Genomic DNA, 461,373 nt, shown 5'->3' on the forward strand with positions numbered 1-461,373 from the left:
GTCCAGAACCTCGTGTGGGCCACGGGCTACAACGTGGTGGCGATTCCCCTGGCGGCCGGGGCCGCGTACCGGGCCGGCGTGGTGCTGTCGCCGGCGATCGGCGCGCTGTTCATGAGCCTGTCCACGGTGGCCGTGGCGGCCAACGCCGTGCTGCTCCGCCGCGCACGGTTGGAGTGAGCGAGAGCGAGGACCCGTGCATCGAGTCCCCGTCGTGCTCGCCCTGCTCACCCCGCTGGCCGGCGTGCGTGGGTCAGGGCCTCGTCCACCACCTGCAGGAGCCGTGGCACGTTGATCGGCTTCGTCAGGTACTCGACGGCGCCGAGGTCGCGCACCTGCTGGATGCGCGTCTGCGTGGCATCGGCACTCAGGACCACCACGGGGACGTGCCGCAGGTGGGGGTGCGCGTGGAACCGCCGCAGCAGCTCCTCCCCCGGGATGTCGGGCAGGTGGAGATCGAGCAGCACGAGGTCGGGACGGTGCTCCAGCGCCAGCGCCCACCCCAGGCTGCCCTGCATGGCGGGCACCAGGCGAATGTGCGGCCGGCGGGCGAGCACCCGCTCGACCAGCCGCAGGTTCGAGACGTTGTCTTCCAGGTAGAGCACGGTGTACGTTGCCCCGGCAGCCGCGGGGTCAGCGGGCAGGCCGTCTGCCAGCGCCACGCGCTGGAGGGCCGTGGTCGGGCTCGCGGCCGCAGGGAGCTCTACCCAAAAGACGCTGCCGCCTCCGGGTCGCGGCTCGTAGCCGATGGCTCCGCCCATGGCCTCGGTGAGCCGGCGCGACAGCGCCAGGCCCAGCCCCGTGCCCTCGATGCCGGTGGCATCCGCGCCCAGACGCTCGAAGGGTACGAACAGGCGCGAGGTCTGCTCGGGCGCGATACCGACGCCGGTGTCCGCCACCGCGATCCGCACGCGGCCCCCGGGGGACTGGGCAACCGAGATCGTCACCGTGCCCCCCTCGACGTTGTACTTGATGGCGTTGGCCCCCAGGTTGAGCAGCACCTGCTTCAACCGCTGGGCGTCCGCCATGACGTGCAGCGCCTCGTCGGCACACGGCGCGCAGGAAAGCGTGACCGCGCGGCCGGTGGCCAGCGGGCGCAACAGGTCCAGCGTCTCCCTGAGGAGGTCGGCCACGGGTACGGGTTCGACGGAGATCGTCATGCGGCCCGCCTCGATGCGGGCCAGGTCGAGCACCTCGTCGATCAGGGTCAGCAGGTGGCGTGACGCGCTGAGGATGTGATGCGTCGCTTCGCGGTCCCGGTCTGTGGATCCGTCCATCTCCAGCAGCTGGGCGAAGCCCACGATGGCGTTCAACGGCGTGCGCAACTCGTGGCTCATGCGTGAAAGGAACTCGCTCTTGGCCCGGTTGGCCGCCTCGGCGGCCTGCCGGGCGTCCTCCAGTTCGGCGGTGCGGGCGGCCACCAGGCGTTCGAGGTCGGCGGCGTGCTGCTCCAGGGCGCCGTGCAACCGGGCAAGCTCGGCGGTCTTCGCCTGCAGCCCGGCGGCCATCTCGTCGAACGCCGCGGCCATCTCCCGTAACTCCCGTGCGCCGCGCACCGCCCCGATCCTGGCGTCCAGGTGCCCGGCGCCCAGCCGCCGGACCACCTCGGCGATGGCCTGCGCCGGCCGGAGCACCTGACGGTCGGCCACGAGCATCGCCGCGACCAGCACCAGCCCCGCCACCACCAGGACGCCGGCGACATTGACCGCCGTCGCACGATCGCTGTCGGCGTAGATCCGCGCCAGCGGAATCCCGACGGCCACGACGATGCGCCCGCGTGAGGCGGTGTGCTCGACGGGGGCGTACCCGTAGAGCCGGCGCACCCCATCGGCGCCCACACCTTCGACGGTACCCTCGTGGACTGCCGTGCTGATCCGCGCCAGCGTCGAGCCATCGGCCGCGCGCCGGCCGATCAGCGCCTCGATGCGGGGCTGGCGCGCCAGGACCGTGCCGTTGCGGTCGATGACCACGAGGACGCCGCCCTCGGGCAGCCCGATCCGCGCGGCCGCCCGCTCGAGTGCCGTCAGGTGCAGGGCCGCGAACACCACGCCCCGCACGGCGCCGGTCGGCGCGATGAGGGGATAGCCGAAGTTGATCGAGGGCTGACCCGTGATGCGGCCGATCTGGTACTCACCGATCGCGAAGGTGCGGTGGCGCACCGCGCCCCGGAAATAGGCCCGGTCGGCAATGGTGACGGGAGCGGGAAGGGGCAGCGCGCTGCACACCACGGTGCCGTCGGGTGCGGCCACCCCGAGGTTGGCATACACCGGCCAGCGCACCAGCAGGTCGGCGAGCAGGGCGGCGCACCGGGTAGAGTCTCCGGGCCCGTCCTGGAGGACGCGCGCCAGGACGGGCAGCAGCTGCGCCGCGCCGACGACCAGCAGCGCGTGGTGCTCCCGTGCGGTGCGGGCCAGCCGCAGCGTTTCTGCGACAGCGGCGTCCCGTGCGCTCCTGCGCTGGGCGCCGCCGACGTACAGGTGCAACCCCACCAGCGGCACCACGGCCAGCAGGATCAGCCGCTGGACGTGGACCCGCAGGGGGGCGCCTGCGGTTGGTGGTCTGCCTGGGGCCGTAAACATCCCCTGGTGCCCTTTCCGCATCCGCGATGGGCCGGTTCAGCAGCGCTGTATCCTTACTCCCGAGGGTCTTATGCCCAGTTCCTGTGCTCCGCAGCCCGTCGGACCGTTCGTCCGCACGGAGGCCGACCCGAAATGAAGAGGAAGCCACCCGCGTCCCCGCGAAGCCGCAGGCCGTGGCGTGTAGCCGATCCGTGCACCGGGTGCGGGCGCTGGCGACTCTCGCTGTAGGTCTCGCCCTCGTGCTTGCGTGCGACCTCACGCGTACCCCGGCCGCTAGGAGCGAGGCTGCTACCGCAGGGATCTTCGTCAACGATCCGGGCAACGCCCGCATCGTCCGCCTGGCCGATCTGACCGGCGCGGGGTGGACGGCGATGGCCACCGGGGGGGACGTGCCACGCGGCGACGCGCGCGGAGCACAGCGTCACTTCGCCTTCCAGTCGGGGATCGCCCTGGACGCCCGGGGGCGCATCTACTTCACCGACGCCACGCGGTCCCGCGTGGTGCGCGTGGACGACCTGAGCGGGGCGGGCTGGGTGGCCTTGGGCACGCGCGGCAGCGGGGTCGGCCAGTTCGACCTGCCGGCCGGCGTGGCGGTGGACGCCACAGGGCGCATCTACGTGGCCGACGCCAGCAACGCGCGCGTCGTGCGCATCGCCGACATGACCGGGGCGGGCTGGGTGGCCTTCGGCACGCGCGGCGCCGGCGTGGGGCAGTTCGCCTTCCCCCAGGGGGTGGCGGTGGACAGCGCCGGGCGCATCTACGTGGCCGACGCGCTCAACGACCGGATCGTCCGCATCGACGACATGCGCGGTGCCGGGTGGACGACCCTGGGCCGGCACGGGCGGGGCGTGCGGGAGTTCGACTTCCCGACCTCCGTGGCGGTCGGGCGCGACGGACGCATCTACGTCACCGACTCGTCCAACGATCGGCTCGTGCGGGTCGACGGCATGACGGGCGCCGGCTGGGTGGCGTTCGCGGGCCTGGGCCCGCGGGCCACCGAGTTCGCCTTCCCCACGGGCCTCGCGGTGGACGCTGCAGGGCGCGTCTACGTCACCGACGAGATGCACCGGGTCGTGCGCATCGACGACATGACCGGCGCGGGCTGGACGGCGTTTGGCACCATGGGCGCTGGGGTGGGGCAGTTCTTCTTCCCGTCCGGGGTCGCCGTGGCGCCGGCGCCGTGGTAAGGGTAAGATAACACCATGATGCCAACGCCGACCCGGACCGCCAGCGCGGTAGCCACCGTGGCCGCCATTACCATCGGCCAGAGCCCACGGCCCGACATCGTGGACGAGATCACGCCGCTGCTGCCACCGCACGTGCGCGTGGTGGAGATGGGCGCGCTCGATGGGCTCGAACCAGCCGAGATCGCCGCCCTGCGCCCGGGGCCCGACGACCACACGCTCGTCTCCCGGCTGCGATCCGGCGAGGAAGTCCTGGTCGGCAAGGAGCGGATCCTGCCCCGGGTGCAGGCCTGCATCGACGCCCTGCAGGATGCCGCGTCGCTGATCGTGATCCTGTGCACGGGGCCGTTTCCGCCCCTGCGCTCCCGGCGGCCCATCGTGTACCCGGAGCGCCTGCTGCTGCACCTCGTCCGCGCGGTCAGCCCGGGTGCCCACGTCGGGGTGCTCACGCCGGCTGCGGCGCAGATTCCCCACCAGGTGGAACGGTGGGGGGCGGTGGCGGGTGCGGTGACCGTGCGCGCCTACTCGCCGTACGCGGGACGTGAGGGCGTCGAGGAAGCGTGCGCAGCGTTCGCGGCGGCGGGCGTGGACCTGGTGGTGCTGGACTGCCTGGGGTACACCCTGGCCCTTAAGGACACGGTCCGGCGGCTCGTGGGCAGGCCGACGGTGCTGGCCCGCACCCTGCTGGCGCGTGCGGTGGCCGAACTGCTTGAGTGAGTAGGAGAGGCGGCGCCCCATCGCCCCCGGGCATTGAGAGAGCGCCTCGCTGGAGATCGTGGCCGAACTGGGCGGGCAGGCGGCCCACTGGCCGGGGGTGTCGTGAGGCGTCGGCCGGCTCGTGTCCTGGTCCACGGCCGCACGCCAACCCGCGGTTGACGCGACGGGTTGGGGTCGCTACCATGGCTCCACGGTAGCGATGACGGGGACGAGTACGCCGGGTGTACGGCCGACGTCGCGTCCAGCGACCGAGAGAGGCGGGGCCACCGGCTGAGAGCCCCGCCGGCCGGATCGGCGGAAGACCACCCCCAGCTGCGGCCACGCGCGGGCGGTGTGCCCGTGGCGGAAGGCCGCCGGGTGCGCCCGAGATCGCGCAGTCGAGCGTCTGACACCGGGTCTGCGACCGCGGGCCGGTGCGGACGGAACGAGGGTGGAACCGCGGACGGCCCGCCCCTCAGGGGGGCGGGCTGTTGCGTTTTCCACCCGGTGCGCAATGCCCGGGCCTGCCGAACGGCGCCGGGCATGCGCGCGAACAGGCCGTGAGGCGATGCGGAGGATGTGAGCCGCGCGGGCTGCGCGGGCGCGCGCAGGACGCGGGCCAGACACGTGACGTCGTGACGGGAAAGGCAGGGGAGGTTCCATGCCACGTATCACGGTGGAGTTGCCCGACGGGTCGCGCCACGAGGTGGAGGCCGGCACCACGGCCGCCGCGCTGGCCGAGCGGTTGGGGCGGCGCGACGCCGTGGCCGTGCTCGTCAACGGCAGACCCCGGGACCTGACCGCCCCGCTGGAAGACGGCGCCCGAGTGCAGTTCCTCACCTTCGAGACCCCAGCGGGCCGGGAGGTCTTCTGGCACTCCACGGCCCACCTGCTGGCGCAGGCCGTCAAGCAGCTGTTCCCGCACGCCAAGCTGGCCATCGGCCCGCCCATCGACGACGGGTTCTACTACGACTTCGACATCGGCCGGCCGTTCAGTCCCGAGGACCTGGAGCGCATTGAGGCGCGCATGCGCGAGCTGGCGGCTGCCGACCAGCCCATCGAGCGCATCGAGATGCCGCGGGACGAGGCGGCGCGGCGGTTCGAGCAGGACGGCGAGGTCTACAAGCTGGAGCTGCTGGCCGAGATCCCCGACGCGCGGGTCTCCTTCTACCGGCAGGACGGCTTCCAGGACATGTGCCGCGGCCCGCACCTGCCGCGCACGGGACTGATCGGCGCCGTGAAGCTGCTGTCCACGTCGGGGGCCTACTGGCGTGGCGACGAGCGGCGCCCGATGCTGCAGCGGATCTACGGGGTCTCGTACCCGACGCCCGCGCAACTCGAGGAGCACCTGCGGCGCCTGGAGGAGGCCCGGCGGCGCGACCACCGCCGGATCGGGCGCGAGCAGCAGCTGTTCCACATCGTGCCCGAGGTCGGGCCAGGGTTGCCGCTGTGGTTGCCCAAGGGCGCGACGGTCCGCCGGATCGTCGAGCGCTACATCGTGGACCTGGAGCTCGCCGCCGGCTACCAGCACGTCTACACCCAGGAGCTGGCCTCCTCGACGCTGTACAAGCTGTCGGGGCACTGGGACCACTACCGCGACAACATGTACCCGCCGATCCAGGTGGACGCCGAGGAGCTGGTGCTCCGGCCCATGAACTGCCCGCATCACATCATGATCTACAAGGTCACCCAGCGCTCCTACCGCGACCTGCCGGTGCGCATCGCGGAGCTGGGCAAGGTGTACCGGTACGAGCGGTCGGGCGTGCTCACCGGTCTGGCGCGGGTACGGGGCATGACCATGAACGACGCCCACATCTTCCTGCGCCCCGACCAGATCCGGGACGAGATCGCCGGCGTCGTGCGCCTCATCCAGCAGGTCTACGCCGACTTCCGCGTCAGCGGCGCCTGGTACCAGCTGTCGCTGCGCGATCCGGCCGACCGCGAGAAGTTCATCGCCAACGATGCGCTGTGGGAGCAGGCGGAGCGGATGCTCCGCGAGGCCCTGGACGCGCTGGGGATCCCCTACCGGGAGGCCGTGGGCGAGGCGGCGTTCTACGGCCCCAAGATCGACGTGCAGGTGCCCACGGCCGCGGGCAAGGACGAGACGCTCTCGACGGTGCAGCTCGACTTCCTGCTGCCCGAGCGCTTCGGCCTGGAGTACATCGGCGAGGACGGTCGGGCCCACCGCCCGGTGCTGATCCACCGCGCCATCACCAGCACCATGGAACGGTGGATGGCGATGCTGATCGAGCAGTACGAGGGGAAGTTCCCGCTGTGGCTGGCCCCGGAACAGGTGCGGGTGCTGCCGATCGCCGACCGCCACCACGCCTACGCGCGCACCGTGGCCGACCGGCTCACGGCCCAGGGCCTGCGGGTCACGGTCGATGCGTCCAACGCGCGGATCAGCTACAAGGTCCGTCAGGCTCAGCTCGAGCACGTGCCGTACATGGCCGTCGTGGGCGATCGCGAGCAGGCGACCGATGCGGTGGCGGTCCGGAGCCGGTCGGCGGGCGACCTCGGCCCGATGCCGCTCGAGCAGTTCCTCACGCGGCTGCGCGAGGAGGTGGCGGCCAAGGCCTGACCGCCGGGTCCGCACCATCCCGGGCCCGGTACGCGCGCGGGGCGCCGGCCGATCTACCGGGCAGACGCCATGCGCCCGCGCGCGTTCCTGCCCCCACTGGTCTGGGTGGCCGCGGCGATCGCGGCCGGCATCGCCGCACACGCCCGGTGGCCCACGCCGCCGGCGGTGGGCGCCGTCGCGCTCGCGGTGCTGCTCGTCGCATGGGCGGCGGTGGTGCGCTGGGGTCGACCCACGCACGCGACGGCGCTGGCGCTGGGTGCGTGCGGAGCCCTCGGGGTGGTCCACGCTGCTGCGGCCGACGCGCGGCAGCCGCGGTGGCCGGTGGTGGCCGACGGGCGGGCCGTCGAGATCCGCGGGACCCTTCGCGCCGGTCCCGAGCCGGGCCCGCATGGCTGGTGGGCCACGGTGCGCGTGGAGGCGGTCCGCGTGGGCCATCCGGTGACGCGGGGTCGCCGCAGCGAGCGCGCGGCGCACCACCCGTCGGGCCCGGCGCAGGTGGCTTTTGGCCTGGTGCGGATCACGGGGCGCGGGTTGCCGCCAGCCGCGCGATCCGGCGACGAGGTGGCGGTGCGCGGCCGGTTCCGCCTCGGCCGGCCCGCCGGCAACCCCGGGGAGCGCGCCGAGCGCGACGCGCTGCGCCGGCGCGGGCTGGCGGGCGTCGTGGTGCTCGACCGTGACCGCGGGCTCGTGGTGACGCGTCGGACCGGGTGGACGCCGCGGGCCGCCATCGGCGCAGCCCGACGGCAGATCGTCGAGGTCGTTCGGCGCACGCAGCCCGACCCGCACGCGGCGCTGTTGCTCAGCCTCCTGCTGGGCATCGACGCGTTCCTGGCACCCGACCTCTACCAGCGGTTCACACAGGCCGGGCTGGTCCACCTCATGGTGGTGTCCGGCGCACAGGTCGCGATCGTGGCCGGTGTGCTCGCGGCGACCGCGAGCGCGCTACGGCTGCCCCGGTGGGCGCGGGCGGGGCTCGTCGGTGCAGGGATCGGCGTGTTCGCGGCGCTGGTGGGCTGGGCGCCATCGGTGGGCCGGGCCGTGCTCATGACCGCGCTGGCCCTGGTGGCCTCGGCCACCGGACGCCAGCGCGATCCCGCCGTGGCGCTCGCAGCGGCTGCTCTCGGCCTGATGGCGGCCAATCCCGCCGTGCTGTTCGACGTGGGCTTCCAGCTGTCGTTTGCGGCGACGTGGGGACTGCTCTACCTGGCGCCGACGCTGGCGGCCGCGATCGGGGCATCGCCCTCGCGGGCGGCTCCCAGTCCGGGGCCGCCCGCCGGCAGGCGCGTGCCCCGAAGGGCATCGCGTGCGGGCCACGTCGTGCGGCGGGTCCTTGCCATGGGAGCGACTGGCCTGGCCGCCACTTTGGGCGCGCAGCTCGCGGTGGCGCCGCTGCTGGCCCTGCACTTCCAGAGCCTGCCCGTGGCGGGGCTGCTCGCCAACGCCCTGGCTCTGCCCATCGTGGCCGTGCTGGTCCCGGTGGGCTTTGCGCTGCTTGGGGCCGCGCTGGTGCTGCCCGCGCTCGGCGGGGCGCTGCTCGGCGTCCTGCGCCCGGCCACGGCCGCGCTGGTGTGGATCGCCGAGCGCACCAGCGCGCTGCCCTGGGCCGTGGTGACCACGCCGCCGGTCCCGCCGCCTGCGGCCGCCGCGGCCTACTGTGCGCTGGGCGCGATGGTCGCGGTCGCCCGTGGGACGTGGCACCCCCCACGGGCCGCTCGCACGGCGGGCGTGGCGGCGGCCCTCGCCGCGACGGCGCTCTGGCTTGCGGTCGCCACGCGGCCACCCGCGGTGCTCGTGGTGACTGTGCTCGACGTCGGGCAGGGCGACGCCATCCTGATCCAGAGTCCCTCGGGCCGCGTCGCGCTCGTGGATGCCGGCGGTGAGCTGCACGCCGCGGCCACCGGCCGGGACGTGGGGCGACAGCGCGTCGTGCCCGCGCTGCGCCGCGCGGGCGTGCGACGCGTCGACGTGGCAGCCCTGTCGCATCCCCATGAGGACCACGCGGGAGGACTGCCCGCGATCGTGGAGAACTTCCCGGTCGGAGTCGTGCTGGATCCTGGTGTCCCGCATCCGTCGCCCGCCTACCTCCGCCTGTTGGGCGCCATCCACGGCGGGCGGATTCCCCACCGGATCGCGCGGGCGGGCATGGAGGTCGACCTCGGGGCCGGCGTCCGCCTCGCGGTGCTCTACCCGCCGGAGGTCCCACCGCCGGTCGACGACGATCCGGTGCACGCGCGCGGCCTGGTGGCACGCCTGCGCTACGGGGCGTTCGCCGCGTTGCTCACCGGCGACGTCGAAGACGGCGTGGAGGACTACCTGCGCAGCCGGGGCGCGGTGCTGGAGAGCGTCGTTCTCAAGGTGGGACACCACGGGAGCCGGACGTCCACCAGCCCGGCGTTCGTCGCTGCGGTCCGCCCGAAGATCGCGGTCATCTCCGTGGGCGCCGACAACGCCCACGGCCATCCCCATCCCGCGGTGCTCGACGTGCTGCAGCGCGCGGGCGTGCGGGTCTACCGCACCGACCGGCATGGCGCCGTGCGTCTCGAGAGCGACGGGCTGGTCGTCCGCGTCCGCCCGTTCCGCGACGAGCCGCGCGCGGGAGCAGACGTGGGGCAGGGCCCCTGAGCGGGAGCGCGCGGGTGCGCAGTCGTGCCTGAGCGGCCGGTCCTCATCATCGGCGAGGAGGAGTTCCTCGCGGAAGAGGCGCTGGCGCGGGTGGTGGACCGGTTCCTGCCCGCAGCGGAACGCGCGCTGAACCTCGACGTCCTGGATGCGTCCACGCCGGTCAGCGAGCTGCTGGTGCGCCTGCAGACCGCGCCGTTCTTCGGGCCGCGCCGGGTGGTGGTGGTCCGGCGGCTGGAGGCGATGCGCGACACCGAGCAGGAGCAGCTCGCCGCTTACCTCGACGGGGATGACGAGCCGCCGACCGTGGCGGTCTTCATGGCGCGCGAGCTCGACCGCCGGCGCCGGCTGTTCCAGGCGCTGAAGCGCCGCGCCGAGATCATCGAGTGTCGGCCGCTCCCTCCCCGCGAGCTGCCCCGGTGGGTCGCAGATCGGTTTCGCGCCGTCGGCAAGCGCGTCGCGCCCGGTGCGGCCGAGCAGCTGGTCGCGCTGGCGGGCGGCGGTCTCCGCGACCTCGCCCACGAGGTGGACAAGGTCGCGTCCTACGTGGGCGACCGTCCGGTCGTCACCCCTGCGGACGTGGCGGCGATCGCCAGCCGGTTGGGCGAGGCGTCGATCTTCACCCTGGTCGACGCCGTCGGCAGCGGGCGGATGGCCGCGGCGCTGCGGGCGCTGCACGACAACCTGGCCACCCACGAGCCGCTGCAGGTCCTCTTCATGATCGCCCGGCAGTTCCGGCTGATCCTCCGCGCGCACCGCCTGGCCGGGCGCACGAGCCCCCAGGCCACTGCCGACCGGCTCGGGGTGCCGCCGTTCGTCGCGCGCAAGGTCACAGAGCAGGCGCGGCGGTTTCGCGCGGGGCAGTTCCCGGGCATCTTCGCCATGCTGGAGGACGCCGACCGCGCCATCAAGAGCGGCAGCCCGGCCCGGCTGGTGCTGGAGACCCTGATCGTGCGCCTGTGTGACGGCGAACGGCGGGGCGCGGGGGGACGGCGGGGCGCGTGAGCCCGGCCCGGCTACGCCGGACGCGACGCGGCACGGCGCATCAGGCGCGCCTTCACCCGGGCCGCCGCGTTGGGGTGGATGATGCGGCGCAGTGCGGCCTTGTCCAGCGCCTTCTGCGCCAGGGGAATGCGGGACGGATCGGCCAGCGCGCGCTTCACCAGCGTCTTGATCCGCGAGCGGACCGACGCGTTGGCGGCGCGCCGGCGCGCCGACTTGCGCAGATGCTTGAGACCCGACTTGGTACGCTTGGCCACCGATGCTCCTCCTGCGCGGGCCCCGCGCCCGGGGCACCAACCGCGCGGCATTCTAGCACGCGCGCAGGGCAGGAACAAGCCGCTCGCCGCGCGTGGCCATGACCGCCGGACGGCCGCGCCTCGTGCGCGCCGCGTCGCTGCTGGCCGTGGCGACGGTGGGCAGCCGGGTGCTGGGGCTGGTGCGCGAGGTGGTGGTGGCCGCGCTGTTCGGCGCCACCGACGCCAAGGCGGCCTACGTGATCGGCTACTACGTCCCGTTCTTCGTGCAGCGCCTGTTCCTGGGCGGCACGCTGTCGGTCGTGCTCATCCCCACGCTGGCAGAGGTCGAGGCGCGCGCGAGCGCGGCAGAGCGCGCGCGGGTGGTCGGCGCACTGGCCACGCTGGTGGTGGCCATCGGGGTGGCGATGGTGGCCCTGGGCCAGGTCGGAGCGCCCTGGCTGGTGCGGATCGCCGCGCCGGGGTTTGCGACCGACCCGGCCCAGCTGGCGCTCACCGTGCACCTGACGCGCATCAACTTCCTGGCGATGTTCTTCCTGGCCCTGGCGGTGTTCGCCACCGCCTACCTGCAGGCGCAGCAGCGGTTTGCGGCGCCGGCGCTGGCACCCCTGGCGTTCAACGTCACGATCATCGCCCTCACCCTCTGGTGGGGCCCACGCCTGGGGATCACCGGGCTGGCCGTGGCGTGGGTCGCCGGCACGGCCGTGCAGTTCGCCGCGCAGGTGCCCGCCCTGCTGGCCGCTGGCTTTCGGCCGCGCCTGGACGTCGACTGGCGGCATCCGGCGCTGCGCACGCTGGTGCGCCTCGCGGTCCCCGCGATGGTGGGACTCGCGATCGTGGAGATCAACGCCTACGTGGGGCGGTTCCTGGCGTCGCTGCTGCCCGCCGCGCCTGGCGTCAACGCGGTGGCGGCCCTCGACTACGCCTACGAGGTGGTGCAGGCACCCATCGGGATCCTGGCCATCTCGGTGGCGACGGTGCTGTTTCCCGGGATGAGCCAGGCCGCGGCTGCGGGCGATCGGGCGGCGCTGCGGCAGGCGACCGCCCTGGGCGTGCGCGCCCTGCTCTTCCTGGTGCTGCCGGTGTCGGCGCTGCTGGTGGCCCTGGCGGCACCGGTGGTGCGGGTGGTGTTCGAGCGCGGCCAGTTCGGTGCCGGCGCCACCGCCACCGTGGCCGCGTGTCTGGCCGCCTACGCCGTCGGCCTCGTCCCCATGGCGCTGTACTACGTGGCCACGCGGGCGTTCTACGCGCTGCAGCGCGTGCGCACGCCGGTGGCGGTGGGTGCGGTCATGGTGGGCGCCAACGCCCTGCTGGCCGCGGTGCTGATGCGCCCGCTGGGGGTCGCGGGCATCGCGCTGGCCAGCGGCCTGGTGGCGTTCGCCAACACGGGGGTGCTGCTGGTGCTCCTGGCGCGGGCGCTGGGCGGCCTTCAGGGTGGTCGTGCGGCGTCCACCGCGGTGCGGGCCGGCGCCGCGGCCGTCGTGGCTGCGGCGGCCGCCCGCGGTGTGCTCGCCGCAAGCGGTGGCGCCGTGCTCGTCCCGGGGGAGGCCGGGCGGGCTGCGGCGCTGGCCGTGGCCCTGGGGGCGGCCGCGGTGACGTATCTGGCCGGCTGCCTGCTGCTGCGGGTGGACGAGGTGACGTTGCTCCGGGACCTGGTGCGCCGGCGGCCCGCGCATGCGGCCGCCGCAGGCGTTCCTTGACACTGCAAAAACCGCGGTGCTACGCTGAACGGTGATTAGCACTCTCCTTGCGAGAGTGCTAACCCCCGGGAGGGATTACCGGGATGACGCAGCTCGACGAGCGCAAGCGCGCGGTGCTGTGCGCCGTGGTCGAGGAGTACATCCGCTCGGCGGAGCCGGTGGGCTCCGAGCACCCGGCCGTGCGCGAGCGCCTGGGCGTCAGCCCGGCGACGATCCGCAACACCATGGCCGCCCTGGAGGACCTGGCGCTCCTGACGCACCCGCACACGTCCGCCGGGCGGGTGCCCACCGACGCCGGCTACCGGCTCTACGTGGACCTCATGCTGCAGGCCGAACCCCTCCCCGCCGCCGAGCGCCAGACCATCCGGCGACGCCTCGAGCGCTCGGCCGCTGAGCCCGACGAGGTCCCCGAGGAGGCCGCGCGGGTGCTGGCCCTGGTGACCCAGTACGCCTCCGTCGTGGCCTCCCCGGCCCTGGAGCATCAGACGTTCCGCTCGCTGCACCTGATGCCGCTCGGCGCCCGACGCGCGCTGGCGGTCATCGCCACCAACGCCGGCGGCTTCCAGGGTCGCGTGATCGACCTGCCCGAGGGGGTCGGGCCCGACGACCTCGAGCAGCTCTCCCGGACCATCACCCAGCGCCTGCAGGGCGTGCGCGTGGCCGACCTGACCCGCGACCGGCTGGAGCGTGCCGTCGACGAGGCCTCGCGGTACCAGCGCCTGCTGCAAGAGGTCCAGGGCTGGCTGCGCCGCGAGGTGGCGCGGGGCGGCGCGCGGGTCGTCGTGGAGGGCGCGCGTCACCTGCTGCGCGAGCCCGAGTTCCACCGGCCGGAGGCTGCCACGCGGGTGCTGGCGGCGCTCGAGGAGGAGGAGCTGCTGGCCGAGGCGCTGGCTGGCGCGCCGGCGGAGGGCGTCTGGATCGTCATCGGCTCCGAGAACCGCCGGGAGGAACTGCGCCAGTGCAGCCTCGTGGTGGCGGCCTATCGGGCCGGCGGCCAGCCAGCCGGCTACGTGGGGCTCGTGGGGCCCACGCGCATGCGCTACCGCCGCGCGGTGGCTGCCGTCCAGTACGTCGCCGAGCGTCTCAGCGAAGCCCTCGCGGTCCTGGAGTAGCCGCCCGTGGCCGCCCGCGATCTCTACGCCGTGCTGGGGGTGGACCGGAACGCCTCGCAGGAGGAGATCAAGCAGGCCTTCCGGCGTCTGGCCCGCGAGTACCACCCCGACGTCAACAAGACGCCCGGCGCCGAGGAGCGCTTCAAGGAGATCAACGAGGCCTACCAGATCCTCAGCGACCCCGCCAAACGGCAGCAGTACGACCGGTTCGGCCGGGTCGCCGGTGACGTCGACCGCGATCCCTTTGCGGGCGTCTCGCCGTTCGACGACCTGTTCGAGATGTTCTTCGGCGGCCGTCCGAGCGCGGCCCGCGCGGCGGAGGGACCGGAGCGCGGCGCGGACCTGCGGGTGGACCTGGAGCTGTCCCTGGAGGAGGTCGCCACCGGCGTCGAGCGGCGCGTCGAGGTGGTGCGGCTCGAGACCTGCCCGTCGTGCTTTGGGACCGGCGCGGAGCGCGGCTCGCGTCCCGAGCGCTGCGCGACCTGTCAGGGGACCGGCGAGGTCCGCCGGGTGTCGCGCACGGCCTTCGGGCACCTGACGCGCATCGGGCCCTGCCCGCAGTGCGGCGGCACGGGCACCTACATCGCCAACCCATGCCGGCAGTGCCGCGGCGCGGGGCGGGTGGAACTGCCCCGCGAAGTCACGGTAGCCGTGCCGGCGGGCGTCGAGGACGGGATGCAGCTGCGGCTGCCCGGCGAAGGCGAAGCGGGAGCGCGGGGCGGCGAGCGCGGCGACCTGTACGTCGTGGTGCACGTGGCGCCACACCGCGTGTTCACCCGCCGGGGCCGGGATCTGGCCTGCGAGGTGGAGATCTCCATGGTGCAGGCCGCGCTGGGCGATGTGGTGCCGATCAAGACGCTCACGGGCGAGGCCGAGCTGGAGGTGCCGCCCGGCACCCAGCCCGGGACGCGGCTTGTGCTTCGGGGGCACGGACTGCCGGACCTGCGCGGGGGCCGTGGCGATCTCCACGTGACCGTGCGCGTGGTGATTCCCACGCGGCTGACCGCCGAGCAGCGCGAGCTCCTCGAGCGCTTCGCGGCCCTCGGTGCCGGGCGCGGCAGCGGGCGGCGCAAACCCATCTTGAAGAAGGTCAAGGACCTGCTGCAGCCGTCGCCGTGAGCGTCCGGTGGCCAAAGGCAGCGGCCGCCGGACGGTCCAGCGCCGGGTGCAGGGTCCTGCGATGCAGCAGGACGTCGCCGTGACGTGGCTCGAGGTCGCGGTCGCCGTGCGGCCGGCGCAGGTGGAGGCCGCGGGTGCCGTCCTGCTTCAGCACGTGCCCGCCGGGTTCGCTGAGGTGCGCCGCCGCCAGCGGACGCTGCTGGCCTACCTGCCCGCCTCAGCCGCCGGGCGCGCGACGCTACGGGCGTTGCAGGATGCCTTGCGCGCTCTGGGGGTGCGGGTGCGGACCCGTCGGGTGTCCGCGGCGCAATGGTCGGTGGCGCAGGAGGCGCATCGGCGGCCCGTGCGCGTCGGGGTCATCGAGATCCAGCCATCGCACTGGACGGCGCCGCCCCCACCCGGCTGCCACGCCGTGCGCCTCGATGCCGGGATGGCGTTTGGCAGCGGCACCCATCCGTCCACCCAGCTGTGCCTGCGGGCGCTGTCGGAGATGCCGCGCGGGGCGCGCGTGGTCGACGTGGGCACGGGCTCGGGGATCCTGGCGATTGCGGCCGCCCGGCTGGGCGCTGCGCGCGTGCTCGCCCTGGACATCGACCCGGTGGCCGTGGCCGTGGCACGGGCCAATGTGCGGCGCAACGGGCTGGCGCGGCGCGTCCGCGTCCGCCAGGGTGACGGTGGCCGCATGCGCGCCCGGGCCGACCTCGTGCTGGCCAACCTCACGGCCGACGACGTCGCCCGCCTGCTGCCGCGCGTGGCCCGCTGCCTGCGCCCGGGCGGACGGGTGGTGCTGAGCGGGTTCGGATACGGACGCGCGGCCGCCGTGGCCGCCGTGGCCACGCGCTGCGGGCTGCGCGTCGAGCGGATCGCGCGGTTGCGCGGGTGGGCGGCGGTGCACGCGCGCGCGCCCGGGCCTGCTACCGCGCGCTCCATCCCGGGCCGGCGGGCGGACCGGTGACCGGCAGCCCGCCTGGCCAGACGCCCCGGCGGTTCTACGTCGCCCCGGGGAGCCTCCCGGCTCCCCTGATCACCTTCGGGCCGCGCGAGGCCCACCACATCGCCCGCGTGCTGCGCCTGCGCCCGGGCACCCGCATCGTGGTGTTCGACGGCGCCTGCGAGGTGGACGCGGAGCTCGTGAGCACCACTGGCGGGGTCGTCACGGCCCGACCGCTGGGGCCGGTGCGGCCGATCGTCCGCCCGGTGGCACTCACGCTGCTCCAGGGGCTGCCGCGTGGTCCCAAGATGGACGTGATCGTGCGGATGGCCACCGAGCTCGGGGTGGCGGCCATTCGTCCGGTGCTGACAACGCGCGCCGCGCCGGAGCCGGGCGCTGCCCGGGTGGAGCGCTGGCGGCGCATCGCGCGCGAGGCCGCCCGGCAGTGCGGGCGGGGCGACGTGCCCGCCGTCGAGGCACCTGCCCCGCTGGCCCAGGCCCTGGCCGCGCTGGGGCCGGTCGACCTGCTGGTGGTGCCGTGGGAACGCGCCCGCCGACCGCTGGGCGCGGTGGTGGCGGGCCGCGCGTTCGCGGCGGCAGCGGTCCTCGTCGGGCCGGAAGGCGGTCTGGCCGCGGACGAGGTGGCGGCGGCAGAAGCGGCCGGGGGCGAGGCGGTCTCGCTGGGACCGCTGGTGCTGCGCACCGAGACCGCGGGCCTCGCCACGGTCGCCATGCTGCTGTACGAGCGATACCTCCGCTTGCATTTCGATACATGACTCTGTATACTTATTCAGTCATGACGCTGCGGGTGAGCATCATCGGCGCCTCGGGCTACGGCGGCGGCGAGCTGGTGCGGCTGCTGTGGGGCCATCCCCACGTCCAGCTGGTGCACCTGACCGCCGAGAGCCGCGCGGCCGAGGCCTACGGCGAGGTCTTCCCCAACCTGCGGGACGTGGTGCTGCACACCACCGAGGAGGCGGATCTGCCCCGCATCGCTGCCGACTCCGACGTGGTGTTCTTCGCCCTGCCCAACGGGCTGCCGATGCAGATGGCCCCCCAGCTGGGCGACCGGGTGAAGATCATCGACCTGGGCGCCGACTTCCGGTTCCGCGATCCGGCCACGTACCAGCAGTGGTACAGAGCGCCCCACGCCTGTCCGGCGTTGCTGGCCGACGCGGTCTACGGACAGCCCGAACTGCACCGGGACCGGCTGCGCACGGCGCGCGTGGTGGGCAACCCGGGCTGCTATCCCACGGCCGCGTTGCTGGCCATGGCGCCGTTCCTGCAGGCCGGGGTGGTCGACACCACCGGCATCGTGGTCGACGCCAAGTCGGGGGTCTCGGGCGCCGGCCGCGCGGTTTCCCTGGGCGTGCACTTCGCCGAGGTGAACGAGAACGTGAAGCCGTACAACGTGGCGGCCCACCGCCACCAGCCCGAGATCGCCCAGGAGATCGCGTCTCTCACCGGGCGGCCCGCGACAGTGACGTTCGTGCCCCACCTGATCCCCATGACGCGGGGCATCCTGGCGACGGTCTACCTGCGGCTGCGCCAGCGGTTGACCACCCAGGAGGCCGAGGGCCTCCTCCGGGAGGCCTACGCTCGCGAGCCCTTCGTGCGGGTGCTGGTCGGTGCGCTGCCGCAGACCAAGGCCACCTACGGGTCCAACTACTGCGACGTGGCGGTGCGGATCGACCAGGAGGGAGGCTGGGTGATCGCCATGGCGGCCATCGACAACCTCGTGAAGGGCGCGGCCGGCCAGGCCATCCAGAACATGAACATCATGTGCGGCCTGCCCGAAGACGCGGGCCTGCGCGTGCTGCCCCTCTACCCGTGACGCTGCCATGACGGAGACGCCCGCACCCGAGCGTGGACCGTCGATCGTGCTGCAGGACGGCACCGTCACCACGCCGCGGGGCTTCCGGGCCGCGGGGATCCACTGCGGGATCAAGCCCGACCGGCCGGACCTCGCGCTGGTCGCTGCCGACGCGCCCGCGGCCGCCGCGGGCGTGTTCACCACGAACCGGATGCGGTCGGCGCCCGTGCAGCTGAGCGAGGCGCGGCTGCGCGCGGGGCGCGCCCAGGCGGTGGTGATCAACAGCGGCAACGCCAACGCGTGCACGGGCGCCCGCGGCGTCGCCGACGCGCAGGCCATGGCCGCGGCCGCCGCGGCGGCGCTGGGCATCCCCGACGAGCTGGTGCTGGTGGCGAGCACCGGCGTGATCGGCCGCCCGCTGCCCATCGACACCATCACGGCGGCGATGCCGCGTCTGGTCGCCGCGCTGGGCTCCGACGGCCTGGCGGCGGCCCGGGCGATCATGACGACCGACGCCTTCCCGAAGACCGCCGCCGCCACGGTGGCGTTGGGCGATGGGACCGCCACCGTCGGGGGCATTGCCAAGGGCGCGGGGATGATCCATCCGCACATGGCCACGATGATCGCGGTGTTGACCACCGACGCGGCCGTGGCCCCCGCGTTGCTGCGCCGCGCCCTGCAGGACGCGGCCGACCGGACCTTCAACTGCATCAGCGTCGACGGCGACACCAGTACCTCGGACAGCGTCTTCCTCCTGGCCAGCGGTGCGGCCGGGGTGCGGCCGATCGACGCCGTCGACGAGCGGTACGCGGCCTTCGTGGCCGGTCTGACCGCCGTGGCCGGGCGCCTGGCGCGGCTCATCGTGCAGGACGGCGAGGGGACGACGCGGGTCGTCGAGATCCGGGTGCGGGGCGCCCGGTCGGACGCCGACGCCCGGCGTGTGGGCCAGACGGTGATGACGTCGCTGCTGGTGAAGACCGCGTTCCACGGGGCGGAGCTGAACTGGGGACGGCTCGCCGCCGCGGTGGGCCGCAGCGGGGCCGAGGTCGATCCCGACCGGCTGGCGATCGCCATCGGCGACGTGTGGGTGGCCGAAGGCGGTGTGGGCGTCCCCGAGCGCTACGACGCTGCGGCCCCGCTGCTGCGCGCGTCCGAGGTGACCGTGACCCTCGACCTGGGCCTGGGCGGGGGCACGTTCGTGGGCTGGACCAGCGACCTGGGCGAGACCTACGTGAAGATCAACAGCGGGTACCTGACGTGACCCTCGTGGACCTGGCCACCGAGGCCCGGCTGATCGCCGCCGGGGTACGCTACGCCGCCGCCTGGCGCGGCAAGACCGTCGTGGTCAAGTACGGCGGCAGCGTGCTCGAGGCCGGCACCGCCGGCACCGTCATCGAGGACTTGGTGCTGCTCAAGGCCGCCGGCGTGCATCCGGTGCTGGTGCACGGGGGCGGCGCCGAGATCACCCGGATGCTGGAGCGGGTCGGCAAGCCCACGCGGTTCGTCGACGGCCTGCGGGTCACCGACGAAGAGACCATGGAGATCGTCGAGATGGTGCTGGCGGGCCGCGCCAACAAGGCCCTGGTGACGATGGTCGGCCAGGCCGGCGGCAGCGCCGTGGGGCTCTCGGGCAAGGACGCGGGCCTGCTCCAGGCACGACGCCAGGAGCGTCCGGCGGGCCTGGGCCTCGTGGGGGAGGTCGTGGAGGTCCGCGGCCAGCTCCTGCGCATCCTCAACGAGGCCGGCTACATCCCCGTGATCGCCTCGATCGGCGTGGGGCCGGGCGGCGAGAGCCTCAACCTCAACGCCGACCACGCCGCCGCGGCGCTGGCGGTGGCCCTGGGGGCCAGCAAGCTCATCCTCCTGACCGACGTGCCCGGCGTGATGCGCACACGGGACGGCACATCCGCGCTGATCTCGAGCCTGACGGCCGCCGAGGCCAGGGCCCTGGTGGCCGACGGCACCGTCTCGCGCGGCATGATCCCCAAGGTCGAGGCGTGCCTGCTGGCCCTGGAGCGGGGCGTGCCCAGCGCGCACATCATCGGCACCGAGGCGCCGCACGCGCTGCTGCTGGAGCTGTTCACCGAGGAAGGCGTCGGCACCATGATCACCGGAGGCGGACGATGACGACCGACGAGGTGCTGGAGCTGTCGCGCCGCTACCTGCTGCCCACCTACCGCCGGGCGCCCGTGGCGTTCGCGTCAGGGCAGGGCGTGTGGCTGGAGGACCTGGAGGGCCGGCGCTACCTGGACTTCGTCGGCGGGATCGCCGTGTCGGCGCTCGGGCACAACCACCCGGCGCTGGTGGCCGCGCTGTGCGCCCAGGCCGCGCGGGTGATCCACGTGTCCAACCTGTTCCACATCGCCGAGCAGGCCCGGCTGGCCCAGTGGCTGGTCGAGCACTCGTGCGCCGACCGCGCCTGGTTCTGCAACAGCGGCGCCGAGGCCAACGAGGCGGCCATCAAGCTGGCGCGGAAGTGGGGCCGGCAGGACGGGCGGGGACGCTACGAGATCATCGTGGCCCAGCAGTCGTTCCACGGTCGGACCATGGGGACGCTGGCGGCCACGATGCAGCCCAAGTACCAGGAGCCGTTCGCGCCGTTGCTGCCGGGGTTCGTCGCGGTGCCGTTCAACGACCCCGACGCGTTGCCCGCCGCCACGACCGAGCGGACCGTGGCCGTGATGCTGGAGCCGGTGCAGGGCGAGAGCGGCGTGGTCCCGGCCGACCCCGGCTACCTGCAGGCGGTGCGCGAGTGGTGCACCGCCAACGACCTCCTGCTCATCCTCGATGAGGTGCAGACCGGGATGGGCCGCACGGGGACGCTGTTCGCCTACGAGCAGTACGGCATCGAGCCCGACGTGCTCACCCTGGCCAAGGGGTTGGGCGGCGGCGTGCCGATCGGCGCGCTGCTGGTCAAGGAGCGGTACGCCGCCCTGGGGCCGGGCGACCATGGCAGCACGTTTGGCGGGAACCCGCTGGCCTGCGCGGCGGCCCTGGCGGTGGCCCGGACGATCGTGGCCGAGGGGTTGCCGGTGCGCGCGGGGGCCATGGGCCGCTACTTCGCCGCGGGGTTGCAGCGGCTGGTCGACCGCGGGCTGGCCCGCGCGGTGCGCGGCCGGGGACTGCTGCTGGCCCTCGACCTCGCCGTGGAGGCCGGGCCGGTCGTCGACGCGTGTCGCGCGGCGGGCCTGCTGGTGAACGCGGTGCAGGCGAAGACGCTGCGGTTCGCGCCGCCGTTGATCGTGGGCGAGGAGGAGATCGACCAGGCGCTGGCGATCCTGGAGCGGGTCCTCGCGGAGGTCGCCACGGCCCCGGGGCCGGTCGCGACGAGCTAGGCGGCGCGCGGAGCCCGGGCCGCGCGGCGGCCGGCTGCTGCATGCACGGGGCGATGCCCCGCGGGTTGTGCACAGACGCAGGCTGCCGGGGCGTCGGGCGCGTGGAGGCTCGGCGGTGCTGCGGCGCGCGGGGTGCACCGGCACCGGATGCCGGCAACGGCGAAGCGGGGAAGGAGCGGGCAGATGGCACAGGTACGGAAGGTGGCGCTGGCGTACTCGGGCGGGCTCGACACCTCGGTGGCGATCCCGTGGCTGCGCGAGACCTACGGCTGTGACGTCGTCGCGGTCATCGTCGACGTGGGCCAGGGGGAGGACCTGGACGCGATCCGCGCCAAGGCGCTCGCGTCGGGGGCGACCGCGGCCCACGTGGTCGACGTGCGCCGCGTGTTCGTGACCGACTACATCGTGCCCATGGTGCAGGCGGGTGCAGTCTACGAGGGCCGCTACCTGCTGGGCACCGCGCTGGCCCGGCCGCTGATCGCCAAGACGCAGGTGGAGGTGGCGCTGGCCGAAGGGTGCGACGCCCTGGCCCACGGCGCGACGGGCAAGGGCAACGACCAGGTGCGCTTCGAGCTCGCCTACCAGGCCCTGGCGCCCGAGCTCAAGGTCATCGCGCCCTGGCGGGAGTGGCCGATCCGCTCGCGCGAGCAGGCGATCGCCTACGCCGAGCGGTGGGGCATCCCGGTGCCGGCCAGCCGCGCCAGGCCCTACAGCGTGGACCGCAACCTGTGGCACTGCAGCAGCGAGGCCGGCGTGCTGGAAGACACCTGGGCCGAGCCGCCGGCGGACGTCTATCAGTACACGGCCGACCCGCGCACGGCGCCCGACGAGCCCGAGGACGTCGAGATCGACTTCGAGGAAGGCCGGCCGGTGGGGCTGAACGGGAGCCGCGTCGACCCGCTGGCGCTGATGGAGCACCTGAACGCCCTGGGCAGTCGGCACGGGGTGGGGCGCGTCGACATGGTCGAGAACCGCCTGGTGGGCATGAAGTCGCGCGGGGTGTACGAGACCCCCGGCGGGACGGTGCTGGTGACGGCCCACCGCGACCTGGAGGCGATCACGCTCGAGCGCGAGTGCGCCCACGTGAAGATGCAACTCGCCCACCGCTACGCGGAGCTGATCTACTACGGCCAGTGGTTCTCGCCGCTGCGCCAGGCCCTGGACGCCTTCGTGGCCGCCACCCAGCGCACCGTGACCGGCACCGTGCGCGTCCGGCTCTACCGGGGCTCGGCGGCGCCGGTGGGCCGCCGTTCGCCGGTCTCGCTGTACAGCCCGGCGCTGGCCACGTTCGAGGCCGACGACGTGTACGACCACCGCGACGCGGGCGGGTTCATCCGCCTGTTCGGCCTGCCCACCCGCGTCTTTGCCCAGGTGCATCCGCAGCTGATGCGGGCGCTGCATGCACGGGCGCGCTGACCTGCCGGCGCTCCTCGTCAGGTGCACCGGGCGCCGGCGCACTGCCCGGGGGCATGACCACGCCCACCACTGACCCTGCCGGCGGCTACCGCATGTGGGGCGGACGGTTCCGCGCCGCCCCCGACCCGCGGGCGCTCGAGCTGCTGGGGTCGCTGTCAGTCGACCGGTGGTTGCTGCGCTGGGATCTGCTGGGCAGCCTGGCGCACGTGCTCAGCCTCGCCGAGGCCGGTGTCGTTCCCCCTGCGGCGCGCCAGGCGCTGGCTCGCGGCCTGCAGGAGATGCTGAGCGAGGCGGATGCCGGCCGCCTGATTCCCGCCGGGACCTACGAGGACGTCCACTCGTTCATCGAGGGGACGCTGGCGGCGCGTCTGGGCGAGGTGGCGGGGTGGCTGCACACCGGCCGCAGCCGCAACGACCAGGTGGTGACGGCGTTCCGCCTGGCCCTCAAGCACGAGGTGCGCCAGTTGCTCGGGGCGCTGTGCGGGTTGCTGGAGGCCCTGCTGCGCCGCGCCCGCGAGGTCAAGGACGTCATCGTGCCCGGCTACACCCACCTGCAGCGGGCGCAGCCCGTGCTGCTCGCGCACGCCTGGCTCGCCTACTTCTGGATGCTCCACCGTGACGCCGGACGGCTGCGCGATGCGTACCGCCGGCTGGACGTCCTGCCGCTGGGGTCCGGAGCGATCGCCGGGTCGGGCTTCCCGGTGGATCGCGCGCGCCAGGCGGCGTGGCTGGGGTTTGCCGAGGTGTCCGAGAACAGCATCGATGCGACCGGTGACCGCGACTTCGCCTTCGAGGTGCTGGCGGCCGCCGCGATGCTGGGGCTCCACCTGTCGCGGTGGGCCGAAGACCTGGTGCTGTGGACCTCGCAGGAGTTCGGGTTCGTCCGGTTGCCGCAGGCCCTGATGACCGGCAGCAGCCTGATGCCGCAGAAGCAGAACCCCGACCTGCTGGAGATCGCGCGTGCCCAGGCTGGTGTCGCGTTGGGGGCGCTGGTGACGTTGGGCACGGTGCTCAAGGGCCTGCCTGCCGGGTACAGCCGCGACCTGCAGGAGGACAAGGCTGCCACGGCCACCGGGATGCGGGCGGCGCGCACCGCGGTGGAGGCGCTGGCGCTGGTGGTCGACGGCCTGGAGGTGCAGCGCGACCGGACGGCGGCGGCGCTGCGCGGTGGCTTCCTCACCGCCACCGAGGTGGCGGACTACCTGGTGCGGCGGGGCGTGCCGTTCCGCGACGCTCATCACTTGGCGGGTCGGGTGGTGCTGGCTGCGGAGGAGCGGGGCTGCGAGCTGTGGGAACTGCCACTGGCCGCCTACCGGGAGATCAGCCCGCAGTTCGAGGCTGACGTGCTGGAAGCCGTTACGGTCGAAGGAGCGGTTGCGGCCAAGGCGGTCAGGGGCGGTACGGCGCCAGAGCAGGTCGCGGCGGCGCTGGACGCCGCGCAGGCGGCGCTGGTGGTCGAACGGGCCTGGGTGGAGCAGGCCGCCGCCCTCCAGCGGGAGGCCGAGGCGCGGTTGCTCGCGGCCGCAGCGACGTGAGCCACAGCCGGGCCGCCCGCACCCCGCAGGTCGCCGGGCTGCAGACGCCGCAGGACGTGGAGGCGGGCACCGAGGTGCGCACGGTGCACCAGCGGCTGCAGCGGATTCTCGAGATCGTGGCCCGGACGCCCATCGCCACCCAGCAGGAGCTGGTCCGGGCGCTGCGGGCGCGGGGCATCCGTGTCACCCAGGCCACCGTCTCCCGGGACATCAAGCGCCTGGGCCTGGTGAAGGTGCCCACCGGCGAGGGCACCTACCGGTACGCAGCCCCCGCACAGGTGCAGCCAACGGGCGACGAGGTGCGCCGCAGGCTCCAGCGGGCCTTCGCCGACTACGTCACGGCGGTGGAGGAGGGCAGCGGGCTGGTGCTGGTCAAGACCGCCGACGGCAGTGCCGGTCCGGTGGCCGAGGCGATCGACGACGCCGCTTGGCCCGACGTGGCGGGTACGGTCGCCGGCGACAACACGATCATCGTCGTGCCCCGCCGTGCCCGCGACCGGCCAGCCATCGTGCGGAGGCTGCGCAGCCTGCTCTGACCGCCACCTCCCCGGGGGCCTGGCGACGCTCGCGCCCGGAGGATGCGTTCTCCCCCTGCCGAAGGGAGGGTATGACTGGAGGAGGGGGAGGAAACCGGGTGAGTGACCCCGCGCCCCACCAGGCGACCATTCGGCTACCGTCCGGACCTGCGGCCGTGGCTGTCCTCGGCCAGCAGGACCTGGTGCTGGCCATGGTCGAGGAAGAGGTCGGGGCCACCGTCCGCGTCCGCGGGGACACGCTGGTCATCCGCGGGACCGCGGAGCAGGTCGACCGGGCCACGCGGGTGTTCGAAGAGTTGCTCGAGCTGGCCGGTACGGGCCAGACCCTGGCGCCCGCCGATCTCCGGCGGCTGCTGCGCGCCGCCGCGCCTCCCGGCGCGGTGCGCGCGGCCGGGGAGGTGCTCCTCCAGACTCCCAGCGGCAAGGTGATCGCGCCCCGGACACCCGGCCAGGCCGCTTACGTCCAGGCGATCCGCGCCCACGATCTGACCTTCGCCATCGGCCCTGCCGGGACCGGCAAGACGTACCTGGCAGTGGCGATGGCGGTGGTGGCGCTCCGGACCCGTGCCGTCCAGCGCATCGTGCTCACACGGCCGGCCGTGGAAGCGGGCGAGCGCCTGGGGTTCCTGCCCGGCGACATCGCAGCCAAGGTAGACCCTTACCTGCGCCCGCTGTATGATGCCCTCTACGAGATGCTGGGCCCCGAACGGTTCACGCGCCTGTCCGAGCGGGGGGTCATCGAGGTCGTGCCGCTGGCGTTCATGCGCGGGCGGACCCTGAACGACGCCTTCATCATCCTCGACGAGGCGCAGAACACCACCCACGAGCAGATGAAGATGTTCCTGACGCGCATGGGGTTCGGATCACGTGCCGTCGTCACCGGCGACATCACGCAGATCGACCTGCCGCGCGACCGGGTGTCGGGACTGGTCGAGGCCCGCGAGATCTTCCGCGGCGTGGCCGGCATCGCCTTCGTGGAGCTGCGCGAGGGCGACGTCGTGCGCCACGACCTGGTGCAGACCATCGTGCGTGCCTACGAGCGCTACGAGGCGGCCCGGGGCGGGAGCCCCGCGTGATGGCCCGCAGCGGTCCCCGTGGCCCGACGGTCCCGGGGCGGCTGGTATGGGCCCGCCGTGGTGCCATCGCCGTCTGTACGCTGCTGGCGCTGGTGGCGATCATCGGTGTGGACTACCTGCCGCCCAGGGTGGACCTGCAGCCAGGACGCCCGAGCCCCCGCGACATCCGGGCACCGCGCACCGTCGAGTTCGAAGATCCCGTCCGGACCGAGGCGCTGCGGGCGGAGGCGATGCGCGCGGTGGCGCCGGTCCTGCGGCACGCGCCGGCCGAGGTGGCTGCGGCACGCCAGGCCGTGGTGACGGCGTTTGCGGCCGTACGCGAGGTCCGCACCCGCAGCCGCCTGGCGTCGGTGGTCGCTGGCATGGCCGCGGTGCGGGCGGCCGTGGCGCTGCCGCTGTCGGACGTCGCTGCCCGCGCGGCAGCGACTGCGCCGCTCGGTCAGCTCGAGCGCGCGGCGAAGGCGGCGGAGGCGGCCGTGGACCAGGCCATGGCCGCGGGCGTCCGGACCGAGGACCTGGCGATGGCCCGCGAGCGAGCGCGCCAGGCCGTGCGGGATGCGGGGTTGCCTCCCGACCTGTACGCCCTGGCAGCGGAGGTGGCCGCGGCCGCGGTGCGGCCGACGATGGAAGTGGACCAGGGCCGCACGGCCGCAGCGCGCCTGGCCGCCGCCAGCGCGGTGCCACCCGTGCGGGTCCGGCTGGAGCGTGGCCAGATCATCGTGCGCGACGGCGACGTGGTCACACCCGCACATCTGCGCATGCTGGCCGCCGCGGGGCTGTACCCGCCGCGGGTGAGCTGGGCGGGTGTGGGCGGCGTCGCCGTGATCGTGGCCCTGGCGCTCGCGGCCACCGGCGCCTACCTCTGGCAGTATCAGCCGGAGGTGTGGGCCAGCGAGCGGTTACTCGTCGTCTGGAGCCTGGTGGTGCTGCTCACCGTGTTCCTCAGCCAGGCGCTGGGCGCGCCGCGGTTCAGCAACTTCCTCGCCCCGGCGGCGATGGGCGCCATGTTGCTGGGGATCCTCCTGCAACGCCGCCTGGCGCTGTTCTCGTCCGCGGTGGTGGCGGTGTTGGTGGGGCTGGCGGCCGAGCGCGAGCTGGCCGCCGCGGTCGTGGCCTTCGTGGGGGGACTGGCCGGCGTCTTCGCGACGCGCCAGATCCACCGGCGATCCGACTTTGGCCTGGCCGGGCTGGTCGTGGGGGTCACCAACGCGGTCGCGATCCTGGGGATGGGGCTGGCCGAGGGACGGGAGCTGTACCCGGCAGTGGTGGTGGCCGGCGCGTGGGGCGTCGCCGGCGGGCTGCTGGCCGGCGTGGCCGCGATCGGGGTGTTGCCGTTCATCGAGCAACTGTTCGGGCTCGTGACGCCCATCAAACTGCTGGAGCTTGGGAACCCCGCGCACCCGCTGCTGCGGCGGTTGCAGCTGGAAGCGCCCGGGACCTACCATCACAGCATCATGGTGAGCAACCTGGCCGAGGCCGCCGCCGAGGCGGTCGGGGCCGACGCGCTGCTGGCCCGCATCGGGACCTACTACCACGACATCGGCAAGCTGCGACGCCCCGCCTTCTTCGTGGAGAACCAGCTGGGCATCGACAACCCCCACGAGAAGATGACCCCCAGCCTCTCCGCCCTCACGGTGGCGGCGCACGTGCGCGACGGTCTGGAGCTGGCGCGCGAGTACGGGCTGCCGCCGGTCATCCAGGAGTTCATCGCGCAACACCACGGCACGACCCGACTGACCTACTTCTACCATCAGGCCCTCGAGCGCGGCGACGCCGTCGACGAGACCGCGTTTCGCTACGAAGGGCCCAGACCGCAGCGGCGGGAGGTCGCCATCGTCATGCTGGCGGACGCCGTGGAAGCCGCCGTCCGCGCGCTCACCCGCCCCACGCCCGACCGGCTCGAGGAGGCGGTGCGCAAGATCGTCCGCGAGAAGCTGGAAGACAGCCAGCTGGACGAGTGCGGGCTCACGTTCCGGGACCTCGACCGCATCGTGAACGCGTTCGTGCGCATCCTCTCGGGCATCCTGCACCCGCGGCTGGAGTATCCGGACCTGGAGCGGGAACTGGCGCGGCGTCGGCCCCCGCGGGTGGCCCGCTTGCGGTGGCGGTAGCGTCGGCGCCGTGCGCGTGCACCTGGTCACCCATCGCGTACGCGGCCGGCTACCGCGACGGGCCGTCCTCGCCGCGGCCCGGGCGGCACTCCGGGCCACAAGGGCCCCGGCAGATGCCGAGGTGGAGATCGCCCTGGTGGACGACGCCACGATTGCCCGGCTGCACCGCCGCTACCTGGGCCGTCGGGGCGCCACCGACGTGCTGACGTTTCCCGACGACGGGGCCCCGGTGCTGGGCGAGATCGTGATCTCCGTGGACCGCGCGCGGGCGCAGGCGGCCGCCGTGCGCCATGCGCTGCGGCGGGAGCTGGCGTTGCTGGTGATCCACGGCGTGCTGCACCTGCGTGGGTACGACGACCGCACCTCGGTGGCCGCCGCGCGCATGCATCGCCGGGCCGCGGCGATCCTGGCCATGCTCGACCGGCGTGCCCGCCGTGCGCGGAGGAGCCGATGAAGCACTCATTGGGGGAGAGCCTCCAGTTCGCCGGACGCGGCCTCCAGGATGCGTGGCGGTCGCAGCGGACCATGCGGATCCACGTCGTCGCCGCCGTGGCGGTCGGCGCCGCGGGCCTGTGGCTGGGCGTCTCCCCGGCGGAGACCGGCGTGCTGCTGCTCACCGTGGCGGCCGTGCTGGCCGCGGAACTGTTCAACACCGCCGTGGAGGTCCTGGTGGATCTCGTCGTGGGCACGCAGCACCACGAGCTGGCGCGGCGCGCCAAGGACCTCAGCGCCGCCGCGGTGCTGGTCGCGGCGGCAGCGGCGGTCGGGGTAGGCCTCGTGGTGCTGGCTGGCCCCGCGCTGGCTGCGCTGCGTGGCGGTGCGCGCGCGGGCCCAACGGTCGTGCGGCTGCTGGCGGCGGCGCTCCTGGTCGTCGTCGCCATCGCGGCCGTGGCGGCGGTGCGCGCCCCGCGCCCCGCGTCGGTGTCGGCTCCCGCGCGCGGATCCGCCCGGCCACCTATGCTATAATTTTCTCCCGACTGCAGGGGGTCTCGCTGGCCCAGAAGGCAGGCACGACCGCGGTTGGACGCGTCAAGTACCTCACCGGGCAGCTACGGCGTCGAGCTGGTGCTCCTCGGCCTGTTGCTGGCGCTGTCGGCGTTCTTCTCGGGCGCCGAGAGCGCGCTGCGAGCCGCTGGCTGGCTGCGGCCGCAACGGCCCGAGGACGGGCGCGGGCGGGCGCGGGCGACGGCGAGGTCGCTCGACGATCCCGCGCGGGTGTTGTCGGTGCTGGCGGTGGGTACCGCCATGGCGCACACCGCCCTCGCCGTCGTCGCGACGGCCGCCCTGGTCCGGCTGCTGGGGCCGGGGCGCGGCCCCCTGTATGCGTTCGTGGCGACCACGCTGGTGGTGTTGGTCGCCGCGAAGATCGCGCCCGCGAGCATCGCCGCCCGCCACGCCGACCGCATCGCCGCATGGGTCGCGCCGCCGGTGCGGGCGCTGGCCTGGCTGCTGGGGCCGGTGGTGCGTGCGGTGGCGCTCCCGGCGAGCCTGCTGGTGCGGCCGTTTGGTGCCCACGTGCAGCGCGATGCGCCCCTGGGGGCGCAGGAGGACCTCCAGCTCCTGGTGCGCATGGGAGACGAGCAGGGCGTGCTGGAGCAGGAGGAACGGGAGATGATCCATTCCATCTTCCAGTTCGGCGACACCGTGGTGCGCGAGGTCATGACGCCGCGCATCGACATGGTGGGCGTCGAGGCCGATGCGCCCGTGGAGACGCTGCTGGACGTGGTGCGCGAGCACGGCTACTCCCGCATCCCGGTCTACCACGAGACGGTGGACCAGATCGTCGGCGTGGTGCACGTCAAGGATCTGCTGACGGCCTCGCGGGAAGGCCGACTGCGGGGCGTGGCGCGTGACTTCGCGCGGCCGGCGTTCTTCGTGCCGGACAGCAAGCGGCTCGACGACCTCTTCCGCGAGATGCGCCGCAAGCGGGTGCACATGGCCATCGTGGTCGACGAGTACGGCGGCACCGCCGGGTTGGTGACGATCGAGGACCTGCTGGAGGAGATCGTGGGGCCCATCCAGGACGAGTACGACGCCGAGGAGCCGCCGATCCGGGTGCTCGACGAGCGGGTGGCGCTGGTGGACGGGCGCGTGCACCTGGAGGAGGTCAACGCCGCCCTGGGGCTCCATCTGCCGGCCGGCGAGGTGGACTCGCTGGGCGGGTTCGTCTACACCCTCCTGGGGCACGTGCCCGCGCAGGGCGAGCGGGTCACCTACGATGGCGTGGAGCTGGCGGTCGAGCGCGTCGACGGCAACCGCATCGCGCTGGTGAAGGTGACGAAGGCCGAACCAGCCCCCACGTCCCAGGACTGAATGCGCGCGCGGCTCCGGACCTACCTGATCGCCGGCCTGCTGGTGGTGCTCCCCGCCGCCGTCACCGTGGCGGTGCTGCGGTGGCTGTTCCGGGTGCTGGACAGCGTGCTGGCGCCCGTCTTCGCCCTGGCGGGCCTGCGCGTGCCCGGCCTGGGGCTGCTGAGCGGCGTGGCGCTCATCCTGCTCGCGGGCGCCATGGCCAGCAACGTGTTGGGGCGCCGTCTGGTCGAGGCCTTCGACCGGTTCATGCTGCGGATTCCGCTGGCCCGGTCGGTCTACGCTGCCACCAAGCAGCTGGCCGACTCCATCCTGCATCCCAACCGGATGGCCCTCAAGGAGGCCGTGCTGGTCGAGTGGCCGCGCAAAGGGCTCTACACCGTCGGCTTCGTCACCGGGGAGGGGCGCGGCGAGCTCCGGACGGTGGCTGGCGAGCGCATCGTGAACGTCTTCATCATGACCACGCCCAACCCCACCAGCGGGTTCGTGTGCCTGGTGCCGGAGAGCCAGGTGGTCCGCCTGCAGATGTCCATCGAGGACGCCCTGAAGCTGGTGGTCTCGGGCGGGATCGTGACGCCGGCCGAGGTCGGCCGTCCGGTGCCCACAGGGCGGTTCGAGTGATGGCCCCCGCGCCCCGCCGCGGCGGCCGCGGCGCCGCCATGGGGCCCCGGGCCGCGGTGCGCCGTGCGGCAGCAACCCCACAGAGCCGGGGCGTCTCGCTGCACCCCAGGCAGGTCGCAGCCCTGGTGCGTGCCGCCCGCCGCGTCCGCCTGCGGGCCCACGCTCCCTACTCGCGGTTTCCGGTGGGGGCCGCGGTGCTGACCGCGTCTGGTGCCATCGTGACGGGGTGCAACGTCGAGTCGGCGTCCTACGGCCTGTCGATCTGCGCCGAGCGCGCGGCCGTGGCACACGCCGTGGCCAGCGGCCACCGGCGGCTGCGGGCGGTCGCGGTCGCGGCCCGGCCGGCGGCGATGCCGTGTGGCGCCTGCCGGCAGGTGCTCCACGAGTTCGGCGTCGAGACCGTCGTCGTGGTGGCGCCGCGCGGGGCACCCCGCCTCTACCGGCTGCCCGACCTGCTGGCGCACCCGTTCGGGCCTGCCGGCATGCGGTGAGGCGCCCGCGGGCGCGCAATAGCGCGCCGACGCGTGCGCCAGCACTTCTCATCGATCCGCCACTGCCGCCAGCGTTCCTTGACGCTCGCACGCGGGCGTTCGTATAGTAGTCGCGGCGCCGCGCATGCGCGGCCGCCTGGACGCGGTCCAGGATGGGAGCAGGATCGTGCATGTCACGTCGCTGCCGTTCAGCCGGCTTCTGGGACGGCGGGTCGTGGACGCCCGCGGCTATCCGCTGGGGCGGCTCGCGGACCTGGCGGCCGAGGTGCACCCCACACGGCCGCGCATCACGGGACTGCTGCTGGACGTCGACCGGCCGCGGGTGGCTCTCATCCCCTGGAGCGCGGTCGCCGCGCTGGAGCCCCAGATCAGGCTGAGCGTCGACCGCGCGGCGTTGCAGCCGCGTCCCCTGCAGCCCGACGAGGTCCCCCTGCGGGAAGCCCTGCTGGACAAGCAGGTCGTCGACACCCACGGGCTGCGCGTCGTGAAGGTGAACGATCTGTTCCTCGCCCGCAGCAACGGCGATCTGCTCCTCAGCGGCGTGGACGTCGGGCTCACGGGATTGCTGCGGCGGCTGGGGCTGGAACGCCCGGTCCGCTGGGTGTGCGCGCGGCTCCGGCGGCCGCTGTCTGACCACGCGCTCCCCTGGACCTACGTCGCGGCGCTCGGGGGTCCGGTGACGCCCCTCAAGCTGTCGATCTCGCGGGAACGCCTCCAGGCCATCCACCCGGCCGACCTGGCCGACCTGCTCAGCGAGATGGATCGCGAGGAGCGGGTGGAGGTGATGGCGGCGCTGCGCGACGACGTGGCCGCTGAGGTGCTGGAGGCGGCCGACCCCGAGGTGCAGACGCACATCCTCCGGTCGCTGCCCGCCGACCGCGCGTCGGACATCCTCGAGGAGATGGAGCCCGACGAGGCCGCCGACGTGCTGGGCGAGCTACCGCGCGAGACCGCCACGGAGCTGCTCGACCGCATGGAGCCCGCGGCGGGCGCCGAGGTCAGCCGGCTGCTGGCGTACCCGCCCGACTCCGCCGGCGGGCGCATGACCCTCAACTTCATCGCGGTACCCGCCCAGTGGACGGCGGAGCAGACGATCACCCGGCTGCGCGAGCTCGCGCCCGACGCCGAGACGATCTACTACCTGTACGTGGTCGACGACGCCGGCCGGCTGCTGGGCGTGCTCTCCCTGCGGCGCCTGTTGATCGCCGATCCCCAGACCCCCGTGACCCAGCTGATGACGCCCGACGTTGTGGCGGTCCGTGCCAACCAGAGCGACGAGACGGCTGCGGGGCTCCTCGCGAAGTACGACCTGCTGGCGATTCCGGTGCTCGACGCCGAGGACCGGCTGCTCGGCATCATCACCGTCGACGACGTCGTGGACCTGCTGGCTGACCGGCTGGGCGGCCGGCTGCCCCGCCGGTTGGAGCGCATCCGGCGGCGGCGGGAGTAGCCGCCGTGCGGGGCCTTGGGCGCCGCTGGACGGCGCTGATGGCGTTCCTTGCGGTGGCGGGGCCGGGGATCATCACCGCGGCGGTGGACAACGACGCCAACGGCATCGCCACGTACTCGACCGCGGGCGCGCAGTTCGGCTACGCGTTGCTGTGGACCCTGCCCCTGGCGGCGGTGGCGCTGGTCGTCGTGCAGGAGATGACCGCGCGGATGGGATCGGTGACCGGCCTGGGGCTGGCGGACCTGATCCGCGAGCAGTTCGGCGTGCGGGTCACCACGGCGATCATGGCCGTCCTGGTGGTGGCCAACTGGGCCAATACCATCGGGAACTTCGCGGGCGTGGCCGGGAGCCTGGAGATCTTCCGCTTGCCGCGGCTGGTGGGCATCCCCGTCGTGGCCGCGGTGGTGGCGCTGCTGGTGCTGCGCGGCGGCTACCGGCTCATCGAGCGCGTCTTCCTGGGTGCGTCGGCGCTGTACGTCCTCTACGCCATTTCGGCCGTCCTGGCCCGGCCCGACTGGTCCGCGGTGTCGCGGGCCGCCGTCGTGCCCACGGTGCGGCTCGACCGGGAGTACCTCTACCTGCTGATCGCCCTGATCGGCACCACCATCGCGCCGTGGATGCAGTTCTACCAGCAGGCGGCCGTGGTGGACAAAGGGCTCACGGCGGGCGACCTGCGGCTGGAACGGGCGGATACGGCGCTGGGCGCGCTGGTCACGGCGCTGGTAGCCGGGTCGATCATCGTCGCCACGGCGGCCACGCTGCACCCGGCCGGCATCGTCGTCGCGCGCGCCGAGGACGCAGCGCGGGCGCTGGCGCCGCTGGCCGGGATCTACGCGTCGGCGTTGTTCGCGGTGGGGCTGCTGAACGCCGCCGTCTTCTCGGTGGCGATCATCCCCCTCTCGACGGCGTACAGCGTCTGTGAGGCGTTCGGCTGGGAAGCGGGGCTCGATCGGTCTCCCCGCCAGGCGCCCGTCTTCTACGGGCTGTTCCTGGCCGTGCTGATCACCAGCGCGCTCGCGGTCCTCTGGCCGGGCCTGCCGTTGATTCCCGTCATGGTCTTCTCCCAGGCCTTGAACGGTGTGCTGCTCCCCGCGGTGCTGGTGGCCATGCTGCGCCTGGTCAACGACCGGCGCCTGCTGGGCGAGCACGTGAACGGCTCCGTGGCCAACGCCATCGCCGGCACGGTGACGGCCGCGCTGGTGGTGCTGACGCTGGCGCTGCTCGTGTGGAGCCTGTAGGCCACGAGGGCCGCAGACAGGGTCCTGATCGTGGGTCTGTACACGCTGGAAGGCGTGGTGCTGCGTCGGCGGAATCTGGGCGAGGCCGACCGCCTGGTCGTGCTCTTCTCCCGCGAGCGGGGGAAGGTGACGGTGGTAGCGCGTGGCGCCCGGCGCCCCCGCAGTCGGCTGGGCGGCCGCCTGGAGCCGCCCGCGCGCGTCCGCGCCCTGGTGGCGGAGGGGCGCACCCTCGACGTGCTGGCGCAGGTCGACGTGCTCGACGCCTACCCGGCGCTGCGGCAGGACCTGGACCGCGTGGCGACCACCGCGCTGGTGCTGGAGCTGGTGGACCGCGCTCTGGCCGACCGCCAGCCGCATCCAGACGTCTACCGGCTGCTGCTGGAAGCCCTGGAGCTCCTGGTCCAAGGGGGCGGCGACCTGGCCTGCGCGTGGTTCCTGGCGCGCCTGCTGGTGCTCACGGGACACCGCCCGGCGGTCGGACGCTGTGCGGTGTGCGGCGCCCGCACGCGCGGGCCGGTGGCGTGGAGCGCAGCGCTGGGTGGCAGCCTGGACGCCGCGTGCAGGCAGCACGACCCGCAGGCGTTCCCCCTGGATGGGCGCACTGTAGGACTGCTGGCGTTCCTCCTGGACGCGCGGCCATCCGCGGTGCGCAGGCTGCGGCCGCCCACACGCGACCTGGTCGCCGCCACCCGTGCGCTCCATCAGATGGCCGAGGCGGTCTGGGAGGTGCGCCTGCGGGCGCCGGCCGTCGTCGGGCGCCTACGGGAGACCGCACCCCCCTACGGGATCCGCGCCGACGGCTCCGGGCCTTGATCGCAGGGCATCGTGGTATATTCCCTTCGGGGAGGTGCGGGGATGGAGATCGACCTCGATCGGGCGCGCCGTGCGCTCGTGGACCTGGGCGCGGCCCTCGCCGAAGCCCGCGGCGTGGTGCGGGTCGGCCCCGATGGCGTCGTGCGGATCCGCACTGAGTCCGAGGTGATCGAGCTGCCGGTCTCGTGGGCGGTGGCGGGGCTCGTGGCGTTCGCGGCCGCTGCCCTGCTCTCGGCGGTGCCGGTCCCCTCGGTGCGACGGCGCAGTCGGGAGGAGGAGCCGCTCGGGATCGGCTGATGCCTCGGCTGCGGCACTGGCGCGGACGTCAAACGGCCGCGACGCGCCAGGGAGCCGGTCGTGTCTTGCTATAGGAGCTCTGTGGACGTTTCCACAGGGACCGGTGTCGGTGTCCGGGTCCAGGTGGTCAAGGACCTGCTGGGGCCTGGGAGATAGAGCGCGTGGCGCTCGACGAGTATGCTTTCGACGCGCGCCGGTGCGTTGACCCTGCGCGCGGGGCGCTGGTACAATGGCCGGGCCATCGGCCGTCTGGCGATGCGGGAGAGGAGTAGGCGCGTGGCCGGCTGGAGAGAGCCCGTGGGTGGTGCGAACGGGCGCGGCGCGCGCTGAACGGCGCTCCCAAGCCGCTGCCCGGCGTCCGGCGCGCAGGTGCGCTGGGGCGTCGACGCAGCCGGGAACCGCCCGTTAGCGCGGACGAGAGGGCCCGCCGGTCGGAGCGACCGGCGGGAATCAGGGTGGAACCGCGGAGCCGCCGTCCCTGAGGACGGGGCTCCTTTTTGTGTGACCCGCTGTCGACCGTGGGAGCCGATGCCAAGGCGCGTGCGGACGTTTCAGGAGCTGATCTTGGCCCTGCACCGGTTCTGGGGCGCGCGCGGGTGCGTGCTCGAGGAGCCCTACGACGTCGAGGTCGGGGCCGGCACGATGCACCCGGCGACGTTCTTTGGCGCGCTGGGACCGCAGCCCTGGCGCGTCGCCTACGTGCAACCCAGCCGGCGCCCCGTGGACGGCCGGTACGGCGACAACCCCAACCGGCTGTACCGGCACTACCAGTACCAGGTCGTGCTCAAGCCGCCGCCGAACGACGTCCAGGCGCTCTACCTCCGCAGCCTCGAGCGGCTGGGCCTGGTGCTGGCGCACCACGACGTGCGCTTCCTGGAGGACGACTGGGAAGCGCCGACGCTGGGTGCGTGGGGCGTGGGGTGGCAGGTGTTCCTCGACGGTCTGGAGATCACCCAGTTCACGTACTTCCAGCAGATGGGCGGCTTCGACGTGGAGCCGGTGGCGGTGGAGCTCACCTACGGGCTGGAGCGCCTGGCCATGTACCTGCAGCGGCGGGCCTGGGTGTACGACGTCGTGTGGGCGCCGGGGGTGACGTACGGGGCGGTGCGCCGGGCGGAAGAGCGCGAGTACTCCGCGCACGGGTTCGAGCATGCCGACATCCAGACCCTGTGGCGGCTGTTTGACGCGCACGAGGCCGAGGCGCGGCGGCTCCTGGAGATCCCTCTGGTGCGGCCCGCCTACGACGAGGTGCTGAAGTGCTCGCACCTGTTCAACCTCCTGGAGGCGCGGGGCGCCATCAGCGTCGCGCAGCGGGTGGAGCTCATGGGACGCACCCGGGCCCTGGCGCGCGCGTGTGCGGCCGCCTACCTCAACCGGCTAGCCGACGCGCAGGCCGCCGCGGCGGGAGGCACCGGTGGTGCCTGAGCTGCTGGTCGAGGTCGGCGCCGAAGAGCTGCCCCCGCACGCGCTACCGGCCGTGCTCGAGCAGCTGGCGCGCGAAGCGCAGGCGGCGCTCCAGGAGGCGCGGCTCGAGGTGCGCGAGGTGCAGACTACCGGCACGGTGCGGCGTCTGGTGCTGACCGCGGTGCTGGCCGCAGCGCGGCAGCGGGACGTCGTCACGGTGGTGCGTGGCCCGGCCGCACGCGTGGCGTTCGACGCCCAGGGACGGCCCACCCAGGCGGCGGTGGGGTTCGCACGGGCCCAGGGGGTGCCCGTGGAGGCGCTGCAGGTGCGCGACCTGGACGGCGGGCGGTACGTGGTGGCGGAGCGTCACGCGCCCGGGCGCCCGGCCGCGGTGGTGCTGGCCGAGGTGCTCCCCGGCGTGCTCGGCCGGCTGGTCTTCCCCAAGATGATGCGGTGGAACGGCGACGGCGTCCGCTTCGGCCGGCCGATCCGGTGGATCGTGGCGCTGCTGGACCGGCAGGTGGTGCCGCTGAGCTTCGCCGGAGTCCGCGCAGGACGGCGCACCGTCGGCCATCGGGTGCTCGCGCCGCGCGCCATCACGCTGCCGCAGGCTGCGGCCTACCCGGCGGCCATGCGCCAGGGGCGGGTGATCCTCGATCCCGCCGCGCGGCGCGCCCGCATCGCGCGAGGCGCCACGCGCCTGGCTGCGGCTGTGGGCGGGCGCCCGCTGCTGGATGCCGCGTTGCTGGACGAGCTGGTGTGGTCGATCGAGCACCCCACGCCGCTGCTCGGGCGCTTCGAGGAGCGGTTCGCCAGGGACCTGCCGCGCCCGGTGGTGCTGGTGACGCTGCAGCACCACCAGAAGTGCTTTGGCGTGGAGGGCGCCGACGGCGCACTGCTGCCGGCGTTCATCGCCGTGCGCGACGGCGGCATGGCGCACCTGGCAGCGGTCCGCACCGGGCACGAGTGGGTCGTGCACGCGCGGCTGGCAGACGCGCGGTTCTTCCTCGAGGAGGACCGGCGCGGCACCTTCGACGCATGGGACGCGGCGCTGGCGCGCGTGGCCCACGGCGCGGGGCTGGGCTCGATGGCCGACCACGTGGAGCGCCTGGCCCGGGTTGCGCAGTGGCTGGCCGGCGCCGTCGGCGCGTCCGCGGACGACCGGGCGACGGTCGCGCGGGCCGCGCGCCTGTGCAAGGCGGACCTGGTGACGGCCATGGTGGGCGAGTTCCCCGAGCTCCAGGGCGTGGTGGGGCGTCTCTACGCCGAGGAGCGCGGAGAGCCTGCCGCGGTCGCGCAGGCCATCGAGGAGCACTACTGGCCCAAGGGGCCCGGCGAGCCTCTGCCCGCTACGCTCCCGGGCGCGCTGCTGGCCATCGCCGATCGGGCGGTGCTGCTGGCGGGGGCGTTCCTCCGAGGGTTGGAGCCGACGGGCTCGCAGGATCCCTACGGGCTGCGCCGTGCCGCCAGCGGGATCGCCGTGATCGCGGCCGAGCGGGGCCTGCCGCTTGGGTTGCGATCGTTGTTCGACGAGGCGATGGCGGCGTACGCCGCGCCGGTAGACGATCGGGCGCGGGCCGTGGAGGCCTGCGTGGCCTTCACGCTCCAGCGGCTGCGGACGTGGCTGGAAGAGCAGGGCATCGCGTATGATACCCTCGATGCCGTGCTGGCGGTGGGGGACGACCGGCCGGCGGATCTCGCCGCGCGAGCCCGGGCCCTCCAAGCCGCCCGTCGGCAACCCGCGATGCCGCGCCTGGCCACGGCATTTGCGCGGGCCTCACGCATCCTGTCGCAGGGGACGGCGGCCGACCGGGTCGCGCCGGACCTCTTCGTGGAGCCGGAGGAAGCAGAGCTGTATCGTGCCTGGCAGGAGGTGGCCGCGATCGTGGAGGCGGAGGCAGCGGCAGGGCGCTACCCGGCCGCCCTGGAAGCGCTGGTGCGGCTGGCCGACCCGGTCGACGCGTTCTTCGACCGGGTGCTCGTCATGGCGCCCGACGAGCGCCTGCGGGGCAACCGCCTGGCGCTGCTACGGGCCGTGACGCAGAGCTTCCTGCGCGTGGCAGACTTCGGACGGCTGGCAGGCTGACGGTGGAGGGGAGGAAGGCCGTGTCGCGTGTGCGCTCGGTCCGCGCGCAGACCGAGCGGTGGGAGGAGGTGGCGCTGCAGCCCCGGGCGGCACGTGCCGCCGCGTCCCGCGGACGCGTGGAGCCCGAGCCGGAGGACGACCTGCGGACCGCGTTCCAGCGCGACCGGGACCGGATCCTGCACAGCAAGGCGTTCCGCCGCCTGGCGCACAAGACCCAGGTGTTCATCGCGCCCGAGGGCGACCACTACCGGACGCGCCTGACGCACACGCTGGAGGTGGCGCAGATCGCCCGCACGATCGCCCGCGCGCTGCGGCTCAACGAGGACCTCACCGAGGCGATCGCGCTGGCGCACGACCTCGGGCACCCGCCGTTTGGCCATGCGGGCGAAGCGGCCCTGGACGCGGCCATGGCGCCGTGGGGCGGCTTCCGGCACGATGCGCAGAGCCTGCGCGTGGTCGAGCGCCTCGAGCGCCGACGTCGCGCCGACGGCAGCCTGGCGTGGGGGTTGAACCTCACCTGGGAGGTCCGCGACGGCATCGCGGGCCACTCCAAGGGGTTGCGCGACCTGCAGGCCGCGGATCACGGTGATCCCCTGCCGGCGACGCTGGAGGGCCAGGTGGTGCGGCTGGCCGACCGCATCGCCTACGTGCACCACGACACCGACGACGCGGTGCGCGCCGGCCTCATCGACGAGAGGGCGGTGCCGGAAGCGGTCACCGCCGTGCTGGGCCCGACGCGCGGGCGCTGGCTGGAGGTGATCGTGCAGGACGTGGTGGCCACCAGCGCGGACGCCGCGGTGGTGGACCTGTCGCTACCGGTCCGGCAAGCCCTGAACGCCCTCAAGGACTTCCTGACGACGTGGGTCTACCGGGTGGCCGCGGCCCTGCAGGAAGCCAGCCGGGCCCAGCGGCTGCTCGAATGGTTGTTCCAGCACTACATGGCACACCCGGACGCCCTGCCGTCCGACGTCCGGGCGGCAGCGGCCGACGAGCCGCTGGCGCGCGTGGTGTGCGACTTCCTGGCGGGCATGACCGACCGGTACGCGATCCGGACGTTCACCGGGCTGTTCGTGGTGCAAGGGGTGGACGGCATCTAAGGGAAGCGATCGACGGGACGCGCGCGAGCGCCCCGGGCTCGCACGACGGCTCGAGGGTGCCGGCGATGCGCGGGGCTCCCGGAAAGCCCTGCCGCACGTCCGGGCACGCCAAACGGTATGGGCCTGCATCGCGCCGACGGTGCGACGGGCGATGGGGCCTCGCCGAGGCAGCACGGTGCAGCACAGTGGAGGTGAGAGACGGCGTATGGACGCGCTGCTGTGGGGACCGATCGTGGGAGTGATCGGCCTGGCCTACGCGCTGCAACTCGCCGCGCGCGTAACGCGCCAGGACCCGGGCACACCGCAGATGCAGGAGCTCTCCGGGGCGATCCGGGAAGGGGCCATGGCCTTCCTGGCCCGCGAGTACCGGGCGATCGGGCTGTTCGTGGCCGTGATGTTCGTCGTCCTGGCCACAGAGGTGACGCCCGGGATCGACGTCAAGACCGCCATCGCCTTCGTGATCGGCGCCGCCTGCTCCGTGGGCGCCGGGTTCTTCGGCATGCGCATCGCGACCTCGGCCAACGCCCGCACCGCGCAGGCCGCCCGGCAGGGGCTGGCGACCGCCATGACCGTGGCGTTCCCCGGCGGGGCCGTCATGGGGATGACGGTGGTCGGCCTGGGGCTGGTGGGCGTGGGCGTGCTCTATCTGCTCTACCGGGACCCCAACCAGGTGATCGGGTTCTCGCTGGGCGCCTCGTCGGTGGCGCTGTTCGCGCGCGTGGGCGGCGGGATCTACACCAAGGGCGCCGACGTGGGCGCCGACCTGGTGGGCAAGGTCGAGGCGGGCATTCCCGAGGACGACCCGCGCAACCCGGCGGTGATCGCCGACGCCGTGGGCGACAACGTGGGCGACGTGGCGGGGATGGGGGCGGACCTCTTCGAGTCCTACGTGGGCTCGGTGATCGCCGCGATCGCCATCGGGCTGGCCCAGGTGCAGGCGCCCGGCGCGCTGGCGGCGCTGTGGCTGGCGGCAGCCGGCGTGCTGGCGTCCATCGTGGGGACGTTCTTCGTGCGGGGCACTGACCCGCAGCGTGCCCTGCGCATGGGGACGCTGGCCAGCGCCGCCGCCATGGCCCTGGGCTCGTACCTCGTGACGCGGGCGGTGCTGCCGCCCGATCGTGCCTGGGGCGCGTTCGGCGCCGTCCTGCTGGGTCTGGCCGCGGGGATCGTCATCGGGTTGGTGGCCGAGTACTACACCTCGGGCCGGGAGGTCACGCGCCTGGCCGAGGCGGCCGTGACCGGGCCCGCCCCGGTGATCATCGCCGGCACGGCCCAGGGCATGCTGAGCACCGTGGTGCCGCTGGTGGTGATCGGGCTGGCGACCATCTTCGCGTTTCGTCTGGCCGACTTCTACGGCATCGCGCTGGCGGCCGTGGGCATGCTGTCCATCACCGGGATGACGGTCTCGGTGGACGCGTACGGGCCGATCGCCGACAACTCGGCCGGCATCGCCGAGATGGCCCACCTGGGCGCCGACGTCCGCCGGGTGGCCGACCAGCTCGACGCCGCAGGGAACACCACGGCCGCCATCGCCAAGGGGTTCGCCATCGGGTCGGCGGCGCTGACGGCCCTGGCTCTGTTCTTCTTCTACCGGCAGGCCGTGGGGCTGGAGACCCTCAACATCATGGACGCCGAGGTCATCGCCGGGCTGTTCATCGGTGGCATCGTGCCCTTCTACTTCGCGGCGCTGGCGATGCGGGCCGTGGGGCGCACGGCGCAGACGATGGTCGGCGAGGTCCGCCGCCAGTTCCGGGAGATCGCGGGCCTCATGGAGGGCCGCGCACGGCCCGAGTACGCCCGGTGCGTCGACATCGCCACCCGCGGGGCCCTGCGGGAGATGATCGTGCCGGGGCTGTCGGCCGTGGTGATCCCCATCGCCGTCGGCCTGCTGCTCGGCAAGGAGGCGCTGGGCGGGCTGCTGGCCGGCGCCATCGTGACGGGCGTGCCGCTGGCGCTCTACCTGGCCAACGCCGGCGGCGCCTGGGACAACGCCAAGAAGCACATCGAGGAGGGCCACCTGGGTGGCAAGGGCTCGGACGCCCACAAGGCGGCGGTCATCGGCGACACCGTGGGCGACCCGTTCAAGGACACCGCGGGCCCGGCGCTCAACATCCTGCTGAAACTGATGACCGTCGTGGCGCTGGTGTTCGCCCCGCTGTTCCGCTGAGCGGGGTGCGGGGCGCCATCGATCCATGACCGCGGGAGGAAGCGCTGCGGAGCCCACAGAAGGTGGCGGACGGGCATCCCGGCGCGGTCCGGCGGCATCCGCAGAGGAGGCAGCATCGTGGCAGGACGGCAGGGAAACACCGAGATTCCGGTGCGCGTCCAGGGCAAGCACCTGGAGGTTACCGACGCGTTGCGGCAGTACGTGGAGCAGAAGGTCGGCAGGCTGGCGCGGTACCTCGACCACATCCAGGAGGCCCAGGTCGTGCTCAGCACCACCCGGGACCGGGTAGCCGGGCGGACCATGGGCGTGGAGATCACGGTGTGGTGCGATGGCCTGGTGCTGCGGGCCGAGGAGTTCTCCGAGGACATGTACGCCTCGATCGACCTGGCCGCCGAGAAACTGGAGCGGCAGATCGAGAAGTACCGGAGCCGGATGATCGAGAAGCGGCGGTTGGACGCCGCGCGCCGCCGGCGGCGTGCGGAGCAGGCCGTGGAGGTCGCCCTGCGGGCCCCCGACGTGGCCGAGGAGGCGACGCCCGGGATCGTGCGCGTCAAGCGGTTCCCGGTGAAGCCCATGACCGAGGACGAGGCCGTGCTCCAGATGGAGCTGCTGGGCCACGCGTTCTTCGTCTTCCGTGACGCCGCGACGGAACGGCTGCGGGTGCTCTACCGCCGCCGCGACGGCAACTACGGCCTGATCGACCCCGAAGGCTAGGAGTCCGCAGGGGCGCGGCGCGGACGGGGAGGGTACGGTGGCGCGCGACGGCGGGCAGTCCACGGCGGCCCAGGCGGAGGAGATCATCCGGCGGTTGCGCGGGGTGGTGGCGGCGCGCGTCGTGCCCACGCCCGACGGCGCCATCGACGTCGTGCACGTGCTGGGGCAGGCCGACCGCAGCCCGCGCCTGATCGCCACCGACGTGGTGTCGGCGCTGGCGGCGGAACTGGGCGTGCACCTCGACCCCCGCCAGGTGCGGGTGGCGGCGATGCGGCCCGAAGAGCAGACCACGGCCACGCCTCAGGCGCGGCTGAAGTTCGTGGGCCTGTCGCTGTCGGTGGTCCGCGACAGCGCCGAGGTCAAGGTGCACCTCGAGGACCGGGGGATGCTCTACGAGGGCGTGGCCGCGGGGCCCAACGTGCCGCGGCACCGCCTGGCGCTGGTGGCCCAGGCGGCGCTGCGCGCCGTCGAGGTGTTCCTGCGCGCGCCCGGGCTGCTGGCCTTCGACGGCGTGACCACCACGCGGGTGGGCGACCACGAGGTGGCCGTGGTGGCCGTGGTGCTCACCGGCAGCGAGCAGGAGGTCCTGGCCGGATCGTCGGTGGTGCGCGACGACGTGCGCGAGGCCGTCGTGCGGGCGGTCCTGGCCGCCGTCAACCGGCCCATCTCCTGGCTCACCGCACAGCGCTAGCCCGCACGGCGCCGCCGCAGGTCGCGCTGCCGCCCTGCAGGTCGTCGCGCCACGCACCGGTGGTGTGCGGGCGGCACGCAGAGGATGGCGGCCGGCCCGCCGCACGGGCCCGGCGCCCGGGGACGTCCCCGGGCGCCGGGCCCGTTACCGTATAATGGAGAAGTTGGGCGTTGCGCCCACGAGGTGACCCATGCGCGGACTGTTGACCCGGCTGTTGGGCGATGCGGGCGAGCGCGAGCTGGCCCGGCTGCGGCCGGTGGTGGACGAGATCAACGCTCTGGAGCCCACCTACCAGGCGCTCTCCGACGACGCGCTGCGTCAGCGCGTCGCCGACTGGCGCGGCCAGGTCCAGGAGGCCATCGCCAACCTCGACGGCGACGAGCGCAAGCGCGTCCTCCAGACCACGCTGGACGGGCTGCTCCCCCACGTCTTCGCCGCGGTGCGGGAAGCCAGCCGCCGCACCATCGGGCTGCGGCACTTCGACGTGCAGCTGCTGGGGGGAATGGTGCTGCACCGCGGGAAGATCGCCGAGATGAAGACCGGCGAGGGCAAGACCCTGGTGGCGACCACCGCGGTGGCGCTCAACGCCCTGGCCGGCCGGGGCGTGCACGTGGTCACGGTGAACGACTACCTGAGCCGGCGCGACGCGGGGTGGATGGGGCCCGTCTACCACCTGCTGGGGTTCTCGGTGGCCGCCATCGGCCACGAGTTCTCGGGGCTCTACGATCCCGGCTACACCGACCCCCGGCCCCACCACGACGACCGGCTCAACCACTTCCGGCCCATCAGCCGCCGCGAGGCCTACGCCGCCGACATCACCTACGGCACCAACAACGAGTTCGGCTTCGACTACCTGCGCGACAACATGGCGCTGCGGGTCGAGGACCTGGTGCAGCGCGAGCTCTACTACGCCATCGTCGACGAGGTGGACTTCATCCTCATCGACGAGGCGCGCACGCCCCTCATCATCTCGGGGATGGTCGAGGGCGGCGTCGAGCGCTACCAGCGCTTCGCGCGCATCGTGCCCCGGCTGCGTCCGGGCGTCGACTACACCGTCGACGAGAAGATCAAGAACGCCATCCTCACCGACGAAGGGGTCGCCCACGCCGAGCGGCTGCTGGGGATCGACAACCTGTCGGACCCGGAGCACGCCGAGCTCATGCACCACCTGCACCAGGCCCTGCGGGCCCACGCCTGCTACAAGCGCGACGTCGACTACGTGGTGAAGGACGGCCAGGTGATCATCGTCGACGAGTTCACGGGCCGCCTGATGTTCGGACGCCGCTACGCCGACGGGCTCCACCAGGCCATCGAGGCCAAGGAAGGGGTCAGGGTGGAGCGGGAGAGCCAGACCCTGGCCACCATCACGTTCCAGAACTACTTTCGCATGTACGAGAAGCTGGCGGGCATGACGGGCACCGCCAAGACCGAGGAGGAGGAGCTGGTCAAGATCTACAACCTCCCGGTGGTCGTGGTGCCCACCCACCGGCCGATGATCCGCCAGGACTTCCCCGACCTGGTGTACCGGACCGAGGCCGGCAAGTGGCGGGCCGTGGTGGAAGAGATCGTACACTGGCACCGGCAGGGCCGACCGGTGCTGGTGGGCACCCGCAGCATCGAGAAGAACGAGCTGCTGTCGGAGATGCTGCGCCGCAAGGGCGTCCCCCACCAGCTGCTGAACGCCAAGCACCACGAGCGCGAGGCCGAGATCATCGCGCAGGCCGGCCGGCTGGGCGCGGTCACCATCGCCACCAACATGGCCGGGCGCGGCGTGGACATCATCCTGGGCGGAAATCCACCCGACCCCGCCGAGGCGGCCCGCGTGCGCGAGCTGGGGGGCCTGCACGTCATCGGCACCGAGCGCCACGAGGCCCGCCGCATCGACAACCAGCTCCGCGGCCGGGCCGGCCGGCAGGGCGACCCGGGCTCCAGCCGCTTCTACGTGGCGGCCGACGACGAGCTGATGCGGGTCTTCGCCGGCGAACGCGTCGCCAGCATCATGGCGCGGTTTCGCATCGACGAGGACACCCCCATCGAGCACCCGCTCCTGACCCGACAGATCGAGGCCGCCCAGAAGAAGGTGGAGCAGTACCACTTCGACGTGCGCAAGCACGTGCTCGAGTACGACGACGTGATGAACGTCCAGCGCAAGGTCATCTACGCCGAGCGGCGCAAGGTGCTGTTCGGGGCCAACCTCCGCGACAACGTGCTGGACATCATCGAGCGCCTGGTCCGCACCCAGGTGGAGGCCGTCTGCACCAGGGAGACGCCGGCCGAGGAGTGGGACCTGGAAGGGTTGCTGGCCGAGCTGGCTGCCCTGATCCCGGCCCTGGGGGCCGTGGACCCAACCGGGCTGCGCGGGCTGCCGGCCGACGCCATCGCGGAGCGCCTCACCACCGCGGCCCTGGAGGCCTACGAGCGGAAGGAGGCCGAGCTCGGCGCCCAGACCCTGCGCGAGGTCGAGCGCCTCGTGCTGCTGCAGACCATCGACCGCAAGTGGATCGACCACCTGTACAACATGGACGCCCTCCGGGAGGGCATCGGCCTGCGGGCCTACGCGCAGGTGAGCCCGCTCATCGAGTACCAACGGGAAGGCTACGAGATGTTCCAGCAGACGCTGCGGGCGATCCAGGAAGACGCGGTGCGGGTGCTCTACCGCGTGCAGGTGGTGCCCGAGCCGCGCCCGGTGGCCCGGCCGGTGCTCCCCGCCCGTGAGCCCGCGGCGGTCGGCGCGCGCACCTCCGGTGGTGAGCGCAAGCTGGGTCGCAACGACCCGTGCTGGTGCGGCAGCGGCAAGAAGTACAAGAAGTGTCACGGCCGCGAGGCCTGAGGCTGCTTGCGGCGCTGGCCAGCGGTCTGGGGCTGGCGCTGGCCTTTCCGGCACCCGACCTGGGTGTGCTCGCATGGGTCGCGCTCGTGCCCCTGCTGCTCGCCGTCGACGGACAGCCCCCGGCCGCAGCCTTTCGGCTGGGCTGGGGGGCGGGCGTGGTGTGGTTTGGCATGCTGCTGGCGTGGGCGCGGGCATTCGGGCTGCCTGCCTGGATCGTCCTCACCGCGCTGATGGCCGTCTTCCCCGCGGTCTTCGCAGCGCTGTGCGCGTGGCTGGCCGATCGCCGCCCCGGCCGGCTCCTGTGGACGGCGCCGCTGCTCTGGGTGGCCACGGAGCTGCTGCGGACGGCGGGGCCGCTGGCCTTCCCCTGGGGGCTGTTGGGCCTGACTCAGCACCGCGCTCCCTCCATGCTGGCGGCGGCCTCGGTGGTGGGCGTCATCGGCGTCTCAGGACTGCTCGTGGCGGTCAACGCGGCCGTGGCCGTGGCGGTGCGCGGACGGCCGCTCCCGGCAGTGGCGGCGATCGCGGTGGCCGCGGCCGTGGCGGGCGCCGGCGCGGCCCTGGCAGCGCACCGCCCGGCGGCGCCTGTCGGAGTGCCGTACCGGCAGGTCGCTGCCGTGCAGCCCAACGTCGATCCGCGTCGGCCCGCCGTAGTGGCACCTGTCCGCGCGCCAGGGTCTGTGCTCTGTGCGGTGTGCAGCCCGCCCGGGGACGGGCCTGCGAGCGCAGCCGAGGTGCAGGCCAGGCTCGCGCTCGAGGGCGCGGGCCGGGCGCGCGCGGCCGGCCCGCAGCTGGTCGTCCTCCCCGAGACCGCCGTTCCCGCCGACGTGGGCGCCGATCCGCCGCTGCGTCGGGCCCTGGCCGACGCCGCAGAGGGCGCCGTGGTGGTGGTCGGCGCGACCGCACCCGGTCCGCGCAACGTGGCGGTGGTGCTGGGCGCCGGCGGCGACGTGCTGGGCGTCTACGCCAAGCGCCGGCTGGTGCCGTTTGGGGAGGCTGGGGTGGTGCCGGGCGATGGCGGCGCGCCCATCGCCACGCCTGCCGGCCGTCTGGGCGTGCTGATCTGCTACGAGTCCGCGTTTCCGGCGATGAGCCGGCACCTGGCCCGCCAGGGCGCCGAGATCCTCGTGATCCTCACCAACGACGGCTGGTTTGGCGACGCTGCCGGACCTGCGCAGCACGCGGCCCATGCGGTCTTCCGCGCCGCTGAGACGGGCAGAGCGGTCGTGCGCGCCGCCAACACCGGGGTGTCCATGGTGATCACGCCCGACGGCCAACAGGTCATCCGGCAGCCGCTGAACACGGCCGGCGTGATCGCCGCAGCGGTCCCCTGGGGTGGGCCGCCGGCGCCGTATGCCCGCTGGGGGTGGCTGTGGGAACCGGCGGCGCTCGCCGCGGGGGCTGGCCTGGTGCTCCGGCATGCCTGGCCCTGGCTGCGCGCGCGCCGTGCGGAGGTGGGGGCGCTTGGGGTGGCGCTGGCAGGTCCAGGGGCCGTGTGGCTCGCCGGCCGGTGGATTGGAGACACCGGCCCCGGTGCCTGGATCGGGGCCCTGCTGCTGGTGGTCGCCGCGTGGCGCGCCGGTCCACGGGCGGCCGTCGATGCCCGGGGCGTGTGGCTCGGCATGGCGGGTTCCCTGGTGGTCACCGGCGTGCTCGCGGTCGTGATGGTCGCCGCCTATGCCCGGTACGGGTTCAGTGTGCCCTTGATTGCCCCTGCACCGGCTGCGGCGCTCCTGATGGTGCTGCAGGCCTGTGCCCTGGAGGCTTGGCTGCGCGGTGCGGTGCTGGCCCGCGCCGCGGCGCTTGGGGGGCCGGCTGCGAGCGTGGCGATTGCGGCACTGGCGGGGGCGTTCCTCCGCATAGGCGCCGCGCAGGAGGTCTTCCTCTGGTACCTGCTGACGGGGCTGGTGTTTGGGCTGATCCGGCTCCACACCGGGGACGCGTTCGGGCTCGGGCCGGCCCGGGCAGCGGGCGACGCCGTGGTCATGGCGCTGGCACGGTTGCGGTAGGACCGGCGGGCCGCACGGCGCAGGCCTCGGGCCGCCGGGGCCGTGTACGAACAGTACGTACACCCCACGGATTCCCCGGTGGGTGGTGCACGTGCCGGCACGTCGCGGCCCGGGCTCCCACCGCTGGAGGCACCTGCGGCGGTCTGCTATAATGCCTGCGGCTATGATCCAGTTGGACGAACTCTACACACAGCTACGCGAGGGCCGTCGTCGCCTCCAGGATCTCCGGGGGCATCTTTGACCTGCCCGCCAAGCAGGCCCGTATCGCCGCGCTCGAACAGGAGATGCAGCAGCCCGCGCTGTGGGCCGACGCTGCCCGCGCCCGCGCGCTCGGTCAGGAGCTGAGCCGGCTGCGGGCGACGGTGGAGGCCGTCGCCGGCCTCGAGCGGCGGCTGGACGACCTCGAGACGATGCTCGAACTGGCCGCCGAAGACGGGACGGGCGGCGCAGCCGGCTTCACGGCGGCCGAGCTCGCGACCGAGGCCCGCGCCGTGGCGGCCGAGCTGGCGCGGCTGGAGACCGCCGTCCTGCTCTCAGGGCCCCACGACGAGGCCAACGCCATCCTGTCGATCCACGCGGGTGCCGGCGGCACCGAGTCCCAGGACTGGGCCCAGATGCTCCTGCGCATGTACCTGCGCTGGGCCGAGCAGCACGGGTACACCACCGAGATCGTCGACCTCTCGCCGGGCGAGGAGGCCGGGCTGAAGAGTGTGACCGTGATCGTCGGCGGCCCGTACGCGTACGGGTACCTCAAGGCCGAGCGGGGCGTCCACCGGCTGGTGCGGCTCTCGCCCTTCGACGCGGCCCACCGCCGGCACACATCCTTCGCCCTGGTCGACGTGATTCCGGAGGTCCAGGTGGCCGAAAGCCAGCTGCGCGACGAGGACCTGAAGATCGAGACCTACCGGGCCGGCGGCGCCGGCGGGCAGAACGTCAACAAGGTCGAGACGGCGGTGCGGATCACCCACCTGCCGACCGGCATCGTGGTGCAGTGTCAGAACGAGCGGTCCCAGCATGCGAACAAACTGACCGCCCTGCGCATCCTGGCAGCACGCCTGGCCGAGCGCGCGGAGGAGGAGCGGCGGCAGCAGCTGGCGCAGCTGCGGGGCGAACACCGCGAGGCGGCGTGGGGCAACCAGATCCGCTCGTACGTGCTGCACCCCTACCAGCTCGTGAAGGACCACCGCACCGGCGTCGAGACCGGTGACACTGCTGCGGTGCTGGACGGCGACCTCGACCGGTTCATCGAGGCCGCGCTGCGCAGCGGCGTGGTCCCCGGATGATGGCGCGGCCCGGCCCTGCGCCACGCGGCGCGGCCCGGGTCGGGCGGCCGGCGGTGCTGCTCGCAGTACTCGGCGTCGTCGCCGGCGTCGTCCTGTGGGTGCCGCCGGCGCTGGTGGCCCGGCAGGTCGAGGCGGCCGTGCGTCCGCATCTCGCCTCCGGCGGCACGGTGGCGGTGACGGTGCGCGCCACCCCGTGGGGACTGGCGGCGGGGCGCCTGGGCCGGGTGACGGTCACGGCTGCAGACGTCAGGCTGGGCGAGCTGGTCGCACAGCGGATGGCGGCACGTCTGGACGACGTGCGCGTGGCGCGCACCGACGGGGGATGGCGCGTCGCGCGGGTGACCTCCGGTGAGACCACCCTCGAGATCGGCCCGCAGGCGGTGCAGCGGCTGCTCGAAACGCGGGGCGTGGAACGCGCGCGGGTCGAGATCGCGCCTGACGCCGTGGTCGCCGCCGGCGAGATCCGCCTGGGGGTGGCCCGGTTGCCGCTGCGCGTGAGAGCCCTACCCTACTCGGCCACCGGACAGGACCTGCGCTTCCGCATCGTGGCGTTCGAGGTCGGCGGCACCCAGGTGCCGCCCGCGCTGGCTGAGACGATCGCCGCAGCCGTGCAGCCCCCGATCGCGCTGGACGGGCTGCCCTGGCCGGTCCGCGTCAGCCGGGTGGACCTTGCGGCGGGTGTGATCCGCCTCGTGGCGCGCGTCGGCGACACCCCGTGAGCCGCCCGCTGCTGGTAGGCTGCCTCATCGTCGGCCTGCTGGCCGCTGCGGTGGTCGCGGTCTTCCGTCACGGGGTGGAAACCAGGTACCGTACCGTCGAGATCGTGCTGGACGGACCGGACTGGAGGACGCTGGCCCGGCGGGAAGGCCAGCCGGTGCGGGCAGTGCTCGGCGAGGCGCGACGGCGCGGTGCCACCTCGGTGGCCGTGCCCGACGTCACGCTGCGGCAGCTGGCCGACGAAGGGGTGGCCACGTACGCCGCGGGTGGGGCGCTGCTGGCGCAGGCGCGAGCGGCCGCCCTGGCCGGCGGCTTCGAGCGGCTGCGCGCTGCCGGCGCGATCCGCGCCGATGCCGTCTACGTCGCAGCGGCTCCCGACGTGTTCCCATGGCTGGTGGCGACGCTCCGGGTCTTGCTGGGCGCCGACCGCGTACGCGTGGTCGAGGGCGTCATCGAGGCGCTGGGCGTGCAGGGCGACCTCGAGGAGCTGGGGCTGGGCGTGCACGAGCGCCTGGTGGAGGACTACCGGGCTGCGGGGCTGCACCTGGTGCTGCGGCCACGCAACTACCGGGGGCTCACCGCGGCGAGCCTGCAGGCGCTGGTCGACGGGTATGCGCGCGTGGCGCCCGAGCCCACGTTCGTCTTCGCCCTGACCGAGGTGCAGGGCTACGAAGGTCTCGTCGACGCAGCCGCCGCGGCATACCGCCGGGTGGGCGCCCGGTTCGGCCGCATCGAGGTGTTCGCGGCGCGCCGCAAGCAGCGCGGGGAAGACCGGCTGACGGCCTTGATGCGCCCGGAGGTCATCCGCGTCTTCAGCGTGACGCCGGAGGAGCTCCAGCAGTTGCGGCCGCGGGAGGTGGCCGACCGCTTCGTGCGCGCGGCCCAGGAGCGCAACCTGCGCCTGCTCTACGTCCGCCCCCTGCTCGCCACCCCGGCGGGCGTCCCGGCGCTGGAGACCAACTTCCAGCTGGTGGAGTCGATCGCCGCGGACCTGCACCGGCTGGGCTTTCGTACCGGTCGCGCCCGCCCGCTGCCGGACCAGATTCTCCCGGTCCCGCCACCGGTGGCCGGGCTGCTCGCCGCGCTGGTGGCTCTGGGGGGCGCCGCGCTGGGTCTGCTGGTGCTCCACGACGTCGCGCGCGCGGTGGGCGTGCGGCTGCCCGGTGGGATCGACGCCGCTGTCCTGGCGGCAGTCGTCGCCGGCACGCTGATCGCAGCAGGCCGCGCCTGGGGAGACCTGTGGCGCCAGGTGTTGGCGCTGGGGATCGCCCTCGCGGGGGCAGCGGGTGCGACGGTCTGGGCGCTGCCTCGTCCCGCGTCCGGGAGCGGCAGCCCGGTCGTGGCAGGGTACCTCACGCTGGGGCGCGCCGTGGGGCTGGCGGCTGCCGCCGGCCTGCTGGTCGCAGCGGTGCTCGCGCAGTGGACGTTCATGCTGGCGATCCGCACGTTCCTGGGCGTCAAGGCCGCGCACGTCATCCCCGTGCTCGTGGTCGGGCTCTGGCTGGCCTTCGCCCGGCGTCCTGCGGCCGGATGGCGCGCAGCCCTCGCCGACGTCGCGGCCTGGCTGGCCCGGCCGCTGCGCGTGGGCACGGCCCTGGCGCTGCTGGCCGCAGGAGTCGCGGCCGCGCTGCTCCTGGTGCGCACCGGCAACGTTGGCCTGCCCCTGGCGAGCGCCGAGCAGCAGCTGCGTCAGGCGCTGGAGGCCCGTCTGGTCGCCAGGCCGCGCACGAAGGAGTTCCTGCTGGGGTATCCCGCGCTGGTGCTCGCGGGTGCAGCCGCTGTCGCGCACCGTCCGCAGGTGGCCACGGCCTTCGCCCTGCTCGGCACCGTGGGCACGGCTGGCGCGATCAACTCGTTCTCGCACCTGCACACGCCCCTGCTCCACACGCTCTGGCGGACGGCGCACGCGTTCTGGCTGGGCGGGGTCGTGGCAGCGCCGGCCGTGGTGGTGCTCCTCTGGACAGGACGCCGCACGCGCCCATCCTGATCTGCGGGTACTACGGCTTTGGCAACCTCGGCGACGAGGCCGTGCTGGCCGGGATCCTGGCGGCCGTGCGCCGGCTCGCGCCGGGGCTGCGGGTCGTCGTGCTCTCGGGCGATCCCGCGGCCACGCTGTCGGCGCACCGCGTGGAGACGACGCACCGGTCGCCGGCAGCCGTCTGGCGTGCGCTGGCGGGCGCCCGCCTGCTGATCATGGGTGGCGGGTCGCTGGTGCAGGACGTGACCAGCGCGCGCAGCGCCCTCTACTACCTCGGTGTGATGCTGGCCGCCCGGATGCGGGGCGTGCCGGTGGCGGCGATCGGTCAGGGCGTCGGGCCGCTCCGGCGCCGGTGGCTACGCGCGCTGGCGCGTGCGGCGTTCACCCGCGCGGCGCTGGTGGACGTGCGCGACCACGACTCGGCCGCCACGCTGGCCGCGCTGGGCGTCCGCCGGCCGGTGCGCGTGAGCGCGGACCTGGCGTTCCTGCTGGACCCGGCACCCGCGGCACAGGTGCAGGCGATGCTGGCCCGCTACCGGCTCGATCGAGCGGGCGTCCGGGTGGGCGTGGCGCCTCGCCTCTGGCCCGGCCTGCCGCCCGCAGCCGCCATGGGCGCGGTCCTGCGGCGGTTCGCCGGGGAGGTGGACGGAGCCGTGGCAGTCTTCCTCTTCGACCGCGTCCGCGACCGGACGCTTGGCTACGAGCTGGCCGCTGCAGCCGGCGGGCGCGTGGTCGAGGCCGCGACGCCCGCCGACCTCCTGGGGCTGGTGGGCGCGATGGACCTCGTGGTCGGCGTGCGGCTCCACGCGCTGGTCTTCGCGGCCGCGGCGGGCGTGCCCGCGGTGGGGGTGGCCTACGATCCGAAGGTCGCCGCGTTCGCGGCCGCCCAGGGACTGCCCGCCGTGCCCGTGGACACGTCGCCCGAGGCGCTGGCGCATGCCCTGCGCGCCGCGTGGGCCGCCCGGGCGTCGCTGCGCGCGCGGTTACAAGACGCCAGCGGGCAGTTGCGCGCGGCCGCCGCCGAGGCCGTGGCGGCGGCGCTGGCCGCCGGCGGCGTGGCGCTGCCCCACCGGCAGGAGTTCCCGCACAGCGGCCGGAAGTAGTAAGGGATCATCCCAACCGCCGCAGCATGTAGGGAGAGGATTCGCCATGCCGGAGGTGCTCAAGGTCTCCGCAGATTCCAAGCCCAAAGCGGTTGCAGGCGCGGTCGCGGCGGTCCTGCGCGAGAAGGGCTCCGTGGAGATCCAGGCCGTCGGCGCCGGCGCCGTGAACCAAGCGGTGAAGGCCATCGCCATCACCCGCGGGTTCGTGGCCCCCAACGGCATCGATCTGGTGGCGATCCCCGCGTTCACCAAGGTCGAGATCGACGGCGAGGAGCGCACGGCGATCAAGTTCCTGGTGGAAGCCCGGTAGGAGCGTGGCTGCGCCATGGGTGGCCCCCTAGTGCCCGAGGACGGTCGGGCGCCCGTCGTCGGGGCGGGCTGACGCCCCGGGCATGGACGGCGCCGGATACGGTGAGCTAAAGCTCTTCGCCGGCAGTTCGGTCCCCGCTCTGGCGAGGGAGATCGCCGACGCCCTGCACATCCAGCCCGGGCGCGTCACCCTGATGCGGTTCGCCGACGGCGAGATCTACTGCCGGTACGAGGAGAACGCCCGGGGCGAGGACACCTTCGTGGTGCAGTCCACCTGCCACCCCGTCAACGAGCACCTGATGGAGCTGCTGATCATGGTCGACGCGCTGCGGCGCGCGTCCGCGGGGCGCATCACCGCCGTGATCCCCTACTACGGCTACGGGCGCAAAGACAAGAAGGAAGCGCCCCGCGAGCCCATCACCGGACGCCTGGTGGCCGACCTGCTGACCACGGCAGGGATCCACCGGGTGCTCACCATCGACCTGCACGCCGGGCAGATCGAGGGCTTCTTCACCATCCCGGTGGACCACCTGCGGGCGCTGCCGCTGTTCGCCGACTACCTGGCCCGCAAACACCTGACCAACGCCGTGGTGGTCGCGCCCGACGATGGGGCCGTGAAGCGCAGCAAGCAGCTGGCCGATCGCCTGAACCTGGACCTGGCCGTGATCTTCCAGCGGCGGGTGGCGGCAGACACCAAGGAGCCCGTCCAGATCGTCGGCGACGTGGAAGGCCGCGTGCCCATCATCATCGAGGACATCATCGACACCGCGGGCACCGTGTCGCGGGCCGTGGACGTGCTGATGGCGCGCGGCGCCGTGCCCGAGGTCTACGTCTGCGCGACCCATCCGGTGTTCGCCGGCCCGGCCCTCGACCGCCTGAGCCGGCCGGAGATCCGCGAGGTGGTGGTCACCAACACCGTCCCGCTGCCGCCCGAGCGGCGCCTGCCCAAGATCACCGTGCTGTCGGCGGCGCCCCTGCTGGCCGAGGCCATCCGGCGCATCCACCTCAACCAGTCCGTGAGCCTGCTGTTCACCTAGGGACGGCAAAGCGGCGCCGCCGGTGTTTACAGCCCGCGCCGCGCCCGATACGCTAGGGGCGCCATGGGCAGTGTCCGAACGCGCTATGCGCCGTCGCCCACCGGGTACCTCCACATCGGCGGCGCCTGGACGGCGTTCTTCAACTGGCTGTTCACGCGGCACCACGGGGGCGTCTTCGTGTTGCGGATCGAGGACACCGACCGCTCCCGGTCCACCGAGATCTACGAGGCGGCCATCATCGAGGACTTCCGGTGGCTGGGCATCACCTGGGACGAAGGTCCCGACGTGGGCGGCCCGTTCGGCCCGTACCGGCAGACCGAGCGGGCGGCCCTGTACGCCCGCTATGCGCAGGAGCTCCTCGAGCGCGGCGCCGCCTACCCGTGCTACTGCACACGCGAGGAGCTGGAGGCCGAGCGACAGCGCGCCGCGGCTGCGGGCGTGCCGTACCGCTACTCCGGCCGCTGCCGTCACCTGACGGCACAGGAGCGGGCCGCCTTCGAGGCCCAGGGCCGCCGGCCCGCGCTGCGGCTGCGGGTCACCGACGCGCCCGAGCCGATCGTCGCCCACGACCTGATCCGAGGCGAGGTGGTCTTCGATCCCCGCCACCTCGACGACTACATCATCGTGCGCTCCGACGGCACGGCGCTGTACAACTTCGCCAACGTCGTCGACGACCACCTGATGCAGATCACCCACGTCATCCGGGGCAGCGAGCACCTCTCCAACACCCCCAAGCAGCTGGTGATGTACCGCGCGTTGGGCTGGCCCCCGCCCGCGGTGGCCCACCTGCCGACGATCCTGGGGCGCGACCGGCGGAAGCTCAGCAAGCGCCACGGCGATACCGCCCTGCGCGAGTACCGGGCGCAGGGCTACCTGCCGGAGGCGATCCTGAACTTCTTCGCGCTGATGGCCTGGCACCCCGAGGCCGAGCGCGAGGTCTACAGCGTCGACGAGCTGATCCGGCTGTTCCGCATCGAGGAGATCGGCGCGGCCTCGCCGGTGTTCGACCTGGAGAAGCTCACGTGGCTGAACGGCGTCTACCTGCGGCGCCTGCTGGTGGAGGCGCCCGAGCGCGTGGTCGAGCTGTGCGCCCAGATCCTGCAGCGCGAGGGGATGCTGGACGACCCGACCGCGCCCGCACAGCGGGACTACCTGCGCAGGGTGATCGCGGTCGTCGGCGAGCGCCTGAAGGTGGGCCAGGACATCGTCGCCTACGGGGACTTCTTCTTCCGCGAGGTGGCCTACGAGCCTGCGGCGGCGGCCCGCTACCTGACCGCGGCCGCCGCGCCCCTGCTCCAGGCCTACGCCGACGCGCTGGAGCGGCTGCCCGTCTTCACGCGGGACGCCATCGAGGCCGCGCTGCGCGAGGTGTGCGCCCGCGCGGGCGTGGACGCGCGGGCGCTCATCCATCCCGCGCGCGTGGCCCTCACCGGCAAGACCGCCGGCCCGGGACTGTTCGAACTCACCGAACTGCTCGGCCGCGAGCGGGCCGTGGCACGGCTGCGGAGGGCTGCGGCGGTGGCCCTCCAGCACGACGCCCGCCCCGTCCCGCGTGGCGCGGCCGAGGGTCCGTCGCCCGCGCCTTGACCCTGCGCGCGACAGGTTCCTATAATCGAGGTGCCAGCACCGGTGCGCCGCGGGACGCCGCGGCGTCTGCACGCTGGGGGATCGTCTAACGGTAGGACGACGGGCTCTGGACCCGTTAGTGGGGGTTCGAATCCTCCTCCCCCAGCCAACGAGTCATCGCCCCCATCGAACTTCGTGGCTATTCATCGCCCTGCCAGCACCGCTCGTACGTCCGCTGCGAGATCGACGGCAGAGATCCCCCACGGGTACGATACGCGGATCGTCCCGCGTCGGTCGATGAGGTAGAGCGCCGTCGCGTGGCCCACGCGTACGTCCTCGGAGGTGCCGGCGGCCGCGTAGGGCGTCGGATACACGTTGAACGCGCGGTAGACGCGGGCCAGGGCTCCAGGCGCCCCGGTGAGGCCGATGAACGCCGGGTGGAAGAGGGACACGTACCGGCGAAGCCGTGCGGGCGTGTCATGGCCGGGGTCGACGGTCACGAAGAGGACACGCAGGTGCGCTGCGTCCGCCCCGAGCAGCGCTCGCACCTGCTTCAGCGTCACCAGCGTCAACGGACAGACGTCGGGGCAGCGCGTGTAGCCAAAGGCCAGGAGCGTCACGGCGCCTGTCACGCGCTGCAACGGGAAGGGACGGCCGTCGTGGTCGAGCAGGGTGACCTCCCGCGGGAACGGCACCTGAACCGGCAGGCCGTGGAAGCCGGGTGGAGCCGCACGGGTGCAGGCTCCACCCAGAACTGCCAGCCCCACGACCGCCCAGGCCTGGAGGGTGCGCGTCGCGACCGACCGCGGGCGGCGTCGCGTGCAGTCCGGTCTGCCACGGCCTCCGGTCCCCACGGCGTCTTCGCGTCGTGCCGGGGCGTCAGTGCGCCGGCCTGGGCTTGACGACGACGACACCGTTCCCGCCCCACGCGTCCGGGCCGAGGTGCACGTCGCCCGCCTTGCGCGGTGGCGTGGTGGTGAGGTCGACCACCGTGAGGATCGGCGCGTACTTGTTGGTGACGTAGGCCAGGAAGCCACCGCCCTGCTTGAACCCGTAGGCCACGCCGTGGGCCCCTTTGTACGCCGGTACCTGGCTGACGACCCGAATCCTCGACGGATCGGTGTAGTCGACGGCGATGACGCTGACGTTGGCGGTCCCGGTGTTGGCTACGACCACGTAGCGGCCGTCCGGGCTGAACGGCGACTGGATGGGCACAGCCCCCACGCGCACGACCTTGACCACCTTCGGATTCGCCGGGTCGCGCAGGTCCTGGAAGACGACGCGTCCCTGGAGCAGCTTGTCGTGGGTGAGGAGGACCGTCGTGGTCGCCGCGTAGCGCTTGTTGGGCGAGATGGCGGCGTACAGCGGCAGGTTGGCGCCGAACGCCTTCCCATCGAGGTCCGTGACTTTCGTCAGATCCACCGTGGCGAGCAGTTTCTCCGCGTCGAGGTCGATGATCGACATCTTGCCCGCCAGCGCGTTGGCCGCGACCAGGATCTTGCCGTCGGGCGAGATCCAGCCGCCGTGCGGTCCGAACGGCACCTCGATGTAGCGCACCGGTACCTGCGCCGCCGGAACCGCGGGGTCCACGGCTTTGACCAGGTCGAGCACGGCGATCCGGTTCGAGGCGTTGATGGTCACCACGGCCTTGCCCCGCGGCGTGGTGTGGGTGTGCGCCGGCGACTCGCCCACCGGGATGCGGTTCTTGACGATACGCCGGGTGGCGACGTCGATGATGGTCAGGTAGTTCTCGTGCCAGTTGGTCTGGACGAGGTACCGCTCGTCCCAGGAGACCATGGGGTTGTGCGGGTTGTTGAAGTCGCCATCGATGGTCGCCTTCACCCGCATCGTGACGGCGTCCACGACCGTGATGGTCCCGGGCGCCTCGCGGTTGGGTCGGGTCTGGAACTGGGTGTCGACCCAGACCTCACCGCGGCCGCGCACGCGGGGCGGCACCACGCTGGTGGGGCTGGCCGGTGGCCACGCCTTGATGAACTGCGGCAAGGGGTCGGTCCCGACCGCGATCTGTCCGTCCATGTAGGGGTGGATCGCGCACACGTAGACGTAGACGCCGGGCTTGGTGAACTGCTGACGCGCGGTGCCCTTGCGCCCCGCAATGGTGATGGTCTTCGCCGGCTCGTCGAACCCGGTGAGGAACGTGATCGTGTGCAGCGTCCGGGCGTCGGAGAACGACCACACGACCTCGTCACCGACGCCGACCCGCAGCGTCTGCGGGAAGAACCACGGCGCGAACTCGCTGACCACGACGGCGTTCTTCGGCAGGGCGGGCGTCGGCGCGCTGCCCGGTGTCTGCGCCGAGCGCGCCGCCGCTGCCGGCCAGACGATCGTGGCGGCCGCGAGTGCCAGCACCATCACCGTTCGCCGTACGGTTGCCATGACGACACCCCCCTGGTGGAGTGACTGGCCGTGCGAGGCGGATCGTGCACCCGGTGTTGGTCCGTACGTCGTCCTGCCGCGGCAACGCACGCCTTTCCACGTGCGCGGCGTCTTGCAGGAGCGACTAGATCATTAGGTCTCCTAATCAGGGAACGGGCTGTTCGACGCAGTGACGCGTCTCTCCTCCTCCGCGTCGCCACCCATCGTCAGGGTGACCGGCCGACGGGACGGCCCCGCCCTGGGATGGACAGGCGCCGCCGCCAGCCGTGGGTAGAGCCAGCGCGCAGGATAGCGTGCGAGGGGCAAGACGCGTCGGACGCAGGGCTCGGCAGGAGGACGCATTCCACCGAGGGCGGGAGGCCCCGCAGGAAGCTGCGCACCAGCCGTTCGGCGCCACCGCCGGCGACCTTGAGGAGCACCACGACGACCCGCAGGGGCCGCGCGTACGGTGCATGCCGGTACGCCGACGCGGATAGTCCCGCGCCGCGCTCGGGTGCGATCGTCACATTGGTCTCGTCACTCGCCGAGCCGCCAGGTGACCTCGACGTCCGGGGTCGCAACTGCGACCGTCCCGTACAGCGGTCAGCGGCGTTTGAACGTCTCGACCAGGTCCGCGGCCTGTGGGCCGTCGACGCCGGCCAGCTGGAGGGTCAGGCGGACGCTGTTGAACAGGGTGACGTCGGGGCGGACCGGCGCGGACCGGTCGATGGTCCCGGTGATCTGCGCCGCCACCCGGGGGATGGGGTACCCTTTCTCGCGCGCAAGGACCTCGACCAGTTCCACGGCGCAGGTGGCCACGCCGGCCAGGAAGAGTTCTCCGGGCGTGAGCTCCTCGCCCGGGCAGCCGTTCTGCACCGGCCCGTCGACGATCACGTGGTGGGTGCGGGCCGAGCACACCACCCGGCCGAAGACGCCCGACGAGCGTGCCTGCGCCTCATAGACTCGCAGGTCCGTCGCTGCCATGGGGTGCATCACCTCCGTGCTGGAGTTTGCCGACGATCTTGGCCCACGAGTCCCGCAGGGTGACGATGCGGTTGAACACCAGCCGGTCGGGCCGGGAGTCTATAGGATCCTGCCAGAAGTACCCGAGCCGCTCGAACTGGTAGCGCGTGTCCGGGGGATCGCCAAGCACGCTGGGCTCGACGAATCCATGCACCACGGTGAGGGAGGCCGGGTTGAGGTGGTCGGTGAACTCCCCGCCCGCGGCCTCGGGGTCGGGCACGCGGAACAACCGATCGTAGAGCCGGATCTCGGCCGGCACGGCGTGTCGGGCCGACACCCAGTGGATCGTGCCCTTGACCGGCCCGTCGGCAGGCGGGCGGCCCAGGGTGTCGGGGTCGTACCGGCAGCGGAGCTCCACGACCCGACCGGCCGCGTCCTTGACGACCTCGTCGCAGCGGATCACGTAGGCGTGCCGCAGCCGCACGCGCCCGCCGGGCGTCAGCCGGTGGAAGCCGCGGGGCGGGTGCTCGGCGAAGTCGTCCTGCTCGATGTAGAGCTCGCGACACAGGGGCACCGGCCGCGAGCCCGGCTTCCCGATGTCGCGGGGCCAGTAGGGGGCATCGAGCTCCTCGACCTGCGCCGGCGGGTAGTTGGTCAGGACCACGCGTAGCGGCCGGAGCACGGCCAGCACCCGCGGGGCCCGGGTGTTGAGCTCGTCACGGATGGCGGCCTCAAGCAGGCCCACGTCGACGCGGTTGTCCGCCCGGGCCACCCCGATCCTGGCGACGAACGCGCGGATCGCCTCGGGGGGCACGCCGCGGCGCCGCAGTCCCGACAGCGTGGGCATCCGCGGGTCGTCCCAGCCGCTGACGTACCCGCCCTCCACGAGCCGGATGAGCCGGCGCTTGGACAGCACCGTGTAGTCGAGGTTCAGCCGCGCGAACTCGTACTGATGGGGGCGGGGTGCGGCGGGCAGGCCGCACGTCCCGCGCAGGTGCTCGACGAGCCAGTCGTAGATGGCCCGGTTGTTCTCGAACTCGAGGGTGCAGAGGCTGTGCGTGATACCCTCGATGACGTCCGAGAGCGGGTGCGCGAAGTCGTACAGCGGGTAGATGCACCACGCGTCGCCGGTGCGGTAGTGCCGCGCGTGCACGATCCGGTAGAGGACCGGGTCGCGCAACTTCATGTTGGGGCTGGCGAGATCGATCTTCGCCCGCAGCACGTGGGCGCCGTTGGGGAACTCGCCGGCGCGCATGCGCCGGAAGAGGTCCAGGTTCTCCTCGACGCTGCGGTCGCGGTAGGGGCTGGGGCGGCCGGGCTCGGTCAGGGTGCCGCGGTAGGCGCTGATCTCGTCCTCGGTGAGGCTGTCCACGTAGGCCTTCCCGTCTTTGATGAGCTGCACCGCGCACTCGTAGAGCTGTTCGAAGTAGTCCGAGGCATAGCACTCGCGGGTCCACCGGAACCCCAGCCAGGCCACGTCCCGCTTGATCGCCTCCACGTACTCCAGGGACTCGGTCTCCGGGTTGGTGTCGTCGAAGCGGAGGTGGCAGTCGCCCCCGTAGTCCAGGGCGAGCCCGAAGTTCAAGCAGATGGCCTTGGCGTGCCCGATGTGCAGGTAGCCGTTGGGCTCCGGCGGAAAGCGGGTGCGCACCCGGCTGTAGCGGCCGTGGCGGAGATCCTCGTCGATGATCTCCGTGATGAAGTTGGGCGGAACGTGCCGGGGACCGGCGGAGATCGTCATCGCGCTCTCCGTCGTGGCCTCTGCCAGCTGGCAGGTTGTCGGCAATTCCTTCGCCATGCACCGGCCGGGCTCCCTCGCCGGGGGTACGGTCGCGACGCGGTCGACGGCAACCATCTGGTTGCGGCGCCCGGCGCAGCGCAGGGCGGGCAGGCACTGCGCCTCGGCCGGCGCACGGGCCGGGCTAGACGACGACCGGTGGGAACGGCGGCGGGTCGAGCGCCAGGGACGCGGCGGCCGGTCCGGACGGGCCTCCCTCGCCGGCTGCTGGCTGTTCGCGGGTCCAGAGCGCCAGCAGGGCCGCCGCAGTGGCGGCCTGCTGGGCGTGCCCTGTGCGCTTGAGTGCCGTCTGGGCGTCGCGCAGCGCCTCGACGGCTTCGGTCCGGCGACCCTGCGCGTACAGCACGCGCGCCAGCGTGACCTGCGCCTGCGCTTCTGCGGCGCGGGCCCCGGCGGCCTGCGCGTCGCGCAGCGCGCGCCGCGCGGCGCGGGCGGCGTCACCCCGCCGGTCGATGGCCAGCAACACCTGTGCCAGGCGGCTCCACGCTTCGCTGCGGTGCACAGGATCGGCCTGGTACTGCTCCTGGAGACGCAGAGCCCGTTGCAGCACGGCCAGCGCATCGCCATAGCGCCCCTGCAAACAGCGGGCCACGCCGAGCGCGGTCAGGGCCCCGCACAGATCCTCTGGGCTTCCGTCCTGTTGCAGGCTCTGGACCGCCTGTTCGAGCCAGGCCGCGGCCTGCTCGGGATGTCGGCGGACGCAGGCTGCGACCCCCAGACCCCACAGGGCATAGCCACGGAGCCGCGGAGCGCGCAGGCGGGTGGCCAGGTCCAGCGCGCGCCGATAGGCGCGCTGGCCGCGCTCGGGGTGGCCGCTGCGCACGTGGACGCTGCCCAAGGCGATGAGGGCGCGCACGTGCTCCTCGGTGCGCGCGGTCTTGCTCCGGCGCATGGCGTCCACGGCCTGCTCCAGCAGGGGCCGGGCGGCGTCGACGTCCTCCTGGCAGAGCGCCGCCATCCCCTGGAGCGCCAGTGCTTGGCTTGCGGGCCCCTCCAGGCGGTGGCGGGCGGCCAGCGCGGCGGCCTCTGTGAGGAGCCGCCGGGCGTCCTCGACCTGCCCCCTGGCCAGCAGCACCCGCGCCCGGTGTAGCAGGACCTGGGCGTGCAGGGCCGGTGGGAGGGGCACCAGTACCCCTTCGGTCGCGGCGAGCAGCCGGAGCGCGTCGTCGCCCGCGGTCCGCGGATCCAGCGCAGACGCCAGGTGCAGCAGGCTCAGCGCGATCTCCTGGCGGAGGTCGGCGGGATCGAAGAGCAGCGAGCCCACTGAGGTGTGCATCCGGCGGGCCAGGGCGATGACGGTCTCCACCGACGGGTACGAGCGACCGCTCTCGAGCAGGCTGATGAAGCTCTTGCTCAGGTCGGGCGCACCCAGCGCCTGCTGCGTCAGGCCTGCCCGGTTGCGGGCCAGCATCAGCCGCCGTCCGAACTGTACGAGCCACTCCGGACGGTGCGCACGTCCCGTGGTCTGCGAGGACCGTAGCATACGGGCTCAGTGTAGCGTGATGTCGGACGTCTGGCAACCAGGTTTCATCTGTGTTGAATTCCGCGCTGGCGTCCGCTCCTCGGAAACACATGGTCGTTCGCCGCCAGGGAAGCTAGGCGACGATGGCGTCGTGGTTAGCGGACTTCCTCGTCCCGGGAGCGTGCCGTCGCGCAGGAGGGGAAAGCCGGTGATGGTCGGGTCTGACGTCCATGAGCGCCGGTATGCCGCCGCTGGAGCAGGGGAGGGGCGGCGGCGGGCGAAAGGGAGCATGCGCCCTCGCCGTCGGGCCCGGGCGGCGCTTGGGGCACGGCCGGCGGTGGCGTCCGCGGCGGATCGTGGCTGCGGAATTCCTCGTGACCGCACGGCCAACGGTCCGGTGGGCCCGGGACACGGACGGAGCTGAGACGATGCGACGGCAGCCTGCAGGGGTGAATCCGCGCCTGCGCGACCCGCTGGTCGATCAGCTCGTCCACGCCATGCTCAGCCTGCGTTCCGCAGAGGAGTGCTACCGGTTCCTTGAGGACCTGTGCACGATCGGCGAGGTACGCGCGCTGGCGGCCCGCCTGGAGGTGGCGCGGTTGCTGGCGGCCGGGCGCACGTACGAGGAGATCGCGCGACGCACCGGTGCCAGCAGCGCCACCATCAGCAGGGTCCGGCGCTTCCTCGAGTACGGCGCCGACGGCTACCGCACGGTGTTGGGGCGGCTGGCCCGGGCGCCGCGTCAGGGCCGGCCGCGGCGATCGCCGCGACCACGGCGGCCGCAGCGACCGCAGGGGCCGCGGCGACCGCAGGCCAGGGGTTGACCGCCGATCCCAAGCGTGGTACCTTTTAAAGGTGTTTACTTCGCTGCTACTTTAACGTGATGAAGAAATAAAGGCTCTCCAGGGATCGACCGTGCGTATTCGGGGAACGCAGGCGGCACGGTGGCGGCACGTGCCGGTCGGCATGCGCGACGTGCCCGCCGACGAGATGGTCCGGCGCCGATGGCTGGAAGCGCGCTGGCGCGCGCTCTTTGCGCGGTGGGGCTACGTGGAGGTCGAGACCCCGCTGCTGGAGTTCCTGGAGACGTTCCTGCAGGGCGCGGGGCCGGGGGTCGGCGACCGGCTGCTGAAGCTCGTGGACACCGGCGGCGAGGTGCTGGCCCTGCGGCCAGAGATGACGGTGCCCCTGGCGCGGTACGCGGCCACGCGCCTGCTGCCGGCCGGCGACCGCCCGTGGCGCCTGGCGTACGTCGCTGCCGTCTTTCGCGGGCAGGAGCGCGGCTCGGGGCGCGAGCGCCAGTTCACGCAGGCGGGCGTGGAGGTCATCGGCGACGGCTCGCTGGCCGCCGACGCTGAGGTGATCGCTCTGGCGGCCGAGGCGCTGCGCATCGCCGGGGTCGAGCAGGCCACGGTGAGCGTCGGGCACGCGGGGTTCCTTCGAGGCGTGCTGGCCACGCTGCCCGCGGCGGCGGCCGACGCTGCCCGCGACCTGTTGTACCGGCGCGCCTTCGCCGAGCTCGACCGGGTCGTGCCGGCGGGTCCGGCGCGGGAGGCGCTGCGCGCCGTGCCCGGGCTGCGCGGCGCCGGGGCGCTGGAGCGCGCGGCCGCGCTGGCGACGACCGCCGAGAGCCGCGAGGCGCTCGCGGTGCTGGGCGCGGTCCTGGAGGCGCTGGCGCCCTACGCTCTGGACGTGCGGCTCGAGGTCGACCTGGGCCTGATTCGCGACTTCGACTACTACACGGGCGTCGTCTTCGAGGCCCACGGGCCGCGGGCAGGCCGGCCCCTGCTGGGCGGCGGCCGCTACGACGCGTTGCTGGCGCGCTTCGGCCAGCCGGCGCCTGCCACGGGGTTCGCGTTGGGCGTGGAGCGCGTGTTGGACGCCACGCACGTCGCGTTGCCGCAGCCGCCGCGCGTGGTCGTCCGCTACGGCGATGGCGCCGCGTACGCCCGGGCGGTGCGCGCGGCCGCGCGGCTGCGCGAGGCCGGGGCGATCGCGGTGCTCGCGGCCGGGGACGGGCCGGCCTCCTTGGATGCCCCGGCGTTCCAGGTGTGGGTCACCGAGGATGGGATCCGGGTAGACAGCGACCGGCATCCCGTCCCCGCGACGCTGGAGGCGCTGTGCGCGCAGGTGCGCGCGATGCAGACGGACCCGTGAGCGAACGGCTGACGATCGCCCTGCCCACCGGCCGGCTGTGGTCCGGTGCCGTGGCGCTGCTGGCACAGGTCGGCGTGGCTCTCGATGCGTCCGGCCGCGATCGGCGGTTGCTCGTGGAGGTCGCCGACGACGTGCGGGTGCTGGCGGCCAAGCCGACCGACCTGTTGGCCTACGTCGAGCACGGGGCTGCCGACGTCGGCATCAGCGGCCGCGACATGCTGCTGGAGCAGAGCCGCGACGTCTACGAGCTGCTCGACCTGGGGTTTGGCGCGTGCCGGGCGGTCGTGGCGCTGCCCGAGGAGCGCGCCGACGCCCTGTGGCAGCCCGGCCGCGTGCTGCGCATCGCCACGAAGTACCCACGCCTGGCGGCGCGGTTCTTCGACGAGCTCGGGCGGCCGGTGGAGGTGGTGGTCCTGCACGGTTCGGTGGAGCTGGCGCCCCTGGTGGGGCTGGCCGACGGTATCCTGGACCTGGTGATGACCGGGCGGACCCTGCGCGAGAACCGGCTGCGGGAGGTCGCGGAGGTGGCGCGGTCGACGGCGCGTCTGGTGGTCAACCGCGCCAGCCTGCTGCGCCCGCGCGTGGCCGAGTTCGTGGCGCGGGTGGAACGGCAGGTGCGCACGATGGAGGGCCCCGTCCGTGCGTGAGACCGCGATCGTGCCACGGCTCCTGCGCACCCTGACCCCGCAGGAGCGGGAAGCGCGCGTGGCGCGCGCCCGGGAACAGGTGTACACCGCCGCACGCCGGCAGTACGCCGCGCAGGTGCTGGACGACGTCGCCCGGGACGGCGATGCCGCCGTGGCAGCCTACACGGCGCGCTGGGACGGCGTGGCGCTCGCCCCCGGGCAGTTCGCGGTACGCGAAGACGAGGTGGCGGCAGCGCACCGCGCGTTGCCCGATGCCGTACACGAGGCGCTGCGGGCCGCCATCGCCCGGAGCCGCCGCTACAACCTCTGGCTGCGCCCTCCGGAGCTGGCCCTGACGGAGCTGGAGCCCGGGGTCGTCGTGGGCGTGCGGTACACCGCGTGCCGGTCGGCAGGGATCTACGTGCCGTCGGGCAAGGGCTCGTTCCCGTCGATGGTCGTGGCCATGGTGACGCCCGCCGTCGTGGCCGGCGTGGAGGACCTGGCCATCGTCGTGCCGCCGCGTCCCGACGGGAGCGCCGACCCTGCCGTGCTGGTGGCCGCTGACCTGCTGGGGGTCCGGCGGATCTTCCGGTGCAACGGCGCGGCCGGCGTGGCGGCCCTGGCCGTGGGCACGGCCAGCATCCCGCGCGCCGACGTAGTCGTCGGGCCCGGCAATCCGGTGATCGCGGCGATCCAGCTGGCCGCAGCCGCCTATGGGGCGCGCCCCCTGGTCCTGCTGGGCCCCAGCGAAGCCGTGGTGCTGGCCGACGAGACCGCCGACCCCGAACGCCTGGTGGCCGACCTGCTGAACGAAGCCGAGCACGGTGCGGACTCGGCCGTGCTGCTGGTGACCACCGAGGCGGCCGTCGCTGCCGCGGTGGCCGCCAGGCTCCCCGATGCGCTGGCCGGGCTTCCGCAGCCGCGCCGCGACTTCGCGCGCGCGGCGCTGGTCGAGCAGGGCGGCCTGTGGATCGCCGACGACCTGGACGAGGCCATCGCGTGGGTCAACGCCTACGCGCCCGAGCACCTCATGCTTGCCGTGCGCGACCCCTTCGCCCTGCTCCCGCGCATCCGCCACGCCGGCGAGATCCTCCTCGGGGCGCACACGCCGTTCGCTGCGGCCAACTACGCCATCGGCGTGCCGGCGGCGCTGCCCACGGGCGGGGCCGCGGTGGCGGCCTCGGGGGTGACGGTGTGGTCGTTCCTCAAGGCGACCTCCCTGGCCACCCTCGACGAGCGGGGTTTGCGGACGGTTGGACCTGCGGCGGTCCGGCTCGGGGCCTACGAAGGCTTCCCCGCGCACGTCCGGGCGCTGACCGTCCGGGAGGTGTCGGCATGACCATGCTCGACCAACCCGCGCGCACCGACGGGGTGGCGCTGGTGCGTCGCGAGGTCCGGGCCCTGCGCGCCTACCGGCTGGTCCAGCCGGCCGGCGCCGTGCGCCTGCACCAGAACGAGGCACCCGACGACTGGCCCGAGGCCGTCAAGCGCGAGGTGGCGCAGCAGGTGGTTGCGACGCCCTGGCACCGGTATCCCGCGGCCCGGGCCGAGGCCGTCTGCGAGGCGCTCGCGCGCTTGCAGGGGACGCCCCCGGCGATGGTGGTGCCCACGGCGGGCTCCAACGAGGCGCTGTGGGCGCTGTTTTCCGCCTACGCCGCCGGCGGGACGGTGGTGCTGGCGACGCCTACCTACTCGATGGCGAGGACCCTGGCCACGGTGGCGGGCGCGCGGGTGGCCGCGGTCCCGTTGGGCGCGGGCTTCGCGCTGGACGTCGACGCGGTGCTCCGGGCCGCCCACGCGCACCGGGCGGAGCTGATCTACCTGGTCTCGCCCAACAACCCCACCGGGAACCTGCTGGCCCCCGACGCGGTCCGCGCGGTGATCGCCGGCGCGCCCGGTGCGGTGGCCATCGACGAGGCGTACTGGGAGTTCGCGAGCGTCTCGCACCTGGACGCGGTGGCGCAGTGGCCACACGTGCTGGTGGTGCGGACGTTCAGCAAGGCCATGGGCGGTGCGGGCCTGCGGGTGGGCTGGATCACCGCTTCCCCCGAGGTGGCCGCAGAACTGCACAAGGTCCTGCCGCCGTATGGCCTCAACGTCTTCGCGCAGATCGCCGTTCCCGTGCTCGTGGCCCACCGCGACGTGGCTCGGGCCCGCGTGGAGGCCGTGGTTGCCGAGCGGGCCCGCGTCGCGGCCGCCCTGGCGGCGTTGGGGCTCGTGGTGTACCCGAGCGAGACCAACTTCCTCCTGTTCGAGCCGGGCCGCCCGCCAACTGCTGTCTGGCAGGCACTGGCCGAGCGCGGGGTGCTGGTGCGGGACGTCTCGGGCATCCCCGGGCTCGAGCGGTGCCTGCGCGTCTCGATCGGGCGGCCCGCCGACAACGACCGCTTCCTCGACGCCCTGCGGGAGACGTTGGGCGCGCACCTGCCATGAGCCGTCGCGCCGAGCTCGAGCGGGTCACCGCGGAGACCCGCGTGCGGGTCAGTCTGGACCTGGACGGCGACGGCCGGGCCGACGTGCGCACCGGGGTGGCCTTCTACGACCACCTCCTGGCGGCGCTCGCGCGGTTTGCGGGGTTCACCTTGGCCGTGCGCGCCGACGGGGACCTCGCAGTCGATGCGCACCACACCGTGGAGGACGTGGCGATCGTGCTGGGGCAGGCCTTCCGGGCCGCGCTGGGCGACGGCGCGGGCATCGCGCGCTTCGCCTCGTTGCACCTGCCGATGGACGACGCCCTGGTGCGGGTGGCGCTGGACGTCTCGGGGCGGCCGTACCTCCACGCCGAACTGGCGTTTCCCCAGGACCGCGTGGGCGACTTCCCGGTCGAGCTGGTCGAGGAAGCGCTACGGGCGTTCGCCACCCACGCGGCGGTGACGCTCCACGTCGACCAGGTGCGGGGGCGCAACAGCCACCACATCGCGGAGGCGGTCTTCAAAGGGCTGGGCGTGGCCCTGGGCCGGGCAGTGGCGGTGGTGGGCCGCGACGTCCCCTCCACCAAAGGGGTGCTGTGAGGAGGCTGGCGGTGGAGATCGCGGTCGTCGACTACGGTGCGGGCAACCTGCGCAGCGTGACACGGGCGCTGGCAGCTGCGGGCGGGACCCCGCGGCTGGTCACCGGCCCTGATGAGCTCGTCGGCGCGGACCTGGTGGTGGTACCGGGTGTCGGCGCGTTTGCGCCCGCGGTGCGGCGGCTGCAGGCAGCGGGCATGGTCGAGGGACTGCGTGCCGTCGTGCGGGCCGGGATCCCGGTGCTGGGGCTGTGCCTGGGGATGCAGCTGCTCTTCGACGAGAGCGACGAGGGCGGTGCGCTCACCGAAGGGTTGGGCATCCTGCGGGGCGTCGTGCGACGCCTTCCGGCGGGCGTCAAGGTACCCCACATGGGGTGGAACACCCTGGAGGTCGCGCGCCCCGACCCCCTGGTGGCCAGCCTCCCCGAGCCCGCGTACGTCTATTTCGTCCACTCGTACGCGGTCCAGCCGGCCGATCCTGCGGTGGTCGTGGCCTGGTCCACCCACGGCGTGCGCTTCCCTGCCATCGTGCGCGCCGGCACCGTGATTGGATTCCAGTTCCACCCGGAGAAGAGCAGCCGTCTGGGCGCGCGGCTGCTGGCCAACGTCATCGCGGGCCTGGCGGCCCGGGCCGCGCGGTGATCGTCTACGCCGCTGTCGATCTGCGCCGCGGGCGGGCCGTGCGCCTGCGTCAGGGCGACGTCGCCCGCGAGGACGTCTTCGCCGACGATCCGGTGGCCGTGGCCCGGCGCTGGGCGGCCGAGGGCGCGCCCTGGCTCCACGTGGTCGACCTCGACGGCGCGCTGGCCGGGGCGCCACGCCATCTCGACGTCGTCGGCCGGATCTGTCGTGCCGTCGCCATCCCGGTGCAAGTCGGAGGTGGCCTGCGCCGCCTGGACGACGTCGAGGCCGTGCTGGCCGCCGGCGCAGCCCGCGCGGTGCTGGGGACGGCGGCGCTGGCCGGTCCCCTGTTGCGTGAGGGCGTGCGGCGCTTCGGCGACCGGATCGCGGTGGCCCTCGACGCGCGGCGCGGCGCTGTGGCCGTAGAGGGCTGGCAGGCGGTCACCGACATCCCGGTGGTGGAGGCCGCGCGGCGCGTCGTGGCCGCGGGCGCGCCGCGCCTGATCTACACCGACGTGACCCGGGACGGGATGCTGACAGGCCCGGATCTGGACGGGCTCGTCGCGCTCGTGCGCGCGGTCGCGGTGCCGGTGGTCCTCGCGGGCGGCGTGACGACGCCCGATGACGTTCGGGCCGCGGCTGCCGCCGGCGCCGAGGGTGTCGTCGTCGGCCGCGCCCTGTACGAGGGGCGGCTCCGTCTCGCCGACGTGGTGCGCCTGCCCCGGGTGCCCTGATGCTCGCCAAGCGCGTCATCCCCTGCCTGGACGTGGCCGCAGGCCGTGTGGTCAAGGGCCGGGCGTTCGTCGATCTGCGCGACGCGGGCGACCCGGTGGCGCTCGCGGCGCGGTACGACCGCCAGGGCGCCGACGAGCTGGTCTACCTGGACATCACCGCGTCGGTGGAGGCTCGGCCGACCCTGCTCGAGGTCGTGCGTCGCACCGCCGAGCAGGTGTTCATCCCGCTCACCGTGGGGGGCGGCGTGCGGTCCGCAGACGACATCCGTGCGCTGCTGCTGGCCGGCGCCGACAAGGTCGCAGTCAACACCGCGGCGGTGGCGCGGCCCGCCTTGATCGCCGACGCGGCCGATCGGTTCGGAAGCCAGTGCGTGGTGGTCGCGATCGACGCGAAGCGCCGCGAGGAGGACGGCAGGGTGTGGTACGAGGTGATGACCCACGGGGGACGGCGTCCGACCGGGCTGGATGCGGTCGCCTGGGCGCGCGAGGCCGCGCGCCTGGGTGCCGGCGAGATCCTGCTCACCAGCGTCGACCGCGACGGCACCGAAGAGGGCTACGAGCTCGAGCTCACCCGGCGAGTGGCCGAGGCCGTGACGATCCCGGTCGTGGCCTCTGGCGGGGCGGGGCGGCCCGAGCACCTCTGCGAGGTGCTGACGGCGGGCAGGGCCGACGCGGCGCTGGCGGCCTCGATCTTCCACTACGGACGGTTTCCGATCCCTGTCTGCAAGGCTGCTCTGGCCGCGGCCGGCGTGCCGGTGCGGCTGGTGTGGGACGAGGAGGACGCACGTGAGGCGTGAACCTGACGACGCACCCCTGCCGGGCGGTGCAGACGGCGGTTCGGCGCAGGCGGCACTGCTGCGGTGGGAGGGCGGGCTGCTGCCCTGCGTTGTGCAGGACGCCCGGACCGGCACGGTGCTGATGCTGGCGTGGATGAACCCGGAGGCGTTCGCCCGGACGCTCGCCACGGGCGAGGCGTGGTTCTGGAGCCGCACGCGCCAGGCGTTGTGGCGCAAGGGCGAGACCTCAGGCCACACCCAGCGGGTGGTGCGGACCGCGGTGGACTGCGACGGCGACGCGGTGCTGCTCCAGGTGGTGCCCCAGGGGCCGGCCTGCCACACCGGGCACGCGTCGTGCTTCTACCGTGATACAGGCGGATGCGAGCAGCGCGCCGCCGGCCCGGTGTTGCCACGCCTGGAGGCGGTGATCGCCGACCGTCGCCGCGCGATGCCGTCCGGATCCTACACCGCGCGCCTCCTGGCGGGCGGCGTGGATGCCATCGGCGCCAAGGTGCGCGAAGAGGCCGAGGAGGTGGTGCGGGCCGCGCGCGCGGAGTCCGACGACCGGGTGGCAGAGGAGGCGGCCGACCTAGTGTACCACCTCCTCGTCCTCCTGGCGGGCCGCGGCGTGCCGCTGGCGCGCGTGCTCGACGTCCTGGCCGCACGTGGGGCGTAAGTTAGGGCTCCTTTGGCCAGGGGCCGACCACGCCAGGGGCGGCCCACTCCATGCTGGTCAGCTCCGCGACGGTCATCCGCTTGCCGGTCGGCACGCGCACCACACCCTTGCGGTCACGGATCGGCCCGGTGAACGGATCGAAGGCCGGAGGATTCTTGGCCATCTGCGCGTGGCGGCGCATGACCAGGTCGTACACCGACAGCCGCCCCAGGTCGGGGGTCTGCACGGTCACCGCCTTCAGGCGGCCGACCCACTGGGGGTTGATCGGCTCGCCCATCTCGCATCCCAGCTCCACCGCGCCTTGGGCCAGGAGCCACCAGTAGTCGACCTTCTCGAGGTTCTCCGTGGTGTACGTGCCCTGGTACACCTTTCGTAGGAAGTCCACGTAGATCTTGTCCCAGTGGACGAGCTGGCCCGAGAGACAGTGCTGGGGCGCGAACCGCTTCATGGGCGAGTAGTGGCCGAAGCTGGGGAGGTTGCGCCGGGCCGCCACCTGCACCACGGTGGGCGAGTCCTCGGTGAAGGCGAAGACGTCGGCCCCCTCGGCGATCAGCGCCTCGGCCGCCTCCTTGGCCGCAGCCGGGTTGAACCAGTCGTTGATCCAGCGCACGTGGACGGTGGCCCGCGGGTTGACCGCCCGCACCCCCAGCGCGAAGGCGTCGATGTGCCGCTTCACCTCCGAGATGGGATGGGCCCCCACGTAGGCGATCTTGCCGCTGCGGGTGACGGCCCCGGCCATCAGGCCGTTCAGGTAGTAGACCTGGTAGAAGTCGGCCATGTAGGTGGCCATGTTGGGCGCCCGCTTGAACCCCGAGGCGTGCGCGAAGATGTGGTTGGGGTAGCGCCTGGCGGCCGCCAGCGTGCCGTCCATGAAGCCGAAGCTGGTGGTGAAGATGACCCGCGCGCCCTGCTGGATCAGCTTGTCGATGAACAGCGTCTCCTGCCCCTCCTTGACGCTCTCGATGAACACCGTCTCGAGCCAGGGGAGCTGCTGTTCCGCCTTCCTCCGCCCCACATCATGGGCGTGGGTCCACCCGTAGTCGCCGATGGGCCCCACGTAGATGAAGCCGGCCTTCAGCTTCCGCTGCTGCGCCCCGCCCGCAGCGGTCAGGCTGCCGAGCAGCAGCGCAACGACCACCGCCACCGTCCACCGCATGGTGCGCCTCCTTTCGCTGGTCCTCCCGACTCGCTGGTCCTCCCGCCGCATTCGCCCTCTGGACCACGATACGCCCTGCGGGCGCGCTTACCTGCCGGCCCGCGGCGGGCCGACAGGCATCGGGACCGTCCGACGGCCGCGCCGGAGAGACCTACCGCCTGACATCTACCGCCCGCCCGTGCCGGTGCGGACGTTGCGGGGCGTACGCCGTCAGGCGGCGTCGCGGTGCTCACGTGCCCCGCCCGTGTCGGCACACACCCTGCGGGACGCAGGCACGGGCGCAAGGGCCATCATCGTTCCCCGGGCGCCCACGGCACCCCCAGGGCCTCCGGTGCCCCCTGGCCCCGCTGCCGGCGCGCCATGACGGCCAGCGCCGCGATGGTGAAGGCGAAGGGGAGCATGCGCAGGAACTCCGGTGGGATCTGCGCCTGCAGCCGGAACGACAGGAAGAACAGGGCACCGTACAGGAAGGTGCCCGCGACGGCACGCAGGGGGTCCCAGCCGGCGAAGATCGCCAGCGCGATGGCGATCCACCCCAGCCCGGCAGTCATCCCCTCGGTCCACGACGGCCGGTAAGCGACCGACAGGAACCCGCCGGCCACCCCGGCCAGGACGCCGCCGAACACCACGGCGGCATAGCGCACCAGGATCACGTTCACGCCGGCGGCTGCGGCCGCGGCGGGCGCCTCGCCCACCGAGCGGAGCACCAGGCCCAGGCGCGTGTGGTACAGCGCGCCCCACAGCACGACCGCAAGCCCCAGACCCAGGTACGTCAGCGCCGAAACCTCCGGCAACGTGGTGAGGAGGGGGATGCCTTCCCAGCCGCGGCCCAGCACGCCAGCCGCGCCCAGGCCGAACATCGCCAACGCCAGGCCCGAGACGTACTGGTTGCCGCGCAGCGTGATGGCCACCACCGCATGCAGGAACGCCGCAGCACCGCCGGCCGCGGCAGCCGCCAGCAGCCCCAGCACGGGGTGGCCCGTGGTGTGCGCCACCGCGAAGGCGAAGAAGGCGCCAAGGATCATCATGCCTTCCACGCCCAGGTTGACCACGCCGCTCCGCTCGGCGTAGATCTCGCCCAGCGACGCCCACAGCAGGGGTGTGCCCACGGCCAGAGCGCGGACGACGGTCGTGAGGACGTAGTCGATCACCGTCGGTGCGCTCCCCCCACGCCCGTGGCGGCCGTGCTCTCGTTGCCGGCGGCCACCAGCGCCGGTGCGCCCGCACGCGGGACCCCCGTCCAGCGGACGCGGTACGCGAGCAGCCGCTCGCTGCCGATGAGGAAGAAGAGGATCAGCCCGTTGAACATCAAGGTCACCTGGAACGGGAGCTGCAGGGCGACCTTCATGACGTCGCCGCTGGTGAAGATCCACCCCAGGAAGAGGGCGGTGAGCACCGCGGCCAGCGGGTGCCCGCGCGCCAGCCACGCCACGATGATGGCGGCGTAGCCGTACCCCGCCGACACCTGGGAGGGCGAGAGCAACTTGTGGTGGATGCCCGCCACCTCGCCCGCCCCGGCCAGGCCGGCCAGCCCGGCCGAGAGCACCACTGCCGCCAGGGTCGTCCGCGCGGCGTCGATGCCGGCGTAGCGCGCTGCGTGCGGGTTCTGGCCCAGCACGCGGATCTCGAAGCCCAGGCGCGTCCGGGCCAGCAGGAATGCGAGCCCGCCTGCCGCCAGCAGTCCCACCGCCAGCGTCGGCCAGTGGACGTGCGTGCCCGGGATCACCGGCAGCCACGCGGGCTGCGGAAACGTGTCGGTGTACGCGAACCCGAAGACCGCCGTGCCCTTCCACGGGCCGTGGATCAACCATTCCACGAGGAAGAGGGCGATGTAGTTCATCATGAGGGTCGTGATGACCTCGTTCACCTCGAGGCCCAACCGCAACCACGCGGGCACCAGGCTCCACGCCGCGCCGGCCGCGAACCCGGCGGCGAACAGCACGGGAATCGACCACGGCCCTGCGGGGACGAACAACGCAACGCCCGTCGCGCCCACGGCGCCCGCCAGCAGCTGGCCCTCGGCACCGATGTTCCAGAACTGGGCGCGAAACGCGACGACCAGACCCGCGCCGCACAGCAGCAAGGGGATTGACTGGCGGAGGATCTCTGGCGCGGCGCGCGGATCGGCCAGGGTGCCGGCGAACATCGCGCGGTAGACTGCCACGGGCGAGAGCCCAAACGCCCAGAACAGCGCGGCCGAGGCCGCCAGCGCCGCGGCGACGGCGCCGGCCGAGACCGCCAGCACCCAGGCGCCCGAGGGCGCCGCCACCGGTTCGATCGCCACCGGACCGAGGCGCTTCACGCGCGGTGCCCCATCATCAGGAGCCCGAGGCGCTCGGGGTCGGCTTCCTGTGCCGGCAGTTCGCCCGCGACCTGTCCGCCGAAGAACACCGCGATTCGGTCCGCCAGGGCCAGGATCTCGTCCAGGTCCTCCGAAACCAGCAGCACGGCGGCGCCCTGGGCCCGACACTGCTGCAGCCGGGCGTGGACCTGCTCGGTGGCCGCCACGTCCAGCCCCGCGGTGGGGTGCGCGGCGACCACGAGCACCGGCTGGCCGGAGAGCTCCCGGCCCAGGATGAGGCGCTGCACGTTGCCGCCCGAGAGCAGGCGAGCGGGCACCTCGGGGCCTGGGGTGGCGATCTCGTACTCCGCGATGACCGCTCGGGCGAAGGCCGCCACCGCCCGCGAGTCCAGCAGCGCGCCCCGCGCGAACGGCCGGTGGCGGTAGCGCCGCAGCACCAGGTTCTCGGCCACCGACATGGTCGGGACGATCCCGTCGCGCAGGCGGTCCTCGGGGATGTGCGCCACGCCCAGGTCGTGCAGCAGGCGCGCCGGCTTGTTGGTGACGTCGTGGCCGCACAGCAGCACGCGCCCGCCCGTGGCGCGGCGCAGACCGGTCAGCACCTCGACCAGCTCGCGCTGGCCGTTCCCGGCCACACCGGCGATGCCCAGGATCTCGCCCCCCCGGACCACCAGGGAGACGCCGCGGAGGGCGTCGACACCTCGGGGGCCCGGGGCCCGCAGGCCGTCCACCTGCAGCACCACATCACCCGGCGTCGTCTGCTGGCGGGCAGGCTGGAACATCACGTCGCGGCCCACCATCATCCGGGCCAGGGCCCGCCGGTCGACGCCCGCTGCCGGCAGGGTGGCCACGACGCGGCCTCGCCGCAGCACCGTGATCCGGTCGGCGATGGCGGTCACCTCGTCCAGCTTGTGGGAGATGAAGATGACGGCGTGGCCATCGCGCCGCATGCGGCGCAGGACCTCGAACAGGCCACGCACCTCTTGCGGGGTGAGCACGCTGGTGGGCTCGTCGAGGATCAGGATCCTGGCGCCGCGCAAGAGCACCTTCAGGATCTCCACCCGCTGCTGCTCGCTGGGCGAGAGGTCGGCTATCCGCGCGCGCGGATCCACGCCCAGCCCGTACCGGGTGGCCAGGTCGAGGAGGCGGGGCTCGAGGCGCTGCGTGGGCCGCACGAACGGTTCCCCCGGCAGGCCCAACGCCACGTTCTCGGCCACGGTGTGCCGGCGGATCAGCAGGAAGTGCTGGGGGACCATGCCGATGCCCAGCCGCAGCGCGTCCCGCGGCGACCGGATCCGCACGCGCTGCCCGTCGAGCCAGATCTCGCCGGCATCGGGCTGCTGCAACCCGTAGAGCACGCTCACCAGCGTGGTCTTGCCGGCGCCGTTCTCGCCCAGCAGCGCGTGGACCTCGCCCGGCGCGACCTGGAGCGTGACCCCGTCGTTGGCCACCACGCCGGGGAAGCGTTTGGTGATCTGGCGCAGTTCCAGCATGCCGGCGGATTCTGCGCGCCAGGCAGCGGCCCCTGCGCCGCGCTCCTCAGGCCCCGGCGGGATCGGCCCGCAACACGCCCACGTAGGGCAGGTTGCGGTAGAGCTGGCGGTAGTCGAGCCCGTAGCCCACCACGAAGACGTCGGGGATCTCGAAGCCGCGGTAGCGGATGGGCAGCGTCTCCACCAGCCGCCGCACGCGCTTGTCCAGCAGCGTGCAGATAGCCAGGTCGGCCGGGTCCCGCGCCTGCAGGGCGCGCACCAGGTAGGACGCCGTCAGCCCGGTGTCGATGATGTCCTCCACCAGCAGCACCGACCGCCCGGTGATCTCCTCGTCCAGGTCCTTGAGCAACCGGACGACGCCCGTGGGGCCCTTGCCCCCGCGGTAGGAGCTGATGGCCAGGAAATCGATGGTCACCGGGATCTCCAGCGCGCGGGTGAGGTCCGTGAGGAAGTAGACGCCGCCCTTGAGCACCGTCACGACCAGGAGGTCGCGTCCGGCGTAGTCGCGGCTGATGGCGGCCGCCAGCTCGCCCACTCGGGTCCGGATCTCGGCCTCCGTGAAGAGGACGTCGATGGGTGCCGTGACCATCACGGTCGCCGGAGGGCGGTGCGGGCGGGTGGCGGGGTCACCGGCTGCGCACCGGGTGCAGGCCGTACTTGGCCAGCAGGTTGCGGTAGTCGCGACCGTAGAAGATCTTGACGCGCACCTCGGGGTACAGTTCCCGCATGCGCCGCAGCTTACGGTTCTTTCGGGTGACCAGGCTCTGCTTGAGGGTCGTGAGCTCGACGTAGAGGTCGAGATCGGGCAGGTAGAAGTCGGGGCTGAAGCTCTCGATCACCCGGCCCTGCGCGTCCCACTGGAGCGGGAAGGAGCGAGGCTCGTACTCCCAGCGGATGCCGTAGAAGTCCAGGATCCGCGCGAACTCCGCCTCGCTTTCGTGGGCGAAACGGACGCCCGGCCGTACTGCCATTGCCCTGAGTATAGGGAGTCCGCCCGTCGGCCGCAAGCCGGCCGTGGGTCGGGTTCCCTCCTCGTCGGGTCCTGTCGGGTCCTTGTGCCAGGTTCGCGGCCTCAGGGTGCGGGGCAGGCGCAGGGGTGTGGTACAATACTTATTAAAGCAGGCCCGCCAGGACCGCCCGGGCGCGGGTGGGCGGTACTCGTGTGTCTACATCAGGGGGAGTCTGTACATGCCGGAGGCCGCCAGGGCCGAGGAGCTACAACGCTATCTCCGGCAATTGGAGAGCCACGACGTCACCGTCCGGAGCGACGCGGCCCATGCGCTGGGCAAGCTCGGCGACGAGGCCGCGGTGACGGCCCTTGCGCGGGCGCTCCAGGACCCCGACGAGTACGTGCGCAAGAGCGCGGTGATGGCGCTGCGGCGCATCGGCGGTGCCGCTGCGGCCGAGGCGTTGCGCACCGCGCTGGGCGACCGCAGCGAGCAGGTCGTCCTGCAGGCTGTCAACGGCCTGCGGGACATGCGGGACCGGGGGGCGGTGGAGCCGCTGATCCGCGTGCTGGGGCGCCGCGAGCGGTCGCTGCAGCTGGCCGCGACCGAAGCCCTGGTGCGGATCGGCCCCGACGCCGTGCCCGCACTGCTAGCGGCCTTCGAGGACAAGAACCTCCGGCGCAAGCTTGGCGCCACCGTGATGAAGATCCTGGTGGACATCGGCCCGCGGGCCGTCGACGCGCTGCTGCAGGCGCTGCACCACGAGAGCCAAGTCATCCAGGTCACGGCCTTGACCGTGCTGGGGCGCGTGGGCGACAGCCGCATCGTGAAGCCCCTCGTCGAGCTGTTCCTGCGGGACCCGCGGATGCAGGAAGCGGTGGTGGCGACGCTGGCGCGGCTGGAAGAGCGCGGCGTCGTCGAGCCGGGTGAGGGGGGCCACGGGGACCGGGAGGTGTACCCCCCGCGCGCCGTCGTCGAGGCCTTCGCCGCGCACCCGCGGGGCGAGGTCGTCGAGCAGCTGCGCCTGGCCCTCGAGAACCCCATGCCGAAGGTGCGGCGGTTCGCGCTGCGCGTCCTGTTCGCCCTGTTCGGCGAAGGCGCCGCGGACCAGTTCGTCACCTCGCTGGACGACGACGACGTGGAGGTCAAGCGGCTGGCCATCAAGATCCTGGGCAAGCTGCGGGACAAGCGGGTGATCGAGCCCCTGGTCGCCCTGCTCCAGAAGGAAGGCGGCGAGCACGTGGAGGACGCGGTGTGGAACACCCTCAAGGTGCTCACCGACCTCCGCGAGTTCGAGCAGCTCCGCGCGCGCGTCGCCAAGGAGCGGGCCGGCGCCCGGCCCAGCGTGCGCAAGGTGCGGTCCGAGCGCGACCTGTCTCCGGACTGGTGGCGCGAGCAAGACTAGGCCTCCCCGCCCAGGGCCGCGTGGCCTGCACCGGCTCGACCCGTTCTGGGACACGCGGGGTCCCGGGCGGCGGTCGGCGCCACGCGCGCTGGGTGTGCGCGCCGCCAGTAGACGGCCGATGATCCCGGTGATCGTCCTCAGTACCGCTGCCAGCCTCGACGAGGCCACGCGGATCGCCGACGCCCTGGTGGAGGAGCGCCTGGCGGCCTGCGTGACCGTCGTGCCAGGGGCACGGTCGGTCTACCGCTGGCAGGGGCGCGTGGAGCACGCCGACGAGGTGCTCCTGGTGGTCAAGACCGTGGCGGCGCGTCTCGAGGCGCTGACCGCGCGGGTGCGTGCGCTGCACTCCTACGAGGTGCCCGAGGTGGTGGCGGTGCCGGTCACGGGCGGATGGCCGCCCTACCTGGCGTGGCTGGCCGGCGAGGTCAGCGCAGCCGACGGCGGCCCTGTGCCCGCGGGCGGAGCCGCGCCGTGAAGGTCCTCCTCACCAACGACGACGGCATCCACTCGCCCGGTCTCCACGCCCTCGCCGCCGCCCTGGCCCCACACCACGAGGTGGCCGTGGTGGCTCCCGAGCACGAACGCAGCGCCACCGGGCACGCGATCACGCTGCACAAGCCGCTGCGGGCCACCCCGGCGACGGTGCCGGTGGCGGGCGGGATCCGCGCCTGGGCCACGAACGGCACGCCTGCGGACTGCGTCGTGCTGGGCGTGGTCGAGCTGCTGGGCGCGCGGCCCGACCTCGTGGTCTCGGGCATCAACGTCGGTGCCAACCTGGGCCTGGACCTGACGTACTCGGGGACCGTCTCCGGGGCCATGGAAGGCGCCATCCTGGGGATCCCCAGCATCGCAGTGTCGGTGGCGTCGTTCGTGGACGTCCGGTTCGACGTGGCGGCGGCGTTCGTCGAGCAGCTGGCCCGCGCGGTGGCGACGCACCGGCTGCCCGCCGACGCCGTCATCAACGTCAACGTGCCGAACCTGCCGCGCGAGCGCATCCGCGGCGTGGCGCTCACGCGGCAGAGCACGCGGCGCTACCTCGCCCGCCTCGAGCGGCGCACCGATCCCCGCGGCCGCCACTACTACTGGCTGACCGGAGAGCGCGAGCCCGTCGGCGATCGCGAGGGCACCGACGGGTGGGCCGTGGCCCGCGGGTACATCTCCGTGACCCCGATCCATCTCAACATGACCGACGAGCGGTTGCTGCACGACCTGGCGACCTGGGGGCTGACCTTTCCGTAGCCACCGCGGGGCGCAGGGGCGTCCCGTGTGCCCGGGTGCGGCGGGAGGCGGGCAGGAATTCTCCCGAGCACGGAGAACACCGCTGCGACGCCGGACGGCGTCGACGTGGCAGGCGTCGGACTCTTCCGTCGGAGCGCGCATGGTCCAGTTTGACGGCGTCGGCAAGCGGTATTTCCCCGGGGTCATCGCTCTCCAGGACGTCACGGTCCACATCGCGGCCGGCGAGTTCGTCTTCCTGGTCGGTCCCACGGGCAGCGGGAAGTCCACGTTCCTCAAGCTGATCCAGCGCGTGGAACGTCCCACCACGGGCCGTGTCGTCGTGGACGGCGTGGACGTCGGGGCGCTGGCCGCTGCGGAGGTGCCCTACTTCCGGCGCCGGCTGGGCGTGGTCTTCCAGGAGTTCAAGTTGCTGCCGGGCCGCACGGTGGCCGGCAACGTCGCGTTCGCCCTGGAGGTGACGGGCGCCGACCCCCTCGAGATCACCCCCCGCGTGCACTGGGCGTTGGAGGTGGTCGGCCTGGCCGACCGCGCGCACGCGCTCCCCGCCAGCCTCTCGGGTGGCGAGCAGCAGCGAGCGGCCATCGCGCGGGCCATCGTCAACCGGCCGCGAGTGCTGCTGGCCGACGAACCCACGGGCAACCTCGACCCCGAGGCGGCGTGGGAGATCATGCACCTGCTCAGCGAGATCAACCGGCGGGGAACGACGGTGATCGTGACCACCCACAACCCCACCCTGGTGGACATCCTTCGGCGGCGGGTGGTGGAACTGCGGGGAGGGCGCGTGGTCCGCGATGAGCACCGAGGTCTCTACGCCCCCGCGCGCTGAGCCCCGACCGGGCGGGCTGTCCGGCCGACCGCCCGCATCCGGTCGACGGCCGACGAGCCGCCGGCAGCGCGGGGCGGCGGTGCGGGAGGCGCTGGCGGCCATGCGCCGGGGCGGCCTGATGACGCTCGCCGCCACGACCACGATGCTCGTAGCGCTGGCGGTCGCCGGCGGCGGGGCGCTGGTGTCGGCGAACCTGGTGCACCTGGCGACCCTCCTTGAGGACCAGGTGGAAGTGGTGGTTCTGCTGCGCGACGGGCTCACTGCGGCGCAGCAGCATCGCACGCTGGCCGCGGTCGAGGCCCTCCCGGGCGTACGCCGCGCCGTGCTGGTCGGGCGTGCCGAGGCCCTGCGTCGCCTTCAGGCCACCTACGGCATGCCCGCCTCCCTGGCCGCGTCGTTGCCGTCGAACCCGCTGCCCGACTCCATCGAGGTGCGGGTGCGCGATGCGGCGCGGATTCGCGAGGTGGCCGAGGCGACTCGCCGGCTTCCCGGTGTCGACGACGTCGTCTTCGGCACGCCGGTGGTCGACCGCGTGGTGGCCGTGACCCGGGCCGTGCGGGTCAGCGCCGCGGCCGTTGCGGGCGTCCTGGCGGCCGCGGCCCTGCTGATCATCACGAACACGATCCGCCTGACGGTGTCGGCGCGACGGCAGGAGATCGAGATCATGACCCTCGTGGGCGCCACGCCCGGGTTCATCCGCGGGCCGTTCCTGTGGGAAGGTGCCCTGCAGGGCGCGCTCGCCGCGGCAGCGGCCAGCTGCCTGCTGGGCGCCGGGTACGCCTGGCTGGCCGCCCGGGTCGACGCCTCGCTACCGTTCCTTCCGCTGTTGCCCCCGCCCGCGGTCCTGCCCGGCGTGCTCGCGCTGGTCTGGGCCGTGGGGATCGCCGTGGGCATTGTCGGTAGCGCCCTGGGGCTGCGCCGGTACCTGGTCCTGTGAGGACGACATCCGGCGGGCAGGGGGCCATTGCGCGGCGGGTTTCGCGCGGGGTTGCGCCGCTACCTGGTCTTGTGAGGACGACGGTCGTGAGGACGCTGGCTGCCGGGGCGATCGCGTTCCTGCTTGGGCTCTTCGACCCCGTGGCGGCTGCCCTGGCCGCGCCGTCCGGCACTCCGGATGCGGCTGTTGTCCAGGCCTCGCCCGAAGGTCGCCAGCAGGAACTGCGACGCCTCCAACGCCAGCTCCAGCTCGAGCGGCGCCGGCTCCTGGTCGTGCGGCGGCGCGAGCGCCGGCTTGTTGACGAGGTGCAGCACCTCGACCAGGCCCTGGAAGCCACGGAGGCCCGGCTCGATCAGCTGGAGGTCGACCGGCGGCGCGCGCAGCAGCGCGCGGCGGCGGCCGCGGCTGCGGTGGCCAGCGCCGAGCGGGAGCTGGCCCGGCGCCGGGCCGTGCTGGGGACCCGGCTGCGGGACCTCCACCGGTACGGACGGGCAGGCTATCTCGACGTCATCCTGGGCGCCGCCACCTTCTCGGAGTTCGTGACCCGCGCCCGCATCGTCGGCGCCATCGTGCGGAGCGATACCCGGCTGATCGCCGCCTACCGCCAGGACCGCGATCGCGCCGAGGCGTTGCGCGCGGAGTTCCAGGCCGAGCAGCGTCGCCTGGCAGCCCTGGTGGAGGAAACCCGCCAGCGCCGCCAGCTGCTCGCCGAGCAAAAGGAGGCCAAGCGGCGGCTGCTGGAGGGCATCGCGCAGGAGCGCGCCGCTGTCGAGCGCGTCGTCGAGGACCTGCGCCGGGAGTCCGCAGAGCTGGAAGCGCTGATCCGGCGGCTGCAGGCCAGCGGGCCATCGCGGATGGCCATCGGCGCGTTCGTCTGGCCGCTGCGCGGCATGGTCACGTCGCGGTTCGGGTTCCGACGGCACCCGATCTTTCGGGCGCGCCTCTTCCACCAGGGCGTCGACATCGCCGCGCCCCACGGCACCCCGGTGCGGGCCGCCGGGGACGGCGCCGTGCTCTTCGCCGGCTGGTACGGCGGTTACGGCAAGCTGGTGGTGCTCGACCACGGCGACGGTCTCAGCACCCTCTACGGGCACCTCTCCGCGATCCTGGTCGCGCCGGGGGCGCAGGTCGTCCGCGGCCAGGTCATCGGCCGGGTGGGCAGCACGGGCTACAGCACCGGACCCCATCTGCACTTCGAGATCCGGCGCAACGGGCAACCCATCGACCCACAGCGGTGAGACGCCGGCGCCGGCATCGTGCCTCGCGCCGCGTCGGCGCGCTTGTTCGCCGCCGTCGACCACGATAAGCTACAACCGGCGGTCTGGGGACCGACCGCCTGGAGGCGAGAGGCGTGCACAGCCGCATCCTACAGCGACTCCCGTGGCCTGCCGTGGCCGCGGTGATCGTCGCGGTCTTCCTGGCCGGCTACGGCGCGGGCCAGGCGTCGGTGGCCCGGGGCGCCGACGACCAGGGCTTCGCGCTCCTGCGGCAGCTGCTCACCCACATCCGGCAGGACTACCTGGGGCCCGTGCCCGACGCACGCGTGCTCTTCGACGGCGCGGCGCGGGGGATGCTAGAAGCGCTGGGCGACCCCTACACGCGGTACATGGACGCCAGGGCGTTCCGGGAGTTCGCGCAGGACGCCCAGGGCTACTTCTTCGGCATCGGCATCTTCATCGACATCCGCGACGGCCAGCTGATCGTCGTGCAGCCCATCGAGGGCACCCCGGCGCATCGGGCGGGCCTGCGACCGGGCGACCGCATTCGCGCCATCAACAACGTCTCCACCGAGGGCATGGCGCTGCAGGAGGCCGTCAGCCGGATCCGGGGCCCTGCGGGCACCCGGGTGGTGCTGCGCATCCAGCGGGCCGATCGGTCCTTCGACGTGGAAATCACCCGCGCGCGCATCCAGATCGTGTCCGTGCAGGGCGCCGGGGTCCTGGACGCTGACCTGCAGAAGCAGCTGGCGGCCGAGCGACTGGGATACGTGCGCATCCTCACGTTCAACGATCGAACGGCGGAGGAGGTGGCGGCCGAGATGACCCGGCTGCAGCAGGTCGGGGTCCGTGGGGTGCTCCTCGACCTGCGCAGCAACGGCGGCGGGCTGCTGGAGGCGTCGCTCCGGGTGGCCGAGCGCTTCGTGCCCGAGGGGCGGCCGCTCGTGCACATCGTGGACCGCACCGGCCGCAAGACGACCGAGCGTGCCGGGCGCGGCCCGAAGATCCAGCTGCCGGTGGTCGTGCTCGTCAACGAGTTCAGCGCCAGTGCCTCCGAGATCCTGGCGGGCGCGCTCAAGGACTCCGCCGGCGCCACGCTGGTCGGGATCAGAACGTTCGGCAAAGGGGTCATCCAGTCGGTCTACGCGCTCCCCGGCGGTGGCGGCGCCGCCATCACGACGTCCAAGTACCTGACGCCCGCAGACCACGACATCCACGGGAAGGGTGTGCCGCCCGACGTCGTCGCCGGAGACCGGCTGGAGGGCAAGAGCGATGCCGAGGTGGCGCGCATCCAGCAGGAGCAGCTACGGCGGGCTGTCGAGGTGCTCCGGCAGCGCGCAGGGAGACGATAGGGACGTGGCGAGGCGCGTCCCCACCTCCTGAGCCCACCACGGGAGACCCGGCGCCCATGTCGCGCCATCGGCGTGCAGCGGCCCGGCGGCGGTCTCTGGGGATCGTCCCACTGGTCGTCGTGGCCATGGGAGCCGGGGTGCTACTCGCCCGGCTGTCGCCCGATGCCCCACCTCCCGTCCGTGCCCCAGAGCCTGCGGTGCGCCCGGCCGCGCCCCCGCGCGCGCGACCGCCGGCGGCCCGCCCCTCGCCGACCCCGACCCCACGCCCGCAGCGTGCGACCCCGGTGTCGCCCGCCCACACCCCGCGGGGCCGGCTGGCGGTCGTATTCGACGACGCAGGCGGGGACCTCGCCCACGTCGAAGCGATCATTGCCATCGGCCGGCCCGTGACCGTCGCCGTGCTGCCGTTCCTCGCGCACTCGGACGAGGTCGCGCAGCGGGCGCGTGCGGCCGGGCTGGAGGTGTTAGTGCATCTGCCGCTGGAGCCGGAGGACCCCGGCAAGGACCCGGGCCCGGGAAGCATCACCGTTGCCATGAGCGATGCGCAGATCCGGCAGGCGGTGCGCGCCGCCCTGGCGGCCGTGCCCGGGGCCGTGGGGATGAACAACCACATGGGCTCGCGGGCCACGGCGGATCGGCGGGTCATGCGGGCGGTCCTGCAGGCGGCGCGGGACGCGGGCGCCTTCTTCCTCGACAGCTACACCACGCCGCACTCGGTGGTTCGCGAGGTGGCCGCCGAGCTGGGCGTGCGGACAGCCACCCGGGCGATCTTCCTGGACAACGTCGACGACGACGCCGCGATTGCGGCCCAGGTCCGGCGCGCGATCGCGCGCGCCCGGCAAGAGGGCGCCGTCATCGCCATCGGGCACGCGCAGCGCCGCACGCCAGCGGTCGTCGCCGCCATGCGCCACGAGTTCGACGAGGCCGGGGTGGCGCTGGTGCCGCTCTCGGCGCTGATGGGCGGGATGCCGGCCCCGGCCTCGGAAGGACGCAAGAGCCCGTAACCCAAGGGAACCGCAGGAGGCGAAAAGGAGGACGAGCGGGATGGCGACGCAGGCGATGCTGATCACGCCCCAGGGCGACCCCTGGCAGGCGGCCCTGCGGCAGTTCGACCGGGCCGCGGACTACCTGCCGCTCAAACGGGGCATCCGCGAGTTCCTGGCCTACCCCAAGCGGGAGCTCACCGTGCACTTCCCGGTGAAGATGGACGACGGCTCCGTGCAGATCTTCACCGGATACCGCGTCCACCACAGCACCGTGCTGGGGCCGACCAAGGGCGGCATCCGGTACCACCAGGACGTGACCCTCAACGAGATCCGTGCCCTGGCCATGCTGATGACGTGGAAGTGCGCGGTCGTCGGGCTGCCCTACGGCGGCGCCAAGGGCGGCGTGGTGGTCAACCCCAAGGCGCTGTCGACCACTGAGCTCGAGCGACTCACCCGCCGGTACGCCACGGAGATCTCGATTCTGATGAGCCCGGAGGGCGACATCCCCGCGCCCGACCTGGGCACCACGCCCCAGGTCATGGCGTGGATCATGGACACCTACAGCATGCACCGGGGCTACTCGACGCCGTCGGTGGTCACCGGGAAGCCCACGTCCATCGGCGGGTCGCTGGGCCGCGTGGAGGCCACCGGCCGGGGCGTGGCCATCGTGACCCGTGAGGCCGCCCGCTGGCTGGGCATGGAGCTGGCCGGTGCCACCGTGGTGATCCAGGGCTTCGGGAACGTGGGCTCGGTGGCGGCACAGCTCCTGACGCGCCTGGGCTGCCGCGTGGTGGCCGTCAGCGATACGCGCGGGGGCGTCTACAACCCCGCGGGGTTGGACCCCGACCGGCTGATCGCACACAAGGCACGCACCGGCAGCGTCGTGGGCTATCCCGGTGCGGACGTGGTGACCAACCAGGAGCTGCTGGAGCTGCCCTGCGACGTGCTCGTGCCCAGCGCGCTCGAAGGCCAGATCACCGAGGAGAACGCGCCCCGAATCCGGGCGCGGGTCGTCGTCGAGGGCGCCAACGGGCCCACGACGCCCGAGGCGGACGTGATCCTGCGCGAGCGGCGCATCACGGTCCTGCCGGACATCGTGGCCAACGCCGGGGGCGTCATCGTCTCGTACTTCGAGTGGGTCCAGGGGCTCCAGCAGTTCTTCTGGACCGAGGAGGAGGTCAACGCCAACCTCGAGCGCATCATCGTGCGCAGCTTCGGGCAGGTGGTGAAGGTCGCGGAGGAGCGCAACGTGGACCTGCGCACGGCCGCGCTGATCCGGGCCATCGACCGCGTGGCGGACGCGCTGTTCACCCGGGGGATCTACCCGTAGGCGCACCGGCGCGCGGCCGGCCGCCACGGGGCCGTCGTGGGCGTGCAGGACGCAGGGGCTCCGGCGCGGGGTCGGCCGGTGCGGGGGTTGGGTCGTCGTCTCCGACGGTCGGCGGGCGCCGACCCTGGAGGCGGCAGGAAGTCGCCCGGGGCCGGACGAACCCGAGTAGGCGACCTGCATGGACAGCGTGGAGAGCCCGCCGCCGGCGGGCCGCGGAGGAGGTGAGGGGTCGAGCGGGGGAGAGCGTGAGGTGAGCAAGGCGGCCGGACGCTGTGCACGCAACCACACGAAGGACACGACGAAGGAGAGATGGGTATGACGCGACTTCGTGGAGTGCTTGTCGCGCTGGTGCTCCTGGTCACCGCTGCGCTGCTGGTGCCGGCACAGGCGCCGGTGCGGGCGCAGGCGACGAAGGGCAAGATCAAGATCGCCACCCAGAGCCCGCTCTCGGGAGGCCAGGCGGTCCTGGGGGAGGGCATCAAGAACGGCGCCCAGCTGGCCATCGAGCAACTCGGCGGGCCCATCAAGCGGCTCGGCTTCGACCTCGAGCTCGTGCCGTTCGACGACCAGGCCAAGCCCGACGTGGGCGTGGCCAACGCCAAGAACCTGGTCACCGACCCCGACATCCTGCTGGTCATCGGGCACCTGAACTCGGGCGTCGCCATTCCGTCGTCCGAGGTCTACAAGGACAGCATGCTGGCCATGATCTCGCCGGCCAACACCAACCCCAAGATCACCGACCGCAAGTACAAGAACGTCTTCCGGGTGGTGGGCCGCGACGACGTGCAGGGCGTCGTCGGCGCCGAGTTCGCGGCCAAGGAGATGAAGGTCAAGACCGTCTACATCATCCACGACAAGACGGCCTACGGCCAGGGCGTCGCCGAGTTCTTCCGCGACCACGCGCCCAAGGTAGGCATGCGCGTGGTGGGGTTCGAGGGCACCGAGGAGCAAGCCAACTTCGACCCCATCATCACCCCGATCCTGGCCCGGCGGCCCGACCTGGTGTACTTCGGCGGCATCTACAACCAGGCCGGCGTCTTCTTCAAGCAGGCGCGGGCCAAGGGCCTGAAGGCGCGGTTCCTGGGCCCTGACGGCATGGACTCCTCCGACCTGGCCAAGGTCGCAGGGCAGGCGATCGTGGGGATGCACTACACGACCGTGGCCGGACCGGTCTCGGTCTACCCCAGGGCCGCCAAGTTCGCCCAGGACTACAAGGCCAAGTTCGGGAAGGACCCCGAGCCCTTCGCGGCCCAGGCCTACGACGCCACCGCCATCGGCCTGAAGGCCATCGAGAACGCCATCAAGGCCGCGGGCGGCAAGAAGCCCACCCGCGAGCAGGTCACCAACGAGATCCACAAGATCAAGGGCTTCCGCGGCCTGACCGATACCTTCACCTTCGACGCCAAGGGCGACCCGGTGCCGGCCACCTACTTCGTGATCAATATCGTGAGCGGCGACCCGGCCAAGTGGGGGCAGAACAAGCTGGTGAAGACGCTGCGGATCAACCCGCCGGGGGCCGGCATGTAGGCCACCCCTCGGCGCGGCGGTTTCCAGGAGGGGCCCGCCCGGGCGGCGCGGCCCCTCCTGCTGTGCGGGCGCGGATGCCGGAGGGTTCCCCTGGTGGGCGGTGAATAGGTGAACAGTCGGTGCCGGTGGGGGGTGCGGACCGGGTGGAGTGGGACATCCTCCTGCGGATCCTGCCGACCGTCGTGGTCGACGGCTTCGTGCTGGGCTTCGTCTACGCCATGATCGCCCTGGGCTACACCATGGTCTACGGCGTCCTCCAGATGATCAACTTCGCTCACAGCGAGATCTTCGTCATGGGGGCGTTCGTGGGGGCCGAGACCCTGTTGATCCTGCAGGCCAGCGGGCTCCTGACGGTGCTGCACCCGCTGGCGTTGCTGGCCGTGGTCCTCGTGCTGGCCATGGCGGGCAGCGGCCTGCTGGCGGTCGCGGTCGAGCGCGTGGCCTACCGGCCCCTGCGGGGGGCCCCGCGTCTGATCCCCCTGATCTCGGCCATCGGCGTCTCGTTCTTCCTCCAGGACGCGATCCGGCTGTTCGAGAGCCTGTGGCGGAACGCGTTCTTCCTGACCTACCCGACCATCGACCTCTTCGACCGGCGGATCCCGCTGGTCGGCGAGGTGGAGATCTCGGTGAAGTCCCTCCTGATCATCGTGGCGTCGCTGCTGATGCTGGTGGTGCTGACGCTGTTCGTCAACCGGACCAAGCTCGGGATGGCGATCCGGGCGGTGGCCGAGGACCAGCCGACGGCCGGGCTCATGGGCGTCAACGTCGGGCGGATCATCTCCCTGACGTTCCTGATCGGCGGGGCGATGGGCGGCGCGGCCGGGGCGCTGTTCGGCGTGCAGTTCGGGACGATCAACCCCTACTCGGGGTTCATCCCCGGCCTGAAGGCCTTCACCGCGGCGGTGCTGGGCGGCATCGGTAACGTGCCCGGCGCCATGGTGGGGGGCCTGGTGCTGGGCATGCTGGAGGCGTTCGCGGCCTCGTACATGTCGCTGCTGACCGGTGGGGCGTTCGGGGCCGAGTACAAGGACATCTTCGCCTTCAGCGTGCTGATCGTCATCCTCATGTTCCGGCCCCAGGGGCTGCTGGGGGAGGTCGTCCGTGAGAAACTCTAACGTGCGTGCCCTGGCCCTGGCGCTCTACATCGCGGGCACGACCGCCCTGGTGGCCTCGGTGCCCCGGTCGCTGCCCGCGTTCCTGCTCTTCCTGGCGTCGGTCTTCCTCCTGTACCACCTGGCGCTGCCGGCCTGGTTCCGGGCTGCCGGGCTGGCCGTCGTGCTGGGCGTGCTCATGCCCTACGTGGGCATCCGCAACGCGTTCTACCTCGAGGTGGCCACGCAGGTCGGCATCTTCGTGGCCCTGGCGCTGGGCCTCAACATTGTCGTCGGGCTCGCGGGGCTGCTGGACCTGGGGTACGTGGCGTTCTACGCCGTGGGGGCCTACAGCTGGGCGATCATCGGGTCGCCCCAGGCCCTGAAGATCTGGCCCGAGGCGACGCACCTGCTGCCGCTGGGCGGCTGGTGGTTCTTCGTGTTCCTGGCGGTGGCGGTGGTGCTGGCGGCGATCACCGGCGTGCTGCTGGGCCTGCCGGTGCTGCGGGTGCGCGGCGACTACCTGGCCATCGTGACCCTGGGGTTCGGCGAGGTCGTGCGCGTGCTGGCCAACAACCTGGACAAGCCCATCAACATCACCAACGGACCGATCGGGATCACGCCGATCGGCCGGCCGCCGCTGTTCTTCGCGCCGGTGGTGGAGGGGCTGGGCCTGCCCGCGACGCCGGTGGTGCTGTACCCCCTGTACTTCTACTTCATGGTGCTGGTGGTGGTGGCCCTGGTCATCGTGGTGACCCAGCGCCTGAAGGACTCGCACATCGGACGGGCCTGGGAGGCGATCCGCGAGGACGAAGCCGCGGCGGTGGCCATGGGTGTGCCCCTGGTGCGCACCAAGCTGCTGGCGTTCGCGGCGGGGGCGTCGTTCGCGGGCGCCATGGGGGTGATCTTCGCCGGCAAGCAGCTGTTCATCAACCCTGAGAGCTTCACGTTCATGGAGTCGATCGGGGTGCTGGCCATGGTGATCCTGGGCGGCATGGGCAGCATTCCGGGCGCCATCCTGGGCGCCAGCGTGGTGACGATCCTCAACCTGCAGGTGCTCAAGCAACTCTCGTTGACCCTCAACGCCTGGCGGCAGGCCGGCGTGGAGATCCTGGGGTTCAACCTGGCGCACCTCCCGACCCAGCTGGAGCCCGCCAAATACGAGCGTATGGCCTTCGGGGTCATCCTGGTCCTCATGATGATCTTCCGGCGGGAGGGGATCCTCCCCTCGGCCCGGCGCCGCCTGGAGCTGGAGGAGGCCCGTCAGCTGGCCAGAGAGGAAGCGCTGGTGGGCGGGGGGCAGTGAGATGGCGCTGCTGGAGGCCGTGGGGGTGACCAAGCGCTTCGGCGGGCTGGTCGCCGTCTCTGCCGTGGACTTCGTGCTGGAAGAGGGGACGATCGCCAGCATCATCGGACCCAACGGGGCAGGCAAGACCACCTTCTTCAACGTGCTGACCGGCGTGTACGCGCCCGAGGAGGGGCAGGTGCGGTTCCGTGACCGGCCCATCGTGGGGCTGCGGCCCGATCAGATCACCGCCCTGGGCATGTGCCGGACGTTTCAGAACATCCGTCTGTTCGGCAACATGACCGTGGTGGAGAACATCCTGGTGGGGATGCACAGCCGGCTGGCGCTGGGCGCCTGGGACGCGCTGCTGCGCACCCCGCGCTTCTATGCCACCGAGCGCGCAGCGCTGCGACGTGCCGGCGAGCTGCTGCAGCTAGTGGGACTCTCGGGGCGCGCCAACGAGCTGGCCAAGAACCTGCCCTACGGCGACCAGCGCCGGCTGGAGATCGCCCGCGCGCTGGCGAGCCAGCCCCAGCTGTTGCTGCTGGACGAGCCGACCGCCGGCATGTCGCCCACGGAGGCCCAGGCGCTGATGGACTTCCTGCGCCGCCTGCGGGCCGAGCTGGGGCTGACGATCCTGCTGATCGAGCACAACATGCGCGTGGTGATGAACATCTCCGACCGGGTCACGGTGCTCGACTACGGCGAGAAGATCGCCGAGGGCCCGCCCGCCCAGGTGCAGAACGACCCCCGGGTCATCGAGGCGTACCTGGGCGTCGGCAAGGGGGTGGCTGCACTGCGCTGAGGGCGGGTTCTGCGGAACCTCAGGCGGCGCGGCGTAGGCGACGCGACGGGCGAACGGCGGGGCGGGCAAGCGGGACGGACGATGGCGCTGCTCGAGATCGAGAACCTCCACGTCTACTACGGCCACATCCACGCGCTGCGTGGCATCACGGTGGCCGTGGACGAGCGCGAGATCGTGGCTCTCTTGGGCAGCAACGGGGCGGGGAAGACCACCACGCTGCGCACGATCTCCGGCCTGCACCGGGCGCGGGAGGGCGCTGTGCGCCTGGAGGGGATGCGGATCGACGGCCGCCCGCCCCACGAGATCGTCGCGCTGGGGATCGGGCACGCCCCGGAGGGCCGGCGCATCTTCGGCCGGCTGACCGTGCGCGAGAACTTGATGATGGGCGCCTACCGCCGGCAGGACTCCTCAGGCATCCGCGACGACCTGGAGCGCGTGTTGGCGCTGTTCCCACGCCTGCGCGAGCGGCTGGGCCAGGTGGCAGGGACGCTGTCGGGCGGCGAGCAGCAGATGCTGGCCATCGGGCGGGCGCTGATGACGCGGCCGCGGGTGCTGCTGCTGGACGAACCGTCGATGGGGCTGGCCCCGGTGCTGGTGGAGCAGATCTTCCAGACGATCCTCGACATCAACGCCCAGGGCACCACGGTCTTGCTGGTGGAGCAGAACGCGTACATGGCGCTGGCGGTGGCCCACCGGGCCTACGTGCTGCAGACGGGCGAGATCACCCTGCAGGGCCCCGCCGCCGAGCTGCGCGAGAACCCCGAGGTCAAACGGGCCTACCTCGGGGGGTAGACGCCGGTCCGCAACTCGCTGCGTCGTGCCGGCCGTGACGGCCGTGGCCCGCGGTGCCGGCGTTCCCGCGCCGGCACGTTGCCGCCTGCATCCTCAGTCGCCGTTGCGCGGCAGGGTCACCGTGAAGGTCGTGCCCACCCCCGGGGCGCTGCGGACGGCGATGCGGCCACCATGTGCCTCCACGATGTGCTTGGTGATGGCCAGCCCCAGGCCGCTGCCGCCAGGGTGCGCTGGCCGGGCCCGGTCGGCCTTGTAGAAGCGCTCGAAGATCCGCGGCAGGTCCGCTTCGGGGATGCCCGGCCCCGAGTCCGAGACCGAGATCTCCACCTCGCCGTCGGTGCACCGCCAGCCCACGGTGATGCGGCCGCCGTCTGGGGTGAACTTGATGGCGTTGTCCAGCAGGTTGGTGAGCACCTGACTCAGGCGGTCGCGGTCGGCCAGGGCGACGACCTCGGTCGGCGGCGCCTGCACGTCGATCGCCCGCTGCCCTGCCAGCGGCCGCAGGCGCGCCAGCGTCTCGTCCACCAGGGCGCCCACGTCGACCTGGCCCAGCTGCAGGCTGATCCGCTTGTCCTCCAGGCGCGAGAGGTCCAGCAGGTCGTCGACCAGCTTCACCAGGCGGTCGGCCTCCTTGTCGATGATCTCCAGGAAGCGCCGGCACGTGGCCTCGTCGCGCATGGCGCCGCCGAGCAGTGTCTCGGCGAAGCCCTTGATGGACGTGAGCGGGGTGCGCAGCTCGTGGGAGACGTTGGCGGTCAGTTCGCGCCGCAGACGCTCCAGGCGCCGCAGCGCGGTGACGTCGCGCAACACCGCCACCGCCCCGCCAGGCCCGCCCTCGCCCGGCAGGGGCGCGCAGTGCACCTCCACCAGGCGATCGCCGACCTCTGCTGGCGGCAGCTCCCCGGTGACCGGCTGTCCGCGGCTCGCCGCCTCGGCCAGCATCGCCCGCAGGCGCGGACCGGGCTGCACGGCCGTCTGGTCGCCTGCACGCCCGGGCGCCAGCAGGTCGGCGGCGGCCCGGTTGGCCAGCAGCAGCGTGCCGCGACGATCCACGGCCACCACGCCGTCGGACATGCTGGTCAGGATCGTCTTCAGGCGGGTGCGCTCGGCCTCCAGGGTGGCCACCATGTCGCGCAGCCGGCCGGCCATGCGGTTGAAGCTCTCCGCCAGCCGCGCGATCTCGTCGGCACCGCGGGGCGCGACGGTCTGGTTGAGGTCGCCGGCGCTCATCCGCGTGGCCACGCGGGTCAGGTCCTCGATGGGCTCGACGAGCCCTCGGGCCAGGCGGGTGCCCAGCAACCAGGCCAGGACCAGGCCGATGGCCAGCCCCACGCCCAGCTGGGGGAGCATGCGGCCCAACTGCACCCACACCCAGCCCGTGGGCACCGACACGTGCACGACCGCGAACACCCGGCCGTCGACCACCACCGGCGACGCCGCGAACACGCGCTGGCCGCCGCCGGCCGGGTCCCGGCGCACGGACCGGGTCGTGCAGTCGCCGCTGCGGTCGGCGGCAGCCAGGCACGCCGCCAGCGCGGCCAGTTCGCTTGCCTGGCCGGTCGTCTCCGGGGCGCGCAGCACGCCGGCGGAGAGCACCCGGATGGTCGCGTCGCGCCGCCACCGGAACTCCTGCGCCAGGCGTTCCAGGGCGGCAGGATCGGTGCGGCCGTCCCGTGCGTACTCCTCGAGCATGCGGCCGATCAGCCGGGCCTGGCGCTCGATGACCCACGCATAGGTGGTCGTGTACTGGCGCTGCAGGCGCCAGGTGACGAACGTCGCCACCAGCACCAGGCACAACGCGGCCAGCACCAGGTACGACAGGGCCAGACGACTGCGAATCGACCGCGACCTCACGGGCGTCCCCGGCGGCGCACCGGCTCGGGCGGGCGGAGCTCGGGCGGGCGCAGCTTGTAGCCGACGCCGCGCACGGTCACGATGTAGGTGGGCGCGACGGGGTCGTCCTCGATCTTCTCCCGCAGCCGGCTCACGTGCATGTCGACGGTGCGCGTGCTCCCGTAGAAGTCGTGCCCCCACAGGTGCTCCAGCAGGAAGTCACGGGTGAACACCCGGTTGGGGTAGCGCATGAACAGCCGCAGCAGGTCGAACTCCCGCGCCGTGAGCTCCACCGGCCGCCCGTGCAGCGTCACCTCGTGGGTGACCGGGTCGAGCCGCAGGCCGCCCACCTGCAGGGGGGCCTGGGAGGGCGGCGCGACCTCGCGAGCACGCCGCCGCAGCACCGCCTTCACGCGGGCGACCAGCTCCCGCGGACTGAAGGGCTTGGTGACGTAGTCGTCGGCGCCGCGCTCCAGCCCTTCCACCCGCTCCACCTCGCCGCCGCGAGCCGTCAGCATGATGATGGGCACCGATCCCTCGCGGCGCAGCTGACGACACACCTCCATGCCGTCCAGGCCGGGCAACATCAGGTCGAGGATCACCAGATCGGGCCGCTCCGCGCGGGCCCGGGCCAGCGCCGCGTGGCCATCGCCGGCCGTGGTGACCTCGAACCCCTCCTGGAGCAGGTTGTACCGCACCAGCTCCACGATGTGCGGTTCGTCGTCGACGACCAGGACCCGCGCGCTCACTTACATCACCCGCCGCAGTTCACCGCCGATGTAGCCGGTGGCCGCGATAAGCACGGCGCCGACGACCATGAGAGTTACAAAGAGCGCTCGGGACAGCCCGGGCCGGCGCCACCGGGCCAGGAAGCTCGCCAGGTAGACGGCCGTGGCCGCCACCGCCACGAGCTGGTGGAGGCGGTGCTGGGCCACGAACGTCTGCCCGATCCCCTGGGCCACCAGGGGCAGGTAGTCGACGTAGCCGCTGACGACCGAGGCCGCGGCGCCCACCAAACCGAGGCCGACCAGCCACTGGGAGGCGCGCAGGTGTCCCCGGTCGCCCGAGCGCAGGTAGAGCACGTCGAACACCGCGCTGGTCAGCCACAGCGCCACCGGGAAGTGCACGACCAGCGGATGGACCAGGAACGGCATCGCACCCCCCTGCGGTGTGTGCTGCGCAGTCGGTGCTGCGCAGGTTGGTGCTCCGCAGCCCGTGCTGCGCACCCCGTCGTTGCGCCCGGTGCGCAGGCCCCCTCGTTGCGGGACGACGGTGCGACCACCGGGGCCATTCCGGTCCCAGGGGCGCGGTGCAGGACGCCCCGCGGTGGGGCCGGCCCGCGCACACGGCGCACCGAAATTCCTTTGGCCCCGCCGGGTCGTGCTCCCTGCTGGCCCGGCGCCCCCTGCCCCCACCGGGCCATCCGCCCCGCCCCTGCTTTCCTTCGCAGCCCAACGCGACCTGGACGCCCGCGCGTTCAGGGCCGTTGTACCGTCACCGGGTAACGCCCGTGTCACCGCGGTGCCCCCGGTGCCACCGCGGAGGGCGGGTGCGGCTGCGCGTCGAAACGCGCTGGAGGTGAAGGTCGCGAGGTGAAGGGTGCGATGGGCGGCGATACGCTGGAGACGCGCGCGAACCCCCTGGCGTTCCTGGAGGACGACCTGCGCGACCTGCGGGCGCGTGGGGTCTGGCGCTGGCCGCGGCGACTGGAGGGTCCCCAGGAGCCGGTCACCCGCTACGACGGCCGCGAGGTCATCAACCTCTGCTCCAACAACTACCTGGGGCTGGCGACGCATCCGGCGTTGAAGGCGGCTGCGCGCGAGGCCCTGGAGCGCTACGGCGTGGGTGCGGGCGCGGTGCGCACCATCGCCGGGAACCTGCAGCTGCACGAGGAGCTGGAGGCGGAGCTCGCCGCCTTCAAGCAGACCGAGGCCGCCTTGCTCTTCCAGTCCGGCTTCACCGCCAACGCCGGTACGGTGGCGGCGATCCTCGGCAAGGACGACGTGGTGGTCAGCGACGAGCTGAACCACGCCAGCATCATCGACGGCTGCCGGCTCTCGGGGGCCGAAAAGAAGATCTACCCGCACGGCGACGTGGCGGCGGCGCGGCGTCTGCTGGAAGCCTCGCGCGGCGCGCGGCGCGTGCTGCTCATCACCGATGGCGTCTTCAGCATGGACGGGGACATCGCGCCCCTGCCCGACCTGGTGGAGGCGGCCGAAGCCTGTGGAGCCATCATGATGGTGGACGACGCGCACGCCAGCGGGGTGCTCGGGCGCGCCGGCCGCGGGACGGTCGACCACTTCGGGCTGCACGGCCGCGTGCACATCCAGGTGGGCACGCTGTCCAAGGCGTTCGCCGGCCTGGGGGGCTACGTCGCCGGCAGCCGGGCGCTGATCGACATCCTGATGCACCGGGCCCGTCCGCTGCTGTTCTCGACCTCGCACCCGCCGGCGGTGGCGGCCGCGGCCCTGGCCGCGGTGCGGCTGGTGCAGCAGCATCCCGAGCTGATCCAGCGCCTCTGGGAGAACACGCGGTTCTTCCAGGAGGGACTGGTGCGGCTGGGCTTCGACATCGGCCGGAGTCAGACGCCCATCACCCCGGTGATGATCGGCGACGAGCAGCGGGCGTTCGCGTTCTCCGACCGGCTCTTCGCGGAAGGGGTGTTCGCGCTGGGCATCGCCTTCCCCACGGTGCCGCGCGGCAGGGCGCGGGTGCGCGCCATCGTCACGGCCGCGCACACCCGCGAGCACCTCGAGGCGGCACTGGAGGCGTTCGCGCGCGCCGGCCGGGCGCTGGGAGTGATCTGAGGTGGCTGTGCCCACCCGGGCGTTCGGGGCGCTGCTGACGCCGGCGCAGGCGCGGGCGCGCTACCTGGCGGCGCTGGACGTGCCGGCACCCACGACGGAGACACTGCCGGTGCACGCCGCGCTGGGCCGGGTGCTGGCCGTCGACGTGGTGGCCGACGTCGACCTGCCGCCGTTCGACCGGTCCGCCGTCGACGGGTGGGCGGTGCGCGCGGCCGACGTGGCCAGCGCCACACCCGGGCGCCCCGTGCGCCTCCGGCACGTGGGGGAGGTGGTCATGGGCGCGGTGGAGGCGCCACGCGTGGAGGCGGGCGCGGCCGTCCGCGTGCCCACCGGTGGAGTGCTGCCCGCAGGCGCCGACGCGGTCGTCATGCAGGAGGACGTCGCGTTCCGGCCGCCGGAGGTCTGGGTAAGACGAGCGGTCCAGTCTGGCGCCAACGTGGTGGCGCGGGGGGTGGACGTGCGCGCGGGCGAGGTGGTGCTGGCCCGCGGTCGGCGCCTGCGGCCCGCCGACCTCGGCATCCTGGCCGGCCTGGGGTACGCGACGGTGCCGGTGGCGACGCGGCCGCACGTGGCGATCGTGGCCACCGGCGACGAGGTCGTGCCGCCCGAGGCGCCGCTGCGCCCCGGGCTGGTGCGCGACATGAACAGCGCGGCGCTGGCCGGCGCGGTGGAGGCGGCCGGTGGTCAGGCGCACCTGGTGGGCATCGTGCGCGACGACCGGGCGCTGCTGGAGGCCACGCTGCGGGAGGCCGTGGGGAGGCACGCGATGGTCCTGGTGTCGGGCGGGTCGTCGGTCGGCGAACGCGACACCGTGGCCGATGCCATCGGCGCGTTGGGACCGCCCGGGATCGTCGTGCACGGGGTGGCGATCCGCCCGGGCAAGCCGACGATCCTGGCGGCGGTGGGTCGGGTGCCCGTGCTGGGGCTGCCAGGCAATCCGGTCTCGGCGCTCGTGACGTTCGACCTCTTCGCCCGGCCGGTGCTGGAGCGGCTGCTGGGTGCAGATCCCGCGGCGCGGCCATGGGACCGCGTGCGGGCGCGCCTGGCGGACGCGCTGCCGACGGCCGGCGCGCGGGAGGATCACCGACGCGTGCGTCTGGAGGCGCGGCCAGATGGCATCTGGGCGCATCCGCTGCCCGCGGGGTCGCAGGTCCTCACGTCGCTGGCGCGGGCAGACGGCATCGTGGTGGTGCCGCCCGACGGGGCGGGATACGCCGTAGGGGACGAGGTGGAGGTGCGGCTGGTATGACGCCACGCCGGCGGTCCGGCAGCCGAGACGGCCGGCACGGCGCCGACGGCCGGACGCCGGCGCAGGCGCGCCTCACCCACGTCGATGCCGCAGGCCGCAGCCGCATGGTCGACGTCTCCGCCAAGCCCGCCACGCTGCGCCATGCGACGGCGCGCGGCGAGGTGCGCATGCGGCCTGCCACGTTGGCCCTCCTGCGGGCCAACCGCCTGGCCAAGGGCGACGTGTTGAGCGTCGCCCAGATCGCCGGCGTGCTGGCCGCCAAGCGCACGGCGGAGTTGATCCCGCTGTGCCACCCGCTGCCGCTCACCGACGTCCATGTCCACCTGACCCCGCAGGCGGCGCCGGCCCGCGTGGCGATCGAGGCCACGGTTCGCACGGTCGCGCCCACCGGTGTCGAGATGGAGGCGTTGACGGCTGTGGCCGTGGCCGCGCTCACGGTGTACGACATGTGCAAGGCCGCCGACCGTGGCATGACGATCGGGCGCATCCGCCTGGTCCACAAGGCCGGCGGGCGCAGCGGCGAGTACCGGCGTCCTGGTGAGCCGCCGGTGCGCACGACGCCATGATCAGCCTGGAAGGCCGGCGGGTGGCGGTACTCACCGCCAGCGACACCGTCGCCCGCGGGGCGGGAGCCGATACCAGCGGCGACGTGGTGGCAGCGCGCCTCACCGCGGCCGGCGCCGAGATCGTCGCGCGGGACGTCGTGGCCGACGATCGCCGGGCGATCGCCGACCGTCTGCGCCGCTACGCCGACGACCTCGGGGTCGCGCTCGTCCTCACCACCGGCGGCAGCGGCTTGGCGCCCACCGACGTCACCCCCGAGGCCACGCTCGACGTGATCGAGCGGCTGGTGCCCGGTCTGCCCGAGGCGGCGCGTCAGCGCACCGCCGCGGCCGCACCCCTGGCCGTCCTCTCGCGCGGCGTCGCGGGCATCAGGAAGCGCACGCTGATCGTGAACCTGCCGGGCAGCCCTCGGGCCGTGCGCGAGTGGCTGGACGTGCTGCTGCCGGTGCTCCCCCACGCGTTGGCGGTGCTGCAGGGCGAGCCGATGCCCTGGGGGCAAGAACACCGTCCCGAAGGACGGTGAGCCACCCCGGTCCCCCCGCGCGCGAGCGGCGTGCGCCGCAGCGACATGCGTTGCAGGATCACGTGACCGCGCCAGCAACCACGGACGGTGCCCCGCCGGGCGAGTGGACGCGGCGCTGGGGGGCGTTGCTGCTGGCCACCGCGGCGCTGGGCACAGCTGGCCTGGGCCTGCCGTCGCTGGCAGGCGACGACGAGTTCTACGGCGCCATCGCCCGCCACGCCGTGGCGACCGGCGAGTGGATTACGCTCGCCCACCCCGAGCACCCGGGCTGGCTGGTCGACAAGCCCCCGCTCACCTTCTGGCTGATGGCCATCTCGCTGCGGGTGGGGGGTGACCATCCGGGGGTGCTCCGCGCCTGGCACGTGGCGCTGGCGCTGGCGACCGTGGTGGCCACCTGGCGGCTCGGGGCGCGGGCTCTCGGCCGTGAAGGCGGACTGCTGGCGGCCCTGCTGCTGGCCACCAGCGGACAGTTCTTCTATGTTGCGCTCGATCCGGCACAGGACGTGCCGCTGACCTTCTTCCTCACGGCAGCGATGGCGGCCTACGTCGACTATCGGGCAACGGGCCACACCCGCGCGACGGTGCTGGCTGGCCTGGCCGTGGCGCTGGCGGTGCTCACCAAGGGCATCGTCGCCCTCGCCGTCGTCGGCCTGGTCGTGGCCGCGGACCTGGCACTGCCCCCACGCCGCGGCGTCTGGCGCTGGCGGGACGCAGCCATCGGTGCGGCGGTCTTCCTCGTGGTGGCCGCCCCGTGGTTCGTCGCGGGCGCCCTGCGCCAGGGGCGGCCGTTCGTGGACACGTTCTTCCTGTGGGGCACCCTGGGCGTGGGCCGGTTCTTCCAGGGCGTCACCCCGAAGCTGCCCTACTGGCAGGCGCTGGTCGTCTTCGTGCCCACCCTGATGGTGGGCGTCCTGCCGTGGACGGGGTTGCTGCCGGGTGCAGCGACCGAAGGGTGGCGCGCCGTGCGGGACGGCGTCCCGGTGCTGCGCGTCTGCGGCCTGTGGGCCGGGGTGTACTTCCTGTTGCTGTCGGTCTCGCCTGGCGACAAGATGATGCACCACCTGTTGCCGCTCTACCCGGCGGCGATGGTCCTGGCCGCGCGCGTCGTCCTGACCGCCGACGGGCACCCGGCGCGCCTGCGCCTGCCGGCAGGCGTGGCGCTGGCGGCGGTGGTCCCGGCTGCGGCCGGCGTGGCCATCATGCTGGCGCGCTATCCAGAGGTCAGCCGGACGGTGCTGCCCGCGGCCGCGCCGTTCGTGGTGGCACTGCTGGTGGCGTTGCTGGCGTTCGCAGGCGCCGCCCGGCGCGGCCGCGCGCGTGTGGCGGTGGCGGCCGCTGCGGCGCTGATGGTGGTGGCACACGCGTCCGCCGAGGCCTTCGTGCTGCGCCGCTGGGACGCGCTACACCGCACCGGGCAGACGGTCCGCCGGGCCGGAAGTGTGCTATCCGCTGCGCCGACGCGCGACGTTCCCGGTGCCGATCGCCGCGTCGGGCGCAAGGTTGACGCTCCTGGAGCGGCGCCAATATAATGGCTTCCGGGTTTGACGAACTGCACACTGGCGAGGATCGGGAGCAGTAGGTCGGGAGCCTGCCTGCGAGCGAGCCGGTGGAGGGTGCGAACCGGTGGCGGGGCCGGCCGAACTCGCCCGGGAGCTGCGGGTGCGCGGGCGTCGGGTGACGCCTCAGGGCCCGCCGCCTCGCCCACGAGACGGGCGGCAGAGCGGACGGACGCACGGGGCAGTAGCTCAGCGGGAGAGCGCCCGCTTGGCGTGCGGGAGGTCGAGGGTTCAATTCCCTCCTGCTCCACCACGAAGGCCGCGTCCGTCAACCGGGGTGGTACCGCGGAGGCCGCCTTCGCCCTTGGGGGAAGGCGGCGCACTGTTTTTTCCAGGGGGCGAGCGCCATGCAACCATCGAGCCGGATCTGGTTTGACGGCAGGCTGGTGCCATGGGACCAGGCCACGGTGCACGTCGCGGCCCATGTGATCCAGTACGGGTCCAGTGTCTTCGAGGGCATCCGCTGTTACGAGACGGCGACCGGCCCCGCCGTCTTCTGCCTGTACCCCCACCTGCGGCGTCTGGCGGACTCGTGCAAGATCTTCCGGATGGCGCTGCCCTACAGCACCGACGACCTGGCCCGGGCCGTGCTGGAGACCGTGGGGGCCAACGGCCACCGGTCGTGCTACATCCGGCCCGTGGTGTTCCGGGGTGTGGAGTCGTGGAGCGTCGAGCCGCGCCGGTCGCCGCTGCACGTCGCCATCATCACCATCGAGTGGGGCCGCTACCTGGGGCCCGAGGCGATCGAGCAGGGCGTCGACGTCATGGTGAGCTCCTGGCGGCGGATGGCGCCCGACACGCATCCCGGCATGGGCAAGATCGGCGGGAACTACGTCAACTCGGCGTTCGTCGTGATGGAGGCCGTGGACAACGGCTACGCGGAGGGCATCGCCCTGGACGTGCACGGGTACGTCAGCGAGGGGAGCGGCGAGAACGTCTTCGTGGTGCGCGACGGCGTGATCTACACGCCGCCGCTCGCCGCCTCCATCCTGGGGGGCGTGACGCGTACGGTGGTGATGACCCTGTGCCGCGACCTCGGGATCGACGTCCGCGAGACCGCGATCCCCCGCGAGCTGCTCTACGTGGCCGACGAGGTCTTCTTCACGGGCACCGCCGCCGAGATCACCCCGGTGCGCTCGGTGGACAAGGTGCCCATCGGTACCGGCACGCGGGGGCCCATCACCCGTCGGCTGCAGGAGGAGTTCTTCGGCATCGTGGAGGGGAGGACGCCCGATCGGCACGGCTGGCTGACGCCGGTGCCCGTGTTGAGCCGACCGTGACGGGACAGGGGGGCCCGACCATGCGCTACGATCACCGGACCGTGGAGGCCAAGTGGCAGGCGCGGTGGGAAGCCGACCGGCTCTACCACGCGCCCGACTTCGACCCGCGGCCCAAGTTCTACTTCCTGACCATGTACCCGTACCCGTCGGGCGACGGGCTGCACATCGGCCACTGGTACGCCATGGCGCCCACCGACGCGGCCGCGCGCTACAAGCGCATGCGCGGGTACAACGTCATGCTCCCCATGGGGTTCGACGCCTTCGGGCTGCCGGCGGAGAACGCGGCCATCAGCCGGGGCGTGCACCCGTACCGGTGGACGATGGAGAACATCGCCCGCATGCGCCGGCAGCTGCGCTCCATGGGCGCCATGTGGGACTGGGATCGCGAGGTCATCACCTGCCAGCCCGAGTACTACCGGTGGAACCAGTGGTTCTTCCTGAAGATGTACGAGCGCGGGCTGGCCTACCGGGCGCTGGCGCCCGTGGACTGGTGCCCACAGGACAACACCACGCTGGCCCGCGAGCAGGTGGTGGGGGAGGAGCGCGTCTGCGAACGGTGCGGCACCCCGGTGGTCAAGAAGAACCTCGAGCAGTGGTTCCTCAAGATCACCGCCTACGCCGAGGAGCTGCTGGACTTCTCGAAGATCCAGTGGCCCGAGCGGGTCGTCACGCTGCAGCGGAACTGGATCGGGCGCAGCGAGGGGGTCGAGTTCGCCATTCCGGTCCGCGACCACCCCGGGGTGACGTTCAGGGTGTTCACGACCCGTCCCGACACGGTCTTTGGCATGACGTTCTGCGTGCTGGCACCCGAGCACCCGCTGGTCGACCGGCTGGTCACGCCGGAGCGGCGGGCGGAGGTGGAGGCCTACAAGTTCAAGGCCGCCCGCGAGTCGGACATCGAGCGCCTGTCCACCGAAAAGGAGCGCGACGGGGTCTTCATCGGCGCCTACGCCATCAACCCCATGAACGGTGCGGCGGTGCCCATCTACATCGCCGACTACGTGCTGCTGACCTACGGCACGGGCGCCATCATGGGCGTGCCCGCCCACGACGAGCGCGACTTCGACTTCGCCCGGAAGTATGGTCTGCCGATCCCGGTGGTGGTGGCGCCGCCGGGCTGGGACGGGCAACCGCTCGCCGCGGCCTACCTGGGCGAGGGCACCATGGTCAACTCCGGCGAGTTCGACGGGCTGCCGTCGCCGGTGGCGTGGCAGCGCATCGCCGACGCCATGGTGGCTCGCGGCATCGGCGAGCGGAAGGTCCACTACCGGCTGCACGACTGGCTGATCAGCCGGCAGCGCTACTTCGGGACGCCCATTCCCATCATTTACTGTGGGCGCTGCGGCACCGTGCCGGTGCCCTACGAGGACCTGCCGGTGGTGCTGCCCGAGGACGCCGAGTTTCGCCCCACCGGCGAGTCGCCCCTGAAGTACCACGAGGGGTTTCGGCGCACGACCTGCCCGCGGTGCGGGAGCGAGGCCGAGCGCGAGACCGATACCATGGACACGTTTGTCGACTCGTCGTGGTACCAGTATCGCTACGTGAGCCCCCACTACGACCAGGGGCCGTTCGACCCCGAGGTGGGGCGTTACTGGCTGCCCGTGGACCAGTACACCGGCGGGGTCGAGCACGCGGTCATGCACCTGCTGTACACGCGGTTCTGGACCAAGGTCATGCGCGACCTGGGCCTGGTGTCGTTCGACGAGCCCATGCTGCGCCTGTTCAACCAGGGGATCATCCTGGGCCCCGACGGCCAGCGCATGAGCAAGTCGCGCGGCAACGTCGTCAACCCCGACGAGCTGGTGGCCGCGCACGGCGCTGACGTGGTCCGGGCGTACCTGATGTTCATCGGCCCATGGGACGAGGGCGGCCCCTGGGATCCTCAGGGCATCGGGGGCATCGTCCGCTTCCTGGGACGCGTCTGGACCCTGGTGACCCAGACGGCCGGCCGGGCCACCCAGGGGGATGGCGACGGGCGCGCCGCCCGCGAGCTCGAGCACTGGGTCCACCGCACGGTCGCGCGGGTCACGGCGGACCTGGAGGAGTTCCGGTTCAACACCGCGCTGGCGGCGCTCATGGAGCTCACCAACACGCTCCAGCGTCTGCGCGAGGCGCTGGCGGGTACCCCGACGTGGCGTGACGCCGTGCGGGCCCTGGTGCTGATGCTGGCGCCGTTCTGCCCCCACATGGCCGAGGAACTCTGGGTGGAGCACCTCCACGAGCCCTACAGCGTGCACACCCAGGCCTGGCCGACCTACGATCCGGCGAAGGCCGCCGCCGAGGAGCTGACGCTGGTCCTGCAGGTGGACGGCCGGGTGCGCGACCGCATCCAGGTGCCGGCCGGGATCAGCGACGAGGAAGCGCGGGCGCGGGCCCTGGCGAGCCCGCGGGTCCGTCGATTCATCGACGGGCGGGAGGTCGCCACCGTCATCGTGGTGCCCGGGCGGCTGGTGAACATCGTCACGCGGTAGCCCGGCCCCGGGAAGTCGCCGCAACGGGGGTCGCGCGCGCGGCGCGATGCGCGCGACGTGGCGTGCCCCGGATTGGTCCACCCGCGTCGGCCAGGGAGATGTGCGCCGTGACCCGTACGCCACGGACTGCCCCGCCGATCGTTCCAGGTGGGGGCGAGGGTCATCTCCCGCACCGAGCAGATCGCCCTGATGGCGCTCGTGTGCGCCGCGGCCCTGCTGATCGCCGTGGCGGGCCGGACTGCGCGTGCGCCCGCACCGGTCGTCATCACGACACCCCGGGCGCCCCAGCCGATCCGCGTCCACGTCACCGGCGAGGTCGTCTGGCCGGGCGTCTACGTGCTGCCGGCCGGCGCGCGGGTGCAGGATGCGCTGGCGGCCGCGCGCGGCCCGACGCTGGCCGCGGATCTCACCCAGGTCAACCTGGCCGCGGTGCTCCGCGACGAGGACCGGGTGGTGGTGCCGCGCCGTCCGCCGGCGCACGCGCTGGTGCCGGAGTCGCCGGTCCGTGCGCCGGGTGACCTCCACGGGCGCGGGCACCGGCCGACCGGTGGCGGGGCCGCAGGGCGCGCCGGGCCGCCGGCAGGGGTCGCGCGCAAGCCGGTGAACGTGAACACGGCCGCCGCCGACGAGTTGGAGCGGCTGCCCGGGGTCGGGCCCGTGCTGGCCCGGCGCATCGTGCAGGACCGCGCCGCCCGCGGACCGTTCCGGCGCGTCGAAGACCTGGAACGGGTGCGGGGCATCGGGCCCGGGCTGGTTCGGCGCCTGCGGCCGCTGGTGCGGCTTGAGTGACGGAACCGGAGCCGCCCCGTCTCCGTACGAAGGGCGTGGGGGCGCGGGCGCAGGTGGGACGTGACCGACACACCGCAGCATGCCCGATCGGCGGACACCCCCGACGACGTGGCGCACCTGGAGGCGCTGGTGGCGCGGTACGGGGCGCACGTGTATGCGATCGCCTACCGGCTGGCTGGCAATGAGGCCGACGCGCGGGACCTCGCCCAGGAAGCCTTCCTGCGGGCCTGGCGGGCACTGCGCACGATCCAGCCGGGCGCTGCGCTGGAAGGCTGGTTCTACCGGATCGTCAGGAACCTGTACATCGACCTGGTGCGGCGCCGGCCGCGGCAGCGCGTCGAGTCGCTCGACGTCCCCCTCGACACCGCCGAGGGGCCCATGGCCCGCGAGCGGCCTGACCCGACAGCAGACGTCGAGCACGCGGTGGCCGCCCGGACGGTCGACCGGCGCGTGCAGGCGGCGCTGCTCGCGCTGCCGCCCGACCTGCGTGCAGTGGTGGTGCTCGCCGATGTCGAGGGCTATGGCTACGAGGAGATCGCCGCCATGCTCGACGTGCCGCTGGGCACGGTCAAGTCGCGGTTGCACCGCGCCCGGCGCGCCCTGCGCGACCGGCTGGCGCCCTACCGTGCGGAGTTGATGCAGCCATGATCGCCCATCACGCCATCCGTCGGCAGCTCGGCGCCTACCTCGACGAGGAACTGCGTCCCGAGGAGGCAGCGGAGGTACGAGCGCACCTGGCGGCGTGTGCCGCGTGCGCCGCCGACCTGGAGGAGCTGCGGGCCACCCGCGCGCTGCTCCGCCAGCTTCCGCCGCCGCCGGTGCCTGAAGGGTTCCTCGACGAGCTGCGCGCGCGGCTGCGTGCCGAGGGCACCGGACGGCGGACGTGGTGGCCACCGGTCCTGGTGGCGCGTCCGGCGGTGCTGGTGGCGGCGGTGGTGGCCGTGCTGATCCTGGTGGGCCTGCCCGTGGCCCGTGGTCGGCTCGAGCGGCTGCGGGCCGCCGAGGTAGGGCCCGATCTGTTCGTCCGCCAGTACGTGTCCACCGCCGTGACCGACCCCCTGGTCGACCGCGCGTTTCTGGGGCTGCTGGTCACCGACGCCAACCTCCGGCTCATCGGCGAGGACCCGCGGGCGGTCGGAGGATCACGGTGAGGGCGCGCGGCCTCGCATGGCTTCCGTGCAGGCGGTGCGGCCGGACCGGCGGCCGTGCAATGCTTCTGTGGTGCGCTGTGGCCGTCTGCCTGGCAGCGACGCTGGTGGCCGGGCGCGCGAGCGGGCAGTCGGATCCCCAGGGCCTGCTGGGCGGCGTCTCGCTCGACCAGTTCTTGCGACACGCCGCCCTGGCCCCGCAGTTCGTCGACTACGAGGGCACCAAGGTGGTCTCGGTGCTGCGGGGCGCCACGATGGAGACGGTGACGGTCAGCGAGGCCCACAAGCGCCCCAACCGCACCCGCCTGGAGTTCCTCTCACCCGAAGCCGTGGCCGGCCGCCTGGTCGTCGACGACGGGTTGCAGACGTGGCAGTACGAGCCGCGCCTGCACGTGGTGATCCAGGGGCCCTCGCTCGCCCCACCGGTGGAGACGCCGCCGCCGCGGCTGCTCGACCGGTACGAGGCCTCGGTGCTCGCCCTCGAGGAGGTCGTCGGCCGGCTGGCCGTCCACGTGCGGCTGCGGCCCAGGGGCGCAGGCGGCGAACGGCGCCTGTGGATCGACCGCTACACCGGGGTCGTGCTGCGCAGCGAGGACCGCGACCCGCGCGACGGCGTGGTCGCCACCAGCTACTTCACGCGGATCAGCTACGGCCTGAACTTCCCTTCCGCGATGTTCCTGCCGCGCATCCCGGCGGGCGCGCGAGTGCTCTCGCCGGTGGAGACCATCGGGCCGCTGATGTCGCCGGATGCACTGCAACGGCAGCTCGGCTACGCGGTGCAGGCACGGGCAGTCCTGCCGGGCGGCTTTCGGTTGCAGGGCGGCGAGATCGCGGTCGCCGGCGTGCTGCGCGTCGCGCACCTGCACTACCACGACGGTATCCGCGCCCTGGGGCTGTTCGTCGTGCCCGCACGGCGCATGGGGCCACCGGGCGCCGAGACCCCGGTCCCCACGCTGGGTGCCACGGCCGGGGTGATCACCCGGGGCGTCCTACATATGGTGCAGTGGGAAGCAGGCGGGATGCGCTACGCGCTGGTCGGGCCGCTCCCCGTGGCCGACCTGGTGGCGCTGGCGCGGGCCGTGGCGCCGCCGCGGTAGGGTGCACGCGCACCGACAGGGGCACGGGGCAGCAGCAGCGAATCGCCGCGTGTGACCCTCCGCGAGTTCCAGGAACAGATCGACCGCACCTACGGCATCCGCGACCGCGCGCGCGGCCTCGATGGCACCTTTCGCTGGCTGGTCGAGGAAGTGGGCGAACTGGCCAGGGCGCTGCGCGAGGGCGATCCCGATCGGCTCCAGGAGGAGGTCGGGGACGTGCTGGCCTGGACCGTCAGCGTGGCGTCGCTGTGCGGCGTCGACGTGGCCCTGGCTGCGGCGCGCTACGCAGCGGGTTGCCCCAAGTGCGCCCGGACCCCCTGCGCCTGTGGCGCGTGACGGCCAGCTCCGGCACGGTCGGGCGTGCCGGGCGCGCACCGAACGGGAGGGCCTGCGCCTGCGGCGGATGACCGCCAGCCCCGGCAGCCGGCTGTGCAGGGGCCTCATCGGGCGAAGGCCAGGATCATCTCCCGCACGAGCCACGCCGCCAGCATGGCCGTGCGGCCCCCAGGGTCATAGGGCGGGCTGACCTCGACGAGGTCGCAGCCGACGACGCGTCCCTGCCGCAGCACACTTACCAGCGTCACGAGGTCGTCGACGGCCAGCCCCAGCGGTTCCGGATTGCCGGTGCCGGGCGCATGCGCCGGGTCGAGCCCGTCGATGTCCACCGACAGGTAGAGCGGGCGGTCGGCCAGCGCGGCCCACGCCGGGTGCGGCAGGCGGCCGGTGGGCGCGACGGCCAGCAACCCGTCGGCACGGGCCCATTCCTCCCGCGTGCCCGACCGCGCACCGACCACGACGATGCGACGGCCGTCCATGCGGTCGAGGATGCGCGCGAGCGTCGTGGCGTGCGACCAGCGGGCGCCCGCGTAGTCGTCCCGCAGGTCCAGGTGCGCGTCGACCACCACCAGCCCCAGATCGGCGTGGCGGTCGAGCAGCGCGGTGACCGCGCCCACGGTGACGGTATGCTCGCCGCCCAGCAGCACTGGCAGGCCCTCGGCTGCCGCCACCGCGTCCCGCACGCGCTGGACCGCCTGCGCGGCGTCGACGCCGGCCAGGTCGAGGTCGCCAGCGTCGGCCAGCCGGATCTCCTGGAGGTCGCGCTGCTGCGTGGGGCTGTACGACTCCAGCCCGTCCGACGCCCAGCGGATGGCCGCGGGTGCCCACCGGGCACCGGCCCGGTGGGTCGCCGTCGCATCGAACGGAGCACCCAGGATGGTCGCCTGCGGCGCGGGCACGGCCCGCGCGGCAAGAAAGGGCATCGTCAGGCGCCGGCCGCACCGCCGGCCTCCCCGTCCGCAGACGGCGGAGCCAGGAAGGGCGGGAACGTGAACAGGTGGCGGTGCGCTGCCGGCGTGTAGTACCGCGTGGTGATGCCCGCCAGGCGCTGCGCGATCTCGGCCGCGTCCACGGCCAGCGGGTCGCGCGCCTGAGAGCCGATGGTGAACGTCCACAGCACGCCGGGGTAGGTCGGCACCGTGCCCAGGTAGGGACGCACCCAGCGGAAGTGCGACGCCATCCCCCGGGCGACTGTGGCCATCACGTCGCGCTGGTACAGCGGGGAGCCGCTCTGGACCGCCAGCACGCCTTCGGGCCCCAGCCGGGCGGCGAGCTGTCCGTAGAACGCCTCGCTGAAGAGCCCCACCGCGGGCCCCACAGGGTCGGTCGAATCGACCAGCGCCACGTCGAACTGCTCCGACGTCTGCCGCACGAACGCCAGACCGTCGTCGATCACCAGGCGCGCGCGGGGATCGTCGAACGCGTCGCCCGGGATCTCGGGGAGGTACTGCCGGGTGACCTCCACCACGGCACGGTCGATCTCGACCATGGTCACCTGCTCCACGGGGTGCCGCAGGGCTTCCCGCAGCAGCCCGCCGTCGCCCCCGCCGATGATCAGCACGCGGCGCGGCCGGGGATGGGTGCACAGCGGCACGTGGGCGAGCAGCTCGTGGTAGATGAAGTCGTCGCGCTCGGTGGTCTGCACGGCGTCGTCGAGGATGAGCATGCGGCCGAAGGCCGCGTTGCGGATCACGCGGATGCGCTGGTAGGCCGAGCGGCCGTCGTAGAGCAGGTCGTCCACCCGGTACGCGTGGGCGAAGCCCTCACCCCCGGAATCGAAGATCCACGCCCTGGCGTCGCGGGCCATGGCGCTCACTCCGGCCAGAACAGCGCGGCGGCCACCACGCACCCGGTGCGTTGGACCGTGTGCTCCTTCACGGCCACCTCGACGCGCGCGAGGCGCAGGCCGCGCATCGCCACCGCTTCCTCGACCATGCGCCGGACGATGCTTTCGGCGTTCTCACCGGTGCCGGTGTGGGAGTGCTCCATGATGACGCCGTAGCCGTCGTCGGCGATGCCCACACCGACCGCCGCCGCGATACGCTCGCCCGGTGTGTGGCGCACGATCCGGGCGTAGACGGCCGGCATCAGCACCCCGGGCTGGTAGGGGCGCAGCGGGACGATCTGCGCGCCCAGGGGAAAGATGCTCGTGACGCGCACGAAGTTCAGGTTGGCGATACCGGCGTCCAGCAACGCCCGGTCGAAGGCGTTGAGGTCCGTCGAGCCCTCGCCGGCGCCGGCGACCAGCGAGACGGCCTTCGGCAGGTGCCACATCGCATACCCTCCAGGGTCGGTGGACGCGCCGGCGCAGGGCGCCGGCAACAAGGCGCTATAGTTTCGATTCGCACCGGCGCGTTCCTGCCCCGCGTCGGTGCGGCCCGCGCCTGTCGTGGCCCGCTCGGCCGCAGCGTGGCCCGGGACCAGAGGCCGTGCTGCCTGCGCGCCATCGGCGCACGTTGTGGGAGTGGCCGTGGCGGGCGCGCTGGTCGTGCTGCCTGCGCGCGGTCGGCGCGCGCAGACCGCGGTGGCGGGAGGAACAAGGAAGACCGCGTCTTGGGCGGCGAACTTCCCGGGGTGCTCGCGCGCATGCGGTGGGCCCGCCCTCTTGCCGTAGCGTACATGGCCGGGTTGCTGGTGACCTCGCTGCTCCCGGGGCCGTCCATTCGTGCGGTGTCGGATCTGACGCAGCACGCCCTGGCCTACGCCGGCTTGACCGGCGTGCTCTGGTGGGCGGCGCCGGCGTCGAGCTGGCGCTGGGCCGTGGCGCCTGCGGCGTGGGGATACGGCGTCGCGCTCGAGCTGGTACAGCGTACGGTGCCGTACCGCACCGCGGACGTGCGGGACGTGGTGGCCAACGGGGTTGGGGTGCTCGCGGCCACGCTGCTCGCGCTCGCCCTTTCGTCCCGGCGGCTCGGGACGTCCCGGCGGTGATCCGGCAAGCGCCCCGGGCAAGAGCGACGGTCTCCTCCCCGGCGAGGCCGGTTGCGGCTGAGGGTGGCGCGCGCCGTCCGGTGGCGGCGGCGAACGCTCGCTCCCCGGCGCGATGGCCGCCGGCGATTCCGGCCCCACGCCCCGCACGGGCTGGTGTCCTCGGCGTGGCCGTGCTCGCGGTTCTGCTGGTCGGCGCGCCCGGCGTCGTGGCGACCCGTGCGGCGCCTTCCCCTGCTGCCGCACCCGAACTCGGCCTGGTCGCGGGGCGGTCGGCGACCGGGTTCGCCGAGGCGCGGGCCGCGGGCCTGCGGGCTGTCAGCCTGTTGGCCGACTGGAGCCTGATCGAAGCGCGCCGTGGCCAGCCGGTCTGGGACGAGCTGGACCGGGCGGTCGCGGCAGCGGCCCAGGAGGGACTGGCGCCGGTGGTGGTGCTGGCGCACACACCCCGATGGGCCAGCCTGGCCACCGGGGTCGACCTGACCCGTCCCGAGGTCTTCGCACGGCAGCCGCCGCGCGACGTGCGCGACTGGGACCGCTTCGTAGGGTGGGCGGTGGCCCGCTACCGTGGCCGTGTGCGCGACTGGCAGATCTGGACCCACCTGGGGCTGCCCGCGTTCCGCGGCACCGGCAGCGAGTACCTCGCGCTGCTCCAGACCGCATCGGCGCGGATTCGCGCTCTCGACCCGCAGGCGCGGGTGATCGCGACCTCCCCGGCCGGCGTCGACCTGGGGTTCGCCGTCCGGCTGGCCGAGACCGCGCCGGCGGCATTCGATGCGATCGTCGTGCCCGCCACGGGCATGTCGCCCGAGGCCCTGCTGCGGCCGCTTGGGGTGCTGGGCGCCCGCCTGCGCGAGCGCGGCAGACACCTCTGGCTCCAGTGGGCTCCCGATGCGACCGCGGACGCGCCGCGGGCCGCCGGCGAGTGGCTGAAGATGCTGCTGGTGGCCGATGCGACCGGCGTGCAGCGGCTGGTGGCGGCAGAGCCCGAGCGCAGCATCGGGGCGGTGCGGCAGGCCGTGACGCGGCTCGGCGCCAGGCGCGTCACCGGGTACCTCCTGCGTGACCCCGAGGTCTTCGTGGCGGCAGCGGAGTCGCCCGAGGACGGCATCCTGGCGGCCTGGGCGCGCGGTGAACGCACCCTCGAGCTGCCGGCCGCGCCCGGCATCCAGGGGGTGCCCCTCGATGGCCGCGCCGGGGCCCTCGAGGTCCGTGACGGCCGTGTGCTCGCCCACCTCCGCGAGATCCCCCTGGTGCTCACGGGCGTCCCCGCCGGCCTGCTCGAAGAAGCCCGGGCGACCGCGGCGCGCAGGCCCTGGCTGCCACTGCCCGCCCGCGACTACAGCGGCAGCCGAGAGGTCCAGGCACGCCTTGGGAACCCCGGAGAGGAACACGGCCTCTACAACGCGGCCTACCGGCACCGCCCCAACGGCGCCGTCGAGGTGATCGACCTGGACGGCACCACCGCCGTGCGCACGGCCGTGGGCCGCGGCGTGGTCTACGTCTACTTCGACGTGGACGACACGTTCCTGTACTTCGCTGAGGGCCGGGTGCCGCTGGAGGTGCACGTGGAGGTCTGGGGGGCGCGCGCCTCACAGCAGCTGGGCTTCAACCTGCTCTACGACGCGGCCGGCGGCTACCGCTTCACGCCATGGGTCTGGGTCGAGCCCGGCGAGGGCTGGCGCACCTACACGATCCGGCTGCCCGACGCCAGCTTCGCCAACACCTGGGGCTACGACTTCGCCATTAACGCTGCGGGCAACCGCGTCGAGGACCTCACCGTGCGCACGGTCCGGGTCCGGAAGGTGGCACCCTGAGCGCGCCCCGTGCCGGCCGGAACGCCGGAGCCGCCCGCGTGGAGCGTTCGGGCCGCGATCGGCACCGAGCGCCCTGGGAAGAACCAGGAGACCGCGGAACCCGCCGGCAGGGAGCGGTCAGGGAGCCGCCGAAGCCCACGGGCAACGTGCAGGGCCTCGACTCCGGAGGGAGGGATGGTCCGGTGAGCAGGCAGCTCCGTAGCCTCGCAGTGGCCCTCGGCGTCCTCGTGGCCGCCGCCGTCGTTCCCGCAGTGGCACAGCAGCCACCGCCCCTGCCGGCCAGCATCAAGGTGGGCGCGCTCTTCGACCTCACGGGGCCCACGTCGGACGTGGGCGTGGACTACTCCAAGGGCGTGCTCGACCACGTCCGGTACATCAACGAGGTCATGGGCGGCATCCGGGGCAAGGTGAAGATCGACCTGGTCTGGGCCGACTACGCCTACCGCATCCCCGAGAGCCTGAACCTGTACCGGAAGTACCGCGACGTCGACCGGGTCCAGGCCATCATCGGTTGGGGCACCAACGACACCGAAGCCCTCAAGGAGCAGATCGCGGCCGACCAGATCCCGTTCATCTCCGCGTCGTACTCCTCGCACCTGAACGACCCGTCCAAGACGCCCTACAACTTCTACCCGGTGTCGTCGTACTCCGATCAGCTCCGGGCCGTGCTGAAGTTCGCTGCCGAGCTGGCCAAGAAAGAGGGCAAGGCGCGGCCCAAGTTCGTCTTCGCCTACCCCGACCACCCCTACGGCCGGGCGCCCATCCCGGCGGGCAAGGACTACGCCAGGGAACTGGGGTTCGAGGTCGGCCCCGACCAGTTCGTGCCGCTGACGGCCCTGGAGGCCCGCTCCCAGGTGGCGGCCATCAGGGCGTTCGGGGCGGACTTCGCCTGGTTCGGCGGCACGACCAACTCGGCGTCGGTCACCATCCGCGACGCGAAGCAGGCGGGCCTGACCACCCGCTGGTTCGTGAACGTGTGGGGGTTCGACGAGAACATGATCAAGCTCATCGGTGCGGCGGCGGAGGGGGCGTACGGCAGCACGCCGCACGCGTACTTCGGTGAGCCGGTGCCGGGCATGAAGACGATCTTCGACGCCTACCGGCGGTTCCAGGGCAAGGAGGTGCCCCAGTTCCAGTGGGGGACGACCCAGACGCCCTACATCGCCTCGTACATCCGCGGCTGGCTCAACGTCTACCTGCTGCGCCGCGGCCTGGAACAGATCGTCGACGGCTGGTCGTCCTACGGCCGGCTGGGAGGCTTCGCCGGCGTGAACGTGCGCTCCGCGCTGGAGCTGTTGAAGAACTGGGACCCCGAGGGGCTCGCGCCGCCCATCACGCTGGCGCGGGACGACCACCGGCCGTCCACCACAACCCGCATCATGCAGGTCCGCAACGGCCGCATCGTCGTGGTGGAGCAGGTCACGGTGGAACGGCGCAAGGACTGGCTGGGGTACTGAGGGCCCGATCCTGCGCGGTGCTCGCGACTGCACCCCGCAGGGCGTCTGGCGGGGCGGGGGGCGCTGCCGTCCCGGGGTGGGCACGGTGCTCCGCCCCGGGACGGCCACGCGTGGGGATCGTGCTGTCGCCAACCCACACCGAGGTCGTCTCCTGCCGGCAGGGTGTGAACGACCCTGACGGCCCCGGGCGACCATGCTGGTGCTGAACAACGTCGAGGTCGTCTTCTGGGGCACGATCCTGGTGCTGAAGGGGATCTCGCTGCGCGTCGAGCCCGGCAGCATCACCGCGGTCATCGGCGCCAACGGCGCGGGCAAGACCACCACCCTCAAGGCGATCTCCGGGCTGGTGCGCCTGGAGCGGGGCGAGGTCACCCGGGGCACCATCGAGGTCGACGGACAGCGTATCGAGAACTGGCTGCCCGAGGACGTGGCGCGGCTGGGCATCGTCATGGTGCGCGAGGGCCGGCGGCTGTTCGAGGAACTGACAGCCGAGGAGAACCTGCTGGTCGGGGCCGCCGTGCGGCGCGACGGCCGGCGCGAGCTCCTCGACCTGGTCTACACCTACTTCCCGCGCCTGCGGGAGCGCCGGCGGGTGCGGGCCGGCTACCTCTCCGGCGGCGAGCAGCAGATGCTGGCCATCGGGTGCGCGCTCATGGCCCGGCCGCGCCTGCTGCTGCTGGACGAGCCCAGCCTGGGGCTGGCCCCGATCGTGGCCCACGAGATCTTCGAGCTCGTCCAGCGGCTGAACCGGGACGAGCGCATCACGATCCTGCTGGTCGAGCAGAACGCCCGCATGGCGCTGCAGCTGGCCTCCTACGGTTACGTGATGGAGAACGGCAAGATCGTCCTGGACGGACCGGCCGACCGGCTGCGGGAGGACGCCGACGTCAAGGAGTTCTACCTGGGCATGAGCAAGGCGGGCCGCCGTCTGTTCACGGAGGTGAAGAGCTACAAGCGCCGCAAGCGCTGGCTGGCCTGACCCGCGGCCGGCGCGGCGCCGGTGCACGGTTCGCAGAGCCGGGCGCGCATCGCTGAGGCGGGCTGTGGGCAGCGGCCCTGCGGACGCCAGGTGTGCCTCAGTGCGGGAAGGGCCAGAGGTCCAGGTAGCGCTTGAGCTTGCGAAACAGCGTCGCCAGGCCCCCGGGTTCCCAGATCAGCAGCGCGATCAGCAGCGTCCCGAAGACGATCTCGCGCAGCGGGGTGGCGGCCTTGCCCAGGCCGGGCAGGGCGGCCACCAGCAGGGGGGTGGCGAAGCGCAGGCCCTGGTTGAGCAGCGTGACGAACGCCGCGCCCAGGTGCGGCCCCCACACGCTGGTCAGGCCACCGAGCACGATGATGGCGATGTAGTCGATGGACAGCCCGATGCCGAAGTGCTCGGCGCCGATGACGCGGTTGTAGTGGGCGAACAGGCTGCCGCTGATGCCCGCGAAGCACGCCGCCAGCGCGAACGCCAGCGTCTTGTAGTAGAGCAGGGGCACGCCCAGCACCTGGGCGGCGTAGTCCCGGTCGCGCACGGCCATCAGGGCCAGGCCGATGCGTCCGCGCACCAGGTTGGCAGCGAACACCCCGCTGGCCAGCCACAGGGGCAGCAACAGGTACAGGTAGAAGTCGGCCTCCTGCTGGAAGACGCGGCCCCCGATGCGGGCCGGGGGCACGACGTTCCCGGCCATGCCGCCCGCGGTGTGGATGATCACGTACTCGGTGATGAACTGGAACGCCATGGTGGCGATGGCGAGGTAGAGGCCCTTGATGCGCAGCGACGGCAACCCCACCACGGCGCCCACCACGAACGCCACCAGGCCCGCCAGCGGCAGCGCCGCCACGAAGGGCCACTGCAGGCGCGTGGTCACGTACCACGACGTGTACGCGCCCACCGCCATGAAGGCGGCGTGCCCCAACGAGATCTGTCCGGCGAAGCCCGTGAGCAGAGCCAGACCGACGGCGCCGATGGCGAAGATGCCGATGGTGTTCAGCAGGAACAGGTACCGGCCGGCCCACACCGGCGCCGCGGCCAGGACCACCAGCAGCGCCAGGAACCCCACCCGGTACAGCCGGGTGTCCAGCAGCGCCATGTCCGCCGCGTAGTGGGTCTTGAAGTCGCCGGCGGGCCGCACGCTCACAGCCGCTCGATGTGCTCCGTGCCGAAGAGGCCGTAGGGTCTGACCAGGAGCACCAGCAGGATGACCAGGAAGGGCGTGATGTCCTTGAAGCCCTGGAGCGGAATGCCGAAGAGGACCACGTTGGCGTCGATGTAGCCCCCGACGACCGTCTCCAGCACGCCGATGATGAACCCGCCCAGGATCGCCCCGGGGATGCTGTCGAGCCCGCCCAGGATCACGGCGGCCAGGGCCTTCAGGCCCACGTGGGCCAGGGCGAAGTTCACGCCCAGCCACAGGCCGATGAGGATGCCGCCCACCGACCCGGCGATGGCCGCGAACGCCCAGGCGTAGGCGAACACGCGCTTCAGGCTGACCCCCAGCGTCGACGCGGTGAGCTGTTCGTTGGCCGCGGCCCGCATGGCGATGCCCCACAGGGAGTACCGGAAGAACAGCGAGAACACCACCAGCAGCGCCACGGCCACCCCCGCGCTCCAGACGCCGACGCGGGGAATGGGGATGCTGCCCAGCCGCACCACGTCGGCGGGAATGACCGGCGGGAACTGTCGGGTGTCGCCACCCCACAGGCCCACCATGACGCCCCGGATGATGTAGCCCAGCGCCAGGGTCACGATGATGACCGAGAGCAGGGGCTGGCCGAACAGCGGCCGCATCACCCCGCGCTCGACCACGAACCCCAGGGCGGCGGCGGCGGCCAGCGTCGCCGCCACGCCCAGCCCGAAGGCCGCCAGCACCGGCAGGTCCAGGGCCCGGGTCAGGGCGATGGCCAGGTAGCCGCCGAACAGGACCAGTTCGCCGTGGGCCAGGTTCAGGATCTTCGTGGACTTGTACAGGAGGGCGAACCCCAGCGCGATCAGGGCGTAGATGGACCCCACCGCCAGGCCGACCACGAGGCCGTCGAGGACGAACGCCAGGGTCACGGCGCGGGGGCGGGCGCGACGGTGACGATGCGCATCACCGGGTGCAGCTCGGCGGTCCGCCCGTCCTCGTAGCGGATCGTCACCACCGCCTGGTAGCGCTCGGCGCCGGCGTAGATGGCCGCGATCAGGTCGGCGTAGCGCTGGTTGATGTGGGCGCGCCGCAGCTTGCGCGTCCGCGTCAGCTCGTCGTCGTCGGGGTGGAACTCCTTGTACAGCGAGACGAACCGGGCGATGCGCCAGGCGGGCTGCAGCCGGCTGTTGGTCTCCTGCACCAGGCGCTGCAGCAGCGCCAGCACCTCCGGGCGCTGCGACAGGTCGGCGTAGGAGGTGTAGGCGATCCCCCGGTCCTCGGCCCACTTGCCCACGTTGCGCAGGTCGATGTTGAGGATGGCCGCCAGCGCGGGCTGGCCGTCGCCGATCACGCACGCCTCCTGGATGAAGGGCGTGAACTTCAGCATGTCCTCGATGACCCGGGGGGCCACGCGGGTGCCGTCGGCCAGCTGGATCACGTCGCCCATGCGGTCGAAGAGGATGACGTCGCCGCTGGGGTCCAGGGTCCCGTAGTCGCCGGTGTAGAGCCAGCCGTCGCGCAGCGCCCGGGCGGTGGCCTCGGGGTTCCGGTAGTACCCGAGGAAGACCGAGGGGCTGCGCTCGAGGATCTCGCCGTCGTCGGAGATGCGGACCTCGGTGTGCGCGATCGGGGCACCCATGGTCCAGAAGCGCACCTGGCCGTCGCGGTGCACGCACGAGATCCCGGCGATCTCCGTCTGGCCGTAGATCTGCTTGAGGTTCAGGCCCAGTGCCCGGAAGAACTTGTGGTAGTCCGGCCCCAGGGAGGCGCCGCCGTTCCAGGCCACCCGCATGCGCACCATGCCCATCTTGTCGAGGATGGGCCGGTAGACCGTCCAGTACCACAGCAGCCGCAGCGCCCGCAGCCACCAGGGCACCGGTCGGCCCTCGGCCTCCAGCTCGACGGCCCGGATGCCGTGGCGCATGGCGGTCTCGTAGATCCAGCGGCGCACCGGGCCGGCGTCCAGGATGCGCACCGTGGCGGCCGAGTGCAGCCCTTCGTAGATGCGGGCGGGCGCGAAGGTGAAGTGGGGGCCGATCTCGCGGAAGTCGCGCTGGGCCGTCTCGGGTTCCTCGGGGAAGTTGACCGTGAAGCCCACCCACTGGTGCAGGCTGTAGGCGATCATCTGCTCGCCGATCCACGCAAACGGCAGGTACGAGACGAACTCGTCGCCCGGGCCGATGTGGGGTTCGACCGCGTGGAAGTTCTCGGCCTGGGCCAGCAGGTTGCGGTGCGACAGCATTGCGAGCTTGGGCATGGCCGTCGTGCCCGACGTCTGGCAGAGGATAGCGACGTCGTCGGGCTGCGTCTGGGCCACCAGGGCGGCGAACCGCTCGGGACTCCGCGCATGCACCTCGCGGCCCAGCGCCATCAGGTCGGCGAAAGCCAGCAGCTTCGGGTGCCGGTAGCGCCACATGCCCCGCCAGTCCTCGACGACGATGCGCTCCACGGTGGGCAGGCGCTCCTCCACCGCCAGGATCTTGTCGGTCTGCTCCTGGTCCTCGCAGAAGACGAACCGGGCGCCGGCGAACGCGATGAGCTCGGCCAGCTGCTCGGCCAGGCTGTCCTGGTACATGCCGCAGGAGATGGCTCCCAGCGTCTGGGCGCCCATGGCCATGTAGAACAGCTCGGGTCGGTTGTCGCCGATCAGCACCAGCACGTCGCCCCGCCGCAGTCCCAGGGCCTCCAGGCCCAGGGCGCACGCCCGCGCGCAGTCCAGGTACTGCGCCCACGTGATCTCGCGCCAGATGCCGAACTCCTTCTCGCGGAAGGCCACGCGGTCGCCGAACCGGGCGGCGTTGTAGACCAGGCGCCGCGGGAACGTGTCGGGCGCCCGGGCCACGTCCACAGCCGCCGCGGGGCGGGGGCGCTCGAGCACTGCCTCGGCGGTCATGCGACCCGGTGCTCCTCCCCGAGGTAGGCCCGGATGACCTCGGGATCGCGCTGGATCTCCTGTGGGGGCCCTTCGGCGATCTTCCGACCGTAGTCCATGGCGAGCACCCGGTCGCACAGGTCCATCACGACGCCCATGTCGTGCTCGATGAGGATCATGGGCAGGCCCCGGACCTCCCGCAGCTCCAGGAGGTAGCGCGCCATGTCGGCCTTCTCGTCGGCGCTCATGCCCGCCATGGGCTCGTCCAGCAGCAGCAGGCGAGGCTCCATGGCCAGGGCCCGGCCCAGTTCCACCTTCTTCTGCACGCCGTAGGGCAGCTCGGCCACGCGGTGCCCCCGGTGCTCTTCCAGCTCCAGGAAGTCGATGATCTCCTCGACACGCGCCCGATGCGCCAGGAGCTCTCGCTCGGCGGGTCCCCAGTAGACCCCCGAAGCCAGCACGCCCGCGCGCATGTGGAGCAGACGTCCCGAGAGGATGTTGGCCAGCACAGTCATGCCCGGGTAGAGCGCGATGTTCTGGAACGTGCGGCCCAACCCCAGGGCCGCCCGCTGGTGGGGTGGCAGCCGGGTGATGTCACGGCCAAACAAGGTGATGCGGCCTTCCTGGGGGTGGTAGAACCCGCTGATGGAGTTGAGGACGCTGGTCTTGCCCGCGCCGTTGGGCCCGATGATCCCCAGCAGCTCACCGGCCCGGACCGAGAACGACAGCCCGTGGACCGCGACGACGCCCGCGAACCGGAGCGTCAGCCGCTCGACGGTCAGCACCGTGTCCGCGAGGGGGACCGGCGGGTCCACGGTCCTACAAATTAGGGCTGCCGGAAGGCCATTCCTGCCGGGCAGGAGACGGTCGACGCGCGGGGGAAGACCAGCGCATACCGCACCGGGAGGGCACCATGGACGACCTGTGGGACCCCGCAGAGGCCTGGCCGGCGGCGACCCGACGGCGGTGGCAGGACCAGCGGCTGCGCGACGTCGTGGGCGCTGCCCTGCCCCATGCCCCGGCCCTCGGCGAGGCGCTCGCCGCAGCTGGCGTCGAGGTCGCCGACCTCTCGCTGGACGCCCTGCCTGCCCTCCCTGTGCTGCGCAAGGACGACCTGCCCGCGCTCCAGCGGCAGCGTCCGCCGTTTGGTGGCTGGGTGGGCGTACCTCTGGCGACCCTGGGACGCATCTACCGGTCGCCGGGGCCGATCCTGGACCCTGAGGGCGCCGAGCGCGACTACTGGCGCTTTGCGCCGGCGCTCTTTGCGGCGGGGTTTCGGGCTGGCGACGTGGTGCTGAACACCCTGGCCTACCACATGACGCCCGCCGGGCTGATGCTCGACGGGGCGTTGCGCGTGCTGGGCTGTCCGGTGATCCCCGCGGGTCCCGGCAACACCGAGGCACAGGTGGCCCTGCTGGCCGACGTGGGCGCCACCGGCTACGTCGGCACCCCCAGTTTCCTGGCGACGCTGCTGGATGCGGCCGCGGCGGCCGGGCGCGGCGTCCGCCTGCGGCGCGCGTTCGTGATCGCCGAGATGCTCCCCGAGAGCCTGCGCCGACGGCTGCACACAGCCCACGGCGTGGAGGTCAGCCAGGGCTACGGTACCGCCGACGTGGGGTCCATCGCCTACGAGTGCTCACGCCACGACGGCATGCACGTCTGGCACGAGCTGATCGTGGAGCTCCTGGATCCGCAGACACGCGCGCCGGTGCCGCCCGGCGTGCCCGGGGAAGTGGTGGTGACGGCGCTGAACCCCGTCTACCCGCTGCTGCGGCTCGCCACCGGCGACCTGGCCGTGATGGCCGAGGGATCGTGCCCCTGCGGCCGCACCGCCCCGCGCATCGCGCGGATCCTGGGCCGCGTGGGCGACGCGGTGAAGGTCCGCGGCATGTTCGTGCACCCCGCAGAGGTAGCCCGGGTGATGGCCCGCTTTCCGGAAGTCGTGCGCTACCAGGTGGTGGTCTCACGGGTGGGCCACCAGGACGTGATGCGCGTGCGCGTCGAGCCGCGCCCCGATGCCGGCGTCCACGGGCTCGAGGACCGGCTGCGGCAGGCGATCGCGGAGGCGGTGCGGCTGCGGTGTGAGATCGACCTGCTCCCGCCCGGGACGCTGCCGGCGGAGGCCCGGCCGATCGTGGACGAGCGCCGCTGGGAGTGATCGACACACGGCGCCATCGCGTCTGGTTCGCGTTGACACCCCCAGGTGCCCGTGTTAGATTGGCACCGATCTTGCAGGCAGGTCGGTGCGCGCGATGTCGACTGCGTCGGATGCGGCCATGACGACGCCCGCCCGCCACGGCTTCGAGGTCGACAGCCGGGGTCACCTCGTCATCGGCGGGGTCGACGCCGCCGACCTCGCTGCGCAGTTCGGCACGCCGCTGCACGTGATCGACGAAGGCCGCGTGCGGGCCAACTGCCGCACCTACGTCCAGACCCTGCGGGCGTCCTACCCGGGCCCGGGCCGCGTGCTGTACGCCAGCAAGGCGCTGTGCACCATCGCGTCCTGCCAGGTGGTCTCCGACGAGGGGTTGGGCCTGGACGTGGTCAGCATGGGCGAGATCCACACCGCCCGGCTGGCCGGCGTGCCGGCCGAGGCGCTGGTCTTCCACGGAAGCAACAAGACCGCCGAGGAGCTCGCGTACGCGCTGGACGTGGGCGTGGGGCGCATCGTGGTGGACAACGACCACGAGCTGCGCACCCTCGACCGGCTGGCCCGTGAGCGCGGGCAGGTGGCCGAGATCCTGCTGCGCGTGACGCCGGGCATCGAGCCACACACGCACAGGGCGATCCAGACCGGCGGGGTCGACTCGAAGTTCGGGTTCGGGTTGCTCGGGGGGGAAGCCGCACGGGCCGTGCGTTGGGCGCTTGGCGCCCGTGGCCTGCGGCTGCGCGGCCTGCACTCGCACATCGGCTCCCAGATCCTCGAGCTCGAGCCCTTCCTGGAGGCCGCGCGCGCCGTCGTCGCGTTCGCCGCCCAGATGCAAGAGGCCGGCTTGCAGCTGGACGAGCTCAACCTCGGCGGGGGGCTTGGGATCCGCTACGTGGCCGAGCAAACCCCACCCGACCGCGCCGTCTTCGTGCGCACGCTGGCCGCCACCGTGCAGGACCTGCTGCACCAGCACCGCCTGCCCCTGCCCACGCTGATGCTGGAGCCCGGTCGCTCCATCGTGGGCGATGCGGGGGTGACGCTGTACACGGCCGGGGCCATCAAGACGATCCCGGGTGTCCGCACCTACGTGTCCGTCGACGGCGGCATGTACGAGAACCCCCGGCCGGCGCTCTACGGGGCCAGGTACGAAGCGGTCGTGGCCACCCGCGCCGATGCCCCGTCGACCCGGACAGTGGCGCTGGCAGGGCGCTGCTGCGAGTCGGGCGACGTGCTGATCTGGGACGCCGCCTTGCCCGAAGTGCGCGAGGGCGACCTGATCGCCGTCTTCGCCACCGGCGCGTACACCTACGCCATGGCCGGCAACTACAACCGGTACCCGCGGCCCGCGGTGGTCTTCGTCCGTGACGGCCAGGCCCAACTCGCCGTGGCCCGCGAGACGCTGGACGACCTGGTGCGGCTCGACCGACCGCTGCGCGCCCGCGTGTCGGACCCGGCCGGCCCGCGCTGATGCTGGGCCTGGAGCTCCCCGCGCTCGTCTTCCGCCTGGTCGCGCTGCTGGTCGCCGCCACCGTCCACGAGTTCGCCCACGCCTGGATGGCGGACCGGCTCGGCGACCCCACGCCCCGCCTGCGTGGCCGCCTGTCGCTGAACCCGCTGGTCCACCTGGACCTGGTCGGGTCGCTGTTGTTGCTGCTCGTCGGGTTCGGCTGGGCCAAGCCCGTCGAGGTCAACCCGCGGAACTTCACGCGCTGGCGGCAGGGCATGATGCTCGTGGCGGCCGCCGGGCCGCTGGCGAACGTCACGCTGTTGTTCCTGCTGGGCCTGGTGGTCCAGGGCGGGGTGGTGGCCGATGGCCTGCTGGGGCGCCTGGTCTTCACGATCATGGTGATCAACGCCGTGCTGGCGGTGTTCAACCTGCTGCCGATCCCGCCGCTGGACGGCTCGCGGATCCTGGCCGGCTTGCTGCCGCCCCGCCAGGCCCTCGCCTACGACCGGCTGCAGCCCTACGGTCCGCTGGTGCTGCTGGTGGTGCTCGTGCTCCCGGGCAACCTCGTCGGGCGGGTGCTGTGGCCGCCCACGCAGTGGCTCGTGCGCGCGGCGCTAGGCGGAGGGTTCTTCTGATGCGTGACGTCCCGACGCCTCCCGGCATGGCGGCGCAGGGCGGGGCCCAGCCCTCAGATGCGGATCGGGATGGCGGTCTGTTCGGGCGCAGCGCGGCTGCGGCCTACACCGTCAAGGTCCCGGGGTTCGAAGGGCCGCTGGACCTGTTGCTGACCCTTGCGCACCGCGGTGACGTCGACCTGTCGGCGATCCCGCTGGCCGACCTCGCCCGGGACCTCCTGGAGCGCACGAAGCGCCGGCTCGACCTGCCGGAGGCCACCGAGGCCCTGTGGATGCTGGCGGCCCTGGTCGAGATGAAGGCCAAGCTGCTGCTGCCCAAGCCGCCGCCTGCAGAGCCGCTGCCGGAGCCGGAGCCGGAGACGACGGACCTCGCCGCGCAGCTGGAAGGGCAGCTGGCGGAGTACCGGGCGTTCCGCGAGGCGGCCGAGGCGCTGCGGGCGCTGGAAGAGGTGCAGCAGCGCATCTTCCTGCGTCCACCGCAGGATCCGGACCCTGCGGACCTGCCGCTGATCGGGTTGAGCCTGGACGACCTCTTCCAGGCGTTTGCGGCGGTCCTGGAACGCGCCCGCCGCAACCGGGCAGCCGAGATCTCGGCCGAGCCCATCCGGGTCGTCGACCGGATGGCGGCGATCCTGCAGGCGGTGCGCCGGGCGCCCGAGGGCATCACCTTCGACGAGTTGTTCCCCGAGCAGGTGACGACGGTCATGATCGTGGTGACCTTCCTGGCCCTGCTGGAACTGATCAAGGACCGCAAGGTGCAGGCCGAGCAGGACGGGCCGCTGGCCCCGATCCGCCTGCGGGCGGTGGCGGCATGATCGACGCCGGCACGCCGGTGAGCATCGCCCTCGAGGACGCCCCAGGCGAGACGCCCCTCGTCCGGCTGGCCGCCGCAGTGGAGAGCGTCCTCTTCGTCGCCGGCGGGCCGGTGCCGACGCGCCGGCTGGCCGAGGTGACCGGGGCGCATCCCGAGGAGGTCGAACGCGCCATTGCCGTCCTACAGACGCGCCTGGCGGACAGCGGGCTGCTGGTCCAGGCGGTGGCCGGAGGGTACCAGCTGGGCACGCGTCCGGAGCATGCGGAGGTCGTCCGGCGCTTCCTCCAGACCGAGCACCGCGAGCGGCTGTCCAAGGGGGCGCTGGAGGTCCTGGCCATCATCGCCTACCGCCAGCCGTGCACGCGTGGGGACATCGAGCAGATCCGTGGCGCGCGCAGCGACTGGCACATCGAGCGTCTGCTGGAACGGCAGTTGATCCGTGAGGTCGGGCGGCGCGAGGCACCCGGCCGCCCGGTGTTGTTTGGCACCACGGACCTGTTCCTGCGGTACTTTGGCCTGCGGGACCTGCGTGATCTGCCCCCACTGGGCGAGCGCGGCGTCCACGCGCTGCTCGACACCCTGGGCTGATGCGGCTGCGGTGGTTGGTGGCCCTGGGCGCCTGCGTCGCCATGCTCGGCGGCGCCGCAGCAGTGACGGACCCGGCCCGGGCAGGGGTGGCCCGCGGCAGCGCTGCAGCGGTGGCAGGCGCGCCACCGGCGGTGGACGCCGCAGCCGCGGTGCTCATGGACGTGCGCACGGGCCGGGTGCTCTACGCGCTCGAGCCACACCGCCGTCTGGCCCCGGCGTCCACCACGAAGATCCTCACGGCGATCCTGGTACTGGAGCGGCTGTCGCTGTCGGCGCCGGTGACGATCAGCGCGCGCGCGGCGACACAACGTGATGGTGCTGCCATCGGTCTGGCCCCCGGCGAGCAGTGGACCGTGGACGAGCTGCTGCACGTCATGCTGCTGAAGTCGGCGAACGACGCCGCGGTGGCCCTGGCCGAGGCCGCTGCGGGCAGCGTGGAGCAGTTCGTGAGCCTCATGAACACCAGGGCACGCCACCTGGGCGCCCGCAACAGCCAGTTCGTCACCCCCCATGGCCTCGACCGCCCCGACCACTACAGCACGGCCTACGACCTGGCCGTGATTGCTCGCTACGGGCTGCACCACCCGGTGTTCGCCGCGCTGGTCCGTACCCGGGCGTGGGTCCTGCAGCGGCCCGGCCGCGAGCCCCAGGAGGTGGTCACGACCAATCGCTTCCTCGCGCGCTACGAGGGTGCGGACGGCGTCAAGACCGGCTGGACCGCGCGCTCCGGTCCGTGTTTGGTGGCCTCGGCCACGCGCGGTGGATGGCAGCTGCTGGCCGTGGTGCTCAACAGCCCCGAGGTGGTCTCGGCAGCCGAGCGCCTGTTGGACTACGGCTTCGTGCGGTTCGAGCCGGTGCGGGTGGCCGCGGCCGGCCAGCGCCTCGCTACGGTCGTCGTGGGGCGCCGGGGCGCACGGGTCGAGGCCGTGCTGGCCGCCGACCTCTACGCGGTGGTCCCACGGGGGACGCCGGTGGCGTCGCGCGTCGTCCTGCGCCAGCCGCTGAGCGCGCCTGTGTCCGCCGGCGCAGTGGTTGGCCAGGTGGAAGCAGTGGCCGGCGGCACGGTGGTGGCGCGGGCGCCGCTGGTGGCCGCGCGGGGCGTACCCCGGTAGCGTGCCCCGGTAGGGTGGAGGCGGGGTGCCAGCGTGTGACGTCGGGCAACGTGGCGACGTGCTCGGCGGTGTGTGCGACGGGCTGAGCGCCGGTGGAGGCCGAACGGCGCACGTGGGAGGCCCGCTACCGCAGCGGAGAACGGCCGCACGACGGCCCGCCGTCTGCGGTGCTCGTCCGCTGGGCGGCGCAGCTGCGGCCAGGACGCGCACTGGACGTCGCCACGGGGTTGGGCCGCAACGCGCTCTTCCTTGCCCGGCGCGGGTGGCGCGTGGACGCGATCGACATCTCGCCGACGGCCATCCGCGAGGCCGCCCGCCGGGCCCGCGCGCAGAAGGTGCGGGTCCGGTGGCTCGTCGCGGATCTCGACCGCTACAGGTTGCCGCGGGCACGGTACGATCTGGTCGTCAACACGTTCTTCCTCAAGCGCCGGCTGTTCCCCCACCTCATGGCGGCGGTGCGTCCCGGCGGGCTGCTGGTAGTGGAAACCCACCTAGCGAGCCCGCGGCCGTCGGCCGACCTCTGGGCCACGCGGCGTGCCCATCGCTTGCGGCCCGGCGAGTTGCGCCGGCGTCTTCGGGCGTGGGAGGTCCTCGAGCTCGCGGAGGGCTACTTCACAGACGGCGGGCAGGGCCGCTGGCTGGGGCGCATCGTGGCGCGCCGGCCGGCGGCGCGCGTGCGGCGGAGGCGCCCGTGACGCGGCGTCTGCCGGTGGTGGCCATCGACGGCCGCAGCGCCTCGGGCAAGTCGACGGTGGCCCGCGCCGTGGCGGCCCGCCTGGGCTTCCGCCACGTGGACACCGGGGCCATGTACCGTGCGGTGGCCCTGGCCGCCCTGCGCCGCGGCGTCCCGCTGGACGACCCCGGCGCCCTTGCGGCGCTGGCGGCGTCGCTGGTGATCGACCTGCGCGCAGACCCCGCCGGATCTCGCGTCCTCATCGACGGGGAAGACGTGACCGAGGCGATCCGAACGCCCGAGGTGAGCGAGGCCGCCTCTGTGGTCAGCGCGGTGGCGGACGTGCGCGCGGCGCTCGTGCCGCGGCAGCGGCAGCTGGGCGCCGGTGGGGGCGTGGTGGTGGAGGGGCGCGATATCGGCACCGTCGTCTTCCCCGATGCGGAGGTCAAGGTCTTCCTCGACGCCTCGCTGGAGGAACGCGCCCGCCGCCGCCACGCAGAACTCGCCGCCAGGGGCCTGCGCGTCGATCTCGACGCCGTGCGCCGCCAGCAGGCCGAGCGCGACCGACGCGACGAGACCCGCACGGTCTCCCCGCTGCGGCCGGCCGCGGACGCCGTGGTCATCGACACCACCGGCCGTCCATCCCACGAGGTCGTCGAGCAGGTCCTCCGGCTCGTGCGGGAGCGTACCGGTGTGGTATAGCTTCTGGAAGCGGTTCTTCCTGCTCTGGTTGCGGGTGCAGTGCCGCTTCCGCGTGGACGGCGCGCACCACGAGCCCGCCTCCGGTCCTGTCCTGGTCGTGGCGAACCACACCAGCGCCGCCGACCCGGTGCTGGTCGCGATCGCCCTGCGCCGTCGTGTGATCACCATGGGGAAAGAAGAGCTGTTCCGGGTGCCCGTGCTCGGCTGGTGGTTGCGCTCGCTGGGCGGGTTCCCGGTGCGGCGGGGCGAGCCCGACCGTCGCGCCCTGCAGGTCGCCGCCCTGGAACTGGCGCGCGGTGGCGTGGTGGTGATCTTCCCCGAGGGGACGCGCAGCGTCGACGGGCGCCTCCAGCCCGCCGAGCCCGGCGCCGCACTGCTGGCGCTCCGCACCGGTGCGCCGGTGCTGCCGGTGGCCGTGGTGGGCGCGCACCGAATGCTGCCCAAGGGCGCACGGCTCCCGCGTCCATACCCGATCGTCGTGCGCCTCGGGCCGCCCCTGTACCCGCCCCGCCTGGACGGCCGCATCGCCCGCGACGTGCTGGACGCCTGGGGCCAGCGGTTCATCGACGCACTGGCCGCGCTGCTGCCGGCCGACCAGCAACCCGCCCGCGGCGCTACGGCGCCAGCACCGTCAGGGCCCGCGGCACCACGCTGAACGTCGCCGGCAGGCGACCGACGAGTTCCCCGTCGGCCTGAATGGCCAGGGGGCCGCCCCGGACGCGGATCACACGCGCGCGTACCTGGCGCACCTTGGCGTGGTGGACGTGCCGGCCGGAAAACACCTTCGGCAGTACGGCCAGGGTCTCGAGCCGGCCCAGCGGGCCAGCCACGACCGCGTCGAGCACGCCGTCGTCGGGCCGCGCGCCGGGCACGAGCCACATGCCGCCGGCGTTCCAGGCCGTGTTGCCCACCGCCAGCAGGAAGATGCGCTCACGCGTGGACGCCCCGTCCACCTCCAGGTCGACCTCGGCGGGCGTGTAGGTGGCCAGCGTCGTCAGAATGCCCGCGACGTACATCACCGTGCCGCCGACGAGTTTGGGCCAGCGGTTCACGCGGGCCGCGACCTCGCCGTCGAATCCCACGCCGGCGATCGTCACGAAGTACCGGTCGTTCACCCGGCCCACGTCGACCTGGCGCAGGCCGCAGCCCGGCAGCGCCCTGGCCGCCGCCAGCGCGTCGCGCGGCAGCCCGATGGCGCGGGCGAAGTCGCAGCCCGTTCCCACGGGGACGATGCCCAGCGGGCCGCCCCGGCCCGTCGCCAGCAAGCCGTTGACCACCTCGTGGGCCGTGCCGTCGCCGCCGACGGCCACCACCAGGTCCGCACGCGCCGTCCGCGCCACCTCCAGGGCGTGTCCGCGCCGCTCCGTCATGGTGGCCGCAATCGACCAGCCGGCCTGTTCCAGCACCGAACGCACCTGGGGCCAGATGCGGGCGCCGCGGCCCCATCCGGCTTGCGGGTTGACGATGGCGCAGACGCGCACGCACGGACCTCCAGCCGTTGGGTTCCTCCGACACCTACGGGGTGCGCGCCGCGACTCCTCCTGCGTGTTATGGAGCGTACGCGCGGGGGTCCTCGTGTGGGCCTGGCCTGGGTGCTGCCGTGACGACCTGCTGCGCACACCGCACGACGCTTTTCGCCCCGGCTTCGGCGGTACTGGTAGCTGCTGAGGCCCGCCGGCAGGAGTCGTGCGGTGTTGTCGCGGACTCTACAGCGGGCCCATGGGCACGCCTGTGGTGGTCGAGGTGCTGGCGCCCGGGCTGGGTGCGCCGGTCGTCCGGGGGCTGCCGCGCTGGGAGAACGGCAGCGGATCTCCGCTGCCGTCCCGATCGCGAGCGTACGAGCTGTACCGGATGCTCGATACGCTGCGGCAGCGCTTCGACGCCCAGGTGGTGGTCCACGTGCTCGAGCCGTTCTCGGTGGCGTGGATGCTGCGGGTTCTCCGGTTTCGGCCTCGCGGCTACCCGGCGTTCATCGTGGGCGGACGCGCCGTGGTCGTCGGGTTGGACGAGGCGGCCCTGCTGCGCGCGGTCGGCAGTTGCCTTCGCGCACGGTGGGCATCGCGTCGGTGAGCCCGCCCGGCGGACGGCCCGGTGAGGCCGAGCCCGCGGCCGTGGGGTGGCGGCGGATCGCGGCGGGCCTGCGGCGGTTTCCGGTGGTGCCAGCACTGCGCGGAATCGAGGATGCCCGTGAGGCCCTGCACCGTCCCGGGGCGGCGGTGCTGGTGTTCAAGGGGACCATCTTCACGCTGCGGGAGGTGCTGCAGCTGGCCGCGGGGCGACGGCCGGTACTGGTGCACCTCGACCTGCTGGAGGGGATCGGCAAGGACGAAGCCGGCGTGCAGCTGCTGGCCGAGCTGGGACTCCAGGGCATCGCCAGCACCCGCGCGCAGCTGGTGCGTCACGCGGTCCGTCACGGGCTGGTGGCGATCCAGCGGGTCTTCGCCGTGGATTCCGACGCGCTGGCGACCGGCCTGGCCTCGGCGCGCGACGCGGGCCCCCATGCCGTCGAAGTGCTCCCGGGCTTGATGGTGCCCTACGTCAGCGACCTGCTGGGCCGGGGGTTGGAGGTGCCGGTGCTGGGTGCCGGGCTGGTGCGCACGCCGGACCACGTCCGGACCATTCTGGCCGCAGGCGCGGTGGGCGTCTCCAGCAGCACCCGGGCCCTGTGGGGGCTGGAAGCCCCCGACCTCCGGTAGGTCCGCCCCGGTGCCTTGCATGCCCCATGAGGTCCGCGTGTCGCGCTGCGTGTTGCGCTGCAGGCCTGGCGCCCCGGGCCTTGCGCCCGCCGTGCCGCGGTGGAATAATTACGATGAGAACTGCATAGGTGCGGGCGAGTCTGGAGAAAACCCGCCGTGGGCCAGAGGGCTGGCCGGGCGGGTTTTTGTGCTGAGCGTGACCGCTTGCGCCGGCGAAGGTGCACGGCATGCAAAGGGAGGTGGAAGTCGTGAAAGGACCTCGAACATGGCTGCCGATGCTCAGCCTGCTGGTCTGTGTGGTCGTGGCAACCGGTGTCGTCGCGCTGGGCGCCCCGGCACCACGGCTCGTGCGCCTCACGTTCTACTACCCCGTGGGAGTGGCGGGGCCGCTGGCGCGCGTCATCGACGAGATGGTCGGGGAGTTCAACAAGCAGACGCCAGGCATCGAGGTCGTACCCGTCTACTCCGGCGACTACGACCCGACCATGCAAAAGGTGCAGACGGCGGTCATGGGGGGCAACCCGCCCGACATCGCGATCGTCGAGATCTCCGAGATGCCGACCCTGCTGGCCATGGATGCGCTGATCGAGCTGGATGGCTACGTGCGTGCCGAGGGGCGCTCGTGGCTGGCGGACTTCTTCCCGGCCTTCCTGCAGAACAGCTACTCCGATGGCAAGTTCTATGCCGTGCCGTTCCAGCGAAGCACGCCCGTTTTCTACTGGAACAAGGAGGCGTTCAAGGAGGTGGGGCTTGATCCCGATCGCCCGCCCACGACCTGGGATGAACTCGAGGACTACGCGAAGAAGCTCGTCAAACGCGACGCTGCCGGCAACATCCAGCGCTGGGGGGTGACGATCTCCGGAGGGTGGAACGACTGGCTGTTCGAGGCGTTCGTCCGCCAGAACGGCAGCGAGCTGCTGAACTACGAACGGCGCAGGCTGCGCTTCGACTCCCCTGAGGCGATCGAGGCGCTACGCTTCTGGGTCACTTTGACCAACGACCTCAAGGTGGCCCCGCCCCACAGCACCTGGGCGTCCACGCCTCCGGACTTCGTCGCCGGGCGGACGGCCATGCTGTACCATTCGACGGGCATTCTAACGTTCCTGAAGAACTCCGCGAAGTTCCCGTTCGGCGTGGCGTTCATGCCCCGGAAGAAGCAGTACGGCGCAGAGGTGGGCGGCGGCAACTTCTACGTGTTCAAGAAGATTCCCAAAGCCAACCAGGACGCCGCCTGGCAGTTCATCCGGTGGATGGTGACGCCCGAACGCGCCGCCCAGTGGTCCATGGCCTCGGGGTACATCGCGGTGCGGCGGTCCGCGTACGAAGTGCCCGCCATGCGCGAGTTCACCGACAAGAACCCCGAGTACCTCGTAGCGCGTGAGCAGCTGCAGTACGCAGCGGGCAAGATGATGGCACCCAACTTCCAGCGGCTGCGGGAGATCCTCAAGCGGGCCCTCGACGACGCCACGGGCGGGCGCGTCCCGCCGGATGCTGCGCTGCGCCAGGCGCAGCGCGAGGCCGAGCGCGTCCTGGGCGCGTGGTTGAGACCGCAGTAACGTCGGGCGCCTCGGTGCCGCCTGGCGGTCGGCGTGCCGGGGTCTGGCGGGGGGAGCGGGCGCTTCTCTACCTGCTCCCCTCGCTGGTCTTCCTGGCGGTGTTCACCTACATCCCCATGCTGCGGGCGCTGGCGACCAGCGTGCTGGCGTGGAACGTGGCACACCCGCAGCCTGTCTTCGTCGGACTCCGCAACTACCAGCAACTGCTAACAGAACCGGTGTTCCGCTTGGTGGTGCGGAACACGTTCCTGTTCGCCGCCGTGGGGATCCCCGTGACCATCGGGCTGGGGCTGTTCCTGGCAGTGCTTTTGAACGAACGCTTGGGGGTCTTGCGGGCGGTGTACCGGGCGGCGGTGTTCTACCCCACGATGCTGCCCATGGCCGCGGCGGCCATGCTCTGGGTGTGGTTGCTGAATCCGGGCATCGGCCTGGTGAACTACTACCTGGGCAAACTCGGCGTGCCGCGCATCGAGTGGCTGTACGACATGAACTGGGCGCTCCCGGCCATCATGGTGACGTGGATCTGGAAGAACGTGGGCTACCTCACCATCCTGTACCTGGCCGGGCTCCAGGCGATTCCGTCCGATCTGCTCGAAGCTGCCAGCGTGGAAGGTGCCGGCTTCTGGCAGCGGTTTCGGCACGTGACCTGGCCGCTGCTGGGGCCCACGACGGTGTTCGTCGTGGTGGTGTCGGTCATCAACTCCTTCCAGATCTTCGATGCGGTGCACATCATGACGCAAGGCGGGCCGGCAGATCGCACCAACGTGCTGGTGTACTACGTCTACCAGCAGGCCTTTCGGTTCTGGGATATCGGGGTGGCCAGTGCGCTCACCGTGTTGTTCGTGGGGTTCCTGCTGTTGCTGATCCTCGTTGCGGTCCGCCGCATGGAGCAGGCGGTGTTCTATGAGGTCTAGTTTGGTGCCTGTGGCAGCATGGGCACGTCACGCCGCGGCGTCCCGCCGGATGGCATGGGTGCGGCGACAGGCGGCGGCCGCCGCGCTTCATGGCGTCCTGGCCAGCGCCGCGCTGGTGATGCTGGCGCCGTACCTGTGGGCCCTGTCGGCCTCCGTGAAGAGCCGTGCCGAGGTGTTTACCCCGGTGCCCCAGTGGTGGCCGTCAACGTGGCAGTGGACCAACTACCTCGACGTGTTCCGCTATGCGCCGTTTGGCACGTACTTCCTCAACACGGTGGTCGTCGTCCTCGGGATCCTCGGCGTGCAGCTGGTGACCATCACGCTGGCGGCGTTTGCCTTCGCCCGCATGGAGTTCCGCTTTCGCGACGTGCTCTTCTACCTGTTCATCGTGCAGATGATGCTGCCCGTGCATGCCGTCATCGTGCCGAACTACCTGACCATGAAGAGCCTGGGGTTGCTCGACACCCGGCTGGCGATGATGCTGCCGTTCTGGGCCAGCGGGTACGGCACCTTCTTGTTGCGGCAGGCGTTCCGGCAGGTACCCCAGGAGCTCGAGGACGCGGCATTGATCGACGGATGCAGTGGGCTTCGCTTCCTCTGGAGCATCCTGCTGCCCCAGGTGCGGCCCACGCTGGTGGCGTTCTCGCTCATCAGCATCGTGACCCACTGGAACGACTTCCTGTGGCCGCTGATCGTCACCAACACCCCAAGCGTCCGGACGCTGACGATTGGCCTGGCGATGTTCGTGCAGCAAGAGAGTGGCGCCGACTGGACCCTGCTCATGGCGGCCACGGTGCTGGTGACGTTGCCCCTGCTGGTGGCGTTCGTGGTGTTCCAGCGGAAGTTCGTCGAGAGCTTCATGTACGCGGGGTTGCGGTGATCGTGTACCGAGGAAAATTCACGGACGACGGGGAAGTCAGACCCCGGGACCCTGTGGTACGCGCAGACTGCCGAGGAGAGGGGCTGAGACGACGATGAGGCGGATCATGCGGACAGGTGCGCTGGCAGTGGCACTCGCGGCCGTGGTCCTGCCGGCCGCGTGGCTCGGCGCCCAGCCGGCCATCGAGGACCGGCTGGTGATCATCACGCCGGTGGCGCGGACCGTGGCCGACCCCACCGTGGCCGCGTTTCGCGAGTTCGCGCGGCGGCAGTTCAACGTCGACGTGCGGGTGACGGTGGTCTCCGCCGGCACCCCGGTGGCCTACGGCCGCATCCGCGAGTGGGGCGGCCGGCCCGAGGCCGACATCTTCTGGGGCGGGGAGCCGGCCCTGTTCGACGACCTGGCCGAGCGGAAACTGCTGGCCCCCCTGGAGCTGCCCGAGGCCGTCTGGCGCGAGATCCCGGCGGCCATCGGCACCCCCAAGCAGGTGCTCCTGAAGGACCCGCGGGGGTTCTGGGTGGGATGCTGCCTGACGCCCTACGGGCTGGTCTACCACCCGCGGCTGCTGAAGCGGCTGGGGATGGACGCGATCCGCGACTGGGACGACCTGCTCGACTGCCGGCTGAAGGGCCAGGTGGCCCAGGCCACGCCCGACCGCTCCAGCTCCAACCACGCCTCCTACGAGGTCATCCTGCAGATGCACGGCTGGCAGAAGGGGTGGGAGTGGGCCCAGCGTCTGGGCGCCAACACCGGCATCTTCGTCGCCCGCAGCCGCGACGTGCCCACCGTGGTGGCCAAGGGCGAGTTCGCCGTGGGCTTCGCGGTGCCGGCCTACATGGCGTTCGAGGACGTGCTGGACGGCCACGACCTGAAGTACGTGCACCCCACGGCGGCCTTCGTCACCCCCGAGCCGCTGGCCATCCTGGCCGGATCGCGCAACCCGCGGGCGGCCCGGGCCTTCATCCAGTACGCGCTCAGCGACGAGGGGCAGCGGGTGATGATGGCCCGCGGCCAGTACGGCATCACCCCCAAGCACCGGATGGAAGGGCCGCCGGGCTCGCCGCTGGCGCGCATGGCCGAGTTTGCAGGCATCAAGTCGTTCTTCGACCGGCCCGTGCGCAACGTCTACGACGACAACGTGGCCCAGCAGCGCTACAGCCTGGTCAACGATACGTTCCGCAAGCTCATCGTGGAGCGGCACAACGAGCTGAAGCGCCTCTACTGCCCGTGACGGGACGGCGATGCAGGTCCGCCTGACCGACGTCGTCAAGCGGTTCGGCCCGGTCGAGGCCATGGCCGGGGTGTCGGTGACCATCACCGACGGCGAGTTCTTCACCCTGCTGGGGCCCTCGGGTTGCGGCAAGACCACGACGCTGCGAGTCATCGCGGGCTTCTACGACCCCGACGCGGGGACCGTGCACTTCGACGACACCCTCATGAACGGCGTCCCGCCCGCCGAGCGCGGGATCGGCATCGTCTTCCAGAACTACGCGCTGTGGCCGCACATGACCGTCTACGAGAACGTGGCCTACGGCCTGCGTCTACGGCGCGTACCCCCCGACGAGATCCGCCGCCGGGTCGAGGCGACGCTCGAGCAGGTGGGGCTGCAGGGCCTGGGCGACCGCACGCCGGGCCAGCTCTCCGGGGGCCAGCAGCAGCGCGTGGCCGTGGCGCGGGCGCTGGTGTTGAACCCCCGGGTGCTGCTGCTCGACGAGCCGCTCTCCAACCTCGACGCCAAGGTGCGCGCCCGGCTGCGCAGCGAGATCCGCCGCCTGCAGCAGGAGCTGCGCATCACGACGATCTACGTCACCCACGACCAGGAAGAGGCCATGGTCCTCTCCGACCGCATCGCGGTCATGGACCGGGGCAGGATCCTCCAGATCGGGACGCCGGTGGACCTCTACGAGCGTCCGGCCAGCCTGTTCGTCGCCGACTTCATCGGGACCAACAACCTGGTCGCCGGCACCGTGACGGCGTCCCACGACGGCCAGGTCGTGGTGGAGACCCCGGCAGGCCCGCTCCGGGGGGTCGCGCGCGATGCGCTCCCCCCGGGCAGCCGCGCGGTGGTGGCGGTGCGCCCGGAGCACCTGGTCCTGGCGCGGGAAGCGCCGGGACCGCTGGACGTGACGCTGCGGGGTCGGGTGGTGCTCTCGCAGTACCTGGGCAACGTCGTGCGGTACGAGCTGGAGACGGGCGGGGGGATCGTGATGCTGGTCGACGTGCACGACCCGCGCCGCCACCGCCTCCTGGCCCCCGGGGCGGAGGTCACCGTGGGGTTTGCCGCTACCTCGGCGCTGGTCTTCCCGGAGGACCGACGGGCGTGAGCTCCCCGGCGGTCGACGTCGTCCCGCTGCCGGCCGCAGCCCGCCGCTGGCGCCTGCCGGCGGTGGTCTGGGTGGCGCCGATCTACGGCTTCCTGTTCCTCTTCATCGTCTTCCCCCTGTGGCGCCTGTTCGCCGACGCCGTCTCCACCGACGAGGGCCAGTGGACGGTGCGCTACCTGGTGGACTTCGCCCGCGACGCGTTCTACCAACGGGCGCTGCTCAACTCGGTGGTGGTCGCCGGCGGCACGGTGCTGGGCTGCGCCGTCATCGGCTTCCTGGCGGCGTTCCTGCTGGTGCGCTACGATTTCCCGGGCCGCGCGTTGTTCTCGTACCTGACGATGCTGCCCATCATCATGCCGCCCCTCGTGGGCATCATGGGGCTGGTCTTCATCCTCGGGCGGGCCGGCACCGTGAACGTGCTGTTGATGGACTACCTGGGGCTGCGGACCCCCGTGAACTTCATCTACGGCTGGCACGGGGTCCTGCTGGCCATGATCCTGCACTACTTCCCGCTGATCACGCTCAACGTGGTCGACGGCCTGAGCAAGGTCGACGCCTCGCTGGAGGAAGCCGCCGAGGCCGTCGGCGCCCGCGGTCTGCGCAAGGTCCTGGACATCACCATCCCGCTGGTCACCCCGGGGTTCATTTCGGGCGCCACGCTGGTCTTCATCCTGGCCTTCGCCGACTTCGCGACGCCGCTGGTGGTGGGCGTGCAGAACCTGATCGCCTCGCAGGCGTACCTCAACATCGTCCAGTTCGTCGACCGGCGGCTGTTCAAGATGGGCATCGTGATCGGCGCGCTGATGGCGGCCATGGCCATCGTCTTCCTGGTGGTGGCCCGCCGCATCGTGGCCATGCGGGAGTACGCCGTGGTCTCCTACCGGGCCGTCGAGCGTCGGCCGCTGGGCGGCCTGTGGCGGGTGGTGGTGCCGGCCTTCTTCACGGCCGTGCTGACCCTGGCCTTCCTGCCCTACCTGGGCGTGGCCCTGGCCGCGTTTGGCCGCGCGTGGTCGCTGACGCCGTTCCCCACGCGGTTCACGCTGGCCCACCTGGACGCCGTACTGCACCTGACGCCGATCTACGTCATCAACACCCTGCGCTGGAGCGTCCTGGCCGTGGCGATCATCCTGGCGGTGGGCGTGCCGCTGGGGTGGGTGCTGGCGCGGAGCACGGTGCCCGGGCGCGGGCTCATGGACGCCATCGTGACCCTGGTCCTCGCCCTCCCCGGCACGGCCATCGGCATCGCCTACATCCGCGCGTTTCACTTTCCCCTCCCGCTGGTGGGGCTGGTGCTGAGCCGCCTGTGGATCATCATGCCGCTGGTGCTGGCCGTGCGCCGCATGCCGTACACCGTGCGCGCCACGTTCGCGGCCCTGTTGAACCTCCACCGGTCCATGGAGGAAGCGGCCGCCAGCGTGGGCGCCTCCGGCCTGCGCACCTTCTTCGACGTCACCCTGCCCCTGATCTGGCGCGGTGTGCTGGCCGGCGCGCTCTTCTCGCTCATGTTCGCCCTGCAGGAGGCGGCGGCCACGATCCTGCTGTTCCTGCCGGGCTGGGAGACGATGACCGTCGGCATCTTCACGTTCTACACGTCGGGCACGATCGGACAGGCTGCCGCCCTGGGCTTCGTGCTGATCCTGCTGTGCGCGGCGACGCTGTACGCCGTCTACCGCCTGACGGGCGCGCGCATGGGCGGGCTGTTCGGCTCCGGCGGCGGATGAGATGCCCGAAGGGCTGGCGCGGCCGGCGCGCCTGTACGCCGGGTACGCGTTCGACCTCGACGGCACGCTCTACCTGGGCGAGACGGTCCTGCCCGGCGCCGTCGAGACCGTGGCCGCGGTGCGGCGGGCCGGTGCCCGCGTCGTGTTCCTCTCGAACAACCCGCTGCGCACCCGCGAGGAGTACGCGGCCAAGCTGACCCGGCTCGGCATCCCCGCGGCGCCCGAGGACGTGATCAACTCGTCCTACGTCCTGGTGCGCTACCTGTCGGCCACAGCGCCCGGGGCGTCCCTGCTCGTCATCGGCGAGCCATCGGTGCAGGCCGAGCTGCGCGTGGCGGGCTTCGCCCTCACCGAGGATCCCCGCCGGGCGGACTACGTCGTGGCCTGCTTCGACCGGACCTTCGACTACCGCAAGCTGAAGCTCGGGTTCGACGCGCTGCGCGCGGGCGCGCGCTTCATCGCCACCAACCGGGACGCCTACTGTCCCACCCCGGACGGCGGCCTGCCCGACTGCGGGGCGATCATCGCGGCGCTGGAGGCGTGCTCTGGCCGCCAGGTGGAGACCGTGGTCGGCAAGCCCTCGCCGATCACCGGGCGGGCGCTGCTCGAGCGCCTGGGCACAGCGCCCGCCGACGCCCTCATGGTGGGCGACCGCCTGGAGACCGACATCGCCCTGGGCGTCGCCGTGGGGATGGCCACCGCGCTGGTGCTGACCGGGGTGACCACGCGCGAGGCGGCGCTGGCCGCCTCGCCCCGGCCCGATTACATCCTCGAGAGCGTCGCCCAGGTGTTACCGGAGGCCCACGGGTGAGCCGGCCGCAGGTGATCGCGCACCGGGGCGCGTCGGCTCAGGCGCCCGAGAACACGCTGGCGGCCTTCCGGCGGGCGCTGGCGCTCGGAGTCGACGCGGTGGAACTCGACGTGCACCTGTCGGCCGACGGCGAGCCGGTCGTGCTGCACGACTCGATCGTCGACCGCACGACCGACGGCACCGGCCTGGTGCGGGACCTGGCGCTGGCGGCCCTGCGGCGTCTGGACGCGGGGCGCTGGTTCGGCGAGGCGTTCGCCGGCGAGCGCATCCCCACGCTGGCCGAGGCGCTCGACCTCCTGCGCGGGGTGCGCGTGATCGTCGAGATCAAGAACGGGCCGATCTACTACCCGACGATCGCGGAGCGGGTGGTGGCGGTGACGCGCGCAGTCGGCCACCCGGCGGTGACGATCTCGTCGTTCGACCACCCGGTGCTGCTGGAGGTCCGGCGCGCCGACCCCGCCGCGGATACGGCCGTGCTGTTCATGGGACGGCCGGTCGATCCCGTCGCGCTGGCGACCGCCGCGGGCGCCCGTCGGCTCCACGCGCACTGGATGTGGGTCACGGCGGACATGGTGGCCATGGCCCACCAGGCGGCCCTGGCCGTGGAGGTCTGGCCTGTCGACGACCCCGTCCACATGGCCCATGTCGCAGCGCTGGGCGTCGACGGCATCATCACCAGCTATCCCGACCGGCTCCAGGCGGTCCTCACCGGGCGGCGCGCCGACGTGCGCTGAGCGCCGGTCAGCCGGAGGCTGCAGGGAGGGGGGCTGTGGCGGTCAGCGCGGCCGTCTCGCGGTGGCGCAACGCCCGATACACCTCGAGCTGCCGGGCGAGTTCCGCCTCGTCCCAGGCCAGCTCGCGAGCCAGCAGCCGCGCCACCCCGGGAGCGGCCGCATCCGCCGCCTGCGCGTCCAGGACCGCCAGGCGCGTCCGCAGGTAGAGGCAGTCGGCCAGCCCCACCGCCTGCTCGGCACGGCACGCATAGACCACCTCTGCGGCCACATGCGGGAGACCGGGCGCAAGCGGCGCGGCCAGCGAGGGATCGGCGCGCACGAGGGCCGCGAGCTCGCGGGCCAGGCCCCCGTAGGTCTCCAGCACGTGTGCGCACACTGGCGCGGGCAGCCCCACCGCCTCGAGCGCGTCGCGCGCCTCGTCCAGGCCGTCAGCCCCGGCCAGGGGCAGCGTCGCCGTCTGGCAGGGCCGCGCGCCGCCCAGGCGGGCGGCCACCACGTTGACCGCATCCTCTGCCATCTTGCGGTAGGTCGTGAGCTTGCCGCCGGTGACCGTGACGAGCCCCCCGGGCGAGGTGACCACCACGTGGTCCCGCGAGAGCGCCGCAGTCGACCCGGCAGCAGCGCCGATCAGCGGCCGCACGCCGGCGTAAGTGGCGGTGATGTCGTCGTGCCTCAGCGGACGCACCAGGTAGCGGTTGGCGTGCTCGAGCAGGTAGGCCACCTCGGCCGCGGTCGCCACCGGCGCGGCCAGATCGCCGTCGTAGGGCTCGTCGGTGGTGCCCAGCACGAACCGGCCGGCCCACGGCACGATGAAACCCAGCCGGCCGTCGTCGGTTTCGGGAATGACGATGGCGTCGGTGGCGTCCACGGCCTCCGGACGCACCACGAGGTGGACGCCCTTGCTGTGGCGGATCCGGAAGGTCGGGGGCGCGTCCAGCGCGGCCACGCGCTCGGCCCAGATTCCCGTGGCGTTGACCACGGCGCGGGCCGGCACCTCGACCGTGCGGCCCGAGAGTCGGTCGAGCACCGCAGCCCCTCGGACCGTGCCGTGCTGCCGCACCAGCGCGGTGACCTCGGCGTAGTTCACCGTGATCGCGCCGTGGGCGCGGGCGGTGGCGAGCACCGCGTGCGTGAGCCGCACGTCGTCGGTGCGCGCGTCGTAGTAGCGCAGGGCCATCCGCAGGCCGGCCGTCCGCAGGCCGGGGGCCAGCCGGCGCAGCTCGTCGAGCGACAGGCGCCGGTGGCGCAGCTGCGGCGCGCGGGCGAAGAGATCGTAGACGGTCAGCCCCAGGCGCACGCCCAGGGGGGCGAACGGGCGCGCGAGCGCCGGCAGCCGCACGCCCAGCGGTCGGCGCGCCCCGGCGTACAGCGGCACGACGAACGCCAGCGGACGCACCAGGTGCGGGGCGAGGCGCAGCAGCCGCCCGCGCTCGACGAGCGCATCGCGCACCAGGCTGACGTGTCCCTGGGGGAGGTAGCGAATCCCGCCGTGCACCAGCCGCGTGGATCGGCTGCTGGTGCCGGCGGCGAAGTCCGCGCGCTCCACCAGGCCGACGCGGTAGCCGCGCGTGGCCGCGTCCAGGGCCACGCCCGCCCCCGTGATCCCGCCGCCGATCACGAGCACGTCGACCCCGGCCGCCAGCGCGCGAAATGCGTCGTCGCGCGATTGCCGCATCGCTGCACGTCACCCCTCTCGCTGACCTGGCACTCGCCACGCCCGTCCGTGCTCGTGGCGGTTGCCACTTCCACGGTACCACGGGAACGCGACGGCGCCATCGGGCGCGCAACGGACCCACGAGCGGTGGCCCGCCCCGGCCGCGCCGCCACCTCGCAGCGACGCAACGGCCGGTAGTGGTTGCTGCGTCCGGGACGGTCTGTTATCCTGCGAACGACGGCCGGGAGCAGGAGGCAGCGCGTGGAGATCGTGCTCGCCAGGCACCAGGGCTTCTGCGGCGGCGTGCGCCGGGCGGTCGAGATGTCCGAGGCCGCTGCGCGCGACACTGGTGGTCGGGCCCAGACGTGGGGCCCGCTGATCCACAATCCCCAAGTGGTGGGGAAGCTCGAGGCGCAGGGGCTGGCGGTCGTCGAGCGCCTGGACGACCTCGGCGGCGAGGCGTTCGTCGTGTCCGCCTACGGCGTGGAACACGCGGTACTGGACGCGGCGCGCGCGCGGGGCATGCGGATCGTGGACGCGACCTGTCCGGTGGTCATCCGGGCGCACTCGCTGGCCCACCGGCTGGTGGAGGAAGGCTACCAGCTCATCGTCGTCGGGGATCACGGGCATCCCGAGATGGTGACGCTGAAGGAGGCTCTGGGCGACAAGGTGACCGTCGTCCACACCCTGGAGGAAGCCCGGCAGGTCAAGCTACGCGGCAAGATCGGCGTCATGTCGCAGACGACCCAGTCCATGGAGAACTTTCGCGCCATCGTCGGCGACCTGGCGCTGCGCACCAAGGAGCTGAAGGTCCTCAACACGCTCTGCCCCGCCATCACCGTGCGCCAGGAGGAGGCCGAACGCCTGGTGGAAGAGGTGGACGCGCTGGTGGTGGTGGGCGGACACCACAGCAGCAACACCACGCGTCTGGCCGAGATCGGGCGCGCGCGGGGTGTGCCCACCTACCACATCGAGGTCGCCGACGAACTCGTCCCGGCGTGGTTCCACGGTCGGCGCAAGGTGGGCGTCATGTCGGGGGCCTCCACCCCCGAGTGGATCATCGCTCAGGTGATCCGCCGCCTCGAGGAGATCGGGGCGGCGCACGAGGAGGCCGCTGCCTCGCCGGTGCCGTGAGCGCCCGCGCCGGGCTGCCGGTCGTCGCCATCGTCGGCCGGCCCAACGTCGGGAAGTCCGCGCTGTTCAACCGCCTGATCGGCCGTCGCGTCGCCATCGTCGAGGACGTCCCGGGCGTCACCCGCGACCGCCTCTACGCGGAGACCGCGTGGCGCGGGCGGCGATTCGTCCTGGTCGATACCGGCGGGTTGATCTCCGACGCCACCGAGGGGCTCGCGGCCCGCATCCGCGCCCAGGCCACGCGGGCCGCTGCGGAGGCCGACGTGGTGCTTCTCGTGGTCGACGCCCACGACGGCCTGGTGCCCGAGGACCATGCTGTGGCCGAGGTGGTCCGCCGCGCGGGCGCGCCGGTGCTGGTCGTCGCCAACAAGGTGGACGGTCCCGCGCGCGACCCTGCGGTCGGCGAGTTCTTCGCCCTGGGGTTTGGGGACCCGCTGCCGGTCTCGGCGCTCCACGGGCGGGGGGTGGGCGACCTGCTGGATGCCGTGGTGGCGCTGCTCCCGCCGGCGCCCGCCGAGGCGCCCGCGGCCGCGGCGCCGCCGGCGGTGGCCATCGTCGGGCGGCCCAACGTCGGGAAGTCGTCGCTGGTCAACGCCATCCTGGGTGAGGAACGCGTGGTGGTGGACGCCGCCCCGGGCACCACCCGCGACGCCGTCGACACCGTGCTCGCCCGCGATGGGCAGCGCCTGGTGCTGATCGACACCGCGGGGTTAAGGCGACCCTCGCGCGTGCACGAGGCGGTCGAGGCGTACGGCGTCGCCCGGACGCGCCGGGCGATCGCGCGGGCCCAGGTGGCCGTGCTCGTGCTGGATGCCGCCGAGCCCGTGGCAGACCAGGACCAGCACATCGCGCGCCAGATCGCCGAGGCCGGGCGTGGGCTCGTCATCGCCCTCAACAAGTGGGACCTGGTGGCGGCGACACCCCGGCGGGACCCCCAGCGCGAACGGGCGGTGCGCCACGCGCTCCGGTTCGTGCCCTACGCGCCGCTGGTGGTGACCTCGGCCGTGCGCGGCTGGGGTATCGGGACGTTGCTGACCACCGTCGAGCAGGTGGCTGCCGCCTACCGCGCGCGCATTCCCACCGGCGTGCTGAACCGCATCGTGGGCGAGGCCGTCCGGCGCATGCAGCCGCCGGCCGACGCCGCAGGCCGCCGGCTGCGCATCTACTACGCCACGCAGCCCGAGTCCGCGCCGCCGCGCATCGTCCTGTTCGTCAACGAGCCCCAGCGGATGTCCGAGGCCTACCTGCGCTACCTCGAGCGCGCGATCCGCCAGGCGTATCCGCTGCCGGGCGTACCCCTGCACTTCGTCCTGCGGCGGCGCGGGGAGGCCCCGTAGCCGACGCGCCGGGCGGTGCATCGCCCCTCCCGGCAGGCGGCGAGGAGCCCGGCGCCCGACGACGAAGGGAACCACCGAGGCGAGATCCCCGGCCATGCCCGAACTGCCCGAGGTCGAAACCGCACGCCGCACGCTCGCCGCGCAGGTGGTGGGGCGACGCATCGTGGGGGTCGACGTGCGCCGCCCGGTGGCGCTCCGCACCCACCGGCCCGCCGAGGCTGCCCGCCTGCTGGTCGGACGCACGATTCGCGACGTGCAGCGCCGCGGCAAGGCGCTGCTGGTGACCCTCGACGAGGGCTGGACGCTCGTGTTCCACTACACCCTGTGGGGCGTGGTGGTCGTGCGCCCCACGCCCGCCAACGATGCCATGACCGCGATGGTCGTGGCGCTCGACGACGGGCGGGTGATCGAGTTCCGCGAGCTGCAGCTCAGCAGCCTGCACCTCGTGCCCACCGACGACCTCGCCCGCGTGTCGTTCCTGGCCGACCTGGGCGTCGACCCGCTCGATCCGGGGTTGACGTACCGCCGTTTCCGGGAGCTCACGGCGGGGCGGGGCACCGTGCGCAACCTCCTAACCGACCAGCGGCGCCTGGCCGGCATCGGGAACCTGTGGGTGCAGGAGATCCTGTTCGCCGCCGGCCTGCGCCCCACACGTACCGCCGCGTCCCTCGACGAGGCTGCCTGGCGGCGGCTCTTTCGGGCGGTGCGGACTGTGCTCGCCCGGGCCGTCCGCGCCGGCGGGGAGCCCGACTTCGTCGACGCCACGGGCCGAAAGGGCCGCGCGCGCCTGCACGTCTACGGGCGCGGTGGGCAGCCCTGCCGCGTGTGCGGGGCGCGCATCGTCGCCGCCCGCGCCGCCGGGCGTCCTGCGTTCTACTGTCCGCAGTGCCAGCGATGAGCGCGGACGTGTCCGCCGCCTGTGGCCAGACATGAGCCCCAAGATGCCCACCCCCGTCGAGATCGGCAGCGTGGTCGAGCGGACGTTCCGCGTCGTCTGGTCCGATGGCCACCGCGCCGAGTACACGTGGCGCACCCTGCGAATGCGCTGCCCCTGCGCGGCGTGCGCAGGCGAGTGGCGCCATCGGCCACCGCCGTTGACCGAGGCCGACGTCCCCGCCGACATCCGCGCCATGAGCGTCTCGAAGGTCGGCAACTACGCGCTGCGCTTCGTCTGGTCCGACGGCCACGACACCGGGCTGTACACGTATGCGAAGCTGCGGTACGAGCTGTGCGAGTGTGGCGACTGTCGGGCGGGGCGATCGCATGGGCTCTCGCCTACGCGGTGACTGCAGGTGAGGGATGCGAACGCGCGACTGTCCGGCCGTGCGGCCGGGGACGTGGTAGGCTCTCAGGACCTGTAGGCCACGACCGCCGCGCCCGTAGGCCCCGAGCGGGCGTCTGTGGTATACTCCGCGCAGAGACCTCGGGCCGTAGCGCAGCATGGTAGCGCGCCTGAATGGGGTTCAGGAGGTCGGCGGTTCAAGTCCGCCCGGCCCGACCAGAGGAAAGCCAGCTCCAGGGTGATGTTCATTTTGAATGATTATTCGGATGGAGGCCACCCTTCGCGATCATAGTGGTCGACGTACCACCGGACGTCTGATTTCGGTTGGTGATTAGCTGGCAGGGTGCGAAGGATTCGGGTGGCCATGTCTTCTGAGAGGCACCCCTGCTTGAAGCAGCGAAGGATTGCGACGGTGCGCGGATCTTTCCAGAATCCGGCCGGCTTCACTCTTTCGCCGGGCCTCGACTGCTCATAAGGCCAGTCCATTGTCTACACCTCCTTCGTCTCCTGCCCTGCGGGCTACCGTCGGGGCACACCCCCCGGTCCTCACGGTGGGCTCCCAGGAACGCCATGACCTCCTGCAGTCGCCAAAGGGCCTTAGAGCGGGCCGTGGCGGCTAGTCGCAACGTTTGGGTCGCTGGTTTCGCACCATCCGGAGAGAAACGTGGGCACCTCCGCGTCCACCACCATCCGTCACGTGATTGAAGAATGAAGAAGAACACCAACGCTTCCTCCGAACCTCGTTGCGCGTCCTCGACTCCGTCTCCGCGGGGGGTGCGACGACCATCACCTGCAGCAGATGGACGTCCTCGTGTGAGCCCGTACGTGACGCTGGCCCGCGACCTCCAGCGGGGGCGCACGGCTGAGGGATCTCGTGCGGGAGGGCCTGCTGGCCTCGGATCTCCGCCGTGCCTGGCTGGACGCGAGCGCCAGGATCTGCGATGGTCCCGTGATCCGCGCGTTGCGGGCTCGCCTCCCGTCCGGCGTCGCAGGTCTGACACTCAGTTCACCACCTCCGTCGCCACCGGCAGCCGCCACTCAGCCTCCACCGGCACGGGCGGGACCTCTGCGAGGGCCTGGTTCAGGGCCCGCAGCACGGACACCCCGTCTGCTTCCAGGGCCTGCCTGACGCGCTCCATGTCGGGATACGCCTGCACCGCCTCCCACCACACGGCCCGCCCCGCCAGGTAGCCGCGCGCGCCGGCGGCCAGCGCAGCCCGGAAGGCGGCCACGAACCGATCGCCGGGCATGCCGCCGCTCAGCAGCACCCAGGGCGCGGGCAGCAGCCGGGTGATCTCGCGCATGGCCTCGGTGAGGTCGGCCAGGCTGTAGAGCGTGCCACCCCACTCCCGCACGTGTGTTGGATCGCCCGGTAGCGCCAGCTTGTACAGGTCGACGCCGTACGTCGGCGCGGCGAAGGTGCGGGCGAGCTCCACCGACAGCTCCGGTAACGCCCGGGCGTACTCGTCGGCGGCCTGTCCGGGCAACGGGTAGGGAAGGAGCTCGAGCACGAACGGCCGATCGGCGACTCTGCACGCCTCGCCCACCTCGCGCACCAGCGCCTGCTGCGCGCGGGCCACGTCGGGCGGGGCCGCCGGGTGGGAGAAGACCAGCAGCTTGAGGGCCTCGGCGCCTGCGCGGACTGCCGTAGCGACGCTCCAGTTAGGGATCAGGCGGCTTCGGCGAAAGCCTGCGGGCGTGGTCTCCACCCGATGGTCCTCCAGCGTCAGCAGCAGGCCGACGCTGCGCGGCAACACGGGGAGCACGCGGTGGTAGCCGTAGGTCGGATCGACCAGGAGCCCGGTGACGTGGCCGGCCAGCACCTCGGCCAGCAAGCGCTTGAGGGCTCCCAGGGCGGCCCCGGGGGCGCCGGCAGCGGCGTCCGCGCCGCGCGTCACCAGGGGGAGCAGTTGCGCCCGCTGGTCGATGGCCAGGATGGCGTAGCGGCCCGCGCCGTCCGAGATGCGAGCGAGACCGCGGGCCTTGCCTGGTGTCGTGGGTGTCATGTCGATCCTCCGGTGCGGTTCCTCGGAGTTCCTACGCGTCAGGCCGGTTCTACCATAGCGCGCGCACGACAGCCTGTCACATGCGGGCCACAACGCGTTTGACTTGAAAGATCCACCACCCATTGGTGGGGGCGGGCAGGCGCCCTCGAGTCACGGCGGGAAACGACGCGTACGCCAGGATGCTCCGGAGAGCGATGAGGACGAAGGGAGGTAGCGCCTCGAGTCACAGGGCGGGAAACAACAAGTGTGCCGGGGGGTGTCGCTTGGCCCCGGGGGGCTTGGTCCCGGGTCGTATGGCCTCGGGTCGTATGACCCCGGGAGGACGTTGTGGTTGCGCGGCGACCCCGGGTCCGCTATGATAGGCCAAAGATTAGACATCATCTCATATCGTGAGACACAGGCTTCCATACCAATCCCGCCGGCGCGCTGCCGGGTGGCGCGCCAACGGCACCTCCAGCCTGGCCAAAGGGCTGGGGCTGCTCGACGCGTTCTCGCTGGAACGCCCCGGATTGACCCTGGCGGAGCTCACCGCCGCCTCGGGGCTGCCCCGCGCCACGGTCCACCGGCTGCTCAGCGCCCTCCGCGCCCTGGGCTACGTGCACTACGATCCGCCCACGCGGCAGTTCCGCCTGGGCTACAAGTTGCTCGAGCGAGGCTACCTGGTGGCGGAGCAGATCGAGCTGCGTCCCGTGGCGCGGCCGCACCTGGAACGGCTGCGCGACGAAACCGGGGAGACCGTCTCGCTCCAGGTGGTGGACGGCGACGAGGGCGTCTACGTCGAGAAGCTCGAGCCCCTTGCGGGATTTCGGCTGTGGACGCGGGTGGGGATGCGCCGGCCCCTCCACGCCGGCTGCTCGATGAAGGTGCTGCTGGCCCACCTGCCGCCTGAGCGGATCGACGCCATCCTGCAGCGCGGGCTGCCGCGCCTGACGCGGTTGACGATCACCAACCCCGACGCGCTGCGCCGCGACCTGGCCGCCATCCGGGCGCAGGGCTACAGCGTGACGTTCGGGGAGTCGCACGACGGGGTGCACGGCGTGGCGGCGCCGATCCGCGACCACACGGGCCGCGTGGTGGCCAGCGTCAGCGTGCTGGCGCCGGCGGCTCGCATTCCCAAGAGCCGCATCCCCGAGCTCATCGAGAAGGTGACCGACACCGCCCGGCGGATCTCTCGTGATCTCGGCTACGTAGGCCCTCCAGTCGTGGCTGGCGACGCCGGGAGGAAGGGGCGGGGCACCACACCGTGAGCGCGCTCGAAGCCTTCGGGGCCATCGACGTCCACGCGCACCTCGCGCCGCGGGACGCACTGGCGCGCCTGGGGTGGCTGCGGGTCGCCGATGGAGAGACAGCGGTGCGGGTGGGCGACCGCTGGCACGCCGTGCCCCGCGCGCTCGTGGACCCCGACGCCCTGCTCGAGGACGGTGCCGCGCGCGGGATCGGGGTGCGCGTGGTGAGCCTGCCGCCCTTCCTCCTGCGGCACGACCTTCCCCCGGACGACGGCGTGGCGTACAGCCGGGCGATGAACGACGGGCTGGCCCTCCTGGCCCGCGGGGCCGGCGGCCGTCTCCGGGTTCTCGCCACCGTGCCGCTGCAGGATCCCGCGGCCGCCGCCGCTGAGGCGCGGCGCGCGTGCGACGCGCTGGGCTGCGACGGCGTGGCGATTGCCGCCAGCGTCGCGGGCCGCGTGGAGCTCGACGATCCGGCCCTCGCGCCGTTCTGGGAGGCCTGCGAGCGGCTGAACGCGCTGGTCTTCCTCCACCCGCACGACGTCGCCGGCGCCGCCCGCATGCAGCGCTACCACCTGCGCAACCTGGTCGGGAATCCGACCGAGACCGCGCTTGGCGCGGCCCACCTGATCTTCGGTGGCGTGCTGGCGCGGTATCCGGGGCTGCGCGTGCTGCTGGCGCACGGGGGCGGCGCCCTGCCGTGGCTGCTGGGGCGGCTCGACCGCGGCTTCGCGGTGCGTCCCGAGTGTTCGGGCGCCGCGGTGCCGCCCAGCCAGCAGGCCCGACGGTTCTTCTACGACACGCTGGTCTTCAGCCCGCCGGCGTTGCGGGCGCTAGTGGAGTGGGTGGGGCCGGCCCAGGTGGTGCTGGGGACCGACGCCCCGTTCGACATGTCGGATCCGTATCCCGTGACGACGGTCGCGCAGGCGTTGGGCGACGCCGATGCTCGTCACGCCGTGCTGGCGGGCAACGCCGCCCGGCTGCTGACGTCGGCCCAGGGGGGCGGCCCGCCGCCCCCGGCGCCGTCCGCCTGAGACGACAGGTCGTCGCGACCACAGGGAGGCCACGATGGCAGTCGCCGAACGACCGGCCGCGGACATCTACCCGAAGTTCTCGGCCGCCGAGTACCAGCGCCGTCACGCCCTGCTGCGCGAGTTGCTGATCGCCAGGGGGTTGGACGGCGCCATCGTGTACGGCGGGTACAAGGACCTCTACCAGGCCAACGCCCGCTGGCTGACAGGCATGCGCGAGTCGATGCAGTTCTACGCGTTCTTCCCCAGAGACGGCGCGCCGGCGGCCTGGAACTCGCTCTACCCCCACCTGCACGCGGCACGGCGCATGTCGGCCATCGCCGACACCCAGTGGGGCGGGGCCAGCATCGCCCACACCGTGGCCCGACACATCCGGGCGCTGGGGCTTGCGGCCGGCCGGCTGGGCCTGGTGGGCGTGCACTCGCGGCGGGGGATCACCCTGCCCATGGACCACTACCTGATCTGGCGCGAGGAGCTGCCCCAGGCCGAGTTCGTGAACATCACCCGGGACGTCGAGAACCTCCAGCAGGTCAAGAGCGAGGAGGAGCTGGCCTTCTACCGCCGCGGCGCCGCGTACACCGACTACGCTATGGCCGAACTGATCAAGGCCATCCGGCCGGGCGTCACCGAGGTCGCGCTCTACGGGCGTATCCTGTCGGCGGCGTACGAGTGCGGCGGCGACGCCCTGGACGTGGTGCTCATCGGCAGCACGGCCCAGGACGCGCCCGACATGCCCTACCCACGGCACGTCCCCAGCCAGCGTGCGATCCAGCCGGGGGACGTCGTCCTCAACGAGATCAGCGTGGGCTACGGGGGCTGCTCCGGGCAGTTGATCGTTCCCATCAGCGTGGGCGCCCCAACGCCCGAGTACCGGGACCTCTACCGGGTGGCCCGCGAGGCGTTCGAACGGGTCCGGGCGGTGTTGCGGCCCGGCGCGACCCAGGACGACATCCTGGAGGCCGCGCGGCCGATCACCGACGCCGGCCTGGCGGCCGAGGCGCCGATCGTCCACGGCTGGCCGAATCCCCCGATGTTCCCCATCCTGCCGGTGGGGAAGCCCGCGGAGACCTACAGCCCGGAGCCCTTCGTGCTGCAGGCCAACCAGCTCATCATGATCGAACCCAACCCGACCACGCCCGACCTGCGGCGCGGTGTCTTCCTGGGCGCGCTGTGCGTGGTCACGCCCGAGGGGGGCCGCTGCCTGCAGGAGCACCCGCTCGACTTCGCGGTGGTCTGACGCGGGGCACGGGCAGACGGCGCAGGCACGATCTACGTGCGCACGGGATCGACCGAGCAGAATACACGACGACCACGGGAGGTGGGAGCATGAACGCATTGCGGTGGCTGCACCGGAGCTGGCCGGTGCTGCTGGCGGTCGCGCTCGTGGGGAGCGCGCCGGCCGTGCCCGGGTGGGGGCAGGCGAAGGACACGCTGGTCATCGCCCTGCCCTTCGAGGTGCCGACGCCCGACATCCACAAGGCCACCGGACTGCCGATCCTCGGCATGCTGGCCCAGATCGGCGACTCGCTGGTGGTGCTGGACGAGAAGGGGAACGTGAAGCCCTGGCTGGCCGAGTCGTGGACCACCGAAGACGGCGGACGGTCGCTGGTCTTCAAGATCCGCGACAACGTCAAGATGCACGACGGGCGCACGGTCACCGCTGACGACGTCGTCTACAGCCTGGAGCGCTTCCGGCGCCTGTCCATCGGGCGGTCGGCGCTGGCCATGGTCGAGAGCATCACCGCGCAGCCGGGCAACCGGGTGAAGATCACGACCCGGACGCCGTTCGCGCCCCTGCTGAAGACCTTCATCTACCAGACGATCACCGTCTACAGCAAGGCCGCCATCGAACGGGTGGGCGACGAGGAGTTCTCTAAACACCCCATCGGCCCGGGGCCGTACCGGTTCGTGCGCCTGGTGCGGGGTGACCGCATGGAGCTCGAAGCCTTCGACCAGTACTGGGCCGGCAAGCCCAGGATCCGGCGCATCGTCGTGCGCTACGTGCCCGACATGAGCGCCCGGGTGGCGGCCCTGGAGGCCGGCGACGTGGACGTGATCCACGACTTCACGCCCCAGGACGCCGAGCGCATCCGCAGCAACCCCAACCTGGTCTTCATCAACCCCCCGTCGGCCGGCTTCATCCGCTTCAACATGAACACCCAGCGGCCGCCCTTCAACGACGTGCGGGTCCGCCAGGCGATGACCTACGCCATCGACCGCGACGCCATCGTCAAGCAGATCTTCCGTGGCCTGGCCCGGGTCTCCCGCTCGCTGGTGCCCGCCAACGCCGTCGGGTACGTCGAGACCTACGACGTCTACCGGTACAACCCCGAGCGCGCGCGGCAGCTGCTGCGGGAGGCCGGCGTGCCCGACCTCACCTTCACCTTCAGCTACGGTGCCGGCCGCTACCTGATGGACAAGGAAGTGGCCGAAGCGGTGCAGGCGCAGATGGCCCGGGCCGGCGTGACCATGCGCATTAACCAGATGGAGTGGGGGCAGTTCTCGGCCATGATCCGCCTGCCGCTGGAGCGCAACCCCAGCCAGATGACCATGACCTGGTGGCGCACCGTGAACGGCGACGCCGATAACGCCATCGGCATCTACTCGCGGGCCGAGCTGCCGCCGCGGGGCAACAACGTGCCCTTCTACTCGTCCGACGAGTTCGAACGCCTCTACGCAGCCCAGCAGGTCGAGACCGACCCCGAGCGGCGCCGCGCGCTGATCCGCCAGCTCCAGCAGGTCCTGATGCAGGACCTGCCGTCGATTCCCATGTACCAGCAGCCCATCTTCTGGGCCACCCGCAAGCACGTCGCGGGGTTCCCCAAGAAGGTCACGTCGTTGAGCACGGTGTGGCCGTTGTACGACGTGGAGCTCAAGTAACCCGCAGCACGCGGGCCGGCGCGTCATGAGGGCCTACCTTGCCCGCCGGATGCTGGTGGCGATCCCCAGCCTGCTCGCGGTCACGGTGTTGGTATTCGTCGCCATGCGGGTCGTGCCGGGCGACCCGGCCGTGCTGCTGGCCGGGGACTTCGCCACCCCCGAGACCGTGGCCGCGCTGCGCGCCCGCTGGGGCCTCGATCGCCCGCTGGTGGTGCAGTATGCGGTCTTCATGGCGCGCCTGGTCCGCGGCGACCTGGGCGCGTCGATCGTCAGCGACCTGCCCGTGCTGGACGAGATCCTGCAGCGGTTCCGGGTGACGCTGGTGCTGGCCCTGGCCGCGATCGGCGTCGCGGTGCTGATCGGGCTGTCGGCGGGCATCCTGGGCGCCATCCGGCCGTACTCGGCGTGGGACTACGGCAGCATGGTGCTGGCGCTGGCAGGCGTCTCCACGCCGATCTTCTGGTCGGGCATGCTGCTCATCCTCCTGTTCGCGGTGCGGCTGAGCTGGCTGCCCGCCGGCGGCGTGGCGTCGTGGCAGAGCTTCATCTTGCCGGCGCTGAGCCTCGGCTTCTTCGCCGCGGGCATCATCGCCCGCCAGACCCGGTCGGCCATGCTGGACGTGCTCCGCCAGGACTACATCCGCACCGCCCGGGCCAAGGGCGTGCCCGAACGGGGGGTCATCCAGGTGCACGCGCTGCGCAACGCCCTGGTGCCGGTGGTCACGATCGTCGGGCTGGAGTTCGGCCGGCTGCTGGGCGGTGCCGTGCTCACCGAGACGGTGTTCAGCCTGCCCGGGCTGGGCAGCTTCCTCGTCGTCTCGATCTTCAAGCGCGACTACCCCGTGATCCAGGGTGTGGTGCTGTGGCTGGCGCTGGCGTTCGTCCTCATCAACATGCTCGTGGACATCGTCTATGCGGCCCTTGACCCGCGTATCCGCTACGCCTGACCTGCCCGCGCGCGCGGTGGCCGGCGATGCGGCGGGCGTGTGGACTGGCCGCGCCGGGTCGGCGGCGCTGGCCTGGCGGCGGTTCCGCCGGCACCGCGGGGCGCAGATGGGCCTGGGGGTCGTGCTGGCGTTCGGGCTCGTGGCGCTGCTGGCCCCGGTGGTGGCGCCCTACGGGCCCACCGACGCCGACCTGGAGCGCCGGCTGCAGCCGCCCTCGCGGCAGCACTGGCTGGGCATGGATCAACAGGGGCGCGATCTGTTCTCGCGCATCGTCTACGGCGGACGTGTCTCGCTGGTGATCGGCGTGATCGCCGTGGGCGTGGCCGCGGGCGTCGGCATCCCCATCGGGGCGCTGTCGGGCTACCGGGGCGGGTGGCTCGGGCAGGTGCTGATGGGGCTCGTCGACGTGCTGCTGTCCTTCCCGGCGATCCTGGTGGCGATCATCATCGTGGCGCTCGCCGGCCCGGGGCTGCGCAACGCGATGCTGGCCATCGGCATCGCGCAGATGCCCGCCTACGCCCGGCTGATGCGCGCCGAGGTGATCCGGCTGCGTGCCGAGATGTTCGTGGAGGCCGCCCGGGCCATCGGGGTGCCGGAGGGACGTATCCTGGTGCGGCACATCCTGCCCAACGCGGCCGGCCCGCTGATCGTCCAGTCCACGCTGAACCTGGCCGGGGCGATCCTGTCGGCGGCGTACCTGGGCTTCCTCGGGCTGGGGGCGCAGCCGCCCACCCCGGAGTGGGGCGCGATGCTGGCCGATGGCCGCACCTACCTCCGCACCGCGCCCCACGTCGCCGTCTACCCGGGCGTGGCGGTAATGCTCGTGGTGCTGGGGTTCAACCTGTTCGGCGACGGCTTGCGAGACGCGCTCGACCCGCGGGCGACGCGCCGGTAGATGCGCCGCCCGCGCACACGCCGAACCGGCACCCCACGGGCGACCGCGCAGTATGCGGCGGCCGCGGCAGCCGTGCCCGGACGGCTCGCGGGCGCCATCTGACCACCCGAGGTGGCCACGCACGCATTCATGGGGGAGGAAGGGAGACGACGATGGCGCTACCACCGGAAGTCGAACTCCAGATCGAACTGGCCCGGAGCGCGTTGCTGCTCATCGACCTGCAGCGGCGACACGTGGATCCCGCGGTGAGCTACCACCCCATCGCCCCGGAGACCACGGCGCGGATCGTGGCGGCGGCCCGGCAGGCCCTGGAGGTCGCGCGCGCCCACGGCGTGCCCGTGGTGCACGTGGCCACCTACTCGCGGCGGCCCTCCCCGTGGGGGTTCGTCGACCACCACAACCCCTTCTGGGCCTACCAGACCGGCAAGATCGTCCCGGGCATGGGCCGCCCCCGGCAGACCGGGAAGAACGTGGAAGGGTCCGTCTACGCCGAGATCCTGCCCGAGCTCGCCCCGCAGCGCGACGAGCCCGTGGTCGTCAAGCGCCGGTACTCGGCGTTCTACGGCACCGATCTCGAGCTGGTGCTGCGGGGGCTGCGGACCGAGACCCTGTTCGTGCTGGGCGTGAACACCAACAACTGCGTGCTCGCCACCGTCTTCGACGCCTTCAGCCGCGACCTGCGCGTCGTGGTGCTGGCCGACGCCTGCGGGTCGATGAACGGCGAGGACTACCACCGGGCGGCGCTGCGGCAGGTGGAAGCCGCCCTGGGGTTCACCATGACCGTGGGGGAGTTCGCCGACCTGGTCGCGCGCCGGCGTGGTGCGGAGGTGCGGGCATGACCGACGCGCCCGCAGGCTCGCCGGTGGCGCACGCGCGCCGCGCCCAGGAGGCCGACGCCATCGCGGCGATCTCCGGAGCGCAGCTGCTGGAGTACACCCGGCAGATCGCGCGCTGGGTGCGGCTGTCGGGGTCGCCCGACGAGCGCCAGGCGTTCGCGTACGTGGAAGGCGTGCTGCGCGGGTTGGGCCTGCGCACGCAGCTGCTGGAGCACGACGCGTTCATCAGCCTGCCCGGGGCCGCGCGATTGCGCGTCACGGCGCCGGTACGCGAGACGCTCCCGTGCATCACCCATGCGTTCGCGGCGCCCACCGGGCCGGACGGCATCCGGGGCGAGCTGGTCTACGTGGGCCAGGGAAGTGCCGACGACTACGCGCGGACCGACGTCCGGGGGAAGATCGCGCTGGTCGAGGGGCTGGGCATTGGCGGGAAGGTCCGCCGCGCGGAGGAGCACGGCGCCATCGCCCAGGTGTTCATCCATGGCGAGCACACCCACGAGACCAGCGTCTCACCGCTGTGGGGACCGCCCACGCCTGAGACCGCGCACCTGCTGCCCCGCACCCCGAGCTTCTCGGTCACCCGCGCGGTGGGTGCCCGGCTCAAGGCGCTGCTGGCGCAGGGGCCCGTGCGCGTGCGGGCCTGGGCGGAGGTGGACACCGGCTGGCGGACGATCCCGCTGCTGGTGGGCGATCTGCCTGGGGAGGTCGAGCCGGATCGCTTCGTGCTCCTCTCCAGCCACCTCGATTCGTGGCACTACGGCGCCATGGACAACGGCGCGGCCAACGCCACGGTGCTGGAGGCGATCCGGGTGCTCGTCCGGGGCCCGCGGCGTCGAGGGCTGCGGGTTGCGTTCTGGTCGGGGCACTCCCATGGCCGGTTCGCCGGCTCGGCGTGGTACGCGGATCACTTCTGGTTCGACCTCTACCGGCACTGCGTCGCGCACGTGAACGTCGACTCGACGGGTGGCCGTGGCGCCACGGTGCTGGAAGAGGCGCCGGTGATGGCCGAGACGCGGGCGCTCGCCGCAGAGTTCGTCCGGGCGATCGGCGGGCAGGACCTGCGCGGCAGGCGCATCGGGCGCTTCGCCGACCAGTCGTTCGTGGGCGTGGGGCTGCCGTCGGTCTTCGGGACCTTCTCCGAGCAGGACGCCGCCGACCCCGAGACCCGCCGGGGCCTGTCGTTGTTCGAACACGCCGGGGGCCGTGCCGCCGGCCTGGGGTGGTGGTGGCACACGCCCGAGGACACGCTGGACAAGATCGACGAGGCGTTCCTGGTGCGGGACACCCGGATCTACACTGGCGTGCTCTTCCGCCTGCTGAACGAGCCCGCCCTACCTCTCGACTACAGCGCGACGGCACGGGAGCTGCGCGACCTGCTCGCCCGCTACCAGGCGGCGGGGCGCGGCCGTCTGGACCTGTCGGCGGAGCTCGCGGCGGCCGCGGCGCTGGAGGACCAGGCCGACGCGCTGCGGCAGGCACTGACCGCCGCGGCGGCTGCCGGAGACGAGGCCCGGCTGCGGGCACTCAACGACGTCGTGATGCGGCTCGGACGCCTGCTCGTGCCGGTGAACTACACCGTGCGCGGGCCGTTCGAGCACGACCTGGGCGTGGCGCTGCCGCCGCTGCCGGGCCTGGCCGCGGCTGACGCCCTGGGGACGGCCGCTCCCGAGAGCGACGAGGCCAAGATGCTCTACGTGGCACTGCGCCGTCAGGCCAACCGCGTGCGGTTCGCGTTGGAAGAAGCCCTCGCCGCTATTCGGGCGGTTCTCTAGCCGCACGTCGACGCCGCCGGGACGCCCGGACCTGCGCGGACGGGCGCCCGATCGCGCAAGCCCCCCACGAGTATGCCTTCCCGGCGCGTGGGGCCACCTTGACCGCGACCGCCTGCGCGCGCTATGGTGAAGTTGACGTTGATACCCCCTCCCCCATGGGAGGGGCCAAAGGAGCGGCCCGTGGAACACGCAGCCCCCGCCCCGCATCGCCACGGCCACGGCTCGGCCGAGGCCCGCGCGAAGATCGTGACGCGCCTGCGCAGCGTCGCCGGCCACGTGCGCGGCGTGGAACGCATGCTGGAGGAAGGGGCCTACTGCGTGGACGTCATGCGGCAGATCCTGGCGATCCAGCGGGCGCTGGACCGCATCAACGCCCTGGTGCTGGAGGACCACCTGCAGACGTGCGCGTCCACGGCGATCCGCTCCGACGATCCGCGCGAGCGGGAACGCACGATCGCCGAGCTGCTGGAGGTCTTCGAGATGTCCAGCAAGCTGTAGGCCGGACGGACTGCGGGCGCGTGGTGGCGCGTCGCAGCGTGCGGACCATCGGATCCGTGAGGATCGCAGGCCCAAGGGAGCAGAGGCCTATGAGCGTCGTGACCGAGCGCACGAAGCCCGCACAGGAGCGCACACGACCCCGGCGTGTCGATCTCCCGGTGGCCGGCATGTCGTGCGCGTCGTGCGTGGCCCGCGTGGAGCAGCATCTCCAGCGGGTCCCCGGCGTGGTCACCGCCCAGGTGAACTTCGCCGCGGAGCGGGCGGCGGTGACCTTCGATCCGGCGGCGGTCCGCGTGGAGGATCTGGTCGCCGCGGTCCACGACGCCGGCTACGAGGTGCCCCGCGCCCGCACCGTGATCCCCATCGCCGGCATGTCGTGCGCCTCGTGCGTGGCCAAGGTGGAAGCCGCGCTGCGCGCCGTGGACGGTGTGGTGACCGCGGCGGTCAACCTGGCCCGCGAGCAGGCCACCGTGGAGTACGTGCCGGGTGTGGCGAGCCCCGACGCCCTGGCGCGCGCGATCCGCGCCGCGGGGTACGAGCCGCTGGCCACCGAGGAGGCCACGGTCGACCGCGAGGCCCAGCGGCGGGCCCGCGAGCTGCGTGACCTGCGCCTGCGGCTGGCCGTCGCCGCCCTGCTGAGCGCGCCGATCCTCTGGGGCAGCCTGCCCCACATGGGCATCGCCGTCTGGACGCCACCGCTCCTGCACGACTGGACCGTGCAGTTCCTGCTGGCCACGCCCGTGCAGCTCTGGGCCGGCTGGCGGTTCTACCGCGGCCTGTGGGCCGCCCTGCGTCACCGCAGCGCCGACATGAACACGCTGATCGCCGTGGGCACGTCGGCTGCCTACCTGTACAGCGCGGCGGCCACGTTCGCGCCCCAGTGGTTCGCGGCCAGCGGTGTGCCGCCGACGGTCTACTACGAGACGGCGTCCATCATCATCGTCTTCATCCTGCTGGGCCGCTACCTGGAGGCGCGGGCCAAGGGCCAGACCAGCGAGGCGATCCGGCGCCTGCTGAGCCTGCAGGCGAAGACGGCGCGCGTGCTGCGCGATACCCAGGAGGTGGACGTCCCGGTCGAGGAGGTCCAGGTCGGCGACGTCGTCGTGGTGCGCCCCGGCGAGCGCATCCCGGTGGATGGCATCGTGATCGCGGGGCGCTCCACCGTGGACGAGTCCATGATCACCGGCGAGTCGATGCCGGTCGAGAAGGGCGAGGGTGACGAGGTCATCGGCGCGACGCTCAACAAGACCGGTGCCTTTCGGTTCCGCGCCACACGGGTCGGCCGCGACACGACGCTGGCGCAGATCATCCGGCTGGTCGAGGAGGCGCAGGGCAGCAAGGCGCCGATCCAGCAGCTGGCCGACCGCGTGGCGGCCTACTTCGTGCCGACGGTGATCGCCATCGCGCTCGTGACGGCTGCGGTCTGGCTGCTGATCGGTCCACAGCCCCGCGTGACCTACGCGCTGCTGACCTTCGTGGCGGTCCTGATCATCGCGTGCCCCTGTGCCCTGGGCCTGGCCACGCCCACTGCCATCATGGTGGGCACCGGCCGGGGGGCCGAGGCCGGCATCCTGATCCGCGGCGGCGAGGCCCTGGAGACGGCCCACCGGCTCACCGCGGTGGTCTTCGACAAGACCGGCACACTGACCCGCGGCGCACCACAGGTCACCGACGTGGTGCCCGCCGACGGCGTGGACGCCGCACGCCTGCTGCACCTGGCCGCGTCCGCCGAACGCCACTCCGAGCACCCCATCGGCGAGGCGGTCGTGGCCTACGCGCGCGCCCGCGGGATCGCCCCGAGCGACCCGTCGGCCTTCGAGGCGGTCCCCGGCCATGGCATCGAGGCCGTCGTGGACGGGCATCGGGTGCTGGTGGGCAACGCCGCGTTGCTGGAACGGGCGGGGCTGATCGCCAACGGCCTGCGGGCCGACGTCGAGCGCCTGGCCGCGGCCGGGAAGACGCCGATGGTCGCGGCCATCGACGGCGCACCGGCCGGTGTCATCGCGGTGGCCGACACCCTGAAGCCTCACAGCCGCGAGGTCGTGGCCGCGCTGCAGCGCATGGGCATGCAGGTCCTGATGCTGACCGGCGACACCCGGCGGACGGCCGAGGCGATCGCGGCGCAACTCGGCATCACCCGGGTGCTGGCCGAGGTGAAGCCCGGGGAGAAAGCCGCGCAGATTCAGGCCCTGCAGCGCCAGGGTCACGTGGTGGCCATGGTCGGCGACGGCATCAACGACGCGCCTGCCCTGGTGCAGGCCGACCTGGGCATCGCCATCGGCGCCGGGACCGACGTGGCCATCGAATCGGCAGACATCGTCCTGGTGGGCGACGATCTCCGGGGCGTGCTGGCGGCCATCGCCCTGAGCCGGCGCACGATGCGGACGATCCGGCAGAACCTGTTCTGGGCGTTCGCGTACAACGTGGCCCTGATCCCGGTCGCGGCAGGCGTGTTGTACCCGTTCACGGGGACGCTGCTCAACCCGGCTCTGGCGGCGCTGGCCATGGCGGCCTCGTCGGTCACGGTGGTCAGCAACAGCCTGCGCCTGCGCCGGTTTCGGCTGCCTGCGGCGGCTGCGGCGGCAGCGTAGCGTTGGCCCACCCACCGCGGCCCCTGAGGGCAGGCGCACACACAGGGAGCGCGACGCCTTGCGAGGGGTGCGCCTGCCGGTCCTGCCGGCGGCCTGTGACGGTACCGGGGATATGGGCGAGGGGAAAGGGAACGCAGACACGACGCCCATGGGCGGGTGCCCAGGGGGTCCTGGCGGTCCCGTGGGCGCACAGCCAGAGAGAGAAAGGAGAGGGGAACGCAATGACGAGCAAGACGTTCGATGTCCCGAAGATCCACTGCGAGGGATGCGTCCAGACCGTGACCGAGGCAGTGCGCAAGCTGCCCGGCGTCGAGAAGGTGGAGGCCAGCGCAGTGACCAAGCGGGTGCTGGTCGAGTTCGATCCGCGTCGGGTCGACGAGGCGCGCATCCGCGAGGCGCTGAAGGCCGCGGGGTACCCGGCGGCCTGACCGGCGCGCACGGCAGGGCGCCGGCGCCCTGGTCTCGCAGCCGCGCGGAGTGCGGCGGCCGTGCACGGGGCGCCCGGAAGGTGCTGACCCATTGAACTGCACGCTACGGCCGCGGGTCGTGATCCTGGCCGTGGTCGGGCTGGTGGTGGGTGCGCTGGCGCTCCTCATCGTCCGCGCCGGCCGCCAGGCCTCGATCACTGCGGCACTGGCGCGCGGGCTCACCCCTGACGCACCGCCGTTCGTGCTGCCGCGCCTGGACCGCGACGGCACCCTGGAGCTGGCTGCGCTCCGGGGCAAGGTCGTCGTGCTCAACTTCTGGGCGTCGTGGTGCGTGCCGTGCCGCGACGAGGCACCGCTGCTGGAAGCCATCTGGCAACGGTACCGGGATCGGGGCGTCGTGGTTGTCGGCGTGAACGTGCAGGATCTCATCCCGGCGGCCCAGCGGTTCCTGCGGGAGACGCGGACGACGTATCCGGTCGTGCGCGACCGCGACAACCGCATCTACCGGGCCTATGGACTCACCGGCGTGCCCGAGACGTTCTTCATCGACCGGCAGGGACGGATCGTGCGCAAGTTCCCGGGTGTCGTGACGGACCAGGCCGCGTGGGCTCGGGCTGTCGAAGAGGTGCTGGCGCGGTGAGGCGGTCCGCACCACCCCGTACGCCATGCGCAAGGGTGCGGCACGGGACCCAGGGCGGCTGCGCCGGTACCGCGAGCGTCGCACCATGCCCCGGTGCTGCTCCCGGATACAGCGCCGACGCCACGGCCGTCGATGCCGGCTGTGCTATACTGGCGCCGGGTGCGCGCCCGTAGCTCAGCGGACAGAGCAACTGGCTTCGAACCAGTAGGTCGGGGGTTCGACTCCCTCCGGGCGCGCCAGGTCTCCAGCACCTGACGAGTCAGCGCGCGTTCTGCCCGGGCGGGACGCGTCGCACAGCTTGGGTGGAAGCTGGACCGTCGCTATCCCCAGGGACCCACGCCACAGACCCCACGCCCTGGACGTGCGTCACTGCCGGACCACGCGCTACCAGCGTCGCGGCAGGACATGCACTGCGCTCTGCCCAATGGTGCCCCACGGCACCGCGTGTGGCACTCGCGGCCGGAGGGTAACGCATGGAGACCTACACGCCCACAGCGTCGACGACGCGCGTCGCGTGCGCCTCGGGCGATGCGCTGAGGCCTAACGACCTACTGACGATGCTCTACTACATGCGCCTGCAGCGAGCTGTCGAGGATCGCGCGATCAAGCTGTACTACCAGGGCAAGATCCCCGGCGCCTACTTCACGGGGTGGGGCCACGAGGCGATCGTCGTGGGCGCCACCTACGCCCTGGCACCGCACGACCTGATCGCGCCGATGCACCGCGACCTGGCGGCGTACATCATGCGGGGGATCAGCGTCGCCCGGGTCTTCGCCCAGTTCCTCGACCGGGAGGGCGGGCCGACCCGCGGCCGCGACGGCAACGTGCACATGGGCGATCCGCGGTTGGGGATCCTGCCGTTCATCAGCCACATGGCGGCCTCGGTGCCCGTGGCAGCGGGCATGGCCCTGGCCTGCCGGCAGCGCGGCGAGGACCGTGTGGTGATGACCTTCTTCGGTGACGGCGCCACCAGCACGGGCGCGTGGCACGAAGGGGTCAACTTCGCCGCGGTGTTCCGGCTGCCGGTGGTGCTGGTGCTGGAGAACAACCAGTACGCCTACTCGACGCCGCTGTCGCGCCAGACCGCGGCCCGGGCCCTCGTGGACAAGGCGCCAGGCTATGGCATCCCCGGGGTCGCGGTCGACGGCAACGACGTCCTGGCGGTCTTCCGGGCGGCCCGGGAGGCCGTGGCCCGGGCCCGCCGGGGTGAGGGACCCGCGCTGATCGAGTGCCGCACGATGCGGGTGCGCGGGCACAGCGAGGCCGACCGCTATACGTACGTCCCGCCGGACCTGCTGGAGCAGTGGCGGGCCCGGGATCCGATCGTCCTGTTCGAACGCCTGCTGCGGCACGACGGCGTGCTGACGGCCGACGCCGACCGCGCGATGCAGGAGCGCATCGCCCAGGAGGTCGAGGAAGGCCTCGCCTGGGCCGAAGCGAGCCCGGAGCCCTCGCCCGCGTCGGTGGCAGACGGCGTCTACGCCCCCGCCCAGGAGACGTTGCCGTGGCCCAGATGACCTACCTGGAGGCGATCCGCGACGCCCTGCTGGTGGCCATGCGGCAGGACGACCGGGTCTTCCTCATCGGCGAGGACATCGGCGTCTACGGGGGCGCGTTCGGCATCACCCGCGGCTTCCTCGACGAGTTCGGACCGCTGCGGGTGATCGACGGGCCGCTGGCCGAGACCGCCAACGTGGGCGCCGGCGTGGGGGCTGCGGTCATGGGCATGCGCCCGGTGGTGGAGATGCAGTTCGCCGATTTCGTGACCGATGCCATGACCCAGGTCGTGAACATGGCGGCGACGTTCCACTACCGTACGGGCTGGCCGCTGCCGCTGGTGCTCCGCATGCCCTACGGCGGCGACGTGAAGGGCGGGCCGTTCCACTCCCAGTGCAAGGAGGCCTGGTTCGTCCACACGCCCGGGCTGAAAGTGGTGGCGCCCGCCTTCGCAGCCGACGCCAAGGGGTTGCTGCTGGCGGCGATCCGCGATCCCAACCCCGTCCTCTACTTCGAGCACAAGCACCTCTACCGCTACCAGAAGGAGGAGGTGCCCGAGGGCGACTACACCGTGCCCATCGGCACGGCGCGGGTGGTCCGCGAGGGCACCACGCTCTCGGTGTTCTCCTACGGCTGGATGCTCCACAAGTGTCTGCAGGCCGCTGACCAGGTGGCGGCGGAGGGGATCTTCCCGGAGGTGGTGGACCTGCGCAGCCTGGCGCCCCTGGACACCGAGGGGATCCTCGCATCGGTCCGTCGCACCGGGAAGGCCCTCATCGCCTACGAGGCCAACCGCACCGGCGGGGTCGGCGCCGAGGTGGCCGCGCGCATCGCAGAGGCCGCGTTCGAGGACCTCGACGGCCCCATCGTGCGCGTGGCCAGCGCGGATGCACCGGTGCCCCACAGCCCCGTCCTGGAGGCTGCCTTCCAGCCGCAGGTTGCCGATCTCGCGGCGGCCATGCGCCGGCTGGCGGCCTACTGATCGGGCGCAGGAGTTCGTGGGCCAACGGCGAACGGCAGCAGCGAACCACGACCGACGACAGAGGCCAACACGGCATTCGGGGCAGCGTTCACCGCTCGCGATCGGGGCGCGGCAACGATGGTACCACAGCCGGGCAGCGCGGGCGGTTTTCGTTGGCGCGCCATATCAGCCAGCTCATACCGCGGCGCGGGAGGGGGACGCAGATGCGGTGGACTGTCCTGGCGACGTGCGCGGTTGGAGTCGGGTTCGTGCTAGCGGTGGCCGCCACGGTGGGCGGCCAGGCCCGACATGGCGGCGCGCTGGTCATCCGGGCGGCCTCGGACCCCGGGACATTGAACGGGGCCATCACCACGGCCAGCCCGGCGCACACCGTCGCCGACTCGATCTTCAACGGCCTGGTGCAGCTCGACGCACGGCTACAACCGGTGCCCGATCTGGCCGAACGGTGGACCGTCGCGCCCGACGGCCGCACGTACACCTTCAGGCTGGCGCGCGGGGTCCGGTGGCACGACGGCCGGCCGTTCACGTCGGCCGACGTGAAGTTCACCTACGAGCACGTGCTCCTCACGTACCACGCGCGGACGCGGGCGGGTCTGGAGGGCGTCCTGGACGCGGTGGACGCGCCCGACCCGCACACGGTGGTGTTTCGGTTCAAGCGTCCGTTCGGCGCGCTGTTGCAGCGGGCCGACGTCACCGAGGCGCCCATCCTGCCGCGGCATCTCTATGAGGGGACCGACGTGCTGCAGCATCCGGCGAACGCAGTGCCGGTGGGCACCGGCCCGTTCCGGTTCAAGGAGTGGCAGCGCGGGGCGGAGGTGACGCTCGTCAAGAACGAGGCCTACTTCAAGCACGGCGCGCCTAGCATGGATCTGCTGGTCTTCCGGATCCTCCCCCAGCCCGCGCTGGCCGTGATCGCGCTGGAACGGGGGGAGGTGCACTACCACGACACCGTGCCCGCTCCTGACGTCCGCCGGCTCCAGGCAACAGGTGCGTTCACGCTCGTGCCGGCCCTGGCAGGACCGGGCGGGTCCTTCTGCATCTCCACGGCGTTTCCCAACCTGACCCGGCCGCCATTGGACCAGGTGCGGGTGCGGCAGGCGATCTACCAGGCGCTCAACCGCGAGTTCATGGTGCTGGCCGTCGCGGGGGGGCTCGGACGCGTCGCCACCGCCCCGATCTCGCGCGGCATCCCCTGGGCGCATCATCCCGGGCTGCCGCCGGTACGCTATGATCCGGCGCGCGCCAACGCGCTGCTGGACGAGGCCGGCGTGCGCCGCGGGGCAGACGGCGTACGGCTCCGTCTCACGTTCCCGGTGGCCACGACGCAGATTCGGTACGCCGAGGTCATGCGCGACAACCTGCGGGACGTCGGCATCGAGGTGGTCGTGCAGCCCATGGAGTTCACCGCGGCGGTGCAGACGGTGTTCGTCCGCCGGGAGTTCGACCTGGCGTTCGCATCGTACTGCAACGGCCCCGATCCGGACATCGGGGTCAAACGAATGTACGTCAGCAGCAACATCCAGCCCATCCCCTTCAGCAACGGAGCAGGCTACCGCAATCCGCGGGTCGACGACCTGTTCGACGCGGCCACCCGATCGCTCGACCTGCCGCAGCGCGGCCGCCACTACCGGGACATCCAGGAGATCCTGTGGCAGGAGGTCCCGTACTTCTGGCTCGTGGAGACGTTTCGGTACGTGGGGTACCCCAGGACGCTGCGCGACGTGCAGTCCTGGTCGGGGAACGTCGCGGAGCGTGCGTACTGGAGCGTCGCCCGCTGAGGACGACGCGTGCTGCTGCTGCTGCGCTTCGCCGGACGGCGCATGGTCACGGCACTGCCGATGCTGGCGGCCGTGGCAGTGGTGACGTTTCTCCTGGTCCGGCTGGCGCCCGGCGACCCCGTCTACGTGCTGGCCGGGGAAGGCGGGACGCCGGCGTACTACGCGCTGGTGCGACAGCGCCTGGGGCTGGACCGGCCGCTTCCCGAGCAGCTGGCCCGGTACCTGGCGACGCTGGCGCGTGGCGACCTGGGCTGGTCGTTGCACCAGCAGCGCCCGGTAGGTGCGTTGATCGTCGAGCGGCTCCCGGCGACGCTGGTGCTGGCGGGAGCGGCGTTCCTGCTGGCCACCGCAGCGGGCCTGGGGCTCGGCGTCTGGGCGGCCGCCCGTGCCGGGAGCGTGGTGGATCGTCTGCTGCTCGTGACGGCCACGGTCGGGTCGTCGTTGCCGGTCTTCTGGACGGGGTTGCTGCTGGTGCTGGTCTTCGCGTGGCACCTGCACTGGGTGCCCGTTCAGGGCATGATGGCAGCGCCAGCGCCCGACACGGCAGCGGCGCGCGTGCTGGACGTCCTGCACCACCTGGTGTTGCCCGCCTGTGCCCTGGCCCTGCAGCCGCTGGCCTCCGTCTCGCGTCTGATGCGGCTAAAGCTCCTCGAGGCCCTGGCCGAACCCTACATCGTCACGGCCCGGGCCAAGGGCCTCTCCCAGGGCCGGGTACTCGCCCACGCCGCCCGCAACGCCCTCCTGCCAGTGCTGACGGTCATGGGCGGGTACGCGCAGATGCTGGTCTCCGGCGCGGTGCTGACGGAGACGGTGTTCGCGTGGCCGGGGCTCGGGCGGCTGGCCCTGGATGCCACCTTGACGCGCGACTACCCCCTGATCCTCGGCCTGGTGCTCACGGGCGCGGCGAGCACCGTGGCGCTCCACTGGCTGACAGACGTGCTCTACGGCGCCATCGATCCGCGGATCACCTATGGCTGAGGCGCCGGGCCGTCGTCGGTACGGCCGACACCCGGCGGGACGACGCAGGCGGGTGCTGTGGCAGCCCCCCGATCTTGCCGCGGGCGGTGTGGTACTGGTCGTGGCGTGCGTCGTGGCGCTGTTCCCGCACGCTGTGACGTCCGCCGATCCCATGCGCACCGGCGGTGTACCGCTGCAGCCCCCCTCGTCCACGCACCCGTTGGGCACCGATGAACTGGGGCGTGACCTGTGGAGCAACCTCGTCCATGGCACGCGCACATCCCTGGCGGTCGGTGTCCTGGCCACGACGCTGGGAACCTCCATCGGGGTCGCCGTGGGTGCTGTGGCGGGTTACCACGGCGGGTTCTGGGACGAGGGCCTGATGCGTCTTGCGGAACTCGTGCAGATCGTGCCGCGGTTCCTGCTGGCGCTGCTCCTGGTCGCCCTGTTCGGCAGCCGCCTGAGCGTCCTCACCCTCGTCATCGCCGCCACCACCTGGCCGGTGGTCGCCCGCGTCGTCCGCAGCGAGGTCCTGTCCCTGCGTCAGCGCGACTTCGTGGTGGCCGCGCGGGCTGTGGGCGCCCGTGACGCGCGGGTCATCGCGCGGCACCTGCTGCCCAACGCCCTGCCTGCGGTGTTGATCGGCGCACCGGTACAGGTCGGGCGCGCGATCGTCCTCGAAGCAGGGCTGAGTTTTCTGGGCCTGGGCGACCGGGCGACGGCCAGCTGGGGCAGCCTCCTGCAGAGTGCCCAGAGCTATCTCCGCGACGCGTGGTGGCTGGCCGTGTTCCCTGGCGGTGCCCTGACGCTCGTCGTCCTGGCGCTCTTCGGGATCACCGAAGGGCTCCACCGGCTCTACACGCCGGGGTGGAGCTCCCCGTCCGCGCCGGTCGATGGGCCGCTGGCGCCTGCGCCGGTTCCGCCCGTCGTCCCTCAGCGTACCGGTGCCGGCTCCAGGCTATGGCAGGAACAGTCGCCGCAGGTGCAGCGCTCGCCGAAAAGGGTCCGCTCCACCCGCAGGAGCAGGTCAGCCTGGTCCCGTGGCAGGCTGTACCGCAGCTCTGGAAGGTAGAGCAACAACTTCAGGGTGTGTAGCAGCGAGGGCACCTCTTTCCCCTGTTCCCACAGGGAGACGGTGCCCTGGGTAACCCCGACGGCCCGCGCCACGTCGTGTTGGGTCATGCCGCGCGCCGTGCGCGCGCGTTTGAGGGCAGTGGCCAGTGGCTGGCGCTCCATGGCCGGGTTCCCCATGGTAGGGTTGATTGTAGGCGGGTGCGTCCGCCGGGGTCAATGCGCCCTGTACCGCTACCACCGGACAGGCCGGTGTGCTCGCTGTCCTCGCGGTCGGTTGCCGGGTCCCGGACGGGTTGCGTGAGCGGACAGCAGGTGGTACCGTTAATGCAACGACCCGAGAGTCGCCTGGGCGTCGGTTGCGGCAGAGCAACCCCGGCAGAAGCCGGGGGGCGGGGGGCCGGATGCCGGTCGCAGCGAACATGATGTCCGCACAGGCGAGGGCAACCGCGTGGGACGGGCCGCGGGCGGTCAACGGACCGCCCGCGGCCCGCGCATTATGGTGAGGAACGAGACGTGGCGGACGGGACGCTGCGCATCGCGGTGTGCGGCAAGGGCGGGGCTGGTAAGACCACCGTGGCCGGCACCCTCGCGCGGTTGCTCGCCCGGCGCGGGCGTCGGGTGCTGGCCATCGACGGCGACTCCAACCCCAACCTCGCCATCACGCTGGGGATTCCTCCCGATCAGGCCGCGACGCTTCCGCCGCTGCCGCGCACGCTGGTGGAGGATCGCGTCGACGAGGACGGCACGGTGCGCCGCGTGCTGACGACGCCGGCTGCGGAGATCATCGCACGGTACGGTGTGCCGGCACCCGACGACGTCACGCTGGTGCTGATGGGGCGTGTGGATCATGCGGGGGCCGGGTGAATGTGCCGCACCCATGCTACCGTGCGTAGCCTCATCGGCGAGCTGGTCTCGGCAACGGACAGGACGGTCGTTGCGGACATGGAGGCCGGGCTGGAACACCTCAGTCGCGGCACGCCCCGTCACGCCGACGCCATCGTGGCGGTCGTCGAGCCGTACTTCAAGTCGCTGGAGACCGGCCGGCGGGTGTACGACCTGGCGCAGGAGTTCGGTGGGACCCGGACGGGAGTGGTCGCCAACAAGATTCGCAGCCCTGAGGACGACGGCGCGGTGCGCGCCTTCTGCGCGCGACATGGCCTGCGCCTGCTCGGTGTGATTCCATTCGACGAGGTGTTCGTGGCTGCCGACCGGCGGGGACGGGCGCCGGTCGACCTCGATCCCGGCGCGGCCGGTATCGCGGCGATCGGACACCTGGCAGAGATCCTGGAAGACCTGTCGCGGGATCGACACGTGCGTGCCTGAGAGGTGCATGCCTGCCTGAAGGGGGCCGGAATCATGTCGCACGCGGGAACCCACGTCCTGCCCGAACAGACGCTGGAATCGACCGCGCGTGCGACCCTGGAGCGGGAGCCGCGGCCGGCACCGCAGCGGGTCCCGTTCGGTCCCCTGCGCGTCGTGCACGCGTTCTGGCTGGCGGGAATGAGCTGCGACGGTTGCACCATCGCCGTCTCCGGTGCGACGAATCCCGGCGTCGAGGGGTTGCTGACGGGAACGATCCCCGGCCTGCCCAAGGTGCTGTTGCACCACCCGGTGCTCTCGGTGGAAGCGGGCGAGGAGTTCGTCCACAACTTCCGCCTAGCCGAGGAGGGCAAGCTCGGCGCGCCGTTCGTGGTGATCTTCGAGGGCTCGGTGCCCGACGAGCGCGTGGCCGCGGAAAGCGGCGGCTACTGGGCGGCGCTGGGGGTGGAGGAGCGCGACGGCGTGCGTCGCCCCATTCCCACCGCCGAGTGGCTGCAGCGCCTCGCGCCGCGTGCGGCGGCCGTCATCGCCATCGGGACCTGTGCCACCTGGGGAGGCATCCCCGCGGCGATCGGGAACCCGACGGGCGCCATGGGCGTCATGGACTTCCTCGGCAAGGAGTACCGCAGCGCGCTGGGCCTTCCGGTGATCAACATCCCGGGATGCTCGCCGGTGGGCGACAACTTCACGGAGACCGTGGCCGCCATCCTGCTGTTCCTCCAGGGGCTGGGGCCGCTACCCGAGTTCGACGAGCTCGGACGCCCCGCATGGCTCTTCAGCCAGACGGTGCACCAGCAGTGCGTACGGGCCGGGTACTACGAGGAGGGGAGTTTCGCCGAGCGCTACGGCGACAAGGAGTGCCTGGTCGAGATCGGCTGCTGGGGGCCCGTGGTGCAGTGCAACATCACCAGCCGTGGCGCCATCAACCACCTCGGCGGCTGCATGAACACCGGCGGCATCTGCATCGGCTGCACGATGCCCGGGTTCCCCGACCGGTTCACGCCGTTCTACCAGACGCCCCCCGGGGCCGTGCTGTCGACCAAACCGGCGAAGATCACCGGCACGTTCGTACGCCCGCTACGCCGTCTGAGCATGCGGTTTCAGAACCGGGAGTTGCGCTGGGACGCCGCTGGCGGGGTACCGACCGGCTGGGGACACGTGAAGGAACCGTCGGCGCTGGAACGGGCGCTCCACGCCCTCTACGAGTGGTGGCAGTTTCGCACCGCAGAGCGCCCGGGCCGCACGCGGCCCGAGGAGCAGTACCCTGACGGCTACGAGGTGCCGGCCGTTGTCCGGGCGCGGCGGGAGGGGCGGTCGTGACCGACGCCGAGCTGTTGAGCCGGTGGTACCTCTTCCTGGCCCTCGGTGGCGTCATCGTGGCCGTCGTGGCCCTCCTCCTGGCGGCGATCCTCATGACCGCCCGGCGCATCGAACGGGCCGCGAGCCGGTGCCTGACCGCCGTCCGGCAGGTCGCCGACCGCACGGCGGCCATCTGGGAGCTGGACTCCACCAACGCGGTCGCCTGGGAGCTGCGGGAGGCCGCGCGAACGGTCCGGCAGCGGGCGGAGGAGATCGCGCAGGCGCTCCAGGCGCCCGCGGGTCCCCGCGTCTGAGGGAGGAGTGCGATGGCGGTCGCCGCCAGCCAGCCCACCATCACCCTCGTGTGGAGCGTCTCGCTGCTGCTGGGGCTCGTCGTGCTGGTCGTGGTCGTGGCGCTGTTGCAGGCGATCCTGACGACCGTGCGCCGGGTGCACGACGTCGCGGGCACCCTCTGGACCGAGGGCCAGCGCCTGGCCAACAACACGGTGCACGTGCCGCTGCTGGAGCGCACCACCCTGTTGCTGGAGGGCGTCGTCGCCGAGGCACGCGGACTCAGGGCGGCCACCGAGCGTATCAGGGAGGCGCTCGAGCGGACGGGAGGCCGTGCATGATCGTCGGATGGACGCTCCTTGCGGCCCTCGGCGTCGCCACGCTGGCCGCGGTGCTCATCGGGTACCTGGTGGCACTGGTGGGCGTGCTCGACCGCCTTGGCGGCCAGCCGACGAGCCTTCTTGCCAGGATTCGCATGGGCGTGCGTGCCATCGAAGTGGAGACCGGCCACCTCCCGCTGCACGTGGAGCGGCTCAACGCTGGCGCGGCAGCGCTGCGACACGAGCTGCAGGCGGTGGCAGCCGCCCTGGCCGCGGCCGCGCATGCGGTGGGAGGGAGGCGCTGATGCCCCCGGCGGTGCTTTGGATCTGGTGGGCAACCCTGCTGGTGAGCGTGGGGATCGTCATCCCAACGGTGTGGTACCTGCTGCATCGGGTCCTGCGGGCGACGCACGCCATTGAGCGGTACGCGGCGGAGACGCTCCAGGCCGGGCTGGGCATCGCACGGCACGCGCAGGGGATCGCCGCGCTCGGCGTCACCACGGACGTCGCGGCCGACCTGCTCCGAGTCACGCAAGAGGTGGCGCAGCACGCGGCCGTAGTGGAGCAGGCGCTGGGCCGCCAGAGGCTGGAGGGGGATCGGCCGTGACGCTGCTGGTCTGGGCAACCGGCCTGACCGCCGTGGCGCTGGTCGCCGTGCTGGCAGGGTACCTGCTGGCGGCGAGCGTGGCGCTGGTGCGGGCGCGCCGACACCTGGAGCGGCTGGCGGAGGGACTGGAGGCGATCGCCGCCGAGGTTCAGCCGCTGGGCGATCGCCTGCGCGCCGTCAACACCGTCGCAGCAGATCTCCTCACGGGCCTGCGCCAGGTCGACGAGCACCTGAGGGGCATCACCGTCGTGTTGCGATTGTAGGGGAAGACCAGGCTCGCCACCGGAGGCGAAGGCGCTCATGTGCTTCAAGAACCTCCCCATCGAGTTCGACGCTCAGGGTCGCGCCCATCTGCGCGAGGACGTACGCAACCCCTACGGCTACGAAGCCCGGTCGCTGGCGACGGAGGAGGAGCGGATCGAGGAGCTGCTGCGGCGCAACGGGCACATTCGCTCTGTGGACTTCGACCCCGTAACCCGGGTCGCGGGGGCGCTGGCCTTTCACGCGGTCGTCGACCTCAACGCGCGGCGCGTCCTCGCCGCCAACTCCATGGCCACATTGTTCCGCGGGTACGAGGTCATCATGAAGGGCCGGGATCCTCGGGACGCGCTGTTCATCACCAGCCGGGCGTGCGGCGTCTGCGGTGGGGTCCATGCGACGACCTCGGCGCTCGCCATGGAGATGGCGTTCGGCATCGCGCCGCCGCCGCTGGGCATCGTGGTGCGCAACCTGCTGCTGGCGCTGGAGTTCCTCTACGACCACCCCCTGCACCTGTTCTTGCTGGCCGGACCCGACTACTCCCAGGCCATCGTCTCGGTCACCAACCCGGAGCTGTGGGAACGCGCCCAGCGCACCGAGGCGCCCCGGGCCGGCGTCCATGGTTACCGAACCGTGGGCGAGATGATGGTCGACCTGAACCCGCTCACGGGGAAGCTGTACCTGGAAGCGCTGCACATGACGCGGGTGGCGCGCGAAGCGTACGTGCTGATCGGCGCCAAGTACCCGCACCCCGAGACGGTGGTGCCCGGGGGGATGAGCGTCACCGTCACCCTGTCCACGTTCAACCAGATCTACGTGCGGTTGCAGCAGTTCTTCGACTATGCCAAGAAGGTGGCAGCGTTCTGGGACGACCTGGTGGAGTTCTTCTACGCCGCGGATCCCCGCTACCGGCAGCTGGGCGTGCGGCCGGCCACCATGATCGACCCGGGCATCTGGGACGACCCCGAGGCCTACGACGCGACCTACGCCCGGTGCGATCAGTGGGGCGAGCGGCGCTGGGCGACTCCAGGCGTGGTCGTCGACGGGCAGGTCGTCACGACGAGCCTGCAGGCGCTCAACATCGGCCTGGAGGAGTTCGTCGAGCACGCCTACTACGAGCCGTGGAACGGGCATCGGTTCCCGACCGACCTCGCCGGCAACCCGTTGAGCCCCTACCACCTGTGGAACCGGGAGACGAAGCCCAAACCGGTCGGGCAGAACTGGAAGGAGAAGTACAGCTGGGCCGCGGCGCCGCGGTGGGACCGGCGGGTGATGGAGGCGGAGTGCACGACGCGCATGTGGATCACGGCAGCGGCACAGAAGCTGCCCAGCAGCGCCTTCATCGAACCCACCGGCAGCAGCCTGCGGTTGCGGATCCCGGCGGCAGCGATGCCCGAGATGGAACTTGAGTGGACGATCCCGACCGTGTGGAACGCGTTCGAGCGTAACCGCGGCCGTGCCTACTGCATTGCGTACACCGCGATGGTGGCACTCGACAACTGGTTGCGCGGCATGCAGTACCTCAAGCAGGGCGAGACGCGTGTCAGCACACGCTTCGAGGTTCCGCGGCGGGGGCTGCGCATCGGCGTGGGCTTCTGGGGCGCCGGACGCGGCTACCTGACCCACCACCTGGTGCTGGAGAACGGCACCGTGGCCAACTACCAGATCCTAACACCGTCGACGTGGAACGCGTCACCCAAGGACCCCTGGGGGCGCGGAGGCCCCTACGAGGAGGCGGTGCTGAACACGCCGATCCTGGAGGCGTTCACCAGCCCCGACGAATACCGCGGCATCGACATCCTGCGGGTGATCCGCTCCTTCGACCCCTGCATGCCGTGCACGACACACGTCCACGTGGACGGGATGGACCGGGTGATCAGCCGGGAGGTCAACACTTGCGCCTGTGAGCTCGACGGGTGACGGCCTCGCATCTGCACCGCGGGTGCTGATCGGCGGCGTCGGCTACCGGTACACCCGCGACCTGGCGTTTGGGCCAGCGGTGGTGGATCGGTTGCGCGGCGAGATCTGGCCGCCCAACGTGGAGGTGGAGGACCTGTCCTACACGCCGGTGGCCATCGTCCAGCGGTGGCTGGAGACGCCCTGCGCCCGGTTGTTCCTGGTGGGGGCGCTGCCGCGCGGTGATCGCACACCGGGCGTCCTCGTGCGGTACGCGCCGACCGCGGTGTCCCCGCCGCCGGACGAGGTGCAGCGGCGAATCGGAGAGGCGCTGGGAGGCGTCATCAGCCTCGAGAACCTCGTGGTCGTCGCGCGGCACTTCGGAGTGCTCCTCCGCGACACCGAGGTCCTGGAACTCGAGCCCGTCGACATCGGGTGGGGCGAGGGGCTAAGTCCTCCGGCGGCGGCGGCCGTGGAGGTTGCCGTGGGCATCGTCCGGGATCTCGTGCCGGTCCACGACGCCGGACTCCTGCGGGCGCTGCACGAGCGCGACGAGATCCTGCAGATTCTCTACTGGCTCGAGGGCGAACGGCTGGTCGATACCGTCGCCGCGACGGACCTGCTGCCGTTTCTGCCACTGCCCCCGCAGGTCATTGCGGCGCACTTGCGGGTCCTGGGGCGCCAGGGCTACGTCGACCGTGTGCCGGACGCCGGGGACCGGTATCGGTTGACGGCCGCGGGCCGGCGGGAAGGCGGCCGACGATTCGCCGAGGAGTTCGCGCCGCTGCTGCGCCAGGGCCACGGCGAGTGCAACGATCCGGCCTGTGACTGTCATCGCACCGGTGACCCCACCCGGTGCCCGGCTCACCAGCGCACCGGATGACACGCCGCGCCCTCATCGCCTGCATGGGCAACGTCCTGCGGGCGGACGATGGCTTCGGCATTGCGGTGGCGCGGGCGCTGCGAGGCCATGCAGCGCTGCCCGCCGACGTGCGCGTCAGCGAGGTCGGCATCGGAGGGATCCCGCTGGTGCACGACTTGATGGAAGGCTACGACCTGGTGGTGGTAGTGGACGCCATCCAGCGCGGCAGGCCGCCGGGCACGGTCGTGGTGCTCACCCCGCAGGTGCCCGACCTGCGCGGCACGGACTGGGGGGCCGTGGCCGGGCGTCTGGGAGACCCTCATACCACGACGCCAGGGCGTGCGCTGCTGCTGGCCCGGGCGCTGGGCGTGCTTCCCAAGGCGGTAGCGATCGTCGGCTGCGAGCCTGCGGACGTCGAGAGCGTGCGGATCGGCCTGACGCCGGCCGTGGCGGCCGCCGTGGCTCGCGCCGCAGACGAGGTCGTGGCGCTGGTGCGGCGGTGGCGGCAGGCAGGCATGCTGGTCGCGGGCGACGCGACGCCGACCGCGGTGCGACTTCTCTGATGGCCGGTCTGCCATCGATCCGCGATCCCATGGCGTTCGCCGAGACGCTGGAGACGCTGTTCCGCCGCGCGGAGGCCCACAGCGATCCCGTGGTGCGCGAGCTGGTGCTGGACGTCGCAGCGGCGGTGATGCACCTGCACCACGACGCGTTGCGCCGGATCGTGGCCACGCTGCAGGCTGCGTCGTCTGGGGCAGGGCTCCTGGCCGCGCTCCAGGACGATCCGGTGGTAGGACCCGTGCTGGCCGATCACGGGCTGCTGGACGAGGGCCCGCTGCGGGCGCGGGTGGAGCGTGCCCTGGAGCACGTGCGGCCGTACATGCACGGCCACGGCGGCGACGTGGAGGTCCTGGACGTGGCCGACGGCGTGGTGCGCCTGCGCCTGGCAGGCGCGTGCGTCGGATGCGCGTCATCGATGGTGACGCTCCGGGCGGGAGTGGAGCAGGCGCTCAGACAGGGGGTGCCGGAACTCCGGGGCATCGAGGTGGAAGGAGCCGCCCCCATGCCGGTGCACGCGCTCATCCCCCGTGCTGGTTGGACGGACGCTGGGGCGGTGGAGGCGTTCTCGTTCGGGGTGCGACGCATCATGCTGCGCGGCACGGCGGTGGTCCTGTGCACGGTGTTCGGCAGAATCGTCGCGGCGCGCGACCGCTGCCCACGGGGTGGGGGCTCGCTGGACGGGGCGCGACTGGAGGCGTTCCTCCTGGTCTGTCCCTGTCACGAGGAGCGTTACGACCTGCGCAGTGGCCGCCACGCCCGCGATCCCGCGCTTGCGCTGGAGCTGCTCCCCGTAGTGGTCGAGCGCGGCACGGTACGCGTGGCGCTCGACGAGGCGGCGGTTGCGCCGCCCGCCTCACCACGGTACGCTGAAGATCGGACCTGACCATGTGCGTCGCGCTGCCCGGCCAACTGCTGGAGATCGTCGATCCGGACCGCCGGCTCGGCCGGGTCGAGGTGCTCGGCGTGACGCGCCTGGTCAACCTCGCGCTGCTGGACGACCCTGCGCCCGGCGACTGGGTGCTGATCCAGACCGGCTTCGCCGTGGAGAAGGTGGACGAGGCCACGGCGCGCGAGACCCTGGACTTCCTGCGAGCGCTCGAAGCGGACGCCGCGGCCGGGCTGTCGGCCGACGACACCTCCCCATGAGCCGCGAGGGGGCACTGCTGGCGGCCCGGTTCAGTTTCATGCCGAACCGCCTGGGCTACTGCGGGCCCGAGGAGAACCGGGCCCTGCTGGACTACGTCGCCGAGGGAGCGGCCGATCGCGGCCTGGAGCAGATCCTGGCGCGGTTTGCGGGGGCGTTCCCGTACTACGCGTTCATCGCCGCGGTCAACGGCCTCGCCGACCCGCTGGACGTGCAGGTCGTCGAGGCGTACTGGATCGGTAACGCCCTCCTGCACCGGGTGGAGGTCGCCGACCTCCATCGGCACCTCACCGACCGGTTCAGCCGGCGCTTCCCGCCCCGGATTCTGCAGACGGCGCTCCGGCAGGTGCCCCGGGGCGCGCGCCCGCACCACAACTTCCACGTCTTCAGCATGCCGATCCGCACCGGCCACCTGGAGATCCCCCACACCGTCGAGACCCTGGACCAGTGCAGGGTCAGCTGGGGCAGGGTGCTGGCCGTCCACGGGGACCGCCTGGTGGTCGAGCGTCGGCCGCTGCGACTGGTGGACGACCGTCTGACTTTGGGACCGCCAGAGCCGCGCGAGGTGTTCATGCGGTTCGACGGCAAGGCGCTGCTGGCGGACGTGCAGCCCGGAGACGTGGTGGCCATCCACTGGGGCGGGGCCTGCCACCGCCTGACGCCGCGACAACTGCGGTTCCTGGCGTACTACACCCGTCACCACCTGGCGCTGACCAACGAGGCGCGGCGCGGAGCTGTGCTGGTCGACCGATGATGCGGGCGGCGGTGGTCCTCCTGGCCGTGCTGGCAGCGGCCGGGACCGCGGCCGGGCAGCCTACGGTACTGCGGCTGACGTGGTGGACGGACGTCGGGTTCCCCACGCCGTTCGCCTTCTCCACGTTAGGACCCGGCGGCGTCGTCCGGCTCACGCTGGTGTACGACACCCTGGTCTGGAAGGACGAGCGGGGGCTCATCCCGTGGCTGGCCCAGACGTGGCGTCCGAGTCCGGACGCCCGGGCCTACGTCTTCACGCTGCACGACGGCATCACCTGGCACGACGGGCGGCCGCTCACCGCGCACGACGTCCGGTTCTCGTTCGAGTACTACCGCCGCCACCCGTTCCGATGGGTCGACACCCAGCTGGTCACCGGCGTCGAGGTGCGCGACCGGCGGACCGTGGTGGTGCGCCTGGCCGAGCCCTTCGCGCCGTTCCTCGAGACCATCGCCGGCGTGGTGCCCATCATCCCCGAACACGTCTGGCGGGGGATCGAGCGGCCCGAGCGGGTCCACGACCTCGCCGCGGTCGTCGGGTCCGGGCCCTACCGCCTGGTCGAGTATCGGCCCGAGGCCGGCCTGTATCGGTTCGTGGCGTTCGACCGCTATTTCCGCGGCCGCCCGCGCATCGACGAGATCCGGTACACGGTCACCCCGGCAGAGCGCCAGGTCCTGGCCGTGCAGACCGGCCAGGTCGACCAGGCGATGGCCACGACCTACGACGTCGTGCGCCTGCTGGCCGGGCATCCCTACCTGCGGGTGCTGGAGACCGAACCCCTCTCGGTTGCACGCCTGCTGTTCAACCTGGACCAGGCGCCCACGAGCCTGCGCCCCTTTCGCCACGCGGTGGCCTACGCCCTCGACCGCGCACGGATCGGCGAGACGATCGTGCGGGGGCCCGCCGTGCCCGGCAGCGCGGGGGTGGTCCCGCCCACGGATCCCTGGTACACCGCCCGCGTCCGGGCCTACCCCTACGAGCCGGCCCGCGCCCGCGCGCTGTTGCGCGAGGCCGGCTTCGAGGACCGCGACGGCGACGGCGTGCTGGAGGGGCGCGATGGGGCCCGGCTGCAGGTCGAGCTCACGTCGACGCCGGTACGCGACGTGGACCTGATCGAACAGATGCTCCGCGCGGTCGGCATCGACGTCCGCCTGCGCACCGTGGACGCGGCCATGCGCGCGCAGCTGGGCGCCGAGGGGCGGTTTCAGCTGCTGCTGACGTTCCACACCGGGAGCGGCGGCGATCCCGACTACCTGCGCACCTGGTTCACCGGCCGGGACGCCAACCAGTTCGCCGCGGGCAGCGTGATGCGCTCGCCGACATACGTGCGCCTGGCGCAGCTCCAGGCGCGCGCGGTGGACCCCGCGCAGCGGCGACGCTACGTCGAGGCGATGCAGGTCGCGCTCAGCGAAGCACTGCCCACGCTGCCGCTGTACTACCGGCGCTTCTACTGGATCTACGACAGCCGGAAGTTCACCCCGCTGGCGACGCGCGGTGGCCTGCTCAACGGCATCCCGCTCGCCGACAACAAGCTGGCGTTCCTCCGCTGATGGCCCCGGGGCCCGGGCGCTGGCCGCTGGGGCGCTATGTGGGCGTCCTGGCGGCGTTGGTGCTCCTCAACTTCTTCCTGCCGCGGCTGCTCCCGGGTAGCCCGCTCGCCGCGGGAGGCGCGGAGGGCGCGCCGTTCCTGCCAGCACGGGCGGCGGCCGAGCTGCGGCGCACCTACGGGCTCGACCGGCCGATGGCGCAGCAGCTCGTCCAGTACCTGGCCGGCCTGGCGCGGGGCGACCTGGGGCGATCGCTCACCTCGCACCGTCCGGTGACCGCGCTGATCGCCGAGCGCCTGCCATGGACCGTATTCCTGGTGGGTCTGGCGGTCCTCGTGGCCGCCGCGCTGGGCGCGGCGCTGGGCACCATGGCGGCGTGGTCCCCGCAGCGCCCGCTGGTGCGTCTGGCTACACCGCTGGTGGTGGGCCTCGGGACGCTCCCCGAGTTCCTGGTCGCCATGGGCCTGATCGTGGTGCTGGGCACAGGGTGGCAGCTGTTCCCCGTAGGCGGCGCGGTCACGCCGTTTCTGCCCCACCAGGGCCCCGGTGGCCTCGCCGCGTGGGTCGCTGACGTGGTCCGTCACGCCGCCCTGCCCGGCGCGACACTCGTCGCGGCCCTCGTGCCAGCGTTCTTCCTGCTCTCGCGCAACGCCCTGGCAGCCACCCTCGGCGCCCCGTACCTGCTGGTGGCGCGCGGCAAAGGGCTCGACGAACGCGGGGTGCTGTGGCACGCGTGGCGCAACGCCCTGCCGTCGGTGGCGGCGTTGCTCGGGCTGCGCCTGGGGTACGCCGTGACCGGCGCGGCCGTGGTGGAGCGGATCTTCGCCTACCCGGGGATGGGGTTACTCCTGGTCGACGCCGTGGCGCAGCGGGACTACCCGGTGATGCAGGGCGTCTTCCTGACCGCGAGCGTGGCGGCACTGGCCACGGTGGCGACCCTCGATGCGCTGGCGGCCATGCTGGATCCGCGGCTGCGTCGCGGGGGTGCGCGATGACGCGCGCCCCCGCTGTCGGACGCAGGTTCCGGCCACGGGGGGCGACGTGGCTCGCTGCCGGCGTGCTGCTCGCCGCCATCGGCGCGGCAGCTCTGGCCGGCGTGCTTGCGCCCTACCCGCCACGCGCCCCGGTCGGTGCGCCCGTGGAGCCGCCGTCCCCTGCCCATCGCCTGGGCACCAACGACCTCGGCCAAGACCTCCTCAGCCTCTGGCTCCACGGTGCGCGGGTTTCGCTGACCGTGGGGTTCGCCGCTGCCTTCCTCTCCACGACGGCATCCGGGCTCGTCGGGATCCTCACGGTCGTCGGGGGGAGGTACCGGGGGGTACTGCTCGCGGTCACCGACGTGCTGCTGGCGATCCCGCACCTGCCCGTGATGGTCCTCCTGGTGGCGCTGCTTGGGCCCGGCCTGCTCCATCTCGTGGTCGCCCTCACGCTCCTGGGCTGGCCGGCCTACGCCCGGGTGGTCCGGGCATTGGTGGCGACGACCATGGAACAGGACTACGTGGAGGCGGCCCGCGCGGTAGGCGCGCCCGGCGTGCGCATCGTGCGCACCTGCATCGTGCCGGTGCTCCTTCCCGTGCTGTGGACGAAGTTCTTGCTCACCGTGCGGTGGGCGATCCTCATGGAGGCCACGCTGGCGCTGCTCGGCCTGGGGGATCCGACGCAGATCAGCTGGGGGCTGATCCTGCACACCGCCTTCGCCTACCCGCTGCTCTTCACGGGCACCGCGTGGAGCTGGTGGGCGGCGCCTCCTGCGTTGGCCATCGCCGGCATCACCCTGGCCCTGTCGGTCATCGGCAGGGACTTCGAACTCTGGCTGAACCCGGCAGCACAGGCCGCAGGGCACCAGGAGCCCGGGCCCCGCGCGGTCAACTCCTGAGAGCATGGGGCACGCAGCATATCGTGGGGCACGCGTCAAGCGGCTGGAAGACCCGCGGCTGGTCACCGGCCGCGGGACGTTCACCGGGGACCTCTCCGCGCAGGGGCTGCGGTATGTGGCGATCGTACGCAGTCCTCTGGCGCATGCGCGCGTACGCGGCATCCGCGCGCCGGCGGGCGTCGAGCTTGTAACGGCGCGTGACCTCCCCGACCTGCCTCCTCTGTCCGGGGAGATTAAGGGCGGCGCGGTGGTGCCACACCCGGTGCTGGCCATCGACCGGGTGTGCTACGTGGGGCAACCGGTTGCCGCCGTGGTGGCCGACGGTCCGTATGCGGCCGCCGACGCCGCCGAGCGCGTCGAGGTCGACTACGATCCGCTCCCGGTGGTGGCCGACCCGGAGGACGCGCTGGCTCCGGGCGCGATGGTCATCCACGAGGGCCTTGCGTCCAACGTGGCCTACCGCCGTCATCGGCGCTACGGCGATCCCGACGCGGCGTTCGCCCGCGCGCCGGTGGTGCTCCAGCAGCGCATCGCCCACCAGCGCCTGGCTGCGGTCCCGCTGGAACCGCGCGCGGTGCTGGCGGTGCCGCCATCGGGGCGTCGGGGACGACACCTCGTGGTGTGGTCGTCCACCCAGATGCCCCACGACCTCCACGCGCTGCTGGAGGCGTTGCCCCAGCTGGCCGGGCTGCGCATCCGGGTCGTGGCACCCGACGTGGGCGGCGGGTTCGGTGCGAAGATCAACATCTACCCCGAGGAACTGCTGCTGCCGGTGCTGGCCGTCCGCCTGGGACGCACTCTGAAGTGGGTGCAGACGCGCCGGGAGGACTTGCTGGCCACCAGCCACGGCCGGGCGCAGGCCGCCGACGTCGCGCTGGCCGCGGACCGCGACGGGCGCATCCGCGGGCTGCGGCTGCGGATCGTCGCCGACGTCGGCGCCTACCTGCTGTCCACCACCGCCGACGTCCCGACCCTCACGACCCGCATGGCAACAGGACCCTACGAGATCACGGACGTCGAGGTCGAGCTGGTGGAAGTGTACACCAACCACATGCCCACCGGCGCCTACCGGGGCGCCGGGCGCCCGGAGGCTGCGTTCTACCTCGAACGCATGCTCGATCTGCTGGCGCGTGAGATCGGGACCGATCCCGCCGAGGTCCGCCGGCGCAACTTCATACCCCCCGAACGCTTCCCCTACCGCACCCCCGCAGGCTATCTCTACGACAGCGGCGCCTACGCCCGTGCCCTCGACCGCGCGCTGGAGGTCGTCGACTACGCGGGGTGGCGGCGGCGGCAGGCTGAGGGCCGGCAGCAGGGCCGCTACCTCGGCATCGGGCTTGGCAGCTACGTGGAGTGGTGCACCTACGGCGAGGATCGCGTGCGCGTGCAGGTGGACACCGCCGGCAGGGTGACGGTGCTGACCGGGATCTCGCCGCACGGGCAGGGGACGGCCACCGGCCTCGCTCAGGTGGTGGCCGACGTGCTGGGCGTGCCCCTGGACACCGTGACGGTCGTGCATGGGGACACCGCGCGGATCCCCACGGGCGAGGGCACGGCCGGCAGCCGGTCGTTGGTGGTGGGCGGCACCGCCGCCTACCGGGCGTCGGAACGCCTGCGCCGCAGGCTGGTGGCCCTGGCGGCCGCGCAGCTGGAGGCCCGCCCCGAGGACCTGGTGCTGGCCGAGGGCCGGGTCTTCGTGGCGGGCACCCCCGAGCGCGGCGTGACGCTCGGTGCCCTGGTCGCCCGCACAGGCCGGCGCATGCTGTGGGCACGCGCGACGTTCGACGCCGGCGACGCCACGTTCCCGTTCGGTACGCATGTGGCCGTCGTGGAAGTGGATCCCGAGACCGGCCAGGTGTCCCTGCGCGCGTACGTGGCGGTCGACGACTGCGGCGTGGCGATCAACCCGCTGCTGGTGGAAGGACAGATCCACGGCGGGGTCACGCAGGGCCTGGCCCAGGCCCTCTACGAGCAGATCGTCTACGACCGCCAGGGGCAGCTCGTAACGGCGACCCTGGCCGACTACGCCGTGCCGCGGGCACCGCAGCTGCCGCGCTTCCAGGCGCACCGTACCGAAACGCCCACGCCGCGCAACCCGCTGGGGGCCAAGGGCGTGGGGGAGGCCGGCACGATCGGCGCCACCCCGACCGTGGTCAACGCGGTGCTGGACGCCCTCGCGCCCTTTGGCGTGCGCCACCTCGACATGCCGCTGTGGCCGGGCAAGATCTGGCGGGCGATCCACGCGCGTCGCGCGTAGCCGACGTTCCGGCCAACCGACGTGGTGGGGCGAGGGGCCGGACAATCCACGCACCGCGCGTCACCCACCTGGTCGCGCACGCTGGAGCCGCTCGAGGGGCGAGGTACTGCGTTGCAGGTAGCGGCGCGGAGCTGCGGGCCTATCGCGCGCTGGCGCGTCGGCCGCGGGATGCGCCCAACCGCCGCTCCAGACGCGCCAGGGCATCCGCCAGGTCGATCGCTTCGCGCAGGACCGGCGCCAGCGGATCGGGCAGCGACGCAAACCGCTGGGGGACCGTGGCCAGCGTGAACCGCGCCGGCGTGAGCCTGGCCGTGACCTCGCTCCAGCGCAGGGGACAGGAGACCGGCGCCCCGGGCAGGGGACGCAGCGAGAACGGCGCCACGATGGTGCGGCCCTGGCCGTTCTGCCCCACGTCGACGTACACCCTCCCGCCCCGCGCCCCCAGCGGGCGCGCCACCGTGGCGATCGCCGGCGCCGCCTCGACGGCCAGGAGCGCCAGCAGCCGCGCAAACGTGCGCGCCTCCTCGTAGGTGTACCGTGCGCCCAGCGGCACCAGGACGTGCAACCCGCTGCCGCCGGACGTCTTCACGTAGTGCGGCAGCGCCAGCTCCTCGAGCATGCGGTGCAGACCGCGGGCCACGGCCACGCAGTCCGTGAAGGGCGCGTCCTTGGGGTCGAGGTCGAGCACGAGCCAGTCGGGCCGGTCCAGGCTGCCCACCCGGGACGCCCAGATGTGGAGGGGGATCGTGCCCAGATTGGCCACGTACCGCAGGGTGTCGAGGTCGTCGACGATGACGTAGCGGATCTCGCGCTCGGCCTCGGCGGAGTAGATCCGCGCCGTGCGCACCCATGCCGGCACGAACGCCGGCGCATCCTTCTGGAAGAACGACTTGCCGGCGATGCCATCGGGGTAGCGCGTGAGCACCACCGGACGATCCTTCAGGTAGGGCAGCACCAGCGGCGCCACCGCCTCGTAGTAGGCGATCAGATCGCCCTTGGTGTAGCCCTCGCGGGGCCAGAAGACCTTGGTGGCGTTGGTGACGCGCACCCGCGGCGGCGCCACGTCGGTGGGTCCGTGGTCGGACGGGGCGACGATCGCCGCGGACACCGCCTGCTCGTCTTCGGGCTCCTCCCGTCGGCACTCCTCGGGCGCCCGGTCGGGCCGCAGCCCCAGGAACACCGGATGCCGGAGCCCCCCGTCCTGTGTCCACTCCGCGAAGCGCACCTCGCACACCAGGCGCGGCTCCACCCACCGGTGGATGCGCCCCGTGGGCGCGCCGCTGGCGAACGGGGACGTGGCGCGCGCCAGGGGGCGCAGCGCCTCCCACACCCGGGCCAGCGTGGCGTCGTCGAACCCCGAGCCGACCTTGGACACGTAGGTCAGGCGGCCCTCCTGATCGTAGAGCCCGAGGTGCAGCGCGCCGAAGAACCGCCGCGCGCCCCGTGGCAGCGTGTACCCGCCGATGACGAACTCCTGGCGCCGGACGCACTTGATCTTCACCCACTCTCGCGAACGCCCCGGCACGTACAGGCTGTCAGCGCGCTTGGCGACGATCCCCTCCAGTCGCTGCTCGCAGACGAGGTCGTAGAAGGCGTCCCCGTGCTCGGCGACGTGGTCGCCGTAGCGGACGACCCCCAGCGGCGGCACCACCAGACGCAGGCACGCCTTTCGCTCGAGGAGCGGCAGCCGGCGCAGGTCGTGGCCCTCCACCGCCAGGCAGTCGAAGAAGACCGCAACGACCGGATGGGTGTGCACAGCGGCGGCCACGTCGGCACGGCGCCGCAAGAGCATCCGGGCCTGGAGGCGCTGGAAACTCGGCCGGCCGTGGGCGTCGAACGCCACGATCTCCCCGTCCAGGACGACGCGGGTCACGGGGAGCCACCGCAGGGCCTCGGCGATCTCGGGGTAGCGGTCGGTCACCACCTGCCCGCTGCGGCCGACGAGCGCCACCGTCTCCCCGCGCCGTTCCGCCAGCACCCGCACGCCGTCGTACTTCACCTCGAAGATCCACCCCGGGTGGGAGAACGGCCGGATTGCCGGGGTCGCCAGCATGAACGCCTGGGTCCGGGCGGAGACGTCGCCGCGGGGTGCGCCGGCCGCCTGGAGCCGCGCCGCGATCGCCTGGAGGCGTCGCGCCGGCTCGCGCATCTCGTCTATGGTCAGCCCCGAGCGGACCGAATGAGGGTAGCGGGCGGTCAGCTCCTCGTCGCCGCTGCCCGGACCGGCCTTCTTGATCAGCAGCCAGTTCCGCTCCGTGCGGGCCATGCGGACCAGGGTCCACCACCCGCGCATCTTGTAGCCGGAGAACTCCACCTCGAGCCGGCCGCGCGCTAGCTGCTCCAGCGGGTCGTCGGGCGCGCCCAGGCGGTACGTGCCGGTGTCCCACACGATCACGGGTCCAGCGCCGTAGTTGCCCGGCGGGATGACGCCCTCGAAGTCGGCGTACTCCAGCGGGTGGTCCTCGACCTGGACGGCGAGCCGTTTCTCCTCGGGCTTCACCGAGGGGCCCAGGGGGACGGCCCAGCTCTTCAGCACGCCACCCATCTCCAGGCGCAGGTCGTAGTGCAGCCGCCGGGCGGCGTGCTGCTGGACGACGAACCGTGGCGGACCGCCCCGCGGGCTTCCGCCGAACGGCTCGGGCGTCCGCTGCGGATCGCGCTTGTGTCGGTAAGCCGCGAGCGCGGCGGCGGCCGTTGGGACGGGGGCGGCTCCGCCGGCGCGCCCACCGCGGGCTTGAGCGTGCTGGCGCTTCATGGTATCGTACAGGACACCTTCAGGCGCCTCCGGGAGGAACCGCCGATGCCGCCGCATTCGATCGGTTCCGGTACGATCTCGTTCGGCCTCGTGGCCATTCCCATCAAACTCTACACCGCCACCTCCCCCGGCGGAATCCGGTTCAACCTGCTCCACGCCAGGTGCGGCAGTCGTGTCCGCCAGCAGTACTTCTGCCCCACCGAGCAGGTGGTCGTCGACCGTGCGGAACTCGTCAAGGGCTACGAGTACGCCAAGGACCGCTACGTGCAGGTGACCGACGAGGAACTGAAGGCACTGGAAGGCGACGCGTCCCGGGTCATCGACATCGCGGAGTTCGTGCCCCTCCCGCAGGTGGACCCGATCTACTTCGAAAAGAGCTACTACCTCGGGCCCGACAAGGGAGGGGAGAAGGCCTACCGCCTCCTCGCCGACGCCATGGCCAAGACGAACCGCGTGGCGCTGGCCACGTTCGTGATGCACGGCAAGGAGAGCCTGGTGCTGATCCGGGCGGCCCAGGGCGGGCTCGTGCTCCACACCATGTACTTTGCCGACGAGGTCCGCAACTTCGGAGAGATCAACCGCGGGGAAGACGTGAAGGTGAAGGAAGGGGAGCTCCAGCTGGCGGTCAAGCTCATCGACGAGCTGGCGACCGACCGGTTCGCGCCGGAGAAGTACCACGACGAGTACCGGCTGCGCGTCCTGGACCTCATCAACACCAAGGTGGAAGGGAAGGAGGTCGTGCCGGTGGGGCCGCAGGTCCAGCGGGCCCAGGTCATCGACCTCATGGAGGCCCTGAAGAAGAGCCTGGAGAAGCGCGTGCCGCGGGAGAAGAAACCAGCGGCTCCGGCCAGACGCACGACAGCGGGTGAGGCGGGGAGGGCGCGGGCTGCCAGGAGATGACGCACTTCACCACCCGCGAGGTGGCGAAGATCCTCGAGCTGCCCGAGGGGCGCGTGCGCGCCTGCGTGCGCGCCGGGCTCGTCACCCCGCGCCAGGGCCGCGGCCGCCGGCTGGAGTTCTCGTTCCAGGACCTGCTGCTCCTCAAGACGACCCGCAGCCTGCTGGACGCCCGCGTCCCCCTGCGGCGCATCCGGCGGCTGCTGCAGTCACTACGGCGCCAGCTCCCCGACGACCGGCACCTCACCAGCCTCACGATCTACGCCGACGGGCGACGGATCGTGGCATGGGACGGGCAGGCCCGCTGGCAGCCCGACTCCGGCCAGTTCCTATTCAACTTCGACGTGCAGGACGTCGCGGAGGAGGTCGCGCTGCCGACGCCGGCCGGACCGGCCACGGCCCTGGACGCCGAGGACTGGTTCACCCTAGCCTGCGAGCTCGAGGCATCGTCGCCCGCGGAGGCCCGCCTGGCCTACCGGCAGGCGCTGGAGCTCGATCCCACCTTCGCGGACGCCCACACGAACCTGGGCCGGCTGTACCACCAGGCAGGGGACACCGCCCGTGCCGAGGCGCACTACCGCCAGGCCATGCGCCACGCGCCGGCCGATCCGATTCCCTACTTCAACCTCGGCGTGCTGCTCGACGACCTGGGACGGTACGTGGAGGCCGCGCAGATGTACCGGCAGGCGCTCGAGCGCGACCCGCAGTTCGCCGACGCCCACTACAACCTGGGCCTGCTCTACGACACCATGGGCCGCCGCGCGGAGGCCATCGCGCACCTGCGCAGCGCGCGCGCCCTCTACGGGCGCCCCGCCCGGACACGCCGGTAGGAGCCCGGACCGGGGTGGCGGTGGGCGCAGACGCCGGCGGCCGCGGGACGGGAATAGACCGACCGGACCGCAGAGTTGCGTCTCACAGAGCAGCTGCGAGGAGACCCTGATGACCGAGACGACGGCCCGCTCGCCCATGCCCATGCACTACGCGTGGGTCGTCCTGGGCGCGGTGATCCTCGTTCTGCTGACCTCCTCGGGCGTGCGGGCCTCGTTCGGGGTGTTCATCAAGCCCCTGGAGGCGGACTTTCACGCGACGCGTGCGGCGCTGTCCCTGGTGGCGTCCCTGTCCCTGTTGCTGTACGGTGCGGTGGGTCCGGCGGTGGGGTACGTGGCCGACCGCTGGGGCCCCCGCCGGGTGCTGACCGGCGCGGCCGCGTTGCTCGGCCTCGGTGCTCTCGCGTCGTCGGTTGCTACAGCCCTGTGGCACGTCTACCTGACCGCCGGGATCGTGACGGCGCTGGGCGCGGGTGGTGCCGCGATGTCCGTGGCGGCGTCGCTGGCCGCGCGGTGGTTCGACACCCGGCGCGGGCTGGTGCTGGGCCTGGCCGGGGCGGGGATGGCGGCCGGACAGCTGCTCATCGTGCCCCTGGTCATGGCCGTGACCCTCGCGTGGGGCTGGCGGACCAGTTACCTGGGCCTGGGGCTCGGGTTCTTGGCGGTCATCCTCCCCGTGGTGCTCCTGGTGATCCGCGACGATCCCCAGGACGTCGGGCTGCGGCCGTACGGCGCGGCCGACGACGCGCGCCCCGTGACGGCGGCGCACCGGGCGGCCGCGCGGACGGGGATACGGGACGCGGCCAGGACACTGCCCTTCTGGTTGCTCGCGGGCTCGTTCTGGGTATGCGGCTACACCACGTCGGGGCTCGTGCTCACCCACCTGGTCCCGCACGCGACCGACCATGGGTTCCACGCGGGCCAGGCGGCGCAGGCCCTGGGCGTCATGGGCGCGCTCAACGTCCTGGGCACCGTGGCGTCGGGCTGGATCTGCGACCGCTACGGCGCCCGCACGCCGCTCGCGGCCTACTACCTGCTGCGCGGGGCGTCGCTGGCCTTCCTGCCCTTCGTTGGCACTGTGCCCGGCCTGTTCGCGTTCGCGGCGGTCTACGGCCTGAACTACATCTCCACGGTCCCGGCGACCACCGCACTGACCGCCCAGATCTACGGGCGCTACTCCGTTGGCGAGCTGTCCGGCTGGATCTTCTTCTCGCACCAGATCGGGGCGGCCGTCGGCGCCCTCGTAGGCGGGGTCCTCTACGATCGGTTGGGGACCTACACTCTGGCGTTCCACTCGGCGGCGGCGCTCGCCCTGATCGCCGGGCTGCTGGTGTTGGCGATCCGTCCGGCTCCGCTCGGCGGATCACCGTACCCGGCCAGGTCGACGCCCGTGCCGGTCCCCGCAGGGGACTAACGTCGTCGGGAGGTCAGCGATGCGCGACCATCGACACGGGACGCCCGTCGGCGTGGCGTGCTGATGCGGGCGCCCTTCGTGTGGCCCGCAGTTCTCTGGCTGCTGCTGCTGGTGCCGGCCCTGGGGCTGCTGTATCGGCGAGCACGCCGCCGTGCGCCCGCGGGCCCCGTGCTGGTGCCGCACGTCGGCATGCTGCGCGCGGCCGCGGCCCACGCGCGGCCGGGGCGCCAGCACCTGGCCGCGGTGCTGTTCTTGACGGCGCTGGTGCTCGTGCTCGTCGCGCTCGCCAGACCGCAGGTCCCCCTGCCCGTCCCCGCAGACCGCGCCGCGATTGTGCTCGCCATCGACAGCAGCGGCAGCATGCGGTCTACCGACGTGCTCCCGAACCGGCTCGCGGCGGCGCAGGAGGCGGCCCGGGCGTTCATCCGCACGGTGCCCCCGAGTGTGCGCATCGGCCTGGTGGCGTTCGGGGGATACGCGTCGTTGCTGGTCCCGCCCACCACCGAGCGCCAGCCCCTGTTCGATGCCCTCGACGGGCTCCGGTTCATCCGGCGGACAGCGATCGGCGAGGGGTTGCTCGAGGCGGTGGCGGCGCTGCCAGGACGGGTGCGGCCCGAGCCCGACGGCACCCTGACCGTGCGGCCGGCGGGGCCGCTGCCGCCAGGCGTGGTGATCCTGCTCTCGGACGGCCGCAGCAACACCGGCATCGACGCGGTGCAGGCCGCTGCCATTGCCCGGCTGCAGCAGGTCACCGTGTACACCGTGGGCGTGGGGCAGCCGCAGACGCCCGACGGCGCGTGGACCATTGGCGGTCCGCTGGACGAGACCGAGCTGCAGGCCATCGCGCGGGAGGCCGGCGGCAAGTACTTCCGGGCCACGTCGGCCGAGGGCTTGCGCGAGACCTACGAACGGCTCGCGCGGGCCGTGGGGTGGGAGCGCCGCCCGCAGGAGGTGACCGGGGTCGTCGGGCTCCTCGGCGGCATCGCCCTGGCGGCGGCCCTGCTCGTCTCCGGGGCGATCGTCCACCGGCTGGGGATTCCGTAGGGCAGCACGGGACGCACGCAGTGCAGTGCGCCTCTGCGAGTGCTGCCTGCGTCACGGCAACTTCCCGACCCTTCCGTACAGGCCCCGTTCACAACATGGACGCCTCACCGGGCGCCCTCGGTCGGTTGCGCACGGTGACCTCGGTGTTCTTGTACTCCGCAACGCGCGCAGGCCGCCGCACCGGTGCCCGGGCTGCTCAGAGGGCGTGGGAGCCGGGGACGCGGGACCAGTTGCGGGCATCGTCGGCCCGCGCTATGCTGAGAGCCAGCACCGAGAGGCCGCAGCCTTCCGGGGCAGGGTGAGGCGCGCACGGCGCGCCAATTCCCGATCGGCGGTTACAGCCCGTGAGACCGGCGCGCGCCGGTCGTGGCCCGGTGGAATTCCGGGGCCGACGGTACAGTCCGTATGAGGTGAAGGCTGCGAGTTCCTGGCGCGTTCGCATCGCCCCGGGGGACGCCCGAGATCGGGCGTCTTTTGCTTTGCGCCAGAAGGAGCCGACCATGGTCGCACGAGTTGTCCGCGGGGCTGCCCTCGTACTGGTGGCGCTGGGTCTGCTGCTTGGTCCGTCGCATCCGGCGCCCGGGCAGGCGCTGGAAGATCGCCTGGTGGTCATGACGCCCATCCCGCGCGAGGTCGCCGATCCCGTGGCGACCCGCTTCGCCGAGCACACCCGACAACGGTACGGCGCCGCTGTCCGGCCCACGCTGGTCTACCTGGGCGGCCCGACGATGTACGCCCGGGTGCTCGAATGGCGCGGGCGCCCCGACGCCGACCTGCTGTGGGCCAGCGAGGCGGAGGTGCTGGACGACCTCGTGGCCCGCCGGCTCATCGTGCCGCACGAGCTGCCCGACGCCCTAGTCCGCGAAGTCCCCCAGACGGTGGGGGAACCCCGCCCGATCCCACTGCGCGACCGGGGCGGCTACTGGATCGGCACCGCGTTGACGCCGGCCGGGATCGTCTACCACCCGCGCCTGCTGCGGCGCCTGGGCCTCGAGCCGCCGCGGGACTGGGACGACCTGCTGGACTGCCGGTTCCGGGGCCAGGTCGTCCAGACCACCCCGGACCGCTCCGCCACCAACCACGCGTCGCTCGAGGTGATCCTGCAGCTGCGCGGCTGGCAGCGGGGGTGGGAGTGGGCGCAGCGGCTGGCTGCCACCACCGGCATCTACGTCACCCGCAGCCGCGACGTGCCCACGTTCGTCGCCAGGGGCGAGTTCGCCGTCGGCTTCGCCGTGCTCAGCTACATGGCGTTCCAGGAGGTGCGCGACGGCCACGAGATCCGCTTCGTGAGCCCGCCCTACGCCTGGATCTCGCCGGCGCCGTCGGCGATCCTGACGGGCGCGCGCGCGCCACGCGCCGCCCGCGCCTTCCTCCAGTTCCTCCTGAGCGACGAGGGGCAGCAGCTCATGATGGCCCACGGACTGTTCCCGATCCTGCCGCGGTTCAAGATGGAAGGCCCGCCCGGGTCCGTGGCCGCTCAGGCCGCTGCCTTCTCGGGCATGCGCTCGTTCTACGAGCGGCCCGTGCGCACCATCTACGACGACGACCTGGCCCAGAAGCGCTACCAGGAGGTGAACGAGCTGTACCGCAAGCTGGTCTTCGAGCGGCACGAGCAGCTCCGCCGCCTGCACTGCCCGTAGTGCTGGACATGCCGTTCGGCCGGTCTATAATAGGGGACGGAACGAGGGCCGTTAGCTCAACTGGCAGAGCAGCTGACTCTTAATCAGCGGGTTGTGGGTTCGAGTCCCTCACGGCCCTCCAGCGGGCACGTCTAGTAGTTCCGGCGCTCTCGCGCTTCGAGACCACGCGCACCACAGCGACGATTCTACGCCGCGTGTACGACCCACTCCCCCGATCGCTTCCCGGGACGCCCTCGCGTACTATAGTACCGTTGGGGAGTGAGCACACTCCGTGGCCTTGCCGCGTCTTCGCCCTGGCCTGGACGCCTACCCCGTACGGCTGAGCGGCCGCGACCTGATCGCGGTACGCGACCCCGACGGCGTGGCCGAGCGGCCGGTGCTGCTGTCCCCGCAGGCGTTCTTCGTGGCGCTGCTGCTGGACGGGCACCGCGACGTCGTCGACGTGCAGGCCGAGTACGCCCGCCGGTCGGGCGGCGACCTCCTGTTCTCCTGGGACCTGCGGCGGCTCGTCGAGGAGCTCGACCACCACGGCCTGCTGGAGAGCGACGGCCTGCGCGCACGCCGCCAGGCCATGGAAGACGCGTTCCGGACATCACCGGTGCGACCGGCGTTCCACGCCGGCACTGCCTACCCGGCGGACCCCGACGCGTTGCGCCAGACGCTGGCCGAGTACCTGCGCGCCGCCTCACCCGAGGAGCTGGGCGACCTCCAGCCACGGGGCATCGTCGCCCCGCACATCGACCTGGGTCGGGGCGGCTGGTGCTACGGCTGGGCGTATGCGGCGCTGGCCCGCCGTCTGCCCCCCACGTGTCTGCTCCTCGGCGTGGCCCACGGTGCCCCTCCTGTCCCGATCGTGCTGACGTGCAAGCCGTTCCTCACGCCCCTGGGCACGGTGCCCGTGGACCTGGAGATCGCAGCGGCGCTGCAGGACCGGCTGGGCGACCTCACGGCGCACGAGATCGCGCATCGGACCGAGCACTCGCTGGAGTTCCAGGTGCTCTTCCTGCAGGCCATCAGCCAGGGCCGTCCTCCGGCGATCGTCCCACTCCTGGTCTCGGCGTTCGAACGGTGGGTGGCGCCAGGAGAGTCGCCCCGTCGCGTCGAGGCCGTGGAGCGCGTGGTGCAGGCGGTGCGGGAGGTGCTGGCGGCCCGGGCCGACGAAATCGCGGTCGTCGTCGGCGTGGACTTCAGCCACGTGGGGCCTCGCTTCGGGGATCCGGAGCCCGTCTCCCCGGTCCTGGCCGCGCGCACCGCGGCGCGGGACCGAGAGGTGCTCGAGGCCATCGTGGCCGGCGATGCCGACGGGTTCTGGCAACGGGTCACGGTCGGCGGCAATCCCCAGCGGATCGACGCCCTGTCGGCCGTGTACCTGGCACTGCGCGTGCTCGACCCGGTGCGCGGACGGCTGCTGCGGTATGGCACCGCAGAGGACCCTGCAGGCGGCCTGGTCTCGTTCGCCAGCCTGGCCCTAGTCTGACCCGCTCCAAGGGCTGCCGGTCTCCACGATCCTGGCGCGTTGCGGCGGCGGCTGGGCATCCCGACCCCGATTGCTGCGGGGTCCACCGAGGCCGACACGGTCCTGGTGCGGGCACGCGCCCGACGGCCGCCCGGCCGCCGCATGGACATCTCCCGGGGCCTGCCGTAGAATGGCAGACGGCGGACGTGGCCGGGCCGGCAGGGCGTGACCAGCCGGCCTGTCTGTTTCCCGTTACAGGGTGGGGGATACCGCGCTGGGGTATGTGCGGGCGTAGCCAAACTGGTAGAGGCGCCAGACTTAGGATCTGGTCGGCGTTGAGCCGGTGGGGGTTCGAGTCCCTCCGCCCGCACCAGGTCGTGCCCCCTGGACATCGAGCAGGAGGCTGTCGATGAAAGTAGAGTGGAGGCGGGAGTCGCCCAGCCGGGCGGTTCTCGACGTCGAGGTGCCCGCAGGGGAGGTGAGCCGGGAGGTCCAGGCAGCCGCGCGGCGACTGGCCCGTCAGGTGCGGGTGCCCGGATTTCGGCCGGGCCGGGCGCCCCGGGCGGTGCTCGAGCGCTATGTTGGACGCGACGAGATCTACAACGAGGCCCTGGAGGGCCTGGTGGCTGCAGCCTACCGGCGGGCCGTGGCCGAGGCCGGCGTCGTGCCGGTTGGGCGTCCGGAGTTCGACGTGCCGCCGCTCGACGAGACGCAACCCCTGCGGTTCACGGCGCGGGTGGACATCGCCCCCGAGGTGGATCCGGGCGACTACGCGACCGTGCGGGTGCCATACACCGCACCCACGGTGAGCGACGCGGACGTCGATGCTGCTATCGAGGACCTGCGGCGCCGCCATGGCCGTCTGGTGTCGGTGCAGGAGCCGGCCACCCGCGGTGACTTCGTGCTGGTCCGCCCGACGGCGGTGGAAGGCGTCGAGCGCTTTGCCGTCGGCCGGGAAGTGCTGATCGAGCTGGGGGCCGGCGTGTTCCCGCCGGATGTCGAGACCGGGCTCGAGGGGGCGAAGGCGGGGGACGAGCGCACGCTCGCGGTGGGTGAGGCTGGCCGGCTGGTGGTGACCGTGGTGGACGTCCGGCGCCGCGACCTGCCGCCCCTGGACGACGCCTTCGCCCAGACGGCCGCCGGCGTCGCCTCGGTCGACGCGCTGCGCGCCCGGCTGCGCGAGCAGCTGGAGCGCGACGCAACCGCGCGGGCCCAGGAGGCCTACGGCGACCAGGTGCTGGCCGCGGTGCTGGAACGCGCCCGGATCGAGCTGCCGGTGAGCATGGTCGAGCACGAGCTGGACCACCTCGTCGAGGACCTGCAGGAGTCGCTGCAGCGGCGCGCGCTGACGCTGGAACGCTACCTGGTCGCGACCGGCCAGGGACTGGAGACGCTGCGGGAGGAGCTGCGGCCGCGCGCCGAACGACGGCTCAAGGTGCGCCTGCTGCTCGACGCCATCGCTGACCGGGAAGGGCTGACCCCCACGGAAGAGGAGATCGCTGCGGAGGAGGAGAAACTCGCCGCGGAGTTGCAGCTCGATCTCCCGCGGCTGCGGGAGTGGCTGGCGGACGAGACCCGGCGCGCGACCCTGCGGGCGGTGCTGCGCCGGCGCAAGGCCGCGGCCGCCCTGGTGGCGCGCGCGAGAGGCGAGGTGGACGGCTAGGATGACCCTGGTACCCATTGTCGTGGAGCAGACGCCGCGTGGGGAACGCGCCTACGACATCTACTCGCGGCTGCTGAAGGAGCGCATCGTCTTCCTGGGCGGGCCCATCGACGACGATGTGGCCAACCTCATCATCGCCCAGCTCCTCTACCTCGAGGGCGAAGACCCCGACAAGGACATCATGCTCTACATCAACAGCCCGGGCGGCGACCTGATCGCCTCGCTGGCGATCTACGACACCATGCAGTACGTGCGGCCCGACATCGCCACCATCTGCGTGGGGCTCGCCGCCAGCGGGGGGGCGCTGGTGCTGGCCGGGGGCACCAAGGGCAAGCGCTCGGCCCTGCCGTACTCCCGCATCATGATCCACCAGCCCTGGGGTGGCGCGCAGGGACAGACCACCGACATCGACATCCAGGCCAAGGAGTTCCTGAAGATGCGCGCCATCATGAACGAGATCCTGGCGCGGCACACCGGCCAGCCCCTGGAGCGGATCGAGCGGGACACCGACCGCAACTTCTGGATGAGTGCCAGCGAGGCCAAGGAGTACGGGCTCATCGACCAGGTCATCCGGCCGCGGGAGCGCGTGGCGAAGGGCGGATGAGGGAACCGTGTTCCGTGGCAGCGACGAGCGTGACCGCATGAAGTGTTCCTTCTGCGGCAAGCCCCAGGCGCAGGTGCGCAAGCTCGTCGCCGGGCCGGGCGTGTACATCTGCGACGAGTGCATCGAGCTGTGTAGCGAGATCGTCGAAGAAGAGCTGGCGGCGGAGGAACCGCGGCCGGGGCTCCGGCCCACGCCCAAGCCGCGGGAGATCTACGAGGCCCTGTGCGAGTACGTGGTGGGTCAGGACCGGGCCAAGAAGGCCCTGGCGGTCGCCGTCTACAACCACTACAAGCGCATCGGCACCCGTCGGCCCTCCGACGTCGAGCTCCAGAAGTCCAACATCCTGCTGATCGGGCCCACCGGGTGCGGCAAGACCCTGCTGGCGCAGACCCTGGCCCGCATCCTCGACGTGCCGTTCGCCATCGCCGACGCCACCTCGTTGACCGAGGCGGGGTACGTGGGGGAGGACGTCGAGAACATCCTGCTGCGGCTCATCCAGGCCGCGGACTACGAGATCAAGAAGGCCGAGCGGGGCATCGTCTACATCGACGAGGTGGACAAGATTGCCCGCAAGAGCGAGAACCCGTCCATCACCCGCGACGTGTCGGGCGAGGGCGTCCAGCAGGCGCTGTTGAAGATCCTGGAAGGCACGGTGGCCAACGTGCCGCCCCAGGGTGGCCGGAAGCACCCGCACCAGGAGTTCATCCAGATCGACACCACCAACATCCTCTTCATCTGCGGCGGGGCCTTCGAAGGGCTCGAGCGCATCATCGAGGCCCGCGTGCGCCAGACGAGCATGGGCTTTGGGGCACCGGTGGCCTCCCGCACCAAGCGCGACGTGGCGGCACTGCTGGCGCAGATCATGCCCCAGGACCTGCTGCGCTTCGGGTTGATCCCGGAGTTCATCGGGCGGTTGCCCATCGTCGTGCCGCTGGAACCGCTCGACGAGGACGACCTGGTGCGGGTGCTGGTGGAGCCCAAGAACTCCCTGGTGCGGCAGTACCAGAAGATCCTCGAGATGGACAACGTGGAGCTCGCGTTCACCGACGAAGCGCTGCGCGCCATCGCCCGGGAGGCCATGGCGCGGAACACGGGGGCGCGCGGCCTGCGGACCATCATCGAGGAGATCATGCTCGACATCATGTACGAGGTCCCCTCCCGCGCGGACATCCGGCGCTGTATCGTGACCGAGGACGCCGTCCTGCGCCGGGCGGGGCCGCTGCTGCTCACCGCCAGCGACCTGAAGAAGCACAGCCGCGAGCGGTCGGCGTCGTAGGCGCGGGGCCGGGGCCCGACGGATTCCGGACTCGAGGTGCGGGGCCCAGGCCGAGCGGTTCCCGGGTCCGAGCGGGTTCCCTGCGCGCGGACCCCGGCTGTGTGGACACAGCTGCTGCCCTGTCGGCTCTCTGGGACGCAGTCCGACACGTTGCACAGTGCCAAGATTATCCTGTAATATTTATATTTGATAAATCCGCGCCACTGCGATGGCGCGGTGGTCGGGAACACGCGCGATCCGGGAATCGTTGCTATAGTACGAGGACCGGCGGGGCATGCCCGACCGGTCCACATCGTCGCTGGCTGGAGCCCGAACGCCGGAGGGCTCAGGGCCAGCGGACGAGATCGTGACCGGCCCGTACGAGGGCCAGAGGAGGACATCGGTGGCAGGCACCAACGTGCCCACCCAGATCCCCGAGCGGCTGCCGCTTTTGCCGCTGAAAGGGACGGTCGTATTCCCCACGCAGGTCCAGGGGCTGGGCGTGGGGCGACCCAAGTCCCTGCGGGCGCTGGAGGCAGCGCTCGAGCGCGACCGGCTCATCGTCCTGGCAGCGCAGCGGGACGACGACATCAACGACCCGCGGCCCAAGGACATCTACACCGTCGGCACGGTCTGCCGGGTATTGCAGGTCGGTAAGCAGCCCGACGGCGTGCTCCAGGTCATCGTCGAGGGCCTGCGGCGGGTGAGCATCACCGAGTTCCCGCAGGAGGAGCCGTACTTCGAAGTGGCCGTCGTCCTGCAGGCGGACACCGTGGAGAAGACGCCGGAGGTCGAGGCGCTCATGCGCGCGGTGCTCTCGCAGTTCGAGCGGTTCGCCCGGCTCGCGCGCACGGTGCCGCCCGACCAGCTGGTGGCCGCCAGCCAGGCGGAGGATCCGGGGCGCCTGGCGGACCTGGTGGCCCAGCACCTCACGCTCAAACTGGAGGAGCGGCAGGGTCTGCTGGAGGCCGATCCCAAGACGCGCCTGGACCAGCTCAACACCGTGCTGACGCGCGAGCTGGCGGTGATGGAGCTGGAGCGGAAGATCCACAACCGCGTCCGCAAGCAGATGGAGAAGTCCCAGCGCGAGTACTTCCTCAAGGAGCAGATGAAGGCCATCCAGCAGGAGCTGGGCGAGAGCGACGAGCGGCAGGCTGAGGTCAACGAGTACCGGAAGAAGATCGAGGCCGCCAACTTGCCCGAGCACGTCAAGCAGAAGGCGCTGGAGGAGCTCGGGCGGCTGGAGAAGATGCCGCCCATGGTGGCCGAGGCGGTCGTGGTGCGCACCTACCTCGACTGGATCCTGGCGATCCCGTGGACCACCCGCACCGAGGACCGGCTGGACATCGACGAGGCGCGCCGGATCCTCGACGAGGACCACTACGGGCTCGAGAAGGCCAAAGAGCGCGTCATCGAGTACCTGGCGGTCCGCAAGCTGTCGCCCGAGTCGCGCGGCCCGATCCTGTGCTTCGTGGGCCCCCCGGGCGTGGGCAAGACCTCCATGGGGCGATCCATCGCCCGCGCGCTGGGCCGCAAGTTCGTCCGGGTGTCGCTGGGCGGCGTGCGGGACGAGGCGGAGATTCGCGGGCACCGGCGCACCTACGTGGGGGCGCTGCCCGGGCGGATCGTCCAGGGCCTGAAGCAGGCCGGCAGCCGCAACCCCGTGTTCATGCTGGACGAGATCGACAAGCTGGGGGTGGACTTCCGCGGCGACCCGTCGGCGGCACTGCTGGAGGCGCTGGACCCCGAGCAGAACCACGCGTTCAGCGACCACTACCTGGAGCTGGCCCTGGACCTCTCCGAGGTGATGTTCATCACCACGGCCAACATCCTGGAGACGATCCCGCCCGCGCTGCGGGACCGCATGGAGGTCATCCGCTTCCCGGGCTACATCGAAGAGGAGAAGGTCAAGATCGCCGAGCAGTTCCTGGTGCCCAAGCAGTTGAAGGCCAACGGCCTGACGCCGGAGCAGCTCGCCTTCACCGACGACGCGCTGCGGCTCATCGCCCGCGAGTACACGCGGGAAGCGGGCGTCCGGAACCTCGAGCGCGAGATCGGCGCCATCTGCCGCAAAGTGGCCACGGGTGTCGCCCGCGGTACCGTCACCCGCGCGCGCATCACCCGCGCCAACGTCCACAAGTACCTGGGGCCGCCCAAGTTCCGGTTCGGCACCGCCGAGAAGCAGGACGAGGTCGGTGTGGCCACCGGCCTGGTCTACACCGAGATGGGCGGCGACGTGGTGTCGGTGGAGGCCACGCTGATGCGCGGGGAGGGGAAGCTGGTCCTCACCGGGCAGCTGGGCGACGTGATGAAGGAGTCGGCGCAGGCGGCCCTGTCCTACGTGCGCTCGCGCGCGCGCCGGTTCGGCGCCGACGAGGCGTTCTACCAGCAGACCGACGTACACATCCACGTGCCCGCAGGAGCCGTGCCCAAGGACGGCCCGTCGGCGGGCATCACCATGGCCACCGCGCTCGCCTCGGCGGTCACCGGCCGCCCGGTGCGCCGCGACGTGGCCATGACCGGCGAGATCACCCTGCGCGGCCGCGTGTTGCCGGTCGGCGGGCTCAAGGAGAAGATCCTCGCCGCGCACCGGGCCGGCATCAAGACGGTAATCCTGCCCAAGGAGAACGAGAAGGACCTCCAGGAGATCCCGGCCAACGTCCGGCGGGACCTGCGGCTGGTGCTGGTCGCGCACATGGACGAGGTGCTGGCCGAGGCGCTGCTCCCCAGCCGCGAGGAGGCGGCGGCGTCGTCGGGGCCGGTAGCCGTCCCCGGGCCGCTGGTGGCCCCACCTGTCCCCTCGGTGCAGCCGGTCCCGCGCCAGCCGGAGGCGCCTGCGATCAGTTAGGCCTGTCGGCGACGGCGCCTGCACGCCGTCGGCCGGTCCCCCGGGTGTGCTCATCGTCGCGCCGGCGAGCAGCCGGGCCGGCCGGCGACGACGCAATCCGTGCGTGGGGTGGGTGGGGCTGCCCGGCGCTGCCGATCACCCGGGGTCAGGCACCGGAAGGCCCACTCCTGGGAGGGGATGGACGCACCATCCCCTCCCGGCCTGCGGTTACTTCTTTTCGAGCCCGAAGACCTCGTACTGCAGGGGAATGTACTTCGCCTTCCACTGGTCGGGCACGTCGGCCTCGGCGAAGATGGCTGTGACCGGGCAGACCGACTCGCAGGCCCCGCAGTCGATGCACTCATCGGGGTGGATGTAGAGCTGCGCGGTCAGCACGTCCTTGGGGATGTGGTCGGGCGGGATGTGCGTGACGTCGCCCCGGGGGATGACCTGCTTGTCCGGTCCCGATCCGGTGGAGGGGTCGGGAACTACGAACCCGCCGACCTCTTCCACGTACTCGTAGATACAGTCGACCGGACAGACCTCCACGCAGGCTCGGTCCTTCACGCCAATGCACGGCTCGGCAATGATGTACGTCATCGACCGCCTCCTTGAGGGTGCGTACCGTCCGTCCCCACCATACCATCAGCGACCACCGTCAACAAGGAATCCACGACTACCACACAAAAGTTGACAAAATACGAAAACTGTCGCACTATTTTTGTGTACAGAGTTCGGAACTCATCGGTGTACGCATTCGCGGTTCGTTGTCGCCAACGTCTGGCCGACTCGTGAGCACACCAGAAGACGCACTCGCCTGGGGCCCGCCACCGGTGCGCGAAACGGTCAGCGCGGCGGCGTACCGCCGGCTGCGTGACGCTATTCTGTCGGGCCGGCTGGGGCCCGAGACACGGATCAACGAGGTCGAGCTGGCGCAGGCGTGGCAGGTCAGCCGCACGCCGATCCGCGACGCCCTGCGCCGCCTGGCGGCAGAAGGGCTCCTGGAGCCGGCGCCAGGCCGCGGCATGATGGTTCCTCGGCTTTCGCTTGCCGACGCCGAGGAGCTGTACGAGGTGCGCGAGGTGCTGGAGGCCCGGGCGGCGCGCCTGGCCGCCCTCCATGGGAGCGCCGACCTGCCGGCCACGTTGAGCACGCTCATCAAGGCGTTTGGCGCTGCCCTCAAGGCGGGTGAGGTCGAGCGTCTGCTGGCCATCGACGCCGCGTGCCATGTGACGATCGCCGAGGCGGCCCGCAACGGGCGGCTCCGCCGGCTCCTCGAGCAGCTGTGGGCGCAGACCCAGCCCGTGCGCGCGCGGGCGCTGCGGCAGCGGGCGCGGGCCCAGAAGACGTTCCGGGAGCTCGCGCGCCTGGCGGGCGCGATCCGCGCGCGCGACGCGGCCCGGGCGGAAGCCGCCATGCGGGAGCACCTGGCGAGTGTACGCGCGGACCTGGCTGCCGTCCTGCAGCCGGGCGGGCCGGAGCGGCCGGCTTGACCGGCGTCGACTGGGCCCTATAATCGAGGCCAACAGGCGAGGACGGGGAGGAGTAGGCCGGCAGCGCCCCCAGCGAGGACGGCCACGGGTGGAAGGCCGTCCGGTAGCGGGCCGGTCGAACGTCGCCCCTGAGCCGCAGGTCCGATGCGCCGACGGAGGGCCTGCCGGGTTCGCCCGAGATCGCGAGGCAAGGTCCCCGGTCCGGCGTGCGTACGGGCTGCGGGAACCAGGGTGGTACCGCGGAGCGCCGCTTCGCCCTTGGGGCGAAGCGGCGCATGACGTTCTGGAGGGACGAGGATGCCAGGAGGAAGGCAGGCGCGCAGGCAGACGACGGCACCGCCGTCGCGGTCGGCGGAGGAGACGGCGGCCCCCTACGATCCGCTCACCGTGGAGCCCCGCCGCTACCAGGAGTGGCTCGCCCGCGGCTACTTCCACGCGCCGGTGGACCCCCGGCGCACGCCGTTCGTGATCATGATGCCGCTGCCCAACATCACGGGCACGCTGCACATGGGGCATGCCATCAACCACACGATCCAGGACGTCCTGACCCGGTGGCGGCGGATGCAGGGCTACAACGCCATGTGGCTGCCCGGCACCGATCACGCCAGCATCGCCACCCACGTGGTGATGGAACGCGAGCTGGCCAAGGAGGGCAAGACGCGCTTCGACCTCGGACGGGAGAAGTTCCTGGAGTACGCCTGGGCGTGGAAGGAGAAGTACGGGAGCCTGATCTACAACCAGATCCGTCGCCTGGGCATGGGCTGCGACTGGGAGCGCGTCACCTTCACCCTGGATCCGGGCTACTACGACGCGGTCATCGAGTGCTTCCTGCGCCTGTACCACAAGGGCTACATCTACTACGGGCAGCGCATGATCAACTGGTGCCCCCACGACCAGACCAGCGTGTCCGATCTGGAGGTGGACTACCAGCCCCTGGACAGCCAGCTGTGGTACGTGCGCTACCGCGGCGCCGACGGCGGGCCCGACGTGGTGATCGCCACCCAGCGGCCCGAGACGATCCTGGCGGACGTGGCGGTCGCCGTTCACCCCGACGACGAGCGCTGGCGGGCCCTGGTGGGCCGCGAGGTCGTCGTCCCGATCGTCGACCGTCGGGTGCCTGTCATCGCCGACCGACGTGTCGACCCCAGCTTTGGCACCGGTGCTCTGAAGATCACCCCGGGCCACGACCCGCTGGATCACGCCATCGGCGCCGACCACGGGCTTCCCGTGCTGGTGATCCTGGACCAGCGCGGACGCATGACCGCCGACGCGGGGCGCTACGCCGGCATGGATCGGTTCGAGGCCCGCCAGGCCGTCGCGCGAGACCTGGCGGCGGCAGGACTGGTCGAGCGGGTGGAACCCTACCGCACCAACGTGGGACGGTGCGACCGGTGCAAGACGATCCTGGAGCCGTACATCACCGACCAGTGGTTCTGCCGCATGCAAGAACTGGCGGCGCCGGCGATCGACGCCGTGCGGCAGGGCCGGGTGCGCTTCCACCCGGAGCGGTGGACGAAGGTCTACCTGGACTGGATGAGCGACATCCGGGACTGGAACATCAGCCGGCGCCTGTGGTGGGGCCACCGCATCCCCGTCTGGCACTGCGCCAGCGGCCACCTGGTCGCTCAGCGGGACGCGCCCACCCGCTGCCCCGAGTGCGGCGGCACCGACCTGCGGCAGGAGGAGCAGATCCTCGACACGTGGTTCTCCTCGGCGGCCTGGCCCTTCGCCACCCTGGGCTGGCCCCAGGACACGCCGGACCTGCGCTACTTCTACCCGACCAGCGTGCTGGTGACCGGTCGGGACATCATCTTCCTCTGGGTCGCCCGCATGATCATGTTCGGCCTGGAGTTCATGGGCGAGGTCCCGTTCACCGACGTGTACATCAACCCCACGGTGCTCAACATCGAGGGGAAGCGCATGAGCAAGTCGCTGGGCACCGGGCTCGACCCCCTGGACTACGTCGAGCAGGGCTATGGCGCCGACGCGCTGCGCTACGCGCTGACGCTGCGCTGCTCCCAGGGGCAGCAGGACCTCCGGTTCGGCGAGAAGATGCTGGAGGACGTCCGGAACTTCAACAACAAGATCTGGAACGCTGCCCGCTTCGTGCGCATGCATCTGGAGGGTTTCACGCCCGCGCAGGCGCCGGCTCGCGAGCAGCTGAGCGCCATCGACCGCTGGATCCGCAGCCGCTACGCCGGGCTCGTGCGGCAGGTGACGACGCACCTGGAGGCCTACGACTTCGACAAGGCGGCCCGCGCATTGTACGACTTCATCTGGGCGGAGTACTGCGACTGGTACCTGGAGTTCTCCAAGGTCGACCTGTACCGGGACGGGCTGGCCGCAGGCCGGCGCCTCGCCGTGCAGCACACGCTGTGGCGCGTGCTGGAGGGGACCATGCGGCTGCTGCATCCGATCATGCCGCACATCACCGAGGAGATCTGGCAGCTGCTGCCGCACGAGGGCGAGAGCATCGTGATCGCACCGTGGCCGGCGCCGGACCCCGGCGAGGACGATCCCGCAGCGGAGGCGGCGGTGGAGGTGCTCATGGCCGTCACCCGCGCCATCCGCTCGCTGCGGGCCGATCTGGGGCTGGCGCCCGCGTCCTGGCCGGCGGTCCGCGTGGGTGGGCCTGTGGATCGCCGCCAGGTGGTGGAGCAGTACCAGGAGTACGTCGCCCGACTGGCGCGCGCCGACCTGCGCATCGCCGCCGACGGGCAGCGGGAGCCCGGGAGCGTCGGCACCGTCGCAGCCGGCCTCGACGTCTCGCTCGCCGTGCCCACGACCGATCGCGCCAGGGCCCGGCGCCGGCTCGAACAAGAACTCCAACGGGTCGAGGCGGCCGCGGCACGCACCGCCGCGCGCCTGGCGGATCCCGCGTTCCTCGCGAAGGCCCCGGCCGAGACGGTGGAGGAGGAACGACGGCGCGACGAGGAGCTGCGCGCGCGCCAGCAGGTCCTCGCGGGTTATCTCGCCGACCTGCGCTAGTGCGGGGGCGGGGTGGGGGTGATCGAGACGGCACGGTCACCCGTCGCGGTGATGGCGTGTGACCACGTCAGGCTGTCGTCGGAGGCGAGCCGCGCGTCGAAGGAGTTCCAGGCGCCTCACCGAACATGGCCTGTTGTGCGATACAACAGCGTGGTCGCTGGCGTGGTGCTGGTCGGGTTGTTCGTAGCGTCCCTCGTGATCGGGTATCTGGTCGGGGAGCGCTACTTCAAGGGGACACCGGGGCCGTCAGTGGGACAGCTGGCGCCGCCGCCCACGGCCCCGCCGTCGCCTGCACCGCGCCGGCTGGCACCACCGACGCCAGCGGCGCCCGCGACACCGCCCACGACCGCTCTGCCAGGTCCTGTGCCGCGTACGCCGGCCGCCACGCCCACGCCGGCCCCAGCCGTCCCCGTGGCACCGCCTGCCGCGCCGGCGCAGCCGACGCCATCGCCGCCGGGGTCGGCGCGCACTGGCCCAGACACCGGGGCGGTGCCCCCGATACCGCGCCGTGCGGCCTCGCCGCAGCCCGGCCCGGCACAGACCCTGTACATCGTGCAGGTGGGCGCGTTCACGAGCCGCGAGCGTGCAGGACAGCTGGCCGACGCGCTGCGGGCCGAGGGCTTCGCACCGTACGTAGTGCACGAGGGCGGGCTCTACAAAGTCCGGGTGGGCGCGTTCCGCGACCGCGCGCGGGCCCAGGACCTGGCGGCGCGGGTGCGCGCGCGGGGGTACGACGCGGCCGTCCTGCACTAGTTCGGGACGTCCGGGACCGCCGTCGACCGCCCCGCGGCCCCGTGGAGAACAGGTACGACCTCACACGATCCCTGACGCGGGAGGCCAGCCAATATGCACGGTCCACGACCGCAGGACCCTGCAAGCCTGGGGTTCGAGCGCATCCGGTACGTTAAAGAGGGTCCCCGGGCCACGGTGACCATCAACCGACCGGAGGTGCTGAATGCGCTGGACTTCCCCACGCTGCGCGAGATGAGCCGCGCGTTCGAAGACGCCGCCTGGGACGACGCGGTGGCCGTGGTGGTGCTCACGGGGGCCGGGGACCGCGCGTTCTGCACGGGCGCCGACCTGCGGGAACAGGAGCAGTTCCTGGCCCGTCCCCGGGACTACTGGAAGTGGATGGGGGCGTTCATCGAGGCCCAGGAGCGATTGCGGAACATCGGCAAGCCCACCATCGCGCGCCTGAACGGCATGGTGGTCGGGGGTGGCAACGAGTTCAACCTGGCGTGTGACCTCGCGGTGGCCGCCAGCGACATCGCCATCCGCCACGTGGGCCCGGCCCGCGGGAGCGTGCCGGCCGCGGGCGCCACGCAGTGGCTGCCCCTCGTGGTGGGCGACCGCCGCGCCCGGGAGATCCTCTTCCTGTGTGAGGAGATCCCGGCACCGCAGGCCCTGGAGTGGGGGCTGGTCAACCGGGTGGTGCCCCGCCCGCAGCTGGACGCTGCGGTGGACGAGCTCGTGACCGCGCTCGTGCACAAGCTGCCAGAGGTGACGCGCTACACCAAACAGCAGCTCAACTTCTGGCGCGACATCTCGTGGCACCTGACGATCGGGCACGCGCGGGAGTGGCTCACGCTGCACGCGGGCGCCGCGGAGACCTACGAGGGGATCCGCGCGTTCCTCGCGAAGCGGCCGGTGGACTACGCGGGGATCCGCAGGCGGCTGGCGATGGGGGCCTCCACCGAGTTCGTCTGGGGCCCGCCGACCGCCGCGTGCCCGGCCTGCGGCGCGGAGGGGCTCCCGGCCGAGTTCCGGTTCTGCGGCCGGTGCGGTGCGGCGTTGCCGCCAACCCCGGCTTAGACCCATAAGCCGTCGCGGCGTGGCCGGGGCGGACGTCGTCCCTGTTGGGGGTAGGCCGCCCCGCAATGCGCCCGAGGAGGAGATCCGATGACCTACGCACACCTGCTGGTCGAGCGCGATGGGCCCGTGGTCGTCGTGACGCTGCACCGCCCGCAGGTCCTGAACGCGCTGAACCGTGCGACGATGGACGAGCTGGTCGACGCGCTGGAGGCCGCCGACCGCGACGACGACGTCCGCTGCATGGTGCTGACCGGCAGCGACCGGGCATTTGCAGCCGGCGCCGACGTCACCGAGTTCGTCGAGGCCACCCCGGTGACGATGCTCACCGGCTACCGCTTTCAGCAGTGGGAGCGCATTCGCCACCTCAGCAAACCCCTCATCGCTGCGGTGCGCGGCTACGCACTGGGCGGAGGCTGCGAGCTGGCCATGCTGTGCGACATGATCGTGGCCGGCGAGAGCGCCCGGTTCGGGCAGCCGGAGATCAACATCGGTCTCATGCCGGGCGCGGGCGGCACCCAGCGCCTTACGCGCGCCGTGGGCAAGGCCCGGGCGATGGAGATCGTGCTGACCGGCCGGCACGTGCCGGCCGCCGAAGCCTACGCCATGGGGCTGGTGACCCGGGTGGTGCCCGACGAGGTCGTGCTGGACGAGGCTCGACGGCTGGCGCACCTGATCGCCTCGAAGCCGCCGGTGGCCGTGCGGCTGGCGAAGGAAGCGGTGCTGCGGGCGTTCGACACCACCCTCGAGGTCGGGCTGGAGCACGAGCGGCGGCTGTTCTACCTTCTGTTCGCCACCGACGACAAGACCGAGGGCGTCCGGGCGTTCCTGGAGAAGCGCCCGCCGACCTTTCGCGGTCGCTGACCGGAGTCGCTGATTGGAGGTACGCGATGAGCCCGATACCGACGCTGGCCACGGTGCTCACCGCCCTGGACGGGGGCGTGCTGACCCTCACCCTCAACCGGCCCGACGTGCTCAACGCGCTCAACGAGCAGCTGCTGGCCGACCTGCACGACGGGCTGCGGTTCGCCGAGCGCACGCCCGACGTGCGATGCGTGGTGCTGACCGGCGCCGGCCGGGGCTTCTGCTCCGGCCAGGACCTCCGGGAGCGGACGGGCGCGGAGGCGGTGTCGTACGGCGACTCCCTGCGCCGCCGCTACAACCCCGTCGTCCTGCGCATGCGCACCATGGAGAAGCCGGTGATCGCCGCGGTCAACGGGGTGGCGGCCGGCGCCGGCTGCAACCTGGCGCTGGCGGCCGACCTGCGGATCGCCTCGGACCGCGCGTCGTTCATCGAGGTCTTCAGCCGCGTCGGCCTCGTGCCCGACTCCGGGGGCACGTTCACGCTGCCACGGTTGGTGGGGCTGGGGAAGGCCCTCGAGCTGGCGTTCACCGCCGACCCGGTGGACGCCCACGAGGCGCTGCGGCTCGGCTTGGTCAACCGCGTGGTGCCTCACGACGAGCTGATGGCGCACACGCTGGCCCTGGCGACCCGGCTCGCCCAGGGGCCCACGCGGGCGTTCGGGCTGACCAAGCGCGCCTTCGCCTACGCGCTGACGGCGTCGCTGGAGGCGGCGCTGGAGTACGAGGCGCACCTGCAGGAGATCGCCGGGCGCACCGCCGACCACCGCGAGGGCGTGGCGGCCTTTCTCGAGAAGCGCCAGCCCCGTTTTGAGGGCCGCTAGGCGCGGGCGGGGCAGGGGAGGGCCTGGGATGGACAGCCGTCCCCTGATCGGCGTGGTAGGCGCCGGCACCATGGGCGGCGGCATCGCGCAGGTCGCCGCGACGGCGGGGTATTCTGTCGTCGTCGCCGACGTGGCGGAGGACGTGCTGCAGCGCTGTCGCGCGCGCATCGCCGAAGCGCTGGGGCGCCGGGTCGCCGACGGCCGGTTGACCCCGGCGGACGCCGACGCCATCCTGGGCCGTCTGCGGTGGGTGACCGAGCTGGCGGACCTGCACGGCGCGGCCGTGGTCATCGAGGCGGTGCCCGAGGATCTAGCGACCAAGCGCGAGGTGTTCCGCCGGTTGGACGCGCTGCACCCGCCCTCGGTCGTCCTCGCCTCCAACACGTCGTCGCTGCCCATCACCCGCATCGCGGCGGCCACACAGCACCCCGAGCGGGTCGTGGGGCTGCACTTCTTCAACCCGGTGCCGGCCATGGCGCTGGTGGAGGTCGTCCAGGGCGAGCGCACCGCGGAGGGGACGGTGCGCGCCGCGGTGGACCTGGTGCGTGCGCTGGGCAAGCAGCCCGTGCCCGTGCGGGACGCGCCCGGGTTCCTCGTCAACCGCGTCGCGCGGCCGTTCTACACCGAGGCGTTCCGTGTGCTCGCCGACGGCCTCGCGCCCGTGGACGTGGTCGACCGCGTCATGCGCGATGCTGGCGGGTTCCGCATGGGGCCGTTCGAGCTGCTGGACCTCATCGGGCTGGACGTCAACCTGGCGGTGTCGCGGTCGATCTACGACGCGTTCTTCCACGATCCGCGCTACCGCCCGCACCCGATCCAGGAACGTATGGTCGATGCCGGCCTGCTGGGGCGGAAGGTCGGTCGCGGGTTCTACGACTACAGTGCCCGTGCGGCGACCGTATCGGACTTGGCTGCAGGCCGCCAGACGGCGGGAACCCCGCCGGCGCCGGAGCTGCGCGAAATCCCAAACGCGGCAGGCCGGCAGGAGGGCCCCGGCGGGCCGGTGGTGGTCGTGGGCGAGAGCGCGCTTGCGACCGAGGTGGCCGCCGCCGCGCGCGCTGCAGGCCTCGCCGTGACGGCGCGCCCGTCGACCACCGGCCGGTGGCGGGCGACGACGGTCGTCGACGCGTCACTGGATCGGCCCGAGGAGAAGGCTGCGCGACTGGCGGCCATCGAGCGCCGGCTCGCACCCCATGCCGTGATCCTCACGCTGACCCTGACCAGTTCGGTGACGGAAGCCGCGCGGCGCTGCAAGCGACCGGAGCGGGTCGTGGGCGTCGCCACGCTGCCACCCCTGGCGGACCGCCCGCTGGTGGAGGTCCAGGCCGGCCTGCGCACTGCGCGCCAGGCCCTGGAGCGCGCGGTGGCGTTCTGGACCGCGCTCGGCAAGCGTGTCGCGGTGGTCGGCGACGGGGTGGCCGGCATCTTCCCAAGGATTCAAGCGCTGCTCTGTCACGAGGCGCTGTGCGCCGTGGCCGAGGGCGTCGCGGCCCCCGCCGACGTTGACACGGCCATGCGGCTTGGCATGAACTATCCCCAGGGCCCGGTGGAGCGCGCGGAGACCGTCGGTCTCGACGTGGTGCTGGCGATCGTCGACGCCCTCTGCGCCGACCAGGGCGACCCGCGGTATCGTGCCACGCCCTGGCTGCGCCGGCTGGTGGCGGCCGGCTGCCAGCGGGTGCCCGCGGGGCCGACCCCGCCGTCGCCCGGAGGCGAGACGCATGCGTGAGGGTGCCAGAGACGCGGTCATCGTGGATGCCGTGCGCACGCCGATCGGCCGCTACGGGGGGGTGCTGCGGGACGTCCGGCCGGACGACCTGGCGGCGACGGTCATCCAGGCCCTGGTGCGCCGGTCGAACCTCGACCCGTCGTCGATCGAGGACGTGATCCTGGGCTGCGCGAACCAAGCCGGGGAGGACAACCGCAACGTGGCGCGCATGGCGGTCCTGCTCGCAGGGCTGCCGGTCAGCGTCGCCGGCCAGACCGTCAACCGGCTGTGCGGGTCGGGCCTGCAGGCGGTGGTGGCCGCTGCCCATGCGATCTGGGCGGGGGAGGGGGAGGTCTTCATCGCCGGCGGCGTAGAGTCCATGACGCGGGCACCGCTGGTGATGGGGAAACCGGCAGAGGGTTTCCCGCGCGGGGACGTGCGGCTCTACGACACCACCCTCGGCTGGCGCTTCATTAACCCGCGGCTGGCCGAGATGTACCCGCCCTACAGCATGGGGGAGACCGCAGAGCACGTGGCCACGCAGTACGGGATCACGCGCGAAGAGCAGGACGCGTTTGCGCTGGAGAGCCAGCGACGGGCCGCAGCGGCGATGGCCGCCGGACGGTTTGCCGACGAGATCGTGCCCGTGGTGATCCCGCGGCGCCGGGGCGATCCGGTGGTGGTCGACACCGACGAGCATCCCCGGCCGCAGACCACGCTGGAGGCACTGGCCGCCCTGCCGCCGGCCTTTCGCAAGGACGGCACCGTCACCGCCGGCAACGCTTCGGGCATCAACGACGGCGCGGCTGCGCTGTTGCTCATGGAAGCCCGGCGGGCCGCGGCCCTGGGCCTGCGGCCGCTCGCGCGGATCGTGGCCAGCGCGGTGGCAGGGGTCGACCCGGCCATCATGGGCATCGGCCCGGTGCCGGCGACGCGCAAGGCGCTGGCGCGCGCCGGCCTGCGCGTCGAGGACCTGGACGTGGTCGAGCTCAACGAGGCGTTCGCCGTGCAGGTGCTGGCGTGCGCGCGCGACCTGGGGATCCCCCTGGAGAAGCTCAACCCCAACGGCGGCGCCATCGCCCTGGGCCACCCCCTGGGCTGCAGCGGTGCGCGGCTCGTGGTCACGCTGGTGCACGAGCTGCGGCGGCGTGGCGGGCGGTACGGGCTGGCCACCATGTGCATCGGCGTCGGGCAGGGCATCGCCATGATCGTGGAACGGCAGGGGTCGTCCCAGGAGGAGATATGCAGCTGACGGACAGGCACGGGCGACCGATCACACCCGGGGCGCGGGTGCGGGTTGCGGGGCTGGAAGGCATCGTGAACCGGCTCGAACCGCAGTACGGGGTGTTCACCATCGTCATCGAGGAACGGACCGGGAAGAAGGAGCGCATGGTGCGGGCTGCCGACGCCGAAGTGCTCGCCGCGGAGACGGCGGGCTGACGGGCACGCTCGCCCCGGCACACCGATCCGCACGCGCGCCCTGGCCGTACGGCAGGCACTAGGTACGATACGCGTACTGCGCCAGGTGCGCGGAGACCAGCGCCCGCAACGCGGCCTGGTCTGCCTCCCGATCCAGAACCCGGTCCCGCGCGATCACGAGCGGAGCGCGCAGCGCAAAGGCGCCGACGAGGGACACGACCACGTCGCGCGCGGTCTCACCGACCTCGACCTGCGCTCCCGGGGCGATGCGGGCCGCCTCGTCCTCGACCAGGCGATGGAACCGCTCGAGGCCCACGTGCGTGTAGAGGGCCTCCAGCGCCCGGTCACGCGCATCGTCGAGGGTACGGCCCCGAATCGGCGCGCGAAGGTACTGCTCATCGCGTCGGCCCCGACGGCGGCCGGCCCAGATGCGGATCTCGTACCGGCCGTCGTGGACAGGGCCCTCGACGAGCAGCACGAAGGCTTCACCCAGCACGGTGACCGTCTCTTCCCAGCGACCCTGTGGTGAACCCACGATAGTACCCTCCCCGGCGGCAGTCACCTCACGTGTCCCGACCGGGCCTGACGTGCCCTCACAGCGGGAGGGACGCGCGTGCAGCCGGTCGTCGCATCTCCCTGTTCCACACCTGCAGGGAGGCCCCTGTCCCGTAGGGAGGCCCCTGTCCTGTAGGGAGGCCGCTGTCCCGTTGCCGGTGCCGCGCGGGACACGTGCGGCCCGGTCTTTCGGGTGCGGTAGGTCGCATCCTGCACGGCGCGCACGGCGCGCGCACAGCGCCTGCCTCGGCCGCGTGCCCTGGCGACAGCACAGGGCGTGTATTTAACATAACGGACCTTATGCGAAGTAGACAGGACTTTCCCCGGCCCGGCCCGGCCGGCCCTTGCGGCTTCGCAGGCCCTCGGCCTTGGCGCGCCATCGGCGCACGCGTATGCTTCCCGAACACGTGTTTGCGTTTTCCACCGGCACCTGCTATGATGGGCACCGGCACAGGACGATGTCCGGAGGCAGGGGATGACGGCACGGCTCACGCGACGCCAGGCGGACATTCTCACGTTTGTGAAACGCTACACCGAGACGCACGGCTATCCGCCCTCGGTACGGGAGATCGGGCAGGCCATGGGCCTCACCAGCAGTTCCACGGTCCACAGCCACCTAGCGGCGTTGGAGCGCAAAGGGTACCTCCGTCGCGATCCAAGCAAGCCGCGCGCCCTTGAGATCCTCGAGGCGGGTGGGCGACCCAGCCGCAAGGTCGTGCCGGTCCCGGTGGTGGGTCGCGTGGCCGCCGGGGTGCCGCTGCTGGCCGAGGAGAACATCGAGGACCACCTGCCGCTGCCGGCCGATCTCGTGAACGGCGACGAGACTTTTGCGCTGCGGGTCTCGGGCGACAGTATGATCGAGGCGGGGATCCTCGACGGCGACCTCGTCATCGTGCGCCGGCAGGCCACGGCCAACAACGGCGACATCGTGGTAGCGCGCCTGGGCGACGAGGCGACCGTCAAGTACTTCTACCGGGAGAAGGATCGCATCCGCCTGCAGCCGGCGCACCCTGCGATGGCGCCCATCTACGTCACGGACGTGGTCATCGAGGGGAAGGCGATCGCCGTGCTTCGCCGGTTGCGCTGAGCGCGCGCAGCTGCACCGCGACCGGCCCCGGGAGGTCCGCGACCACCACCGCGCCCTCACCGTCGTAGTGTTCCGCCACCACCCGGCCCTCGCGGTGGATCTGCGCCAGCAGGCGCGCGTCGCGGTAGGGGATGCGCAGGCGCACGCGCAGCCAGGGTTCAGGTAGGTGGCGCGCCAGCGCGTCCAGGAGGCGGTCGAGCCCCTGCCGCCGCGTGGCCGAGATCACGATCGCTTCGGGCTGCGCCTGGGCCAGCGCACGGACGGCAGCCTCGTCGAGCAGGTCCGCCTTGTTGAACACCAGCACCCTCGGGTGGTCGCCGGCACCGATCTCCGCCAGCACGTCGTGCACCACCTCCACCTGTGCCGGCCAGTCCGGCCGACTGGCGTCCACGACGTGCACGAGGAGATCGGCGGCGGTGACCTCTTCCAGGGTGGCGCGGAAGGCGGCGACAAGCTGCGTGGGCAGCCGCTGGATGAACCCCACCGTGTCGACCAGCACCACCTGCCGCCCGGTGGGCAGCACCAGCCGCCGGGCCGTCGGGTCCAGCGTGGCGAACAGGCGGTCCTCGACGAAGACCTGAGCGCCCGTCAGCGCGTTCAGCAGCGTAGACTTGCCCGCATTCGTGTACCCCACCAGCGCCACCTGGGGCACGCCCGCCCGCTGGCGGGGCGCGCGCTGCCGCGCGCGGCGACGGCGGATCAGGTCGATCTCGCGTCGGAGGTGGGTGATGCGCTGGCGGATGCGCCGCCGGTCCATCTCCAGCTTGGTCTCGCCGGGCCCGCGCGTCCCAATGCCGCCGCCCAGCCGCGACAACCAGACGCCCCGACCGGCCAGACGCGGCAGCGTGTACTCGAGCTGTGCCAGCTCCACCTGGAGCCGGCCCTCACGCGTCCGCGCCCGCTGGGCGAAGATGTCGAGCACCAGCGCCGTTCGGTCCAGGACCTTCATGCCGAGCTCGCGCTCCAGCGTGCGCTGCTGCGCCGGGGTGAGTTCCTCGTCGACGAGCACGACGGTAGCCGCGTACCGCTCGCCCGCCCGCACGATCTCGTCGAGCTTGCCCCGCCCGATGTAGGTCGCCGGATCCGGCGTGGCCCGGCGCTGGATGATGGTCGCAACAGGTTGGGCGCCGGCCGTCTCGGCCAGCCGGGCGAGCTCCTCGAGGCTGCGTTCGGCGTCGCCGCGCCGGTCCAGGGCCACGAGCACCGCCCGTTCCTGCAGCGCGCTGCCCGTCGGCACCGGTCCCCGGCGACGCCGCGCGGCGATCGCAGCCCGAACGCGCGGCGCCAGGTCCAGGTGGGCCAGGGCGTCCGGGCTGTAGGGCCCTTCGGTGACCCAGGCGGAGTCACCGTCGGCCGCCGTCGGGGTCAGCAGCCACACCTCGGTCGGCGCCCCGCGTTCGACGCCGGCGGTCACCACGAGGTCCAGCGCCAGGTCGGTCAGCACGCGCTGGTCGCCTTCGTCCGGGCGGCCGTCGGGCTGGGGGTGCACCTCCACGTAGCGCAGGCCCGCGTCCCGGCTGGAGCGGCGCGCCGCCTCGTCCACCAGGGGCTGCCAGCGGCGACTGATCACCACAGGACCCACGACGCCGTGGCGGTCCACGAACACGCCGACCTCACGGCGCAGTGCCTGCGCCAGGTGGGCGAGGATCGAGAGCAACTCGGGGCTCGCAATCCGCTCCTGCGGCACCCGTCGGCGGGACAGGGCCTCGAGCATCTGGCGGTGCGTGGGCTGAATCTGCCGCGGCAGGCCGAGGATCGTCGGACTCAGGGGACCTCCCCTCCACCCCGCACGGGGGCGCGGGGGCGGTGTGGGCGCACCTCAGGCATAGGCGCGGGTGATCCGCTCGAGGGCTTCGTCGAGTCGCGCGTCGGGTGTGGTGAGCGACAGGCGGACGTAGCCTTCGCCATACGCCCCGTACCCCGCCCCGGGCGTGATGACCACGCCGGTGCGCTCGAGGACATCGGCACAGAACGCGGCGGCCGACTGGCCGTCGGGCGTGGGCATCCAGATGTAGAGCGTGCCCCTGGGCGTCGGCGGTGACCAGCCGACCCGACGCAGCGCTGCCACCACGCGGTCACGGCGTGCCCGGTAGATCGCCAGCGTGTGCGCCACGCTGTCCTGAGGGCCCCGGAGGGCCGCCACCGCTGCGGCCTGGACGGCGGTGAACACGCCGGAGTCGACGTTGGTCTTCACGGTGCCCAGCGCGTCGACGGCCGCGTGGTTGCCCACGGCGAAGCCCACGCGCCACCCCGTCATGTTGTACGTCTTGGACAACGAGTGGAGTTCGATGGCGCACTCGGCCGCCCCGTCGACCTGCAGGATGCTCGGCGCCACGTACCCGTCGTAGGTGATCTCCGAGTAGGCGTTGTCGTGCACCACCACCAGGCCCCACCGCCGCGCGAACGCCACCGCCTCGGTGAAGAACTCCAGCGTGGCCACCGCGCCCGTGGGGTTGTTGGGGTAGTTCAGGAACAGCAGGCGCGCACGCCGCAGCACGTCTGCGGGGATCTCGTCCAGTGCCGGGAGAAACCCGCGCTCGGGTCGCAGCGGCACGGGGTACGGCTCGCCCTCGGCCATGATCGTGGCCGACCGGTAGACCGGGTAGCCGGGGTCGGGGACCAGTGCCACCTCACCGGGGTTGAGCAACGCCCATGGCAGGTGCGCCAGTCCTTCCTTGGAGCCGATCAGGGCCAGGACCTGCCGGTGGGGGTCCAGCGCGACGCCGAAGCGCCGCGCGAACCACTCGGCCACCGCCTCGCGGAACTCCCGGGTGCCCAGGTAGGGCGGATACCGGTGGGTCCGCGGGTCCTGCGCGGCGCGGGTCAGCGCCTCGACGATGTGCGATGGCGTCGGCAGGTCGGGATCGCCCACCCCCAGGTTGATCACGTCGACCCCGCGCGCCCGCAACTCCTCCTGCCGCCGATCCAGGTCGGCGAACAGGTAGGCCCCAATGCGCTGCAACCGCTGCGACGGCGTCGTCTTCACCTGCTGTGGTCCCATTCTCCCCTCCCCCACTGCGCGAGTGCCGTCACCATGATAGCATGGACCTGTGGCAGCAGCGCAGCGGGCTCGAGGCCCGTGGCATCCACCCACCGGATGCGCGCGTCCCTGCGGAACCAGGTGAGCTGCCGTTTGGCGTACCGCCGGGTGTTGCGCTTGAGCCGGCGGACCGCCTCGGCGTAGTCGTACCGGCCCAGCAGGTAGCCCGCGAGTTCCTTGTAGCCCAGCCCCTGCATCGCCGGCGCCTCGAGCGGGATGCCGCGCTGCAGCAGCCGGCGGGTCTCGTCGAGCAGTCCCGCCGCCAGCTGCTCGTCCACCCGGGCATCGATGCGTCGGTACAGGTCGACGCGTGCGCGCCACAGTCCCACGAGCACCGCCGCCGTCGACGGGCCCCGGCGCTGCTGCGCCGAGATCGGGCGGCCGGTGGCCAGGCAGACCTCCAGCGCGCGGATCACGCGCCGCACGTTGTGCGGATGGATGCGGGACGCGGCCACCGGGTCCACCGCCTGCAGGCGGGCATGGAGCGCCGCCGGGCCGTGGGCGCGTGCGTCCGCCTCCAGGCGTGCCCGCAGGACGGGATCGGGCGCGACCGCGGGGATGTGGAAGTCGTCGACCACGGCGCGGATGTAGAGCCCGGTACCGCCGACGAGCAGCGGCAACCGGCCACGGTCGCGGATCGCGGCGATCGCCGCCCTCGCCAGCCGTTGGAACTGCGCCACGGTGAACGTCTCCTCGGGGTCGGCGACGTCCAGCAGGTGGTGCGGGACCGCGGCCCGCTGCGCGGCCGTGGGCTTGGCGGTGCCGATGTCCATGCCCCGGTAGACGGTGCGCGAGTCGGCGCAGACGATCTCCGCGCCCAGGCGCTGGGCCAGGGCCACGGCCAGGCTGGTCTTGCCCACGGCAGTCGGGCCGCACAGCACGGCCAGCGGCGCGGGCGCCTCGTCGTGCGGCTCGTCTGCGGGACGGTGTGCGCTCAGGTCCGGAGGAACCACCGCTCGAGCTGGGCGCGCGGGATGGCCACGATCGTCGGGCGACCGTGGAAGCACGTGAAGGGATCGTCGGTCGTGGCGAGGTCGGCCAGCAGCGCTCCCATCGTGTCGGGCGTCAACCGGTCGCCCGCGCGGATGGCGGCGTGACACGCCGTGGCGATGGCCAGGCGGTCCAGGGGCTCCTCCCCCTCTCCGTCGTCGGCTAGCGCGGCGAGCACCCGGCGCAGCAGGTCCTCGTACCGTGCCGCGGCGGCCAGCGCCGGCACGGCGCGCAGGAGGGCCGTGTGCGGGCCGAACGGCTCCACCTCGTACCCCAGCGCCGCCAGCACGTCGCGGGCACCGGTGATCAGGTGCAGGTCCGCGGGTGACACTTCCACCGGCAGCGGTACGGCCAGCACCTGGCGGGGGAGATCACCGCGCGCCCGGGCGCCGCGCAGCCGCTCGAACAGCACCCGCTCATGGGCCGCGTGCTGGTCGACCAGGTACAGCCCGTCAGGGCCTTCCGCCACGATGTACGTCAGCAACACCTGGCCCAGTGGCCGCAGCGGCGGCAGGCGCGGGCCTCCAGTCCCCAGGTACGCGTCGACGCCTTCCCGGACGGCCAGGTCGAGCGAGGCCGTAGACCCCGGGGCGGGCTGTGTCGACAGCTCCTGCCAGGACGTCACCACACCGCCGCTGCCGGCCGGCAGTGGCGCGGCAGTTGCCTGCCGGACCAGCGGGGAGGCCAGCAACGCACTGCGCACCGCACCGGCCACGGCGCCGACCAACCGTCCCTCGTCGCGCAGGCGCACCTCGAGCTTGCGCGGGTGGACGTTGACGTCGACCAGCGCGGGCGTGACGTCGAGGAAGAGCACGAACGCCGGAAAGCGGCCCGTCGGCACCAGCTGGGCGCATCCCTGCTCGACGGCACGGCGCAGCCCGGCGTGCTGCACGGGACGGCCGTTGACGAGCACGTACTGGGCGCTGCGCGTGGGCCGGCTCCGCTGCGGGTGGTGCACCCATCCCCGCACCGTCCCGCCCGGGACGGCGGCGTGGACCTCGATCAGCTCACCGGGGCTGCGGACGCCCAACGCCGCGGCCACGCGCTCGGCGAGGGACGCGGCGGGCCAGACGGTCGGCTCGCGCCCGTCGAACGCCAGGCGGAAGGTCACCTCGGGCGCCGCCAGCGTCGCCTTGAGGACGGTGTCGGCGATCAGCGCCTGCTCGCGGGCCGGCGACTTCAGGAACTTCAACCGCGCCGGCGTCGTGTGGAAGAGCCGGCGGACCTCCACAGTGGTCCCCGGTGGCGCGCCGTACCCTTCCACCGACTGCACGCGCCCACCGACCACGACCACCCGGACGGCTGCAGGCGCCCCCGGCTGGCGCGTCGTCAGCACCACCTGGGCCACCGCGGCGATGCTGGGCAGGGCCTCGCCGCGGAACCCGTAGGACCGCATCCGGTGGAGATCGTCTAAGGTGGCGATCTTGCTGGTGGCGAACCGCTCGAACGCCACCGTGACGTCCTCTTCGGCGATGCCCTCGCCGTCGTCGGTGACGCGGATCAGTTGCAGCCCGGCCCCCTCCACCTCGATGACGACGCTCCGGGCGTGGGCGTCCAGGGCGTTCTCCAGCAGCTCCTTCACCACCGAGGCCGGCCGCTCCACGACCTCGCCGGCGGCGATGCGGTCTGCGACGGCAGGGTCCAGGATGCGGATGCGGCTCACGCGTCTTTCCGCAGCCTCACTGGAGCCGCTGGGCGACGTCGGGCGCGGTCTCGCGCCGGCGCCGCACGCGCTCCCGCAGAGCGGCCAGGGTCTGCAGGGCGTCCAGCGGCGTCATCGCCTCGATGGGAAGGGCCAGCAGCTCGTCCTCCAACGGCGAGGGGAGCTCAAGGGCCAGGGGGAGCTGGCGGGCCCGCCGCGCGCGCGCCGGCACCGGGGGCGCGCCCGGGTCGCCCGGGCGCGCCCCCGCCGCTTCCAGCTGCTGGAGAATGCGGCGGGCTTCGTCCAGCACCTCCGCGGGCATCCCGGCCAGCTGCGCCACGTGGATCCCGTACGACCGGTCGGCGCGGCCCTCGGCGACCTCGTGCAGGAAGACGATGCGCCCGGCCTCCTCCCGCACGCGCATGGCCACGTTGTGCACGCGCGGCAGCAGGTCGGCCAGCTCGGTGAGCTCGTGGAAGTGGGTGGCGAACAGAGTCCGGGCGCCGATGCGGTCGCGCAGGTAGTCCACCACCGCCCAGGCGAGGCTCATCCCGTCGTAGGTGCTGGTGCCGCGCCCCACCTCGTCCAGGATGACCAGGCTCTGCCGCGTCGCGCCCAGCAGGATGCGCGTCACCTCCTGCATCTCCACCAGGAACGTGCTGCGCCCCGCGGCCAGGTCGTCGGTGGCGCCGACCCGGGTGAAGATGCGGTCGGCGATGCCGATGCGGGCCGACGCCGCGGGGACGAACGCGCCCATCTGCGCCATGATCGTGACAAGCGCCGCCTGCCGCAGCAGCGTGCTCTTCCCGGCCATGTTGGGGCCCGTCACGATGAGGATCGCGCGGTCCTCGACGTCGAGGACGAGGTCGTTGGGCACGAACCGCTCGCCGTGCAGCATTCGCTCCACCACCGGGTGCCGGCCGGCGCGAATCTCCAGCACCGGCTCGGTTACCACCTCCGGCCGCACGTAGCCGTAGCGCTCGGCGACCTCCGCCAGCCCGAGCAGCACGTCGGCTTCCGCCAGCGCCGCCGCCGTGGCCAGCAACGCGGGCGCGTGGGCCGCAGCGCTGTCCCGCAGGGCCACGAACAGGTCGTGCTCGAGTTCGTGGGTGCGCTCCTCTGCGCCCAGGATCTGCGCCTCGCGGGCCTTCAGCTCGGGCGTGACGTAGCGCTCGGCCCCGGTGAGGGTCTGCTTGCGCTGGTAGTCCGCCGGCACCAGGTGGCGATTGGCGTTGGAGACCTCAATGTAGTAGCCGAAGACCTTGTTGAAGCCCACCTTCAACGACTTGATGCCGGTCCGGGCCCGTTCCGCTGCCTCCAGGCCGGCGATCCACGCGCGTCCCTCTGCAGCGCCCGCCCGCAGCCGATCGAGGTCTGCGTCGTAGCCGGGCCGGATGATCCCGCCGTCGCGGGCCGAGACCGGTGGGTCGTCGACCAGCGCCCGCCCCAGCAACGCCGCCAGCGCCGGGTGCGGGTCGATGCGGTCGGCGAGGTCCGCGAATCGCTCCCCGGGGATGCCCGCGAGCGCGGCGCGCAGCGCGGGCAGGCGCTCCAGGGCGCCGCGCAGCGTGGCCAGGTCGCGCGGGGTGGCGCTGCCGTGACCGATGCGCCCGACCAGCCGGGGGAGGTCTGGGAGGGCCTTCAGGAGCTCGCGCGCCTCCCCCCGCAGGCTCCGGTGGGCCAGGGCGGCCTCGACGGCGCGCTGGCGTGCACGGATGGCCTCCACGTCGACGAGCGGCCGCAGCAGCCACTCGCGCAGCAGCCGGCTCCCCATGGGCGTGACCGTCTCGTCCAGCGCCTCCAGCAGCGTCCCGCGCCGGCTGCCGTCCCGCGCATTCCGCACGAGCTCCAGGTTGCGCCGCGTCGTCTCGTCCAGCTGCAGGCAGGCATCGACGCTGTAGACCCGCAGCGCCCGCAGGTGCGCCAGCGCCGAGAGCTGCGTCTGGTGCAGGTACTGCACCAGCGCCCCGGCGGCGCCAACGGCCAGGGGCAGGCCCTCGGCGCCGAAGCCGTCCAGGGTGGCCACCTGGAACTGCTCCAGCAGCGTGCGGCGCGCGGCCGACGGGTCGAACCACCACGCGTCCACCGGCGTCAGGCGCACGGGCCCCAGGGCAGCGGTCAGCGCGTCGGCGTCCGCCTGCGGCACCAGGACCTCCCGGGGCTCGAAGCGCGCGACCTCGTCCGCAAGGCGCCGGCACGCCTCGTCGCCCTCGAGTTGCGTGGCCACCAGGTCGCCGGTCGTGAGATCGGCGGCCGCCAGCCCCCACCGGTCACCGCTGCCCACCACCGCCGCCAGGTAGCGGTGCTCGCCGCCGGGCAGCAGCGCGGCGTCCATGACGGTGCCCGGCGTCACCACCCGTGTGACGGCGCGGCGCACGAGCCCTCGGGCCTTCCGCGGATCCTCCACCTGGTCGCAGATCGCCACGCGGTAGCCCCGCTCCACCAGCCGTGCGACGTAGCTGGTAAGGGCGTGGTAGGGCACGCCACACATCGGGACCCGGCGCCCCTTGCCGACCTCGCGCGAGGTCAGCACGATGTCCAGCTCCCGGGCTGCGATCCGGGCGTCCTCGAAGAACAGCTCGTAGAAGTCGCCCAGCCGGAACATGAGCAGGGCGCCGGGATACCGCGCCTTCAGCTCGTGGTACTGCCGCATCATGGGTGTGAGCGAGCCCTCGCGCATCACGCTCCCATGCTACCATGTCCGGCCTCGCCGCGGTGGAGGCGTGGCGTCGGCCACGGTGGCGGGCCGTCGCTCCTGCCCGGCAGGCACCGGTCCGTGACGGCGCGAATCCGTGGAAGAGAAATCCGACGCCGAAAGGAGCCAGGAGCGTGAAGACCACGGTTCCCATCGACCTGAAGCATCGCAGCCGGATCGTCACCGAGGGGCTGGAGCGCGCGCCGCACCGTGCCATGCTGCGGGCGACCGGCCTGGCCGACGAGGACCTCCGCCGACCGTTCGTGGGGGTCGCCAGCACGTGGAACGAGGTGACGCCCTGCAACCTGAACCTGAACGCCCAGGCGCAGGCGGTCAAGGCCGGCCTGCGCGCCGCCGGCGGGGCGCCTCAGGAGTTCGGGACGATCGCGGTCAGCGACGCCATCGCCATGGGGCACGAGGGCATGAAGGCGTCGCTGGTTAGCCGCGAGGTGATCGCGGACTCGATCGAACTGATGGCCCACGCGGAGTGCTTCGACGCCCTGGTGGCGATCGCCGGGTGCGACAAGAGCCTGCCTGGCTCGCTCATGGCCCTGGCGCGGATCAACATCCCGGGGATCTTCCTGTACGGCGGCACGATCCTCCCCGGAGAGTTCGAAGGGCGCCCCGTGACCATACAGGACGTCTACGAAGCCGTCGGCATGGTGACCGAAGGGCGGATGCGTCCCGAGGCGCTGGACGCGCTCGAGCACGCCGCGTGTCCGGGCGCGGGATCCTGCGGCGGGTTGTACACGGCCAACACCATGGCGGCGGCCGCCGAGGCCCTGGGGATGATGCTGCCGGGGCTGGCGTCGATCCCCGCGGTGGACCCGCGGCGGCCGGAGGCCTGTCACCGGACGGGGGCGGCCGTGCTGCGGCTGCTGCACGAGGGGATCCGGCCGCGGGACATCCTCACCCGCCGGGCGTTCGAGAACGCCATTCGTGTCGTGGTGGCCATGGGCGGCAGCACCAATGCCGTCCTGCACCTGCTGGCAATCGCCCAGGAGGCCGGCGTGCCGCTCGCCCTGGACGACTTCGACCGCCTCAGCCGGACCACGCCGCACATCGCGGACCTCCGGCCCGGAGGACGGTACGTCATGGCGGACCTCGACCGTGCGGGTGGGGTGCCCGTGGTGATGCGCGCCCTGCTGGATGCGGGGTTGCTGCACGGCGACTGTCTGACGGTCACGGGCCGTGCCGTCCGCGAGAACCTCGAGGGCACGCCAGCGGTCGCCGAGCCGGTCGTGGTGCCGATCGACCGGCCGCTGGAACCGGAGGGCGGCCTGGCGATCCTCAAGGGCACGCTGGCGCCCGAGGGCGCGGTGATCAAGACCGCCGGTGTGTCCCAGCGGACCCATCGCGGCCCGGCGCGGGTCTTCGACCGTGAGGAGGACGCCTTCAGCGCCGTGGTGCGTGGGCAGGTCCAGCCCGGAGACGTGGTCGTCATCCGCTACGAAGGCCCCAAGGGCGGTCCGGGCATGCGGGAGATGCTGGCCGTGACCGCGGTGCTCGTGGGCAAGGGCCTGGGCCCGCACGTGGCCCTGGTGACCGACGGGCGGTTCTCAGGGGCCACCCGCGGCCTGATGGTGGGACACGTCGCGCCCGAGGCCGCGGTCGGCGGTCCGCTGGCGTTAGTGCGCGACGGCGACGTCATCGCCATCGACATCCCGGCCCGGCGCCTGGACCTGGAGGTCTCCTCCGAAGAACTCGCCCGGCGCCGGGCCGCGTGGACACCGCCGGCGCCGCGCTATGCCCACGGCGCCCTGGCCAAGTACGCGCGCCTGGTGGCGTCGGCGTCGGTGGGCGCGGTCTGCGGCTAAGGCTGTGCGGAACAGCCGCCCGCCCGCGCACGTACTCTGGGCGGGAGGCCAAGACCGATGCGCACGCAGCGAAGGGAGGACGACTGAGATGCGCAGACGACGCCTGGTGGCCCTGGCGATCGTGCTGGCGCTCGTCGGCGCCGCGCCGGCAGCGTACGGCCAGGACATCTTCGGCATCATCAAGACCCTCGGCGTGGCCTACGCCGTGCGCACGTTTGCGCCGCAGATCAACAACTTCATCAACGACCTGCTGCAAAACCGCGGGGTGGCGGTGCGCGAGCAGACGAAGGTCGTGCCGATCCTGAGCATCGCCATCGGCGTGGGGAATCCGGGAGGCGCGTACGTGGGCGCCGCCCAGGTGTCGGGACCCGCATCCGCCGTCGCGCGGGTCGAGGCCGTGGCCCTGCTCGAAGCCGACTTCCAGACGGCGTTTCGCATCAAGGCCTACGTCCCGGTGGACAACCTCAAGCCCTGGGAGGCGTTCCGGCGGGTGCCGGGTGTGGGCGTCTCCGCCATCGTGGATCTACGGATCTGACGGGCCGTGCAGGGCGCACGGCATGAGGCACCATGACGATACGCCGGAGGTGGCGGAGGGCCCTGGGAATCGAACCCAGCCTGGATCGCCCGGACCCAGCGACCGGTTTTGAAGACCGGGGCCCGCACCAGCGGACGCTGCCCTCCACGCGCTCCCGAGGGTGCAGGTGCATTGTACGAAGCGCCCGCCGCGTGCGCAAGGCGGCCGCGCTCGCGCTGCTCGTGGTGTGTAGTGCCGCGCCCGGTGGGGCCGCGGCGGGCGCCGGCGCCGTACCATGCGCGATCGTCGAGGGCGTGGCGATCGGCGGCATCCGGATCGGCCAGCCCGTGGCCGAGGCGCTGGCCACAGCCGGCGGCGCGCTGGACGAGCGCCCTCTCGGCCGTGAGACGGTCTACGGGCTGCGCGCCCCCTGGGCCGAGCTGGTCGCCGTTGCAGGACGCGTCGAGCGCATCGCCACGCGGTCGCCCCAGTGCCGCACGGCCCGGGGGCTCGGGGTGGGCGCCACGCTCACAGCCGTGCGCGCCGCTTACGCCACCGAGCCTGCCAGCGTGATCGCACCGGTGGCCGGCGGTGATCTGCTGACATACCCGTTCGCCGGCATTCGCTTCGTGCTGCACGGTGACCGCGTGGTGGCCGTCGAGGTGTTGCCCGCGGCACCGTTGGGCCGATCCCCCACCGCCCCGGCGGCCACACCGGCGCCCGGCCCGCCCGCGTCCCCGGGGCCGCCGCCTGCCGCGTGGGCCGTGACCCGGCTGTCGGCCACCGTGGACCACTTCACCCTGGTCGTGGCCGGGACGGTGGTCAACCGCGGCCGCGCACAGGCGGCCTATGCCGAGGTGCGGGCGTTGGGACCCGACGGCGCCGTGGTGGCGCAGGGCGATGCACCGCTCGTCCCGGTGCCGGTACCGGCAGGCGGGAGTGCGACCTTCGAGGCCCGGGTGCCGATTGCCACCGTGGTGCGGCGGTACCAGGTGACGATTCGTCCCGTGGGGTCGATCACCGACACGCTGGCCGAGGCGAGCGGCGAGATCGTCGCCCTGCAGCAGTTCGCCGCCATCGTGGCGCGACAGCTCCAGCTGGCAGTCGCCGTGCAGGCGACGCCGCCCACGCGCGACGACTTCCTCGTGGTCGTCACCAACGGCAGCGTGGTGGTGGTGGCGAGCGTCGCCGTGGCCGTCGAGGTCACGGTGACATGTCGCCTGACGACGCCCACGCCGCGCGTCGTCCAGGAAGTCCGCACGGGCAGTGCGGTGGTGGTGCAGATCCGTCCTGGCGGGCAGGGGCGTGCCCCCCTCCCCCTCTCGCCGGGGATCTGCGTCGAGTTCGGCACGTGGGCGGCCGTGCCGCGGGTGGGGGAGCTGCGCATCGGGGAATAGGGAATCTCAGAGCGCCACGTGGCGGCCGGGGTCCTATGAATCGACTGCGGGAGGGTGCCAATGGCTTCTCGTCACTGGATTGGCGTGCTCGTGCTGACGGCCGTGGGCATGGTCGCGGTGACAGGCGGAGGACTTCCCGGGGCCGCCGCACCCTCGCCTGGTGCGTCGCCGGCGCCCAGTCCCACCCCGACCACGGCTCCGGGCACCTGGGGGGTGCGGTCCACCGCAGTGCGTGTGGAGAACACCGACCTGGTGGTCAGCGGGACCGTGGAGAACCGTGCGGCGGCGCAGACGGCTTATGCGGAGGTCCGGGTGTTCGACACCGGGGGTCGGCTGGCAGGACAGGGGACCGCCCCGCTGCAGCCCGCGCTGGTGCGGACGAACAGCACCGCCACGTTCGACGTCCGCGTCCCGCTGTCGGCAATCGTCCGGCGCTACGAGGTCGTGATCCGCGCCACCGCCGGCGGGGCAGTGCTGGCGCGCTCCGTCGGGGAGATCCGCACCACCGAGATCTTCGCGCCGCTGGTGGCGCGCCTGCTGCAGGTCACCGTACGTGCCACGAAGCCGGACCCCGGGCGGGGCGACTTCGTCGCCACGGTGACCAACGGCGCGACGTTGACCGTCGAGAGCGCCGTGGTCACGGTGGACCTCAAGGTCACCTGCCGGCTGGGCGTGCAGGCGCGGTTCGTCGAGGAGACCTGGACTGCGACCGTACGGGTCCAACGGCTGGCTGCGGGCGGGTCGGTGGACGTGCCGCTGGCCGTGACGGGTGGAGTGTGCGAGGGCGTGGTGGTGGCGTGGACGGCCGCGCACCGTGCCGCCGAGGTCAAGGTCGGACCGTAGGACGCCCCGTGGCGCCCTGTGCGTGGCGTCATGCCTGGCCGACGCATCCCGCCGCTGGCGATGCGGCCGGGGCCCTCGCCGCCCGTGCCCGCGTACGCGCACGGGCGGCCATACGGTGGGCGCGCGGACCCACGCAGGCTGCGTGCAACGATACCGCGGGTGCCGGCGGCCGCAGCTAGCCGACCGCGTCCCGCGCCGTGTCGGCGTCGGGTGCCAGGACTCGGCGATCGCCGACCCTGCGGGTGAGGCGGATCGCATCGAAGTACTCCAGCAGCGCCAGCGCATAGCGCCGGCTGGTTCCCAGCCGATCGCGCAGCGTGGCCACGGTGATCTCCCTGCCTTCGGCCGCCATGTGCACGAGCGTCTGTCGCACCGCGTCGAGGGCCGAAGTCGCCACGCGCAGGTCGGGCGCGACGGCCACCACGTGGCCTTCGTCGACGAGGAGCTGCAGCATGTCGTCCACGGCGTCTGTCGGCCCCAGGCGCCTGAGGTCGTCGACGGGCGGTGGCGCCCAGGCCGCGCCCTGGAGCGTGGCCAGCAGGGTCTGGCGCAGGTGCCGCCGCACGTCGTCCAGCGTCGGCACGAATCCCGCGCGCGCCACGAACCCCCGGTCGATGACCACCTGACCGGCAGTGACGAGTTCCGCCAGCACGGCGTCGAACAGGACGTCACCTCCCGGGCTTGTGGCACGGACCTTGAGGTCCTCGCGTGGAAGGCCCCGGCGCCAGGGAGCCACGCGGTGGTAGTCGTCGAGGATGCGCACGATCGTCTGGCGCATGCCCGCCACGACCTGTGTCGCGAACAGACGGCCGGCGAGCGCCACGACCGTGCCCTGCGCCTGGGCCTGCTGGAGGCCGGCGGTCGCGGCTGCCGGGGTCAGACCCGCTGCGGCGGCGAGGTCGTCGGGCGCCATGCCGATCGGCCCGGCGTCGGCCACCGCCCTCGCAACCAGCGCCGCCGGTCCCGTGCGTTCGATCGCCTGCAGGATGGCCAGGCTTGCGGCGCGCCGCTCGCGCCGCGGGACCACCGCGCGCAAGACGATGCCACCGCCAAGCGTCTGGGTGGGCGAGTAGCGCCGGATGACGAACCGGTCCCCGTGCACCGCCACCACGGGACGGTCCAGCCGGAGGCTGGCCAGCGCCTCCGCCCCGGGGGCCAGCGTCGTGCCGGCCGCCAGGACCATCCGGCCGATCGTCACGCCCGACCCGAGGTGCACGTGCACGGGCGCGGCGTGGCGCAGCGCGGGCACACCCGGCAGCAGCCGCAGGCGGACGTCCAGGTGGGTCGTCGGGCGAAAGGCGCCGGGGGTGGCCAGCACGTCGCCCCGTGCCACCTCCTGCTTCTCGATCCCGCTCACGTTGACCGCCACGCGGCTGCCCGCGCTCGCTGCCAGCACGCTCTCGCCGTGCACGTGCAGCCCGCGCACCCGTACCTGGCGGCCAGCGGGCAACAGCTCCAGCACGTCGCCCGGATGGAGCGTGCCGCTCCACAGCGTGCCGGTGACCACGGTCCCGAAGCCCTGGATCGTGAAGGCCCGGTCGAGGGGAAGGCGCACCGGGCCGCTCGCGTCGCGAGGCGGTAGCGCCGCCACCGCGCGATCGAGGGCCGCCACCAGGTCCGCCAGCCCCGCGCCGGTCTTCGCCGAGGTCGCCACCACGGGCGCACCCTCCAGCGGCGACCCGGCCACCAGGGCCCGCACCTCCTCGGCGACGATCTCCAGCCATTCGGGGTCGGGGACGAGGTCGATCTTCGTCAGCACGACGACACCGCCGGCGACGGGCAGGAACCGGACGATGTCCAGGTGCTCGCGGGTCTGCGGCATCACGCCCTCGTCGGCCGCCACGACCAGCATGACCAAGTCCAGCCCGCCCGCGCCGGCCAGCATGTTGTGCACCAACGCCTCGTGGCCGGGCACGTCCACGATCCCCGCCCGCACGCCGCTGGGGAGGTCCAGGTGGGCAAAGCCAAGGTCCAGCGTCATGCCCCGGCGCTGCTCCTCGGCCAGCCGATCCGGGTCGATGCCCGTGAGCGCCCGCACCAGCGCGCTCTTGCCGTGGTCGATGTGCCCGGCAGTGCCGATGGTGACCGCCCGCATCGTCTTACGCGCCCCCGGCTTCGCCGGCGGCCACCACTCGGGCCACGGCATCCCGTACGATCCGTTCCTCACCCGGGAGCAGTGCCAGGACGTCGAGCACCAGGGCGTCGTCGCGCACGACCCCGACGACCGGACGCGGGGCCTGGCGCAGGCGGCGTGCCCAGTCGTCGACGGCACCACGCAATGGCTGCAGCGCCACGGCGTACGACGGAATCGGCACGTCGGGCAACGCCCCGCCGCCCACCTCACCGTGGGTGGGCACCACCGTCACCCGGGCCGCATCGCCGCAGACGCCCGCAAGAGCCCGCGCCAGCCGGGCCGCCCGCCGCCGACGGCGCGCCAGGGGAGTGGCCAGCATCGCCAGCACGGGGATCTCGCGCCATGCCCGCGCTGGATCCAGGTAGGCGCGCAACGTCGCCGCCAGCGCCGCCACGCTCAGCTTGTCGAGTCGGACCGCGCGTGCCAGCGGATGGCGCCGGCACCGGTCGATCGCCTCCCGCCGCCCGACCAGGATGCCAGCCTGGGGTCCGCCCAGCAACTTGTCGCCGGAGAACAGCACGACGTCCGCGCCCGCTGCGACGGCAGCCTGCACCATCGGCTCCCGCGGCAGGCCGACCGCACCGAGGTCGACCAGACACCCGCTGCCCAGGTCGTAGACCACCGGCACCCCGTGGTCCCGTCCCAGCGCGACCAGCTCGTCGAGGCTGGCCTCGTGGACAAAGCCGCGCATGGCGAAGTTGCTGCGGTGCACCTTGAGCAGCACGCCGGTGGCAGGACCCAGCGCGGCCGCGTAGTCGGCCAGGTAGGTGCGGTTGGTGGTGCCCACTTCCACCAGCCGGGCGCCACTCTGCGCCATGACGGCTGGCATGCGGAAACTGCCGCCGATCTCCACGAGCTCCCCGCGACTGACGACGGCCTCCCGCCCGGCGGCGAGCGCCGCCAGGGCGACCGTCACCGCGGCGGCGTTGTTGTTGACGGCGAAGCCGGCCTCCGCTCCGGTCGTGGCGCGCAGCAGGTCTTCCACGTGGGCGTGCCGCGTGCCCCGGCCGCCGCTCGCCAGGTCGATCTCCAGGGTGGTGTAGCCGCGCAGCGTCTGCAGCACGGCTGCGCGCGCGGCTGCGGATAAGGGCGCGCGGCCCAGGTTGGTGTGCAGCACGATCCCGGTGGCGTTGACCGCCGGCCGCAGCGACCCGCCAAACCGCCGCTCCAGGCGCGCCAGCATCTCCGCGACGAGGCCTTCCAGAGATGCCGCCGACTCGTCCCCGGCGCGCAGGCGTGCGCGTGCCACCTCGAGCACCTCACGCGCACACAGCGTCGCCGCCTGGCGCGGCACCCCCGCCAGCCGCCCCTGGGCCCGGAGCGTCGCGACCAGCCGGTCGACCGACGGCAGATGGCGCAGCGCGGCGTGGGCGTCGTGCACCACCCGGCCCTCTACCGCAGCAGGCCTCCCAGGACCAGCGCCCCGGCCGCCACGACGGCGGTCACTACCGCGAGCCGGACCAGGTCAGCCCGCAACCACCGCATGAACTCCTCGGGCCGGTCGGCAACGGCTGCCGGGCCAGCGCTCGCCCGCAGGCGCGCGCCGCAGCGCGCGCAGACGATCTTCCCCTGGGGGTTCTCCGCACCGCATCGTGCGCACCGCATCGCTTGGCTCCTCTCCCCCGCCCTCACCGTTCCCCCGCCCTCACCACCACGGGGTCTACGCCGTCTCCACTGCCAGGTCTGACCGGGCCATCAGCACGACGATTCTCCGTTGCATGCGGGCCACGAGTCACGCCGTCTCCAGCGCCAGGTCGGGCGGCCGGTCCATGGGCGCCCGGCGCGCCGCGGCCGCGCGCAGCGGCCCGATCAACCCCTCGGGCACGTACTGGCTGCCCACGGCCACGCGCGTGGCGATCTCCCCGCCATGGAAGTCGGTGCCGCCGGTCATCAGCAACCCGTACTGCCGCGCCAGGGCCGTGTAGCGCTCGACCTGGGCGGGTGAATGGTCCGGGTAGTAGACCTCGATGCCGTCCAACCCGGCCGCCACCAGCTCCGGCACGATCGCCTCGTGCGCTCCCCACCCGGGGTGTGCCAGCACCGCCAGCCCGCCAGCGGCCCGGATGACGCGCACCGCCGCAGCGGGACTGATCTTGACGCGCTCAACGTAGGCCGGCCCGTGGCGTCCGATGTACCGGTCGAACGCCTCGGCGATGTCGCGCACCCACCCGGCCTCGACCAGTGCGCGCGCCACGTGGGGACGCCCGACCGCGCCCCCGCCTGCCAGCGCGGCGACCCGCTCGAAGGCGATCGGCACGCCCAGCGCCGCCAGGCGCTCCACCATCCGCCGGGCCCGGTCGGTGCGCCCCGCTCGGAGCCGGTCCAGCAGCTGCTGGAACCACTCCAGCTCGTGCCGGACGAAGTACCCGAGGACGTGCACCTCCCCCACCGGCACGTCGCACGACAGCTCCACGCCCGACCACACCTCCACGCCCAGCGTCCTGCCGGCTGCCATCGCAGGGTCCACGCCGGCCGTCGTGTCGTGGTCGGTCACGGCCAGCAGGCCGACGTCCCGGGCGTGTGCCTCGGCGACGAGGGCGGCGGGGTCGAGCAGCCCGTCCGAGGCCGTGGTGTGGGTGTGCAGGTCGATGCGCACTAGCGCCACCCGACGGTGCCCGGGTGCAGCGCGGGGGCGGTCCGCCGGCAGCACGGCGCGTGCCGGGCCGCCACTAGCCCTCCTCCACCAGCTGGATCCGCTGGATGGTCGTGGCGCGGCCGTCCTGGGCGATCTCCACGACCACGGCGTTCAGCTGCACCGGCCCGGACGCCACCTCGAAGCGCACCGGGAGCTGGGTGAGGAAGCGCTCCAGGATCCCTTCCCGGGCCATGCCGATGATCCCGTCGCGCGGACCGGTCATCCCCACGTCGGTGATGTAGGCGGTGCCTTGGGGCAACACGCGCTCGTCGGCGGTCTGCACGTGCGTGTGGGTACCCACGACGGCGCTGACCCGGCCGTCGAGGTACCACCCCATGGCCACCTTCTCCGACGTGGCCTCGGCGTGGAAGTCGACGACGATCACCGGGGTGACCGCCCGTAGCCGCGCCGCCTCCTCGCGGCCAACCCGGAACGGATCCTCCAGCGCCTGCATAAACACCCGGCCTTCCAGGTTGAGCACCCCCAGGGACGCGCCGCCGACGCGCACCACCGCCGCGCCCCGCCCGGGCACGCCGGCCGGGTAGTTGGCCGGGCGGACGATCCGCGGGTCGCTGTCCAGCAGGGCGTAGACCTCCCGGTTCTTCCAAATGTGGTTGCCGCCGGTGAGCACGTCGACGCCGGCCGCGAACAGCTCCGCCGCGGTGTCGGCCGTCAGCCCCATGCCGCCTGCAGCGTTCTCGCCGTTGGCGAGCACCGCGTCGATGGCGTGGTCGCGCCGCAGCCGCGGCAGCAGGCGGGCGAGGATGCGCCGGCCGGGCTTGCCGGTGACATCGCCGACGAACAGGACCCGCACCGGCCTACCGCGCGTACTCCACCACGCGGGTCTCCCGGAGCACCGTCACCTTGATCTGCCCGGGGTACTCCAGCTCGTGCTCGATCTTCCGCGCGATCTCCCGGGCCAGGGTGGCCGCGCCGACGTCGTCCACGTCCTGGGGCCGCACGATCACCCGGATCTCCCGGCCGGCCTGGATCGCATAGGCCTTCTCCACGCCGGGGAACGACGTGGCCAGGCTCTCCAGGGTCTGGAGGCGCTTGATGTACATCTCCACCGTCTCCTTACGCGCACCCGGACGGCTGGCCGAGATGGCGTCGGCGGCGGCGACCAGCACCGCCTCCAGGCAGGCGGGCTCCTCCTCCCCGTGGTGGTAGGCGATGGCGTTGAGGACCTCCGGCGGCTCGTGGTAGCGCCGGCACAGGTCCATGCCGACCTGCACGTGGGTCCCCTCCACCTCGTGGGTCAGGGCCTTCCCGATGTCGTGGAGCAGGCCGGCGCGCCGGGCCAGCCGGGCATCGGCGCCCAGGTGTTCGGCCAGCAACCCGGCGAGCAACGCCACCTCGACGGAGTGCTTGAGCAGGTTCTGCCCGTAGGAGTGCCGGTACCGCAGTCGGCCCAACACCTTGATCTCCTCGGGATGCAGGCCATGCACCCCAGCCTCGAGGGCGGCCTGCTCGCCGGCCTCCCGGACCTGCTCGTCGAGATCGCGGCGGGCTTTCTCCACCACCTCCTCGATGCGGCCGGGGTGGATCCGCCCGTCGGCCATGAGCTGCTCCAGCGCGAGCCGCGCGACTTCCCGGCGGATCGGGTCGAACGACGAGATGGTCACGGCCTCGGGCGTGTCGTCGATGATCAGGTCCACACCCGTCAGGTTCTCGAGGGTGCGGATGTTGCGCCCCTCCCGGCCGATGATGCGGCCCTTCATCTCCTCGTTGGGCAAGGGCACGACGGTGACGGTGACCTCGGCGGTGTGCTCGGCCGCGCACCGCTGGATCGCCAGCGCCAGGATGTCCCGCGCCCGGCGGTCCCCCTCGTCGCGGGCCTCGCTCTCGATGCGCCGCACGATCTGTGCGGCCTCGTTGCGCGCGCTCCGCTCGACCTGGGCCAGCAGTTGGGCGCGGGCCTCTTCGACGGTCAGCCCGGCGATCCGCTGCAGTTCCGCCAGCTGCTGCTCCTTGAGCCGTTCCGCCTCCTCACGCAGTGCCGCCAGCCGCTGGGCCTCCTCCGCCTGCTGGCGCTCACGGCGCTCCACGCTCTCCAGCTTGCGCTCCAGGGTCTCCTCGCGCTGTCCCAAGCGCCGTTCCAGGCGCTGCAGCTCCGCGCGCTGCTCTCGGATCTCCCGCTCGGCGTCCCGCTTGATCCGGAAGGCCTCGTCCTTGGCCTCGACGATGATCTCCCGGTGCTTCGCCTCAGCCTCTTTCCTGGCGTCCTCGATAATCCGATGGGCATGCTCTTCCGCGGACCTGATCCGCGCCTCGGCGATGGTCCTGCGCAGGAGGTACCCGAGGAGGAGTGCGACCAGCCCGACGACGATCGTGACGACGTAACTCGCTAGGGCGTCGATGGTGGACACCTCCCTCGGTTGGACGTGACCTCGCGCGCATCACCCTCCGACGGTGCAGGATGCGTTCGTCAGATCTTCCAAACATTGTACCGAGGGAGGAAAAAGAGCGTCAAGGACGCGCAGGACCTCGACAAACATCACGCAGGACCTCGACGCCGCCACGCCGAGAGCCCCGTGTGCCCCCTGCCCCGGGCGCCTGCCGTCACAGGACGGCCCGACGGCGTGGCTCCGGCCGGATCCGGTGCCCCACGTGGCCGCGGCCGGATCCGGCGGCCCCCGGTCGGGCGGGGCGGGAGCGGGGAACGGGCCTAGTCTCCCGTCGCGGTGTAGGGGCAGATGGAGGCGAACGCGCAGTACCGGCAGGCCCGGTAGTAGTCGGGGGTGGCCACGAACTGTTGCCGGCGAATGCCGGCTGCGGCCCGCTCGATGGCCTCTGCGGCCTCGGCCAGCATCTCCTCGGAGGGCGCCACCGCGCCGACCAGCACCCGCTGCGGCCCCAGGAAGTGGAGTTCGAGCCGGTCGGGCAGCCGGCCGTACTGGCGCTGGTAGGCCAGGGCGTAGATGGCGAGCTGCAGGCTCTCCCGGGCCCGGCGGTCCGCGTCCTTCTGGTGGCGGACGTCGCTGGTCTTGAAGTCGATGATGACGACCTGCTGCCCGTCCTCTCCATCGCCCGCGCTCGGTGTCCGCCGCAGGTCGACTCGGTCCCAGCGACCGCGCACGCGGGTCGTGCCCAGGGAGAAGGCGAAGCGGCTCTCCACCATGGTCGGCACGGTGCCGCTGGCCTGCTGGTACTCGAAGAACCGAGCCAGCACGGCCCGGCCCTCCTCCAGCCGCTGGTCCTCGTGCTCCCGGCTGATGAACCCGTCGGTGACCCAGGCCTGTTCGAAGGCCCGCAGCACGTCGTCCAGGCTCACCGGCTGCCCCCGGGCCCGCCGGCGGTTGTACTCCATGGCGCCGGCGTGCACCGCGGCGCCGTACACCACACGGTGATCGCGCAGGAGCGGGACGCGCAGCACGTGGGTGTACTTGTACTTCAGCGGGCACAGCTCGTAGTCGTCGACCTGCCGGAACGAGAGGACGAGCGGCGCGTCGTCGGGCAGCACGCCCGGCAGCACCTGCTGGGCCTCCACCGGCGGGGCGTGCCGGTGGATCGCCTCGAGCGGGGACGGCTGGACGGCGCGCGGATCCACCGCGGGCCGGTCCAGCGCTTCGAGGACGAACCTGCTCACCTTGCGCGAGCGCACGCCGCCGTAGTCCCGGGCGCTGGTGAGGACCAGCTGCGCCTTCGCCCGCGTCATGGCCACGTAGAACAGCCGGCGCTCCTCCTGGAGGTGGCTGTCGCCACTGGGCAGCACTTCCCGGTCACGGACCAGGTCGTCGGGCAGCTCCAGCGGGTCGCTGCGGTGACGGGAGGGGAACTTGTCGGCCACGCAGTTCACGACGAAGACGATGGGGAACTCGAGGCCCTTGGCCTTGTGCACGGTCAACACGTGAACCCCATCGAACTCCGGATCGGGATCGGGCAGGGGCGGGTCGTCGCCGGCCGCGATCAGGTCGTCGATGTGGCGCACGAACTCCGGGACGCGGTCGTAGCGGGCGACCTCCCCGTGCCGCGCGACGATGTCGAACAGGCGGGCGAGCGTGGCCACCTTGGCTTCGTCTCCTGGCTGCTCGGAGGTCGCCAGGCGCCGGATATAGCCGGTCCGCTGGACGAGGTACTCGTACAGCACCCGCCCCGTGGTGTGGTGGCGCATCAGCCGCCGCATCTCGTCCAGGTCCTCCACCAGGCGCGTGATGGCCGCCCGGCTCTCGGGCATGAGCTCCGCCGCCAGGTCTGGCGCGCCGCTCAGGTGTCGGAACGTGTACTCCAGCGAACGGTTCCGCCGGTGGGCGGCGGCCAGCGCGCGCGCCATGTCGGTGGGATCGATGAGGTAGAGGTCGGACGTGCCCAGGTAGTACAGGCTCAGGTTGTCGGCGGGATCGGCCAGGACCCGCAGGAACGCCAGCGCCACCCGCACCTCTTCCCGGTCGTACAGCCCCCGGGTGCCCGAGAACCACCACGGAATCCCCCGGAGGTTGAGGGCGCGCAGGAATGGATCGGCGTCCTGGTTGCCGCGGACCAGGATGGCACAGTCACGGTACCGGCCGCCGCCGGCCACGTGCGCGGCGATAGCCGCCGCCACGGCGTCGGCTTCCGTGCTGAGCGAATCGTAGTGTCGGTGCTCGACGGGCAGCCCCGGCCCGACCAGCGACACCAGCCGCTTGTCGAGGTGGTTGCGGACCTCCAGCCGATCGGGGTTGTTGTGCTGGATCAGGCGGTACGCCGCGTCGAGGACGGCCTGGGGCGACCGGAAGTTCTCGGTGAGGACCACCTGGGTAGCGTCGGGGAAGGCGTCCACGAAGCCCAGGATGTTGCTGATGGCCGCGCCGCGGAACTTGTAGATGCTCTGGTCGTCGTCGCCCACCACGGTGAGGTTGCGGTGGGCGCCGACCAGCAGCTTCACCAGCTCGAACTGCGCGTGGTTGGTGTCCTGGAACTCGTCCACCAGCACGTAGCGAAAGCGGGCCTGGTAGCGGGCCAGGAGATCGGGCCGCCGGCGGAAGAGCTGCAAAGGTAGCACGATCAGGTCTCCAAAGTCCACGCACCCGGCCTCCTGGAGCAACCGCTGGTAGGCCCCGTAGACACGGGCGATCTCCAGATGGCTCGCCGCCAGTTCCCGCGCCTCGGCATCGCCGGTGGTCTCGGCCCGGCCTGCCAGGGCCTGCGCGTAGCGCGCGTAGTCGTCGGGCGCGATGTCCTCGTCTTTGGCGCGGCTGATCACACCCAGCAGCGCGTGGATGTAGCGTGTGGGGTCGCCCAGCGGCCGGTAGCGCTCGAGCGGCAGGTCGAAGAGCCGGTCGCGGACGAAGACGTACTGCTCGGGCCGCGACAGCACCCGGAAGTCGGGCGGCAGGCCTGCCTCCAGCGCCTGCTCGCGCAGCACCCGGTCGCCGAACGCGTGGAACGTGCCGATCCAGGTGTCGGTGTACCCGTACGGGACCAGCTGGTCGACGCGCGCCTCCATCTCGGCTGCGGCCTTCTCGGTGAAGGTGAGGGCCAAGATCTCCGACGGCCTGGCGCGCCGGGTGGCGATCAGCCAGGCGATCCGTCGGGTGATGACGGTAGTCTTGCCGGTCCCGGCCCCGGCCACGATCAACAACGGCCCCTCGCCGTGGGTCACCGCCGCCCGCTGCAGGGGGGTCAACCCCTCCAGGGAGCGCGCCACCGCATCGTCGGGCACCACCGCCGGCGCATCGGCAAACTCGAGCGTCAACTGGTCGGCCAGCCGGGGTGGGTCAGAGAATCGCGTCGCCATCCTCCTCGCCGTACGCCCGTCCCAGCACGGCGCGTACCGCCCGGGCCACCACGGCGTCCTCGAAGCCCCGCCGCTGCAACCAAGCCGCCAGACGCCGCCGCGCGACCGCCGGGGGCAGTCCGCGCAGCCGGCGGACGCGCGCGGCGGCCTGGGCTGCGGCCAGCGCTTCCTCGTCGTCCGCCCGCAGCGCCGCAGCCAGCGCGTCGCGAATCACGGTCCGGTCGACACCGCGCGCAGCGAGTTCCGCAACCAGCCGCCGGCGCCCGCTAGGGCGTAGCCGCAGGCGATCAGCGATCCACGCCCGTGCAAAGCGCGCGTCGTCGACCCATCCCACGCGAGCCAGGTCGGCGATGACCGCCGCCACATCCTCCCGGGCATACCCCCGCCGTCGCAAAGCGGCATCGAGCTCGGCGCGGCTGCGCAACCGGCGTGCCAGCAAGCGCAGGGCCACGATCCGCGCCGCCCGGCGCGTCGCCAGCCGCCGGGCCCGCCGCACCGCCGTCGCGGGCAACAGCCCGCCCTCCACGACCCCCAGCGCAGCCGCGTCGCGCGCGTCCAGGCGCAACGTCCCCAGCCGTTCGACGGTCACGAGCCGCGTGGTCGGATCCCGCGGCGGGATCCGCACGCCGACGATGCGATAGGTCGACCCGGACGCCACCGCCCGGTCAGGTCAGCCGCGGACCCTGGCCACCGGGCGGGCGGGGTCTGGCGCCGCCGGCGGTGCCGGCTCGGCGGCCGGTCCGCCGCGCACCAGGCCCTTGGCCTCGCGGACACGCCGTTCGATCTCCCGCGCGACCTCGGGGTTGCTCTCGAGGAACTCCCGGGCGTTGTCCCGGCCCTGCCCCAGCCGCAGGTCGCCATAGGTGAACCACGTGCCGGACCGCGTGACGATGCCCAGGGCCGTGGCCACATCGAGCACACTGGCGCTCTTCGAGATCCCCTGCCCGTAGATGATGTCGAACTCGGCGTCGCGGAACGGCGGCGCCAGCTTGTTCTTCACCACCTTGACCCGCGCGCGCATACCGCGGATCTCGTCGCCGCTCTTGAGGTTCTCGATCTTGCGGATCTCCATCCGGATGGACGCGTAGAACTTGAGCGCGCGCCCACCGGTGGTGGTCTCGGGATTCCCGAACATGATGCCGATCTTCTCGCGGATCTGGTTGATGAAGATCACGGTGGTGCGCGACTTGCTGATGGTCCCCACGAGCTTGCGCAGGGCCTGGGACATCAACCGGGCCTGCAGCCCGACGTGCGCGTCGCCCATCTCGCCCTCGAGCTCCGCCTTGGGAACCAGCGCCGCCACCGAGTCGACCACGACGACGTCCACCGCACCGCTGCGCACCAGTGTCTCGGCGATCTCCAGCGCCTGCTCCCCCGAGTCGGGTTGCGAGAGCAGCAGGTTGTCGACGTCGACGCCCACGGCGCGCGCGTAGGCGGGATCCAGCGCGTGCTCGGCGTCGATGAACGCGGCCACCCCGCCTTCCCGCTGGGCTTCGGCGATGATGTGGTAGCCCAGCGTGGTCTTGCCGGACGCCTCCGGACCGTAGATCTCGACCACCCGGCCGCGCGGCACGCCCCCAATGCCCAGGGCGACGTCGAGCGCCAGCGCCCCCGTGGGGATGACCTCGGCCTGTAGCTTGGCGGTCGCCTCGCCCAGGCGCATGATAGACCCCTTCCCGAACTGCTTCTCGATCTGCGAGAGTGCCAGGTCCAGCGCGCGCTGACGCTCGCTGCTCATGTGGCGGCCTCCTTTCCCTGAATCGACGGCCCCCAGGCTATCAAACAAATGTTCGAATGTCAACCCTGTACAATACCGTCTTGTCAGCCGATCCTACTACTGCTTGAGGTCACACCGGGGAAGAGTTCAACTTCTGGCCAAGCGGCACCTCTTCGCGCACCGTGTAGATCGGTCCCTCCGGGGTGAGCTGGCTTTCCATGACGAGGATCTGCGTGACACGCTGCCGCCCGATCCGAACCTCCCGATGCTGCTCGATCGCCCGCACCACGTCGCCCCAGTGACGCTGGTCCTTGAGGCGCGCCAGGGTGACGTGGGGCCGGAATGGGCGAGGGTCGTCCGGGAACCCATGCCGGACCAGGGCCGCCCGCACGGCACCCGCGAGGTGCTCCAGGGCCTCCCCACCTTCCTCGGTGCCGACCCACACGACCTGCGGCCGCTTGGGGCTGGGGAACACGCCCAGACCACCCAGGGCGATCTCGAACGGCGTGACAGCGGCCGCGGCCTCGCGCGCGGCCACCGTGGCCCGCGCCACCTGCGCCAACGTCAGCTCGCCCAGGAACCGCAGCGTCACGTGCAGGTGCTCCGGTCGTACCCAGCGCAGCCGCGCCCCGGCCTGTCGCATGCGCTCCTGACACTCAGCCAGCGCGCGGCGAATCGGAGCGTCCAACGCCACCGCGACGAACGTCCGGTAGAGGCGACCAGACACGGCGTCTACCCGCGCACCAGCGCCAGCCGCAGGAGGTTCAGGGCGGTCTGGGCCGCCAGATGGCGGACGGTACCGCGGGCCAGGTTGGCGCCGAAGCGGACTTCCTCGACGCGGTGTGGGCCGGTCGACGCCAGGGCGACGTACACGAGCCCCACCGGTTTGGCCTCGCTGCCTCCCGATGGCCCCGCGATCCCGGTCACGGCCAGGCCCAGGTCGGCACCGGTGCGGCGCCGGGCACCCTCGGCCATGGCCACGGCCACCGGCGCGCTCACCGCGCCGTGCTCGGCCAGCAACGCGGTCGGCACCTCCAGGTCACGGACCTTCGCCTCGTTGCTGTAGGGCACGTAGCCGGCCAGGAGGAACGCCGAGGCGCCCGGGCGGTCGGCCAGTCTGGCGGTCACCAGGCCGGCGGTGCACGACTCCGCGACCGCGAGGGTCTTGCCTCGCTCGAGCAGGAGCCGGGCGGTGGCCTCCTGCAGCGTCTCGTCGTCCAGCCCGAAGACGGCGTCCCCCAACCGGGCGCGGAGCGCCGCCTCCATCTCGGTCAGCATCGCCTCTACAGCGTCGGGCGCCCCTTTGGCGGTGATGCGCAGGTGCACCTCGCCCAGCTTCGCCAGCGGTGCCACGGTGGGGTTGGTGCCGTGAATGAGATCGCGCACGCGTTCCTCGACCACCGACTCGCCGAGCCCGGCGATCCGCAGCACGCGGGAACGGATCACCACGCCGCCGCTGCGGGCCGCCAGCCAGGGGATCAGGCCGTCGGCCACCAGGCCCTCCATCTCGTGCGGCACGCCCGGAAACAGGAAGAGCGTGCACCCATCGGCGGGGACCATCAGGCCCGGGGCGGTCCCGCGACGGTTGGGAATCACCCGGGCTCCTTGGGGAATCCTCGCCTGCCGAAACACCGCCTCGGGCGGCTGCCGTCGCCGCTGTGCGAAGAACGCGGCGATGTCCCGGGCGACAGCCTCGTCGTAGACCAGCGGGACGCCGAGCACCGCCGCCACGGCCTCGACGGTCAGGTCGTCCTCCGTCGGACCCAGCCCTCCGGTGGTGATCACCAGGTCCGCGCGGCTCAGCGCCAGCCGGAGCGCAGCCTGCAGGCGGTCCAGGTTGTCCCCGACGGTCTGCTTGTAGGGCAGGTCCACTCCGTACGACGCCAGCAGACGGGCCAGGTAGGCGGCATTTGTGTCCGTGATCTGGCCGAGCAACAGCTCGGTCCCAACAGAGATCAACTCGGCGCGCATCGTCGTGGGAATTCGATCAGGTGGGTCAGGGCAGCGGCTCCCTGCCGAACGTGCGGCTGACGACCTCGCCAGGCCGGCCCAGGGGCCCCAGCGGCCGACCGTTGACGACGAGGACCACGGCCGCGGCGTTGCCTACGCGCAGCGTCACGGGCCCGTCGCTCTGCCACCGACGGGTCTCGCCCGCGGTCACGAAGCCCTCGAACAGGCGGCCCGTGGTATTCGATACCAGGATCCACGAGCGGCCAAGCGCCTGCACCTCGATGACCACCCCCTGGTCTGCTGTGGCGCCGGTGTCGGCCGGCTGTTGGACAGCCGGTCGCGCGGCGACACCGGCACCTGATGGCGCGTCACGCCGCGGGCCTGCGGGCGTCGACTGCACCGTGGACGGCACCCCGCCCTCCACGCTCGGCTCGGGGCCGCCGAGTTCACGCAGCTGGTGGCCGAAGTAGGCGACGAACGCGACCACGGCGAGCGCTGCAACCGTCGCAGCGGTGGTGAGCATCCGGCGCGACCGCGACCGGAGCCGGGCGGGCACGAGCGGCGACCGCACCGGATGCCCAAGACCTCCCCCGCGGGGCTGCATGGCGACCCGCACGGCAGCTGCCAGCGCATCACCATCCAAACCCAGTTCGCGCGCCACGGCCCGCACGTACCCGCAGGTGTACGGCGGCGGCGGGAGTTCGTCGAACGCCTCGTCCTCGAGGGCGGCCAGGAAGCGGGCGGAGATCTTCGTGCGTGCATGGAGGTCGGCGAGCGACAGCCCACGCGCGACGCGTGCCGCACGCAGCTGCGCCCCCACTCCCGGTCGATCGTGCATCGGCCCCCTCGATGTCACGGTGCGGAGGTTTCGCACGGCGCCCGCGAATCCCTCCGCTGCGCGTCGCGCTACCGATCGAGCGGCCCCCCGCGCCCCGCCCGCAGCGCGCCACCCCTGGGAGACCTACCGGTCGCCGGCCGGCGGCGTCCGCAGCCGACGCTCGAGCTCGTCGAGGCCGATCAGCACTTCCCGGGGGTTGCTCCCCTGGACGGGCCCCACGATCCCGCGGGCCTCGAGTTCGTCGATGAGCCGGGCGGCGGTCACGTACCCGATGCGCATCTTGCGCTGCAGGAGCGACACCGAGCCGTAGCCGGTGCGCACCACGAGCCGCGCCGCCTCGATCAGGCGCTCGCCGTCGATGCCGTCCTCGCCGCCGGCAGTACGCTGCGCCTCCACCAGGCGTTCGTCGTAGGCCGGGCGCGCCTGCTGGCGCCACCAGTCCACGACCGCGCGGATCTCGGCGTCGGCGATGTAGGCGCCCTGCGCCCGGATCGGACGGCTGGCCCCCAGGGGCAGGAAGAGCATGTCCCCCCGCCCCAGGAGCTTCTCGGCGCCAGCGGTGTCCAGGATCGTCCGACTGTCCACCTGGCTGGACACTGCGAACGCCAGGCGCGACGGGATGTTGGCTTTGATGAGCCCGGTGATCACGTCCACCGACGGGCGCTGGGTCGCCACCACCAGGTGGATCCCGGTGGCGCGGGTCATCTGTGCCAGCCGGCAGATGATGTCCTCGAAGTCGGCGGGCGCGACCATCATCAGGTCGGCGAGCTCGTCGATGATGATGACGATGTAGTACATGGGCGCCACGTCGGTGCGCTGGTTGTACGCCTGGATGTTGCGGGCGCCCACCTCGGCGAAGCGCTCGAACCGCTGCTCCATGATGCGCAGCATGTCCTTCAGGACACTGGCCGCCTGGCGCGGGTTCGTGACGACCGGGGCCAGCAGGTGCGGGATGTCGTTGTAGTCGGTCAGCTCGACCCGCTTGGGGTCGATCATGACGAACCGGACCTGGTGGGGCGTCGCCCGGAAGAGCAGGCTGGCGATCATGGCGTTTAGCATCACCGACTTCCCCGATCCTGTGGCGCCAGCGATCAGCAGATGCGGCATCTCGGCGAGGTCCGCCACGATGACGCCGCCGGCGATGTCCTTGCCGATCCCCACCACCAGGGGCGAAGTGGCCTTCTGGAACAGGTCGGTGTGCAGGATCTCGCGCAGGTGTACCAGGCTCGCCTTCTGGTTGGGGATCTCGATCCCCACCGCCGACTTGCCCGGGATCGGGGCTTCGATGCGCACGCTCTGCGCTGCCAGGTTCAGGGCGATGTCGTTGGTCAGGCTGGTGATCTTCTGGACCTTGACGCCCGGCGCCGGTTGCACCTCGAACCGGGTCACCACGGGCCCGACCTCCCAGTGCACCACCTTCGCCTCCACTCCGAACGACGCCAGGGTGCTCTCCAGGGCCCGGGCGGTCTCGGCCGGGTCCGTGCGAGCCCGCTGGCGCGTGGTGGTGCCGGGGTCGCCCAGCAGGGCCAGCGGGGGCAACCGGTACTCGACGGCCGTCAGGTCCAGATGTTCCTGACGCGATGCGCCGGCCTCGGAGCGACGCCGCCGGGTCTGGCCGCTGGCCACCGCGCGCTCTGCCGTGGTCCCCACCTCCGCGGTGCGAGGTGCGGCGACGGCGCTGCCGGCCTGCGCGTGGGGCTCCGGCTCCGTTTCCAGCGACGTTGCCACGGCGCGCGGTACAGCGGGTTCCGACGGCCCTGCTGCTGTGGCCAGGGCACCTGCGAGCCGGTCCGGCGACGCCACCCGGTACCGGCTGGCCACGCGGGCGAGACGCCCGGCCAGTTCGCGCACCGCCGACGCCGTGCGACGGGCGAGCGTCCAGGTCGCCCGCCCCACCGCCGGGACGAGCCCGTCGATCGCCACGGCGAGGGATCGTCCGGCGTACCGGATACTCCGACCCAGCGCTCGCCCCAGCGCGCGGGTCGCGACCTGAATCGCCCGGCTCGTGGCGGCGAGCACGGTCGCGAGCGTGGCCAGCGTCACCCCGGCCACCAACGCCACCGCCACCGCCGCGCCCAGGCCCACCGCAACCCACCGGCCGGTGGCTCCGAGCGCCCGCTCCAGCGCCCACGCCAGCACGCCCGCGAGCGCGCCCGCCCCCTGCCCACGCAGGCCGGCAGCGAGCACGTCGCCGGCGGTCGTGCGCAGGTGCACGGCCACCAGCACGACGGCCGTGCCCAGCACAAGCCCCGCAACACGCCGCGTCACCCGCGCCCGCGCGCCGGCGGTCAGCAGCACGAGGCCGGCGGCGCCGGCGTAGACGGGCAGCAGGGGAGCCGCGCGCCCCAACAGTACGCGCTGCCCGCGCGCCAGCAACGCCGCCATGCCCGCGGCGTCGGGCAGGAAGGACAGGGCCAGCACCGCTGCTGCCGCCAGCAGCGTGAGCCCTGCTGCGGCCGCGCGATCCGAGGAGTGACGCCGACGTCCAGCCGCCATGGTGGGCTACCGCACAGCTGCCAGCACCGCGAGGCCCACCGCCCAGCAGTAGACGCCGAACCACGCCAGGCGGCGGCGCTGCACCAGATGCATTAACCAGGCGATGGCCGCCATGCCCACCACGGTGGCCACGGTGAATCCGGCCACCAGGTCCGCCAGCCTGATCCCGGTGCCTGCAAGGCGCGGCAGGTCCTTGAGCGAGAAGAGCGACGCGCCCAGGATCGCGGGCACCGCCATCAGGAACGAGAGCCGCGCCGCCTCTGCCCGATGCAGCCCCAGCGCCAGGCCGGCGACGATCGTGACCCCCGACCGCGAGATGCCGGGCACGATGGCGATCGCCTGGGCCACGCCCAGGGCCACGCCGTCCAGCGGCGTGGCGTCGGTCAGCCCGCGTCGGCCGCGTTCGCGCTGCCAGAACAGGATCGCGCCGGTGGCCAGCAACTGCAGCGCGGCGCCACGCACCGAGGTGAACAGACGTTCCAGGGGTGCCTCGAACGCCAGGCCGATGGCGGCGGTCACGGCCGTCGCGACGACGACCGCAACGGCTGGCGCCGCGTAGGGATCGGCGCGCCGCGCCACCCACGCCATGGCGCCCCGTGCCAGCCGCCCGAGGTCCCTGCGGAAGAGGATCACCGCCGCTGCGGCGGTACCCAGGTGCAGCACCGCCTCGAGCACGAGTCCGGGTCGCGCGACGCCCAGGAAGTACTCGGCGAACAGCAGGTGCGCCGTGCTGCTGACCGGCAGGTACTCGGTCAGCCCCTGGACCAGGCCGAGGACGACGAGGTTGAGCACGTGCGCGCTCCTGCGGATACCAGGTCGATGTGGTCCGACGTCATTGCGTCCACGGACGCCGTCCTATCGTACGTCTGTTCGCCCCTTGCGTCAATGCCCCTTGAGCGCCACCCGCATACTCGTCGGGACGTGGCGCACGCTGGATCACACCGGTGTGGGCACCAGGTCCAGGGACCGCAGCACAGTGCGGATCTGCTCCTCCTCCTTGGGCGTCACGTCCACGAGCGGAAGCCGGGGCTTGCCGCAGTCGAACCCCACGAGCCGCAGCGCCGCCTTGACCGGCACCGGGTTGGTGGTGATGAACAGCACCTTGAACAGCGGGAACAGCCGCCGGTGGAGTCGCAGGGCCTCGGCCACCTGGCCGGCGAAGTAGGCGCGGATCATCTGCTGGATCTCGGCCGCCACGAGGTGCCCCGCGACGCTCACCACCCCCACCGCGCCCACCGCCAGCTTGGGGAGCGTCAGGCTGTCGTCGCCGCTGTAGATCGCGAAGCGCTCGGGGGTCTTGATGCGGATCTCGGACACCTGATCCAGGCTGCCGGCCGCCTCCTTGACCGCGACGATGTTGGGGACCTCCGCCAGCCGCGCGATGGTGTCGGGGGTGCAGTTGACCGCGGTCCGCCCCGGGATGTTGTACAGCATCACGGGCAACGGCGTGCTCTCGGCGATGGCGCGGAAGTGCGCGTAGAGGCCCTCCTGCGACGGCCGGTTGTAGTAGGGGTTCACCAGGAGCAGCCCGTCGCATCCCGCGCGCGCCGCCTCCTGGGACAGGTGGATCGAGTGGGCCGTGTCGTAGGTGCCGGTGCCCGCGATCACCCTGGCCCGATCGCCCACGGCCTCCTTGACGGTGTGGAACAGCCGGATCTTCTCCGCGTCGGAGAGCGTGGGCGACTCGCCGGTGGTGCCGGCGACCACCAGCCCGTCGTTGCCGGCCTCGATCAGCCGGCGGGCCAGCTGCGCGGCCCTGGCATAGTCCACCGCGCCGCTGGCGTCGAAGGGCGTGACCATGGCGGTGACGACGTGTCCAAACGGCCCCATCCTGGGTCCCTCCTCGACGTGGTCTCGGGCGCCTACCGCGTGCTCACCCCCGCGCGCGGGCGCAGGGAGCCTGCGGCCACCAGCGCTTCGGCGATCTGCACCGCGTTGGTGGCCGACCCCTTCCGCAAGTTGTCGGCGCAGACGACGAGCCGGAGGCCATGCGGGTCGACGCGGTCGGGCCGGACGAGCCCGACGTAGACCGCATCCCGCCCTGCGGCCAGCAGCGGGGTGGGGAATCGGCCGGCGGCAGGATCGTCGACGACCTCCACCCCGGGGAACGCGGCCAGCACCGCACGGGCAGCCTCCGGGGACAGCGGGCGTCCCAGTGTCACGTGCACGACCAGGGTGTGGCCCACCAGAACCGGCACGCGCAGCGTGGTGACGGTCAACGGCACCGCAACACCCAGCATCTTGTGGGTTTCGGCAACGATCTTGGCCTCTTCCTCGGTGTCGCCGTCGGGCTGCCACCTCCACTGCGGACGGACGTTGAACGCCAGCGGCGCGTCGTCGGCAGCGGTCGCGATGCGCGCCAGGTCCCCGTCTGCGAGCGCGTCGGGGATCTCCAGCAGGCGCTGCGTCTGCGCCAACAGGGTCCGGACGTTCTCGATGCCACCGCCGGAGACCGACTGGTAGGTGGCCACGTGGACGCGCCGCAGCCCCGCGGCGACGTCCAGGGGCTTCAGCGCCATCACGAGCGCCACGGCGCAGCAGTTGGGGTTGGCGATGACGCCGGCGTGCGACCGCAGGGCATCGCCGTTCACCTCGGGCACGACCAGCGGGACCCGCGGGTCGAGCCGCCAGGTCGAGGAGTTGTCGATCGCCACCCCCCCGCGCGCCGCCACCTCCCAGGCGTAGCGGCGGCTGGCGTCGTCGCCGCCTGCGAACAGCACCAGGTCGTGCTCCAGGACGTCGTCGCCGGTCACCTCGACGGGCACCTGTGCCTCCCCGAACGGCACGGTGGATCCGGCCGACCGGGCGGTGGCGAACAACCGCAGGTGCTGCATGGGGAAACGCCGCTCGGCCAGCACCCTGACCATCGTGCGCCCGACCATCCCGGTCGCCCCCACCACTGCCACACGCAGGCCTCCGGTCACCGTCTCTCCACCCCCGTCCTGTCGCCCCTCCTGTTGGCTGTGCCTCCGCGCAAGACCTCGCGGGAGGGCGCGAGGCTTTGCCCACTACCCTAGCGCAAATCCAGCAGGTGCTCCAGCCCGTACACCAACCCCTCGAGGGCCCTGACCCGTCGGATGGCCAGGAGCAGTCCGGGCATGAACGACTCCTCGCTCAGCGAGTCGTGGCGCAACGTCAACACCTGCCCCGGCCCGCCGAAGAGCACCTCCTGGTGGGCGTTCAGCCCGGGGAGCCGCACGCTGTGCACCCGCACGCCGTCGGCCACACCGCCCCGGGCACCGCGCACCAGCTCCTCCTCCGCCACCGCCGGTGCCGGCGCCGCCGTTCGCACCTCGGCGATGAGCCGCGCCGTCTTCAGCGCCGTGCCCGACGGCGCATCGCGTTTGCGATCGTGGTGGAGCTCGACGATCTCCACGTGCGGGAAGAACCGGCTGGCGATCCGCGCGAACTCCATCAGGAGCACCGCGCCCAGGGCGAAGTTCGGCGCGACGACCGCGCCCGTCTTGCGCGCAGCGGCCAGTGCCCCCAGCGCCTCGAGCTCCGCAGCGCCGACCCCGGTGCTGCCCACCACGGGCCGGACGCCCCGCGCGAGCGCCTCACGGGCGTGGACCGCGGCGGGCGCCCCGGGCGCGAACACGACGAGCACCTCGGGCGCTGCGGCCCACACGGCGTCGAGGTCGGCCACGATGGGGACGCCCGCGGTCCCCGCGCCGGCCACCTCACCCGCATCGCGCCCCACCGCCTGCTGTCGGCCGAGAGCAGCCACCAGCTGTAGATCGGGCTCGCGCAGAATGGCTCGAACGCTGGCCCGCCCCATCCGTCCTGCCGCGCCGCTGACGGCGACCCGCACCGGTCCGTCGCCCACGCTCCTCAATCCTCCCGGTGGGACATTCGACGCGCCCGGGCGTTTCTCCTCAGGGGCCATGTCTGGGTGTCGACCACGGGTACCGCCGGGGATGCGAACCCGTCGTGGCCGCGCGTGATGCTGGGACGCTGCGATCCACGGCACGGCCGCGGCGGCACCGTAGCGTCCCGCGCCATGCGGCCGTCCCGTACGACGAGGCGAGCTGCAGGCTTGGGGGCGTGTCAGCCGGCTGCGGTGGCCACCGGGGCCGGTGCCGTCTTCGGCAGCAGGCCCAGGCACCGCGAGAACGTGCTCTCCAGACGCGCGCCGAGCCCGTCGTGCGTCGCCAGCGGGCCGATGGCGGCCATCGCCATCTGGTCCGCCGTGAAGATGTCGCGGGCCAGGCGCCGGATCGCCTCGGGGGTGACGGCATCGATCTTCTGGATCAGCTCGTCCATGGTGAACTGCCGCCCGTGGTAGAGCTCGGACCGCGCCAGCTTGCTCATCCGGCTGCCGGTGCTCTCCAGGTTCAGCAGCACGTTGCCCTTGAGGGACTCCTTGGCGCGCGCCACCTCGTCGTCGCGCAGGGTATCGGCCAGCCTGGCGATCTCCTCCAGGATCAGCTGCACCACCGCCGGTCCGGCCTCCGGGCTCATGGCAGCGTAGACGACGAACAGCCCGCCCTCGCGGTACGCCGGCGCGTACGAGGCGATGGTGTAGACCAGCCCGCGCTTCTCCCGGATCTCGTAGAACAGCCGGCTGGACATCCCGCTGCCCAGGACGTTGTCGAGCACCTCCAGGGCGTACAGCTCGTCGTCGGCCTGTGCCCGCCCCCGGGTGGCCAGGCACAGATGCACCTGCTCCACGTCCTTGGCGCGCAGGCTGATGGTCGGTTCCAGGGTGGGAATCCAGGTGGGCTGCGGCGCCGTGCGCCCGTCCCACCCGCCGAGGAACCGCTCCAGGAGCGCCACCACCGCGTCGTGGCGGACATCGCCGGCCACGCTGATCACCGTGTTGTCGGGCCGGTACCGCTCCTCCATGTACCGAAGGAAGTCCGCACGCCCCAGGCGCTGCACCGTGTGCCGCGTCCCGATCACGGGCCGGCCCAACGGGTGCCCGTTCCAGATCGTCTGGACGATCAGGTCCTGGACGAGATCGTCGGGGGAGTCCTCGTAGGTCTTGATCTCCTCGATGATGACCTGCCGCTCCCGCTCGATCGCGTCCGGGTCCAACGCCGAGTTCAGCAACATGTCGGCCATCAACTCGACCACTTCGGGCAGGTGGGTGGACAGCACCTTGACGTAGAAGCAGGTGTGCTCCCGGTCCGTGAAGGCGTTCATCTGCCCGCCCAGGGCGTCCACGGCCTGGGCGAGCTCGAGCGCCGTGCGCCGCCCGGTGCCCTTGAACAGCAGGTGCTCCAGGAAGTGGGAGATCCCGTGCACCCGCGCGTCCTCGTAGCGGGACCCCGTGGCGACCCAGATGCCCAGGGAGGCGGTCCGAACCGCGGGCATCGTCTCGGTGAGCACCCGAATCCCGTTGGAGAGTACCGACTTCGCCACCAGCTCCATGGCCGCTGCCTCCGTCAGGTACCGTGGGCGGCGCCAGGGCGCCGCTGTGCCTACGTGTCGGCCCGGCGGTGCGCGCGCGACCCACCGCGGCGCGCCGGGCGTCCCTCACGGCGCCCGCCGCCCGGCCGGGCGCGGGCGCCGGCCTCCGCGGGCTGCGGCTCCTCCTCCGCAACCTCAGGCGGCCCGCCGGGCATGCCGCGCCGGGTCAGGTTGATCCGCCCCAGGCTGTCGATCTCCTTGACCCGGACCTCCATCTCGTCGCCCACCTTCACGACGTCCTCCAGCCGCGTGCCGCGCTCGGCCAGCTCCGAGATGTGCACGAGGCCCTCCTTGCCGGGGAGCACCTCCACGAACGCGCCGAAGTTCATCAGCCGCGTGATGCGGCCCCGGTAGGTCTCGCCCACCTGCACCTCGCGCACGATCCCCTCGATCATCTGCATGGCCCGGCGCGCGCCGTCTTCGTTGACCGCGGCGATGGTCACGCGGCCATCCTGTTCGATGTCGATCTTGGTGCCCGTCTCGGCGGTGATCTTGTTGATCACCTTGCCGCCCGGCCCGATAACGTCCCGGATCTTGTCGGGGTTGATCTGGAGGGTGAAGATGCGCGGCGCGTGCGCCGAGAGCTGGGCCCGCGGCGCCGGCAGGACGCGCTCCATCAGGTCCAGGATGGTCATCCGGGCCTCCCGCGCCTGCCGCAGGGCGTCCGCCAGGATCTGGCGGGAGAGCCCGTGGATCTTGATGTCCATCTGCAGGGCGGTGACGCCGCGCCGGGTCCCGGCGACCTTGAAGTCCATGTCGCCCATGGCGTCCTCCATGCCCAGGATGTCGGTGAGGACCTCGTACCGCCCGTCGGGGCCGGTGACGAGCCCCATGGCGATCCCGGCCACGGGCGCACGCAGCGGCACGCCCGCGTCCATCAGCGACAACGTGGACCCGCACACCGACGCCATGGACGTGCTCCCGTTGGACTCGAGCACCTCGGAGACCACGCGGATGGTGTAGGGGAACACGTCCTCCGGCGGGATCATCGGCTCCAGGGCGCGCTCCGCCAGAGCCCCGTGGCCGATCTCCCGGCGACCCGGACTGCGCAGGGGCCGCACCTCGCCCACGGAGAACGGCGGGAACCAGTAGTGGTGCATGAACCGCTTGGCCTCGAGGATTCCGATGTCGTCCAGGCGCTGTTCGTCCTCGCCGGTCCCCAGGGTCGTGATGGACAACACCTGCGTCTGCCCCCGCTGGAACAGCGCCGAGCCGTGGGTCCGCGGCAGCAGGCCCACGGCGATCGAGATGGGGCGGATCTCGTCGGGGCGGCGGCCATCCGGCCGGACGCGCTCCTCGAGGATGCGCCGCCGCACTTCCTCCTTCGTCAGCGCGGTGACGATCTCGCCGATCTGCCCCACATGGTCGGGAAACTCGTCGGCCAGCCTGCTCCTGACGTCAACCTCCACGGCCCGCAGGGCGTCCTCCCGGGCCAGCTTCTCAGGCTGCGCCAGCGCGGCGCGCACCAGCGGCAGGGCAGCGTCCCGTACGGCGGCTTCCACCTCCGCGGGCGGGACGGCGGCGAAGATCGCCGCCCGACGCGGCTTCCCGGCCCGCGCGGCCAGGTCCCGCTGCGCGGCGATGATCTTCCGGATCTCGCCGTGGGCCAGCTCGAACGCATCGAGCAGCCGCTCTTCGGGCACCTCGTCGGCGCCGGCCTCCACCATGAGGATCGCGTCCTCGGTTCCGGCCACCACGAGATCCAGGGCGCTCTGCTCCTCGATCTGCCGCAGCGTGGGGTTGATCACCAGCCGGCCGTCGATGAGCCCCACGCGCACGGCGCCCACCGGCCCGTCCCACGGGATGCCCGAGAGCAGGAGCGCAGCCGAGGCGCCGTTGACGGCGGCCACCCCCGGGTCGTGCTCCTGGTCGGTGGACAGCACCGTGGCGATGACCTGCACGTCGTTGCGCATGCCCTTGGGGAACAGGGGGCGCAACGGCCGGTCCATCAGGCGGGCCGTCAGGATAGCGCGTTCCCCCGGCCGGCCCTCGCGCTTGAAGAACCCACCCGGGATCTTCCCGGCGGCGTACATCCGCTCCTCGAAGTCGCAGGTCAGCGGGAAGAAGTCGATCCCTTCCCGTGCCTGCTCCGCCATGGTGGCGGCGACGAGCACCACGGTCTCGCCGTGGGTGACGGTGACGGCGCCGCCGGCCTGCCGGGCGAGCACCCCGGTCTCGAACACCAGGCGCTCCCCGCCGACCTCGACCTCGGCGCGCTGTGCGTGCATTGCCTGCTCCATCATCGACCTGTCAGTCCTTCCCTATCCTCGATCGTTGTGCCCGAGCCATCGCGGCGGCGCGGCGCCGCGCCCGCATGGCGTCTAGCGCCGGAGCCCCAGGTCCTCCACCACCCGCCGGTAAGCCTCCAGGTCCGTGCGCTCCAGGTACGCCAGCAGTCGTCGCCGCTGCCCGACCATCTTCAGCAGGCCGCGGCGAGAGTGGAAGTCCTTGGGATGCGCCTTGAGGTGCTCCGCAAGCTGCGTGATGCGTTCCGTGAGCAGCGCGATCTGCACTTCCGGCGACCCGGTGTCGTCCGCATGCCGCGCGTACTTGCCGACGATCCTCTTCTTGGCCTCTCCTGTCAGCATGGCCCTCCTCCACGCCGGCGCTCCGGCACTGATGATGCCGCCCGCGGCCGAGGGGTCGTTGGAGGCACGACGTCCCCAGCTGGGGCCATCGCTCATCGTAGCACCCCCAGGGGACCGTAGTAAACCTGGCGTGGCAATTCTATTCAATAGAAGTCCATTATTATGGATTTTAGTATAAAGCTAAACTTGATGAATATTGACTGTGTTGGTGCTCGACAGAATTGCCCTGGCGCGTTCAACATCCAGGTCGATCTGACGGCGAAGCGCCTCCACGTCGGGGAAGTGCATCTCTGCGCGGAGACGTTCCACGAAGGCGACCTCCAGGTCATGGCCGTACAGGTCGCGCTCTACGTCGAGGAGGTGGGCCTCGACGCCCTCCGTACCGCCACCGAACGTCGGCCGCACGCCGACGTTCACCGCGGCCATCACGGTCTCCTCGCCGACGGTGGCGTAGGCGGCGTACACGCCCCGGGCCGGGACGACCTTCTCCCGCGGCACGTCGAGGTTTGCCGTCGGGACCCCGAGCCGTCGGCCGCGGCCCTCGCCCGCCACGACCACCCCGCGTACGCTATACCACCGGCCCAGCCATCGGGCCGCCCCGCGCACGTCGCCTGCCCGCAGCAGCGTCCGTATCCCCGAACTGCTGATCGGGACGCCGTCCTGCTCGACCAGCGGCACGATGGTCACCGCCACCCCGTGCGCCGCGCCCCACGCCCGCAGGAACTCCGCCGTGCCCTCCCGATGGCGACCGAAAGTATGGGTCGTGGACGTGACGAGATGGCGCGGCCCAACGTGGCGACGCAAGCGCTCCAGCCACGCGCTGGCATCCAGGCTGCGCAGCTCCTCGTCGAACCGAACCACCAGCGCGACGTCCACGCCCGCGCGGGCGAACAGCCGCAGGCGTTCCTCGAGCGTCGTCAGCAGGAACGGCTCCCGTGGACCTGCCAGCACGACCAACGGATGCGGGTCGAACGTCGTGGCCACGGCCACGCCGCCGTCCGCTGCAGCAGCGGTTCGCAGCGCCGCGAGCACGGCCTGGTGGCCCCGGTGCACGCCGTCGAAGGTCCCCAGGGCCAGGGCGACCGGTCGGTCCGACGGCTCGAACGCTTCCAGACCGTAGACGACCTTCACGCGCCCGGCGTCCCCCGTAGCACCCGAAACGGCCGCAGGCGACCCGCCTCGATCCTGCCCAGGGCCACCAGCCCCCGGGCGTCGCGCAGGCGGATGGGGCGGCCGGGCGGCAGCCGTGTCCACCCCGGCACATGCACCAGGAGCAGCGGCCGGCCCTGGAGCACCTGCTGCCGCTGCGCGGGCGTGAGATCCACCGCGGGCAGGTCGCCCAGCGCCTCGTCGGCGGAGACGAGCAGCGGGTGCAGGCTGCCGGCCGCCACGGCCTCCGCGATCTCCTCCAGCGTCAGGCTTCCATCGATCGCGAAGCGTCCCGATCGGGTACGCAGCACGAACGACGCGTGGGCAGGCACGCCCACGTGCTGCCCCAGGTCCCGCGCCAGCGCTCGGATGTACGTCCCCTTGGAACACTCGATCTGGACCAGGGCCCGGGCTCGCGGTCCCGGGGTGAACGCCAGGAGGCGGCACTCGGTGATCTCGACCTGTCGGGGCGCCACCTCCACGTGCTCCCCGCGCCGGGCGTGCTCGTACAGCCGGCGCCCGCCCCGGTGGATAGCGGAGACCAGCGGCGGCGTCTGCGCGATCACGCCGACGAACGCCCCGAGCGCGGCCTCGACGGCCTCCCGGTCCAGCCGGGAGGCGTCCGCCTCGGCGACGACGGTCCCATAGGCGTCGCCCGAGTCCGTCGCCAGCCCGAACGTGAACTCGGCCCGGTAGCCCTTGTCCCGTTCGGTGAGGAGGTCGGCGATGCGCGTGGCCCGCCCCAGACAGAGGACCAGGACCCCGCAGGCGCCGGGGTCGAGCGTGCCGGTGTGGCCGATCCGCCGCTGGCCGGTCAACCGGCGGAGGGCATCCACCACGTCATGGGAGGTCATGCCCGGCGGCTTCAGGACGTTGAGGACGCCGTGGTAGAGCTCGATCGGCGGCCTAGCCCGCATCGGGGCATGCCTCCGCGAGTTCGGCCGCCACCGCCGCGAGCACCTGGTGCCGTGCCGCCTCCAGCGGGAGGGAGAGCTGCGCGCCGGCGGCTGCGGCATGCCCGCCTCCGCCCATCCGCGCAGCGACGCGATCGGCGCGCACGCCGTCACGCGCACGGAAGGACACGTGCACCCTCCCCTCGCGCTCCTCCAGCACGACGGCCAGGCGGACGCCGGCGATGGTGCGCAGGGCAGCCGCAATGCCGGTTGCCTCGTCGGCGCCAAGGCCGGCCGCTGCGCGCATGGCCGCCGTCACCACCGTGGTCGCCACGGCCCCGCCACAGTGCAGCTCGCAGGCCGCCAGCGCGGCACCCAGGAGGCGGACGGCGCCCACCGGCTGCTCCTCGTAGACCCGCCGCACGATCTGCCCGAGGTCGGCCCCTCGGTCGATGAGGTCCGCGGCCAGCCGCAGCACTCGCGGGGTGGTGTTCGCGTACCGGAACACGCCCGTGTCGGTGGCCACTGCTGTGAGGAGCGCCTGCGCCATGCCCGCGTCGAGCGATACCCCCAGGCAGCCGATGAGGTCCGCCACCTGCTCTCCCACGGCCGCAGCCGACGGGTCCCAGTCGAGCAGATGGGCGTACCTGTCGACGTCGGCGTGGTGGTCGATGGCGACGATCGTGGCCGCCCGGGTCACCGCCCCGGCCAGCCCGCCGGCGCGCTGGAGCGAACCGCACTCGAGGGTCACCGCCACGTCGGGGCGCCAGTCCTCGGGCACCATGGTCACGACGCGTTCCGCACCGGGCAGGAAGCGCAGGGCCGCAGGCACGGGATCCGGGCAGGCCACCACCACCTCGCGGTCCGGGGCGTGCAGCGCGTGTGCCAGCGCCAGGGCCGCCCCCAGGCAGTCACCGTCGGGCCCCTCGTGGCAGACCAGCAGTGTGCGTTTGCTACGGGCGAGAACCCGAGCGATCGTCGCCCGGAGGGTCACGGGGCGTCTCCTCCGCCAGTTCCCGCAGCAGCGCGCTGATACGCGCCCCGCGCTCGATGGACGGATCCAGCCGGAAGGCGATCTCCGGGACCAGGCGGATGCCCAGCCGCGGCCCCAGCAGCGACCGGACGTGCCCGGTGGCGTGCTCGAGGCCTTCCATGGTGCGTCGCTTGGCGTCGTCGTCGCCCAGGACGCTGACGAAGATCCGTGCATGCCGCAGATCCGGGCTCACCTCCACGTCGGTCACCGAGACGAACCCGATGCGGGGATCGTTGAGGGTCCGGATGATCTCGCTGACCTCGCTGCGAATGACCTCGGCCAGCCGTGTCGCACGCGCATGGGTCATGGGTGGGCGCGCCCCCTATCGGATCTCGACCTGGTAGTCCACGAGCACCACCTCGCCCTGGTGTTCCACGAACCGGTGGACCTCCGCCAGGATCTGGTGGGCGTGCCGGGAGGAGGTGCTCACGCAGGCGAACGCCACCACGGCCCGCGTCCAGGCGTCGTGGTGATCCACCTCGGCAGCCGAGACCCGGAACCGGTGCTGGGCGCGTTCCACCAGGCTCTTGACGAGCCGGCGCTTGTCCTTCAGGCCCCTGGCGCCGGGCAGGCTCAGCTCGGCACGGGCCACGCCAACGACGATCGCCACGCCTCCTCGCCCGCCGACCCGGACCAGACCCCGCGCCGCCCCGGCGCCTCCGGCGGCCCGGGGGGTGAGGCCGCCCGGTCTGCCGTCCCTACGCGGGGACCTGCTGGACCTCGAAGGCCTCGATGAGGTCGCCTTCCTTGATGTCGTTGAACCGCTCGAGTCCGACGCCGCACTCGAACCCCTCGGTCACCTCGCGCACGTCGTCCTTGAAGCGTCGCAGCGAGGCGATCCGCCCCTGGTAGACCACGGCACCGTCCCGGATCAGGCGCGCCTGCGCGCCGCGTACCAGCCGGCCTGTCGTCACGTAGGAGCCAGCCACGGTCCCCACGCGGGAGATCACGAACACCTTGCGCACCTCGGCCTGCCCCAGGGTCACCTCCTGCTCGCGAGGTGCCAGCAGGCCGCGCTGCAGCTGCGCCAGATCGTCGAGCACTTCGTAGATCAGCCGGTGGAGCCGGAGGTCGACCCTGGCCTCCTCCGCCATCCGGCGCACCTGCGCTTCGGGCCGGACGTTGAACCCCACGACCACCGCCTTGCTGGCCGCAGCCAGCATGACATCCGACTCGGTGACGTTGCCGACGCCGGCGTGGAGCACCGTCAGCGCCACCTCCGGGGTCGAGAGCCGGCCCACCGCTGCGGTCAGCGCTTCCACCGAGCCATGGGTGTCGGCCTTGATGATCAGCCGGAGTTCCTTGGGGCCACCGGCGGCCTCCTCGGCCGCCACAGTCGGACGCGCGGCCTGCTCGGCGGCACGCCGGCGTTCCCGCCGCTCTTCGGCGATGGCCTTGGCCATCCGCTCGTCCCGCACCACTTCCAGCAGGTCGCCCGCTGTCGGCACCTCGTCGAGCCCCACGACCTCCACCGGAACCGATGGCGTGGCGGCATCCACGCGCTGGCCCCGGGCGTCCACCATAGCCCGCACGCGGCCGGCGATCTCGTTGACCACCACGGCGTCGCCCACGCGCAGCGTCCCCTCTTGGACGATGACGGTCGCCACCGGGCCGCGGCCCCGGTCCAGCCTGGCCTCGATCACGGTCCCCCGGGCCGGACGGTCGACCTCGGCCCGCAGGTCCTGGAGCTCGGCGACCAACAGAATCATCTCCAAGAGCTGGTCGATCCCGGTGCGCTGGCGCGCCGAAACCGGCACCATGATCACGTCGCCGCCCCACTCTTCGGGGACGAGACCCAGCTCGGCCAGCTGCTGCTTCACCCGGTCCGGGTTGGCCTGGGGCAGATCGATCTTGTTGATGGCGACGATGATGGGCACGCCCGCGGCCCGGGCATGGTTGAGCGCCTCGACCGTCTGGGGCATGACCCCGTCGTCGGCCGCCACCACCAGCACCACGATGTCGGTCACCTGCGCGCCCCGGGCGCGCAGCGCCGTGAACGCCTCGTGCCCCGGCGTGTCGATGAACACGATCCGCCGCCCGTCCGCAGTCTCGACGATGGACGCGCCGATGTGCTGGGTGATGCCGCCGAACTCACCCTCGGCGACCCGGGTACGGCGGATGGCGTCCAACAGCGACGTCTTGCCGTGGTCCACGTGGCCCATCACCGTGACGACCGGCGGACGGGGCGGCGCCGTCTCCCCCGCCGTGACCGCCAGCCGCTGGATCCTGGGCGCGGACGGTTCGACCGGGGCCGCGGCGGGCCGACGCACCGTGGTGCCGAACGACTCGGCCACCTTGTGAGCAAGCTCGAGCGGCACCTGCTGGTTGACGCCGGCCAGCACGCCGTGGTCCAGCAGGCGTCGCACGACCTCGCCCGTCTGGACCTGCAGCCGGGCCGCCAGCTCTGCCACCGTGACCGGGCCGCTCAGCTCGATCTCGGCAGCCGCCACCGGCGGCGCCTCGACCTGGGTCTCTTCTGGCCGCAGCGGACGGCGCCGACGCGGCGGACGCCTCAGATAGGGCCGCGGCGGCTCCGGGCGCGTCGCCGGCCGGGGCTCTGCCGCCGGCTTGCGCCGCTCCGGCGCGCGCGGCGGTGCCGGCCTGGCCTCGGGCACCACCGGCGGCAGCACGGTGACGTCCAGCAGTTCGCGGGCAGGCGCCTCGCGCGTGGCGTCGCGACGGGGCGGCTTCACGGGCTGGATACGCATGCCCTCGGGTGGCCCTTCGGGCCGCGGCTTGTCCCGCCGTGGCTCCGTCGTCGGCGCCGTGGGAGCCGCCGGCGCCGCGGCTGGTGCAGGGGCAGCGGCGGGAGGCGCGGGAGGCGCCGCAGCCTGCGGCGGCGCCGCTGCCGGCGCGGGAGACGGCGGCGCGCCCACCGGTGCCTGTGCTGCCGGGCGGACGACGACCCGGGGTGGTGCCTCGGTGGCCGGACGCAGGTCCGCGACGGGCGCGGGCTCGGGAGGCGCGGCTGGCGCGGTGATCTTGCGAACACCCAGGATGCGCTCGCCGGTGGGCGTGCGGGCGTCGATCTTCGGCTCGGGCGCCGGCGGCGGGGGGGCCACAGGGGTGGGGACGGCCTTCTTCCCCTTCGGCCGTGTGGCGGCCACGTGGAGGCGCACCCGCTCCTCCTGTGCGACGGTCAGGCTGCTGCTGTGGCTCTTGACCGCGATCTTCAGGAGCGCCAGGATCTCCATCATCTCCTTGGTCGCAAGCCCCAGCTCTTTGGCCAGCTCGTACACCCGCATCGCTGCCTCCTACTGCGCGCCCGGCGTCCGCGCCCGTTGCGCCTGCGCCACTGCGACTCGCAGCGCCGCCGTCACGTCCTCGGGAATGGGCACCTCGAGGGCACGCTGCAAACGCCCGTCGCGCACCGCAGACTCGGCACAGGCCTCCGACGGGCAGACGTACGCGCCGCGGCCCGCGACCTTCCCGGTGGCGTCCACCCGCACCTCACCGGTCGGCGTGCGCACCACGCGGAGCAACTCGCGCTTGGGCCGGACTTGCCGGCAGGTCACGCACTGGCGCTGGGGCACATGGCGCACTCTGGGCATCGACACCCTCGTCTAGCTGGCCTGCTCCTCGCGTCCGCTGCCCGTGGCCGCCGCCTCCGCCTGCGCGGCCTGTGCCGGGGGCGCCGCCATCTCGTCCTCGGGCAGATCGATGAAGATCTTCTGCGCCTCGATCTCCTTGATCTGCGACTCGCTCTTGATGTCGATCCGCCATCCCGTGAGCTTGGCCGCCAGGCGGGCGTTCTGCCCCTCGCGCCCGATCGCCAGCGACAGCTGGTGGTCGGGCACGACCACCAGGGCCGTCTTGGTCGGCTCCTGGATCTCCACCCGCACGACCTTGGCCGGGCTCAGCGCCGCGGCCACGAACTGTGCGGCGTCCGGGCTCCAGGCCACGATGTCGATCTTCTCGCCCCGCAGTTCGTCCACGATGGCCTGGACCCGAGACCCCTTGGGTCCCACGCACGCGCCCACCGCGTCCACGTTCCGATCGCGGGAAGCCACGGCGATCTTGCTCCGGGTACCGGCTTCCCGCGCAATGGCCTTGAGCTCGACGATGCCCTCGTAGACTTCGGGGACCTCCAGCTCGAACAGGCGCTTGAGCAGCCCGGGGTGGGTTCGCGACACCACGATCTGCGGCCCGCGGGTGCCCTGGCGTACCTCCACCACGTAGGCCTTGACCCGCTCGCCCTGCCGGTAGGACTCCCGCGGGATCTGCTCCGGGGGCGGCAGGACCGCCTCGATGCGCCCCAGGTCCAGGTAGACGTTCTTCCGCTCGATGCGCTGGACGATGCCGGTGACGATGTCCCCTTCGCGATCGCGAAACTCCTTGTACACGAGCTCGCGCTCCGCCTCCCGCAGACGCTGCACCACCACCTGCTTGGCGGTCTGCGCCGCGATGCGGCCGAAGTCCTTGGGCGTCACCTCCACCTCGACCATGTCGCCCACCTGGGCACTGGGATCCCACTCCCGCACCTGGGCCAGGGCGATCTGGGTCGTCGGGTCCTCCACGTGCTCCACCACGGTGCGCACCTGGTAGGCCCGCATCTCGCCGGTGGCGCGGTCCATCTCGATCCGCATGTTCTGGGCGGTCGACCCAAAGTTCTTCTTGTAGGCCGACAGCAGTGCCGCCTCGATCGCCTCGATGATGACATCCTTGCTGATGCCTCGTTCTTCCTCGAGTTGCTCGAGGGCCCGCAGCAGCTCGACGTTCATGACCCCGCACGTCCTCCCCGCTCGAAGTCCTCCCGCAGGTCCTCCATCTCCACCACCAGCCGCGCCGCCACCACGGCTGCCAGGGGCAGCCGCACGCGCCCGACGTCGGCGTCCAGGACCACGTCACTCCCTTCCAGGCCCACCAGATGCCCGCGCCACCGCCGGCGCCCCCCGATGGGCTCCCGGGTCGTCACGTCGACCTTGCGCCCGGCGAACCGGGTGAAGTCGGCCTCGCTGCGCAGCGGCCGATCCAGCCCCGGCGACGCCACCTCCAGCGTGTAGGCGTGCGGGATGGGATCGTGCAGGTCGAGCGCGCGGCTCAGTTCCTCGGAGACGCGCGCGCAGTCCTCCACCGAGACCGCCGTGGCCCCCTCGACGAAGACGCGCACCACGGTCCGGCGCCCCTCGCCGAGCACGTCCACGCCGACCAGGGTGAGGCCGTGCCGGGCGGCCACTGCAGCCGCCAGCGCCTCCACCTGGGCCGTCCACGCCGGCCCCCGCGTCGTCATCCCCGGCATCGCCTCGTCCCCCACAAAAAACGAGCGGGCTCACACACCCACTCGCACGCACCACACGCCGGCGGCTCGCACACGCCGGCCCCTTGATGCTACCGAAGCGATGGTACCACAGGGACCCCCGCGGGGCAAGCGGTCGCGCTCGGGCCCGCATCGGGCTCGGGCCCGCACACGCGGCGCAAGAGCCAACCACCGGGCGCTCACCCGTATCGCGCGCCCGGGGTGCGACCCGGGCGAGACCGGCTGCATGGCCGACGTGCCGGCTACGGGTACAGCCGGTTGAGCAGCCGGGGAAACGGCACGGCCTCGCGCACGTGGTCCAGCCGGCACAGCCAGGCGACCGTCCGCTCGATGCCGATGCCGAAGCCCGAATGCGGGACGGAGCCGTAGCGGCGCAGGTCGAGGTACCACCGGTACGTCTCCTCGGGCAACCCGTGCTCGGCCAGCCGCTGCCGCAGGAGCGCCAGGTCGTGAATGCGCTGCCCGCCACCGATGATCTCCCCGTACCCTTCCGGCGCCAGCAGATCGGCGCCCAGCACCACCTCGGGCCGCGCAGGGTCGGGCTGCATGTAGAACGCCTTGCACTGCACGGGGAAGCGGTGCACGAATACCGGTCGGTCGAACGCCTGGCTGATGACGGTCTCCTCGTCGCCCCCGAGGTCCTCGCCCCAGGCCACCGGCTTGCCGTGGGCCGCCAGCAGGGCCAGCGCCTCGTCGTAGGAGATCCGCGGGAACGGCGGCACCACGCGCTCCAGCGGCGCCGGATCGCGTTCCAGCACCCCCAGCTCGCGGCGGCACCGCTCGAGCACCCGCGCGACGACGAACGCCACGAACTCCTCGGCCAGCGCCAGGTACTCGTCGAACTCCATGAACGCCGCTTCCGGCTCCAGCATCCAGAACTCGACCAGATGGCGGCGGGTCTTGCTCTTCTCGGCCCGGAACGTCGGGCCGAAGCAGTAGACGCGGCCGAACGCCATGGCCGCCGCCTCGTTGTAGAGCTGGCCCGACTGCGTGAGGTACGCTGTGCCCAGGTCGAAGTACTGCGTGGCAAACAGGGTGGTGGTGCCCTCGACCGCCGCGGGCGTGAGGATCGGGGCGTCCACCCGGAGAAACCCATGGTCGTCCAGGTAGTCGGTCATGGCCCGGATCACCGTGGCGCGCACCCGCTGGATGGCGTGCTGGCGGCGGCTGCGCAGCCAGAGGTGCCGGTGGTCCATGAGGAACTCGATGCCGTGCGCCTTGGGCGTGATCGGGTAGTCCTCGGCTTCGTGCACCACGTGCAGGTCGGTGGCGGCCAGCTCCACACCGCCCGGCGCGCGGCGGTCGGCGCGCACGCGCCCGGTGACGACGAGACTGCTCTCCAGCGGCAGCCGGTCGGCGGCGGCGAACACCGCGTCGGGGACGTCCTGTTTGCTCATCACGACCTGGACGATGCCCGTCCCGTCGCGGACCAGCAGGAAGTGGATCTTGCCGCTGCTGCGCCGGTTGGCCAGCCACCCGCGCACCGTCACCTCGTGGTCCAGGTGGCGCGGCAGGGCCTCCACGACGACCGCGGGCGCCCGGGTCACCACGGACCGCCTCCAGGAACCGGCGGCTTATCCGCGAGACGTCGCACGGACGAGACCGCCCCGCGCCCCGACCAGCCCGAGGAGGCCTGTACCGTGAGCGGTGTGCGCACCCGGTCGTCCTCTCCTGGTGCGATGGCCCGCGCGGTGCTCGTCATCTTCGACCTCGACAACACCCTGGTGGACTCCCGCATCGACTTCACCGGGCTCCGCCGGGCCCTGCTGGCCTTGTGGGAGACCGTCGGGCCGCTGCCGGCGCCGGCGGAGCAGCTGGCGCGTCTGGCGATCCCGGACCTCGTCGCGCGGCTTGCCGCGGCTGCGCCCGCGCTGGCCGAGGCGGCCTGGGCGCTCGTGGCCCGCTTTGAGGCGGAGGGGTTGCACGATGCCCGTCCGGCACCCGGTGCCGCCCGGGTGCTCGCCACCCTGGCGCGCCGCGGCGTCCGGCTCGCCGTGCTGACCAACAACAGCCGCGCTGCCGCCCTCGCGGCCCTGGCAGCCGGGGACCTCATGCAGTACGTCACGGTGCTGGTAGGCCGCGAGGACACCCCCGCCCTCAAGCCGGACCCGGCCGGGGTCCGCCAGATCGTGGCGCGCCTGGGACCGGCCACCGCGTACCTGGTGGGCGATTCGTGGATCGATGCCGCCGCCGCTGCGGCCGCCGGCGTTCGGTTCGTGGGCGTCGGGCCGCGCCGGGCGGACGTCGAGGCGCGCGGCTTTCGCCCGTGGGCGTGGGTATCCCGCCTGGAGGACCTGCTCACCGTGGATCTCTCCGCCTGACCGGGTCCGGCGGCGCCGTACGCCGTCGCCGGGGCTACCAGAGGTGGGCGAACTTGCGCGCGAAGCGGTGCTCCAGCTCGTCCCGGTTCAGGTGGTAGACCGGACAGTCGCGCAGCATGCAGACGTGCAGCGCGGTGTTGCAGTAGGCGTCGGCCACCTCCCAGCACCGCCGGTTGACGTAGTACGCGGCGCAGACCCCCTTGCGCGCCAAGAGCGCCTCGCCCCCCATCCCGGGCGGCGCGCCCGCTGGCTCCGGCGTGGAGGCCTCGGGCGCCGGCTCCCGGACCAGGCGCAGGATCGGCCGCGCGTCGCCCGCCGGCGACTCGCCGGGCCCACGGCGCGCAGCGCCCGCAGGCGCCGGCCGCTCCTCCAGCACCGGCGGGGCCGGCGGCGCGGCCAGTGCCTCCAGTTCCCGCGAGGCCGTTTCGATCAGGTGCCTAACGCCGCGCCGGAGCTCCTCGCGCCCGCTGGGCATGGGCGATCACCTCGTGAGCCAGGCTCATGTACTCCTTGGCGCCCCGCGACTCCGGATTGGTCAGGAACAGCGGTACGCCGCTCATCGACGACTCCACCAGCTTGATGTTGAAGTGGATCGTTGTGTGGAACACCTGATTCGGGAAGTACTCGTGGATTCCCTGGAGGATCTCCTTGCTGATCGTCGTGCGGGCGTCGTACATCGTGGGGAGCACGCCGACGATCTCCACCTGGTGCCCGAGCTCGTCGCGCACCATCTTCAGGGTGCGCAGCAGCTGGCGCATCCCCAGCAGCGCGTAGTAGTGGGTCTGGATCGGGATGATGATCCCGTCACACGCCACCAGGGCGTTGAGGGTCAGCAACCCCAGCGACGGCGGCGTGTCGATCAGGATGAAGGCGTAGCGCTCCCGCAGCGGCTGCAGCCGCCGGCGCAGGGCCTGTTCGCGCCCGATCCGGGACACGAGCTCCATCTCGGCTGCCGCCAGGTCGATGGAGGAGGGCGCCACCTCGAGGCCCGCCACCGACGTTGGGCGGATCACGGCGGCCAGCGGCAGCCCGTCGTCGGTACCCATGTCCACGATGACATGGTAGACGGTGCGGTCCAGGGTGGCCGGGTCGATCCCGAGGCTGACGGTGGCGTTCGCCTGCGGGTCCAGGTCGATCAGCAGCGTGGGGTAGCCTGCTGCCGCCAGCGAGGCGCTGAGGTTGACGGCCGTGGTGGTCTTGCCGCACCCGCCCTTCTGGTTGACCAGCCCGATGACCTGCGCCTCGGCACTCACCCGGGTCGCTCCCCGCACGCCGTCGTCACGGCGTGGTGTTTGCACCGCTGTTCGACCCCGCGCGAACCTTCTCCTCCGTAGGCCCGGGCCCGCGGCAGGACTGCCCACGGGTGGGGCAAAAGTACACGGTGAGGGGCGGGAGGCGGCAGGAGGTGGAGCGCATGCGGATCACGGTCAGTGTCATCAAGGCCGATGTGGGTGCCATCGGCGGTCACACGGTACCCAGTGCGGAGCTGCTGGCCATTGCGCGGAGGGGCGTGGAGCAGGCCAGGGGCACGTTGCTCATCGACGGGTACGTCTGCCACTGCGGCGACGACCTGGGGCTGATCATGACCCACACCCGCGGGCCGAGCGACCCCGAGATCCACCGGCTGGCCTGGGACATCTTCATGGAGGCCACCGAGAAGGCGAAGGCCCAGGGCCTCTACGGCGCCGGGCAGGACATGCTCAAGGATGCGTTCTCCGGGAACGTGCGGGGCCTGGGCCCCGGCAGCGCGGAGATGGAGTTCGAGGAGCGTCCCAACGAAGCGTTCATGGTGTTGCTGGCCGACAAGTGCGGGCCGGGGGCGCTCAACCTGCCCCTGTACCTGGCGTTCGCCGACCCCATGTACTCGCCCGGTCTCATGCTCTCGGAAGGCCTCCACGACGGGTTCACCTTCCACATCATGGACATGGACCACACGGAGGGCGACCGCATCATCGTGCTGGATGCGCCCGAGCGCCTCTACGACATCGCGACGCTGCTGCGCGACACCAACCGGTACGCCATCGAGTCCATCTGGTCGCGCAAGTACCCCACCGAGCAGGCGGCGGCGGTGGGGACGACGCGGCTGCGCAACATCGCGGGCCGGTACGTGGGCAAGGACGACCCGCCGGCCGTGGTGCGGGTCCAGAAGATCTTCCCGGCCACCGAAGAGTTCGGCCCGCCGTTCGCCGTAGGGGCGTTCGTGGGCGGTGACACCCGCGGCAGCCACAACCTGCCGCTGATGCCGGTGCCGATGAACACGCCGGCGTCCACGTTCTTCTGTGTGCCAATGGTGTGCGCGCTGGGCTTCTCGGTCCACGAGGGCCGGCTGACTGGGCCCGCCGACCTGTTCGCGGACCCCGTGTGGCACCACGTGCGGGCCCAGATCACCGCCAAGGCCATGGAGATGCGCCGGCAGGGGTTCTTCGAGCCAGCGACGCTGCCCTACTCGGAGCTGGAGTACGGCGGCATCGTGGCACGGCTGCGCCGCCTGGATCGGGAGTTCCGGATTCGCGACGGTCAACCGGCAGCGCCGGCGGGTGTCCGGGCCGACGCCGGCGACCCCGACTGACGCGGCCGACGCCACACGGGGGCAGGCGCGAGCAGCGCCCTGCCCCCGCGTCCGTTGTCGGCATCGCGGTGCGCCCCCGCCGAGGTCGCGGTGGAGGGCGACGTCCTGGACGTCGTCCTCCGGGAGGGCAGCCTCAGTGGTGCGCCTCGGGCGGGTGCTCCTGCTGCGCGGCCAGACGGTCGACCCACCGGATCAGCCCGGGCCAGACCACGGGGAGCATGCCGCCCACCGCGACCATGAACGCCAGGAACCACAGGGTGAAGCCGAGGTAGTCACGCTCCGTCACGGTCGCCTCCGGATGCACCGCCCTGGGATATCCGGCCGGCGGCTTCGGCGTCGGCGCTGGCGCCTCCTGCCGGGAACTGCGCCCGCACCAGCGCCCGGGCCTCCTCGGCGGTCGCGATGCGCCCCTCCGCGCGGGCGTCTTCCACTGCCTCGAGGATCCTGGCGAACTGCGGACCGGGTCGGTACCCCATGGCGATGAGATCGTGGCCGGTGAGCAGCCGCGGCCGGGACGCCTCGGCGCGCACCTCCCGCAGCATGGCCATCACGCGGTCGTAGACCGCCAGGTCGCCATGGCTCGCCAGGCAGTCGGCACGGTAGAGTTCGAGCAGGTCGTCGATGTCCTCGCGGCGTAGGAACCGGCGGGCCCGGCCCGGCCGCATCTTCGGCACGTCCTCCACCCGCTGGTGGTCGCGGACGAGGGCGACGACGGCGCGCAGTTCCGCCGCCGACAGGCGCAGACGACGGCAGACCTGTTCGGCGATTCCCGCGCCCGCTTCCGCATGCCCGTGGAAGCGAATGCGGTCGCTCACGGTCATGGTCACCGGTTTGCCCACGTCGTGCAGCAGGGTGGCCAGCGCCAGCACCGGCGTCGGCGCCCGCAGCGCCTGCAGCGCCAGACAGGTGTGGGTGAAGACGTCGCCCTCGGGGTGAAACGCCGGCGGCTGCGGGACGCCCACGGTGGCCTCGACCTCGGGCAGCACCACGGCCAGCAGGCCGACCTCGTGCAGCAGGCGCAGCCCGCTGGCCCGTGCCGGCGCCGTCAGCAGCCGCACCAGCTCGTCGCGGATGCGCTCGGCGCTGACCCCGGCGATCGCCGGTGCCAGGGTGCGGATCGCCGCGAGCGTGGCGGGCTCGATGGCGAACTCCAGCTCCGCGGCCAGGCGGACGGCCCGTAGCAGCCGCAGGTGGTCCTCCGCAAACCGCGCGGCGGGCTCGCCGACCGTGCGCACCAGGCGGGCGGCCAGATCCGCCCGCCCCCCCACGAAGTCGAGGACGGCGCCGGTACGGGGATCGTACAGCAGGGCGTTGACGGTGAAGTCACGCCGCTGCACGTCGTCGCGCACGTCGGCGTACTCCACCCACGACGGCCGCCGTCCGTCGTGGTAGGGTCCTTCGCGGCGAAACGTCGCCACCTGAAAGACGCGCTCGCCCGCCACGACGCCCACGACGCCAAAGGCCGCCCCCAGGGGGACCGTTCTGGGGAACAGGTGGGTCACCGCCTCGGGCGGGGCCGCGGTGACGATATCCAGATCGTGGGGCGTCCGGCCCAGGAGCACGTCGCGCACCACGCCGCCGACGAGATACGTCTCCCAACCAGCGGCCCACAGGCGCAACGCCACGTCGAGCCCGGGACGCAGCGCCGGCGGCAACTGCGCCCGCAGCGCCGCAGGCGCGATCGTCTCCGGGAGCGCGCCGGACGGCCTCAGCTGGTCGGCGTCACGCGTCGGGCTGCTCCTCGGCGCGAGCCCCGTGGGTACGCTCCTCCAGCAGCTCGCGGCCGCGTTCCACGACTTCCCGCAGGCGCGCCGTGCTCTCCTCGACCTTGGCCCGACCGCGCTGGGTCAGCTCGTCGGCGGTCGTCCGCACCCGGCGGACGACGTGGTCGGCGCGCTCCCGCGCGCGGTCGCGCAACTCCTCGGCCGACTCGAGCAGCCGGGTCCGCGTCTCCTCGCCGGACCGCGGCGCGAGCAGCAGCGCGAACGCGGCTCCCATGAGCCCGCCCAGGATGAACCCTGCGACGAAGTCAGTGCGGCTGCTCATGATCCATCTCCTCCTCATCGTGCAGCGCTACTTCTATGATACCGCCGCCGAGCACCCGCACCCCGTCGTAGAAGACCGCGACCTGCCCGGGGGCCACCGCCCGCTGCGGCGTCGCAAATCGCACGTCCACCCGCCCGTCCTCCCGCACGTGCAGCGTCGCCGGCACCTCGGCCGCGGCATGGCGCACGCGGACCGTGACCGCTGCGGGCGGCGGTGGGGGCACGATCCAGTTGACCGTCCCCACACGTATGCCCGCCGCTGCCAGCGCGTTACCCGGGCCCACGACGAGCCGGTTGGCAGGCGCGTCCACGGCCAGCACGTAGAGGGGCTCCCCGGTCGCCACGCCCACGCCCCGGCGCTGGCCGACCGTGTACCGGCCGATGCCGCGGTGCATCCCGACCTGCCGGCCGGTCCGATCCACGATGGGACCCGGGCGTCCCGCTTCAGGCCGCCGGGCGGCCACCAGCTCGCCGTAGTGCCCTGCGGGCACGAAGCAGATCTCCTGACTGTCGGGCTTGTCGGCGACCGGCAGCCCGAGCTGGCGCGCCAGCGCCCGGACCTGGGGCTTGGTGTAGTCGCCCACGGGAAACCGCACGCGGGCAAGCTGCGCTTGCGTGAGGCCGTAGAGCACATACGACTGGTCCTTGGCGGGATCGACCGCCCGCAGCAACAGGTAACGTCCGGTGTCCGGGTCCACCGCCACCCGCGCGTAGTGGCCGGTGGCCAGGGCCTCGCACCCCAGCGCCACGACCCTGTCGAGCAGGACGCGAAACTTGATCTCCTGGTTGCAGGCGACGCACGGGTTGGGGGTGCGACCCCGCGCGTACTCGTCGCAGAAGTAGTCGACGACCGCACGCTCGAACGCCTGCCGCAGGTCGAGCACGTAGTGCCGAATGCCAAGGACCCTGGCCGCCGCCCGGGCGTCCTCCACCGCCGTGACCCCGCAGCACGTCCGGCTGCCGGCGTCCGGCGCGCCCACCCATGCTGGCCAGAGGTCCATCGTCAGGCCGACGACCTCGTACCCGGCCTGGACCAGGAGCGCGGCGGCGACGGCGCTGTCCACGCCCCCGCTCATCGCCACGGCGATGCGCGTCATCGTGTCCTCCCGTGCGTCGACGTCTTCCCGATGGTCGCCGCCACCTGGCAGGGTGTCAACGCCCACCGTCCGCGGCGTCGTCCGCCCGTCCCGCCGCTGGCCCTTCCTCGCCCCACCACTGCGCCAGCCGCCGTCGGATCTCGGCTTCGAACCCATGGGGCGTGGGCTCGTAGTACCGGCGTCCCTGTAGGGCGGCGGGCCGGTAGGCCTGTCGCACGAACCCGTCCGGGGAGTCGTGCGGGTACCGGTAGTCGCGTCCGTAGCCCAGCCGCGCGGCCGCCAGCGGATGACTCGTGTCCCGGAGGTGCACGGGCACGGGGTCGGCGCGGTGCTCCTCGACATCCGCCGCCGCCGCGCCCACGGCGCGCACCACCGCATTGCTCTTGGGCGCGGTGGCGATGTAGACCGCCGCTTCGGCCATGGGCAAGCGGGCCTCGGGCAGGCCGACGTACTCGACGGCGTGCGCGGCGGCCACCGCCACCACCAGTGCCATCGGGTCGGCCAGGCCCACGTCCTCGGCGGCGTGCACGATCATCCGGCGGGCGATGACGCGGGGGTCTTCGCCCGCCGCCAGCATCCGGGCCAGCCAGTACACGGCGGCGTCGGGATCCGAGCCCCGGAGGCTCTTGATGAACGCCGAGAGCGTGTCGTAGTGCGCGTCCCCCGCGCGGTCGTACACCAGGACCGGGCCCCGGGCCGCGTCGAGCGCCGCCGGCAGCGTCACGCGGCGGCGGCCGTCGACCACCGGGGCGGCGGCCGCCGCCAGCTCCAGCGCGTTCAGCGCCACCCGCGCATCACCGTTGCTCGTCCGGACCAGGTGCGCCAGGGCCTCCGGCTCGACCTCGACGCCCAGCGGTGCCAGACCGCGCTCGTCGGTCAGCGCCCGCTCGAGGATGGTCCGGATCTCGTCGTCGGACAGCGGTTCGAGGCGCGCGACCTGCGACCGCGACACCAGGGTGGCGGTAACGTCGTGGAACGGGTTCTCGGTGGTGGCACCGATCAGGATGAGGGTCCCGTCCTCGACGTGCGGGAGCAGGACGTCCTGCTGGGCCTTGTTGAAGCGGTGGATCTCGTCGATGACGACCAGCGTCCGCTGCTGGTGAAACGCCAGGCGGTCTCGAGCCTCGCTGATGACGCGCCGGAGGTCGGCCACACCGGCGGTCACCGCGTTCACCTGCTCCACGTGCGCCCGGCTGGCGGATGCGATGAGCAGCGCGAGCGACGTCTTGCCGACCCCGGGCGGTCCCCACAGGATCAGGCTGCGGAGCTGCCCGGTCTCGATGGCCACGCGCAATGCCCGCCCCGGGCCCACCAGGTGCGTCTGGCCTACGAACTCGTCCAGCGAGCGCGGCCGCATGCGTGCGGCCAGGGGCGGCTGCGGCTGACCAGGGCGATGCGCGGCGAACACCGTCATGCCAGATCCATCCTACCACGGACACCAGGAATACAGCGGGCGGCCGGACGGCCGCCCGCTGTCGCTGTTCTCCGCCGTGCCGTACGGGACGAAGCTCCCGAACCCTGCCCTCGCAGGTGGGTGCCTCCCGACCGCCTGGGCTTCAACCGGCATCACCAATGCCGCGGGCGCCACCAACGGCCGGAGTCCGGCTCCCTGTCGTTCGGTGTTGGATCGGAGCTTATCCGACCCGCCTCGCACACGGCAGAGAACCCTGCCACGGGTATCGTAGCACGGAGGCCGCGCTCTCGCAACGACCGCGGCTGTGCAGCCATGCAGCGGCGGTGGCACCCGGGCGGCGATCGCCGGCCGGGTGGATGGAAACCCGCGCGCCCGCGTCGTGCGGTCGTCGTCTCGGCCGGGCCGCCGGTGCCCGCCCGGCGGGAGCGCCCATGGCCCGAACGCAGCCGGTCAGCCGCCGTCTACCACCCGCAGGTGGAGCTCCTCCAGCAGCGCGGCGTCGACCGGGCTGGGCGCGCCCGTCAGCAGGTCCACAGCGCTTGCGGTCTTGGGGAAGGCGATCACCTCCCTGATGCTGGACTCACCGGCCAGCACCATGACGAACCGGTCCAGCCCGAACGCGATCCCGCCGTGGGGCGGCGCCCCGTACTGGAGGGCGTCCAGCAGGAACCCGAACCGGGCCCGCGCCTGCTCCGCGGAGATCCCGAGCAGGGCGAAGAGCTGCTCCTGGAGCGCCCGCTCATGGATGCGGATGCTCCCGCCCGCGATCTCGAACCCGTTGAGCACCAGGTCGTGGGCCTTGGCCCGGGCACGCTCCGGCGCGCTCTCCAAAAGCGGCCGATCCTCGTCCAGGGGCGCCGTGAAGGGATGGTGGACCGCGACGTAGCGGCGTTCCTCGGGGCTGTACTCAAGGAGCGGAAACTCGACGATCCAGACGAACCGGAAGTCCGTGGGAGCCGGCCTCCAACCGCCGCGTTCGGCCGCCAGCAGGCGCAGTTTGCCCAGCGCCGCGGCGACGGCCGGCTCCGGGCCCGCAGCCAGGACCACGAGGTCCCCGTCCCCTGCACCCAGGCGCGCCCGGAGCGCGTCGAGTTCGCCAGGGGTCAACTGGCGCGCCAGCGGGCCTCTGGGTCCTGCAGGGCCCAGGGCGATCGTCGCCAGCCCGCTCAGGCCGGCGGCGGTGGCCACCTGCGCCCAGGCCTCCGCCTCGCGCCGCCCCAGCCCCGCAAGCCCCGGTGCTCGCAGGCCCCGCAGCACGCCCCCGGCGGCGACCGCCGCTCGGAACCGCTCCACGCTGCCGGCGGCTGCCAGATCGGTCAGCTCGGTGATCTCCAGCGCCACGCGCAGATCGGGCTTGTCGGTCCCGTAGCGGCGGATCGCGTCGGCGTAGGACAGGCGTGGGAAGGGCCGCGGCACCCGAACGCCGGTCGCGTCCTCGACGACCGCCGCCACCATCTCCTCGGTGACGGTCAGCACGTCGTCCTGGGAGACGAAGCTCATCTCGAGGTCGATCTGGGTGAACTCGGGCTGCCGGTCGGCCCGCAGGTCCTCGTCGCGGAAACACCGGACGATCTGGAAGTAACGGTCGACGCCCGCGACCATCAGCAGCTGCTTGAACAGTTGCGGCGACTGTGGCAGGGCGTAGAAACAGCCCCGGTGCAGCCTGCTGGGCACGAGGAAGTCCCGTGCGCCCTCGGGCGTGCTGCGGATCAGCATCGGCGTCTCGACCTCCAAAAACCCGAGGCGGTCCAGCACCCGCCGCGTGGCCAGGGCCACCCGATGGCGCAGCACGAGGTTCCGGTACATGCGCGGCCGGCGCAGGTCCAGGAACCGGTAGCGCAGCCGCAGCGCCTCGTCCACGGCCCCGTCCTCGCCGGGCGCGAACGGCGGGACGAGCGAGGGTGCCAGGATCTGCAGCCGCCGGGCACGCACCTCCACCTCGCCCGTGGCCAGTCGGGGATTCTCGGTGCCCGCGGGACGACGCACGACAGCGCCCTCGACGCCGACGACGTACTCGGCGCGCACGGCGTCGGCGACGGCGCCCGCCTCGGGCGCGGCCTGCGGGTCCACCACGACCTGCACGATCCCCTCCCGATCCCGCAGGTCCAGAAAGACCAGCCCGCCCAGATCGCGGCGCCGGTGCACCCATCCGGCCAGCCGCACCTGCTGCCCGGCATGGGCCGGCCGGAGCTCGCCGCACATGTGCGACCGCAGCGCTGTCCTCACCGCGTGACCTCCTCGTCGAGCCGGGCGTGCAGCAACGCTGGCAGCGCGTCGCGCGCCACGGTCTCCTGCTGTCCTGTGGCCATGGTGCGCACCGTTACGGTCCCGGCGGCCAGCTCGGCGTCGCCCAGGATCACGGCGACGCGGGCGCCCAGGCGGTGGGCGTGGCGCATCTGGGCCCGGACGTCGCGCCCCAGGAGGTCGACCTCGACCCGCCGCCCTGCCGCCCGGAGCTCGTCGGCCAGCCGGAGCCCCGCCGGCCGCGCCGTCTCCCCGATCGTGACCACCATGATCTCGACGCCAGGAGCCGGCGCCGGGAGGAGCTCCTCCTGCTCCAGGACCAGCAGCAGCCGATCGAGGCCCAGGCCGAAGCCCACGCCGGGCGTGGGCGTCCCGCCGAGCTGCTCGGCCAGCCCGTCGTAGCGGCCGCCCCCGAACACCGCGTTCTGCGCTCCCAACCGCCCCGAGTACACCTCGAAGGCGGTACGGGTGTAGTAGTCCATGCCCCGGACGATGAACCGGTCGAGCACGTAGGGAATGCCCAGGGTCTCCAGGTAGGTGCGGACCGCCGCGAAGTGCGCGGCGCACGGCGCGCAGAGCAGGTCGAAGATGGCCGGTGCGCCGGCGGCGACCCGCCGACACCGGTCCTGCTTGCACTCCAACAGCCGCAACGGCTGGTGGGCGAAACGCCGCTGACAGTCTGCGCACAGCGCGTCCAGGTGCGGCCGGAAGTACGCCCGCAGCGCCTCCAGGTAGCGTGGCCGGCAGGCGGCATCGCCCACGCTGTTGAGCCGTACCTCCACGTGCGCCAGCCCCAGCGCCTGCAGGAACCGCACGGGCAGGGTGAGGACCTCGGCGTCCGCCGCGGGGTCGGGGCTGCCGATGATCTCGGCACCGAACTGCGTGTGCTGGCGGTAGCGTCCCTTCTGCGGCCGGTCGTACCGGAACATGCTGGCCACGTAGTACAGCTTCAGCGGCTGCGGCCACTGCCGCAGGCCATGCTCGAGGACGGCGCGCACGACGGCCGCGGTGCCTTCGGGCCGCAGGCTGAGCGACCGCCCGCTGCGGTCGGCGAAGGTGTACATCTCCTTCTCGACGATATCGGTGGCCTCGCCCACGGTGCGCTGGAAGACTTCGGTGTGTTCTACCACCGGCGTGCGGATCTCCCGGAACCCGTAGCGGGCGGCGAACTCGTGCACGCGCGCCTCCAGGACCTGCCACCGCTCGACCTCGCCCGGCAGGACGTCCCGCATGCCACGCGGCGCCTGCATCTCCGCCACGGTGCTGCCTCCCCTCGTCTCGCGTCCAAACACGAGCGCGCTCCCGCCCCACAGGGGCGAGAGCGCGCGGCTCCCGCGGTGCCACCCTGCTTGCCAGCCCGGGCCCGTCCGGGCCCGGGCTGGCCCCTCGCTCGCGATCACGGGCGAACCCGGACGCGCACCCGGTCAGGCGGCGTCGGCTCCGGAGCCGTCGTTCGATCCCGGGAGACCTGGAGGCGCTTCCAGCCCGCGGCACGGGCGCCTCCTCTCTGCAGGGCGCCGGGACCTACTCCGCTCCCTCGTCGCCGGTGCGACGAAACCGGCTCCTATTGTAGCAGTGCGGGCCCGCTGCCGGTCAACGGCATCAGCGGCTCCCGCGCGCGGTTGTCCACCGAGTTTGACTGTTCCGGACGGCTGGGTCTTGACTCAGGCCACTAGGCGCCGCTCTGGTGCGCGGATGATGGCACGATCAACCCTCTGCGCGCCGCCTCCCGGACGGCCTCGGCTCGCGTCCGCGCCCCCAATTTCGACAGCACGGCCGAGACGTGGTGCTCGACGGTCTTGGGCGACAGGTGGAGCCGGTCAGCGATTTTGGCGTAGGGCAGCCCCTCGGCCAGCAGGTCCAGGACTTCCGCTTCGCGCGCGGTCAGCCCGGCGGGGTGTGCGCGTGTCGTGGGCCGCGGCCCGCGTGGAATGCTGCCTGCACCTATCTCCCGCAGCCTGCGCGCCGTCACCGCCGCCATCGGTCGCGCGCCCAACCGCTCGTACGTCAGGAGTGCCTGCCGCAGGGCATCCTCGTCGTCCCCCTCCGCCAGCGCCCGCGCCGTCTCGTACGGGCATCCCAGGCGCTCCCACTCGGCCGCGGCCTCGCGCCAGCGCCCGGCGATCTGCAGCGCGAACGGGGCCGCGAGCCACTCGGGGGCCTCGAATCGGTCGCCGGCCCGCCAGCGCCAGTATGCGAGCTCGCCGGTGAACCACGGGTGCGCGCGGCTCATGGCCAGGTCGTAGGCGGCGCGCGCCTCCTCTGCGGCCCTGCCTAAATCCCCTGCCAGCCACGCCGCTTCGGCCCGGGCCGCCCGCGCCGGCGCAACCCGCTGCAGCGTCCCGGTCCGGGAGGCCAGCGCCAGGGCTTCATCCAGCGCGTCGCGGGCAGCATCGCCACGGCGCGCGTGGAGCCGGCCGAGCGCCACCAGCGCCATGATCCGGCTCGTCGTCGCGGTGCCCGGCCGGGTCAGCACCGCCGCGGCCTCCGCCGCCGCAGGCTCCCACCGCCCGCGGTAGAGATCGACCAGCGACTTCCACGCCATCATGTACGAGCGCGAGGTGTCGAGGTCGCGCTCCGCGCAGTACGCGATCCCCGCCGTGAGGTAGTGGTCCGCGTTGCGGACGTCGTAGACCTCGCCCAGCGCACTGCCCAGGTTCCAGTACGCCCACGCGACCAGGTGGTCGAAGCCACGGTCCCGCGCAAGGGTGAGACTGCGTTCGAGGAATGCCCGCCCCTCCTCCAGACGTCCCAGCAGGATCACCGCCGCGCCGAGAAAGTTGTAGGCCATCGCCAGCGACTCCACGTCGTCGAACTGCTGCGCCAGCTCGACCGCCCGCTCGCTGAACGCGATCGCTTCGGGATTCCGGCGGTCCATCATGAGGAGCATCGCCCGCGTTCGGTAGGCGGCGGCGAGGTGCGCCGACGGCGGCCCCGCCTCGAGGATCTCGAGGGCCACCAGGCTCGCCTGCTCCGCCTCGGCGTTGCGTCCGTCCCGCACGTAGGTCCGCGCCAGCCGGAGCAGAGCCACGGCCTCTCGACCGCAGTCGCCCTCTTCGCGCCAGATGCGGACCGCCTCGGTGTCGGCGGCGATCGACTCCGAGAGCCGTTCCGTGATCCAGCACTGTTCCGCATAGGCTTCGAGAAGCTCAGCATGACGCTGCGGCGAGAGCGCCGCCGAAAACCGTAGGGCGCGCTCGAACTGCGCGGCGGCCTCCCGGTGCGCACCGAGCGACGCAGCACGGCGCCCGGCCTCCGGTGCGAACGCCAGGACCGCGTCCGCGTCGCCCGCGGCCTCCGCGTGGTGTGCCAGCCTGACCGGGTCCTGGGCCGCCAGCGACGACGCTCGCAGCGCCGCCAGCACCGCGCGGTGCAGGGTCAGTGCCCGCTGCGGGGAGAGCGCCGTCAAGAATGCGTCTCGCGCCAGCTCGTGCCGGAAGGTCAGCGACCCCTCCTCGGAGCGCAGCATCCCCCGCGACAGGCACTCGTCTACGGCCTCGGGAGGGTGATGCCCGATCGCCTCGAGCAGCCACGGTTCGATCCGGGGTCCTGCCACCGCGCACACGTCCAGCACCGCGCGGGCATCCGGCGACAGCCGCGCCGCGCGCGCGAGCACCGCGTCTCGAACCGTCACAGGAATCTCCGTGCCGCCGCTGTCCAGGATTTCCGTCAGGAAGAACGGGTTGCCCCCAGTACGCCGGTGGAGGGCCGCCGCGTCCAGCCCGCTGCCTTCCGCCAGCACCCGCACCGCCGCTTCCGTCAGCGGCGGCAGCGTCATCCGGTGCACGCCTTCGGCGGTCGCGAGGTCGCCCAAAAGGATTCGCAGGGGGTGGTCGGGGCCCACCTCGTCGTCACGGTACGTGGCGATGGCCAGCGCGCGGGTGCTGGCGATGCGCCGGCCGGCGAAGCGGACGAAGTCGAGCGTGGCCTCGTCCGCCCAGTGCAGGTCCTCCAGTACCAGAAGCGCGGGCTTCGGGCGGGCGCTCAACCCGTCGAGCAGCAGCCGGAATGTCTGCACCCGACGCTCTCCGGTCTCCAGCAGCTGCGCCGCACCCCCGTCGAGGGCCTGGGCGATCTCGAGGACGGGGCCCAGCGCACTGGGGGTGGACAGCGGCTCGCACCGGCCCCACGCGATCCGCGCCCTCTCCCGCATGATGTCGCAGAACAGGCGGGCCAGCGAGGTCTTCCCCACTCCGGCCTCGCCGCCGACGAACACCAGCGCGCCCCGGCCGCGCTGCGCCTCGTCCAGCCGCGCCGTGAGCCCCTGCAGGTAGGTGCCGCGTTCGAGCAGCCTGGCCATTGACTCACCCTACGCCCGGCGCGTGACTTCTGTAGTGCGGCGGGAGGCTCCTCCACCCTACAGGGACGTGGGGCCCCCCGAGCCGTCCGCAAGATGGGGATCCCATCCTCCCAAGATAGGGGATCTCCCCGATGAGCCGGTGCCGCGGCCCGTGCCATCATCCACTCGACCGGCCGGGACACTGCCAGGAGGTGAGCCAATGCCCCGATACCTCGTCGAGAGAACCTTCGGTGACGGCCTCCGGATCCCGGTGACCGAAGAAGGCACCGCGGCCTGCCTGCACGTGGTGGACCGCAACGCCGACCTCGGCGTCACCTGGATCCACTCCTACGTCACCGACGACAAGAGCAAGACTTTCTGCATCTATGACGGCCCCCATCCGGAGGCGATCCGCCGCGCCGCCGAGCGCAACGGGCTGCCGGTGGACCGCATCACGCGGGTGACCGTCCTCGACCCCTACTTCTATCGATAGGAGGAGAGCCATGCGTACCGTTGCCCTGACCTTGCTGGTCCTTGCCCTCGCCCTCCCCGCCTGGGGACTCGGGCCGCACGTCACAGCCCTGCCGGCCGCCGCACCCGCGGCAGTGCCTGCGGACGTCGGGTCCAAGGTTGCGGCCGCGCGAGCGGCCACGGCCAGGTACGCCACCGACCTGGAACGCGCCAAGGCCGACGGTTACGAGATCATCACGCCCATGATCCCGAACATGGGTTATCACTTCTTGAATCCCAAGATCGAGGGGTTTGACGTGACGAAGCCGCCGATCCTGGTCTACGTACGGGGCGGCGACGCCTGGCAGCTCGTCGCGGTGGAGTGGGTGTGGACGACGAGGCCCGCCACCCCGCCCATCCAGGGAGCACGCTACGGCTCATTCGGCGCGGCCTGCCACTATAAGGACGGCTCGTTCGTCATGGCGAATGTCCAGGCGAAGTGCGGCCACGCCAACGCCAAGACTGGCGCCGCGTTCAACTTCTGGCATCCCCCGCTCGTCACACTGCACTTTTGGATCTGGTATCCCAACCCGGACGGCCTGTTCGCGGAGTTCAACCCGCTGCTAACCCCGTTCAATAAGGATTGATGCGAACGATGGGGAGGGCCAAATGGCCCTCCCCATCGTCCCGCCATGCGTCGCCTCGCGCTTGCGATGCAAGAGCAGAGGCACGCTCCCGGGCGACCGGGGGCGCAGCGGTAGAGGCAGAGTTGCTCAAGTCGCGTGCGGGCCTGCGGGCACGGGCAGACACCGGCGCTCAGGCGCTGCTCGATGTAGGGCTTGCAGGGGTCGAGCCTAGTGGGTGGAACCGCGACCAGGCGCCCTTGCGCGGGCCGCAGCGCTCGCCTATCCTAGGGACCGTGCACGCGCTCATCCTTGCCGGCGGCCGCGGGGAGCGCCTGCGGCCGTTCACCGAAGACCGTCCCAAGCCCATGGTGGAGATCATGGGCGTCCCGATCCTCGCCTACCAGCTGCACTGGCTGCAGACCCAGGGGGTCGACGAGGTGGTCATCGCCTGCGGCTACCGGCACGAGGTGATCACCGACTACTTCGGCGACGGCGCCAAGTGGGGCATGCGCATCCACTACGCGGTCGAAGACGAGCCGCTGGGTCGCGGCGGCGCCATCAAGCACGCCTACCGCCAGCTGCCCGGCGCCCCCGACCTCGTGGTCGCCACCAACGGCGACGTGATCACCAACCTGCCGCTGCTGCCCGTGGTGGAGCACCACCGGGCGCAAGGCGTCCTGGCCACCGTGGTCCTGACCCCCTACGTGAGCACCTACGGCCTCGTCGAGGTCGACGAGCGCAACCGCGTCGTGGCGTTTCACGAAAAGCCGACCCTGCCCTACTGGGTGAACGCCGGCATCTACGTGCTCTCCCGGCAGGCCATCGAGCAGTTCCCGGACGCCGGCGACCACGAGACCACGACGTTCCCTGCGCTGGCGGCAGCCGGCCAGCTCGGCGCATACAAGTCCACGGCTTACTGGCGGGCCGTCGACACCGTGAAGGACCTCTCGGAGGTCCGGAAGGAGCTCGAGCGCCGCCTCCTCACCGCGTTCCTGGCGTAGGGCGGGCCCACGCGGGACCGGGCGAACCTGCCGCGGACGGCGTAGCCTCACCGCGCGCGGGACCGCCGAGCGTCGAGGGCCTGCCTGGGGGCGTTCGTCTCGCATCCTCACCGTGTGCGCGGGACCGCCGGCTGTTCCTCGCCGACCTCCAGCAACAGGGTCACCGGCCCGTCGTTGGCGATCTCCACCAGCATGCGGGCGCCGAACCGGCCGGTAGCGACCCGCAGGCCGCGCGCCCGCAGGCCCGCGGCCACGCGCTCGCACAGGGGCGCGGCGCGCGCCGACGGGGCCGCTCGCGTGAACGACGGCCGGCGCCCGCGACTGGTATCGCCGTAGAGGGTGAATTGCGGCACCAGCAGCACCTCGCCCCCAACCTCGAGCAGCGAGCGGTTGAGCTTGCCGGCCTCGTCGTCGAACAGCCGCAGGTGCGCCAGCTTGTCGGCCATGGCGTCGGCGTCGGCCACCGTATCCCCCTCGCCCACACCGAGGAGGACCACGACACCGCGGCCGATGCTCCCGACGACCTCGTCGCCGACCCGCACCGCACCGCGGGCGACCCGCTGGACCACCGCGCGCACGGCTACCTCGCGTACCGGCGGCACGCCAGAGGACGGACGGGGCACCACGGACAGCCCATCGCTCCCGACAGGGCTACGCCGGTGCGCCCGCGGCCAGCACGTCGGCGAGGGCTGCCACCACCTGCGCGTTGTCCTCGGGCGTGTTGTAGAAGTACGGCGAGAGACGCACGATGCCCGGCCGGGCGTCCACGATGATACCGCGCGCCCGCAGCGCGGCCACCACGCCGGGCGGATCCGGCACCGGCACCGTCACGATGCCGGCGTGCCCGTCCAGGTGGGCCGGCACCCGCGGGGCGAGCCCAACCGTCCGCAGCCGGTCCACCAGGTCGGCCACGAGCTCCAGCTGGCGGTGCCGCAGGCGCGCCGTCCCCACCTCGAGCACGATCTCCAGCCCCGCGTCGGCGGCGTACGCCGCGGCCACCGCCGGCGTGCCGCCCTCGAAGCGCCGCGCGTCCGCCGCGGGCTCGAAGCGGTCGGTGCGGAACGCGAACTGGTCGCGGTGGGCGAACCATCCCACCGCCGACGGGTGGAGGCGCTCATGCAGCTCGCGGCGCACGTAGAGGAACGCGAACCCCGGGCCCCCGAGCAGCCACTTCAGCCCGCCGGTCACCAGGAAGTCCACCCCCAGCGCGCGCACGTCGGTGGGGAGCTGACCCGTGGCCTGGTAGGCGTCGATCAGGCACAGGGCACCGTGCCGGTGCGCCAGGTCGGCCAGCGCGGCCACGTCCTGCACGTAGCCGCTGGTGTAGTACACCTGCGAGGCGACGACCAGCGCCGTGCGGGCGTCCACGGCGGCAGCGTATGCGTCGACGGGCGTCGTGGGCGCCTCCGGGTCGCCCACCACGACCGGCTCCACGCCGGCCGGCTGTCTGGCCAGCCACTGGTAGACGGCGGTGGGGAAGTCCAGCCGGCTGGTCACGACACGGGGCCGCCGTGGGTCCCAGACCGCGCTGGCCACCGCCGTCAGCGCCGCGGTGATCGAGGGGAAGAGCGCGATCTCTTCGGGTGCTGCGCCGACGACGCGCGCGCACTTTGCGCGCAGGGCGCTCAAGCGCTCCCACCAGGGCCCGTACCAGGCCGCGGCGCCGTGCTCGTGCCAGAGCGCGAGGAACTGGCGCACCGCAGCCTCCACCCGCACGGACAGCGCGCCCAGCGAGCAGGTGTTGAAGTACAGTGCGCGCTCGAAGATCGGAAACTCCTGGCGCCAGCGCCGCCAGGCCGGCGCGCCGTCGTCCGTCGCGGGTGGCCGTGCTGCGCTCACCACCGCGGCCACCCACCGCACGCGTTGGTGTACCTGCTCGGCACGGCGCGGTCTGCTACGCCTGTCGCGCGGGCTCCAGCGCCCGCAGACGGCGGCGTACCTCCTCGAGGGTCTCGCGGCGCTTGGGGTAGGCGAACCGCACGTACCGCCGGCCCGCGGCGGGCTCGTGGTAGAAGCTGCTGCCCGGCACGACCCCGACCCCGCAGCGCTCGACCAGCATGCGGGCGAAGGCGACGTCGTCGAGGCTCCCGAACCGGCTGGTGTCGGCCATGATGTAGTAGGCGCCGCGGGGAGCCAGACACCGGAACCCGGCGTCGGTCAGGATCGCCAGCAGCAGGTCGCGCTTCTCCTGGTAGCTGGCGGCCAGCTGGGTGTAGTACTCCCGCGGGAACCGCAACGCGACGGCGCCAGCCTCCTGGAGCGCCGCGGCCGCGCCCACCGTCAGGAAGTCGTGCGCCTTCCGGATGCCGTCGGCGATGGCGGGGTCCCCGGCGATGGCCCAGCCCACCCGCCAGCCGGTGACGCTGTAGGTCTTGGACATGCTGTTGATGGTGACGGTGCGCTCGAACATGCCGGGCAGCGCCGCCAGGCTGACGTGCACGGCACCGTCGTAGACGATGTGCTCGTACACCTCGTCGGTGATGGCCAGGGCGTCCCACTGCTGGCACAGCGCCGCGATCTGCTCCAGCTCGCCCCGACTGAACACCTTGCCCGTGGGGTTGTGGGGGGTGTTCACGATGATCGCCCGTGTGCGCGGGCCAAACGCGGCTTGCAGATCGTCAGGGTCGAACGGCACGCCGGGGGCATCGAGGTCGAGGCGGACGTAGCGCAGGGTCGCCCCCGACAGCAGCGCGTCGGGCCCGTAGTTCTCGTAGAAGGGCTCGAACACCACCACCTCGTCGCCCGGGTCCAGTACGGCCAGCAGCGTGGCCATCATGGCCTCGGTGGCGCCGCAGGTCACCGTGATGTGCCGGTCGGGATCCACCGCCAGCCCGTTGTACCACGCGACCTTCTCGGCCAGCGCTGCCCGGAAGCGCGGCGACCCCCAGGTGACGGCGTACTGGTTCCACCCGTCGCGCAGCGCCTGGACGGCCGCCTCCACCAGCTCGGCCGGCGCGTCGAAGTCGGGGAACCCTTGGGCCAGGTTGATGCCCTGGTGCTGCTCCGTGATGCGGGTCATCTCCCGGATGACCGACTCCGTGAACAGGTTCACCCGTGCCGCTGTCGTCCGCCTCACCCTCGACCTCCTTGCACGCTTCCGGGGAATGGCCGGCCGCTCAGGTGGGCACCACCCGGGCGACGCTGAAGACCTCGGGCACCTTCTCGATCTTCTGCATCACCCCATGGAGCTGGCCGACGTTGCGAATGTCCAGCACGATGTTGGTCACCGCCACCTTGTCCTTGCGAATGCGGGCGTTCACCGAGACCACGTTGGTCTTGGTCTCCGCGATGGCGGCCAGGATGTCCTTGAGCAGCCCCACCCGGTCGAACGCCTCCACCTCCACCTCCACCTGGTAGGGGCCCTCGTGGGTGCGCTCCCACTCCACCTCCATGACGCGCTCGGGGTGCGCGCGCAGGAAGGCGATGTTGGGACAGTCGCTCCGGTGGATCGTCACGCCTCGCCCCCGGGTGACGTAGCCGACGATCCGGTCCCCGGGCAGCGGCGTGCAGCAGCGGGCGAAGTGCATCAGGACGTTGTCGACCCCGCGCACGCGCACGCCGCGCGACGCCTGGGCCGGCGGCGCGGCCGAGGGTACGGGCGCCGCGGGGGCCTCCGCGGCCGGCGCCTCGCCCCGCAGCGCAGCGACCACCTGCAGCAGCGAGACGTCGCCGTTGCCGATGGCGGCCAGCAGCTCCTCCTCGGACCGCAGCCGGAACTGCTCGGCGACCTCGCGCAGGCGCTCGGCCTTCATGGCCGCGGCCACGGCGCCGGTGCGGCGCAGCTCGCGCTCCAGCAGCTCCCGGCCCCGGGCCACGTTCTCCTGGTGGCGCTCGCGCTTGAACCACTGCTTGATCTTCGAGCGGGCGTTGCTGGTGACCACGAACGTCAGCCAGTCGCGGCTCGGCCCCGGGCTCGACTTGTTGGTCACGATCTCCACGATGTCGCCGGTGTGGAGCTTGTGCGACAGGGGCACCAGCCGCCCGTTCACCCGGGCGCCCACGGTGTGGTGGCCGACGTCGGTGTGGATGCGGTAGGCGAAGTCGACCGGTGTGGCACCCGCCGGGAGGTCGATGACGTCGCCCTTGGGGGTGAACACGAACACCTCGTTCTGGAACAGGTCCAGCCGCACCGACTCCACGAACTCCCGGGCGTCGGCGAGGTCCTGCTGCCACTCCAGCAGCTGCCGCAGCCACGCCAGCTTGCGCTCGACCTCGCGTTCGGCGGCCGAGCCCTGCTTGTACTTCCAGTGGGCCGCGATCCCGTACTCCGCCTCGTGGTGCATCTGGTGGGTGCGGATCTGGATCTCCAGCGGCTCGCCCTCGTAGAGCACGGCGGTGTGCAGCGACTGGTAGCCGCTGGTCTTGGGGGTGGCGATGTAGTCGTCGAACTCGCCGGGAATGGGCTTCCACAGCGAGTGCACCACGCCCAGCGCCGCGTAGCAGTCCTTCACGTCGTCCACCAGGACGCGGATGCCCAGCCGGTCGTAGATCCGGGCGATGCTCTGGCCAGCGTACTTGGGCCGCTGCAACTTCTTCCAGATGCTGTAGAGGTGCTTGGGGCGCCCGGTGATGTGCCGGCGGTCGACCTTGATGCCCGCCTTCTGCAGCTCGCGATGCAGCACGGCGCACACCCGGTCCACCAGCGCCTGGCGGGCCTCTTCGGCCTGCGCCAGCTCCCGGGCGAGCTCGGCGTAGGTCTCGGGGTGCAGCTCGCGGAACGCCAGGTCCTCCAGCTCCTTCTGGAGGCTCCCGATCCCCAGGCGTTCGGCCAGCGGGGCGTAGATGTCCAGGGTCTCCTGGGCCGTGCGCTTGCGCTTCCACTCGGGCAGGGGCGCGATCGTCCGCATGTTGTGGAGCCGGTCGGCGAGCTTGATGAGCACGATGCGGACGTCGTTGGCCATGGCCAGGAACATCTTGCGCAGGCTCTCGGCCTGGCGTTCTTCGCGGCTCTGCCACTCGATCTTGCCCAGCTTGGTCACCCCGTCGACCAGGCCGGCGATCTCGGCGCCAAATCGCTCCCGCAGCTCGGCCGCCTCCACGCCGGTGTCCTCCAGGACGTCGTGGAGCAGGGCCGCCGCCACGGTCGTGGGGTCGAGGTGCAGGTCCGCCAGGATCGTGGCCACGGCCACGCAGTGCGAGATGTAGGGATCCCCCGATGCCCGCATCTGGCCCTCGTGGGCCTGGGCAGCGGCCAGGTACGCGTCACGCACCACGTCCAGGTCGGCCTTGGGGAACCGCTGGCGCAGCGTCGCCACCAGGCTCTGCACCTCGGGTGGCAGCGCCTGGAAGCTGCGGGGTTGTCGGAACAGGTCCAGCCACTTCACCGGCGTCACCCGCGCCGGGCCGCATGTCGCCCGACGCCGCGACAATATCGTAGCAAATTCGCGGTGGACGACCGGCTCCCTGCGCCCTGCGCCCCGCCTACCCGGCGGCCAGGTCGGCCAGCAGCGTGGCGGCGGGCCCGCCTGCCCAGGCGCGCAGGGCGGCCAGGGCCGCTCGCGCGCGCTCACCCTCGACGTACCGCAAAGATCGATGCAGCGGCACGCGCCCGGCCACGTCGGCCAGCGTGTAGCGCACCGTCCCCAGATCCTCGCGGGTGAGCACGCCGGCCTCGGTCAGGATCGCCAGCGCGGCCTCGAGCTGGAGCGGACTGCAGCCACTCCCCTCCAGCACGGGCGACTGGTCCGGTGCGCCCGCGACAGTCCCTCCGGCCGCGCGGATGGCGCGGTAGCAGCGTACGAGCACGTCCCGCGGGGGAAACGTCTCCGCCAGCGCACCCTCGGCCGCCGCCAGGTGGTCGGGGCCGTACGCCAGGATCACCGTCGCGCGCCGCCCGTCCGCCCCGGCCAGGGCCAGCTCCTCGACGGCCAGCAGGGGATCGGGACGGAGGCCCAGCGCGACGACGCGGCGCACATCGGGGCAGATCGCGGGCGCGGTCGCGTGCGTCCCCAGCACCAGGCAGTCGAGCCGGCCGGCCCCGAACAGGTCCTCGAGCACCCGGCGCAGGGTCGCGGGCAGCCCGGCGTGGTAGTACGCGATACGGTCGTCCCGTCCGTCCTGGCGCATCCCTGCGGCGACCGTCACGCTGGTGGCGGGGTCGGCGACGATCACGACGGTCTTCCCGTCCTTGCCGTTCGCCCTCGGGCCTGCCCAGACGTCGGCCCCGCCGCCACGGCGGTCGACCAGCCTCAGGGTCTCGCGTGCTCCGCCGCCGACCGCCACCATCGACAGACCGCGGGCCGCACACCGACGCACCAGAGCGTCCGGCAGCGGGCCCACCACGAGTCGCACGACCTCGCCGGCACGGTCCAGCAGGCGCTCGAGATCCTCTGCCGCCAGCGCGTCGGCCACGACGATGGCCGCAGCCACGGCGTCGGGGTGACGTTCCACCCACGGCAGCGATGCGATGAGCACGTCGAGCCGGTCCCCGGCCAGCGCTTCGGCCACCCGGCCGGCGACGGTCGGCGAGGCCGCGCCGTGGATGGCGGCCGCGCGCACGCCAAGAGCTCGCAACCACGGCGCGGCGAGCTCCCACCACGCGTCGGCCACCGCTGCGCGCGGCACGGCCAGCACCGTGGGGCGTCGTCCGCGTGCCAGCACCGCAAGGGCAGCGATGATCGCGGAGGACACCAGCCCGCGTCCGGGGCCCAGGGGCACCACCAGGCGCTCGCCACGGCGCAGACGCCCCCACGCGTCACGCTGCGCACAGGTGGGCGCACGGCCGCGCAGCAGACCGGCCACGAGCGCGTCCGGGACGTCGGTCTCCTCCGGCCAGTGCACCCGGCTGATGGTGTCGTCTGCCTCCGGATCGGCCACCCCGGTGCGCTCGACCAGGATGTTGAGGCCCCAGGACCGCGCACCGCCGCCGGTCACCGCGGTGGCCGTGGCGACGTACCGTGCGCCGGCGTCCATGGCAGGGGCGAGGTGCGCGGCGAGGCGCGCCCGCAGAAACCCCAGGTGCGTGCCATCCAGCCGGCAGACCGCGATGGCATACGGGTCGCGCGGGTTGGACGGCTCGCGTACCAGACGCAGCCGCTCCCCGGGCTGCACCCTGGGCACCACGGCCTGTCGTCCGGCGTAGGTCACCCCCACGACCTTGGTGTGGAATGCGCCGGCGTGCTCCAGCGGGCGTCGGCCGCTCTCGAGCGCATCGAGGTAGTCGGACGCCCGGGCGAACAACCGCTCGAGCACCTGGCGCGTATCGGTCGCCACCGCGTCCAGGTCGACCCCCGGTGTGACCATGTCCACGGCGACCAGCCGGAGCGCAGGGGCATCGCCCCAGGTGTCCAGCGCGAGGGTGTACGCAAGGTCCACCGAGGCCTGGGTGAAGGCCAGGAGTTCGGCCTTCTCGCCTTCCCGGAAGGCGATCACTTCTGCCGTACGGTGGCCGTCGCCGACCACCAGGCGCAAGTGCGTCCCGTCGCCGACGAGGCGTGTCGCCACCGCCCGCAGCCCGCGGGTAGCGAACACCGGCTCGGGGTTGCCCGGGCCGTGAGGGGCCAGGAGGCCCAGGGCGTCGACGAGGTCCTGGGAGAGAGCCTCCAAACCCACCTCCGCGTCGATCGCCACGATCGGGCGCAGGTCGTCGGCCGTGACCCTGGCTGCCACGGCGTCCTCGAACGCGCGGGCGAAGGCGTCGACGGCATCGGCGGCGATGGACAGGCCGGCGGCCATGGCGTGGCCCCCGTAGGCCAGCAGGTGGCTGTCCGCCGCGCGCAGCGCCTCGACCAGATGAACCGCGGGGACGCTGCGCGCCGAGCCCCGGCCGCTGCTACCCTCCAGGGCGATCAGCACCACCGGGCGGTACAGGCGCTCTGCCAGCTGGGAGGCCACGATCCCGACCACGCCCGGATGCCATCCTTCCTGCGCCAGGACCACCGCCAGGCGCACCCCCAGCCCATCCCGCTGCACGCGCTCGAGCGCCTCGGCGAACACGGCGTCACACAGCTGGCGCCGCTGCCCGTTCAACCGATCGAGGGTCTGCGCCAGCGCGCGTGCCTCCTGCGGGTCCTCGGTGAGTAGCAGGCGCACGGCGTCCCGGGCGTCGGCCAGCCGACCGGCGGCGTTGAGCCGCGGCGCCAGGCCATGCGAGACGTCCCGCACCACAAACGGCGACCGCAGCCCGGCGACGTCGGCGAGCGCGGCCAGGCCCGGCAACGTTCGGCGGGCGAGGTGCGCCAGTCCGACGGCGACCAGCACGCGGTTGTCGTCGAGCAACGTCACCGCATCGGCGATCGTGCCCACGGCGGCCAGCGCGACCAGGTCCGCGGGCACCATATGGCCCCGGCGGGCGAACAGCGCGCGGGCGAGCTGGAGGGCCAGTCCCGCAGCGCAGTAGTCCCCTGGGCGGGGCGACTGCCGTTTGGGGTTGACGAGGGCGGCAACGGCGGGGAGCTGCTCCGGGGGCTCGTGGTGGTCCAGGATCACGACGTCCACCCCATGCGCACGGGCCACGTCGGCAGCGGCATGGGCCGTGGTCCCGCAATCCACGGCGAGCAGCAGCCCGGCCCCGCGCGTTGCCAGCGTCGCGACCGCCTCCGGGTGGAGCCCGTACCCGTCGCGGCGTCGGTCGGGCACGTAGAAGTCGACGTTGCCACCCAGCGTCCGCAGTGCGCGCACGAGGATGGCCGTGGCCGTGACACCGTCGGCGTCGTAGTCGCCGTAGACCACGATGGGCCGGCGCGCTTCCAGCGCGCCGGCCACGCAGGCCACCGCCCGGGCCATGTCCGCCAGCTGCAAGGGATCCTGAAGCCGGTCCAGGTGGGGAGCGAGGAACGCCTGGGCGGCCTGCGGGTCGCGCAGCCCGCGGTTGACCAGCACCCGCGCCACCAGCGGATGCACGCCCAGGGCTGTGGTCAGGGTGGCTGCCGCCGGATCTGCCGGCGCAATCCGCCACCGGGTCCCCTGCCCCTGCGTGTGCGTCACCTCGCCACCATCACTGCAGGTCTGAGGCGACGTCGCCCCGCCTCCGTCCTCGTCCGGCGCGTCAGGCGGGACCTGGAACACCACAGCGGGCCGGGGACGCGCTGCACGTCGGTTCCCGCCCATCGCGCGCTGGCACCAAGACGTCGACGACTTCGTGCGTGGGAACGCCGATGGGAACGATGTGCACCTCGGTTCCCGCCCATCGCGCCGGCACCGGCGGCCGGCGGCGCCTTCAGGCGCCGGGTTCCGGCCGGTCGCCCGGCACGCCCCGCGCCGCTTCCAGTTCGCGCACCCGGGCTTGCAGCTCGCGGACGCGCGCGCGCAGGTGCTGCTGGCCCAGCAGGCTGCTGACGAAGACCAAGAGGCCGCCGATCACGGCGCCGCCGACGACGGCCAGGGCCACCGTGGTCTGCACCTGCCAGACGAGGAACCGGAGCACGACCGGGTCGGGGTTGTACAGGGCGAACACGGTCACCCCGACCAGCAACAGCAGCGCGAACAGCGTGAACGCCGACACGTCGCCCTCCTCACCTGCTGCCGGTCGCACGGCACGTCACAGACGCCACCCCTGGCAGGTACCGGGTCAGCGCCGGCGACTCCGCCGGCGTCCCGGTGCGGACGGCGCGGCCGCACTGACCGCAGCCTCCGGTGCGGGACCCTGCGCGGCCAGCGCCGCACGCCCGCGCCCGGCCCGCCGTTCGGCCCAGAGGTGCCAGTCGACGAGCAGCGCGCTGGCGTTGAACACGGACGAGTACGCCCCGGTGAGAATCCCCACGATCAGCCCAAACGCGAAGTCCCGGGTGGTGGAGCCCCCGAAGAGGTAGAGCGCCCCAAGCGCCAGCAGGGTCGTCAGCACCGTGTTGATGGAGCGCACCAGCGCTTCCAGCAGGCTGCGGTTGACCAAACGGTCGAAGGGCTCGCGCGTCCGCAGGGCCAGGTTCTCCCGGATCCGGTCGAAGACCACGATCGTGTCGTTGATCGAGTAGCCGACCACCGTGAGGAGCACGGCCACGAAGCTGCTGTTGACCTCCTTGCGGGTCAGGGCGAAGACCCCCACGACGACCAGCAGGTCGTGCAGCAGGGCGGCGTCGGCCGTGAGCGCGTAGCGCACGGACCGGAACCGATAGGAGATGTACAGCACCTGCAGGGCCAGGCCCAGGACGACCGCCACGATGGCCACGTTGCGCAGCTCTCTGCCGATCTTCGGCGAGACCTGCTCGTGCTGCAGCACCGTGACGCGGCCAAACTGCGCGCGTAGTGCCGCCAGCATCCCCTCACGGGCCTCCGCCGCCATCGGCCGGGTGCGGATGAACAGCAGGCCGTCGCGCTCCTCCTGGCCGCCGCGCTGGATGATGCTCTGCCCCACCGCGTAGCGGTCCACCACAGCACGCACTTGGTCGAGGGTGAAGGGCCGTTCGACCCGCAGCTGGAAGAAGTCGCCGCCGGTGAAGTCGACCCCCCAGTTGAGGGCACCGCGGCCCTGGGCCGCGTGCCAGACCAGGGCCACCACCCCGGGCACGATGACCAGCAGCGACAGCAGGTAGCCCCATCGGCGGCGGCCGATGATGTCCCACAGGCGAGGCGCGTCGGTCATCGTCGCGCCCCTCCCGCCATGCGCTCCAGCGCGCCGCCCAGGCCCAGGGCGTCGAGGCCGTCGGCGAGCGCCCGGGTGACCACGATGGCCGTGAACATGCTGACGACGACGCCGACGCTGAGCGTGACGGCGAACCCGCGGATGGGCCCGCTACCCAGCAGGAAGAGCACCAGCGCCGCCAGCAACGTGGTGACGTTCGAGTCCAGGATGGTGGTCATGGCGCGCCGCCATCCGGCCGTCATCGCCGCCCGCACGCCCTTCCCGCCCCGCAGCTCCTCTTTCATCTTCTCGAAGATGATCACGTTGGCGTCGTCCGCCATGCCCACCGACAGCACGATGCCGGCCACGCCCGGGAGCGTCAGCGTAGCGCCCAGACCGGTCAGGACCGCGACGAGGAACACCAGGTAGGCCGCCAGCGCCAGGACGGCGAGCACGCCGGCGGCCCCGTAGTAGAGGGCCATGAACCCCGCCACGGCCACGGAGGCGATGCCAGCGGCTTTCAGGCTGGCCTGAATCGAGTCACGGCCCAGCTGGGGGCCCACGGTGCGGTTCTCCACCACCTCGACGGGGATGGGGAGCGCACCGCCCCGCAGCAGCACGGCCAGGTCCCGGGCCTCCTCGATGGACCGAAACCCGCCGCTGATGACCCCCCGCCCGCCGGTGATGCGGTCGCGGATCACCGGCGACGAGATCACCTCGTTGTCGAGCACGATGGTGAGGTAGCGGCCGATGTTCTTGCCGGTGAACTCCTCGAAGATCCGGCTGCCGCGGCCGTGGAACTCGAACTGCACGATGGGCTCGGCGGTGGTCTGGTCGAACGCGGCACGGGCATCCCGCAGGTCCGCGCCGGTGAGCACCACCTTCTTCTCCAGCGCCAGCGGCGCCGGCGGGGCCTGCCCGGCCGGCGCGGGCAGGGTGACGGTCTTGCCATCAGCGCTCCACCGCGCGCCCTCGGGCAGCTGCTGGGTCCCGGTGTCGACGAACTCCAGCAGCGCGGTCGTGCCGATGAGCCGGATGGCCCGGTCGGGATCCTCGATGCCGGGCAGCTCGACGATGATCCGCGTCGCGCCCTGGCGCTGGATGGTCGGCTCCACGACCCCCAGCTGGTCGATGCGCCGCTCGATCACCCGCATGGCGGCGTCCACCGCTTCGGGTGTGGCCTTCGTGGTGGGCGAGTCGCGGCCTTCGAGCACCAGCAGGCTGCCACCCTGGAGATCGAGGCCGAGGTTCATGCGCAGGGCGGCGCCCTGCCACGCCGGACGCCATCCGTGGAGACGAACCGGCTGGAAGGCGATCTGCACGGCGACCAGCACCAGGACGAGGATCAGGAGTAGCCGAAGACCGACGCGCGATCCCACCGGGCAATCCCCTTTCGATCACGGGCGCAGCGCGCGAGGGCGCAAAAAAAGAGGGCCACGGCCCGGCTCATTATAGGCGTCTGAGGAATGCAGTGTCAAACCACGGGCCCACCGGCCCACCGACGCCGCATGCGGGCAGGGGGATGGCCGTAGCGCCCACGAACACTGCGTCCGTGAGCCTGTGGCCCGCTGGCGCCGAGGCGACGCCGCGTCCCCTCCGTGTGGACGGCTGCGAGGTCTTCGTGGGCACCTGTTCGTGGGCCGACCGGGGCCTTCTGGCCAGCGACTTCTATCCGCGCGGCGCCCGCACCGACCCGCAGGCGCGCCTGCAGCACTACGCATCCGTCTTCCCCACCGTCGAAGTGGACGCGTCGTACCACGCGCTCCAGCCCGCCGAGCGCGCGCGCCAGTGGCTGGCGTGGACGCCACCGTCGTTTCGGTTCAACGTGAAGGCCTTCGCCTGGCTGACCGGACACGAGAGCGACCCGCGGCGGCTGCCGCCGGGCATCGCGGCGCTGCTCCCGGCTGCGCTGCGGGAGGGCGGGCCGGTGGCGGGCACGCACGTGCCCGAGGAGGCGCTCGCGGCCGCCTGGGACGCCTTCGCGGCCTTCGTCGACGTCTTCGCGCGCGCAGGCCGGCTCGGCTACGTCCTGTTCCAGTTTCCCAAGGGCCGGGGCTTCTCGCCCGACCTGCTGGCCTCGCTTGAGGCCTGGATGCCGTACCTGCGCGCCTGGCCGGTGGCCGTCGAGATCCGCCACCGGGACTGGCTGTTCCGCCGCCACCGCGAGACCTTCCTGGGCTACCTGCGCGCGCGCGGCTTCGCCTACGTCGTCCCCGACCTGGTCCAGGCGCAGTACCTCCCTCCGCCGGAGCTCGTCGTCACCGCCGACTGGTCCGTGGTGCGGTTTCACGGCCGCAACCCTGCGCTGCTGGAGCGGCGGGCGCCTACCGAGCGGGCCTACGACTACCTGTACTCGCCAGACGAGCTCTGCGCCTGGGCCCGCGACGCCCGCACGCTCGCGGGCCAGGTGCGGACACTGTACTTGATGTTCAACAACCACGCGCGGGGTCACGCAGCGCGCAACGCCCGCCAGATGGTCGACCTGTTGGCCGGCGGCTTCGACGATCCCGCAGGCGCAGCGCGGGCACAGTGACGCGTCCGAGACGGCCACGCCCGAGATGCCGGTGTGCTGGTGCCGGAAGGCTGCAACCGGCGCGCTCAGCGCGGGACCACCCGGAACCGCAGGTACCACTCGCGGACGTCGGGCGCGCGATACTGGTACTCGCTGACGAGGACGAGCTGCGCCCGCGCGCCGCCCAGCAGACCCGCCAGCACCCGCGGGTCGGGGACGCCGGCGATCTGCGCGGTGACGGTCACGAACAGCTCGTCGACCAGGCCGGCGTCGGCCAGCCGACGGTTGAACGCGGGGCCGCCCTCCGCCAGCAGGCGGCGCCATCCGCGCGCCGCGAGCAGCCCCAGGGCAGCAGCGAGATCGACCTCGCCGCCGGGACCGACCGGCGTGACGAGCACCTCCGCACCGGCTGCTTCCAGCTGGCGCCGGTCGGCTGCGCGCGCGAGTTCGGTGGTCAGGACCACGGGCCGCACCTCGCCGTGGGTGAAGAACCGCTTGGCCAGCACCTCCGGGGCGAACTCCGCCCGCCGCGTAACGACGACGGCTGCGGGGTTCGCCGGGCGGCCGCTGGCGCGGCGGGCGGCCTGCAGCACCGGATGGGTGACCGCCACCACGTCGTTGCGACGCAGGGTGCCTGCGCCGCTGAGTACCGCATCGGCCCAGCCCCGCAGGGTGTGGAACAGGTAGTGATCGACCGCGGAGCCGAGCGTCCACGCCCTGCCGTCGACCGCCACGGCGCCGTCGAGGGTCTGCACCATGTTGACGATCACCGCCGGCCGGTCGGCCGGGACGCGTACGTCCAGGTCGCGGTAGACCTCGGCCAGCGGCTCGGTCGCCGGAAAGGGTCGGGAGGCGTGGTACACCAGGTGGAGCACGTCGGGCAGAGCGTCCGGCCCGTCGTGGCGGCGCGGTGCGTCAGAACTCAATGACCGCACCGGCGTGCACGAGCCGCCGCTGTACCTCGCGCACCAGGTCGGGCTCTGCAGCCAGCTGGTGCGGGGTCACCCCGTGCTCGACCGCCACCGCCGCCGCCACGCCCACGGCCTGCCCCATGGCCATGGTGGTGGGCACGACCCGGGCGGAGCCCGCCGCCTGGTAGGTGGCCGAGAACGCCCGGCTGGCGACGAACAGCCCGTCCACGCCGGCGGTGACCAGCGCCCGCAACGGGATGGTGTACATCCGCCGTACGGGCTTGAACGGGTAGCGCTCGCCTTTCCGGTACTGGTGCAGGTCGATCGGGTACGAGCCGACCGCCACGCGATCCCAGAACACCCGGCTCGCGGCGATGTCGTCGGCGGTGAGCGTGTAGAGACCGGCCAGGTGACGGGTCTCGCGGACGTAGAGCTCCGGCGCGAGTTCCACCAGCCGCGCACGCTCGAATCCCGGCACGTGCGCTCGCAGGTACGCCAGCAGCCGCGGGATCTCGGCGCGCGCGCGCTCGTACCCCTCGCGCACCGAGGCGGGATCGGTCCCGTCGACGTCGTGCACCTGCAGGGCGTTGATCCAGATGGTCCCGTCGGGCAGCCGTCCCAGGTTGAGGTCATGGGCCGAGGTCCGCTCGTCGGCCGCCTGGTAGTTGAACATCAGGTCACGGAACCCCCACGCGTAGCCGCCCAGCGCGCCGCTGGGCTGGCGGCCGCGCCGGTGCGACCAGGCGTAGTGGACGGCCGCGCGCCAGTCGACGCCGGCCACGCGGAACAGGAGCGTGGCGGGCATCGCCCGGCGGTCCAGACCCGAGGTCTCCCGCCCGTAGGTGAACCGCACACCGGCCGCCGCCGCGAGGTCGCCGTCGTCGGTGGCGTCGATCACCACCGCTGCCCTGGCCGGCCGGACCTCGCCGTCGGGGAACCGCAGGAGGGCGCCCTTGACCCGCGCGCCGTCGCGCAGCGGTCGGACGACCTCGGTCTGGAGGAGGAGCTGGATCCCCGGCTCGGCCTCGACGAGCTCGCGCAGGACCCGGCGCGCGTGCCGTGGGTCGAACGTGACCCCCCCGAGCCGCCCGTAGACCTCGAGGAAGATGCCGCGGACGAGGTGCTCGCCGTTGGGCTTGCGGCTGAGGTCCACCATGTTGAGCATCGCGCCCGTCCACACGGTGCCCAGGTAGGGCCGGCGCTCGACCAGCAGCACCGTGCGCCCCTGGCGGGCCGCCGCCACCGCGGCGGCCACCCCCGCCGGGCTGCCGCCGACCACGAGGACGTCGGCAGCGAGCACCGGGGGCCGCAGGTCCCGCCGCAACATCTGGGGACGCGCCAGGACCAGCACCACGCCGCCCAGGCAGGCGAGCAGGGCGGCCAGCGCCCGGGCCCGCACGGCCGCGCGCCTAGTCCGCGGGCTGCCGCGCTGCCGGTGCTGCTAGCGGGACGGGGTCGCCGGGCGGCTTGAAGCGCTCGATGGGATTGCGGCAGTCGCGGCAGTAGTAGACTGCCCGGCACAGCGTGGGGCCAAACGCGTTCTCCAGGACGGTGTTCGTCGAGCCGCAGTAGGGGCAGGCCGCGGGCTCGGCCAGGGTCCGGTGCGGGACGCTGAGCCCGTGAGCCGACAGCCGCGCGCGCGCCGCGGGCGTCAGGCGGTCCAGGGTCCAGGGCACGTCGTACCGGAACTCGACGTCGGCGCCGCGCACCCCCGGCAGCTCCAAGACCCGGGCGCGCACCCGCGCGCGGATCACCTCGAGCGCCGGACAGCCCATGAACGTGGGCACCAGGAGCACCCGCACCCTGTCGTCGCAGACCTCGACCGTCTCCACGAGGCCCAGGTCCGTGATGGCCACGGGCAGTTCCGGGTCCTCGATGGTCCCCAACGCCCGCCAGACCTCGTCACGGGTCACTGCCATGGATACTCACCAGCGCGCGGTGGGATCGGTACGCCACACCGACGTCATCTCCTCCAGGAGCGCCTGCAGCGCGGCCGTGTGGTGGCCGCGCCGGCCGCCGGTGGCCGCGGCCACCGATGGGGGACGCAGGCCCAGCGTCTCCAGACGCGGTCGCACGGCGGCCTCGAACCGGCCGCGCTGTGCCACCGGCCCGGCGGGCAGCAGCCCGTCGCCGACCAGGCGCGCGTGATCGTCGGTCTCCTCGAACAGCCCGAGGGCGTCGGGCCAGATGGCGTCCAGCGCCGCCTGGAGCCGGGCGGTCGCCTCGTCGCCGGCGCGGGCCAGGCGCACCAGCCACGCATCGCTGAACAGGAGGTGGTACTTCTCCTCGCGCTGCAGCGCTCTGGCCAGCGCCGCGAACGGGCCCAGGGGCGCGTCGGCCAGGTCGGCCAGCCGGACGGCATCGGCGTGATCGTACAACCATGCGCGCACGATGGTGAAACCCCAGTCGCCGTTGGGGTGCTCGACCAGCACCGCGTTGCCAAACGCTGGCGCGTCCCGCCCGAAGGCGAGCCCGTCGGGTGTCGCCCCGGTCGCCGCCGCGACCTGCTCGTAGAGCACGCGGGCGTGCCCGAGCTCCTCCTGGGCGATCGACGACAGCGCGACGTCGGACTCGATGTCCGGCGCGAACCCCGTCCACTCCGCGTGGCGGTGGCCCAGGATCAGCTCGTCGTCGGCCCAGGCCCGCAGCACACCGCACAGCGCGGCCTGGACGGCGTCGTCCCGCAGGGCGACGGGCGCATCGGCCGCCGTCCACAGCCCGGTCATCGCCGGCGGTAGACCCGTTGCTGCTCCCGGTACGAGCCGCCGAACCGGTAGCTCTTGTCGGTGGCGGGCGCGAAGAGGTCGGCGTCCTCGTAGCGGGTCGCCGTGATGTCGGTGTAGCGCACGACCCAGAGGTTCACGCACGGGTCGCGCCGGGCGAACTGTTCCTTGGCCAGCACCAGCGCCATCTCCGGATCGGGCGCGTGCACATCACCCACGTGCACGTGGGGCTCGGCCTTGGAGTCCTGCCGGAAGACGGCGAAGACGGACGCGGCCTCGGGGACCACGTCGCCCAGGTTCACGGCCGCGGCCCGCTGCCGGGAGTCCACCGCCTGGTCGCCTCGCGTCGTGCCGCGCCGCGGCCTGCGGATCCGCGGCGTCTGGAGCAGGCCGCCCTCCCCCGGCGCCCTACGCGGCCGCCGCCCATCGCCCCAGCGCCTCGCGCACCCACTGGTGCTGCGCGTGGTAGCGGTTGCGCAGCTCCAACCGGGCCCGCGTCCTGGGGCCCTCGCCACGCAGGATGCGCCGGAACTCGTCCCAGTCGGGCTCGGTGTAGACGTACTGGCCCGTGGCCTCGTCCCACCGCAGGCCCGGATCCGGAACCCGCAGCCCGTACTCCTGGATGAGCGGCACGAACTGGCGCAAGAACTGCTGGCGCAGCTCGTCGTTGGTCTTGACCTTGATGCGCCAGCGCATCATCTGCTCGAGGTGGGGCGACGCCTGGTCGCGGGGGCCGAAGAAGTGCATCAACGGCGTCCACCAGCGGTCCAGCGCGTCCTGCAGCATCGCCCGCTGCGCCGGCGTGCCCTCGGCCAGCGCCTTGAACCCGTCGATCCCCAGCCGGATGTGGAAGTCTTCTTCGTAGCAGATCCGGCGCAGCACCCGGGCGTAGGGGGCGTACGAGCAGGCGCGCAGCGCCCCCTGGGTCTGCATCGCCGCGCCGTCGACGAACACCTGGATGACCACCACGTCGGCCCACGTCTCGGCGGGGTAGTGGAAGACGTTGTGGAACTTGGCCCGGCCCGCCAGCAGGTCGTCGATCATGGCCGCACGGGGCCGGCCCAGGTCCTCGGCGACGCGGTAGAGCAGCTGGGCGTGCCCGATCTCGTCCTGCACCTTGGCGATCAGCGCCATCTTGCGCGCCAGCGTCGGTGCCCGGGGAATCCACTCGCGCTCGGGCAGCGCGCCCATCAGCTCGGAGTTGGCGTGCATCTGGATCAGCCGGAGGCACTCGGCGCGGTAACGCGCGGGCATCCACTCGCCCGCCTCCACCCGTTCGCCGGCGGCGATCCGCGCCTCGAACGCCGCCAGCTGTTCGGGATCGTCCTCGGGCGCTGCCGGCTGGTGATGCATCATCCGGTCACTCCCCGCCCCACGATCGTGTCCCATTGTACGCACCCGGCGCGTGCGCTTCAACACCCTCGGTCAGGGTGTTTCGGATCGAGCTGCACCTGGGCACGCGACGTGGTCACCAGCGCAGCCTGCAGCCGATCGTAGGTCTCCGTCAGGTGCTGGGGTAGCACCTTGGTCGCCGCCAGCACCGGCATGAAGTTCGTGTCACCCACCCATCGGGGGACCACGTGCACGTGCAGGTGGTCCTCCACCCCTGCCCCCGCCGCCCGCCCCAGGTTCAGGCCGATGTTGAACCCCTGGGGGGCCAGCGCGGCCTCGAGCGCGCGCACCGCCAGCGCGGTGACGGTCACCAGCGCGCCGGCCTCGTCGCCGGTCAGCGCGTCCAGCCGGGCGGCGTGGCGGTAGGGGACGACCATCACGTGTCCGCTGTTGTACGGAAACTGGTTGAGCATGATGAACGCGTGGGCCGCGCGGTGGACGATGAGCCGGCCCCGGTCGTCGCCGGCGGCGAGCGCGTCGCAGAAGATGCAGCCGTCGGGCTTGGGCGCCATGACGTAGACGCCGCGCCACGGGGCCCACAGCACGTTCATGGCCCGCCCCGGTCCAGGCGCGCCAGCGCCTGCGCGGCCGCGGCCTGCTCCGCTTCCTTCTTGCTGCGGCCGCGCCCCTCGCCCAGGAGCTTGCCGCCCGCCTCCACCACCGCCACGAAGACGCGGGCATGGTTGGGGCCTTCTTCCTGCGTGATGCGGTAGCGCGGCATCTGCCCCCGCCGCTGCAGGCGCTCCTGGAGCTGGCTCTTGAAGTCCTGGCCGGCGCGCTGCATCTCCTCGGCCAGGTCGGCGATCCACCGGGACACCACCGCGTGCGCCACGCCGTAGCCGGAGTCCATGTAGATGGCGCCGATCACCGCCTCCACCGCGTCGGCCAGCAGTGCCGGCCGCTGGCGACCGCCGCCCTTCTCCTCCCCCTTCCCGAGCAGGATGTACCGCGCCAGCCCCAGCCGGCGCGCGATGGAGGCCAGGGCCGCCTCGTTGACCAGGCGCGCCCGCTGCTTGGCGAGCCCGCCCTCGTCCACGTCGGGATACCGGCGGTAGAGGTCGTCGCTGACCACCAGGCTCAGCACCGCGTCGCCCAGGAACTCCAGCCGCTCGTAGCTCTTCAGCGGGGCGCCGCGCTCGTGACTGAACGACCCGTGGCGCAGCGCCAGGTCCAGCAGCGAGCGGTCGCGAAAGCGCACGCCCAGGCGCTCCTCCAGCTGCGCCAGCTGCGCCAGCCGCTCCTGCGAGAGCACCTCGCCGACGGCGCCGGTCTCGTCCGGCGGGCTCGGGCCGCGCAGGGGTCTCACCATACGGCCCGGAGCACCAGGGTGGCGTTGTGGCCCCCGAAGCCAAAGGCGTTGGACATGACGGTGCGGAGCCGCGCCGGGCGCGCGGTGTTGGGGACGTAGTCCAGGTCGCACTCGGGGTCGGCCACCCGGTAGTTGATGGTCGGGGGGATCACCTGATGGCGCAGCGCCAGACAACAGGCGATCGCCTCGACGCCGCCGGCGGCGCCCAGCAGGTGGCCGGTCATCGACTTGGTGGAGCTGACGGCGAGCCGGCGGGCGTGGGGCCCGAAGGCGCGCTTGATGGCCAGCGTCTCCAGGCGGTCGTTGTAGGACGTGCCGGTCCCGTGGGCGTTGATGTAGTCCACCGCCTCGGGGGGGAGCCCGGCATCGCGCAACGCCGCCGCCATGGCACGGGACGCGCCGTCGCCCTCGGGGTCGGGCTGGGTGATGTGGTGGGCGTCGGTGCTGGTGCCGTACCCGACGAGTTCGGCGTAGATGGGCGCGCCACGCCGCTCGGCCACCTCCAGGGCCTCCAGGAGCACCACCCCGGCGCCCTCGCCCATGACGAACCCGTCCCGGGTGGCGTCGAACGGCCGTGATGCGCCCGCCGGGTCGTCGTTGCGGGTCGTCATCGCCTTCATCGCCGCAAACCCCGCCAGCGACAGCGGCGTGATGGCGGCCTCCGACCCGCCGGCCAGCATCGCGTCGGCCTCGCCGTACTGGATGAGGCGCGCCGCATCACCGATGGCGTTCCCGCCCGTGGCGCACGCGGTCACCACGCCCTGGCTGGGCCCCTTGGCCCCGATTAGGATGGCGGTCACGCCGCTGGCCATGTTCCCGATGACCATGGGCACGAAGAACGGCGAGACGCGGTCGGGGCCGCGCTCGATGAGGGTACGGTGCTGGGCCTCCCAGGTGATGACCCCGCCCATGCCCGAGCCGATGACGACGCCCACCCGCGTGGCGTTGGCGGCCGTGATGGTAAACCCCGCGTCCTCCAGCGCCAAGCGGGCGGCCGCGTAGGCGAACTGCACGAACCGGTCGTTGCGCCGTGCTTCCTTACGGTCCATGAACGCCGTGGGGTCGAAGTCCGGCACCTCCGCGGCGATCTGCGTGGCGAACCCCGAGGGGTCGAACGCCGTGATGCGCCGGACGCCGGACCGTCCGGCCACCAGCCCGGCCCAGAAGGCCTGATGGCCGATGCCCAGGGGGGTGACGACCCCCAGCCCGGTCACGACGACCCGCCGCCGCGTGGGTGCCACCGCATCGCCACCTACTGGGCCTGGTCCTTCATGTGGGCCTCGATGAACTTCACTGCGTCCCCGACCGTCACGATCTTCTCGGCCTGTTCGTCGGGGATTTCGATCTCGAACTCCTCCTCGAGCGCCATCACCAGCTCCACCACGTCCAGCGAGTCGGCGCCCAGGTCCTCGACGAAGGACGACTCCCGGGTGATCGTCTCCTCCTCCACGCCGAGCTGGTGCGCCACCCGCGCGCGCACACGTTCGAACACCGACGCCATCGTCCACATCACCTCCGCACCGGCCGGGCTGGACGCGCCCGGCCCGGGTCAATGCATGATCATACCACCGTCGACGTTCAAGACCTGCCCCGTGATGTACGCCGCCGCGTCGGAGGCCAGGAACACCACGGCCGCCGCCACCTCCTCCGGCGTCCCTGCCCGGCCCAGGGGGATCTGCTGAAGGTAGCGCGCCCTCACCTCGGGCGGCAGGCGCTCCGTCATGCCGGCTGCGATGTACCCGGGCGCCACGGCGTTCACGGTGATGCCCCGGGAGCCGACCTCGCGCGCCACGGCCCGGGTCAGGCCGATGAGCCCGGCTTTGGCGGCCACGTAGTTGGCCTGCCCGGCGTTGCCCGCCTGGCCGGCCGCCGAGGCGACGTTGATGATACGCCCGCTGCGCTGCCGGAGGAACTCGCGCAACGCCGCCCGGATGCAGTAGAACGCTCCCGAGAGGTTCGTGGCCAGCACCTGCTGCCAGTCCGCGTCCGTCATCCGGAGCACCAGCCCGTCGCGGGTCGTGCCGGCGTTGTTCACCAGGATGTCGAGCCGGCCGAACGTGTCGGTGGCGGCCGCCACCACGGCTGCGGCCTGCTCGGGCGACGTCAGGTCGGCGGCGACGGCGCGCGCGCGGCCACCCAGCGCGGCGATCTCCGCCACCACCGCCTCGGCGGCCTCCTGGCGGTGCGCGTAGTGCACGATCACGGCCGCGCCCTCCCGGGCGAGCGCCACGGCGATCCGGCTGCCGATGCCGCCCGAGGCGCCGGTGACCACGGCCACACGGCCGTCCAGCACCCCCATGGCGCTTACCCGCGCGCGTCGCCCGCGTCGGCGCCCACAGCGTCGGCCAGGACCGCGCGGGCCGCATCCAGGTCGGCGGGGGTCGCCACCGAGAGCACACGCGCCTGCGGGAGCGTCCGGCGGACGAGACCGGCCAGGGTCGTTCCGGGTCCGGCTTCGACGAACGTCGTGGCGCCAAGCCCATGCAGCCGACGCACTGACTGCTCCCAGCGCACCGGGCGCGCGACCTGGGCGATCAGGAGCTGGCGGATGGTCTGCGCGTCCTGCACCGGCTCGCCCGTGACGTTGGCGACGACCGGGATCGCAGCATCCCGCAGCGGCACCGCGGCGAGGACTGGCGCGAGCCGCGCGGCTGCCGCCTCCATGAGCGACGTGTGGAACGGCGCGCTGACCGCCAGGGGCACCGCACGCCGGGCACCCAGGGCCCGCAGACGTGCACAGGCAGCGTCGACGGCCGCCCGGTCGCCCGCAATGACCACCTGGCCGGGCGCGTTGATGTTGGCGACCTCCACCACGCCGGTCACCTCGCGGCAGACGCCGTCCACGGTGTCGACGTCCAGCCCCAGCACCGCCGCCATGGCGGTGGCGCGCCCGGCCACGGCCTCCTGCATGTAGCGTCCGCGGAGCCGCACCACCCGCACGGCATCGGCCAGGTCCAGAGCACCCGCGGCCACCAGCGCCGTGTACTCGCCCAGACTGAGGCCGGCCGCGTACCGCGGGGCGATCCCGTGGGCGATCAGGACCGCCGCAATGGCCCAACTGCAGGCCAGCAACGCCGGCTGGGTGTTCTCGGTCTCGCGCAGCACCTCGTCGGGGCCGTCGCGGCACAGCGCCAGCAGGTCCAGGTCGATGGCAGCGCTGGCCTCGTCGAAGACCCGGCGCGCCTGCGGGAACCGGTCGGCCATGGCGACGCCCATGCCGACGTGCTGCGCGCCCTGGCCGGGAAACACGAACGCGATCACGGCGTCTGCGGCCGACCTCCCCTGGGCCCTGCCGTCCAGCGCATCGCCGCCGCGCCCCACGTCAATCCCCCGCCGAACGCCACGAACGCCACCAGGTCGCCCGGACGCACCCGCCCTTGCTCTACGGCCTCGTAGAGCGCCACCGGGACCGACGCGGCGGAAGTGTTCCCGTACCGGTCCACGTTGATGAAGAACTTCTCCAGCGGCTGGCCGAGGCGGCGGGCCGCCGCCTCGATGATCCGCAGGTTGGCCTGGTGGGGGATGAAGCAGTCCACCTCGTCGACCGTGTACCCCGCCTGGGCCACCACCTGCTCCAGCGCCCGCGGAATGGCCCGCACGGCGAACTTGTACACTTCCCGGCCGTTCATCTTGATGAAGTGCTCCCGCGCCGCCACCGTCTCCGGGCTGGCCGGCCGGCGCGAGCCGCCCGCGGGCAGGGAGATGAGCTGGGCCCCCCCACCGTCGGCGCCCAGGTGAAAGGCGAGAAATCCCTCGCCGGCCGCGCAGGGGCGCAGTACCACCGCGGCGGCCGCGTCGCCGAACAGCACGCACGTAGCGCGGTCGGTCCAGTCCGTGATGCGGGAGAGGGTCTCGGCACCGATCACCAGCACGGTGTCGGCCGTGCCGGCAGCGATGGCGGCGTGCCCCATCGCGACGGCGTACGCCCAGCTGCTGCACGCCGCCGAGACGTCGAAGGCGCCTGCCCGCACCGCCCCCAGCTGGTGTTGCACCAGGCAGGCGGTGGCGGGAAACAGCATGTCGGGCGACGCGGTGCCCACCAGGATGAGATCCACGTCACGGGCGTCCAGCCCCGCGTCCCGCAGCGCGTCCCGGGCGGCCTCGACGGCCAGGTCGGAGGTGGCGACCCCGTCGGGTGCGACGCGCCGCTCGCGAATGCCGGTGCGGGTGACGATCCACTCGTCGCTGGTGTCGACCAGCCGCTCGAGCTCGCGGTTGGTCACCACCCTGGCCGGGATGCTCCGACCCATGCCGGCGATGGTCGCGCCTCGCCGCGTGGCGGTCCGCGTTGCAGCCTGCACCCGCGGAACGGGATGGACCGTGCTCATGGAAGACCTCCTGTGGCGAGGATCCAGATGGGTCGGCGAACGCCGGCGGTCAGGTGCGTCGCGGCCACACCGGGCATGGGATCACAGTCCGCCGCATCCACCGTCCGGATGCGATGCGGATCGGCCACCCGCGAGGAGCATGTCTGACACACGGTCACGCATAAGGGGACCGGGGTCCCCAAAAATCGCGTCACGACTTTTGGGGTGATCTAGGCTTCCTTCCTCTTCTTCTTCGCGCCAGACCGCGCGGAGGGAGCGACGACCTCCCGCCCGGCGTAGGTACCGCACGAGGGGCAGACCCGGTGCGGGAGCACGCGAGCCTTGCACTGCGGGCACGTGACGAGGGTGACGGGCGCAAGCGTCCAGCGGCTCCGCCGGTGTCCGGTCCACGAATGGGGATGTCGTCGTTTCTGCGCCACGTGGTGTCTCCTCCGTCTGGCTGACGCCCGTCGTTCAGGTCGCGGTGCTCGCGTCGTCGCCCAGCAGGGCCCGCAGCGCCGCCAGGGGCTGCAGCTGCGTCGGCGCGGGCTCGTCGGGACACTGGCAGCGGCCGTCGCGCCGATCGGCGCCGCACCGCTCGCAGATGCCCTCGCACGCCTCACGGCAGTGCACGACCATGGGCAGGGCCAGCACCAGCTCCTCGCGGGCCAGCCCCGAGAGGTCCAGCCCGATGCTGCCGCCCGCCGTCACCAGCACCGGGTCGTCCTCGTCCCACGCCAGCTCCTCGTCCACCTCGGCCGCCAGGTGGTACGGAAACGGCCGCGCACACCGGTCGCACCGAAGCTCCACCTGGGTCCGCACCCACCCGGAAACCTTCAGGACCGCGCCCAGGTTGGTTAACGTGAACTCGCCGTCGACCGGATCCGTGAACGGCACCTCGGCGATCTGGCTGGCGAGCGTCTCGTGGTAGCTGACCACGAGGACGGCGCCCCGCTCCGCGCGGAGCCGGTGCAGATCCACGATCATGGTGCCAGGCCCTCCGCCAGGCTGTCCCATTATAGGGAGCGGGTTTTTGCAGTGTCAACGAACCCGCCGGGGCGCGCGCAGCACCTCCTGCCCCCGCCGGATCGTGGCCAGCACGCGCTCCACCTCGGCTTCCAGCCGCTGCAGCACGTCGGCCGCGTACTCGTCGGCACCACGGCGAATGCGCTCGGCTTCGCGCCGGATCTCGTCCAGACTCGCGGCAGCCTCCGGCGACGGACCGCCCTCGGCCGCCGCCCGCGCCCGTGCCTGCGCGTCCAGCACCAGCCGGCGCGCCTCCTCGCGCGCCTGGGCCAGTGCCGCTTCCGCCTCGGCCTGCAGCGCTGCAGCCCGCCGCAGCTCCTGCGGCAGGGCCGCCCGCGCCATCCGCAGCAGGCCGATCACCTCCTGCTCGACGGCCTGGCGCACGTCGGCCGGCAGGCGCCCGAGGTGACGCCGCAGCACCCGTTCGGCGCGCTCCAGCATCTCCAGAGCCGACTCCATGCGCCCCTCCCTTGCTTCCGTCTACGCTCCGTCATCCGCCCTGCGGACCGGTGGCCCGCGATCCCCGCCGGCGCGCCACCTGCGGCGCGCCCACCGGCAGGTCACCGGCCCGGGAACTTGCTCCGCAGCCGGCGGGCGACGTTGGCGGGCACGATGCTCTCCACGTTGCCGCCGAGGCTGGCTACCTCGCGGATCAAGGACGAGGAGACGAACGCGTACTCCGGAGCCGCGATCAGCAGCAGCGTGTCCAGCGACGGTGCCAGCCGGCGGTTCATGGCCGACTGCTTCAGCTCGTAGTCGAAGTCGCCGACAGCGCGCAGCCCCTTGATCAGGCACGTCGCCCCCCGGGCGAGCGCGAACTCGACGGTGAGGCCGCTGTAGGCGGCCACCTCCACCGACGAAAGGTCGGCGAGGCACTCACGCAACATCTCCACCCGCTCGCCGACGGTGAACACGCCGCGGCCCTTCTCGACGTTCTCCGCGACGGCCACGATCACCCGATCGAACAGCCGCGCAGCGCGCCGGATGACGTCGATGTGCCCGTTGTGCACGGGGTCGAAGCTCCCCGGATAGACCGCGATGTGCACCCCCACCCCTCCCCCGGCGCCCCCGCCTCATGCCCGACGGCAGGGCGTCCGCGCCACGCGTCCCGCCGCATCCCGCCCGTCGCGCAGGGCTGTCCCGGATTCCGCCGGTGCCGATCCCACGCGTCCACGGCCAGGGATCGAACCCGACGGCACCCGGGCCCTGACCGACGCCGATTTCCTATTTCGTCGCACACAGGGCTAGGCGTCGCGTGCCCGCAGATACCACAGCGCCGTCTCCCCGTAGCGCGCCTCCCGCTCAAGGTGCCATCCGCCCGCCGCAGGTCGATCGCGCCAGTGCCCCTCGGCGACGACCAGGCCCCCGGGCGCCAGGATGCCGGCGACGCCGATCGCCTCGAGCGTCCGCGGGATCCATTCCTGCCCGTATGGCGGGTCCATCAGGATCACCGCGAAGCGCCGGCCGGCCGCCCCCAGTCGTCGGATGGCGGTCAGGACGTCCTCGGCGACGACCTCGGCCCGGTCGGCGACCCCCGCATCCCGCACGCGTGCGGCCAGTGCCCGCGCCAGGCGCGCATCACGTTCCACAAACACCACGGTCGCCGCGCCCCGGCGCAGCGCCTCGAGCCCCAGTGCCCCGGTCCCGGCGAACAGGTCCAGCACCGCCGCGCCCCGCACGCGCTCGCCCAGCGCGTTGAACAGCGCGTCCCGCACCCGCGCGGCCGTGGGGCGCACCTGCCCGGCGGTGCGGCGGCGCTGGGGCGGACCCCGCCGTGCGCTACGCGCATGCGCGGGCCCGCGGGTCCGCCCCTGATCGCGGGCAGGTCCGGGCCTCATCCGACCGACGCGAGCCCCGCCCGCTCCCGGAGTCGCTGCCGCACGAGCCGGGCCAGTGGGGCCACCGCGGGGTCTGCGAGGTCCGGATCGTGTTCCAGCAGGGCCTCGGCCGCGGCGCTGGCCTCCTCCAGCACCCGGGCGTCGGCGACGAGGTCGGCCACCTGCAGTCCGGTCGCGCCGTGCTGGCGCGTGCCCAGCACCTCGCCGGGACCGCGGATCGCCAGGTCCTCCTGAGCGATGCGAAAGCCGTCGTGCACCGCCGCCATGACCTCCAGACGGCGTCGGCCCTCCTCGGTGGTGGGATCGGCAAGGAGCACGCAGATCCCGCGCTGCCTCCCGCGCCCGACACGCCCGCGCAGCTGGTGCAGCTGGGCCAGCCCGTACCGGTCGGCGTTCTCAATGACCATGATCGTGGCGTTGGGCACGTCGATGCCCACCTCGATCACCGTGGTGGCCACCAGCACGTCGATGGCCCCGGCGCGGAACGCCTCCATGCGCTCGGCACGTATCGCGGCAGGCAGCCGGCCGTGCAGGACCTCCAAACGCAGCCCGGCCAGGGGCCCCTCGCGCAGTTCCTGGGCGAGCCGCACCGCCGAGGCCGCGGCCACCACCTCCGACTCCTCGATGAGCGGGCAGACGACGTAGGCCTGCCGGCCGCCCGCCACCTGCTGCCGGAGCCACGCGTAGACCCGGGCACGGGCCGCCGTCGGGCGCACGTGCGTCGCCACGGGCTGCCGGCCGGGTGGGAGTTCGTCCAGCACCGAGACGTCGAGATCGCCGTAGAGCGTCAGGGTCAGCGTCCGGGGAATCGGCGTCGCCGTCATCACCAGCACGTCGGGCGCCGTGCCCTTGGCGCGCAGCCGCGCGCGCTGCATCACGCCGAACCGGTGCTGCTCGTCGATGACCGCCAGCCCCAGGCGAGCGAATGTCACGCCCTCCTCGAGGAGGGCATGGGTACCGACGGCGACCAGCGGCTCCCCGGCGGCCAGCCGCGCCAGGGCCACCTGTCGGACCGCGGGGTCGGCACCACCGGTGAGCAGCACGACCGGTACGCCCAGCGGGGCCAGCAGCTGGCGCAACGTGAGGTAGTGCTGTTCCGCGAGGATCTCGGTGGGCGCCATCAGCGCGCCCTGCGCGCCACCCTCCACGCAGGCGACCAGCGCGGCGGCGGCCACGGCCGTCTTGCCCGAACCCACGTCGCCCTGGAGCAACCGGTTCATCGGCACGGGCGCGCGCATGTCCCGCAGGATCTCGTCGATCACGCGCCGCTGCGCGGCCGTCAGGGGATAGGGAAGCGAGGCGACGAAGCGCTCCAGCAACGGTCCCGGCGTCGCGTAGGTCGTACTGCGGGGGATGGCCCGCAGCGCCCGCCGCTGCTCCAGCACGGCCAGCCGCAGGACGAGCAGTTCCTCGAACGCCAGGCGGCGGCGAGCGGCTGCGGCGTCGTCGGGATGCTCGGGGAAGTGCACCGCCCACAGCGCGTCGCGCAGGGGCAGCAGGTGGTGCCGTGTCCGCAGGTCTGCGGGCAGCACGTCGGGCAGGGCGTCGGCGCACGCCACCAGCGCGTCGCGCACCAGCACGCGGAGCGTGCGTTGGGGCAGGCCCTCGGTCGTGGGGTAGATCGGCACGAGCCGACCGACGTGCAGCGGATCGCTGTGCGGATCCAGGATCTCGAACTCGGGGGCCACGAACTGCAGGCTGCGACCGGCGCGCTCCACACGCCCGTAGAGACTAACCTGCTGGCCACGGGCCAGCGTCGTCGCCAGGTAGGGCTGGTGGAACCAGATGGCCAGCGCAGCACCGGTGGCGTCCACCACGGTGGCGCGCACGATGGGGATCCCGCGGCGGGTCCGGAGCAGCTGTACCCGTTCGATGCGGGCAACGGCCGCCTGCTCGACGCCCTCCCGCAGGAGCGCCAGCGGCGTGGGATGCCGCCGGTCCTCGTGCCGGCGCGGCAGGTGCAGCACCAGGTCACGGACCGTCCGGATCCCCAGCCGCGCCAGCAGCGCTGCCCGCGCGGGCCCGACGCCGCGCAGGTACTGCACGGCGTCGTCGGGTCCCAGCCGGCGGGGACGGCCGGCGACCGCGGGCGCGTCGAGAGGCACGGTGCGGCGCCTGGACATACGGAACCGACCCGCCGGGATCACGGGTCTGGCCTCTTGTTCGCCACCCTGCCGACCTCTCCTTGCCCGGGGGCCGGGCCCCGGCATGGCGGTCGCGTTCCGCTGGTGCCGCGGGCCTCCCGCTCCCGCAACGTCTGGCGTCGCCCCCGTGTCGCGTGGTACCCCAGCCGGCGGCGACGCACCCGCGCCGGCGGCGCCTGTCCGGTGCGCCCCGTGTTGCCCGCCTGCACGGCCGCATGGTACAATCCGCCGGGTTCCGAGAGGACCTATCGGTGCCAGTCGGACGGAAGGCGGTGTGAGGGCATGGCGCGGCGGTGCGCGATCTGCGGGAAAGGACCGGCGGCTGGGTACAGCCTCAGCCACTCGCACGTGCGCTCGCACCGGCGCTTCCTGCCCAACCTGCAGCGCGTGCGGGTGGTCATCGGGACGACGACGCGCCGGGCGAGCGTCTGCACGGCGTGCCTGAAGGCCGGCCGCGTGCGGCGCGCCGTCTAGGCGCCGTCGTGGGTGGCCACGGCGTCAAACACCGCCGCGACCTCTGCGGTCCCCAGCACGTACCGCTCGCCGCAAAAGCGGCACTGCACCTCGATGCGCCCCTCCTCACGCAGCAGGCGGTCCGCTTCCGCGCGCCCCAGCGCCACGAGCACGTCTTCGACCTTGCGGGGGCTACAGCGACACGCGAACCGCACGGGGCGTTCCTCGCGCACGGCCAGCGGCAGCTCGCCCAGCGCCATGCGCAGCATGTCGTCGGGCGTGGCGCCGTCGCGCACCATGTGGGTCACCGCCGGCAGCGCCCGGGCCCGCTCCTCCAGGTACGCCGGCATCCACGCTGGGGCCCCGGGCATGACCTGGAGCATCAACCCGCCGGACGCGAGCACGCGTTCGTCCGGGCTGACCAACACGCCCACCGCCACCACCGACGGAACCTGCTCGCTGCGCACCAGGTAGGCGGCGAGGTCTTCTCCGATCTCGCCGGAGACAAGGGGCACGCTGCCCTGGTACGGATCGCGCAGCCCGAGGTCCCTGGTCACGTGGAAGATGCCCCGGCGGCCGACCGCGCCGCCCACGTCCAGCTTCCGCGCGGGCGTGGGTGGCAGGTGCGTGTGCGGATGGGTCACGTATCCCCGTAGGGCGCCGTCGGCCGTACTCTCCGACACCACCGGGCCCAGCGGCCCGTCGCCCAGCACCCGGATCATCACCGTCTGCCGGCCCTTCAGGGTGGCCCCCAGCATCGCGGCCGCCACCAGCGCCCGTCCCAGCGCGGCAGTGGCGGTCGGCAGGGTGCCGTGGCGCCGCCGCGCCTCCTCGGTGCTCTGCGTGGCCACCACGGCGCAGGCGAGCACTGTGCCATCGGCGGCCGTCCCGCGGACCAGCGTATCGTCCATCGCCCTCAGGCTCCTTCGACTGGTCTCGCCTCTAGGAAACGTCGAGGACGGCCTGAACCTGCCCGTGCATCGGATTGGCCGGCCCGTGCCCACGGCCCAGCGGTAGCGCCGCCCGAATCGCCGCCGTGACGAACGTCTTGGCCCTGCGGACCGCCTCCTCGACCTCCCGGCCCTTGGCGAGCTCGGCAGCGATCGCCGACGCGAAGACGCACCCCGTGCCGTGCGTGTGCGGCGTGGCGATCCGTTCCGCGCGCAGGTGGACCAGGCGCCTGCCGTCGTAGAACACGTCGACGGGCGCTTCGGCCAGGTGTCCGCCTTTCACCACCACGGCCCGCGGCCCCAGCGCGTGCAGGCGGCGGGCCGCGTCCTCCATCTCGCGCACGGTGCGGATCTCCTGGCCCGTCAGGGCCCGCGCCTCGTGCAGGTTGGGCGTGACGACCAGGGCCAGCGGCAGCAGCAGCGTCCGCAGCGCCTCCACCGCGTCGGGCCGCAGCAACGGCGCTCCCGACTTGGCGATCATCACCGGATCGACGACGAGCACCTCCAGCCGATGGGCCCGCAGGCGGTCGGCCACCGCCTCGATGATGCCGGCACTGGCGAGCATGCCCGTCTTGACCGCATCGACGCCGATGTCGGTCACGACCGTGTCGATCTGCTGCGCCACGAACGCCGGCGCTATCTCCACGACGCCGAAGACGCCCGTGGTGTTCTGGGCCGTCAGGGCCGTGATGGCGGTCATGCCGAAGACCCCCAGGGCCGAGAAGGTCTTCAGGTCGGCCTGGATGCCCGCGCCGCCGCCCGAGTCGCTGCCGGCGATGGTCAGAGCTCGCGGAATGGTCGTCATCGCGCCTCCCGTCGCACGAAGTGGTCCCACCCTCCCGCCAGCGGGCGCTCCGCGCCGTCCGGCGTGCGCACCATGACGCCGTCGGCCGCCGGGCGGACGACACCGACGGCCGTCAGGGCCGTCCCGGTGGCCGCCAGGGCGTCGACGAGCACCGCGAGGTCGGCAGGAGCCGCGGCGAGCAGCAACTCGTAGTCCTCGCCGCCGTACAGCGCCAGAGCGAGCGGGTCTTCCCCCAGGCGGGCGGCCGCGTCGCGCACGGCCCGGCTCACCGGCACCTGGGCCGCATCGATCAGGGCGCCCACTGCGCTCTCTTCCGCCAGGCGGTGCAGGTCGCTGCCCAGGCCGTCGCTCAGGTCCAGGGCGGCCCGCACCCGCCCGGTGGCCGCCAGCGCCTGCCCCTCGTGCACGCGCGGGGTCGGCGTGCAGTAGGCCTCGACGAGCGGACCATCGGTCACCCCCGTACGCAGGAGCCGCAGGCCCGCCGCCGCCCGGCCCAGGTCGCCGGTCACCAGCAGCAGGTCGCCCGGACGCGCCCCCGACCGCCGCAGCGCCCGCGCTGGCTCGACGTCGCCCAGCACCGTCACGTCGATGACGAGCGGCCCCGGGGTGCTGCTGATGTTGCCGCCGACGACCACGAGCCCCCAGCGGTCTGCCTCCGCCAGCAGGCCGTCGTACATGCGCTCGAGCCAGGCCACCTCCAGCGCCGCCGGCAGCAGCAGCGAGACCAGGGCGTACGCCGGGCGGCCGCCCATGGCCGCGATGTCGCTCACGTTCACCGCCAGGGCGCGCCGGCCGACCTGTTCCGGGGTCATCAGGTCCCGGAGGAAGTGCACGCCGTCCACCTGGGCATCGACCGTCGCGAGCACGGCCCGGTCGCCCGGCGCTGGGAGCAGCGCGGCGTCGTCACCCAGGTACGCCGACCCGAGCTGGCGCCGTAGCCGCGCCAGCAGCGGGAACTCGCCCAGGTCACCGACGCGTTCGGGCGGCATCGACCTGAGCGCGCAGGGCGCGGGCGGCGGCTGCGATGTCGGGCTGCGCTACCACGGCGGAGACCACCGCGACCCCTACGGCTCCGGTGCGTATGACCGCCGCGGCGTTCTCGACCGTGATCCCACCGATGCCGACCACGGGGATGCGCACCGCCCGGACGATGCGTGCCAACCCCTCCAGGCCGATCGCCTCCCCCGCGTCGGCCTTGGTGCCGGTGGGGAACACCGCGCCCACCCCGAGGTAGTCGGCACCCTCGGCCTCGGCGCGCCGGGCGGCCTCTACGGTTCCCGCAGACGCCCCCACGATCTTGCCCGGCCCGAGCAGCCGCCGGGCTGCCGCGACCGGCAGGTCGTCCTCGCCCACGTGCACGCCGTCGGCACCACAGGCCACCGCGACGTCGGCGCGGTCGTTGACGATGAACACCACGCCGCGCGCGCGGCACAGCGCCGCCAGGCGCTCGCCGACCTCCACCAGCACCCGGGCCGTCGCGGTCTTGTCACGCAGCTGGATGACCGTGGCGCCGCCGGCGATCGCCGCCTCGGCCTGGACCTCGTGGCTGCGGCCGGACAGCTCCCGGTCGGTGATCACGTACAGGCGAAGGTCCACGGGGCCCCGTCGGCCTCCTCGCTACTGGGCGCGCACCAGTTCCTCGAGATCGACGCCCAGCAGCCGCGCCACCTCGCGGACGGGCGCGAAGAACTCGTCCAGCGTGCGCAGCTTCAAGCCGTGCGCGGTCCGCAGGATCTCCACGTCGGCGAAGCCGTGGATGCGGTACAGGCTGTCCAGCGTCTCGCGCCCCGGGGCGGTCTGGGCGATGCGCAGCAACGCCAGGGCCGTACGGGCCTTGACCTCCTCGGGCAGGTCGCGGCGGAACGACACGGTGTCGGCGGGAATGGGGTCGGTGTAGGCCAGCACCCGCACGCGCTCCTTCACGTCCGGGTACAGGCGGATCACCCGGTCGCGGGCGTCGTTGCCGAACTCGTCGCCGAACGTCGCGCCGGCGTCGACCGAGCCCGTGTAGACGGCCAGCACCACCTTGTCGTGGCCGCCCGCGAACACCACCTGGCTGAAGTGCCGCGTCGGATCGATACCGTGGCGCTTCAGCAGCGCCGCGGGGAAAAGGTATCCCGACGCCGACGCCGGGTCGACGAACGCGAACCGCCGCCCGCGCAGGTCGGCCACCGTGCGAATGGGCAGTCCCGCCCGGTAGAGGATCTGGGACCGGTAGTAGGGCACGCCGAACCGCACGCTGACCAGACGCACGTCGGCGCCGCAGCGCTGGCGGGCCAGCACGTAGGCGAAGGGGTGCAGGAACGCCACGTCGACGCGGCCCGCGCACATCGCCTCGATGGTGGCCGCGTAGCTGGTGGGCACCTCGGCTCGCACCGTATAGCCTGTGGCCACTTCCAGCATGCGCGCCAGCGTGCTGCCGGTGGCCAGCACGCGCTGGGCGTCGCTGGAAGGCGTGAACGCCAGCGTCAGGGCCGGGGACGGCGCCGCGTGTCCGGCGGGGATGCCCGCCGCCACCAGGGCCGCCGCCGCGCACAGCACCGCCAGGCGCAGTCGCCGTGCTCCACGTGGTATCAAGGACGTGAACCTCCTCGCGCGTGGTCGATCGGCCGACGCGCACCGCGACGCCGTCTGACAACACGACAGCCGCCCCGTCCACGACGACTGGCGGCTGCGTCGGCCTGCACTCCCCACGCCAGCATTACCTGGATCGGGTCCAACGGGTCGGCGAATATCCCGACCGTCGTGGCCGGGCGGTTCGCCCTCTCAGCCCGCCTGGTTTCGAGCTCCCCCACGCTGTAGAGTTGTCAAAATCATGATACCCTGCGGATGCGTGCGACGCAAGCCGCCGAATCACACCGGAACCCGGTTGTTCCGGATTACGCGGGCAGCGGGGAGAGCCAATACGTCTGGGCGGCGACCAGGAGCTCGGCCGGATCGGGCCGGAGGGCTTTGCGCTCCGGTGATGCGTAGTAGGCCGCGTCGGCCTCCTCGAACGAGCCGGGACCGCGGTACGAGAGGATCCAGACGAACCGGTGCTGGTCGGGGATGGTCCACGCGCCCTCGATGACGAACCCGTACCGTTCCCGAAGCGGCCGGACTCCCGCCCTCCACCGTGCGACGAACTCGCCGAGTGCGCCCTCGGCGACGGTGTAGATGCGGAGTTGCGCCGACCGCTCGCTCATCGAGCCGTGCTGCACGCTGCACAGATTGCCCGCGAATCTGCAGGCGCCATCGCCCATACCCGCCGGTCACTGCCTGCGGCCGCAGCAGCCACACAGAGTGGCCGCGCCTCCACAGGCCCCATCGAGAACCCTGGCGCCCGTTGGCCCTCGACGCCCTGTACGCGGCCCTCCCGGGCGAGTCCTGCTGCTGAGGACGCGTGACGGGGCTACGTGGAAGCCGTAGACGCCTGGCACAGCGGTGTCGACCGCGGCACGCCGCCCTGCAGTTGGTGGTGGTGCTGCTTAGCCCTCCAGCACGCGCCACAACTCGTCCCGCTCAAGGGGCGCCAGTGCACTGGTCTGCCCCGCCCGCACGACCTCCCGGGGCCCCGCGGTGAGCTGACCGATGACGGCCGCCGGAATCCCTGCGTCGGCCAGCGCGGCCAGCAGCGGCCGGGGATCGGCAGTCGCCATGAGCATGGCGCCGCTCCCGATCAGCCCCAGCGGGTCGATGCCCAGGACTCCACACACCGCGCGGGTCTCCTGCGCCACCGGCACGGCGTCGGCGTCCAGGCGGACACCGCATCCGGACGCTTCGGCGAGCTCCCAGGTCCCCGTGAGGACGCCGCCCTCGGTGACGTCGTGCATCGCCGAAACGCCGGCCCGGGCGCCGATACGGCCCTCGGGCACGACGCTGATCCGGTCGATGAACCCGCGCGCCCGCGCCAGGGTCGCCTCGTCCACCTGCGCGCGCAGCTGCGCGCCCAGGTCTTCTGCGAGGATCGCCGTGCCCTCGATCCCCGCGCCTTTGGTGAGGACCAACCAGTCGCCCGGCCGCCCGCCCCCAGACGACACGAACCCGTCGCGTGGCGCCCGGCCGATGGCCGCCGTGACCACCAGTGGTCGGTCGATGCCCGCCGTGACTTCCGTGTGCCCGCCCACGATCTCGACGCCCACGCTGCGGGCGGCCTGCCCGGCGTCGTGCATCAGGCGGTCCAGGTCGTCCTCGCTCGCTGCCTGCGGCAGCAGGAGCGTCAGCAGCACAGCCACGGGCTCGGCACCCGTCGCCGCCACGTCGTTGCACGCCACGTGGACCGCCAGCCGCCCCAGGTGCGCGGAGGCGCCCGTGATCGGATCGCAGGTGACCACGCAGGCCGCGGGACCGAAGTCCAGGACCGCGCAGTCCTCGCCGACGGCGGCGTGGACGAGCACGTCCGGCCGGCGTCCCAGGTGCGGGAACACGCACTGGCGCAGCGCCAGCGGCGAGAGCTTACCGACCCGCATGCGCGTCACCTGGCCGCTACCGGGTCGGGCGCTCCAGGGCAGCGTGCCCGTCCCGGGCGCATGCCGCAAGGCCTGGCCCGGGAGTGCGGTGCGGGGGGCCGGCCGACGCCAGGGCGGGCGAGAGGAACCTGCGCCGCGACACCGAAGCCCACCTCGGCGGATGAGCGAGACGGCGTACATCCTGATCCGGCTCGACCGCAGCACCCCCGCCGAAGTGGCCAGACGGGTCCGGCGCGTGCCGGGCGTGACCGAGGCCGCGGTGACCATGGGCGAGGTGGACGTGCTGGCGATCGCCCGCGGCGACACCACCAAGGGCCTGGCAGAGATCAGCCACCAGATCCAGGCCATCGAGGGCGTGAAGAGCGTCTCGGTCTGCGTCGTCGTCCGCCCGTAGCCAGACGCGGACGGGTCGTCGGGCGATCCGTGGCGCCACCGGCGTGGTCGTGGCGCGTCGGCGCGTGCCAGCGCCACCGCGACCTTCGGGGCACCGCACGTGGGCTTCGTGGTTCGACCCCTCGACACGCACGAGTCCTACTACCATCGCGCTCTTCGGAACGGCCGCGCGGTCTTCGCGCTCGCGTGCAGGGGATACGAGCACCGGCTGCCGCGCACCGCCGTGGGCCTAGACGGGCACGCGGGGGGTGATACCGACCATCGCGCGGAGCAGGCGGTGGCTGACCTCCAGCGCCCGCAGGCCGTCCTCGCCCGTGACCCGCGGGCGCTCCTCGCCCCGGACGCAGGCCACGAAGTGCGCCAGCTCGGCGCGCAGGGGCTCCTCGCCGTCCAGCGCCAGGCGCTGCTGCTCCCCGGAGAAGTGCCGAATGCTCAAGGTCTCGCGCAGGAAGTCCAGGTGCACCGCGCGGTCGGCGGTGGTGATCTCCATCTCCACGGCCTTCACCGCCGAGACGCGGCTGGCGGTGAGCGTGATCCGGCAGCCGCTGGCCGTCACCAGGTGGGCGACGGCCAGGTCCTCGTGGCTGTTGTGGACGCACACGCCGACACCCGTCACGTCGACCACGCGGCCGGGCGCCAGCGCCAGCACGATGTCGATGTCGTGGATCATCAGGTCCAGCACCACGCCCACGTCCATGACACGATGGGGATCGTAGGGCCGCACCCGTCGCGCCTGGATGAGCAGCGGCTCCCGCGCCAGCGCGGGCAGACGCTGGACGGCCGGCTTGAAGCGCTCCACGTGCCCGACCAGCATGACGACGCCCCGGCGCGCGGCCAGGTCGACCAGCTGCCTGGCCTCGTCGAGGGTCGCCGTCATGGGCTTCTCCACCAGCACGTGCACGCCGGCTTCGAGGAAGTCCCGGGTAATGGCGTAGTGCAGGCCCGTGGGCACCGCGACGCTCACGGCGTCCACCTGGCCGAGCAACGCCAGGTGATCGGTGTACCCTGCTGTGCCATGGCGCACCGCGGCAGCTTGCGCCTCCCGCGCGTCGCGGTCGACGACGCCCACCAGGCGGACGCCGGGCAGCGAGGCGAACACCCGGGCGTGGTGCCGTCCCCACTGCCCCAGCCCCACCACGCCCACGCGCACGGGCGTCGGGGCGCTCATCCCGCGCCCCCCGCAAACGCCCGCACGGCGGCCACGATGGTGCCCAGGTCGTCTGCGGACAGGCCGGGATGGACGGGCAGCGACAGGACCTCCTGGGTCAGCCGGTGGGCATGCGGGAACGTGCCGCCGAATCCCCGCCGGCGGTAGGCGGGCGTGTCGGGGATGAGCCGGGGATAGTAGACCCGCGTCTCCACGCCGGCCGCGGCCAGGTGGTGCGCCAGCGCGTCACGCACCCCGGGCACCTGCACCGTGTACTGGTGGTAGACGTGATGAAAGCCGGCGGGCTCGACGGGCACCCGCAGCCAGCTCAGGTCGGCGAGCCCGTCGTGCAGGCGCCGCGCGTTGGCCCGCCGCACGGCGTTGCGCGCCTCGAGGTGGCGCAACTGCACGAGCCCGATCGCCGCCGCCATCTCGGTCATGCGGAAGTTGTACCCGACCACCTCGTAGGTGTACTCCTGCTCGCCCCTCGGGTCGACCAGGAGGCGGGCCCGCCGGGCCACGTCCGCGTCGCGCACCAGCAGCATGCCGCCCTCACCGGTCGTCATGTTCTTCGTGGGGTAGAAGCTGAAGATCGCGGCGTCCCCGAACGTGCCGACGCGGCGCCCGCCCACGGCCGCGCCGTGGGCCTGGGCGCAGTCCTCCACCAGGAACGCCCCGTAGCGCGCCGCGAGGTCGGCGAACGCCGGCGCGTCGGCCGGGAGCCCGTAGAGGTGCACGATCAGGATGGCCCGGATGCGGCCGCGGCGCAGCAGGGGCTCGACGGCATTGGGATCGAGGTTGCCCGTGGCAGGATCCACGTCGGCGAACACGGGCTCGGCCCCCACGTGGAGCACCGCGTGGCTGGTCGCGCCAAACGACAACGGCGTCGTCACCACCCGGTCGCCCGGCCCGACACCGAGCGCCGCCAGCGCGACGTGCAGCGCCGCGCTGCCCGACGACGTCGCGACGGCGTAGGGCGCGCCCACGTACCGGGCAAACGCCTCCTCGAAGGCGGCCACACGCCGGCCCGCCACCAGTAGCCCCGACCGCAGCACCTCCAGGACCTGCTGCGCCTCGTCCTCACCGATCTGCGGTCGAGCGATGGGGATCGCCGCCGCGGCCCGCGCGGTCATGGTCTGCTCCTCGCCGGGGTCGATGGCGATACGCCCATCTCCTGTACTAGTGTCCGGGCGCACCGCACCGCGTTCTCCTCCCCGACGTCCCCGGAGCCTCGCCCCACCGGGCGCCACTCCGGGCGCGGCGCGTGGGTCCTACGCGCGGCCGGACTCGGCGGCGGCCTTCAATGCCGCCAGCATGCTCTCGCAGTTCTTGCGCATGAGGACCCGGACGAGCCCCGCGAGCAACGCGCCGGCCAGGGGGATCTCGATCTCGTAGTCCACCACCAGACGGGTCCGCGTGCCCTCCGGCGTGGCCTCGAACGTCCACGTGCCGGCGTAGTGCGCAAAGTCACCCGACCGCTGGCGGAACGTGCAGACGCCACGCGCGTCGTCCCACTCGTCCTCCTCGATCCACCGGATCTTGCGCCCCTGGACGCGGCCCACCCACTGGGTCACGGTGGCGCCCGGCCGGCGCTCGAGCACCGTGACGCTCTCGAGGTCGGGCATGAACTCGGGAAACCGTTCGACGTCCTGGGCCAGGGCGTAGACGCGGTCACGCGGGGCCCGGATCAGGACCGACGCCTCAACACGGGCCACACGAGCCCTCCGGTGCGCACATCGTTCTTGACTATACCGACGCCCTCAGGGGGTGTCAACGCACGCGCACGCCGGGTGCATACTCGTCGGGTGCATACTCCTCGGGTTCGTAGTCGTCGGGTGCGTACTCCTCGGATCCGCACCCGTCGGGTCGGCCTGCTTCGCCTCCGGCGCCGGCATGCCCGCTCCCGTGCCCAGGCGACGGCCGACCACGAGAAAGCCGGTGTGCGCCACCATGCGGTGCACCGGCCGGACCGCCGCCCCGTCCACGTGCCAGGGCCGGACGAGGGTCTCCTGCGCCTCGACGCGCACGAAGCCCCCGGCCCGCAGAGCTTCCACCGTCTGCTGGACCTGCACGGTGCTGGGGACGTATGCAAGGAAGATGCCCCCCGGCGGCAGCGCGTCGCGGGCAGCTGCGACGACCCGCCACGGCTCGGGCAGATCCAGCAGCACCCGATCCACGGGCGCGTCGGGAATTCCCGTGGTGACGTCGTGGAGGCGCAGGGCGACCTGCGGCGCGTCGCCGAGGAACCGGCGGATGTTGCGCTCGGCCGTGCGCAGGAACTCAGGGCGCACCTCGTAGGAGAACACCCGCCCCGTGGGCCCCACGGCCCGCGCCAGCGTCATGGTCAACGCGCCCGAGCCGGTGCCGGCTTCGGCCACGCGCACGCCGGGGTACACGTCGGCCAGGAGCAGGATGAGCCCCAGGTCCTTCGGGTAGATGACCTGCGCGCCCCGCGGCATGGCCAAAATGTACTCGGCCAGGGTGGGACGCAGGGCCAGCAGCCGTTCCCCGCGCGAGGTGTGCACGACGCTGGCGTCCGGCTGCCCCAGGAGGTCGTCATGGCGCACCACGCCGCCGCGCAGGTCGTAGACGCCGCCGGGCTCCAGCCACACCAGGTAGACGCGCTGCTTGCGGTCGACCAGCAGCACGGGCTCGCCGGCGCCCAACGGTCCGGTCCGGCTCAGACCGTCACCCCGCGCGGCCTGACGTTCTCCTGCACCCAGCGCACGATCTCGGCCAGGGAAGTGCCCGGGAGGAAGACCTTGCGGATCCCGGCGGCCTCCAGCCCGGGGATGTCGTCCTCGGGGATGATGCCGCCGCCGAACACCACGATGTCGTCGGCGCCGGCCTCGCGCAGCAGCTGGACAACCCGCGGGAAGAGCACGTTGTGGGCGCCGGAGAGGATCGACAGGCCCACGGCGTCCACGTCCTCCTGGATCGCCGCGCTGGCGATCATCTCCGGCGTCTGGTGCAGCCCGGTGTAGATCACCTCGACGCCCGCGTCCCGCAGCGCCCGCGCGACCACCTTGATGCCGCGGTCGTGCCCGTCGAGCCCGGGTTTGGCCAGCAGGATGCGCAACGGCCGTGCCATCACCGAGTCATGATACGCACGGGTGCCGGCGGGGTCAAACGGGCGCCCTCGGGCCTGCGGCGACCCCGGGGATCCCTCAGATGACGACCGGCTCGCGGTACTCGCCGTAGACCTCGCGCAGCACGCCGCAGATCTCCCCGAGCGTCGCGTAGGCGCGCACGCACTCGAGGATGTGCTCCATGGTGTTGTCGTTCCCCGCGGCCGCCCGGCGGAGCGCCTCCAGCCGCCGCGCCACCTGGGTGTTGTCGCGCTCGGCGCGCACACGCCGGGTCCGCTCGATCTGCCGGCGTTCCACCTCCGGGGGAATGCGCAGGATGGGGATGGGACGCTCCTCGGGCACGACGAACTCGTTGACCCCGACGATGATCCGTTCCTTGCGCTCCACCTGCTGCTGGAAGCGGAACGCCGCGTCGGCGATCTCCCGCTGCGGGTAGCCGGCCTCCACCGCCGCCACCATCCCGCCCATGGCGTCGATGCGCTCGATGTACGCCCAGGCGGCCTCTTCCAGCTGGTTGGTGAGCGCCTCGACGAAGTAGGCCCCGCCCAGGGGATCGACCGTGCTGGCCACGCCGGTCTCGTAGGCGATGATCTGCTGGGTGCGCAGCGCCACCATCACCGCCTCCTCGGTGGGCAGCGCGTACGTCTCGTCCATGGAGTTGGTGTGCAGCGACTGGGTCCCGCCCAACACCGCGGCCAGGGCCTGCAGCGCCACCCGCGCCACGTTGTTGAGGGGCTGCTGGGCCGTGAGCGAGACGCCGGCGGTCTGGGCGTGGGTGCGCAACCACCACGACCGCGGGTTTTGGGCCCCGAAGCGCTCCCGCATGATCCTGGCCCACATGCGCCGCGCCGCACGGAACTTGGCGATCTCCTCGAAGAAGTCGCTGTGGACGTCGAAGAAGAAGGACAGCCGCGGCGCGAAGGCGTCGACGTCCAGCCCCGCGGCCAGGCCCAGCTTCACGTACTCAATGCCGTCGGCCAGCGTGAAGGCCAGCTCCTGCACGGCCGTGGCGCCGGCCTCGCGGATGTGGTAGCCGGAGACGCTCACCACGTTCCACTGGGGCAGGTGCCGCGTGCCGAAGACCAGCATGTCCGCCACCAGGCGCAGGGCCGGCCGGGGCGGGACGATCCACTCCTTCTGGGCGATGTACTCCTTGAGGATGTCGGTCTGGGTGGTGCCCCGCAGGCGGTCGGGCGGCACACCCTGACGCTCGGCCACGGCGACGTACATGGCGAGCAGCACGTTGGCCGGCGCGTTGATGGTCATGGAGGTGCTGACCCGGTCGAGCGGGATGCCCTGGAACAGGATCTCCATGTCGGCCAGCGAGTCGACGGCCACGCCCTCGCGGCCCACCTCGCCCTGGGCCCGCGGATGGTCGGAGTCGTACCCCATCAGCGTGGGCATGTCGAAGGCCACCGACAGCCCGGTCTGCCCCTGGGCCAGCAGGTAGTGGAAGCGCCGGTTGGTGTCCTCGGCGGTGCCGAACCCGGCGAACTGGCGCATCGTCCACAGCTTCCCGCGGTACATGGTGGCGTGGATGCCGCGGGTGAACGGATACGCTCCCGGACGGCCCAGGTCGACCTCCGGCGACCACCCCGCCAGGTCCTCGGGACCGTAGACCTCCTTCACCGGAATGCCCGACAGCGTCTCGTAGCGCATCAGCGCTCGCCTCCGGGGCCTGCCGCGCTGCCCTCCGCGCGCAGGCTGGCGGCCAGGAGCTCGGCCACGTCGCGCGGCTGCCACCGCGCCTCGCGCGCCGCCCGGCCATCCTCCAGCATCAGCATACAAAACGGGCAGGCGGTTGCCACCACGTCCGCCCCGGTGGCCGTGGCGTGGTCGCTGCGCACGTGGTTGACGCGCTGGCCCACGCGGTCCTCGGTCCAGTACAACCCGCCGCCCGCCCCGCAGCAGAAGCCGCGCTCGCGGCACGCCGCCATCTCCACCACGTGCGCCCCGGGCAGGGCCCGCAGCACGCGGCGCGGCGCGTCGTACTCGCCGTTGTGCCGGCCCAGGTAGCAGGGATCGTGGAAGGTGATGCGCCCCGCAGGCGCCGTCTGCGGCCGCAGCCGTCCCGCGGCCACCAGCCGGTCCAGGAGCTGGGTGTGGTGCCAGACCTCGAACTGCCCGCCGACCTGGGGGTACTCGTGGCGCAGGGTGTTGTAGCAGTGGGGACAGACGGTGACGATCTTCTCGACGCCGTGGCGGCGCAGGGTGGCGATGTTCTGCTGGGCCAGGGTCTGGAACAGGTACTCGTTGCCCATCCGCCGCGCGGGATCGCCGGTGCACTGCTCGGCATCGCCCAGGATGGCCACGTCCAGCCCCGCCTGCGCCAGCAGGGCTACCAGCGCCCGCAGGGTCCCGTGGTTGCGCTCGTTGAGGGCCGAGGCGCACCCCACCCACAAGAGCCAGTCGGCCCGCTCCCCGTCGGCCAGGATGCGGATGCCGGTCCCCGCCGCCCAGACGGTCCGGGTGACGGCGGCGCCACGGAAGGGATGCGCGCGAGCCTCCAGGCTGCGCAGCGCATCGGCCATCGGCTCGGGCACGCGGGCCTGCTCCATCACCAGGTGGCGGCGCATGCCGACGATCTTGTCGATGTGGTCGTTGGTGGCCGGGCACTCCTCGACGCAGGCGCCGCAGGTGAGGCACTGCCAGAGGAACGCCTCGGAGAACACCTCGCCGACCAGTGCGGGCGGCGATCCCTGGCCGGTGGCGGCTGCTGCGACGCGGTGCAGCTGGCGGCGCAGGTCGGTGTGGAGGCGGCGCGGGTCGAGCTCCTTCCCGGTGCTGTGGGCCGGGCAGACCTCCACGCAGCGGCCGCACTCCATGCAGGCGAAGGCGTCCAGGTGGTCCTTCCAGGTCAGGTGCTCGACGGCCGAGACCCCCAGCACCTCCGCGCGCTCGACGTCCACGGGCTCCAGGGCACCGCGCGGGCGCGCCTTGCGCAGCAGGACGTTCGGCACCAGCGTAATCAGGTGGAGGTGCTTGCCCTCGGGAATCCAGGTCAGGAAGACCAGGATCAGCGCCAGGTGCCCCCACCACGCGACCTCGAACACGCCGCGGACGACGCCCGGGCCGGCGCGCTGGAGGCCCTCGGCCAGCCGCGCCGAGAGCACCGCGCCGGTTGCCCACGCGGGCTGCTCGAGGGCGATCTGCCCGGCGCGGGAGGCCAGCAGGGTGACCATGATGCCGCTGATGAAGCCCAGGATCAGGTAGGCGCCCTTCTGGTCCTGTCCGGCGAGCCGCGCGGGGCGCACCACCACCCGCCAGTACAGGGCCAGCCCCACGCCGAGCAGCACCAGCACGATGAACAGGTCCTGCAGAAACGCCAGCCACGGCGACGCGCCGATCCCGGGCAGGGTCCACCCGGGACGCACCGACTCGCCCAGCGCCTGGACGATGGTGGTCAGCAGCACCAGGAAGCCCCAGAAGATGAACAGGTGCAGCACGCCCGCCAGTGGCCGGCGCAGCACCCTGCGATGGAGCAGCACGTGCACCACGAGGTCGCGCAGCCGCACCGACAGCGGCGCGAGCGGCACCGGGCCCCGGCCGAGCCGGATCAGCCGGTAGATGCGCCACAGCTTGCGCGCGAACACGGCCCCGGCGGCCAGCGTCAGGGGCCCGACGAGGACCGCGCGCCACCACCAGGGCATCGCGCTACTGTCCCTTCAGGGCCTTGACCTTGGCGATGAGCGGGGGGAGGACCTCGCGGTAGTCGCCCACGATGCCCAGGTGCGCCACGCCGAAGATCGGCGCCTCGGGATCCTTGTTGATGGCCACGATCGTGCGGGCGCCCGCCATGCCGGCGACGTGCTGGGTCGCACCGGAAATGCCCACGGCGAGGTAGAGCAGGGGCCGCACCGTCTTCCCGGTCTGCCCGATCTGCCAGGAGATGGGTACCCACCCGGCGTCGGCCGGCGGCCGCGACGAGCCCACGGCACCGCCCAGCACCTGCGCCAGTTCGGCCAGGAGCTTGAACCCTTCGGGGCCGCCGATGCCCCGGCCACCGCTCACGACGATCTGCGCGTCTTCCAGGCCGACCTCGGCCTGCTCGCGCACAATCTCGCGGACCCGTGTCGGGAGGGCGTCGTCGGCCAGCTGCACCGGCAGGTCGCGCACCACGCCGGCCGTGGGCGCGGGCGCGGGCGCATCCAGGGCCCGAGGCTTCACGGTGACCACCGCGGGCGTGCGCCGCACGGCCAGGGTGGCCACCGCCCGCCCGCCGTAGACCTGGCGGTGCACGACCACGGTGCCGTCGGCCACCTCGAGCCCCGTCGCCTCCGTGGCGAGCGCGGCACCCAGACGGTACGCGAGCCGGGGCCCGATCTCGCGGCCGACGGTGTCGGCGGCCACCAGCACGACCGCGGGCGACGCCGCGCGAACGCACGCCTCGGCGGCAGCCAGGTAGGCGTCGGACTGGCCCGTCGCCAGCAGCGGATGCACCACGCGGTGCACCACGCCCACGCCGTGCTGGTGGAGGGCCTCCACCGCGCCATCGGCGGCCTCGGCCGCCAGCAACGCCGCGTCGATGCCGCCGCCGACGGCAGGCGCGATGGTCCGTGCACCGGCCACCAGCTCCAGGCTCGACCGGCTCAGCGCGCCGTCGGCAACGGTGGCGATCACCAGGACGTTGGCCATGCGTCCCTCCCTCAGAGCAACCCTCAGAGCAACTTGAGGTCGCGCAGGCGCAGCGCCAGGGCCTCGGCCTGCTGCGCGGGCTCCCCCTCGAGGAACTCGCAGCGGGTCGTCCGCTCCGGCACCCGCACGTCGAGCACGTCGACGCCGGCGTCGCCCACCGCGACGCCCAGGGCATCCACCGGCCAGGTCTGCACGGGCTTGCGCTTGGCCCCCACGATGTCCTTCACCTTGGGCAGGCGCGGTCGGTTCGCTTCGTCGCTCGTGACCGAGAGCACGGCGGGCAGGCGGGCCTCGACCACGTGATATCCCTCGTCGGCCTGTCGGTGCGCCACGACGCGCCCGTCCTCGACCGTCACGCGGGCGACGAAGGTCACGCAGGCGGCGCCGAGCTCCTCGGCCAGGAGCGGTGGCACCGCGCGCTCCACCCAGTCCGCCGACTCGCAGCCGGTGAGCACGAGGTCGACGGCACCGAGCCGCCGGATCGCTGCGGCGAGCACTGGTGTCTTGGCAGCGCCCAGCAGGTCGGGCCCGCGCGGGTCGTCCACCACCACGGCGTCGTCGGCACCCATGGCCAGCGCCAGGCGGATCTGGTCGCCCACGGTCGCCTGGGGCGCGAGCGCCAGCGCCGTCACCCGGGCGCCCGTGCGGTCCTTGACCTGCAGGGCGACCTCCAGGGCGTTCTCGTCGTAGGTCGACAGGACCAGGGGCCGCCCCTCGCGGACCTGGCGCCGGGTCTGGGGATCGATGGCGAAGTCCCGGAGCGGGAGCTCCGGGTCGACGACCTGTTTGAGGCACACCACGATGTGCATAGGTCCTCCGCCAGGACGTCAGGCCAGCAGGTGGCGTGCGATCACCACCCGCTGGATCTCCGACGTGCCCTCGTAGATCTCGGTGATCTTGGCGTCGCGAAAGTAGCGCTCCACGGGGTAGTCCTCCACGTACCCGTAGCCCCCGAAGAGCTGCACGGCCCGATGCGCGCACCACATGGCGACCTCCGAGGCGAACAGCTTGGCCATGGCGGCCTCACGGGCGGCCGGCTGGCCTGCGGTGCGCAGCGCCGCCGCGCGCAGCGTCAGCAGGCGCGCGGCCTCCAGGCGCGTGGCCATGTCGGCCAGGGCGAACCGTACCGCCTGGAACTCGGCGATGGGCCGGCCGAACTGCTGGCGCTGCTGCGCGTGGGCCGCGGCCTCCTCCAGGCAGGCGCGCGCGATCCCCAGCGCCTGGGCCGCGATGCCGATGCGCCCGCCTTCCAGCGTCCACAGCGCGATCCTCCCGCCTTGCCCGCGCTCGCCCAGCAGGGCGTCGGCCGGCACCCGGCAGTCCTCGAAGATCAGCTCGGCGGTGGACGAGCAGCGGATCCCCAGTTTCTTCTCGACCTTGCCGACGCGCACACCCGGGGTGGACTTCTCGACGATGAACGCCGAGATCCCGCGCGCGCCCGGAACGGGCTCGGTGCGGGCGTAGACCAGGCAGACGTCGGCTTCCACCCCGTTGGTCACGAAGAGCTTCGTGCCGTCCAGCACCCACGTCCCGCCGTCCAGCCGCGCGGTCGTGCGCAGCGACATCGCATCGGATCCGGCCCCGGGCTCGGTCAGGCAGTAGCACCCCAGCCGCCGTCCGGTGGCCAGGTCCGGGAGGTAGCGGCGGCGCTGCTCCTCCGTGCCCCAGCGCAGGATCGGTTCACAGACCAGCGACGTGTTGACGGTCAGGATCGTCTGGAACCCGGCGCACGCGCGGGCCAGCTCCTCGTGGGCCAGCACGTACGCGATGTGATCCAGCCCCGGCCCGCCGTAGGCCTCGGGGACGGTGAGGCCCAGCAGCCCCAACTCGGCTGCGCGCGCCACCACCTCGGCGGGGTAGCGCGCCTCGCGATCGAGGGCCGCCGCGATCGGGAGGAGTTCGCGCGCGGCGAACTCGCGGACCGTGGCTTGCAGCAGGCGATGCTCGTCGGTGAGCGTGATCGACATGCGCTGGCTCCCGCGGGTAGTTCTCCGGGCGCCCTGGTGCCCTCCTGCAGGCAGGAGCCAGCGCGCCCGACCGCGGAAGCACCCGGTGTGGTGCCCATCCTCTTGCTAGCTGCCACGACCGCCGCGGCGCTGGCTGCCGTGGCGTATCGCCGGGTCACGCGCACCAGAGCGCGCCTGCTGGCCTATCTGCGGGAGACCGCGCCCGAGGTGGTCGTGACCCGCCTCACCCCGCTGGGGTTCGTCGCCGAGATCTTGGGCGTGCCCATGGAGGTTGACCTGGCCAGCCTGCTGCGACGTCGCCCGCGCGTGCCGGAGGCCGCGTGGTTCGCTCAGATCCTGGCCGGGATGCGCAGCCGGCTCCCGGTCCCCGCGCCTCCCCCACTCCCGCTCGTCCAGGACCGCATCATGCCCCTGCTGCGCTCCCAGGCGGACGTGAACGTGTTCGCCCACTACCCGCCCCCGCTGCGCCTGGTTGTCCGGCCGCTGGTGGACGGCGTGGTGATCACCTACGTCATCGGGAGCACCGACAGGTACACCGCGATCACCCGCGGCGCGCTGGAGGCCTGGGGGCTGTCCGTCGAGGCCCTCCACGCGCTCGCGATCGAGAACCTCCGCCGCCACACGCACCACGTCCTGGCCGAGATCGGCGGGCCCCGGACGCGCTACGAGCACCTGGATCGGTACGATGCCACCCGGGTGCTGGCGCCCGACCTGGTGGTGCCAGCCGACGTGCACGACCCTGTGGTGGCTTTCCCGGAGGAAACCGTGCTGCTGGTCACCCCCGCCGCCCAGGCATCCGCGCTGGCGGCGGAGGCGGCGGCACGCTACGCCAGCGCGGCGCGGCCGCTCTCGCCCCGCCCCTATCGGCTCACCGCCGCCGGCCTCGTTCCCGTCGGCGCGGTCTGCGACGATCCTTCCCGGGCCATGCCCGACGGCGCGCCGCCCTGAGTCGCGCGCGGCGCGCCGCGCACCGGTCGTTCCACCGTCCCGGGGCGGGCGCCGCCTCCAGGCCCCGCTCGCTCACCGCGTGTCGTACTCGTAGAATCCCCGCCCTGTCTTCCGCCCCCACCACCCGGCGGTGACCATCTGCTTGAGCAGCACCGGCGGCGCCCAGCGCGGGTCCTTGGTTTCCTGGTACATGGCCTCGGCGATGTAGTACGTGGTGTCGAGGCCGACGAAGTCCAGCAGCGTGAGCGGGCCCATGGGATGGTTGAGGCCGAGCGTCACCGCGGCGTCGATGTCCTCGCGGGTGGCGATCCCTGCCTCGTAGACCCGCACGGCGTCCAGCAGGAAGGGCACCAGCAGCCGGTTGACGATGAAGCCGGGCGCGTCCTTGGCGTGCACGACCCGCTTGCCCAGCGCCGCCGCCATGGCCTCGACCGCCGCGATCGTCGCATCGGACGTGCGCAGGCCCCGCACGATCTCCACCAGCGGCATCACCGGGACCGGGTTGAAGAAGTGCATGCCGGCCACACGGTCGGGGCGGTCCGTCGCCGCCGCCAGCTCGGTGATCGACAGCGACGAGGTGTTGCTGGTCAGGATGACCTCGGGACGCGTCAACCGGTCGAGGGCCCGCAGCACCGCCTTTTTCTCGTCCATCTTCTCGACGACGGCCTCCACCACGAAATCGACGTCGGCGAGGTCCTCCAGGGCCGTGGTGCCGCTGATGCGGCGCCGGGCGGCCTGGCGGTCGGCCTCGGACAGCTTCCCGCGCTCGACGGCACGTCGCATCGAGGCGTCGATCCGCTCCAGCCCACGCGCCAGCAGCTCCTCGGAGACCTCGCGCACCACCACCTCGTAGCCGGCCCGGGCCGCCACCTCGGCGATCCCCGACCCCATGAGCCCGCATCCCACCACGCCCACACGCCGGATCATCCCGTCCCTCCTGTGCTCTTCTGTTCTCTTGGGCGGTCAGCAGCCGTCGCGCCGTTCCGCGGGCCGCCCGCGGCCCCGGCGGAGCCACGGCATCGCCGCTAGGCCCGGTCGCGCCGACTCTCGTGCCCTTCCTGGGCGCCAGACGATGGCCGCGTCAGACACCAGGTGCGCCGACGACGCCCAGCACCAGCGGCTGCGGTGCGGGCGGGGCGTCGGCCAGCGTGTACGCAGCCGCCACCTCGCGCACGGCGCGCGCTGCCGCCTCGTCGGTGCGGGCGTGCACGACCGCCAGGGACGCGCCAGCCGTTGCGGGCTCGCCCACGACGCGCGTCAGCACCACGCCCACCGCCGGGTCGACCGCATCTTCCTTGCGCGCGCGGCCCGCGCCCAGGCGCATCGCTGCCAGCCCCACGGCCTCGGCGTCGATGGCCGCCACCCAGCCCGCGCGCGGCGCCGGGACAGGCACCTGCACCGGCGCCTGCGGCAGCCGGTCCGGATCGTGCACGGCGGCCGCATCGCCGCCCTGCGCGGCGACCATGGCGGCGAACCGCTCCAGCCCCGCGCCGCCGGCCAGGTGCTCCTGCAGCACGCGCCGGCCCTCCTCCGGCGTCGCCACCGCACCGCCCAGCACCAGCATCCAGCCGCCCAGCACGAGGCAGAGCTCGAGCAGGTCGGCGGGGCCGCGGCCGGCCAGCGTGGCGATCGCCTCCCGCACCTCGGGCGCGTTTCCCACCGCGCGGCCCAGCGGTGCGTCCATGGCGCTCAGCACCGCCACCGTGCGCCGCTGCATCCGCGCGCCGATCTCCACCATCGCCTCGGCCAGCGCCCGCGCCTGCGCCTCGGTCTTCATGAACGCGCCGCGCCCGCACTTGACGTCCAGCACGATCGCCCGCGCCCCGCCGGCGATCTTCTTGGACATGATGCTGGCGGCGATCAGCGGCAGGCTGTCGACCGTGGCCGTGACGTCGCGCAGCGCGTAGAGCTTCTGGTCAGCCGGGGTGAGCTGGGGGCTCTGCCCGGCGATCACACACCCCACGCGCTCGGTCTGGGCCACGATCTCGGCGTCCGAGAGCGTGGTGCGCAGCCCGGGGATCGCCTCCAGCTTGTCGAGCGTGCCGCCGGTGTGCCCGAGCCCGCGCCCCGACAGCTTGGCGACCGGCACACCCGCGGACGCCACCAGGGGCACCAGTACCAGCGACGTCTTGTCCCCGACCCCGCCGCTGCTGTGTTTGTCCACGGCGCGCGCGGCCAGAGGGCCCAGGTCCAGGACGGTCCCCGAGCGCACCATCGCCAGGGTGAGCGCCGCCGTCTCCTCGGCCGTCATGCCGCGGAAGTAGACCGCCATGAGGAAGGCGGCCATCTGGTAGTCGGGGATCTCGCCCCGGGTGAACCCGTCCACCAGGAACGCGATCTCCTCCGGCCCGAGCGCCCCACCGTCGCGCTTGCGGCGGATCAGGTCGTAGGCGCGCATCGCGCACGTCCTCCGGATCGTCTACCCAGGGCAGCAGCGTCCCGTGCAGCTGTCGTCCGCACCGTTCCGGCCATCGGCTCAGCCCGGCAGCCGCCGCAGGAACCCACGCACGAGCGCCGCGCACCGGGGCACGGCCCGCGCCACCACCGCCAGCACGTCCTCGTGCGCGGGTCCTGTCGGCGCCGTCCCGGCGGCCACGTTGGCGATGACGCTGAGCCCGACCACGCGCATGCCGGCGTGGCGTGCTGCGATCACCTCGGGCACGGTGGACATGCCGACGGCGTCGGCGCCCCAGCCGCGCATCATCCGCACCTCGGCCGGGGTCTCGTAGGATGGCCCGAGCACGGCCAGGTAGATACCGTCGCGAAGCGCGATGCCGGCTTCGGCGGCGGCGGCGCGCATGGCGGCGAGCAGCGCCGGGTCGTAGGCCGCCGCCATGTCGGGGAAGCGCGGACCGAACGCGTCCTCGTTGGGGCCCACCAGCGGGTTCGTGCCCATGGCGTTGATGTGGTCGGTGATCAGCAACAGGTCGCCGGGGGCCAGAGCCGGGTGCAGGCCGCCCGCGGCGTTGGTCACCAGCAGCGTGTGCGCCCCAAGCGCGCGCAGCGCCCGCACCGGGAAGACGACCTCGGCCATCGCCACGCCCTCGTAGGCGTGGACGCGCCCCTGCAACACCGCCACGGTCCGGCCCTCAAGCCTTCCCACCACCAGTCGGCCGGCGTGCCCCGGCGCGCGCGGGGGCACGAAGTGCGGGATCTGGTCGTAGGGCAGGACCGCCTCGGCCTCCACCAGGTCGGCGAGTGCGCCCAGCCCCGAGCCCAGCACGATGGCCACCTCCGGCCGCTGGCGGATGCGCTGGCCGATGACTGCGGCCGCCTCCCGCGCCCTTGCAGCCCAGCTCACCTCCCCACCTCCGCGACACCCTGCGCGGACGCCGCGGCGCACCCGGGTAGGGCCCGCGGGATCACGCCCGCGCCTCCTGCGCGACCAGCAGCGGCCAGAAGGACGTCCCTGCTCCGGTCCACGTGACGCCCAGTGCCGCGGCCACGGTGGCCGCCACGTCGGCGAACGTCGCACGCACGCCCAGACGCCGCCCGGGCGGCAGCCCTGCCCGCCAGACCAGGACCGGCACGCGCTCGCGCGAGTGGTCGGTGCTGGGCGTCGTGGGGTCGTTGCCGTGGTCGCCGGTAATGATGACGAGCCCGTCGTCCGCGCACGCCTGCAGCACCTCCAGCAGCCGGCCGTCCAGGCGCTGCAGGTGGCGCGCCCAGCCCGCGGGGTCGTTGCGGTGGCCGTAGACCTGGTCGAGCTCGATCAGGTTGGTGAACACCAGCCCGTGCCCAAGCGCCCGGACGGCCTCCACCGTCTGCGTCACGCCTTCGTCGTCGTCGCGGGTGTGGACGGCACGCGCCAGACCCCGCCCCGCGAACAGGTCGTCGATCTTGCCCACGCCCACCACGGGCACGCCTGCGGCGGCGAGCGCGTCCAGCACCGTGGGACCCACCGGCGCCAGCGAGAAGTCGCGTCGCCGCGGGGTGCGCACGAAGGCACCCGGTGACCCGACGAACGGCCGTGCGATCACCCGGCTCACGGCGTGCGCGCCCACCAGCACCGCGCGCACCGCGGCGCACCACGCGTAGAGCTGCTCTACGGGCACGACCGCCTCGTGCGCGGCGATCTGGAAGACGCTGTCGGCGGACGTGTACACGATGGGATATCCCGTGCGCAGGTGCTCGGGCCCAAGGCGTGCGATGATCTCGGTGCCCGAGGCGACCTCGTTGCCCAGCACCGGCCGCCCGATGGCCGCTTCCACCGCGGCGATGACCTCCGGGGGAAAACCCTGCGGGTAGGTGGGGAACGGGCGGTCGACGATCAGCCCGGCCAGCTCCCAGTGGCCGGAGGTCGAGTCCTTCCCCGCGGCCTGCTCCACCATGAGCCCCACGGCGGCCTGGTGCGCCTCCACCGGCCGTACGCCGGGAATGGCGTCGACCACGCCCAACCCCAGCCGCTCCAGCACCGGTAGGCGCAACCCGCCCACCGCGCGGGCCGTGTTGGCCAGCGTGTGGCTCCCCTCGTCGCCGTAGGCTGCGGCGTCGGGGGCGCCGCCGCAGCCGAGCCCATCGAGCACCAGCAGGACCACGCGCATGCCCGCGTCCCTGCCCGGATCAGCCAGCCCGCGGCGCCGGCAGGCGCATCCGATCCCGCGGGTGCGCACGCCGGTAGACCTCGCGCAGGTGCCCGCGCGCCAGGTGCGTGTACATCTGCGTGGTGGCCACGCTGGCGTGCCCCAGCAGTTCCTGCACCGCGCGGAGGTCCGCGCCGCCTTCGAGCAGGTGCGTCGCGAACGAGTGGCGCAGCGTGTGCGGGCCCAGCCGCCGGCGCAGCCCGGCCGCCGCCGCGTAGGCCCGCAGCAGCATCCACACGCGCTGTCGCGAGAGGCGGCCCCCGCGGGCATTGAGGAAGAGCGCCGCCGGGGCGCGGCCGCGCGCCAGGCGCGGCCGCGCCCCGCGCAGGTACTGCCGCAGCGCGCGCACCGCCGCGCTGCCGATGGGCACCACGCGCTCCCGCCCGCCCTTGCCCAGGCACCGCACGTACTCCTGGTCGAGGTGCACGTCGGCCACGTCCAGCCCCACGAGCTCGCTCACCCGCAGCCCGGCCGCATACAGCAGCTCGAGCATCGCCCGGTCGCGCACGGCCAGCGGATCCTCGCCCCGCGGCTGGGCCAGCAGGCGTTCGACCTCGTCGACCGTCAGCACGTCGGGCAGCCGCCGCGGTCGGCGCGCCGGTGTCACGTCGAGGGCGGGGTCGTCGGCGATGATGCCCTCACGGAGCAGGAACGCCGTCCACCCCCGCACGGCCGCCAGCCGCCGCGCGACCGTGCTCGGCGCGAGCCCGCGCCGGCGCGCCGCCAGCAGGTACGTGGTCAGCGTGGCCCGCCGCAGGTCCTGCGGACTCCGGGCGCCCTGCTGGGCCGCAAACGCCATGAAGTCGTCCAGGTCGCGCGCGTAGGCCTCGATCGTGCGCCGGCTCAGGCCCCGTTCGGTGAGCCCGTACGCCAGGTAGGCGTCACGCGCCGCGTCCAGCGCTGGAGGGAACGCGGGCCCCCTGCGCGTGGCGCCGGCACGCGACCCGGCGGCTTGCGGCCGTCCCTCCACACCACGGCCCGGCTCGGTCCCTCCGCGCCACGCCGACCCCTCCGATGCGCTGCTGCGCGCTGCCCCCGGTGTCCGGCGTTCCCGTGCGCTCACGGGCCCTCCGTCCTGGCAGCGCCCAGCGCGCGCAGGGCCAGCAGCAGCCCCACCAGCGACTTCCCGTCGCGGATCCCTCCCGACGCGATCAGGGCTGGCACGCGGTCCAGGGGGACCCGTTCGACCTCCAGCCCTTCCTCGCCCGGGTCGGCCGCCAGCACGTGGGGATGGAGGTCTTCTGCCAGGTACACCGTGATGGCTTCGGTCAACACCCCTGGCGACGGGAAGTACGTGGCCAGCGGCGTCAGACGGCCAGCCCGCATGCCGACCTCCTCGGCCAGCTCGCGCTGGGCGCACTGGTCCGGTGATTCGCCGGGCTCGAGCGTGCCCGCGGGGATCTCTAGCAGGAAGGCCTCCACCGCTTTGCGGTACTGGCGCACCATGAGCACATGGCCATCACCCGTCACGGGCACGACGGCCGTGGCGCCAGGGTGCTCCACCACCTCGCGCACGACAACGCGGCCGCTCCCCAGGCGCACGTCGTCGACGCGCACCGCGACCACCCGTCCCCGGAACACCAGACGCGAGGCGACCGTGGGCTCGGCGCTGTCTCCAGCGCCGAGGTCGCTCCTGGCCGCGGGATCGCGGTGCCCTCCGGTGTGGCCGCCGGCCTCGCTGCGCTCCACCTCCTGCCCCCTGCTGCCAGGACCTGCGGGTCCAGACGGCCGCGCTGCGCCCCCGGTCACCGTCGCCCCGGCGCCTCCTCGGCGTAGACCGGCGTGCCGCTGCGGCGCACCAGCTCACGGAACGCCTGCGTGAGGCGACGGGTGATGGGACCCGGGCGGCCGTCGCCGATCGGCCGCCCGTCCACCTCCACGACCGGCGCGATCTCCGCCCCCGTCCCGGTGAGGAAACACTCGTCGGCGGTGTAGACGTCGTGCAGGGTGAAGACGCCCTCGGCCGCGGGCAGGCCGGCCTCCCGGGCCAGGTCCAGCACCGCGTCGCGCGTGATGCCCGCCAGCAGCCCCAGGTGCGCCGCCGGGGTCTGCACCTGCCCGCCGGTGACGATGAACACGTTGTCGGCGCTGCACTCACAGACGTAGCCGTCGGCGGTCAGCATGAGCGCTTCGTCGACCCCCGCGCGGTTCGCCTCCAGGCGCGCCAGGATGTTGTTCAGGTAGTTGAGCGACTTGATCCGGCCGTTGAGCGCATCGGGCGCGGGCCGGCGGACGCTGGCGGTGACCATGCGCAGGCCGCGGGCGTACGCCTCGGCCGGGTACAGGCGGATCGCATCCACGATGATGACCACCGTGGGCTGCGGGCACTTGCGCGGGTCGATCCCCAGGTCGCCCACCCCGCGGCTGACCACCGGGCGGATGTAGGCGTCCCGCAACCCGCTGGCCCGGACCGTCTCGAGCACCGCGGCCCGCAACGCGTCCCGGTCCAGGGGGATCTCCAGCATGATCGCTTTGGCCGAGGCGTACAGGCGGTCGAGGTGCTCTTCCAGACGGAAGATCCGGCCGTCGTAGACGCGGATCCCTTCGAACACGCCGTCGCCGTACAGGAAGCCGTGGTCGAAGACCGACACCACGGCTTGGTCCTTGGACACGATCCGACCGTTGACGTACACCGCTGTGCTCATCTGCTCCCTCCTCAGCCCGTCCGCTCACTCCCGGTCGAAGGCCACGCAAGGACACGGGCCCGCGCGTGGACAGCGACGAGCGATAGCGTCGGCGGCTACACGGCCACCGCGGGCGCGGGTACGCCGTCGCCGCCTCGTGCGGCCCCGTCGGCAGCATCCAGCGCCGCCGTGCGGCCCCGCCGCTACCCGCGCCCCGCCGAGACCGCCGCGCGGTCCAGCGCGGCCCGGACGAACGCCCGGTACAGCGGGTGCGGCCGGGTAGGCCGTGACCGGTACTCGCCGTGGAACTGCGTCCCCACGAACCAGGGGTGCCCCGGCAGCTCCACGATCTCGACCAGGTCCTGGTCGGGATAGATCCCCGTGACCCGCAGGCCGTGGCGCTCCAGGATCGGCCGGTAGGCGTTGTTCACCTCGTAGCGGTGGCGGTGGCGTTCGCCCACCTCGGCGGCCCCGTAGGCCGCCGCGGCCAGCGACCCGGGCACGAGCCGGCACGGGTACCGCCCCAGGCGCATCGTGCCGCCCTTGTCCACCACCCGGCGCTGTTCTTCCAGCAGCGAGATCACCGGATGGGGCGTGTCGGGGTCCACCTCGGTGGAGTTGGCGCCCTCCAGCCCGCAGACGTGCCGGGCGAACTCCACCACCGCCCACTGCATGCCGTAGCAGATCCCCAGGAACGGCACCCCCTGCTCGCGCACCACGCGGATGGCCCGCACCTTGCCCTCCACGCCGCGGGCGCCGAACCCCGGGCAGACGAGCACCCCGTCGTAGCGGGTCAGCTCGGCCTCCAGCCGGGCCGGCGGCCACTGCTCGATCTCCTCGGAGTCGATCTTGGTGATCTCGACGGCGCACCCGTGGGCGATGCCGCCGTGCCGCAGCGCCTCGACGATGCTGACGTACGAGTCCTCGACCCCCATGTACTTGCCCACCATGGCGATGCGCACCCGCGTCTGGGGATGCCGGATCCGGTGTACCATCTCCCGCCACTCCGCCAGGTCGGGTGGAGGCAGGTGGTCGAGGCCCAGCCGCCGGGTGACGATGCGGCCCAGGCCCTCGTCCTCCAGGATGAGGGGCACCTCGTAGATGCTCTCCGCGTCCAGCGCCTGGATCACCGCCTCGGGCTCCACGTCGCAGAACAGGGCGATCTTCTCGCGCACCGACCGCCCCAACGGCCGCTCGGTGCGGCACACGATCACGTCGGGCTGGATGCCGATGCTGCGCAGCTCCTTGACGCTGTGCTGGGTGGGCTTGGTCTTCAGCTCGCCGGCGCCGCGCAGGTAGGGCACCAGCGACACGTGCACGTACATCACGTGCGCGTCGCCCGCCGCCCGCCGGAACTGGCGGATGGCCTCCAGGAAGGGCAGGCTCTCGATGTCGCCCACCGTGCCGCCCACCTCGACGATGACCACGTCGGCGCCGCTGGTACGGGCCAGGGTGCGGATCTCGTCCTTGATCTCGTTGGTCACGTGGGGGATGATCTGCACCGTCCCGCCCAGGTACTCGCCGCGACGCTCGCGGGCGATCACCGACGCGTAGATCTTGCCGGTGGTGACGTTGTTGGCCCGACCCAGGTTCTCGTCGATGAAGCGCTCGTAGTGGCCCAGGTCCATGTCGGTCTCGGCGCCGTCGTCGGTGACGAACACCTCGCCGTGCTGGTGGGGGTTCATGGTGCCCGCGTCCACGTTCACGTAGGGGTCGAACTTCAACAGCGTGACCTTCAGGCCCCGCGCCTTCAGCAACCGCCCGAGCGAGGCCGACGTGATCCCCTTCCCCAGCCCCGAGGCCACACCGCCGGTCACGAAGATGAACTTGGTCACGGTTCCCTCCCCTCGCACGCGCTCCGCCGGACCCCGCCGGAACTGTTCGCCGCAGCCGGCCCCGCCGCCCTCGTCGACGAACCGCCGGGGCCCCCGCCGCCGGGCCCGCTCCGCCCACGCGCTGCCACGCTCATCGCTCGCCCCACGCCAGCTTGGTGCGCAAAATGCTGTAGAAGCTTGGCGGCCGCAACCGCACCAGCCGCGTGCGCACCGCCGCCCGCCGCACGACGACCCGGTCGCCCGGGGCCAGCGGAAAGCTCTCCTGCCCGTCGACGCTCACCCGCACGTCCTCCGCGCCGGCCACCGGCTCGACCGTCACGGTGGCGTCCCCCGAGACCACCACGGGACGCGCCGTGAGCATGTGCGGGCAGATGGGCGTCACGATCACCACGTCGACCTGCGGGTGCACGATCGGCCCGCCGGCCGACAACGAGTAAGCGGTGGAGCCCGTCGGGGTGGCCACGATCACGCCGTCGGCCGGATAGGTCGCCAGGTGTTCACCGTTCACCCAGGTCGTCACGCGCACGATGCGGGCCACGCCGGTCTTGGTCACGACCACGTCGTTGAGCGCGAGCCGACGCGGCTGCCCACCTCCGCGCCCCACGAGTTCGGCCTCCAGCATCGCCCGCGCATCCAGCACGTAGGCGCCGCCCAGCACGGCCTCGGCCGCCTCGGGCAGATCGGTGAGCTGCGCTTCGGCCAGGAACCCGAAGCCGCCCAGGTTGACGCCGAAGATGGGTACGCGCCCCGCCGCCAGCCGCGCGGCGCTGAGGATCGTGCCGTCGCCGCCCAGCACCACCAGGAGGTCGCCCTCGTCCACCAGCGCGGCGTCCGGCACGCCCAGGTCGGGCCGGCCCACCGCGTGCGCGCCGTCGACGTTGAGCCGCACGCGCGCGCCGCGGCGCTCCAGCGCCTCGACCGTCCGGGCAAGCCGGTCGACGCCGTGGGGCTGGCCGGCCATGCGCGACATGTTGACCAGCAGCCCGATCCGGGTCACCGCCCGGCCTCCCCCGCAGCCGGCGGCGCCACCACCCGCGCGATCTCCTCGTCCAGATCCTCGGCGGCCTGACCCGGGGCGTTGTGCACCAGCAGAAAGAACTCGCGGTTGCCCTTCGGACCCACGAGCGGGGAGGCTACGACCCTCACGGGCGACAGCCCCAGTGCCCGGATGCCAGCCGCCGTGGCGCGCAGCACCTGGGCGTGCACCGTGGGACTGCGCACGACGCCCTTGCGCGCGGCGCGCGGCCCGGCTTCGAACTGCGGCTTCACCAGTACCACCAGCAGGCCACCGGGCCGCACGAGCCGGCTGACCGCCGGCAGCACCTTGAGCACCGAGATGAACGAGACGTCCACGGTGGCCAGGTCGGCCGCCTCGGGGATGTCGTCGGGGCGCAGGCGCGCGGCGTGCCGCCCCTCCAGCACCACGACCCGCGGGTCCTGGCGCAGGCGCCAGTGCAACACCCCACGGCCCACGTCGACGGCGTACACGCGCCGGGCGCCGCGCTGCAGCAGGCAGTCGGTGAACCCGCCCGTAGACGCGCCCACGTCGATCGCCACACGGCCGGCCACGTCGATCCCGAACGCGTCCAGCGCGGCGGCCAGCTTGACCCCGCCGCGGCTCACGAACTGCGCCCCGGCGCGGCGCTCGAGCACCGCCGTGGGCGCGACCAGCGCCCCCGGCTTGTCGATCCGCCGGCCGTCCACGTAGACCTCGCCGGCGCGGATCGCTGCCTCGGCCTGGTGGCGGCTGGCGGCGAGCCCGCGGGCCACCACGAGGACGTCCAGCCGCACCCGCTCGCGTCGCCGCGGGCTGCCCGCCGCAGCGGGCTGCCCGGTCGCCGCCGCAGCCTCGTCCGCTGCGCGTCGGACTGCGGCCACCGCAGCCGGCCCGGTGCCCCTCGCGGTCTGCGCGCATGCCATCACGCCACGGGCTCCAACAAGTCCAACGGGATGCGGGCGAGCCCCTCCACAGTGCGCGGTCGCCGCGGCGGATCGCCCGTCACGCCTCACGCTCCAACAGGACGAGGGCGAGGTCGGTCAGCAGACGCGCCGCCGGCCCCCACCCGGCCAGGGCCGCCACCGCCCGGGCGGTTTCCTCGCGCGCGATCGCACGCGAGCGCTCCACGCCGAACGCCGCCGGGAAGGTGAGCTTCGCCCTCGCCGCATCGGTCCGGGTGTCCTTGCCCAGCCGGGAGGCCTCACCGGCCTCGTCGAGGATGTCGTCGACCACCTGGAACGCCAGCCCCAGGTGCTCGCCGTAGGCGGTCAGGTCCTCCAGCTGGCGCGCGCTGGCGGCAGCCAGCAGCCCCCCGGCGCGTACACATGCCCGGATGAGGGCGGCGGTCTTCCAGCGGTGGATCTCGTAGACCCCACGCTGGCGATCCCCGGGCCAGTCGGCCCACCGGGCCAGCTCGGGACGTCCCTCGCCAAGGAGGTCGAGCACCTGCCCGCCGACCATGCCCTGGGTGCCGATCGCCTCGGCGATCTCCTCGATGACGCGCAGCGCCCGCACCGGCCCCACGCGCTCGGCGTTGCGCGCCAGCAGCTGGAACGCCAGGGCGTGCAGGGCGTCGCCGGCAAGCACCGCCAGCGCTTCCCCGAACGCCACGTGGCAGGTGGGCCGGCCGCGCCGCCAGAGCGAGTCGTCCATGGAGGGCAGGTCGTCGTGGATGAGCGAGTAGGTGTGGATCAACTCGACCGCGCACGCGGTCGGCAGGGCGTCGTCGACGCGTCCCCCCGTCGCTTCACACGCGGCCAGGACCAGCAACGGCCGCAGCCGCTTCCCGCCCGCGAAGACGCTGTAGCGCATGGCGGCGTGCAACGGGGTCGGGAGTGCCGTCTCGGGCGGGAGGGCGGCCGCCAGAGCATCCTCCACCAGACGGCCGCGACTGGCCATGTAGGCCTGCAGGTCGAGCGTCACCCCAGAAGGCGAGGGCTGGTCACCCATCGGCGCCAATGCCAAAGCCGCGCGCGCCCGTCGGCGGCTCCCACCGTGTCTCCACGCCGGTGACGACTGCGCCGGCCGGTCCCCGCTCGACGAGGCGCAGCAACGTCTCGACCGCGGCCTGTGGCCCCTCGGCGACCAGCTCGACCCGCCCATCGGGGAGGTTGCGGACCCACCCCGCGAGGCCCAGCTCGCGGGCGTGACGGACCACGAAGAAGCGGAACCCGACGCCCTGCACCCGGCCGCGCACCCAGACGTGCGCTCGCACCGGCCGGCCCGCAGGCGCCGCGTCCATCACCGCTCTGGCGGCGTGCCCGCGGCCGCCACGCCCGCCCGCACCAGGGCGCCCAGCACGCCGTTGACGAACGGCGCCGAGGCCTCGGTCCCGTAGCGCTTGGCGAGCTCCACGGCCTCGCTGATCGCCACGCCCGGCGGCGTCGCCAGGCTGCGCAGCTCGTACAGCGCCATGCGCAAGATGGTGCGGTCGACGCTGGCCAGCCGATCGATGGTCCAGCCCTCGAGGTAGGGTGCCAGGAGCGCGTCCAGGTCGGCGGTGTGCGCCGCCACCCCGCGGGCCAGCTGCTCGATGAACGGCCAGTCGGCTCCCGGATGCTGGTCGCGGGCGTTGCGCAACGCCTCGTCGATGGGTAGCCGCCCCACGTCGTGCTGGAAGAGCACCTGCAGCGCGACGTCCCGTGCCCTTCGCCGGCGCGCGCGCAGCGGGGGCCGCCTCATGCGCGCCCCACGCGGCCGCCCGCCTGGCCCAGCCGCGCGCCCGCCGTCCGCACGCCGTCCAAGCCCCCGGCGGCGGGCTCGGGACGAGGACCGCGCCGTCGGCCGGCGACCCGGCACGCGATCGGCGACGCGGCAACCCGTCGTCGGTGGCCCTGCACGCCGCTATTGTACCAACGCCCTGCGGCGGCGGGAACCGATGGCGCCACCACCCCCGGTGCGCCGTCGGCGACCTCGCCGCGGCGCGTGCGCGGGGGCATCATCCCACGCGCTCGACGTACTCGCCCGACCGCGTGTCCACCCGGACGACGTCGCCGACCTCGACGAAGAGCGGTACCTGCACCACCGCCCCGGTCTCGAGGGTAGCCGGCTTCGCGCCACCCGTGGCCGTGTCCCCGCGGAACGCCGGCGCGGTCTCGACGACCCGCAGGTCCACGGTGTTGGGCAGCTCCACGGCGATGGGGCGCTGCTCGTAGTAGACGACCGTGACCACCGTGTTGTCCTTGAGGAACTTGATGGCCTCGCCCAGCAGCGCAGCGTCCAGCGTCAGCTGCTCGTACGTCTCGCGATCCATGAAGACGTACTGCTCGTCGTGGTGGTACAGGTACTCGGCGTCGCGCCGCTCCAGGTACGCCTGGGGGACGCGCTCGCCGGCGTTGAACGTGCGCTCGATGATCGCCCCGCTCTTCAGGTTGCGGATCTTGGCCCGCACGTAGGCGCTCCCCCGGCCACGCTTCACGTGCTGCGAGGCGAGCACGGCGTACAGTTCGCCTTCCAGGGCGATCACCACCCCGGGACGGAAGTCGTTGGTCGAAATCACGCTCCCACCTCAACCAGCGCCTTCGGGATTCGCGTCAGCACCTCGACGGCGCCGTCGGCCAGCACCACGAGGTCTTCGATCCGGCAGCCGCCCCATCCCGCCAGGTAGATCCCGGGCTCCACGGTCACCACCGCCCCGGGCGGCAGCACGGCGTCCTCGCGCGGCGACAGCCGCGGCCCCTCGTGCACCGCCAGCCCCACGCCGTGGCCGAGCCCGTGCCCGAACGCCTCGCCGTAGCCGGCCCGTGTGATCCGCTCGCGCGCCACCGCGTCCGCGTCGCGGCCGGTCATCCCGGGGCGCAGGGCCGCCAGCGCCGCCTCCAGGGCGTCGAGCACCAGCGCGTACAGCTCGCGGTGCCGGGCAGTAGCCGGGGCGGTGACCACGGTGCGCGTGCAGTCCGAGTGGTAGCCATCGACCACCGCGCCGAAGTCGACGATCACGAACTCCCCGCGTCCGATGGGCCGGTCGCTGGCCCGCGCGTGCGGCAGCGCGGCGCGCGGACCTGAGGCCACGATGGTCTCGAACGCCACGCCGTCGGCGCCGCCCCGGCGCATGGCGTACTCGAGAGCGGCCGCCACCTCCCGTTCCGTCGTCCCCGCGCGCAGCAACGGCAACGTCTCGAGGAACGCGGCGTCCGCGATGGCGGCGGCCCGCCGGATCGCGGCCACCTCGTCCGCATCCTTCTGCCACCGCAGCCGGTCCAGGCCCTCCAGCGGCACCAGCGCGACGGGGTCCACCAGGGCCGCCAGCCGCCGGAACGCTGCCACGGGCAGGTGCTCACCCTCCACGCCGACGCGCCGCGCTCCCCAGGCGCGCACGAGGGCCGCCGCACCCTCCAGCAGCGTCTGCGGTGCCCGCACGACCTCCCATCCCGGGGCCTGCGCTGCGGCCTGCTCCACGTACCGGAAGTCGACGACCAGACACACCCGGTCCCGGGAGACGAGCCCGAGCCCAGCAGACCCCCGGAACCCGGAGACGTAGGCCAGGGTCTCCCAGCTGGAGACGAGGACCACATCGACGTCGGCGGCATCCAGCCAGGTGCGCAGACGGGTCAGACGATCGGCGACGACCACAGGCACTGCGGACATACAGCCCGTAGGATACTGGAGGCCGTCGCCGCTTTCAACCGCCCGCAGGCCGTCAGCGTGGTACGCGCCTCGAAGGCCAAAGACGCCTGGGGTCCTCAACGACCGCCCGCAGCGCGTTTCCCCAGGTTCGATGTGCGAACCTGCTGCCCGCCGCGCTGGTCAGGTGCCGCGGTCGTGCGCCGACTTACGGGATAGTGGGGGGCATCCTGCGGGACATGCCGGACGAGGTCATGACGGTATGTCTGTACGTACAGAGGGGCGGGTGGTCCCGCCCCTCTCCCCTGACGTCCGGCCGCTGCCGCGCCTACCAGACGGGCATGCGCGGCGCCCAGCCCGGGCGGGCCTTGGCCATCATCTGGGTCAGCACCTCATTGGCCTTGTCGAACTGGCCCATCAGGCGGTAGGCGTCGTGCAGCGCCAGGTAGGCCGGAGCGAACGTCTCGTCGAGCCGGATCGCCTCCTGCAGCGACGCCACGGCCCGTTCGCCGTAGCCCGCCGCATACGAGGCCGCGCCGAGTTGCCACTGGCGGAACGCGTAGACGTAGGCGTAGCCCAACCAGTAGTGCGCCCGCGCGTGCTGTCGGTTGGCGGCGATGGCCTGCTGGTAGGGCTGGATCGCCCGGGCGAACTCGGCCTCCGTGAGGTACAGCCGCGCCGCGTTGAACGGCGGCAGCGCCTGGGCGGCGGCGGTCCCCACCATCACGAGCACCAGCACCCCCGGTAGCAGGCCCCACAGCATGCGCCGCCGCGTGCCGCCACCGGGCGATCGCACCACCTCCGGTGCAGGCCGGTCGCCTCGCGCCATCCGTCGCCTCGTGCGCACCTGCCCCACCTCAGGGCCGCGGCGAGGGCGCCGGCGTGGGTGCCCCGGGCCCGGGCAGGATCTGCGGCGTCACGACGAAGATCACCTCGTTGTCGGTTCGGCTGGTCGTGGACACCCGGAACAACGCGCCCAGGATCGGGATGTCTCCCAGGATCGGCACCTTGACGGTGGTGCGCCGTTCCTCGGAACTGATCAGGCCCGCCAGCACGATGGACTCGCCGCTGCGGACCGTCACCGTGGTCGAGGCCTTGCGGCTGGTCAGGCGCGGGACCTGGTTCTGCAGGATCTCGCGCACCGCCGAGATCTCGGGCTCGACCTTGGTGGTCACCAGCCCGTCACGGTTCACCTTGGGCGTGATGCGCAGGATCACGCCCACCGGCTTGAAGGTGAACGTCACGCGCCCCGTGGCGTCCACCGAGGGGATGGGCAGCTCCTCGCCGAGGTTGACCGACGCCTCGTTGCCGTCCACCACCGCCACCCGCGGCGCCGTCAGCACCCGGGCCTTGCCGTCCCGGACCAGGGCTTCCAGGGCGGCGTTGATGGTGAAGTCGCCGTAGCCGACCCGCACCAGCCCCGGGAACGTGCCCCGCACCTGGATCACGTTGACCGGCGGGTCGCCCGTCAGGCCCCAGCGCAGGCCGAGCTGGTTCAGCGTCTCCATGCTGATGTCGACGACCCGGGTCTCGATCATCACCTGCGGCAGCTGCACGTCGAGCCCGGCCAGGATCTTCCGGACCTCCTCGTGCTGGGCCTGGGTGCCCACCACGACCACAGCGTTGGACCGCGCATCGGAGGTCACGCGGATGCCCGGCACCGCCGCGCGGATCGCGTCGGCCACGTCCTTGGCCACGCCGAAGCCGATGGGGTAGGTGATCGTCTCGGGCGCCTCGGGCGGTGGCGCCAGCCTGTCGGCCGCCATGATGATCAGGTTGCGGCCGATGCGCCGGAAGCCGAGGTTGTTCGCCTCGAGAATGAACCGCAGGGCCTCCTCGCACGACAGGTCGATCAGGCGAACCGTGACCGCGCCGCGCACCGACGCGTCGGTGACGATGTTCACGTTGCAGACCCGCGCGAGCGCGCTGAGCACGTCGGCCAGCTCGGTGTTGCGGAACTCGAGGGTGATGCGGCCCGGCGCGAGTGCTGGCGGGGCCGGCGTCACCTGGGCCACGGGCACCGGGCCGGACGTCGAGGGGCTGCCGGGAGCCTGCGCGATGGGCGCCGGGGCCGCCGGAGCCGCCGCGGGCACGGCGGGCGCGGCGGGCACGCGCACCGCCACGCTCTGGGAGAACTGCGCCACCAGCACGTTGGGCGAGGCGGTCGCCAGCCGGAACGAGAGCGGGGCGGCCAGGTCCACGGCGATACGGGCGACCGGCGGCCGATCCTGGAACTGCCCGACCCGCACCCGCTCGACCGCGCCCCTGTCCACGTCGAGCACCGGAGGGACCGCCGCGTCGACGACCGCGCCCGGCAGGTCGATGACCAGCCGCGGCGGGGACGCCAGCTGCAGGGTCCGGTAGGTGAGCGGGCCGGTGCCGATGACGGCGACCTGCACCATCTCCCCGAAGACCTTCACGGTGACCTGCGTGATGCGCACGGCAGCGGCCTCGGGCCGCGCAGGGCCCGCGGGCACCAGCGCAAGCACCAGCACGAAGGCTACTGCGGCGAAGCTAGTTGTGGCCCAGCGCGGTCGTCGCGGCAACATGCCGTGCCCTCACCTCACCCATCCTCAGCTCGAACCGTTGTCCGTCTTCCTCCAACACCACCAGGCGTTGTTCCGGATCGATCGCGGTGACGCGGATCTTGTCCTTGATGACGTCCCCGGGCGAGACGATGTACGTCTGGCCGCCCACCCGCACGATGGCCACGGACACCGAGTCGTTCACGAGCCCCACGAGTTCCGCGGTGCTGGCCTCCTTGGGTGGCGGCGTGGGCGTCGGCGTCGGCGCTGGCTGGCCCGGGATCTGCTGTCCGGGAAACAGCGGCGGCGGCAGCGGTGCCGGCGGCGGCACCGGCCCAGGAGCCGGCCGCGGCGCTTCCGCCACGACGAGGGGCGCGAACGGATCTGGCCGTCCGGCGCCTGGCAACGCCGCAGGGGTCGGGCTGGGCGTTGGGCTTGGCGCGGGCTGCGGGCTTGCTTCCGGCGCCGGCGCAGCGACCTGTGGAGCTGGGGTGGGGCTGACCGCCGGCGTAACCGCTGAGGGTGGCGGTCCTTGCCGCGGCCACACCACTAGTGCCACGACGACCAGCGCAATTGCCAGCGCGCCGGCCACCAGTGGATGCGTCCGAAGGTATGCGACAGCCTTGCGCATACGGCCCCCTCACGGTTTCGTCCAGTTCCCCGACCCCGCTGGAGCCCCGGCAAGGCCCCGCGATCGCTGACTGTTCAACAGATTGCCCTGAACTCCTGCCGGCTAGACCTGCAGTGGCGCCTCCCATACGGTGCCCGGGAGGGGCCGGTCGCTGTGGTCGCCGCCACAGGAAACAGGGCTCACTCCCGGGGGGACGCACCACCACACGACCGCTCCCCTCGCGCCGGGGCAGGGCGAGGCCGGAAAGGGCAAGGCGAGCGGAGGGCCGCACTACCACGCGACCACTCCCCTGGCAGCACGCGCACCGCCTGTTGTTGCTGCACCCGGTCGTTACGGCCAGTACCACCGCACGACCGCCTCACCCCAGAACAACGCACCCAGCGCCCCCAGCGCCAGGAACGGCCCGAATGGAATGGGGTCTTTGCGCCCGCGGATGCGCAGGGCCAGGAGCGCAATCCCTACGAGGCCCCCGGCCACGAACGCAAGGAACAGCGCCACGGCAGTGGTCGCGGGTGATGCCAGGAACACGCCGATGAGCACCGCCAGCTTGGCGTCCCCCAGGCCCATCCCGCCCCGGCTCGCCGCCACGATGAGGAGGATCAGGGCACCCGCCCCTCCGCCCGCCACCAGCGCCGGCACCAGCCGGTCCAGCGCGACGGCCAGGAGCAGCCCGGCGGCTACGCCGGGATAGGTCAGCCAGTTGAGGATCAGCTGGTGGTCGAGGTCGATGAAGGTGATCACCACCAGGAGGAACACGAACAGCACCCCGCCGGCGACCTCGAGGGCCTCGCGCCATGCAAACGGCGGCGCGCCGCGCGAGCCCGCCGCCACGGTCAGGATCGCCATCACCACTTCGACCACGAGGTAGCGGAGGCTGATCGGCCGGCCGCATGCGCGACACCGTCCGCGCAGCACCACGTAGCTGAGGATGGGGATGTTGTCCCACGGGCGAATCGGCGTACCGCATGTCGGGCAACGCGACCCCGGCGTCACGATCGACTCATCGCGCGGCAGACGATAGATCAGGACGTTGGCAAAACTGCCCAGCACCGCCCCGAGCACCGCGAGCAACGCCACGTAGCCCCCCGACATCACGCAGCCCTCCATCGCGCCCATGTTCGTCCCGCGGCCACGGACGAGCGACGGGCTCGCAGCCCCCGAGGCCTGCGCAGGATGCCCGGCAGCGGCCAGGGGGCGCGACCGGCTGCCCGCAGGGGGCCTTGGACAGAGGAGATTGGGGCACTGGTCAGAATAGCACCGACACGTGACCTCGCGGCAGCCGGAGTGCCGTCGAGATGCGGGAGGCGACGGGCATGAGACAGGGATCCTGGCTGCTCCTCCTGGCCTTCATCCTGGGGATGGCGTGGCCGGTCGTGGCCCAACAGGGTGCCAGCCCGACGGTCCTGATCGTTCCCGGACAGAGTATCGCCGGCGTCGCCCTGGGACGCTCGATCTCCGCGGTCGTGGCGCGGCTCGGGCAACCCGGGGAGGCGCGACCGCTGCGTGAGGGCACCCTCTACGCGTTCCCCCGGTATGGGCTCAACGTCTATGCCACCGATGGCGTCGTCCGTGCGGTGTCGACCACCAACAGCCTGCTGCGCACGGCCGAGGGCATCGCTCCGGGCTCCACGGTCGCTGATGTGCGGCGCGCCTTCGGCGACCAGTTCGCCGACGCCGTGGTGGAGGGCCTGATGGGCATGGCGTTCGATCAGCATGGGATCGCCTTCGGTCTCGACGGCGCGGTCGTCTCGATCATCATCGTCTACCCTCCACGCACCCAGGCGGCGCCGCCGACCGCGGTACCCGCCCAGGCGTCCACGCCCGGCCCGGCACCGGCGCCGGTGCCGGCAGCGTCCGCCCCGGCGGCCACTTCACCCGGGCGGCCCGGCCCGGGGGCGAGTCCCCCGCAGCCGACCACCACCGCGCTCCAGCCAGGATCGCCCCGGCCGGCCGCGGCGCCCACGGCCACGCACATCGACCTGGGCCTGGTGGTCATGCCGCGGGTGGAGAACCTGCGACCGTTCTCCCCGGAGACCCAGTACATGTCGGTGGTCGGGTTCCTGCGGTACGTCGTCTACCAGCAGACCGGAACGTGGCTAACCCACACCGAGGCCACACGCATGCTCCTGGAGCAGCAGCGCATTCGCCTCTGACGCCGCCCCGGCGGCATCGCCAGGGCGCCCATCGCGCATCGACGTCTCACGCGGGGGCCGCCGGCGCATCGCCGGCGGCCCCCGCTGTCGCCTGCACCACCACGTTGCCTCCCAGCAGCCGCGCCTCGTCCCGGGCGCGCCGCGCTGCCCGGTGCAGGTCCCGCCCGGTCCCGCCGTGCGTCGGGTACACGGCCAGCCCGACGGACACGGTCAGCTCCTCTCCCGGCGCATCGGCAGCGGCCTCTCGTCCCGGCGGGGGCAGATCCGCGATACGGCTGCGTACCCGCTCCGCGACGACGAAGGCCGCCTCGGCACCGGTCTCCGGTAACGCCAGGCTGAACTCCGTCTCGTCGGTGCGCGCCTTCACGTCCAGCTCCCGCGTCAGGTCGCGCAAGACCTCGGCGACCGCGCGCAGCACGGCCTGCGCCACATGCGGGCCGTACCGCGCGTGCCGCGCCTCGAACTCGTCCACGTCGAGCACGAGCAGCGCGAAAGGCCGCTGGTAGCGGGCGGCGCGCTTCACTTCCAGGGCCAGGTGCTCTTCGAAGAACCGCGCGGTGAACAGGTCCGTGGCCTCGTCCTGGATCGCCTGATCGATCAGCGCCCGCTGCAGCTCCTCCATCTCCTTCAGGTGCGCCGCCTCGCGCTGATCGGCCAGGTGCTGGTAGTGCGTCACGAACTCCACGATGGTGAAGTCCGTGGCCTGCGTGAGCCGCTCCACCAGTGCGTGCCGATCGGCCTCGTGCTCGGCCAGCTGGCCGCACAGGTCCTGGGCCAGGTCACGAAAGACCACGAACCCTTGGACGATCTCAGAGGCGCCGAACCCCATCGACAGTCGAACCGCGGCCTCCCGGCGGATGAAGTCGCGCAGACCGGCAGGGTCGTCCGAATCGAGGTAGAGCACCAGCTCGGCGAGGTACGCACGGCCCAGCCGCCGCAGTTCCTCCAGCGGACGGTAGACGAACGCCGACGGCCGCAGCCGTGAAAGCGCCGTTGCCCACGCGGCGGCCACCCGTTCCTGCTCGCGCTCGAGCAGACTGGCTAGCCGACGCGGCACCGGGGCGACGCCCCCGGGTTCAGGGTTGAACTGGCGGCTGCTCTCGCGGCAGCACGAACGTGTTGGCCTGGAGCGTCACCCGCAGGCGCGGCAGCTCGGGCGTCGGTGCCAGCGAGATCTGCCGCAGTACGATGAACCGCGGGAAGTTCTCCAGCCGGCCCATGTAGGCGATCAGGTCGCCGTAGGTCCCCTCGAAGCCCAGGTCCAGGCGGAAGAGCTGGTACGGCGGTTGCGCCTGTGGCGGCCGCTGCCCCGCCGGCGCCGCCTGGGTGCCCGCCGGCGGCTGCACGGAATTGGTCGGGGCCTGGGTGGGCCCGGGCCGCAACAGGGTCAGCTTGATCCCGATCTCGCGGGCCACGTCCTGCAGCGCCCGGATCAGGTTGGGGATCTCTCGCTCGGGCGGCAGCCGCATCTCGACGAGGCGGATCTCGTTCACCAGTGCCGCGTACTCGCGCTCCTTGGCCTCGCGCGTGGCGGCCAGGGTCTGCAGCCTCGCGAGCTCCTGCGTCTTGGACGCGAGCTCGCGGTCCAGGCGGGCCAGCTCGTCGGTCTGCGGCACGTAGACCAGCAGGTAGAACCCCGCCGCAATAACGGCGGCGATGACAAGAGCCACGAGCATGCGCTCGCGCGCGCTCAGGCCTCTCACTGGCGCACCCCCTGGGCCGACGCCTGCGGCTTCAGCACGCGGGCGCTCACCTGGAACCGCACGACCTCCCGCGTCCCTACCCTCTCGAGCTGGACCACGGTCAGGTCGACCGCGCGAAACAGCGGCCCCATCCCCAGGTTGTCCATGAGCTGGGCCACCGCGTAGTACGACAGCCCCATGCCCTCGATGGTCAGCGTGCCCTCCTCCGGCACCGACAACGACGTCAGCCAGACGTCCCTCGGGATCAGGAGGCGGACGTCGTTCAGCACCGAGGCCGCGGGGAGCTGCTGCTTGAGCAGGTCCTGCAGCAGCCCTTGCTTCACCTTCAGCGCCGCGATCTGTCGGTCGAGGGCCTCGACCCGCTGGATCGTCGGCCGCAGCGTGGCGATCTCCTCTTCGGTGGCGGCGATGCGCGCACGACGGTCGCGGACCTGTCCGCCGAGCGCCAGTGCCCATATGACGACCACGACCAGCGTGGCCAGCGGCACCACCAGCTCGACCAGCTGGCGAAACGGAAACCGTCGCCGGGGCGCGCGGGGAAGGAGGTTGATGCGGATCACGCGACGTCACCTCCGCGCATCGCCAGGCCCACGGCCACCGCCATCGTGGGGCCCACGGCCTGCAGCCGCTCGGGCGGGAACGCGGCGGGGTTGACCTTCACGTTGACGAACGGCGAGGCGACCGTCGTGGCGATGCCAAGCTCGCTGGCGATGGCCCTGTCCAGGTGCCGCAGGCGTGCCAGCCCGCCCGCCAGCAGGATCTGGTTGATGACGGCGGTACGCGACCGGGTCTGGTAGTAGTCCAGCGACCGGCGGATCTCGGTGATGAGGTCGCCGATGTGGGGCGCGATCACGTCGTGGAGGCGCTCGGCGGTGTGATCGGCCGTGGCGCCCTCCTCGAGCACCTCGCCCTTCTCCTCCAGCAGGGTCCGGGCAGTACTCACGTCCACGTCCATGGCCTCGCGGATGGCTGTCACCAGTGCCATGCCCCCGATGGGGATGTTGCGGGTGAACCGCAGGCGCGCCCCCTCGGTGATGAGGATGTCGGAGGCCTCTGCCCCGAGATCCACCACGGCCACGGTCTGCCCGTCCTGGCCGCCGCCAGGCACCACCGACCGCAGCAGGGCGAACGACTCGACGTCGAGCACCTTGAGCTGTACCCGTGCGGCATCGGCGGTGGCCACGATGTGGTCGACCACCTCTTGGCGTGCGGCGACCACCAGGACGTCGAGCATCTTCCGTCCATCCTCGGTGGCCTCACCCAGCACCTGGTAGTCCATGTAGACTTCGCGGATGTTGTACGGGAGGTACCGCTCGGCCTCGTACCGCACCGCGGCGGTCAGCTCCTGCCGGGTCATCGGCGGGACGCGCACCTCGCGCACCGTCACGGCCTGTCCTCCGACGCCCATCACAGCACGGTCGGTCCTGATGCCGGCGCGGTCCAGGAGCGCGCGGACGTGGCTTCCCAGTTCCTCGGGGGCGATGGGGACACCGTCGCGGATCACACCGGGCGGGCACGGCGCGGTGTCCATCCGGAGCACGCGAAAGCCTGATCGGTAGGTACCCTGCAGTTCCACCACCTTCAGGGTATCGCTCCCCACGTCGATACCCACGTGCCCCTGGGCGCCGGACGAGAAGAGGCCCATCGGCGTCTACCTCACCCCCTCGGGTGGAGTCGTCCGGCAGGAGACCCCGGCAAGCCCGCCTGCCCGTCTTGTATCCCTTCGCAACCCGGAGCACGAACCCCTGCCACCCAGCAGCCCGAGCCGGGGCACCGCACCCCACTGCCAGTCAAAATGCCCAACTAGGGGCCGGATAGACGCACGTAGCCCAGCACCTCGACCGTCACGCGGCGGCGGACGCCCAGGGCCCCGCCGAGCACCACGGTCCCGGCACCCGGATTGCCAAGCGGGCTGAACGTCACGGTGTGCGCCGGAAAGGTCGTGTCCCGGAGGTCTACGCCCGCTGGCAGCCGCCGGCTGGCGCCGGCAGCCCCGGGCTCTGTGAACACCGGCCCTTCCCAGGGGCCAGCACCACAGTGGGGCGACCCACCAGCCACCGTGCCGGCGAACCGCGTGATGGTATAGGCGTCACGCGGGGGGTCGAAGACGATCCGGTAGCACGTCCGCTCGGCGCTGGCGCGGTGGGCCAGCATGCGCAGGTCGGCGGCCAGCACGCGCGTGGCTCCCGCAAGACGGCGCCCCGTGATCACGGCCGTGCCTCCAAGGGCGACCCCGCCCAGCGTCGCGCCAAGGGCCAGGACCACGAGCACCTCGGCGAGCCCGAATCCCCGGAGGCCAGATGCCAAGACGGCCGGCGAGCCCGTCGCGATCACCGTCCCATCAACTCCTCCCAGTGCGGCCTACGGTACAGCGGATCGCCCCCGGCAAACGCGGGATCGCCGTCGGAACTTCCTGTCACGCCGACGGTCCGGCTTCGCGGGAAGTACGGCGGCGCTACCATCCGCAGCCGACGGTCGTACGTGACAGCCCGACCGTAGCCTGTGAGCGGGTCGAACCCGCCAAGGGGCCCCAGGGTCCGCTGCACGACCGCCCCAAAGACCGCGGCAGTCCCCTTGTCGGGGAGGCGATCCCAGCCCTCCACCCGGACCTGTCCCTGGGGGGCCAGGATGACCGCGTCGACGAAGAGATCACGAGGGGTCAGGGGGCCTGCGATGACGACGTCGCCCCGCCGTGTCCACAGCCCCAGCAGGCCTCCCGACGCTTGGCCGCCTGAGACTGCCTGGTAGACGAGGTGGTCGGCGATGGCAATGTCGCCCGACGCAGCAAGGGTCAGGCGGAGCGCAGGATGCACGACCCCGCGGAGCCCGACGTCAGGGTCGTCGAGCAGGCCGTCGCCTCCGGCGTCGTAGGGCGCCGCCAGGGCATCCGACACGTAGACGAGGCCGTTGAACGTACCCGCCGGATAGGCGCGGGGCGGCCGGCCCGGCTCGGTCACCGTGACCGCGCGCGTACGGGGGTCCACGACCACCCTGACCTCGCCGGGCGCGCGACCGTCTGCGACGTCGAGCACGAGGGAGATCACCTGCATGTCGTCTTCGACGGCCAGCTGCATTCGGCGCACGCTGCCTGCCACGTACACGCCGCCGCATCCTGCGCCTGTTGCGCACTGGTCGGCGACGTAGACGCCCGGAGGTACCGGCGTACCGTCGTCGGGCAGGTCGGTGGTGGACGCCCTGATCTCCTGATCGGTGGGGTCGGGACCGTCGGCTGGCGACAACCCCAGCACCGCCCGCGCAGGGTTGGTGGCTCCTGGGAGCGTAGCCGGGTCGGGGACGGCTGTCACGCCCTGGCGGCTGCCACGGACAGTGGCGCCGAACCGGGGTGCGTCGCATCCCGGAACCGTCAGGGTCTCCGCAGCGGTGTCATCGGGAATCTCCAGCGTGCGCGGCCACCCGCAGGCGTAGAAGCGCATGGCCGGCGCCGCCTGCGTCACGGGACCCGAGAACTGCGGCGTTCCGGCGACTCCAAGCGCGCTGTTGGCGTGGACGCGGCCGTCGATGCGGGCCCCGGTGTGCAACCAGGCCGGGCTCTCGCCGAGCACCAGCAGCGCTGCCGATGCCACCGGCACCTCGGCCACCACCACCGGCCAGCCGCCCAGCGCACCGCCCGTGCGCGTGTAGCTTCCCTGCCAGGTGGGCGCGACGTGGGGAAACCACTGCGGGCACCCGTCGGCGCCTTCGCCGCGCAGGCAGACGATACGCCGCGCCCGGCCGGCGCGTCCCACGGCGACGACGGCGTAGTCGAACCACATGACGTACCGCTCCAACGCGCCCTCGGGCACCGCCGCCTGGCACGTCGACGGACGTCCCGACCACCGAACCGCCACGGTCGCGTAGACCTCAGCTGTAGTGGCGCCCGAGACCGCCTCGAGTAGGTGAATCGGCCGGTCGGCGGTGCCGAGGGACAGGTAGGCCGTGCCGCCCACACGTGTCCAGTCGGTGGCCTGCCGGTCAGCGGGCACAGCGAACCGCACGAGGAGATCGACCGGCGTGGGCCCCGACGCACTGCCCGCCCCGCGGCAGATCGCCTCCACCACCGGCAGATCCTCCGCACGCACGCGGTCTGGCAGGTCGACCCGCACCCGGCGGCGCAGTTCGGCCAGGGCCCGGTAGGCGCCGGCCTCCGCCGCCGCGAGCGCCTGCTGCGCGCGCAGGTAGTCGTTGGCCATGGTGGTGTCCGCCATGGTGGCAACGACGAGCGCGGCGAGGACCACCGACACCACAACTGTGGTCACGAGGATCCCGACGAGCGCAGCGCCCCGCGCACCAGACCCCGGCGCGGCAGCATGCCAACTCGTGTCCTCCACGGCGCCACCGTCCTCTGCCCGCCCGCCCCTCACCGCATCCCTCGCAGCGTTGCCGACGTCACCTGCGCCAGCGGCCTTCCGCGGAACGTGACCGCAACGCTGATCCACTGGAGGAGATCACCGTGGGCTCCGGGCGGTGGCCGACAGGCCACGGAGGCGGCCGGGACGATCCATGCCGGCTGAGCATCTGGCGGGTCGAGCCGCACGGCGGCGATCGTCACCGTATAGCCGTAGGCGGCGTACGGGTCGACCACCACGCTGGGGCCCTCGGCCTGCAAACAGTCGAACCCGCGGTGCCTCGCGATCTCCGTCAGCTGCGCCTCTGGACGGGCCCGCACCTCCTCGAGCTTCTGCGTGGCGAGTGCGGTCGCGGTGGTCCGACGTCCCTGGTCAGCCGCCACACGGAGCAGCAGGCCCATCGTGCGAGCGGCTGCCACCGACATCCCGGCGAACACTACCAGGGCTACGAGCACCTCGAGCAGCGTCAGCCCCACCTGCGACCTGCGGTTGGCGGTCATCTGCCTCCCTCCACCAGGGAACATCGATGGCTGATCCCCCAGCGTACAGGGGTGCCGCCAGCAGGGCCACGATCAGCGGCCGGGAGGGTGGCTGGTGATCCAGCGTACAGGGGTGCCTTCAACGCCGCCGACCCGACCGCGAGGGTGGGCGGTTGGTCCCCCAGCGTACCGGGGGGTGGACGCGGCGCAGCCAGGGTCGGGGTGCCGGACACCGACGGTATCCTCACGGCGCGCGGGGGGACAGGGCGTCGAGGCGCAACGGCAGGAGGCCGACTGCCGTCTCCCCACCGCGTGTGGGTGCAGGGTGGTCGTCCCGATGCCGAAGCGCGTCCCGCTCGTCGTCTCCCCACCGCGCGTGGGTGCAGGGCATTGCCGTGAGCGCTGCGGCCGTGCAGCTGCTCCTCTCCCCACCGCGCGCGGGTGCAGGGGCTGGCCCCACGGCACCGCGAAGCACCCAACGCTGTGGTCTGTGCCGTCACCGTGGGGAGCGGCCGGAACCGCAGCCGAGCAAGGGAGCCCGGAGGTCGGCGCCGGCGACGGCCCGGCCCCGCAACAAAATGGCGCACACACGCTATACCTCCCTGCAGTGGTGGAATCTCGCGGCGGCCGGCCTCGCGCTGCGCGCGGTGCTGCTGCCCTCCGGCGGCTATCCGACCGACATCGCGTCGTTCAAAGCGTGGGCGGTCGCCCTGGCCGCAAGCGGGCCAGCGGCCTTCTACGGCTCGGGGTTCGCGGACTACCTCCCTGGGTATCTCTACGTGCTGTGGCTGGTTGGGGAGCTCAATGCGCTCCTGCAGTTCAACGACGTCGCGTGGCTGGTGGCGTTGAAACTGCCTGCTGTGCTGGCCGACCTGGCCACGGCGTGGCTCCTGCTGCACATCGGCGCGCGCGCCAGCCACCCAGCCGGCCTGGGCCTGGCCGCGACCTACCTCTTCAACCCCGGAGTCCTCTTCACGAGCGCAGTGTGGGGGCAGGTCGACAGCGTGGGCGCGTTGCTCATGCTCGCGGGGCTGTGGGCCCTGGCCCGACCCGCACCGGCCCTCGTCGCCAGCACCGCGCTCCTGGGCGTGGCCGCCCTGACCAAACCCCAGGTGGCCCCCGCGTTGCTGCCGGCCACCCTGGCCGTGCTACCGCTGAGCGCGGCCCGTGCGCCGGTGGTGCGCGGGCGCCGGCTGGCCCTGGCCGCCGTCGTGCCGCTGGCGATCGTGGCAGTGCTGGCCTGGCCGTTCGGCCTGACGCTGGCGGACCTGGGAGCGCTGCTCCGGGACGCGGCCCGGGTGTACCCGTACGGCAGCGTCATGGCGTTCAACCTGTGGGGTGCGGTGCAGGGGTTCTGGATCCCCGACACAGCACGCTGGGCCGGGGTGCCGGTCGTCGTGTGGGGGCTCGTGCTCGGTGGCGGGACCGCCGCGGTGGTCGCGGCGCTGGCCTGGCGCGCTGACCCGCAGCGAGCGTTGCTGCCCGCGGCCGCCGTGACCCTGCTGGCGGCGTTTGCGCTGCCCACGCGCGTCCACGAGCGTTACCTGCTGCCGGCCCTGCCGGTGCTCGCCGCCGCAGGGTACAGCGACCGGCGCTTCTGGGCGCTGTACGGTGGCGCCTCGGGCCTGTTCGCGCTCAACGTGCTGTACGCCTACACACGACCCCATCTACAGACACTGCGCCTGCCGGTGTGGCTCGAGCAGACGCTGTTCGCCGCACCGGTGACCCGGGCGCTGGGCGTCGCGGCCGTGCTCGCGCTGTCCTGGGGACTCGCTATCCTCTGGGATCTCTGCCGGCGCTCGCGGGAAACCGCCGCACTCGCCACCACAGACGCCCCAGCTCGTAGAACGCCCTGAGGAGCACACGCGGGCTGCCGCCCGTTTGCCGGCCGTGCCGGCGGGGCCGATGTGAGACCGGCACCTCCACGATCCGCGCGCCGCGCCGGCGCGCCTTCCCCAGCAGCTCAGCGCTGATGAAGGCACCCATCGACTCCAGCGCCAGCGACTGCACCAGGGCCGTACGCATGAGCTTGAAAGCGCAGTCCACGTCCCGGACCTGCACGCCCAGCAGAACGCGCATTAGCCACGTCCACGCCGAGGCAAAGGCACCCCGGTGCCGCGGGTCAGCCCGCCGCACGCGGTATCCCACCACCAGATCGGCGTCGCGCGCCAGGGCGACGAACCGGTCGAGCTCCGCCGGCGCGAACTGCCCGTCGGCGTCCAGCAAGAGGATCCACGGCTTGCGCGCCGCCTCGAAGCCCGTGCGCAGCGCCGCGCCGTACCCGCGGTTGCGGTCGTGGCGCAGCACCCGTACCGGCAGCTCGGCGGCCAGCCGCGCAGCTACGCTTGCGGTGGCGTCGGTGCTACCGTCGTCGACGACGAGGACCTCGAAGTCGGCGGCGGCAGCCGCCACCACCGGCACGAGCTCGCGCACGGTCGCCTCCAGGTTGCCGGCCTCGTTGAACGCCGGCAGGACGACGCTCACGCCCTCTAGATCCACGTGCCGAACCACATGAGGCGCCGGAAGTGCGGCACCGTGATCGGCTGGCCGGTGAGCAGGGGGACGAACGCCGCCAGCCATCCTGCGGCCAGCGCCAGGTACACCAGCACCGGGCCGTCGCCCGCAGCCGCGCGCACACGGCGCAACCCCCGTGCGACCGCGACGACCAGGAACGGCACCGCCAGGAGGAAGTGGTAGAGGAACAGCACGCGCGGGATGAACGCGTACTGCCCCCAGGCGCAGGCGAAGCCCACCAGGACAGCAGCGTCGGGAACGCTCCGCCGAGCGGCCGCGACCGCCGCCGCGAGGAGGGCCGGGAGCCCCGCCCACCACACCACCGGATTCCCGATGGCGAGGACGCCGCGCGCCAGCTCGGGCGCCACCTCGCGGTAGTCGTACCAGATGGGTCGCAGGAGCAACGGCCACGACCACCAGGCCGACTGGTAGGGATGTCCCTGCGTCAGGCCCACATGGAACGCCAGCATCCAGCGCTGCACTGCCAGCACGTCGCCGAGCGTGTGCCCGACCCGCAGGTACGGTACGTAGGTCAGCAGGTAGATGCCGGCCGGCACGAGGCCCAACGCGACGACGAGCGCCCACGCATCGGCGCGGACGGCGGCCAGCACCGCGCGGCCTCGGACGAGGGCGACCAGCACGGCAAGCCCCAGCAGGGGCGGCACGGCGGTCCACTTGGTGGCCATCGCACAGCCTGCGGCGATGCCCGCAGCGTACAACCAGACGCGGCCGCCCGCTCGCGGTGCACGGGCACATGCGCCTGCCCCCCGCGGGGTTGCCGACGCCGCGGCGACCGCGGCGTCGGTGTCGCCCGGGACCATGCCCTCCCGGCCCACCTTTCGTACGCCAGCCTGCAGGTACCGCCAGAACGCCCAGTACGCGGTCACCACGAACAGCGCCAGGAACACGTCGGGCTTGGCGATGCGGCTCTCCACGAACACCAGCCCGTCCAGCGCGGTCAGGAGGGCGCTTGCGGCGGCCACGAACGGATCGGCGTCGACGGCGCGGGCGAACGCGTACACCACCGCCACCAGCAGCACGCCTGCCACCGCGCTCGCCAGCCGCCACCCTGCTGGCCGGTCGCCGGCCAGGCGAATCGACGCGGCGATGATCAACTTCGACAGCGGCGGGTGCGTGCGCTCCTCGGTGACCTCCTGGCCCGCCAGCACCTGCCTGGCTGCCGGCACGTAGTAGACCTCGTCGAAGATCATGCCAGCAGGCTCGCCCAGGCCCCACAGCCTGGCGGCAGCCGCGACGACAGCCGCCGCCACCATCGCCCACACGAGCAGATCCCGGCGCCCCGCGACCGCACGCGGCGGTCCTAACGCCATCGCCTCCACCACGGCAGCCTCCGGCGCAGCCGCTCCAGGTCGCGCCGCGCGGCGGCCAGCGCGGCACCGTCCAACGACGCGCCGCCGTATGCCACCGCCTCCACCATCGCCAGCAGTCGGTCGACCTCCGGCGCCCCGGTCGCCGCAACGGCCCGCGCACGGTACTCGGCCAGCGTCTCGCTCTGCCCGCGCGCCACCCCGTAACGGGCCAGCAGGCTACAGCAGGTCTCGTAGAGCGCCCGCAGCTCGCCCCGGGTCGGCCGTCGCCGTGGACGCAGCGCGGTCTTCCAGACGAGCACGCTGCCCAGCCCTGCGACCGCCGCCACCACCACCCACAGGAGCCCCGGCCCCCCCAGCGCGCCCCACGGGGCCCAGCCCGCGCGCCACGGCCACCGCAGGCCAAGCGCGGCCAGGCGCGCGCCCATCCGGGCGCTCAGGCCCTGCCAGAGCCACCGCGGCACCGCCGCGTCCCCGAGCGCCGCAGTGTCGGGAAAGCCCGGCGTCGGCTCGAACTCCACCCAGCCGATCCTGGGGAAGTACACCTCCACCCACGCGTGTGCGTCGCTGTTGCGCACTTCCAGGAGCCCCGTCACGGGATTGAGCGCCCCCGGCGTGTAGCCCGTCACCAGCCGCGCCGGGATGCCCGCAGCCCGCAGCAACACCACCATGGCGCTGGCAAACTGCTCGCAGTACCCGCGCCGTTCCTCGAACAGGAAGTAGTCTACCGCATCGCCGGGCCGGCGCTGCGGGGGGATCGTCAGATCGTAGACGTAGTGGTGCCAGAGGTACCGGTTGACGGCCATCACACGGTCGTAGCGCGTGGGCGCGCCGTCGGTGAGCCGGCGGGCCAGGGCGTGCACGCGGTCGGGCAGGGGCGGCAGTTGCAGGTAGCGCGCCGTGATGAACGCCGGGACCGTGCCCTCGGCGGCCCGCAGCCGCCCGGGATCGGGGACCATCGCCCGCGACACCACCGAATACACCGCGCCGGGCCGCAGCGGGCCGGGCAGCCGGATGGCGCCGTAGCGATCCAGGTAGACGTGCCCGGCGGGCGTCCACAGGCGCTCGGCCAGGGCGGCCGCGAAGAGCACGTTCGGCTGCTCGGCCTCCAGGAAGAAGGTCTGGATGACCTCCACGGGTCGCGCGCCGTAGCTCAGCACCTCGTCCCCACGGTAGACCAAGCGGGCCGGCGGGAAGCCAATCCGCACTTCGGTCACCTGCGGGTCGCTGGCGCGCCAGCCCCACCCCGTGTAGGTGTCGAAGACCAGGCCGCGCCAGTTGAACGCGTGCGTCGCCCGCACGCGCATGACGAGACGGTCGTCCAGCCGGCCGCGCACCCGCAGGTCGACCGCCGGGCTGAACCCGAAGTAGCCGCGGGCGTTCCACCGCGGCACCTCGGCGCCGTCGTCGCGCGCGTCGGGGTACGCAGGGTTGACGATCCGTCCGCCGTGCGAGGTCAGCCACTGCATGCGGGGCGAGAACGGGAGCGCGGTGAGGTGCATCCCCTCGAACCGGGGCATGACCACGAAGAGCACCCCGGTGGCCGCCACGACCGTCAGCAGCGTCCCCGCGGCCATGGGCCACACCTCGCGCGGCCGTCCCGCCGGCGCATGCACGCCCGCCGCCCCCTCTGTGCCCGTGCGCGTCGTGTCCCACGCGTGCTGCACGAGGGCAGGCACGGCGGCGGCCAGGTAGGCCGCCAGGTAGCCCAGGTAGCGCACGTCCAGCGCGAATACGGCCGCCACCGCCATGAGGATGACCGACGAGAGCAGGCTGAAGAGCAGGTCGCGCCGCGCGGGCACGTCGAACGAGTGCAGCACCTGCAGCCACAGCAGGAAGACCGTGAGCGGGACGGTGGTCTGCAGCGGGTCGACCAGCACGTCCCGCACGAACTCCCGCGCGACCTCCAGGCACAGGAGGGCCAGCCCAACCTTGACCCACCAATTGCGCCGGCCGCGTCGCCAGTACGAGAACAGGTAGCCTGTCGCGATCAACGCCGGGGTCAGCACCCGGAGGTCCGCGAACTCCTCGTGCGCGGTGAGGGCCAGCACGCTGACCAGCACCGCGGCCAGCGTCCACAGGCGCAGCGGCACGGCCGCCTCGGGCGGCGCGTTGCCGACCGTCGCACGCCAGCGACTCATCCGAGCACCGCGCCATCGGCGGCGTAGGTCAGCCGGCCCGTCAGGGGCCATCCCGTGAGCGCGCCGTGCGCGGGCCCGGCCCGGATCGCCGCGTGCGCCGCGTTGGCTGGTGCCACCAGCGTGCACCCCTCAGGCCACCCGGCCACCTCGTCGGTCAGCGCCACCACCACCAGGTGCCGGTCCGTCGCCGCGCGCAGCCGCGCCAGCGCCTGCGCGAGCGGCGGCCCGCTGGGCGCGGTACAGGCGAGCCAGTCCATGGCATCCTCCCACTGCCGCAGCACTACGGGGCCGGTGGTCCACGCCATCAGGACTACGTCCACACGGCGGTCCCGCGCCAGGCGGTACAGCGACGCCGCGGCGCGCACCGCCGGGTCGAGGGCCACCGCCGGCTGGCGAGCGTCGAGGTCGAGCACGATGGCCAGTCCGGGTGCCTCGGGCTGCTCGAACTCGCGGACCACCAGCGCGCCACGCCGCGCCGATGAGGGCCAGTGCACGCGGGTGAGGGCGTCGCCCGGCCGGTAGTCGCGCACACCGTAGAGGTCCTCGGGATGACGTGTGCGGCGCGTCGCAACCGCCGCCTCGAAGACCGGGGCGAGTCGCCGGACCGCGGCGGGGGCGACCGGGCGCAGCGCCGGCCACACGAGCACGTCGGCCGCCTCGCCGAGCCGCCGCCGCGCCAGGAACACGCCCAACGCGCCCCGCGAGCGGACCTCGACAGGCCCAACCCGGTGCCAGCCACGGCGGGTCGGCACTGGAGCCAGCACCACCGTCTCCGGGCGCCCTGGAAGCACGGCGGGCACAACCGCGGCCACCCGGCCGCCGGGCCAGCCGTCCTCCACGACGAGCAGCCGCGCCAGCCGGCGGGCCTCCACCGAGAGGGTCACCGACAGCGGCGTACCCTCCACACCCCGGGCCGGCACCTGCCGGCGCACCCGCACGCGACGCGGGGTGGCGAGCGCGCTCGCCGTGCCCACCACGATCACGCCGAGCACGGCCGCGTCCAGCACGAACAGCAGCCCCGACATGACGTTGGTGGCCAGCAGGAAGATCGCGGCGGCGATCGCCAGCAGCACGAGCCCCTCCCGCGTTGGCATGCGATCGCCCTCACTGCCAGTCGGTGCGCAGGGCGCGCACGCCCCGCTCACGCGTCGACACGGGGGGCCTCGAAGACCGGCACCGGCGTGTCGCGGAGGATCCGCGCCACCACCTCGTCGGCGGTGGTGCCTGCCCCGTCGACGCCGTCCGGCAGGCCTTGCGACCGCACCAGCAGGCGGTGCGCCAGGACCGGCAGCGCCAGGGCCTTGACGTCGTCGGGCGTCACGTACGTGGCGCCGCGCAACAGCGCGCGCGCCTGGGCCGCCCGCAGCAGGGCCAGGCTCGCGCGGGGACTGGCGCCCAGGGCGACCGCTGCGTGCTCACGGGTGGCGGTGGCCAGCCGCAGGACGTACTCGTGGATCGCCGGGCTCACGTAGACGGCCGCCGCCGCCTCGCGCAGGCGCACCACGTCGGCCGGCGTCAGCACCGGCGCGACGTCCTCGATCGGATGGCGCGCAGCGTGCCCGGCCAGCATGGCCCGCTCGGCCTCCCGTGGCGGGTAGCCCAACGACGTGGCGAGCATGAAGCGGTCGAGCTGCCCCTCCGGCAGCGGGTAGGTCCCGTGGTGCTCGGCGGGGTTCAGGGTGGCGATCAGGAAGAACGGGTCGGGCAGCCGGCGCGCCTGCCCGTCGACCGTCACCTGCCCTTCGTCCATGGGCTCGAGGAACGCCGCCTGGGTGCGCGGGCTCGTGCGGTTCAGCTCGTCGACGAGCACGACGTGGGCGAAGATGGGCCCGGGGACGAAGCGCAGCTCGTACGTGCGCGGATCGATGACGGTCGTGCCGAGGATATCGGACGGCAGCAGGTCCGGCGTGCACTGAATGCGCGCGAAGTCACCGCCGATCGACCGGGCCAGGGCGCGCGCCAGCATCGTCTTGCCAACGCCGGGCACGTCGCGCAGCAGCACGTGGCCACGGGCCAGCACCCCCACCAGGACCAGGTCGACGACCTCGTCCTTGCCCAGGATGACACGGCCGATGCTGGCGCGCAGACGGTCGAGGTCGGCGCGGATGCGGGCGTCGGTCATAAGTTCCCTTGGGGTATCTGCCCATCGGGGCGCCGGCTCGGACACGGGGGTATCGTACCACAGCTCTTGGCCGGCTCTTCGCAGCCTTCCGCTCGGCTGTTCGTTCTCCGCCGTGCTCCGCGCGCGGCCTTCTGGCGGATCCCCCGTCTGACCCTAGCCTGGCTCGCCCGCCGTCCGCCGCGGCGCCGGCGGTTGCGACATCTGTGCCTGCCGCCCCGACCCGCGACCGGTACCCTACCCGCCGGTTGTGGTGACCCGGCACTTGCTACGTCCGCGCCTGCCGCCAGGTCCACACGTTGTGCATCAAGTAGTTGAGCCCGCCGCCGACACCCACGGCGATCAGGTTGGCGACCATGGGCACCAGTCCCAGGTGGGTCAGCGCCGCCAGCAGGCCCAGGTAGACCGCGTTCCCGGCCCACGTCGCCACGTAGTACTTGCCCAGGCGCTGCAGGAAGATGCTCCACGCCCCGGCGGGCCGGTCAGCCCAGGTGAACGTGCTGTTCAGCAGGTAGTTGGTGCCCGTCGACACCGCGCCTGCCACCAGCCCAGCGGCGAAGTAGTGCACCCCCAGGGGATGGGTGAGCAGCCAGAACACGGCGACGTTGACGCCCACCCCGCTCGCGCCCACCAGCAGGAACTTCCACAGGCGCCCCTCGCCGGGGCTCGTGGCCAGCAGCAGGGCCACGTGTCGCAAGTAGTCGGCCCCCTGGCGCAAAGTCGCCTTCGTCCGCCCGGCCGTGCGCGGCCCAAACGTGTAGGGCACCTCGACCACCCGGCGGTAGCGCCCGCGCACTAGGATCTCCAACAGAATCTTGAAGCCCACGGGCCGGAGGGCCACGCCGTCCACCACCGTCCGGCGCACCAGGAAGAACCCCGACAGCGGGTCGGTGCTCCGGCGCGCGGCGTGGAGCAGCACCCGCGCCAGCAAGCGCGTCAGCAGCGACACGATCCGGCGCGGCCTGCTCAACCCCGGCATGCCCGCGCCCGGCAGGTAACGGGAGGCCACCACCAGGTCGGCGTGCTCGGCGTGCAGGCGCCGCAGCATCACGGGCAGGAGGTCGGGCGGGTGCTGCAGGTCGGCATCGAGCACGGCGATGGTCTCGCCGCGACTGCGCGCGATCCCCTCGACGACCGCGCTGGCCAGGCCCGAGGCCCCGTGCCGATGGTAGACCTTCACGCGCTCGTCGTCCTGGGCCGCATCGGCCAGGACGGCATCGGTGCCGTCGATGCTGTCATCGACGAAGACCAACTCGTAGTCGAGACCGTCCAGCGCGGCCCGGACGGCGCCCAGCAGGCGTGGAATTGCGTCGCGCTCGTTGCGCGTGGGGATGACGACGGAGAGCGTCGGCAGCATGGGTCTGCGGGCACCCACCTCCGGCGACAGGCTAACACCTCACCGCCCAGGCGACAATCCCGCGCAGACCCGCCGCGTGGGCCCACCAGGGCGCAGGCAACACCCGGCGGGCACCATGCCAGCCTCACCTCCGCGCTGCCCACCTCCCGACGCGGCGCCCCGCTGCCCACGCGCTACGCACCCTCTCCGGTCGGCTGCACGAGGGGCCCCTTGGTCGCGGGCCCCCAGGACTGACAACCACGTCGAGTTGGGCATAACCCGTGCGGGCAATGCTCGTCGACCCGGGGTCCCCCAGACAACCACAGGGCGCATGGGCCGCGTACCGCGGCTACCCGGGCTCGCAACCTGAACACCGACGCGCGTGGAGGGCAGCGCATGGACATCACCGATCTGTTGATCCTCACCAAGCAGGCCGGGGCCTCCGACCTCCACCTGACGGTGGGCATCCCACCCAAGATGCGGCTCAACGGCGAGCTGGTGACGGTGCCGGACGCACCGGTGCTGACCAAGGAGGACCTCCACGAGATGGTCTACGAGGTGCTCACCGACAGTCAGAAGAGCCGCCTGGAGGAGCACTGGGACCTCGACTTCTCGGTCGAACTGCAGAACCTCGGTCGGTTCCGGGTCAACGCCTTCCGGCACCGGCTGGGCGAGGGGATCGTCTTCCGGGTTATCCCCTCCAAGATCAAGTCGCTCGACGAGCTCGGGCTGCCTCCCATCCTGGGTGAGCTCGCTCTGCAGGACCGTGGCCTGATCCTGGTCACCGGGCCTACGGGCTCGGGGAAGTCCACCACGCTGGCGTCGATGGTGGACCTCATCAACGACCGGCGCACGTGCCACGTCATCACCATCGAAGATCCCATCGAGTTCGTCCACCAGCACCGCAAGAGCATCGTGAACCAGCGTGAGGTGGGCATGAACGCCAAGTCCTTCGCCCAGGCGCTGCGCGCCGCGTTGCGTGAAGACCCTGACGTGATCCTGGTGGGCGAGCTGCGCGACCTCGAGACGATCTCCATGGCGCTCACCGCTGCGGAGACCGGCCACCTGGTCATGGCCACGCTGCACACCTCCAGCGCCAGCAAGACCATCAACCGCGTGATCGATGTCTTCCCGAGCACACAGCAGGAGCAGATCCGCGTGCAGCTCGCAGAAAGCCTGCTGGCCGTCGTGGCCCAGACCCTGTTGCCCACCGCCGACGGCAAGGGCCGCGTGGCGGCCGTCGAGGTGCTCGTCGCCACGCCCGCCGTGCGCAACATGATCCGCGAGAACAAGGTGCACCAGATCCCCTCGGCCATTCAGACCGGGAGCAAGGACGGCATGCAGAGCCTCGACCAGTCCCTGCGGAACCTCCTCAAGGCCCGCAAGATCACGCTCGACGTGGCCCAACGCTGGGCCGTGGACAAGTCCGCGTTCGCCGAGGGCCTGGCCGCCGCTGGAGCAGGGAGGCTGTGATCACCATGAGTCCGGTGACCGACGAGCGGACCGCTGCCATGCGGATCGTCGACCTGCTGCAGCCCATGGAGGCTCTGGACGCCACCGACCTGTACGTGAAGGCCGGAACGCCGCCCATGTACCGCATCGACGGCCGGGTCACGTCCAACGGCCTGCCGGTCCTGAGCCGCGACGACACCGAGCGCCTCGCCCTCGAGATGCTCGATGCGACGCAGCAGGCCCAGTTCCGCGCCGAGAACGCCGTCGACCTGGCCTACAGCCTGCCGGGCGTCGGCCGGTTTCGGGTGAACGTCTACCGACAGCGCGGCTCGGTCGCGTTCGTGGCGCGCCGCGTGCGCCTCACGATTCCGTCGTTCGAGGAGCTCCGGCTGCCCGATGTCCTGAAGGACCTCAGCTTGCGCACCCGCGGCCTCGTGCTGGTGACCGGACACGCCGGCACCGGCAAGTCGACCACGCTGGCCGCGATGGTCGACTACCGGAACGCCCACAAGGACGGGCACATCGTCACCGTCGAGGATCCCATCGAGTTCCTCCACCCCGACAAGAAGAGCATCGTCAGCCAGCGCGAGGTCGGCACCGACACCCCCAGCTTCCCCCAGGCCCTGCGCGCGGCGCTGCGGCAGACCCCCGACGTCTTGCTGATCGGGGAGATGCGCGACCAGGAGTCGGCCGAGGCGGCTCTGTACTTCGCTGAGACCGGCCACCTCGTGCTCAGCACCCTGCACTCGGTGAACGCCCCGCAGGCCATCGAGCGCATGCTGGCGTTCTTCCCGACCGACCACAGCCAGGAAGTGCTGCACCGCCTCTCGCTCACCCTCGAGGCCATCATCTCCCAGCGCCTGGTCCCGCGGGCCGACGGCCGCGGGCGGGTCGTGGCCATCGAGGTCATGCTGGCCACACCCCGGATCCGCGACCTCGTCAAGAAGGGCGAGATCGGCTCGATCAAGCAGGCCATCCAGATGGGCACCCAGGAGGGCATGCAGACCTTCGACCAGGCCCTCTACCGCCTGCACAAAGACGGGCTGATCAGCTACGAGGACGCCCTGCGGGCGGCGGACTCGCCCAACGACCTCAAGTTGAAGATCAAGGGGCTGGCCTGACCAGGGGGCGGCGGAGAACGGCTCCACTGCCAGCGGCCGCACGCTGAGGTTCACCGGGCCAGCCTCCCAGCCGGCAGATGCCCGGCGCCCGGCTGATATACCCCCAGAGGCCAGCAGTTGCCTGGCGCCCGCGTGGCATGCCCCCACAGGCTCACCGAGCGCCAACGCGGCGCCGGCTGTGGTAGAATCAGGCGGTGTCCGCGGAGGCGACCAGGTGTCCGACGCGCGTGTGGACAGGCTGGAAGAAGCGTTGCGGCTGTTGGCCGCGGCCCAGGCGCAGACCCAGGAGGAGTTGCGCGCGCTGGCCAGCGCCCAGCGGCGGACCGAAGAGCACCTCACCGCCCTCACCGAGCGGGTAAACCGCCTTGCGTTCCACGCCGACCAGCTGGCCGCAAGGGTCGACCAGCTTGCGGAGCAAGTTCAGCACCTGACCGCCAGGCTCCACCAGCTCACCGCGGGGATCGACCAGCTGGCCGCAAGGGTCGACCAGCTCGCCGAGCAGGTCCAGCACCTCACCGCCCGCCTCGACCAACTGATCGCCCGCGTCGACCAGCTCGCCGTTCGCTTCGACGAACTCACCGCCCGCGTCGATCAACTCACCGCCCGGGTCGACCAGCTGACCGAGCAGGTGCGCCGCCTCACCGTCGTCGTCGGCACCCTGCGCGGCGAGAGCCTCGAACGCCGCTACCGCGAGCGGGCACCCGCGTACTTCGACGACCTGCTCCGCGGCCTCCACACCCTCACCTGGGAGGAGCTGGCCGCCCTGCTGGACGAGGCGCAGACCCGTGGCCTCATCAGCCGCGACCAGCGCCGCTACCTGCTCGACGCCGACCTGGTGGCGCGCGGACGCCGGTGGGACGACGACAGTGCCGCCTACCTCGTCGCCGAGGTCTCTGCGGTCATCGACTCCGAGGACGTCCGCCGGGCGGTGGACCGCGCGGGGCTGCTGGCCCGTGCGACCAACACCCCCACGCTGGCGGCCGTTGCCGGGGAGACTATCACCGCGAGCGCCGAGGAGGCCGCCAGGGCGCTACGCGTCTGGCAGGTCCTTGACGGCCGCGCGACGCCGCCAGAGTCGCCGCCCGCGTAGCTAACTCACGCGGGGGTCGCTACCCTGCCCTGGCCGCGACCTGCGCCTCGCCCCGTAGCACCGCCGGCACCGTCTTCGCCAGGATGATCACGTCCAACCACAGCGACCAGTTGTTCACGTACCACCGGTCGAGGTGCACGCGCTGCCGGTAGTCCAGCGCGTTCTTGCCGCTCACCTGCCACAGGCCCGTCAGCCCCGGGGGCACGTCGAGCATGCCGTCGCCGGGCAGCAGCGGGAGTTCCCGCGGCAGGTAGGGACGCGGGCCCACCAGGCTCATCTCGCCGCGCAGCACGTTGAGCACCTGGGGCAGCTCGTCCAGTCCCCAGCGGCGCAGCCACCGGCCCACCGGCGTCACGCGCGGGTCGTGCCCGCGCAGCTTCCAGTAGCGCTCCCACTCCTCGGCCGCCCCTGGATTGTCGCGCAGGAAGGCGGCCAGGCGCGCGTCGGCGTCGACGTACATCGTCCGCAGCTTGTAGCAGGGGAACAGGCGCCGTCCCCGGCCGACCCGCGGCTCCACGTGGAAGGCCGGCCCCGGCGAGGTCAGCCGCACCGCGACGGCTGCCGCCGCGAGCACCGGGAGCGCCACGGCCGCCAGCGCCGCACCCGCCAGTAGGTCGAAGGCGCGCTTGGTGACCACGTTCCACGGCCGCAGCAGGTTGTTGGGCACGCGCAGCAAGAGGGCGCGGTCCTCGAACAGGCCCACGACCTCCACGCCCAGCACCGGCATCTCGCTCACATCGGGGGCCACCAGCACGTTCTCGGCCACTGGGCGCAACCGCTCCACGAGGGCCAGGAACTCCGCGCGGCCCAGGTGGGCGGCACCGACGATCACGTCGCGGGCACCCAGCGCCCGCGCCCGCTCGGGCGCCAGGGCCGGGTCGTCGACCACGCCTGCCACGTCGTAGCCCAGCGTCGGTGCCCGTGCCAGCGCCTCGGCCAGCCGCGCGGCCTGCGGGCCGTCGCCGACCACCAGCACCCGCTGCCGCCAGGGACCCAGGCGCACCAGCGCGGCCTTGACGACCCGCCGCGCGGCCGGCAGCGCCACCAGCAGCACCGCCCAGGCCATCACCACCACCGGCCGCGAGACGTCGTCGCCCACCTTCGCCAGCGCCAGCAGGGCGAAGGTCGCCACCGCCGCCACCGTGACCCCGGAGACGCAGCGGCGCGCCTCTTCCCAGAACGGGTCGCGGCGCGTGTACAGTCCGGCGTACCACAGCGCGCCCAGGTAGACGGCTGGCAGCCACCACAGGCTCAGGTAGTGCGCCAGCGGGTAGGTCGGACGGGCGAACGCCGGCGACAGCCACGGCAGGACGGCTCCGCGCACCCCGACCGCCACCGCCAGCGCGGCCACCAGGGTCAGCAGGTCGCCCGCGACGAGCGCCGCCCGCGCCAGCACGCCCGCGGTCACCGTCGGCAGACGGGGCACCGCGCCCGCTGGCAGAGGGCGCACCGCGTCAGCCGGCAGCCGGTGCTGCCCTACCCCTTCGACGTCCGCACGCGCAGGCGCCACCATTCTCTAAGAACTATGCCCAGGAAGGCCACGTCGTCGACCAGGTAGCGCCGCCACAGGCGCCGGGGCTCGTGAATCAGACGCCAGAACCACTCCAGGCCCGCGCGCTGCATCCAGACCGGGGCGCGGGGTTTGACCCCGGCGGCGTAGTCGATGGCCGCCCCGCAGCAGACGGCGACGGTACAGGCCAGGCGGTCCCAGTGGCGGTAGACCCAGAGTTCTTGCTTGGGGGAACCGAGGCCGACGAACAACACGTCTGGTCTGGCCTGCGCCACCGCTGCGACAGCCGTCTCCGCCGCGTCGCCTTCGGGTGTAAACTCCGGTGGCGGGCTATGCGTACCGACAATACGCAAGCCCGGAAATCGGATTCCAAGATTGACCGCTGCACGTTCTACTGTATGCCTACCGCCGCCGAGCAGGAAGACTGAATGCCCTCGCTCAGCAGCCAGAGCACACAGCGCGGGTAGCAGATCAGAGCCGGCGAGGCGTTCCGGCAGCGAACGTCCCATCAGTCGAGAGGCCCAAACGAGAGGCATCCCGTCAGCGAGACTCAGCAACGCGCTCTCATAAACGGCCCGGAGGTGGGACGTCCGCCGCGCCCGAACCACGTGATCGATGTTCGGCGTTACAACATACCCGCGACTGCCATGTTGCAGGGCGGTGGCAACGACAGCCACGGCGGCTGACATAGTAAGCCGGTCGAAAGGAACCTCCGCAAGGCGGACGCGGCTAGACGTCACCACACAGCGCCCTTTCATTGAAGCTCTGATACACATTGAACCACAAGCCGATCGGTGACCGCAGCAGCAAAGCTACCGGTGGTTTTCCTGTCCCATGGCATGTCGGCCGGTCCGGCTTCCAAAGCGAAGCGCCAGTCGTTTCATGAAGGCAGGTTTCGCTGCAAACACGTATGTGAAGCCTCTTGCCTCCGCTACGGCGTGAATCTCCCGCGGCGGCCCCGCGGCAAGCCATCCGCCAACCTCTATGGTCGAAAGCCGAAATCCCGAAGCAACAAGGTCTTCTAGAAGCACGGTGCCACCAGCAAGCCACCGCGGCACATCCTCCATGACCAGACATTGGGCTTGAGACAGAGTAGCGCGGCCCCCTCTCCAGATATCGTGCTCGCTTCCTTCCGCATCGATCTTCGCAAAGTCGATCCGGCCAAGACTGAGGTCATCCAAACGCGCCACCCTCACGGTTTCTTGTACAAGCACGGCCTCGCCCGCGCTCGGAACCAGCTCGCCTGCCGTCATCTCGTCGAGGGAACCGCTGCCTCCGTAAGTCCCCAAGCCGCTCTCGACGCGAGCTAACTGCCTCATACCACTATCCGCACCAAGCGCCACGCGGTACGCTCGCGCGATGCCACCATAGCCATTGCACTGAATGTTGTATTCAAGAAACGAGTGTAGGTGCGTCTGTGGTTCGAAAGCATACACCTTTCCTTCTGCGCCGACCAGGCGACACAACAGCAGTGTGAAGTACCCGAAGTTCGCTCCAATGTCGACGACTCGCATTCCACGGCGAACGCATCGCAGCACAACCTTCGTAACGTCGGGCTCCCACAGCCCGTCGGCTACAAGCACCGGCGCAGTCGCCCGGTCGCGACCGTCAAGGAGCATCAACTCCCCCGAACGCCAATCTGGTGAGTACCGCCCCTTCGCCCAAGTATGCGCTCGAAAACATCATGCGCCTGCTCACGGCTCGTGCCCACGAGCCGACGCGTTGTCGAAGGTTGCTTGGCCCGTGTCTGATGATCCAGAATTTCATCCGGCCACCACCCGGGTCGTAAAGAACTCGGATACGCAGGAACGGTACACGTCAAGGACCTCCCGGGCGGCCGTCTCCCAGCTAAACCTCGTAGCACGTTGAAATCCACGTTGCACGAGCTCTGCCGCCAGCTTGGAATTCGCTACAATGCGCTCAATGCCCCATGCAATAGACTCGACATCCAGAGGGTCGACAAGTAACGCGGCGTCCCCGGCAACCTCGGGCAGGGAGGACCGGTTACTAGTGACCACCGGCGTTCCGCACGCCATCGCTTCAAGAACAGGCAGACCGAACCCCTCGTGCAGCGAGGGAAACACCAAGGCCTTAGCGCCTGTAAGCAGAGCCGGAAGGTGCTCGTCGGGAACAAAGCCCAGATACCGAATTCGGTTCTCCAGCCGGTTATCGCGTATCGCCTGCACGAACGACCGGTACAACCAACCCAAGCGCCCAGCAACCGCCAAAAGGGGGAACGAGGGATCACGTCTCGCCAGCATCGCGTAGGCATCGAGCAACCGACTGAGGTTCTTCCGCGGCTGCACAGTTGCCAGACACAGCACGTAATCGCGCGGCAGACGGTACTGCTTGCGCAGCTCGTCCACGATGCCGGGCTCGGCCGGACGAAACTCTGTCCCCACGCCAGGATACACCACACTGAGTTTCTCTCGAAGGGTTTTGTCCCACTCGGCGATTTCGCTCGCCGCCGACCTGGAAACCGTGACAAGGCGCTCCGCTTTGTGCAGCAACGGACGCGCCAAAGCCCGAAAAAAGATCGCATGCCGTCTAGTAAATGTGTCCGGGTAGAGAATGGGTGAGATATCGTGGACGGTTGCGACTATCCGAACCTTGCCGAGCGGAGCCAAGGGCACGTCGAGAAAGTCCATGCAATGCAACACGTTGAGCTCCAATCCCCTAGATCTCCGCGCCACACACAGGGTCGATCGCACAACTCGCGCTGGGATGCCCGCCCTCGGGAGTTTCCAGTAGGCGGTTCCCAGGCTAACGACCGGCGAGTGTTCTGCCAGCATTCGCGTGATCCACTCTGCCGGCCCCCTGCCGGGAAACAGAACGTACCTGACTCCCGGCTGCTCGCTGTTGAGGGCAACGAGCGACTTTGTCAACTCGACGGCGTATCGCCCGATGCCGCCACTGGCCAACGTCGCGTGCCAGAGATCCAACCCGACGCGCATCACTGCACCCGGCCGCTGGACCACACTGACTTGAAGACCCAGGGCACTACCGCCTGCGAGGGTTTCCAAACAACTGCCAAGTACGCTAGCGCCGCAAGTACCCTGGCCACACCCGCCCCCGCAATCCCAAACCGCGGTACGAAAACGATGCAGCCGAGTGCAATTGCGGATAGAGCCGCGCCCATAGCCCACAGCATGTTTCCAATCTTCTCTCCGAGTTCCAAGCCCTTGTGGGCGTACATCGCAAAGTGCCACAGCACGAAGGCCACCAAAAGCCACGGGACGACGCTCAGGCCGGTCAGGTAATCGTGGGGAATAACCGCACGAATGATTTTCTCGGCAAACCCCAATCCCAAAATCAAGTATGCTGCAGCCCACGCGCCAAAGACTGTCATGATGCGGCCAAGCGCGACTCCCGCTTCAGTCCTGCCGCAAGTTGCGAAAATGCGCACCAGGTACGGGAAGGACAACATCAGAAAAGGACCGAAGGCAAGCGTGCTTGTCCTCTCGATCAGCGCGAAAATCGCCCCGTACGAACCAACCGCGTCGTCCCCCGCGAGCAGTCGCAGAATGCCTCGCTCAATCGCTCCCATGAGACCCAGTCCCGTAAACCACCCCGCGAGCGGCAGTCCAACCCTGACTGCCCGGCGCGCCGTCGCAGGATCTGTTGGCTTACCCGCCGTCATGACGACGTGTTCGGGTCCTAGCAGGGATCTGTTTGCCACCCAGATGAGAGCAGCGAGTACCGTAGTTTCCGCCCACAGTCGGCCAAACATCCCAAATCGCAACAACCATACCATGAAGACACTCAGCACCATCCCCAACGCGGCTTGAACGAGCTCGTACACTGCATACCGACCCGCTTCACCTCTTGCCTGGTACATCGTTCTCAGCGTTTGGTAAGTGGGGCGAACCAGCACCACGCATGCGGCAGGCAACAGGTACGGCATGAATGCGGACGGTAACCATCCGACACGCACGACGAGAAAGCCAGTAATGACGAGAATCGCGGCGGCAAACGCGCTGCTCCGCATCACCAACCGCCGAAGGGTTGACACAGCAACGAGGAAATCGGTGGGACGTTCGATTTCAGGCACCACGCGCAACACCGCGTATTCGCCCCAGCCGGCCAACGCGGTGATAATCGTTCCGATAACGGCGGTCACAAACACAAACCGGCCGTAATCGTCAACGCCTACAAGCCTCGTGAAGACCGCGACGGCTATCAGTGAGATGGCCATCGGCGCCGCTGAGGCCAAAGAATAACTTGCCACCTGAGCACCATACTTCTGCAGAGGGACGAGGAGCCTAATTCTATCCCATGGATGATAACCCATCACGTGACGGCCTAGTTCTCGCAAGCCCGCGGCCCCGAAGGCCACAGTCTGCAGAGTCGATAGCCTTGTGGGACTGCCTGCTGGGTACCCATCCACGCCAGGCGATCGCGACCTTCTACATGGTAATGAATTCGCCGCTGAACCCCGACGAGGTTGTCGGAGGGGAAGAGCACCTCCGCGGCCAGGTCCGGCGCACCCCACAGCAAGCGGGACGCTAGCCGTCCGTCACGCAACCGGTCGGTCGCAACGAACGTGGGACCTAGCACGACGCGCTTGGGGACAATCCCGGGTGCCCCACTCAGGGCTCACTCTCCTAAGTCACCAACCGCTCCTAAGTCACCGACCGCATCCCACACACCAGCCTGTCGTCCGCCACGCGGAACCGCCACGAGCCCCGGCAGTCCACCTCGCGACTCGCTGGGCATCGTAGGCATTCCCTGACCAGAAGAATGTCCCGCTCGCTGCAGCGGGCTGGCGCAGGCACCCGGAATCTCACCCGAAAACCCAACCCAACGGAATCCGCAGTCCGGGAAGCACGTCTTCCCCTTCCAGCGTGTCGCCTTCCCGCAGCAACCGGGCGGACCCGTCCGCGCGATAGACTGTTGCAGTAGCAGCCTGCGGGGTGACCACCCACACCAGGCGGGCACCGCCCTCTAGCCAGTCGCGCACTCGCTGCTGCACATCGATGGGGCTGTCGGAGGGGGAGAGCACCTCGACGGCGAGGTCCGGCGCACCCTGCACGAAGCCGGCTGGTAGCCGTCCGTCAGGCAACCTCTCGGCGGCAATGAAGGCGATGTCCGGAGCGCGGACCCGTTCGGGATCATAGGGCAAGGCGAGGATGAAGCCCACCTCGCCGACAACGACCTCGCCGCTGCCGCGCTCCTCCATGTACTCCGCGAGGCGGCGATGCAGGCGGCCGACGACCTTGCCGTGCACCCCGCCGACCGGAGGCATTTCGACCACCTCACCGTCAACGAGTTCCAGGCGACCATCGGTCTCACCGCGTCGCCACAGGTCTTCGGCCGTGCTCCGGGGCTTGATGCTCATCTCCCTGCTCCGCGTCGCCAGGCTATCACCTGCAATGGCAACCCACAAGGTTCAGGGTCGCCAGTTTCCGCCCCCCAATCCCGGGTGGCCGGCCCCGGCCCGCGTGGTCGGCCCACGACCCGGCGAGGGGCAGGCTCCCAATTCCGGGCAACCCGCCTCACGGCCGCCCCTCGTATGTCACCAACCGAATCCCATGCACCAGCCGGTCGTCCGCCACGTGGAACCGCCACGACGCCCCGGCAGTCCACCTCGCGACTTGCTCGGCATCATAGGCACTCCCCGACCAGGGGACGTAGGTCCACCGCTCCACCTGCCGCTCGCTCAACCGCGTCGCCAGGACCCGCAGGTCCTCGGCATTGCGCACCAGCATCAGCTGCTTCTCGAAGTACACCGGCCCCGCCCCCAGCACCAGCCACTCGAGTCCAGTCACCACCACCTCCGCTGGCGCGGTCCGCAGGGCCTCGTTGACGCGGGCGTTGCGCGCCAGCGAGGCGTCGACGTGCTCGACCCCGGCCGCCTGCACCAGCACGCTGGCCCCGAGCACCAGCCCGGCTGCCAGGCGCAGGGACGGCCAGAGGGCCGGCGCAGCCTGCCGCGCGCGGTCCACCGCCGCCACAGCCAGCCAGACCAGGGCGGGTACCACCGGCAACAGGTAGCGCGGCCCCCACTGCAACCCCCCGTGGGTCCCGGTGACGATCACGGCACCGGTGAACAGCACGACCACCGTCCATAGATACCATTCCCACGTCTGCCTCCGGCCACCCACCAGCCCGAGCACCACCACGGGCGCGGTAACCAGCAGGCCCGAGAGCGCGGTGCGGCCCGAGGCCACGAGGATCGCCGTGATGGCCACGACCGCCCCGCCGACAAGCACCGGCAGGTGCACCCGCTGACGCACGCCCAGGACCAGGAGTACCGTCCCGACCAGCAGCACCGCGGCGATCCCCAGCCCCACCGCGACGGCCCGCGGGTTGAACGCATAGAAGTCGGGCGAGATCAGCTGGTAGTACGCGTTGCCCAGCTTGTTGGCCAGCCAGCCGGCGGCTTGCCCTCCGCCGGCGGCCTCGGCAAAGCCCTGCAGGCGTCCGGTTACGAGGTCCTGCCCTTTCCAGCCAAGCGGGCTGCCAAACAGCCGTGTGTTCACCACGGCGGCCGGGAGGGCGCCGACCATCACTCCTGCGCCCAGCGCGGCCGCTCCCCCAATTCTCTCCTTGCCGCCCCAGGCGAGCCAGGCCGCGAGCAGCGCAGCCACCAGCAGGTACATCTCGTTGCGAAACCACAGCCCGATGCCAAGGAGAACTCCCGCCAGACCCAGGCGCGCGGGGGCGCGCGCGGAGGGCCGCCAGAGCACCGTCGCCGTCAGCGCCAGCGCGCCCGTGGCCAGCGCCGCGACGAGGCTGTGGTCCCAGAAGACCACACTGTAGATGAACAGCGGCGTGCCCAGGCCGACTGCGACCACGCCGGGGGCGCTCAGCGCGGGCGCCACACGGTCGAGGAACCGTGCTGTGACCAGCAGAGCTGCGATGCCCGCCGCCACCGGAACCACCAGCAACCCGGCATAGCCTCCTACGTTGTAGAGCACACCCGCAAGCGCGGGGAAGTACGGAGAGTACGACAGGTAGTGCTGTCCGGCCCGCATGAAGTGAAACCACGGGCCTGCGGGGAAGAACCGCCCCTCGGGATCGAAGGCGGCGGCCGGATAGGGCACCGCCACGTCGTTGAACGCCGCGCGCCGCATGGCCTCCGCTTGCACAAAGCGCACCGCCGCATCGGGTGACCAGAACTCCCGATGGCGCAGCAACACAACCGCCGTCGCGATGCACGCGATGGCGCACACGGCGACAGCGCGCCCTGTCGGGTAGCCATGGCGTGTGGGCTTCTTGGGATGCCACGCGCCTCGCGTCACGGCGAACGGTCCTGGGGCCCTGCAGGATATCCGACGTACACAATCGTACGTGCAATGTCGACCGTGCCGTCATGGGCCACGCGAAACCGCCACGGGTGCGTCGCTGTCCAGCGCTCCACCACTGCGGCATCAAATCGTCGGCCCGCGTGCAGGACGTGGACCCGGCGAACGTGGAACCAGGGGCCGGCAGGGAAGAACCGTCCTTCCGGGTCGATGTCCCTCGCAGGGTACAACACGCTGGCAGTTTGAAATCCTTGTCGGAGCAGGTTCTGGAGTTGCACGAACCGCATCACAGAATCGTCAGACCACCAGCCGGTCGTCTGGTGGAACACGAGTGCCAGGCACGCGAACACGACCGCGGCCCCCGCGATCACACGGCGGAGGGCGTGCGCAACCCGGACAGTGCTTCGCGCCACATCGCTGTGCGCTGTGTCTCCAAGGGCCGCTTTGGTGCACAGTCGGGCAAGCGGCGCTCCGTAGTCGCTCAAGTCGCTCACGGCCGTCCGGCCCTGGGCCGATAGACCTTCGACTCCCACAGGAACACGTACACCCACCGGAAATCCCTGCCCTCGCGTTCGACGAAGTACGGGCGGACGAGTTCCTGGAATCGCAGCCGTGCCTCCACGCCCAACGGAATCGTCGCCACGATCCACATGCGCGGGTGTTGCGCTGCCAACGCGTGCAGTTCCTGCTGTTTGGCGAGCCACTCCGCGCGAGGCGTCGTGCCTTTGGGCAGCAACTCCCGGGGGTTCAACTGCGCTCTGACCTGCGGACCGGAAAAGTAGTAATCGAACGGTAGATAGGCAAATGCCGGAATGTACATGATGAGGTCGTCTGGCCGAGCGCGTTCCGCCACGTATGCGGCCGCCCCGCGCCAGTCGTAGGGCGACGGCCCGTAGTAGATGGTACCGAGGGCAGGCAGGCTGTAGACGACGACCACGAGTCCCGCACCTGCGGCCAACGCGGTCCGCCGCAGCTCGGGCGCACCGCGGCCAATGCCCCATATTCCGCCGGCGAGCAAGATCGCGTACGGTGGGATCACAAAGGAGAAATACCGATCGTAGAAGACGTTCATCTTGATCGAGACGAGCCCTGCAACGGCCACCGGCAGCGCCAGGTAGGAGACGAGGAACGCCCTGGCCCGCGGCGGAACGCTGAAGATCCCCAGCACCAGCAGCAGCAGGAAAGGCAGCACGACGGCGAGTTTCCCCAGGAGGGGCAGGAGGCTCCGCTGGTGATAGCTGCCCATCCCCAACAACTCGCCCCCAAAAGACAGCAGCCCCACGAGGTCGGCGAGTGCGGAGAGGCCAAACGGCGGCCTGACGATCGGCCAGGCGCGCTGGTGGTGCAGCTGCACCCAGAGCACGGGTACGAAGGGCAGGTAGGCGACGGCGACGGCCGCTCCAGCCGCTAGCCACGGCCGCAGGGCATGTCGAGCGTAGGCTGCCACGTACACTGCATGGGCCAGCAGCACGAGGAACGCGAAATGGTGGGTGTAGACGGCCGCGGCGACCGCGCCAGCGTAGCCGACCCAGTATCTGCGCTGGCCGCTATCCAGCGCCAGCCACAACGCGTACGTGGCGCCCAGGGCGAAGACCGCCAGGAACGGATACATCCGGGCGTCGCGCGAGGCCATCAGCTGGAAGGGCGAGATGGCCACCAGCGCGGCGGCGGTGAGCGCGCACCGTTCGTCGACGAGGCGACGCGCGAGCAGATACGTGAGTCCGACGAGCACCACCCCCATGAGCGCTGAGGGCAGGCGAAGGGCCAGTTCCGACGTGCCGAAGAGCTTGATCCACAGTCCCAGCACGGCGTAGTAGAGCGGGGGATGCATGTCCTCCGTGCGCAGGCGGCGCAGTAGTTCGGGCAAGTGCTGCTGGGCCAGAAAGAGACTGTACGCTTCGTCGAACCAAATGCTGGTGCGCCAGAGGTCCCACACGCGCAAGGCTACCGCCCCCAGCAGCACCAGCGAGACCGCGAGCCGGCCAGACACCACCCGGCGCTCTTGCGTGGCACCGCTGGACGGCGACTCAGACCAAGGAAGTCTCATCCCACCCAACACTCGCAGTCAGGTAGACCGTATCCACCACGGCGTCCAGCGTTGCGCAGCGCGCTGCGCGGGCCGCGGGGCCCGGTGAGATCGCTGAAAGAGCTGGGGAGCGGCCCCGCAGGGCCGCTCCCCCTGTACCCTCGAGCCAGCAGATGCCCTCCGCCTAGAAGTTGCAGCCTTGCTGGGAATCTCCGTTCCCGAACAAGATGAGGGAGCAAGTATTATTCTCGACAGGCGTGCCGGTGGATCCAGTAAGAGTCCACGTAACCGTCTGAGTACCGTCACCGGCCCCCGTCGGCGTATTCCAACTGGCCCCCGACGGCATGACGAAGCCGAGCGACGTCAGGGACGTGTTGAAACGATCGTACTCCTGATAGTACGCCCACGACAGCGTCTTCAGCTCCTGCAGCAGGTTCTGCGCCTCCGCCTTGTACGCCCGCTTCCGGGCGCCCAGGTACCGGGGCACCGCCAGCGCCAGCAGAATCCCCAGAATGGCCAGCACGACGACCAGCTCGATAAGGGTGAACCCTCCCTGGCCGGCGCGCCGCTTGCGCTTCAGGAAGAAGTTATACAAGATACCCAACCTCCTTCGTACGATAATTACGACTCCAGCAGTCACACGTGCCTGCGTACCGTCCCGGCCTCATCACCTCCCTGCGCCCGCGAATCGCACCACCCGGTTCACTGCCCAACTGCCGCACGCCCTAGACCTGACGCCCGAGGCCGGCGCGCCAGGTCCCGACCCTACCGGACCCCTCCGCCCGTCGCCAGGTTGAAGATCGGTAGGTACAGCGAGATCACCATCGCCCCGACCACCACGCCCATGAAGATGATCAAGATGGGCTCCAGCAGCGAGGTCAGGCTCTGGACGGTGGCCTCGACCTCGACGTCGTAGAAGTCGGCCACTTTCTGCAGCATCTGCTCCAGGGCGCCGGTCTCCTCGCCCACCCGGGTCATCTGCACGACCATGGGCGGGAAGATCCCCGAGAACTGCAGGGGGATGGCGATGGACTGGCCCTCCCGGATGCTGGACCGCACGGCGTCGACGGCCTCGCCGATCACCACGTTGTCGATGGCCTTGGCCACGACCTCCAGCGACTGCATGATGGGCACGCCGCTGGCGATGAGCGTACCCAGGGTGCGGGTGAACCGGGCGATGACGATCTTGCGGTTCAGCTCGCCCAGCACCGGGGCCCGCAGCTTCAGGCGGTCGTAGCGGGCGCGGCCCGCGGGGGTCTTCAGGTAGCGGCGCAGCACCCAGACGACCGCCCCCAGCCCGCCGAGGAACACGTACCAGAACCGCCGGAGCACGTAGCTGACGCCCATGGCGATCTGGGTGGGCAGGGGCAGGTCGCCCGAGCCGCCCAGCTCGCGGAAGAGCGTCTCGAACTGGGGGAGGATCACAATGGTCATGAAGAAGAGGCCGCCCAGGGCGGCCACGGTCAGCAACGCGGGGTAGACCATGGCCGAGCGGATCTTGCTGCGCAGGGCCTGCTCCTTCTCGAGGTAGGCGGCCAAGCGTTCGAGGACCTCGTCGAGCACGCCGCCGGTCTCCCCGGCCTTCACCATGTTGACGTAGAGCGAGCTGAACGCCTGGGGGTGGCGGCCCAGGGCGTCCGACAGCGGGCGCCCGGCCTCCACGTCCTGGCGCACCTGGGTGATGATCTGCCGCAGGCGTTTGTTGGAAGTCTGCTGCTCGAGGATGGACAGGGTGCGGACCAGCGAGAGGCCCGCGTTCACCATGGTGGCGAACTGACGCGAGAAGACGGCCAGATCCTTGAGCCCGATGCCGAACAGGCTCTGCAGCGACTCCAGCAGGTCGCGCCGCTCGACGGTGCGCTCGAGGCTCGTGATGAAGAAGCCCATGTCGCGCAGGCGGTCGATGACCACCGCGTCGTTGTCGGCCTCGATGACCCCGGTGATCAGGCGCCCGGTACTGTCCTTGGCGCTGTAGCGGAAGACCGCCATGCCCCTACCTCCGCGTGGGCCGGGCGATGGGCTCGACCTCGCCGCCGGCCTCGCGAATCATCTTGCGCAGCTCCTCGGGGTGGATCGCCCGGGCCAGCGCGTCCTCGAGCGAGATCATCTTGTTCAGGTACAGGTCGCGCAGCGACTGGTCCATGGTCTGCATGCCGTACTGCGAGCCGGTCTGGATCGCCGTCTCGATCTGGTGGGTCTTGGCCTCCCGGATGAGGTTGCGGATCGCCGGCGTGGCGATCATGACCTCGACGGCGGGCACGCGCCCGATCTCCTCGAGGCTGGGCCAGGTCTGGGCGACGGCGCTGCCCAGTCGGGAGCGCAGCGTCGGCCGCCCCTCGCCGTCGCCGTCGGCGCGGCCACGGTAGCGCAGGTTGGGCAGCAGCTGCTGGCTGATGACGGCCTCGAGGACCATCGAGAGCTGGATGCGGATCTGCTGCTGCTGGTAGGGCGGGAAGACGTCGATGATGCGGTCGATGGACTGCGCCGCGTTGGCGGTGTGCAGGGTGGCGAACACCAGGTGCCCGGTCTCGGCGATGGTGAGGGCGGCGCTGATGGTCTCCAGGTCGCGCATCTCGCCGATCAACACCACGTTGGGGTCTTCCCGCAGGACCGCCCGCAGGGCATTGGGGAACGACTGGGTGTCGAAGCCCAGCTCGCGCTGGTTGACGATGCTCTTCTTGTGCTGGTGGAGGTACTCGATGGGGTCCTCGACGGTGACGATGTGCGCCGAGCGCTCGTTGTTGATGAAGTTGATCATGGAGGCCAGGGTCGTGGACTTCCCGTGCCCAGTGGGCCCGGTCACCAGCACGAGCCCGCGGGGCTTGCGGCACAGCTCCTTGAGGATCGGCGGCAGGTTCAGGGCCTCGATGGTGGGGATGACCATGGGGATGACCCGGATGGCGATGCCCACGGCTCCCCGCTGCCGGTAGATGTTCACGCGGAACCGGCCCAGTCCCGGCACGCCGTAGGACAGGTCCAGCTCCCAGAACTTCTCGAACTTCTGCTTCTGGAAGGTGTTGAGCATGCTGTAGCCGAGCTGGAACGTGTCCTCGGGCGTGAGGACCTCGTACTGCTCCATGGGCACCAGGCGCCCCCAGACCCGCATCGTGGGCTTGATGCCCGAGGTGAGGTGCAGGTCGGAGGCCTGGGCCGCCACGACCTCGCGCAGCAGATCGTCGATGTGCATACTCGCCTCCCTCGACCGTCCCGGGGTCGCTACTCGACGAACACGACCCGGAGCATCTCTTCCAGGGACGTGGCGCCCGCCAGGACTTTGGCCACCCCGTCCTGCTGGAGCGTGCGCATGCCGTTGGCCACCGCCTGCCGCTTGAGGACGTCGGCCGGGGCCTGCTTGACCACCAGCGCCCGCAGCGCGTCGTCCATCACCATGATCTCGAACAGCCCCACCCGGCCCCGGTAGCCCAGGTGGTTGCACAGCTCGCAGCCGCGGGCGGTGTAGATCACAGGCGGCGGGGCTCCCGGGGCGGCCAGCCCGTAGCGCGCCACGACTTCCGGTGGTGGGGTCCGGGGCTCGCGGCAGTGCGGACACAGCACGCGCACCAGGCGCTGCGCCACTACCCCGATCACCGACGACGCCGCCAGGAAGGGCTCGATGCCCATGTCCACCAGCCGCACGACGGCCCCGGGCGCGTCGTTGGTGTGCAGCGTCGAGAGCACCAGGTGGCCGGTGAGCGCGGCGTGGATGGCGATGCGCGCGGTCTCCTCGTCGCGGATCTCGCCCACCATGATGATGTCGGGGTCCTGCCGCAGGAACGCCCGCAGGCCCGTGGCAAAGGTGAGGCCGGCCTTGGGGTTGATCTGCACCTGGCTGATGCCGCTGAGCTGGTACTCTACCGGGTCCTCGATGGTGATGATGTTGACCTCGGGCCTGTTCAGGCGGTTCAGCGCCGCGTAGAGGGTCGTGGTCTTGCCGCTGCCGGTCGGCCCCGTGACGAGGATGATGCCGTAGGGCTTGGCGATCAGGTTCTCGAAGCGCGGCAGGTCCTCGGGCAGCAGCCCGAGCTTGTCGATGCTCACCAGGGCCGCCCGCTTGTCGAGGATGCGCATGACCACCTTCTCGCCGAACACCGTGGGGATCGTCGAGACGCGCAGGTCGATCTCGCGGTTGTCGACGCGCAGCTCGATGCGCCCGTCCTGGGGGACCCGGCGCTCGGCGATGTTCATCGCCGCCATGATCTTGATCCGGCTCACCGTGGCCGCCTGCACGTGCTTGGGTGCGGTCATGACGTTGTAGAGCGTGCCATCGATGCGGTAGCGGATGCGCAGGTGGTTCTCCTGGGGCTCGACGTGGATGTCGCTGGCACCCTGCCGTACCGCCTGTACGAGCATCAGGTTCACCAGGCGCACGATGGGCGCGTCGTCGACGATCTCCCGCAGCCGGTCGACCCCGGGCTCCTCCTCGCCCACGTCGGCCGGACGGATCTCCTGGATCACCTGGTCGATCGAGGTGCCCAGCGCCGGGTACTGGTTGACGGCGTAGTCGAAGCCCTCCTGGGTGACGACCGCCGGGATGACCTCGCGGTTCACCCGCCGCCGGATGTCGTCGAGGGCCAGGACGTCCAGGGGATCGACCATACCCAGAACCAGCGTGTCGCCCTGCAGGCGCACGGGCACCACCTGGTAGAGCCGAATGAGCTCCTCCGGCAGCAGCGTGAGCACGTCCTCGGGAATCGCGGTGGCCTTGAGGTTCACGTACTCGAGCCCGAGCTGGCTCGCCATGGCCCGGGCGATGGCTTCCGGGGTGGCCATCCCCTGGGCGACCAGCACCCGCCCCAGGCGCTCGCCGGTGCGCTGCTGGATCTGCAGTGCCTGCTCCAGCTGCGCCGGGGTGAGCAAGCCGGCTTCGACCAGCAGCTCGCCGAGCTTGACGCGGCGGCGCGCGGTGATGCTCCTAGAGGGTTTCATGGCGCTCCATCATCATCACGACGTGGGCCTTGTTGACCAGCACGACCTCGGTCTCGTAGAGCAACCGGCCGTCCAGCGAGAAGAGCCGGGCGGACGTGATGGGCAGGAAGTCCTTGGCCGCATTGAGCCGGTCGGACAGGCGCGCCGTCGAGGGGAGGTGCAGGTCGCCCTCGATGCGGTGGAAGGGGGTGAACACCACCACCTGCTCGCGATCGAGCTGCACCTTCATCGGCTGCTCCCCCGACGTTCGGCGCCCGCCTCGACGGGCCCGACGGGCGCCACCGCCCTACCGGCCGCGGGTCCCCCGCCCTGCTCGACCAGCCGCTGGATCCCCTTCAGACTAATGCCCCGATCCACCAGAGCCTTGACCCAGCGGATGCGCTCCACGTCCTCCTCGCTGTAGAGCCGGTGGCCCCCGGGGGTGCGCGCCGGGGAGAGCAGGTTGTACTGGTCCTCCCACGCGCGGATCCGGCGCGGGTTGACACCCGTCAGGTGCGCCACCGTGCGGATCGGGTAGATGGGGACGTGCCTGTCGACGATCATCGGGGCCTCCCTCCACTGCCGCCCGTGCGCTGCGCGGCGGCGGGTTCGCGGGGCGGGCCGTAGCCCAGGTCGCGCAGGTACGTGTAGATCTCCTGCAGCTTCGCGAACCCGTGGTAGTCGGGACGGTACTCGTCCTCGAGCTTGTAGTCCAGCTCGATGAACTTGTTGAGCGTCACGAAGAACGCGAACTGCACCGTGTTCGACTCGGCCTCGGGGGCGTCGCGGTTCTTGTCGACGAACAGGTTCACGATGTCGACCCGCGGCATCAACCCCGGGTCGAACCCCTCGGCTTTGGCCCGGGCCTCGATGAGCTGGTGCAGGTCGGCCGTGGCCTTCCAGTCCTTGGCCAGCACCATGGCCACGTCGAGGTCGTACTCCAGGTCGCCGCTGCCCATGGCATGGTGCATCGTCGGCCGGTTGAACGGGTTGAAGACGTCGGTGTCCTCGGCGGGGCGTTCGTCTAACTTGCACCCGTCCTTGTCCAGCGGCGAGATGGCGAACACCGGGCAGTTCAGCTCCAGGCTGAGCTCGGCCAGCTCGGTGGAGATGCGGTCGGTGCGGGCCTTCCAGTCCTCCAGGTGCTCGGTGAGGGGGATCTTCTGCAGGTAGTCGAAGAACAGCACCACCTCGTTGGTCTGGAACTCCTGCATCAGGTTGTGGGCGTGAGCGCGGATGCGGTCGAGGGTGTCCTTCCGCCCCGCCTCGACCAGGTGCAGGTAGGGCGCGTACCGCGCCACGGCGGCTTTGGCCAGCTGCACCCGCGGGCCCACCGGCCCCAGGGCGTCGGCGCCCGCCAGGATCGAGGCAGGGTTGATGCCGACCTCCTTGGCGATGAGCCGCGCGGCCAGCACGCGCCGCGTCTGCTCCCACGAGTAGTAGAGGACCGGGATCTTGTGGTTGGCCGCCACGTGGCAGGCGAGCTCCAGGGCCAGGTTGGTCTTGCCCCGTCGGGGCGCGCCGGCCAGCCCGTAGTAGAAGCCACGCCGCAGCCCCGAGAGCAGGGCGTTCAACCGGTCGAACGGGCTCACCGAGTAGCCCAGCTGCCCGTTGTGCTCCGGGCGGGGCCCGGTCTCGTGCAACAGCGGCGCAAACGCCTCGGCGATCGGCTGCACCTGCCGCCGGACGCGGCGGCGCTGGATCTCCAGCAGCCGGTGGATCGCCTCGGCGGTCACCTGCATGATGTCGGCCTGCTGGCCGTCAGGACGAAAGAGGTGGGCGCCCAGCAGCTCGTGGACCTGCACCAGCAGGTGGCGGCTCTCACGGGCCTTGAGCACCTCGATCTGCGCCACAACCTCGCCGGCCGTGGCGGGCGCCGCCTGGAGCACCGTGGCCACGTAGCGCTCCATCTCGGCGGTCAGCAGCCCGCGGTCGACCAGGCGGGCCCGCAGCCCGGACTCGTCCACCACCGCCGAGGGCACCGCGTGCAGCTCCAGCAATGCCTTCGCTACGCGCCGCGCCAGCGGCGAGGTCAGCAGGTCGGGGTGGAACCCCTCGGTGACCGCCAGGGCGATCACGTGCCGGTCGCGCAAGAAAGCGCTCAGCAGGCGCACCTCGGACTCATAGAGGTCCACGTGTCGGTCTACCTCCCGTTCACCCGGCCGGCCCGGCCACTTCGCGTACCCGGGTCGCGGCCACACATGGCCGCTCTCCTTCGCCACGCGACGCGGAACTTCCCGCAATCCTCCATGCACGTGCGGCTACCGTGGGAACTTCCCTGCCAGATTGCGCCCCCAAACTTCGGGCCGGCCAGACGAGGATATGCCCAGAAGGACAGGGTGCTAGTCGCCGCGCATCTGGCCGGCAACGAGGGCTTTGGTAGGACGCGCACGTCTTCGAAGCGGCCGCAGTTGGGCATATCCTTTCGAGATGACCCCTCCCGATCGGTCGAGCGGCGAAGCCGCCCTGCGCACGCTGAAGGAAGCGGTGGGGTTGCCCCGCGACAGCTCGACCCTTGAGCGGGCCTTCCTCTACGCCGACGCGCGTCAGGCCGCGCGGCTGGGGCGCTGGGCGGAGGCCCGCGACCTGCTGACGCGGCTGCTCGACCTGGATCCCGACGAGCCCTGGATCTACTGGGACCTGGCGGCGGCCCACAAGGGGCTCAACGCACGCCACGAGGCGGCGCAGGCGTACCTGACGGCGGCCGACAAGCACCTCGCCCGGGGCGAGACCGACCAGGTGCTGCTGGCCTACCAGCAGGCTGCTGCCGTGGCGCCCAACGACCCGCAGATCCAGGCGAAGCTCGGCGAGCCAGCAGCCGCAGCGCCCACCGCGGAGCCCCTGCCCGCGGGGGGCGCGCCTGGCGATGGTGCGGCCGCGCCACCTTCGTCCGAGACCGGGGTACCCGCTGCGCCCACCGTGCCCGAGACGTCCCGGCACGGCGCGGCGCGCGGTGAGCGCGCGCCGCGCCGTGGCCGCCAGCGGGAGACCCTGGGGCAGGCGCTGGTCCACCTCGGCGTCATCACACGCGACCAGCTGGCCGAGGCGCTGGAGATCCAGGCGCGGACCGGCGAGCGGTTGGCCCAGATCCTGCGCGACATGGGTGTGGCCACCGACGCCGACATCGCCCGCGGCCTGGCCCACCAGTGGGGCTACCCCTACGTCGTGCTGGGCGACAGGCCCCTGGAGGCCGCGGTGGTGAAGTTGATCCCGCACGCCCTGGCGGCCCGCCACAAGTGCATCGCGGTGGAGCGGCGCGGCAACCGGCTGGTGGTCGCCCTGGCCGACCCGCTGAACGTCATCGCCATCGACGACATCCGCCTCATCACCGGGATGGAGGTCGACCCGGCCGTCGCCACCGAGGAGGACATCGCGCAGGCCCTGGCCCGCAGCTACCAGATCACCGACACGCTGATCGAACGGGCCCTGCGCGAGTCGGTGCCCGACTACCAGGTGGAGACCGGCGAGGACGACCCGTCGGTGGAGCAGCTCCGCAGCCTGGTCGAGGAGGCGCCGGTCGTCAAGCTGGTGAACCTCGTCATCGACGAGGCGGTCAAGCAAGGCGCCAGCGACATCCACATCGAGCCCCACCGCGAGGGCATCTGGGTGCGGTTCCGCGTCGACGGGGTCCTGCGCGACGTCATGAACCCGCCCAAGAACCTCAAGGCGGCGCTGGTCTCGCGTGTGAAGATCATGGCCGACATGGACATCTCCGAACGCCGGCGCCCCCAGGACGGCCGCATCCACCTGGTCACCGACGGGCGCAGCATCGACCTGCGGGTCTCGACGCTGCCCACGATGTTCGGCGAGAAGGTCGTGATGCGCATCCTCGATCAGTCGCAGGCCATGATCGGGCTGAGCCGGCTGGGCTTCCACAGCGACACCCTGCGGCAGTGGGAGAGCGCCATCAGCAAGCCCCACGGCATGATCCTGGTCACCGGGCCGACCGGGAGCGGGAAGACCACCACGCTCTACGCCACCCTGAGCAAGCTCAACACGCCCGACAAGAACATCGTGACCGTGGAAGATCCCGTCGAGTACCAGCTGTCCCGCATCAACCAGGTGCAGGTGAACCCCAAGGCCGGGTTGACCTTCGCCAACGGCCTGCGCAGCATTCTCCGGCAGGACCCCGACATCGTCATGGTCGGCGAGATCCGCGACCGCGAGACCGCCGAGATCGGAGTCCAGGCCGCCCTCACCGGGCACCTGGTGCTCTCGACCCTGCACACCAACGACGCCGCGGGGGCGATCACCCGGCTGATCGACATGGGGGTGGAACCCTTCCTGATCAGCTCGTCGGTGATCGCGGTGCTGGCCCAGCGGCTGGCGCGCGCCATCTGCCCCCGCTGCAAAGTGGGCTACGCCCCCCCGCCCGACGCCCTGGGGCGCCTGGGCGCCGAGCGGATCGACACCGAGGTCGTTTTCTACCGTGGCCAGGGGTGCGACTACTGTCGGGGCACCGGCTACCGGGGCCGGATCGGCATCTTCGAGCTGCTGACGGTCACCGATTCCATCCGTGAGCTCGTCGTCAGGCGCGCACCCTCCACCGAGATCAAGGCCCAGGCGATCCGCGAGGGCATGCGCACCCTGCGCGACGACGGTCTGGAGAAGGTGCTGGCCGGCGTCTCCACCATCGACGAGATCCTGCGGGTCGTCTACGTCCAGGACTGATCGCAAGACTGATCGCCCTGCGGCACGCCCGGTGCGCTGACGGCATCGAGGTTCCCGGCGGCGGGAGCGTGCGGGACCGGGCGCCCCGCGGCATGCCCGACGCCTGCGCGGGCGTCCGCCCGGTCGACGGCGCGCGCAGGACGACGGGCGGTGCGGCTAGACCAGCGCGGCGGCCAGCTGGCTGTTGCGCCGCATCTCGAGCCGGATGCGTCCCAGGTTCGCCTGCTTGCCGCCCACGACGACCAGCATCGCGTCGGGGCCAGCCGGCCCGATGGCCACGGGGCCCTCGTCGAACTCCAGGAGCAGGTTCCGGATGGTGCCGCGGACCATCTCACGGCCCATGGAGTCGGCGGCGGCGATGTTGCTGGCCACGATGGCACCCACAGCCTCCAGGTCCACGCTCTCCTCGCTGGTCACGCCTTCGACCACGAACCCGTCCCGGCTGACCACGAGCGCCGCCAGCACCCCGTCGACCTTGGCCAGGTCGGCCAGCACGTCCTTGAGCTGCGACATTCCCATACCCTCCTTCGCAAACCTCCGGCAGACTGCGCTCCGGGGCGAGGTCAGTGCGTCGTGCGCTAGATCACCTCCGACGAGGCCATGCCCATCACACCCCGCAACTTGGCCAGCGCCGAGGCCAGCACGCGCGAGACGTGCTTCTGCGAGATGCCGATGCGCTTCGCGGCCTCGGTCTGGGTCAGGTCCGTGAAGAACAGGTAGTAGAGCACCTTCTTCTGCAGGCTGTTCAGCGACTCCATCGCCTCCAGCAGCAGGACGCGGTCCTCGATGGGGAGCTGGAAGCTGACGTGGGTGCGATGACGGATGCGCTCCCGGTCGACGCGCAGCTCGCCGCTCTCCTCGTCGGCCTCCAGCGCGATGGTCCGCAGCGCCTCCCGGGTCCGCAGCACCTCCAGCAGGCCCTCCTCCTCGATGTTCAGCTCGGCGGCCAGCTCGTCGAGGCTGGGGAACCGACCTTCCTCGCTGATGTAGCGTCCGATGGTGTCCTCGATGCGGGCGTTGACCTTCTGCAGCCACCGCGGCTTGCGGATCGTGTCACGCTGGTCGCGCAGGTAGTGGCGGATCTCGCCGCGGATCAGGTAGCTGGCGTACGTGGTGAACTTGGCCCCGCGGGTGGGATCGAAGGCCGCGATGGCGTTCAACAGCCCGAGGTAGCCGACCTGCACGATGTCCTCCGTGGGCACCCCGGAGAAGACGAACTCGGCGGCGATGCGCCGGACCAGCGGGGTGCAGGCCAGCACGACCCGCTCCCGGATGGCCGGGTCGCGGGTCCGTGCGTACTCCTGCATGAGCGCTTCCTCATCGTCGTGGGTGCGCTGCGCCTGGTGTCCGGCGCCCGTGCGGTTCGCGCGGTGTGGCCGCGCTTCGGGTGTCGCATTCTCTCCGCTGCGCCCGCGCATCGTGCGGCCTCCCCGTGGCCTCTGGCCTCGTGCGGCACCCGTCCCCGAAAAACAGCAGACCCTCTTGGGACTGCCCAAGAGGATCTACGGTGCATCCCTTCGGCAGCCCGGCCAACCCTCTAGGTCCCGTAGCTTTGCGCCCCCACCTTGCGGTGGGTTTGCCTTGTTCGGGGATCGGTATGCACTTGTGGCGGACGGTCGCTGCACGCAGTACAGTCCGCCCAGAACATTGCCGCAAGCTCTCGGTAAAGAACTTTGCCCAGAACTCCGGACGGCTAGACATGAGAGCGCAGCCTGCGGCGTCCGTCAGCGCCGCGGCGCGCCCGCCGGTGGCCGCGCCCGGACGACGTAGCGGAACGCGAGCCGGCGCGCCACGAGCACGTCGAGCACGGCGGCGAGCTGCGTGCCGGGCAGCCCGCTGGCCGCGGCGACCTCGGCCAGGGTGCGCCCGCCGTCCAGGTATGGCAGCACCGCGAGCGGGTCGATCCCGGCTGCGGCGACGATCTCGGCGCGCACGTCATCGGGCAGTGTGGCGTCGATACCGCGGGCGCGCAGGAAGCGCGCGTCCGGCGAGAAGCGACCGAACGTGGCCTCGCCGGGCGGCGCAGCGGGCGGCGGTGCCTCGGGCGCCACGGCGTCCGCAGACGGCGCGGCGGCGGCCGGCAGCACAGCGTCGTGCCCTGGCGCCGGTGGGTCCACGCTGGCGTGGCTTGGGACCTCCACGCCGGTCGCGCCGTCGGCCGGGGCGCCCGCGGGTACCGGGACCGGCGCGGCCTCTGGCGCGGGCGACGCGGCGGGCGTCTCCTGCCCCGGCGGGGGCGCCGGGGCACGCATGCGGCCCGCCAGGTGCACGATCCATCCTGCTGCGCGGTTGATCACAGCGTCCTCCGATGCGTCGGGGGCGGCGGGGTCGAAGGCGGTCACCGCGCCCTCGGCGATCACCAGGGCAGCGGGGTGCGCTCCGAGCACGAAGAGCACCGCGCTGCTCCCGTCGGCTTGCAGGCGCCGCACGAACCGCTCGAGGCGCACGAAATCGGTGTGCAGCGCGCCGCCGGCGAACTCCAGCTCCATGCACTGCGCCACCACGTCTTCGGGCAACGGTAGATGCGCCCGCGCCGCGCCCGGCGGCACGCTGGCCGCCGCCGAGCCGCCGGGCACGAGCTGCCAGCCCGCCGGCCCGAAGACGGCGCCGATGCCTGCTGCTGGAGTTTCGAATACCACCGCCAGGCCGCCCGGCCAGGTGTAGTGCGTGATACCCGCGCGACCGGTCACCGCCCCTCACCGGCGCCGCTGGTCTGCCGCAACGCGTGTTCCGCCGCCGCGATCTGGGCATCGACGAAGCCCCGTCCCACCACGGCGACGATCGACGCGCAGGCGGTCTCGACGATGCGCCGCCACGTCGCCTCGGGGAGCGGCGGCGCCACGACCCGGCCGTCTTCGACGCGGCCGCCGTGCGGTGCCAGCGCCCGCTCGAGCGAGGCCAAGAACCGGCTGGCGAGCTTGCGACCCCGCAGACGCGCCAGCCGCTCGACGAAGAGACTCAGGATCTCGGGCCAGGGATGGGGAGGAGGTTCCATCGTGACCGTCGTGCCGGCGGGGACCGCACGGTTGCCACCCTGCGGCGGCATCCCCCCAGGTGCCGTACCCGTGCGCGCTGCCGCGGCCACGCGCTGCGCGGCGTCGGGCGTCTCCTCGGCCGCACGGTCGCCGGTCGCCGCCGGCCCGGCTGGCAGCGGCGGCAGGCCGACGACCACCGACAGCGTCCCGCCGCGCGACGCCACCTGGCGCAGGAGATCGCGTCCCGCCGCAGCCGGCAGCACGGCTTCGGTCCCCGTCGCCTCGAAGAACCACGACTCCTGCGGCGCGCCGTCGTGGATCCACAGCACGGCGTCCGTCTCCGGGTCGGCGATCGAGACGCCACCTTCGAAGCCGCGGGCCACCAGGTGCGCGATGAGCGCGTCGAGATCGACGGCGTCGGCGGGCACGCCGGCGATCAGAGCCGGGCCCGTGCGCGCGGTCTCCAGCGCGGTGCGACGATTCACGGCCTGCCTTCCTGCGGGGGTGCGGTACGCGGACGCCGCACGATGCGGCGCGGGCTTCCACCCTAGCGCGAACCTAGCGCGAAGGCCCTCCGGCCACAAGCCGAAGGGCCCACCTGGCTCCTCTTCGGCAACCCGGCCGGCCGCACGGCACCCCGCGCGCCCCCGTCGGCTTTGCGCCCCCACCTCGCGATGGGTTTGCCCGTTCGGAGGTGACACGTACCGGCCCTCGCCGGCACGCGGATGTCCACTTCCCTGTGTACCCCGCGGCGGCTTCGCCTAGACCTCCGCCGACCTTCCACCAGGGCGTCGGCGAAGCTCGCCCCGGCGCGTCAGAGGGCGAGCAAGCGCCGGTAGAGGCTCGCGACGTTGAAGACGTACCAGCGGGTCTCGTCGTAGGGCGGAATGCCCTGGTAACGCTCGACCGCGCCGCGCCCCGCGTTGTACGCGGCAAGCGCCAGGTGCAGATTCTCCCACCCGAAGCGGTCGAGGTTGCCGCGCAGGTAGCGAATCGTCCCGTACAGGTTCTGCACGGGATCATCGGGGTCGACGCCGAGCGCCCGCGCCGTCTCGGGCATGAGCTGGCCCAGCCCGATGGCGCCGGCACGGGACCGCGCCCGCACCTGAAACCCCGACTCCACCGCCACCAGCGCCACCACCAGCCGCGGGTCGATGTTGAACACCCGGCTGTAGCCCAGCAGCGCCTCGCCGATGCGGCGCGCCTCCTCCAGCCCCAGACGGGGGTTGTAGTGGCGCGCGAACGCCTGGTACGTCGCGGCCTCGGTCACCCATCGGACGACGGGGCCGCGCATCGCTGCCTGCGGCAGCGGGCTGATGGCACGCAGGGCCTGCCGGGCCATGTCGTGGACCGCCGGGCTGGCGGGCAGCAGCAGTACCCGGCGGAACGCGATCTGGGCGACCTGGGGCCGACCGGCCTGCAGCTGCGCGTAGCCGAGCCACAGCAGCGCCGCTGCATCGCGCGGCTGCCGTCGCGTCACGTAGTCGAACGCCTGGACTGCCCCCTGCATGTCGCCCCGATGGTACCGGATCGCGCCAAGCCACAACCACCCGTGCGGGTCCGCGGGCCGCGCCCGCAGTGCGCGGGTCACCGCACCCTCGGCGGCATCCAGACGGCCCGCGCGAAACAGGCGCGCGCCCTCCTGCAGCGCAGCAACGTGCGCTGTCGGCGCGGGTCGTCCGGCGACGGGGTCGAGGCCGGCGGCACGCGCCGGGGTCACCAGCCCGACGAGGACGACCAGCGCGAGGACCCCCGCGCCCGGTGTCCCGCGGAGCGTCATGCCAGCTGCTCCGTGATCTCGGCCTTGCGCCGGCGGATCTGCAACCGTGCGCGCGCGACGTTGCCGCCCGCGTCCAGCACCGTGGCGAGGTAGTGCTGCTGCCCCATGGCCACCACGAGCACCGACAGGCTGTCGGTGGTGAGCGTGATGAAGTCGAGTTCGCCGCCGTCCAGCTTGCGGATGCAGTAGGCCCCCACCTTCACCAGCGCCGCCAGGTCCGCGCTGACCCGCGTCAGGTCGGCGGCGCCGCCCTTGGTCACCGCCTCGACGACGTCGCCGTCCATGCTGAGCACTGCGGCTGCTCGCGTATCGTCGCCGACCAGCTCCTGCAGGATCCCGCGCAGCCTCGTGCCCATGGTCCGACGTAAAAATTTACTATTCGCCGCCCTGTTCGCCGCCACCTGCGTGCTTCCTGCTCCGGAGAGGAGTCGTGCGTCCCTGGCACGTAGTACGCGGCAGGAGACCTCGATGGCGGCTGCCGTCCTCGAACGCGTTCAGATCCACCGCCGGGAACTGGCGGCCCGCTGGGCGCAGCGGATCGCGGCCACGCCGGGCCTCGCTGCCTGGTGGCACGATCCTGAACGGCTCCAACGGCTGACCCTGGCAGGCATCGACGCGCTCTGCCAGGCGCTGATCGCCACCCGCCCCCAGCCGTTCGCCGAGTTCGCCGCCCGTCTGAGCCAGGAAGCCTTCGCCTTCGGGGTGCCGCTGCACGACGTCGTTCGGGTCGTGCTGGAGGTCAGGCCGGTGGTGCTGGCGTTCCTCGCCGAGGCACCCGCCGCGCCCGGCCCCGACCTGGAGATCCACCGGCAGCTGGACCAGGTCACGGCCGCAGCCGTGCTCGAGGGCATCCGGGGCCACGAACGGCAGCGCGACCGCCGGGCAGTGACCGTCCAGCGCCAGCTGGAAGAGCTGCGTGCGCGGCTGCGGCAGCAGGTGGTCATCGATCCGGCCACCGGCCTGTTCAACAGCACCTACTTCGGCATCATGCTGCGCCGTGAGGTCCGGCGCTGCCGGCGGTTCGACCGCGAGTTCACTGCGGCCCTGCTGGCCCTGGACCAGGAAGACGAGATCCGGGACGCGTGGGGCGACGAGGGCCTGCGGCTGGTCGTCGTGCAGGTCGCGGAGACGTTGCGCCGCGTCACCCGGCAGGTGGACGTTCGCGCGGCCCTGGGCCCCGCCCGTTTCGGGTTGATCCTGCCGGAGACCTCCCTCGAGGGCGGCCTGATCGTGGCCGAACGCGTGCGCATGGCGGTCGAACAGCATCCGTTCACCGTGCCCCAAGAACCGCTGCCGGTGACGCACACGGTGAGCATCGGGCTGGCCGCGTTTCCCCAGGACGCGGACGACGACCAGAGCCTGCTCCAGCGCCTGGAGGAGGCACTGGCGGTCGCCCGCGCCAGCCGCAACGCCACCGTGGCCGCGGCATCGGCACGGCACCTCCCCCTCTAGCGCTCGCGCCAGAGGCGCAGCTGCACCTCGAACGGCGGCTTGACCTGTAGCACGCGCAGGAACACCTCGACGAGGAACGGATCCAGCGCGCTCCCGGCCATCGCCCGCAGCTCGGCCATGGCCTCGTTGACCGTGCGCCCACGCCGGTAGGGGCGGTCGGAGATCAGCGCGTCGAAGGTGTCGGCGATGCGGATGATCCGCGCCCCCAGCGGGATGGCCTCGCCCGCGAGCCCCTCGGGGTACCCGCTGCCGTCGTAGGCCTCCTGGTGGTAGCGCACGTAGTCCACCAGCGCCCGGAACGGTGCGAACTCCTGCAGGATCCCTGCCCCGCGCTCCGCGTGCAGGTTCATGATGACGCGCTCCTCGTCGGTGAGCGGGCCGCGCTTGCGCAGGATGTGTTCGGGCGTGCCGATCTTGCCGATGTCGTGCAGGAGGCTCGCCCAGCGGATGCGCTCGACCTCCTCCGGCGGCAGGCCCACCTCCTCGGCGATGGCCACCGCGCTGCTGGCCACCCGCTGGGAGTGGCCCCGGGTATACGGGTCTTTGGCCTCCAGGGCCGCCGCCAGCACGTTGACGGCACTCATGGTGAACTCGTGCGCCTGGACCTGCATCTGGGCGTCGCGCAGCCCCAGCGCGGCGGCAGCGAGCACCGTCTCAGTAGCCTCCACCTCGGGCTCGCTGAACAGCCGTACCTCGCGCCGCGCCAGGAGCACCGCCCCGAAGGTCTGGCCGCCGCTGCGCAAGGGAAACAGCACGGCCGACCCCATCCGGCCGCGTCCGAACACGGCCGCCCACTGCGGGTCGGTCGCTGCGTCCACCGCGGTACGCGGCAGACCGGACTGCAGGACCTCTTCCAGCACGGCCGTGCGCGGCAGGACCTCCCCACGTCGCCACGCCTCCTGCGGGTCCACGGTGGCTGTGACCACGGCGCGCTGCTCTACGTCGAGCACGATCACCACGCCGACGTCGGCGCCGGCCAGCCGCACGAGCCGTTCGAGCACGCGCCGCGCCCGGTCCGCGAGCGCCAGGCCCGCCATCGCGTCCACCACCGCCTGCAGTTCGGCTGCCACACGCGCGCGCCGCGCGAGCTCCTCGGCCCCGCGCAGGGCGGCCGTCATGGCATCGGCACGACGCTGCTCGAGGACCCCGACGAGCAGTCCGAGCAAGGCCAGGAGCGCTGTCCGGGACAGCGCCTCGAGGGTCGGCGCCTGGCGAAGGCCAACGGCGAGAGCGTACCCCAGCGCCGCCACCCACCCGCCAATGACGCCGGCCAGCAGCCCGCGCCCGGCCGTGCCCCAGATGAGCACGGGCACATAGAACACGTAGAAGAGGCTGCCCGTTCCGCCCGTCACGTACACCAACAGGGTGACGATCAAGAGTTCCAGGGCCGTGCCAGCGTAGGCCGCGACCCGGTGGGTCCCGCGCGATGTCTCCTCCCGCACGCTCAGGATCCCGGCGGGTACCAGCAGCAGCACCAGGGGGATGGCCACCAGAGGCACCGGACGGTCTGGAGGCGCGCCGACCACGAGCATCGCGACGCCGAAGAGTGCCACAAGCCCTCGAAGGTAGAGGGCCCACCAGTCGAAGCCACCGCGAGGCAGGACCGTTCGCATCGACACGCGCGCCGGCCCCCGACCGGGCCGCGGGCGCAGAGAGGTTATGCCCGGTGGTCGTGATGGTCAGACGTCTAGACCCACGAGTTCGACGTGGCCAATAGCTTGTGCCCTGCGGTCGTGCGGGTCAGACACGGCAAGCCCCGCGGTCGGGGTCAGCCCTCGGAGGCGGGACTGAGCAGGCCCCGCGCGGCCAGCGCCGCCAGCACCCGCCGCTCGAGCGCGCGCACGAGGCGCACGCGCCACGGCTCGCGCGGGCTGAGCGGTGCCACCAGGATCGTGGGCACCCCAAGGCGGTTGCCCGCCAGCACGTCGGTGAAGAGCTGGTCGCCCACCATGGCCGTGCGCGCCGGCGCGGTGCCCATGATGGCCAGGGCGCGGCGCAGCTTGGCGGCGCTGGGCTTGAACCGCCCTGCGGCCACGGGCAGGCCCAGCAGACGGGCAGCGCGCCGGACGCGGCCCGAGAGGCTGTTGGACACCAGGCAGGCGGCGATCCCCGCCTGCCGCAACGTCGCCAGCCAGGCCACCACGTCGGGCGGAGGTGCGTCTGCGCCCCACGGGACCAGGGTGTTGTCGAGATCGAGCATCACCGCGTCGATGCCCCACGCCCGTAGCAGGGCCGGTGACAGGGCTGCGACACCCGAGACGCGGTGCCGGGGCGCCAGCAGGCGCCACAGCCGGCTCACGGGCGGTAGCGGCGCACCGCGTCCAGGTGCTCGGCGAACGTGCGGCTGAAGTGGTGGCGGCCATCGGGCCGCCGCACGTAGTACAGGTAGGGCACGGCGGCAGGATGGGCGGCGGCCTCCAGCGCGGCCACGCCCGGGCTGGCGATGGGGCCGGGCGGCAGGCCGGCCCGCCGGTAGGTGTTGTACGGCGAGTCCACGGCGAGGTCGGCCGCGGTCACCACCGGCTTGTGGTACCCGAGCGCGTAGAGCACCGTGGCGTCGATCTCCAACCTCATCCCCCGCGCCAGGCGGTTGTAGATCACGCCGGCGATCACCGGCCGTTCGTCGGGTACCTGGGCCTCGCGTTCGACCATCGAGGCGACCGTCACGAGGTCGTGCAGGCCAAGACCGCGCGCCGCAGCAGCCGCGCGCAGCGATTCGCCGACTGCGGCCTCGAAGCGGTCGAGCATCGTCCCGATCACGGCTTCCTCGCGCAGCCCGCGCGGCAGATAGTAGGTGTCGGGGAAGAGGTAGCCCTCCAGGCTGTCGGAGGGCAGCGCGTCCAGCCACGGCCGCCCCAAGGTGCGGCCCTGCCGCAACGCCAGGTCGAGGAAGCGGTCGCGGTCGACCAGCCCCATCCCGGCCAGCAGGTCGGCGATCTGGCGGACCGTGTACCCTTCCGGGACCGTCACCCGATGGAGACGCACGGCCCCGCGGGCGATGCGGCCGGCGATCTCCCACGCGCTCTGTGACGGGTGGAAGACGTACTCGCCGGGCTGCAGCGTCCCCAGGCGCCGCTGCAGCGCCGCGGCCGCCACCAGCGACACCGGCGCCCGCACCAGGCCGGCGTCGCGCAGCTGCCGGCCGATCGCCCAGGCCGAGGCGCCCGACGGGATGACAACGACGCGGGCTTCCCCGCCGCCGACCGGCCCCAGCACCCACCAGCCGGCGCCGACCGCCACCAGCGCCGCAGCGGCAGCACTACCCGCCACGGCCATCCACAGCCGCCGCGCCCGGGGTGGTGTGCCCTGGTGTGCCGCCACCGCAGGCCGGAGGCCCTAAGCGTCCTCCGGGTCCTCGTCGTCCTCGTCGGGCTCGCCGTTCGTCGCGAACCCCTCGGTCTCGTCGAGGAGATCGAGGTCGTCGTCGTCCTCGTCGTCGAGGGTCACGTCGTTGTAGCGCTCCTCGAGTTCGGCCATGACGCGGCTCAGCTCCTCGTCGTCCTCGATCGGCACCAGGTGGTCCTCGCCCTCGATGCGGAACACGACTGCCGCCGGGTCGTCGTCCTGTTCCTCGGGCTGCAACACCGCGTAGCGAACCCCGCCCACGTCGACGACGTCCACCAGGGTAAACCGGTGCTCCAGCCCGTGCTCGTCCTGGAGCGTAATCACGTCACCGTCTTCGACCACGCCGCACCTCCCGCCCCCGCCGGCTGCCACGTCGCCTGCGTTCCGCGCCGAGCATAGCACCTTGCCCGACCGCCGACCAGTCGCCGCGCGCCGGCGGCGCCGACGTTGGCGGTGCGCCAGCCTCGATCGGCCGGAGCCGCCCGCGGTCGAGGTACGTCTGCAGGACGAGCGCCGCCGCTATGGCGTCGACGCGGCCGCGGATGGCCCGCGCGCCGCCCTCGCGCATGGCACGCTGGGCCGCCGCCGTCGAGAGGCGTTCGTCCACCTCGTGCACCGGCACGTCCAGGGCCGCGCGCAGGCGCTGCGCGAACGCCGCCGCCGCACGCGCCTGCGCGCCCGCTTCGCCCCGCAGGGTCAGCGGACGGCCCACGACGACCTCGGTCACGCCCCAGGCGGCCACGATGGCCCGCAACCGCGCCAGGTCGCGAGCCCACCCCGCGCGCACCAAGACGGCGTGAGGCATGGCGATGGTCCCGGTCGGATCGCTGATGGCGAGCCCGAGCCGGCGCGTGCCGGGGTCGATGGCGAGCACGCGCACCGGCCTAGCTGCCGCCCAGCAGCCGCCGCACTTCGGCGGGCACGGCGGCCAGTGCGGCGTCGAGGGCCGCGGGATCGCGACCGCCGCCCTGGGCCAGGTCCGCGCGGCCACCGCCCGTGCCGCCCACGCGCGCGGCCACCGCGCGCAGCAGCGCATCGGCCCGCAGGCCGCGCGCGTGCAGGTCGGGCGTGACCATCGCCACCAGGTGCACGCGATCGCCCACCGCGCTCCCGACGACGACCACGCCCTGGCCGACCTGCGCCCGCAGGCGGTCGCCGGCCGCGCGCAGCGTGTCGTGGGTCGCCCCGTCGAAGCGGGCGGTGGCGACCCGCACGCCGTCCACGTCGGTCGTGGCCGCGGCGAGGTCCGGGCCCGCGGGAGGACCCTGCGCCTGCGTCTCGCGCAGCCGCTGCAGCGTCCGCACCTCGTGCTGCAGGCGGCGCACACGCTCGGGCACCTCGGCCGGCGGCACCCGCAGCTGCGCGGCCAGCTCGGCCAGCGTGCGCTCCGCAGCGCGGGCGCGGTCGTAGGCCGCGAGCCCCGTCAGCGCCTCGATGCGGCGCACGCCCGCGGCCACGCCCACCTCGGCGGTGATGAGGAACAGCCCGACGGCGGCGGTCGAGCGCAGGTGCGTGCCGCCGCACAGCTCCCGGCTGTAGTCGGCCACGGTCACCACGCGCACGCGCTCGCCGTACTTCTCGCCGAAGAGCGCCATGGCGCCCAGGCGCAGCGCCTGCTCCAGGGGCATCACCGTCGCGCGCACGCGCCGGCCCTCCAGCACCACGGCGTTGACCCGGCGCTCGATGGCCTCCCGCTGCTCGGCCGACAGGGGCTGCAGGTGCGTGAAGTCGAAGCGCAGCCGGTCGGGCGCCACCAGCGAGCCGGCCTGCCGCGCGTGCTCGCCCAGCACCTCCTGCAGCGCCCGGTGGAGCAGGTGGGTGGCCGTGTGGCTGCGCATGATGGCTGCACGGCGCGCGACGTCGATGGCGGCCCGTACCCGCTGCCCGGTGCGCAGCCGGCCCTCCTCGACGCGCCCGTAGTGCCCGACCACCCCGGGCGTCAGGCGCCGCGTGTCCGTGACCGTCACCCGCACGCCGCGCGCGGTCAGCTCCCCGGTGTCGCCCACCTGGCCGCCCGCCTCGGCGTAGAACGGCGTGCGGTCCAGGACCACGATCACCTCGTCGCCCGCCCGGGCCGCGTCGACGGGGACGCCGTCGCGGAGCAGGGCCACCACCCGGGCGGTGGCGCGGGCGCGGGTGTAGCCGACGAATACGGTGTCGGCGACGCCGCGTTCGCGCAGCGCCTCGATCGCGCTCCCCTCCACGCGGGTCACCGCCTCGGCGGTCTCGGCCCGGCTGCGCCGGCGCTGCTCCTCGAGGGCCGCGCGGAACCCGGCCTCGTCCACGCCCAGGCCGGCCTCCGCGGCCACGTCGCGCGTCATCTCCAGCGGGAACCCGTAGGTGTCGTAGAGCCGAAAGACGTCGGCGCCCGCGAGCTCCCGGGCCCCCCGTGCCCGGGCCTGGGCGATCACCTCGCCCAGGCGCTCGAGACCGGCGGCCAGCGTCTGCGAGAACCGCTGTTCTTCGGCCTCCAGGACCTCGGTGATGAACGCCTGCTGGCGCACCAGCTCCGGAAACTCCTCGCCCATCAGGTCGACGACCGCCGCCGCCACCTGCCCCAGGAAGGGCCCGTCGAACCCGGCCCGGCGCCCAAAGCGCATGGCGCGCCGGAGGATCATGCGCAGCACGTAGGCCCGGCCCTCGTTGCCCGGCAGCACGCCGTCGGCGATCAGGAACGTGGCCGCGCGGGTGTGGTCGGCGATCACCCGGTAGGGCACGATGGCTGCGGCGCGCTGCGCCGCCGAATGCCCCAGCAGCCGCTGGATGCGGTCGAGGATGGGCGCGAACAGGTCGGTGTCGTAGTTCGTGGGCGCCTGCTGGATCACCGCGGCGATCCGCTCGAGCCCCATGCCGGTGTCGACCCCCGGCCGGGGCAGGGGCGTGCGCGTGCCGTCGGCGGCCTGGTCGTACTGCATGAACACCAGGTTCCAGATCTCCAGCCAGCGCCCGCACCCGTTGTCCAGGGCGACACTGCAGTCGGGCCGTCCGCACGTGCACGCGGCGGGTCCCCAGTCGTAGTGCAGCTCGGACGTCGGCCCGCAAGGGCCGACATCGCCCATCGACCAGAAGTTGGTGGCCTCGCCCATGCGCAGCAGGCGCGCCGCCGGAATGCCCAGGGCGCGCCAGGCGGCCTCGGCCTCCTGGTCGCCCTCTAATACCGTCACCACCAGGCGGTCCTGCGGAATCGCCAGCTCGCGGGTGACGAACTCCCAGGCCCAGGCGATCGCCTCGGGCTTGAAGTAGTCGCCGAAGCTGAAGTTCCCCAGCATGAAGAACAGGGTGTGGTGCCGCGGACTGGGCCCGACGGCCTCCAGGTCGTTGTGCTTGCCCGAGACCCGCAGGCATCGCTGCAGCGTCGCCGCGCGGGTGTACGAGCGGCGCTCGCGGCCCAGGAACACGTCCTTGAACTGCACCATGCCCGCGTTGGTGAACAGCAGCGTGGGGTCGTCCGCGGGCACGAGTGACGAGCCCGGCACGATCACGTGCCCCCGCGCCGCGAAGAACTCCAGGAAGCGCCGCGCCAGGGCCAGGCCGCCGACCGGCTGGGTCAGGGGCGATGCGGTCACGCCGACGTCGATGGGAGCGTCACCTCGCTCAGCAGGGCCCGGGCCTCGTCCAGCGCCTCGCCGAAGGCAGCCACCACCCGGTCGGTCTGCGCGTCGGTGGCGACCAACGGCGGCGCGAACCGGATCACCTCGGGCCGGTTGAGGGCGTGGAACCCGAGCACCTGGCGCTGGAACAGGCCGGCCATCACCAGGAACGCCACGTCGGCCTCTCGGAACTCCACGCCCACCAGGCACCCGCGCCCCCGCACCCCGGCGATCAGGTCCGGAGCCGTGGCCGCCAGGCGCCGCAGGCCGGCCAGCAAGCGGTCGCCGATGGCCGTCGCCCGCGCCAGCAGCCCTTCCTCCTGGATCACGCGGATCGTGGCCACCGCGGCCGCCCAGCCCAGGCGGTTGCCGAAGGTGGTGGTGTGCATGTACGGGTGCTTGATCAACGGCTCCCAGAGGTGCGGCCGGGCGATCATGGCCCCCACCGGCGCCACGCCGCCGCCCAGCCCCTTGGCCGCGGTGAGGATGTCGGGGACCACCCCCTCCCGCTCGCACGCCCACATGGTGCCCGTGCGCCCCATGCCGGTCTGCACCTCGTCGACGATCAGCAGCGCACCGGTGCGGTCGCACAGCGCGCGCACGGCCTGCAGGTAGCCGTCGGGCGGCAGGATCACGCCGTTCTCGCCCTGGATCGGCTCCAGGATCACGGCAGCGGTCGCGGGGCCGACGGCGCGTTCCAGGGCGTCGACGTCGCCGTAGGGCACGTGGGTCACCCCGGGCAGCAGGGGCGCGAAGGGCGTCCTGTACAGGTCGCGGCCCGACACCGACAGCGCGCCGAAGGTCTTGCCGTGGAACGCCCCCACCATCGCCACGATCTCCGACCGGCCGGTGGCCGCCCGCGCCAGCTTGAGGGCGGCCTCGTTGGCCTCGGCGCCGCTGTTGCAGAGGAACGCGTACTGCAGGTCGCCGGGCGTCACCTCGGCCAGCAGCGCCGCCAGCTCGGCCATGGGCTCGTTGGGCATGATGCGCACCGACAGCGGCATGCGCTCGAGCTCCCGACGGGCCGCGGCCACCACCTTTGGATGCCGGTGCCCGACGATGAAGACCGCCGGCCCGCACGCGAAGTCGATGAACTCCCGGCCGTACGCGTCGCGGATGATGGCTCCTTCGGCCTCGACCTCCAGGGTCTCGGCGCCGAGGAACTGGAAGCCCCGCGCCCAGGCGGGGTTAAGGTGCTGGGCGTACCGCTGGAGCACCGCCAGCACCCGCGCCTCGATGGGATCGGTCATGTCGGCTCCGTGCCTCCCGCCACGCGCGACGCTTCCAGCTCGGCGAGGGCGGCACGCGCGCGCCGGACGATCTCGCGCGTCTCCTTGTACTTGATCCGCCGCAGGGCCTCGTCCACCGGCACCCACTCCGCCGCCACGAACCCTTCCTCGCGCTGGGGCCGCACGTCCTCCCCGCCCAGGAACTCCAGCAGGTAGTAGCGCACCGTCTTGTCGTAGAACGCGTGCTCGGTGCGCCAGTAGAACGAGTAGCGCTCCTGCCCGAGGTCGCAACACACCCGCAGGTTGCCCAGCCCGGTCTCCTCGCGCACCTCGCGCAGGGCCACGGCCTCGGGGGTCTCCCCGCTTTCGATGGTGCCCTTGGGCAGCATCCACCTGCCGCTCTCGTGCCGGAGCAACAGCACCTCTGGCCCCTGCGGCGTCCGGCGGAAGACAACGCCCCCGGCGCTGCGCGCCCGCTTCACCGACCTGCGCTTGTGCACGGCGGTCACGCGCTGTCCCGTCCTGGCAAGAAGAATGAGGCCCGGGCGGTGACCCGGGCTCTCGCGTCGGTCCCGCGCGCCGCGGTCACCCGCGGCCAGCCACAGGTCTCATCCGCGCAGCAGCTCGCGGACGATGCGCTCGACGGTGCGCCCCTCGGCGCGCCCGGCCACGCGGCGCATCAACGGCCCCATGACGCGGCCCACGTCGCGCTCGCTGCTGGCCCCCACCTCGGCGATCACCTCCTGGGCCAGCCGGCGCACCTCGGCCTCGTCGAGGCCGGGCGGCAGGTAGCCCAGCAGGATCGCCAATTCCAGCTGCTCCCGCTGCACCAGGTCAGGACGCCCGCCCCGCTCGAACCCTTCGATCGCCTCGCGCCGCCGCTTGACCTCGCGCTGCAGGACCTCGACGATCTCGGCCTCGGTCAGCGGCCGCCGGCGGTCGATCTCGGCGTTCTGCAGCGCCGCCCGCGCCAGCCGGATCGTCGAGGTCCGGATGGCGTCCCGCGCCCGCAGCGCCTCCTTGAGATCCGCCTCCAGCCGCTCCCGCAGGCCCACGCCCATGCGCCCTCAGGCCGGGCCGGTCGCCGCCTACTTGCGACGGCGCTTCGCCGCGCGCGCCAGCTTGCGGCGGCGCCGCTGCCCCGGCGTCTCGTAGTGCTCGTGCCGCTTGACCTCGGTGAGAATTCCGGACCGCTTGACCTGCCGCTTGAACCGCTTGAGCGCCGCGTCCAGCGTCTCGTCCTTGCCCACGCGCACTTCGGCCATCGTTCCCCACCCTCTCTCGCGTCCGGACCGGGTCCGGATCGCCGGGATGCGGCCGGCCTTCCGTCCCTGACGCCCATACAACAGCCGGCAGGCCCCCGACGCTGGTGCCGGAAGACCCGCCGCCATCGACCTCCGCGCGGTTGGCGCGCAGGCGCCTATCCCGTGCCGGGCCGCGCGATACATAAATTATACACCCCACGAAAAAAGGGTGTCAAAACACGGGGCCCGTCAGCCTATCGGTGCTGGCACGGGGAACCCAGTCCGGGTCCGGTCGCTCCAGGCGCGCGACGCGCTCGCGCAGCCCTGCCACGCGCTGTCACAGGGGCCCCCGTGCGGGTCCGGTTCCGGGGCATGGCGTGCGTGGCCGGGTGGTGCGCCCTGCGATAGACTGAAAGCAAGGAGGGAGTCTCATGGCAGCAGATGTCGTGATCGTCGGCGCTGCGCGCACCCCGATCGGGCGGTTCATGGGCGGCCTGAGCACGGTGGCCGCGCCGCGGTTGGGTGCCGTGGCCATCGCCGAGGCCGTCCGCCGCGCGGGCGTCTCGCCCGCGGCGGTCAGCGAGGTCATCATGGGCAACGTGCTGAGCGCCGGCCTGGGGCAGGCACCGGCACGGCAGGCCGCCCTCGCCGCCGGGCTGCCCGAGACGGTCCCGGCCACCACGGTCAACAAGATGTGCGGCTCGGGGCTGAAGGCGGTGATGCTCGGCGCGCAGGCCATCGCTGCCGGCGACGCCGAGGTCGTGGTGGCCGGCGGCATGGAGAACATGAGCGCCGCGCCCTTCCTGGCCGAGCGCGCTCGCACGGGGTACCGGCTGGGCGACGGTACGCTGGTCGACGTGATCCTGCGCGACGGCCTCGTCGACGCCTACCACAAGATCCACATGGGCAACTGCGCCGAACTCCTGGCCCGCACCCACAGGATCTCGCGCGAAGACCAGGACGCCTACGCCGCGGAGAGCTACCGCCGGGCGCTGGCGGCCATGGCCTCGGGCGCCGCCGGCGCCGAGATCGTGCCGGTGCCCGTCGACGGCGCCGCCCCGGTGGCCGAGGACGAGGAGCCGCGGCGCGTGCAGTTCGAGAAGATTCCGCAGCTCAAGCCGGCCTTCGAGTCCGGCGGGACCGTCACGGCGGCGAACGCCAGCAGCATCAGCGACGGAGCCGCGGCGGTCGTGCTGGCGTCGGGCGAGGCCGCCCGACGGCTGGGGCTGCGGCCCCTGGCGCGCGTGGTGGGCCAGGCCGGCGCCGCCATGGCGCCCGAGTGGTTCACCATCGCGCCGGCGCATGCCATCCGCGCGCTGCTGCGCAAGGTGGACTGGAGCCTCGAGGCGGTCGACCTGTTCGAGATCAACGAGGCGTTCGCCGCGGTGGTGCTCGGGGTGACGCGAGAGCTGGGCCTCGACCTGCAGCGCGTGAACGTGCGGGGCGGCGCCGTGGCCCTGGGCCACCCCATCGGTGCCAGCGGCGCGCGCATCCTCACCACGTTGCTGTACGCCATGGAGGAGCGGGGCGCGCGCCGCGGCGTCGCGGCGGTGTGCCTGGCCGGCGGCGAAGCGGTCGCCCTGGCGGTGGAGCGGCCGGACTAGTTGACGCCAGTGTGGGGCACTGCATAGAATGAAAGCCCCGTCTCCGACGGGCGCTGCCGCACGGCCCGGTCGACTGAAGCGATGGAACGAGACCGGCGCCCAAGCGCGGCAGGCGTTCCGCGAGCGGGTGGGCGGCGCGGTCGCGACGGCCAGCGGTGCCCGGACGTGCTCCGGGTCAGCTGGCGGCGGCCGCGCTCGCGTGTCTGCGCGGTGCTCGCCCGCGCCCGGACGTCTGCGCGCGCTGCGCTACTGTTGGGGTGTCGACGCGGGCCGGGCGTAGCGGAACGGCTCGAGCCCCGGGCGGGCGGGCAGGCGCAGGCGCTGGTGGGCCTGCACGCCGACGCGCAGCCCCACCGCGCGCAGTCCCTCGGCGAACCCGCCGCGAATCGCCAGGGCCGCCTGCAGCGCGGCCGGATCGCCGATGGCCTCGATCACGTACGGCGCCGTCGTGCTCTTGCCATCCACCGTGATCGTCCGGTCGAGCTGGCGGATGGCGCTCCAGGCGAGGACCCGTACGCCGTTGATCGCCATCGCCTCCGCCCCGGCCGACCACAGTTCGTTGGCGAGCGCCGACAGGTCCTGGGCTTCGACCACCGCCGGGAGCACCCCCGGACCGTCCGGTGCCCCGGAGGCCAGGACCACCCGAATGCCCGGCCCTTCCACCGGCACGAGCCCAAGGATCAGACGGTACCGGGCGATCTCCTCCTGCATCGCCTGGGTGAGTTCGCGTCCCTCCACCAGGGCTGCCTGGTAGGCCTGGGCGCGGCGACGCAGGTCGTCCAGCTCGGCCTCGAGGAGACGGCGGGCCTCCTCCTGCTGGCGCACCAGCACCGCCAGCTCCTGGACGCGCCACGTCGGGAGCTGGACCTCCTGGCGGAGCGGCTGGCGGCTCCGCACATGCGCGGCCACCAGAAAGCTGATGACCAGCAGGAAGATGGCCAGCCCGACCGGCCAGCGCGAACGGGAGGATCCCATGGGCAACGTCAGTATAGCACTGGCATCGGTCACCCAGGGCGCCCGGTCTCGCTGCGCGCCCGCAGCGGGGCATCGCCCCCAGCCGGGCATTATCCGCAGCGAGGCATCCCGCCAGCCGGGCATTGCCCGCAGCGGGGCATCGCCCCCAGCGGGGCGTCGAGGGCGTCTGCGGGCGTCGTTATCGGCCCCACGAACGCCGCCCCGATTCCTCGTGGGGTCGGTTCACCCTGCCCACGCCCCGCTGAGCTGATACTGCACCAGCGCTCGACTGAGAGAGCGCGAGAAAATGAGCGAAATCGGGAGATCTTTGCCAAGAAATTCGCCTTTCGGCTTCCCCAATGGCGCCCATTGGCCGTCAGGGGCTTGATCTGGCGTGCCGGGATTTCCACAATAGAGGCAGATTAGCACTCGACGGTCGAGAGTGCTATCACAATCCCCACAGGAGGAGGGAACCGATGCCTGCCAAGCTGTTGCTCTACGACGAGCACGCGCGCCGCGCGCTCGAGCGTGGAGTCGAGCGCGTGGCCAGTGCGGTCCGCGTGACCCTGGGCCCCAAGGGGCGCAACGTCGTGCTGGAGAAGAAATGGGGTTCTCCCACCATCACCAAGGACGGCGTCACCGTCGCCAAGGAGATCGAGCTGGAAGACCCCTACGAGAACATGGGCGCGCAGCTCGTGAAGGAGGTCGCCAGCAAGACCAACGACGCGGCCGGCGACGGCACTACCACGGCCACGGTGCTGGCGTGGGCCATGGTCCGCGAAGGGCTCAAGAACGTGGCGGCGGGCGCCAACCCCATGGTGCTCAAGCGCGGCATCGATCGCGCCGTGGAGGCCGTGGTGGAGGCGCTGAAGAAGCAGAGCATCCCCGTCGAGCGGCGCGAGGACATCGCCCACGTGGCGGGCATCGCCGCCAACGACCCCGAGATCGGCAACATCATCGCCGATGCCATGGACAAGGTCGGCAAGGACGGCGTCATCACCATCGAGGAGGGGAAGGGCATCGAGACGACCGTCGAGGTCGTCGAGGGCATGCAGTTCGACCGCGGCTACATCTCGCCCTACTTCATCACCGACCCCGACAAGATGGAGGCCGTCCTGGAGGAGCCCTACATCCTGCTCACCGAGAAGAAGATCTCGGCGGCCCGGGACATCGTGCCGCTGATGGAGAAGGTCATCCGCACCGGCAAGCCGCTGGTGGTCATCGCCGAGGACGTCGAGGGCGAGGCCCTGGCCACCCTGGTGGTCAACAAACTGCGCGGGGTGCTGCACAGCGTTGCGGTCAAGGCGCCCGGCTACGGCGACCGGCGCAAGGCCATGCTGCAGGACATGGCCATCCTCACCGGCGGCAAGGTCATCTCCGACGACATCGGCGTGAAGCTGGAGAGCGTCGACCTGGACTTCCTCGGGCGGGCTGACAAGTTCAAGGCCGTCAAGGAAGAATCCACCATCATCGGCGGCAAGGGGAAGAAGGCCGACATCGACGGCCGCATCGCCCAGATCAAGAAGGAGATCCAGGAGACCACCAGCGACTACGACCGCGAGAAGCTCCAGGAGCGGCTGGCGAAGCTCGCCGGCGGCGTGGCCGAGATCAAGGTCGGCGCGGCGACCGAGACCGAGATGAAGGAGAAGAAGCACCGCTTCGAGGACGCCCTCAACGCCACCAAGGCGGCCGTCGAGGAGGGCATCGTGCCCGGGGGCGGGGTGGCCCTCATCAACGCCATCCCGGCGCTGGATGCCGTGAAGGCCGAGGGCGACGAGGCCATCGGCGTGAGCATCGTGCGGCGGGCCCTCGAGGAGCCGGCCCGCCAGATCGCCCACAACGCGGGCGCCGAGGGCTCGCTCATTGTCGAGCGCATCAAGAAGGAGCGGCCGGGCGTCGGCTTCAACGCCCTGACCGGCGAGTTCACCGACATGGTCAAGGCCGGCATCGTGGACCCCACCAAGGTCACGCGGCTCGCCCTGCAGAACGCGGCCAGCGTGGCCGGCCTGCTGCTGACCACGGAGGCGCTGGTGGTCGAGAAGCGCGAGAAGAAGAAGGCGGCGACCCCCACGCCCGGTGCCGGGGGCATGCCGGAGGAGGAGTTCTAGGCGCTGGCCCACGCGCCCCGGCGTATCGGGCGACGACGCTGGCGGCCGGCGGCGAGCACCCTCGCCGCCGGCCGCGCCGTTTCCCGGGTTCCGGCGGCTCCCTGACGGCACGAGCGACGGCCGGGGCTGCACGCGGCGGACGGCCGGTCCTTATCGGGCCCCCGGAGTGTGGTCCCCGGAGCATGGGCATGGATGGGCGCCGGCGTCGGCTCCAGCACCTCGCCGCGTCGACGGGCCCGGCGTGTCCCCTACTGGGCACGGGGCACGATGATACGTTCCCGCGCCCGGGTCGCCAGTGTGGGCGTCTGCGCCGGACGCGCGAGACACCGCATCAGGGTATAATCGAGCGAGCAGCGGGGCCGGTGGCCCGGCAGCGGTCAACGGAGGGCCTGTATGTTGCGCATCGGGCTCGCCCAGATCAACACCACCGTCGGCGACATCGACGGCAACACCCGCCGGATCTGCGAGACCCTGGCGCGCGCGCGCGCCCTGGGGGTCGACCTGGTGGCCTTCCCCGAACTGGCCGTCACCGGCTATCCCCCCGAGGACCTGCTCCTGCGGCCCGACTTCGTGCGGGCCAACCGCGCCGCGCTCGAGCGCATCGCGCCCTGCACGCAGGGCCTGGTGGCCGTCGTGGGCTTCGTGGACGGCGCCCAGCGGCTGTTCAACGCCGCCGCGGTGTTCGCCGACGGCCGGCAGGTAGGCACCTACTACAAGCACCGGCTCCCCAACTACGGCGTCTTCGACGAGAAGCGCTACTTCCACCCGGGCGGCGACTGCCCGGTCTTCGCCCTGCCCGACGCGCCGGTCGGCGTGACCATCTGCGAGGACATCTGGCTGCCCGGAGGCCCGCCCCAGGCGGTGGCGCGGGGCGGCGCCCTGGTGGTCGTCAACATCAACGCGTCGCCCTACCACGCCGGGAAGTGGCGGGAGCGTGAGCAGATGCTGCGCACGCGCGCCCAGGACTACTGCGCCGCGATCGCCTACGTCAACCTGGTCGGCGGGCAGGACGAGCTGGTCTTCGACGGCGCCAGCGTGGTCCTGGACCACACCGGGACGGTCCGGGCCCGGGCAGCGCAGTTCGAGGAGGACCTCCTGGTCTGCGACCTCGACCTCGGAGCCGTCCGGCGGGCACGTCAGCAGCAGGCCCTCCACCGCGCCGGCGAGCCCGAGGAGACCGTGTTGCCGACGCCGGTGGTGCCCCTCGACCTGCGCGCCCCTGCGGCGCGGCCCGCGCTGCCGGCGCACCTGGTGGAGCCGCTGTCGCCCACCGAGGAGGTCTACACGGCCCTGGTGCTGGGGTTGCGGGACTACGTGCGCAAGAACGGCTTCACCGACGTGGTCGTGGGGCTCTCGGGCGGCATCGACTCGGCGCTGGTGGCCACCATCGCCGCCGATGCGCTGGGCCCGGCGCGCGTGCACGCAGCCTTCATGCCCTCCCCCTACACCTCGCAGGAGAGCCGGGTGCTGGCCGCACAGGTCGCCGCGAACCTCGGCGTGCACGTGCTCGAGATCGGGATCGGCGAGGTCTTCGGCGCGTTCCTGCGGGCGCTGGCCCCGGCGTTTGCCGGCCGGCCCGCCGACGTCGCCGAGGAGAACATCCAGGCCCGCATCCGCGGGACGCTGCTCATGGCCCTGTCCAACAAGTTCGGCTGGTTGGTGCTGGCCACCGGGAACAAGAGCGAGTACTCGTGCGGGTACGCCACGCTGTACGGCGACATGGCCGGGGGGTTCGCCCTCATCAAGGACGTGCCCAAGACCCTGGTCTACGAGCTGGCGCGGTGGCGCAACGGGCGAGGTGCGGTGATCCCGCAGGGTATCCTCGAGCGGGCGCCCACCGCGGAACTCCGCCCCGGCCAGCGGGACACCGACAGCCTGCCGCCCTACGAGGTCCTCGACCCGATCCTGCGCCTCTACGTCGAAGAGGACACGCCGCCCGAGGAGATCGTGGCGCGGGGGTTCGACGCCGCGACCGTGGCGCACGTCGTGCGCCTGGTCGACCGCAGCGAGTACAAGCGTCGCCAGGCACCGCCCGGCGTGAAGATCACGCCCAAGGCTTTCGGCCGCGACCGGCGGCTACCGATCACCAACGCCTACCGCCCGGCGGCGGATGCGGCTGTCCCGCGCACCGCCCCGGCCGCGTCGGCGCCGCCGTCCCAGACCGGGCCAAGCTGACGAGGACGCCAAACGCTCCTGCGCGCGGGCAGTAGTCCGCAGTTCCGCGTCGGCGGCGGCCACGACTGCATGCCGACAGGAAACCCCGGGCAGGAATGCGAACTACAGTCCAGTCCGTCGGTTGGGACGCGGGGCTGGCCTACGGCTCTGGCCCACGAGAAGCGTGCGACTACGGGAGATACGTTCACCCGCGACGTCCTGAGGTCCCCGCAGCCGTCACCCCCCATCACGGTGGAGCCACGCGCCGGCTCCGGCGCAAGGAGATGAGGCCGATGCGTAACCCTGGGGGAGCATGGGCTGTCCTCGTAGTACTCCTGCTGGTCCTGGCTGGCGCCAACAGCGGGACGTCCGCGCCGCCGCCGGTGCCGGTGCCAGCGGGCGCCGGCACCTACGTCCCCGACGAGCTGTTGATCAAGTTCAGGCCCAGCGTCAGCGTGAACGCCGAGGTGTTCGCACGGTCGTTTGGCGTGCGCGCGGTGGGCCGTATCGCCGGTCTCGACGTCCACCTGCTCAAGGTCCCGCCGCAGCGGCTGGAGGCGCTGCTCCAGGTGCTGGCGCGCCATCCCGCCGTCGAACACGTGGAACGCAACGGCATCGCGACCGCCCTCGCCGAGCCGAACGATCCGTACTACAAGACCACCTGTTACGATTCGTCGCGCAACGGGTGCGTCACCCAGTGGGGGTTGGCGAGAATCCAGGCCCCGCTGGCGTGGGACATCACGAAGGGTTGGAGTACCGTGAAGATCGCGGTCGTCGACACCGGAATCGATACCGCCCACCCCGACCTGCCTCCGATCGTCGCCCAAGTCGACTACGTCAACGACGACAGCGACGCCGAGGACGACAACGGGCACGGCACCCACGTGGCGGGGATCATCGGCGCCCTCACCAACAACGCCACGGGCGTGGCGGGCATGAACTGGGCCACCACCGGCGGCTCCGGCGATCCTGGCGTCAGCCTGCTGGCGGCGAAGGTGCTCAACGCCAGCGGCGTAGGCACCTACTTCGCCGTCATGAACGGGATCATGTGGGCGGTGCAGCAGGGGGCGCACGTGATCAACCTCAGCCTCGGGGGCAGCTCGCCGTCGCTCTTCCTCGAGTCGGCCATCGCCAACGCGTGGACGGCGGGCTCCGTGCTCGCCTGCGCCGCAGGCAACAGCGGCACGAACGCGAAGATGTATCCGGCCGCCTACCCCCAGTGCATCGCGGTGGCCGCGACCGACCAGGACGACCGCAAGGCCGCGTTCTCCAACTGGGGCAAGGATTGGGTCGATCTGGCCGCCCCCGGTGTTGCCATCCTGTCGACGATGCCGAATGCGCCCGTCTACCTTACGACACAGTACAACTACAAGCAGGACTACGACGCCCTGAGCGGCACCTCGATGGCCACGCCGTTCGTGGCGGGGCTCGCGGGCCTCCGGTGGACCCGGTGGGTGGCGACGGGCTGCGAGAGGAACAGCTGCATCCGCGACAGGATCGAGCGGACCGCCGACAGGATCCGGGGCACGGGCCGCTACTGGGCCCACGGACGGATCAACGCGTACCGGGCGGTCCAGTGACGCACCAGGCGGTCCATTGACGCACCGGCCGTCCAGCGACACCGCGCTAGGCCGGCCGCCAGACGAACACGTTGGGCTGCTCGGTCGGCTCGATCGTGCCCTCGGAAGCGGTCACCTCGAAGGTCAGGGGCTCGCCCTCGGGATCGCGCGCCAGGATCGTGATGCGCGCCGTCTGACCTGGCAGGAGCATGGGTGGATCGATGATCACCTGATCGATGACCGGCGGCTCGTTGACGTAGCCGGTGGCGTCCATCACGGTGACGTTGCCGACTTGATCGCGAACCGCAATGCGCAAGTGCACGGGCTTTGCCATCTTCCGGCCTCCTGTTCGTTGGATCCACCCCTGCGGGGAAGAGGGGAAACTCACTGGATATATACCACGGACCACGCGCCGGTAGTCATCCAGGAGCCTGTCGAAGCCTTGGCACTGGCAGGTTCACCCGCGGCGATCCCTGGCGGAACCGTCAAGGCAAACTACCGAAGGGACGAGCAGCGCGGGGCCAGCCCGATGGCTGAAACCCGCGTCCTGATTAGAGTCTAGTCTGGGGTGGCCGAGGGGATTCGAACCCCCGACCTCCTGGGCCACAGCCAGGCGCTCTCACCAGGCTGAGCTACGGCCACCGCGCCGGGGGTCATTCTAGCACAGGCACCCGCGCTTCGCCACACACGCCGACGTGCGGAACGTGCGGACGCGTGGCACCGTCGGGCCACGGGCGACCGGGCGTGGACGTGGTGCCTGAGCGCGCAGGCCGTTGGGTACATCCTTCTCGGGTCCGACGCGGCAGCCCGGGGCGCGAGGCGTCGCGTCCGGAGAGGAACGCGCGTCCGGGGAAGACGCGTGCCTGCGGGGGCCGGAGCCCGTGGCACGCGCGGGAGGTGTGCACGGTGACGGTCTCGCCGGAACTCCGGCAGCGCATCTACGAGGAGGAGCGCCTCCGCCTCGAGGCGCGCGCGCGCCTCGAAGAAGAGCTCCGGCTGCGCCGGCAGGGCGTCGCATTGGGTATGCGCCTGCTGCTGGTGGTGGCGTTCTTCGCTGCTGGCTACGCGGTCTCGGACTACGTGCTCAGCAGGCCGCAGCCGGTGCCCGAAGCGGCGCCGGTCAGCGCCGTGCGCCCCACCATCGATCCAGCGGTGCTCGACGCCGTCCGGGCGGCGCTGGTCCCGGAGCAGCCTGCCGAGGTGTGCGTGCGCGCGGTGGGGACGGCGCAGCCGCAGGTGCGCGCGACGATCGAGCTCGCGGCCGACACCACCACAACCCGCGCCCGGCGGCTGGCCCTGGCGAAGGCCGAGGCCGTGGGCGCCGTGCTGCGCCGCCACGGCCTCGCGCTCCCGGCGTACGTCGAAGTCGTCGCGCCGGGGCGCTGGTACGGCATGGCGGTCTACGATCGCGACACGCTGCGCATCACGTGGGACCCGTGCCCCGGCCGCTGTACGGCGGAAGGCACCCGCCACGTCCGACGCTGTACCCCGTAGCCGTGTGCGCGAGGCGCGCCAGGCGTGCGGCGCACGCGCCGGGCCGGCGGCGCGGCGCCGCACCCCGGCGGGCCTCTACGGTCCTTGCCGGTTCGCAGTCCCGACCGTCTCCATCTCTTTGCGCGTGCCCGCGTCGCCGGCCGGCTCGCTGACGAACTCGACGACATCACCAACTTGGGTCTCGCTGCTGTGCACCACGCCCGCCGGCAGCTCCAGGGCCGAGTGGGCGCGGGGCACCGGCCAGACGATCTGGCCCGGGCGCACACCCCGCACCACCCGGACCACCCGGCGGTCTGCGTCCAGGAACACGACGTCGATCGGGTGACGCATCCCGAACGTCTGCACGGAGTTGCACGGCACCAGCCAGACACCGTCGCCAAACCGCAGGTCGCGGTGCGCCAGTAGGCCGAGCAGGCGCGCACGAAAGGAGTTGGCGACCTGCACGTTCACCCCCAGGTACGTACCCCGCGTCCGGTTGATCACGTACATCCCGGGCCTCCCCCGTGGGACCCCTACGGCGACGACGTGGGCTCTGCCGGCACGGGTGGCGCCTCCCGGGTCGGTGTGACCACGCTGGGCGAGACGAAGACGACCAGCTCGGTTTCGCCTCGCTGGAACCGGGTGCTGCGGAAGAGCTGTCCCAGCACGGGGATGTCACCCAGCAGCGGGACTTTCTGCACGTTCTGGCTCTGCTCGCGCTGAATCAGCCCACCCAGCAGCAGGAACTCCCCTGGCCGCAGCATTACCGACGTCTGCACCTCGCGCTTACGGATGGTCGGGATCACGAAGCCGGCGGCCACGATGGCGTTGGAGAAGTCCAGCGTGCTCACCTCGGCGCGCAGGTCCATCATCAGGCCCTCGCCGCCGCTCATCGCCGGCGCGGGCAGGCACTCGAGCTGGTCACCCTGTTTGCGTAGCAGCGAGTTGACGCAGAACTCCAGCCGGATCCCGAACTCCTTGAACTGGATCGTCACCGTGCGGTCGGCCTGCACGATGGGAACGGGCAGTTCGCCGCCCACCAGCAGCTTGCCGGGCCGGCCCTGCATCACCACCGCCCGCGGGTTCGCCAGGGTGCGGGCCGCGCCCCGGGCCTCCAGGGCGCGCAGCCGGGCCACCAACAGTTGCAGCGGCGTCAGCGGCCAGCCCTGGTTCAGGTTCCCAAAGTGGAAGGCGAACGGGTCGGTGAGGAACGGGTCAGCCGCCTGGCCGCCGCCCCACTCCACCCCGATCTGCTGGAGCGCGGTACGGTCGAGCTCCACGAACGTGGTGTCCACGCGGATCTGCAGCGGCGACGTGACGCGCACCAGGAACGTGACGTTCTTGACGAACGTCCGGGCGATGCTCTCCAGGCGCCGCAAGTCTTCCTGGGTAGCAACCCCGCCCTCGACGATGGCGGTGTCCAGGTCGAGCAGGCGCACGGTCACCTGGAACCCGCGCAACGCCTCGCGTAGCTGCGCCTCGCGGGCGGCCCGGGCGGCCTCGGCGGCCTGGCGGCGCTGCTCCTCCTCCGTCGCCTTCGTCTGCTCAACGGTCAAGGCATTGGCCACGGTGCGCCCGGCGGCCAGGGCCTTGGCGATCTCCTCCGCCCGCTTCCTGTCGTCCTCGGTCTTCACCGACCCTTCCAGGACCACCACCTGCCCGACCACCCGCACCGTCAGCCGGGGCTCGCGCAGCACCTGGGTGATGGCCTGCACGAGGTCTTCGGCCGGTCCGGGCACCACCACGATCCGGTACGTGGTGAAGCCCCGCGCATCCCACACGCTCAGCGTCGTCTCGCCGACCTTCTTGGCGATCACCATCAGCTCGTTGCGCGTAATCAGGTTCACATCGGCGATCTCGGGCGCCGCCACCACGATGCGCTGGGCCCCGCTGACCTTGAGCAACAGCCCGTGGTTGACCTGCACGACGACGGTCTCGCTGGCGTCGACGACCGGCGCCGCGATCGTTGCTAGGACCAGAACAAGAGCACTCGCAAGCAGCGTGCGCATAGGAACTGAGCCTCCTCGCCGTGCAGTGTCGAAACGCCGCCGTCGGTACGCCTGCATCTGCTCCCCCGTAGCCCGCTCGGGGTTAGCGGATCACACGCGGAGGTCCGAACGTCCCCGAGGGGCCACCGGGCCTGATGAACTCGGCATAGGCCCGGATCAACCCGGGCCCGGCCACCACCACGAACAGCGCCGGCAGGATCAGGAAGATCAGCGGGAAGAGCATCTTCACCGGCGCCTTCATCGCCCGCTCCTCGATGCGCTGGCGCCGGCGGGTGCGCACCTCGTCGGCCTGGACGCGCAGGACCGTGGCGATGCTCACCCCGTACTCCATGGCCTGCACGAGGGTGGCGGTCAGCGAGATCAGGTCCTCGACACCGGTGCGGGCCCCCAGGGCTTTGAGGGCCTCGTGCCGGTCACGCCCCAGGCGGATCTCGTCGAGGTAGGCGCGGATCTCGTCGGACAGCGGGCCGTGCCGGCGCATCGCCACGGTCTCCAGCGCCTGGTCGAGGCCGAGCCCGGCTTCCACCGAGATCGTGAGCAGGTCCAGCGTCTCGGGCAACTCCCGCACGATGCGCGCCTGTCGGTCGAGGATGGCCCGGCGCAGCGTCAGCTCGGGCCACAGGTACCCCAGGCCTCCCGCCGCGAGCGTGAAGACGAACTGCTGGGCGACCGGCCACCGCGCGTACCGGGCCAGCACGAACGCCAGGACCGCGGCGGCTGCGGTGAGCACGTACTTGCGGAGCACCCACACCACCGGGTCGGCCCGCCGCCGCCCCGCCATGACGAGGTTCTTCTCGACCTCCGCCAGCGACCGGGGCGGCAGGAACCGGGTGGCGGCCTGTACGACCTGCTGGGCCGCCGGGAGGAGCACCCGCTTGTGGAACGGCAGCGCCAGCACCGCGGCACGCGGCGACCGCTGCTGCTCCAGCGCCAGCAGCCGATCGGCCACCGCCTGCTGCTCGGGCCGGCGCAGCAACAGCGCCATGCCGCCCGTGAAGGCCGAGGCGAACACCAGGACCGCTATGAGGGCCACATCCATCGCCAGGTCCTCCCTACACCTCGATGGCCACGATGCGCCGGATGATGTAGATGCCGGCGGCCTGCATCAGGGCGGCCAGGACCAGCATCGCCTGGCCCACCCGGGTGAACAGCAGGTACGACATGTACTCCCGCCAGGCGACGAGGAGGATCACCGCCAGCAGCGGCGGCACGCCCATGACCACGATCGCCGACAGCCGCTGCTCGGCGGTGAGCACACGGATGAAATTCTGCAACTTGACCCGCTCGCGGATGGTCGTGCTGACCTGGTCGAGCAGCTCGGCGAGGTTGCCGCCCACCTGGCGGTTGATCAAGATGCCCGAGACCGCCAGGTCGAAGTCGGGGCTCTGCATGCGCCGGGCTATGTTCTGGAGGACCTCCTCCACCGTCAGGCCCAGGTTCATCTCGCGCAGGCCGCGCGCGAACTCGACCGAGATCGGCGCCGGCAGGTCGGTGGCGACCACCTGCATGCCCTGGCTGAACCCGTAGCCCGCCCGCAGCGTGTTGCTCACGGTCTGCAGCGCGTCGGGCAGCTGCCGGTTGAACGCGTCGCGGCGGCGCAGGCGGCGCAGGTGCACCCACAGGAACGGGAGCACCAGCCCGGCCATCCCCAGCACGACACTCAGCACCAGGTCCCGCCGGAACACCATGCCCGCCAGCGCACATGCCAGCCCGCTCACCGCCGACAGCAGCACGAGCTCAAAGGGCTTCAAGGGCAGGTCGGCCTGGTCCAGCAGCTGCTCGAGGCGCGGCGCCATGCTGAACCGGTCCATCAACCGGTCCGCGGCTGGCAGGTCGCTCCACCGGCCGGTCGGCGGCGCCGGCCGGCGGCTGTGCCCGCGCAGCGTCTCCAGACGCTCGGCCACCGCGACACGCGGGGCCAGCAGCCGGCCCACCACCAGGTAGGCCACCCACAGGCTCGCTGCGAAGACCACCGCGATCAGCATGCCCACGGCGACTCCCTCCTCAGCGCAGGAACAGCGACACCGGCAGGTCGATCCCCAGCGGTTTGAACCGGTCGTAGAAGCGGGGACGGATGCCGGTGAACACGTGGCGCCCCAGCACGCGGCCGTCTGGTGAGAACCCCGACTGGTGGAAGACGACGATGTCCTGCATGGTGATGACGTCGCCCTCCATGCCGGTGATCTCGGCGATCTTGACGATCTTCCGGCTGCCGTCGCCGAAGCGGGCGGTGTGGATCAGCACGTGGAACGCCGACGCCATCTGCTCGCGGATCGCCCGCGACGGCAGGTCCATGCCGGCCATGAGCACCATGGTCTCCACCCGGGCCAGCGCGTCGCGCGCCGAGTTGGCGTGGGCGGTGGTCAGGCTGCCCTCGTGGCCGGTGTTCATGGCCTGCAGCATGTCCAAAGCCTCGGCGCCGCGCACCTCGCCGACGATGATCCGGTCGGGCCGCATGCGCAGGGCGTTGCGCACCAGGTCGCGCTGGGTCACCTGCCCCTTGCCCTCGATGTTGGGCGGCCGGGTCTCCAGCCGCACCCAGTGCGGCTGCTTGAGCTGCAGCTCCGCGGCGTCCTCGATGGTGATGATGCGCTCGCCGTCGGGGATGAAGGCGCTCAGCACGTTGAGCAGCGTCGTCTTGCCCGAGCCGGTGCCGCCCGAGATCAGCGTGTTCAGCTTGGCCTGCACGCAGGCCCGCAGCAGGTCCCGCATCTCGGGCGTCATGGTGCCGAACGCGATCAGGTCCTCGTCGGTGAACGGGTCCTTGGCGAACTTGCGGATCGTCAGGCAGGGCCCGTTCAGCGCCAGGGGCGGGATGATGGCGTTCACCCGCGACCCGTCCGGCAGGCGCGCGTCGACGTAGGGCTGGCTCTCGTCGATGCGCCGGCCGACCTCCGAGACGATCTTGTCGATGATGCGCAGCACGTGCTGGTCGTCACGGAAGCGGACGTCAGTGAGGTAGAGCTTGCCGCCCTGCTCGATGTAGACCTGGTTCGGGCCGTTGACCATCACCTCCGTGACCGTCGGATCCTGCACCAGCGGCTCGATCGGCCCGTAGCCCAGCGCCTCGTTGACGATGTCGCGGATCAGGCGGGCGCGCTCCTCCCGCGGCAGCAGGTCGTTCTCGCGGTCGAGGATGCGGGCGACGTCCCGCTCCACCTCGTCACGCACCATGCTGCCGCCGCGCCGCGCGAACTCCTCCACGAGCCGGCGGTGCACCGTGTTCTTCAGGGACTGGTAGGGGTCGGCCCACCCGCCCCCGGCGGTGACGACTTCCTCCAGGCGTCTACGCAGTGACACGGTCGACCCTCCCGATCTGCGCGCGCAGCGTCCGCGCCAGCGCCACGACCCGCTGCGAGAACGGCGCGCCCGGCTCCGACAGCAGCAGCGGGACGCCCCGGTTGGCCGCCGCGACGACGCGGTCGTCGCGCGGCAGCACCATGGTGAACGGCCGGCCCAGGGCGCGCTCGGCGTCCTTTTGCGCCACCGAGATGCGCTCATCGTAGCGGTTGCCGACCATCAGGATGTTGTGCGCGGGGAACCGCAGCTTCGCCAGCATCTCGAGCAGCTGCGCGACGTCCTTCAAGCAGACCACGTCGAGCGTGGAGACGGCCAGCACCACGTCGGCCACGTCCAGGGTGGCCAGCATGGTCTCCAGCGACGAGACGGTGGCGTCGACGACCACGAACTCGTAGAGGTCCTGCAGCACCCCCAGGATACTGCGGAACCGTTCCGGGCCGATCTCCTCGGCCTGCTCCGTCCGCACGGGTGCCGCCAGGACCTCGACGCCCGACGCGTGGGGCAGCAGGAACCGGTCGGCCACCTCGGCGTCGAGGGCCGCGTTGAGCTCGTAGATCGTCCGCTCCGGCTTGAGGTTGAGCAGCAGGGCGATGTCGCCGAAGTAGAGGTCGCCGTCGACCAGCGCCACCCGCCCGCTGTCGAGCTGCCGCAGGGCCACGGCCAGGTTGGCGGCGAGTGTGCTCTTCCCCACGCCGCCCTTGCTGGATATCACCGCCACCACGGCCCCCCGGCGCGCCGCCACCGCGCCGCCGAAGTCGCGCGCCTCGTCCAGCACCCGCAGGATCGCGTCCTCGCTGAGCGGCTCGAACAGGCATTCGCGCGCGCCCGCCTTCATGGCGCGCCGCAGCTCCTCGGGCCGGTTCCGGGGCGAGACCATGGCGATGTACAGCCCGGGATGCTGGCGCGAGAGACGGTCGGCCACGTCGAACCCCCGCATGTCGGCCAGGTCGGTGGAGACGAAGACGAGCTGGGGCCGCCGGTAGGTCACGGCGTCCACCAGCCGCACGTCCGTGTCCACTGTGGCCACGACCCGTGCTGCCCGGTGGTGCGCCACGACCCGGTGGATCAGGTTCGCCGTGCCCTCGTCGGGCACGGCGACGACGACGCGAATGTGGTCGGCCACGCGCTCCGCTCCTCACTCGATGAGCTTGATGGTGTAGACGCCGGTGTCGAACTCGGTCTCGGTGCCCACAGCCTGGGCACTGACGATCGAGACGAACCCGCCGTTGATGGTGGGATTCTGCCCCGTGAGCTTCCCCTGGCTGCAGTCGAGCTGGAACGCCACGAACCCCCAGATCTCGGTGGTGTAGGTCCCCTGGCCGCCCTCGATGTACGCCGGGTTCAGCAGGGGCATCATGATGATCTGGTCCATGGGATCGGACGAACTGCACCGGTAGCCGATCCCCTGGTTGAGGGCGCCGATCTTCACACCGGTCTCGGTCTTGACGTTTGCGCACAACGTGGGACTGCCGTCAGGATACGTGCCCCCGGTGACGCTGGCCGTCTGCCCCATGTCGTAGCAGTAGGGGGTGGGCGCGCCGAACTTGAAGTACTGCTCCCACTGTTGCGCCCCGCCGCTGGGGCAGTCGAAGCAGCCCATGCTGAGCAGGCCGGTGTTGCCCGAGCCCCACGGGTTGGTCTTGCTGCTGATGTCGACGGTAATTCCGAACGATCGGCAATGTTCGGGCCGGGCGTCGAGCAGTGTGCCGGCCGTCACGTACCCCCAGCAGTCGGACGCATGGTAGGGCTCCCACACGTCGTAGTTCAGGCCAAGCGGCACCAGGCCTTTCGTCAAGATCACCGGCGTCAGCTTGGCCGCGCAGTCCACCGCGACCTCGACGCTGTCCCGCACCAGCCGGAGGAAGAACAGCGGCACCACCGCGTGGATCTCGGCCCGCACCCGGTCGGGCCCGACCAGCGTGGGCTGCCAGGTCTTGTCGTAGGTGGCCGCCTCCAGCGAGGTCCAGGCGATGTTGTTGCGGCGCATGTCGTTCGCCGCGTACCGTTCCGTCGTGGGCACCACCGACGCGGGGTCGCGCCGGAGGTTCAGCGCGCCCGCCAGCACGCCAGCGTCGCACGCGTTCTGCATCGCGCGCCGGTAGCGCAACAGGATGCCGAAGTCCACCGCCATCCCCACGAAGAGCAGCAGCACCAGGAACGTGACGACGACGAAGACGACCGCCGCACCGTGCTGTCCCTGCCGCGCCTGCGCCCTCATCGCCGTGGCTCCTCGAAACGCACCGTGGTCCGCGACGTCGAGCGCCACACGTCCACTGCGTAGACCAGTGGCGGGGCCGGTGGGGCCGCCGCCACCGTCGCCCGGGCCGCGGCCTGGCGAACTGCCCGCCGCACGCCGTCGGTGCGGGACGCGACCGTTGTCTGGGCCGCGGGCCGGGGCGTTGCTGCGACCGCCGTTCGGCCCAGCGCCGTCTGGATCGTCTTGCCCGCGGTCTGGACCTTGTCGGCCACACCGTGCGGGCGCAGCGCCAGCCGCACCCGGCCGTTGTTGTCGACCTGGGCCAGGACCTCGGCCTGGTCCGGCGTGACCGCCAGGGTCGCCGAGGTGCTGACCTTCGGCTCCTCACCGGGCTTCTGCTCGACCTTCTGGGCGATGGCCAGGACCTCGACGTCCTGGAGCACGATCTTGGTCAGGTTCAGGTCGCCCTGGCTGACCGTGGCGACCACGTCGACGTGGTCGCCCGGGAAGACGAAGCCCGCTACGCCCACCACCTCGTTGACGGCAATGGTCATGGCGCGCTTGTCGCGGGGCAGCACGTACGACAACCCCACGTTGACACCCGGCGGCGCCAGCTTCGAGGTCAACACCTGCTCGTCGGCGAAGAGCGGCGCGATCGCCACGCGGTTGACCACGTCCTCCACGCGGCGGGCCGCCTGCGGGTGGATGGCCGTCACCGGCACCTGACGCAGCTCCACCGCGTCGGGCATCACGAGCTTGCGCTCGCCCACGTTGGTCCGCGCGAACACCACCGCCGCCGTCTCCACCGGCGCGACAACCGTCACCTGCTGGCGCAGCGACTGCAGGTACCCCACCACGACACCGGTCGTCAGCAGCGCCAGCACCAGGGAAATCGCCGGCACAATCCATCTGCGCCTCATGTGCCCTCGCCCTCCTCACTCCCACCGCATCGTCGAGGTCCCCACGACCTCCAGGTACCCCGGGTAGTTGATCGGCCCGAGAAACGGGATGTCGCCGGTGATCGGCATCAGCGTGTACACCTTGTACCGCGCCGTCACGCTCACCAGCTTCTCGAGGCCCTCGGTCGTCCGCACGATCTCGATGCACGAGTCGTACGTACCACTGCAGGCGGCATCGTTGATGGTCAAGAACTGCGCCGTCTGCTGCACCCGCTGTTTGATGGCGGGGTCCGACGACGGATCGAACGCCTGCACGATGGCGAAGCGGGCACCTTCGCGGGCCGCGTTGGTCACGATGAGCCACGACCCGAAGACCCGCCCGAACTCGAAGATCAGGAACAGCAGCACGAGCAGCAGCGGCGTCAGCAGGACGAACTCGACCGTGGCCTGGCCGCGCTGCGTCATGGCGCCCCCCTCGCGCCCCGGGGCCATCCGGTGGGCGCCGAATGGCCCCGGGGTGTCGTGTGCACGTGCGATCGCGACGGCCGCTACCCGTTACGGTGTAGGAACAGGCGGCGGGTTCACGTCGCTGATCCAGTTGCCGATCGCGGTTACCGCCTCGCCCAGCACGTTGCGCAGGCCGAATGCAGCCACGATCATGAACAGGACCACGCCCAGAATGAGGAGGACGTACTCCGTCGCCGCTGCCCCTTTCTCGTCGAGGTTCAGCCGCGTGGAAATCCACGCTCGCAGGTACTCGAACATACGCAATCCCTCCCCTGGAGTTTCTGCCGCCGGGGCCTCCGGTGCCCTGCGCCAGTAGCCACACGGTATCCCGCGGCGGGGCCAGAGGTCTACTACCCCCGCAGGTAGAGTTCGCGTAGCCTTCGAGAGCCGTCCCTCCGGACGGGCTGGGCGGCAGCCTCGATGATCCCCGCAGGTAGAGTCGGGTGGCCTTTCTCAAGGAGCGGGTCGGCGGGTACGACGGAGCCTTTCCCGTGCGCTGGTCGAGGTTGCGGAAAGTCGAGTTTAGGCGAATAGCACGATACTGAGGTTGTTGACGACCGTGACGGCGTACAGTCCCAGCACGATCCACCCGAGAACGGCGAGGCGCCGGGGGCTTGGGCGGCCATACCGTTGGCTACGGACGATCAGCGCCGCCAGGAAGACCAGCGCGAAGGCTTTGACGATGGGGGCCATGGGCGTCAGGATGACCTCGCGCATGAGCGGATTGCCCTCGCGCCCTCCCGCCTCGAGCAGCCGGTAGGTTGTCCAGAGGTCAGCGGCTTGAAACAGGGCAATGGTCCAGAACTGACACCACAGCACGGTAACGGACCCCAGCGCGATCCTCCCCTTCCCCATTGACGCTCCCGGTATCGCCTCCCACGGCCAGAGAGGCCGCACCGGACCTGGCAACCGCCGACGGTCCCGGCACGGAACCCACTGGTGGCCGCCGGGCACTCCCTCCCACAAAGTCCACCCTCTCGGGTGGCAGCAGCGAGCCCGCATCCCCGCTACACTCTGGTTATCGGCCCAAGGCGGGAGCACAATGCCCCGGATCTTGCCCGCCCACAGTGTTCGACAGGACGACGAGGAGGTCATGCCGGCGCAGCCACGGGCACAGGGGGCTCACCGGTTCCACCCGGTCCCCCGCGCTGGAGCGCAACCTGTCACGGTGTCGACCTGGTCTCGCGCAGACTGGGTCGCGCTGGCTGCCGTGGTGGGCGTGGCGGCCCTGCTGCGGCTCGCCGGCCTGGGGCACCCCGCAGCCTTCGTGTTCGACGAGACCTTCTACGTGCCGGCGGCGTGCCGGCTCGCCCTGGGTCCCCAGCCGGAGTGCGGCGGACCGTCGCCTGCCGATGTCCACCCACCCCTGGGCAAGTGGCTAATCGCCCTGGGTATCGCAGTCTTTGGGTTCAATCCGGTCGGCTGGCGGATTTCAGCGGCGGTGGCCGGGACGTTGACGGTGGGCTTGCTCTTCGTCACGGCACGATGGCTCCTGCGTTCCACCCTCAGCGCGACCATCGCCGCGAGCCTGCTGGCGTTGGACTTCCTGCATTTCGTCCACTCGCGGATCGGCATGCTGGACGCCTTCCTGGTGCTCTTCACTGTGGCGGTCCTGGCGTGCTGGAGCCTGGATCGCGAAGACAGCGACCCGGATCACCGCACGGTCCGCACCAGGTTCTGGCACCTGGTTCGCCCTTGGCGTATGGGCGCAGGGTTGGCCACCGGCGCCGCAATCGCCACGAAGTGGTCCGGCGCGTTCGTGGCAGCGACGGCGATCGTCCTGACGCTGCTGGTCGAGTTGCCCCGGATCCGCCGATCGCCCGACGGTCGTGCTGGTCGCCAGGCGCCTACCGTCGCCAGCGTCGCGCTCTGGCTCGTGGCGGTACCACTGCTCGTCTACACCCTCACCCATATAGGAACGGTAGGGGGTCGATGGCTCGCCTGGCCGTGGGCCGAGGACGCATGGCTACGAGCCATCGTGGACGAGCAGGTCCGGCTCGCTCGCCTCCATCCCGCCGTGGGCAAGACCCATCCCTTGCGATCCGCCCCCTGGCAATGGCTCTTCTCGCCCCCTCCTCTGCCCTACTTCGTGCAGCGCGTCGGGGAGACGACGTTTGCAACGATCCAGGCCCTGGGCACCCCTGCGTGGGGCCCTGGGGTCATCGCGCTGGCGGTGGTGGCCGGTAGGGCCGTCCGTCACACCCGCGCGGCGTCCCTGCATGCCGCGCTGCTGGTCGCCTTCGGGCTCACGTATTTGCCCTGGTTCGGGGTCGCCCGCATCCGAACGGTCTTCTTGTTTCACTTCCTGCCGACCGTCCCGATCCTGTACCTGCTGATGGCCGCGGCCCTTACGCCTGTTCCTCGGCGACCAGCAACGCGTGCCGGGCTCGTCGCCCTCGCGGCAGCGATGCCGTTGGCGTTCGGGATGTTTCGTCCGGTGCTGACAGCCGCGCCCCTCGCCTACACCGCGTGCTGCCGGTCAGTGGCTACCTTCGTCATACGCAGCCTGCCTGACTGCGCGCTCGTGAGCGCGCAGCCACTCCCCCTGCGCGACCGCGCAGATCCTTGCTAGGGGACTGCCCGACCCCATTGTCATATCGGGCGGAGGCAGTTGGCAGCCTCAAACACCGTTGGTGATGCTCGAGTCGTGATGCTCCAGCCATGACGCACGCGCTGGCGGGCCTGCCGTCCCTCGCGATCCGCATGCCATGGGCCCGACGTCGCGACCGCGTACCCGCACCCCAGGAGCGCCCACAGCACGAAGTTGGTACCGATGACCGATGGCTCGACCTGCACCTGGAAGAGCCATGCGATAGGCCCCGCGGCCAGCGCGGCCAACGCGGGCTCGCGGCGCGCAAGCGCCTGTCGGACCGCAGGGCCCAGCAGCGCCACGAGCGTCCACCCAAACCCGACTACGCCGAGCACACCCGTCGCGACGCCGAGGTCGAGCACCCAGTTGTGCGCGCGGTCGTAGAACGCCTCCCCGGGGCGCCACCCCGTGGGATAGTGCCGGAACGTGTCGAGCCCCTGCCCCAGCCACGGCCGCTGCAGCCAGTCGTGGAGCGCCGCGCGCCAAATCATCATGCGGACCGACAGGCCGCCTTCCGCTGCCAGGGTGCCGATCATCCGGGCGGCGAGCGGCTTGACGTCGCTGGGATCGCGGAGAGCGCCGGCGGCCTGCACACGTTCCAGCGTCGCCTCGTCGAACGTTCGGGCGAACGGTCCCCATGGCATCAGGTAGACAACGGTCAGCAGCGTCAGTGCTGCGCCGGTGCCGACGAGCCATCGCCGGTCCGTCCGTCGCAGCCCCGGCCACACCGCCAGTCCCCACAGGCCCGCGGCCAGCCAGAAACCCACCCAGCCCACGCGAGACGCGGTCATCAGCACCCCAAGATAGAGGAGTAGCACGGGGAGCAGGCCGACCAGCCGCCCCGGCACGGACCGCAGTTCCACGGCCAGCGCAAGCGCGACCGGCGCGGCCATCGTGAGGTGCATCGCCAGGTACACCGCATGCGACTGAAACCCAAAGGGCCGCAGCAGCGCGCGATACCGCCAGATCGGGTCTTGCCCCGTGTACTGCAGCATGGCGTAGCCGGCACTGAGCATGGCGCCCACGACCAGAGCCGCCATCCAGCGCCGCTGCAGTCGGGCATCGTTCCGAACCTCGTGCGCGGTCAACAACGCCACCACCAGGTACGCGAGCCAGACCAGAAGACCCTCATGGCGGTAGATCGATCCCCACAGAGCCACTGGGACGCTCACGGCGTGCGCCGTCGACCACGCCAGGACGCCTGCAAACGCCACGACAGGCAGTGTCACACCGGGTCTCAAGGTCTGTTCTCGGCTCCGTTGCGCCAGTGCACGGCCAGCCCACAACACCACGGCGGGCACGGCCACGGCCCAGACGACGAGGCGCTTCGCCAGATGCACGTCTGGTCCAAAGGCCAGCGGCACGAGCAGGACCCCGGCCACGAGCAGCCAGCGCATGAGCGTGGTTGCCGTCCTGGCCACAGCCATCGGAACGGCGTCGCCTACCTGCGATGCGACAATGGGCTGGGCCAGGACTCGACGCTGAGCCACGTCGCGACCGCGTTTCGCTCAGTCACGTCGACGGTCTGGCGTGCGCAGGGACGCAGCTACGACCTCGACGGCGGTGAGGTGCGCTCCAACCGTCGCTGGATCGCGCGGGCGAGCATCATCGCCTGGCCGCGGTCGCGGACGCCGAGCTTCCGGAAGATGTTCTTCATGTGGAACTTCACGGTGTTCTCCGAGATCCAGCAGAGGCGGGCGATCTCGGCGTTGCTGCGGCCCTCGGCCAAGTGGCTCAGCAACTCGAGCTCGCGCGGCGTCAGGTGCAGGTCCTGCGGGATCCCCTGAGGATTAACGAGTTCGATGAGCTGTCGCAGGATCTCCACCGCTTGCTCGATCCGCGCGGCCAGGTCCTCGAGCGCGCGGCCGAACTCCGCGCTCTCCTCGACGCTGAGCTCACCGGCGCGACTGGCCAGCGTCGATGCCAGTCGTTCGATGACGTCGGCGTAGGCTTGTGCCATCCCGCCCCCCTTGTGCTGGCGATGGACCGGCACGGTTCACCGGCCGCGCCGTCTTGCCGGAGCCCCTGACAAAGACGACGGCCATCCCACTCGTCGTGAATGAGATGGCCGGTTGCGCCACTCGCTCACCCGTCCCGAGGCGCCCACCTGTTACCGGGACGAGGTCATTGCGTCCATCCGCGCCTGCGCGCTATGCGAGACACCACCATCCCGCCCGTGGCGTGTAACCGACGCGCATCCCCGGGTGTGACGATGGTGTCCAGCGTCTGTATTCTCGATGTGCGCTGCTACTCTCTACTACTACCCAACCGGGTGGTTTTTAGACATGGAGAGTGCCGTCAAGATCTTCGCAGGTTCCCACGCTACACCGCCGGTCATCAGACAACTGCGCCATACGATGGATCTCACTTATCCCCCGGGAGCGGTACGGTGCGACGCGCCCCAGCCCTACGACCTAGCTGTGAATCGCACCAGGGGCATGCGCGCTGCGGGACGCGGCCCGGCCACCGCCTTGGCTACTGCGGCCTGTGGACACCGAACGCCGGGCGGCGTCACCGCACGCAGCCACCGCGCACCGGCCCGCCGCGTGTGCCTCACGCCCCCCAGGTCTCGCGCAGCACCCGCACCCAGTTCCCGTGGGCGATGCGGCGCAAGTCCTCGGGGCCGTAGCCGCGGTCGGCGAGGGCCTGCAGCAGCCGCGGCAGCCCGGCGGCGTCGCGCAGGTCGGCGGGCATCACCGCGCCGTCGAAGTCGGACCCCAGCGCCACGCAGTCGATGCCCATGCGGTCGACCAGGTAGTCGATGTGCTCGACCAGGCGCGCGATGGGGACGGCGGGGTCGCGGGCGCCATCGGCGCGCAGGAAGCCGACGTGGAAGTTCACCCCCACCACGCCGCGGCGCTCGCGGATGGCGTCCAGCTGGCGGTCGGTCAGGTTTCGCGGTGAGGGGCACAGCGCGTGCGCGTTGGAATGGGTGGCCACCAGGGGCGCGTCGCTGAGGGCGGCCACGTCCCAGAACCCGCGCTCGGTGATGTGGGACAGGTCGATGACGATGCGTCGCTCGTTCAGCTGGCGCACCAGGGCCTTGCCCGCGTCGGTCAACCCCGGCCCCGTGTCGGGCGAGTGCGGGAACTTGAACGGAACGCCCTGCGCGTAGCGGTTGCGCCGGCTGTGGGTCAGCCCCACCGAGCGCAGTCCCGCCGCGTGGAAGACCTCGAGGGCCCGTCCGTCGGGATCCAGGGGTTCGGCGCCCTCGAAGTGGATGAGCACGGCGAAGACGCCGGCGTCCAGGCAGGCCTGCAGTTCCGCGGCGGCGCGCACGATGCGGACGGCCCCATCGGACTCCCGCTCCAGCCGCAGCAGCCGCCCGAAGAGGTCCAGGGCGGCCGACTGCGCGTAGTCGAGCGCCATCGGCTCGGGCCAGCTGGCCTCGTCGCTGTAGGTGCGCAGCGCGCGCTCGAGCACGGCGGCGTCTGTGGCGGCCGCGTCAGCGACCGATGGATCGCGCAGGTAGATGGCGAAGAACCCACCGCCCAGGCCGCCCGCCCGGGCGCGCGGCAGGTCGATGTGCCCAACGTCCGACCGCTCGAAGAACGACCGGCCGGTGCGGACCAGGCTGAGGACGGTGTCGTTGTGCCCGTCGAAGATCGGGGGGAATGCGGACGATCCTGCGCTCACCGTGACGCGTACCCTCCTTCCTGATGCTATAACGCGATGCTATGACCGTGCTATGACCGCGGACCCACCACGCGTGTCGGCACAGATGACGGCACGGCCCTTACGCGGGCTTCCGGCGCTACACGGCGCTACCCGGCCCTACCCGGTGCCCTGGCGCGACGAGGCGAAGCGCGCCACGAACCGCGCGGCTCGCGGGCTGCTCCGCACCGGCCGGGCATACGCCCTGGCCAGGATGGCCGCCCCCGCGGTGGGTGGGAAGGACAGGATGACCAGCCCGGACGCACGCGCCGGCTCGAGGCGCCCGGTCCCCACCCCGCAGGCGCCCAGCACGCGGCGCAGGCTGTCTGCAAGGGGCAGCGGCCCGACCATGGCCAGGCCCGTGGTGCGCCCGGGCGGTGATGGCAGGACGCGGAGGCCGCCAAACGGCGGCGCACGGCGGCTGCCCTCGAGGTACCCGCGGACGAAGTCGAACGCCAGGGCGGCGGGTACGTAGTCGAGGGTCACCGAGGCCGCCGCCAGCGTGCCGGTCAGCCCCCACTGCGAGAGCACCTCGGCCAGGGCGGGGTCGCGCACGTAGGCCTGCCGGCCCTCCAGGCTGCTGTCGGCGAACTCCACCCGCGGGTGGCCCCGCACCAGGTCGGCGACCATGGCCTGCACGTGCGGCTCGTCGTGCGGATGGATGGCCAGGACCACGGTCGCCGCGTTCCCCTGCCCGACCACCCGCCCGCAGGCTGTCACGTAGCCCAGCCAGTAGATCTGCACGGGCGCGTCGTCGGGCGGCGGCGCCGTGCGGTAGTCGTAGGGCCGCCGCAACCCGCATGGCTGGTGCAGGGACCGCAGGTACCGGTACACGGTCGGGGCGGGCAGGTTGTGCTTGGCCGCGATCTCTTCCGCCGAGAGCCCGGCGGCGCGGTCAGCGTAGAGCGCGACGATGGTGCGGGGGTCGCGCGCCAAGACGGCCTCGTGCGCCACTTTCACCTGCTCAGTATAGCACGTATGGCACGGGCGCCGCGCGCAGGGAGCCATGGTCCGTGGGCGAATCAACGCCTACGCCGTACCGCCACGGGCGCGTGTGGCCACGTGACGCCGGCTGCGGGTGTCGCGTCGGCGACAGACGTCGTAGGCGCCTTCCGATGGGCGCGCGTCGCCACGTGGCGCTCGCCATACGAAAGGAGCGACCACCGTGTCCGACGATCTGGCCTTCGCCTCCATCACCGATCTGGCACGCGCGCTACGCGCACGGCGCCTCTCCGCGGTGGAGCTTGCGCAGGTCGTGCTCGACCGACTCGCCCGCCACGGGCCCACCTACAATGCGCTCGCGGAGCTGACCCCGGAGCTGGCGCTCGCGCAGGCGCGCCGCGCCGACCGCTGGTTCCGCCAGGGCCGCGACGTGTCCGTCCTCCAGGGCATTCCCTACGGGGCCAAGGACCTGCTGGCGACGCGGGGCATCCCGACGCGCTGGGGGTCACCGGCCCACCGCCGGCAAGTCTTCGACTACGACGCCACGGTCATCCGCGCGCTCGCCCGGGCGGGCGCAGTGCTGGCCGGCAAGCTGGCCATGGTCGAGCTGGCCGGCGGCGGTGGCTACGCCTATGCGAGCGCCTCGCTCCACGGCCCTGGCCTAAACCCCTGGAACCTCCGGCACTGGTCGGGCGGGTCGTCGTCGGGCTCGGGCAGCGCCGTGGCCGCTGGGCTCGTGCCGTGGGCGCTGGGCTCGGAGACCTGGGGCAGCATCGTGACGCCGTCGGCCTACTGCGGCATCACCGGCCTGCGCCCCACCTGGGGATTGGTGAGCCGCTTCGGTGCCATGGAACTGGCGTGGACGATGGACAAGATCGGGCCCATGGCCCGGACCGCGGAAGACTGCGGCTGCGTGCTGGCGGCCATCGCCGGCCCCGACCCGCAGGACCCCACCACAGGGCAACGGTTCCACTTCACACCGCGCATCGTGCGGCGGCCGTGGCGCCTGGGCCTCCTGCCCGCCGACTTCACGGGCGCGCCGGCGCTGGCCCGCACGTTCGAGGAGGCCGTGCGCGTGCTGCGCCGCGCGGGGATGCGGGTGGCCCCGGCGCCGCTGCCCGAGCACCCGTACGAGCAGGTGGCCCGCACACTGCTCAACGGCGAGATCGCCGCAGCCCACCGCGAGTTCATCGCCAGCCGGCGGCTGGAGGCCCTCGTGGACCGGGCGCAGAAAGCCGGCCTGCGGGCGTCGCTGCGCCTGCGGGCGTCCGACCAGGTGCGGGCCGAGCAGGCCCGATGGCGCATCCGGCGAGACGTGCTGGCCCTGTTCGAACGGTTCGACGCGCTGCTCTCGCCCGCGCTCATGACCGAGGCTCCCCCGCTCGAGACGAACCTGCGGACGATGCCCCGTCCCCGCGGCAACTGGAGCGTGCTGGGCGCCCTGTGCGGCGTGCCGGCCCTCAGCCTGCCCATGGGTTTCGGGCCGCGCGGGCTGCCGCTGGGACTGGCGGTGACGGGTCCGCTCTTCGGGGAGGCGACGATCCTGCAGATCGGGATGGTCTTCCAGCGCGAGACCGACTGGCACCGCCGACGGCCGCCGATGCCGGCCGATGGCAGGTCGTAGCGCCACGACGGCCGCCGGTGCCGACCGATGGCAGCTCATGGCGCGCCGCCGGCTGTCGGGGGCGCACCGCCGGCGGTGGGCTGCCGGTGCACCGCGGGCTGCCATCCGGTCGACCCTGGCGGGCGCCTCGTGACCAAGTGTGCGCACGGGCACTACATGAGAGGCGTGTTGGCGGGCCCGGAGGGAATCGAACCCTCAACCTAGGGATTAGAAGTCCCTCGCTCTACTCCAATTGAGCTACGGGCCCCTGCTGCCGTCGGCCTGAGCCGGTGTCGTCACCGTTGGCCGTCGTGCCACGCGCCACGTGCCCTGCGCCACCTGGGTTCCAGGCCCCCGCTGACGTTGGCCTCGCCCCAGGCCGTCGGCACCCTCCAGTATACCGCACTGCGTATGCCGCACCACGGCGTGCGCGCCGGCACGCGAAGGCCATGGACACCGCCCGGACCGTTGTCGCGTGGTCAGGACGCTGCACTACTTGCCGCCGCCCACAGCGGCCGCCTGGGCGGGCTCGCGCACGACCACCGGCCCGGCCCGCAGCAGCGCCAGCAGGGGCAGCGAGCCGAGCGCCGCGGCCGCGGTGCCGACCGCCAGCTCGCCGCCGCGCGCGAGCAGCACACCGCCCGCCACCGCCGCGGTCATCGCCGCAAGGTTGGTGAAGACATCGCCCAGGCCCATCACCCGCGCACGGGTGGTCGCGCTCGACAGGTCACCGAGCAGGGCCGCTCCCGCCACGAACGCCAGGCACCAGCCGAGGCCCACCAGGAAGAACGCGGCCGCGGCCACGAGCGCAGACGCGGCACCGATCGTGAAGACCAGACCGCTCGCCGCCGACAGCAGTGCACCGCCCGCCAGCACCGGTCGCCGGCCCACGCGGTCGGCCAGGCGGCCGACGGGCGTGGCGAACGCGAACATGCCCACGACGTGCGCCATCAGCGCCAGCGAGATGGTGGACATCGCGTGGCCGTGGAACGCGAGCATGACCGACGACGTGGCCATGAGGATCACCATCGTGGCCTGCGCGCACGCCAGGCCCACCATGGCCGCCTGCGCAAGACGGTCGCCGACGACCTGCCGCACCGACGGCGGCGGTGCGCCCGCGGGCTCCTGCGAGGCTGCGCTGGCGGCCTGCGGGAAGAAGTCGCGCAACCGCCGGCTGATCTCCCTGGGATCGGGACGCAGGCGCGCCACCACCGCCGCGGCGGCCGCGTAGGCCAGCGCGACGAAGCCCCAGGGCACGGCCAGGGGATCGGCGCCCAGGACCGGGGCCAGGCGATCGCCTGCGGCCACGAGCGCCGGGCCGGCGATCCCCCCGACCAGACCACCGGTCACCACCCGTCCCACGCCTGCCGCCCGATACTCGACGGGGTACATGTCCGCGGCGGCGGCGCGCGTCAGCATGCCCACGCCGACGCCGAGGCTGAACACCACCATGCCCAGCAGGAAGCCCGTGAAGGTGCGCAGCGACACCTCGAACGCGATCAGGCCCGCGCCCACCGCCCCCACGGCGAACCCCACCACCAGGCCCGGCCGCCGCCCGTAGCGGTCCATGACGCGCCCCGCAGGGTACCCGACGGCAGCCAGGGCCAGCGCGTAGATCGCGGTGGGCACCCCCGCCAGCGCCGTCGAGTGCGTGAGGCGGTAGATGATGAGACTGCCCAGCTGCGCCGAGGTGGAGAGCCCGATCGACAGCATCACCTGGGCTGCGAGCAGCAACCAGGTGTTGCGGCGCACCGCGGCGGGGATCGCGGCCACCGGACGGCCTGGCCCTACACCACGCGGTAGACGGCGAGCGTGGACAGCGTGACCGCCGCCACCAGCAGCACCAGCGCGGCACCGGCGGCGACAGCGGTGACCTCGGTGGGACGCCGCTCCCACCCGATCTCACGGCCCAGGTGCCGGTAGACCCGCCGCAGCTCGCCCAGGTTGGTCGTGCGGTAGTACTCGCCGCCGGTGGCCTCGGCCATGCCGCGCAGGGTCTCCTCGTCGAGGCGTACCCAGATGCTGCGGCCGCCGATGTTCAGGAACGTGCCCTCGGGGGTACCGATGCCGACCGTGTAGACTTTCACCTGCTGTTCGCGCGCGATCCGTGCCGCCTCCATGGGCAGGACGCCGCGGTTGCTCTGGCCGTCGGAGAGCAACACGACGACCCCTGGGGGTAGCGGTCCCGTCGGGGGCGGCACAGACGGCGCCGCACCGGGTGGTACGCCCGGCCCCCCGAACCCGAACGGCCCGCCTGGCGCGCTGCCGGCACCGCTGGGGCGCACGCGGCCCGGCAGGTTCCAGACGGCCTCGAGCAGCCCGTCGCCGATGGCGGTGGCGAACTCGGTCTGCAGCAGGTCGATGGCGTCGAGCACCCGCGCCCGGTCGGCGGTGGGCGGCACGACCGTGGTCGCGTAGGAACTGAAGGTCACCAGCCCCACGCGAAAGCCGCGGGGCAGCGTCTGGACGAACTCGCGCGCGGCGAGCTTGGCGGCCTCCATGCGGTTGGGGGGCAGATCCTCGGCCAGCATGCTGCGGCTGACGTCGATCGACAGCACCACCACGCCCTGGCTCGCCGGGACGGGCAGCGGCGCGACCGGGCGCGCGAGCCCGAGCACGGCCGCGGCCAGTGCCAGCAGGAAGAGCCCGGCTGGCGCGTGGCGGCGCCACCGGCTGTGCGCGGCCGCCGCGGCAGCCAGCAGCGCGACGTCGGGTACGAGCACGGTGCGGCGGGCCCGACGTCCCAGCGCCCACAGGTAGCCGAGCACCAGCGCTGGCAGCGCCGCCAGCGTCCAGAGCAGATTGGGCCACTCGAACGTCACGGCAGGCGCCGGAACCACGCCAGCGACAGCCCGCCGCCGGCCAGCATCGTCACCGCCGCGAGCCCCACCAGCAGGAACGACACCTCCATGCGCGTGCGCTCCCAGCCGATGACGCGTCCCAGTTCGCGCGCGATGGCGCGCAGGTCCTCGGCGCGGGCCGAGGCGAAGTGCTTGCCGTCGGTCATCTGGGCGATGCGCTCCAGGCCCGAGGGATCGAACGGCACGAGGACGAGCTGGTTGTCCAGGCGCATGACCGTCCCGCCGCGCGTCCCCAGCGCGATGGTGTAGATGCGGACCTTGCCCTCACGGGCGAGTTGCGCCGCCTCGAAGGGGTTGGGCCCGAAGTTGTTCACCCCGTCGGAGAACATCACGATCGCCGCCGGCGCGAGCTCGTCGAGCGAGGGCGCGGGGCCCGTCGGGGGCGGCAGGGGCGGCCGGGGGCTGCCCGGCTGCAGCAGGCGCTCAAGGCGCTCGCCGAGCACCTGCGCGCGACCGGGGAGTACGCGCAACGCTTCGAGGATGCCACCGCCGACCGAGGTGGCCGACTGGAGCTGGATGCGCTCGAGCGCCTCAACCAGCGCCTGGCGGTCGGTCGTGGGCGGGAGCAGCACCTGTCCGTACTCGCTGAAGACCACCAGGCCGATCTTGGTCGAGCGCGGCACCAGGGCCGCGAACTCCCGGGCCGCCTGCCGGGCGGCGTCGAGGCGCGAGGGAGGGACGTCGGTGGCGACCATGCTCCGGCTGGTGTCGATGGCCAGCATCACCGCGGCGCGGTTGACCGGCAGGGGGATCGCGGCCACGGGCCGGGCCAGCGCTACCGCCAGCAGGGCGATGGCGACCAGGTAGCAGCCCAGGGGCAGGGCGCGTTGCCAGCGCGGGGGACGCACGACCAGGCGGTCGAACAGCCGCGGGTCGGCGAACTGAGCGGCGACACGCTGCTGGCGCCGGGCCAGCCACCGCTGCCCTGCCAGCAGCAGCGGCACCAGGCCCAGGGCCCACAGCATCACCGGCCAGGTGAACTCCATTGGCGCCTCCGCCGCCGGACGAACCGCACCAGCGGCTCGACCAGCGACTCTGCCGTCGACAGGTCCAGCACGTCGGCCCGCGCCTGCCGGAACGCTGCCGCAATCCGCGCGCGGCGCTCGGCCACCAGGCGGTCGAACGCGGCCCGCACGCGCCGGTCGGAGGTGTCGATCCAGCAGTGCTCGCCCGTCTCGGGGTCGCGCACCGGGAGCACGCCCACGTCGGGCAAGGCCTCTTCGGCCGGGTCGCGGATCCACACGGCGATGACGTCGTGCCGCCGGCCCAGGTCGCGCAGCGCGCGCGCCCACCCCTCGGGCGCCAGGAAGTCGGACACCACGAAGACCAGGTGACGACGGCGCAGCATGCTGGCCGCCAGCCGCAGGGCGCCGGCCAGGTCGGTGAGGCCGCCGGTGCCCTCACCCGCCCGATCCAGCAGGTGCAGGATGCGCAGCGCGTGCCGGCGGCCGGTGCGCGGCGGCACCACCGGGAGGTGGCGCCCCGGGAACGCGATGGCGCCCACCTTGTCGCCGTGCCGCGTGATGATGTACGCGGCCACGCCGGCGAACTCCACCGCCAGCTCGCGCTTCAGACACCGGCGGGTGCCGAACGCCATGGACGGCGACAGGTCCACCAGCAGCCACGCGGTGATCTCGCGCTCCTCGAGGTACTGGCGGACGAACAGCCGGTTCATCCGGGCGGTGACGTTCCAGTCGATGCGGCGAATCTCGTCGCCGGGCTGGTACTCGCGGACCTCGGCCAGGTCGAGGCTGGGGCCGTAGAACACGCCGCGGTAGTCGCCGAACAGGAACCCGTCCAGCCGCCGGACGACCGTGAACTCCAGGCGTCGCAGCAGGCGCTCTGGGGCTTCGCGCGGCGTGGCCGCGACGGTAGCCTCTGGTGGCGTGCCGGCGCCCCTCATACCAGGACCTGCGACGCCCCGGGCATGGCGGCCGCCCCGCTCAGGCGTCCGCGGGCAGCGGGGCCACCGCGCGCTCCCGCTCGTAGGGATCGCCCAGGGCCACCCGCGGCGGCTGCACCACGCCGATCACCTGCTCGACGATGCTGTCGGCGGTCACCTCGTCGGCGAGTGCCTCGTACGAGAGCACCAGGCGGTGGCGCAGGACGTCGGGGGCCAGGTCGCGCACGTCTTCGGGCATGACGTACTCGCGGCCCCGCAGCAACGCCAGCGCCCGCGCCCCCAGCACCATGTTGAGCGAGGCCCGCGGGCTCGCGCCGTAGGCCACGTACTTGCGCAGCGTCTGGAGGCCGAACTCCTCCGGGCGGCGCGTCGCCGTCGCCAGCGTCACCGCGTACTCGCGCACCTTGGGGTCGACGTACACGGCGTCGGCCACCGCCTGCAGCCCGTGGAGGTCGCCGGCGCTGATCACCGGCGTGACGTCGGCCAGCGGCCCGCTCATCCGCTCGACGATCGTCACTTCCTCATGGTAGGACGGGTACCCGATGACCACCTTGAACATGAACCGGTCGACCTGCGCCTCGGGCAGCGGGTAGGTCCCTTCGCTCTCGATGGGGTTCTGGGTGGCCATGACGAGAAACGGATCGGGCAGCGGGAAGGTCTGCTTGCCGATGGTCACCTGCCGTTCCTGCATGGCCTCCAGCAGGGCCGACTGCACCTTGGCCGGCGCCCGGTTGATCTCGTCGGCCAGCACGAAGTTGGCGAACAGCGGCCCCAGTTCGGTCTCGAACGTGCCGGTGTGCTGGTTGTAGAGCCGGGTCCCGACCAGGTCGGCAGGCACCAGGTCGGGCGTGAACTGGATGCGCTTGAACTGGCAGTCGATGGCGCGGGCCGTCGTCTTGATGGCCAGGGTCTTGGCCAGGCCGGGCACACCCTCGATGAGCACGTGCCCGCGCGCCAGCAGGGCCACCAGGATGCGCTCGAGCATGATGTCCTGCCCGACGATGATCTGCTTGACCTCGCGGAGCACCTTGCGCATCGTCGCGGAGGCCTGCTGGAACGTCTCGAGGGGGAGGGTCGCGGGCGTGGTCACGGGTCACCTCTCGTGGTGGACAACGACGCCGCAGCCGAACCTATGCCCCGCGGCGCCGCCATGCACGGCCAGGTTTTGGTTTCACGTTAGCACCGGCCCTGCAGGGGGTCAAGGCGAGGGGCGGAACGTGCGGCGCACAGCGGGCGCAGCGCACGGGCGCAGCGCGCTTGCGGGCGCGCGCGGCGGGGCCGCCGGTCGCGGCGCCGCCCGCTGGCGCGACGCGCAGGCGCCGGTCGTTACCGGGGCGCGCGTGGGGGCGCCCCGGCGGTGACCCGCGGGACCTCGCCGCGCGCACCGGCCTCGGCCAGGGCCGCGAACACCTGCGCGCTCACGTGGATACCGTCGAAGAAGCGCTCCAGGCTCAGGTTCTCGTTGGGCCCGTGGTTGTTCTCGTCGGCGTTGGCGTAGGGCACCGTCAGGTGCGGCACGCCCAGCACGTCGGGCCAGACCGCGTTGGGCAGGCTGCCCCCGCTGGAGAGCACGATCCGAGGGCTGACCCCGCGCCACGCAGCCACCGCTCGGGCGACCACGCCGACCGCCGGGTGGTCGGGCGGGGTGCGCGTCGGCTCCATGGCGCCGAAGCCGCGAGGCAGGACCTGCACCCGGGGGTCGACCCGTGCGACGTGCGCTTTGACCTTCTCGAAGATGTCGGCGGTGCGCTGGTCCACGACCAGCCGGATGTCCACGCGGCACTCGGCCCGCGAGGGGATGATCGTCTTGGCGCCGGGGCCCACGTACCCGCTGGCGAACCCGCTGAGGTTGAAGTAGGGCTCGAGCATGATGCGCCGCCAGTACGTCGGCCCGTCCATGGGCAGGTCGGGCAGGCCCATGGTGGCGGCGAAGGCCTTCGAGTCGAAGTCCATGGCGGCCAGCAGCTGCTCCTCGACGGGCCCGATGGGGCGCACGTCGTCGTAGAAGCCGTCGATCGTCACCCGCCCCGTGGGGTCGACCATGCTGGCCAGCACGTGTACCAGCATCCAGATGGGGTTGGGCGCGACCCCGCCCTTGTTGCCCGAGTGGTTGTCGCGGTCGGCGCCCTGGGCGACCAGGGTGAGGCCCACGATGCCGCGGTTGCCCAGGGAGAGCACCGGTGCGCCCGACGGGTGCAGCCCGCCGTCGGAGATGTAGACGAGGTCGGCCGCGAGCCGCTCGCGGTGGGCCCGCACGAACGCGGCCAGCCCGGGTGAGCCCGACTCCTCCTCGCCCTCGAAAATGAACTTCACCTGCAGGGGCAGCCCGCCCGCTGCGGCCAGCCATGCCCGCGCGGCCAGTACGTGGGCGATGAGCTGGCCTTTGTTGTCGCCGGTGCCGCGCCCGTAGAGGCGGCCGTCGCGCACGGTGGGTTCGAACGGCGGGCTCGCCCAGGCCTCCAGCGGATCGGGCGGCTGCACGTCGTAGTGCCCGTAGCACAGCAACGTGAACGGGCCGGGGGCACCCGCCTCGCCCACCACCACAGGCTGGGTCGGGGTGTCGATCACCTCGGCGGCCACGCCCAGGTCGTGCATGATCCCGGCCAGCAGCCGGGCGCACTCCTTCACGCCGTGATCGTGGGCGCTGATGCTGGGTTGCCGCACGAGGGTCTTGAGGATCTCCAGGGCCTCGTCGCGGTGCGCGTCGATGTAGCGGTGCACGGCGTCGATGCTCACGGTTTCCTCCCGGTGGCGGGTTTGCGGGCACGACCGACCGCGCCCCGCGGGATGTGTGCGCACATACAGACGCCCGCATCTGTCGATTCCACGCCCGCGCGGGGCCGTCGGCGTGGGGTATCGAGTAGCGCCCCGTCTAGCAGACAATTCCACGCCAGCGCGGGGCCGTCCTCCGCATCCGCGCGTTCCTGGCAGCCATTTCGCGACGCGGGCGCTTATCGCCGCGCGCCGGGCCAGCCCTGTCGATCGCAGTACCGCTCGTGACATGAACCGACGGCATGCAGGTTCCCGTCCCAACCGCCAGCGGGTGCTGTCGGTCGCAGTACCACCCGCAATGCAACCGTACGTCGTCAGGGTGATCGTCGTCCTGGGACATGCGGTCCGTGCGCGGCAGCGCCGGCCCGCGATAGGACCGCACCGTCTGCGCTGCGAACTTCACGGCTCATGTACCACGTCGTCGTGTTCCTGCACATCCTGGCCGCCGTCGTGTGGGTCGGCGGCACCGTGTTCCTCTCACTGGTCCTGGTGCCGGTGGCGCGTCGCCTGCCGCCAGCGGAGCGGGCATCGTTGATCACTCAGGTCGGCGTCCGGTTCCGCACCGTGGGCTGGATCGCCCTCGCGGTGCTGGTGCTCACCGGCCTGGCGAACGCGGCGTTCCGAGGGGTCACCTGGGAGAGCGTGGTCACCGGGCGCGTGCTGGCGAGTACCTGGGGCCAGACGCTGGGCCTGAAGGTCGCCCTGGTCGCCGTGATCCTCGGCCTGAGCGCCCTGCACGACTTCGTGGTCGGTCCTGCCGCCAGCCGCGTGGCGACAGGCCAGGCCACCCCCGAGGCGCTGCGCCGGCGTCGCCAGGCGGCCTGGCTGGGACGCATCAACCTGGTGCTCGCGCTGGTCGTGCTGCTGCTGGCGGTGTTCCTGGTGCGGGGGATTCCCTAAGCCCCGCACGCGGCGCCGCCGCCGTCGATGCGCTCTGCCTGCGCAGGCTCGGTACGCCTGCCCGCAGGCCGCAGAGTCCGTGGCGCCGGCTGGGTTGCCCGCAATCGCCAGTAGGAGCACCGGGAACAGGGGCCGGGCACGGACCCCAAGAATCACCACCCGGGACAACCATGAGGATGACCATCACGCCAGAGCAACACCAGCACCTCGCCCGGATCGCCGCCCAGCACCGCCTGCGCATGGTGGTGGCCTTCGGCTCTGCCGTCACTGGCAAGGTCCATGCGACGAGCGATCTGGACCTGGCGGTCCTGCCCGAGGAGTCGGCCGACCTGGCGCTGCAGGACCTCGCTGCGCTCCTGGACGCCCTCGACCGGGCCTTCGCGCCCCTCAAAGTCGACCTGGTGGTCCTGCCGCGCGCAGACCCGCTGCTCCTGAAGAAGATCTTCGAGACGGGAGTCCTCCTGCACGGCGACGAGCGGGACTTCCGCTGGTACCGCGTCTACGCCCACCGGCGGTTTAGCGAGTACCAGCCCTACTTCCGCCTGGAGGCCCAGGCCACACGTGCCCTAGTGCGCCGGATGCGCCATGCCCGTTGACCGGGAGGTCGTGCAACGGAAGATCACGCTGATCGCCGAGGACCTCGTGCGCCTTCGCCCGCTCGCGCGCCTGGCCCGCGACGACTACCTCGCGCGGGTGGAGGCGCAGCTGGCGACGGAGCGCCTCCTCGAGCGCATGATCGGACGCATGCTCGACGTCAACTACCATCTCTCTATTGAAGTCTTGGGCCTGGCTCCCCGAGACTTCCACGATTCCTTCCTGAAGATGGCAGAACTGGGGGTCCTGCCCCCGGAGTTTGCGCGGCGTATCGCTGCGGCTGCAGGGCTGCGCAACCGTCTGGCGCACGAATACAACGCCCTCGATCCCAACAAAGTGCACCAGGCGGCGGAGGCTCTTGACGACATCCCACGCTACCTGGAGTCCGTCCAGCAGTTCCTAAACCGGGAAGCCTGAACGGGTAGCCGAGCCGACGCGTCCTGCCATTGACTGGTCGGGGCGGGCGGATTCGAACCGCCGACCTTCTGCTCCCAAAGCAGACGCGCTCACCAGGCTGCGCTACGCCCCGCATCCCGCATCGTATCAGCGCCCCGCGCGCAGGGTCAACACGCGCGCGGTCCGCCGCACTGGTGAGCGGCGCGGGCCGGGAGTCACGCTACGCAGTATCCCGGCCAGGGCGACGCCGACTCCCAGCGGTCTACTACCGCCGCTGCCGACCGGCGGCCACGCGGCGCAATATCTCGGCCAGGGCGACGGCGTTGTTGTGGCGGATGTCCTTCGCGGCGAAGAGCAGCGTGACGGTCTGGCGGCGCGCCTGGGCCGCCAGAGCGCGCACCTGTTCCCAGCGGCCTGCGGCCACCAGCTCCTCCCGGTACCGGCGCCGGAACTCGTCCCACCGGGCGGGATCGTGCCCGAACCACCGACGCAGCGCGTCGCTGGGGGCCAGGTCACGGTACCAGTGGTCGATGCGCGCCCGCGCCTTCGACAGCCCGCGTGGCCAGAGGCGGTCCACCAGCACGCGGACGCCGTCTGCGGGCTCGGGCGGGTCATACACGCGTCGCACCCGGATCATGGACGGGCCTTCACACGGACGCAGCGCCCGATGGACGTGGCAGCCCACCTCCCTTTCCACGTTCCACGTGCCCCCGCCGGCGTCCCTGCGCGGACGGCAGCCCGCAGAACGTACGGTGCGCGGCGCCGGCATCACCCGGTCGCCGCCATTGCAGCCCCCGATCGAACAGGCGGGACCGCGCCGGCGCGGACGCCCGCCCAGCACCGGACGGCCGGGGGCCGCAGCCAACGGTCCGTATGACGGCCGCAGCCCCCGGCGCCGGCGGGGTCCTTGAAATCAGAACCGATCCGGGAACTGCTTGACGATCCCGTCGGTCAGCGCATCAGCGATCTTGTAGAGGTGCTTGACCATCATGTCCCACACCTCGGCCTCTCGTGCCCAGTCCCGGCGACGCGTCGCATCGATGGCGGCCACGTGATGGGCAGCATGGGCCCCCAACAGCGAGAGCACGGCGTCCTTGGGGAGATTGGGATTCGCGCCGTTGAGAAACGCGGCGATCTCCCCGGCGTTCTTGGTCATCCGATCCACGGCGGCCTTCCTGCGCGTCTCGTTTCCTTCCAGGGTCGCGTCGAGGAACGCCTTCACCGCACGATAGTGGCCAGTGAAAAGGTTGCCAAACGCCGTCGCGGCGTCCTGGCCATACAACGGTGCCAGCGCCTGCCCGATGGCGCGCGCGTTCTCCACCGCCTTCCGGTCGGCGACGCGTGCCGCCTCCCGGTCGCCCAGCCGTGTCGCAACGACCACGGTCCGCACCCACACGGCGTGCCCCACCAGCAGATCCCGCAGAGCAGCCTGCAGCTCGGTAGCCTTGCCAGCGGCAGCCTCGACTCGTACCGCCGGCACCACCGCTGCCAGTATCGCCAACGTGGCCACCCAGACGTACCACTTGTCCGCTCGCACCATGCGCGCCTCCTTGCCATGGACTCCCCCGCCGGCGATCCGGGCCGCGCCCGCGCTCCTCCGTGCGACGCACCACCTCCCCGGCGCGGCGCGCTTGCCAATGACACTAGCACGGCAGGTTCATTTGTGTCAATAACAACTGATGTTTATGATGAAAATCATGCATACAATTTGACCGGCGGGCAGGTTTTTGGTACGCTCAGAGCATGCGCGAGACGCGAGCGCGCATCGTCGACCTGCTGCGCCGCCGAGGGCCTCTGACGGTCGAGGACCTTGCCCGCGCCCTGCATGTCACCCGCACGGCCGTTATCGGTCACCTGGCCGCGCTGCAGGCGGACGGGTTCGTGACGCGGCGGGGACTACGGCCTGGCATTCGGCGCCCCGCCGTGCTCTACGGGCTGACGCCGGCTGCTGACGCCCTCTTCCCCAAGGCGTACGAGGAGTTCGCCGCACTGGTCCTCGCGGACCTCAAGCGACGCAGCCCCGGCCACCTTCGTCGCCTCCTCCGGCGCATTGCCGATGCCTGGATCGCCCGCGACCTGCCGCGGGTCGCGCCGTTGCGTGGCCGGGAGCGCCTGACCCGCGCTACGGAGATCCTGGCCGAGCGTGGCTTCATGCCAACCCTCGAACGAACTCGCACTGGCTACGTGCTGCGGGAGCACAACTGCCCCCTGATGCGCCTGGCTGTCGACCACGTCGAGGTGTGCGACATGGTGCACCGGTGGTTAGAGGCCCTGGTGGGCGCGCAGCTGATCCGGGTGCGCTGCCTGCGGCAGGGAGATCCGTACTCGGCATACGCGCTGGGCCCGCCGGCTGAGGGCGGCCGCACGAGGAGGACACCCGCCCGGCACCCCGGCGGCCGCCCACGGCGGGCGCGATAAGGCACCACCGGCCCCTCTCGTGGACGAGGAGGTCCGCGCCAAGACGTCACAGGAGCCGACGAGGGGAAACCAGAACTGGTCGTCTACCGATCACGCGGAAAGGACAGCACGCGATGACGACCACGTCTGCCTTCAACGACCTCGTCCGCAGCTTCGTCGCCGACTACCTGGAGTTCTACCCAACGCTGGGGAGCCGGTTGGGCTTGCACCTCTACGACGGCCGCACCGAGGACTACACGCGCCCGGCCATCGACCACTGGCTGCGCACGCTGACGCGCTGGGAGCGCCGCCTGGCGGGGCTGCCCCGCGAGAGCCTGTCCCCCGCTGAACAACACGACGCAGCGCTGCTGGAGGCCGCCATCGCGCACGAGCGGTTCGCCTGGGAGCACCTGCGCGACCACGAGCGCAACCCGCTGTGGGGGAACGACGCCCTGGACGTCACGCCCTACCTCAAGCGCAACTACGCGCCGCTCCACGAGCGGCTCCGCGCCCTGGCGAGCCACCTGGAGCACGTGCCCGGGTACCTGGAGCAGCTCCGCGGCCACCTCCAGCCGCCCCTGGCGCGTCCGCTCCTGACCACCACCCTGGAGGTCTACCAGGGCTACCTGGCGTTCCTGACCGACACCCTGCCGGCCGAGATCGCCCGTACCGACGACGCGGCCGTCCGCGCCCGCGCGGCCGAGGCGGCCGAGCGCGCCGTCCAGGCGCTCCGGGACCACCTCGCCTACCTGGACGCCGCCCGCGCCCGCACCACCGACGCCTTTGCCATCGGCGAGGAGCTGTTCCGCGAGATGCTGCGGACCGGCGAGCTGGTCGACGTGCCGCTGGATCGGCTGCTGGCACTGGGCGAGGAGGAGCTGGCGCGCCTGCACGACGACGTGCGCGCCACCGCCGCGCGTCTGGCGCCGGGGGCCGATCCCCGCCAGGTCGTCGCCCAGCTCGGGCAGGACCACCCGCCGGCCGAGCGGCTGCTGGACGAGACCCGCGCGCTGCTGGAGGACCTGCGCCGTTTCCTGCTCGACCGGGCCATCGTCACGCTCCCCGACGAGGAGCGGCCCCGGGTCGACCAGACGCCGCCGTTTGCCCGGTGGGCCTTCGCCATGATGGACACCGCCGGGCCCTTCGAGACGACGGCGACGGAGTCGTACTACTACGTCACGCTGCCCGATCCGGCCTGGACGCCCGAGCAGCGCGCGCAATGGCTGACGAAGTTCGACTACGCCACGCTGAAGGCGGTCAGCATCCACGAGGCGTACCCCGGGCACTTCGTCCACTTCCTCTACGGGGTGAACCGGGCACCTTCCATGGCCGCCCGGGTCTTCACCGCGTACTCGTTCGTCGAGGGCTGGGCCCACTACTGCGAGGAGATGATGCTGGAGGCGGGGGTGGACCCCAGCCCGCGGTTCCGGCTGGCCTGCCTGAGCGAGGCCTTGGTGCGCGTCGTGCGCTACCTGGCGGCGATCCGCATGCACGCTGGCGGGATGCCGCTGGACGAGGCCGCGCGCATGTTCCGCGAGCACGCGTTCATGGAGCCCATCACCGCCGAGAAGGAAGCGGTACGGGGCACCTTCGATCCGGGCTACCTCAACTACACCCTGGGCAAGTTCCTGCTGCGGCGGCTGCGCGACGACTACCGGACCGAGCTGGGGCCGGCCTTTTCGCTGCGGGCGTTCCACGACCGGCTGATCGCCCTGGGCGCGCCGCCATTCCCTCTGGCCCGCCGCCTCCTGCTGACCAAGCCCGGCGGCCCGCTCCTGTAGGCACCCCTACCCGCCCCCAGCCGCCAGGATAGCGAATCGCTGCGGACGGGGTCGGGGAGACCCCCTCACCACCGGACGAGCGGCCGGTTCCCCAGCGACGCGCAACGGCGGGCTATTGGGCTGGCTCCTCGGGCGGATCCGCCGGCTGATCCGCAGGCCGTTCGGCCTGCTGCCCCTGCGCGAGGCGCTGCCGGCGCAGCTCTTCGGCCTTGGCCCTCGCGGCGGCCAGCCGTTCCTCACGGCTCATCTGCTCGGCGGGCCTGGCTGCTGTCGCCGGTGGCGGGGCAGAGGCGGGTGCGGGCTGGGTGGCCGCGGCGGTGGCCTGCGGCGCCGGCGCGGGAGCATCGCCCGGACTCCGCGGCGCGCCTGCAGCGGCCCTGGGCGCAGCAGCCGGCGCCTTGGACGCGGCCTCGCGCGCGAGCTCGGTGGTGCGCGGCGGACGCTCGTCCTCGCGTCCGAGGAAGTCGGCACGCAGATGCCGCGCCAGGTAGTCGGCGACCTCCTGCACCTTCGAGGCGTCGCCGTTCATGGCGGCGTCCACGAGCGTCCGGTCGACCCGGTAGCTTTGAACCGTCTTGCCGTCGCTGAAGTGGACCAGCGGATGGCCCTTGGAGTCCTCGAGGACCAGGACGTCGACCTGCACGCCGGCGCGGCTGAGCACGTCGCGGGCCAGGGCGGCCACCCACTGCCGCCGCCCCTCCAGCTGCTGGCCCGGTCCGGGCAACAGGGTCGCCGCCACCGTGCGCGTGGCCAGGGGGTTGGGGTCGAGCGCCGGGCCGCGGGCGGCCGCGCGCTTCTTCCGGCTCGCCTCACCCAGCTCGGCCAGCAGGTCCATGGCCGCCACCAGAAAGGCGAACAGGTAGAACACGAACACGGCCAGCGTCAGCGACCAGTAGCGCAGGAACGCGTTGAGATCCATCGACTCCCTCGTGCGCGTCGGCGTGGTCCGATGCCGGCTGTTCTAATTGCCCGCGTCCGTCCGGTCTTCCTGCCGTCCCGCCAGCGCTTGCAGGCACGCCCGGGCGGCGGCCAGCGCCTGCGCCCGGTGGCTGTGACGGTTCTTCTCCTCCAACGACAGCTCGGCCACCGTCTTGCCCACCTCGGGTAGCAGGAAGATGGGATCGTAGCCAAACCCCCCGGTGCCGCGCGGGGCGTCCGCGATGCGCCCCTCCCAGCGCCCCTCGAACGTGCACACGTCGCCCTGGGGCGTCGCCACGGCCACCACGGCGCGGTACCGCGCACTGCGGCGCTCGGCGGGCACGTCGCGCAGTCGCTCGAGCACCCAGGCGTTCCGGTCGGCATCGGTCGCGCGCGGCCCCAGGAACGTGGCCGAACGCACCCCGGGCGCGCCGCCCAGCGCGTCGATCTCGAGCCCCGAGTCGTCGGCGAGCGCGACCTCGCCCGTGAGCCGCGCGACCAGCGCCGCCTTGAGGACGGCGTTGTCCTCGAACGTCTCCCCGGGCTCCTCCAGCGGGGGAATGTCGGGAAAGTCGTCGAGGGTGCGCACCTGCAACGGCAGGTCGCCCAGTAGCATCAGCAGCTCGCGCACCTTGCCGGGGTTGCGCGTGGCCAGGACGAGCACGCGCGCTGAGCCCCCAGGGCGTTGCGACCGCGCCATCTCCCGGCCCGAGCCTAGCACACTCCTGACTGCATCGACGGCGAGTGCACGGATGGTTGGCTAGCGCGGCAGCGTGGCCAGCAGGTCGGCCAGCGCCGCCTTCTGGGCCTCGATCAGCGTGCGCACGCCCTTCTCGCCGAGGGTGAGCAACGTCAGCAGCTCCTGCCGGGTGAAGGGGAGCCCTTCGGCCGTCCCCTGCACCTCGACGATGCGCCCCGACTCGGTCAGCACCAGGTTCAGGTCGACCCGGGCGCGGGAATCCTCCTGGAACGTCAGGTCCAGCAGCATCTCGTCGCCCACGATGCCGACGCTGGTCGCCGCCACGAACTCCCGCAGCGGCCACCACGGCAGGGCGCCGCTGCGCCGCAGTCCGGCCAGGGCGTCGACCAGGGCCACGAACGCGCCGGTGATGGCCGCCGTGCGGGTCCCGCCGTCGGCCTGCAGGACGTCGCAGTCGATGGTGATCATGCGCTCACCCAGCCGGTCGAGCGCGACCGCCGCCCGCAGCGCCCGGCCGATCAGCCGCTGGATCTCCTGCGTGCGCCCGCCCTGGCGGCTCTGGTCTCGCGGCGTCCGCTCCACCGTCGACCGGGGCAGCATGCCGTACTCGGCCGTGATCCATCCCTGGCCTGCGCCGCGCAGCCAGGGGGGCACCCGCTCCTCGACCGTAGCGGTGCACACCACCCGGGTCTGCCCCAGGGTGATCAGCACCGACCCCTCGGCGTGCGGGATGAAGTGCCGGACGATCTGGACCGGCCGCAGCGCGTCCGGTGCCCGGCCATCGGCTCTGGGCATCGCGATCCCACCTTACTCGTGTGCCCTGCAGGCTGCGTCAGTGTTCGCCGACACCGGCCCGACTCCTGGGGGGGACCCCGACGGCCGGGTCGTGCCGCAACCCACGCACCCCGCGGAACCCGGCACAGTGGCGCAGCGCCCGACCAGCGTCCTCGCCGGCGATCATCCCACGGGCGTTGGAGACAGGGGCCGCCGAGGACGCCTCGCCCTCGGCGTGCACGGTCACCCCGCGGGCGCGGGGGACGTGATCAGGAAGCGCAGCACGCCCCGCGCGATGGCGTCCGCCAGTTGCTGTCGAAACGCGGGCGTGCGCAGCCGCGCCTCCTCGTCGGGGTTGGAGATGTAGGCGACCTCGACGAGCACCGCGGGAATCTCGGCCTCGCGCAGCACGAGGAAGTTCGCGGTCTTGATCCCGCGATCGGCGAGGCCCGGGATGCGTGCCAGCTCGTCCTGGATCATCTTCGCCAGGGCCTGGCTCTGGGGCGCCAGGTAGTAGGTTTCGGCGCCGCTGGCGGTGGCGCGCACCGAGGCGTTGGCGTGGATGCTGACGAACACCGTGGCGCCCTGCCGCCGCGCCAACCGTGCCCGCTCGGAGAGGTCGACGAAGACGTCGGTCTCCCGCGTCATGACGACACGCACGCCCGCCCGCACCAGCGCCTCCCGCGCCCGCAGGGAGATGTCGAGCACCACGTCCTTCTCCAGCAGGCCCGTGGGGCCGATCGCGCCCGTGTCGCGGCCACCGTGACCGGCGTCGATGGCCACCACGTGGCCGCGCACCGTCGGCTCGGGGATCTCGACGACGAGCGTGCTGCCGTCGCCGGCCGCCGTCACGGTGTACGGTGCCTTGCGCCGGAAGACGACCACGACCCGGGTGATGTCGGGGTCGGCCTGAAACTGCGCGGCGCGCACCTCGGCCACCACCGGGCCGGCCACCGGGATCTCCTGCTTGACCGGCACGAACACCGCGCCGGTGATGTCGATGACGAGGCGGTCGGGCTCGGGGAGCTCGTGGGTCGTGTGCTCGAACGGACGGGTCCCCTCGATCAGCAGGCGGAAGCGCCCGTCGCTCTGCTCGATCCGCACCTGCTGGATCCGCAGCACGCCGTCGTCGGGCAGGGGAGCAGGGTCGGGGGGTGCGGGCAGCCCGTGGGGATCGTCCCATGGCACCGGCGCAGACAGCGGGGGCGGGCCGCCGGCCGGCGGTGTCGCGGGCGGCCCGCCCGACGAGGGCACCGGTGCGCCGGCCGGCGGTGCCGCAGGCGCACCTGGCCCGGAGGGCGCCGCCAGGACCCCGCGAGGCCGCGCTTCGATCACGAGCCCAAACGCTGCATCGGGGACCACGCGGACGTCTGTCGCCTCGCTCACCTCGAGGACGACCCGCGTGATGTAGGGCTTGACCTGGAACTGGGCAGCGCGCACGCGCACGACGCCGGCCCAGCCCGCGACGAGCTCCTGATCGGGCAGGCGGAACGCGCCACCGTGCAGATCGACGACGACCCGGTCGGGGCGGGCCAGCAGTCTGGTCTCGACGCGCAGCGGACCGGTGGCCTGCACCACGACGCGCAGGCGGTCAGGCTCCCGTACCAGCTCCAGCGCGGTGATCTGTGAGGCGACGTGGAGCGTGCGAGTGCTGTCGTCGTAGCGCACCCATGCGCCCAGCGCCGCGAAGACGAACGCGGCGGGCACGTAGGGCTGGTCGCCGATGACGACGGGGGCCGCCGGCAGCGGCCGCGCCTGGCCGTTGACCAGCACGACGGGCTCGCCGATGCGGAAGAGCAACTGCACGCCGCCGCGCTGGCTCAACCGGACCATGCGCTCGGCGGGCGTCCACGTGGCTGTCGCGCCGAACGCCTCGAAGCTGCGCGCCGCCGGCACCATCACCTGGCCGGCCTGCACCACCGGCGGGCCGGCCAGCAGCAACGGCGTGTTGTGCACCAGGACCTGCGCCGCCGCCTGCGCCGCGGCGGGCGCAGGACACGCCGCGGCGAGGACGGCGACGAGCCCCCAGACGATATGCGGTCGCATGCACCGTCCCCGGTGCGCCGACCACCCTCCCCTCCACCTACCAGTACACTTCCCTCCGGCCGCTCCCGTAAGACGCGGTGGTGTTCGGCGATGGCAGGGGAACTCCTGCCGCGGTGGAATCGAGGGGCGGTGATCCCTATGCAGATCGACGCACGCCTGGCGGTGCGCACGCTGCGCGAGGTACCGGCAGTGGCGCACGCCGCGGAACGGCTGGGCTTCGACGGCCTGTGGGCCAACGAGGTCGACCACGACCCGTTCCTCGCCGTGGCCCTGGCGGCCGAGCATTCCCGACGGCTCGTGGTGGGCACGGCGGTCGCCCTGGCCTTCACCCGCAGCCCAACGACGCTGGCCTACACCGCGTGGGACCTGGGGCACCTCTCCGGCGGCCGCTTCGTGCTGGGGCTTGGCACCCAGGTCAAAGCGCACGTGACCCGCCGCTTCGGCCAGCCCTGGGGGCCGCCCGTGGCGCGGCTGCGTGACGTGATCGGCGCGCTGCGCGCGGTGTGGGCCACGTGGACCGACGGGCGCCCGCTCGCCTACCGCGGCCGATACGTGCGGCTCTCGTTGATGACGCCGTTCTTCGTGCCCCCGGGTCCCGCGGTGCCCCTGAAGGTGGCGGTGGCCGGCGTCGGCGCGCGCATGTGTCGTCTTGCGGGCGAGGTCGCCGACGGGTTCCACGCCCACCCGTTCCACACGCGGCGGTACCTGCGCGAGGTGGTGCTGCCCGCGATCGGCGAAGGGCTCGGGCGCGCCGGGCGGGCGCGGACCGAGATCGCCATCGCAGCGTCGGTGTTCGTCGCCGTCGGCAATGCGGCGGAGGTGGCCGAGGGCCTGCAGGAGGTGCGCCGCGCGCTGGCCTTCTACGCGTCGACGCCCGCGTACCGGTCCGTGCTGGCGCTGCACGGCTGGGAGGATCTTGGCGTCCGGCTCAGCCACCACGCGGCGCAGGGCGACTGGGACGCGCTGCCGCGACTCGTGCCCGACGCCCTGCTGGAGGCGGCAGCCGTGTGGGGGCCGCCCGACGAGGTCGCCGCGCGCCTGCGCGCCGAGTACGGCGGCCTGGTCGACCGCTTGGGGATCTACGAGCCCCTGATCCCGGGCAAGCGGGAGGCGGTCTGGCGGGCGCTGCTCGACGGCCTGCGGGGGTGAACCGCGCGCCTGCTGCGCGCGGGGACCACAGGGGCTGCGCCTACAGCTCCAGGACCTCGGCCAGCGCCGTTGCCAGCGGCCGCAGCCCCTCGGCGGACAGGTCGAACCGCGCGCCGGCGGCGGCGAACAGCTCCGGGAGCGGCCGCGTCCCGGCCAGGGCCAGGGCCTCGCGGTACCGGCGCACGGCGCCGGCGGGATCGGTGCGCGCCTGGAGCCACACCGCGAGCGCGCCCATCTGCGCGATGGCGTACTCGATGTAGTAGAAGGGGTACAGGAAGACGTGCAGCTGGCGGTGCCAGGCCGTCGCCAGCGCGTCCTCGTAGCCGCTGAACTCCACGTCCGGGTGGAACCGCCGGTAGAGCGCCGTCCAGACGGCCTCGCGGTCGGCGCGGGTGTGCTCGGGGTGGGTGTACACCCAGTGCTGGAACGCGTCCACCGTGGCGACCCACGGGAAGAGCAGCAGCACCCGCTCGTACTGCTGGCGCTGCGCCCGCGCGGCGTCGGCCGGCTCGGGGTAGAAGACGTGCAGGTGAGGCGTGGCCAGCAGCTCCATGCCCATCGACGCCACCTCGGCGAACTCGATGGGCGGCTCGCGCAGGTCGAGTACCGGTTCGGTCCGGCTCGCCAGGAAGTGGAACGCGTGGCCCCCCTCGTGCAGGAGCGTGCGGACGTCGGCATCCACGCCCACGGCGTTCATGAAGATGAAGGGCACCCGCTGCTCGGCGAACTCGGCCTGGTAGCCGCCGGGAGCCTTCCCGACGCGGCTCTCCAGGTCCAGCAGCCCCCGCGCGCGCAGGAACCGAAACTGGGCGGCGAGCTCGGGGTCGATGCGCTGGAAGACGGCCTCGACGCCGTCCAGCAGCTCCTCGACGCGCTGAAACGGCCGCAGGGGCGGGCGTCCCTGCGGGTCCACGTCCAGGTCCCAGGGCCGGAGCGTCTCGACGCCCAACGCCGCCCGCCGCTGCGCGTGGAGGCGCCGGACGAGGGGCACCACCACGTCCGCCACGGCGTCGTGGAAGCGCAGGCAGTCGTCGGGGGTGTAGTCGAAGCGCTCGCGCAGGCGAAAGGCGTAGGCGCGGTAGTCGGAGAACCCGGCGTTGCGCGCGATCTGTCCGCGCAGCGCCAGGAGCCGGTCGAACAGGTCGTCGAGGGTGGCGCGGTCCTGCAGGCGGCGGCGCGCGACCAGCTCCCAGGCCTCCTGGCGGACGGCGCGGTCGGGCTCCTCGAGGTAGCGCGCCATCTGCGGCAGCGTGTGCTCGCGGCCGCGGTAGGTCACCGTCATGGCGCCGGTGACCTTCTGGTACTGCTGCTTCAGACGCGCCTCCTCGGTCTCCAGCGGCACGTTCTCGGGGCGGAAGAGCGCCACCCGGTTCTCCACCCGCCGGTCGAGCATCGCGTAGCGCGCGGGCAGTGCCCGGCGGTGCGGGTTGCGGAGGTAGGCCAGGTCCAGGGCGTGCACCAGCGGCTTCAGCCGGGGCTGGATCTCCTCGATGAAGGCCCGGTAGGCGCGTTCGCGCTCCGGGTCGTCGGTCTGCACCGTGTAGGCCACGTAGCGGCGGGCGCGCACCTCGTCCACGGCGGCCAGGACCTCGCTGACGTCCTCGAGCCAGCGCGCCAGGGCCTCGGGCCCCTCCGGCGTCGTCTGCAGCAGGCGCTGCAGCAGGGGCTCGATCTGCGCCCAGTCGCCGAGATCGGCATCGGGCGGCACGAAGCGGCGCGGGAACTGCGCGGTCAGGTCGGCGGCGATCGCCATCGCGACCTCCTTCCAGCCAGGATCAGGACAGCGCCTGGTCGACCTGCACCACCTTGAGGAAGTTGGTGGTGCCCGATCGCCCCAGCGGAAAGCCGGCCGTGACCACCACCTGGTCGCCCGGACCGGCCACGCCCAGTTCCACCGCCGCGCGCACGCCGCGGGCGACGAGCTCGTCGAGGTCGCGCACGGGCTCCACCAGGGCGGGGCGGACGCCCCAGGCCAGGGCCAGCATCCGCGAGGTCGCCGGGTTGTGGGTGACCGCCACGATGGGCCGTCGGGGACGGTACCGCGAAACGCGCAGCGCGGTCGCCCCCGACTCGGTGGCGGCGACGATGGCGGCGGCGCCCACGGCCTCGGCGGCTTCGCACGCCGCCAGCGCGATCGCCTCGCTGGTCTGGCCCGCGCGCTCGCGGCGCCGCTCGCGCAGCATGAGGTCGTAGGGCAGCGCCGCCTCGGCCCGCCGCGCGATCGTCGCCATGGTGGCGACCGCCGCCACGGGATACGCGCCCAGCGCGGTCTCCCCGGAGAGCATGAGGGCGTCGGTGCCGTCGAAGACCGCGTTGGCCACATCGGCGGCTTCGGCGCGCGTGGGCCGCGGGTGGGTGATCATGCTCTCCAGCATCTGCGTCGCCGTGATCACCGGCCTCCCCAGGCGGTTGCACAGGGCGATGATGCTCTTCTGCACCACCGGGACTTCCTCGATGGCGGTCTCCACGGCCAGGTCGCCGCGGGCCACCATCACGGCGTCGGCGGCCGCGACGATCTCCTCGATACGGTCCAGCGCCCGCCGGCGCTCGATCTTGGCCACCAGCCGGGCGCGTCCGCCCCGTGCGGCCACCAGGCGCCGCGCGCGCTCGAGGTCCTCGGCCGCCTCGACGAAGGAGAGCCCGAGGAAGTCCACGTCGTGGGCCAGACCCCATTCGAGCGCCCGCAGGTCGTCGTCGGTCATCGCCGGGATCCCCGACAGGCGCACGCCCGGCACGTTGACGCCCGCGTGCTGGCGGAGCACGCCGCCCGCCTCGACGGTGCAGCGCACGCAGGACGCCTCGACGGCCCGGACGACCAGCGCCAGGTCGCCGTCCTGCAGGAAGATCCGGTGCCCGGGCCGGACGTCGTCCGCCAGGTGCGCGTAGGCCAGCGGGATCACGTCGCCGCCGTGTGCCGCGCCGTTGGCGGCGAGCAGGACCTCCTGCCCCTCCCGCAGCGTGATGGCCTCCTCGGGCAGCGGGCCGATGCGCAGCTTGGGACCGGGCAGGTCCTGGAGCACGGCCAGCGGAAGGCCCAGGGCCCGCGCCGCCTCGCGGGCGGTCTCCAGCCGGCGCAGGTGGTCGTCGGGCGTCCCGTGGGAGAAGTTCAGGCGCACGACGCTGGCGCCAGCTTCCAGCATGCCCCGGATGACCTCGGGCGACGCCGACGCCGGACCGAGTGTCACAACGATCTTGGTTCGCGACGGTGTGGACATCGACAACTCCGACGGTAGAGTATACCACGTCGGCTGGAGCAGGCACCGCGCGCGCCGAACACGAATCGTCTGGGGGCAGGCGCGGGGTGGACAGCGACGATTGCGAGGGATGGTCGTGGTCCTGCGGGTCGTGGTGTTCGGCAGTGGCGCGATCCTCATGGGGCTCGAGATCGTCGGGAGCCGGCTCATCGCGCCGTTCTTCGGCAGCTCAGTCTACGTGTGGGGCGGCCTGATCAGCATCTTCCTGGCCGCGCTGAGCCTGGGGTACTACCTGGGCGGCACCATGGCCGATCGCTGGCCGCGCGCCACGGTCCTGGCCGGACTGCTGCTGCTGGCCGGCGTGACGGTGCTCCTCCTGCCGGTCGTCGCCCGCCCGGTGCTGGCGGCCTTCGACGCGTGGAACCTGGGCCCGCGGCTGAACCCGCTGCTGGCGTCGGTGACGCTCTTCGCGCTGCCCAGCCTGCTCATGGGCACGACGTCGCCGTTTGCGATCAAGCTCCAGGCACGGGACCTGGCCACGGTGGGGAGCAGCGCCGGGGTGCTGTACGCGCTGTCCACCGCCGGGAGCATCGCCGGCACGCTGGGCACGGCCTTCTTCCTGGTACCGACGCTGGGCGTGCGCGCGATCCTCTACCTGCTGGGCGGCGGGTTGCTGGCCCTCGCGGGCCTGCTGCTGCTGGAGGAGGTGCGCAGTCCCCGGGCGCGGCGGGCGGCCGCCGCCGCCGCAAGCCTGGCGCTGCTGGTGGCCTGGCCGGCCGGCGCAGCGCCCCGGGCGCTGCCCACCAGCCGCGTGATCTACGAGAAGGACAGCGCGTACCACCAGATCAGCGTGCTCGAGGACGGCCTGAACCGGTACCTGCGGTTCAACCGGTCGTTCCAGGGCGGCATGGTGCTGCGCGATCCCTACGAGAGCCCGTTCCTGTACACGTCCTACGCCCACCTCGCCCGGGTCTTCCACCCCACGTGGCGCCGGGCGCTGGTGGTCGGGCTGGGCGCCGGGTCGATCCCCAAGCGCTTCCTGCGGGACTACGCCGACGCGACCGTGGAGAGCGTGGAGCTGGATCCGGCGGTGGTGGACGTGGCCCGCCGGTTCTTCGAGGTGCGGGACCACCCGCGGCATCGCATCGTCGTGCAGGATGGCCGGGTGCACCTGCGCCGCACCGAGGCCCGCTACGACGTGATCGTGCTCGACGCCTACTTCGCCGAAGGGATCCCGTTCCACCTGGCGACACGCGAGTTCCTCGAGCTGGTGCGGGAACGCCTGACGCCGGGCGGGGTGGTCGTGGCGAACATCATCGGCGCCCTGGAGGGACAGAACAGCTACCTCTTCCGCGCGCTCTACAAGACCTACGCGGCCGTGTTCCCCGGCCTCTACCCGTTCCCCACCGCCTACGGCATCGGCCGCAGCACGACGGAGACGCGCACCATCATCCTGATCGCGACCGGAAGGGCGGGGATCCGGGCGGAAGAGATCGCCGCGACGGCCCGACGCCTGCGGGCCGACGGCCGGGTGCGGATGGCGCTGGACCGGTACGCCACCGACTACTACGACCGCCGCGTGGCCACCGACGACGTGCCGCTGCTCACCGACAACTACGCGCCGGTGGACATCCTGCCCGTCTACGGCTGGGAGCCCGAGCGGCGGTGAGCCGCGTCCGCGCCCTGGAGAGAAAGCCGCGGCGGCGCGAGCACTGCTCGCGCCGCCGCGGTGCGATCGCGGGCCGCGGGGCCGACCCGCGATCGACGTGGCGGGGCGACGGGGCAAGCGTTACGCCCGCGCCATCTCCACGGGGACCTTGCGGGGCATGAGCGCCTGGGACACGGGGACCGTGATCTCCAGGATCCCATCCTGCCACCGGGCCCGCACGCGATCAGCCTCCAGGCCCTCGGGCAGCGTGATGGTGCGCTCAAAGGTCCCGTAGGAGATCTCCCCAAAGAGCCGGTCGTCCGCGGGCACCTGCGGAGCCTTCCGCTCGCCCTTGATGGTCAGCGTCTGCCCCGCGACGGCGACGTCGACGGTCTTCGGGTCGACCCCCGCAAGCTCGGCCCGAACCACGAAGTGGCCGTCCTTGTAGTAGGCCTCGCAGTTGGGCACGAAGCCCGTCGGAGCCGCGAACGCACTCCCAAACGCCCGATCAAACAGGTTGATCAGGTCGCGCTGAAGCGCGTACAGCTCCTGGAAAGGCGTCCACCTCGCCAGCATCGTCGTCACCTCCTTCCATCTCGGGTGTGCTCCCGCGGGCTCTGCCGGCGCCCGGTAAGGCTCGCCGGGGAGCCGCGGACGTCTGCCGCTTCCACCCATAGGACATACGCAGGCGTTGCGGGTTTGTCAAGGGGTTTCCCTTGACATATACGGCACCACGGCGGGCGCACCACCGACCCTGCCACGACGGCCGATGGGGGCCTGCGCGTTCGGGATGCCCGGGCCGACGGGGCCTGCACCTTCGGGACGCACGAGCCGACGGTGTGCTTTCCGGGACGTACGAACAGGCGGTGCGCCTTCCGCGACGCCCGAGCCGCCTGGGCCCTGGGTGTGCCGCGCGCCGCAGGACCCTGCGGTTGCGAACATATGTTCGATTACCCGGCCGTCGCCTCACGGCAGGGGGCCACAGGGGCCACGGAGCCCACAGGGGATCGCGCCGGAGGGGACGCCGCCGGCGGGCGGCGGCTACCATGCGGGCAGGCCAAGGAACTTTGCGCCATGAGCGCTAACATCATCTATGCACCGCACACACATCACGCAGACAGGAGGCCAGGCGATGGACACGATCCGTGTGGCCGACTACTACTACGTGACGGTCGCCGATCGACCCGGCGAAGGCGCGCGCGTCGTGCAGACGCTGAAGGACGCGGGCGTCAACCTCGTGGCGCTGCATGCGTTCCCCGAGGGTCGTCGGGCGCAGATCGACTTCTTCCCCAGCAATGCCGCCGCGCTCAAGGCCGCGGCGCGCAAGGCCGGCTGGAAGCTCGTCGGGCCGCGCCGGGCGTTCGTGATCGAAGGAGAGGACCGCGTCGGCGCGCTGGTCGACATGTTCACGAAGCTGGCCGAGGCCAAGATCAACATCACCGCCACCGACGCGATCGCCACCGGCGGTCGGTATGCCGCGATCGTCTGGGTGAAGCCGCGCGACCTGAACAAGGCCAAGAAGGTGCTCGGCGCGGCCTGAGCGCAGGGCAGGGTCTGCCTCCGCGCCACCCCATCGTCGGCGGTGTCGGGGCGCACCACCCCTGCGTGGTGCGCCCTGACGCAGCATGCGCGTGCCCGTGTCTGCCACCCGCGGGCGCGCCCGACCCGAGCGCCGAGGAGGGATCGGCTCGTGACCATCGCCGTCGACGTCACCGGCCAGACCGCCTGGATCACCGTGGCGCGCCCCGAGGCGCGCAATGCCATGACCTTCGCCATGTACGATGCGTTCCTGGCCGCCGTCGACGCTCTGGACGCCCGTACAGAGGTGCGCACCGTGGTCATCCGCGGGGCCGGCGGCACGTTCGTGGCGGGGACGGACATCGCCGAGTTCCGCACCCTGCAGACCGAGGCGCAGGCCCTGGCTTACGAGCGGCGGATCGACGCCGTGGTGGGACGGGTGGAGCAGATGCGCAAGGTCACCATCGCCATGATCGAGGGCTTCGCCACCGGCGGCGGGCTCACGCTGGCGCTGGCCTGCGACCTGCGCTACGCAGCGTCTACCGCCCGTCTGGGCGTCCCCATCGCGCGGACGCTGGGCAACTGCCTGTCGATGGCCAACTACGCGCGCCTGGTCGACACCGTGGGACCCACGCGCGCCAAAGACCTGCTCCTGACCGCACGGCTGCTGTCGGCGGAGGAGGCGCTCGCTGCCGGCCTGGTGACCGACGTCGTTGCGCCAGAGGCCTTAGAGGCCCACGTCCGACAGGTGGCGGAGGCCGTCGGCAGCCACGCGCCGCTGACGCTGGAGGTCTCCAAGGAGGCGATCCGCCGGATCCTCGCCCGCCGGCGCCAGGTCGAGGGCGACGACCTGATCCTGCGCTGCTACCTGAGCGCGGACTTCCGCGAGGGGGTGCGTGCCTTCCTGGAGAAGCGCCCTCCGGCGTGGGAGGGGCGCTAGTCGGATCTACCTTCCACCACCGACCGCCACATTGCTGAGAGGAGCAACGCGCTCAGAAGCAGGTCGTAATCGCTGCGCTGGTGGAGGCGGCGGGAATCGAACCGCCTGCCCCCGATCCCCCGCCTACCCCTACCTAGGCCCGAAAGGCCCGCTGTGCTTGGCTTCTAGGCGATAGATCGAACGCTTGTTCACCCATCAGTTCCTGCCTATTCCCGTGGGGTCTGGACACAATTTGGACACACCACCTGAGTGCGCCACGGCTCGCGGGGCGTTAGCGTTTCCTAGCCGGGAAGTGCTGAGTCATTCGCTACCAGTTTCCGGAGAAGTGGCTGGTACGCAGACCTCGCGTGGCTGGCTGCGGGTGAACCTAACGACTGCGGCCAGTGGCCCGGTGCATCGCATGGTTGGGCGCCGAAGGCCACTCGTCACAGCTCGCTGGGGATGGTGCCCTGCACCCGTTCCACGAAGCCATTGGCCCACGCATGCCGGGGGTTTGGTCCGGCGGTGCTCGATCCCCAGTGCTCCCACCACTTCCCGGGACACGACCTCTCTTCCCACCACTTCCCGAGACGCGGCCTCCGCATACGCCAGCAAAGTCAAAGTACGGAACTACCCGCAGCGGGGAAGAGAGTACCGCGACTGCAACATGCTCTCGCTGCCATGCCCTTGACGCCTGGGGAGCCATCTTAGATAGATACGGCTCAGCCTGCTGCTTAGAGGTCATAGGGCACGGTATCGCCAATTTACGTGTAATTCTCGCAGACGACCACGGCTGTCCCAATACCGGACGTAGCCATTGCGGCGCCCGAACTCGTATAGATTCCAGGTGAGCTCCACATCTTTCCGGCAGTACTCCACCACCCGGTCTACCTGTCCCTGCCGCCACCAGCGCACCATCTGCCACCACTCCGCTGACTTACCCCGGCCCAGCGTTGCTACCGAGAGCTGGTGCAGTCCTACCTTCCTGTGCAACCGCGCCCGTACTTCCTCCAGGATATCCAGTGTGGCGACTGTTCGCAGGGAAGCGCCGCCGTAGCGCTCCAGCACCGCGTAGTCGAAGGACTGCACAGCGAAACCCACCACTAGGTCTGCGCGGCGTAACACCGCTACGAGGTCCGCCGCCTCCGCTTCGGAGTACGCGCGAAAGCATCCCGTGACTTCGTGGAAAGTGACTGCGATTGCCAGTCGCGGCGCCCTCCAGCCGCCGTGGGATTCCGCGTCCCAGTCCTGCGTCTCTACGTCCACGACGACAACTCCGTCACCCATAAGCCACCGTCAGAATAGCTCAGAATACATGCGTTTCATCGCCCGGCCTGTTAACGCGCCCGTACTGAGCCTACTCAGGAGGTCAGCCGGCTCATGCCGCGCATCCGGGGAGCAACACTGCGCCGTTACGACGACCCTCAAGGCAGCCCGGTTTATCCCCGCGCTTGCGAGGACAACACAGGCACCGATCTGGAGAGCGCCGCGCGCATCGCTTCATCCCCGCGCGTGCGGGGACAACGCAGTCTCGGGCTCACGGCGTCCACCAGCCTGCGGTTCATCCCCGCGCGTGCGGGGACAACCGTGACAACGAAGTCATCGCCCTCGATGTACTCGGTTCATCCCCGCGCGTGCGGGGACAACGTATTATGGTCACACAGGTAGAGCCGCCCGTCCGGTTCATCCCCGCGCGTGCGGGGACAACCAAGTGGTTCCTCCTGCATGGGCTCCTCCTCCCGGTTCATCCCCGCGCGTGCGGGGACAACGGTTATCGAACCTCGGCTGGCGTCGCTATGATCGGTTCATCCCCGCGCGTGCGGGGACAACGGGCGCCGTATTGCAGAACTTGCCGATACCATCGGTTCATCCCCGCGCGTGCGGGGACAACTCCCAGTCTCGGTCTCGCACGGTCTGTTCCTCCCGGTTCATCCCCGCGCGTGCGGGGACAACGAGCGCGACGTAGTGGCCGTGGCGCTTGCACACGGTTCATCCCCGCGCGTGCGGGGACAACGCGTACCGAGACCTGCTGCACCAGGACCTGTACGGTTCATCCCCGCGCGTGCGGGGACAACTGTATAGGATGCGGGTTCACTCGTGCCTGCAACGGTTCATCCCCGCGCGTGCGGGGACAACGGCGTGGTCGCACGTTTCGCGTTGCGTTTCATCGGTTCATCCCCGCGCGTGCGGGGACAACCGGGCAAGGTGCTTGCGCTTGCGCGCATTTTACGGTTCATCCCCGCGCGTGCGGGGACAACGGAGCCCCTGCCAGGCCGTGCTCCCTACGTGTCGGTTCATCCCCGCGCGTGCGGGGACAACGTTCTCGACGTCGAACTCTGCCAGGTCCTCGAGCGGTTCATCCCCGCGCGTGCGGGGACAACCCCTATTGACAGACCGAACGTCTGTCACCTATCGGTTCATCCCCGCGCGTGCGGGGACAACGCGCTCGCCTGCTGCACCTGCTCGGCAACGAGCGGTTCATCCCCGCGCGTGCGGGGACAACAGGTGGCTGCCTGCGCCCTCGCTCGCCGCCAGCGGTTCATCCCCGCGCGTGCGGGGACAACATCAGGCCGGCACGGTTACGGGCCGCCTCAGCCAGGTTCATCCCCGCGCGTGCGGGGACAACCCCCGGCAACGTCGGCCTGATCGCGCGCAAGACCGGTTCATCCCCGCGCGTGCGGGGACAACGTTCTGCAGGAGCGACATGATTTTCTGCAACTCGGTTCATCCCCGCGCGTGCGGGGACAACGTAGGCATGCGCCCGGTCGAAGTGCTCTTGGACGGTTCATCCCCGCGCGTGCGGGGACAACGGACCCAACGGGTGCCACGAACGGGCCCCAACACGGTTCATCCCCGCGCGTGCGGGGACAACGGATGGGGCGCAATGTCACGCAATGACAACGGCCGGTTCATCCCCGCGCGTGCGGGGACAACGTGGACGGAATTAGCGTTTCGGCCACTCGGGACGGTTCATCCCCGCGCGTGCGGGGACAACGAGGTCGCGCTGCTGTACGCCGATCCGTTCGTCGGTTCATCCCCGCGCGTGCGGGGACAACCCCGGGTAGGGCACGCGCACCGGCCCCGCGTTCGGTTCATCCCCGCGCGTGCGGGGACAACATGCTGGCGATGCGACTGGCGATGCGCGCGAACGGTTCATCCCCGCGCGTGCGGGGACAACTTCCCCTTGGCCAGCCAGATTGCGAGTGACGGCGGTTCATCCCCGCGCGTGCGGGGACAACGACGCACGAGGTGCTGCACCCCGGCGCGCAGGACGGTTCATCCCCGCGCGTGCGGGGACAACGCTCTGCGCTTCGGCGGCCGCTTGGTGCTCCAGCGGTTCATCCCCGCGCGTGCGGGGACAACGCATCCATCGTTTCCGTGAACGCCGGCGTCATCGGTTCATCCCCGCGCGTGCGGGGACAACATCAGCCGGCTCTCCGTCCGCTGGCAGTGGGTCGGTTCATCCCCGCGCGTGCGGGGACAACTACGATGAGGACATCTGCGGCCGCTGCCCGTTCGGTTCATCCCCGCGCGTGCGGGGACAACGGTGGTATATGTGCCCCAGCACAGGAAGCCTATCGGTTCATCCCCGCGCGTGCGGGGACAACCGCTACCGACGCACGCAGACGCGCTAACGCGGCGGTTCATCCCCGCGCGTGCGGGGACAACGATGTGTCCCTGAGCAGAGAACGCGAAGTACACCGGTTCATCCCCGCGCGTGCGGGGACAACTCAGGCGGTCACGAGCTTGAGGCCGCGGTAGACGGTTCATCCCCGCGCGTGCGGGGACAACGAGCGTCGCATGCCGAAACGACTGCGGCTCCAACGGTTCATCCCCGCGCGTGCGGGGACAACTTGGAAAGTGCGTCATGCCCACTGTCTCTCACCGGTTCATCCCCGCGCGTGCGGGGACAACGTGACCAAACTTGTTCTCCATCGGCAGCACATGCGGTTCATCCCCGCGCGTGCGGGGACAACTTTAGCGGTCGTCGGCGTGCGCTCAACGGTTGCTCGGTTCATCCCCGCGCGTGCGGGGACAACGACACCGCCCAGCGACGCGGCCTCCCTGCAGACCGGTTCATCCCCGCGCGTGCGGGGACAACACAAAGAGTATGTCGCGAAACGTCACCGGGGACGGTTCATCCCCGCGCGTGCGGGGACAACGTTCGATTGCGTTGTGTATATCGTTGTCCCGTTCGGTTCATCCCCGCGCGTGCGGGGACAACGCACACCCCGACGGGGTTCGTGCGCGCCGAGGACGGTTCATCCCCGCGCGTGCGGGGACAACGGTTTGACTGGGCGACGGGGGCCTACGTATATCGGTTCATCCCCGCGCGTGCGGGGACAACGCCGTGGCCACCCGGCGGTTCGTTGGTAGTAACGGTTCATCCCCGCGCGTGCGGGGACAACAGCCACCGCTCGGCCTCGCGCTTCCAGTTGAGCGGTTCATCCCCGCGCGTGCGGGGACAACGTGCGCGAACACGACGGTTTTGCACCCCTCGTCGGTTCATCCCCGCGCGTGCGGGGACAACACCACACAGACGTACGATCCCAGCCCCGAACGTCTGTTCGGCTACCCGACCTCGCTCCGCCTCGCTATTTGTTTTTCAAGGTACTTGCGGCGCTTGATGGCCTCGCCCTTCCGAACCGCCTCGGCGTTCCGTACGGTTACGAGCTGTAGACCGTCGAAGTCTCTCACGAAGCGATCCTCATACCCTGCGACGCGCACCGAGAAGCCCTGCTCGGTGTTCGTCCGGTGGACAAGGCAGCAGCGACCGCCCTTCGCCTTCTCCAAACACTTGACCCACAACAGCTCCCGCACCGTGGCGCTCAGCTTCCCGACGAACATCCCGGTGTCTACCTCGACCATCCAACGGGTCAACTCACCCCGCAGGCTCTTCGGTACTCTCTCCAGGATCAGCACCACCATAGGCCACCCCACCCGGTACGGGCCCCTCCGGATCCCACAGCCAGCCTGGCTTCGCGGCATCCACGTCGTAGTCGTTCTCCGCCTCCTCAGGTACCAGACCCTCGAACAGCCGGTGCAAATCGTCCACCGCCCGTTCGAGTAGCCGGACCTCGCGGATGCGTTCGCGCAGGACGCGTCGGATACGGGATTCCACGTCGTCCGGCGATTCCGCCACCGTGGTGAAAGCTGCGGGAACCAGCAACTCGGTCTTGTACAGGTCTGCCACGTCGTAGATGAAGGACAGCTGCTTACCCACGTGGATGAACCCCAAGGCCGGGCTATACCCGGCGGACACAACGGCCGCGTGGCACAGTCCATACAGAAACGCCGCGCCGGCCGACAGCGCCCGGTTTATCGGATCGGCCGTGGCCCACCTGCCCCGGTCGTAGTGCCGTCCTGACCACGGAACTCCTGTCCGATGGCTCCACGACTCGTAATAGCTTCTTACCCGGGCTCCCTCCAGCCCTCGCAGCTGCGCGAGTCCCAAGTCGTCCGGTAGCGGGGTGGTAAACCGGAACCGGTAAAGCCGCTTCACTACCTCAAGATGAGAGGCGGGGTCAGCCCACGCTCGAGCCTGACGGAGCAACCGCGAAGCGCTGCGGGTCTCACCCACGCCGCAGGCGTAGAACCGAGCAAAGTCCTCTCCGACCCACAACACTGTGCAGCCATTTTCAGCGAGAGCGCGAATCGCGGCATGGGTAATCCGTGTACCGGGCCCCAATGCCAGCACGCCGAGAGCCGCCACCGGTACGAGAGTGACCCCTTGCTCTTCATAGAGAGCGATCCCCTTCGCCTCCTGTTCGATGACCGCGTGCTCCACGTAAAGGTAGGACAACCCGTCCCGGAACCGCGGGAGCTCGTTCAGGTTGCGCGAGGAACGGACCGACGGCACGGCTACCTCATCAGTGCAACAGAGAGTAGGCCCAGCCCCAGGGCCTTCCCGTGCCCGATGCCCTCCTGGATTGCATTACGGAGCTTCCCCGGATCCCGGACCTGCAGGACTCCGTCAAACCGGGCAACCCACAGGACGATTGCTTGCTCCTGACCACGCTTTGGAAAGCTCCGCCGCTCGGTCCGGGTCACGTTGGCTCCCAACACGGCGAACCCCGCCTTTTCTGCCTGTCGGTGCAGCCACAGAAGTTGCTCCTCTATTCTGCGCAGGCCGTGGCGCTTGCCACCCCGGGTTACTGTCGGATTGGCTTCCAGGCGAAACCGCAACACCTGGCCTTCACGGAGGCGCACCGCCAGCTCCTGAGGCTTCGTCTCAGGGGCCTGGGCGAAGTAGCCTGCGAATCCGTCGCGCGTGTCCAGGCGCGAAAAGTCCGGCCGCATGAGACTCTGTAGCAAGACCGTAGGCGGCCGGGTGGACTCCAGACGCCAAAGGGGGCGTGCGGCTTTAGGGTCCTCGAATAGCCACGACAGAGTCGCGTGCATGGCGTAAGGGTTGCTGAAGTCGCGCCTAGCAAGCGGATGCCGAGGGTTGAGTACCAGCCTAGAAAGGTACATGGGGTATCTCACCCGCCGGTGCGGTAACGATCCACACATACCGCTCACCGAACCGCCGCTCCCGTAAGGGAGCGATGGGCAGGTCGGTTCGGCGCACTCGGCTCACGACTTCTCTCTGCACCCTAGCGCCAGGGCGTTCCTCCAAGGCGTACCGGTAGCTTTCCGGGGGCGGCTCGACGAGTGGCCGATATCTGGCCAGGGCTTCCTCAAGAGCAGCGTCCACAATCCCGTCCGGGATCCACACGGGCGGACTTGGCAGATAGCTCTTGCGCCCGAGGTACAAGGGCCAGCGGGGGTTCTGAACGGCCTCGTACAGCTGTCTCAGGAACCGCCAATCGCCAGACTCAAGACCCACTAAGAAGGCGGCGTCCGCCAGGTAGTAGCGCCTGCTCTGCACGGTGCCCTTGGGGTCGCCCGGACGGGGAACGGTCCCGTCAGCGCGCATGACCCTCATGGCCGTTTGATAGTCGTACTGAAGCACGCCCTGCCGGTCTACCCGCACTCCCATTCGCAGGGCACACAGATCATCCAGCGCGTCGGTCCTCGCCCGCCCGAGGGCTGCGCAGAGCAGCCCGATGACCCCGCTTTTGGACGGCTCGAGTCCTGTGTCCCGCCGGTCGAACCGACTCGCCGTCCCCCACGACTGCATGGGACCCTGCAACCGAAGCAAGAGCGTGTTCATGCCGTTGTGCCAAGCAGAGCCCGCACCCCTGACATGGCGGCCTGGATGACGTCCTCGATCGTATTCTTTCGCGCCTCGGGGTAGTACGCGAGTTCACCGTCTGAGAGGTTGACCAAGGCGACCCACTCCTTTGCGGGTTTACCATACACTCGGTCTAGCTCCGCCCAGTAGCGAGTCAGCACCTCTACGGAAACTCCGGTCAGACTCTTTCCGTCGGTTGGACGCACGGGCCTCTCGAATGCTGCCGCGAGGTTGCGCGGCATCCCGTTCTCGCGGACGATCAGGCCTACGAACTTCGGGGGACTGTGGGCCGCGAAGGTGTTCTGCTTACCCGATGGCAAGGTGAGGATGAACGCGCGCAGGAAAGCCTCCACGCCCCGGGCGGCTAGGTCGCGATCCCCCCGCAGGTTCTGGGCCAGGAGTTCCAGGTCCACGTTTGCGTACCGATAGAACGTTGCCGTGTAGTACTCCACGTCCCCCATCATGCCCGCCCCGGTCTCTTCCCGCGGTGCGAGGTCGTCCACTGCGGTATAGAAGTCGAACTCCCGGTCCACCCGGTGTGTGCTGATGGCATGCGCGACCTGACATGCCGCCTCGACGCCCCATTCGGGCCTGTCTGCCAGCATGCGACCGAAGAGCGCGACGTCGACCGCGCGACCACCGTCGAGAATAGCATTAAGGGCGTTCCGCACCGTTTCCGGCGCGCCTTGCCGCGCCGTATTCTTCTTGTCCTTCTTGCTTTGCGGCCCCAGCGTAGCGCTCGCGGTCAGCAGTGCCTCCCAGTGCTCCTTGAGTGCCCTGGCCAGCGTATCAATCTCCCTATTCCCCAGGAAGAGTAGGTACTGCGTACGGTAGGTCGCTTCGTCGGCAACCAAGCCGATGGCACGCAGCGCTGCAGCGGCCACGCGTCTCACCTGCTCCGGAGGACGATCTTGGAACCGTGTCACCAACTCGTCGACCAACAGCCGCGTCCGCACCGCACGATCCTCTGGACTCAACAGCTCCCGGTTGGAGAAGTACTGGCGGACCGCCCGTTTCTGCGCCTGGCTGCTGATTCGCGCTCGACGGAAGCCGCCAAACAAGGTGTCTTTCGGGCTTCCCGTGTCGTCGCGGTTCAGGTTGGCCGGAGGGACCGGCTGAAGGATGTGAACTTCCACCAGGTTCATGATTGCACCTCCACCTGGGTCTCTTCTGATTCTGCCGGCGCTATCTCCGCGGACCGGTAGAACTCCCGAGCCCACCGGCGCTGGACCCGTCGGTCCGGACTGAACCATCCCAGGAGGTCTTCAAGTAGACGCTGGTAGTTCACGCCTTTACGCTTTGACTTGAGATAAGCTACGACCCGTCGCAGCCGATCAGGCAACTGGTCGGAATCGGCGTCCAGCAATGCAAGAAACCGTCCCTCCAGGCTTGGGGGGCGATCTTCCTCCTGCCAGACCTGGGAGACTGCTTCGGCGAGGCTAGGCTTCTCGCCGTCGGGGTGAAGAGCGTACAGCCCGGCAACAAGGTAATAGGCCTGCCAGCGCCACCCGTCCTCGTCCTGCACGAACGGCTCTACATAGCGGTAAGCGCGCGCGTCCCCCCACTCGCCCGGATTGAAAGCCAGGATACGTCGGAGGGCGGCCATGGCGCCTCGGTCCTTCCGAAGATCTTCCAGGTACGCCACAAAGCGCTCGGACTTCTTCACAGGAGAAGCCTCCTCAGCTCAGTTTGCAGCCATCGCTCTGCCTCGGAAATCGCCCGTAGGTGGCGTGCCCCAGCCCCAATAGCGCGCACCGTCAGGCCCCAGGCTTGATGCACGGCCTCCGAAACCGCGTCCTTCCACCTCTGGAGGGCAACCCTCGCGCCGTCCAGCGTAAGCTGCCGTAGGAAGCGGGGAAACTCCACCTCCAACTCAGACCAATACGTGCTCTGGAGGGGCAGGCTACGCGTGACCTCGAAAACCTCCCCCGGGGCGGCTAGGCCAGCGGCTAGGATACGGCCCGTCCTGCCGAGCACATTTCCAATCTCCGCAGCCAGCTTGAGGGCCTCCTGGATGCGCGCCGCCTCGTCGGGTTCCAGGGCACGGGCCGAGAGTGGATAGGCCTCGCGGCGGACGTCCTCGACCTTGGCCTGCCTCGTGATCTGCCCTACCACGGTCAGGGGGAAGAGCAGCGCCGCCCTATCCGTCTGCCGGAGGAACCGTCGGGCATGATCGACGGTGGCAGGTTGCCGCCAGGTGGCGTGAGCGGGCAGGATCGCCTCGAAGTCCCGCCAGAAAGCCCGCTCAACCGACAGTGTGTAGGGTTGGAGACCGTTGTCGGAACGCCGGTACGCGCACATCGGGTCCAGGTCCGGGCCAGGCTCGTGAATCACACCCGGACCATAGCCCATGAATCTCACGGTACCGTCCACCTCTGGCAAGAGGCGTACAGCCCGAGAAAGCCAGGTGTACGTCCTTGTACGCCCCGAAAGAATTTTGCGAGCCAGGCCCCCCGCAACGTCAGCCGTGCGGTACGGATCCCGCTCCCAGATGGGCTCGTCGCCTTCGGGCTCGTAGG

420 protein-coding genes, 10 tRNA genes, 1 other RNA gene, 1 CRISPR repeat array and 4 riboswitches (2 of these 436 cut by a window edge) are annotated in these 461,373 nt (G+C 72.2%); of the genes, 205 read left to right on the plus strand and 226 right to left on the minus strand.

Annotation, left to right across the window (positions count from 1 at the left end; all coding sequences use genetic code 11):
• Window positions 1-177: the 3' end of a heavy metal translocating P-type ATPase gene (locus QN157_11135; GenBank protein MDR7556145.1), read on the plus strand. The gene continues 1,842 nt to the left of window position 1, outside the view; the window shows 177 of its 2,019 coding nt (coding positions 1,843-2,019); its start codon lies beyond the left edge, outside the window; the stop codon is at window positions 175-177.
• A 47-nt stretch (window positions 178-224) separates the two neighbouring features.
• Here the strand turns inward: QN157_11135 and QN157_11140 are convergent, their stop codons facing one another.
• Window positions 225-2,576: an ATP-binding protein gene (locus tag QN157_11140; protein MDR7556146.1), complete on the minus strand. Its 2,352-nt coding sequence runs from the start codon at window positions 2,574-2,576 to the stop codon at window positions 225-227.
• A gap of 191 nt (window positions 2,577-2,767) precedes the next feature.
• Here QN157_11140 and QN157_11145 point away from each other — a divergent pair, with 191 nt between their 5' ends.
• The 5 genes from QN157_11145 to holA all read left to right on the plus strand — a co-directional run bounded on the left by QN157_11145 (window position 2,768) and on the right by holA (window position 10,661).
• Window positions 2,768-3,763 carry an NHL repeat-containing protein gene (locus QN157_11145; GenBank protein MDR7556147.1) on the plus strand — a complete coding sequence of 332 codons (996 nt, stop codon included), beginning with the start codon at window positions 2,768-2,770 and terminating at the stop codon, window positions 3,761-3,763.
• A gap of 15 nt (window positions 3,764-3,778) precedes the next feature.
• Entirely contained in the window at window positions 3,779-4,477 is a 699-nt protein-coding gene (locus tag QN157_11150) for an AroM family protein (GenBank protein ID MDR7556148.1), read from the plus strand.
• 640 nt (window positions 4,478-5,117) lie between these two features.
• Window positions 5,118-7,037 (plus strand): threonine--tRNA ligase, encoded by a 1,920-nt coding sequence (thrS, locus tag QN157_11155; protein ID MDR7556149.1) that lies wholly within the window; start codon window positions 5,118-5,120, stop codon window positions 7,035-7,037.
• Between the two features lie 69 nt (window positions 7,038-7,106).
• Window positions 7,107-9,659, plus strand: coding sequence for a DNA internalization-related competence protein ComEC/Rec2 (locus QN157_11160; GenBank protein ID MDR7556150.1), 2,553 nt, complete (start codon window positions 7,107-7,109; stop codon window positions 9,657-9,659).
• Between the two features lie 24 nt (window positions 9,660-9,683).
• Window positions 9,684-10,661: a DNA polymerase III subunit delta gene (gene holA / locus QN157_11165; protein MDR7556151.1), complete on the plus strand. Its 978-nt coding sequence runs from the start codon at window positions 9,684-9,686 to the stop codon at window positions 10,659-10,661.
• Between the two features lie 11 nt (window positions 10,662-10,672).
• On the opposite strand, the gene rpsT is transcribed toward holA, so the two are convergent.
• The gene (rpsT, locus tag QN157_11170; GenBank protein MDR7556152.1) at window positions 10,673-10,915 is read right to left on the minus strand and encodes a 30S ribosomal protein S20; all 243 of its coding nucleotides are present in this window, start codon (window positions 10,913-10,915) and stop codon (window positions 10,673-10,675) included.
• 98 nt (window positions 10,916-11,013) lie between these two features.
• Here rpsT and murJ point away from each other — a divergent pair, with 98 nt between their 5' ends.
• The 39 genes from murJ to QN157_11365 all read left to right on the plus strand — a co-directional run bounded on the left by murJ (window position 11,014) and on the right by QN157_11365 (window position 55,976).
• On the plus strand, window positions 11,014-12,612 hold the full coding sequence (murJ, locus tag QN157_11175; GenBank protein MDR7556153.1) for a murein biosynthesis integral membrane protein MurJ: 1,599 nt from the start codon (window positions 11,014-11,016) through the stop codon (window positions 12,610-12,612).
• An 83-nt stretch (window positions 12,613-12,695) separates the two neighbouring features.
• Window positions 12,696-13,724 (plus strand): heat-inducible transcriptional repressor HrcA, encoded by a 1,029-nt coding sequence (gene hrcA, locus QN157_11180; GenBank protein ID MDR7556154.1) that lies wholly within the window; start codon window positions 12,696-12,698, stop codon window positions 13,722-13,724.
• A gap of 6 nt (window positions 13,725-13,730) precedes the next feature.
• On the plus strand, window positions 13,731-14,843 hold the full coding sequence (gene dnaJ / locus QN157_11185; GenBank protein MDR7556155.1) for a molecular chaperone DnaJ: 1,113 nt from the start codon (window positions 13,731-13,733) through the stop codon (window positions 14,841-14,843).
• A 79-nt stretch (window positions 14,844-14,922) separates the two neighbouring features.
• A complete protein-coding gene (locus tag QN157_11190) occupies window positions 14,923-15,798 on the plus strand; it encodes a 50S ribosomal protein L11 methyltransferase (protein MDR7556156.1) in 876 nt (291 codons plus the stop codon).
• Entirely contained in the window at window positions 15,795-16,550 is a 756-nt protein-coding gene (locus tag QN157_11195; protein ID MDR7556157.1) for an RsmE family RNA methyltransferase, read from the plus strand. The genes QN157_11190 and QN157_11195 overlap by 4 nt, the downstream gene beginning before the upstream one ends.
• A gap of 32 nt (window positions 16,551-16,582) precedes the next feature.
• Entirely contained in the window at window positions 16,583-17,608 is a 1,026-nt protein-coding gene (gene argC, locus QN157_11200) for an N-acetyl-gamma-glutamyl-phosphate reductase (GenBank protein ID MDR7556158.1), read from the plus strand.
• A gap of 7 nt (window positions 17,609-17,615) precedes the next feature.
• Complete coding sequence (gene argJ / locus QN157_11205) at window positions 17,616-18,848, plus strand: bifunctional glutamate N-acetyltransferase/amino-acid acetyltransferase ArgJ (GenBank protein MDR7556159.1); 1,233 nt, start codon at window positions 17,616-17,618, stop codon at window positions 18,846-18,848.
• The gene (gene argB, locus QN157_11210; protein ID MDR7556160.1) at window positions 18,845-19,714 is read left to right on the plus strand and encodes an acetylglutamate kinase; all 870 of its coding nucleotides are present in this window, start codon (window positions 18,845-18,847) and stop codon (window positions 19,712-19,714) included. The genes argJ and argB overlap by 4 nt, the downstream gene beginning before the upstream one ends.
• The gene (locus QN157_11215; GenBank protein MDR7556161.1) at window positions 19,711-20,922 is read left to right on the plus strand and encodes an acetylornithine transaminase; all 1,212 of its coding nucleotides are present in this window, start codon (window positions 19,711-19,713) and stop codon (window positions 20,920-20,922) included. The genes argB and QN157_11215 overlap by 4 nt, the downstream gene beginning before the upstream one ends.
• 183 nt (window positions 20,923-21,105) lie before the next feature.
• Window positions 21,106-22,338: an argininosuccinate synthase gene (locus QN157_11220; GenBank protein MDR7556162.1), complete on the plus strand. Its 1,233-nt coding sequence runs from the start codon at window positions 21,106-21,108 to the stop codon at window positions 22,336-22,338.
• A 53-nt stretch (window positions 22,339-22,391) separates the two neighbouring features.
• Window positions 22,392-23,873, plus strand: a complete 1,482-nt coding sequence (argH, locus tag QN157_11225) for an argininosuccinate lyase (GenBank protein MDR7556163.1) — start codon at window positions 22,392-22,394, stop codon at window positions 23,871-23,873.
• Window positions 23,870-24,409 (plus strand): arginine repressor, encoded by a 540-nt coding sequence (gene argR / locus QN157_11230; GenBank protein ID MDR7556164.1) that lies wholly within the window; start codon window positions 23,870-23,872, stop codon window positions 24,407-24,409. Before argH ends, argR begins: the two co-directional genes overlap by 4 nt.
• Window positions 24,410-24,564: 155 nt before the next feature.
• Entirely contained in the window at window positions 24,565-25,485 is a 921-nt protein-coding gene (locus QN157_11235) for a PhoH family protein (GenBank protein ID MDR7556165.1), read from the plus strand.
• Window positions 25,485-27,596 (plus strand): HDIG domain-containing protein, encoded by a 2,112-nt coding sequence (locus QN157_11240; protein MDR7556166.1) that lies wholly within the window; start codon window positions 25,485-25,487, stop codon window positions 27,594-27,596. Before QN157_11235 ends, QN157_11240 begins: the two co-directional genes overlap by 1 nt.
• A 16-nt stretch (window positions 27,597-27,612) precedes the next feature.
• The gene (gene ybeY, locus QN157_11245; protein ID MDR7556167.1) at window positions 27,613-28,050 is read left to right on the plus strand and encodes an rRNA maturation RNase YbeY; all 438 of its coding nucleotides are present in this window, start codon (window positions 27,613-27,615) and stop codon (window positions 28,048-28,050) included.
• On the plus strand, window positions 28,047-28,562 hold the full coding sequence (locus tag QN157_11250; GenBank protein ID MDR7556168.1) for a diacylglycerol kinase family protein: 516 nt from the start codon (window positions 28,047-28,049) through the stop codon (window positions 28,560-28,562). The genes ybeY and QN157_11250 overlap by 4 nt, the downstream gene beginning before the upstream one ends.
• Before the next feature lie 54 nt (window positions 28,563-28,616).
• A complete protein-coding gene (locus QN157_11255; GenBank protein ID MDR7556169.1) occupies window positions 28,617-29,909 on the plus strand; it encodes a hemolysin family protein in 1,293 nt (430 codons plus the stop codon).
• On the plus strand, window positions 29,910-30,527 hold the full coding sequence (locus QN157_11260; GenBank protein MDR7556170.1) for a DUF502 domain-containing protein: 618 nt from the start codon (window positions 29,910-29,912) through the stop codon (window positions 30,525-30,527).
• On the plus strand, window positions 30,527-31,018 hold the full coding sequence (locus QN157_11265) for a cytidine deaminase (GenBank protein ID MDR7556171.1): 492 nt from the start codon (window positions 30,527-30,529) through the stop codon (window positions 31,016-31,018). The genes QN157_11260 and QN157_11265 overlap by 1 nt, the downstream gene beginning before the upstream one ends.
• A 166-nt stretch (window positions 31,019-31,184) precedes the next feature.
• Window positions 31,185-32,468 (plus strand): CBS domain-containing protein, encoded by a 1,284-nt coding sequence (locus QN157_11270; protein ID MDR7556172.1) that lies wholly within the window; start codon window positions 31,185-31,187, stop codon window positions 32,466-32,468.
• Window positions 32,469-32,473: 5 nt separating this feature from the next.
• Window positions 32,474-33,706 (plus strand): divalent metal cation transporter, encoded by a 1,233-nt coding sequence (locus QN157_11275; protein ID MDR7556173.1) that lies wholly within the window; start codon window positions 32,474-32,476, stop codon window positions 33,704-33,706.
• 30 nt (window positions 33,707-33,736) lie between these two features.
• Window positions 33,737-34,519: a DNA repair protein RecO gene (gene recO / locus QN157_11280; protein MDR7556174.1), complete on the plus strand. Its 783-nt coding sequence runs from the start codon at window positions 33,737-33,739 to the stop codon at window positions 34,517-34,519.
• A 42-nt stretch (window positions 34,520-34,561) separates the two neighbouring features.
• Window positions 34,562-34,816 carry a hypothetical protein gene (locus QN157_11285; protein MDR7556175.1) on the plus strand — a complete coding sequence of 85 codons (255 nt, stop codon included), beginning with the start codon at window positions 34,562-34,564 and terminating at the stop codon, window positions 34,814-34,816.
• Between the two features lie 540 nt (window positions 34,817-35,356).
• Window positions 35,357-36,241, plus strand: coding sequence for a glycine--tRNA ligase subunit alpha (locus QN157_11290; GenBank protein ID MDR7556176.1), 885 nt, complete (start codon window positions 35,357-35,359; stop codon window positions 36,239-36,241).
• A complete protein-coding gene (gene glyS, locus QN157_11295) occupies window positions 36,234-38,306 on the plus strand; it encodes a glycine--tRNA ligase subunit beta (GenBank protein ID MDR7556177.1) in 2,073 nt (690 codons plus the stop codon). Before QN157_11290 ends, glyS begins: the two co-directional genes overlap by 8 nt.
• Window positions 38,307-38,326: 20 nt before the next feature.
• On the plus strand, window positions 38,327-39,403 hold the full coding sequence (locus QN157_11300) for a deoxyguanosinetriphosphate triphosphohydrolase (protein MDR7556178.1): 1,077 nt from the start codon (window positions 38,327-38,329) through the stop codon (window positions 39,401-39,403).
• 205 nt (window positions 39,404-39,608) lie between these two features.
• Window positions 39,609-41,570, plus strand: coding sequence for a sodium-translocating pyrophosphatase (locus QN157_11305; protein ID MDR7556179.1), 1,962 nt, complete (start codon window positions 39,609-39,611; stop codon window positions 41,568-41,570).
• A 117-nt stretch (window positions 41,571-41,687) separates the two neighbouring features.
• A complete protein-coding gene (raiA, locus tag QN157_11310) occupies window positions 41,688-42,284 on the plus strand; it encodes a ribosome-associated translation inhibitor RaiA (protein MDR7556180.1) in 597 nt (198 codons plus the stop codon).
• A gap of 37 nt (window positions 42,285-42,321) precedes the next feature.
• On the plus strand, window positions 42,322-42,975 hold the full coding sequence (locus tag QN157_11315; protein MDR7556181.1) for a hypothetical protein: 654 nt from the start codon (window positions 42,322-42,324) through the stop codon (window positions 42,973-42,975).
• A gap of 190 nt (window positions 42,976-43,165) precedes the next feature.
• Window positions 43,166-45,805: a preprotein translocase subunit SecA gene (gene secA / locus QN157_11320; GenBank protein ID MDR7556182.1), complete on the plus strand. Its 2,640-nt coding sequence runs from the start codon at window positions 43,166-43,168 to the stop codon at window positions 45,803-45,805.
• Complete coding sequence (locus tag QN157_11325; GenBank protein ID MDR7556183.1) at window positions 45,784-47,814, plus strand: nitrilase-related carbon-nitrogen hydrolase; 2,031 nt, start codon at window positions 45,784-45,786, stop codon at window positions 47,812-47,814. Before secA ends, QN157_11325 begins: the two co-directional genes overlap by 22 nt.
• Window positions 47,815-47,977: 163 nt before the next feature.
• A protein-coding gene (prfB, locus tag QN157_11330) for a peptide chain release factor 2 (GenBank protein MDR7556184.1) occupies window positions 47,978-49,097 on the plus strand; the annotation gives its coding sequence in 2 pieces (ribosomal slippage) (window positions 47,978-48,052 and window positions 48,054-49,097; 1,119 coding nt in all).
• Entirely contained in the window at window positions 49,094-49,816 is a 723-nt protein-coding gene (locus QN157_11335) for a DUF2993 domain-containing protein (protein ID MDR7556185.1), read from the plus strand. Before prfB ends, QN157_11335 begins: the two co-directional genes overlap by 4 nt.
• Complete coding sequence (locus QN157_11340) at window positions 49,813-51,801, plus strand: DUF5693 family protein (protein ID MDR7556186.1); 1,989 nt, start codon at window positions 49,813-49,815, stop codon at window positions 51,799-51,801. Before QN157_11335 ends, QN157_11340 begins: the two co-directional genes overlap by 4 nt.
• Window positions 51,801-52,895 carry a polysaccharide pyruvyl transferase CsaB gene (csaB, locus tag QN157_11345; protein MDR7556187.1) on the plus strand — a complete coding sequence of 365 codons (1,095 nt, stop codon included), beginning with the start codon at window positions 51,801-51,803 and terminating at the stop codon, window positions 52,893-52,895. The genes QN157_11340 and csaB overlap by 1 nt, the downstream gene beginning before the upstream one ends.
• Window positions 52,896-52,941: 46 nt before the next feature.
• Window positions 52,942-53,205 (plus strand): stage V sporulation protein S, encoded by a 264-nt coding sequence (locus QN157_11350; GenBank protein ID MDR7556188.1) that lies wholly within the window; start codon window positions 52,942-52,944, stop codon window positions 53,203-53,205.
• Window positions 53,206-53,287: 82 nt separating this feature from the next.
• Window positions 53,288-54,241 carry a ribose-phosphate pyrophosphokinase gene (locus QN157_11355; protein MDR7556189.1) on the plus strand — a complete coding sequence of 318 codons (954 nt, stop codon included), beginning with the start codon at window positions 53,288-53,290 and terminating at the stop codon, window positions 54,239-54,241.
• A gap of 63 nt (window positions 54,242-54,304) precedes the next feature.
• Window positions 54,305-55,828 (plus strand): glutamate--tRNA ligase, encoded by a 1,524-nt coding sequence (gene gltX / locus QN157_11360; GenBank protein ID MDR7556190.1) that lies wholly within the window; start codon window positions 54,305-54,307, stop codon window positions 55,826-55,828.
• A gap of 74 nt (window positions 55,829-55,902) precedes the next feature.
• A tRNA-Gln gene (locus QN157_11365) sits at window positions 55,903-55,976 on the plus strand.
• A 34-nt stretch (window positions 55,977-56,010) separates the two neighbouring features.
• Here QN157_11365 and QN157_11370 read toward each other — a convergent pair.
• The 5 genes from QN157_11370 to QN157_11390 all read right to left on the minus strand — a co-directional run bounded on the left by QN157_11370 (window position 56,011) and on the right by QN157_11390 (window position 62,355).
• On the minus strand, window positions 56,011-56,502 hold the full coding sequence (locus QN157_11370) for an SCO family protein (GenBank protein ID MDR7556191.1): 492 nt from the start codon (window positions 56,500-56,502) through the stop codon (window positions 56,011-56,013).
• A 184-nt stretch (window positions 56,503-56,686) separates the two neighbouring features.
• Window positions 56,687-58,204, minus strand: a complete 1,518-nt coding sequence (locus QN157_11375) for a hypothetical protein (GenBank protein ID MDR7556192.1) — start codon at window positions 58,202-58,204, stop codon at window positions 56,687-56,689.
• A 582-nt stretch (window positions 58,205-58,786) separates the two neighbouring features.
• Window positions 58,787-59,167 (minus strand): OsmC family protein, encoded by a 381-nt coding sequence (locus tag QN157_11380; protein MDR7556193.1) that lies wholly within the window; start codon window positions 59,165-59,167, stop codon window positions 58,787-58,789.
• Window positions 59,139-60,887, minus strand: coding sequence for a glutamine--tRNA ligase/YqeY domain fusion protein (locus tag QN157_11385; GenBank protein MDR7556194.1), 1,749 nt, complete (start codon window positions 60,885-60,887; stop codon window positions 59,139-59,141). Before QN157_11385 ends, QN157_11380 begins: the two co-directional genes overlap by 29 nt.
• A gap of 181 nt (window positions 60,888-61,068) precedes the next feature.
• Window positions 61,069-62,355: a tetratricopeptide repeat protein gene (locus QN157_11390; GenBank protein ID MDR7556195.1), complete on the minus strand. Its 1,287-nt coding sequence runs from the start codon at window positions 62,353-62,355 to the stop codon at window positions 61,069-61,071.
• A 479-nt stretch (window positions 62,356-62,834) separates the two neighbouring features.
• On the opposite strand from QN157_11390, the gene QN157_11395 reads away from it, so the two are divergent.
• The 10 genes from QN157_11395 (at window position 62,835) to hisIE (ending at window position 71,003) form a co-directional block, all read left to right on the plus strand.
• Window positions 62,835-63,230, plus strand: a complete 396-nt coding sequence (locus QN157_11395) for a YerC/YecD family TrpR-related protein (GenBank protein MDR7556196.1) — start codon at window positions 62,835-62,837, stop codon at window positions 63,228-63,230.
• Between the two features lie 130 nt (window positions 63,231-63,360).
• A complete protein-coding gene (hisZ, locus tag QN157_11400) occupies window positions 63,361-64,563 on the plus strand; it encodes an ATP phosphoribosyltransferase regulatory subunit (protein MDR7556197.1) in 1,203 nt (400 codons plus the stop codon).
• A complete protein-coding gene (gene hisG / locus QN157_11405) occupies window positions 64,560-65,210 on the plus strand; it encodes an ATP phosphoribosyltransferase (GenBank protein MDR7556198.1) in 651 nt (216 codons plus the stop codon). Before hisZ ends, hisG begins: the two co-directional genes overlap by 4 nt.
• Window positions 65,203-66,528, plus strand: a complete 1,326-nt coding sequence (hisD, locus tag QN157_11410) for a histidinol dehydrogenase (GenBank protein MDR7556199.1) — start codon at window positions 65,203-65,205, stop codon at window positions 66,526-66,528. The genes hisG and hisD overlap by 8 nt, the downstream gene beginning before the upstream one ends.
• Complete coding sequence (hisC, locus tag QN157_11415) at window positions 66,525-67,622, plus strand: histidinol-phosphate transaminase (protein ID MDR7556200.1); 1,098 nt, start codon at window positions 66,525-66,527, stop codon at window positions 67,620-67,622. Before hisD ends, hisC begins: the two co-directional genes overlap by 4 nt.
• Window positions 67,619-68,200, plus strand: a complete 582-nt coding sequence (gene hisB, locus QN157_11420) for an imidazoleglycerol-phosphate dehydratase HisB (protein ID MDR7556201.1) — start codon at window positions 67,619-67,621, stop codon at window positions 68,198-68,200. Before hisC ends, hisB begins: the two co-directional genes overlap by 4 nt.
• Window positions 68,201-68,211: 11 nt before the next feature.
• A complete protein-coding gene (hisH, locus tag QN157_11425; GenBank protein MDR7556202.1) occupies window positions 68,212-68,838 on the plus strand; it encodes an imidazole glycerol phosphate synthase subunit HisH in 627 nt (208 codons plus the stop codon).
• On the plus strand, window positions 68,835-69,551 hold the full coding sequence (gene hisA / locus QN157_11430; GenBank protein MDR7556203.1) for a 1-(5-phosphoribosyl)-5-[(5-phosphoribosylamino)methylideneamino]imidazole-4-carboxamide isomerase: 717 nt from the start codon (window positions 68,835-68,837) through the stop codon (window positions 69,549-69,551). The genes hisH and hisA overlap by 4 nt, the downstream gene beginning before the upstream one ends.
• Entirely contained in the window at window positions 69,551-70,348 is a 798-nt protein-coding gene (hisF, locus tag QN157_11435) for an imidazole glycerol phosphate synthase subunit HisF (GenBank protein MDR7556204.1), read from the plus strand. The genes hisA and hisF overlap by 1 nt, the downstream gene beginning before the upstream one ends.
• Window positions 70,338-71,003, plus strand: coding sequence for a bifunctional phosphoribosyl-AMP cyclohydrolase/phosphoribosyl-ATP diphosphatase HisIE (gene hisIE, locus QN157_11440; protein ID MDR7556205.1), 666 nt, complete (start codon window positions 70,338-70,340; stop codon window positions 71,001-71,003). Before hisF ends, hisIE begins: the two co-directional genes overlap by 11 nt.
• A 1-nt stretch (window position 71,004) precedes the next feature.
• On the opposite strand, the gene QN157_11445 is transcribed toward hisIE, so the two are convergent.
• The 6 genes from QN157_11445 to QN157_11470 form a co-directional block, all read right to left on the minus strand.
• Window positions 71,005-72,159, minus strand: coding sequence for a BMP family ABC transporter substrate-binding protein (locus QN157_11445; protein MDR7556206.1), 1,155 nt, complete (start codon window positions 72,157-72,159; stop codon window positions 71,005-71,007).
• 290 nt (window positions 72,160-72,449) lie between these two features.
• The gene (locus QN157_11450) at window positions 72,450-73,310 is read right to left on the minus strand and encodes an ABC transporter permease (GenBank protein ID MDR7556207.1); all 861 of its coding nucleotides are present in this window, start codon (window positions 73,308-73,310) and stop codon (window positions 72,450-72,452) included.
• Window positions 73,307-74,461, minus strand: coding sequence for an ABC transporter permease (locus tag QN157_11455; GenBank protein MDR7556208.1), 1,155 nt, complete (start codon window positions 74,459-74,461; stop codon window positions 73,307-73,309). Before QN157_11455 ends, QN157_11450 begins: the two co-directional genes overlap by 4 nt.
• Window positions 74,458-75,954 (minus strand): ABC transporter ATP-binding protein, encoded by a 1,497-nt coding sequence (locus QN157_11460; GenBank protein MDR7556209.1) that lies wholly within the window; start codon window positions 75,952-75,954, stop codon window positions 74,458-74,460. Before QN157_11460 ends, QN157_11455 begins: the two co-directional genes overlap by 4 nt.
• A gap of 46 nt (window positions 75,955-76,000) precedes the next feature.
• The gene (hpt, locus tag QN157_11465; protein ID MDR7556210.1) at window positions 76,001-76,543 is read right to left on the minus strand and encodes a hypoxanthine phosphoribosyltransferase; all 543 of its coding nucleotides are present in this window, start codon (window positions 76,541-76,543) and stop codon (window positions 76,001-76,003) included.
• A gap of 37 nt (window positions 76,544-76,580) precedes the next feature.
• A complete protein-coding gene (locus tag QN157_11470) occupies window positions 76,581-76,925 on the minus strand; it encodes a hypothetical protein (GenBank protein MDR7556211.1) in 345 nt (114 codons plus the stop codon).
• Between the two features lie 217 nt (window positions 76,926-77,142).
• On the opposite strand from QN157_11470, the gene QN157_11475 reads away from it, so the two are divergent.
• From QN157_11475 to QN157_11540, 14 genes are all read left to right on the plus strand, one after another.
• Window positions 77,143-78,306 (plus strand): HEAT repeat domain-containing protein, encoded by a 1,164-nt coding sequence (locus tag QN157_11475; GenBank protein MDR7556212.1) that lies wholly within the window; start codon window positions 77,143-77,145, stop codon window positions 78,304-78,306.
• Between the two features lie 118 nt (window positions 78,307-78,424).
• The gene (cutA, locus tag QN157_11480) at window positions 78,425-78,781 is read left to right on the plus strand and encodes a divalent-cation tolerance protein CutA (GenBank protein MDR7556213.1); all 357 of its coding nucleotides are present in this window, start codon (window positions 78,425-78,427) and stop codon (window positions 78,779-78,781) included.
• Window positions 78,778-79,545: a 5'/3'-nucleotidase SurE gene (gene surE / locus QN157_11485; protein ID MDR7556214.1), complete on the plus strand. Its 768-nt coding sequence runs from the start codon at window positions 78,778-78,780 to the stop codon at window positions 79,543-79,545. Before cutA ends, surE begins: the two co-directional genes overlap by 4 nt.
• 139 nt (window positions 79,546-79,684) lie before the next feature.
• Entirely contained in the window at window positions 79,685-80,371 is a 687-nt protein-coding gene (gene ftsE, locus QN157_11490) for a cell division ATP-binding protein FtsE (GenBank protein MDR7556215.1), read from the plus strand.
• Window positions 80,337-81,308 carry a permease-like cell division protein FtsX gene (ftsX, locus tag QN157_11495; protein MDR7556216.1) on the plus strand — a complete coding sequence of 324 codons (972 nt, stop codon included), beginning with the start codon at window positions 80,337-80,339 and terminating at the stop codon, window positions 81,306-81,308. Before ftsE ends, ftsX begins: the two co-directional genes overlap by 35 nt.
• Window positions 81,309-81,394: 86 nt before the next feature.
• Complete coding sequence (locus tag QN157_11500; protein ID MDR7556217.1) at window positions 81,395-82,546, plus strand: peptidoglycan DD-metalloendopeptidase family protein; 1,152 nt, start codon at window positions 81,395-81,397, stop codon at window positions 82,544-82,546.
• A gap of 113 nt (window positions 82,547-82,659) precedes the next feature.
• Window positions 82,660-83,877, plus strand: coding sequence for a S41 family peptidase (locus tag QN157_11505; protein ID MDR7556218.1), 1,218 nt, complete (start codon window positions 82,660-82,662; stop codon window positions 83,875-83,877).
• A gap of 56 nt (window positions 83,878-83,933) precedes the next feature.
• Window positions 83,934-84,881: a divergent polysaccharide deacetylase family protein gene (locus QN157_11510; protein ID MDR7556219.1), complete on the plus strand. Its 948-nt coding sequence runs from the start codon at window positions 83,934-83,936 to the stop codon at window positions 84,879-84,881.
• A gap of 40 nt (window positions 84,882-84,921) precedes the next feature.
• Window positions 84,922-86,193, plus strand: a complete 1,272-nt coding sequence (locus QN157_11515) for a Glu/Leu/Phe/Val dehydrogenase (protein MDR7556220.1) — start codon at window positions 84,922-84,924, stop codon at window positions 86,191-86,193.
• 315 nt (window positions 86,194-86,508) lie between these two features.
• Window positions 86,509-87,720, plus strand: coding sequence for a branched-chain amino acid ABC transporter substrate-binding protein (locus tag QN157_11520; protein MDR7556221.1), 1,212 nt, complete (start codon window positions 86,509-86,511; stop codon window positions 87,718-87,720).
• Window positions 87,721-87,839: 119 nt separating this feature from the next.
• Complete coding sequence (locus QN157_11525; protein ID MDR7556222.1) at window positions 87,840-88,835, plus strand: branched-chain amino acid ABC transporter permease; 996 nt, start codon at window positions 87,840-87,842, stop codon at window positions 88,833-88,835.
• Window positions 88,822-90,117 (plus strand): branched-chain amino acid ABC transporter permease, encoded by a 1,296-nt coding sequence (locus QN157_11530; protein ID MDR7556223.1) that lies wholly within the window; start codon window positions 88,822-88,824, stop codon window positions 90,115-90,117. Before QN157_11525 ends, QN157_11530 begins: the two co-directional genes overlap by 14 nt.
• A 1-nt stretch (window position 90,118) precedes the next feature.
• A complete protein-coding gene (locus QN157_11535) occupies window positions 90,119-90,901 on the plus strand; it encodes an ABC transporter ATP-binding protein (GenBank protein ID MDR7556224.1) in 783 nt (260 codons plus the stop codon).
• Between the two features lie 81 nt (window positions 90,902-90,982).
• Window positions 90,983-91,693, plus strand: a complete 711-nt coding sequence (locus QN157_11540; GenBank protein MDR7556225.1) for an ABC transporter ATP-binding protein — start codon at window positions 90,983-90,985, stop codon at window positions 91,691-91,693.
• Between the two features lie 93 nt (window positions 91,694-91,786).
• Here QN157_11540 and QN157_11545 read toward each other — a convergent pair whose 3' ends face one another.
• From QN157_11545 to QN157_11555, 3 genes are read right to left on the minus strand one after another with little or no spacing between them, the layout of a single operon-like run.
• Window positions 91,787-93,547 (minus strand): ATP-binding protein, encoded by a 1,761-nt coding sequence (locus QN157_11545; protein MDR7556226.1) that lies wholly within the window; start codon window positions 93,545-93,547, stop codon window positions 91,787-91,789.
• Window positions 93,544-94,275 (minus strand): response regulator transcription factor, encoded by a 732-nt coding sequence (locus QN157_11550; protein ID MDR7556227.1) that lies wholly within the window; start codon window positions 94,273-94,275, stop codon window positions 93,544-93,546. Before QN157_11550 ends, QN157_11545 begins: the two co-directional genes overlap by 4 nt.
• Window positions 94,276-94,680, minus strand: a complete 405-nt coding sequence (locus QN157_11555; GenBank protein ID MDR7556228.1) for a DUF2231 domain-containing protein — start codon at window positions 94,678-94,680, stop codon at window positions 94,276-94,278.
• Between the two features lie 450 nt (window positions 94,681-95,130).
• Here QN157_11555 and QN157_11560 point away from each other — a divergent pair, with 450 nt between their 5' ends.
• The 13 genes from QN157_11560 to QN157_11620 all read left to right on the plus strand — a co-directional run bounded on the left by QN157_11560 (window position 95,131) and on the right by QN157_11620 (window position 107,346).
• The gene (locus QN157_11560) at window positions 95,131-96,333 is read left to right on the plus strand and encodes a glycine C-acetyltransferase (GenBank protein MDR7556229.1); all 1,203 of its coding nucleotides are present in this window, start codon (window positions 95,131-95,133) and stop codon (window positions 96,331-96,333) included.
• Between the two features lies 1 nt (window position 96,334).
• Entirely contained in the window at window positions 96,335-97,582 is a 1,248-nt protein-coding gene (locus QN157_11565; protein MDR7556230.1) for a molybdopterin molybdotransferase MoeA, read from the plus strand.
• Window positions 97,579-98,148 carry a cyclic pyranopterin monophosphate synthase MoaC gene (gene moaC, locus QN157_11570; protein MDR7556231.1) on the plus strand — a complete coding sequence of 190 codons (570 nt, stop codon included), beginning with the start codon at window positions 97,579-97,581 and terminating at the stop codon, window positions 98,146-98,148. Before QN157_11565 ends, moaC begins: the two co-directional genes overlap by 4 nt.
• On the plus strand, window positions 98,145-98,669 hold the full coding sequence (locus tag QN157_11575; GenBank protein ID MDR7556232.1) for a MogA/MoaB family molybdenum cofactor biosynthesis protein: 525 nt from the start codon (window positions 98,145-98,147) through the stop codon (window positions 98,667-98,669). Before moaC ends, QN157_11575 begins: the two co-directional genes overlap by 4 nt.
• A 62-nt stretch (window positions 98,670-98,731) precedes the next feature.
• Window positions 98,732-100,198, plus strand: coding sequence for a glycosyltransferase family 39 protein (locus QN157_11580; GenBank protein MDR7556233.1), 1,467 nt, complete (start codon window positions 98,732-98,734; stop codon window positions 100,196-100,198).
• 205 nt (window positions 100,199-100,403) lie between these two features.
• Window positions 100,404-100,478 (plus strand) — tRNA-Ala (locus QN157_11585).
• A 94-nt stretch (window positions 100,479-100,572) separates the two neighbouring features.
• Window positions 100,573-101,505 (plus strand): branched-chain amino acid transaminase, encoded by a 933-nt coding sequence (locus QN157_11590; protein ID MDR7556234.1) that lies wholly within the window; start codon window positions 100,573-100,575, stop codon window positions 101,503-101,505.
• Between the two features lie 20 nt (window positions 101,506-101,525).
• Window positions 101,526-103,976: a leucine--tRNA ligase gene (leuS, locus tag QN157_11595; protein ID MDR7556235.1), complete on the plus strand. Its 2,451-nt coding sequence runs from the start codon at window positions 101,526-101,528 to the stop codon at window positions 103,974-103,976.
• 147 nt (window positions 103,977-104,123) lie between these two features.
• Window positions 104,124-104,765, plus strand: a complete 642-nt coding sequence (locus tag QN157_11600; protein ID MDR7556236.1) for a ComEA family DNA-binding protein — start codon at window positions 104,124-104,126, stop codon at window positions 104,763-104,765.
• 60 nt (window positions 104,766-104,825) lie between these two features.
• Window positions 104,826-105,413 (plus strand): sigma-70 family RNA polymerase sigma factor, encoded by a 588-nt coding sequence (locus QN157_11605; GenBank protein MDR7556237.1) that lies wholly within the window; start codon window positions 104,826-104,828, stop codon window positions 105,411-105,413.
• Complete coding sequence (locus QN157_11610; GenBank protein MDR7556238.1) at window positions 105,410-105,916, plus strand: zf-HC2 domain-containing protein; 507 nt, start codon at window positions 105,410-105,412, stop codon at window positions 105,914-105,916. The genes QN157_11605 and QN157_11610 overlap by 4 nt, the downstream gene beginning before the upstream one ends.
• Window positions 105,917-105,975: 59 nt before the next feature.
• On the plus strand, window positions 105,976-107,010 hold the full coding sequence (locus tag QN157_11615; GenBank protein ID MDR7556239.1) for a sigma-E factor regulatory protein RseB domain-containing protein: 1,035 nt from the start codon (window positions 105,976-105,978) through the stop codon (window positions 107,008-107,010).
• Window positions 107,011-107,061: 51 nt separating this feature from the next.
• Window positions 107,062-107,346, plus strand: coding sequence for a MazG nucleotide pyrophosphohydrolase domain-containing protein (locus QN157_11620; GenBank protein ID MDR7556240.1), 285 nt, complete (start codon window positions 107,062-107,064; stop codon window positions 107,344-107,346).
• Window positions 107,347-107,450: 104 nt separating this feature from the next.
• Here QN157_11620 and speB read toward each other — a convergent pair whose 3' ends face one another.
• Genes speB through QN157_11635 form a run of 3 tightly spaced genes read right to left on the minus strand, consistent with a single transcriptional unit; the run spans window position 107,451 to window position 109,620 of the window.
• Window positions 107,451-108,269 carry an agmatinase gene (speB, locus tag QN157_11625; GenBank protein MDR7556241.1) on the minus strand — a complete coding sequence of 273 codons (819 nt, stop codon included), beginning with the start codon at window positions 108,267-108,269 and terminating at the stop codon, window positions 107,451-107,453.
• Between the two features lie 2 nt (window positions 108,270-108,271).
• Window positions 108,272-109,153 carry a polyamine aminopropyltransferase gene (gene speE / locus QN157_11630; protein MDR7556242.1) on the minus strand — a complete coding sequence of 294 codons (882 nt, stop codon included), beginning with the start codon at window positions 109,151-109,153 and terminating at the stop codon, window positions 108,272-108,274.
• A 5-nt stretch (window positions 109,154-109,158) separates the two neighbouring features.
• Window positions 109,159-109,620, minus strand: a complete 462-nt coding sequence (locus QN157_11635; GenBank protein MDR7556243.1) for an arginine decarboxylase, pyruvoyl-dependent — start codon at window positions 109,618-109,620, stop codon at window positions 109,159-109,161.
• A gap of 279 nt (window positions 109,621-109,899) precedes the next feature.
• Here QN157_11635 and QN157_11640 point away from each other — a divergent pair, with 279 nt between their 5' ends.
• The 4 genes from QN157_11640 to QN157_11655 all read left to right on the plus strand — a co-directional run bounded on the left by QN157_11640 (window position 109,900) and on the right by QN157_11655 (window position 114,527).
• Entirely contained in the window at window positions 109,900-110,277 is a 378-nt protein-coding gene (locus QN157_11640) for a VanZ family protein (GenBank protein MDR7556244.1), read from the plus strand.
• Between the two features lie 164 nt (window positions 110,278-110,441).
• Window positions 110,442-112,091, plus strand: a complete 1,650-nt coding sequence (locus QN157_11645; protein MDR7556245.1) for a hypothetical protein — start codon at window positions 110,442-110,444, stop codon at window positions 112,089-112,091.
• Between the two features lie 182 nt (window positions 112,092-112,273).
• A complete protein-coding gene (locus tag QN157_11650) occupies window positions 112,274-113,548 on the plus strand; it encodes an ABC transporter substrate-binding protein (protein MDR7556246.1) in 1,275 nt (424 codons plus the stop codon).
• A 193-nt stretch (window positions 113,549-113,741) separates the two neighbouring features.
• A complete protein-coding gene (locus QN157_11655) occupies window positions 113,742-114,527 on the plus strand; it encodes an ABC transporter ATP-binding protein (GenBank protein ID MDR7556247.1) in 786 nt (261 codons plus the stop codon).
• 97 nt (window positions 114,528-114,624) lie between these two features.
• Here the strand turns inward: QN157_11655 and QN157_11660 are convergent, their stop codons facing one another.
• The 4 genes from QN157_11660 to QN157_11675 are packed head-to-tail and all read right to left on the minus strand — an operon-like array spanning window position 114,625 to window position 119,343.
• Window positions 114,625-115,668 (minus strand): branched-chain amino acid ABC transporter permease, encoded by a 1,044-nt coding sequence (locus QN157_11660; GenBank protein MDR7556248.1) that lies wholly within the window; start codon window positions 115,666-115,668, stop codon window positions 114,625-114,627.
• Window positions 115,665-116,585, minus strand: coding sequence for a branched-chain amino acid ABC transporter permease (locus QN157_11665; protein ID MDR7556249.1), 921 nt, complete (start codon window positions 116,583-116,585; stop codon window positions 115,665-115,667). Before QN157_11665 ends, QN157_11660 begins: the two co-directional genes overlap by 4 nt.
• Window positions 116,582-118,549 carry an AMP-binding protein gene (locus tag QN157_11670; protein MDR7556250.1) on the minus strand — a complete coding sequence of 656 codons (1,968 nt, stop codon included), beginning with the start codon at window positions 118,547-118,549 and terminating at the stop codon, window positions 116,582-116,584. Before QN157_11670 ends, QN157_11665 begins: the two co-directional genes overlap by 4 nt.
• A complete protein-coding gene (locus QN157_11675) occupies window positions 118,546-119,343 on the minus strand; it encodes an ABC transporter ATP-binding protein (GenBank protein ID MDR7556251.1) in 798 nt (265 codons plus the stop codon). Before QN157_11675 ends, QN157_11670 begins: the two co-directional genes overlap by 4 nt.
• Before the next feature lie 98 nt (window positions 119,344-119,441).
• Between QN157_11675 and QN157_11680 the strand changes: the two genes are divergently transcribed.
• The 9 genes from QN157_11680 to QN157_11720 all read left to right on the plus strand — a co-directional run bounded on the left by QN157_11680 (window position 119,442) and on the right by QN157_11720 (window position 127,303).
• A complete protein-coding gene (locus tag QN157_11680; GenBank protein ID MDR7556252.1) occupies window positions 119,442-120,686 on the plus strand; it encodes an AMP-binding protein in 1,245 nt (414 codons plus the stop codon).
• A 118-nt stretch (window positions 120,687-120,804) separates the two neighbouring features.
• The gene (gene lysA / locus QN157_11685) at window positions 120,805-122,145 is read left to right on the plus strand and encodes a diaminopimelate decarboxylase (GenBank protein ID MDR7556253.1); all 1,341 of its coding nucleotides are present in this window, start codon (window positions 120,805-120,807) and stop codon (window positions 122,143-122,145) included.
• Complete coding sequence (locus QN157_11690; GenBank protein MDR7556254.1) at window positions 122,145-122,759, plus strand: site-2 protease family protein; 615 nt, start codon at window positions 122,145-122,147, stop codon at window positions 122,757-122,759. The genes lysA and QN157_11690 overlap by 1 nt, the downstream gene beginning before the upstream one ends.
• Window positions 122,759-123,574, plus strand: coding sequence for a segregation/condensation protein A (locus QN157_11695; GenBank protein ID MDR7556255.1), 816 nt, complete (start codon window positions 122,759-122,761; stop codon window positions 123,572-123,574). Before QN157_11690 ends, QN157_11695 begins: the two co-directional genes overlap by 1 nt.
• A complete protein-coding gene (gene scpB, locus QN157_11700) occupies window positions 123,571-124,161 on the plus strand; it encodes an SMC-Scp complex subunit ScpB (protein ID MDR7556256.1) in 591 nt (196 codons plus the stop codon). The genes QN157_11695 and scpB overlap by 4 nt, the downstream gene beginning before the upstream one ends.
• Window positions 124,161-125,273 (plus strand): D-alanyl-D-alanine carboxypeptidase family protein, encoded by a 1,113-nt coding sequence (locus QN157_11705; GenBank protein ID MDR7556257.1) that lies wholly within the window; start codon window positions 124,161-124,163, stop codon window positions 125,271-125,273. Before scpB ends, QN157_11705 begins: the two co-directional genes overlap by 1 nt.
• A 92-nt stretch (window positions 125,274-125,365) precedes the next feature.
• Window positions 125,366-125,968 carry a class I SAM-dependent methyltransferase gene (locus tag QN157_11710; GenBank protein ID MDR7556258.1) on the plus strand — a complete coding sequence of 201 codons (603 nt, stop codon included), beginning with the start codon at window positions 125,366-125,368 and terminating at the stop codon, window positions 125,966-125,968.
• Window positions 125,965-126,648 carry a (d)CMP kinase gene (cmk, locus tag QN157_11715; protein MDR7556259.1) on the plus strand — a complete coding sequence of 228 codons (684 nt, stop codon included), beginning with the start codon at window positions 125,965-125,967 and terminating at the stop codon, window positions 126,646-126,648. The genes QN157_11710 and cmk overlap by 4 nt, the downstream gene beginning before the upstream one ends.
• Window positions 126,638-127,303, plus strand: a complete 666-nt coding sequence (locus QN157_11720) for a lysophospholipid acyltransferase family protein (protein ID MDR7556260.1) — start codon at window positions 126,638-126,640, stop codon at window positions 127,301-127,303. Before cmk ends, QN157_11720 begins: the two co-directional genes overlap by 11 nt.
• On the opposite strand, the gene QN157_11725 is transcribed toward QN157_11720, so the two are convergent.
• On the minus strand, window positions 127,263-128,129 hold the full coding sequence (locus QN157_11725; protein ID MDR7556261.1) for a diacylglycerol kinase family lipid kinase: 867 nt from the start codon (window positions 128,127-128,129) through the stop codon (window positions 127,263-127,265). The two genes, QN157_11720 and QN157_11725, sit on opposite strands and share 41 nt — an antisense overlap.
• Window positions 128,130-128,367: 238 nt before the next feature.
• Between QN157_11725 and QN157_11730 the strand changes: the two genes are divergently transcribed.
• From QN157_11730 to QN157_11775, 10 genes are all read left to right on the plus strand, one after another.
• A complete protein-coding gene (locus tag QN157_11730) occupies window positions 128,368-128,718 on the plus strand; it encodes a hypothetical protein (protein MDR7556262.1) in 351 nt (116 codons plus the stop codon).
• The gene (locus tag QN157_11735) at window positions 128,715-129,344 is read left to right on the plus strand and encodes a glycerol-3-phosphate responsive antiterminator (protein MDR7556263.1); all 630 of its coding nucleotides are present in this window, start codon (window positions 128,715-128,717) and stop codon (window positions 129,342-129,344) included. The genes QN157_11730 and QN157_11735 overlap by 4 nt, the downstream gene beginning before the upstream one ends.
• A 248-nt stretch (window positions 129,345-129,592) precedes the next feature.
• Window positions 129,593-130,900: an ABC transporter substrate-binding protein gene (locus QN157_11740; protein ID MDR7556264.1), complete on the plus strand. Its 1,308-nt coding sequence runs from the start codon at window positions 129,593-129,595 to the stop codon at window positions 130,898-130,900.
• Between the two features lie 14 nt (window positions 130,901-130,914).
• Window positions 130,915-131,814 carry a sugar ABC transporter permease gene (locus tag QN157_11745; protein ID MDR7556265.1) on the plus strand — a complete coding sequence of 300 codons (900 nt, stop codon included), beginning with the start codon at window positions 130,915-130,917 and terminating at the stop codon, window positions 131,812-131,814.
• 49 nt (window positions 131,815-131,863) lie between these two features.
• Window positions 131,864-132,694, plus strand: a complete 831-nt coding sequence (locus QN157_11750) for a carbohydrate ABC transporter permease (protein MDR7556266.1) — start codon at window positions 131,864-131,866, stop codon at window positions 132,692-132,694.
• Window positions 132,695-132,800: 106 nt separating this feature from the next.
• Window positions 132,801-133,925 carry an extracellular solute-binding protein gene (locus QN157_11755; protein MDR7556267.1) on the plus strand — a complete coding sequence of 375 codons (1,125 nt, stop codon included), beginning with the start codon at window positions 132,801-132,803 and terminating at the stop codon, window positions 133,923-133,925.
• A 10-nt stretch (window positions 133,926-133,935) separates the two neighbouring features.
• Window positions 133,936-135,018 carry an ABC transporter ATP-binding protein gene (locus tag QN157_11760; protein ID MDR7556268.1) on the plus strand — a complete coding sequence of 361 codons (1,083 nt, stop codon included), beginning with the start codon at window positions 133,936-133,938 and terminating at the stop codon, window positions 135,016-135,018.
• On the plus strand, window positions 135,015-136,739 hold the full coding sequence (locus QN157_11765; protein MDR7556269.1) for an iron ABC transporter permease: 1,725 nt from the start codon (window positions 135,015-135,017) through the stop codon (window positions 136,737-136,739). The genes QN157_11760 and QN157_11765 overlap by 4 nt, the downstream gene beginning before the upstream one ends.
• Window position 136,740: 1 nt before the next feature.
• A complete protein-coding gene (locus tag QN157_11770) occupies window positions 136,741-137,550 on the plus strand; it encodes an HAD-IIA family hydrolase (protein MDR7556270.1) in 810 nt (269 codons plus the stop codon).
• Complete coding sequence (locus tag QN157_11775; GenBank protein MDR7556271.1) at window positions 137,547-138,284, plus strand: glycerophosphodiester phosphodiesterase family protein; 738 nt, start codon at window positions 137,547-137,549, stop codon at window positions 138,282-138,284. The genes QN157_11770 and QN157_11775 overlap by 4 nt, the downstream gene beginning before the upstream one ends.
• 7 nt (window positions 138,285-138,291) lie before the next feature.
• Here the strand turns inward: QN157_11775 and QN157_11780 are convergent, their stop codons facing one another.
• Window positions 138,292-139,959, minus strand: a complete 1,668-nt coding sequence (locus QN157_11780) for a glycerol-3-phosphate dehydrogenase/oxidase (GenBank protein MDR7556272.1) — start codon at window positions 139,957-139,959, stop codon at window positions 138,292-138,294.
• Between the two features lie 240 nt (window positions 139,960-140,199).
• Between QN157_11780 and ispH the strand changes: the two genes are divergently transcribed.
• The 5 genes from ispH (at window position 140,200) to QN157_11805 (ending at window position 143,910) form a co-directional block, all read left to right on the plus strand.
• Window positions 140,200-141,072: a 4-hydroxy-3-methylbut-2-enyl diphosphate reductase gene (gene ispH / locus QN157_11785; GenBank protein ID MDR7556273.1), complete on the plus strand. Its 873-nt coding sequence runs from the start codon at window positions 140,200-140,202 to the stop codon at window positions 141,070-141,072.
• Window positions 141,069-142,409, plus strand: coding sequence for a ribosome biogenesis GTPase Der (gene der / locus QN157_11790; GenBank protein MDR7556274.1), 1,341 nt, complete (start codon window positions 141,069-141,071; stop codon window positions 142,407-142,409). The genes ispH and der overlap by 4 nt, the downstream gene beginning before the upstream one ends.
• Before the next feature lie 94 nt (window positions 142,410-142,503).
• A complete protein-coding gene (mutM, locus tag QN157_11795; GenBank protein MDR7556275.1) occupies window positions 142,504-143,307 on the plus strand; it encodes a DNA-formamidopyrimidine glycosylase in 804 nt (267 codons plus the stop codon).
• Between the two features lie 31 nt (window positions 143,308-143,338).
• Window positions 143,339-143,695, plus strand: a complete 357-nt coding sequence (locus QN157_11800; GenBank protein MDR7556276.1) for a DUF971 domain-containing protein — start codon at window positions 143,339-143,341, stop codon at window positions 143,693-143,695.
• 138 nt (window positions 143,696-143,833) lie between these two features.
• Window positions 143,834-143,910 (plus strand) — tRNA-Pro (locus tag QN157_11805).
• 782 nt (window positions 143,911-144,692) lie between these two features.
• Here the strand turns inward: QN157_11805 and QN157_11810 are convergent.
• Window positions 144,693-145,697, minus strand: a complete 1,005-nt coding sequence (locus QN157_11810) for a tagatose 1,6-diphosphate aldolase (GenBank protein ID MDR7556277.1) — start codon at window positions 145,695-145,697, stop codon at window positions 144,693-144,695.
• A gap of 389 nt (window positions 145,698-146,086) precedes the next feature.
• Here QN157_11810 and QN157_11815 point away from each other — a divergent pair, with 389 nt between their 5' ends.
• The 36 genes from QN157_11815 to QN157_11990 all read left to right on the plus strand — a co-directional run bounded on the left by QN157_11815 (window position 146,087) and on the right by QN157_11990 (window position 180,717).
• Window positions 146,087-146,944 (plus strand): IclR family transcriptional regulator, encoded by an 858-nt coding sequence (locus QN157_11815; protein ID MDR7556278.1) that lies wholly within the window; start codon window positions 146,087-146,089, stop codon window positions 146,942-146,944.
• Window positions 146,941-147,957 (plus strand): amidohydrolase family protein, encoded by a 1,017-nt coding sequence (locus QN157_11820; GenBank protein ID MDR7556279.1) that lies wholly within the window; start codon window positions 146,941-146,943, stop codon window positions 147,955-147,957. The genes QN157_11815 and QN157_11820 overlap by 4 nt, the downstream gene beginning before the upstream one ends.
• 34 nt (window positions 147,958-147,991) lie before the next feature.
• Window positions 147,992-149,191 (plus strand): M24 family metallopeptidase, encoded by a 1,200-nt coding sequence (locus tag QN157_11825; protein MDR7556280.1) that lies wholly within the window; start codon window positions 147,992-147,994, stop codon window positions 149,189-149,191.
• A gap of 89 nt (window positions 149,192-149,280) precedes the next feature.
• On the plus strand, window positions 149,281-150,834 hold the full coding sequence (locus tag QN157_11830) for an ABC transporter substrate-binding protein (protein ID MDR7556281.1): 1,554 nt from the start codon (window positions 149,281-149,283) through the stop codon (window positions 150,832-150,834).
• A 25-nt stretch (window positions 150,835-150,859) separates the two neighbouring features.
• Window positions 150,860-151,780, plus strand: coding sequence for an ABC transporter permease (locus QN157_11835; GenBank protein MDR7556282.1), 921 nt, complete (start codon window positions 150,860-150,862; stop codon window positions 151,778-151,780).
• A complete protein-coding gene (locus QN157_11840; protein ID MDR7556283.1) occupies window positions 151,746-152,675 on the plus strand; it encodes an ABC transporter permease in 930 nt (309 codons plus the stop codon). The genes QN157_11835 and QN157_11840 overlap by 35 nt, the downstream gene beginning before the upstream one ends.
• Window positions 152,676-152,827: 152 nt before the next feature.
• A complete protein-coding gene (locus QN157_11845; protein MDR7556284.1) occupies window positions 152,828-153,514 on the plus strand; it encodes a cysteine hydrolase in 687 nt (228 codons plus the stop codon).
• On the plus strand, window positions 153,511-155,283 hold the full coding sequence (locus QN157_11850) for a M28 family peptidase (protein MDR7556285.1): 1,773 nt from the start codon (window positions 153,511-153,513) through the stop codon (window positions 155,281-155,283). Before QN157_11845 ends, QN157_11850 begins: the two co-directional genes overlap by 4 nt.
• 180 nt (window positions 155,284-155,463) lie before the next feature.
• Entirely contained in the window at window positions 155,464-155,781 is a 318-nt protein-coding gene (locus tag QN157_11855) for a metal-sensitive transcriptional regulator (protein MDR7556286.1), read from the plus strand.
• An 89-nt stretch (window positions 155,782-155,870) separates the two neighbouring features.
• Entirely contained in the window at window positions 155,871-158,372 is a 2,502-nt protein-coding gene (locus QN157_11860; protein ID MDR7556287.1) for a heavy metal translocating P-type ATPase, read from the plus strand.
• A gap of 221 nt (window positions 158,373-158,593) precedes the next feature.
• Entirely contained in the window at window positions 158,594-158,800 is a 207-nt protein-coding gene (locus tag QN157_11865) for a heavy-metal-associated domain-containing protein (GenBank protein MDR7556288.1), read from the plus strand.
• A 91-nt stretch (window positions 158,801-158,891) separates the two neighbouring features.
• Complete coding sequence (locus tag QN157_11870; GenBank protein ID MDR7556289.1) at window positions 158,892-159,440, plus strand: TlpA disulfide reductase family protein; 549 nt, start codon at window positions 158,892-158,894, stop codon at window positions 159,438-159,440.
• Between the two features lie 163 nt (window positions 159,441-159,603).
• Window positions 159,604-159,679, plus strand: a tRNA-Arg gene (locus QN157_11875).
• A 234-nt stretch (window positions 159,680-159,913) separates the two neighbouring features.
• Complete coding sequence (locus tag QN157_11880; GenBank protein ID MDR7556290.1) at window positions 159,914-160,957, plus strand: thiamine pyrophosphate-dependent dehydrogenase E1 component subunit alpha; 1,044 nt, start codon at window positions 159,914-159,916, stop codon at window positions 160,955-160,957.
• Window positions 160,954-161,919 (plus strand): alpha-ketoacid dehydrogenase subunit beta, encoded by a 966-nt coding sequence (locus QN157_11885; GenBank protein MDR7556291.1) that lies wholly within the window; start codon window positions 160,954-160,956, stop codon window positions 161,917-161,919. The genes QN157_11880 and QN157_11885 overlap by 4 nt, the downstream gene beginning before the upstream one ends.
• A 203-nt stretch (window positions 161,920-162,122) precedes the next feature.
• Window positions 162,123-163,697 carry an ABC transporter substrate-binding protein gene (locus QN157_11890; protein ID MDR7556292.1) on the plus strand — a complete coding sequence of 525 codons (1,575 nt, stop codon included), beginning with the start codon at window positions 162,123-162,125 and terminating at the stop codon, window positions 163,695-163,697.
• Window positions 163,698-163,706: 9 nt separating this feature from the next.
• Window positions 163,707-164,675 (plus strand): ABC transporter permease, encoded by a 969-nt coding sequence (locus QN157_11895; protein ID MDR7556293.1) that lies wholly within the window; start codon window positions 163,707-163,709, stop codon window positions 164,673-164,675.
• A gap of 52 nt (window positions 164,676-164,727) precedes the next feature.
• Window positions 164,728-165,726, plus strand: coding sequence for an ABC transporter permease (locus QN157_11900; protein ID MDR7556294.1), 999 nt, complete (start codon window positions 164,728-164,730; stop codon window positions 165,724-165,726).
• Between the two features lie 515 nt (window positions 165,727-166,241).
• The gene (locus QN157_11905) at window positions 166,242-166,592 is read left to right on the plus strand and encodes an AAA family ATPase (GenBank protein ID MDR7556295.1); all 351 of its coding nucleotides are present in this window, start codon (window positions 166,242-166,244) and stop codon (window positions 166,590-166,592) included.
• A gap of 78 nt (window positions 166,593-166,670) precedes the next feature.
• On the plus strand, window positions 166,671-167,051 hold the full coding sequence (locus QN157_11910) for a hypothetical protein (protein ID MDR7556296.1): 381 nt from the start codon (window positions 166,671-166,673) through the stop codon (window positions 167,049-167,051).
• Between the two features lie 33 nt (window positions 167,052-167,084).
• Entirely contained in the window at window positions 167,085-168,368 is a 1,284-nt protein-coding gene (locus QN157_11915; protein MDR7556297.1) for a hydrogenase expression protein HypE, read from the plus strand.
• Window positions 168,365-168,661, plus strand: coding sequence for a hypothetical protein (locus tag QN157_11920; GenBank protein ID MDR7556298.1), 297 nt, complete (start codon window positions 168,365-168,367; stop codon window positions 168,659-168,661). Before QN157_11915 ends, QN157_11920 begins: the two co-directional genes overlap by 4 nt.
• A gap of 12 nt (window positions 168,662-168,673) precedes the next feature.
• Window positions 168,674-168,979 carry a hypothetical protein gene (locus QN157_11925; protein ID MDR7556299.1) on the plus strand — a complete coding sequence of 102 codons (306 nt, stop codon included), beginning with the start codon at window positions 168,674-168,676 and terminating at the stop codon, window positions 168,977-168,979.
• Window positions 168,976-169,263: a hypothetical protein gene (locus tag QN157_11930; protein ID MDR7556300.1), complete on the plus strand. Its 288-nt coding sequence runs from the start codon at window positions 168,976-168,978 to the stop codon at window positions 169,261-169,263. Before QN157_11925 ends, QN157_11930 begins: the two co-directional genes overlap by 4 nt.
• A complete protein-coding gene (locus QN157_11935) occupies window positions 169,263-169,565 on the plus strand; it encodes a hypothetical protein (GenBank protein MDR7556301.1) in 303 nt (100 codons plus the stop codon). Before QN157_11930 ends, QN157_11935 begins: the two co-directional genes overlap by 1 nt.
• Window positions 169,562-169,828, plus strand: coding sequence for a hypothetical protein (locus QN157_11940; GenBank protein MDR7556302.1), 267 nt, complete (start codon window positions 169,562-169,564; stop codon window positions 169,826-169,828). Before QN157_11935 ends, QN157_11940 begins: the two co-directional genes overlap by 4 nt.
• A gap of 37 nt (window positions 169,829-169,865) precedes the next feature.
• The gene (locus tag QN157_11945; protein ID MDR7556303.1) at window positions 169,866-171,743 is read left to right on the plus strand and encodes a nickel-dependent hydrogenase large subunit; all 1,878 of its coding nucleotides are present in this window, start codon (window positions 169,866-169,868) and stop codon (window positions 171,741-171,743) included.
• Window positions 171,727-172,602 (plus strand): hydrogenase maturation protease, encoded by an 876-nt coding sequence (locus QN157_11950; protein ID MDR7556304.1) that lies wholly within the window; start codon window positions 171,727-171,729, stop codon window positions 172,600-172,602. The genes QN157_11945 and QN157_11950 overlap by 17 nt, the downstream gene beginning before the upstream one ends.
• A complete protein-coding gene (locus tag QN157_11955; GenBank protein ID MDR7556305.1) occupies window positions 172,599-173,144 on the plus strand; it encodes a hydrogenase maturation protease in 546 nt (181 codons plus the stop codon). Before QN157_11950 ends, QN157_11955 begins: the two co-directional genes overlap by 4 nt.
• Window positions 173,144-174,025, plus strand: a complete 882-nt coding sequence (locus QN157_11960; GenBank protein ID MDR7556306.1) for a NifU family protein — start codon at window positions 173,144-173,146, stop codon at window positions 174,023-174,025. Before QN157_11955 ends, QN157_11960 begins: the two co-directional genes overlap by 1 nt.
• A gap of 2 nt (window positions 174,026-174,027) precedes the next feature.
• Complete coding sequence (locus QN157_11965; GenBank protein MDR7556307.1) at window positions 174,028-174,288, plus strand: HypC/HybG/HupF family hydrogenase formation chaperone; 261 nt, start codon at window positions 174,028-174,030, stop codon at window positions 174,286-174,288.
• Window positions 174,285-175,040: a DUF6390 family protein gene (locus tag QN157_11970; protein ID MDR7556308.1), complete on the plus strand. Its 756-nt coding sequence runs from the start codon at window positions 174,285-174,287 to the stop codon at window positions 175,038-175,040. Before QN157_11965 ends, QN157_11970 begins: the two co-directional genes overlap by 4 nt.
• Entirely contained in the window at window positions 175,037-176,587 is a 1,551-nt protein-coding gene (locus tag QN157_11975) for an ABC transporter substrate-binding protein (GenBank protein MDR7556309.1), read from the plus strand. Before QN157_11970 ends, QN157_11975 begins: the two co-directional genes overlap by 4 nt.
• Window positions 176,587-177,579, plus strand: coding sequence for an ABC transporter permease (locus tag QN157_11980; GenBank protein ID MDR7556310.1), 993 nt, complete (start codon window positions 176,587-176,589; stop codon window positions 177,577-177,579). Before QN157_11975 ends, QN157_11980 begins: the two co-directional genes overlap by 1 nt.
• The gene (locus QN157_11985; GenBank protein ID MDR7556311.1) at window positions 177,576-178,460 is read left to right on the plus strand and encodes an ABC transporter permease; all 885 of its coding nucleotides are present in this window, start codon (window positions 177,576-177,578) and stop codon (window positions 178,458-178,460) included. Before QN157_11980 ends, QN157_11985 begins: the two co-directional genes overlap by 4 nt.
• 4 nt (window positions 178,461-178,464) lie before the next feature.
• Window positions 178,465-180,717: a xanthine dehydrogenase family protein molybdopterin-binding subunit gene (locus QN157_11990; GenBank protein MDR7556312.1), complete on the plus strand. Its 2,253-nt coding sequence runs from the start codon at window positions 178,465-178,467 to the stop codon at window positions 180,715-180,717.
• A 139-nt stretch (window positions 180,718-180,856) separates the two neighbouring features.
• Here the strand turns inward: QN157_11990 and ligD are convergent, their stop codons facing one another.
• Entirely contained in the window at window positions 180,857-183,472 is a 2,616-nt protein-coding gene (ligD, locus tag QN157_11995) for a DNA ligase D (GenBank protein MDR7556313.1), read from the minus strand.
• A 45-nt stretch (window positions 183,473-183,517) separates the two neighbouring features.
• On the opposite strand from ligD, the gene QN157_12000 reads away from it, so the two are divergent.
• The 12 genes from QN157_12000 to lon all read left to right on the plus strand — a co-directional run bounded on the left by QN157_12000 (window position 183,518) and on the right by lon (window position 197,120).
• A complete protein-coding gene (locus tag QN157_12000) occupies window positions 183,518-184,372 on the plus strand; it encodes a Ku protein (GenBank protein MDR7556314.1) in 855 nt (284 codons plus the stop codon).
• Entirely contained in the window at window positions 184,369-185,199 is an 831-nt protein-coding gene (locus tag QN157_12005) for a tetratricopeptide repeat protein (GenBank protein MDR7556315.1), read from the plus strand. The genes QN157_12000 and QN157_12005 overlap by 4 nt, the downstream gene beginning before the upstream one ends.
• Before the next feature lie 109 nt (window positions 185,200-185,308).
• Entirely contained in the window at window positions 185,309-186,610 is a 1,302-nt protein-coding gene (locus QN157_12010; GenBank protein ID MDR7556316.1) for an MFS transporter, read from the plus strand.
• A 63-nt stretch (window positions 186,611-186,673) separates the two neighbouring features.
• Window positions 186,674-187,654: a VWA domain-containing protein gene (locus QN157_12015; GenBank protein MDR7556317.1), complete on the plus strand. Its 981-nt coding sequence runs from the start codon at window positions 186,674-186,676 to the stop codon at window positions 187,652-187,654.
• Between the two features lie 500 nt (window positions 187,655-188,154).
• The gene (locus QN157_12020) at window positions 188,155-189,294 is read left to right on the plus strand and encodes an extracellular solute-binding protein (GenBank protein ID MDR7556318.1); all 1,140 of its coding nucleotides are present in this window, start codon (window positions 188,155-188,157) and stop codon (window positions 189,292-189,294) included.
• Between the two features lie 45 nt (window positions 189,295-189,339).
• Window positions 189,340-189,415, plus strand: a tRNA-Lys gene (locus QN157_12025).
• A 150-nt stretch (window positions 189,416-189,565) separates the two neighbouring features.
• On the plus strand, window positions 189,566-190,771 hold the full coding sequence (gene amrB / locus QN157_12030) for an AmmeMemoRadiSam system protein B (GenBank protein MDR7556319.1): 1,206 nt from the start codon (window positions 189,566-189,568) through the stop codon (window positions 190,769-190,771).
• 264 nt (window positions 190,772-191,035) lie between these two features.
• Window positions 191,036-191,123: transfer RNA gene (locus QN157_12035), tRNA-Leu, on the plus strand.
• A gap of 36 nt (window positions 191,124-191,159) precedes the next feature.
• Complete coding sequence (tig, locus tag QN157_12040; protein MDR7556320.1) at window positions 191,160-192,413, plus strand: trigger factor; 1,254 nt, start codon at window positions 191,160-191,162, stop codon at window positions 192,411-192,413.
• 1 nt (window position 192,414) lies between these two features.
• A complete protein-coding gene (gene clpP / locus QN157_12045; GenBank protein MDR7556321.1) occupies window positions 192,415-193,017 on the plus strand; it encodes an ATP-dependent Clp endopeptidase proteolytic subunit ClpP in 603 nt (200 codons plus the stop codon).
• A 37-nt stretch (window positions 193,018-193,054) separates the two neighbouring features.
• On the plus strand, window positions 193,055-194,293 hold the full coding sequence (gene clpX / locus QN157_12050; GenBank protein ID MDR7556322.1) for an ATP-dependent Clp protease ATP-binding subunit ClpX: 1,239 nt from the start codon (window positions 193,055-193,057) through the stop codon (window positions 194,291-194,293).
• 382 nt (window positions 194,294-194,675) lie between these two features.
• Window positions 194,676-197,120, plus strand: a complete 2,445-nt coding sequence (gene lon / locus QN157_12055) for an endopeptidase La (protein MDR7556323.1) — start codon at window positions 194,676-194,678, stop codon at window positions 197,118-197,120.
• A 207-nt stretch (window positions 197,121-197,327) separates the two neighbouring features.
• On the opposite strand, the gene QN157_12060 is transcribed toward lon, so the two are convergent.
• On the minus strand, window positions 197,328-197,699 hold the full coding sequence (locus tag QN157_12060; protein ID MDR7556324.1) for a ferredoxin family protein: 372 nt from the start codon (window positions 197,697-197,699) through the stop codon (window positions 197,328-197,330).
• A gap of 191 nt (window positions 197,700-197,890) precedes the next feature.
• Here QN157_12060 and QN157_12065 point away from each other — a divergent pair, with 191 nt between their 5' ends.
• The 9 genes from QN157_12065 to QN157_12105 all read left to right on the plus strand — a co-directional run bounded on the left by QN157_12065 (window position 197,891) and on the right by QN157_12105 (window position 208,222).
• Complete coding sequence (locus QN157_12065) at window positions 197,891-198,592, plus strand: GntR family transcriptional regulator (GenBank protein MDR7556325.1); 702 nt, start codon at window positions 197,891-197,893, stop codon at window positions 198,590-198,592.
• 297 nt (window positions 198,593-198,889) lie between these two features.
• On the plus strand, window positions 198,890-201,580 hold the full coding sequence (locus QN157_12070; GenBank protein MDR7556326.1) for a valine--tRNA ligase: 2,691 nt from the start codon (window positions 198,890-198,892) through the stop codon (window positions 201,578-201,580).
• Between the two features lie 489 nt (window positions 201,581-202,069).
• Complete coding sequence (locus tag QN157_12075) at window positions 202,070-202,333, plus strand: SPOR domain-containing protein (protein MDR7556327.1); 264 nt, start codon at window positions 202,070-202,072, stop codon at window positions 202,331-202,333.
• A 93-nt stretch (window positions 202,334-202,426) separates the two neighbouring features.
• Window positions 202,427-203,392: an enoyl-CoA hydratase-related protein gene (locus QN157_12080; protein ID MDR7556328.1), complete on the plus strand. Its 966-nt coding sequence runs from the start codon at window positions 202,427-202,429 to the stop codon at window positions 203,390-203,392.
• An 87-nt stretch (window positions 203,393-203,479) separates the two neighbouring features.
• Complete coding sequence (locus QN157_12085; protein ID MDR7556329.1) at window positions 203,480-204,253, plus strand: enoyl-CoA hydratase-related protein; 774 nt, start codon at window positions 203,480-203,482, stop codon at window positions 204,251-204,253.
• Window positions 204,254-204,279: 26 nt separating this feature from the next.
• A complete protein-coding gene (locus QN157_12090; GenBank protein MDR7556330.1) occupies window positions 204,280-205,074 on the plus strand; it encodes an enoyl-CoA hydratase-related protein in 795 nt (264 codons plus the stop codon).
• A gap of 28 nt (window positions 205,075-205,102) precedes the next feature.
• The gene (locus QN157_12095) at window positions 205,103-206,803 is read left to right on the plus strand and encodes a 3-hydroxyacyl-CoA dehydrogenase NAD-binding domain-containing protein (GenBank protein MDR7556331.1); all 1,701 of its coding nucleotides are present in this window, start codon (window positions 205,103-205,105) and stop codon (window positions 206,801-206,803) included.
• A complete protein-coding gene (gene pcaF / locus QN157_12100) occupies window positions 206,796-208,034 on the plus strand; it encodes a 3-oxoadipyl-CoA thiolase (protein MDR7556332.1) in 1,239 nt (412 codons plus the stop codon). Before QN157_12095 ends, pcaF begins: the two co-directional genes overlap by 8 nt.
• Window positions 208,025-208,222 carry a hypothetical protein gene (locus tag QN157_12105; protein ID MDR7556333.1) on the plus strand — a complete coding sequence of 66 codons (198 nt, stop codon included), beginning with the start codon at window positions 208,025-208,027 and terminating at the stop codon, window positions 208,220-208,222. The genes pcaF and QN157_12105 overlap by 10 nt, the downstream gene beginning before the upstream one ends.
• 58 nt (window positions 208,223-208,280) lie before the next feature.
• Here QN157_12105 and QN157_12110 read toward each other — a convergent pair whose 3' ends face one another.
• Window positions 208,281-208,736, minus strand: coding sequence for a hypothetical protein (locus tag QN157_12110; protein MDR7556334.1), 456 nt, complete (start codon window positions 208,734-208,736; stop codon window positions 208,281-208,283).
• Window positions 208,737-209,231: 495 nt separating this feature from the next.
• Between QN157_12110 and lexA the strand changes: the two genes are divergently transcribed.
• A complete protein-coding gene (gene lexA / locus QN157_12115; GenBank protein MDR7556335.1) occupies window positions 209,232-209,843 on the plus strand; it encodes a transcriptional repressor LexA in 612 nt (203 codons plus the stop codon).
• Here the strand turns inward: lexA and hflX are convergent.
• The 5 genes from hflX to mutS form a co-directional block, all read right to left on the minus strand.
• A complete protein-coding gene (gene hflX / locus QN157_12120) occupies window positions 209,800-211,557 on the minus strand; it encodes a GTPase HflX (protein ID MDR7556336.1) in 1,758 nt (585 codons plus the stop codon). The two genes, lexA and hflX, sit on opposite strands and share 44 nt — an antisense overlap.
• Before the next feature lie 105 nt (window positions 211,558-211,662).
• Window positions 211,663-212,844 (minus strand): LL-diaminopimelate aminotransferase, encoded by a 1,182-nt coding sequence (locus tag QN157_12125; protein MDR7556337.1) that lies wholly within the window; start codon window positions 212,842-212,844, stop codon window positions 211,663-211,665.
• On the minus strand, window positions 212,826-213,836 hold the full coding sequence (gene miaA / locus QN157_12130; protein ID MDR7556338.1) for a tRNA (adenosine(37)-N6)-dimethylallyltransferase MiaA: 1,011 nt from the start codon (window positions 213,834-213,836) through the stop codon (window positions 212,826-212,828). The genes QN157_12125 and miaA overlap by 19 nt, the downstream gene beginning before the upstream one ends.
• Complete coding sequence (gene mutL, locus QN157_12135) at window positions 213,818-215,536, minus strand: DNA mismatch repair endonuclease MutL (GenBank protein ID MDR7556339.1); 1,719 nt, start codon at window positions 215,534-215,536, stop codon at window positions 213,818-213,820. Before mutL ends, miaA begins: the two co-directional genes overlap by 19 nt.
• A 16-nt stretch (window positions 215,537-215,552) precedes the next feature.
• On the minus strand, window positions 215,553-218,195 hold the full coding sequence (mutS, locus tag QN157_12140) for a DNA mismatch repair protein MutS (protein ID MDR7556340.1): 2,643 nt from the start codon (window positions 218,193-218,195) through the stop codon (window positions 215,553-215,555).
• A 149-nt stretch (window positions 218,196-218,344) separates the two neighbouring features.
• Here mutS and ilvD point away from each other — a divergent pair, with 149 nt between their 5' ends.
• Window positions 218,345-220,027 carry a dihydroxy-acid dehydratase gene (ilvD, locus tag QN157_12145; GenBank protein MDR7556341.1) on the plus strand — a complete coding sequence of 561 codons (1,683 nt, stop codon included), beginning with the start codon at window positions 218,345-218,347 and terminating at the stop codon, window positions 220,025-220,027.
• An 88-nt stretch (window positions 220,028-220,115) separates the two neighbouring features.
• Complete coding sequence (locus QN157_12150) at window positions 220,116-220,562, plus strand: hypothetical protein (protein MDR7556342.1); 447 nt, start codon at window positions 220,116-220,118, stop codon at window positions 220,560-220,562.
• Window positions 220,563-220,612: 50 nt separating this feature from the next.
• Here QN157_12150 and QN157_12155 read toward each other — a convergent pair.
• A tRNA-Sec gene (locus QN157_12155) sits at window positions 220,613-220,708 on the minus strand.
• Between the two features lie 45 nt (window positions 220,709-220,753).
• On the opposite strand from QN157_12155, the gene QN157_12160 reads away from it, so the two are divergent.
• Both QN157_12160 and QN157_12165 read left to right on the plus strand, forming a co-directional pair.
• Window positions 220,754-221,938, plus strand: coding sequence for a hypothetical protein (locus QN157_12160; GenBank protein MDR7556343.1), 1,185 nt, complete (start codon window positions 220,754-220,756; stop codon window positions 221,936-221,938).
• Window positions 221,939-222,151: 213 nt separating this feature from the next.
• Window positions 222,152-222,781, plus strand: coding sequence for a hypothetical protein (locus QN157_12165; protein MDR7556344.1), 630 nt, complete (start codon window positions 222,152-222,154; stop codon window positions 222,779-222,781).
• 175 nt (window positions 222,782-222,956) lie between these two features.
• On the opposite strand, the gene selB is transcribed toward QN157_12165, so the two are convergent.
• From selB to asnS, 30 genes are all read right to left on the minus strand, one after another.
• On the minus strand, window positions 222,957-224,927 hold the full coding sequence (gene selB, locus QN157_12170) for a selenocysteine-specific translation elongation factor (GenBank protein ID MDR7556345.1): 1,971 nt from the start codon (window positions 224,925-224,927) through the stop codon (window positions 222,957-222,959).
• Window positions 224,881-226,299, minus strand: coding sequence for an L-seryl-tRNA(Sec) selenium transferase (gene selA / locus QN157_12175; GenBank protein ID MDR7556346.1), 1,419 nt, complete (start codon window positions 226,297-226,299; stop codon window positions 224,881-224,883). Before selA ends, selB begins: the two co-directional genes overlap by 47 nt.
• Before the next feature lie 8 nt (window positions 226,300-226,307).
• Window positions 226,308-226,520, minus strand: coding sequence for a hypothetical protein (locus tag QN157_12180; GenBank protein MDR7556347.1), 213 nt, complete (start codon window positions 226,518-226,520; stop codon window positions 226,308-226,310).
• Between the two features lie 127 nt (window positions 226,521-226,647).
• Window positions 226,648-227,511, minus strand: coding sequence for a PHP domain-containing protein (locus tag QN157_12185; GenBank protein MDR7556348.1), 864 nt, complete (start codon window positions 227,509-227,511; stop codon window positions 226,648-226,650).
• Between the two features lie 73 nt (window positions 227,512-227,584).
• Window positions 227,585-228,364 carry a TIGR00282 family metallophosphoesterase gene (locus tag QN157_12190; protein ID MDR7556349.1) on the minus strand — a complete coding sequence of 260 codons (780 nt, stop codon included), beginning with the start codon at window positions 228,362-228,364 and terminating at the stop codon, window positions 227,585-227,587.
• Window positions 228,365-228,368: 4 nt separating this feature from the next.
• Window positions 228,369-229,910, minus strand: a complete 1,542-nt coding sequence (gene rny, locus QN157_12195) for a ribonuclease Y (protein MDR7556350.1) — start codon at window positions 229,908-229,910, stop codon at window positions 228,369-228,371.
• 308 nt (window positions 229,911-230,218) lie between these two features.
• The gene (locus QN157_12200; GenBank protein ID MDR7556351.1) at window positions 230,219-233,266 is read right to left on the minus strand and encodes an ATP-dependent DNA helicase; all 3,048 of its coding nucleotides are present in this window, start codon (window positions 233,264-233,266) and stop codon (window positions 230,219-230,221) included.
• Window positions 233,247-233,924, minus strand: coding sequence for a regulatory protein RecX (locus tag QN157_12205; GenBank protein ID MDR7556352.1), 678 nt, complete (start codon window positions 233,922-233,924; stop codon window positions 233,247-233,249). Before QN157_12205 ends, QN157_12200 begins: the two co-directional genes overlap by 20 nt.
• Before the next feature lie 12 nt (window positions 233,925-233,936).
• Entirely contained in the window at window positions 233,937-235,004 is a 1,068-nt protein-coding gene (gene recA, locus QN157_12210; protein MDR7556353.1) for a recombinase RecA, read from the minus strand.
• Window positions 235,005-235,113: 109 nt separating this feature from the next.
• The gene (thpR, locus tag QN157_12215; protein MDR7556354.1) at window positions 235,114-235,710 is read right to left on the minus strand and encodes an RNA 2',3'-cyclic phosphodiesterase; all 597 of its coding nucleotides are present in this window, start codon (window positions 235,708-235,710) and stop codon (window positions 235,114-235,116) included.
• A 5-nt stretch (window positions 235,711-235,715) separates the two neighbouring features.
• Complete coding sequence (locus QN157_12220; protein ID MDR7556355.1) at window positions 235,716-236,954, minus strand: competence/damage-inducible protein A; 1,239 nt, start codon at window positions 236,952-236,954, stop codon at window positions 235,716-235,718.
• Between the two features lie 25 nt (window positions 236,955-236,979).
• The gene (locus QN157_12225; GenBank protein MDR7556356.1) at window positions 236,980-237,771 is read right to left on the minus strand and encodes a helix-turn-helix domain-containing protein; all 792 of its coding nucleotides are present in this window, start codon (window positions 237,769-237,771) and stop codon (window positions 236,980-236,982) included.
• Between the two features lie 123 nt (window positions 237,772-237,894).
• Entirely contained in the window at window positions 237,895-240,267 is a 2,373-nt protein-coding gene (locus tag QN157_12230) for a DNA translocase FtsK (protein MDR7556357.1), read from the minus strand.
• A gap of 6 nt (window positions 240,268-240,273) precedes the next feature.
• Window positions 240,274-241,059: an undecaprenyl-diphosphate phosphatase gene (locus QN157_12235; protein MDR7556358.1), complete on the minus strand. Its 786-nt coding sequence runs from the start codon at window positions 241,057-241,059 to the stop codon at window positions 240,274-240,276.
• A 144-nt stretch (window positions 241,060-241,203) separates the two neighbouring features.
• Entirely contained in the window at window positions 241,204-242,097 is an 894-nt protein-coding gene (gene dapA, locus QN157_12240) for a 4-hydroxy-tetrahydrodipicolinate synthase (protein MDR7556359.1), read from the minus strand.
• A gap of 32 nt (window positions 242,098-242,129) precedes the next feature.
• Window positions 242,130-243,191, minus strand: coding sequence for an aspartate-semialdehyde dehydrogenase (locus tag QN157_12245; protein ID MDR7556360.1), 1,062 nt, complete (start codon window positions 243,189-243,191; stop codon window positions 242,130-242,132).
• 89 nt (window positions 243,192-243,280) lie between these two features.
• Complete coding sequence (gene dapB, locus QN157_12250) at window positions 243,281-244,093, minus strand: 4-hydroxy-tetrahydrodipicolinate reductase (GenBank protein ID MDR7556361.1); 813 nt, start codon at window positions 244,091-244,093, stop codon at window positions 243,281-243,283.
• 221 nt (window positions 244,094-244,314) lie between these two features.
• The gene (locus QN157_12255; GenBank protein ID MDR7556362.1) at window positions 244,315-245,640 is read right to left on the minus strand and encodes a pitrilysin family protein; all 1,326 of its coding nucleotides are present in this window, start codon (window positions 245,638-245,640) and stop codon (window positions 244,315-244,317) included.
• A gap of 50 nt (window positions 245,641-245,690) precedes the next feature.
• Window positions 245,691-247,922, minus strand: coding sequence for a polyribonucleotide nucleotidyltransferase (locus tag QN157_12260; GenBank protein ID MDR7556363.1), 2,232 nt, complete (start codon window positions 247,920-247,922; stop codon window positions 245,691-245,693).
• A gap of 78 nt (window positions 247,923-248,000) precedes the next feature.
• Window positions 248,001-248,267, minus strand: a complete 267-nt coding sequence (gene rpsO, locus QN157_12265) for a 30S ribosomal protein S15 (protein MDR7556364.1) — start codon at window positions 248,265-248,267, stop codon at window positions 248,001-248,003.
• Between the two features lie 180 nt (window positions 248,268-248,447).
• On the minus strand, window positions 248,448-249,398 hold the full coding sequence (locus tag QN157_12270; GenBank protein MDR7556365.1) for a bifunctional riboflavin kinase/FAD synthetase: 951 nt from the start codon (window positions 249,396-249,398) through the stop codon (window positions 248,448-248,450).
• Window positions 249,395-250,333: a tRNA pseudouridine(55) synthase TruB gene (gene truB / locus QN157_12275; protein MDR7556366.1), complete on the minus strand. Its 939-nt coding sequence runs from the start codon at window positions 250,331-250,333 to the stop codon at window positions 249,395-249,397. Before truB ends, QN157_12270 begins: the two co-directional genes overlap by 4 nt.
• On the minus strand, window positions 250,323-251,303 hold the full coding sequence (locus QN157_12280; protein MDR7556367.1) for a DHH family phosphoesterase: 981 nt from the start codon (window positions 251,301-251,303) through the stop codon (window positions 250,323-250,325). The genes truB and QN157_12280 overlap by 11 nt, the downstream gene beginning before the upstream one ends.
• Window positions 251,263-251,649: a 30S ribosome-binding factor RbfA gene (gene rbfA, locus QN157_12285; GenBank protein ID MDR7556368.1), complete on the minus strand. Its 387-nt coding sequence runs from the start codon at window positions 251,647-251,649 to the stop codon at window positions 251,263-251,265. The genes QN157_12280 and rbfA overlap by 41 nt, the downstream gene beginning before the upstream one ends.
• 15 nt (window positions 251,650-251,664) lie before the next feature.
• Window positions 251,665-251,952 carry a DUF503 domain-containing protein gene (locus tag QN157_12290; protein ID MDR7556369.1) on the minus strand — a complete coding sequence of 96 codons (288 nt, stop codon included), beginning with the start codon at window positions 251,950-251,952 and terminating at the stop codon, window positions 251,665-251,667.
• 88 nt (window positions 251,953-252,040) lie between these two features.
• Entirely contained in the window at window positions 252,041-254,587 is a 2,547-nt protein-coding gene (gene infB, locus QN157_12295; protein MDR7556370.1) for a translation initiation factor IF-2, read from the minus strand.
• Window positions 254,588-254,596: 9 nt separating this feature from the next.
• Window positions 254,597-254,893 (minus strand): YlxR family protein, encoded by a 297-nt coding sequence (locus QN157_12300; protein ID MDR7556371.1) that lies wholly within the window; start codon window positions 254,891-254,893, stop codon window positions 254,597-254,599.
• Between the two features lie 12 nt (window positions 254,894-254,905).
• Complete coding sequence (gene nusA / locus QN157_12305) at window positions 254,906-256,063, minus strand: transcription termination factor NusA (GenBank protein MDR7556372.1); 1,158 nt, start codon at window positions 256,061-256,063, stop codon at window positions 254,906-254,908.
• On the minus strand, window positions 256,060-256,572 hold the full coding sequence (gene rimP, locus QN157_12310; GenBank protein ID MDR7556373.1) for a ribosome maturation factor RimP: 513 nt from the start codon (window positions 256,570-256,572) through the stop codon (window positions 256,060-256,062). Before rimP ends, nusA begins: the two co-directional genes overlap by 4 nt.
• Window positions 256,573-256,841: 269 nt before the next feature.
• Window positions 256,842-258,146, minus strand: a complete 1,305-nt coding sequence (gene asnS / locus QN157_12315; GenBank protein ID MDR7556374.1) for an asparagine--tRNA ligase — start codon at window positions 258,144-258,146, stop codon at window positions 256,842-256,844.
• Between the two features lie 93 nt (window positions 258,147-258,239).
• Here asnS and QN157_12320 point away from each other — a divergent pair, with 93 nt between their 5' ends.
• Window positions 258,240-258,920, plus strand: a complete 681-nt coding sequence (locus QN157_12320) for an HAD-IA family hydrolase (GenBank protein ID MDR7556375.1) — start codon at window positions 258,240-258,242, stop codon at window positions 258,918-258,920.
• Window positions 258,921-258,954: 34 nt separating this feature from the next.
• On the opposite strand, the gene QN157_12325 is transcribed toward QN157_12320, so the two are convergent.
• Together QN157_12325 and QN157_12330 are read right to left on the minus strand one after the other, a co-directional pair.
• Complete coding sequence (locus QN157_12325) at window positions 258,955-259,395, minus strand: hypothetical protein (protein ID MDR7556376.1); 441 nt, start codon at window positions 259,393-259,395, stop codon at window positions 258,955-258,957.
• Window positions 259,358-260,173 (minus strand): ParA family protein, encoded by an 816-nt coding sequence (locus QN157_12330; GenBank protein ID MDR7556377.1) that lies wholly within the window; start codon window positions 260,171-260,173, stop codon window positions 259,358-259,360. Before QN157_12330 ends, QN157_12325 begins: the two co-directional genes overlap by 38 nt.
• Before the next feature lie 161 nt (window positions 260,174-260,334).
• Between QN157_12330 and QN157_12335 the strand changes: the two genes are divergently transcribed.
• Window positions 260,335-261,489, plus strand: coding sequence for a fructose-1,6-bisphosphatase (locus tag QN157_12335; GenBank protein MDR7556378.1), 1,155 nt, complete (start codon window positions 260,335-260,337; stop codon window positions 261,487-261,489).
• A 133-nt stretch (window positions 261,490-261,622) separates the two neighbouring features.
• Here QN157_12335 and QN157_12340 read toward each other — a convergent pair whose 3' ends face one another.
• The 9 genes from QN157_12340 to QN157_12380 all read right to left on the minus strand — a co-directional run bounded on the left by QN157_12340 (window position 261,623) and on the right by QN157_12380 (window position 272,589).
• Entirely contained in the window at window positions 261,623-261,775 is a 153-nt protein-coding gene (locus tag QN157_12340) for a hypothetical protein (GenBank protein ID MDR7556379.1), read from the minus strand.
• On the minus strand, window positions 261,762-263,144 hold the full coding sequence (locus QN157_12345) for a CCA tRNA nucleotidyltransferase (GenBank protein ID MDR7556380.1): 1,383 nt from the start codon (window positions 263,142-263,144) through the stop codon (window positions 261,762-261,764). The genes QN157_12340 and QN157_12345 overlap by 14 nt, the downstream gene beginning before the upstream one ends.
• A 67-nt stretch (window positions 263,145-263,211) precedes the next feature.
• Window positions 263,212-263,535 (minus strand): YtxH domain-containing protein, encoded by a 324-nt coding sequence (locus tag QN157_12350; GenBank protein MDR7556381.1) that lies wholly within the window; start codon window positions 263,533-263,535, stop codon window positions 263,212-263,214.
• Window positions 263,519-264,631: a tRNA 2-thiouridine(34) synthase MnmA gene (gene mnmA, locus QN157_12355; protein MDR7556382.1), complete on the minus strand. Its 1,113-nt coding sequence runs from the start codon at window positions 264,629-264,631 to the stop codon at window positions 263,519-263,521. Before mnmA ends, QN157_12350 begins: the two co-directional genes overlap by 17 nt.
• Before the next feature lie 55 nt (window positions 264,632-264,686).
• Window positions 264,687-266,045, minus strand: a complete 1,359-nt coding sequence (locus tag QN157_12360) for a replication-associated recombination protein A (protein MDR7556383.1) — start codon at window positions 266,043-266,045, stop codon at window positions 264,687-264,689.
• Window positions 266,046-266,109: 64 nt separating this feature from the next.
• Window positions 266,110-266,298, minus strand: a non-coding RNA gene (gene ssrS / locus QN157_12365) — 6S RNA.
• Window positions 266,299-266,495: 197 nt separating this feature from the next.
• On the minus strand, window positions 266,496-268,271 hold the full coding sequence (gene aspS, locus QN157_12370; GenBank protein MDR7556384.1) for an aspartate--tRNA ligase: 1,776 nt from the start codon (window positions 268,269-268,271) through the stop codon (window positions 266,496-266,498).
• Entirely contained in the window at window positions 268,268-269,539 is a 1,272-nt protein-coding gene (hisS, locus tag QN157_12375; protein ID MDR7556385.1) for a histidine--tRNA ligase, read from the minus strand. Before hisS ends, aspS begins: the two co-directional genes overlap by 4 nt.
• Window positions 269,540-269,961: 422 nt before the next feature.
• A complete protein-coding gene (locus tag QN157_12380; protein ID MDR7556386.1) occupies window positions 269,962-272,589 on the minus strand; it encodes a LuxR C-terminal-related transcriptional regulator in 2,628 nt (875 codons plus the stop codon).
• A gap of 199 nt (window positions 272,590-272,788) precedes the next feature.
• Between QN157_12380 and QN157_12385 the strand changes: the two genes are divergently transcribed.
• The 3 genes from QN157_12385 (at window position 272,789) to QN157_12395 (ending at window position 274,645) form a co-directional block, all read left to right on the plus strand.
• Window positions 272,789-273,061 carry a DUF4242 domain-containing protein gene (locus QN157_12385; protein MDR7556387.1) on the plus strand — a complete coding sequence of 91 codons (273 nt, stop codon included), beginning with the start codon at window positions 272,789-272,791 and terminating at the stop codon, window positions 273,059-273,061.
• A gap of 10 nt (window positions 273,062-273,071) precedes the next feature.
• A complete protein-coding gene (locus tag QN157_12390) occupies window positions 273,072-273,665 on the plus strand; it encodes a hypothetical protein (protein MDR7556388.1) in 594 nt (197 codons plus the stop codon).
• A gap of 272 nt (window positions 273,666-273,937) precedes the next feature.
• The gene (locus tag QN157_12395) at window positions 273,938-274,645 is read left to right on the plus strand and encodes a nucleotidyltransferase family protein (protein MDR7556389.1); all 708 of its coding nucleotides are present in this window, start codon (window positions 273,938-273,940) and stop codon (window positions 274,643-274,645) included.
• Between the two features lie 107 nt (window positions 274,646-274,752).
• Here the strand turns inward: QN157_12395 and dtd are convergent, their stop codons facing one another.
• The 8 genes from dtd to secD form a co-directional block, all read right to left on the minus strand.
• Window positions 274,753-275,223, minus strand: a complete 471-nt coding sequence (dtd, locus tag QN157_12400) for a D-aminoacyl-tRNA deacylase (protein ID MDR7556390.1) — start codon at window positions 275,221-275,223, stop codon at window positions 274,753-274,755.
• Window positions 275,224-275,296: 73 nt separating this feature from the next.
• Window positions 275,297-276,505, minus strand: coding sequence for an aminotransferase class V-fold PLP-dependent enzyme (locus tag QN157_12405; protein MDR7556391.1), 1,209 nt, complete (start codon window positions 276,503-276,505; stop codon window positions 275,297-275,299).
• A gap of 34 nt (window positions 276,506-276,539) precedes the next feature.
• A complete protein-coding gene (locus tag QN157_12410; protein MDR7556392.1) occupies window positions 276,540-277,721 on the minus strand; it encodes an aminotransferase class I/II-fold pyridoxal phosphate-dependent enzyme in 1,182 nt (393 codons plus the stop codon).
• Window positions 277,722-277,761: 40 nt separating this feature from the next.
• Entirely contained in the window at window positions 277,762-279,969 is a 2,208-nt protein-coding gene (locus QN157_12415; protein MDR7556393.1) for a bifunctional (p)ppGpp synthetase/guanosine-3',5'-bis(diphosphate) 3'-pyrophosphohydrolase, read from the minus strand.
• A 97-nt stretch (window positions 279,970-280,066) separates the two neighbouring features.
• On the minus strand, window positions 280,067-283,570 hold the full coding sequence (recJ, locus tag QN157_12420; protein ID MDR7556394.1) for a single-stranded-DNA-specific exonuclease RecJ: 3,504 nt from the start codon (window positions 283,568-283,570) through the stop codon (window positions 280,067-280,069).
• 232 nt (window positions 283,571-283,802) lie between these two features.
• Complete coding sequence (locus QN157_12425; protein ID MDR7556395.1) at window positions 283,803-284,087, minus strand: LapA family protein; 285 nt, start codon at window positions 284,085-284,087, stop codon at window positions 283,803-283,805.
• Window positions 284,088-284,153: 66 nt separating this feature from the next.
• Window positions 284,154-285,164 (minus strand): protein translocase subunit SecF, encoded by a 1,011-nt coding sequence (gene secF, locus QN157_12430; GenBank protein MDR7556396.1) that lies wholly within the window; start codon window positions 285,162-285,164, stop codon window positions 284,154-284,156.
• Window positions 285,161-286,522 carry a protein translocase subunit SecD gene (gene secD / locus QN157_12435; GenBank protein ID MDR7556397.1) on the minus strand — a complete coding sequence of 454 codons (1,362 nt, stop codon included), beginning with the start codon at window positions 286,520-286,522 and terminating at the stop codon, window positions 285,161-285,163. Before secD ends, secF begins: the two co-directional genes overlap by 4 nt.
• Window positions 286,523-286,695: 173 nt before the next feature.
• Between secD and QN157_12440 the strand changes: the two genes are divergently transcribed.
• Complete coding sequence (locus tag QN157_12440; GenBank protein MDR7556398.1) at window positions 286,696-287,676, plus strand: DUF72 domain-containing protein; 981 nt, start codon at window positions 286,696-286,698, stop codon at window positions 287,674-287,676.
• Between the two features lie 65 nt (window positions 287,677-287,741).
• Here QN157_12440 and QN157_12445 read toward each other — a convergent pair whose 3' ends face one another.
• The 19 genes from QN157_12445 to recG form a co-directional block, all read right to left on the minus strand.
• Window positions 287,742-288,581, minus strand: coding sequence for a dihydrofolate reductase family protein (locus QN157_12445; protein MDR7556399.1), 840 nt, complete (start codon window positions 288,579-288,581; stop codon window positions 287,742-287,744).
• Complete coding sequence (locus QN157_12450) at window positions 288,571-289,965, minus strand: FAD-dependent oxidoreductase (GenBank protein MDR7556400.1); 1,395 nt, start codon at window positions 289,963-289,965, stop codon at window positions 288,571-288,573. The genes QN157_12445 and QN157_12450 overlap by 11 nt, the downstream gene beginning before the upstream one ends.
• Before the next feature lie 10 nt (window positions 289,966-289,975).
• Window positions 289,976-290,485 carry a 1,2-phenylacetyl-CoA epoxidase subunit PaaD gene (gene paaD, locus QN157_12455; GenBank protein MDR7556401.1) on the minus strand — a complete coding sequence of 170 codons (510 nt, stop codon included), beginning with the start codon at window positions 290,483-290,485 and terminating at the stop codon, window positions 289,976-289,978.
• A 6-nt stretch (window positions 290,486-290,491) separates the two neighbouring features.
• Window positions 290,492-291,292: a 1,2-phenylacetyl-CoA epoxidase subunit PaaC gene (gene paaC, locus QN157_12460; protein ID MDR7556402.1), complete on the minus strand. Its 801-nt coding sequence runs from the start codon at window positions 291,290-291,292 to the stop codon at window positions 290,492-290,494.
• On the minus strand, window positions 291,289-291,618 hold the full coding sequence (locus QN157_12465) for a hypothetical protein (protein MDR7556403.1): 330 nt from the start codon (window positions 291,616-291,618) through the stop codon (window positions 291,289-291,291). The genes paaC and QN157_12465 overlap by 4 nt, the downstream gene beginning before the upstream one ends.
• Window positions 291,619-291,697: 79 nt before the next feature.
• The gene (paaA, locus tag QN157_12470) at window positions 291,698-292,645 is read right to left on the minus strand and encodes a 1,2-phenylacetyl-CoA epoxidase subunit PaaA (protein ID MDR7556404.1); all 948 of its coding nucleotides are present in this window, start codon (window positions 292,643-292,645) and stop codon (window positions 291,698-291,700) included.
• 56 nt (window positions 292,646-292,701) lie between these two features.
• Complete coding sequence (locus tag QN157_12475; GenBank protein ID MDR7556405.1) at window positions 292,702-293,232, minus strand: HIT domain-containing protein; 531 nt, start codon at window positions 293,230-293,232, stop codon at window positions 292,702-292,704.
• Window positions 293,229-293,990 (minus strand): ribonuclease III, encoded by a 762-nt coding sequence (gene rnc / locus QN157_12480; protein ID MDR7556406.1) that lies wholly within the window; start codon window positions 293,988-293,990, stop codon window positions 293,229-293,231. The genes QN157_12475 and rnc overlap by 4 nt, the downstream gene beginning before the upstream one ends.
• A complete protein-coding gene (fabF, locus tag QN157_12485) occupies window positions 293,984-295,231 on the minus strand; it encodes a beta-ketoacyl-ACP synthase II (GenBank protein ID MDR7556407.1) in 1,248 nt (415 codons plus the stop codon). Before fabF ends, rnc begins: the two co-directional genes overlap by 7 nt.
• 11 nt (window positions 295,232-295,242) lie before the next feature.
• Window positions 295,243-295,491 carry an acyl carrier protein gene (gene acpP, locus QN157_12490; protein MDR7556408.1) on the minus strand — a complete coding sequence of 83 codons (249 nt, stop codon included), beginning with the start codon at window positions 295,489-295,491 and terminating at the stop codon, window positions 295,243-295,245.
• Window positions 295,492-295,539: 48 nt separating this feature from the next.
• Complete coding sequence (gene fabG, locus QN157_12495) at window positions 295,540-296,289, minus strand: 3-oxoacyl-[acyl-carrier-protein] reductase (GenBank protein MDR7556409.1); 750 nt, start codon at window positions 296,287-296,289, stop codon at window positions 295,540-295,542.
• 5 nt (window positions 296,290-296,294) lie between these two features.
• Window positions 296,295-297,251 carry an ACP S-malonyltransferase gene (gene fabD / locus QN157_12500; GenBank protein ID MDR7556410.1) on the minus strand — a complete coding sequence of 319 codons (957 nt, stop codon included), beginning with the start codon at window positions 297,249-297,251 and terminating at the stop codon, window positions 296,295-296,297.
• The gene (locus QN157_12505) at window positions 297,248-298,318 is read right to left on the minus strand and encodes a beta-ketoacyl-ACP synthase III (protein ID MDR7556411.1); all 1,071 of its coding nucleotides are present in this window, start codon (window positions 298,316-298,318) and stop codon (window positions 297,248-297,250) included. Before QN157_12505 ends, fabD begins: the two co-directional genes overlap by 4 nt.
• A 209-nt stretch (window positions 298,319-298,527) precedes the next feature.
• Window positions 298,528-298,737, minus strand: coding sequence for a 50S ribosomal protein L32 (rpmF, locus tag QN157_12510; protein MDR7556412.1), 210 nt, complete (start codon window positions 298,735-298,737; stop codon window positions 298,528-298,530).
• Between the two features lie 34 nt (window positions 298,738-298,771).
• The gene (locus tag QN157_12515) at window positions 298,772-299,284 is read right to left on the minus strand and encodes a DUF177 domain-containing protein (GenBank protein MDR7556413.1); all 513 of its coding nucleotides are present in this window, start codon (window positions 299,282-299,284) and stop codon (window positions 298,772-298,774) included.
• Window positions 299,285-299,338: 54 nt separating this feature from the next.
• Complete coding sequence (locus QN157_12520; protein ID MDR7556414.1) at window positions 299,339-299,782, minus strand: hypothetical protein; 444 nt, start codon at window positions 299,780-299,782, stop codon at window positions 299,339-299,341.
• 101 nt (window positions 299,783-299,883) lie between these two features.
• Window positions 299,884-300,369: a pantetheine-phosphate adenylyltransferase gene (coaD, locus tag QN157_12525; GenBank protein ID MDR7556415.1), complete on the minus strand. Its 486-nt coding sequence runs from the start codon at window positions 300,367-300,369 to the stop codon at window positions 299,884-299,886.
• A 198-nt stretch (window positions 300,370-300,567) separates the two neighbouring features.
• Window positions 300,568-301,059: a 16S rRNA (guanine(966)-N(2))-methyltransferase RsmD gene (gene rsmD / locus QN157_12530; GenBank protein MDR7556416.1), complete on the minus strand. Its 492-nt coding sequence runs from the start codon at window positions 301,057-301,059 to the stop codon at window positions 300,568-300,570.
• Between the two features lie 98 nt (window positions 301,060-301,157).
• The gene (gene recG, locus QN157_12535; protein ID MDR7556417.1) at window positions 301,158-303,266 is read right to left on the minus strand and encodes an ATP-dependent DNA helicase RecG; all 2,109 of its coding nucleotides are present in this window, start codon (window positions 303,264-303,266) and stop codon (window positions 301,158-301,160) included.
• A gap of 321 nt (window positions 303,267-303,587) precedes the next feature.
• Between recG and rpmB the strand changes: the two genes are divergently transcribed.
• The gene (rpmB, locus tag QN157_12540) at window positions 303,588-303,779 is read left to right on the plus strand and encodes a 50S ribosomal protein L28 (GenBank protein ID MDR7556418.1); all 192 of its coding nucleotides are present in this window, start codon (window positions 303,588-303,590) and stop codon (window positions 303,777-303,779) included.
• On the opposite strand, the gene hslO is transcribed toward rpmB, so the two are convergent.
• From hslO to QN157_12575, 7 genes are all read right to left on the minus strand, one after another.
• Complete coding sequence (gene hslO / locus QN157_12545) at window positions 303,776-304,669, minus strand: Hsp33 family molecular chaperone HslO (protein MDR7556419.1); 894 nt, start codon at window positions 304,667-304,669, stop codon at window positions 303,776-303,778. The two genes, rpmB and hslO, sit on opposite strands and share 4 nt — an antisense overlap.
• Window positions 304,670-304,700: 31 nt before the next feature.
• Entirely contained in the window at window positions 304,701-305,513 is an 813-nt protein-coding gene (gene thiD / locus QN157_12550) for a bifunctional hydroxymethylpyrimidine kinase/phosphomethylpyrimidine kinase (protein MDR7556420.1), read from the minus strand.
• Window positions 305,510-306,502, minus strand: a complete 993-nt coding sequence (thiL, locus tag QN157_12555; GenBank protein MDR7556421.1) for a thiamine-phosphate kinase — start codon at window positions 306,500-306,502, stop codon at window positions 305,510-305,512. Before thiL ends, thiD begins: the two co-directional genes overlap by 4 nt.
• The gene (thiE, locus tag QN157_12560) at window positions 306,480-307,109 is read right to left on the minus strand and encodes a thiamine phosphate synthase (protein MDR7556422.1); all 630 of its coding nucleotides are present in this window, start codon (window positions 307,107-307,109) and stop codon (window positions 306,480-306,482) included. Before thiE ends, thiL begins: the two co-directional genes overlap by 23 nt.
• Before the next feature lie 21 nt (window positions 307,110-307,130).
• Complete coding sequence (locus QN157_12565; GenBank protein ID MDR7556423.1) at window positions 307,131-308,090, minus strand: phosphate/phosphite/phosphonate ABC transporter substrate-binding protein; 960 nt, start codon at window positions 308,088-308,090, stop codon at window positions 307,131-307,133.
• A 93-nt stretch (window positions 308,091-308,183) separates the two neighbouring features.
• Window positions 308,184-308,316: riboswitch (TPP riboswitch) on the minus strand.
• A gap of 76 nt (window positions 308,317-308,392) precedes the next feature.
• On the minus strand, window positions 308,393-308,698 hold the full coding sequence (locus QN157_12570) for an NIPSNAP family protein (GenBank protein MDR7556424.1): 306 nt from the start codon (window positions 308,696-308,698) through the stop codon (window positions 308,393-308,395).
• A 282-nt stretch (window positions 308,699-308,980) separates the two neighbouring features.
• Window positions 308,981-309,961 (minus strand): AIR synthase family protein, encoded by a 981-nt coding sequence (locus QN157_12575; protein MDR7556425.1) that lies wholly within the window; start codon window positions 309,959-309,961, stop codon window positions 308,981-308,983.
• 160 nt (window positions 309,962-310,121) lie between these two features.
• Between QN157_12575 and QN157_12580 the strand changes: the two genes are divergently transcribed.
• Window positions 310,122-310,355 (plus strand): Lrp/AsnC ligand binding domain-containing protein, encoded by a 234-nt coding sequence (locus tag QN157_12580; GenBank protein ID MDR7556426.1) that lies wholly within the window; start codon window positions 310,122-310,124, stop codon window positions 310,353-310,355.
• A gap of 228 nt (window positions 310,356-310,583) precedes the next feature.
• Here the strand turns inward: QN157_12580 and QN157_12585 are convergent, their stop codons facing one another.
• From QN157_12585 to QN157_12630, 10 genes are all read right to left on the minus strand, one after another.
• The gene (locus tag QN157_12585; protein MDR7556427.1) at window positions 310,584-311,522 is read right to left on the minus strand and encodes a Gfo/Idh/MocA family oxidoreductase; all 939 of its coding nucleotides are present in this window, start codon (window positions 311,520-311,522) and stop codon (window positions 310,584-310,586) included.
• A complete protein-coding gene (locus QN157_12590) occupies window positions 311,519-312,697 on the minus strand; it encodes a DegT/DnrJ/EryC1/StrS family aminotransferase (GenBank protein MDR7556428.1) in 1,179 nt (392 codons plus the stop codon). The genes QN157_12585 and QN157_12590 overlap by 4 nt, the downstream gene beginning before the upstream one ends.
• 75 nt (window positions 312,698-312,772) lie before the next feature.
• The gene (locus QN157_12595; protein ID MDR7556429.1) at window positions 312,773-313,216 is read right to left on the minus strand and encodes an SRPBCC family protein; all 444 of its coding nucleotides are present in this window, start codon (window positions 313,214-313,216) and stop codon (window positions 312,773-312,775) included.
• 45 nt (window positions 313,217-313,261) lie between these two features.
• On the minus strand, window positions 313,262-314,167 hold the full coding sequence (locus tag QN157_12600) for a tRNA (adenine-N1)-methyltransferase (GenBank protein MDR7556430.1): 906 nt from the start codon (window positions 314,165-314,167) through the stop codon (window positions 313,262-313,264).
• A gap of 14 nt (window positions 314,168-314,181) precedes the next feature.
• Window positions 314,182-314,595, minus strand: coding sequence for a cobalamin B12-binding domain-containing protein (locus tag QN157_12605; GenBank protein MDR7556431.1), 414 nt, complete (start codon window positions 314,593-314,595; stop codon window positions 314,182-314,184).
• A 73-nt stretch (window positions 314,596-314,668) separates the two neighbouring features.
• Window positions 314,669-316,249: a methylmalonyl-CoA mutase family protein gene (locus QN157_12610; GenBank protein MDR7556432.1), complete on the minus strand. Its 1,581-nt coding sequence runs from the start codon at window positions 316,247-316,249 to the stop codon at window positions 314,669-314,671.
• Window positions 316,249-318,240: a (Fe-S)-binding protein gene (locus QN157_12615; protein MDR7556433.1), complete on the minus strand. Its 1,992-nt coding sequence runs from the start codon at window positions 318,238-318,240 to the stop codon at window positions 316,249-316,251. Before QN157_12615 ends, QN157_12610 begins: the two co-directional genes overlap by 1 nt.
• 4 nt (window positions 318,241-318,244) lie before the next feature.
• Window positions 318,245-319,225: an electron transfer flavoprotein subunit alpha/FixB family protein gene (locus tag QN157_12620; protein MDR7556434.1), complete on the minus strand. Its 981-nt coding sequence runs from the start codon at window positions 319,223-319,225 to the stop codon at window positions 318,245-318,247.
• A gap of 23 nt (window positions 319,226-319,248) precedes the next feature.
• Window positions 319,249-320,034, minus strand: coding sequence for an electron transfer flavoprotein subunit beta/FixA family protein (locus QN157_12625; protein MDR7556435.1), 786 nt, complete (start codon window positions 320,032-320,034; stop codon window positions 319,249-319,251).
• 18 nt (window positions 320,035-320,052) lie between these two features.
• Complete coding sequence (locus QN157_12630) at window positions 320,053-321,192, minus strand: acyl-CoA dehydrogenase (protein ID MDR7556436.1); 1,140 nt, start codon at window positions 321,190-321,192, stop codon at window positions 320,053-320,055.
• Window positions 321,193-321,279: 87 nt separating this feature from the next.
• Here QN157_12630 and QN157_12635 point away from each other — a divergent pair, with 87 nt between their 5' ends.
• Window positions 321,280-322,140, plus strand: coding sequence for a hypothetical protein (locus QN157_12635; GenBank protein MDR7556437.1), 861 nt, complete (start codon window positions 321,280-321,282; stop codon window positions 322,138-322,140).
• 72 nt (window positions 322,141-322,212) lie between these two features.
• Here the strand turns inward: QN157_12635 and QN157_12640 are convergent, their stop codons facing one another.
• From QN157_12640 to QN157_12730, 19 genes are all read right to left on the minus strand, one after another.
• Window positions 322,213-323,067, minus strand: coding sequence for a 3-hydroxybutyryl-CoA dehydrogenase (locus tag QN157_12640; protein ID MDR7556438.1), 855 nt, complete (start codon window positions 323,065-323,067; stop codon window positions 322,213-322,215).
• Window positions 323,068-323,221: 154 nt separating this feature from the next.
• A complete protein-coding gene (locus QN157_12645; protein MDR7556439.1) occupies window positions 323,222-324,538 on the minus strand; it encodes a thymidine phosphorylase in 1,317 nt (438 codons plus the stop codon).
• A 78-nt stretch (window positions 324,539-324,616) separates the two neighbouring features.
• The gene (locus tag QN157_12650; protein ID MDR7556440.1) at window positions 324,617-325,441 is read right to left on the minus strand and encodes a purine-nucleoside phosphorylase; all 825 of its coding nucleotides are present in this window, start codon (window positions 325,439-325,441) and stop codon (window positions 324,617-324,619) included.
• A gap of 61 nt (window positions 325,442-325,502) precedes the next feature.
• Window positions 325,503-326,684, minus strand: coding sequence for a phosphopentomutase (locus tag QN157_12655; protein ID MDR7556441.1), 1,182 nt, complete (start codon window positions 326,682-326,684; stop codon window positions 325,503-325,505).
• A 19-nt stretch (window positions 326,685-326,703) separates the two neighbouring features.
• Window positions 326,704-327,786, minus strand: coding sequence for a site-specific tyrosine recombinase XerD (xerD, locus tag QN157_12660; GenBank protein MDR7556442.1), 1,083 nt, complete (start codon window positions 327,784-327,786; stop codon window positions 326,704-326,706).
• A complete protein-coding gene (locus QN157_12665; GenBank protein ID MDR7556443.1) occupies window positions 327,783-328,412 on the minus strand; it encodes an NUDIX hydrolase in 630 nt (209 codons plus the stop codon). The genes xerD and QN157_12665 overlap by 4 nt, the downstream gene beginning before the upstream one ends.
• A gap of 56 nt (window positions 328,413-328,468) precedes the next feature.
• On the minus strand, window positions 328,469-329,368 hold the full coding sequence (gene ilvE, locus QN157_12670) for a branched-chain-amino-acid transaminase (protein ID MDR7556444.1): 900 nt from the start codon (window positions 329,366-329,368) through the stop codon (window positions 328,469-328,471).
• A 182-nt stretch (window positions 329,369-329,550) separates the two neighbouring features.
• Window positions 329,551-331,182 (minus strand): CTP synthase, encoded by a 1,632-nt coding sequence (locus QN157_12675; protein ID MDR7556445.1) that lies wholly within the window; start codon window positions 331,180-331,182, stop codon window positions 329,551-329,553.
• Window positions 331,183-331,312: 130 nt separating this feature from the next.
• On the minus strand, window positions 331,313-332,179 hold the full coding sequence (locus QN157_12680; protein ID MDR7556446.1) for an NAD(+)/NADH kinase: 867 nt from the start codon (window positions 332,177-332,179) through the stop codon (window positions 331,313-331,315).
• Window positions 332,176-333,102, minus strand: a complete 927-nt coding sequence (locus QN157_12685; protein MDR7556447.1) for a TlyA family RNA methyltransferase — start codon at window positions 333,100-333,102, stop codon at window positions 332,176-332,178. Before QN157_12685 ends, QN157_12680 begins: the two co-directional genes overlap by 4 nt.
• Window positions 333,103-333,181: 79 nt before the next feature.
• Window positions 333,182-334,129: a polyprenyl synthetase family protein gene (locus QN157_12690; protein ID MDR7556448.1), complete on the minus strand. Its 948-nt coding sequence runs from the start codon at window positions 334,127-334,129 to the stop codon at window positions 333,182-333,184.
• Window positions 334,122-334,421, minus strand: coding sequence for an acylphosphatase (locus QN157_12695; protein MDR7556449.1), 300 nt, complete (start codon window positions 334,419-334,421; stop codon window positions 334,122-334,124). The genes QN157_12690 and QN157_12695 overlap by 8 nt, the downstream gene beginning before the upstream one ends.
• Window positions 334,421-334,861: a transcription antitermination factor NusB gene (gene nusB, locus QN157_12700; protein MDR7556450.1), complete on the minus strand. Its 441-nt coding sequence runs from the start codon at window positions 334,859-334,861 to the stop codon at window positions 334,421-334,423. The genes QN157_12695 and nusB overlap by 1 nt, the downstream gene beginning before the upstream one ends.
• Before the next feature lie 256 nt (window positions 334,862-335,117).
• Window positions 335,118-335,678, minus strand: a complete 561-nt coding sequence (efp, locus tag QN157_12705) for an elongation factor P (protein ID MDR7556451.1) — start codon at window positions 335,676-335,678, stop codon at window positions 335,118-335,120.
• The gene (locus tag QN157_12710) at window positions 335,675-336,766 is read right to left on the minus strand and encodes a Xaa-Pro peptidase family protein (GenBank protein MDR7556452.1); all 1,092 of its coding nucleotides are present in this window, start codon (window positions 336,764-336,766) and stop codon (window positions 335,675-335,677) included. Before QN157_12710 ends, efp begins: the two co-directional genes overlap by 4 nt.
• A gap of 304 nt (window positions 336,767-337,070) precedes the next feature.
• Window positions 337,071-337,571, minus strand: coding sequence for a hypothetical protein (locus QN157_12715; GenBank protein MDR7556453.1), 501 nt, complete (start codon window positions 337,569-337,571; stop codon window positions 337,071-337,073).
• Between the two features lie 28 nt (window positions 337,572-337,599).
• Complete coding sequence (locus QN157_12720) at window positions 337,600-339,291, minus strand: AMIN domain-containing protein (GenBank protein MDR7556454.1); 1,692 nt, start codon at window positions 339,289-339,291, stop codon at window positions 337,600-337,602.
• A complete protein-coding gene (locus QN157_12725) occupies window positions 339,257-339,631 on the minus strand; it encodes a hypothetical protein (protein MDR7556455.1) in 375 nt (124 codons plus the stop codon). Before QN157_12725 ends, QN157_12720 begins: the two co-directional genes overlap by 35 nt.
• Window positions 339,632-340,228: 597 nt before the next feature.
• Window positions 340,229-340,990 (minus strand): prepilin peptidase, encoded by a 762-nt coding sequence (locus tag QN157_12730; protein MDR7556456.1) that lies wholly within the window; start codon window positions 340,988-340,990, stop codon window positions 340,229-340,231.
• Between the two features lie 221 nt (window positions 340,991-341,211).
• Here QN157_12730 and QN157_12735 point away from each other — a divergent pair, with 221 nt between their 5' ends.
• Window positions 341,212-342,051, plus strand: a complete 840-nt coding sequence (locus QN157_12735; protein ID MDR7556457.1) for a hypothetical protein — start codon at window positions 341,212-341,214, stop codon at window positions 342,049-342,051.
• 46 nt (window positions 342,052-342,097) lie between these two features.
• Here the strand turns inward: QN157_12735 and QN157_12740 are convergent, their stop codons facing one another.
• The 7 genes from QN157_12740 to QN157_12770 form a co-directional block, all read right to left on the minus strand.
• Window positions 342,098-343,108: a GGDEF domain-containing protein gene (locus QN157_12740; protein ID MDR7556458.1), complete on the minus strand. Its 1,011-nt coding sequence runs from the start codon at window positions 343,106-343,108 to the stop codon at window positions 342,098-342,100.
• 19 nt (window positions 343,109-343,127) lie between these two features.
• A complete protein-coding gene (pilO, locus tag QN157_12745) occupies window positions 343,128-343,754 on the minus strand; it encodes a type 4a pilus biogenesis protein PilO (protein MDR7556459.1) in 627 nt (208 codons plus the stop codon).
• Window positions 343,751-344,314 carry a PilN domain-containing protein gene (locus QN157_12750; GenBank protein ID MDR7556460.1) on the minus strand — a complete coding sequence of 188 codons (564 nt, stop codon included), beginning with the start codon at window positions 344,312-344,314 and terminating at the stop codon, window positions 343,751-343,753. The genes pilO and QN157_12750 overlap by 4 nt, the downstream gene beginning before the upstream one ends.
• Entirely contained in the window at window positions 344,311-345,399 is a 1,089-nt protein-coding gene (gene pilM, locus QN157_12755) for a type IV pilus assembly protein PilM (GenBank protein MDR7556461.1), read from the minus strand. Before pilM ends, QN157_12750 begins: the two co-directional genes overlap by 4 nt.
• Window positions 345,400-345,557: 158 nt before the next feature.
• On the minus strand, window positions 345,558-346,088 hold the full coding sequence (locus QN157_12760) for a hypothetical protein (protein ID MDR7556462.1): 531 nt from the start codon (window positions 346,086-346,088) through the stop codon (window positions 345,558-345,560).
• Window positions 346,085-348,082, minus strand: a complete 1,998-nt coding sequence (locus QN157_12765; protein ID MDR7556463.1) for a hypothetical protein — start codon at window positions 348,080-348,082, stop codon at window positions 346,085-346,087. The genes QN157_12760 and QN157_12765 overlap by 4 nt, the downstream gene beginning before the upstream one ends.
• A gap of 29 nt (window positions 348,083-348,111) precedes the next feature.
• Entirely contained in the window at window positions 348,112-348,600 is a 489-nt protein-coding gene (locus tag QN157_12770) for a prepilin-type N-terminal cleavage/methylation domain-containing protein (protein ID MDR7556464.1), read from the minus strand.
• Between the two features lie 557 nt (window positions 348,601-349,157).
• Between QN157_12770 and QN157_12775 the strand changes: the two genes are divergently transcribed.
• The gene (locus QN157_12775; GenBank protein ID MDR7556465.1) at window positions 349,158-350,435 is read left to right on the plus strand and encodes a hypothetical protein; all 1,278 of its coding nucleotides are present in this window, start codon (window positions 349,158-349,160) and stop codon (window positions 350,433-350,435) included.
• Here QN157_12775 and QN157_12780 read toward each other — a convergent pair.
• From QN157_12780 to QN157_12805, 6 genes are all read right to left on the minus strand, one after another.
• Window positions 350,353-351,063, minus strand: a complete 711-nt coding sequence (locus tag QN157_12780) for a glycosyltransferase family 2 protein (GenBank protein ID MDR7556466.1) — start codon at window positions 351,061-351,063, stop codon at window positions 350,353-350,355. The two genes, QN157_12775 and QN157_12780, sit on opposite strands and share 83 nt — an antisense overlap.
• A 5-nt stretch (window positions 351,064-351,068) precedes the next feature.
• On the minus strand, window positions 351,069-352,424 hold the full coding sequence (locus tag QN157_12785; GenBank protein MDR7556467.1) for a phospholipid carrier-dependent glycosyltransferase: 1,356 nt from the start codon (window positions 352,422-352,424) through the stop codon (window positions 351,069-351,071).
• Window positions 352,415-354,562: a transglutaminaseTgpA domain-containing protein gene (locus QN157_12790; GenBank protein MDR7556468.1), complete on the minus strand. Its 2,148-nt coding sequence runs from the start codon at window positions 354,560-354,562 to the stop codon at window positions 352,415-352,417. The genes QN157_12785 and QN157_12790 overlap by 10 nt, the downstream gene beginning before the upstream one ends.
• On the minus strand, window positions 354,559-355,656 hold the full coding sequence (locus QN157_12795; protein ID MDR7556469.1) for a DUF58 domain-containing protein: 1,098 nt from the start codon (window positions 355,654-355,656) through the stop codon (window positions 354,559-354,561). Before QN157_12795 ends, QN157_12790 begins: the two co-directional genes overlap by 4 nt.
• Window positions 355,657-355,703: 47 nt before the next feature.
• The gene (locus tag QN157_12800) at window positions 355,704-356,684 is read right to left on the minus strand and encodes a MoxR family ATPase (GenBank protein MDR7556470.1); all 981 of its coding nucleotides are present in this window, start codon (window positions 356,682-356,684) and stop codon (window positions 355,704-355,706) included.
• A 265-nt stretch (window positions 356,685-356,949) separates the two neighbouring features.
• Entirely contained in the window at window positions 356,950-358,038 is a 1,089-nt protein-coding gene (locus tag QN157_12805) for a glycosyltransferase family 2 protein (GenBank protein MDR7556471.1), read from the minus strand.
• A gap of 375 nt (window positions 358,039-358,413) precedes the next feature.
• Here QN157_12805 and QN157_12810 point away from each other — a divergent pair, with 375 nt between their 5' ends.
• The 3 genes from QN157_12810 to QN157_12820 all read left to right on the plus strand — a co-directional run bounded on the left by QN157_12810 (window position 358,414) and on the right by QN157_12820 (window position 361,680).
• Complete coding sequence (locus tag QN157_12810; protein ID MDR7556472.1) at window positions 358,414-359,490, plus strand: type IV pilus twitching motility protein PilT; 1,077 nt, start codon at window positions 358,414-358,416, stop codon at window positions 359,488-359,490.
• Window positions 359,491-359,495: 5 nt separating this feature from the next.
• Window positions 359,496-360,590 (plus strand): PilT/PilU family type 4a pilus ATPase, encoded by a 1,095-nt coding sequence (locus tag QN157_12815; GenBank protein ID MDR7556473.1) that lies wholly within the window; start codon window positions 359,496-359,498, stop codon window positions 360,588-360,590.
• A 214-nt stretch (window positions 360,591-360,804) separates the two neighbouring features.
• A complete protein-coding gene (locus tag QN157_12820; GenBank protein MDR7556474.1) occupies window positions 360,805-361,680 on the plus strand; it encodes a hypothetical protein in 876 nt (291 codons plus the stop codon).
• Between the two features lie 19 nt (window positions 361,681-361,699).
• Here the strand turns inward: QN157_12820 and QN157_12825 are convergent, their stop codons facing one another.
• The 15 genes from QN157_12825 to QN157_12895 form a co-directional block, all read right to left on the minus strand.
• Complete coding sequence (locus tag QN157_12825) at window positions 361,700-363,106, minus strand: exopolysaccharide biosynthesis polyprenyl glycosylphosphotransferase (protein MDR7556475.1); 1,407 nt, start codon at window positions 363,104-363,106, stop codon at window positions 361,700-361,702.
• Window positions 363,107-363,156: 50 nt separating this feature from the next.
• Entirely contained in the window at window positions 363,157-363,966 is an 810-nt protein-coding gene (locus tag QN157_12830; GenBank protein MDR7556476.1) for a WecB/TagA/CpsF family glycosyltransferase, read from the minus strand.
• A 36-nt stretch (window positions 363,967-364,002) separates the two neighbouring features.
• Window positions 364,003-364,704, minus strand: coding sequence for an FkbM family methyltransferase (locus tag QN157_12835; GenBank protein ID MDR7556477.1), 702 nt, complete (start codon window positions 364,702-364,704; stop codon window positions 364,003-364,005).
• Window positions 364,705-364,953: 249 nt separating this feature from the next.
• Complete coding sequence (locus QN157_12840) at window positions 364,954-366,144, minus strand: glycosyltransferase family 1 protein (protein ID MDR7556478.1); 1,191 nt, start codon at window positions 366,142-366,144, stop codon at window positions 364,954-364,956.
• Complete coding sequence (locus QN157_12845) at window positions 366,144-367,385, minus strand: lipopolysaccharide biosynthesis protein (protein ID MDR7556479.1); 1,242 nt, start codon at window positions 367,383-367,385, stop codon at window positions 366,144-366,146. Before QN157_12845 ends, QN157_12840 begins: the two co-directional genes overlap by 1 nt.
• Window positions 367,386-367,973: 588 nt before the next feature.
• Window positions 367,974-368,528 carry a Uma2 family endonuclease gene (locus tag QN157_12850; GenBank protein ID MDR7556480.1) on the minus strand — a complete coding sequence of 185 codons (555 nt, stop codon included), beginning with the start codon at window positions 368,526-368,528 and terminating at the stop codon, window positions 367,974-367,976.
• A 157-nt stretch (window positions 368,529-368,685) separates the two neighbouring features.
• Window positions 368,686-370,434 (minus strand): hypothetical protein, encoded by a 1,749-nt coding sequence (locus tag QN157_12855; protein ID MDR7556481.1) that lies wholly within the window; start codon window positions 370,432-370,434, stop codon window positions 368,686-368,688.
• 493 nt (window positions 370,435-370,927) lie between these two features.
• Window positions 370,928-372,427, minus strand: coding sequence for a glycosyltransferase family 39 protein (locus QN157_12860; protein MDR7556482.1), 1,500 nt, complete (start codon window positions 372,425-372,427; stop codon window positions 370,928-370,930).
• A 220-nt stretch (window positions 372,428-372,647) separates the two neighbouring features.
• Complete coding sequence (locus tag QN157_12865; GenBank protein MDR7556483.1) at window positions 372,648-373,058, minus strand: type II secretion system protein; 411 nt, start codon at window positions 373,056-373,058, stop codon at window positions 372,648-372,650.
• A gap of 170 nt (window positions 373,059-373,228) precedes the next feature.
• On the minus strand, window positions 373,229-374,452 hold the full coding sequence (locus tag QN157_12870) for a type II secretion system F family protein (GenBank protein ID MDR7556484.1): 1,224 nt from the start codon (window positions 374,450-374,452) through the stop codon (window positions 373,229-373,231).
• A gap of 4 nt (window positions 374,453-374,456) precedes the next feature.
• Window positions 374,457-375,650: a type IV pilus twitching motility protein PilT gene (locus QN157_12875; GenBank protein ID MDR7556485.1), complete on the minus strand. Its 1,194-nt coding sequence runs from the start codon at window positions 375,648-375,650 to the stop codon at window positions 374,457-374,459.
• Between the two features lie 29 nt (window positions 375,651-375,679).
• Complete coding sequence (gene gspE, locus QN157_12880; GenBank protein MDR7556486.1) at window positions 375,680-377,389, minus strand: type II secretion system ATPase GspE; 1,710 nt, start codon at window positions 377,387-377,389, stop codon at window positions 375,680-375,682.
• Window positions 377,376-377,618: a hypothetical protein gene (locus QN157_12885; protein MDR7556487.1), complete on the minus strand. Its 243-nt coding sequence runs from the start codon at window positions 377,616-377,618 to the stop codon at window positions 377,376-377,378. Before QN157_12885 ends, gspE (QN157_12880) begins: the two co-directional genes overlap by 14 nt.
• The gene (locus QN157_12890) at window positions 377,615-377,932 is read right to left on the minus strand and encodes a MerR family transcriptional regulator (protein MDR7556488.1); all 318 of its coding nucleotides are present in this window, start codon (window positions 377,930-377,932) and stop codon (window positions 377,615-377,617) included. Before QN157_12890 ends, QN157_12885 begins: the two co-directional genes overlap by 4 nt.
• Complete coding sequence (locus tag QN157_12895) at window positions 377,929-379,503, minus strand: DnaB-like helicase C-terminal domain-containing protein (protein MDR7556489.1); 1,575 nt, start codon at window positions 379,501-379,503, stop codon at window positions 377,929-377,931. The genes QN157_12890 and QN157_12895 overlap by 4 nt, the downstream gene beginning before the upstream one ends.
• Window positions 379,504-379,798: 295 nt before the next feature.
• Between QN157_12895 and gspE (QN157_12900) the strand changes: the two genes are divergently transcribed.
• A complete protein-coding gene (gspE, locus tag QN157_12900; GenBank protein MDR7556490.1) occupies window positions 379,799-382,039 on the plus strand; it encodes a type II secretion system ATPase GspE in 2,241 nt (746 codons plus the stop codon).
• Between the two features lie 156 nt (window positions 382,040-382,195).
• On the opposite strand, the gene QN157_12905 is transcribed toward gspE (QN157_12900), so the two are convergent.
• The 6 genes from QN157_12905 to QN157_12930 all read right to left on the minus strand — a co-directional run bounded on the left by QN157_12905 (window position 382,196) and on the right by QN157_12930 (window position 387,150).
• Entirely contained in the window at window positions 382,196-382,552 is a 357-nt protein-coding gene (locus QN157_12905) for a roadblock/LC7 domain-containing protein (GenBank protein ID MDR7556491.1), read from the minus strand.
• A gap of 65 nt (window positions 382,553-382,617) precedes the next feature.
• Window positions 382,618-383,346, minus strand: a complete 729-nt coding sequence (locus QN157_12910) for a sigma-70 family RNA polymerase sigma factor (protein MDR7556492.1) — start codon at window positions 383,344-383,346, stop codon at window positions 382,618-382,620.
• A 209-nt stretch (window positions 383,347-383,555) separates the two neighbouring features.
• Window positions 383,556-383,630, minus strand: a riboswitch (cyclic di-GMP riboswitch).
• 133 nt (window positions 383,631-383,763) lie between these two features.
• Window positions 383,764-384,729, minus strand: coding sequence for a hypothetical protein (locus QN157_12915; GenBank protein ID MDR7556493.1), 966 nt, complete (start codon window positions 384,727-384,729; stop codon window positions 383,764-383,766).
• The gene (locus QN157_12920) at window positions 384,726-385,499 is read right to left on the minus strand and encodes a hypothetical protein (protein ID MDR7556494.1); all 774 of its coding nucleotides are present in this window, start codon (window positions 385,497-385,499) and stop codon (window positions 384,726-384,728) included. The genes QN157_12915 and QN157_12920 overlap by 4 nt, the downstream gene beginning before the upstream one ends.
• Window positions 385,500-385,622: 123 nt before the next feature.
• A riboswitch (cyclic di-GMP riboswitch) is annotated at window positions 385,623-385,709 on the minus strand.
• 119 nt (window positions 385,710-385,828) lie between these two features.
• On the minus strand, window positions 385,829-386,794 hold the full coding sequence (locus QN157_12925; protein MDR7556495.1) for a transglycosylase SLT domain-containing protein: 966 nt from the start codon (window positions 386,792-386,794) through the stop codon (window positions 385,829-385,831).
• A complete protein-coding gene (locus QN157_12930; protein ID MDR7556496.1) occupies window positions 386,791-387,150 on the minus strand; it encodes a roadblock/LC7 domain-containing protein in 360 nt (119 codons plus the stop codon). The genes QN157_12925 and QN157_12930 overlap by 4 nt, the downstream gene beginning before the upstream one ends.
• A gap of 112 nt (window positions 387,151-387,262) precedes the next feature.
• Between QN157_12930 and QN157_12935 the strand changes: the two genes are divergently transcribed.
• The gene (locus QN157_12935; GenBank protein MDR7556497.1) at window positions 387,263-388,246 is read left to right on the plus strand and encodes a diguanylate cyclase; all 984 of its coding nucleotides are present in this window, start codon (window positions 387,263-387,265) and stop codon (window positions 388,244-388,246) included.
• Here QN157_12935 and QN157_12940 read toward each other — a convergent pair.
• The 10 genes from QN157_12940 to rpsU form a co-directional block, all read right to left on the minus strand.
• The gene (locus tag QN157_12940; protein MDR7556498.1) at window positions 388,243-389,859 is read right to left on the minus strand and encodes an HD domain-containing protein; all 1,617 of its coding nucleotides are present in this window, start codon (window positions 389,857-389,859) and stop codon (window positions 388,243-388,245) included. The two genes, QN157_12935 and QN157_12940, sit on opposite strands and share 4 nt — an antisense overlap.
• 155 nt (window positions 389,860-390,014) lie before the next feature.
• Window positions 390,015-390,545 carry a YqeG family HAD IIIA-type phosphatase gene (locus QN157_12945; protein ID MDR7556499.1) on the minus strand — a complete coding sequence of 177 codons (531 nt, stop codon included), beginning with the start codon at window positions 390,543-390,545 and terminating at the stop codon, window positions 390,015-390,017.
• Window positions 390,542-391,567, minus strand: coding sequence for an endolytic transglycosylase MltG (mltG, locus tag QN157_12950; GenBank protein MDR7556500.1), 1,026 nt, complete (start codon window positions 391,565-391,567; stop codon window positions 390,542-390,544). The genes QN157_12945 and mltG overlap by 4 nt, the downstream gene beginning before the upstream one ends.
• Window positions 391,568-391,582: 15 nt before the next feature.
• Window positions 391,583-391,933: a DUF1292 domain-containing protein gene (locus QN157_12955; protein ID MDR7556501.1), complete on the minus strand. Its 351-nt coding sequence runs from the start codon at window positions 391,931-391,933 to the stop codon at window positions 391,583-391,585.
• The gene (gene ruvX / locus QN157_12960; protein MDR7556502.1) at window positions 391,917-392,471 is read right to left on the minus strand and encodes a Holliday junction resolvase RuvX; all 555 of its coding nucleotides are present in this window, start codon (window positions 392,469-392,471) and stop codon (window positions 391,917-391,919) included. The genes QN157_12955 and ruvX overlap by 17 nt, the downstream gene beginning before the upstream one ends.
• A gap of 4 nt (window positions 392,472-392,475) precedes the next feature.
• Window positions 392,476-395,157, minus strand: coding sequence for an alanine--tRNA ligase (alaS, locus tag QN157_12965; protein MDR7556503.1), 2,682 nt, complete (start codon window positions 395,155-395,157; stop codon window positions 392,476-392,478).
• Window positions 395,154-396,431, minus strand: coding sequence for an aminotransferase class III-fold pyridoxal phosphate-dependent enzyme (locus QN157_12970; protein ID MDR7556504.1), 1,278 nt, complete (start codon window positions 396,429-396,431; stop codon window positions 395,154-395,156). The genes alaS and QN157_12970 overlap by 4 nt, the downstream gene beginning before the upstream one ends.
• Window positions 396,428-396,919, minus strand: a complete 492-nt coding sequence (locus tag QN157_12975; protein ID MDR7556505.1) for an NUDIX hydrolase — start codon at window positions 396,917-396,919, stop codon at window positions 396,428-396,430. Before QN157_12975 ends, QN157_12970 begins: the two co-directional genes overlap by 4 nt.
• A gap of 99 nt (window positions 396,920-397,018) precedes the next feature.
• Complete coding sequence (locus QN157_12980; GenBank protein ID MDR7556506.1) at window positions 397,019-397,471, minus strand: GatB/YqeY domain-containing protein; 453 nt, start codon at window positions 397,469-397,471, stop codon at window positions 397,019-397,021.
• Between the two features lie 27 nt (window positions 397,472-397,498).
• On the minus strand, window positions 397,499-397,675 hold the full coding sequence (gene rpsU / locus QN157_12985; protein ID MDR7556507.1) for a 30S ribosomal protein S21: 177 nt from the start codon (window positions 397,673-397,675) through the stop codon (window positions 397,499-397,501).
• A 410-nt stretch (window positions 397,676-398,085) separates the two neighbouring features.
• Between rpsU and QN157_12990 the strand changes: the two genes are divergently transcribed.
• Window positions 398,086-399,258: an acetyl-CoA C-acyltransferase gene (locus QN157_12990; GenBank protein MDR7556508.1), complete on the plus strand. Its 1,173-nt coding sequence runs from the start codon at window positions 398,086-398,088 to the stop codon at window positions 399,256-399,258.
• Window positions 399,259-399,504: 246 nt separating this feature from the next.
• Here QN157_12990 and QN157_12995 read toward each other — a convergent pair whose 3' ends face one another.
• Window positions 399,505-400,233, minus strand: a complete 729-nt coding sequence (locus QN157_12995; GenBank protein ID MDR7556509.1) for a DUF881 domain-containing protein — start codon at window positions 400,231-400,233, stop codon at window positions 399,505-399,507.
• Between the two features lie 455 nt (window positions 400,234-400,688).
• On the opposite strand from QN157_12995, the gene groL reads away from it, so the two are divergent.
• The 3 genes from groL to QN157_13010 all read left to right on the plus strand — a co-directional run bounded on the left by groL (window position 400,689) and on the right by QN157_13010 (window position 406,054).
• On the plus strand, window positions 400,689-402,320 hold the full coding sequence (gene groL / locus QN157_13000; protein MDR7556510.1) for a chaperonin GroEL: 1,632 nt from the start codon (window positions 400,689-400,691) through the stop codon (window positions 402,318-402,320).
• A 393-nt stretch (window positions 402,321-402,713) separates the two neighbouring features.
• Entirely contained in the window at window positions 402,714-404,495 is a 1,782-nt protein-coding gene (locus tag QN157_13005) for an NAD+ synthase (GenBank protein ID MDR7556511.1), read from the plus strand.
• Window positions 404,496-404,767: 272 nt separating this feature from the next.
• A complete protein-coding gene (locus QN157_13010; GenBank protein MDR7556512.1) occupies window positions 404,768-406,054 on the plus strand; it encodes a S8 family peptidase in 1,287 nt (428 codons plus the stop codon).
• 46 nt (window positions 406,055-406,100) lie between these two features.
• Here QN157_13010 and QN157_13015 read toward each other — a convergent pair whose 3' ends face one another.
• Together QN157_13015 and QN157_13020 are read right to left on the minus strand one after the other, a co-directional pair.
• On the minus strand, window positions 406,101-406,367 hold the full coding sequence (locus QN157_13015; protein MDR7556513.1) for a hypothetical protein: 267 nt from the start codon (window positions 406,365-406,367) through the stop codon (window positions 406,101-406,103).
• A gap of 230 nt (window positions 406,368-406,597) precedes the next feature.
• A tRNA-His gene (locus tag QN157_13020) sits at window positions 406,598-406,675 on the minus strand.
• A 264-nt stretch (window positions 406,676-406,939) separates the two neighbouring features.
• Between QN157_13020 and QN157_13025 the strand changes: the two genes are divergently transcribed.
• Entirely contained in the window at window positions 406,940-407,527 is a 588-nt protein-coding gene (locus QN157_13025) for a hypothetical protein (GenBank protein ID MDR7556514.1), read from the plus strand.
• Window positions 407,528-407,602: 75 nt separating this feature from the next.
• Here QN157_13025 and QN157_13030 read toward each other — a convergent pair whose 3' ends face one another.
• The 11 genes from QN157_13030 to QN157_13080 form a co-directional block, all read right to left on the minus strand.
• The gene (locus QN157_13030; protein ID MDR7556515.1) at window positions 407,603-408,016 is read right to left on the minus strand and encodes a DUF192 domain-containing protein; all 414 of its coding nucleotides are present in this window, start codon (window positions 408,014-408,016) and stop codon (window positions 407,603-407,605) included.
• 23 nt (window positions 408,017-408,039) lie between these two features.
• Window positions 408,040-409,515 carry a pilus assembly protein N-terminal domain-containing protein gene (locus QN157_13035; protein ID MDR7556516.1) on the minus strand — a complete coding sequence of 492 codons (1,476 nt, stop codon included), beginning with the start codon at window positions 409,513-409,515 and terminating at the stop codon, window positions 408,040-408,042.
• A gap of 82 nt (window positions 409,516-409,597) precedes the next feature.
• On the minus strand, window positions 409,598-410,554 hold the full coding sequence (locus QN157_13040) for a type II secretion system F family protein (protein ID MDR7556517.1): 957 nt from the start codon (window positions 410,552-410,554) through the stop codon (window positions 409,598-409,600).
• Between the two features lie 13 nt (window positions 410,555-410,567).
• On the minus strand, window positions 410,568-411,500 hold the full coding sequence (locus tag QN157_13045) for a type II secretion system F family protein (protein MDR7556518.1): 933 nt from the start codon (window positions 411,498-411,500) through the stop codon (window positions 410,568-410,570).
• 19 nt (window positions 411,501-411,519) lie between these two features.
• Window positions 411,520-412,815, minus strand: a complete 1,296-nt coding sequence (locus QN157_13050; protein MDR7556519.1) for a CpaF family protein — start codon at window positions 412,813-412,815, stop codon at window positions 411,520-411,522.
• Window positions 412,802-413,938, minus strand: a complete 1,137-nt coding sequence (locus tag QN157_13055; protein ID MDR7556520.1) for a P-loop NTPase — start codon at window positions 413,936-413,938, stop codon at window positions 412,802-412,804. The genes QN157_13050 and QN157_13055 overlap by 14 nt, the downstream gene beginning before the upstream one ends.
• Window positions 413,939-413,950: 12 nt before the next feature.
• Window positions 413,951-415,033 carry a Tad domain-containing protein gene (locus QN157_13060; GenBank protein MDR7556521.1) on the minus strand — a complete coding sequence of 361 codons (1,083 nt, stop codon included), beginning with the start codon at window positions 415,031-415,033 and terminating at the stop codon, window positions 413,951-413,953.
• Window positions 415,030-415,932, minus strand: coding sequence for a Flp pilus assembly protein CpaB (cpaB, locus tag QN157_13065; protein ID MDR7556522.1), 903 nt, complete (start codon window positions 415,930-415,932; stop codon window positions 415,030-415,032). The genes QN157_13060 and cpaB overlap by 4 nt, the downstream gene beginning before the upstream one ends.
• A gap of 15 nt (window positions 415,933-415,947) precedes the next feature.
• A complete protein-coding gene (locus tag QN157_13070; protein ID MDR7556523.1) occupies window positions 415,948-416,376 on the minus strand; it encodes a pilus assembly protein in 429 nt (142 codons plus the stop codon).
• A gap of 90 nt (window positions 416,377-416,466) precedes the next feature.
• Complete coding sequence (locus tag QN157_13075; protein MDR7556524.1) at window positions 416,467-416,676, minus strand: hypothetical protein; 210 nt, start codon at window positions 416,674-416,676, stop codon at window positions 416,467-416,469.
• 264 nt (window positions 416,677-416,940) lie between these two features.
• Window positions 416,941-417,273, minus strand: a complete 333-nt coding sequence (locus QN157_13080; GenBank protein ID MDR7556525.1) for a DUF5658 family protein — start codon at window positions 417,271-417,273, stop codon at window positions 416,941-416,943.
• Between the two features lie 313 nt (window positions 417,274-417,586).
• Between QN157_13080 and QN157_13085 the strand changes: the two genes are divergently transcribed.
• Complete coding sequence (locus QN157_13085) at window positions 417,587-418,990, plus strand: phospholipid carrier-dependent glycosyltransferase (GenBank protein MDR7556526.1); 1,404 nt, start codon at window positions 417,587-417,589, stop codon at window positions 418,988-418,990.
• Between the two features lie 20 nt (window positions 418,991-419,010).
• Here QN157_13085 and QN157_13090 read toward each other — a convergent pair whose 3' ends face one another.
• The 4 genes from QN157_13090 to QN157_13105 all read right to left on the minus strand — a co-directional run bounded on the left by QN157_13090 (window position 419,011) and on the right by QN157_13105 (window position 423,616).
• The gene (locus QN157_13090) at window positions 419,011-420,405 is read right to left on the minus strand and encodes an O-antigen ligase family protein (protein ID MDR7556527.1); all 1,395 of its coding nucleotides are present in this window, start codon (window positions 420,403-420,405) and stop codon (window positions 419,011-419,013) included.
• A gap of 149 nt (window positions 420,406-420,554) precedes the next feature.
• The gene (locus QN157_13095) at window positions 420,555-420,968 is read right to left on the minus strand and encodes a helix-turn-helix transcriptional regulator (protein ID MDR7556528.1); all 414 of its coding nucleotides are present in this window, start codon (window positions 420,966-420,968) and stop codon (window positions 420,555-420,557) included.
• Between the two features lie 97 nt (window positions 420,969-421,065).
• Window positions 421,066-421,152: riboswitch (cyclic di-GMP riboswitch) on the minus strand.
• Between the two features lie 409 nt (window positions 421,153-421,561).
• Window positions 421,562-422,644 carry a dipeptidase gene (locus QN157_13100; GenBank protein MDR7556529.1) on the minus strand — a complete coding sequence of 361 codons (1,083 nt, stop codon included), beginning with the start codon at window positions 422,642-422,644 and terminating at the stop codon, window positions 421,562-421,564.
• A 138-nt stretch (window positions 422,645-422,782) separates the two neighbouring features.
• Window positions 422,783-423,616 carry a hypothetical protein gene (locus QN157_13105; protein MDR7556530.1) on the minus strand — a complete coding sequence of 278 codons (834 nt, stop codon included), beginning with the start codon at window positions 423,614-423,616 and terminating at the stop codon, window positions 422,783-422,785.
• A gap of 211 nt (window positions 423,617-423,827) precedes the next feature.
• Between QN157_13105 and QN157_13110 the strand changes: the two genes are divergently transcribed.
• Both QN157_13110 and QN157_13115 read left to right on the plus strand, forming a co-directional pair.
• The gene (locus QN157_13110; protein MDR7556531.1) at window positions 423,828-425,228 is read left to right on the plus strand and encodes an amidase; all 1,401 of its coding nucleotides are present in this window, start codon (window positions 423,828-423,830) and stop codon (window positions 425,226-425,228) included.
• A complete protein-coding gene (locus tag QN157_13115; protein ID MDR7556532.1) occupies window positions 425,215-425,361 on the plus strand; it encodes a hypothetical protein in 147 nt (48 codons plus the stop codon). The genes QN157_13110 and QN157_13115 overlap by 14 nt, the downstream gene beginning before the upstream one ends.
• A gap of 36 nt (window positions 425,362-425,397) precedes the next feature.
• On the opposite strand, the gene QN157_13120 is transcribed toward QN157_13115, so the two are convergent.
• The 7 genes from QN157_13120 to QN157_13150 form a co-directional block, all read right to left on the minus strand.
• A tRNA-Arg gene (locus QN157_13120) sits at window positions 425,398-425,475 on the minus strand.
• 224 nt (window positions 425,476-425,699) lie between these two features.
• Window positions 425,700-426,980 carry an MFS transporter gene (locus QN157_13125; protein ID MDR7556533.1) on the minus strand — a complete coding sequence of 427 codons (1,281 nt, stop codon included), beginning with the start codon at window positions 426,978-426,980 and terminating at the stop codon, window positions 425,700-425,702.
• 14 nt (window positions 426,981-426,994) lie between these two features.
• Window positions 426,995-428,029, minus strand: coding sequence for a VWA domain-containing protein (locus tag QN157_13130; protein MDR7556534.1), 1,035 nt, complete (start codon window positions 428,027-428,029; stop codon window positions 426,995-426,997).
• Window positions 428,026-429,054, minus strand: coding sequence for a VWA domain-containing protein (locus QN157_13135; protein ID MDR7556535.1), 1,029 nt, complete (start codon window positions 429,052-429,054; stop codon window positions 428,026-428,028). The genes QN157_13130 and QN157_13135 overlap by 4 nt, the downstream gene beginning before the upstream one ends.
• On the minus strand, window positions 429,033-429,971 hold the full coding sequence (locus tag QN157_13140; GenBank protein ID MDR7556536.1) for a DUF58 domain-containing protein: 939 nt from the start codon (window positions 429,969-429,971) through the stop codon (window positions 429,033-429,035). The genes QN157_13135 and QN157_13140 overlap by 22 nt, the downstream gene beginning before the upstream one ends.
• A 40-nt stretch (window positions 429,972-430,011) precedes the next feature.
• Window positions 430,012-431,007: an AAA family ATPase gene (locus QN157_13145; GenBank protein ID MDR7556537.1), complete on the minus strand. Its 996-nt coding sequence runs from the start codon at window positions 431,005-431,007 to the stop codon at window positions 430,012-430,014.
• A 290-nt stretch (window positions 431,008-431,297) separates the two neighbouring features.
• The gene (locus tag QN157_13150) at window positions 431,298-432,707 is read right to left on the minus strand and encodes a M20/M25/M40 family metallo-hydrolase (protein MDR7556538.1); all 1,410 of its coding nucleotides are present in this window, start codon (window positions 432,705-432,707) and stop codon (window positions 431,298-431,300) included.
• Between the two features lie 444 nt (window positions 432,708-433,151).
• Between QN157_13150 and QN157_13155 the strand changes: the two genes are divergently transcribed.
• The 3 genes from QN157_13155 to QN157_13165 all read left to right on the plus strand — a co-directional run bounded on the left by QN157_13155 (window position 433,152) and on the right by QN157_13165 (window position 434,654).
• Window positions 433,152-433,643, plus strand: a complete 492-nt coding sequence (locus QN157_13155; protein MDR7556539.1) for a DUF4149 domain-containing protein — start codon at window positions 433,152-433,154, stop codon at window positions 433,641-433,643.
• Between the two features lie 176 nt (window positions 433,644-433,819).
• Window positions 433,820-434,239 (plus strand): nucleotidyltransferase domain-containing protein, encoded by a 420-nt coding sequence (locus QN157_13160; protein MDR7556540.1) that lies wholly within the window; start codon window positions 433,820-433,822, stop codon window positions 434,237-434,239.
• The gene (locus tag QN157_13165; protein ID MDR7556541.1) at window positions 434,229-434,654 is read left to right on the plus strand and encodes a DUF86 domain-containing protein; all 426 of its coding nucleotides are present in this window, start codon (window positions 434,229-434,231) and stop codon (window positions 434,652-434,654) included. The genes QN157_13160 and QN157_13165 overlap by 11 nt, the downstream gene beginning before the upstream one ends.
• Window positions 434,655-434,688: 34 nt before the next feature.
• Here the strand turns inward: QN157_13165 and QN157_13170 are convergent.
• The 3 genes from QN157_13170 to QN157_13180 all read right to left on the minus strand — a co-directional run bounded on the left by QN157_13170 (window position 434,689) and on the right by QN157_13180 (window position 436,173).
• A tRNA-Pro gene (locus QN157_13170) sits at window positions 434,689-434,766 on the minus strand.
• A gap of 132 nt (window positions 434,767-434,898) precedes the next feature.
• Entirely contained in the window at window positions 434,899-435,270 is a 372-nt protein-coding gene (locus tag QN157_13175; protein MDR7556542.1) for a DUF488 family protein, read from the minus strand.
• A 276-nt stretch (window positions 435,271-435,546) separates the two neighbouring features.
• Window positions 435,547-436,173 (minus strand): hypothetical protein, encoded by a 627-nt coding sequence (locus QN157_13180; protein ID MDR7556543.1) that lies wholly within the window; start codon window positions 436,171-436,173, stop codon window positions 435,547-435,549.
• 203 nt (window positions 436,174-436,376) lie between these two features.
• Between QN157_13180 and QN157_13185 the strand changes: the two genes are divergently transcribed.
• Together QN157_13185 and QN157_13190 are read left to right on the plus strand one after the other, a co-directional pair.
• Window positions 436,377-437,051, plus strand: a complete 675-nt coding sequence (locus QN157_13185; GenBank protein ID MDR7556544.1) for an ArsR family transcriptional regulator — start codon at window positions 436,377-436,379, stop codon at window positions 437,049-437,051.
• Between the two features lie 113 nt (window positions 437,052-437,164).
• Window positions 437,165-438,811, plus strand: a complete 1,647-nt coding sequence (locus QN157_13190) for a DUF885 domain-containing protein (protein ID MDR7556545.1) — start codon at window positions 437,165-437,167, stop codon at window positions 438,809-438,811.
• A 112-nt stretch (window positions 438,812-438,923) separates the two neighbouring features.
• On the opposite strand, the gene QN157_13195 is transcribed toward QN157_13190, so the two are convergent.
• The 4 genes from QN157_13195 to QN157_13210 all read right to left on the minus strand — a co-directional run bounded on the left by QN157_13195 (window position 438,924) and on the right by QN157_13210 (window position 443,249).
• Window positions 438,924-439,730, minus strand: coding sequence for a hypothetical protein (locus QN157_13195; protein MDR7556546.1), 807 nt, complete (start codon window positions 439,728-439,730; stop codon window positions 438,924-438,926).
• Window positions 439,731-439,772: 42 nt separating this feature from the next.
• Window positions 439,773-440,393: an XTP/dITP diphosphatase gene (locus QN157_13200; protein ID MDR7556547.1), complete on the minus strand. Its 621-nt coding sequence runs from the start codon at window positions 440,391-440,393 to the stop codon at window positions 439,773-439,775.
• Window positions 440,394-440,489: 96 nt separating this feature from the next.
• Complete coding sequence (gene rph / locus QN157_13205) at window positions 440,490-441,224, minus strand: ribonuclease PH (GenBank protein ID MDR7556548.1); 735 nt, start codon at window positions 441,222-441,224, stop codon at window positions 440,490-440,492.
• 222 nt (window positions 441,225-441,446) lie between these two features.
• Window positions 441,447-443,249, minus strand: a complete 1,803-nt coding sequence (locus QN157_13210) for an N-acetylmuramoyl-L-alanine amidase family protein (GenBank protein MDR7556549.1) — start codon at window positions 443,247-443,249, stop codon at window positions 441,447-441,449.
• Window positions 443,250-443,339: 90 nt separating this feature from the next.
• Here QN157_13210 and QN157_13215 point away from each other — a divergent pair, with 90 nt between their 5' ends.
• Window positions 443,340-444,398 carry a TIGR03617 family F420-dependent LLM class oxidoreductase gene (locus tag QN157_13215; GenBank protein MDR7556550.1) on the plus strand — a complete coding sequence of 353 codons (1,059 nt, stop codon included), beginning with the start codon at window positions 443,340-443,342 and terminating at the stop codon, window positions 444,396-444,398.
• 40 nt (window positions 444,399-444,438) lie between these two features.
• Here QN157_13215 and QN157_13220 read toward each other — a convergent pair whose 3' ends face one another.
• Both QN157_13220 and pyk read right to left on the minus strand, forming a co-directional pair.
• Window positions 444,439-446,151, minus strand: coding sequence for a M3 family oligoendopeptidase (locus tag QN157_13220; GenBank protein ID MDR7556551.1), 1,713 nt, complete (start codon window positions 446,149-446,151; stop codon window positions 444,439-444,441).
• A 22-nt stretch (window positions 446,152-446,173) separates the two neighbouring features.
• Window positions 446,174-447,613 (minus strand): pyruvate kinase, encoded by a 1,440-nt coding sequence (pyk, locus tag QN157_13225; protein MDR7556552.1) that lies wholly within the window; start codon window positions 447,611-447,613, stop codon window positions 446,174-446,176.
• 109 nt (window positions 447,614-447,722) lie between these two features.
• Here pyk and QN157_13230 point away from each other — a divergent pair, with 109 nt between their 5' ends.
• Window positions 447,723-449,261: a fused MFS/spermidine synthase gene (locus QN157_13230; protein MDR7556553.1), complete on the plus strand. Its 1,539-nt coding sequence runs from the start codon at window positions 447,723-447,725 to the stop codon at window positions 449,259-449,261.
• Between the two features lie 120 nt (window positions 449,262-449,381).
• Here the strand turns inward: QN157_13230 and QN157_13235 are convergent, their stop codons facing one another.
• Window positions 449,382-449,816, minus strand: a complete 435-nt coding sequence (locus QN157_13235) for an Hsp20/alpha crystallin family protein (GenBank protein ID MDR7556554.1) — start codon at window positions 449,814-449,816, stop codon at window positions 449,382-449,384.
• A gap of 556 nt (window positions 449,817-450,372) precedes the next feature.
• Here QN157_13235 and QN157_13240 point away from each other — a divergent pair.
• Together QN157_13240 and QN157_13245 are read left to right on the plus strand one after the other, a co-directional pair.
• The gene (locus QN157_13240) at window positions 450,373-450,780 is read left to right on the plus strand and encodes a hypothetical protein (GenBank protein MDR7556555.1); all 408 of its coding nucleotides are present in this window, start codon (window positions 450,373-450,375) and stop codon (window positions 450,778-450,780) included.
• Window positions 450,781-450,930: 150 nt separating this feature from the next.
• Complete coding sequence (locus QN157_13245; GenBank protein MDR7556556.1) at window positions 450,931-451,698, plus strand: enoyl-CoA hydratase; 768 nt, start codon at window positions 450,931-450,933, stop codon at window positions 451,696-451,698.
• Between the two features lie 720 nt (window positions 451,699-452,418).
• Here QN157_13245 and QN157_13250 read toward each other — a convergent pair.
• The 8 genes from QN157_13250 to casA all read right to left on the minus strand — a co-directional run.
• Entirely contained in the window at window positions 452,419-452,943 is a 525-nt protein-coding gene (locus tag QN157_13250; protein MDR7556557.1) for a ribonuclease H-like domain-containing protein, read from the minus strand.
• A 169-nt stretch (window positions 452,944-453,112) separates the two neighbouring features.
• A CRISPR array of direct repeats spans window positions 453,113-456,208; the repeat unit is 29 nt; unit sequence CGGTTCATCCCCGCGCGTGCGGGGACAAC.
• A gap of 41 nt (window positions 456,209-456,249) precedes the next feature.
• Entirely contained in the window at window positions 456,250-456,606 is a 357-nt protein-coding gene (gene cas2e / locus QN157_13255) for a type I-E CRISPR-associated endoribonuclease Cas2e (protein MDR7556558.1), read from the minus strand.
• Entirely contained in the window at window positions 456,560-457,537 is a 978-nt protein-coding gene (gene cas1e / locus QN157_13260; GenBank protein MDR7556559.1) for a type I-E CRISPR-associated endonuclease Cas1e, read from the minus strand. The genes cas2e and cas1e overlap by 47 nt, the downstream gene beginning before the upstream one ends.
• A gap of 2 nt (window positions 457,538-457,539) precedes the next feature.
• Window positions 457,540-458,190 (minus strand): type I-E CRISPR-associated protein Cas6/Cse3/CasE, encoded by a 651-nt coding sequence (gene cas6e, locus QN157_13265; protein MDR7556560.1) that lies wholly within the window; start codon window positions 458,188-458,190, stop codon window positions 457,540-457,542.
• A complete protein-coding gene (gene cas5e, locus QN157_13270) occupies window positions 458,138-458,833 on the minus strand; it encodes a type I-E CRISPR-associated protein Cas5/CasD (GenBank protein ID MDR7556561.1) in 696 nt (231 codons plus the stop codon). The genes cas6e and cas5e overlap by 53 nt, the downstream gene beginning before the upstream one ends.
• Complete coding sequence (gene cas7e, locus QN157_13275) at window positions 458,830-459,999, minus strand: type I-E CRISPR-associated protein Cas7/Cse4/CasC (protein MDR7556562.1); 1,170 nt, start codon at window positions 459,997-459,999, stop codon at window positions 458,830-458,832. The genes cas5e and cas7e overlap by 4 nt, the downstream gene beginning before the upstream one ends.
• The gene (casB, locus tag QN157_13280; GenBank protein MDR7556563.1) at window positions 459,996-460,520 is read right to left on the minus strand and encodes a type I-E CRISPR-associated protein Cse2/CasB; all 525 of its coding nucleotides are present in this window, start codon (window positions 460,518-460,520) and stop codon (window positions 459,996-459,998) included. The genes cas7e and casB overlap by 4 nt, the downstream gene beginning before the upstream one ends.
• Window positions 460,517-461,373, minus strand: the 3' portion of a protein-coding gene (casA, locus tag QN157_13285; protein MDR7556564.1) for a type I-E CRISPR-associated protein Cse1/CasA. It continues 604 nt past the right edge of the window; the window shows 857 of its 1,461 coding nt (coding positions 605-1,461); its start codon lies off the right edge, out of view — the gene reads right to left on this strand; it ends in the stop codon at window positions 460,517-460,519. The genes casB and casA overlap by 4 nt, the downstream gene beginning before the upstream one ends.

The sequence above is a fragment of the Armatimonadota bacterium genome (assembly GCA_031459855.1).
GTDB lineage: Bacteria > Sysuimicrobiota > Sysuimicrobiia > Sysuimicrobiales > Humicultoraceae > Fervidifonticultor > Fervidifonticultor primus.

Bases quoted from the DNA above. Each gene is read 5' to 3' on its own strand.
- rimP (MDR7556373.1), bottom strand. From the start codon at position 256,572: ATGACGACGCGGGGGCCGGCGTGGACGGCCCAGGTGGAGGCGCTGGCG.
- clpP (MDR7556321.1), top strand. From the start codon at position 192,415: ATGACCCTGGTACCCATTGTCGTGGAGCAGACGCCGCGTGGGGAACGC.
- tig (MDR7556320.1), top strand. From the start codon at position 191,160: ATGAAAGTAGAGTGGAGGCGGGAGTCGCCCAGCCGGGCGGTTCTCGAC.
- QN157_11830 (MDR7556281.1), top strand. From the start codon at position 149,281: ATGAACGCATTGCGGTGGCTGCACCGGAGCTGGCCGGTGCTGCTGGCG.
- QN157_11850 (MDR7556285.1), top strand. From the start codon at position 153,511: ATGACCGACGCGCCCGCAGGCTCGCCGGTGGCGCACGCGCGCCGCGCC.
- QN157_12335 (MDR7556378.1), top strand. From the start codon at position 260,335: ATGCGGATCACGGTCAGTGTCATCAAGGCCGATGTGGGTGCCATCGGC.
- fabG (MDR7556409.1), bottom strand. From the start codon at position 296,289: ATGGGGGTGCTGGACGGCCGTGTGGCCGTGGTCACCGGCGCCTCGGGC.
- QN157_12095 (MDR7556331.1), top strand. From the start codon at position 205,103: ATGGACAGCCGTCCCCTGATCGGCGTGGTAGGCGCCGGCACCATGGGC.
- QN157_12715 (MDR7556453.1), bottom strand. From the start codon at position 337,571: ATGGCGCGAGGCGACCGGCCTGCACCGGAGGTGGTGCGATCGCCCGGT.
- QN157_13185 (MDR7556544.1), top strand. From the start codon at position 436,377: ATGCGCGAGACGCGAGCGCGCATCGTCGACCTGCTGCGCCGCCGAGGG.
- hslO (MDR7556419.1), bottom strand. From the start codon at position 304,669: ATGGACGATACGCTGGTCCGCGGGACGGCCGCCGATGGCACAGTGCTC.
- QN157_12020 (MDR7556318.1), top strand. From the start codon at position 188,155: ATGGTCGCACGAGTTGTCCGCGGGGCTGCCCTCGTACTGGTGGCGCTG.
- QN157_12905 (MDR7556491.1), bottom strand. From the start codon at position 382,552: ATGTCGCAGCTCAAGGACGTGCTGGCCGACCTGGCCAAGGTCGACGGG.
- gltX (MDR7556190.1), top strand. From the start codon at position 54,305: ATGGGCAGTGTCCGAACGCGCTATGCGCCGTCGCCCACCGGGTACCTC.
- QN157_12890 (MDR7556488.1), bottom strand. From the start codon at position 377,932: ATGATCGTCGACAGGCACGTCCCCATCTACCCGATCCGCACGGTGGCG.
- QN157_11250 (MDR7556168.1), top strand. From the start codon at position 28,047: ATGAAGCACTCATTGGGGGAGAGCCTCCAGTTCGCCGGACGCGGCCTC.
- QN157_13190 (MDR7556545.1), top strand. From the start codon at position 437,165: ATGACGACCACGTCTGCCTTCAACGACCTCGTCCGCAGCTTCGTCGCC.
- QN157_11680 (MDR7556252.1), top strand. From the start codon at position 119,442: ATGGACGACCTGTGGGACCCCGCAGAGGCCTGGCCGGCGGCGACCCGA.
- QN157_12010 (MDR7556316.1), top strand. From the start codon at position 185,309: ATGACCGAGACGACGGCCCGCTCGCCCATGCCCATGCACTACGCGTGG.
- QN157_11930 (MDR7556300.1), top strand. From the start codon at position 168,976: ATGATCGTCGGATGGACGCTCCTTGCGGCCCTCGGCGTCGCCACGCTG.
- QN157_13040 (MDR7556517.1), bottom strand. From the start codon at position 410,554: ATGGATGTGGCCCTCATAGCGGTCCTGGTGTTCGCCTCGGCCTTCACG.
- QN157_12925 (MDR7556495.1), bottom strand. From the start codon at position 386,794: ATGACGCTCCGCGGGACACCGGGCGCGGGGGTCCTCGCGCTGGTCGTC.
- cas2e (MDR7556558.1), bottom strand. From the start codon at position 456,606: ATGGTGGTGCTGATCCTGGAGAGAGTACCGAAGAGCCTGCGGGGTGAG.
- QN157_12815 (MDR7556473.1), top strand. From the start codon at position 359,496: ATGAGTCCGGTGACCGACGAGCGGACCGCTGCCATGCGGATCGTCGAC.
- QN157_12385 (MDR7556387.1), top strand. From the start codon at position 272,789: ATGCCCCGATACCTCGTCGAGAGAACCTTCGGTGACGGCCTCCGGATC.
- QN157_11220 (MDR7556162.1), top strand. From the start codon at position 21,106: ATGGCACAGGTACGGAAGGTGGCGCTGGCGTACTCGGGCGGGCTCGAC.
- rpsO (MDR7556364.1), bottom strand. From the start codon at position 248,267: ATGCTGACAGGAGAGGCCAAGAAGAGGATCGTCGGCAAGTACGCGCGG.
- QN157_11535 (MDR7556224.1), top strand. From the start codon at position 90,119: ATGGCGCTGCTGGAGGCCGTGGGGGTGACCAAGCGCTTCGGCGGGCTG.
- QN157_11540 (MDR7556225.1), top strand. From the start codon at position 90,983: ATGGCGCTGCTCGAGATCGAGAACCTCCACGTCTACTACGGCCACATC.
- QN157_13090 (MDR7556527.1), bottom strand. From the start codon at position 420,405: ATGCGCTGGCTGCTCGTGGCCGGGGTCCTGCTCGTGCCGCTGGCCTTT.
- QN157_11770 (MDR7556270.1), top strand. From the start codon at position 136,741: ATGCCCGAAGGGCTGGCGCGGCCGGCGCGCCTGTACGCCGGGTACGCG.
- QN157_13115 (MDR7556532.1), top strand. From the start codon at position 425,215: ATGGCAGGTCGTAGCGCCACGACGGCCGCCGGTGCCGACCGATGGCAG.
- argH (MDR7556163.1), top strand. From the start codon at position 22,392: ATGACCACGCCCACCACTGACCCTGCCGGCGGCTACCGCATGTGGGGC.
- QN157_11800 (MDR7556276.1), top strand. From the start codon at position 143,339: ATGAGCCCCAAGATGCCCACCCCCGTCGAGATCGGCAGCGTGGTCGAG.
- QN157_13080 (MDR7556525.1), bottom strand. From the start codon at position 417,273: ATGGGGAAGGGGAGGATCGCGCTGGGGTCCGTTACCGTGCTGTGGTGT.
- cas7e (MDR7556562.1), bottom strand. From the start codon at position 459,999: ATGAACCTGGTGGAAGTTCACATCCTTCAGCCGGTCCCTCCGGCCAAC.
- QN157_12775 (MDR7556465.1), top strand. From the start codon at position 349,158: ATGGCGCACACACGCTATACCTCCCTGCAGTGGTGGAATCTCGCGGCG.
- QN157_12845 (MDR7556479.1), bottom strand. From the start codon at position 367,385: ATGGCCATCTCACTGATAGCCGTCGCGGTCTTCACGAGGCTTGTAGGC.
- QN157_11750 (MDR7556266.1), top strand. From the start codon at position 131,864: ATGGCATGGGTGCGGCGACAGGCGGCGGCCGCCGCGCTTCATGGCGTC.
- QN157_11980 (MDR7556310.1), top strand. From the start codon at position 176,587: ATGGCCCCGGGGCCCGGGCGCTGGCCGCTGGGGCGCTATGTGGGCGTC.
- QN157_11985 (MDR7556311.1), top strand. From the start codon at position 177,576: ATGACGCGCGCCCCCGCTGTCGGACGCAGGTTCCGGCCACGGGGGGCG.
- QN157_12870 (MDR7556484.1), bottom strand. From the start codon at position 374,452: ATGGCGGTCTTCCGCTACAGCGCCAAGGACAGTACCGGGCGCCTGATC.
- QN157_12390 (MDR7556388.1), top strand. From the start codon at position 273,072: ATGCGTACCGTTGCCCTGACCTTGCTGGTCCTTGCCCTCGCCCTCCCC.
- QN157_11960 (MDR7556306.1), top strand. From the start codon at position 173,144: ATGGCCGGTCTGCCATCGATCCGCGATCCCATGGCGTTCGCCGAGACG.
- QN157_12710 (MDR7556452.1), bottom strand. From the start codon at position 336,766: ATGTCCGCAGTGCCTGTGGTCGTCGCCGATCGTCTGACCCGTCTGCGC.
- QN157_11845 (MDR7556284.1), top strand. From the start codon at position 152,828: ATGGCGCTACCACCGGAAGTCGAACTCCAGATCGAACTGGCCCGGAGC.
- QN157_11555 (MDR7556228.1), bottom strand. From the start codon at position 94,680: ATGCCGTTCCTGGTCCATCCGCTGGTCGTGCACTTCCCGGTGGCGCTG.
- QN157_11265 (MDR7556171.1), top strand. From the start codon at position 30,527: ATGGCCCCCGCGCCCCGCCGCGGCGGCCGCGGCGCCGCCATGGGGCCC.
- QN157_12930 (MDR7556496.1), bottom strand. From the start codon at position 387,150: ATGGGCACGAGGCTGCGCGGGATCCTGCAGGAGCTGGTCGGCGACGAT.
- QN157_11560 (MDR7556229.1), top strand. From the start codon at position 95,131: ATGGGCGGCGATACGCTGGAGACGCGCGCGAACCCCCTGGCGTTCCTG.
- QN157_12995 (MDR7556509.1), bottom strand. From the start codon at position 400,233: ATGGGATCCTCCCGTTCGCGCTGGCCGGTCGGGCTGGCCATCTTCCTG.
- QN157_12325 (MDR7556376.1), bottom strand. From the start codon at position 259,395: ATGCCCAGCGGGCGCGAGGAGCTCCGGCGCGGCGTTAGGCACCTGATC.
- QN157_11635 (MDR7556243.1), bottom strand. From the start codon at position 109,620: ATGTGGCACCTGCCGAAGGCCGTCTCGCTGGTCGCCGGCGCCGGCGAG.
- QN157_12585 (MDR7556427.1), bottom strand. From the start codon at position 311,522: ATGAGCGCCCCGACGCCCGTGCGCGTGGGCGTGGTGGGGCTGGGGCAG.
- QN157_11670 (MDR7556250.1), bottom strand. From the start codon at position 118,549: ATGACCGCCGAGGCAGTGCTCGAGCGCCCCCGCCCCGCGGCGGCTGTG.
- lexA (MDR7556335.1), top strand. From the start codon at position 209,232: ATGACGGCACGGCTCACGCGACGCCAGGCGGACATTCTCACGTTTGTG.
- QN157_12655 (MDR7556441.1), bottom strand. From the start codon at position 326,684: ATGCGCGTGGTCCTGCTGGTGCTCGATGGGCTCGGCTGCGGCGGCGCC.
- QN157_12830 (MDR7556476.1), bottom strand. From the start codon at position 363,966: ATGTGTATCAGAGCTTCAATGAAAGGGCGCTGTGTGGTGACGTCTAGC.
- QN157_12735 (MDR7556457.1), top strand. From the start codon at position 341,212: ATGAGACAGGGATCCTGGCTGCTCCTCCTGGCCTTCATCCTGGGGATG.
- ilvE (MDR7556444.1), bottom strand. From the start codon at position 329,368: ATGAGCACAGCGGTGTACGTCAACGGTCGGATCGTGTCCAAGGACCAA.
- infB (MDR7556370.1), bottom strand. From the start codon at position 254,587: ATGCGGGTGTACGAGCTGGCCAAAGAGCTGGGGCTTGCGACCAAGGAG.
- QN157_11470 (MDR7556211.1), bottom strand. From the start codon at position 76,925: ATGGCAGTACGGCCGGGCGTCCGTTTCGCCCACGAAAGCGAGGCGGAG.
- QN157_13070 (MDR7556523.1), bottom strand. From the start codon at position 416,376: ATGACGCAGCGCGGCCAGGCCACGGTCGAGTTCGTCCTGCTGACGCCG.
- QN157_11865 (MDR7556288.1), top strand. From the start codon at position 158,594: ATGACGAGCAAGACGTTCGATGTCCCGAAGATCCACTGCGAGGGATGC.
- QN157_11695 (MDR7556255.1), top strand. From the start codon at position 122,759: ATGCGTGACGTCCCGACGCCTCCCGGCATGGCGGCGCAGGGCGGGGCC.
- QN157_11990 (MDR7556312.1), top strand. From the start codon at position 178,465: ATGGGGCACGCAGCATATCGTGGGGCACGCGTCAAGCGGCTGGAAGAC.
- QN157_12850 (MDR7556480.1), bottom strand. From the start codon at position 368,528: ATGAGCATCAAGCCCCGGAGCACGGCCGAAGACCTGTGGCGACGCGGT.
- QN157_13075 (MDR7556524.1), bottom strand. From the start codon at position 416,676: ATGTTCGAGTACCTGCGAGCGTGGATTTCCACGCGGCTGAACCTCGAC.
- paaC (MDR7556402.1), bottom strand. From the start codon at position 291,292: ATGACCGGGCTGTGGACGGCGGCCGATGCGCCCGTCGCCCTGCGGGAC.
- QN157_12085 (MDR7556329.1), top strand. From the start codon at position 203,480: ATGACCTACGCACACCTGCTGGTCGAGCGCGATGGGCCCGTGGTCGTC.
- QN157_11760 (MDR7556268.1), top strand. From the start codon at position 133,936: ATGCAGGTCCGCCTGACCGACGTCGTCAAGCGGTTCGGCCCGGTCGAG.
- QN157_11910 (MDR7556296.1), top strand. From the start codon at position 166,671: ATGGAGGCCGGGCTGGAACACCTCAGTCGCGGCACGCCCCGTCACGCC.
- scpB (MDR7556256.1), top strand. From the start codon at position 123,571: ATGATCGACGCCGGCACGCCGGTGAGCATCGCCCTCGAGGACGCCCCA.
- ftsX (MDR7556216.1), top strand. From the start codon at position 80,337: ATGAGCACCGAGGTCTCTACGCCCCCGCGCGCTGAGCCCCGACCGGGC.
- QN157_12810 (MDR7556472.1), top strand. From the start codon at position 358,414: ATGGACATCACCGATCTGTTGATCCTCACCAAGCAGGCCGGGGCCTCC.
- QN157_13135 (MDR7556535.1), bottom strand. From the start codon at position 429,054: ATGGAGTTCACCTGGCCGGTGATGCTGTGGGCCCTGGGCCTGGTGCCG.
- QN157_12720 (MDR7556454.1), bottom strand. From the start codon at position 339,291: ATGTTGCCGCGACGACCGCGCTGGGCCACAACTAGCTTCGCCGCAGTA.
- QN157_13180 (MDR7556543.1), bottom strand. From the start codon at position 436,173: ATGGTGCGAGCGGACAAGTGGTACGTCTGGGTGGCCACGTTGGCGATA.
- QN157_11730 (MDR7556262.1), top strand. From the start codon at position 128,368: ATGGGCACGCCTGTGGTGGTCGAGGTGCTGGCGCCCGGGCTGGGTGCG.
- QN157_12875 (MDR7556485.1), bottom strand. From the start codon at position 375,650: ATGCACATCGACGATCTGCTGCGCGAGGTCGTGGCGGCCCAGGCCTCC.
- QN157_12220 (MDR7556355.1), bottom strand. From the start codon at position 236,954: ATGCGCGCCGAGTTGATCTCTGTTGGGACCGAGCTGTTGCTCGGCCAG.
- QN157_11385 (MDR7556194.1), bottom strand. From the start codon at position 60,887: ATGACGATCTCCGCCGGTCCCCGGCACGTTCCGCCCAACTTCATCACG.
- thiD (MDR7556420.1), bottom strand. From the start codon at position 305,513: ATGACGACCATTCCGCGAGCTCTGACCATCGCCGGCAGCGACTCGGGC.
- pcaF (MDR7556332.1), top strand. From the start codon at position 206,796: ATGCGTGAGGGTGCCAGAGACGCGGTCATCGTGGATGCCGTGCGCACG.
- recA (MDR7556353.1), bottom strand. From the start codon at position 235,004: ATGAGCAGCGAGCGTCAGCGCGCGCTGGACCTGGCACTCTCGCAGATC.
- QN157_12885 (MDR7556487.1), bottom strand. From the start codon at position 377,618: ATGAAGGTGCAGCTCGATCGCGAGCAGGTGGTGGTGTTCACCCCCTTC.
- QN157_13235 (MDR7556554.1), bottom strand. From the start codon at position 449,816: ATGCTGGCGAGGTGGACGCCTTTCCAGGAGCTGTACGCGCTTCAGCGC.
- leuS (MDR7556235.1), top strand. From the start codon at position 101,526: ATGCGCTACGATCACCGGACCGTGGAGGCCAAGTGGCAGGCGCGGTGG.
- QN157_12640 (MDR7556438.1), bottom strand. From the start codon at position 323,067: ATGATCCGGCGTGTGGGCGTGGTGGGATGCGGGCTCATGGGGTCGGGG.
- QN157_11825 (MDR7556280.1), top strand. From the start codon at position 147,992: ATGGCAGTCGCCGAACGACCGGCCGCGGACATCTACCCGAAGTTCTCG.
- QN157_11935 (MDR7556301.1), top strand. From the start codon at position 169,263: ATGCCCCCGGCGGTGCTTTGGATCTGGTGGGCAACCCTGCTGGTGAGC.
- QN157_13010 (MDR7556512.1), top strand. From the start codon at position 404,768: ATGCGTAACCCTGGGGGAGCATGGGCTGTCCTCGTAGTACTCCTGCTG.
- QN157_12520 (MDR7556414.1), bottom strand. From the start codon at position 299,782: ATGGAGTCGGCTCTGGAGATGCTGGAGCGCGCCGAACGGGTGCTGCGG.
- hisC (MDR7556200.1), top strand. From the start codon at position 66,525: ATGACCATGCTCGACCAACCCGCGCGCACCGACGGGGTGGCGCTGGTG.
- QN157_11350 (MDR7556188.1), top strand. From the start codon at position 52,942: ATGCCGGAGGTGCTCAAGGTCTCCGCAGATTCCAAGCCCAAAGCGGTT.
- QN157_12645 (MDR7556439.1), bottom strand. From the start codon at position 324,538: ATGCGCGCCTACGACCTGATCCGCCGCAAGCGCGACGGTGGGGCGCTC.
- QN157_11890 (MDR7556292.1), top strand. From the start codon at position 162,123: ATGCGGTGGACTGTCCTGGCGACGTGCGCGGTTGGAGTCGGGTTCGTG.
- QN157_12005 (MDR7556315.1), top strand. From the start codon at position 184,369: ATGACGCACTTCACCACCCGCGAGGTGGCGAAGATCCTCGAGCTGCCC.
- gspE (MDR7556486.1), bottom strand. From the start codon at position 377,389: ATGAAACCCTCTAGGAGCATCACCGCGCGCCGCCGCGTCAAGCTCGGC.
- QN157_11655 (MDR7556247.1), top strand. From the start codon at position 113,742: ATGCTGGTGCTGAACAACGTCGAGGTCGTCTTCTGGGGCACGATCCTG.
- QN157_11515 (MDR7556220.1), top strand. From the start codon at position 84,922: ATGGCGACGCAGGCGATGCTGATCACGCCCCAGGGCGACCCCTGGCAG.
- gspE (MDR7556490.1), top strand. From the start codon at position 379,799: ATGACCCCTCCCGATCGGTCGAGCGGCGAAGCCGCCCTGCGCACGCTG.
- nusB (MDR7556450.1), bottom strand. From the start codon at position 334,861: ATGAGGCGGCCCCCGCTGCGCGCGCGCCGGCGAAGGGCACGGGACGTC.
- QN157_12970 (MDR7556504.1), bottom strand. From the start codon at position 396,431: ATGACCGATCCCATCGAGGCGCGGGTGCTGGCGGTGCTCCAGCGGTAC.
- acpP (MDR7556408.1), bottom strand. From the start codon at position 295,491: ATGGCGTCGGTGTTCGAACGTGTGCGCGCGCGGGTGGCGCACCAGCTC.
- rpsU (MDR7556507.1), bottom strand. From the start codon at position 397,675: ATGGCCGAAGTGCGCGTGGGCAAGGACGAGACGCTGGACGCGGCGCTC.
- QN157_12105 (MDR7556333.1), top strand. From the start codon at position 208,025: ATGCAGCTGACGGACAGGCACGGGCGACCGATCACACCCGGGGCGCGG.
- QN157_12690 (MDR7556448.1), bottom strand. From the start codon at position 334,129: ATGGGTGACCAGCCCTCGCCTTCTGGGGTGACGCTCGACCTGCAGGCC.
- hflX (MDR7556336.1), bottom strand. From the start codon at position 211,557: ATGCTCGAGGCCCTGTCCCGCCGACGGGTGCCGCAGGAGCGGATTGCG.
- QN157_12790 (MDR7556468.1), bottom strand. From the start codon at position 354,562: ATGAGTCGCTGGCGTGCGACGGTCGGCAACGCGCCGCCCGAGGCGGCC.
- QN157_11810 (MDR7556277.1), bottom strand. From the start codon at position 145,697: ATGACACCCACGACACCAGGCAAGGCCCGCGGTCTCGCTCGCATCTCG.
- QN157_11395 (MDR7556196.1), top strand. From the start codon at position 62,835: ATGCGACGGCAGCCTGCAGGGGTGAATCCGCGCCTGCGCGACCCGCTG.
- QN157_13220 (MDR7556551.1), bottom strand. From the start codon at position 446,151: ATGGCGATCGCCGCCGACCTGACCGCGCAGTTCCCGCGCCGCTTCGTG.
- QN157_11260 (MDR7556170.1), top strand. From the start codon at position 29,910: ATGCGCGCGCGGCTCCGGACCTACCTGATCGCCGGCCTGCTGGTGGTG.
- hpt (MDR7556210.1), bottom strand. From the start codon at position 76,543: ATGGTCACGGCACCCATCGACGTCCTCTTCACGGAGGCCGAGATCCGG.
- QN157_12225 (MDR7556356.1), bottom strand. From the start codon at position 237,771: ATGCACGATCGACCGGGAGTGGGGGCGCAGCTGCGTGCGGCACGCGTC.
- QN157_12610 (MDR7556432.1), bottom strand. From the start codon at position 316,249: ATGCGCTACGAGACGCTGTCGGGCATTCCGGTGAAGGAGGTCTACGGT.
- rnc (MDR7556406.1), bottom strand. From the start codon at position 293,990: ATGGTGAGACCCCTGCGCGGCCCGAGCCCGCCGGACGAGACCGGCGCC.
- secA (MDR7556182.1), top strand. From the start codon at position 43,166: ATGCGCGGACTGTTGACCCGGCTGTTGGGCGATGCGGGCGAGCGCGAG.
- QN157_13140 (MDR7556536.1), bottom strand. From the start codon at position 429,971: ATGAGGGGCGCCGGCACGCCACCAGAGGCTACCGTCGCGGCCACGCCG.
- QN157_12620 (MDR7556434.1), bottom strand. From the start codon at position 319,225: ATGGCCAACGTCCTGGTGATCGCCACCGTTGCCGACGGCGCGCTGAGC.
- groL (MDR7556510.1), top strand. From the start codon at position 400,689: ATGCCTGCCAAGCTGTTGCTCTACGACGAGCACGCGCGCCGCGCGCTC.
- QN157_11975 (MDR7556309.1), top strand. From the start codon at position 175,037: ATGATGCGGGCGGCGGTGGTCCTCCTGGCCGTGCTGGCAGCGGCCGGG.
- QN157_12180 (MDR7556347.1), bottom strand. From the start codon at position 226,520: ATGCGGTGCGCACGATGCGGTGCGGAGAACCCCCAGGGGAAGATCGTC.
- QN157_12380 (MDR7556386.1), bottom strand. From the start codon at position 272,589: ATGGCCAGGCTGCTCGAACGCGGCACCTACCTGCAGGGGCTCACGGCG.
- QN157_12575 (MDR7556425.1), bottom strand. From the start codon at position 309,961: ATGCGGGTCGGTAAGCTCTCGCCGCTGGCGCTGCGCCAGTGCGTGTTC.
- QN157_12980 (MDR7556506.1), bottom strand. From the start codon at position 397,471: ATGGGCGTGGGCCTGCGGGAGCGGCTGGAGGCGGATCTCAAGGAGGCG.
- thrS (MDR7556149.1), top strand. From the start codon at position 5,118: ATGCCACGTATCACGGTGGAGTTGCCCGACGGGTCGCGCCACGAGGTG.
- QN157_12840 (MDR7556478.1), bottom strand. From the start codon at position 366,144: ATGCGCGTCGGGTTGGATCTCTGGCACGCGACGTTGGCCAGTGGCGGC.
- hisB (MDR7556201.1), top strand. From the start codon at position 67,619: ATGAGCCGTCGCGCCGAGCTCGAGCGGGTCACCGCGGAGACCCGCGTG.
- QN157_11705 (MDR7556257.1), top strand. From the start codon at position 124,161: ATGCGGCTGCGGTGGTTGGTGGCCCTGGGCGCCTGCGTCGCCATGCTC.
- QN157_13230 (MDR7556553.1), top strand. From the start codon at position 447,723: ATGGTCGTGGTCCTGCGGGTCGTGGTGTTCGGCAGTGGCGCGATCCTC.
- QN157_12935 (MDR7556497.1), top strand. From the start codon at position 387,263: ATGGCGGCTGCCGTCCTCGAACGCGTTCAGATCCACCGCCGGGAACTG.
- mutS (MDR7556340.1), bottom strand. From the start codon at position 218,195: ATGCGCGAGGGCTCGCTCACACCCATGATGCGGCAGTACCACGAGCTG.
- QN157_13160 (MDR7556540.1), top strand. From the start codon at position 433,820: ATGACCATCACGCCAGAGCAACACCAGCACCTCGCCCGGATCGCCGCC.
- QN157_11860 (MDR7556287.1), top strand. From the start codon at position 155,871: ATGAGCGTCGTGACCGAGCGCACGAAGCCCGCACAGGAGCGCACACGA.
- QN157_12800 (MDR7556470.1), bottom strand. From the start codon at position 356,684: ATGACCGACGCCCGCATCCGCGCCGACCTCGACCGTCTGCGCGCCAGC.
- speB (MDR7556241.1), bottom strand. From the start codon at position 108,269: ATGCCCTTTCTTGCCGCGCGGGCCGTGCCCGCGCCGCAGGCGACCATC.
- QN157_13035 (MDR7556516.1), bottom strand. From the start codon at position 409,515: ATGCGCACGCTGCTTGCGAGTGCTCTTGTTCTGGTCCTAGCAACGATC.
- QN157_11240 (MDR7556166.1), top strand. From the start codon at position 25,485: ATGGCCCGCAGCGGTCCCCGTGGCCCGACGGTCCCGGGGCGGCTGGTA.
- QN157_12795 (MDR7556469.1), bottom strand. From the start codon at position 355,656: ATGCCAACGCGGGAGGGGCTCGTGCTGCTGGCGATCGCCGCCGCGATC.
- QN157_11885 (MDR7556291.1), top strand. From the start codon at position 160,954: ATGACCTACCTGGAGGCGATCCGCGACGCCCTGCTGGTGGCCATGCGG.
- QN157_12150 (MDR7556342.1), top strand. From the start codon at position 220,116: ATGCGCAGACGACGCCTGGTGGCCCTGGCGATCGTGCTGGCGCTCGTC.
- QN157_12260 (MDR7556363.1), bottom strand. From the start codon at position 247,922: ATGATGGAGCAGGCAATGCACGCACAGCGCGCCGAGGTCGAGGTCGGC.
- QN157_12835 (MDR7556477.1), bottom strand. From the start codon at position 364,704: ATGCGAGTCGTCGACATTGGAGCGAACTTCGGGTACTTCACACTGCTG.
- QN157_13005 (MDR7556511.1), top strand. From the start codon at position 402,714: ATGTTGCGCATCGGGCTCGCCCAGATCAACACCACCGTCGGCGACATC.
- QN157_12990 (MDR7556508.1), top strand. From the start codon at position 398,086: ATGGCAGCAGATGTCGTGATCGTCGGCGCTGCGCGCACCCCGATCGGG.
- QN157_11945 (MDR7556303.1), top strand. From the start codon at position 169,866: ATGTGCTTCAAGAACCTCCCCATCGAGTTCGACGCTCAGGGTCGCGCC.
- QN157_11140 (MDR7556146.1), bottom strand. From the start codon at position 2,576: ATGTTTACGGCCCCAGGCAGACCACCAACCGCAGGCGCCCCCCTGCGG.
- QN157_12300 (MDR7556371.1), bottom strand. From the start codon at position 254,893: ATGCCCAGAGTGCGCCATGTGCCCCAGCGCCAGTGCGTGACCTGCCGG.
- QN157_13215 (MDR7556550.1), top strand. From the start codon at position 443,340: ATGGCAGGGGAACTCCTGCCGCGGTGGAATCGAGGGGCGGTGATCCCT.
- QN157_11615 (MDR7556239.1), top strand. From the start codon at position 105,976: ATGCTTCTGTGGTGCGCTGTGGCCGTCTGCCTGGCAGCGACGCTGGTG.
- QN157_12730 (MDR7556456.1), bottom strand. From the start codon at position 340,990: ATGTCGGGGGGCTACGTGGCGTTGCTCGCGGTGCTCGGGGCGGTGCTG.
- pyk (MDR7556552.1), bottom strand. From the start codon at position 447,613: ATGTCCACACCGTCGCGAACCAAGATCGTTGTGACACTCGGTCCGGCG.
- rpmB (MDR7556418.1), top strand. From the start codon at position 303,588: ATGGCGCGGCGGTGCGCGATCTGCGGGAAAGGACCGGCGGCTGGGTAC.
- QN157_12360 (MDR7556383.1), bottom strand. From the start codon at position 266,045: ATGACGGTGTTCGCCGCGCATCGCCCTGGTCAGCCGCAGCCGCCCCTG.
- QN157_12200 (MDR7556351.1), bottom strand. From the start codon at position 233,266: ATGGCGACGCGATTCTCTGACCCACCCCGGCTGGCCGACCAGTTGACG.
- QN157_12785 (MDR7556467.1), bottom strand. From the start codon at position 352,424: ATGGCGTTAGGACCGCCGCGTGCGGTCGCGGGGCGCCGGGATCTGCTC.
- QN157_12015 (MDR7556317.1), top strand. From the start codon at position 186,674: ATGCGGGCGCCCTTCGTGTGGCCCGCAGTTCTCTGGCTGCTGCTGCTG.
- dapA (MDR7556359.1), bottom strand. From the start codon at position 242,097: ATGGGGCCGTTTGGACACGTCGTCACCGCCATGGTCACGCCCTTCGAC.
- QN157_11160 (MDR7556150.1), top strand. From the start codon at position 7,107: ATGCGCCCGCGCGCGTTCCTGCCCCCACTGGTCTGGGTGGCCGCGGCG.
- mnmA (MDR7556382.1), bottom strand. From the start codon at position 264,631: ATGACGCGCATCGCCGTGGCGATGAGCGGGGGCGTGGACAGCGCCGTC.
- QN157_11925 (MDR7556299.1), top strand. From the start codon at position 168,674: ATGGCGGTCGCCGCCAGCCAGCCCACCATCACCCTCGTGTGGAGCGTC.
- QN157_12000 (MDR7556314.1), top strand. From the start codon at position 183,518: ATGCCGCCGCATTCGATCGGTTCCGGTACGATCTCGTTCGGCCTCGTG.
- QN157_11835 (MDR7556282.1), top strand. From the start codon at position 150,860: ATGAGGGCCTACCTTGCCCGCCGGATGCTGGTGGCGATCCCCAGCCTG.
- QN157_11880 (MDR7556290.1), top strand. From the start codon at position 159,914: ATGGAGACCTACACGCCCACAGCGTCGACGACGCGCGTCGCGTGCGCC.
- QN157_13175 (MDR7556542.1), bottom strand. From the start codon at position 435,270: ATGATCCGGGTGCGACGCGTGTATGACCCGCCCGAGCCCGCAGACGGC.
- QN157_11390 (MDR7556195.1), bottom strand. From the start codon at position 62,355: ATGCTGGCCCGCAACCGGGCAGGCCTGACGCAGCAGGCGCTGGGTGCG.
- QN157_13210 (MDR7556549.1), bottom strand. From the start codon at position 443,249: ATGCGACCGCATATCGTCTGGGGGCTCGTCGCCGTCCTCGCCGCGGCG.
- hrcA (MDR7556154.1), top strand. From the start codon at position 12,696: ATGACGCAGCTCGACGAGCGCAAGCGCGCGGTGCTGTGCGCCGTGGTC.
- murJ (MDR7556153.1), top strand. From the start codon at position 11,014: ATGACCGCCGGACGGCCGCGCCTCGTGCGCGCCGCGTCGCTGCTGGCC.
- cas6e (MDR7556560.1), bottom strand. From the start codon at position 458,190: ATGTGTGGATCGTTACCGCACCGGCGGGTGAGATACCCCATGTACCTT.
- QN157_13195 (MDR7556546.1), bottom strand. From the start codon at position 439,730: ATGGATCTCAACGCGTTCCTGCGCTACTGGTCGCTGACGCTGGCCGTG.
- QN157_12090 (MDR7556330.1), top strand. From the start codon at position 204,280: ATGAGCCCGATACCGACGCTGGCCACGGTGCTCACCGCCCTGGACGGG.
- cutA (MDR7556213.1), top strand. From the start codon at position 78,425: ATGATCCCGGTGATCGTCCTCAGTACCGCTGCCAGCCTCGACGAGGCC.
- QN157_11355 (MDR7556189.1), top strand. From the start codon at position 53,288: ATGGACGGCGCCGGATACGGTGAGCTAAAGCTCTTCGCCGGCAGTTCG.
- QN157_12805 (MDR7556471.1), bottom strand. From the start codon at position 358,038: ATGCTGCCGACGCTCTCCGTCGTCATCCCCACGCGCAACGAGCGCGAC.
- QN157_11475 (MDR7556212.1), top strand. From the start codon at position 77,143: ATGCCGGAGGCCGCCAGGGCCGAGGAGCTACAACGCTATCTCCGGCAA.
- QN157_13060 (MDR7556521.1), bottom strand. From the start codon at position 415,033: ATGAGGGCGCAGGCGCGGCAGGGACAGCACGGTGCGGCGGTCGTCTTC.
- QN157_13165 (MDR7556541.1), top strand. From the start codon at position 434,229: ATGCCCGTTGACCGGGAGGTCGTGCAACGGAAGATCACGCTGATCGCC.
- QN157_12070 (MDR7556326.1), top strand. From the start codon at position 198,890: ATGCCAGGAGGAAGGCAGGCGCGCAGGCAGACGACGGCACCGCCGTCG.
- QN157_12515 (MDR7556413.1), bottom strand. From the start codon at position 299,284: ATGATCGTGGATCTGCACCGGCTCCGCGCGGAGCGGGGCGCCGTCCTC.
- QN157_11215 (MDR7556161.1), top strand. From the start codon at position 19,711: ATGACGACCGACGAGGTGCTGGAGCTGTCGCGCCGCTACCTGCTGCCC.
- paaA (MDR7556404.1), bottom strand. From the start codon at position 292,645: ATGATGCATCACCAGCCGGCAGCGCCCGAGGACGATCCCGAACAGCTG.
- QN157_12080 (MDR7556328.1), top strand. From the start codon at position 202,427: ATGCACGGTCCACGACCGCAGGACCCTGCAAGCCTGGGGTTCGAGCGC.
- QN157_11335 (MDR7556185.1), top strand. From the start codon at position 49,094: ATGATGGCGCGGCCCGGCCCTGCGCCACGCGGCGCGGCCCGGGTCGGG.
- ftsE (MDR7556215.1), top strand. From the start codon at position 79,685: ATGGTCCAGTTTGACGGCGTCGGCAAGCGGTATTTCCCCGGGGTCATC.
- selB (MDR7556345.1), bottom strand. From the start codon at position 224,927: ATGCCGTGGCCCGAGTGGTGGCCGCCGGCGAAGCCGGGGGCGCGTAAG.
- QN157_12685 (MDR7556447.1), bottom strand. From the start codon at position 333,102: ATGGCATGCGCGCAGACCGCGAGGGGCACCGGGCCGGCTGCGGTGGCC.
- QN157_13030 (MDR7556515.1), bottom strand. From the start codon at position 408,016: ATGTACGTGATCAACCGGACGCGGGGTACGTACCTGGGGGTGAACGTG.
- QN157_11690 (MDR7556254.1), top strand. From the start codon at position 122,145: ATGCTGGGCCTGGAGCTCCCCGCGCTCGTCTTCCGCCTGGTCGCGCTG.
- QN157_11375 (MDR7556192.1), bottom strand. From the start codon at position 58,204: ATGGCAACCGTACGGCGAACGGTGATGGTGCTGGCACTCGCGGCCGCC.
- QN157_11780 (MDR7556272.1), bottom strand. From the start codon at position 139,959: ATGCGGCAATCGCGCGACGACGCATTTCGCGCGCTGGCGGCCGGGGTC.
- QN157_12910 (MDR7556492.1), bottom strand. From the start codon at position 383,346: ATGCAGGAGTACGCACGGACCCGCGACCCGGCCATCCGGGAGCGGGTC.
- QN157_12625 (MDR7556435.1), bottom strand. From the start codon at position 320,034: ATGCACATCGTGGTGTGCCTCAAACAGGTCGTCGACCCGGAGCTCCCG.
- ligD (MDR7556313.1), bottom strand. From the start codon at position 183,472: ATGAAGCGCCAGCACGCTCAAGCCCGCGGTGGGCGCGCCGGCGGAGCC.
- QN157_12230 (MDR7556357.1), bottom strand. From the start codon at position 240,267: ATGGCGGCTGGACGTCGGCGTCACTCCTCGGATCGCGCGGCCGCAGCA.
- QN157_12940 (MDR7556498.1), bottom strand. From the start codon at position 389,859: ATGCGAACGGTCCTGCCTCGCGGTGGCTTCGACTGGTGGGCCCTCTAC.
- QN157_11380 (MDR7556193.1), bottom strand. From the start codon at position 59,167: ATGGCAGCGACGGACCTGCGAGTCTATGAGGCGCAGGCACGCTCGTCG.
- QN157_11610 (MDR7556238.1), top strand. From the start codon at position 105,410: ATGATCGCCCATCACGCCATCCGTCGGCAGCTCGGCGCCTACCTCGAC.
- rbfA (MDR7556368.1), bottom strand. From the start codon at position 251,649: ATGACCCATGCGCGTGCGACACGGCTGGCCGAGGTCATTCGCAGCGAG.
- QN157_12475 (MDR7556405.1), bottom strand. From the start codon at position 293,232: ATGAACGTGCTGTGGGCCCCGTGGCGCGGCGTCTACGTCATGGCGCCC.
- QN157_12060 (MDR7556324.1), bottom strand. From the start codon at position 197,699: ATGACGTACATCATTGCCGAGCCGTGCATTGGCGTGAAGGACCGAGCC.
- QN157_11285 (MDR7556175.1), top strand. From the start codon at position 34,562: ATGGAGATCGACCTCGATCGGGCGCGCCGTGCGCTCGTGGACCTGGGC.
- QN157_12255 (MDR7556362.1), bottom strand. From the start codon at position 245,640: ATGGAGCTGGTGGCGAAGTCGGTACTCTCCAACGGGATTCGGGTGCTC.
- QN157_13145 (MDR7556537.1), bottom strand. From the start codon at position 431,007: ATGCGCAAGGTGCTCCGCGAGGTCAAGCAGATCATCGTCGGGCAGGAC.
- cpaB (MDR7556522.1), bottom strand. From the start codon at position 415,932: ATGAGGCGCAGATGGATTGTGCCGGCGATTTCCCTGGTGCTGGCGCTG.
- pilM (MDR7556461.1), bottom strand. From the start codon at position 345,399: ATGGGCCTCTTCTCGTCCGGCGCCCAGGGGCACGTGGGTATCGACGTG.
- nusA (MDR7556372.1), bottom strand. From the start codon at position 256,063: ATGAACGTCGAGCTGCTGCGGGCCCTCGAGCAACTCGAGGAAGAACGA.
- QN157_12505 (MDR7556411.1), bottom strand. From the start codon at position 298,318: ATGAGCACGGTCCATCCCGTTCCGCGGGTGCAGGCTGCAACGCGGACC.
- hisS (MDR7556385.1), bottom strand. From the start codon at position 269,539: ATGCAGGCGCCGCGTGGCATGCGGGACGTCCTGCCGGGCGAGGTCGAG.
- QN157_11460 (MDR7556209.1), bottom strand. From the start codon at position 75,954: ATGCTGGAACTGCGCCAGATCACCAAACGCTTCCCCGGCGTGGTGGCC.
- secF (MDR7556396.1), bottom strand. From the start codon at position 285,164: ATGACCGACGCGCCTCGCCTGTGGGACATCATCGGCCGCCGCCGATGG.
- lysA (MDR7556253.1), top strand. From the start codon at position 120,805: ATGACGACGCCCGCCCGCCACGGCTTCGAGGTCGACAGCCGGGGTCAC.
- QN157_11970 (MDR7556308.1), top strand. From the start codon at position 174,285: ATGAGCCGCGAGGGGGCACTGCTGGCGGCCCGGTTCAGTTTCATGCCG.
- QN157_12770 (MDR7556464.1), bottom strand. From the start codon at position 348,600: ATGACCGCCAACCGCAGGTCGCAGGTGGGGCTGACGCTGCTCGAGGTG.
- QN157_11965 (MDR7556307.1), top strand. From the start codon at position 174,028: ATGTGCGTCGCGCTGCCCGGCCAACTGCTGGAGATCGTCGATCCGGAC.
- truB (MDR7556366.1), bottom strand. From the start codon at position 250,333: ATGCGGGCTAGGCCGCCGATCGAGCTCTACCACGGCGTCCTCAACGTC.
- QN157_11575 (MDR7556232.1), top strand. From the start codon at position 98,145: ATGATCAGCCTGGAAGGCCGGCGGGTGGCGGTACTCACCGCCAGCGAC.
- QN157_11590 (MDR7556234.1), top strand. From the start codon at position 100,573: ATGCAACCATCGAGCCGGATCTGGTTTGACGGCAGGCTGGTGCCATGG.
- QN157_12615 (MDR7556433.1), bottom strand. From the start codon at position 318,240: ATGCCCTGGTGGTGGCGCGCGGTCCTCGTCGGGCCCCTGACGCTGGCC.
- QN157_11510 (MDR7556219.1), top strand. From the start codon at position 83,934: ATGTCGCGCCATCGGCGTGCAGCGGCCCGGCGGCGGTCTCTGGGGATC.
- paaD (MDR7556401.1), bottom strand. From the start codon at position 290,485: ATGGCAGTGACCCGTGACGAGGTCTGGCGGGCGTTGGGGACCATCGAG.
- QN157_11955 (MDR7556305.1), top strand. From the start codon at position 172,599: ATGACACGCCGCGCCCTCATCGCCTGCATGGGCAACGTCCTGCGGGCG.
- QN157_13240 (MDR7556555.1), top strand. From the start codon at position 450,373: ATGGACACGATCCGTGTGGCCGACTACTACTACGTGACGGTCGCCGAT.
- QN157_13095 (MDR7556528.1), bottom strand. From the start codon at position 420,968: ATGGCACAAGCCTACGCCGACGTCATCGAACGACTGGCATCGACGCTG.
- QN157_11445 (MDR7556206.1), bottom strand. From the start codon at position 72,159: ATGCGGTGGACGGTGGCGGTGGTCGTTGCGCTGCTGCTCGGCAGCCTG.
- hisF (MDR7556204.1), top strand. From the start codon at position 69,551: ATGCTCGCCAAGCGCGTCATCCCCTGCCTGGACGTGGCCGCAGGCCGT.
- QN157_12350 (MDR7556381.1), bottom strand. From the start codon at position 263,535: ATGAGCAGCCGCACTGACTTCGTCGCAGGGTTCATCCTGGGCGGGCTC.
- QN157_12570 (MDR7556424.1), bottom strand. From the start codon at position 308,698: ATGAGCGAGCGGTCGGCGCAACTCCGCATCTACACCGTCGCCGAGGGC.
- QN157_11915 (MDR7556297.1), top strand. From the start codon at position 167,085: ATGTCGCACGCGGGAACCCACGTCCTGCCCGAACAGACGCTGGAATCG.
- QN157_11150 (MDR7556148.1), top strand. From the start codon at position 3,779: ATGATGCCAACGCCGACCCGGACCGCCAGCGCGGTAGCCACCGTGGCC.
- moaC (MDR7556231.1), top strand. From the start codon at position 97,579: ATGACGCCACGCCGGCGGTCCGGCAGCCGAGACGGCCGGCACGGCGCC.
- QN157_13015 (MDR7556513.1), bottom strand. From the start codon at position 406,367: ATGGCAAAGCCCGTGCACTTGCGCATTGCGGTTCGCGATCAAGTCGGC.
- QN157_12580 (MDR7556426.1), top strand. From the start codon at position 310,122: ATGAGCGAGACGGCGTACATCCTGATCCGGCTCGACCGCAGCACCCCC.
- clpX (MDR7556322.1), top strand. From the start codon at position 193,055: ATGAAGTGTTCCTTCTGCGGCAAGCCCCAGGCGCAGGTGCGCAAGCTC.
- QN157_11840 (MDR7556283.1), top strand. From the start codon at position 151,746: ATGCGGCCCTTGACCCGCGTATCCGCTACGCCTGACCTGCCCGCGCGC.
- speE (MDR7556242.1), bottom strand. From the start codon at position 109,153: ATGGCCCGCGACGCCAGGGCGTGGATCTTCGATTCCGGGGGTGAGGGC.
- QN157_12630 (MDR7556436.1), bottom strand. From the start codon at position 321,192: ATGTCGATCACGCTCACCGACGAGCATCGCCTGCTGCAAGCCACGGTC.
- QN157_13045 (MDR7556518.1), bottom strand. From the start codon at position 411,500: ATGCTGATCGCGGTGGTCTTCGCAGCGAGCCTGTGGGTGGCCTACCTG.
- QN157_12695 (MDR7556449.1), bottom strand. From the start codon at position 334,421: ATGGACGCGGCGCCTGCGGGCCGGCCGGTGCGAGCGCACGTCTGGGTG.
- QN157_11305 (MDR7556179.1), top strand. From the start codon at position 39,609: ATGGACGCGCTGCTGTGGGGACCGATCGTGGGAGTGATCGGCCTGGCC.
- thiL (MDR7556421.1), bottom strand. From the start codon at position 306,502: ATGCCGCCCGAACGCGTCGGTGACCTGGGCGAGTTCCCGCTGCTGGCG.
- rph (MDR7556548.1), bottom strand. From the start codon at position 441,224: ATGCCCAGAGCCGATGGCCGGGCACCGGACGCGCTGCGGCCGGTCCAG.
- QN157_11520 (MDR7556221.1), top strand. From the start codon at position 86,509: ATGACGCGACTTCGTGGAGTGCTTGTCGCGCTGGTGCTCCTGGTCACC.
- QN157_12125 (MDR7556337.1), bottom strand. From the start codon at position 212,844: ATGGGACCACAGCAGGTGAAGACGACGCCGTCGCAGCGGTTGCAGCGC.
- QN157_11755 (MDR7556267.1), top strand. From the start codon at position 132,801: ATGCGGACAGGTGCGCTGGCAGTGGCACTCGCGGCCGTGGTCCTGCCG.
- QN157_13155 (MDR7556539.1), top strand. From the start codon at position 433,152: ATGTACCACGTCGTCGTGTTCCTGCACATCCTGGCCGCCGTCGTGTGG.
- cas5e (MDR7556561.1), bottom strand. From the start codon at position 458,833: ATGAACACGCTCTTGCTTCGGTTGCAGGGTCCCATGCAGTCGTGGGGG.
- mutM (MDR7556275.1), top strand. From the start codon at position 142,504: ATGCCCGAACTGCCCGAGGTCGAAACCGCACGCCGCACGCTCGCCGCG.
- argJ (MDR7556159.1), top strand. From the start codon at position 17,616: ATGACGGAGACGCCCGCACCCGAGCGTGGACCGTCGATCGTGCTGCAG.